This window comes from Exiguobacterium sp. s46 (assembly GCF_018618875.1).
Classification (GTDB): Bacteria; Bacillota; Bacilli; order Exiguobacteriales; family Exiguobacteriaceae; genus Exiguobacterium_A; species Exiguobacterium_A abrahamii.
On record NZ_JACSMY010000001.1, the window covers coordinates 1,600,315 to 2,061,687 of the forward strand.

A 461,373-nucleotide genomic window follows, 5' to 3' on the forward strand; every position below is an offset into this window, starting at 1 on the left:
CTTGACGCATCGCTCCCGTACCCAGACCATGGATGACACGAATGTGGTCGTAGTTCGATAACAAAGCTTGGTCCATGAAGCGTTCGAGCTTCGATAATCCTTCTTCAACACGGACGCCACGTAAATCCAGTTCAGCTGAAGGCGCCGATTGTTTCGTCACACTCGTACCACCAGAACGCCCTTTTGTTTGAGGACGTTTTGGAGTACTGCCGATCTTCGCGAGATCTTCCGGTTTGACGTTCACCTTCATGATGCCGACTTGAACGGTGTACTCGCCGTTCGCCTGTTGGTTGATGATATAGCCTTTTTGATTGAACGTCGTGACTTTGACTTCTTCGCCTTTATCAAAACGTGGCGTTTGATCGTATTTCGCTTTTACTTTAGCAATCCGCTTCTCTTGCAGACTCGGCTTCGCATCTTCAAGTTTTTTACGTGCCTCGATCAGTTCATGCTCTTTGACGGCACCAGCATCACGCAATTCTTTCAAACGTTTAATGACGCCTTCAGCCTCTTTTTGGGCACGTTCGACTGCACGTGCTGCTTTCTCTTCCGCTTTTGCCAGAATCTCATTTTTCTCTTCCTGAATCTCTGCTTGTTCTTGCTCGAATTGCTCACGCTCTGCAACGAGTCGTTTCTTCTCTTCTAGCAACTGAGCCTCTAACGTTTCAGCACGCTGTTTCGCCTCTTCCAGTCGTTCGATCATCGTTTCGACGGACTGTGCGTCGCTACCGATTTGACCACGTGCCGCATCGATGATCCGGTCTTCGAGTCCGAGACGTTTTGAAATCTCGAACGCGTTCGAGCGTCCTGGTACACCGATGAGTAAGCGATACGTCGGACTGAGTGATTCGACATCGAATTCCATCGACGCGTTGACGACTCCTTCTCGGTTATAGCCGTACGCTTTTAATTCCGAATAGTGCGTCGTCGCTGCAACACGTGCTCCGCGGCGTTTCACTTCATCAAGAATTGCAATCGCTAGGGCAGCACCTTCTGTCGGGTCCGTTCCCGCACCCAATTCATCAAACAGCACCAAACTCATGAAATCGATTTTCTCCATCATCGAGACGATGTTCGTCATGTGCGAGCTGAACGTCGACAAGTTTTGTTCAATCGACTGTTCATCCCCGATATCGGCATAAATCGCATCGAAAACACTGAGCTCCGTCTCATCTGCTGCCGGCACGTATAGTCCTGATTGCACCATCAATTGCAGAAGACCAATCGTCTTTAAAGTAACTGTCTTACCACCGGTGTTCGGACCGGTGATGACGAGTGATGTAAAATCGCCACCCAGCGAGACAGTGATCGGTACGACCTCTTCTTTTGGAATGAAGGGATGTCGTGCTTCCTTCAGAATGATATGGCGATTTTCATTCAAGCGTGGTTCGACCGCTCCGATCTGATGACCGTATAATGCTTTTGCCATGATGAAATCAAGTTCTGCTAATACATCGAGGTTGATGCGCAGCGAGTCGCCGACACTCCCAACAAGTGCTGATAATTGTGCAAGGATTCGTTCGATTTCCGCCCGTTCTTTCAAACGTGCTTCTTGAATCTCGTTGTTCGCAGAGACGACGGCTTGTGGTTCGATGAACAACGTCGCACCGGACGCCGACTGATCATGAACGATCCCGCCAAACGCTTGACGATATTCTTGTTTGACCGGGACACAGTAGCGATCATTTCGCATCGTCACGATGGCGTCAGACAGCATCTTCGCTTTACTACGTAAGACACTATCGATTTTTGAACGAACTTGTCCTTCGAGCGAACGCAACTGACTACGTAACGCTCGTAATTTATCACTTGCCGAATCTTGAACAGTTCCTTGGTCGTCAATGGCATGGCGAATCCCCTGTTCGATCTCAACGAGCTTCGTGATCTGTTCGATTCGACTGTCGAGTCGTGGTAATCGTAGATCCGGATGATCTTCATGCAATCGTTCTTGGAACGCCTTCACTTGACGTCCTGAATAGACGACGTCTGCAACGGATAAGAGTTCACTCGTCGAGAGGACCGAACCAATTTCTGCCCGTTTCACTTCACTGCGGACATCTGTCAATCCACCGAACGGGTAACGGTCACGCAATCGGTAAACCGTCGTTGCTTCCGTCGTGACGGCTAACAATTCCTTGACCTGCTCGAACTCTTCCGCTGGATGCATCGCTCGAACGAACTGTGCTCCAAGTGAGCTTGCTGTGAACGATAACATGTTTTCTTTTAACTTCTCATATTCTAAGACGCGTAATGCGTTGGCATTCATTTAATCCACTCCTAAACGTTTTCGACCGAAGAAGGCAAGTGCTGCTTCAGCGCTCCACGTATTGATGACATCAGACGCCTCCAAATAGGCTTTACGTGCATGGAGGACTCCAAGTTTCATATCTTCTAACATTTCTGGTCGGTGTGTATCCGTATTGATCAAAATTTTCACACCAGCAGCCTTCGCTTTTGCTAGGGAACTTGCCGTCAAATCGAATCGTGCAGGGTTTGCATTCATCTCAAGCGCTGTTCCTGTCTCGGCTGCTAGTTCGATCAAGCGATCGACGTTAACGGCATAGCCCTCTCGTCTACCGATGATTCGTCCTGTCGGATGGGCAATCAGAGAAACGTAAGGATTACGACACGCATTCTCAAGCCGTTGCATGATCTCTTCTTCCGTCTGATCGAATTTCGAATGAATCGAGGCAATGACGTAATCCATCTCTTTTAAGAAATCATCTGCATAATCGAGCGATCCATCAGGCAAGATATCCATCTCGACGCCACATAAAATCGTCATCTCGGGATGTTTCTTGCGTGCTGCTTCGATTTCGACCCGTTGCGCACGTAGACGTTCTTCCGTCAATCCATTGACGAACTTCATATACTTACTATGGTCGGTGATCGCCATCCATGTATACCCTCGTGCAGCACACGCATCGACTAGTTCTTCAACAGATAATGTTCCATCTGACCATGTCGTATGCATGTGCACATCTGCTTGAATATCCTGTTCCGTTAAAAGGTGTGACAAATCCTGCTCGAACTCTTGACGCCCTGCTCGTAATTCAGGTGCGATGAACGGTAAGTCGTACCGCGCAAACAATTCTTCTTCCGTCTTCGGCTGTACTAATCCTTGCTCGGTTTCAACGCCATATTCAGAAATGCTCTCTCCCCGTTCTTTGGCGAGCTGACGCATCCGGACATTGTGATCCTTCGAACCCGTGAAGTGATGTAATGTGGATGCGTACGCCGCGTCATCGACGATTCGGAAATCAACCGCGATATAATGGACGTCTCGTTTTAAGACGAGTGATACTTTCGTGCTGCCGGCAGCGATGACTTCATCGATGAGCGACAGTTCCAAGAGTTGCTCCTTGATCCGTTCCGGTTCGTTCGTCGAGAGGATGAAATCAAGATCCTTGCACGTCTCTTCTGCTCGGCGGAAGCTTCCACCAACTTCGAAGCGAATGATTTCATCGAACGACGCAAGGGTCTGATTTAATTCCGCAACGACCTTCCGCATGACACCATACGGTAATCGTTCTGGTCGTGTTTCAAACGTTTCGAGCGCTTTGACGTACTTTTCGACCGTCTTCTTACCGAATCCAGGCATCGCTTCGACTGTACCATCCGCTAATTTCTCTGCAAAGGAATCCGCATCAATGACGCCGACTTCATGCAATTTAGCAAGTTTCTTCCCACCAAGACCTGGGATCTTCAGTAAAGCAATCAGTCCTTCCGGTACTTCTTGTTCGAGTTCCGTCAGTGCCGTACTCGTTCCCGTTTCCCGGTACTCCTCAAGAACAGCAGCCGTTCCTTTACCAATCCCCTTCATCGCCGTGAAATCGTCGATTGCCATGAAGTCAGCATCCGATGCCTCGAGGATACTTGCTGCTTTTCGGAAAGCATTGATCTTAAACGGATTTTCCCCTTTAACCTCTAGATAGACTGAGATTCGTTCTAAGTGACGCATTGCATCTTGAATCGTACGCATGTGCAATTCTCCCCTCAAAAAAAGCTCCCATTTAACGGGAGCATGTTTATTTTATCAATCCAACTTGATCCATCAGCCAATTCGCAAGGAGCGGTGTATGTTGGATGATGAAACTTGCCAAACTCGAGTCTGCAATGGCATCCTGTATCGACTGAATCGGAACGAATGCAGCGAGGAACAAGAGTAAGAAAATGAAGATGTACATCTCGATAAAGCCGAAGACGCCACCTAATAATCCTTTGACTTGTTTTAAAATCGGAATGTTCGTCAACGAATCAAACATCGATAACAAAATCGCTAAGATGATTTTTGTACCGAAGAACAGGACGACGAACCAAAAGGCTTTGTAGAACACCTCATCGAGTCGTGCTGAACTTGGAATTGCGAACATCGTCAAGTCGATTCCCGCATCATCCAGTGTCGACGGATATGGAACCCACAAACGGAATTTCGTCGCCAGTTCCTCATAAAACGACAAGGCAACGATGAAGGAAATAATCAGGCTGAGCAAATGCCCGGCCTGCAATACGACTCCCCGTCGGACACCCGTCATGACGCCTAAGGCGAGAAGTAATAAGATAACGAAAGAAATCATAGTTTATAGTTCACCCAAATTCTTTTTTATTTTTACGTAATCACTACCAATATTAAGCGCCGCTAGGACGGCGATTTGACGAACGTCGAGTTGTGGTGCTTGTTCTCGGATTTCTCGAATTTTCGTATCGACGAGGAGACCCACTTCGCGTACGTGTTCTGGCGACTCCGTTCCGACAATCGTATAATCATTGCCTGCGATATGAATCGTCGTCCGGTTCAACCCTTCTGAATCAGCCATTTTTCTGTCCTCCTCATACTTTGCTTCTTTCATATAGTACCATCATTTTCGTTTTAGGAAAAGAAGTCCCCCATCGGTCTTAAGGATGGTATGCTTAATCCCGGAAAGGGAGGTTATCTCGTGGGAACTACCGTTTTACGCTTATCTAAAGAAAAGCAAGACCTCGTCATACAAGAGTTTAAACAAGGACAGACGAAGAGTCCACCGTATGCCCGCTTCGCCGCTAAAGTACCCGGATGTGTCATCACGATTTACAATTCTGGAAAAGTGATGTTTCAAGGAACCGAAGCCGAAACCATCGCTTCACGCTTCGGTACGGCTACACCGACTAAATCGAAGGAACCACTTGTTTCAACGTTACCGAATGGTTTTGCAGAATGGTCCGTCGCTGGCAGTGACGAGGTCGGAAAAGGCGATTTCTTTGGTCCACTCGTCGTCGTCGCCTCCTTCGTTGATCGAAAGCAGATTGCACTTCTTCACGAACTCGGTGTTCGGGACTCCAAACATCTGAACGATACCGAGATTCGTCGGATTGCTCGCGATCTCCATGCTGTCATTCCGTACACATATCGTATCCTACACAATCCAGAATACAATCAGATGCAACGAACGATGACACAAGGAAAGATGACTGCCCTGATGCATAATGATGTACTCGAGCGACTTCTTGACCAACTGGAGACGAAACCAGAAGCGATTTTGATTGATCAGTTCGCTGAAAAGACTGTTTACTACAAACACTTGTCTGGTGTCGTCAATCCCGTTCGAGAAAATGTCTACTTCTCGACCAAGGCGGAACAACTCCATGTCGCCGTCGCTGCCTCATCCATCATCGCTCGCGCCATCTTTTTGAAGGAGATGGACAAGTTGAGCGAGACAACAGGTGTCGTCATTCCGAAAGGTGCTGGTGCTAAAGTGGATCAAGTCGCCGCTTCACTGATCTTACGTTATGGAGCTGACAAACTTCGTGACTGGACGAAAGCCCATTTTGCGAATACGAAAAAGGCACAACAACTAGCCACGAAACGAAACCGACCATGACCTTAACGGAATGGTCGGTTTTTTTAAATGACGGACTCCCCTTCAGACAGTCGTTCTAATTCCGCAAGAAGTATATGTTTTTCATTAAAAGGAATCGTTTTTGTACCGATTCGTTCTACCTCATCATGACCTTTCCCGACAATGACGATTCGTTTCCCTTCGTGCGCCAGATGCGCTGCTTGTACGAGCGCTTCATGACGGGACGTATGACAACCTACTAAATGTTCACGTGGAATATCAACGATTAGCTCTTCGATGATTCGATCCGGATTCTCTGTCCTCGCATCATGGACCGTTGCGATGATGTGTTCACAATATTTGCTTGCGATCCGCCCCATCTCCGCTCGTTTCGTTCGATCACGCTCTCCAGCTGCACTTAAAACGACCGATAGCGACTCTCCGGAAGAAGTGAGTGCCTGTAAACATTTTTCTAGACCATCCGGTGTATGGGCATAATCGATATAAATCTCACAAGGTGCCCAGTCCAGTCGTTCGAGTCGTCCTTTCGGCAATTCCAGTTCTGGAATATGACGAATCAAGGTATAGAGATTGGCATCGCCTGCCCGCAACAATCCCATCGCCGCCGCTAAATTCGCTGCATTGAATTCACCTAGTAAAGCTGTCGGCACACGCGTCGTCGTCTCGTCGATCCGCACATTGACGGTGTCCGTCAACCACTCGACCGCGATCTGTGACGTCCGGTGTGGTTGCGTCGTATACCAGATGACGGGTTGTAAAGGCGCAGCTTCTCGCATGACGCGACTCCAACCATCTTCTCGATTCAAGACGATGGTCCGACCATTTGACGCAGCAACTTGTTGAAACAACAAAGCTTTCGTCTTGGCGTAATCCTCCATTGAATGATGGTAATCCAGATGATCATGCGTCAGGTTCGTAAATGCTGCCGAGTGGAAAGACACTCCCTCGACTCGACCTTCGGCTAATGCGTGAGAAGACACTTCAATGATGCAATCAGTCACGCCTTTTTCAACCATTTCATACAACAGTCGATGTAAGATGATGGCTTCAGGCGTCGTATTCGGCGTCTCAATGAGTTCCTCATCAATTCGTGCACCGACCGTGCTGATCATGCCGGCTTTTATACCTGTTGCTCGAAAGAGATCATACGCCAATTTCGTCGTCGTCGTTTTTCCATTCGTTCCGGTTACACCGTATACACGCATCTTTTGACTCGGTTGATTGTAAAAGCGATTCGCGACTTGACCTGCAAGTCGTTTCGTATCCGGCACAGTAATGACGGGAACCGGGCAATCCGGAAACGATCGTTCAGCTAAAATCGCCACAGCACCGTTTTGGATTGCCTGATTGATATAATCGTGACCATCAACCGTGTAGCCGTTGATACAGATGAATAATCCGCCAGGTCTGATTTGTCGCGAATCGGTTGCGATATTCGTGATGAGTGGATTGATTGCTTCCTTTATAGTGAATGGTAATAGTTCAGTCAGGAGCTTCGCTAGTCGATTCATGATGTACTCTTCCCTTCTTTGTCTCTTCTCTATGTCAAGATGAATTAGTCAACCGATCACATAAATAGTCGTATCCATTGTTTCAAGTAAATCAAATACTCTTTTACGGAACATACCCGCTTTAAGACTTGCTTAATCTTTTATCATGCTAGAAAATTATTCTCTTCAATGCATGAAATGAGCGTTTCTTCCCTTGCACCTCTTAATCAGCTTTGATACACTCTTAAAGTTAACTAGTTAACTAAAAGGAGAAATAGGATGCTCTATACACAAGAACATGTACTCGGACAACTATCAAAAGTCTCACGTCTCGTAAAACGAGAGATTGATGCTACCTTGCTTCCCTACTCGTTACATACGGGTCAATGGGCACTAATAAAAGCAGTTGCATTACTACAACCTGTTTCACAAGTCCAACTGGCCGATTATCTAATCATTGAAAAACCAGCTGTGACGAAAACCGTCTCACGTCTTGAGACGCTTGGTTTCATCACTCGGATAAAAGAAGGACGAACACACTTTGTCTCATTGACACCTCTAGCCATTGAACGGTTCGACCAAATCGATGCTGCGGTCCAAGAGACCCACCAACGCTTACTCGCCTCCTTCTCCCTTACCGATCAGCAACAGCTCGGTGAGTGGATGACGCACCTACTTACTCTACATCGACAGGAGGAATCTTCATGATCGCTCGGTTATTCTCGCGTCATTACGTCATGACGCTGATCATTAACCTATTGCTCTTCATCACGTTTTATCTACTCAATGCCTCACTTCCACTACTCGCTGCTAAGCAGTTTCCGGTCTCCGCTTCAGCCCTCGGATGGATTGTGACGAGCTTCATCCTGGCAACCGTCTGTTCTCGTCCACTGATTGGTCACTGGTTAGATCGTTATGATTTAAAGCGTGTCTTAATGGTCTCTGCAAGTCTCTTTACATTAATGAGCCTCTGCTACTTGCTTGTCTTACCACTGGAATCATTCTTCTATTTAATCGTCATCCGTGTCATCCATGGCTTTAGTTTCGGGATGCTATCTTCTTCAATTAGTCTCGCCGTTACGACATTGATTCCAAAGACACGTCAAGGAGAAGGGATGGGCTATTTCGTCCTATCGATGAACTTGGCATCCGTCCTTGGTCCCGTCATCGGTCTAACCTTCATCCAGGAAAAAGCCTTCATTCTTTACTTCGTGACGGTTGCCGCCCTAGCGATCATCTCCTTCTTGTTAATGACGCGTCTGCCACTGACGAGTCAACATATCCCAAGCACGTCCGCGTTTCGTTTAAGTCAGTCTCTCTTCTTATCGCGTCCGCTTTTGTTGGTGGCGACTCTGTTGGCAGGCGTTGCGATCTCTAGTACATCTGCGTTCATTTCACTGTACACGGACTCGATCGGTCATATCGCATATGCTTCTTATTTTTATGCGCTAGTGGCTCTCGGGATGGTCGCGATTCGACCGATTGCTGGAAAACTGTTCGACCAGCGAGGAGCTGCATTCGTGTTGTTGCCATCGTATGTTCTTTATATGATGGGCTTTGTCATTCTCGGCATGTATCCTTCATTGGCTGGTTTATTGCTTGCAGCCGTCATTATTGGAGTCGGTTCTGCTTCTATCTTCCCTGGTCTTCAAACCGTTCTCTTGAACTTCGCACCTCCCGCACAGAAAGGAAAAGCCATCTCGACCTTTTTCCTTGCTTATGACACAGGTTTTGGAATCGGTGCCTTGATTCTTGCTACGGTCGCAAGCGGTATCGGCTATTCCAATATGTTCTTGTCCTGTAGTCTGATTGTTCTCGTAAGTGGTCTACTGTATTTCACCTTTACGAAACGACAAGTTGCTTCATCTGAAACAGAAGAACTTGCTTCTTGAATCTGTCGTCAAACGAAAAACAGCCGCCTTCCTCTGAAAGGAAAGCGGCTGTTTGTTTATCCTGATTATGCGCGAAGTTCCGCATTGAACGTTTCTTTCACTGCATCTACGACTCGCTGTTGCGCTGTCGTGATTTCTTCATCGACTAACGTCCGTTCTTTGTTTTGATAACGGAGGGAGAAAGCAAATGATTTTTCATTCTCTCCGACGTTCTCACCCGTGTAGACATCGAACAATTCGATCGTCTTAAGAAGTGGACCGGCTGCTTCCGTCATGACATCGATGATGGATTGCGCCGTCACTGATCGCTCGACGACGATTGCTAAGTCGCGTGTCATTGATGGGAAACGTGAGATTTCCGAGTAGACCTGCTCTTCTTTCGAACGTAGTGCCATCGCCTCTAATTCAAAGACGTACACTTCTTTTAGACCATACTGTTCTTTTGACAGACCAGGATGCACTTGACCGACGAATCCGATCGCTTCTCCGTCAAGCAAAATGCGCGCCGTCCGTCCTGGGTGCATCGATGGAATGCTCGCTGCCTCGAACGTCAACGTGATACCGACTGTAGAAGCGAGTGTCTCGACGATTCCTTTCATGACGAAGAAATCTGTTTTGACGAGCGTTCCGTGCGCACGGTGTTGTTCTGACACACCGACTGCGACGCCACCGATCATTTCTTGTTCAATCGGGAGTGTCTCAAGTGACGCATCCCGTTGCAGATAAACACTGCCGAGTTCATAAAACGCGACATCGGCATGCTGTCGTGCGACATTATGCTGCGCGACTTCAAGGAGTCCCGGAATGAGTGACGTCCGCAGTGTCGAACGTGCTTCACTGATTGGCATCGCCAGTTTGACCGGATGCAAATCTTCTCGTTCATTGAATTGCATCGCGCGTTGTTCGCTCGTCAATGAATACGTGATGGCTTGCGAAAGACCTGCTCCCTGCAATGTCCGGCGTAAATGACGACGGTGAATGTTCCGTTTTGGTAAGAAGCCACGGCTCGCTTCAGACGGTAAGCTTGAAGTCAGTGCATCATATCCGTAGAGACGAGCGACTTCTTCCGCTAAATCAGCTGGAATTTTCAAGTCTTGGCGGCGAGTCGGTACGCTGACTGTCAAGGCATCACCTGATAATTCAACACCGAGACCAAGACGTTCGAGTAGCGTTTGCATGACTGTTCCTTCGATTTCCATACCAAGACGGTGATTGATGTACGAGACACTCGCTTCAATCAAGTGATCGTCAAGCTCGAGCGTTCCAGCTTGAGCGACACCAGCCTGAACCGTTCCACCCGAGAGTTCAGCAATCAAAGTTGCAGCCCGATCGAGTGCTAACAAGACACGACGTGGATCAACGCCCTTTTCGAAACGGGCACTCGAGTCCGAGCGAAGTCCAAGAACACGGCTCGTCTTCCGGACGGAAATCGGTGCGAAGTAAGCTGATTCTAAAATGATCGATGTCGTGTTTTCATCGACTTCGGTATTCGCTCCACCCATGACACCAGCAAGCGCGACCGGGTGTTCACCGTCAGTGATGACCAGCATCGAAGAATCGAGCGTCCGCTCTACTTCGTCGAGCGTCGTGAACGACTCTCCTGCGTGCGCTTGACGCACGACGATCCGTTTTCCGAGTTTTTCAGCATCAAATGAATGAAGCGGTTGACCTGTCTCGAGTAAGACGAAGTTCGTAACGTCGACGACGTTGTTGATCGGACGAATGCCGTTCGCAATCAAGCGGTTTTTTAACCAAGTCGGTGACTCTTGAATCGTCACGCCTTGAATTTCTCGTGCCGCGTAGAACGGGCAGTCCTCTGAATCAAGCGTCACGTCGACTGCCGTCGCAGTTTCTGCTTCGTTGACTTCAACGACCGGGAAAGTCGGTGTCGTATCGTAAAGCGCCGCCACTTCGTGTGCGACACCATACATGCTGAGGCAGTCCGAACGGTTCGGCGTTAATCCAAGCTCGAGGATTTCATCACGTAGACCGAGTAACTCCAAAACGTCTTGTCCTGGTGTGACTGGTTCACGGAACGTATGGATCCCGTCCTGCTCATCTTCTCGGATATATTTCTTTTCGAATCCGAGTTCTTCGAGTGAACAGATCATCCCTTCTGAGACGACACCTCGCAATTTGGCACGTTTGATTTTAATACCTGGCAGGCGAGCTCCGACGCGTGCGACGATGACATCTTGTCCGGCTTCGACGTTCGGTGCACCACACACGATTTGGACCGGTTCGTCTTGCCCGATGTCGACCGTCGTGACATTCAATTTATCTGCTTCTGGATGTTTTTCTTTCGTTAATACACGTCCGACGACGATGTTGTTCAACGCTTCATCCCGGACATCTACGCCTTCGACTTCGATTCCGCTCTTTGTAATCAAATCAGCCAAATCTTGTCCTGATGTGTGACTGACATCCACATATTCGTTCAACCATTGTTTTGAGACTAACATCTGCGTTCCCCCTTAAAACTGTTCGCTGAAGCGAACGTCATTCGTATAGAAGTGGCGAATATCATCGACACCGTATTTCAACATGGCAATCCGTTCGATACCCATTCCGAATGCGAAACCTGACATTTTCGTGCTATCATATTCGGCCATTTCGAGAACGTGAGGGTGAACCATTCCAGCGCCCAGAATTTCAATCCATCCCGTCTGTTTACAGATGTTACATCCTTTACCGCCACATTTGAAGCACGAGACGTCGACTTCGACGGACGGCTCCGTGAACGGGAAGAAACTTGGGCGTAAGCGGACTTCACGTGCTTCACCGAACATCTGCTTCGCGAAGGCTTCAAGCGTTCCTTTTAAGTCTGCCATCGAAATCGATTCTCCGACGACGAGTCCTTCGACTTGCATGAATTGGTGCGAATGTGTCGCATCATCTTCGTCTCGACGATAGACTTTACCTGGGCAGAGAATGCGGATCGGTTCTCCTTTCGAAGCGAGCATCGTCCGTGCTTGGACCGGTGACGTATGCGTTCGCATCAAAATTTCTTCCGTGATATAGAACGAGTCTTGCATGTCACGTGCCGGGTGATCCTTCGGTAAATTCAACATCTCGAAGTTGAACAGATCTTGCTCGACTTCTGGACCTTCGGCAATCGTATAACCGAGTCCGACGAAGATGTCTTCGATCTCATCCGTCACCTGTTGCAAGAGGTGCGCATGACCGACCTTTTTCGGACGTCCTGGTAACGTGACGTCAATTGCTTCCGCTGCCAGTTTCGCATCCATTTCTTGTTGTTTGACAGCTGTCAGACGTTGTTCCAATTGCTCCTGGATCGCTTGACGGACCGTATTAGCGATCTCACCGACGACTGGTCGTTCTTCCGCTGATAACTTTCCCATTCCTCGTAATACTTCTGTGATTGGTCCCTTTTTCCCGAGATACTTGACTCGGACGTCATTGAGATCTTTTTGTGTTGTTGCCTGATCGACTAATGTCAACGCTTCATCGCGTAATGCTTCTAATTGCTCGCGCATCTTTCCCACTCCTTTAGTTGAAGATATAAAAAAACGTCCCTCCGGCAAATGCCGAAGGGACGATGTAAACACCGTGGTACCACCCTTGTTTGACTTTTCAATCGAAAAGTCCTCCAATTGCGCGATAACGGGCGCATCCCGTCACGATCTCTCGTGCGACTCCGGAGTGAATTCGGTTAGCAGATTCACGAAGCAGTTTTCAGTCTACGACCGCTTCTCCCTGATTGAATCGTTCCCTAACGTACTCTGTTCCATCAACGTCCATGATGTATTCCTGATGTTCACTTTAGCATGAACGCTTGTCGGTTTCAATCCACGCTTGCAAAATGATAGAGCAAAATGCCAGCCGCTACTGCCGCATTCAATGACTCCGCTTTACCGCGGATCGGGATGTAGGCACGCTCATCACAATAAGAGAGCAATTCTGGCGCAACGCCTTGTGCTTCGTTCCCGATGATCAAACCGAGTGCATCCATCGGTGCGATCGTTTGATAAGACGTCGCTCCTTCTAACGCCGTGCCGATTACCGCAATTCCTTGCTCGTGCAGTGCATTGACTGCCTCTTCGAGAGGCATGGAGATGACAGGTAGGTGGAACAGCGATCCTTGCGTCGCACGGATGACTTTTCCGTTATAGACGTCAACTGTTCCCGGTCCGACGACGACACCATCGAATCCAGCTGCGTCAGCTGTCCGAATCATCGTCCCGACGTTCCCTGGATCTTGTAGACGATCGAGCAACAAATAGCGTCCTCGTTCTAATTGTGCCGAAGCTTGTTTCATCTCACAGACAGCGAAGATGCCTTGCGACGTTTCCGTCTCAGCCAGTACTTTGATGACGGCTTCATCGATCGTAAAGACATCGGCATTTCTTTTCCAAGAACCTGGTACTTGGTACGATTCACGCACGATCAATTCCTTGACGATTCCAGCGCGAACAGCTTCTTCAATCAGATGTTCTCCTTCGATCAAGAAACGGTTCGTCTGCAGACGTCCTTTTTTCGTTAAGAGTTTTTTCCATTGTTTAACGATTTCGTTCTTTGCTGATGCGATGTGCTTCATTATTTTATTACCCCTCGTAGATCGCTTGGACGGTCTCCGCATCAAGACGTTTTGTGACAGCAACGACTAAATCGACGGCTGCCTCGAAATCGGCTTTATGCATGATTGAGACGTTCGTGTGCAAGTAACGGATCGGTACAGTCAATGCAAGTGATGGAACACCTGTATTAGACAAATGGAATTTTGCTGCATCCGTTCCGCCACCTGGTGTTAAGTCCAGTTGATACTTGATATTTTCTTCTGTTGCGACTTTCGTCACGAAATCGATCAATCCACGATGTGCGATCATCGACGCATCGAACATGATGACTTGAACGCCTTCACCTAATTTAGACAATGCTTCACGATCGGTCATTCCTGGCGTATCACCTGGGATACCTGTATCGACTGCAAAGGCGATTGATGGTTTGAGTAGGTGTGCGACGGTTTGAGCCCCACGTAACCCGACTTCTTCCTGAACAGTCGCTCCTGCGAAAATCGTGTTCGGATGTCCGTCTGCTTTTAAGCGTTTGATTGCTTCGATTGCGATGGCACAACCAATCCGGTTGTCCCACGCTTTTGCCATCAAGAAGTTCTCATTTTTCATCACAGTAAATTCGCAATGTGGAACGACCGTATCACCCGGACGAATTCCCCAACCGTCGACTTCTTCTTTTGATGAAGCACCGATATCGATGAACATATCTTTAATGTCGACCGGCTTATTGCGCGCTTCCGGTGGTAAAACATGAGGTGGTTTTGCACCGATTACACCTGGAATGACTTCACCAGATGACGTTACAATGTTCATACGCTGTGCCAAGAGGACTTGACCCCACCAACCGCCGAGTGGTTGGAAACGAAGGAATCCTTTTTCATCGATCTTCGTGACCATGAATCCGACTTCATCCATGTGACCAGCAATCAATACACGTGGTGCATCTTCGCCTGCGCCTTTATGTTCAGCAAACAGACTACCGAGACCATCCTGGTGGAATGCTTCTGCATGAGGTTCTAAATATTCACGCATGAGGCTCCGGACTTCTTTTTCGTTTCCCGGTACACCTGTTGCGTCCGTGAGACGTTTTAGCATATGTAATTGTTCGTTCATCTGATTTCCTCCTTAGTAACCGTTGTCTTGTCGCACATGGTTTGCTTCATTTTTAGAAATGTAAGCCTTGAAAATCATATCCTGTGTAAAGCCTAGTGTAGCACCTAATGCAAGGTATGCACCAATCAGAACATCATAACTTTGTTCCGTCCGCGAAATCGCAAAGACGTTCGTTTTGTTATAGACGTCTAAAAAAGCATCTGTTGCTGTCAAATAGAAGTCACCTTCTGTAAAATGACTTTTCTTGTAATCAAGCGCTAGACCTAGTGAGAGTAGAAAATGGACGCCATCGACATATTCCTCAAGAATTGTGACTTGAGCGGATGGTCCCTTCTTCGACCAGAACTTAAAGCAACGTGTCTCGTTCGCAAGTTCACCGAGTTCGACCAGTAAGGCGAGCAGACGCTCGTCGAATTGATTGCCTGTCAATTGATGTTCTGACTGAATCCGTTTATCCAACTGTTCTTGCATCTCAAAAAGTGTCAACCAATCCATCTTTAATTCTCCTTCTATCTAAAAAAATCATATGACCGTCTCATCGACGTGCCTTCTTATTTTATCATTAAATCGAAAAAAACGTCGGAGAATTAAATTCCCCGACGAATTGTAGAACTTAAGCGTTCAATTTTGCTTTTGCTGTGTCAGCAAGTGAAGCAAATGCAGTTGCATCTGTAACTGCGAGGTCAGCGAGCATCTTACGGTTAACGTCGATACCAGCTAATTTAAGACCATGCATCATGCGGCTGTAAGAAAGACCGTTGATACGTGCTGCCGCATTGATCCGAGTGATCCAGAGGCGACGGAAGTCACGTTTCTTTTGACGACGGTCACGGTAAGCGTACATGAGAGATTTCATGACTTGCTGTTTCGCAACCTTGAAGAGTGTATGTTTCGAGCCGTAGTAGCCCTTAGCTAATTTGAGTTGTTTTTTACGACGTTGACGAGTCGTATATCCGCCTTTTACGCGTGGCATATAAATTCCCTCCTAAATCTGTATACGATTGGATAAATTACTTCGCGATCATGTGACGGATGCGTTTGAAGTCACCCGTAGATACCATGCTAGCTTTACGTAATTTACGTTTCGCTTTTGTTGATTTGTTACCGAACAAGTGGCTTGTGTAAGCACGACCACGTTTCAATTTGCCAGAAGCAGTACGTTTGAAACGTTTAGAAGCACCGCGGTGCGATTTCATTTTAGGCATGAGAGATTCCCTCCTACTTCGATTCGATTAGTCTTCTTTCTTAGGAGCAAGCACGAGGAACATGCTGCGTCCTTCCATCTTCGGTCTCTGTTCCACAACACCGAACTCACTTAAATCCGTTGCGAGGCGTTCGAGAACGCGTCTACCGATTTCCGAGTGAGTAATGGCACGACCGCGGAAACGAATACTCGCTTTCACTTTGTTACCATTCTCCAAGAATTTCTTCGCATTACGGAATTTCGTTTGGAAGTCGTTCTCCTCGATCGTCGGGCTAAGACGAACTTCTTTCATCTGAATCACTTTCTGATTCTTCCGAGTTTCTTTGTCCTTCTTTTGCATCTCGAAACGGTATTTACCGTAGTCCATGATCTTACAAACTGGCGGCGTCGCTTGTGGAGCGACCATGACGAGGTCAAGTTCCGCTTCCTCAGCGAGACGTAACGCTTCGTTGCGTGATTGGACACCTAGTTGAGCACCATCCGCTCCGATAAGACGAACTTCGCGGGCGCGGATGCTTTCATTGATTAACAGATCTTTGCTAATGGTTAGCACCTCCATCGTGCATTGCACGAAAAATGAATGATAGAAAACGCTATAAAAAAAGCGTCGGCAGTTTTTCCCGCCCACACTCATAAGGAACGCCAAGGCACAGCATTCGCTATACATTGCGTATCTTCATGATGAACCAGTACGAGTCGTCATACATGGTGAGAAGCGGGATGCTTCTGCTTTGTTGTCATTTCACTTTGCTATCATAGCACTTGTTTTCCCGTGATGTCAAGCCGCTTTCTATGTTCTTACAGAACGTTGCTCACATACTTGATTATAATAGCAATCCTTTGACGGATAAGCAAGAAGTTTCTAACCTGTTTTTCATGGGTACATTCTTAACATACCAAAAAGATTCAGAACATTCGCAAGCAAAATTGTTTATTTAGAATGATTATTGTTTTATAATCAATGTAATCTTACATAAGGGGGAGAATAACAGATGACTGAAAAACGATTAACGACCAATCAAGGTGTACCAATTGGAGACAACCAGAATTCACGCACGGCTGGACGTCGTGGACCTACATTATTAGAAGACTATCAATTAATTGAAAAGATGGCCCATTTCGACCGGGAACGTGTACCTGAGCGCGTTGTACACGCTCGTGGATTCGGTGCTCACGGTGTCTTCACTGTCAAAAACTCAATGAAAAAGTACACGAAAGCCGCGTTTTTACAAGAAGAAGGGACAGAAGTTCCTGTCTTCGCCCGTTTCTCGACTGTTATTCACGGCACGCATTCTCCAGAGACGCTCCGCGATCCACGTGGATTCTCTGTCAAGTTCTATACAGAAGAAGGAAACTGGGATTTCGTCGGGAACAACCTTCCTGTCTTCTTCATTCGTGACGCTATGAAGTTCCCGGATATGGTCCATTCACTTAAACCAGATCCACGCACGAATATTCAAGATCCTGACCGTTACTGGGACTTCATGACACTTCGTCCGGAATCGACGAACATGCTCATGCATCTCTTTACGGATGAAGGCATTCCTGCAAGCTACCGTAAAATGCGTGGTTCTTCCGTCCATTCATTCAAATGGGTGAACGCTCATGGCAATACGGTTTATGTCAAACTACGCTGGGTACCGAAAGCTGGTATTCATAATCTCTCAGCAGAAGAAGCAACAGAGATTCAAGGAAAAGACTTTAACCACGCTTCAAACGATACGTTCCAAGCGATTGAAGATGGAGATTATCCGGAATGGGATCTGTTCGTACAGGTGCTCGATCCGGCTGACGTCGATCAGTTCGATTTCGATCCGCTCGATGCAACAAAAGATTGGTTTGAAGATGTCATCCCGTTCCAACACGTCGGTACGATGACTTTGAATAAGAACGTCGACAACTATTTCGCTGAAACGGAATCTGTCGGATTCAACCCAGGTGTCTTGATTCCAGGAATGTTGCCATCTGAAGATAAGTTATTACAGGGTCGCTTGTTCTCCTATTCCGATACACAACGTTACCGTATCGGAACGAACTACCAACAACTTCCGATCAACTGTCCGTTCGCACAAGTGAACAACTATCAACGTGATGGTGCAATGCCAGTCGGTCAACAAACGAGTCCGGTGAACTACGAACCGAACCGCTATCAAGAAGAACCAAAAGAAACACCAGAGTATACGGAAGAAAACCAGCCGTTACTTGATGATAAACACGGTCGTCTCGAAATCGAGAAGACGAACAACTTCGGTCAAGCCGGCGAAGTATACCGTCGTTTGACAGAAGACGAGCAAGCAGCTCTCCTGAAGAACCTCGTCAACGACCTCGAGCAGGTTCGCCACGAGAATACGGTCTTGCTCGCAATCTGCAACTTCTACCGCGCTGATGCTTCACTCGGTCAGAAACTATCAGAAGCGCTTCAAGTCGATATTGAACCATTCTTACAACAAATGCGGTCATAACGCAAAACAAGCACCCTCGACGCTAGTCTTGGGTGCTTTCTTGTGTCTTAGTATGGAATGAAATCATATCGTTCTGCTGTTTTATAGGTGAACTCATTGAGTTTCTTGAATAAGACGATTTGATCGAGTCCAACTTGCTTGACTGTATTTTGTTGCATGTAACGTTTTTGCTCTGCCGTAAACGTATTATAGATGGGAGCATAGCCATTGCTTTGGAACGGCTGCATTTGAATCGCCCGATCCGCGTCTTCAAATCGATTGTAGCGAATCGTCCCTCCGACAACTCCTCTACCGAGAATCGTCATCGCTTTTCCATCCGCCCGGTGCACGTTTCGAATCGTATTGTAACGGACCGTTGGATTTTTCCAGTTCATCATCGAAATGGCATAATCCTTTGTTCCGTCAATCGTATTTTTTTCGATCCGCACATTCGTGTGTAATCGATTTTCTGTATATTGATGTGTGCCAATTGCCACGTTGATGTTACGGAACAGGTTATTGCGAATCGTGATATCTGCATTCGGAGTTCCGTCTTGTTTCGACCACTTCCAGTTGAACCCCTTTGTGATCGGGTCTGGTGTATCGAGATTAATCGATTCATTCGGACCAGTATTCGGTATCATGACGGCGTCGACGAATTTCATGTTTTCGATGACTGCCTTTTTCGTTGCATCAAGTTCCATCGCATGTGAACCTTTTTGATTCCGTACTGTGATGCCGCCGATATACAAGTTTTGATTATGGGCAATGGCGAATGCCGAACCACGCGTATATCGATTCAAGTCGATTTGCGCATTGCCTTTCCCGATGATTTTAACGTTCTGTGAACCATCATACTTTCCGACCTTTTTGTTCAAACGCAACACGGATGGAGCAACAAGATCAAATACACTGGTCGTCGAACTAATCTTCGTCGTTCCTGTCTCCGTCGTCTTCTTGATGATGACGCCATCTTCCAAAATCACCGTCGTGTTGGACGGAATACCAACACGTAGTGGAGACAGATATGTTCCTTTCGTCAAGACGAGTGTCCCGCCCCCCTCTTTTTCAAGACGTTCCAAATAAGAGCGCATCGTATAATGGTTGCGCGTCTTTGCGTTATAGGTCGTATATTTACGAATCGTCGGGTCAATCGCTTCTGTTTTTGGTGTGATCCGGTATGTCTTTTTAGTCGTCGCCGCATCCGCTTTTCCCGGATGAATACCGATTAAAAGTGAAGAGGCGATGAGAACAGCAAGAGTCGTCTGTTTCATTTTTTGTAACTTCCTTTCCATCCTTCAAAACATTCCATCCAATGAAGGTTTATTATAGCATTTATCCAATTAAAGGAAAAATGATTTTCGGTTATGTTGGATAGATTTAGCTGGATGATCTATCTTTGTCATCGGCTTGTTGCTTCCTTCTTTTAAGTATCACATCACAAAAAAAGTCCGTCCTACATTAGCAGGACGAACTCTTTCATGCGACTATAATTATTTTGAACGGTTCGCGATTTCTTGCTCTAAGTCGGCAACGAATTGTTCAAGTGATGCATTGCTTGAGTCTTTTGAACCGTAGCGACGAATGTTGACTTCGCGCGATTCGACTTCTTTGTCACCTAAAACGAGCATGACTGGTACTTTGTTGACTTGCGCTTCACGAATCCGGTATCCGAGTTTTTCGTCACGGAAATCTGTTTCAACACGAATTCCCTTTTTCAGTAGGATCGCTTTGATTTCACGGGCATAGTCTTCATGAACTTTAGAAACCGGAATCAACTTCACCTGAACAGGTGCGAGCCATGTTGGGAACGCGCCTTTGTATTCTTCAATCAAGTATGCGACGAATCGTTCCATCGTCGAAACGACACCTCGGTGTAAGACGACCGGACGGTGATCTTGTCCGTCATTTCCTTTATAAGTCAATTCGAATCGCTCTGGTAAGAGGAAGTCGAGTTGGACTGTCGAAAGCGTCTCATCTTTACCAAGTGCTGTCCGAACTTGAACGTCAAGCTTCGGTCCGTAGAATGCAGCTTCGCCTTCTGCTTCGAAGTATTCGAGTTCGAGCTCATCCATCGTTTCTTTCAACTCACGTTGCGCCATTTCCCAAATCGCATCGTTATCGAAGTACTTCTCTTTATCCGCTGGGTCACGGTACGAAAGACGGAATTTGTAATCCGTGATTCCGAAGTCAGCATAGACTTCTTGAATGAGGTGAACGATGGCTTTGAACTCATCTTTCATTTGGTCAGGACGGACGAACGTATGTCCATCGTTAAGGACCATATAACGAACACGCTGAAGACCAGTCAAGGCACCAGACATCTCATAACGGTGCATACCACCAAGCTCCGCGACACGAAGCGGTAAATCACGGTACGAACGCGGTTCGTTCTTGTAGACCATCATGTGGTGTGGACAGTTCATCGGACGAAGAACGAGTTCTTCATTGTCCATCTCCATTTTCGGGAACATGTCATCTTGATAGTGATCCCAGTGACCCGATGTCTTGTATAGATCGACTGAACCGAGAACCGGTGTATAGACGTGCTCATATCCAAGTTCGAGTTCTTTATCGACGATATAACGTTCGACCGTCCGACGGATCGCTGCTCCTTTTGGTAGCCACATCGGGAGTCCTTGACCGACTTCTTGAGAAGTGAAGAACAAGCCAAGTTCCTTCCCGAGTTTACGGTGATCCCGCTCTTTCGCTTCAGCAAGGAAGTGGAGATGTTGTTTCAACTGATCTTTTGTCGCCCATGCTGTACCGTAAATCCGTTGTAACATCTTGTTTTTTGAATCCCCACGCCAGTAAGCACCAGCAATGCTCATCAATTTGAAGACTTGTAGCTTCGCTGTTGCTGGAACGTGTGGTCCACGGCAGAGATCGAAGAATTCGCCTTGACGGTAAATCGTCAAATCCTGATCAGCAGGAATCGATTCGATCAATTCGACTTTCAACGGATCATTGAGTTCTTTATAGATTGCAAGTGCTTCGTCACGCGAAACGACTTCGCGTTCGATCGGCAAGTTCTCACCCGCGATTTTATTCATCATTTTCTCGATTTCTGGTAAGTCTTCTTCTGTCAGACGACGTTCCATATCGATGTCATAGTAGAAACCATTCTCGATTGTCGGTCCGATCCCAAGATGAATCGTTTCATCTGGATACAGACGTTTGATGGCTTGTGCCATCAAGTGAGCTGAAGAGTGACGAATCAAGTCGAGCCCTTCTTCTGAATCCGGCATGATCAATTCGATTGTGCCGTCCTCTTCGATTGGACGACGGTAATCGATTGCGTGCCCGTTTAGTTTGGCAGCAAATGCTTTTTTACGAAGTCCTGGGCTGATTGAAGCAGCAACTTCTTCTGCTGTCGTACCGACTGCGAATTCCTTTACGGCGCCATCTGGAAATGTAAGTGCGATGTTTGACATGACTGTTTCCCCCTTTAACAAAATAAAAAAGACTCATCCCTAAAAAGGGACGAGTCTTAATCTCGTGGTACCACCCTCGTTCCCGGACCAATGTTGGTTCGGCTCGAACACGCGTTAACGGGCGTGAAGCGCAAACGGATTAGCCCCGTTCGTGCTATGAGGGAGTAAAGACATGAATGATGCCATGAGAAGCTTCCACCATTCTTCTCTCGCTAGTTTGGTTCATTTCATACTTCATATCCTCAATCGTTGCATCGTCTATTGACGTGTCATTAGTATAACGAATCGGTCGCTTCCTTGACAAGGAAAATTAGTAGCGACGTCGATTTTCACCGAGGAACTCGATCGGTTGCGTCGTCGTCCGGATCCGCTCCATCAGTCGTGCGGCCTTTAATTTATCACCTTGATCGTTCGTAATCCCGAAATGGAGCTCAAGTTCATCATAAGATAAGTTTGAGCTGAACAATGTCGGCAGACGATGCATCATGCGGTATTGCAAAATGATTCCGAACAATTCATCCCTTACCCACGGACTGATCGATTCTGCACCGATATCGTCAATTAATAAGACTGGAATCGTTTGGAATCCTTCAAGGAACGTATCGAACGAGTCCGACCGGATCCGCCGTTTTGCTTCAGCGACGAACCCCGGTGCATGGACGAGAATCGTTGCAATCCGTTCTTTCTTCAGTGCATTCCCGATCGCAGCCAAGAGATACGTTTTCCCGACACCAAAGCTACCGTGCAGGTACAGTCCCTTTACATGCTCTTTTGAGCGCAAGTGATTGAGGAACTGCGAAGCCGCGCGCAAGGCGAGCTTCCGGTCCGTCGTCGACAAGTCGAAATCGCTGAAGTTCGCATCGCGCACTTCATCCGGCAGGAACAGACTCTTGAACTTTTTCTCAAGTGCACGTTCATCTTCTCGGTCTTTGAGCGCTTGTGACTTCTCATACGAAACGACGATCTGTCCTTTTTCGACGTGCAGGATCGGCTGATAGCCTTCGATGACGGCTTTGCTTTCGATCAGTCGATTCCCATCCATCTGTTCCGCGTATTCGTTCAGTTTGAGCATTCCCCGCTCGATCATCCGTTGATCGATCTCCGGATGGGTCCGTAAGAACATGACGACCCCCGGATGAGACAACACCCGTTGTTGAATCGCTCGAACCGATTCTGCGACGTCCGGTCGACTTAATATTTTTTCGATAGATGATTGGATATGTTCCATGTCTCGACTCCTTTAGTTCCCCTTCAGTTCTCGTAAGATTCGTTCCATCTCTTCATCGTCTGGAACATCCGCTTCGAAACTCGCTTTTTTAGAGGCTTCATACTGTTGCTGTTTTGCCTTCTCTTCTTGCAACCACTTCGGATTCGGACCGCCGTTCGTATTGCTGGTCCGTCCCCGACGTCCACCAACGGTCTGACGCGCGCGTTCTTGTTTTTGCTCCTGCTTTTTCGCGATCAAGTCATCCTGCTCCTGCGTCTTCGCCAGCGCCTCGGATGCTGTCACGTACCCCTTCTGTTTCCAATCATCGACGATTGATAAGAGGAAGTTCTTACTGAAGCGATTGTCTTTTTTGACGACGAGCGCATAGTAGTAGGCGGCATTGACGATCCCGGATGACATTTCATAATCGATGATCAATTGCTGGATCAACTCTTCATCTCGTTCAGACAACGCTTTGACTTTTCGTAACTTCGCGACATAATGCTTCGGATGGGTACTTTCCATCGTTTCTGTCGCTTCGACGTCTCCGACCTCGATCGTGTCGAGTGAGGCGACCTTCGCTTTTTTCTCTCGGCTGAGCTTTTGTTTCGCTGACAACATCATCTGTTTGCAACGTTCTTGTTTCTCAGCATCGGTCATCGGCAAATATGCTTCGTGACGGAAACGGGCATTCAACAGTTCCGCCATCAATGCTTCATTCGACTGCGTGACGTACGCAAGCTTTACGAGCAGATGATCGATTGCCTTTGAATAAAACGAGCGTGGCAAAAAGCGATCGGTTTGACGTTTCATCTCTTCTAAATCAAACGAATAATCGAATTCATATACTGCTCGTTCCTGTTTCGCATAGGCCTTCGGTTGATGCGCAGAAGCAAGACCAGCTTTCACATCGAACACTTGATCAAATCGGACCGTCCGATCAACGATATTCTTCGGAAGCGGCTCCGTCCGGAAACGATGCTGTAACGACCGGAACCGGATTTCACCGACGCGGTAGAATAGCAGACTCGATAACACCCCGTCATTCAAGAAAGTGTTTGGCGCAAGCGGCACTCGGATTTGATAGATGTAGCGATACGCGGCTTGGCGCGCTTCGAACGTCCGGATCAAACCGATCCCTTCTAGCTTGAATAGCTCTTCCTTGAACTCATCGACGGAAAAACCGAGTAGCGTTCCGAGTTCTGCATGGGAGATGTATTGGGATTTTGTCTTTCCCGGAATCATCTCGCTCCAAAACGTTTGATAGAGTCCAAGTGCTTTGACACCAATGATCGGCTGGTACAAATAATATAAAGATTGATAGGCTTCACGGTCGACGACACCATTGCTCATCACTAAGCAAAGATCGGTACCGGAAAGTTCACGTTCTACCATCTGACTCGTCCTTTCCTTAGGGAGAAAAAGAGAGGTGCGCTGACCGGACAGACGACCTCTCTTATATCACGTTCAATTTTCACGGTCATTTTCTTGATGTCGCTCCATCAGCTCAGAGAGCTCTTGGAAGAAGACATTGATGTCCTTGAATTGTTTATAGACACTCGCAAAGCGGACGTATGCTACTTCATCGACGGAAGCTAATTCATTTAACACGAGACGTCCGACCTGCTCACTTGGAATCTCATGCTGAGCCGTCGCCCGCAATGCCTTTTCGACCCGACTGACGACTGTTTCTAGCTGTTCAATCGAAATCGGTCGTTTTTCACAGGCACGCACTAGTCCCCGCAAAATTTTATCACGATTGAACTCGTCGCGTGTTCCGTCTTTCTTTACGATGATTAAAGGGGTCTGTTCGACCATTTCGAAAGTCGTAAAGCGATAGCCGCAAGACTCACATTCACGTCTCCTCCGAATCGAACCGAAATCCTGGACCGGTCTTGAGTCCAGTACTTTTGTTCCGTTAAAATTACAGGCTGGACAGCGCATGCCGTACCTCCGTTCACGTGATTTCTTTTGTTCCAATCATTTTTAATCGATATCCCGCATCAAGTGATGCATAGATTCGCTCGATGTGTTTTTCGAGATCAGGTCCGAGAAGACTTTCACGATGTAAGAATAGATCGACGGCCGTACGTCCGCCCGCCACCATAATGACGGTCGCGAGTCCGTCGACTTCTTTTAATGTAAAAGCGAGTTCTCCACGTTCCGCGTCAACACGACGAACTGTCCCGCCCTCTTGCTTTAAGATATTTTCTAAACCAGCAAACAACATCTCGACTGTTGCCGCATAGTAGTGTGTGCGTAAATTTTCGTTTTTATGTGTATCGGATGTCTCTAGCTGTTTTTGCAAGCGTTCCTTCAGTCCCATGGTCATCCTCTTTTCTTTGTTTCTTCTACTATTAAGAATAACAGACGTCAGACATATTAAAAAGCCCTCGTCTGAACGACGAGGGCTTGACGAATTCGTGTGTGTTGTCAGTTGACGTGCTGGACAGTAGCCGCTGGAACTTGAACTGGTCCCATACCACGTGGAATTTCGACATTTTCACGGATTTTCGCATCGAGCTTTTCAGCAATGTAGTTCGCTGCGATGGCTGGATCGATCCGATCCCCACAAGTAAAGACATCAACCGATGCATACCCGTGCTCTGGGAAACTGTGAATCGTCAAGTGCGATTCAGAGATAATGACGACGCCACTGACGCCGTGTGGTGCAAACTTGTGGAATGCTACTTCTCGTACTTCTGCACCTGCTTGAAGTGCTGCGTCAACGAAAAGTCGTTCAACGAATTCCATGTCGTTCAATTTTTCAGGATTACAATCCCAAAGTTCTGCAATAATGTGTCTTCCCATAGTATCCATTTGTGGATCCCCCCTACATTCAATGGTCTTCAAAGTAGTTGATCACTTACTTTGCGCCTGAGTCGTTCGCACCCACGGGGGAAAGTTAGTCCAGAGAGGTCCTAACCCTTTAAGCTGCGATTGCCAGACCGATTGAAGTTCACGATTTGAATTATAGCGAGTATCAAAAAGATACACAAGGATAAATTTCAAAAATTAATACATTTCTAGAAAAAAAACGGGACAGGTCCCGTCGTTACTGGGATCTGCCCGTTGTCATTAATTCAATTCAAGTTCTTTTTCAACCGTTCCCATCGCCTCTAAGTGCGCCGAAACAAGGTGTACGAGGTCGACGACGCGGCAGGAGTAACCCCATTCATTATCGTACCAAGCGAGGACCTTCACTTGACGACCACCCATGACCATCGTCGAGAGTCCATCGACGACCGTCGAACGCTCTTCTCCGTTGAAGTCGATCGAAACGAGCGGTTCCATCGTCATTCCGAGAATGCCTTCAAGCGCACCGTCCGCTGCTTTCGTGAACGCTTCGTTCACTTCAGCAACTGTCGTATCGCGACTGACTTCGACGACGAGATCGACGAGTGAGACGTTTGGTGTCGGAACACGAAGCGCGAGTCCATTCAATTTTCCTTCCAAGTGTGGCAAGACGAGAGAAATCGCCTTTGCCGCACCTGTCGATGTTGGAATGATGGATGAGCCACATGCACGTGCGCGTCGTAAATCTTTATGTGGATTATCAATATTATTTTGATCGTTCGTAAACGCGTGAACCGTCGTCACGAGACCCGATTCGATTCCGAATGCCCGGTCGATGACTTGCACGACAGGTGCGAGACAGTTCGTCGTACACGATGCGTTCGAGACGATAGCATCTGTTTCATGATCATACATGTCGTCATTGACACCCATGACGATCGTCCGGACATCCCCTTTAGCAGGTGCCGTGATGACGACCTTTTTTGCGCCTGCCACTAAATGCTTCGCAGCACCCGTATCTGAGTTGAACTTTCCTGTCGCTTCGACGACGATATCGATGCCGAGTTCCCCCCACGGCAATAGTTCAGGATTGCGTTCACTGACGATTTGAATTTGTCTTCCGTCAACCATCAACGCCCCATCGATGATGTCGACCGGATAATTGAATTTCCCATGTACCGTGTCGTACTTGATTAAATGTGCAAGTGTTTCGACTGGATAGCTTGCATTGATTGCTACGACTTCGCTTTTCCCCTCAGCGATCAGACGTCGAAAGACCATTCGACCAATTCGACCAAAACCATTGACTGCCACCTTGACTCCCATGTGCGGATCCCCCTTCAATGTGACGGATGTAGCTCCGTTTACAGATAGAACTATATCATGAAATGTAAGCGATTTCATTATGTTCTCTAAAAAAAGTGAGAGAAGATGGAAACTTCTCTCACTTCGCACTTTTCATGTACCACTCTCATGCTTATCGGTGTCATATAATACTAACCATTTATCGATTTGTTGATATAACGAATCAAGACTCCCATCATTGAAGAACACATCATCCGCAAGCTCTTTTTTCTGTTCAATGCTAAGTTGCGAATGAATACGTGCATATGCTTCTTCTTCCGATAGGTCATTACGTTGCATCAATCGTCTTAACTGCATGTTTTCCGGACAATACACGACTACGACACGGTCGAACAGCGTCCGCCAATCGCCTTCAAGTAACAACGGAATATCAAATACGACGAGCGAATGTCCTGAACGTTCATAGGCATCTGCTTCATCAAGCATCTGTCGTCGAATACTTGGGTGCATCAACTGATTCAGCTGTTGTCGTTTTTCGCTATCCTGAAAAATGATTTGTCCGAGTTTTGGACGAACGAGACGTCCTTCTTCGAATGCTTCCGGGAAGGCCATCTTGACCGCCTCATAGGCTCGCCCGCCTGGTTCAATGACTTCTCGTGCAACGAGATCCGCATCGATGACCGCTATTCCTTTTTGCTTCAGATAGCTAGAAACCGTACTTTTACCGGTGGCGATACTGCCCGTCAGACCAACCCTCATAAGGCGACCTGTTGGCACGTCGGACAGAAGTGTGTTCCCCGTCCGCCGACTTTAATTTTTTCAATGACAGTGCCACAACGGGGACACGGTTCGCCCTTTTGACCGTATACCGCGAGTTGAAGCTGGAACTCACCTTTTCCAGAAGGTGAGACATAACTTCGGATCGTACTTCCTCCCGCTTCCACTGCTTGTCGTAAGACGTCGACACCGGCTTGATGGATGCGTGAGATATCATCAAGCGTCAAGGCACCAGCCTTCGTCAACGGATGAACGCGTGCCGCATGAAGGGTCTCATCGACATAGATGTTACCGAGACCAAGGAAAATCGATTGGTCGAGCAGTGCCGTTTTGATTGGACTTCTTTTTTTACGAATTAAATTCTCCGCTAACACTTCTGCTGTGAACTCCGGATCAAACGGTTCACGCTCCAGCTGTGCCAGTGGAGCAGTCTGCATCGCTGTTTCCTTATCACGCAATTCCATCGTTCCGAACTTCCGGACGTCATTGTAATGCAGCTCCGAACCATCCGTGAATCGGAAGACGACATGGGTATGTTTATCCCGCTCGACCGGTTGTGGATACGGGAAGTACTTCCCTTCCATCCGCAAATGGCTGACGAGATAAAAACGATCAAAATCAAAGAGTAGGAACTTACCGCGACGTTCGACGCGTTCGATCCGTTCTTGATGTAAGGCATCTGCAAATGGTGCCACTTCCATCCCCCGAATCATTTTCGGGTGGTAGACTTTGACGGAAGAGACTGTTTTTCCAGAGACCGAACGTTCTAAACTGCGGCGAACGGTCTCGACTTCAGGTAATTCAGGCACGTCTATTCCTCCTTGCTTACTTCGTTTCGTACCACGTATGTCCTGCGCCCCCATCGACGCGTAGCGGTACGGATAGTTCGACGGTCTGCTCCATCGCTTGTTTGACAAGCGCTTGTAAAGCGTCGAGTTCCTCGTCTGGTGCTTCAAAAATCAATTCATCGTGTACTTGTAATAACAAACGCGCTTTCAGATCAGATGCCTGTAAGGCAGCATGAACATCAAGCATCGCTTTTTTAATGATATCCGCAGCCGAACCTTGAATCGGCGTATTGATCGCCGTACGTTCCGCAAAACCGCGTAAGTTGAAGTTTTTCGAATTGATATCCGGAATGTTACGGCGACGGTTCATCAACGTTTCGACGAATCCATTCGCTCGTGCCGTTTCAATCGCCGTATCCATGAACTGTTTGATTTGCGGGAACAGCTCGAAATAACGATCGATGAACGATTGTGCTTCCTTCCGCGTGATGTTCAAGTTTTGTGACAGTCCATAATCGCTGATTCCATAAATAATGCCGAAGTTGACGGCTTTCGCCTGACGCCGCATATTTCCTGTGACATCCTCCGGTTCAACACCAAAGACACTACTTGCCGTTTGAGTATGGATATCCTCATCATGTAAGAATGCATCGACAAGCGTCTGATCCTGCGACATATCGGCCATGACACGTAATTCGATTTGTGAATAGTCGGCAGCGTACAGTGACCAGCCTGCCTCACTCGGAACGAAGGCTTTTCGAATCTTCCGTCCTTCTTCGATCCGAATCGGGATATTCTGAAGGTTCGGATTGACCGAACTTAAACGACCTGTCTGGGCAATCGTCTGAGCAAAACGGGTGTGAATCTTTCCGTCTTCCTTGATGACTTTTTGTAAGCCTTCGACATACGTCGACTGTAATTTTTGGAGCTCCCGGTATAACATGATGTGATCGATGACCGGATGCAGCGGACGCAGTTTTTCAAGGACGTCTGCGGCAGTCGAGTAGCCGGTCTTTGTTTTCTTGAAGGCGGGCAGTTCGAGTTTTTCAAACAGAATCACACCAAGTTGTTTCGGTGAATTGATATTGAACGACTCACCTGCCGCTTCAAAGACCAACGTCTCAAGTTCTGTAAGACGCCCGGCAAGATCTGCTTGCATCGATTGGAGCGTCGCGACGTCGACACGAATCCCGGTCCACTCCATCTCAGCGAGGACACCTGACAATGGACGCTCTAGTGTTTCATACAGCTCATATTGCTGATTCGCCTTCAACTCTTCCCGGACTTTCGGGAACAATAACTCGATCATCCGTGCCTTTTCTGCAAGATAAGGATGTAATACGTCATCCGCTGGGGCTAGACGTTTGGCTCCCTTACCGAGGACTGCTTCTTCGTTCGGTGCCATCAATGCATAATGACCAGCAATTGAAGCGAGCGTCGTGCCGCCACTTAAGTTCAATAAGTAACCCGCTAATAACAGATCCTCATAACCGTTTAAGGTTAAGCCGTGCTTACGCAACGCGAATGCGACTTGTTTGGCATCAAGACAAACCTTCCGATGTTCCGACTCGATCCATTGGCGGAATGCCGGATCCTCGACCAGCGTTGGGGCAGCAACATAGATCGTGTCAGGCGTTGCGATCGCAAACCCGATGATGTCCTCTTCCATGTAATCCTCTCGCAACTGTTCAGCAAGCAACACCGCATCGGTGACGTCTTCAGGAAGTGAAGTGATCGTCACGACGTTCAACTGCTCTTTATCCTCTTCTTTGACGACAGGGGCGAATCGATTCGTCAACGACTTGAAGCCAAGCGACTGGAACAACGAATACGGCACTTGGGTATCAACGTCGCGAATTTGCAAATCATCTAGCGTCGTCTCGAGCGGGACATCGACTTTAATTGTCGCAAGTTCTTTCGATAGTCGTGCTAACTCTTCGTTCGCGATGACTTTTTCCTTCTGCTTACCTTTTAAGTCTTCAACATGTTCATACAGTCCTTCGACAGAACCATATGCCGAAATCAATTTAACTGCCGTCTTTTCACCAATCCCAGGAATCCCTGGAATATTATCCGACTTATCCCCCATTAACCCTTTCAGGTCAATCATTTGAATCGGTTTGAGACCACCATATGTCTCAGCGAACAGTTCCTCCGTCATGCACTGGACGTCCGTGATCCCACGCTTCGTGATCAAGACTTCGACCTTATCCGTGACAAGTTGAAGTAAATCTTTATCACCTGTGACGATCCGCGTCCGATCCGTCGGCATCGTTCGTGCGAGCGTACCAATCAAATCATCTGCCTCATAGCGATGGAGTTCCATCATTTGAATACCGAGCGCTTCACAGATATCCCGGACGATCGGGAATTGCTCACGTAGTTCGGACGGTGTCTTTTCCCGACTCCCTTTATACTCCTGATAGACATCATGACGGAACGTTTCACTCGAAGCATCGAAGGCAACGAGCATATGTGTAGGTTGTTCTTCCTCGAGCAACTTCAATAACATCATCGTAAAGCCATAAGCTGCGTTCGTATTTCGTCCTTGCGCATCCGTCATTGGTGGTAAGGCGAAAAACGCCCGATAGGTCAACGAGTTCCCATCAATCAATAGCAATTTATTTTCCATCATCTACGCCCCTTTAATCGATTTTCTGTTCCTATTGTATCACTCTACACACATTTGTTCGCTAAAAATGACCAAAAAAAGACGATTGACTCACGGGGAGTCAATCGCCAAGGGCATGACGACATGGGAGCTGATCCAGTCGCCATACAGATGATGAAGAAGGTACTTTCATCATAAGATGTGTCTATTAAGGAAATGTGAATCCACTGTGAAATTCAGCCATGTTTTGGTAAACGAATCGTAAATGTCGTCCCTTTCTGCTCTTCTGAAGCGACTTCGATTTCACCATGATGAAGGTCGACGATGTGTTTGACGATGGCTAGTCCGAGACCCGTTCCCCCAGAATTGCGGCTTCTTGCCTTATCGACGCGATAGAAACGTTCGAAAATCCGTTGGGTTTCTTTCGGATGAATGCCAATTCCATCATCTTTGATGATGAGCTGGACAGACTCTTCCCCATCCTCGAGCTGAATCCAGACGTTGCCACCATTTGGCGTATAATTCAACGCATTCGCGACCAAGTTGACGACGACCTGTTTCAATCGATTCAAATCTGCCCGAATGAAGACTTCCTCTTCCGTTTCGATATGAATCGTCATCTCTTTTTCTGTTGCTCGTCGGTCCAGGAGTGCTGCCGTTTCCCGAACGAGACTTGTCACATCAACGATTGCTGTCTCGAGTTGATAATTATCCTGTTCTAGACGAGAGAGTTCAAGCAAGTCTTCCACCAATGTCTGCATCCGTTCCGATTCGTCATGAATGATCCGTAAAAATTGTTCTCGGATTTCCGGAACCTCTTGCGCACCATCGAGTAACGTTTCCGCAAACCCTTTGATGGACGTCAACGGTGTCTTTAATTCATGGCTGACATTCGCGACGAAGTCTTTGCGCATTTGTTCCAGTTTTTTGATTTCCGTGATGTCGTTAAAGACGACGGTCGTTCCCTGCACGCGACCGTTCTTATCGAAAATCGGAGCGGCACTGACCATGAACGTCCGACTATTGATGCCGAATCGCACACTCGACTGCTTTCGATTTGGTTTTTCCGTCAGATAGACATCTTCAATCACCTGGCTCATCTTTTCGTTTGGAAGTACACGATAGTACAACTTCCCGCTAGACGGTTCATGAATGTTGAACATTTCCCGATACGTCCGGTTGACGAGCAGGACATAGCCTTTTTCATCAATCAACATGAGACCGGCTCCCATGTACTCGATCAAGGATTCAAGACGCGCCCGTTGCATCGCTTCACCAGAAGATGCGTTCTCGAGATTGCGCGCTAGTAGATTGATGGAGCGCCCTAAATCGCGTGATTCGTCGGGTGCCGACAACTCATAGACGCGTGACTTGTAATTTCCATGCGACAGTTCGTGCAGGACATCGGTTGCCTCCGCGATCGGTCGAAGGAATCGTTTCGTCGATCGATAAATCGTCAAGAATATAACCAATAACGACGCAACTAGAGAAAGGATGATGACCGTCCAAATCCGTGAATAAATGACGTTTAAGTCTTTTGCGTAACGAATGAAACTGACGTACACCTCGCCACCGTCCGCTGTCGGAACAGGCTTCGTGAATTGGACGACACTGTCATCTGTTTTCGATTCAAACGTCCCCTCATCAGGAATCGCTGAAAAATTAAGAGTCGCGACTTTTAGTTTCGTCACATCAACCGGTGTACCAGCAATGATCTCACCCCGACCATTGAATAAAATCATGTCGAAGTTCGATTCAGCGTACAATTGATTTACGTACTGGGCCATCTCCGAAACATCGCGTCCTTGTAAGATTGTCTCGACAAGAGAAGTCTCATCCATCAATTTTTCTTTTTCATTTTGGACATAGAACTCTTTAAAGGATTGCCCAAGTAAGAAACCGAGTGCAATTAGCACGAGACTGATGAACGAAAACATTTTGAAGATGAACCGCTTGCGATACTTACTCATTCCGGTTTCGGCTCCTCCATCTTATACCCGAGACCACGAATCGTTTTGATATAAATCGGTTTTTTCGTATTCGGCTCGATTTTTTCACGAACATGACTAATGTGCACATCCACGATTCGTGTATCGCCGACGAAATCATAGTTCCAGATTGCGGATAACAGTTGATCTCGTGTCAGGACACGTCCCTTATTTTTAGCAAGATATACGAGCAATTCGAATTCTTTAGGTGTCAGTTCAAGACGCTCTTCTGCTTTGAAAGCTTCGTAGTTATCTGGAACGATCTTGACATCACCAATCATAATCGTCCCATCCGTCACTTCTTCCGAAGGTGTTGTCTGATGACTCATTCGTCGTAAAATTGCTTTCACACGGGCGACGACTTCACGTGGGCTAAATGGTTTTGTCAGATAATCGTCCGCACCGAGTTCAAGACCAAGGACTTTATCGAACTCATCATCCTTTGCCGTCAGCATCAAGATCGGCGTATTGATTTTCTGTTGGCGTAGCCGTTTACATACTTCAAGACCGTCGAGTTCCGGCAACATGAGATCCAGTACGATCAGTGCGGCATCTTGTTTTTCCGCTAATTTTAAACCTGACATCCCATCATGTGCCGTTTCGACGATGAAACCAGCCTGTTCTAGATTAAACTTCAATAGTGTTGCAATCGACAATTCATCATCTACCACGATAATTTTATCTTTCAAACCTTGCATCCCCCTCAAGTTTCGTTCTTTCGAATGAGGAATTCCGTGGAATCCGCTTCGTCTGTCTTCATCTTACCGACTTTCACAGGAAAATCACAAATCTTTCTGCTGTTTCTTTACACAATCTTTAAAGGAGATGCCGAATCCAACTAGATCGTTCGTGTAAAAGCTAATAAAATGGGGAAACAATACATATCGTTAATTGTAGGAGGTAGAATGTATGGAATGGAACCATCCCCTTTTTGCAGCCATCACGGCGTGGTTCATCGCTCAAGCAGCGAAGCTTGTCACGAGTTTGGTTCGGACACGAAAGTTCGACCTGGAAATCATGTTTGCTTCCGGTGGTATGCCTAGTTCACATAGTTCGACTGTCGTCGCCTTAGCCGTTGTCATCGGTTTTCAGGAGGGCTTCTCGTCTTCGATTTTCGCACTGGCTGTCATCTTTGCGACAATCATCATGTATGATGCGACCGGTGTCAGACAAGCAGTCGGTGTTCAGGCAAAACTACTCAATGATTATTTCAAAGGAATTCGCCATGAGACTCCTCTCCTGAATGAGCTCGTCGGTCATACCGAATTTCAGGTGTTCGTCGGTCTGTTACTCGGACTAGCCGTCGGTATTCTGTGGCCCGTCTTCTTCTTTTAATCCTATGATGTACAACAGCCCATCCAAAAATCGGATGGGCTGTTTGAGTATGATAAAGCTTATGGTTTCAAGACGACCTTGATACATCCATCTGTCCGATCATTAAATGTCTGATAGGCAGAAGCAGCATCATCAAGTGCCACTCGGTGTGTCACGATATCCGTCGGATCAAATTCTTGATTGATGATTTTCTGGAACAGTTCCGGCATCAAATGAACGACTGGTGCTTGTCCCATTTTCAGCGTAATATTTCGGGTAAAGAAATCGCCAAGCGGAAACTGATTATATTTTTTAGCGTAGACGCCTGTCAACTGCACAGTACCAAATTTCCGGACAGCGTCCTTTGCAATGTCAATGGCACTCAACGTTCCACCTTGCAGACCAATCTTTTGTTCAATTTTTTCTACAGGGGACATCTTCCCATCAAAACCGACGCAATCAATGACGACGTCTGCTCCACCTTGTGTTAGCTCTTTAATATACGCACCACTTTCTGCGTGATCCGAGAAATTTACTGTCTCGACTTTATTCGTGACTTTAGCATGATTTAATCGATACACTTGATCATCCACCGCAATGACTCGCTTTGCTCCTTGCATCCATGCAAATTTTTGTGTCATTAGTCCAACTGGTCCTGATCCGAGTACGACGACCGTATCTCCTTTTTTCACACCCGCATGCAGGACACTCCAATACGCCGTAGGTAAAACGTCAGATAAGAACAATAATGCCTCATCTTCTAATTCGCATGATTCAGGAATCACGAGTGGCATGAAATTCCCGAACGGAACTTTTAAATATTCCGCCTGACCACCGGGATGTCCACCAAACTCTTCTGTAAAACCGAAGTACCCACCTGTATCGACATGGGGATTTCCGTTCGAGTTATCACATTGACTCTCCATATCATGTTCACAAAAGAAACAGTGACCACAAGCAACATTAAACGGTAACACGACGCGGTCGCCACGCTTGACCTTCGTCACACCTGGTCCAACCTCTTCAACGATGCCCATCGGTTCATGACCAATGACATAATCTTTGTGAGCCGGCATATTTCCTTGATAGATGTGTAAATCTGATCCACAAATTGCAGTCGATGTGATTTTGACGATGATATCATCGTTTTTATCAATCGATGGATCCTGGACTTGTTTGACTTGAACATCTTTTGCTCCTTGGTACGTTACGGCGCGCATGTGGCATCCCCCTTAGTGGAATAAAATGACGTACCTTTGTCCTTACCCTAATACAATCATCTTTTCTACATGTTTATTAAAATTGGAACTTTTCGCCTATGTGTATCGTATGTTGTGAAAAACACACTTTACACAATAAACCTATGAATGAAAGGAGGCACTCACGTGGCACGATGCACCGTTTGTCGTCAATCCTGGTCTGCTCGAACAATCTATCGTTTAATCTGGTCTGCTCACGGACTGCCCTGTCCACATTGTCAAAACTCACAACACCTACATATGGAACACCAAGGTTACTTCCTTCGAATCGGATACTTGATTCCTTGGCTGACATTTCTTCTTATACTGGTCTGCCCTTGGTATGCCAAGTTATCGCACTATGCTTCTCCCCATCGATTATGACGAGATGAAAAAAGACGAGCTTGTCGAAAGTGACAAGTTCGTCTTTTTTTAGAATCAAGATTTTAATAAGTCGAGTACAGAGCGGACTGTAGAGGCAGAGCGATTCAAAGCCTCTTGCTCCTCAGTCGTCAGTTCGAGTTCATAGACATGCTCGACGCCGTTTCCGCCAAGAATGACCGGTACACCGAAATACATATCGTCATATCCATATTCGCCTTCGAGATAAGCAATGGCAGGTAGAATACGTCGCTGGTCCTTCAAGATCGCCTCGACCATCTCAGCAATTGCTGCTGCCGGTGCGTAGTAAGCGGAACCGTTTCCGAGTAACTGAACGATTTCACCGCCGCCTTTACGTGTTCGGTCAACGATCGCATCTAACCGCTCCTTGGATATCAGTTTCTCGATTGGAATGCCTCCCGCCTGAGAATAGCGCAGTAGTGGCACCATGTCATCCCCGTGTCCGCCGAGTACGAATCCCGATACATCCTTTACAGAAACGTTCAGTTCCTCTGCTAAGAATGTCCGGAAGCGTGCTGTGTCGAGGACACCGGATTGACCGATGACACGCTCTTTCGGAAAACCAGATGCTTGATAGACCGTATACGTCATCGCATCGACAGGATTCGTCAAAACGATGATGATCGATTCCGGTGCATGCGCAACAATTTCCTTCGTCACAGCTGTCATGACGGCAGCATTCGTACTCACGAGGTCCTCGCGGCTCATACCCGGCTTCCGAGCGATACCGGCAGTGATGACGACGATATCCGCACCGTTGATGTCGGCATAGTTCGATGTCCCTTTTACTGAAGTATCAAACCCGAGGATCGGCGCTGCCTCTTGCATATCGAGCGCCTTTCCTTTCGTCGGATTCTCTTGCTCGGGTCGGTCGACGAGGACGACATCTCCTAGCTCTCGCTGAGCAAGATAGAGTGCTGTCGTTGCGCCCGTAAAGCCACTTCCTATGACTGCGATCTTCTTCCGTCTGTTCATCGACTCATTCCTCCTGATCGGATTACATGTTTTTGATGAGTTCGTCCGCGAATTCAGAACACTTCACTTCAGTCGCACCATCCATGAGACGTGCGAAGTCGTATGTGACGACTTTCGATTCAATCGATGTTTCCATCGATTTGATGATGAGATCTGCCGCTTCGTTCCAGCCGAGGTGACGGAACATCATTTCGCCTGACAAGATGACAGACGATGGGTTGACTTTATCAAGTCCAGCGTATTTCGGTGCTGTACCGTGAGTGGCTTCAAAGATCGCATGACCTGTCATGTAGTTGATGTTTGCTCCAGGTGCGATTCCGATACCACCGACTTGTGCAGCAAGTGCATCCGAGATGTAGTCACCGTTCAAGTTCATTGTCGCAACGACATCGAACTCTTTTGGACGAGTCAAGATTTGTTGTAAGAAGATATCAGCGATTGAGTCTTTCACGATCAACTTACCAGCAGCTTCTGCGTCTGCTTGTGCTTTATTCGCAGCATCTGTTCCTTCTTCTTCCTTGATGCGATCATACTGGTTCCAAGTGAAGACGTGCTCTGCGTATTCACGCTCAGCAAGCTCATAACCCCAGTTTTTGAAAGCACCCTCAGTGAACTTCATGATGTTTCCTTTATGAACGAGCGTCAACGAAGCGCGTTTGTTCTCGAGTGCATATTCGATTGCTGCACGAACGAGGCGTTCTGTTCCCTCTTTTGAAATCGGTTTGATTCCAAGACCAGATGTCTCAGGGAAGCGGATTTTATTGACACCCATTTCGTTTTGAAGGAACTGAAGCAGTTTTGCAGCGCCTTCGCTGCCTTCTGCGTATTCGATTCCTGCGTAGATGTCTTCAGTATTTTCACGGAAGATGACCATGTCTGTATCTTCTGGGCGTTTAACCGGTGAAGGAACACCTGTGAAGTAACGAACTGGACGAAGACATGTGTACAAATCAAGCTCTTGACGTAGAGCAACGTTCAACGAACGGATTCCGCCGCCGACTGGTGTCGTAAGTGGTCCCTTGATTGCGATGATGTGCTCACGAATGAGATCGAGTGTCTCTTCTGGTAACCAGTTGCCTGTTTTGTTGAATGCTTTTTCACCAGCGTAGACTTCTTTCCATTCGATTTTCTTCTCACCGTTGTATGCTTTTTCAACTGCCGCATCAAACACACGTACAGCTGCGTTCCAGATGTCAGGTCCTGTTCCGTCACCAATGATGAACGGAATGATTGGAGCGTTTGGAACTTGAAGTGTACCGTTAGTTACTGTGATGTTTTCGCCTTGAAGTGTAGCCATGTCTAAAAATCCCCCTTAAGTAATTGTAATCTACATCAAAAATCAGGAGAGGATTGCTCCTCCCCGTCCTTTTAACGTTCTTCGATGGACACGTATGTCCGGTGCGTTTCACCCGTGTAGTCTGCACGCGGGCGAATCAGACGGTTATCGCTATACTGCTCTAAAATGTGCGCCAACCAACCTGACATCCGACTTACTGCAAAGATTGGAGTGAATAGTTCTGTATCAAGTCCAAGTGCATGGTACGTAGAAGCAGAATAGAAATCAACATTTGGTTTCAATCCTTTTTCCGATTGGACGATTTCGTCGATCTTAACTGACATCTCATACCATTTCGGCTCCCCGATTTGAGCAGTCAGCTGACGACTCATTTCTTGAAGGTGCTTCGCACGTGGGTCGCCGTCCTTGTAGACACGGTGACCGAAGCCCATGATTTTTTGCTTGTTCTCAAGTTTATTATGAACATACTCGTCAACCTTTTCAACCGAATCAATTTCTAACAACATCTTCATGACGGCTTCGTTCGCGCCACCGTGAAGTGGTCCTTTTAATGCGCCCATCGCTGCCGTCACACCTGAGTAGACGTCAGAGAGTGTCGCGACACACACGCGTGCTGTGAACGTCGAAGCGTTCAACTCGTGGTCAGCGTGAAGAACGAGCGCTTGGTTAAAGGCTTTTTCTGCAACTTCCGTTGGCTCTTCACCAGTCAACATGAACAAGAAATTTCCTGCGTATGAAAGACCTGTTTTAGGTGCGATCGGCTCTTGTCCTTTTTTGATACGAGCGTAAGCTGTGACGAGTGTTGCGATTTGTGCCTGTAATTTGATGGCTTTAGCGTAATTCGCCTCAGTCGACATATCTTCCGATGTCTCATCGTAAAGCGCGAGTTGAGAGAGCGCTGTTCGAATCGTCGCCATCGCATTCGCGGACTTCGGTGCTGCCTTCATCGTTTCAAGAACGGCAGTCGCAACCGTTGCTTCGGAAATAAGTGCTTCCGATAGTTGCTTCAATTCCTCTTCTTTTGGTAGACGGTCGTTCCACAACAAGAAGACGACTTCCTCAAATGAGGCGTGCTCCGCCAAATCATCAATCGTATAACCGCCATACGTCAATTGACCATCGATGATCGAACTGATTTTCGATGAAGTCGCGACGATTCCTTCTAAACCTTTAGTTTGCGTCATGACAATAATCCCCCTTTTTTTCCCCAGAAATTTAAAACGCTTTCATTTCCGTATTGAAAAAAAGACGTCCACTCAAGAGTCGTTCCCCATGCTTGTAGCGCTGTACTCTTGAATAGACCATCTTGTTTCTGTTCTTAGTATAAACAAAAATACCCAAAAAGTGAATGAACTTGCATACTATTATCAAAAAATTAATTCAGTTACTTTGCTGATTCGGCTCATCCTGTGAACGCTTTTGCGATGACATCCCACATTCCAATGACGAGCGCCGCGATTCCAGCACCAATCAATGGTCCGACCGGTACCCCACGGAAAAGTCCTACTGCAAGAATCGTTCCAGCTAGCAAGGCTGTCGTCACGAGTGGATCTTCTTTCATCAGTCCAACACCGTGTGCCGCGACGATTGCAACAAAAATTCCTGATAAAAATGAGATGATGCCGATATGTCCCCGAATACTTTGGAGCAACTCCTTAAATCCGATATCCCCTGCTGCAATCGGTACGAGGATCGCTGCCGTGATCAATGTGACGCCCCACGTGATTCCTTTTGCCTGCAAGGACGGAAACAGTCTACCATCCAGCCCGATTGCCTTGATGATCAGCAGGAAGGCTGCAGCAATGATTAATGATTTATTTTGTGCGATGACCCCGATGAAGACGAGGGCAATCAAAAAAAGATAAGCTTCCATACGTCCTCCTCATACAAAAAAAGACGGACATGACCTAAGTCACGTCCGTCATGAATGGATTATGCGTTATATAGTTTACCTGTCAATGGATCGATTGAGATCATTTGACCGTCTTTGAAGACTGTCAATGCATCTTCGACACCAACGATGACTGGTTTACCGAGTGATGGTCCAACGATTCCAGCATGGCTTGTCAATCCGCCATCAACTGTGATCATCGCTGCAGCCATCTCGATTGCAGGCATCATGTCACGATCAGTTGAGTTCGTAACGAGGATCATGCCTGGCTTCGCTTTAGAGTTTGCTTCTTCAGCATTGTTTGCGATGACGACTTCGCCAACGACTCCACGCTCACCGATCCCACGACCGTTTGCGATCTCTTTACCGACGATGTGGATTTTCAACATGTTCGTTGTACCAGCAGTCAAAGCAGGGATACCAGCTGAGATGACGACGAGATCACCGTCTGTGACGAAACCAGCGTCTTTTGCTGTGTCCGCAGCAAGTGTCAACATGTCATCCGTGTTGTCTGAAAGATGATCAACGACGATTGGGTACACGCCCCATACGATGTTCAACTGACGTGCGACACGTGCGCTTGGTGTAACAGCGACGATGTTTGGCTCTGGACGGTATTTCGAGATACGTGCAGCCGTGTAACCCGATTGTGTCGGTGTCAAGATTGCTTTTGCGTCCAAGTTGATCGCAGTGTGCGTAACCGCTTGAGCGATTGCATCCGTCACTGTGTGCTCACTACGTGTCTGACGATCTTTCAACAAGAGCTTGTAGTCGAGCATTTTTTCTGTACGTTTTGCGATCGAATGCATCATTTGGACAGATTCGATTGGGTAGTCCCCTGCTGCTGTCTCACCTGAAAGCATGATTGCATCCGTACCATCAAGAATCGCGTTCGCGACGTCTGATGCTTCAGCACGTGTTGGACGTGGGAAACGTTGCATCGAGTCAAGCATTTGTGTTGCTGTAATGACTGGTTTACCGAAGTCGTTACAAAGCTTGATCAAGTCTTTTTGAGTTGGCGTGACTTCTTCCGTTGGAATCTCGATACCGAGGTCACCACGCGCTACCATCAAACCGTCCGAAATCGCAAGGATTTCTTCGATGTTATCGACACCTTCTTGGTTCTCGATTTTCGGGAAGATTTTGATGTGGCTCGCGTTGTTTTTCTCAAGCAATTGACGAATCGCAACGACGTCTGACGCACGGCGCACGAAAGATGCCGCGATCAAATCGATATCGCTCTTGATACCGAACTCGATATCCGCAATATCTTTTTCTGTCAAAGCAGGAAGGTTAACCTTCACGTTTGGCAAGTTAACGCCTTTTTTCGTCTTGATGACGCCTTCGTTTTCGATTGAACAACGAAGCTCACGGTTCGGAAGTTTTTCAGTGACACGAAGACCGATGAGACCGTCATCAAGCATGATCATCGAACCAACTTCGACGTCATCATAGAGTCCTTCATACGTGACAGAGAATTTATCTTTCGTTCCGACGATTTCGTTTGCGTCTCCGCTAACGATGATGACTTCTTGACCACGTTCGAGAAGCGCTTTTCCTTCTTCAAACGAATGTGTACGGATTTCTGGTCCTTTCGTATCAAGAAGAATCGTAACGATTTTGTTTGCTTCTTTCGCTGCACGACGGATATCCGTGATACGTGCACCGTGTTCTTCATAATCGCCGTGTGAGAAGTTCAAACGAGCGACGTTCATACCTGCTTCAATCATTTCTGGAAGACGTTTTTCTGACGCCGGTCCAATCGTACATACAATTTTAGTTCTACGCATATTCCATAAACCTCCTACGGTGTTTGGCCAAGTTCTCTTGTCCATTCCAATCCTATCGACGTTCGTTAAATCGAAAGCTGTTTTGAAAGCTCGAGAATATCAAGATCCAGCTCATGTTTATTTTCGTCGAGTGCCTCATCGATATCGAGATCGATCATCTTACCACCACGTACACCTACGACACGTCCTTGTTTTCCTTGAAGTAGGATTTCGATGGCATGCGCCCCCATCCGACTTGCAAGTACACGGTCCGCTGCCGTTGGTGCTCCACCACGTTGAACGTGACCAAGAACCGTGACGCGTGTATCGAGACCTGTTTCTTTTGCGATAGCGTCTCCAACGTCCTGAGCACGACCTGCACCTTCAGCGACGATGACGATTGAGTGTTTCTTACCGCGATTGACACCACTTTGAATGCGATCGAGGACTTCTTTTAAATCTTCAGGACGCTCAGGAACAAGAATCGATTCTGCTCCACCAGCAAGTCCTGCATATAATGCGATATCACCCGCATCGCGTCCCATGACTTCAATGACATACGTCCGCTCATGCGACGATGCCGTATCACGGATTTTATCGATCGCTTCAAGCGCCGTGTTGAGCGCTGTATCAAAACCGATCGTATAGTCCGTTCCAGGAATATCGTTATCGATCGTACCTGGAAGTCCAATTGTCGGGAAGCCAAGTCCCGTCAATTTTTGGGCACCACGATACGACCCGTCTCCGCCTACGACGACGAGTGCATCAATTTCAAATTTCTTAAGATTGACGACCGCTTTTGCTCGTCCTTCTTCTGTACGGAACTCAGGGCAACGTGCTGAACGTAGGAACGTTCCGCCTCGTTGAATGATGTCACCGACTGACCCAAGGTTCAACTGGACGATGTCCCCGTTGATTAATCCTTGATAGCCGTTATAAACACCAAATACTTCTAAGCCATGAAAAATCGCTTTACGCGTGACAGCACGCACCGCGGCATTCATACCTGGTGCATCGCCGCCACTCGTTAAGACAGCAATCCGTTTTAAACTCACGTTAATCACCTCTCCATTAATCTGAATCTAAAATAGCACGTTGTTTTCTTGTTTTACAACAGGGCAGATTGCATAAACTTTCACTTGTTTTTTCATTACCGATTCCGGAAATGAGGAATATCAATCATGATAGCGATTACATGGTGCTTATGTGCCAATTTGGTGATATTTTTCGGTCCGCTGATCAATGAGCTCTTCCTTGGTCAGGTGAACCAATGATTCGAGCTTCTGTACCAATACAGTTTTTAATTTATCCGCCTGTAATGACACATCGAGATGTGCGCCTCCGACGACTTCTGGAATGATGGCATCAGCGATCCCGAGTCGTAATAAATCAGGTGCTGTGATCTTCATCGATTCTGCCGCTTTCTCCGCAAGACTTGCATCTTTCCACAACAATGCTGCAGCACCTTCAGGAGAGATGACCGAATACGTTGAATTCTCGAGCATCAAGAGTTGGTCACACACTCCGATTCCTAAAGCACCACCTGATCCACCTTCACCGATGACGATTGAGATGATTGGAACCGTCATACCAGCCATCTCAAACAGGTTTTTCGCGATGGCCTCACTCTGACCACGTTCTTCTGCTGCACGTCCTGGGTAAGCCCCTTTCGTGTCGATGAACGTAATGATCGGTCGATTGAATTTCTCCGCTTGTTGCATGAGACGTAGTGCTTTTCGATACCCTTCCGGATGTGGCATCCCGAAATTACGACGAATGTTTTCTTTTGTATCTTTTCCGCGTTGATGACCGATGATCGTCACCGGACGACCATTCAGTATTCCGATTCCACCGACGATTGCCGCATCATCATATCCATGACGATCGCCGTGCAGTTCGATGAAATCTTCACAAATGGATTCAATGTAATCGAGTGTCGTTGGACGTTCTGGATGACGTGCCAATTGAACGCGATTCCACGCTTTCATATTCCCGTAAATATCGAGTTCTAACCGATGAAGGCGTTCTTCAAGAAGTTGAAGTTCTTCCTTGAAGTCTAGTCCTTGTGTTTCCGCCATATCATGGAGCTCAAGAATTTTTTCGCGTAACGCGATGACTGGTTGGTCAAATGGTTGCATGGTTCGTTCCCTCCGCATGTAGCTTTAAGATTCGCGTATAGTACGTTTTCAGATCATGTCGTGATACGACATCGTCCAGTTGACCTGCTTGTAATAAGAATTCTGCTGTTTGGAAATCTTCCGGTAGTTTTTCACGTATCGTCTGTTCGATGATCCGTCGACCTGCAAATCCGATCAACGCCCCCGGTTCAGCGATGTTAAAGTCACCGAGCATCGCAAAACTTGCTGATACCCCGCCGGTCGTCGGATGAGTCATACAAGAAATATAAAGTAGTCCAGCATCTGAATGCTGTTTTAAGAAGAGACTCGATTTCGCCATCTGCATGAGACTAACCATTCCCTCTTGCATCCGTGCTCCACCTGAAGCGGAGAAAATCGTGACAGGTAGACGATGTTTCGTTGCGTAACGAACCGCTTCAGAAATCGCAGCACCAACCGCTGCACCCATCGAACCCATCCGGAATCGTGCATCCATGACACAAGCGACGAGTGGGTGACCATTCACATTCCCGACGCCACAGACGATCGCTTCCTCAAGACCCGTTCTGACTTGGTCGCCCTTTAATTTTTCCGGGTAATCCTGGAATCCAAGCGGATCCGCTTGAACTGCCGGTAAGTCGAAATACGTCACCGAACCTTCATCGAATAATTGCGTAAAACGTTCTTGCGCGGTCAACGGGTGATGATACCCACATGAACAGACACGTAAGTTCGCCTCCAGTTGTTTCGTATATTGGATTAATTTACATTTCGGACACTTCGTCATTAGGCCAACTGGCACATCGACACGCTGCTCCTTCGAAGTCAGCGTGACGAACTTTTTAGGTTTTCGAAAAAATGCTTGCACGTTCAGTTCCCCCTTGTCATCCTATGGGCGGTTCAAGAGTTGTTCCCGTTCCGCCTGCGTATAGAGTTCCCCTTGACCGAAGCTTTTATGGAAGGCATTGACTTGTCGCCAGATTCGTTCAAACAAATCGTTATCGACCGTCTGAATCAACGTCTCACGAAACGCTGCATCGGATGATACGACTGGTGCAAGCACCGAAAGGTCATCCAGCTGCGCGAGCGCTGCTTGCTCAAGCAAGCGGAGCGTTCCTGCCAAGTCTTCGAACTTCGAATCGCCAGTCACTAAGAATTGAGCGATGATTTGAATATAGGTATGATCGTCACGGTTCAATAGAAAGCTTCCGCCTCCATGTCGTGTCTCGACGATCCCTAAATAAGCGAGCGTCCGTAATGCTTCTCGTACGGACGGTCGACTGATGGATAGTCGTTCTGCCAGTTCCCGTTCCGATGGAATACGGTCTCCTGGAACTAATCCATCTTGTTCGATCATCAATTTAATCGCCGCGATATTGGCTTCAAACGCATTTCGTTTCTTCTCCATATCGATACGGCACCACCTTTCTGACCCTTCAGTCGGTTGCTTCAATCGGTGGCATTGGTCAGACCAATTACCCCTTATTATAACAAATCTTATTACCTAGTACTAGTTTGAGCGGGGGACATTTTTCAGGACGACATGATCCTCGCCAAACCGAATACGTAGCCGAGCTAGTAATTCCTCATCATGCTGAACTGCATAAAGCGGCGGTAATGATTTCGTCTCACGTGAATCCGCGTAGCGGACGACGACTGGAATATCGCCTGGTGCCGCTTCAAGCAACTGTTCAAGTGCGGCCAGCTCATTTTTCGATGTTAACTTGACGAATAGCACATCTTGTCCAAGCGGCCGAAGACGTTCCAAAATGAACTGACGCTCCCCTTCGCGATCCTGCACCTTTAATTCAATCAATAAGACGTTCCCTAAATAAAGTGATCGACGGAATCGTTCATATTGATTCGGGAAGACGACGACCTCTTCATTCGAATACCCATCGACTGCCTGAATGACCGCCATCGTTTGACCGCGTTTCGTCTTGAACTCTCGGATCTGATCAATATAACAGACTAAATAGTGTGTTTCCGAACCGACGCCAAGGTCATGGAAATAAGCAGATTCAACCGGAGCTTTCATTGCTGTCGTCAACGGAGAATACGTCAACCAGAATCCAAGCGCTTCCCGTTCTAATCGTGCCCAGTCGGAATCACTTCGTTTCGATGACTTCTGTGTCCGGCGTTTCCCGAGGGTTGCCAGTTCGTCCGGAAGTAATGTATTCGATGACTCGGTGAAATACTCGAGTACCTCTTGTTCGGCGAGTCCGCGATCGCCGTGCGTCGCTCGGTCTAGCGCACCACTGTAGAGTAACAATTCAATTTTCGCGCGCTCCTTCTTGCCCCATCCGATGTGGGTTAACAGATCAGCAATCGTCGCCGTGTGCTTCGATGCTTCCTTTACACGCTCGAACTCTCGCTCGGAAATACCTTTAATCACATGGATACCGAGTCGAATCCCTTTGCCTTCTAGTGAAGAACGGTAATCGGAAATCCAGACATCCGGCGAGTGGACAGGGAGACGTCGTTCGCGCATCAATCGGACGAGACGCTCCGGCTGTTCGACCGAGACGAGCAAGAAAATGTGCGGGAAATGCGCTTTGATGTACCCGAGGGCATAACTAATCTTTGAATAGGCGACCGCATGGCTTCGGTTGAATCCATACCCAGCGAATCGCTCAATTTGTTCATAGAGTGATTGTGCGATCGCATCATCGAATCCATTCGACTTTGCTCCTTTAAGAAAACGAACCCGTTCCTGTTCGAGCGAATCCGTACTTTTTTTAGAAATCGCACGTCGTAATAAATCTGCTTGTGCGAGTGTAAATCCAGCTACTCGACGGGTGATTTCCATGACTTGTTCCTGATAGACGATGATGCCATACGTTGGTGCAAGTACGTCTTCTAATACGGGATGCAACATCTGATAAGGTTGACCAGCTTTTCGTTTCGCGTACAGATCAATGAATTTCATTGGTCCCGGACGATAGAGTGACATCGTTGCCACCAAATCTTCGAACCGATTCGGTTTGACTTCGCGCAACGTCTGTTTCATACCTGTCGACTCGAATTGGAAAATATCATCCGTCTCGGCGCGGGCAAAGACTTGGAATGTCGCGCGGTCTTCTTCTGGAATTTGCGTGAGCGTAAAGGATGGCTGTTCTCGTCGAATCAATTCTTCCATCCGACGCAAACGACTGAGATTTCGTAATCCTAACAAGTCAATTTTCAACAATCCTTGACGTTCCAATGCCTGCATCAAAAACTGCGTCACATAGCGTTCATTTGGTCCCGTTTCAACGGGTGTCGTCTCGACGAGCTGTTCAGATCCAATGACGACACCGGCCGCGTGAACCGAACGTTGTCGCGGGAGACCCTCGACCGCTTGCGCTAGTTGCAACAGTTGCCGGCGCTTTTCGCTTCCAGAGAACCAGCGATATGTCTGTTTGTTTTGTTCAATCCCTTGTAACATCGTTGATTTTCCAAGCTGTTTGACCGCAGCATCTAACTCATCCTTCGAAAACTCTAGCGTCCGTCCGACGTCTCGCAAAGCGGCTTTGGCACCGAGCGTCGACAATGTACCGATTTGAGCAACGTGATCTTTTCCGTAACGCATCACGAGATCCTCTAATACTTCTTCGCGTCGTTCATCTTCGATATCGATATCGATATCCGGCATGGAAATCCGCTCAGGGTTCAAGAATCGTTCGAATAGTAATCCATATTTCAATGGATCCACCGTCGTGATCCCAAGCGCATAGCTGACAAGTGATCCAGCTGCTGAGCCTCGACCAGGTCCAACGAAAATGCCTTTCGCTTTTGCACTACGTACGAGTTCTTCAACGATTAAGAAGTAATCAGCAAATCCCGTCTTATCGATGACTGATAGTTCATAAGCGAGACGTTCCCGCGCTTCGTTACTTTCATGACCATGTGCCAGTAACCCTTCCTCAGCACGTTTTCGTAATAACGCATTCGAGTCTTCCGTGATACGTGGCAGTGGACGTTGTTGAAACGGTAATTCCAAGCGTTCAGATGTCGTAGCAAACTGCTCCGCCATCGTAATTTCTCGCTCGGTAAAGTCTTCGAGTAACTCTTCCCGGGTCTTTAAATGCATCAGACGATCTGTCTTTTGGTCTTGGAACGTCGTCGCCTCACCAATCGCACGTATTGCTTGATACGCTGACGCTTCATCTCGACGAATGTAACGAACAGGATCGACTGGGATGGTCTCAACACCAAGCGCTGCTGCTACTTCGCGGTAACGCGCACGACTCTCTCGTTCGACCGTTGAGCGACTAGAGGTCACGCCCATATATGTACGCGCTCCTTGAACGTGTCCCATCCATTGAACGAAGGAACGACGTAGACGCGTCGCATCTTCAGAGGCTTGACGCAGTGGCACGAGCACCGCGATCAGTGATGAAACTTCAGTCTCCTCTTGTTGACTGGCTAGTCGATACAGTTGACGCAGTCCATCAGAAGAAAAAGCAAACCATAAGATACAAAATTCTTCTTCTTCGATTCGCTGCTCCCATCCGACGATCGGTTGCATATTTCGACGCTGACATGCATCGATGAATGCGGGAACTCCTGTCAATGTCGTTTCACAGATGACCGCTCGTCCGATGTGTCGACGGACTAGTTCATCGAGATAGGGCTCGATTCGAACTAAACTCTGCAATGGACTAAACTGCGTTCGAACATTTATATGCATCTTCCATTCTCCTTTCTCTTCTGATGGATGTTTTTAAAAGTTTTCAGAACATTCATATCTAACTGACTCAAGTACTCGCCATCTGATTTATTATTCGATACAATAAGTATAGAAATATCATGACGGGTACGGAAGGAGCGTTTCTCATGATTTTGAATCGCAGTCAAATCGCACGTGAAAAAGTCGAACAATTAAAGCTCGGTGTTACCGCTTTTACTGAAACGGAAGAAATCGCTGAGAAGATTCGCAAATCTGTCGCTGAACTTCAACTGAATGTCATTGAAGATCACACAGATCGTGGCGTTTGGTTCATTCCGCAAGACGAAACAAAAACGCAATAAGCGTAAAAAGGCTGTTCGCTTCGCTTCCTCAATGAGAGGAGTGAGACCGAGCAGCCTTTTTCCATTTAAAACTGGAAGTTAGCAGCGACCTCGTCCAGACGACGGATGACACGTTCGACCTCACTCAACTGTCCAATCGTTGCACCAGACGCCATCGGATGTCCACCACCATTGAATTCTTTTGCTACTTCATTGATGACGGGACCCTTCGAACGAATCCGGACGCGAACCTCCGTGTCCGTTTCAAGGAACAATGCCCAACACTTCATGCCTTTTAAACCGGCAAAACTATTGACGAGCAACGATGCTTGCTCAACCGTCGCCCCGAACTGCTTCAACGTATCTTGTGTCAATACGACATAACCGACACCTTGATCCGTCAATTGAATATGTTGAAGGACATATCCTTGTAAATGAAGCGCTGCAAGTTCTGTTTCGTACATATTGCGATACAACCAGTCCGTATCGATTCCTGCATCAATCAATTGCGCAGCGACTTCAAATGTTCGTTTCGTCGTACCACGGAATTGGAAACGTCCTGTGTCACCGACGATCCCAGCGTAGAATTGAATGGCAGCTGATGTTGGAATCTCGTATCCCCATTCGTTCAATAAATGAACGAGCAATTCCGATGTCGAACTCATCGTCGTATCGACGAGTTGCACTGGTGCGTATGGATCTTCATCCGGATGATGGTCGATTTTAATGACGTCTTTTCCTGTCATCGCAACCTTCCCGTCAATCCGCGCTTGATTCGCTGTATCCAGAATCACGACTAACGCCTCTTTGTATAATTCATCGTCTACTTGATCGAGCTCTCCCATGAATGACAATGATGTCGCCATCTCTCCGGCCGTTAATACCGTTTTGCTAGGGAATTGATATTGTAACGTCAATTGCAAACCGAATTGACTACCGAGTGCATCGGGATCTGGACGTTCATGACGATGAATGATGATCGTATCTGCCGCTTCAATCATTTGTTTGATTTGCTCTTTCACTGTGCACAGCTCCTCTAATCTTGATATGATATGAGATGAAGACAAAAAGGAGGTCCTTTTAACATGCAATTCATCCTCATCGCCCTCATCGTTTTCTCGCTTGGTGGGTATTTGTTAGCAAAACGCCGCGCGTTCCATACGAAAAGCACGAACCGAAAATACTTGTTCAATACGCAAGCGAGCATTTGGTTGAGCTTGTTCGTCATCCTATTCGCCGTCAACCAGTTCGTTTCCGGAAACGGATTAACGACACTCGTTGGGAAAATCGTTTGTTCCATTTTAATCATCGTCGGTGTTGCTTCATTCATCGCCGGATTCATCCGTTACAAAAAGATTTATCCGTATGTCGTCCGCGAGATGGAGCAATCCTGAGCTAGATTCAGAGGAACCGAAGTCCATTGACTTCGGTTCTTTTTGATTCATTTAACGATCGATGAGTTGGGATGTCACGAGTGCCTTCGCAACGATTTGTGTGCCTTGATACATCTCGACATCGACTTTCCCGAATTTTCGACCGACGTCAAAGACATTCGCCCGGATCGTTACCGTGCTCTCGATTTGAACAGGTTTAATGAAATAGATGCTGACGTTCTCGATGACAAGGTCACCTTTTTTCATATGGCGCAACATTCGCGTCGCTCCTTCGACTAGAAGCGTCGTCAACACCCCACTCGAAGCAGTCCCCATGAAGTTCGTCATTTGCGGCGAGACCTCAAGCGATAAGTACGGTCCCCGTTCGTCCTCTGCCGCCTTGATCTGTCCTGTAATTAGATCGTCGAACGTCTCTCCGACTTGTGGCTGACGATTCGCGAGTTGCAGTGCCTTGAGGACGTCTTGACGGCTAATGATCCCGAGCAATCGACCGTACTGGTCGATGACCGGTAACATCTCGATTCCTTCCCAGACCATCTGATGCGCAGAATTCGTGACACTCGTTCGAATACCCACCGTGATCGGATGACGGGTCATGACTTTTTCAACAGCCCAATCATGCGGACGGTCAATGATGTCCTTCGCTGTCACGACACCGACGACCTTCATTTGTTCATCGATGACGGGATAACGGTTGTGTTTCGTCTGCTCATTCAACTCGTGCCAGCGTGAAATCGGATCCGTCGTCTGTAAATAGAACGTATCATGCAACGGAATTAAAATATCCGAAACGAGTAAAATCTCCTTTTTGATCAATCGATCATAAATCGCACGGTTGATCATCGTCGCAACCGTGAACGTATCGTAGGACGTCGAAATGATCGGCAACTCCATCTCATCCGCTAATCGTTTTGCATCCTCCGTCGTATCAAAGCCACCGGTAATCAATACAGCAGCTCCTGCTTCAAGCACGAGTTCATGTGCTTTTTCGCGGTTTCCGATGATGACGAGACTATCGACATCGATATAGCGCATCATGGCTTCGAGCTTCATTGCGCCAATGACGAATTTCGTCAGCGTCTTGTGTAATCCATTTCGACCACCGAGCACCTGACCGTCAACGATGTTCACGACTTCCGCGAATGTCAGCTTCTCGATATTTTCTTTTTGTTTCTTTTTAATCCGTATCGTTCCGACTCGCTCAATCGTCGAGACGAACCCTAAATTTTCTGCTTCCTTGATGGCGCGATAAGCCGTCCCCTCGGATACGGTCAAATCCTTCGCGATTTGTCGGACGGAAATCTTTGTTCCGACATCAAGATCTTCGATATGTCGAATGATCTGTTCGTGTTTCGTAGGCATACTGTATCCCTTCTTTTCCTTTTTTCTACTCTCCTGTCATTATACTGTACTACTCTAAAGATGAAAACGTGTACTAGTCTGATTTACGATAAATGTTTTTCGAACCGGACGATGATATACTTATGTAGAAAATGAGTAGAGAGGTGGAATCATATATGAGCGAACGTACGAACCAAATCAGTGAATTCCTGAAAGAACAAGGAATTGACTTAGCCGTCGTCACTTCGAAGGCAAATGTCTTTTATTTCTCAGGAGTCTACGCTGAACCCCACGAACGTGTCATGGCGGTCCTCGTCGATGTAACCGGCAAACATGTATTATTCTGTCCGGCACTCGAAGCAAGTATCGTTGCAGCGAGTCCTTGGGAAGGAGACGTCGTGACGTATGAGGATCACGAAAACCCGTTTGATCGATTAGCAGAATTATTCGCGACATTCGAGCACTCGAATAACCGAATCGGTATCGAAGGGGAACACATGACGTTCAGTCGCTATCAGGAACTAAGCTCACGTCTCGAGAACGCAGCCATTCTTGATATCGGTGAGTCTTTACAAGCGCTTCGTCTGAAGAAAACACCGGAAGAAATCGCTATTCTTCAAGAAGCAGCCGCACTTGCGGACGAAGCAATCGAAATCGGTAAACAAGCGATCCGCCCAGGGATCACGGAAATCGAAGTCATTGCAGAAATCGAATATGAAATGAAGAAAAAAGGTGTCCGCGAGATGTCATTTGATACGCTTGTTTTATTTGGTGCAAACAGTGCTGATCCGCACGGTGTACCCGGCGACCGTGTCATCCAAGAAGGCGACTTCGTCTTATTCGACCTCGGCGTCGTTTGGAAAGGCTACTGTTCCGATATTACACGGACCTTCATTTATGGCGAAGCGAACGAAGAACAGAAAAAGATCTATGAAACGGTTCGCCAAGCACTTGAAGCCGCGACAGAAGCGAGTCAGATCGGCACGACACTCGGTTCATTAGATAAGGCAGCCCGTGACGTTATTACAAACGCTGGCTACGGACAGTACTTCACGCACCGTGTCGGGCACGGACTCGGAATCGAGGTTCATGAATTCCCGTCTCTCGCGTCAAACAATCTACTGACGGCTGAAGCTGGTATCGTCTACACACTCGAACCAGGCATTTATGTTCCAGGTGTCGGTGGCGTCCGTATCGAGGATGATATTCATCTCACTGCGGAAGGTCCAGTTGCGTTAACTCGCACACCAAAACATCTTCAATCCATTCCGTCATCTTAACTCAAGACAAACACCTAATCCATCTCTTGGATTAGGTGTTTCTGATTATAGACAAAATGGCTGACTAAAAAAATGTCTCGTCTTTTCACGCCCTTTCCTCAAGCGAGACACAAGCCAGTTTTCCCGCTTCATTCAAGCAGGAAAACGGGTCTTGTTTGTCTCTGACAGCGCAAAATTGCGCTTTTTCCTGTAGGAGTGGCGTGTGACGCGTCATTCTTTTTATACCGAAGGATTTGAGGAGCGTTTTGTTCACTCGACATCGCTTCCTAGGGAAAAACAAGCAAGAGCGACCCTGCAGCGGAGCGATGCTTGTCCCAGGAAAACGATTCGAGACGAACAAAAAAAGCGCAATCCTTCTCGTTAGAGAAAAATTGCACCTTATCTTCAGTCTCAAACATCTAATCCATTGCTTGGATTAGATGTTTTTGCTTATTTACGGGATTGATGGACGACATTGACGCCACCTGTCACATCGAGGATTGCTCCCGTAATCATACTTGATTCTTCTGCCAACAAGAAGGAGATCGCGCGAGCGATATCTTCTCCGACACCCGTTCTTCCGACCGGCGTCGCCTCATCTTGCTCCGCTTCAGAAATTTGCTTCGTCTTATTGTCACCGACGATGTTTCCCGGGTTGACCATGTTGACCGTGATGCCGTGTTCCGCTTCTTCAAGCGCTACACTCTTCGTCAAACTCACCATCCCGCTTTTAGCAGCAGCGAACGCCGCCCGGCATACCCATCCCGGCGCTGTTGCACTCTCCGGGAAACCGTACGTAATGATTCGACCATAGGCTTGCTTACGCATGACGGGTAATACTTGACGTAACAGCCAAAAACTAGCTGTCAGATTTCCGGTGATCACTTCATTCCATTCCTGATCGGTGTACTCCACTAACGCTTTTCGTTCGAATATATAAGGTCCTGCATTAAGTATCAACGCATCAATCCGACCATGATCGTTGATTGCTTGTTGGGTTGCGCGTTCCAATTCTTCTTGATTCGTCACATCCGCTTGAATCGTCATGAGATTCGGATGTGTAAATTCGGGTTCGGAACGATGAAACGCCGTCACTTTCCAACCTTCTTCCAGTAACTGGCGCGTCACTCGTTCTCCCAGTCCTTTTGTACCTGCTGTAATTAACGCGTGCCTCATCTTGGCATCGCCCCCTTTCACTGACTCCATCTTACGACGGAACGGAAAGGAAGGACAATTTTTAGAACTCACTGAATGTTTCATCCGCTCCTAGTAAGAGAATGGTATAATTAGGGTGTACTCATCATATCGATTACGAAGGGATGGATTCATCATGGCAATCGTCTATCATAATGTACTCGTAGCAGTAGATGGCTCAAAAGAGGCAGAACGTGCCTTCGAGACGGCAATCGATGTTTCATTGCGAAATGATGCAAAATTGATCATCGCACACGTCATTGATACACGGACATTCGCAACAGTAGAAGCCTATGACCGCACCATCACGGAACGTGCCGAATCTTACGCGAAGGAATTGCTAGACGAATACGTCAAGACCGCTCAAGATCGCGGTGTACAGGAAGTCGAAGTAGCGATTGAATACGGCTCACCGAAAGTAACGATCGCTAAAAAGCTTGCCCCTAATCACGATGCCGATTTAATCATCTGTGGCGCAACTGGTTTAAACGCTGTCGAGCGTTTCTTCATCGGTAGTGTCTCTGAAAGCATTACGCGTTACGCAAAATGCGACGTCTTGATCGTCCGTTTATGAATCACTCTTCTACAAAAAGCCTTTCTTCCTTCATTTCAAAGGAAGAAAGGCTTTTTGACGACCTATTTAAATAAAAAAACCATCGAACCAATGTCCGATGGTTTAAAATCATTTGTATTTTACTGTAACCGTACGACGACCCCAGTTGAATGCTTCTGAACGAGAGTAGTAAAGGATATCCATCTTCTTCCCTTTGATGGCACCGCCAGTATCAGCAGCTGTATACGTCCCTTTTAATTTCCCCTTGTAATACACTTTCACTGTCGAACGAAGTGGAATGACACGTGGATCAACCGCTACGACTTTCTTTTTCGAGCTTTTAATGTTCCAACCGATTGCTGTCAGATTACCACTACCTGGATCATACGGTGTGTAAGCTGTTGCGCTTACGTTCGTGATTGTTTTCCAACCACCTGTCGATTGTTTTTTCGAGCTGCTTGACGTCACGACTTTCGAGTAGCTTGCGCTAAGGTAAGCTGTTTTGCCTTTGTAACTTACTTTATACCAGTTACCTGTTTTTGCTTTGTACGATAACGTTTGGTTCTTATATAGAAGACCGAGCTTTTTCGAAGAAGTAGTAGCTTTCTGACGAATGACTAGGCTATCGACTGTTGACTTGACGCTTTTCTTAGTTGCAGCCTCTGCTTGAAGACCTGCGAACGAACTGAGTGCTAACACGACCGTTAAAACACTTGCGAGCATCCGTTTCATCATGTATTTTCTCCTCCATCATTGTTTCGTGTTTGTTAACTGAGATTAATATACATGACAAAACGAAGGAGTGCCGTTACATATAGACCACAAAAATATGTCTGTACTATTACTTTTATGTTACAAACGAATCATTTTTTTAAGAAATCGACCTTTTTCGGGTTTATTTTTACAAAGATGACGATTCATTTTTCGTTATATGACAAACAACGTAACAATAGATCGTACGTTCGTATATTTTCTTTCGTAGATTTCATCAAAAAAAGGACTGAATCGTTGGAATAACGACTCAGTCCTTTTGAAATGATTATGCGTTTTGAGCAACTAATCCACCAACACGAACCGTGTCGCGTGCAATCATCAATTCCTCATTCGTTGGAATGATGATGACTTTAACTGGTGAGTGTGGGTAGTTAATAAAGAGTTCTTCTCCACGAGCTCCGTTGTTGAGTGATGGATCCCAGTAAACGCCCATGAATTCAAGACCACGTAAAACACGCTCACGGATTGAATCTGAGTTTTCTCCGACGCCGGCTGTGAAGATGATCGCATCGACACCATTCATCTCAGCAGCGTATTGCCCGATGTAACCGTGGATACGGTTCGCAAAGATACGGAGTGCCATCTCTGAACGATGGTTCCCTTCTTTAGCAGCTGTCTGGACATCACGCAAGTCACTTGAAAGACCTGAAAGACCGTAGATTCCAGACTCTTTGTTCATGACGTTCAAGACGTCTTCTGCTGTTTTCCCTGTTTTCTCCATCAAGAATGGAATCAACGCTGGGTCAAGTGAACCAGAACGTGTTCCCATCGTGATCCCTTCAAGCGGTGTGAAGCCCATCGTCGTATCGATTGATTCGCCACCCGAAACTGCTGCGATCGATGCTCCGCTACCTAAGTGACACGAGATCAAACGGAGGTCTTTTAACGGACGACCGAGTAATTCAGATGCACGTTCCGTAACGTATTTGTGGCTCGTACCGTGGAAACCATATTTACGGATACCGTATTCTGTATAGTAATCATACGGCAAGCTGTAAAGGAAGTTTTCTTCTGGCATAGTTTGGTGGAACGCCGTATCGAAGACTGCCACTTGTGGTACTTCCGGAAGCAATGCTTGGAATGCCCGGATTCCGATCAAGTTTGGTGGAATGTGAAGTGGTCCGAGCTCTGTGTAAGACTCGATATCGTGCATAACTTCATCTGTAATCAATACAGAGTCTGCATATTTTTCTTTACCATGAAGCACACGGTGTCCAACACCTTTAATCTCATCGTAAGACGAGATGATTCCGAACTCCATTAATTTTTCGAGTGACAACTCGACTGCTTCTTTATGTGTTGCAAGTGGGAGGACATCTGTATACTTTTGTCCTTCACCATATTTAATCGTAAAGATTGCATCGTCTTTACCGACGCGTTCAACGAGTCCGACTGCGATCATCGTTTCGTTCGGCATTTCGAGCAATTGGAACTTCAAAGACGAACTACCTGCGTTTACCGCCATAATTTTTGCCATGATTTTTCCCCTTTTCCATTTGAATCCAATGAACATTCACATCTGTTTAGGTTTTCTTCTATTTCTGTTCTACAACTAGAATAGTCAAATTAACGACAGATTTCAATCACTTTGCGTAATTCATTTTAATTCTGTGTTAATCCATTCATCAATCTGTTTCACCATACCACCAAACGCGCGGGCATCTGTGAACGATGGCAACTCAGCAAGCAATGCTTGTTTCGGCATCTTCATACCGGCTAAATGATTACGGACGATCAAATAACTTTTTGCTGCCTGTTCTTGTTTGAACATCGTGAGCGGCAACTGCAAAATACCGATGACATGCGCTTTGGATTCGAAGTACTGTTTCAACTTCCCTTCCGTATCATGCTGGAAAAGACCGTTCGGGATGACGAAGACACCGAATCCACCTGGTTTGACATATTGCATCGCTTGTTCAATCAACAAGAAATGACTGTAGCTCATGCCTTCGTCTCGTTTCAAGATGTAAGAAGCGGCAGCCTCTTCATCCGGATAATAACCGACAGGAAGATCAGCCATCGCAAGATCAACTGGATCCAACAATAATGGTCGTAACGCATCTTGATGGGTATACGTGACTGGATAGTCGAGTAATTCCGTTACCGCTGCCGATAAACGAATCAATGTCTCATCCACCTCGACCGCCTCAGCAGATGTACCTGTAGAAAGTTGGCTTAAGACAGCATGTAACATGCCACCTGTCCCACTCCCCAACTCAAGTAGTCGGATGTCCTCCTTACCTACCAATTTCCCGATTAGATAACCAGCAAACAAAGCGACGCTATCTGGCGTCGGCAAATGGTTCGGTTGCGCTTGTTTCATCCCTTCTAGAATAGCAAGCGATACTGCCTTACGAATGACTTCTTTGTCTACATTTTCAGTATGTCGATCGTTCAATCGATCAATCACCGTCGTCAATGCTTCTAAATAGGGCATATCAAGATCACGTTCGATTTGTTTTGTTTGACGTGTTAATTCCTTATATAACTTTTCTAACGGCTCCATGTACGTCATCCTCTCCAAAACGAAACGGCCCCCCGTAGAGCGGGAGCCGTTTCTATCATTAGTTCCATTGTAACGCTTCAGCGGCGTTTGTAAACCATTCTTACTTCGCTTCACGTGCTGCAGCGAGTGCTGCTTCGAAATTGACTTCGTCTGTTGATTCTTCAAGATATTCAACGTACGTAATCTCGTTGTTTGAATCAAGAACGAAAACAGAACGGGCAAGTAGGCGTAATTCTTCGATGGCTACGCCATACTGTGTACCGAATGAAAGATCACGGTGATCAGACAACGTCACGACTTGATCGAGACCGCTTGATGCGCACCAGCGACGTTGTGCGAATGGAAGGTCGTTTGAGACCGTCATGACCGTCACACCTTCAATTGTTGCTGCTTCTTCATTGAATTTACGTGTTTGCGCATCACAAACGCCTGTATCGATCGATGGGACGACGCTGATGATCCGGACACCTTGATATGTATCACGTGTTACCGGTGATAAGTCGTTAGCTAACACTTGAAAGTCAGGTGCTGTTTGTCCGACTTGAACCGCTGTACCTTGAAGTGTGATTGGATTTCCTTTAAACGTTGCCATTATGAATTCCCCTTTTCCCCTGATTGGATATACTGTATTTTCTATTTAACTATAGGAATGATCCGCGAAGATGGCAAGCATTCTGCCATAATTGATGGACTTCAGTACCCGTCTTTCTAAAAAACAGGTATAATGAAAGAGTTCATGAAACGCTTTCAAGGGGGAATTGACCATGGCTCGAAATAATGTCTACCTGTACTATCGAAATACACAAAGACACGAGACGCAGGTGCGAAAGTTGATTGATGTCGGTACACGATACGGACTGAACGTCGTCCAAGATCACCGACAAGCAAACATCATCGTCTCGATTGGTGGAGATGGGGCTTTCTTGCAAGCGGCACGCTTCACAGGTTTCCGTGATGATGCGATCTATGTTGGATTCGCTGAAGGACCCAACTCGTTCTACTGTGATTTTGATATCAATGATCTTTCGGCGGTCGAAGCGATTTTTAAAGAGACAGGCAACCGTGTCTCCGATGGTGAAATCGAAGTACGTCGTTATCCACTGCTCGAAGCATCCATCAACGGTGGACCACCGATGCTCTGTCTGAACGAATGTTCCGTGAAGTCGAGCATCATCAAATCACTCGCAATCGAAGTCTATATCGACGACTTCCTGTTTGAGACATTCCGCGGGGATGGAATGGTCATCTCAACACCGACGGGTTCTACGGCTTATAATAAGTCACTCTCTGGTGCGATCGTCGATCCATTGATCCATTGTCTTCAAGTCAGCGAAATTGCTTCCGTCAACAACAACCGGTACCGGACACTCGGTTCTGCTTTCCTACTGAACCGTGGACGGAAACTTTCGTTACGCATCATCGAGGACGGAAACGACTATCCGATCATCGGGATGGATAACGAAGCACTCAGTCTGACACGAACGGATTCAGTCGATATCCAGCTTTCTGAAAAAGAACTGAAAACCGTCAAATTGACGAATAATACATTTTGGCATAAGATTCAACGCTCGTTCTTATGACAATAAAAAAATCTGCCTCCTCAGGGCAGATTTTTTTATTGCGTCTTCCGTTACGTCACCCTTTATACTCCAATCAAAGGAGGTACACAAATGATGTATTCCACTCAGGAAATCGCCAAACTGACCGGCGTCACCAAACGAACACTCTATCATTATGAGACGATCGGTCTCCTCGTGCCAAAGCGTACCAATGCTGGTCACCGAAGTTACAGCAGGGAGGATCTTTTACGTTTGCAACAAATCCTGCTCTACCGCTCTCTTGATTTCCCACTGTCAGAAATCCAAAGATTACTCACGCAATCTGATTCCAATCATCATACGACACTGAAAAAGCAGATTGCACTCCTTCAAGAAAAAGCTTTGCATTATCAAATGCTTGCTCGACTCGCTGAACAGACATTACTCACCTTAAAAGGAGGAATTCCGATGAAAGACGAACAATTATTCCGCGGTTTGCGTCACGAAGAGATCGTTACGCATGAAAAGCAACATGCAGATGAAGTCCAGCAACACTACGGTGACACTGACGCCTATCGAATCAGTGCAAAAAGACAACAACAACGAACACCGAAAGAGAAAGAACAACTGAGCAGCATGCATAAGCAACTCGATCAGCGCTTGACGACCCTTTACCGCGACGGGCACGCGACGACGGATCCGGACGTTCAACAAGTCGTCAAAGAACAACATGATTTCATCGATACGTACTATTACCCGTGCGCATTATCTCTCTTTGCCTCACTCGGTCAGATGTATGTGTCTGACGAACGATTTCGTGCCTATTACGATGCGTATGCACCCGGACTTTCGACGTTCTATTCGGAAGCTATTTCACACTATGCGCAAACATCACACTAACGCGGCTTCCGCCTGATAAACGGTTTTTCCAGCTTGGACCGTCTCGACCAAACGGTTATTCAAGATGGCTTCCCCACGCAAGCGATAGAAGTCTTCTTCAAAGATGACGAAGTCGGCATCATAGCCTGGTAAGAGCAATCCTTTTCGACCGTGTGTTTCTGTCGCGAGATGTGGATTTTTCGTAAAGAGCAACAAGGCTTCAAACATCGATAACGTCTCGTTCGTCTTATTGACACGCCCTGCCGTTCCTTCCGTCGCTGCATAAAGCGACCGTCGGACATCGGGGTCAGAGATCGGCGCATCTGCTCCGCCGCACAACAGTGCGCCGGTCTCAGCTAACGAACGTAAACGATAACTCCAGTCTAAGCGGTTCAAGCCGAGTCGATCGACGATGAAGTCGGCGTCATCTAGTAAAAAGACTGGTTGAACGTCAATCAAGACCGGTAACTTCCGAATTCGCGCAAGCGTTTCTGGTCGGACGACCGTCGCATGAATGATGCGATCTCGTTTCCCTTTTGGTGCCGGATACTTCTCGAGCACCTGTACGAACCGCTCGATCGCTAAATCACCGATGACATGTGCCGCGACTGTGAACCCGTAACTACGTGCGCGTTTGACGAGTTGTTCGAGTTGTTCTGGCGTATGCACTTCGATACCACGTGTCGTCGGATCATCGGAATAACCACGACCGAGAAGAGCTGTTCGTCCTCCGAGCGCGCCGTCGACGAACAGTTTCATCGCACCGATTGACATCGTTGACGGTAAAGTAGGTTGTTGTTGCACGAACTCATCGATGACAAGATGATGCACGAGCAGATGCGTATGGAAGCCTGTCTCTTGCGTCACTTCCTTATAAGCTTGCAAGATGTCCGCGACATCCCCGTGATACGACAAGTCTTCTGTGTGTGCCGCAATGATGCCATATTGGTATAAGTTCTTAATCGCTGATCGAAGGGACGCTTTATTCCGCTCCAAGTTTCCAGCTTGTAACGCATATAAAGGTTCAAGCGCCGCATCGTACAAGAATCCGTCAGCTTCTCCATTATCCGATAAACCGACCTTTCCACCTTCGATGACAGTCGACGCTTTATATCCGAGCTGTTGGAATAAGACATCGTTGACAAGTGCTGTATGCCGGTCTGTTCGTTTCAACAAGGCAGGTGCGTCAGGGAACAACTGATTGAGCCACGCCTTCGTCGGTGCACGATCAAGCTTCGTTTCGTCATAGCCTTCTGCCACATGGATTCCATTGACTGGTTCCGCCTTGAGAAAAGCTTGTCCTAACGCTTCAAGCGTCGTATAACGCGAGGCATCGACACGATTGATCGCTTCCCCGTAACCGATCAGATGAATATGCGCATCTGTAAAGGCTGGATATACAGCTTTTCCGTTCAAATCGTAAATCTGATCAATACGTCTACCGAAACGGCGGCGTAGCTTTCCTTCCTCCCCCATCGCGATGATCCGCGTTTTCTCGACGAACATCGCTGAATGGACATCCTCTTCGTGTGCCATCGTTCGAATCAATCCGTTTACGTATAGTGTTCCCATTCCACTCACTCCTCTTTTTACAAAAATAGGGTGACCATGACGGTCACCCTGAATTGTCGATCCTGATTTAAACGTGCAATGTTTCTTCTGGTGCACACGACCGTTTAATACGTTCGATCGCGGCCGGATCGTATTCATTTAGGACACGTTCCGCTAAGACAATCGTTCGTTCATAGTCTCCCGCTAAGAACTTCGTTTCCGCGATCGTCAGCGACATATGTATCTCGTTGTCGTGGCGACGGTACCGGTTCGCATACTGGACGAGCCGTTCGGCATACGTGACTTCGAACACTAATGTATCTAACCGTTCTTGCACATGTTTAAACGTTTCTTGGACGTCTTGACTTTGTGCGACGATTGATCGAACGTTAAACGGTAACTCTTCGAGCCGTGTTTCAAGTGTCTGCAGTGAACGATTCGCATTTCGAAGCGCTTCTTCCACCTCAGCCGGTAAGTTCGGTAATCCGAGTCGTTTCAGACGGAGGCGTGTCTGCGACAGCTGATGACGCCATTCGACGATTCGTTCGCGAACTTCCGTCTCTTCTTTTCGAAGTGCCTGGAGTTCGACCGTAAAGCGTTCGTACTGAATCATCAACTGTTCTTCGAGGCGAATCGCATCGCGCATCTGATCTTCGAGCATACTGAACGGGATGATTTTTCCGGCAATCGACTCATCAAGATCTTTTGCTGCTTCAAAGAGCAGCTCTTCGTCACGCTGAATCGTTTCATAGTGAATCCCTAAATCTGCTGAGATTTCATATTTTTCACGTAAGATACTGAACTCTTGTGCCAATTGATGAATCCGTTCACGCATCCGTAGCGCTTTTTGTTTCAAGAATTGGTTTTCTTTTTTCACTTGATGACGCGCATCGACCTCACGACGGAACGTATCATACATTTGATCCACATCGGCTGATAACTGTTGAATCGCCTCTTCCAAACCATCGACTTCTAGCATTTCGATTTTTTCAGAAAGGCTTAGACGTTGTTCCTCGAACCGTTTGATCTCGGATTGGAGACCGAGTGGTTCAAGTGGATACCCATCTAACGACATTTCCTTATAGCCTGCTCCGAGCTGATCAATCCGTTGACGTAATTCATGAGCAAGAATCTTCCATTGTTTCGGTACAAGTTCGACGAGTTGACGCGTCGTTGCTACTTCTTGCTCGAGTAGCAAGCTTGTTTCATACGCCTTCGTCACTTCACCTGAAGCTTCGTACTGACACATCTCATTCCAGTGCGCATCGATTTGTTCACTCCGTTCTTCGAGACGCGCAAGCGCCGGACCGAATGAGTTCGCTTGAATCAATAATGATTTCCGAACTTGCCCTGAATCGGCTTCCCCTTGCGCTTTCAGTTCGGCTAGAACTGATTGATTCGTTTTGAACGTCGACATCTCGACGAGCATCTCATCGATCAACCCTTCGAGTTCCGCAATCAATTGTTCCGTTACTTCGAGGTCATTCTTGACGGCGATGAAACGATATTTATCGAGCGCTTCCTCCGCCCGGTAAAGGGTCTCATCGATTTGGGCGACGTGGACCGTTAATAACTCTTCCCACGCTTGATGCCAGGAGCTGAACTTCGTCTCCGTCTCACCCGCCATCGGTAGTTGCTTTAAGTCCTGCAACTCCTTTGGAATCGATGCACTGACGATGCCTTGTTTGCGCATATCAAGTTCATCGATTTTCGTGTAGTATTTTTTTCGACTGATCATGCTAAATAGCATGACGAGTAATACGATGACGATGACTCCGATCACCCATGCCCACATTTGTCACGACCTCCACTCTGTCCTACGACTTTAGATTTTCTCTAAATCGCAATAATCTTATCCTTATAATAGTATAGCGCAACCGTTTTGCATAGATTTACAAGGGCTTTTCCTGATTTCTTCCGCTGTTTTGAATCCTTTTTCCAAAAATCAATTGTTTGTCAGCCACGCGAAAACTCGTTAAACTAAAAAAAATACGCTTTTTACGGGAGGAATTTTTATTATGTTCGAAACAAAGACATATGAAGGTGACCGGACGAAACAATACGACATGCTCTCAAAACAACTGGATGCGCTATTAATGGGAGAAGACAATCAAGTTGCAAACTTATCGAATGCGAGCGCGTTGCTCAACCAGTTCCTCGACCGTATCAACTGGGTCGGCTTCTATTTGACGGATACGGAGCAAAACCAACTCGTCCTCGGACCATTCCAAGGACTTCCAGCATGCGTCCGTATTCCATTTGGTCGTGGTGTCTGCGGAACGTCCGCAGCAGAACAGACGACACAACGAATCGAAGATGTGCATCAGTTCCCAGGTCACATCGCATGTGACGCGGCTTCGAATTCAGAAATCGTCATTCCACTCGTCAAAGACGGACAAACGATCGGTGTCCTCGATATCGACAGCCCAGAATTCAACCGTTTCGACGAAGTCGATCAAGCTGGTCTAGAAGCATTCTGTACGACACTGCTTCGCCATCTGTAATTCTGATTGACAGTCGATTGTCCACACCGTATACTTGTAAAAGTGCAGAAATGATAACGATAGCGGTCAAATCGCTTACGTATCACATTTCATGACTCGGTGAATAACCGGAGGGGCATCGTGTAACTTTGCTATCAAGCGAGGGTGCCACATCATGAAATGGGCGTAATGTGGGTTTGATGGCGTTATTATTTTTATGCAAATAATAACGAACAATAAGGAGGAGTCTTATTATGGCTCGCTATACAGGTCCAGCTTGGAAACTCTCACGTCGTCTCGGTATCTCACTTACTGAAACAGGAAAAGAAATCGCAAAACGCCCTTACGCACCAGGTCAACACGGTAACAGCCGTCGTAAAGTATCTGAGTACGGTCTTCAACTTCAAGCGAAGCAAACACTTCGTCACATGTACGGAGTAAACGAACGCCAATTCAACCGTATCTTCAACGATGCTGGCAAAATGCCTGGTATCCACGGTGAGAACTTCATGTTCTTACTCGAAGCACGTCTTGATAACGTCGTTTACCGTATGGGTATGGCTCGTACACGTCGTGCTGCTCGTCAGCTCGTCAACCACGGTCACATCCAAGTTGATGGACAACGCGTTGATATCCCATCATTCCGCGTGAAACCAGGTCAAACGATCTCAGTTCGCGAAAAATCGAAGAACTTTGTCGTTATCAAAGAAGCACTCGAAGTTGCTCCAGCAACTAAAGACTTCGTTACTTTCGATGCTGAGAAGCTCGAAGGAACGTTCGTCCGTCTTCCTGAGCGTTCTGAATTGAACGATCAAATCCAAGAACAACTCGTCGTCGAGTACTACTCACGTTAATCGATTGTTCCAGCACTCACTTCGGTGGGTGCTTTTTTTATGCCTATGACTAAAATGTATACCTGGTCTTAAAAAAAGAGTGACGTCATTCATTCGTTTGTGTTAACCTTTAAATATACATAGTTAACACAAACAGAAAAGAGGACTTCATTCATGAAAACAAGAGATTTAACATTCATCGCCCTTGGTGCTACCATCATCGCAGCCGTCAGTTCTTTGCCACAAATTCAACTTGTCGGCGCTGTTCCGATCACGCTCCAGATGCTCGCGATCATGACGGTCAGCGCGATTCTCGGCGGAAAACGTGGTGGACTCGCTGTCTTAATCTTCTTATTACTCGCAGCAGCTGGTCTACCGGTGCTTGGCGGAAAAGGCGGACTAGCCCCATTCGTCGGACCAACCGTTGGTTATTTGATTGCCTTTCCGATTGCTGGATTCTTCATCGGTCTTGTTGCTGAAAAAACGCGTCGCTTTGTACCCCTCTTCATCGGGATGATCGTCTTTGGTCTTGGTTTAGTCTACTTGCTTGGAACATTTGGTCTAATGGCTGTACTCGATCTATCGTTCAAAGATGCTTTTGCGATTAACTATCCTTTCGTCTTATGGGATACGATCAAAGCTGTCATTGCCACGACGATTGCCGTTCGCTTGTTGCCACTCCGTTTATTCCGAACAGCTTAAAAAAACGCTCTCTGCATCTAAGTGCAGGGAGCGTTTCGTATATCATCAAGCATGCTCGACGACGAAGTATTTTTTCTTTCCGCGACGTACGATCGTAAAGCGACCGATTGCATCAGCTTCCGTAATTTCTTTCGTTAAATCTTGCTCGCGTTCTCCGTTTAGGTAGATTGCACCGTTCGTGACGTCTTCACGTGCTTGACGTTTTGACGGACTAATCTTCGCCTCAACGAGAACGTCGACAAGGTTTGTCGCTTCGCCGAGTGTAAAGCGTGGCATTCCTTTGAACGCATCTTCGATATCTTCGACTTGCAACGATTTAATATCTCCACTAAAGAGTGCTGTCGTAATACGTTGTGCTTGTGTCAGACCTTCTTCACCATGGACGAGAACGGTCATCTCTTCTGCAAGACGACGTTGCGCGACACGCTTCTCTGGTGCTACCTTGACTTCTTCTGCGAGCGCGTCGAGTTCTTCGTGCGTTAAGAACGTGAAGTATTTCAAGAACTTGATGACGTCAAGATCGTCAACGTTGAACCAGAATTGGTAGAACTCGTACGGTGACGTTTTGTCAGCGTCTAACCAAACCGCACCACCTGCTGTCTTACCGAATTTTTGACCGTCTGCTTTTGTAACAAGCGGTACCGTCAAACCGAATGCTTTTTCTTCATGACCCGCACGACGAATCAATTCCATCCCTGCTGTGATGTTCCCCCATTGGTCACTTCCTCCGACTTGAAGGCGGCATCCTTTGTCTTCGTAGAGTTTCAAGAAGTCAAACGATTGAAGTAACATGTATGAGAACTCTGTGAACGAGATTCCGTTTTGAAGTCGTGAGTCAACAGAGTCTTTCGCCAGCATGTAACTGACCGGGAAGTGTTTTCCGATATCGCGTAAGAAATCGATGATCGTCAAATCTTTCGTCCAGTCCAAGTTATTGGCGATCGTGACCGGGTTTTCTCCTTCAAGTGGTAAGAAACGTGACAACTGGTCCTTAATCCGATTCGCGAACTCTTCGACGATATCCGATGTATTCAACGAACGTTCTGTTGCGCGACCACTCGGGTCTCCGATCATTCCCGTTGCTCCACCAACGAGACCTACGACATGGTGACCTGCTTGTTGGAATCGTTTTAAGACTAAGATCGGCAACAAGTGTCCGATATGCAATGAATCAGCTGTTGGATCAAAGCCTGTGTAAAGCGTCGTTGGTGTCTCGAGTAATGTCTTCAATCCTTCTTCATCCGTCATTTGGTTAATTAAACCGCGAAATTCTAAATCCTCTAATAACGTCATTGTGTCTCCTCCTAAAGTTCACTTTTAACAATAAAAAACCGCCCCTTCGTCTAAGACGAAGGGACGGAAGATTCCGTGGTACCACCCTGATTGCCCTTTACATAAAAGGACCACTTGGTTCGTCGATAACGGGACGGACCGCTTGATTTCTCAAGAAACTCCTGGAAGCGTAATTCGTAAGTTCACTGTGTCCTAGTTCGCAGCACCACTAGGTCTCTGTCACAGGGAGTGACTTACTACTGTATTCCGATCACTGTTTAACGTAATATATGAAAATAAGATGGTTTCATGATACGTCGAAGACGAATCCGCTGTCAAGTCCGATTTCACTGGTGGATTTATGGTATAATACGTCTATCTGTGATTTAATATTAATTTACACCTAAGTTTAAGATGCAAAGGAGATCATTTATGCGCGAGAACTGGTTCAAGTTTTGGAATCACCCCCGGACGAAAGCCGTTCGGCACTGGTCGAATATCACATACGATGTTTCGTGGAACATCATTTTATTCCTCATCATAGCAGTCCTTCTCATCGGCAGCTTCTCTGTCGGAGCGGCTGGAGGATATTTCGCTTCCCTCGTCAAAGATACGAAAGCCCCACCTTTGACTGAGATGAAACAAGAAGTGAACAGTTATGCGGTGACAAGTCAAATTTATTGGGGAAGTGGCGAAAAGCTGACGAACATCTCAACGGATGAAGAACGTCAGCCGGTCGATATCAAGAACATCTCCCCTTATTTAATTGATGCGCTTCTATCAACGGAAGACGTAGATTTTTATCAACATGATGGAGTCGTTCCAAAAGCGACTTTACGAGCAGTCTTACAAGAATTGACGAATTCAGCGTCACGCACCGGCGGAAGTACGCTGACACAACAATTAATTAAAAACCAAATCCTGACGAACGAAGTTTCATTCGAACGGAAAGCAAAAGAGATCATCTTAGCGCTCCGCCTTGAAAATGCGATGTCAAAAGATGAAATTTTACAGGCATACTTGAATGTCGTCTCATTCGGACGAAATTCACTCGGGCGTAACATCGCTGGTATCGAAGCTGCTTCCCAAGGGGTCTTCAACAAATCAGCGAAAAAACTGACGTTACCACAAGCAGCTTTCCTCGCTGGTATTCCGAAAAACCCTTACTACTACACACCTTATCTACAAGGCGGTGTCGTCAAAAAAGACTTGACGCCAAGTGTCAATCGGATGAAGACCGTGTTGAAGCGGATGTATGTCGCAAAAAACATTTCGAAAGAACAATATGAAAAAGCAATCAAACACGACATCACGAAAGACTTCGCGAAACAGTCGAAACGTTCGCGTGACACGTATCCGTATGTCTATGATTTAGCAGAACGTGAAGCGACGAAGATCATGACGAAGTACTTGATGAAACAAGATGGTGTGAAAGAAGACGAAGTCAAACCGTCTGAACTGGCAGAAGTCCGGGCAAACTATCAAGATCAAGCACTGGTTGCACTCCGTCAAGGTGGATACAAAGTTCACATGACGCTAGATAAAAAAATTCATGAATCGATGCAACAACCTGCGAAGAACAACGGGAACTTCCCTGGTGGCATGCAGTACAAACAAGTCGTCGATCCAAAAACGAAAAAAACCGTTTCGAAACAAGATCCAGAAGAAACAGCAGCAGTCATGGTTCAGAATGAGACGGGGCGTATCCTCGGATTCGTTGGTGGACGTTACCTTGATGGAAAAGCCGATGATTTTAACCGAGCATTCCAAGCGAAACGTCAAATCGGGTCAACGGCAAAACCAATTCTCGTCTACTCGAACGGGATTGAAAATCGTTTGATCACTCCGGCATCTACTGTCAATGATGAAGAGTACTACTACCAGACCGTACCACGTCAACCAGGTGATCGTCCGATCAAGAACGAAGGTGGACGTTATCGTGGAAACGTGACGGTTCGTACAGCACTTGAACTCTCATTAAACGTACCTGCCGTTAAGATTTACGAGAAGATGAACATGTCGAACTCGATTCAAAAACTCGTCGATATGGGTGTTGAAGTACCGGATGCGATTCGTTATGCTCCTTCGGCGGCACTCGGAACGATGGAGATTACACCGGTCGAACTTGCTGGTGCTTACGCGACACTCGCCAACTATGGTGAATTCGTGCAACCATACGTCATTTCGAAAATTACGAAAGACGGAAAAGATATCTATAAAGCAAAACCGAAGAAAAAACGAATTTATGAACCACGAACAGCTTACCTGACACTTGATATGATGCGTGGCGTCTTCTCAAAAGGTACAGCAACGTTTGCAAAAGATCGATTGAACGTTCCTGGAGATTGGGCTGGTAAGACAGGTACGACGAACGATGTCAAAGACTCTTACCTTGTCGGTTCCACTCCTGGTGTGACGCTTGCCGTTTGGACAGGACACGATCAGAACAACTCGCTCATCGGTCCAACGACGTATTACCAACGAACACAAACGCTGTGGTCACAAATGGCGAATGCGACGTATGCCGCGAACAGTAGTTACTTCAAATCCGGTGCCCGCTTCACACAACCATCTTCTGTAACAGCAAACGACTTTAAGAACAGTGGTCGCTTCAAAGAAGAAGATAAGAAGAAAAAAGCGGAAGAGGCAAAGAAAAAAGCCGAAGCGAAGAAAAAGAAAGAAGCAGAAGAAAAGAAAAAAGAAGCAGACGCACAGAAAAAAGAAGAGCAACAGAAAGAACAAGATCAGGCGAAAGAAAAAGCGGAAGCTGATGCTAAGAAAAAAGCAGCCGACGACGCCAAGCGTGCTGCCGATGCAAAAGCAAAAGCCGAAGCAGAGGCAAAAAAGAAAGCGGAAGAGGACGCTAAGAAAAAAGAAGCTGATGCTAAGAAAAAAGAAGCGGACGCTAAGAAACAGCAAGAACAACAGAAGAAACAAGATGAAAAGAAAAACGATGCTGCTTCTGAAAACTAACAAAAAGGATGAATCACCTGTTGCGGTGATTCATCCTTTTTTACGTTCAATCTTCCATCGTCGACAGATCACCTGTTTCAAGATTCAACTCCCATGCTTTTAGAACACGGCGCATAATTTTACCACTTCGTGTCTTCGGCAATTTATCCCGGAAATCGATTTCTCTCGGTGCCGCGTGAGCAGCAAGCCCCTCTTTGACGAATGCTTGGATTTCTTGTTTTAGCTCATCCGTTGGCTCGTAACCATCACGCAAGGCAATGAATGCCTTGATGATTTCACCGCGGACTGGATCTGGCTTCCCGATGACTCCAGCTTCTGCGACAGCTGGGTGCTCGACGAGACGACTTTCGACCTCGAACGGACCAACCCGTTCTCCAGCCGTCATGATGACGTCATCGACACGTCCTTGGAACCAGAAGTAACCTTCGTCATCCATATAGGCAGAATCCCCTGAGACATACCATCCTTTAAAGAAATACGATTCATATTTCTGCGGATTGTTCCAAATTTGACGCATCATCGATGGCCATGGTGTTTTTAAGGCAAGGTTCCCCATCCGAAATGGCGGTAACTCATTTCCTTGATCATCAATGATCGCAGCCTGAGTTCCTGGAATCGGTTTCCCCATCGATCCCGGTTTGATGTCCATCGACTTGTAGTTACAAATCATCATCGCGCCTGTCTCCGTCATCCACCATGTATCATGAATCCGTTGATCAAAGGCTTCTTTCCCCCAACGAATGACTTCCGGGTTCAACGGTTCGCCGACAGACAATACATGACGGAGACTTGAGAGATCATGATGATTTGCAACATCCGCTCCTGCTCCCATCAACATCCGGAAAGCCGTTGGTGCGCTATACCAGACCGTTACCTTGTACTTCTCGATGACACTGTACCAGAAATCCGGATTGAAGCGTCCACCGACGACGATGTTCGTCGCGCCATTCAAGAATGGTGCGAAGATACCGTAACTTGTTCCTGTGACCCACCCCGGGTCAGCCGTACACCAGTAGACATCATCTTCTTGGAGATCAAGTACCCAGCGACCTGTCATTAAGTGCTGAATCATCGCATTTTGAACGTGGAGCACACCTTTCGGCTTCCCTGTCGATCCTGAAGTGTAGTGCAGGATCAATCCGTCTTCACGATCTAACCAGACCGGTTCGAATACATCGGATGCTTGCTCGAACGCTTTGCGGAAATCGAGTAATGTGTCCGATTCTTCGACATCTTCGTCGACAAGTACTACCTTTTCAAGTGATTCCAGTTCCCCAACTGGAACACGTGGGAGCAATGCCTTCGTCGTCACGAGTAACTTCGCTTCAGAATCAAGCAAGCGATCACGGACCGCTTGTTCCATGAATGCTTCAAATAACGGACCGACGATTGCGCCTACCTTCAGTGCGCCAAGCAAGGCAAAATACAATTCCGGTGAACGTGGCATGAAGATGAAAATACGGTCACCCGTTTTGACCCCTGCATCGACTAATACGTTTGCCGCTTTATTCGTCAATCGTTTCATATCTGCATATGTGAATCGTTGTTCCGTCGTTCCATCGAAATAGATCAGCGCATCCTTATTCGCCCGCTCGCCTTCTGCGTGGCGGTCGATTGCTTCATGAGCCATGTTGACTTTCCCCGTTGTCGCCCATGAAAAGTACTGCTCAGCATCTTTCCAGTCGTACGTGTTCGTTTCATCATACTCTGCTAACCAATGCTTCCCCGGAAGCGCTTTCAAAACTTTCATGTCTCGTTCCTCCCCTTCTATGTTTTCCTCTTTATTATAAGCTAGTTATCCGTCAGTTCAATCCATTTGCCGTCAATTTGTTAAAAAATCCCTCTCTTTGCTCAAGCGCTTTCGTCTATAATGAATAGGAAGGTGGTGACGCTTACATGTTTGAAAAACAATTCAATCATCGGACGCATGAAACATCACTCGGTCCTGTTGACATCGAAGGTCCCGTACCGAGTCAAACACTAGCAATGTATACACTCGATTCAGGGTTGACGGCTTTTCGTCCACCCGCTGAACAACATCAAGCGCTCGTTGAGATTGCAGACCTTGAGGAAGGACGGATCATCGTCGCCCGTCAAGGAACGGAAATCATCGGTTATGTGACTTACTTATACCCTGATCCATACGAAACGTGGAGCGAAGGAAACAATCCGTACATCTTGGAACTCGGAGCGATCGAAGTCTCCTCTCGGTTTCGCGGACAACAGATCGGTAAAAAATTGCTTGAAATCTCTATGCTCGATCCAGCTATGGAACACTATTTGATTTTAACGACTGAATATTATTGGCATTGGGACTTAAAAGGGAGCGGACTATCGGTCTGGGATTACCGAAAAATCATGGAGAAGATGATGAACCATGGTGGTCTTGTCTTCTTCCCGACCGACGATCCGGAAATCGCCTCCCATCCTGCCAACTGCCTGATGGCGCGTATCGGAAAACACGTCTCACCTGAAGTCGTCGCTCATTTTGATGCGCTACGCTTGAGAAGACGTTTCATGTATGACTGAGCTCGAGGAGGAATCGTCATGTTAATCGAACAAATCATGAATACGACGTGCATCACGATGCAACCGACGAATTCCATCGCGCATGCGGTCGAACTCATGCAACGTCATCAGATTCGTCATGTTCTTGTCGTCAATGCCCGCCATGAACTCGTCGGTCTTGTCGGACTAAAGGAAATTCAAAGCGCAAGTAGTATCTTTCATCCGGATACGGCAAAACAAGACCTACAGTATCCGGTCTCAAGCATCATGATTGAAAGTCCTGTCACGGCTCACCCGCTCGATTTTCTCGAAGATGCGGCTGTGCTGTTTTATGAATATCGATTGACGTGTCTGCCAATCGTCCGCGGTCGACGCCTTGTCGGTGTCGTCACGGAAACGGATTTGTTGCGGACATTCGTTCAATTGACGGGTGCACTCGAACCAAGTTCTCAAATCGAAATCCGTGTTGAGAACACTGCTGGAACATTAGCAAAGATTGCCGCACTGCTTGCCAAAACGAATATCAATATCTTAAATGTACTCGTATATCCAACAGACGATCCGTATGTCCGGATCGTTGCGTTTCGCGTCCAGACGATGAATCCGATTCGGATCATCGAAAAGTTGCGCAAAGAAGGATTCGATGTACTTGGACCGGATGTGAGCAGATGAAGGATTTTGCCTATCTGTACAGTCCTGAAGAGGCGACTTATCGGTTTTCGGAGACACATCCATTCAATCCGATTCGCCTCGAATTAACGGTTTCTTTGCTTGAAGCGATGCATCAATTAGATGACATTCCTTGTATCGCGCCACGTCATGCGACTGATGAAGAATTGTCACTCGTTCATGATCAGGATTATATTGCTGCCGTCAAAGCCGCCGGGACCGGAGCATTAACGCCTCTGAAGGCACAGATGTATGGTCTTGGGACAGAAGACACCCCTTTGTTCCAGGGGATGCATTCGGGCGCTTCTCTCCTTGTCGGCGGCACGATCGAAGCATGTGACCTCGTCTTATCTGGTCAATATAAACGGACCTTTCATATCGGTGGCGGATTGCATCACGGATTCCGTGGGCGTGCCTCTGGTTTTTGTGTCTATAACGATACCGCTGTCGCCATGGCAGCCATGATTGAAAAATATCACTGTAAAATTCTTTATGTCGATACGGACGCTCATCATGGCGATGGAGTACAATGGGCCTTTTATAATCGAAAGGACGTCATGACATTGTCTCTCCATGAGACGGGTCGCTACTTGTTTCCAGGAACGGGAATGGTGACGGAACGAGGGTCTGAAGAAGGATATGGATTTAGCTGGAACGTGCCACTGGACGCCTTTACGGAAGATGATTCGTTTTTACTCGCTTATGAGACGGCACTCTTTGAAGCCTGTGAATTGTTCCAACCGGATCTCATCATTACGCAAAATGGTGCCGATGCACACGCGCTTGATCCATTGACTCATTTATCCTTAACGATGAAAAGTTATGAGCAGATCCCTCAAATCGCCCTCGCTGCAGCAAATAAATATACGAATGGAAAAATCGTTGCTTTAGGAGGCGGTGGCTATGACTGGTATCGTGTCGTCCCCCGCGCGTGGAGTCAAGTTTTTGCTGCCATGACCGGACAAGCTCCGTTTCGTGGAGAGATTCCTACTTCATGGCAAGAACGTTGGAGTGGACAAGAAACACCCCCACCAACACACTGGCATGATCCATCCCCACTCTATCCCGCCATTCCGCGACGACCTGAAATCGAAGAAAAAAATTGGGAAACCGTCAAACGACTGATTTGGCCGTTTGTGAGCGATGAGCGTAAGAAGCAATTGACTGCGACTTCCCCCTACTCCGTTGATTAATCGACTTTATATCTTCACATTTATTTCGTTCGGAGTTCACAACTTGTTGCTATACTAAATATGGAATTTTTACTTAGTAAATGAATAATAGTTGGGGGAATCATCATGAAAAAGGCATGGCTTTATTCCGGTCTTATTCTGTCGACGGGGATCGTACTCGCAGGGTGTGGCAATGAAAAACAGGCAATGGATCACGATAACATGCAAGGGTCAGGAAAACCGACGGTCGAGGTCAACGTCAATGTTCCGGCCAAGACAATGGAAGAAGATAAAGTTGTTTTTAAAGCGTCAGCTGTCGAACAAAAGAAACCAGTCAATCTTGAGGACGTGACATTTGAAGTTTGGGAAGCCGGAAAACAAGACGGTGCCCATCAAAAGTTCAAGGCAACCTTGAAAAAGACGGGTTCTTATCAAGCAGAAGCTAAGCTTGCTGAAGGTGAGTATGAAGGACTGTATCATATCAATGATAAAAAAGGACTCCATCATATGGATAAGATCTCATTCGTCGTCATGGATCATTCACATGAAAAAGAGGAAGCATCGCACGAGCATGGACATGATCACGAAGCCGTCGACGGTCTGTCTGTCCATTACATGGGCGCAACAAAAGCGAAAGCTGGTGCTGAACTTCCCGTCTCCTTTCATGTTTTCCTCGATGGGAAACCGCTAAAAGCGAACGTACAAGTGGAAGTCATTGAAACGGGCATTGAAAAGCATAACTACGTTCCTCTAGAAAAAAAGGGCGATGCCTACAGCGGGAAAGTGACATTGACTGCACCTGGTCAGACGACGGTTCGACTCCATGTCGAAAATGACCAACTCCACCATCACCAAGATGAACTTATTACCGTCGCGAAATAAAAAACGTCTCTTTTTTCAAGCAGCTTGCTTGAGAGAAGAGACGTTTTTTCGATTAAGGACGTGTCGAATCCCGTTGTTCGATCCGGTGTGGTAACGTGACATCGTTCGTTTCAATTTCTTCTTTGTTCAAGATTTTCGTCAATAGACGCATCGAGACTGCTCCGATATCATACATCGGTTGAACGACAGTCGTCAGTTTCGGACGAATCATCGTCGCAAGACGTGTGTTATCGTGTCCGATGACTTCGAAGTCTTCCGGTACACGGTGTCCAGCATCCTGTAAGGCATGGATGACACCAAGAGCCATCTCATCCGTTCCAGCAAAAATCGCGCGTGGGCAATCTTCTCCAAGTTCAAGCAATTGATTCATCGCCTTCATTCCTGAATCATACGTATAGTTTCCAAGGACGACATTTTGCTCGTTAAACGGAAGATTTGCTTCTTCGAGTGCTCGGCGATAACCCGCAAATTTCTTTTCACCATTGATTTGCTGTTCGAGTGGTCCAGTGATGAATCCAATCCGTTCATGTCCACGGTCGATCAAAGACTTAACAGCATCGTGCGCAGCACTCTCATAATCGATGTTGACGGCAGGAAGATCATAATCTTGATTCAACGTCGCAGCAAGAACGATCGGAACTGGTGATGTTTTGAACTCACGAACGAGATCCTCATGCAAACGTCCGCCCATGAAGATGATTCCATCCACCTGTTTTCCGAGTAATGTATTGAGCAAATGAATCTCTTTTTCCCGATTTTGGTCGGAGTTACATAAAATGATGTTATATTTATACATTGTCGCGACGTCCTCAATCCCGCGTGCTAAATCCGCAAAGAAGATGTTCGAGATATCGGGCACGATGACACCGACCGTCGTTGTTTTTTTACTTGCCAGTCCACGGGCAACAGCGTTCGGACGATAACCAAGCTGTTCGATTGCGTCTTGGACCTTCTTTCGTGTAGATGGTTTGACATTCGGGTTTCCGTTGACGACACGCGATACAGTCGCCATCGAAACAGCAGCCTCTCGCGCGACATCGTAAATCGTAATATTACTATTCAAAACAAATTCCTCCTTTAGTATGATCCATCTCAAGTGTTTTCATTTCGTTTTCATTTTTAGGCAACACGAAAGGAAGACAGGAAAAGATAGTTTTCTTTTCCCATTCTTCCTTCATTGTAAAACGTTTTCATTCGCTTTAGGTTACCCTTTTTCGGAAATCATTGAACGTTTAGTGCCGGAAAGGTAGTCGTCAAGTTTTCGATGAACGTATCGAATTCTTGGAAATCGAGTTGTTGGTTCGCATCAGACAACGCAAGTGCTGGGAACGGATGGACTTCGACCATGACAGCGTCTGCTCCAATCGCGTATGCCGCTTTTGCTGTTGGCAAGAGTAAATCCTTACGTCCTGTCGAGTGCGTGACATCGACCATGACAGGGAGATGCGTCTCTTGCTTCAGAATCGGAACTGCTGAGATATCAAGCGTGTTCCGTGTTGCACGTTCATACGTCCGAATACCACGCTCACATAAGATGACTTGATCGTTACCACTCGCCATGATGTACTCAGCCGCGTACATGAATTCCTCGAGTGTTGCAGAAAGACCTCGTTTTAAAAGAACCGGTTTATTCGTACGACCGACTTCCTTGAGTAAATCGAAGTTTTGCATATTGCGTGCGCCGACCTGGATGATGTCGACATATGGTAAAGCAGATTCAACGGCGCTCGGTGTCATGATTTCAGTGATGACATGCAAACCGTGCGCGTCCGCTGCTTTTTTCAACATCTTTAGACCTTCGAGTCCTAGACCTTGGAAGTCGTAAGGCGATGTACGTGGTTTGTACGCTCCGCCTCGCATGAACTTCACGCCATGTTTCGCGAGCTGTTCCGCGACCTCAAATACTTGTTCTTCGCTCTCGACCGCACACGGTCCAGCGATCAATTGTTGTGAACCGTCTCCGATGACGGCATCTCCGATCCGGATGATCGTATTCGTCGGTTTTTGTTTCCTTGATACGAGTAATTTCCGAGTCCGATCTTCTCCTTGTAATTCGAGAGAAGCTTTGAAAATTTCTTTAAATACATGCTGAAGGCGTCCTGTTTCAAAAGGTCCATGGTTATTAGCGGCAATTGATTCGAGCATTTGACGTTCTCGAACAGGGTCGTATCGATCAAGCCCTTGTGCTCGTTTGACTTTTCCGATTTCAACGGCAATTTGACCTCGTCTGTTCATCAATTCCAATAATTCTGCATTCACTAAATCGAGTTCATCACGTAATCTTTTTAATTCTGCATGTTGATCCATGTCCTACCACTCCCTAATCAGCATATAGCTCGTAATAGCAACTAATTATAGCGAACTCTTTCCCTGTTGTACATAAAGAAGCTGCATGATTTCTTAAAATATGAAAATAAATTACGTTTTTTCATATAATTTTTTTGTGTTTTCTCTATAAGGAAACACAGAAAAAGAGCCCTCGTGATGAGAGCTCCTCATGTATTGATTATTTCTTATGGTTCACATCAGACTGCGGATCATTGTCTTCCTCTTGTTCGTCCGCTAACTGTTCACGTAACTCCGAAAGTTCAACGACCGTCTCCGTGTCGATCTCTTCTGCAACAGACGCCCCATCCACTTCGTCGCCGATTTCACGTTCGATGTCACGTACGAGTTGCTCCGCTTCTGCGAGAGCAGCATCAATGCTTGCTTGATCCTTCTCAAAGCCCGCATATTGTGCCGCTTCTTGAACCGTTGAATTATTCTTCGCTTTTTCAATGACAGGTGCTGCCTTATCTTTCGCTAGTTGAATCCACTCACCTACGAGTGGCTCCGCTTTTTCACGGACAACTTGTGTCTGTTCCGTCAAACGTTGACGTGCAGGCGCCGTACGCTCGTCAATCAGATTGCGTACTTCACGACCTGATTTTGGGCTAGAAAGGAGAGCTGCCGCAGCACCAATCAATCCACCAACGATGACTCCGGCAAGGAAGCCTCCTCCTTTAGAAGAATCTTGTGCTTGATATGGGTGTTGTTTCGTCATGATTTACGATCTCCCTTCAACTCATCTGGAATGCTTTCAACGTCCGGTACTGACACGACTTCCGGTGTGACCGGCGCCTCTGCCTTTTTCCGGAATCGACGACGTGGCTTTTTCTCAACCGTCGTCGTTGCCGTCGAATGATTTTGAACCGTAGTCTCTGCCGGTTTATTTTTCTTAAATAACTCTACAGCGACTGAGCCCCAACGGACTGCTTGCGCAATCTGTTCTTTATTCGTATCCGCTGCACCAGCAACCGTATCGGATACTGTCCGGACAGAATCTGTCACTTTGTTTAAAGACGTACCGAGTTCTTCGATCGAGTTTGCGACAGGTGCAAGCAATTCTGTTTTTTCTTCAATCGTATCGACCAGACGATTCGTCTTATGTAACAACGCTGTCGTCTCCATCATGATACCGTCTAATTGACGTTCAAGTCCTGCTGTCGTGTTGGCTACATTGTTGAGCGTCTTACTCGCAGCACCTAATACACGGGCAAGGAAAATGACGAGCACTACGAATGCGATCGCAGCGACTAATCCGGCGATTCCGCCTAATGTGATTTCCATGGTTCTTGCCTCCAATTTTTTTGCATAGTCTTTTGTTGTTAGTTCGACATGTAGCAAGTCGTTCCTGCTACTCCAAATGGTTTATTTCCGTTACAATGATAAATGAAACCTACATAATCCATTTCGAGGGGGAAATTTCATGCGTGACCCACGTCTTACTCAACTGGCAACGAATCTCATTAACTATTCGGTTGCCCTTGAACCTGGTGAAAAAGTATTGATTGAAAACTTCGGCATCGAACGCGAACTGGTCGAGGCACTCGTTGAAGCTGCCTACGCGGCTGGCGGACATCCGTTCGTTTTACTTAAGGATAATCGTATCCTACGAAAATTATACCGAAATGCTTCAGAAGAGCAACTCCAATTGATGGCAGACATCGAACGCAAGCAAATGCAAGCGATGGACGCATACATCGGACTACGTGCTGGTGATAACATCAATGAATTGTCAGATGTGCCGGCTGAACAGATGAAACTTTACGGTCAAACGATCGGTAAGATGCACACACAAGATCGTGTCAAAGGAACGAAATGGGTCGTACTTCGTTTCCCAACTGCATCGATGGCGCAACTTGCGAATCAATCGACAGAAGCATTCGAAGACTTCTACTTCGATGTCTGCACGCTTGATTATGAAAAAATGGGACAAGCGATGGAACCACTCGTCGACTTGATGAACCGGACGGATCGTGTTCGTCTCGTCGGACCAGGAACGGATCTAACGTTTTCAATCAAAGACATCCCAGCCATCAAATGCGCCGGAAATGCTAACATTCCAGACGGTGAAGTTTTTACGGCACCCGTCAAGGATTCGGTCAACGGTGTCATCTCATATAACACACCATCTCCGTATCAAGGGTTCACGTTTGAAAACGTCAAACTGACGTTCAAAGATGGTAAAATCGTCGAAGCGACGGCGAACGATACGGATCGGATCAACCAAGTCTTCGATACAGATGCTGGTTCTCGTTTTGTCGGCGAATTCGCGATCGGCGTCAATCCCTTCATCCAGCATCCAATGAAGGATATTCTATTCGATGAAAAAATCGATGGCAGCTTCCACTTCACACCAGGTCAAGCTTACGAAGAAGCCTACAACGGTAATGACTCATCCGTTCACTGGGATCTCGTCAACATCCAACGTCCTGATTACGGTGGTGGAGAAATCTGGTTCGACGACGTATTGATCCGTAAAGACGGTCGTTTCGTTCTTCCAGAACTTGAAGTCCTCAATCCTGAAAACCTGAAATAAGAAAAAGCGGATGGCTCGTCCTTCATTAGGACGGGGTCATCCGTTTCTTTATCTTATTTTTTCAATGTCGCACGAAGCATCCAAATTTGTTTTTCGATTTCCTTCGCTTGACCAAGTAGATCATCTTCAACCGTCACGTCTTGTGCCTCAAGATGTTCAATCGCATCGAGCATCTCTTTTCGGACTTGTTGGAAGTCTTTGATGACAGAATCAATCATCTCATCTGCCGATAATCCCGATTTCGCTTCTTCAAGCGTTGTTTGCTCTAAATACTCTTTTAGTGTCGCAGAAGGTGTTCCGTTATTCATCAGGAGACGTTCTGCAACGACATCATATTGTTCAGACACCCATGTATAAAGTTCTTCAAGCTTCTCGTGAAGCGTTAAGAAGTCTGGTCCTTTAATGTACCAATGATAATTGTGGAGTTTGACGAACAGTACCCCATAGTTTGCTACCTGTTGATTCAAAGCTGATTTTGCATGATTACTAATCATCTGATATTCCCCTTTCCTGATTTCAAATGACGTTCTATTTCATCTTTATCCTTAAATAACAAAGAATAAACATCATTCTCAGGAAAAGTGCTCTATCGAGGACGCTTTAATCCTTTCAACATATATCCACCTTTGAAGTCGACGGAATCAAATGCGACGAGGAATGCTTTCGGTTCGTATTCTTCAACGAGATTACGAAGCACTTTCATACGTGTTCGAGCCGCGAGCACATCTAACCGGTAACGGACACCGTCTCGTCCTTGACCTTGATAATGTGTTACGCCAAAACCATTATCGCGAATGACTTGAATCAGTTCCGCTGGAAATTCTTGCGTATGCACTTGAATCATATTGTAACCGATGGCGAGTTTTCGCTCGACATATCCACCGACGAGTATTCCTAGACCAAATCCAAGCGCATAAACGACCATACCGAGTGTCGTTAAGTCTTGGAACACGATTCCTAATGCAAAAATGTAAATCAATGTTTCAACCGTTCCAAATAATCCGGCAATGACGGTCCGCCCTTTGACGAGCATAATCGTCCGTAATGTCAAAACAGGAACGTAAATCAACTGGAGCAATAAGATGAGTAAAATCTGTCCCATGGTGTCTTTCCTTTCTGTTAATAACTTCAACACATACACACTATTTCAAACTTTTTTTCAAGATGCAATCCTATTTTAGATTTTCCTCATCGGTTTTTTGAAATTACTATCATAATTCAAAAATACGACAAAAAAACGCCACTCCGGTCGAGTGACGCTTTTTGATCTGTTGCTTATTTTACGCTTTGATACTGATGCTGATACGTCTGGATATCGCCTGCTCCCATGAACAGAAGCACAGCATTTTCATGCTGACGTAGAACAGACACGTTATCGCGCGTCAGAATAGAAGCTTGCGGGATTTTCTCCTGCAGATCTTCGACGCGAACTTGCCCTTCCTGCTCACGTGCCGATCCAAAGATTTCGCATAGATATGTCGCATCTGCTTCACGTAAAGAAGTCGCGAAATCATCCATGAATGATTTCAAGCGTGTGTACGTATGCGGTTGGAAAATCGCAATGACTTCGCGGTCCGGATATTTCTTCCGTGCCGACTCAATCGTCGCGCTGATTTCCTTCGGATGGTGCGCGTAGTCATCTACTAGGATTTGTGTGCCGAATTCCGACTCACTGAAGCGACGTTTTACACCACCAAATGTGGCTAAACGTTCAGCAACGTCGTCTTTGCTCAATCCTTCGTACTGACAGATCGCAATGACAGAGAGTGCATTCAAGACATGATGACGACCGAATCCTGGAATGAGGAACGTGCCGTAGAAATCATCACGTAAATAAACATCAAATGATGTACCATCTGGCGTTGACGTCGCGTTTTCCGCGCGGAAATCATTGTTTTCTCCAAATCCATAATAGAGAACAGGTACATTCGCTTGAATGTTTTGAAGATGCTCATCATCTCCACAAGCAACGATCGCTTGCTTAACCTGCATCGCCATTTCTTGGAATGCCGAAACGACGTCATCGATTCCTGTGAAATAATCCGAATGATCGAAGTCGATATTCGTCATGATAGCGTAGTCCGGCTTGTAATATAAGAAGTGACGTTTGTATTCACATGCCTCGAAGACGAATGCTTTCGCATCCTCTACTCCTGCCCCTGTCCCGTCTCCGATCAAGAAAGCTGTCGGCGTGATACCGCTCAAGACGTGTGAAAGCAAACCTGTCGTCGACGTTTTTCCGTGTGAGCCTGTAATGGCGACCGAACGATATTCATTTGCTAGGTGTCCTAAGAAATCGTAATAATGATGGATGGTTAAACCAAGTTCATTTGCCCGTGCGATTTCTGGATGATCATCTCCAAAAGCATTCCCTTGGATGATGACATAATCTTCTTTGATGTTATCCGCATTGAACGGGAAAAATGGAATTCCCTTAGCCCGTAACGCGTCTTCAGTAAAAATGTGCTTTTCGATGTCTGAACCTTGCACCTCATGATTCATCTCATGTAGTACTTGGGCGAGCGCACTCATCCCTGTTCCTTTGATTCCAACAAAATGATACTTTGTCATATAAAAGCCCTCCAATTCACGTTCCGGTCCGTACCATCGGGCTCGGGTACAAAACCTGTACCATTATAGCAAACCGATTTATTTTTTACCATGTAAATTATTTTGTTCTCGACGTGCGCGATACATCGCCATCAAGTCTTTCGTCGTCATGACGACGTTAACAGGCGGTCCGACCGGTTTTTTCACTTCCGACTGAACAGGCTTATCCACCTCAGTAACAGATGGATCTTGATCTACTTCAATAGCAGATGGATCAAAAGTCGGTGCGAAGCTCTCCGCTTGTTGCTCAGCTTCTTTTTCATCAGCAGACTCTTCACTTGATGTCTCTGTCGGAACAACTAATTGTTCCGCCGTCTCACTGTTGGAAGATGTTTCAGTTCCGTCCGTTTCTTCTACTTCGGTTACGGTCGGCACTTCTTCTCTTACGAGCTCTTCACTTGTGTGAGGTTCCGGTACAAGTAATTCGACGTCCGTCACCGGTACAAGACCAGCATTCGCTTCGTCTGATACGACTTCTGTCGGATCAGCTGATTGTTCCATCGTCTCACTGTTGGAAGATGTTTCAGTTACGTCCGTTTCTTCTACTTCGGTTACAGTCGGTACTTCTTCTCTCACGAGTTCTTCACTTGTGTGAGGTTCCGGTACGAGTAATTCGACGTCCGTCACCGGTACAAGACCAGCATCTGCTTCCGCTTCTTCTAATACGACTTCTGGCGCGATCAGTTCTTGATCCGTCAAAGCAACCTCATCAGTATTTCCCTCTTCGACTGTTTCCGAAACCTGCTCACTCATTTCCGTTTCTTCCGCAGCTTTTACGGTTTCCGATGCAGATTGCTTCGGACGTTGGAATCCATAAATCGGTGAAGGCACATCCGTTAAAACGAAGCGATCTTCACGCTCCTCTTTTTTCGGACGTTCTACCGGCTTTGTCTCACGTTCCCCTGCAAGCTCTCGACGAATCCGGGCAGCCTGCTCTTTTAGTGACTGTTCATAACGATTACTCATACGTTCACCCCTCCATCTTGTTAAAAAATCGGTCGAATCATCGACCGATTGAGAATGCTTCCCCTACTGCTTTTGTATCATCGAGTACAAGAATCCCTTTTTCTTGTGGTGCATCGACAAGTCCGAGCTCACGCGCTGAACAGAGCATACCGCTTGATGGTACGCCGCGTAACGCTGAAGGACGGATGATTAACCCAGACGGCATGACCGCTCCCGGTTTAGCAACGACTACTTTTTGACCCGCCGCTACATTCGGTGCTCCACAAACGATTTGTAAAGTTCCGTTATCTACTTCTACCTGACAGACCGATAATTTATCAGCATCCGGATGCTTCTCGCAAGAAGCAACGAACCCAACAACGAATTTCGGAGAATAATCCACTTGTTCGAGTGACAATTCGATATCTCGACTCGCCAGTTCCTTTTGGATGCGTGTTGCCAATTCTTCCGTCAATTCAACCGGTCCTTGTGTCTCGATCGTAAACGTAGTCGAAGCATCAAACAGGTTGTAACCGACGACACGATCACCATGCTTGATAGTTGCTACATCTCCTTCACGAGTCGCTGTCACTTCCGCACGTGGTGCGTCTTCCAAAATGATCATTAAGACGTCGCCGACGCCCTCTTTATTATAAAACACATTCATTCAATCCATGACTCCCTTCCGTCTTTCTCACAATGCCTATTGTATCAGATTCTTCACTCTTTCGGCTGCTTGTTTTTCGCAAGGACGAAGACCGGCTCCAGATTGCCATTTTCATATAAGAATGGCAGTGCCGTGACCGGTACACGACCGTTCGAGAAGAAGTCAAACATCAATTGCTGTAAGACATCATATCCGGCGTCATTCCGAATATCAGCGAAAATCAGGACATCCTGATGCGGAATTCCGACTGCGAATTCTCCTTCGATTTGCGCCGCATAATCGGCTAATAAAGTCTTGTTCAAAACACGACTCGCCTCATATCCGTCGCCGAGACTCAAGAAATAAAAGATATTCCCTGCGACTTCGTCTTGTTTAAATGGCGCTTCAAGCGATTTCACATTAAAACGCGCTGCTTCTGATAACTGTTCAGCTGTCCATTCAGCAGACGCCAGTAACTCCTCATCAATCAAACGATACGTCGCCCCTAAATCAAGTGCGTACATGATTTTCGTCTCACCCGTATGTGGTGTACTGACGAGCGTCTTCCCTTCTTTTGTCGTATCGGCAAACGATTTAGCGCGAATGACAGGAAAGATTTTTTGTTCTTGTCCAACGAGTGAGATTTGATCCGTTTGTCCGAGTACAGCACGGATATATTCGATCGTCTCTTCGACTGCGATGACACCTCTTCGTTTTGCTTTTGCGACAAGCGGATTCAATCCGACATCAACGCCTGATTTATCGTGCTTTCGCTCAATTCGTAATACAGACTTTTCACGATCGAAATATGTCGTGTACCCTTCTTCTTCAAATGTTTGTGTCATCATTCTTCGGATTTGTTGTAGTTCCATTCGAATTCATCCTTTCTATCATGAAAAAAAGCGAGTCAGCGCTCGCTTTTTTCTTAAACCGTCTCTAAAAATGCTGTCACCTGTTCTGGTGTCTTCCGCTCTTTCCCGACATAACGCCCTGTCTCTTCACCATCGCGGAATGCAACAAAACTCGGAATTCCGAAGATGTCCATTTCCTGGGCAATTTCAATATGATCGTCGCGATCGACGTAGTAAAACTCGAAGCCGTTAAATGTTTGCTCGATTTCCGGCATGAACGGATCTAAGAAGCGGCAATCCGGGCACCAGTTTGCTGAGAATAAAAAGACGGCATTTCCTTGTTTTGCTGTATCGAATTCTTGTTTGGATTGTAATGTTTTCATGATGATTTCCTCCTTTGATTTCCATAGAAGTCATTGCCCTCATCATAGCATATTCAATTGTGGCTGTGCGTTTTCGTGCTTGGTTTGCTATACTGCAACTAGAAAACACCTGGAAAGGACTTCACTATGGCAGATCAACCAATCAAACATCCGTTCGAACGCTTCGTCGGCTTCGTTGGCATGACGAGTTGTTTACGTTACGGCTATTCCTTCATTGATTCCGAACGAAGCTTACCCGAAATCTTTTTGTATTTGGTCGTCGGTTTTGCGATCATCATTTTACTCGAAGCACTCGGAAAACGACTCGCTCGAAAATTGCCTGTCGTACGCATGCGGTATTTGACTCCACTTTACCTCATTTACCTCTACGTTTTCTTTACGAGTTTTTATTCAAGTTCATTCGGATTCTCTTTATGAAAAAAGCTGATTCAAAAAGTCATATGCTTGTTCGTCCACCATCCGGTCAAACAGGCGTATCCTTTAGAATCAGCTTTTTGTATTTAATATTCGATTTTTAAATCGCCATCTTGAATCCGACCGAGACGTCGTAATATGCGATAAATGAAATAACTGATGATGCCGGGCGCAAGGAAACAGAGGACAGCGACTGCTAGGTAATACTCCATTTCGAACCCCATCGTTTTTAATAACATCAATGGACCAACGAATCCGCTCGTACCCATACCAGAACCTTCCGGATTGCTCTCAAGCATTAATAGAACAGTCGCAAATGGCGCTAGGATTGCACCGGCTACAGTTGGTGGTAGAAGAATCCAAGGATTTCGAATGATATTCCCTACTTGTAACATCGATGTTCCAATCCCTTGAGCAACCACACCACCGATTCCGTTATCACGGTAACTGATGACGCCAAACCCAATCATCTGTGCCGCACAACCGATCGTCGCTGCCCCTGCAGCAAGTCCATCCAAACCAAGCATGATTCCAAGCGCAGCACTCGAAATCGGCGCTGTCAATGCAAGACCCATGACGGTAGCAACGAAAATTCCCATGAATAATGGTTCGCGTTCCGTTCCCCAACGAATCAACTCACCAAGATCCGTCATCCCTTTTCCAATCCACTTTCCTGCGTAACGTCCGGCAACGAATCCGGCTAGTAACGTAACGAACGGCGTCAATAAAATATCGAGTCGCGTCGTCTTTGAAACGAGTTTTCCAACCTCTGTCGCAAGAAGTGTTGCAATGTAGCTACCTGCTGGTCCTCCTGCTTCATATCCGAACGCACCAACGGCAACTGCTGCGAACAAGATCAGCGGTGGTGCCTCAAGTGCAAACGCTACAGCCACACCGATTGCTGGCCCAGTCAGTGCGATCGCCTGCTCTCCTAACTGAATGAGGAACTTCGCCTCTACACCACGATCGACCAGTCCCTCACCAATCGTTCGGATGACGAGACCCATGATCAACGAACTAAACAAACCAAGTGCCATATAACTTAATACGGTGATGAAATATACTTTAGGGCTAAGTGAGATCCCTTTTTGTTTGAACATCTTGTCACGTCCTTTTCTTAACATCGCGTATCATTATATCAAATCTCCTTTCTATCCGACTACATTGTTTTTCCAACTGACAAGACAGTTCATGCTTACGTCGTTCTTATTAAACAAAAACAGACAGCGGATTCACATCCACTGTCTGTCATGTCATTCACTTGACTTGTAGCGTCGCGAGTGTCGTCGTATCGAGGTTCGTGACGAGTTTCCGAAGCAATTCCTTCGCCGCATCATAATCATCTGTATGCATGATCGATGCATGCGTATGGATGTAGCGTGCTGGTAAACCAACGACTGTCGTTGGAATCCCATTATTCGAACGATGGATGACACCACCATCGGTTCCACCTGCACCGACATAATATTGGTACGGAATCTTGTTCGATTCTGCCGTATCGAGGACGTAATCCGTCATCTCTTTTGAGAGGATCATGACACTGTCTTTAATTCGAAGCAATGGTCCTTGTCCGAGTTGACCAAATTCCGTTTTGTCTCCTGATGCATCATTGGCAGGAGAAGCGTCGACGACGAACGCGACGTCGGGATCGATGAGTGCCGTCGCTGTTTGCGCACCGCGCAATCCAACTTCTTCTTGAACCGTTGCACCCGAGAACAAAATGTTCGGATGATCCGCCGCTGTCGTCTCTTCCAACAATTCAATCGCCATTCCGACACCATAGCGGTTATCCCATGCTTTCGCCATGATCTTCTTCGGATTCGCCATCGGTGTGAACGGGAAGAATGGTACGGCAGGAATACCTGGACGTACTCCAAACGATTCTGCCTCTTCTTTTGAGTCTGCACCGATATCGATGAACATGTCTTTGATCGCCATTGGCTTATTGCGCACTTCTTCTGTCAATAAGTGTGGTGGAATCGATGCGATGACACCAGGGATGACACCGTTGTCCGTACAGATCGAGAAGCGTTGCGCAAGCAACACTTGGCTCCACCAGCCACCGAGCGGTTGAATCCGCAACATTCCGTTCTTCGTGATTTGCGTCACCATGAATGCCACTTCGTCCATGTGCCCGGCAACCATGACTTTCGGCCCTGTCGCATCGCCTGTTCGTTTTCCAAAAATCGAACCAAGCCCATCCGTAACGATCTCATCCGTGACAGGTGTGATGCGCTCGCGAACGAACTGACGAACGTCGTGCTCAAACCCCGGTGCCCCGTTCAATTCCGTCAGTGTTCGAAATAACTCTCTCGTTTTTTCATTCATATGTATCGCCTCCTGCTTCTCATTATACAAAAAATTGCTTCTATCACTTAACCTTTTGTTTCTCTCTGAACGAATTATTTGGTACAGTAGGAATAGAACCTGTAAGGAGGGGAATTTTAATGAAAAAACGCTATTGGATTATCGGATTGGCAGCAGCTGTCGTCGCCGCTTTCACAGTGAAGAAAGCCGTTGATAACAAACAACTTTCTGCCGAGGAAGCGCTCGAAATCACGAAACGCACATTTTCAGCAAAAGGACGTGTCCAAGGTGCATGGATCTCTGCAACACCAGAGGCTTACGCATATGAGTCACGTGACTACCAAAGCTACAAAGGTGGCATCTCGGTCCTTGAAGGTGATGACGAAAAAACGTATCAATTCACAGTTGATGCCGAAACTGGCGCTTTACTCGAATACGCTTAATCAAAAGACCGTGCTTCGATCGACGAAGTACGGTCTTTTTTCCACGTTCATCTGAAGGAGGTATGATTCATGTCGATTCTTGCTACGCTGTTCGTTATCCTCGTTGCTTTGGAACACTTTTATATTTTAGCACTTGAAATGTTCTTTCTTTCTTCCAAAGCGGCTCGTCGAACGTTCGGTTTAACGGACGAAGCTGTTGCATCACAACAAATTCGGACACTTTTTGCGAATCAAGGCTTATATAATGGATTTTTAGCAGCCGGACTAGTATTTGGTCTGATTCGTCAGGATGTGGCTGTTCAATTGTTCTTTTTAGCATGTGTCATTATCGCTGCGCTTTATGGCGCCGTGACTGCCAATCGCTCCATTTTACTCAAACAAGGCTTGCCTGCCATACTTGCTTTCATCTTCGTGTTGCTTGCATGAGAAAAGCCTCTATCCGATCGGATAGAGGCTTTTTTTCTTAATTAACGCGGGTTGTCGTTGCGTTCGTAGATCGGGTTCATGTATTCCGTCGTCGAGTATAGACGTGGAACAACGATGTATAAGATGACCGCTGGTACAGCGATGATCAACAACATCAAGAGCATCGGTAACCAGTAGACGACTTTTTGTTGAAGATTATCCGAGTTACCGTCGATGTATTCTTTTACGCCATCAACTTTTGCAGCATCGGCACTCGTCAACAATTTACCGCTATCGGCATTGAAGAAGTGGATTTCACGTTTGATCGTGATGAAGATGCCGTCACGGACTGTCTCGATGACAGCGATTCCGCCAATGACTTCTTCTCCTTTTTCATTCGTGAACGTCTTCGGATCCTCGATTTCGACCGAACCTTTTTTATAATCGTAATGCGTCGTTGGTAATTCCTCATTTAATGCTTTCGTCATTTCTGAGGTATCAACCGCAGCAAGTACCGATTGACCGATACTTAATGCGAGAAAGAGCGCCGTTACGAAGGCTAAGCTTTTCTGCCACATCCCCAAATTCCCCCTTTACCTATAAGTACAAGTTCTTCAGTCAACAACATTGTACCAATTAATAAGAAAAAAGTGTGAAAGAAATACCAGGAAAATAAGAAAACTTTTTGTCTAAATTAATTTTGGTACGTTGCTTCCATCCGGTAAATCGGTTGACCCATTGATGAAAAACGCTCTTCGTACTCTGTTCGGACGTTATCTTCCGGTTCATTCGCATGTAAATCAAGTGACATCCAGTCGAAGCGCATGCCGTATGCTGACATCGTCATCAAACTCGATTCGAACAACTTCCGATTATCTGTCTTGAAGTGGATTTGACCTTTCGCCGGTAAAATATCTTCATATGTCGAGAGGAATGTTTTATACGTCAAGCGGCGTTTCGCATGACGTGTCTTTGGCCATGGATCAGAGAAGTTCAAGTACACGCGGGATACTTCACCTTTTTCAAAGTAATCACGTAGGTCTTTTGCATCGACCGTCAAGACGCGAACGTTCGATTGTGGTGTTTCGACCAATTTTTGAACGATCGTCACGGCAACGCTTTCGAATAGTTCGATCGCGATGAAGTTGATATCCGGGTGTTGGTGCGCCATTCCGGTAATGAAAGCTCCTTTCCCTGATCCCACTTCGATGTAGATCGGGTTATCATTCTTGAACTCGCTAGCCCATGCTCCTTTAAGAGATGCTGGTTCTGCTATATAGATCGAGGATTGTTCCTTCATATAATCCTGCGCCCATGGTTTATGTCGTAAACGCACTATCGTTCATCCTTTCCAAACTTAAATTATCCGCAGATAAGTTTATCATGATTCGGGTAATTATATAAGAACTTCTTCGTTTCCTATCGAAGAATGTTCAGCAGTTCGTCACTTGAGAAATAGTGAGCATTCTAATACACTTAAGGTACGTAAGAACCGAAAAGGAGGGCTATACTGTGGATGATTTCTTGATTAGTTGGGCATCTCCCATCGTTCTCGTCTTGGGAATCACTGCTTTGTTCGTCTGGGCGACTTTCGGAAAAGTCGACGTCGAATAAGGGCAATCTCTGTACCTTGTGTAATCATACACAAGGTACTTTTTTTTATTTTCTAAATGATTTTAGGTTGGTTTTACCATGAAACAGATGTATACTTTTTTTGAAACAGATACTTTATTACAGCTATCGAACACCAAAAACGTTGGTAAAAAGGAGAATTGTAATGAACGAAAATAAAAACAGTGATTCAAAAGAACTAGTACAGAAGAAAACAGGTGCGGATCTCGTCGTCGATTCACTCATCGAGCAGGGTGTCGATTACATCTTCGGTATTCCCGGCGCCAAAATCGATTCCGTCTTCAATGTGTTACAGGACCGGGGACCTGAACTGATTGTTGCACGGCACGAACAAAATGCTGCATTCATGGCTCAAGCCATCGGACGCTTAACGGACAAACCGGGTGTCGTCCTTGTGACATCTGGTCCTGGGGCATCAAATTTAGCGACTGGTCTTGTGACAGCGAACTCTGAAGGTGACCCTGTTGTCGCAATTGCCGGAGCTGTCACGCGAGCCGATCGTTTAAAACGAACACATCAGTCGATGGACAATCAGGCACTCTTTACACCGATTACGAATTTTAGTGCTGAAGTGCAAGATGCCGACAACATTCCAGAAGTATTATCGAATGCTTTCCGAACAGCTGAAACGACAGCTGGAGCTGCTTTCGTCAGTATCCCACAAGACGTCGGGCTAAGCGAAGCGAACGTCACGGCGTTCCGTGCAGTTGAAGCACCAAAGCTTGGTGTTGCACCAGAAGCATGGGTCGATGAAACAGCCCGTCTGATTCAAGAGGCAAAACTCCCTGTCTTGTTACTCGGTATGCGTGCGAGTCAACCAGACGTCGTACACGCGATTCGTTCGTTACTCAAAAACGTCTCGATTCCTGTCGTTCAGACATTCCAAGCAGCCGGCACGTTATCACGTGAGCTTGAATCGAATTTCTACGGACGTGTTGGATTGTTCCGCAATCAGCCGGGAGATGCGTTACTTGCAGAAGCGGATCTTGTCCTCTCGATCGGATATGACCCAATCGGTTATGACCCGAAATTCTGGAACCAACCAACGCACGACCGGACGCTTGTGCACATCGATCAAATGCGTGCCGAAATCGATCATTTCTATCGTCCAGATCATGAGCTTGTCGGTGATATGGCGAAAACCGTCGACGCGATCGCTGAACGCCTGCAACCACTCACATTACCTGAAAGCTCTGTTCAGTTCCTTGAAGGATTACATCAACGTCTTGTCGATCGTGATGTTCCTCCTGTCGCGGATTCTCCGTTGACGCATCCACTTTATTTCATGAAGACGTTGCGTGAAAAAATTGCGGACGATGTCACCGTCACGGTCGATGTCGGCTCACATTATATTTGGATGGCACGTCACTTCCGTTCGTACGAACCGCGCCATCTCCTCTTTAGTAACGGAATGCAAACGCTCGGCGTCGCACTTCCGTGGGCAATCGCAGCTACACTCGTTCGTCCCGGAAAGAAAGCTGTCTCGATTTCAGGTGACGGCGGATTCCTCTTCTCTGCAATGGAACTTGAGACAGCTGTCCGTTTGAACTCACCACTTGTCCACTTCGTCTGGCGCGACAGCGGATTCGATATGGTCGCGTTCCAACAAGAGATGAAATACAAACGGAAATCCGGTACGTCATTTGGTGACGTCGATCTCGTCAAATATGCGGAAAGCTTTGGAGCAAAAGGACTCCGCGTCAATCATCCTTCGGAACTCGCAGCAATCATGGATGAAGCACTCGCGACAGACGGTCCCGTCATCGTCGATGTACCGATCGATTACCGTGACAACATCGCGCTCGGAGAACAAGTTCATCTCGATCAATTGAACTAAGGAGGATTCACATGGCACACGATAAAACACTCGTCCAGATTTCAACGATGATGGCACTACTTGACGGCGTATTTGAGAGTGAAGTCACGTACGCTTCCGTCCTTGATCAACGTGATTTCGGTATCGGAACGTTTGACCACTTAGACGGTGAGATGATTGGATTCGATGGTCAATTCTATCAACTCCGCTCAGATGGTAGTGCTCGACCGCTCCAACCTGAGACGACGACACCTTTCGCGACATTAACCCGTTTCGAGCCGGAACAAACCCTGACCGTGACGGAAGAGATGTCAAAAGCGACGTTTGAGCACTGGCTGAACGAACAACTCCCAACGATCAATAGCTTTTATGCTATCCGGATTGACGGAACATTCACGGAGGTTCAGACACGCACCGTCGCACGCCAGGAAAAACCGTTCGTTCCAATCACGGAAGCTGTCGCTTCTCAAAGCGCTCGTACGTTCAAGCACACGGAAGGAACGCTTGCCGGATACTATACACCACGATTTGGTCACGGTATCGCCGTCGCCGGATATCACCTTCATTTCATCGATGCTGCTCGCGCAGGTGGTGGTCACGTCTTTGACTACACAGTTAAGAACGTCACCGTCACATTCGAAGAAAAGCCGCAACTTGATTTACGTCTACCGACGACAGCGGCTTATCGATCGGCAGATCTCGAAAGTCACGATATTGAAAAAGAGATTAAAATCGCAGAAGGTTAAGCAAAAAAGCGTGTCGTTCCCTTTCGGAATGACACGCTTTTTAGTCGTTTGAGTATTCAAGTAGCTGTTCAAGAAAATGATAACTGTCGTCGACATCCGGATGACGCGTATCTTCATACCAGTAGAGTGACAATACTGCTTGCGCTACGACATACCAGTGCATGCGTCGCTTCAAATCACTCGTCAAAGGATGTCCATAATGTTCGAACCATTCTGGCCAAGCCGCTTCGTCGACATAACTATATAACATCATTCCAAGATCGTACGCACGGTCAGCAATGATCGCATCATCCCAATCGTTCAGATAGAGTTGACCGTCTGCTCCCGTCAACCAGTTATTATGGTTCAAATCTGAATGACAAACGACCTGCTCATCCGTTCTGACCTGCTCCAGATTTTGTTCGAGGTAAACCATCGCATGTTCCACGAGCTCCGGATCCTCTAAATCATCCGGTTGAAAGTACAAACGACATTGTCGCAATAACTCATCAGGTTCGATCGGGCGCTGGTCAAGCTGTTGTAGCATGAACAGTAATTCCTTCGAATCATGGATTTTCCCAAGCAAACGTGCTACTTCAGGACGTTCCATCATTTCAGGCTCCAACTCGTCGCCTTCAATGAACTGTTGGGCGCTGATGACGTCCCCACTATAAATCCGTTTCGTCCATAATAACTTCGGAACGATTCCGTCTGCGGATAAAATCGCCAAAAACGGCGATGAATTTCGTTTTAAGAACAACTTCGATTGTCCGGTTGAAGCGATGTACGCTTCTCCTGTGATTCCACCTGCTGGCGTAAGGGTCCAGCCTTCGCCAAGCGCATCTAAAATATCTAATTCCATTATAATCCGCTCAACTTTTTTAGTAGATTTGCCTAAGGCACAATGCTTATCTTAACACGTTGCGATCGTCGTTGACAACGGAAGGACCTGAATCCTGTCGACACCTTTTAGAAGCGGGTCGACCGAGGCCTCATCCCCTTGTACATGCACATTCCAGCGCGAATGATCAAGTGAGACTTCAACGATTTCGCGCGTCGTATTGTAAACGATGAGCGTGCGTTGCCATGCGTCATACGAGTGGACCGCTCCAAGTTCATAAGCAATGACACCCGGACGTAAGTCGATGAAATGAAGCAACTCGCGAATCTGATTCGCTCGGTGCAACCGGAATCCGCCATGCATTCTACGAATCTGCAAAATCGTCCTGATGTATGTGACAAGGGACAGATGATCATCCCGCCGTTCCCAGTCCATTCGATTGATCTCGTCTGGTGCGTTATAGCTGTTTTCAACACCTTGTTTCGTGCGCAAGAACTCTTGACCTGCGTGAAGAAACGGAATCCCTTGCGCAAACAAGGCAATCGTCTGAGCTAGGCGACTCATCCGCAATAATTGCTGTTCATCTGCCTCTGGACAAGATAACTTTAATTTATCGTATAACGTATGATTGTCATGCGCCTCGACGTAATTGATGGAATAGGTAGGTTCCGGAAAACGTCCGTACGTTTGATTGTCGATATGGACACTTCCGGCAATCCCGTTTCGGACCTCCCCTTCCTTCCAGCCATCTCCCGCAACGAATCCTCGGTCGAATTCACTGAACGTCGATCCTTTTAACGCGTCACGGAACACATCATTAAAATGGGCGATCCGCGGCATTTGCGCAGCGGAGGCACTCATCGCCTTTAATCGTTCCGGCAACGCTGTCGCAAGATCCCACCCTTCTCCATACACCAGAATCGTTGGATCAATCGCATCGAGCGCCGCACGAACATCGTTCATCGTCTCAATGTCATGAATCCCCATCAAATCAAATCGAAAGGCATCAATCTGGTAGACTCGAGCAAAGTACGTCAAACAGTCAACGATCAGGCGGCGCATCATGAATCGCTCGGATGCGGTATCATTTCCGACACCTGTTCCGTTCGATAGTGTCCCGTCTACTTCGTAGCGGAAATAATAACCAGGGACAAGTTGTTCGAGAGAAGAGCGTTCTCGAATGAAGACGTGATTCATGACGACATCGAATGTGACACGAATGCCTGCTTCATGGAGTCGCTCTACCATTTCCGCGTATTCTCTGACGCGAACGAGTGGTTCAACCGAACTCGCATAACTCCCAGCTAGCCCGAACCAAAGCATTGGGTCGTATCCCCAGTTATATGGAGACCGCGTTCGTTCATCGGTCGTCTCAAAAAAGTGGACTGGTAGCAATTGCAGATGGGTGATCCCGAGATCTAGGAGATAATCAAGTCCCGTCGCATGACCTCGAGGAGAGCGCGTTCCTCGTTCCGTCATCCCTGCGTATTGACCCGGATGACTTGAACCAGCTGAGTGATCGATCGTGAAATCACGGATATTCGCTTCGTAGATGACAGCGTCTGACGGTTTGACGAACAGAGGACGCGCGACGCGCTTCGGGAACCACTTGGTCATCGTCCGTTCGACGTCAACAATGACGCCGTATCGACCATTCTCCGATATCGCACTAGCGTACGGATCAACGACCTCTTGTGTGCCAAGGTATGTCGTCACTTCATACCGATACCAGCACTCTGCGATATCTTGTTCCAGTTGAAGATGATAGGCACCTTGCTCTTGTCGCTCCATCTCATGCTTTCCGAGCAACCGTTCATCTTGATCGTACACGACACACATGATCCGTTCTGCGACCGGTGACCAAACAGCAAAGTGAAATGCACCCTCTTCTTCCCAGACACCGAGCTTCCCTTCGTAACGGTACTTGCGCTCAAATGCTTCCGTCCGGACTAACCGGTCGGGAACGACGCGGATCGACCTCCCTGCTCCGAATACCTCATATCGGCATTCTAGCTCGACCGATTCCAGAACCGTCAATTCATAAACCACCAGTTGTTCCTCACGGTGTGTCTCGACTTGCTGGATCGCAAGTGATTGTCCATCACATTCAAGCGACCAGTGGATTGACGGATTGCCTTCGACCTCGACCCGGATGCTCTGGAACGATAAGAACTCCGCCCGGATCACTGGTATCGCTACTTCTTGATTCGTCATCTCTTTCGCAACGACAATGCCGTCGCTCCCTCCCTTACTCTTGAATTCGAGACTGTCCCTCACTTTGAATCGCCATGTGAAACGGAATCGATACCGTCTCTTTTAGAATTTTTTCACACACCCGCATCTGAAATGCCTTTGTATGTGTCGCATTCGCATTCATCCGTTGCACCCAGTTCGGAAAATCGACTTTATTGACATACGTCGTCGTCGTTTCTTTTGGAATTTGATCAAAATAACCTGAAGGGGCGAGGATGACTCGTTCGATCGGCAAGACGTAATCTCGTCCGAGTACGACCCGTAAAATATCTTCTGTCCGCTTTAAACCGATGTTCGGATTCAAGATTTGTTTCGCAGAAGCCTTAAACGGCTGCTCCCGCCATAACTTATCTCGTCGGATATGATAGATACTTTCGTCGCCATCAAGCCATTCCATGATATAGATTGCGGACGGACCGACGACGAACGGACTCAACTCGACTTCTCCGACCTGATATTGGATGACCGCTCGATAAAACATCGCATACTGTTCATTTAGTAGATGCAGCATCTGGTAGAAGTCTAAATGACGTTTCAATGGAATCCGCCAAATGTCCTCCTCTCCTGCTCCGCCAGTGACGTTCAAGAGTTTTTGTAACTCGAGACGTTTTTTGTACCATTTATCAAACGCTCTTCGAGATAATTGTTTACCCGGAAGTTGAATGACTTCACTTTTTTTCATCACTTGCCACCACTTCTTCGGACGGATGAGCGTCTCCCCTGGAAACAACTCTCCTGCCTCCCATCTGCGGTAGACATGGGCATAATCAAGTGCCTGGTGTTCACCGAATCGTTTCGTCATCTCTAGCGGATTTTTTTCAAATCGACTATCTAAATCATATAGTTTCATCAAAATTGCGATGGGGATCACCTCACTCCTCTTCACCTAGATGAATCCGGTAAACCGGCTCATACCGCGGTGAAACCTCTGGTCGTACTTCAAATAGAACGAGCTCACGAACAGTCCACTCTACCGATTGCATCGGACTCGTCTCCCATTCAGCTGCCTCAGTACGCCATTTTTTCGCGATCGTGACATGCGGTACGAATGGTCTGGTCGAATTCGGATCAATCTGTTTCACTAATTGAAACAATTCCTCCGATTCCGTTCCGAACCCTACGACGCGTGGTCGTTCATCCCGACCAAACGTGATCAAACGATCGAATCGTAGCACGAAGGGTTCCATCGTACGCGCGATCTGCTGTAACTGCTGTTTCCACGACTGCTGTTCTTTTTCCTCCAATGGACCGAAAAAACGAAGTGTTAGATGATACTCTTCTAATGTATAAACGTTACGAAAGTGCTCAGGTAGCGATAACCGTTCAGCAAGATTCGCTAAATCTTTAGAAGGGATCGGTAAGGCAATGAAAAAGTGTCGTTCTTGTCTCATCGTCGCGTTCACTCCTTCATACGACCACTGATACCATACAGAATCGCGCCTAGGATACTACTACTTGTATATACCCAAAAGACGATATAGATTGTACTCTTCTCGAGTACAAAACCACTCATCAGATTAAACAACGCGGTCGCGAGTCCCGTCGTCGTTGCCATATATGTACTGACGGCTGTTGCGACCATCGTCTCTGGAACGAGCGATCGGACATAATCTAAGGCGACAGGGATCAATAGACCAACGATCATACCTTGCATCGCAGATAATACCCACAGCATGACGATTGGAAGTTCTAAAGCAATCATCGCTGTCCGCGCAGCCGACAACAAGGAGACGAATACAAGAACCGGAATCGCTCCGAATCGTAATAACAGACGCGTGGCGATGCGCATGAACGGAATTTCGCACAGAACGGCGACAAAGAATAATGTTCCGACGAGTGCCGTCGTCTCGCCACGAATCGTGACGTAGCTGCCAAAGTAATAATTGTTGGCGAAGATGGGTCCGAAGATCAAACTCCCCCCTGCTAGGAACAACAGGAAGCGTCGATTCGAAAAGAGCTGTTTTAACGGTACGGGTTGCTGATGTGAAACATGGACGCTGCCCGTCTCTTCAATACCGATCAGCACAAGGAAACCGAGAACCCATGCTGCACCGGTTGCATAAAAAATCAGATTTAGTCCGCCACCCTCAGTGATTTGCCCAAGAATGAAAACAGCTAAAGCGAACCCTGCTGAGCCGAAAAGACGTAAAGCGCCGTAATCCACTTTACGCTTTCGCGTGTACTCAATCGCTAATGTATCGACGAGCGGAATATGCGCACACTGGAACAACGCCCAGACACAAGAAATCAACAATAAAAGCAGATAAGCAGACGTCAGTAAGTAACTGAGTGTAAAAATACCGGCAGCAAGCATCGCGACGAGTAAGAGTCGTTTCGGTTTCCCGAGTCGATCCGCCGCGATTCCCCAGACAGGTTGTAGGAAAATGGAGAGAATCGGTCCAATCGCAACGATTGTTCCAATCTCTGAAGCCGACAGTCCGAACGCGTCGTTTGAGAAATAAAGTGCGAGATACGGAATGAGTGCTCCTTGCCCAAAGAAAATAAAGAAATATAAGGCTTGGAAATGATAGGTTTGACGATTTTTCACACGGAACTTCCTTTCAAGAAGCAATCCCCCATCTTTACGATGCGGGGATCATCAATCATTATTTTGCGAGTTCATAAATCGCTTCTGCATAGATTGCGACAGCAAGCAATAGTTCATCAAAATCAACATATTCATCGACTTGGTGGGCAACTTCAGGACCACCAGGGAAGACTGGACCAAAAGCAACTCCCGCCGTCAATGAACGCGCATATGTGCCGCCACCAATTGCTATCAAATCAGCTGATTGGTTCGTGTGGCGCTCATAGACGGCACTTAGCGTCTTGATCAATTCATGGTTTGGATCAACATGGTGCGGTGTCATATGCGTCCGCGTCTGCAATTCAAAACCATATCCTGCCGCGGCTTCCTTGATGATTTGCAGACGTTCCGTGAAGTCTGCTGTATACGGGTAACGGATATTGATCGATGCCGTTCCTTGCTCTTCGGCGTAACGGAATACACCGCCATTGATCGTTAAGTCACCTGTCTCGTCTGAAGCAGCGACACCGATCGCTACACCGCGAGAATCCCGGAACATATGCGTCACGAGTTGAATGTAACGACGACCGTTATAATCCAAGTGAAGCGTATTGAGGAAACGCGACAAATGTAAAGCGGCATTTTTACCATTGTCCGGCTCCATCGCATGGGCTGCGACACCATTGACATCAAGTACGAGACCTTCCGTTTCTTGCTTGACTGTCCCCGTCAAACCTTGTTCTTCAAGATAAGCATGGAAATCCGTCTCAAGCGTTCCTACTTCGACGACACGAAGAAGCGCTTGGGCATGACCTGGAACCATGTTCGGACGTTCGCCGCCTTCAAAACGAACGAGATGGTAGCCTGTATCAGATGCTTGCGCTGGTTTTCCTTGAATCAATAACCCGTCATAGAGTCCTTTTTCCGCATTGATGATCGGGAAGTCGGCATCTGGTGCAAAACCGAGTGTTGGCATCTCTTCATGTTTGAAGTAATGATTGACACAACGCCATTCACTCTCCTCATCCCCTCCTGCAATCAGACGGATGCGCTTCGAGAGTGGTAAGCCAAGTTCTTTGACGATTTTCAGAGCGTAATAAGCTGCCATCGTCGGTCCTTTATCATCAATTGCTCCACGTGCATACAGTTTTCCATCTACAAGCGTCGGGTTGAATGGACCGTATGTCCAGTGATCGCCACCAGCTGGTACGACGTCTAAGTGACAAAGAATACCGAGTAACTCTTCCCCTTGACCATACTCCAAATGTCCTGCATACCCATCGACATTTTTTGACGTGAACCCATCGCGTTCCCCTGTCGCGAGCATCCAATCGAGGGCACGTTTGACTTCATGACCAAACGGCGCGCCCTCTTCGATCGTGGATTCGTCGAGTACACTCGGAATCCGTAATAGTTCTTTTAAATCTTCTAATAAGTCCTCGCGACGTGCGAGTACTTCCTCTTTCCAATTCACCATCTGATTTCGCTCCTTCATTACGGGTTTTGGATTCGTTTCCTATACACCTTCCTAGTATAGCGAATATTCGTTCAGATACGAACATCCAAATTCTGTTTTCTTTTTTATTTATTGAAATGACGAACATTCAAACGAAATAAAACCCTAATCATCGACTTTACAAACCATTTGAATATATTTTTTATGCTAACGTTCGGTTAAATTACTTGCATTTTAATATCAAAACGTTATACTAAAGGCGAAACAACTGGATATTGCATTGTCTTTTGTCACCCGAAGCTTTAGAACACTATTCTATCCATTGGGGGAGTGGTTATACCAATGAAAGATTCTACAGACCGTATGTTGACCCGGATTAAATCGATTTATCTCTACATCCAAGAGAACGGAGCTACTACGACAGCAGAGTTGGTTGAAGAGTTTGGCATCACTTCAAGGACCGTCCAGCGGGATTTGAACGTGCTCGAATACAACAATCTCATTGTGAGCCCTCGACGCGGTACATGGACGTCGAGTAAGAAACAAAAGCAAGCGGGTTGATCCACTGTTTCACTATGTATATCTTTCGATGACGCGATTCTTCGCGTCTTTTTTTGTTATCTTTTTTAAAACGTGGGGTATAGCTATTGGGAGAAGGAGATGATAAGCATGAATATTTTAATCATTGGAGCAAACGGAACAACGGGACGCAAAATGGTCGAATTGATCGCTAAACAAGGAGATCACCAAGCGATCGCTGTCGTACGGGAAGAAAATCAAATCAACGATTTGATCGCACTCGGTGCATCTGAAGTCAGACTTGGGGATTTGACGAAGGATGTCAGTGGCGTCGTCAGTAACGCGGACGTCGTCATCTTTGCAGCGGGTGCTGGTGGCGCATCGGACGAATTGACACGCGCCGTCGATCAGGAAGGTGCAATCAAAGTCATCGATGCAGCAAAAGCGAACGGGATCGATCGTTTTCTGATGCTCAGTTCAGTCGGTACGGAAGAACCGAAAGGCGAACTAAAAGTATATCTCGAATCGAAAGCAGCAGCAGACGCTCACCTAAAAGAAAGCGGACTCGACTATACGATCGTCCGTCCCGGTCCACTCAGCTACGATGACCCAGCAGGTACTGTTGAAACGAAAGAGCATTTTGATTCATACGAAGATCGTAAGGTGTCTCGTGACGATGTGGCTGCGCTGTTCGTTCACTTGATTGATCATCCGACACAATCTCGTGTATTCGAAGTACTCAGCGGTCCTTATCCGATCGCAGAAGCACTACGTAATCAATAATTGAATCCCACAATAAAAGGCGATGGAATGCACATTCATTCCATCGCCTTTTCGTTTTGCTTATTCAGGTTGCCAATCAAATAACGACAATTCCTCTTGTGTCAGTTCACGGTAGTCCCCGAGTTCAAGTGCCGGATCAAGCTCCAAGCGACCAATCGAGCGTCGTTTCAAGAACGTGACCTCTTTACCGAGGGCAAGCATCATCCGTTTGACTTGATGGAATTTCCCTTCCGTGATCGTCAATTCAAGCGTTGAATCTGTTTCTGTCGTCGATAAGATGACGAGTTTTCCTGGCTTTGCTTGATAACCGTCTTCTAAGGTGACGCCTGCCGCAATTGCCTCGACGTCTTCTTGCGTCAATACACCTGTCACTTCCGCGTAATACGTTTTTTCGACGTGTTTCTTCGGAGACATCAAGGCATGATTGAACGCTCCATCGTTTGTCAGCAACAATAAGCCTTCTGTATCCTTATCAAGTCGTCCGACCGGAAACGGTTTGAAATACGTCACGTCTTCAAACAACAGATCGATGACGGTCTCATCTCGTTTATCCTCCGTCGCACTAATGACTCCCGGTGGTTTATTCATCATCAAGTAGATGTATTTTTGATACGTGACCGGTTCGCCATACATCAGAACCTGTTGCGTCTCGACATCGACATGTTGTTTCGGATCACGAATGATCTCACCATCGACTTGAATTGCCCCTGCTTTGAGCAAAAGTTTTACTTCTTTTCGGGAGCCTGCCCCCATGTTGGATAATAATTTATCTAGACGCATGACCTCGTCCTCGTTTCAATGAAATTTTACGTCCTAATACGACTTCTGCTAAACCACTCCAAATCGAGAGTCCAGCGAAAATCACGATTCCAACTGCCGCACCAATGATCAGGATCAACAGAGATGCCCATGTCGTCTCTGGTAAGAAGGACACCATTCCCCATTTCACGAGTGCAACACCCGCCCCCATCAAAGCACTGATGATTAGAATCAATGATGTCCGGCGCAAGACCGTACTAAATGGGAATTTCACTGTTTGTGTGATCCGGAAGAACATCAATCCCGTCGCAACGAGATAACCGATGATCGTCGCATAACCAGCACCCGTTCCATCACCCGTCAAATGAATCAACGGCGCATTCAAGAGATACTTCGCAAGTAGTCCAGCAAGTGTTGCGATGATCGTGAAGTACTGACGGTTAATCCCTTGAAGGACTGCTGCCGTAACAGAATACAAGGCAAGGAACAATGCACTCGGCGCATAACTTAATAAATAGACCCAGGCCGCTTGATCTTTCGGGAACAGCACATGGAACGTTTCTTCACTGAGGAGAATCATCCCGACGACTGCCGGAATCGTCACGAAGAAAACGAGTTGATAAATCTGTGAGATTTGAGCCCGTACTTTCCGCATATCTCCTTGCGTGAAGGAAGCTGTCAACAGTGGAGTCGCAGATAACGACAATCCTGTTGCGACCGACACCGGAATCAAGACGATCTTATGACTATCCGCAATCAGATAGGCAGTCGCGTTTCCGGCCGCTTCGAGCGTGTAACCGATACTTTGTAATGCGGCATTCATCGTATTTTGGTCGATGACTTGGTAAAGGGGTGTCGAAAGACCGACCATGACGATTGGAATCGCATACGTCAATAATTCCTTATACAAATCCGTTAACGGGCGATCCGGCGAACGGACGGTTTGAGTAGCACGTAGTTCCTGCAAGCCGCTGGCACGTTTGCGGAAATAATAGATCAGAACCGCAACACTACCGATTGCACCAATGAAAGCGCTGAACGTTGCAATCGTTGCGGCAAATGCTGCACCTGAATCAAATAAATAAATCGCGATGCTGACTCCTGCAAGCAAAAAGATGATCCGGACGATTTGTTCCAAGATTTGCGAAATCGCTGTTGGTCCCATCGATTGATACCCTTGGAAGTAACCTCGGGTCATACTCATCGGGGGAATCAAGAGTAAAGCGAAACTCACGCCACGAATCGTCATCGTGACGGCATCAACGTAGGCTGCTGAATCAACGTCACCACCTGGAATCGCCCGATGTGCTAAATACGGTGCGAGAAAGAATAAAGCGAGGAAGGAAACAATCCCGGTCAAGGACATGATTTTCAGACCAGACCGATACAACCGTTCACTCGTATCATATTCTCCTAATGCATTGTATTTGGCGACGAATTTCGAGACGGCGACAGGAATCCCCGCTGTCGCGAGTCCGATCATGATCGCATAATAGTTATAGGCATAGGTATAGAACATGATGCCTGTCGCGCCGACCATGAACTGAAACGGAAAGAGATAAATCAAACCCAGTGCGCGGGAAATCAGTGACGCACCGGACAGGAGCATCGTTCCACGAACGAATCCTGAATTGCCGGAAGAAGTAGACTGCTTATTACTGACTGTGGACATGGTAACATCCCTCACGCTTTCTAATTTTTAAACTCGACACTCTGATCGTGACTGTCTCATTATACAAGTTCTCTCGTACACAATTGCAAATCATTATACCGCTGTCTATCTTGAATTGAAAGAGACGGTTTGTTTACAGTCGCAACTTCTGCTAAAGTGAAACAAGCAGAATTCTATGAATGAGGTGACCTTATGTACGATGTAATCGTAATCGGAGGCGGACCGAGCGGCTTGATGGCGACGCTCGCCTCTTTACAGGCTGGAGCCCGAACACTCCTGCTTGATAAAGGAAATAAATTAGGTCGGAAGCTTGCGATCTCCGGCGGCGGACGTTGCAACGTCACGAACCGAAAACCACTCGACGAACTCGTCCAGTCGATTCCAGGAAACGGACGTTTCCTTTATAGTGCCTTTTCTCAATTCAATAATGAATCGATCATCGAACTCTTCGAAGGGTTTGGTGTCGCCCTCAAAGAAGAGGACAATGGACGGATGTTTCCTGTCTCGGATAAAGCAGCAGATGTCGTCCGTGTATTGATCGATCAAATCCGCGCGCATGGTGCCGAGATTCAAACAGACGCGCAGGTCGCTACGCTCGACTTCCATCCAGACGGTTCTTTTGCAGCTGTCATCTTAGAGAACGGCATGCGTCTTGAAGCAAAAAGTTGCATCGTTGCAGTCGGCGGACAATCCGTTCCACATACCGGTTCGACAGGTGACGGCTACCCGTGGGCTGAAAAAGCGGGTCATACGATCACGGAACTCTTCCCAACTGAAGTTCCAATTTTGTTAGGTGATACGTTCATTCATGAAAAAACATTACAAGGGCTGTCGCTACGTGACGTCGCCTTAACGGTCCACGGCAAAAAAGATAAAGCAATCAAAACACACACGGGGGACTTACTCTTTACCCACTTCGGTTTAAGCGGTCCGATTGCTTTACGCTGTAGCCAGTACACGATCAAGGAACGCAAACGTTCGAAGGAGACGATCGTCCATTTATCAATCGATCTCTTCCCGGACGAATCACTCGGTGCGTTAACCGAACGCTTCCAAGCCGCGCTTGCAGCAAATCCCAAGAAAACGGTACGCAACGCCCTCCGCGGCTTCGTGCCGGAACGTCTGCTTGAACTTCTCTTTGCTCAAATCGGCTTTGGCGATGAAGTCTGCACACAAGTCAAGAAACAGGACTGGACGGACTTCTTGCAAAAATTAAAGCGATTCCCACTTAAAGCAACGGGAACGCTCGACTTTGATAAAGCTTTCGTCACGGGTGGTGGCGTCTCGATCAAAGAGATTGATCCAAAGACGATGATGTCGAAAAAAGCCGAGCGATTATTCTTTGCCGGGGAGATTCTTGATATCCATGGATATACAGGTGGTTACAACATCACAGCTGCATTCGTGACGGGTCATTGCGCCGGTAGTCACGCCGCAGAGATGGCACGTGATACTGTCTTTTAATATGAACAAGACCCGATTCTTCTGCTTAACAGAGGAATCGGGTCTTGTTGTGTCAGGATTTAATCAATCGGTGTAAACGATCGGCTTGAGAATTTATCCGTGACGACTAACGCGAACAACTCGTTATCCTGCACGAAAATCCCCTTCGAACCATATACTTTCGGACTGGCTGTCTCACCCGTGATCGTTTTGTCCTTTCGATCGATCGAATAGAGATAGAGCGCTTCTGAATCGAGTGTGTAGATCCGACCTTGCCGTTCAGCAAGACCAATCGGACGGAACTCGGACTCGAACGATTTCTTCGCATCACTTCGCATCCCACTCGCCGCTTCAATCTTCTCACGTTTGATGACTGACAGATAAGGCGGTTTCTGTTTTTTCTTCAATGCACGTTTTTTCTTTTCCGAGGCGTCAGGATCAATCTTGATCTTATCCTCTTTCATCGCGAAATAAGTCACCTCGACTCGTCCCAGTGCTCGAATATGATTAATCGTATAGAATTCTTTTTTCTTCGCATCATATCCAAGACCATGGAAACTATCCCGTATCGTCGTTCCTTGTACTTTTTCACGTTTTTCTTCGCTCCAGACACCGTCTTTTCGCGTAATCGTGACTAGAATCTGATTCGACGTCAATAGCGCGACGGTCTCCCCGTCAACGAGCGTCATACCGTCTAAACCAGCGAGCAACAACTTTCCTTCTTCTAACTGGAAAGATGCGTTGATGCGTTCTCCGGTTCCACTGATTTCAAAGAAACGATAATCGTCTGTGACGACGAGGTACGAACCAATGGAATCATCATATAACATGTGTTGGACATTTTTGATTAATGGCTCTTCCGGGTTCGGAATAGCTGAAGGCGTTTTCGGTGGCACCTGTTTAACGGCTGCCTGATGCTTTGATTGCGTCTCGATTTTCGCGAACGTTTCTTGAATACGTGACAACGTCTCTGGCTTCGAGAAGACGAGCAGTACGCAAAGGATCAACCCCGAAACGACAGCAAAAATCGTTGTATAGACTATATAAGATCGTTTCATTGATGGTACTCGCCTTTCTTTCTCGGTTTCTGATTCAGTGTAGCAGAAGGTCGTTGAAAAAAAAAGCGGACTTGCGACGGAAATGAAGAAACCCCCTCCATTCGCATCAAACGAATGAAAGGGGCTATGGCTTAGTTTGCCACGATATTGATTAATTTTTTCGGTACGACGATGACTTTACGAACTGTTTTGTCGCCGATCCATTCTTGTGTCTTTTCATCAGCAAAGGCAAGTGCTTCGATTTCTTCTTTTGTCGCATCGATGTTGATTTCGATTTTCGAGCGAACCTTTCCGTTCACTTGAATGACGAATTCCATCGTATCGCTGACGAGTTTCGATTCATCGAATGTTGGCCATGCTGCATACGTCAATGTCTCTTCAAATCCAAGTTGTTCCCAGAGTTCTTCACCAAGGTGTGGTGCGACTGGCGTTAACAATTGGATGAATCCACGAAGGAAGTGACGCGGAAGAACCGGCTGTTTGTTTGCTTCGTTGACGAAGACCATGAGTTGCGAAATTCCGGTGTTGAACTGGATGTTCGCGAAGTCTTCCGTGACCTTCTTGACCGTCTGGTGGTACGTCCGCTCGAAGTCAGCATCGACTTCTGTAACGTCCTGAATGTCTGCTGTCCGTTCGAACAAGCGCCAGACACGATCGAGGAAACGACGCGCCCCGTCAAGACCGTTCTCCGACCAGGCAACTGATGCATCGAGTGGTCCCATGAACATTTCGTACAAGCGTAATGTATCCGCACCATGCGATTTGACGATTTCATCCGGATTGATGACGTTACCGCGTGATTTCGACATCTTCTCATTGTTCTCTCCAAGAATCATCCCTTGGTTGTACAACTTCTGGAATGGTTCTTTTGTTGGTACGACGCCTGCATCATACAAGACTTTATGCCAGAAGCGCGCATACAACAAGTGGAGAACGGCGTGTTCCGCACCACCGATGTAAATATCGACTGGAAGCCAGTATTTTAATTTTTCTGGATCCGCGATCGCCTCTTCATTGTGCGGATCGATGAAACGGAGATAATACCAGCAGCTTCCGCCCCATTGTGGCATCGTATTCGTCTCGCGACGCCCTTTCATTCCTGTTTCAGGATCCGTATAATCCAACCAGTCTTCCGCAAGCGCAAGTGGTGATTCGCCTGTACCAGACGGTTTGATTTCCGGAATGATTGGAAGTTCAAGCGGTAATTCCTCTTGACTGAGCGTCTTCATCGAACCATCTTCCATATGAACGACTGGAATCGGCTCGCCCCAATACCGTTGACGACTGAACAACCAGTCGCGGAGACGATACGTGATTTTCTTACGTCCGACTTGATTCGTTTCGAGTTCAGCAATCATCGTCTCGATTGCTTCTTGTTTTCCAAGACCATCAAGCATATGCGAGTTGACGTGTTCGCCCTCTCCTGTATAGGCTGCTTCATCGACGTTTCCACCCGCGACGACTTCAACGATTGGCAAGTCGAATTGTTTCGCGAATTCATGATCGCGCTCATCGTGTCCTGGGACCGCCATGATTGCACCCGTTCCGTACGAAGCAAGGACATAATCAGCGATCCAGATTGGAAGACGATCACCTGAGATTGGATTGACGGCGAAAGCACCCGTGAAGACGCCTGTTTTTTCCTTCGCTAAATCCGTCCGCTCGAGGTCCGACTTCGTTTGGACTTGCGAAATGTACGTATCGACGGCTTCCTTGTGATCCGCTGTCGTGATGTCAGCTACGAATGGATGCTCCGGCGCAAGCACGAGGTACGTCGCACCGAAGATTGTGTCCGGGCGTGTCGTAAAGACCGTGACTTGTTTTTTGTGTCCATCAATCGTGAAATCGATCTCAGCACCTTCTGATTTCCCGATCCAGTTCCGTTGCATCTCTTTGACAGAATCCGGCCAATCGAGGTCATCGAGATCTTCAAGAAGACGATCCGCATATTCCGTGATTTTCAAGACCCATTGACGCATCGGGACACGCACGACCGGATGATTTCCGCGTTCAGATAATCCGTCGATGACTTCTTCATTCGCAAGAACGGTTCCGAGTGCTGGGCACCAGTTGACCGCGACTTCGTCCACGAACGCAAGTCCTTTTTCATACAACTTCGTAAAGATCCACTGTGTCCATTTGTAGTACTTCGGATCTGTCGTGTTGATTTCACGATCCCAGTCATAGGAGAATCCAAGTTCTTTCAACTGACGCTTGAACGTCTCGATGTTTTTCGCTGTGAATTCACGTGGGTCATTCCCTGTATCGAGGGCGTATTGTTCTGCTGGTAATCCGAACGCATCCCATCCCATCGGGTGCAAGACGTTGTATCCTTGCATCCGTTTCATCCGTGCGAGGATATCCGTTGCTGTGTAGCCTTCCGGGTGACCGACGTGGAGACCGGCACCTGACGGATACGGGAACATATCAAGGGCATAAAACCCTTCTTTTTCTGGATCTTCTGTCGTGACGAAGGCGTTGTCTTGATCCCAACGCGCCTGCCATTTTGGTTCGATTTCGCGATGATTGTACGGCATGTCTTTTCCTCCTCTAATCTAAAAAAACCGGTCCTCCGCCCCTAGGAATAGGGACGAAAGACCGGTTTGGCTTCCGCGGTACCACCCACGTTGTCTGTCTATGACAGACCGCTTGATTCACGGATAACGGTGTGAAAGACCGGATTCGCTACTACGACTTCACGAATCGTGCTCCCTGACGAGTTCACGGTTGTTACCGACTGGTTCGCACCTTCCACCAGCTCTCTTGACGGCACCTTTCCCCTACTACTTCAGTTCCATGCAATTGACTATCTTTTCCTAGTGTAATCTGTTTCTTCCTCAAGCGTCAACGCTTCCGTAAAATTTCCTCGATTTCTGCATGCGATCGTGCTACATGATCCGCTTGTTCTAGACGTTGCATCGGCATCCGATCATCGAGAAGCGCAATCACTTCCATGCCTGCTGCTTTTGCGCCGATCATCCCGTTTGCAGCGTCTTCAATGACGAGACAATCTTCAGGCGCGTGCCCGATTCGTGATGCTGCAAGATGAAAAATCGCAGGATCAGGCTTTGAACGCACGACTTCTTCTCCACTGACGTAATGCGTGATTGGAAGCTCATAATGACGGATGACGCGTTCGATTTTTTGAAGCGAACTCGAGGAGGCAATCCCGATATCGTAACCAAGAGACGCCGCTTGCTCGATGACTTGTTTGACTCCCTCTTTTAAACCACATTCCTCCGGTTTTGCATGAATTTGAAACAACCGATGTTCTTCTTCTAGTAACGCACTAGCTGTTTCTTTTAGCTGATGCTGGGCGACAAGCTCTTCCCACATCTCATCACCTGTTTTTCCCATGAACGTCGCATACTGAACCGGGTCGAGCGGAATCGATAACGTTTTGAACATCTGCTGATGGACCTCAAAGTAGCGAATTTCACTATCTAAAATGACCCCATCCATATCAAAAATAAGACCTCGTTTTTTCAAGACACATCCCCCTCAATTGATCTATCATGATTTCAGCATATCAAAAAAACGACTACACAATGTAGTCGTTTATCCTTCTTCATTTAGTTACTGTTTAACTTGTCGCCATTTGGACACTGGTTTGTCGGTAAGCCGGAAAATAATCCGAATCAGCATCTGACCCGTATCGTACACATAACTGATCGTATATGGCTGGTTGAAGAATGGATTTTCCTTGATGATACTCAAATAAACGATACCCGGTGTAACGGCATTTACTCTCAAAGAGACTATCCCGTTCTTGATATCCACCCCCGAGATGTTGTTCGACGAGACCGCGTGCTTTCGCCTGAAGAATCGCTTCGTACTCGAGTCGCTGATTCGGGAACATCTTCGCTTCGTCCCGCTTACAACCAATCAAATGACCGTGGGCATATTCTTTTCCGAGCAATACGAAGTATCCACCAACAGGTTCTCCGTCGATTTCCGCAATCAGTAACAATGGCTCACAGAGTGGATTTGCTTCAAATAATTGTTCAAAATAACTGTCCGTAAAATAGTAATGAGCCGAAGCATTCTTTCGGTCCATTGTTTCATGATACAACGCTACAAAAACAGGTAGGTCGTCTCGTGTTCCTGTTCTAACGGTTAAAGGAGAGGCAAGCGATTTGCGAATCATACTTCTCGTCTTCTTATGAAATGTCTGCATGATGTCCTCTAGTGAAGGGCGTAAATCGATACTCGTCGTATGACGGATGAAGGAGACTTTCGTCCAATCCCGCATGAAGCGTTCATTTCCCGTCAATGGATTAAAGCGAATCATTTCCGAGACAATCGCTTCTCGCTTTGCCCACCTTTCAAACAATAGACGTGCATGCTGCATTTCAGTCGCAGTCAGTTGACCGATGATTTCCGGTCCACCATAGCCATACGGCGTGATGAGATCTGAATAAGGCGTATCAAAAATTCGGCGCTTCAAAAAGGGATAGAACAGTGTTCCTGCATCACCTTCATAACGGAATAGCACCGCTTGCTCAGACGGTCTAGCGTTGAGCGTGACATATTGGTGACTGTAGAAGATATCAAGAGGCTGTTGCTGTACGTGTGTCGTCCAAGTTGCGGCATCTGTGATGAATTGACACCTTTCCATTCGTGCACCTCCAGTCAAAAAGAAGCAACGTTCATATGACCTTTCTTTTTCAAGTTCTTGATTAGAAAGTACCCGTTTCTTTGCCGAAATATTCCATATTATTAAATGTTTATTTTATGATTTTGGAACGAATGACGTAACAAAAGACAGCGGTCATAATGTCCGCTGTCTTACAGATGATGCTCATGATGTGATTTTTGGAATAGCACGAAGGAAGACGACGCCCGCTAACAGAATCAATCCAATTAATGTCAAGAAGACCGCTGACATACCTGATACATCGTAAATCAACCCTCCAACGGTCGGACTGATCATCCGCCCCGCTGAAGCAGCAATATTGACGTACCCTTGGAATTCTCCTTCTTTTCCGATCGGCGCGAGTCTCGCTGCCATAGCAGGAACTGCTGGCCAGATGAACATCTCACCAATCGTCAGGATGATCATCGCGACGAGGAACATCTTGAAGCCGCCTGCGAACGGAACGATCAGATAAGACAAGAGGAAGATTCCTGTACCGGTCATCAATTGTCGCTTTAAGTCATCTCCAAACCAACGAAGAATTGGTGTTAGTAAAGGTTGTGCGAACACGATGAGTGCTCCGTTGATCGTCCAAAGAATCGAGTACTCGGAAATCGTGACACCGAGCGATTTCGTGTGTACGGCAAAGGTTCCTTGCCATTGCACATAAACGAACCAAAGTAAGGCATAACCAATCGAGACGAGCAACATCGTCCGTGCCGCACCGCGTGCAAGGGGTGTGCGTGTCGTTTCGATCTCGTCATGCGCCGCATGCATCCGCGTCGGTGCCTGAATCCAGGACAAACCAACGAACAAAATGATGGCAAAGGCGATGTAGAGGACAAGATTGGCGATGAAGATGTACTGAATCGAAAAGGCAGCGATTTGACCACTGACTGCTGTCCCGAGCGCTACACCGACGTTTTGTGCGACATAGATCGCATTAAAGGCACGGCGCCCGCCTTCCGGCCAGATGACACCCGTCATCGCGTAGATCGTCGGAAAAACCATCCCACCGACGAATCCAATCAATCCAAGCATCGCGACGTATCCGAGGTACGTCTGATGAAACAGCAACAAGCCGACGGAAGACAGGACAAGTCCGATGACACTAATGACAAGCGTCTTCTTGCCACCGAGACGGTCAAACGCTTTTCCACCTAAGTAGTTTCCGACGATTGCTAAGGCCGAGTTGACGAACAATGCCATCCCTGCTTTTGTCATCGACTCTCCTAAATATTCATGAATATATAATGTATTAAACGGCCATAAAAAAGAGGATCCCGTCGTATTGATGGCCATCGCAAGGACGAGGATCCAGACCGCTTTTGGTAATTTTGGCATACCTGTGGTCCTCCTATTTCATTCTCAACCTTGCCACTTTACGCAATCCGTCCCCTAACTGTCAAGCCACTTCGCTTTTCGTCAACGAATCAAAAAATGATATAATGCAGAAAGAATCTTGCACATACTGAACCATTACTAGAAAAACAGACCATAGGAACAGGAGTCTATGCCATGTCACTTGCCCGTGTACTACCTTATACGAAACAATTACTCGAGTCCGTTATCGAACCCGGAGACTGCGTCGTCGATATGACTGCCGGAAATGGACATGATACACAGTTTTTAGCAGAACGCGTCGGTCCAGAAGGAAGGGTTCTTGCGTTCGACGTCCAGGCACAAGCCATCGAGGAATCGACGCGACGTCTCGACGAAGCCGGAATGTTAGCACGCGTCGACCTTTATCATGAAAGCCACATCCATGTCGGTGCCCGTCTTTCGGACGAACAACGTCCTGTCCGCGCCGGTGTCTTCAATCTCGGATACCTGCCTGGAAGCGACAAATCAATCACGACGACAGGAGAAGAGACGCTCGAAGCACTCGATGCCCTCCTCCCAGTCCTCGCTCCCGGCGGTCTTGTCGTCCTCGTCGTCTATCACGGTCACCTGGAAGGAAAACGTGAACGCGACGCTGTCCTCGATTACGTCACAGCCCTTGATCAGCAAAATTATGCCGTTCTCCAGTACCGTTTCTTGAATCAACAAAATCATCCCCCGTTCATCATCGCGATCGAGAAAAAAGTACGCGGATGATGGGACACAAAAAAGTGATGCCCTTTTTTAGAGGCATCACTTTTATTATTTCATTCTTCAACAAGCTTAAAGAACAACATTAATTTTTCTGCAAACCGAGTGTTCAACCGTTCGAAACTAAAATGCGGAAAACCGTGTAGACGTTGTAAGTAAATCTGATCGCCACCCATTTTCCGGCATACTTCAAGCGTCAACTTGACGTCTGCGAACTGATCGTCTGGTGCATAAAAACAAGCCAAGTTCACACGCGGCAGTTTTTTTCGTTCCTCGTCATGTACGACGATCTCTTCTTCGATTTCCCGGTACTGCGCATAGGTCAACTCACCGATGCGAACGGTATCTTCCGTACTTTGACCAAACGGCAACGTACCGAGTGGCGCATCGGGCCGGAAACGATCAAATGCACTCGCGAAGACTTGTTTGACGCCTCCGAGTTGTTTCGAAGGATGCCAATCAAATAACGGTGAAATGAACGCAAGGCTTGCGACCGGTAATTCATATTCTTGCAACAGACGATTGACGACGAGTGCGCCCATGCTACAGGCGACGATATGAATCGGTAGCTTGCGTTTCCCGGCTTCACGTAATGCTTCTTTTAACAGTTGACCATGTTCTTCAAACGAGATGCGACGTGGTGCGTCGACAAGTAATACTTCATACTCTCGTTCGAGTACCCGAATCAAAGCTTCACTCGGACGGGCACGCAGTTGTAACGGATAGACTAATACGATGATTCCTGTTGGTTGTTCAACCACAAACTCACCTCTTCACTTCATACTTCCTTTTTACGATACCTTATTTCAAACGCACACGAAACCGTCCCAAGACGGATTTCATGAGGCGACATGGCGAAGACGAATGACAGATTCTACTTGCCCAAAGACTTCTTCCGTCATCTCACTGAGTTCTTCAAAACCGAATGAGGTCAAGAACTGACGTGCTTTATAGTTACGTGCCTCCACGTATACTTCGAGTGGGACGGCTCCTTGTCGTTCGAGTTCACGGATCAGCCGTCGCCCGATTCCGTTTTGCTGATATTTCGGCAAGACGTACAGACGAATGATTTCCCACGTTCCCTCAACATCAACAGCATGAATGAAACCGACGATTTCCTCATCGATGATTCCGACATAAAAATACTCTCCCCGTGCTTCTTCCGCCGTCCGGATCGCACGAACGACTTCTTCTTGCGGATACGCCTCCTGCACGAAATGCGCTTTCGAACGTTCGGAATAGATTTCTGCATACGTATCCAACCAAGATGTGACGGCAATGTCATGAATACGTCCTGCATCAGCTGGAATAGCTTCGCGTATTTCCATAATCGGAACCCCCCTTTGTATTCATACGAATCGACTCATGTACTTTTACCCTCTTCTAGAAAAAACATTCGTTTCCTGCAAAGTTCCACGGAAACAAAAAAGTCCGAAAACCTGCGTAGGGTTTTCGGACTTTTTGATTATGCGAAACGTTTTGCTTGTTCTTCAAGAACTGCTGCTTTATCTGTTTGCTCCCATGGAAGCTCAACATCTGTACGACCGAAGTGACCGTATGCAGCTGTTTGACGATAGATCGGACGACGGAGATCAAGCATGTTGATGATTCCAGCCGGACGAAGATCGAAGTTTTCAGCAACCAATTCGACGAGTTGCGCTTCAGGAAGTTTTCCTGTACCGAATGTGTCAACCGCGATTGATACTGGGTGCGCGACACCGATTGCGTACGCGAGTTGAACTTCTGCTTTGTCTGCAAGACCTGCAGCAACGAGGTTCTTCGCGACGTAACGTGCTGCGTATGCAGCTGAACGGTCGACTTTTGTTGGATCTTTACCTGAGAATGCTCCACCGCCGTGGCGTGCGTATCCACCATACGTATCAACGATGATCTTACGACCAGTTAATCCAGCATCTCCTTGTGGTCCGCCGATGACGAAACGACCAGTTGGGTTGATGAAGAATTTCGTTGCTGCGTCGATGTATTCAGCCGGGATAACCGGTGTGATGACGTGTTCTTTCAAGTCAGCTTGGATTTGCTCAAGCGTGACTTCTTCTGCATGTTGTGTCGAGATGACGATCGTATCGACACGAACCGGCTCGTTGTTCTCGTTGTATTCGACCGTGACTTGTGTTTTTCCGTCTGGACGAAGGTAGTCGAGTTGACCGTTTTTACGCACTTCTGCCAAACGGCGTGCGAGACGGTGTGAGAGCGAGATTGGAAGTGGCATGAGTTCTGGTGTTTCTTTCGTTGCGTAACCGAACATGAGACCTTGGTCTCCTGCACCGATTGCATCGATTTCTGCATCAGACATGCTACCTTCACGTGCTTCAAGCGCTTGGTCGACACCAAGAGCGATGTCTGCTGATTGCTCATCGATTGATGTCAATACAGCACACGTGTCAGCGTCGAAACCGTATTTCGCGCGTGTATAACCGATTTCACGAATCGTTTCACGGACGACTTTTGGAATGTCGACGTAAGTCGATGTCGTGATCTCACCTGCAACGAGAACGAGACCTGTTGTAACAGAAGTTTCTGCCGCAACACGCGCGTTTGGATCCGCTGCGAGGATTGCATCAAGAATTGAATCCGAAATTTGGTCACAGATTTTATCTGGATGACCTTCAGTGACTGACTCCGACGTGAATAGTCGGCGATTAAGGTTTGTCATGTATGACCCTCCCAAAAAAGAATTTGACGGTGTACTCATTTCCCCTAGTTGAGTGGGACGGTAAAATGAAAAAAACCTTTCCAAGTCCAAAAAATGGTCAGGGAAAGGTTGTGCGTTCTTCCTTTACCCTCTTATCGTTCGAAGTGTTTACTTCGCTTCAGGAGAGCACCTTTTCCCTCATTAATATGTGAATTAATGTAGGACGGTTGCCGGGTTTCTTCGGGCCTTGTTCCCTCCACCTGCTCAGAATAAGAGTATCCGTTACGAATTACATGATATAAAGTTGTACCTACTCTGTCAAGCAAGGTTTCAAATTCTAGTCGAAACTTTTTGAAAGAGATGTTAAACTGTTAATGCTGAAAGCGTTTCCAGATAAATAGAAATCAGCATCAGAAAATGATTGCTCTCTCTTTAGTATGTCATATATAATAAATGTGTCATACTAAATACAGTGAGCCAAAACCAACGTAGGGGAAAGGTGGGGTCAGGATGCCGATGACGGTCCTGAATATCGAAGAACTACTCAAGAAAGAGCATGTGTTCAAACAACTATCTGTTGCTGAACTTGTCGAACATGCGATTCGAAACGAAGAAGGTGTCCTTGCTGAGAACGGCGCATTATCTGTAGAAACGGGGAAATTTACAGGTCGTTCACCAAAAGATAAGTTCATCGTCCGTGATTCTTCCTGCGAGTCTCACATTGATTGGGGGCATGTCAACCAACCAATGGATGGAGACAAATTTGAACAATTGTTGCAAAAGGTTCTTCGTTACATGAACGAAGCCGACCAGCTCTACTACACAGAAGCTGCTGCTGGAGCAGATACGCACTTCACCCTTCCGGTCCGTGTGCTCACACAATACGCTTGGCATAACCTGTTTGCCAAACAACTCTTTTTACGCGAGTATCCTGAAGTGGCTGCCTTCGAACCGTTCACGGTCGTCTATGCGCCACATTTCAAAGCAGATCCTGCCGTTGACGGAACGAACTCCGAAACGTTCATCGCGATGTCGTTCGAACATCGGATCGTCCTGATCGGTGGAACGGAATACGCGGGAGAAATCAAAAAATCGATCTTCTCCGTCATGAACTATCTCTTGCCACAAGAAAATGTTCTTTCGATGCACTGCTCGGCAAACGTCGGACACGAAGGCGACGTCGCTTTGTTCTTCGGTCTATCCGGTACTGGTAAGACCACCCTCTCAGCAGACGACAGCCGTCAATTGATCGGCGACGATGAGCATGGTTGGTCGCACGACGGTGTCTTCAACATCGAAGGCGGATGTTATGCAAAGACCGTTAACTTATCACGCGAAAAAGAACCGCAAATCTTTGACGCGATCCGTTTCGGAACCGTCCTTGAAAACGTCGTGCTCGACGAAGCCCGTCACCCTGATTACGATGACACATCGTTGACGGAAAATACGCGTGCTGCTTATCCGATCACTGCAATCGATAATATCGCTGTTCCGTCACGTGCTGGTCACCCGAAGACGATCGTCTTCTTGACGGCTGATGCGTACGGTGTCTTGCCTCCGATCAGTAAATTGACGAAAGAACAAGCGATGTATCACTTCCTATCAGGATATACATCAAAACTCGCTGGAACAGAACGTGGGGTCACGGAACCGGAAGCAACGTTCTCAACATGCTTCGGTTCACCATTCCTTCCACTGATGCCTGAAAAATATGCGACGATGCTGGGCGAATTGATTGATCGTCATGGTGTCACTGTTTATCTCGTCAACACAGGCTGGACAGGTGGTGCTTACGGAACAGGTAGCCGCATGAAGCTATCCTATACACGGACGATGGTCAACGCTGCCGTCAACGGTACACTCGCAACGATTCCAACAGAAGAGCACCCGATTTTCGGACTTCATATGCCACTGGAAGTTCCAGGTGTTCCAAGCGAGTTACTCAATCCAGTACGCGTCTGGTCGAATCCGGACGAATACGACACACAAGCGCGGTCGCTTGCTGAGAAATTCCAACATAATTTCCTTCGCTTCGAAAGTGCGACGGATGCGATCAAGTCAGCTGGTCCACGCCTATAAAAAAAGAGCCTTCGGGCTCTTTTTTTATAGGATAGAATCCGTTCTTTCTTGAAGATGTGTTTCTTTTTGTTTAAGCCATTCCTGACTTTCTGCTAGTAGCGCATAGGCTCGTGGAAGTGAGACACCTAAACGTTGACTGAGTAGTTCGAACTGATCAAAATCACCGCGATCTGCACTGATCACAAGCACTAAACAATCCCGGAATGGATGATCTTTTCCTTGTAGGACAACCTTCAAGGAATCTTCGATTGGTAATTGACCAATGATGTCGTCGATATCCACAGACAATAACGCATCAATATGTGACAGCAATCCGATCATGTAGGCACTCTCTGACTTCAACGTGCGTGTTTCTTTTGCAAATAGCTCGCAAAGCTTAGCACAATGTAAAGAAGACCGGAGTAACTCATTTGACCATTCGTAAGGACTAGCAAGCTTCATCTCACGCAAGACGATTAACGAAATCCAGCTTTTGAGTTGCGAGAAGCCAAGTAGTGAAATGGCTTGACGAACAGAGCTGACTGTATTTCGTAATCCCATTCCTGGAGAATTGATCAGTTGCAGTACTTGAATGCTGATATACGGATTTGCTTCAATCTCATCAATGACTTCATCGTATTTTTCATCCGTATCGAGCCATTTTAGCATCTTCAGCAATACCGGCAATTGAGGAGGGACAGCTTTTCCCTTCATCAACATAGGCTTAGCATAAAAATAGCCTTGGAACCAGTCATATCCCATTTCAAGACAACGTGTGTGATCTTCATGTGTCTCGACTCGTTCGGCAAGCATCTTGATATGGGGATAATTACGCCGGACGATATGCAGGATCGCACTTTGCTCGCGAGGAGAAATCGCCTCGATGTCGATTTTAATTAAATCAATTAGCGCGAATAATTCTGTTCCATGTTGACGAAGTAAATCGGTCACAAAATCATCGAGTGCTAGTGTAAAACCTGCTTCTTTCCAACTGTGCAACACAGATAACATCTCTGTATCGATATCAACAGTTTCTAAAATTTCGATAACGAACCGTTTTGGATCTAAATAGTGAATCAGATCACTTTTCAAGAGATCCGCTGTAAAGTTGACGAAAAGTTTTTTACCTTCAGCGACATGCTCTACACCCATATGAACGAGTGTATTCGTTAAAACATCCATTGTCGCTAGATCACCGTCGAATACATTCATTTGTTTGACGGAACGATACAGCAACTCGAATGCATCAACTGCTCCGATTCGGTCAACGATGGGTTGACGTGCTAGTAAGATATCCATCGTCCTCCATCCCCCTCTACATTACTCATATGGTTCTAATTATATCAAAATTTATTTTTCAGGAAGTTTATTGTTTTTTACAACGAATCAATATTCTTTTTTTCCCATTATGTATGTAAGTTCAATTCTTCAGATGACAAAAAAACCGATACGACATTCATCGTACCGGCTAAATCATCGATTATAGATACCAGTCTCAAACCAATTCAACACATTCCGCGTCACACGCAACTTGTCATGAATCGGAAATTGATGGGCATAGGCATAAGTCTGAAGCGTCGTATGCTCAGGATGACGTGCAGCATAAGCGGTTGCGTGTCGTAAACGAACGTTCTCATCGTATGCACCGTGAATCAATAATACTTCACCTTGAGGTTCGACATGGAGCGGCGAGCGAACCGCGTATTCATCAGGAACCGTGTCTGGTGTACCTCCCGTGTATCGCCGCAGCATCTTTTGCATCGTCTTCTGCTCTTCATACGTCCACGTCAACTCCGTCACCCCTGCCCAGGACACCGTTCGGGCGACTGGACGGTGATGCGCAAGGAGCAACGCCATCTGTCCACCACGTGAAAATCCAAATGCGTGAACATGTGAGACACGTTGCTGCAACCAGTCAAAGGCACTGCAGGCGTCTTCGATATCGTGATGTCCAAAGTCTTCTTTTCCCGTACCGCCTAGATTCCCTCGATAGAAAGGTGCCATGACAAAAAAGCCTGCCTGTGCGAACGCGAGCAGTCGAGTCGGTCGGACCATTCCGATCGAACGCGTTCCACCACGCAAGTAGAGAATCCCCTGACCGTTCGCAACTTGCGGGAGTACGATATAGGCACCGACCCGTTCTCCGTCCGCTGTGGTATAAAACATCCGAAACGTCCGAAACGGACCTTGGCGCGGAAGTTCAAACCAATCGGCGTTCGCTAAGTACACGGAGTGTCTCCGGAAGGACACGGTCCTTCATCATAAAGCTGTATTGTCGATTCGTATCGAGACGATCAGGGAGTTCCTCGAATAGAAAAGCACCATCTGTTTCATCCACGGCAAGATGAGACGACAATGATCCGATTTGCGCGAAATAGATGTTTTTGATGATCGTATCACCTTTTCCAGCAACACGATACTGTCCGACATATGAGAGAGAATCGATTTCCCCACCCGTCTCTTCCATCACTTCGCGACGTGCGGCTTCTTCTGCTGTTTCACCCGGTTCAACCTTTCCACCAGGAAATTCATACCCCCGCTGCTTATGATGGGTCAGCAACCATTTTCCTTCGTACACGGCAATGACCCACACGTGCAAGGGACGATCCGAGAACGGATGGTCATCAAAACTTAACTCCACTTGATTTTGATAATAATCCAAGAATGTAATCACGTACGTGCACCTCATTTCTTCTTCTAACTTCACTTTACCTGTTTCACGGGTATTCTAAAAGTGAAAACGCTAGGATTACCTGTAAATCTGGAAAATGATAGCCTACTATCATCCGGTAAAAGCAAAAAAACAGCCGATGTTCCACTAGGGAACGATCGACTGTCATTTTACATTACTTCAAACGTGCTTCGAGTTCTGCTTTTTCTGCTTCGAATCCTGGTTTACCAAGAAGAGCGAACATGTTTTTCTTGTACGCTTCAACGCCTGGCTGATCAAATGGATTCACTCCGAGGAGGTAACCACTCATCGCACAAGCTTTTTCGAAGAAGTAGAACAGGAATCCGAGGTGATACGGTGTCATCTCTGGAAGTTCGACTGTCAAGTTCGGTACTTGTCCGTCCGTGTGCGCAAGCAACGTACCTTCTGCTGCTTTATCGTTGACGAATTGAATCGACTTCCCTGCAAGGAAGTTCAATCCATCGAGATCCTGAGCGTCTTCTTCAACAGTCAACGCATGACGCGCTTGACCGACTTTGATGACTGTCTCGAACAGGTCACGACGACCTTCTTGGACGTATTGTCCCATCGAGTGGAGATCCGTCGAGAAGTCGACTGCTGCTGGGAAGATTCCTTTGAAGTCTTTTCCTTCTGACTCGCCGTATAATTGTTTCCACCACTCCGATACATAATGAAGTGCTGGTTCGTAGTTGACGAGAAGCTCGATCGTCTTCCCTTTCGCATAGAGCGCATTTCGTACGACCGCGTATTGATACGCTTCGTTGTCAGCTAGGTTTTCGCTCGCATAGCGCTCTTGCGCGTCACGGGCACCTTGCATCAACTCTTCAATTGAAATACCAGCTGCTGCGATTGGTAATAGACCAACCGGTGTCAAAACAGAGAAACGACCGCCGACATCGTCCGGAATGACGAATGTTTCATATCCTTCAGAGTCTGCGAGTGTTTTTAATGCACCACGCGCTTTATCCGTCGTTGCATAAATCCGGTGTTTTGCTTCTGCTTTACCGTATTTCTCTTCCATGAACGATTTCAAGAGACGGAACGAAATTGCTGGTTCTGTCGTCGTACCCGATTTCGAGATGATGTTGACCGATACATCTTTTCCTTCGAGGACTTCGAATAAATCGTGCAGATACGTCGATGAGATATTATGTCCTGCATAGATGATTTGTGGTGCTTTGCGATCTTCTTTTGATAACAAGTTATGGAATGAGTGTCCGAGCATCTCGATCGCAGCACGCGCTCCGAGATATGAACCGCCGATTCCGACGACTAACAACACATCAGAATCCGACTTGATTTTTTCTGCAGACGCTTGAATGCGTGCAAATTCCGCTTGATCGTAATTCGTCGGAAGATCCACCCATCCTAAGAAATCACTTCCTGCGCCTGTTCCTGCATGAATCGCATGGTGAAGCGTCTTTACCGTTTCCGCCATATGATCTACTTCATGTTGACCTACGAATTGTAGGGCTTTCGAATAATCAAAACGTACTGTTGACATGCCATCGTCCTCCTTATTCATTCGCAACGAAATGCGACCTTCCTTTTCATTAAAACGCAAGAAGGAAGGTCGTTCAAGTCTTTTGTGAAATGAGTAGCAAATGTTACAGATTGTTATAGGGCAGCTGTCACGATTTGACGAACGTCTTCGTTTCCAAGTGATTTGAAGTTTCCGAAGTCGCCGCGTGTCATTGCTGACTTGACGATTGCGTCAACTGTATCTTCTTTGATGTCGTAATCAGCGAGACGATTCGGTGCACCGAGTGATGTCCAGAAAGCACTGATTGCGTCGATTGTCGCGTGTGCTGCTTCCATCTCTGATTTACCTTCCGTATCAACGTTAAAGACGTTCTCACCGAGTGTGACGAAACGATGTGCGTTTGATTCGTCGAGTACGTGGCGCATCCAGTTCGGGAAGAGGATTGCGAGTCCACCTGCGTGCGGGATATCATGAACAGCTGAGACGGCGTGTTCGATGTTGTGTGATGCCCAGTCGCCGCGTGCGCCCATTTGAAGGACACCGTTGAGCGCCATCGTACCAGCGAAGAGAATCGTGCCACGAAGTTCAACGTTCTCGAGATCGTTGACGAGTTTTGGTGCTGCTTCGACGACTGCTTTCATGACACCTTCTGTCATCCGTTCTTGGACCGGTGCATGCGCAGGGTGGAAGTATTGCTCGAGGCAGTGGCTCATCATATCGACGATACCGTAGATTGTTTGATCTTTTGGCACACTGACTGTGTACTTCGGATCAAGGATTGAGAATGTTGGGAACGTAAGCGGGCTACCCCAACCGTACTTCTCTTGTGTCTTCCAGTTCGTGATGACGGATCCTGAGTTCATCTCAGAACCTGTTGCTGCAAGCGTCAAGACTGTTCCGAATGGGATGACTGTTTCTGGTGTTGCTTTGCCGATGACGAGATCCCATGCTTCGCCTTCATAAGGAATACCAGCAGCAATCAATTTCGTGCAGTCGATGACAGAACCGCCACCGAGTGCAAGCAATGCGTCAACGCCTGCTTCACGTGCGATTTTGATACCGCGCTCTGCTGTCTCGATACGCGGGTTCGGTTCGACACCGTCGCATTCGACGTACTCGATTCCTGCCGCGTTGAGTTCACGTGTGACATCATCATAGACGCCATTACGTTTAATACTGCCGCCACCGAAGACGAGCATGACTTTCTTTGCACCGAGTGCTTCGAGTTGTGGTTTCAGTTGGCTGACTTGACCGTCACCAAAAATAAGTCTTGTTGGATTGCGATATTCAAAGTTTTCCATCTGTGTTGCCTCCTCAATAAGTAATGAACACCTTACATTATCCACACATTCCCCTTTCGCATCTAATTTAATGCTTATTCTGTGTAAAAATCGCATAAAAAAAAGAGAACCGACCGATGTCGATTCTCTCATGTGGCTTATTTTTGGAAGTTTGATTTTTCAATCCATTCTTCCAATTTACCTTTAAGAACGTTGAATCCAGGTGCTTCTTCTTGTTTGAAAGCAGGACCTGCATCGCGACGTCCAGCGTTTTTGCGTGGACCTTTCGCGCGTGCTTCACGTTTTGGAGCTTCCTGAGTTGCTTTGATCGAAAGCTTCATTTTTTTGTTAGCTTCGTCGATGTCGAGAACTTTAACAGTTACTTCATCGCCAACTTTTACGTAATCGTTGATGTCTTTTACGTAATCGTGTGAGATTTCTGAGATGTGGACGAGACCTTGTGTTTGCTCGTCAAGTGCTACGAAAGCACCGAAGTTTTGAATACCAGTTACTTTACCAGTAACGACTTGGTCTTTTTCAAAGTTTGCCATAATGTATACACTCCCTAACTAAATTCATCAACTTATAATAACACACTTTTCTTGTATCGTAAAAAATATTTTTGGAATTTGTTTATTTTTTATTTCACAAGGGAACATTTTAATAGCAAGACTTCAAGTATTCCCCCTGATTCTGCCGAACTTTCCGAGTTCGGCCCTTTTTTTGTTCTTTTGCTCAATTGACCTAAGTGACAAAGAAAAGTATTGCTTGAAACGAGAAAGACGAAAGACAGATAAGACTATCAAAAAAACGGACAGTCTCGGTCTGCTCACTTTCCGCGGACAAGCCCTCATGCCGCTTCAGATGCGTCGCATCTTCCAGGGTCATGATGACTTGTTTTTCCGCAGGAGTCGAGCAGAACCTCACCTGTCCTAGCGTAAAGGAAATATAGAGTAGAAGCAATCATCAATTGATTTATTTATTACTTACAGATCGTCAAATCCATTTGCATCGGTTACTTTCGCATACGAACGTGATTTTTGTTCGAAGAAGTCCGATTTCGTCGCGTTCATCGAATCATCTGAATACGCACGAATCCATGGCATGACGTCTTCGTCGTGCCCTTCATAGAGATCCGACAAACCGATGACGCGAAGGCGTTTGTTCGCGAGATATTTAACATAGTCACGCATCTCACTGACGTCAAGTCCGTCTAGATCACGTAAGACGTATTCGCTCCACTCGATTTCAAGATCAACGGCACGCTTGAACGTGTCATAGACGAATTGTGTGAATGAGCCATCGGCATCAATTTCCGGATGCTCCGACAAGACAGCACGTAACAATTGGCTGATGAAGTACGAATGTTGCAGTTCATCACGTTGAATATAACTGATCATCGTCGATGTTCCGACCATCTTTTGGTGACGCGCTAAGTTATAGAAGAAGGCAAAGCCTGAATAGAAGTTGATTCCTTCAAGAACGATCGAAGCAACGAGCGATTTCGCGAAGTTCTCTGGAGTCCGGTCATTTTGGAAATCTTCGTATAAATCAAGAATGAATGCATTACGCTTCATGACCATGTCATCGTCTTTCGCGATATCAAAAATCCGGTTTTGTTCAGCCAATGGAACTAAGCTGGATAAGACGTAGCTGTACGATTGATTATGCACGACTTCCTGTTGCGCGATGATTGCGAGAATCGCATGAACGGACGAATCCGACGTGAACATTGCCGATTCCAAGATATAACGTGTCTGAACCGAGTCAAGGATCGAGAGTAGCCCGATGATTCGTTTGAATGCATCCTGTTCCCGTTCACTTAATTGATTCCACTGTTGCATGTCCTTCGACATCGAGATCTCATCTGGGATCCAGAAGTTCGATAACAGTTGTTTGTAAATCGAATAAAACTGTGGATACGCAATGTCGTTCCAGTTGACGATGGCACTCGTTTCGCCACCGATGATCGCTGTCGCGCGATTTGGATGACGTGCATCAAGCAGTTTGATTTTTTGTAGCTGTTCCATGTGCTTCGACTCCTTCTTGCTGTAATTGAAGAATGGTCCGTTTCGTCCATTCCTTGACGAGATGTGGGCGATTGCGTGGTGACTGTTCGATTTTCAACAGTTCTCCAGCAAGCGGTACACCGAATTTCGAGAGATGATAGGCCATCTCATCAACGGCGCGACAATATTTGACGAACATCTTGTCCCCTGTTCCAAAAACAGCTGCCTGCGGAATCGCATGCGAACTCTCCTTTAGAACGGTTCTGAGACAATCGCGCATATCGTCGGGTAGTTGTCCATCTCCCCACGTATACGAACCAAAATAGACGATATCATAAGGCATTAACTGATACGTCGTCACTTCATCCGCAAACAACATCGTCGGCTCGATTCCCATCTCAGAACACGTCTTCGCGACGAGTTCTGCCACCTCCTCCGTGTTTCCACTCAATGACGCATATACGATTGCTGCCTTCATGATATCGTCCTCCTTATCTTATGATGAACACGATTCACATTCGTCGATTTCAACCGTCGTCGAACGCGTGTAGTAGATCGTCTTCATCCCGAGTTGCCACGCTTCCATGTGCATCTCGAGTAATTCTTTCGCCTTGACGTTATTTTTCACGTACAGATTGAAACTGATCGCTTGGTCGATGTGACGCTGACGCGAAGCATTTTGACGGATGCTCCATAACTGGTCGATTTCAAACGCTGATTTATAGAACCAGTTCGTTTCCGGCGTTAAATCTGGAACGGTGACTGGAATCTTATAGTTCTTCTTCTCTTCCGAGTAGACTTTTTTGTAGATTGGATCAATCGATGCCGTACTACCCGCAATGATTGCCGTCGATGAGTTCGGTGCGACTGCCATCAAGTATGCGTTACGCATTCCGTACGCCGTGATGTCGGCTTGGAGACGATCCCAATCGAGTTCATCCGTCGTTTTGTAGTGGCGACGTTTGATGTACTCTCCTGTTTGCCATTCTGAACCTTCGAAGAGACGGTACGCGCCTTTCTCTTTCGCAAGTTGCATCGACGCATCGATCGTCAAGTAAGCAATCTTCTCGTAGAGACGGTCTGCGTATTGTACCGCTTCGACCGATTCCCAACGGATGCCTTCGAGCGCGAGCAGATGGTGCCAACCGAACGTCCCAAGACCAACGGCACGGTATTTTTGATTCGTCAATTGTGCTTGCGGGACATCGATCGTATTCAAGTCGATGACGTTATCAAGCATCCGCATTTGAATCGGAATCAATCGCTCTAGGACGTCAGAACGAACTGCACGTGCAAGTGCGATCGATGACAAGTTACAGACGACGAAATCCCCTGGTGTCTTCGTGACGATGATCTTACCGTCTTCCGTGTATTCTTCCGTCACGGTCGTCGGGCTCATGTTCTGCATGATTTCTGAGCACAGGTTTGACGAGTAGATCATGCCTGCATGTTTATTCGGGTTCGCACGGTTAACCGCGTCACGGAAGAACATGTATGGCGTCCCTGTCTCAAGTTGCGAACGCATGTAGCGTTTGACGAGATCGATTGCTGGAACTGTTTTTTTGCTGAGGCGTGGCTCGTTGACACATGCTTCGTATCGTTCCGTGAAGCTGCCACCTTGTTCCGTCTCATCGAAGTAATCCTCGAGGCTAAAGCCCATGACTGTCCGAATTTCGTGTGGGTCAAATAAATGCCAGTCTTCTCGTGCTTCGACGGCACGCATGAAACGGTCCGGTAAGTTGACGCCTGTGAACAAGTCGTGTGTCCGAAGTCGCTCATCCCCGTTGTTGAGCTTCGCGTCCAGGAATTCGAGGATATCTTTATGCCAGATGTCGAGATACACCGCGATCGATCCTTGGCGCATACCGAGCTGGTCGACGCTGACTGCCGTGTTGTTCAATTGTTTCATCCACGGGATGACACCACTTGAGACGCCTTTGAAGCCTTTGATGTCTGATCCGCGTGAGCGAATTTTACCCATGTAGACGCCGATTCCGCCGCCACCTTTAGAGAGTGTCGCCACGTCCGTGTTCGAGTCGTAGATGCCACGTAGCGAATCATCGACTGTATCGATGAAACATGAAGAAAGTTGACCGTAAGACTTACCAGCGTTCGAAAGCGTCGGAGTCGCAACTGTCATGTAGAGATTCGACAATGCCCAGTAAGACTCTTTGACGAGTTCTAAACGACGTTCTTTCGGTTCGTTCTGCATCAGTGTCATCGCGATGACCATGAATCGTTCTTGTGGTAGCTCGTACAAGTTTTTGACGTGATCACGTGCGAGGTACCGGTCTGCCAGTGTTCGAAGACCAATGTATGTGAACAAGTGGTCGCGGGATGGATCGATCGTTGCCGACAGTTCGTTGATGTCTTCCTTCGAATACGCATCTAGTAAATGTTTCGTGAAGATGCCGATTTCTGTCAGTTTTTCAATCAGCGTATACAGCGAACCATACCGTTCTTCTGCTGCATATCCGCGATTTTCACCTGCTTCAAGGTATAACCGATTTAAGTAAGTCGCTGTCGCTACGAATGTCCAGTTCGGCTCTTCTGCCTTCAACATATCGAGTGCGTGCATCGTTAACAGTTCATAGACTTGATCGGCTTGTAGGGATTTTCCCTCAAGCGCTCGGATGGCACGTTCAGTATAGCGGTCGATATCAAGTTCCGGATACGTTTCCGTCGCCTGTCGAATCACGACATATACGTCTTCTATTGTCATTGCACCCTTAAAGATGCGTGCTGTATTCAGTGGAGATGCCACTATGAACCACTCCCATTCTCTATCGTTAAACAGGTTCGCATTACACAATGAAATACGCTAAACTAAAAAAAGACGTCCTACATATAGAAAGGACTCTACAAGTATCACTCTATATATAGACGTTTTAGCCGTTTTTAAACCTGTTAATGTACAAGATATAGGTTATCACTGAAATTCAAAAAAATAACCCCTTGCTTTGAAATTCAGGTCAAACAATTTGAAAAAGGCATCATGACGCCTTTTGAGATATATTGAGATAGCGAGTAAAATGTATTATAAGGTCAAGTGAACCGTTAAAATAAAGATGGTCCATTTCTCCTACTAGAAGAAAAATATTCTCTTCGAATTTTCTGATATACTGAACGTATCGATCTTCCGTCTATCAGGAAGAAGGATTCAATCCATCTATCACGAAAAGACGGCATATACGTATGTACGTTGAAAGGAGCTTACCTCATGCAAGTCGATTACACACCAAATCCGAATTCCGTCAAAATCACGCTCGAAGAACAGCGCTTCGGTGCTAAAAGTACGAGTGTCAAAAAAGAAGATACACCTGAAGATGCGTTGCTCGCATCATTGATCGCCCTCGATGGCATCGACAATCTGTTCGCTTACGGCGACTTCGTGACGGTTACGAAAGAACCAGAAGCAGAATGGAACGAACTGCTACCACGCATTGAAGCAAACATGTAAAAAACAAGAAGACACCTGTTCCTGGACAGGTGTCTTTGTTCAAGGAGCGATCACTGATGCCAACCGTATCCATCATCATTCCGACGTACAATCGTCCTCGTGAATTAGCAGAAGCGCTAGAAGCGTTGACGCGTCAACACTATCAAGACTTCGAAGTCATCGTCTTAAACAATAATGGAGACGATGTCTCAGCAGTGACGACTGCGTATCAGGACCGTCTTCAACTGACCTATGTCGAGTTACCTGAAAACCACCATGTTCGTGCTCGAAATCATGGTGTCACGCTCGCTTCCGGTCGGTATATCTTACTTCATGACGATGACGACCTCTTATTACCGAGTCACCTCGAAGAAGCGGTCGGCGATCTCGAAGCTGGTGCCGACCTCACCTATACGGACGCGGAACTCTTTACGTACCGCTGGGAAGAGGATCACCGGATTGCAATCGATTCTGAGCCATTCGCGTATCCGTACGATCCGGAGACGATTCGAGAAGACTCGACGTACATTCCGTCCGGGTCACTCTATCGTAAATCGCTCCACGATCAACTCGGTCCATTTGATGAGGACGTCTTCAACTACTGGGACTGGGATTGGATCTTACGCGTCGGCAAGGATCATTTAATACTGCATCCGGCGCGCGCGACCGTCTTATATGCTTTCAATCCGTCGGGTAATCATGAATCCGCGCGTCAGGATGCAGCGCGACGCGTCTTTTTTGAACGCCTCGTTGAAAAACACCAACTTCCGACAAATGAAATGAAGAACTTCCATATCGTCCAGGCTGAGCGACGCGCACGATTGCGCCAGACCCGCCGTACCTTCAATGGTCAATTGACAGAAAGTGAGTGATCCCATGTACACCGAAAAACAACTCGAATTATTAGCATTATTAACACAAAATGGTCCGATGGACGTGGACTTGCTTGCGCAAATGCTCGACTGGGAAGCGTCAGAAGTAGCAGCTTCCATCGAGACATTCAAACGCGACGGTGTCCTACTCGGTTACACCGCTGTCATCGACTGGCAAAAGATTCATGCCCATCATGGCGTGACAGCTTTCATCGATGTCAAAGTCACACCGAAACGCGGACGCGGGTTTGACGAGGTAGCGGAGCGCATCCATCGTTTCCCGGAAGTGACGTCCCTTTATCTGATGTCGGGCGCATACGACTTACAAGTCGTACTTGATGGCAAATCGCTACAAGAAGTCTCTCAATTCGTCTCGGAAAAATTATCGACGCTCGACTCCGTCATCTCGACGACGACCCATTTCCGCTTGAAGACCTACAAGCACGATGGTGTTCTCTTCAGTCAGGATGATGATGACAAACGATTGAAGGTGTCTCCATGAAGTCTCTATCTGAACGTGTCGAACAGTTAGCCCCATCCGGCATCCGTCGTTTCTTTGATTTAGCAGGATCGATGGAAGACGTCATCTCCCTTGGTGTCGGCGAACCTGATTTCGTCACGCCATGGAATGTTCGCGAAGCGAGCTTCGCAGCACTCGAGCAAGGTTATACAGCGTATAGTGCCAACGCCGGTTTACTCGAGTTACGTCAGGAAATCGCGCTCTACATGCAAGAAAAATTCACCATCTCCTATTCGACGACGGAAGAAATCATCGTCACGACTGGAGCATCAGAGGGACTCGACCTTGCCTTTCGTAGTTTGATCAATCCAGGAGATGAAGTCATCGTCGTCGAACCGGCATTCGTTTCGTATGCTCCCTTGATCGAACTCGCTGGAGGCATTCCTGTCGCCGCTGCGTGTCATGCAGAAGACGGTTTTGCGATTCAACCGGAAACGATCGAACAATTGCTGACAGATAAGACGAAAGCGATCATTTTCTGTTTCCCATCGAATCCGACAGGCTCGACGATGTCGCGCGATCAATTAGCGGACCTAGCCTTACTCGTCCAAAAGCATGATCTATATGTCATCAGTGACGAAATCTATGCGGAACTGTCCTACGAAACGGAAGCGATCTGCTTTGCGACCCTTCCCGGTATGCGAGAGCGGACGATCATCATCAACGGTTTCTCGAAAGCCTTCGCGATGACAGGATGGCGGCTCGGTTTCACTTGTGCGCCACCTGCAATCACACAATCGATGCTGAAGGTCCATCAATACGGGATGATGTGTGCCCCGACACTCGTTCAATTCGCGGGCATTGAAGCACTGCGTTCTCGTCATAAAACGGTCCCTGACATGGTGACGAGTTATCGTCAACGCCGGAACTACTTCGTTAAGGCATTAAACGATGCGGGTCTCCCGACACACTTACCGGGTGGCGCCTTCTATGCCTTTCCGTACATCGGTCATACCGGACTAACGAGCGAGCAGTTCGCTGAGCAATTGTTACTCGCTGAGCGCGTCGCCGTCGTTCCAGGATCCGTCTTCGGAGCAAGCGGTGAAGGTTATGTCCGGGCGAGTTATGCGAGTTCGATTGAACAACTGCAAGAAGCGATCGCTCGGATTCATCGCTTCATGAAAAAATGGCAGGCTCAAGATGAGGCAGCATCGTCTCATTCACATTAAAAATAAATGGTTGACTTAAAAGTCAATCTCCACAAGATAAGGGTGGCAGAATGATAATCTGCCACCCTTATCTCGTAACAAAAAGAATAACCCGTCACACGCCACTCCTACAGGAAAAAGCGCATTTGCGCTGTCAGAGACAAACAAGACCCGCTTTCCTGCTCGAATGGAGCGGAAAACTGGCTTGTGTCTCGCCTGAGGAAAGGGCGTGAAAAGACGTGTCATTCTTTTTTGAGTCAGTCCCTTATTTATTTAATCGATATAGAGAACGAGAAACATCCGATGGTCGTCTTCCGCATGATACGGCGAGATCGGACCGAGTTGTGGCGCAAAGACTTCTAAGCGATACGGTGAATTCTTGAAGTCAAGCGGTGTTCGCTCTTTGATCAAGCGTCCCATTTCGTCCGCTAGTTCTTTCACTTCAACCAAACTACGCGAGCGTTCCATCGGTGCTTCGAAGACGAATGCCTCGATCCCCTCAATCGTCGCACATCGGAGAAAACGCCGGAGTGACGGTAATGCTGCTTCCATGTTATCCTCTATCGTTTGGTTCTCCTCGTACACAGGAGCTCCCCAGAGGCGTGCCTCGCTTCCTGTCGCACTTCGGAAATGATCAATCGTCTCTTCCGTGATGGGATCACGCGTCAACGCGAAGCGTGTTTTATCCCGCTTCAGATTCTTTTCATTCGTCCGGTCGATTTCTGTCAGTAAATCAAGTTGAAGTGGTCGTGCTAACCGAAACAGTTCGCGTTGCAGACGTGCTAAGGAATGACCAATCGGAACAATTGTGTCTTTCGCTTTCGGAGGTTTATCCCCTTCATAACCGTTCATGACACGTGCGATTTGTCCGGCCTCATGCACGAGTCGATAAAACGAACCGTCCTGATCATCATTTACTGTACCGAGCGTCTCATGCTGTGCTGCAAGATCCGTCACGTATTGGTTCGCAAGACAGGTCGAGATCATCAAGACGTCGACAAGTTCAAAGCGAAGGGCTTCTAAATCATTTTGTTCTAGTGCTTCTCCGACTTCACCGACTTCTTCCGTCAGGCGCGCGAGACCAGATAGCGGTCGAAAATAACCACCGAGTGAGCGAATCGTCGCATCAACCTTTTGTTGCAGTGTCTTCATCTGTTCCATCGGTCTGACCCTCCACGATTGCCTGGCGTACGTGCATTTCTGTCTCCTGTTTAACGTGTTGCGCAAACGCCTGATTTTTCTTCCATTCTCGGATTCCGACAGATGTCGCAGCAATCAACGCAGCAATTAGTCCGATTTCTCTTTTACGCATCGAGATCTCCTCCTTTTGAATGACTCGTAATCTACCTAAACATGATATGATGATATCAATAAATTCTACATACTCCAGTAAGAGGTGTTGCTTGTGTCGACTGAACGTCTTTGGCAAATGGCCCGGTTCCTGACGGTGATCTTCGCCTTCTTAGTTGGTGGATGGTTACTCATCCGCCTCTCGTCCATCTTATATCCATTCGTCTTTGCGTTTCTGCTTGCCCTTTTCAGCCGACCGCTCGTCGATTTCTTCCAAAAGCGGTTACGGATCAATCGTGGATGGGGTGCGTTGTTATCGATCATTTTGATCAGTGGCCTATTAGTTGGTTCGCTCGCCTTGATCATCATGCAGTTGATTCGCGGTCTTGTATTTGTCGCCAACCAATTACCGGCGCAAATCCAAGAGTTGAGCCTGTATTTTCAAAAGCTGTACAATGAAAAACTGGCACCCATCTGGAACGATGCTTCCGAAGCCTTACGCTCACTGGAGCCATCGCAACAAAATACGGTTCAAAACAGTATCCAATCTCTCGGTAGTTCACTTGCGAGTGCGATTGGCGAAGGCTCAAAAAGTATCGCCATGATGCTACAGACGGTCCTTGCGACATTGCCATCGATTGCATTGATTTTCGTCATCGTCTTACTTGCTTGGTTTTTCATCGCAAAAGATTGGCACCAGTACGAGATGCGATTGAAGCGCTATGAGATGCTTCCTTGGTTCGCTCGTTTCGAGTCGGTCTTCCTGAGCTTACGATCTGCCTTATTCGGCTATCTCAAAGCGCAGCTCACGTTGATCACGATCACGTTCTTCATCGTCTTGATTGGTTTGTTCATCATTGGTGTCGAGCATCCGTTCGCAGTTGCTTTTATCGCTGCCTTTTTTGATATCTTGCCGTATCTTGGCACCGGTTCCGTCTTCCTGCCTTGGATTGCCTATTCGATCATCACGGGTAATACAACACTTGCGATTGGACTCGGGATTCTATACGCTCTCGTCATTCTGCAGCGTAACATCATGGAACCGAAAATCGTCGGCGATAATATCGGGATTCAACCAATCACGGCGTTGATTGCGCTGTTCGTCGGGATCAAATTCTTTGGTGTCTTCGGACTGATTCTCGGACCATTGATCGCTGTCATCTTAAAAGCACTCTACAACGCCCAGATTTTTCATTATATCTGGGACTTCGTCAAAGGATCACCCACACTATTTCGGTGAGGGTGATTTTTTTGGTACAGCTGCATATAACGGATATCCTTCCGGATCCACCGGTCGACTCGCCGGCAAATAATCACACGGAAAACGGGCGCCCGTCGCAAGCAGACAAGCGTCGAGCCAATCATCGACCGCAACATGCGACTGACGCTGTTCCCATAACGGCGGACAATCAAAACGCTCGAGCAATTCAATCCGTTCCGCAATGCCTTCGGTCGTTTTCTTTGAAAAGCGTGCCGGATGACCGGCGAGTCGCGCGAAACAGACTTCCGGATGGGCTTCAATCATCTCCGTTCGATATACGCTGCGAACTTCTCTGATTTTCGGTAATAGATACCACGCTTGTTTTGAAAGCCCGATCCCCGCATGTTGTTTGGCTAAATCATTTGCTTCCATATAGCTAGAAGCTGTCAGTGCACTGAGGAACGGGGCATTGAAGACACTGCTCGTTCGCCCAGGGCGTAATTCCTGTCGCAACAGTTGATCTGTTTCGCGTCGTCCTTCCATTAAACCAATCGGCATATCGATCCAAATCCGGTCAGCTCTAGGAATATTTGCAAGCGTCGGTTCGACGAATCCCGTATAACAACCGTTTTCGCACATAACGACGACCCAGCCCGCCTTTGCCGCATCAATTCCGATGACGTGCATTCGTCTTCTCCCGGAAAGAACGCAGTAGTGATAAGACGGTGAAGATACCGATGAACGTCGCGAGACCGAGCGATAGACGGTCGCGCGCATCCATATACCAGACGACGGCAAGAATCGTCAACAAGACGCCGAGTAGATTCCAACGTCTCATTTTTCTTGCTCGACGAACCGGTACAGACTACGGACCATGACGCCCGTTGCTCCTTTTGGACCAATCTCAGACGCTTGATTCTGTTCCGATGTTCCCGCGATATCGAGGTGTAGCCAAGGTGTGTCACCAACGAATTCGCCGACGAACGCACCACCGAAGATCATGTGTCCCATGCGTCCCGGTGAGTTGTTCAAGTCTGCGACTTCCGAACGGCGGACTTGTTTGATGAAGGCATCAACATACGGCATCTGCCAAACCATCTCATTCGTCTCTTTCGTCACCTGTTCAAAGCGTTCGTAAAGTGACGTATCGTTCGTCAACGCACCTGTGATTTCTGTTCCAAGCGCGACAAGGACACCACCTGTCAACGTTGCGAGATCGATGATCGCTTTAGGTTGATACTCTTTCACGTACGTGACTGCGTCAGCAAGAACAAGTCGTCCTTCCGCATCCGTGTTCAAGACTTCAATCGTTTTTCCCGCCATCGATGTGATGACGTCGTCTGGCTTGAAGGCATCCCCGGAAATCATGTTGTCGGTTGCTGGAATGACACCGATGACGTGAACATCTGGCTTCAGTTGACCGAGTGCTTCGAATAGCCCGAGAACCGCTGCTGCTCCACCCATGTCGCCTTTCATTCCGACGATACCGTCTTTTGGTTTGATGGAATAACCACCTGTATCGAATGTGACGCCCTTCCCGACGACCGCGATTGGTGCTTCTGCTGAACCTTTATATTCAAGGACAATCAATTTCGGTGGAATGACGGATCCTTGGTTGACGGCAAGCAAGGCGCCCATCCCGAGTGCTTCCATCTCTTCCTTATCGATGATCCGGAGATCATGCCCATGACGCTCCGCGATGAAGCGTGCTTCATCCGCAAGCGCTGGCGCCGTCAAAAGATTCCCAGGCATCGTTACGAGACGACGCGCTAAGTTCGTCGCTTCAGCCAAGACCGTTCCGCGGCGTACGGCTTCTTCCTCTACAGGTAAGACCGTCAGTTGTAACGTATATGCTTTCGAAGGCGACGTCTTATAATGTTTGACCTCATATGTAGCGAGGGTGAATGTCTCGGCAATCAGTTCGACCGGTTGCCCTGGGAATGTTGTTGCATCAACTGTGACATGTTCTAAGCGACGTGCTTTGACATGCTGTGCCGCTTTTCCGAGCAAGCGACGTAAATCGTCTTGCGAGAGCTGATCAACTTTCCCGAGTCCAACGAACAGTACACGTGCGACGTCGCCCGCTAACGTTGGCAATAGACGCAGTTCTCCGCGTTTCGTTGAGATATCGCCTTGACGAACCCACTCTTCTAGTTTGTCACCATACAGTGCTTGTAACCGTTCATCGAGCGGTTGATTTCCAGAAATCCCGACAACGAGTACATCTACGGATTGATTCGTTTGCATATAAAACTCCCCCTTTGACTAGTATCTATTAGTATGAAGTGTTTTCAGTCATTTTCCAACTGATAGCCTCTCGACTGACCGCAAACGCTTTCATTACTTCTGTTCGACAATTTGTCGAAATGCTTGGTTTCAAACAATTGTTGCCCGTTTCACAATATGATAGGATTAAACGGGTGAAATGTTGAGACACTTCAAGAAACGATGCGTTTGCTGTTCCGGGAAATGTCTACGTTTTCATTCAAGGGAGAGTGCGCAGAAGGCTCGTTAAGAGAGAGGCGTTTATGGGTATCTATAGATAGCTAAGAAACGAAGTCGTCGCGTTAAAAAAACTTACTGAAAAGAGGGTAATGCACATGGCACAACATATCAAGGGAATTGGCGCTTCTGCAGGGATCGCGATTGCAAAAGCATTCGTGATGGAAACACCGGTCTTTGAGATTCCATCGCACAAAATCGAGGATGCAGCTGCGGAAAAAGAACGTTTCCAAGCAGCGATCGCAAAATCGAAGACGGAACTCGAAGTCATTCGTGAAAATACCTTACAAGAATTAGGTCCAGATAAAGCGGAGATCTTCTCGGCTCACCTTCTCATCTTAGAAGATCCGGAAATCGTCAGTCAGGTGAACGCAAAAATCGAGGACGAGCAAGCAAATGCTGCAAAAGCACTCGATGAAGTCGCAAACATGATGGTCATGATTTTCGAATCAATGGATAACGAATACATGCGCGAACGTGCAGCAGACGTTCGTGACGTCACGAAACGGACGATGGCTCACCTTCTCGGTATCACGTTCGTCACTCCAGCTCAAATCAATGAAGAAGTCATCATCATCGCGGAAGACTTGACTCCTTCAGATACAGCTCAATTGAACCGTAAATATGCTAAAGGTTTCGCAACGAACATTGGTGGCCGGACATCGCACTCTGCCATCATGTCACGTTCACTCGAAATCCCAGCAGTCGTCGGAACAAAAGTCGTCTTGACGGACGTGAAACATGGCGATCTTCTCATCCTTGATGGTGCTGAAGGTGACGTCATCGTCAACCCAAGCGAAGAGCAAGTGGCTGAGTATGAAGCAAAACGTGCAGCATACATCGCACAAAAAGAAGAGTGGAAAAAACTCAAGAACGAAAAAACAATGACGGCTGACGGTCATCACGTCGAGCTCGCTGCAAACATCGGTACACCAAACGATGTCAAAGGCGTTTTGGATAACGGTGCAGAAGCAGTTGGTCTCTACCGTACGGAATTCCTCTACATGGATGCAGAGACATTCCCAACGGAAGACGAGCAGTTCACAGCTTACAAAACGGTTCTCGAGTCAATGGGCGATAAAAAAGTCGTCATCCGGACTCTTGATATCGGTGGCGATAAAGAATTGTCGTACCTTGATCTCCCACACGAGATGAACCCGTTCCTCGGTTACCGTGCGATTCGTCTCTGCCTTGACCAAACAGACTTGTTCCGTACACAATTGCGCGCACTTCTTCGTGCAAGTGCATACGGTAAACTCGCTGTCATGTTCCCGATGATCGCAACGATCGAAGAGTTCCGTGCTGCAAAAGCACTTCTCCTTGAAGAGAAAGCAAACCTTCAAGCTGAAGGCGTCACGGTATCAGAAGACATCGAAGTCGGTATGATGGTCGAGATTCCAGCAACAGCGGTCATGGCTCGTCAGTTTGCAAAAGAAGTCGACTTCTTCTCTGTCGGAACGAACGATTTGATTCAATACACGATGGCAGCAGACCGGATGAACGAAAAAGTATCATACCTGTACCAACCGTTCAACCCAGCAATCTTGAACCTCTTGAACAACGTCATCACAGAAGCACACAAAGCAGGCAAATGGGTCGGCATGTGTGGTGAGATGGCAGGAGAAGAATTGGCACTTCCGATCCTTCTTGGTCTTGGTCTTGATGAGTTCTCGATGTCAGCATCATCTGTCCTTCGCGCACGTAGCTTGATGACACGCCTCAACAAATCAGAGTGTGAAGCAATCGTTGAGCAAGTACTCGATATGGATACGGCAGAAGAAGTCGTCGACTTCCTCAGCACGACTTTCGACATCAAAAAATAAATTCTGTCAGACGAACCTGGAGCAATCCAGGTTCGTCTTTTTTTGTCTTGTTAAACAAAAAAAAACAACGCCTCTTTCTTATAAGAAAGAAGACGTTGTTGAAACGATGATTATTGCGCTTGTTTCTTCTTCGCTGGAGTAGCTTGTTCCGATAAAATCGGACGCTCGTTTCCCATCAAGAAGATAAAGATGACACCGAGTACTGCTGGAATCAACGCCCAGAAATAGACGGTTGAGATCGATTCTGCAAGCGACGTCTTGATTGCTGTCGCAACTTCTGGTGGCATCTTCGCAAACGCATCAGCCGTTGGGAACTGTCCACCGGACGGCGCTCCACCTTGCGGCAACCGATCCGTTACAGCTGACGCGAATGTCCGTGATTGAATGATTCCGAGGACTGTGACACCAAGCGTCATCCCGATTGTCCGGAATGTTGAGCCCATCGAGGTCGCTGCGCCCCGACGTTGCATCTCGATGCCGTTGATACTCGCTAGATTCAATAGAGAGAAACTGAAGCCAACACCAAATCCGAGAATGATCATATAAATCGTTACCGCTGTCCGCGATGTCTCAAGCGTCATCGTACTAAGGAGATAGACACCGAGCAGGAAGAAGACCGCTGAGACGATCATGACGTTCCGGAATCCAAACTTGTTCGGCAACTGTCCACCAAGTTGCGCCGAGATGACCGAGGCAATCAACATCGGCATCAGGATCAGACCGGAGTTCGTCGCACTGCCACCAAAGACACCTTGCACGAAGATTGGAATGAATACACTCGCCGAGATGAAGACGAATCCATAAAAGAACGCCACGCCCTGTGTTGCCGCAAATAAGCGACGGCGGAACAGACTGAACGTAATGACGGGATCCGCGGCACGTCGTTCAGCAAATGCAAAGGCAACGAACGCGACGAACGCTGCTCCGAACAGACCAAGAATTTGTGGCGAAGACCATGCATACTCTTTCCCACCCATTTCAAGTGCGAGTAGGAATAACACCAATCCGGCAACAAGCGTAAAGGCACCGACGTAGTCGATTTTCTGTGTCCGGTGCACCGGTGATTCCTGATAGAAGACCGTCACGAGACCAAGGGCAATCAAACCAAGCGGAATATTGATATAGAACACCCAGCGCCAGTCGAGGGAATCCGTCAATACGGCACCAAGCAACGGTCCGAAGATACTCGAGATACCGAAGACTGCTCCGAACAGACCACTGACTTTCCCCCGTTTTTCCGGTGGGAAGATATCAAAGATGATTGTAAAGGCGATCGGCATCAACGCCCCACCACCAAGCCCTTGCAACGCACGATAGGCAGACAATTCAATGATCGAGTCTGCCATTCCACACAAGATACTCCCTACCATGAAGAGGAGCACCCCAAAGAGGAAGAAGCGTTTTCTTCCATACATGTCACTCAGTTTACCGAAGATCGGCATTCCAGCAACGGTTGCAATCATGTAAGCCGACGTGACCCATGCATACTGATCAAACCCATTCAGTTCACTGACGATCGTCGGCATCGCTGTCGCAACGATCGTGTTATCCATTGCTGCGACTAAAATTCCAATCAATAATCCGATGACGACAGGTGTCGTATTCGTTTTTGTTGTAGTCGAAGACATCGACGCACCTCATTTCTCAAAAAATTAGCTAACTCTTATAATAGCTAACTTATTGTATCATCATATGTGCAAAATCTCATTATAAAATGTGCTCTACGATCATTTCACACAAAAAAGACGGATCGCTCAGGACGATCCGTCGCTTTTCTTCTTTACTCTACACGATACGAAATCGCTTCTCCGGCTTCGACCGTCCGTCCGACATCAACGTCGACTTTTCGATCGCCGCTGTTCGTGACGATGATTGGTGTCAGTAATGATGGTACGAGCGGTCGTACTTGTTCAAGATCGACATTGAGGAGTGGTGTCCCCGGTTCAACACGATCGCCGGCTTTCGCCAACGCCTCGAATCCTTTTCCTTCGAGTGATACCGTATCAATACCGATGTGAATCAAGATTTCATCTCCATTATCCGCAAGAATACCGATCGCGTGTTTCGTCGGGAAGAACGTCGTAATCTCACCAGAGACTGGAGAGACGACATATCCTTCCGTTGGTTCGATTGCATATCCGTCACCCATCATGCGACCGGAGAACACTTGGTCCGGCACATCATCGAGAGAACGAATGATACCGCTCAGCGGTGCGACATATCCATCTTGCGGCACGTAAGCCCCACCACGATCCCCAGCGAGTGGACCGGCATCTGCTGTACCAGTTCCAGAAGTCCGTGCTTCGTCTCCCGTTGGTACTTGTGGAATTGGATCTGCTTCTGGTGTTTCTTTCGGTTTATAATTTGGATCTTTCATGATATCTGCCATTTCTGTCTTGATTCCATCGGATTTCGGTCCAAAGATGGCCTGGACGTTATCTCCGACTTCAAGAACACCAGCAGCACCAAGTTCTTTCAAGCGATCCTTGTTGACGCCTGATTTATCATTGACCGTAATCCGAAGTCGTGTGATACAAGCATCTAAATGTTTAATGTTTGATGGACCACCGAATGCTTGTAGAATTTCATACGGTAGATCGCCTGCTTGTGCCGTTGAGGTAGCGGCACCTTCTTTAATCGCTTCGCGTCCCGGAATCTTCAGATCAAACTTCGTGATGACGAAACGGAATCCGAAGTAGTAGATGACGGCGAAGACAAGACCGACTGGAATGACGAGCCACCACGAGGTTCGGTTCGGTAGAATCCCGAATAACGTGTAGTCAATCAATCCACCGGAGAACGTCATCCCGATCTTGACGTTCAGTAAATCCATGATCATGAATGAAAGACCTGCAAAGACAGCGTGAACGGCAAACAAGAGTGGTGCAACGAATACGAAGGAGAACTCGACTGGCTCCGTGATACCAGTCAGGAAAGAAGTCAACGCAGCTGAGAAATAAAGACCTTCGACGGCTTTACGACGATCTTTTGCGACCGTATGGTACATCGCAAGACAGGCTGCTGGCAGACCGAACATCATGAATGGATATTTTCCGGTCATATACGTCCCTGCTGTAAATGGTACACCGTCCTTCAACTGTGCGAAGAAGATCCGCTGATCCCCGTTGATGATCGTTCCGGCTTTATCCGTATATTCTCCGAACTGGAACCAGAAGCTTGAGTACCAGATATGGTGAAGACCAAACGGAATCAACGAACGTTCGACGAGTCCAAAGATAAAGGCAGACAACGGTTCGTTCGCTTCGATGATTGTTTTTGAGAATGTGTTGATTCCACTACCGATCGGTGGCCAAATATACGACAAGGCAAACCCTGCGACAAGACTGAATAAGGCGGTTGCGATCGGAACAAAACGCTTCCCTGCGAAGAATCCGAGGAAATCAGGCAGTTTGATTTTAAAGAATTTATTATAACTGTACGCTGCTATCAAACCGGCAATGATCCCTCCGAATACCCCCATTTGCAAGGTCGGTATCCCGAGGACCGTCGCATACGACAAGTCACTTGCTTTCTGTGCTTCCGTGATTTTTTCTGGTGTGATCTGTAAAAACGAACTGATGACCTTGTTCATGATCAAGAAACCGACGATCGCTGCTAGACCGGCAACCCCTTCCCCATTCGCAAGACCAATCGCGACCCCGACGGCAAACAGTAACCCGAGATTCGCAAAGATGATATCACCCGCATCCTGCATGACTCGCCAAATGACGACTAGCGAATCGTTCTCGAGGAACGGTAAATATTGCGTCAAGTTCGGGTTTTGAAACGCTGTCCCGAACGCGAGCAATAGCCCCGCTGCCGGTAAAATCGCTACCGGTAACATCAGGGCCTTACCGATCCGCTGTAAGACACCAAACACGTTTTTCCACATGCGTATATTCCCTCCTTTTTTAAACAAACTACTTAATTCATACCCTAAAATATTCTAGTGCAAAACGATTCCAAAAGATTTTTCCAAAAAAAAATGAGCCCTTCCGCAGAAGGACTCATTTCTTAAAACATTAGACTGTTTTTTCTTGTTTACGTGATGCGATGACGGCTTGAATTTCAGACTTGATGTTGTCTGATTTCGGTCCATAGATCGCTTGAACGTTGTTACCAACTTCAAGGACACCAGCAGCACCTAATTTTTTCAACTCATCTTTGTTGACTTTTGATTTGTCGAGAACTTCGACACGAAGGCGTGTGATACATGCATCCAAGTGTTTGATGTTCGACTCTGAACCGAGTGCATCAAGGATACCTTCAGCGAGTTCAGAACCTTGAGCAGATGAAGTCTCTTGCGCTGCATCTTCACGACCTGGAGTTTTCAGGTTGAACTTGCGGATTGCGAAACGGAATCCAACATAGTAGATGACAGAGAGTGCAAGACCGACGACGATGACGAGCCACCACTGCGTGCGTCCTGGAAGAACACCGAAGAGAAGGAAGTCAATCAAACCACCAGAGAATGTCATACCGATCTTAACGTTCAACAATTGCATCGTCATGAACGAGAGACCTGCGAAGACTGCGTGAACTGCGAACAAGATTGGAGCAACGAACAAGAATGCGAATTCGATTGGCTCTGTGATACCTGTCAAGAATGCTGTAAGTGCTGCTGATCCAAGAAGACCACCAACGACTGCACGGCGCTCAGGACGAGCTTCGTGGTACATAGCAAGAGCTGCTGCTGGAAGACCGAACATCATGAACGGGAATTTACCAGTCATGAACGTACCAGCAGTCAATTCAACATTATCTTTCAATTGAGCGAAGAAGATCGCTTGGTCACCACGAACGACATCACCTGCTGCATTCGTGTACGAACCGAATTCGAACCAGAATGGTGCATAGAAGATGTGGTGAAGACCGAATGGAATCAACGAGCGTTCGATGAGACCGAAGACGAATGCTGCAAGTGTTGGGTTCTTCTCCATCATGAAGTGGGAGAATGTGTTTAATCCGTCCTGAGCGAACGGCCAAACGAATACAAGTACAAGACCTGCGAACAATGAAACGACAGCAGTAACGATTGGAACGAAACGTTTACCAGCAAAGAATCCGAGGAACTGCGGCAATTCGAGATTATGGTACTTCCCGTACGCCCAAGCTGCAATCAGACCGATGATGATACCACCGAATACCCCAGTTTGAAGTGTTGGGATACCGAGTACGTTTGCATACCCTTGACCGTTAGCAACCATTTCTGGTGTAACGCCGAGCCAAACGCTCATTGTTTTGTTCATGATCAAGAATCCGACGATTGCCGCAAGTCCGGCTGCGCCGTCCCCTGCAAGACCAATCGCAACACCGACCGCGAATAAGAGTGCTAAGTTACCGAAGATGATATCCCCAGCTGCTTCCATCAATTTTGCAACCTTGATGATTGCATCATTTTTCAAGAACTCGAGTTTTGACGTCAAGTTCGGATTTTGCATCGCGTTACCGAATCCGAGTAGGATACCGGCAGCTGGCAAAATCGCTACAGGAAGCATCAACGCTTTACCGACACGTTGAAGAACAGCAAAAATCTGTTTGAACATGTGTGTTTCCTCCTTTTCCTGTTAAGAGCGAAGTATGATGAATAATGCCAATGATTGAGACGAAAAAAGTCAGACATCTGACCGATTTTTTACAGAAAAAAATCAGGCACGAGCGGATTGTAGACAATAGACTTATCCCGTTGAATAACGGAAATAAAGCTTCTTGCCCGACATCCCACTCATGCCTGATCGTATCAGTAACACGTAGTCCGTGCGGTCATTTACCTGAATCGTACTGCACTAAGCGTTGCAGATGCATCGTAAGATACGTCGCCTCACCGCGCGGTACCGCTTTCTTCAACTGACGTTCCATGATGGACATCAGCTCCCAAGCAGTATCATAGCATAGCGGATATTCTTCACGCAATAGCTTTTCTACTTTTTCTGGAGCCTCTAGATACTCCCCATTGGAAACCCTTTCAATCGCTGAACGAAGATGCCGAATCAGACGCTTGTAATCAAGCGATTTTCGATCGATTTTAATCTCCAGTCGCTGTTCGATATGACTAGCAATTAAACCGACGAGTTGATGATGGCGGTTGACTTCGAGTACGTCTTTGAAGTTCGTCGCTGAATGAATATGAAGTGCGATGAATCCTGTCTCAGCTGGAGGCAGGTAAAAATTCATCTCGGCACTGATGAACTCGACGATTTCTTCTGCAAGAGCGTACTCTTCCGGATACAAGGCTTCCGTTTCAGCAAGAAACGGATTCGTGACTTCCATTCCTTGTTCCAGTCGCTTGAACGTAAACGTCAAATGATCCGTCAATCCGATATGGATATGTTCGTCGACCTTTTTTCCGAAGCGTGTCTCGATCATCGAGACGATTTCGTTCATCAACGCGATGAAATTCTCATCAAGATGACCGACGAGCGCCTTATATTGATCCTGTTCTTCTTTATCCTTCAACGTGTAGACTTTTTCCAACTTGTCGAGATCTGTCAGTTGATCGCCTGGCTTCCGACCGAAGCCAATCCCTTTCGCGAGGATAATGACTTCCTGATTCGCACCAGTCGAACAAATGACGACATTATTATTCAATACCTTGATAACGTGGTACATTTGTTTATCCATTCGCTCTCAACCCAATCTGCTCTTACACATTTATTTAAAGACATTGTTTTTATTATAACGGTTTTTCAGACACGAAAAAAGCCTACTTACTCAAGTAGACTTTAAAACATTTGGTAACCGCTCTTACGCAAGAAGCGAATCGATAGACCGGCGATGATGATTCCGGCAAGACCAGCCGCGAACATCGTGATATCCGCTGTCTGTAGACCAGCAATCCGGTCCCCAAGATTCGGAATCGCTTCACGAGCATTCGTGAAGTATTCGAGCGTCGATTGGTTGTCGATCATCATGATGATAATGACCGGATAGAGTACGAGCATCACCCATGTACTCCGCAACAACATGTTTAAGATGAATCCGATACTAAAGAACATGACGAGATAAAGCACACTCCCGATCACGGCTTGAATGATATGCATACTGTTCCCCCTTTGAATCTCTTCTAGTATAACCGACAAAAAAGGCAAATGCACGAGTGTACATTTGCCTAAAACGTGAACTTAGAACTTCCCTTTTTTGATCGCAAGACCAAGCTTTTTCAGTTCGAAGAAGTGTTTGTTGTCGATGACTTTTTTCATGAACGATGCATTACGACCGTAAATCTTCTTACCAAAGACCATGCCGATGCCGTCTTTGTGACCAAGCGAAGCGACCGTTCCTTTGTTCTCGTACGTGAACGTCGATGTTTGACGGCCCGCGATGAGTGCTGCGATGTTCTCAGCGACTTTGTGTGCTTGTTGTGTCGCGATTTGTGCAGTCGGTGGGTACGGACGGTTCGAACTTGGGTCCATGACTGCTGAACAGTCACCGATCATGAAGACATTGTCGTGTCCTGGAACACGGAGATCTTCTTCAACGACGACACGGTTACGCATCGCTTCGAAACCAGATGCTGCAACGACAGGGTTACCGCTGACGCCACCAGTCCAGATGATCGTGTTCGCTTCGATCGTCTCAGTCGTGTCGCCTTGAAGCGGACCGAATGTGACGCTTCCTGGTCCACATTCCTTGATGCCGTTACCGAGTTTGAACTCGATGCCTTGGCGCTCAAGCCATTTGTGTGCATAGTTGACGAGATCTGCATCGAATCCTGGAAGGACTGTCGGTGCTGCCTCGATGTTGACGACACGAACGAGTTCGCGTGGAATGTCATATTGTTTGCACAGTTCTGGAATACGGTTGACGAGCTCACCCATGAACTCGATTCCTGTGAATCCAGCACCACCAACAACGATCGTCAAGAGTGAACGATCTTGTGATCCTGTTGTTTTGTACTGTGCGAATGAGTAATCGATATGTTCCTTGATTTTACGGACGCTGTTCAACGAGCTGATCGTCAGCGCGTGTTCCTTCAATCCTTTGATACCGAATGTTTCAGGAACACCACCGAGAGCAACGACGACGTAATCGTAAGGAACTGTTCCGCCATCTTGTAAGAGAACCGTTTTAGCAGCCGTGTCGACTTTCTCAACGATACCTTTGACAAGTTTGACGCGTGACGGGTTGATGACATCATTGATGTAGATGCGCGCTTGCTCCGCAGACATCGTACCTGCAGCTGGTTCATGCAACCAAGTTGTTTGGTAATGATAGTCGTGTTTGTTAATCAACGTGATGTTCGCTTGATCGACGCCGAGTTTCTTTTGAAGGTTGACTGCTGTGATCAATCCACCGTAGCCCGCTCCAAGAATAACAATGTTAGGTGTGTTCATGTTCTGATACTCCTTACGAATCGTAGTTTTGTTGTGATTTTCTTCACATTCAATTACAGACGAATGCTCAAAAATTTTGTTCAAATAATGTTCACATGTCTATAAGCCTATTGAAACACTTTTCAGGAATGATTGCAAAAGAAAAATGTAATTTCCCTTAAAAAAAAATGTGAGATGTTCCGTACTTGCACCTTCACCCCCTACTTCCTATATAATGGACCTATCCAACGCTAGGAGGGAATCAGATGCACCAACCATATGATGTCACGATCATCGGCGGCGGTCCAGTCGGACTGTTCACCGCGTTTTATTCAGGAATGCGCCAGATGAAGACGAAGGTCATCGAGAGTCTACCTCAATTAGGTGGTCAACTCGCTACGCTTTATCCTGAAAAATATATATACGATATTGCCGGTTTTCCGAAAGTAAAAGCACAGGAACTGGTCGATCGGTTGCTTGAACAAGCAAATGAATTCGATCCGACATACGTGCTCGGTGAGACCGTCATCGCTTACGAACGGATGGATGATGGAATCATCCGCCTCGTCACGAATAAAGGCGAGCATTATACGAAGACCGTCATCTTGACGGCAGGAAACGGCTCGTTCGCCGCGCGTCCACTCGGAGTGGCAGATGCAGAACGCTTCGAAGAAACAAACTTACACTATTTCGTCAACGACATGGAACGCTTCAAGGATCGCCAAGTCGTCTTACTTGGTGGCGGTGACTCTGCAGTTGACTGGTCATTGATGCTTGAGCCGATTGCAAAATCCGTCACGCTCGTCCACCGTCGTGATAAGTTCCGTGCCCATGAACATTCGGTCGAACTGTTACACGATTCGTCCGTCAACGTCATGACGCCGTATACACTTGAATCGGTCACAGGTGAGACGCACATCGAGACGCTGACGTTCAAACATGCTGAAAGTGGTGAAGTCGTCGTCGTCGCTGCGGACGATGTCGTCTGTAACTTCGGCTTCGTCTCGTCACTCGGACCGCTCAAAGAATGGGAAGTCGAATTCGAACGCAATTCGATTCGTGTCAATTCGAAGATGGAGACTGCGATTCCAGGCGTCTTCGCTTGTGGTGATATCGCGACTTACGAAGGACGCGTCAAACTGATCGCAACGGGCTTCGGTGAAGCACCGATCGCCGTTAACCAAGCGAAGCTTCTCGTTGATCCATCTGCTCGTCACCCGCAACACTCGACGAGTCTGTTCGAAAAAGTAACGAATCATTCTTGAGATAACTGAATGGCTGAAAACAAATAAGAGGTCGAATTCCGGATGACATATCGGAGTCCGACCTCTTATTTTGATGGAATCACATATAGGACGTGAACAAACATCTTCGACTCCTACAGGAAAAGGAAGCACGATGTGTGCTTCCGTCAGGGATAGGTAAGACCCGACAGATCACATGGAATGGGAACTGGCGCGGCTTACCTCCCGCCTGAGGAAAGCAAAGATGTTGAAAACGTCCGATTTCATACGGATGATCTTTTAACAGGTATCCGGTAAACCCGTTGCACGAGTTCCACCCCACCTCGCTCAATCATCGATTCTTCGAAGACCTGACCACCGAATCGCTCGTAAAACTGGCACGCTGGATTATCCCGCAAGACAGAAACCTGCATCATCTCATATTCCGCTAAGTCCTCAGCGATGCGTTGAAACAAAGCTTTTCCGAGTCCTTGTCCTTGCGACGCTTGCAAGACATAAATCGCATACAACTCACCTTCACGCGCATCACTTCGATTCGCTCCACCTTGCGCAAAACCAACGACTTCTTCTCCTGACACGGCAACATACACGCGCTGATTGACTAATGTCTGTTCCCATTGTTTCGTCCGTTTTTCGTGCGATAACTGCACTAAATAAGTGTCCGGAATAATACCTTGATACGTCTCCCGCCAGGCATCAATATGAACGCGGGCGATAGCTGACGCATCTTCAAGACGTGCTTCACGAATCCTCATAACGGGATGATGAAGCGACGTGTCTCGCGTCCATTACGAACAGTCGGCTCGATTTCTTGTCCACCGTTCGCCAAGATGACACGGCGAGATGCTAGATTATCAACGCCACACGTCAACAGCACTTGATCGAGTCCACGTTGCCGTGCTTCTTCTAGCGCTAAACGGAGTCCGGTCGTCGCATATCCTTTCTGACGCTCGGATGGTCGGATGCCGTATCCGATGTGTCCGCCGTACAACTTCAAGTTCTCCGTCAAGTCATGCCGGAAGTTCAGCGCACCGACGATTCGTTGCCCGTCGACCATCCAGTACGTCGAATGGGTGACAAGACCCGGTCTGACTGTTGTCTCCATTTCCTTCAGTTCCGCAAAATAAGCGCCCAGTGGTTCATATGTGTCTCCGACTGCTTCCGGCACGATCGTTTCGCCCGACTCTCGCCAGTCTTCTAAAAAGGCACGATACTCTGTCTCCCACGCAAGAGCTGGTTTCATCAACTGCATCATTGGTGATTGCGCACCTCCTCTTCAATCAAACGATCGAGCCAGTCATCGACATGTTGGAACAGATAGCCCGCTTGTTTCGCAGCTTTCGTATCCATATAGAAATCGCGTTCTGGCGCAAGCGGCGATTCATCCTCTCCTTTTGCAACGAGTTGACTCGTCGTTCCCGCAACGCGGTCGATCTTATCCACTAGGTCTTGAATTGATAAGACACCGTCACTTGCAGCGTTGATTGGTCCGGTCAGTTCCGAACGACCACACCACTCAAGAAAGGCAGCAGCTTCGTAACTTGAGATATACCCCATCTTCGCGTATGTGTTTTCGGCAACGATCGGACGACCGTCTAGCGCCCGCTTGATATGAAAAACGAGTCGCTCCGTATAGTCATCTGGTCCGAGGACGACCGGAAAACGGACCGCAACGACTGGGAACGTCGCCCGTTGGAAGAAATAACTCTCCGCTTGGCGTTTCCCTTCGCCATATCCATGTTCCTTCTCAAGCTCATATTTCCCGGGAAACGGATTGTAGGCACGCTCCGTGATATTCGCACCACCGTCTTCATAGACAGACATCGTCGACGTCAACACGTAGCGTCCGACTTTTCCTTCAAACGCGTCGACCGCGAGCTTCGCTTGATACGGTGTGAAACAGATATTGTCATAGATGACATCCCAGTGCTGTTGGCTCAAGTCCTTCATCGTACTGCTTGATGTCCGATCCCCTTTAAAGAATGTCAAGCCCTTCGCGACCGGTGGAGTATGCTCGCCGCGTGTGACGATCGTCACATCATCCCCTGAATCGGCTAACCGAATCGCTAAGCGTCGTCCGAAATAGCGTGTTCCCCCGAAGATCAATACTTTTCTCATCTTGAAGCCCTCCCTGTTCGTAGTAGCATTCACTCTCTTAATATTTCGAGTCAACGGAACAGGTCTCCTGTAGAAGGCAATAAAAAAAATCGTGGACGATGTCCACGATTGGATTCATTAACAGCCACCCGGTGTCCCGGCATTTGTTGCTGTTCGGAACGATGTCCCGCAACCGCATGTTGCGATAGCATTCGGATTCGTAATCGTAAATCCGCCGCCGAGCATCGACTGCTTATAATCGATTTCCAGTCCTTTGACGACCGGATAATCTTTTTCGTCCACGATGACGGTCACGCCGTGCTGTTCAAAAACGAGATCCGTTTCTTTTTGTTGATCGAATCCCATTCCGTACGACAGACCACTACATCCACCACCTTGGACGAGCATCCGAAGATTTCGTTCATCTGCTGGTGCCTGCGCCATCATGTCCTGGACTTGTAGCGCTGCTGCCTCCGTTAAATGGATCATGTCATCACCTTCCTTTTCTTTAGTATACGCAACTTCTGAGCGAATCGAAACCTAGTTGCTTGAAACTATCTTGAATTCGTTGTATAAATGGTATGTACAATAAAATAATCGTTCCATCTTCAGGGCAGGGTGAAATTCCCGACCGGCGGTAAACAACTCTTTTTAAGTTGAAGCCCGCGAGCGAATAGGGCGCTATTTGCTGATTCTGTGTAATTCAGGAGCCGACAGTACAGTCTGGATGGGAGAAGATGGCGGCATGAGTTTGAATTTGATCGATTTTGCAATAATCGATTAGGTTTATTTAATGCGGACTTCTCCCCTGTTGATCTGATCAATAGGGGTTTCTTTATGGTCGCAGTCATGCCAATACTTCATCGAGAGGAACGAGCAAAAGGAGACAATACTCGTATGAAACGCACACAAAAAATGGTCACTCTGTCAATGTTAGGTTCAATCTCATTTGTTCTTATGCTTATCAATTTTCCACTACCGTTCTTACCAAACTATCTGAAGATCGACTTCAGTGATGTTCCTGCTCTTGTCGCAGCGATCATGTTCTCACCGGTCGCAGGTGTCATCGTCGAAGCATTGAAGAACGTGTTATACTACATCTTCCGCGGAAGTGGTGTTCCGGTCGGAGAATTCGCGAACTTCGCTGCAGGCGTCGCATTCGTACTACCTGTCAGCTGGTTCTACCACAAAAAGAAATCAACACAAGGTCTCGCAACTGGTCTCGTCGCTGGTACGATCACGATGGCACTCGGTCTTGCGATCCTCAACTATATCTTGATCCTTCCAGCGTATGCATGGTTCCTCGGTATGGATTACATGGCGGATCCAGCTGTCAAATGGACAGCGATCACTGCCGGTATCTTACCGTTTAACGTCATCAAGGCTTTGTTCATCTCGGCACTCTTCATTCCATTGTTCTTGAAACTACGCCCATGGATGATGCGCCGCCAACAATCTGCCTGATCCGAAAAGCTGCGCCCGCTGACGGACACGAATCCCCTCGTTCAGACGAACGAGGGGATTTTTTGGCCGTCCATGCTCACAGCTCATTCTCTTCGATTTTCAGATAAATCTTTTCAAGCAACTCTTCCGGCGTTTCACCTACGACGGTCTCACCATCTACGAGACAAAAATGGTCAAGCGAACAAATCCCGCAATAACCGAGGCAACCGTATTCGACGACGTCAACATTCGGGTCACGTTCAAGTTGCTCCATGACGACCTGTGTACCAGCCGCTAAGTTACTAATACAAAATTCAATAATCGGATTCACTTTTTTTCCTCCTTCAAGCAGGAAACGACCTGCCTCATGTCGTATTATACAAGGTCAGACTGATTTAGGGGAACTAAGGGGGATTTTACGTTATGAAGCAATTGGTCGTACTCGGCGGAGGTTATGGTGGAATGCGGATTTGTGAGCGATTCAAGGACGAGGAAGTTGCCGTCACGCTCGTCGACCGTCTACCGTACCACGCACTCAAAACGGAATACTACGCACTCGCAGCAGGTACATTATCAGATCGGGATGTCCGGATTGAATTTCCGGAGGGGAAACATCTTACTTATAAATATGGACATGTCATTAAAATCTCACCAGAGACGAATACGGTCCACCTGCAAGACGGATCAGAATTATTCTATGATGACTTGATCATCGCCCTCGGTTGCGAGGATAAATACCACAACATTCCGGGTGCTCAAGAGTTTACATACAGCATCCAGACACTTGAAGAATCGCGCAAGACACAGCAAGCGATCTGTGGTCTGTCACCGGGGTCCGTCGTCTCGATCGTCGGTGCTGGTCTATCTGGTGTCGAACTTGCCAGTGAACTGCATGAGAGCCGGAAGGATTTAACGATTCGTCTGTTCGACCGCGGTCCATCCGTCTTGTCATTCTTATCCGATAAAGTCTCGTCTTACGTCCAGGAATGGTTCGAGGAGCATGACGTGGAAGTCATCAACAATTCGAACGTCACGCTCGTCACGGCGGACGACGTGCGAAACGGCGACGATACGTACCCGTCGGACTTGACGATTTGGACGGCAGGTACGCAGCCGGTCAAGGTCGTTCGCGATCTCGGCTTTGCTGCAGACAGTGGCGGTCGGATCAAATTGACGGCACATCATCACGTGCCGGAATACGATAACGTCTTCGTCATCGGCGATTGTGCCAGCTTGCCGTATGCGCCAAGCGGTCAACTCGCAGAACATCAGGCAGAACAAGTCGTCGACGTCTTGCAAGCGAAGTGGCAAGGGAAGAAATTGCCTAAACTGCCAGAAATCAAACTGCGCGGGATGCTCGGATCGCTCGGGAAATCAGACGGTTTTGGGATCGTCATGGGCAAGCAAGCGCTGACGGGGAAAGTCCCACGTCTCTTGAAGTCCGGCGTCTTATGGAAACACAAAAAGATTAAATGAACAAAAGAGGTGTCCCAAGCTTTGGGATACCTCTTCTTCATTACCCCGTCTGACTTAACTTCGCATCGATCGCTGCCGTGATCGTCTTCAGCTTGACGTACCCCTCGTCAATCATCTCATCATCAAGCACGATCAGTGGATAAAAATAGACTTCCTCTTTCAAGGCTTCCGTCCATTGATCCGATGTTGCTGTCTCGAAATCGACATAGCGTAGCGTCATTTCTTGCTCATATTTCCGTCCGAGGACAGCTTTTAGCCAACTGAACGTCTCTTCCGAGCTGGGTGCCCCGACACAACTCGGACAAGTGACCGCTGTCCCGTAAACCGTGATTTCCATCTTGAAGTCCCCCTTTTCAATTCTCTCCTCTTTAGTATACAAGTTTTCCAGATTGAGAACATTTTTCAACCCTGTTACAATGAAACTATACGAAAGGATGTGTTTACGCATGGAAATGTTTGATCAAGTGAATGAAGTTCTTGAAAAATTGCGTCCGTTCCTTCTTCGTGATGGAGGAGACGTTGAACTCGTAGATGTAGAAGACGGAATCGTAAAACTCCGTTTGATGGGAGCTTGTGGTAGCTGCCCAAGTTCAACGATCACATTGAAGGCCGGTATCGAACGTGCCCTTCTTGAAGAAGTCGCTGGCGTCGTTGAAGTCGAACAAGTCTTCTAATACATGAAATCCCGAACGAATTCTCGTTCGGGATTTTTTGATTCATAGAATCCATTCGGCTAACGTATCGACCATGTATGTCGGTTGACGATCCTGACCTTGAATGAAGACGGGTGTGTGGACGCCAGAATTGACGTGCATCGTCCGGATGCCTCCATTGATTCCGAATAGGATATCCGTATGGTAGTTATCCCCGACCATGATGACGTCTTCTTTTGACAGACCAATCATCTCCGTCGCGATATCGACCATGACCGGTTCCGGTTTGCCGATGAAGAACGGTTCCTTCTCCGTCGTCACGCGCAGTACGGACGTCAAGGCACCGTTTCCTGGTAAGAATCCACGTTCTGTCGGAATGGCGATGTCTCCGTTCGTTGAGATGAAACGAGCACCGGCACGAATCGCGAGGGCCCCGACAGCGAGTTTTTCATATGTGATCTGACGGTCGAGACCGATGACGACGTAATCTGCCGCTTCGGTTGCGACGACGTCTAACCCTTCCCGTTCAAGCGCATCAATCAGTCCTGTCTCACCGATGGCATAGACGCGCGCTTTCGGTGATAGATCAGCGATATAACGACCAGTCGCCATCGCACTCGTCAAGACGTGTTTCGCATCGGAATGAACACCCATCCCGCGTAATTTCTCCGCCACGGCTTCTGCCGTCATCGACGCATTATTCGTCACGAACAAATACGGAACCCCTTCTGCTTGCAGACGATTGACGAAATCGACCGCTTCTTTTACCGGTTCCGTTCCGTTATACATCGTTCCATCTAAATCAAATAAATAGCCTTTTGCCTTCATCCTGACTCACTCCTCGTTTGGTAAAAATGCAGACACCGGTCCGAGTTCTGTCTCGATATACCGGCGAATCGCTTCCGGGAAACGACGTAGTTCTGCTTCCTCTGTCTCAAGTACCGCCCGAATCTCCGCCATACTCGACTGTGTGAATGACCGGACGATCAACGTACGTAACGCAACGAGCTTCTTCAGACTCGTCGCGAGCGGTCCATCGATGACCTTCTCATCTTCTAAAATGAGAATGATATCTTCATAACTTCCCGGATCCCGCATGATGAATCCATCAATCATACTGTTTCCGATGTCGATGACACTTTCAATGACTAAAAAACCGATCCGTTCCATAGCCAGTGCCGTCGTCACCGGATCCCCCGTAACTTCCTTACTTTGTCGAAGTGCCGTCTCATAACAGACGACCGTCTCTTCGATTTTTTGACGATTGACGAAATACATCTTCATTCCCCCTCACATCCTCCATTTTATCGTTATCCGGCAATCCTGAAAAGCAGAAAGGTCATTTGCATCACATTCCCCAATGTGTTATCCTCAATTTAGATTTTTGCTGAAAATAGTATGTCACATTGGTGACGTGGAGGTTATATACATGGAACGGGAACTCGCACTGGAAATCGTACGCGCTACGGAAGCAGCAGCATTAGCTTCTGCTCAATGGATTGGTCGCGGTAAGAAAAATGAAGCGGATGATGCAGCAACGACTGCGATGCGCGAAGTCTTGAACACGGTCAACATGAACGGAACGGTCGTCATCGGTGAAGGAGAACTCGACGAAGCACCGATGCTCTTCATCGGCGAACGTGTCGGAACAGCAAACGGTCCAATCGTTGACATCGCCGTCGACCCGCTCGAAGGTACGAATATCGTCGCCAAAGGTCTCGGTAATGCGATGGTCGTCATCGCCGTCGCCGATCAAGGTGCCCTGCTCCACGCACCGGATATGTATATGGATAAATTAACAGTTGGACCGAACTTGAAGGGGCACGTCTCGCTCGACGATCCACTTGAAGTCATCATTGAAAAAGCAGCTCAATACAACAATAAACGGATTGAGGATGTCACGGTCATCATGCAAGACCGCCCACGTCACGATCACTTCCGCGAAGCCGCGATGCGGATGGGCGCACGGGTTCGTCTGTTTGAAGACGGCGACGTCTCGGCTGGAATCGCACCACTCTCTCCTGCGACAGGAATCGATATCTTCATCGGTACAGGCGGTGCTCCTGAAGGTGTCATCACGGCTGCTGCGGTCAAAGCAATGGGCGGCGACATGCAGGCACGCTTACATCCGATGAACGAGGAAGAAACCGCTCGTGTCATCCGGATGGGGCTTGAAGATCCGCTTCAACTCTTGACGCTTGATGATCTCATCAAAAGCGACGACTGTATCTTTGCCGCGACCGGCGTCACGACAGGCGAAATGCTCGATGGCGTCAAGTTCTTGACGGATGATATCGTTGAGACGACATCCCTCGTCATGCGTTCAAAGACACGGACGATTCGAAAAGTCATCGCCGAGCATAGCTTATCGCGTAAACCATACTTGCAAAAAGTCCCCCAAACCCTTTAATCTGAAACAGATGTTAGGGAAATGAGGGAAGCTGAATGATGGAAGAACGTGATTTTTTATATGATGATGTCGAACAAACGAAGACACGCTTCGTCAGTTGGATTGGAGAAGCCAGTCGGTTTGATCTCGCCATCACTCACTCGGAGCATTTTTACGGTAAGATTCTCGTCTTGAATCTCTTATCGAATCGCTATGCGATCATCGGTGCGGACGATTTTGATGAACCTGGCTACATCGCGACGGCGTTTGACGTCGAAGACGATGCGGCAACGGAACTTGAGATGTACCTGCGTGCTTATATCGGTCTATGAAAAAAGCCTTCGTCCGTGGACGAAGGCTTTTTCTTATAAGAGACGATCGTTTCGTTCATTTAGTGTGTTCGGTCCGCTGAAGACGTTCGTATTGTCTGACTCGTCATGGGCACGACGCTCTGAATGCTGGTCTGCTTCATCACCGACGAGTAATACGAATTGACCGCTTTCGACCGCATGATTTGCACGATCGACGTCTTCCTTCGTCAAGCCACTTCCATGAATCGCGTCGCCATGAGAAGCCGTATCATCCTTTTTGAAGATACTCTTGATTTCCTGCCAGAGATTACGATGATCTTCCTGTGACAGACGCGTAGATGTCTGTTGGTTGTTCAAATCCGCCAATTCCTCGATTTGTTCGAGATCGTATTTGTCGTGCGCTAAAACTTTTAAATCAGTCGAGACGACACCGGCAACACGGAGATCGTGCACGGCACTGACGACTTCTGGTACGGATGAGTAAATTCCAACGATTCGCATGGATAGTTCCCCCTATAGGTACATGATACTTATAGTAATAGCCGAATTCCGTCCACTAGAAACGCTTTTCTGTATGACAGTTTGATTACTCGCTTTCCGTCTTCTCTGGTGCAGGTGCGAACTTCCGTTTCAACTTCAACGTATTGGATGAAGAACCGTCGAAGCGAGGTGGTGCTTCTTCTCCTTCTACCAATCCGATCTTCTTGACGATGAAGTAGGCACATCCGAAGTTACAGTATTCGTAGAGATAATCCGCCACATGCGAAATCTTCGTATCGAATGTCGCTTTCTCGTGTTGATCCTCATAGAAGCCACGTAGCCGTAATTGACCGTGCCCCCAGTCCCCCACGATATAATCATATTTCTCAAGGACGTCGCTAAAACGACCGATGAAGGCTTCCTCATTAAAACCTTCGCGCTTCTCTTCGACGACCTCATAACGTTCCCGATTGACTTGTATCATTATTCCCACCTCCTGCTGTTCTTATCATAGCATATTCCATTTCGCCTGGCAGACAAAAAACCGTCCGAGCAACTGCTCGAACGGTTTTTGATCATTAGTCGATCGGAAGTGCTGTTTTATTCTTTTTCGCTGCGTTGACTTGCTCATCCGCGTGATACGACGAACGAACGAGTGGACCTGCCTCACAGTGCGAGAACCCTTTGCTGAGGGCGATCTGCTTCAGTTCAGCGAACTCTTGTGGTGTATAGTATTTGATGACGTCGAGGTGTTTTTTCGTCGGTTGGAGATACTGACCGATCGTCATGATGTCGACGTTATTTGCGCGAAGATCATCCATCGTTTCAAGAATCTCTTCCCATGTCTCACCAAGACCAAGCATCAAGCTCGACTTCGTTGGAATTTCAGGTGCGAGTTCCTTCGAACGACGAAGGAATTCAAGCGTCCGATCGTAAGTTGCTTTCGCACGAACGGTCGGTGTCAGACGGCGGACCGTCTCGATATTGTGGTTCATGATGTCTGGCTGTGCATCAATCAGCGTTTTCAACGCTTCAAAGTTCCCACCCATATCTGAAGGCAGGACTTCGATTGATGTCTCTGGGTTCATCCGACGCACTTCACGGACAGTTTCAGCGTAAACGCCTGCTCCGAAATCATTCAGATCGTCACGAGCAACCGCTGTGATGACCGCGTGCTTCAGGTTCATCAAACGAACGGATTCCGCGACACGTTTTGGTTCTTCGAGATCGAGTTCGTTTGGACGTCCTGTCGTCACGGCGCAAAAACGGCACGCACGTGTACAGATACTTCCGAGAATCATGAACGTCGCCGTCCGGCGTACCGCCCAACACTCGTGGATATTCGGACACTTTGCTTCCTCACAGACAGTATGTAGCTTTTTCTCGCGCATCATACTTTTTAATTCTGTGTAGATTTCATTCGTATTCAGCTTGATTTTCAACCATTCCGGTTTACGTTGGATTTCTCCGCGTCCCATGGTTTCGCTTCCCCCTTCATCCCCAAAAAGTCAATTAATGTCTGCTTTAGTATAACAAACAATCAGGGTTTGCGAACAGGCAATTCATTATATTCCGACTTCTCCGATAAGCGTTTGAACAACAAATCCCGTAACAATTCCGGCATGAAATATTCTTTTGGCATTTCTTTGATCGCTGGGAAGAGTGGACCGAATGTGAACATATCCGGCAAGACGACCGTATAGTTTCGCGTTGGCTCAAGCGGTTGATGTTCCGCCAAACCAGCATAATGCATCCGCCCCATCAACTTACCACGGAAACCGAGACCACGAACCTTTAGTTGTTCGAACTGATCTGTTTTGACTTCGTCGAGGAAAGTTTGGACTTCCACTCCGGTCATCGTCACTTTACAGGGATTGATCGGGTGCGGGCAGAGTCGATGTAAATCAAAGGCAGAGACAGGACCTGGTGGAAGTGACCCAAGCAGAATGCCTGCCGGGACACAAGCGATATCCGCATCACACCAGTCGCGCATCGTCTCGACAAGCAATTGTGAGAATGGCGACTCGCTGAACCAGTCATTGGCTAGACCCGATGTCTCGCCAATCGGCTCCTTCATCTGTTGTTCCGCCAGATATTGTTCCCGGTCGAGTAAATTCGCCGTCGCTTCGTCCTCGGCGTAATCGTGCAAGGAGTGAAGGACCGCTTCCTTCTCACCCGTATCCGTATTCATGTAGATCTCACCTGCATATTGTCCATGTTTTCCCGCTTGCGTGATCAAGACACCATTCTTGACGACACCGTCATCAAGGACATGATGTGTATGCGCACCGATGATCAAATCAAGTTCCGGAAAACGCATCGCCAGTTCTTCGTCTTGATAGAAACCGAGATGACTTAAACAAATCAAGACGTCGACTTCTTGCCGCAAACGCTCGATTTCACGCGCTGCGACGTCAAACGGTTCTTCGATCGTCCAACCAAGTAAACCGTATAGTTCAATATACGGTGCCGTCAGACCAAAGACGCCGACTTTGCCGGTCGGTAATTCGTGAATGACACCTTGCTTCGCAAACGGTGCTTCTAAATTCGAGACGAGGACCGGAAAATCCGCTTCCGTGTAGAGATTCGCTAACCAGTCATGTGGAAACGTGATGCCTTCATTGTTCCCGATCGTCACTGCGGTCGGCATCAACGCATTCAGTAGATGCGTATTGATCTTTCCTTTTGTTGCTTCCGTCGCTGGATCCACACGGTCAGCATGATCGCCGAGATCAAAAACGAGCGAATCGTACGTCCGGTGTTCCTTGACGAAGGACATGTAGCGAGGCCACATATCGAAGTGTGAGTGCAAATCATTATAGTGAATGATGTGTAACTTCATGCAGAAGCCCCCCTTGATGATTTAGAACAAAGAGATTTGTCGCGGCGCGAGTTCATAGTCGAGATCGAGAATCTCGATTAATCGTTTCGCATTCGGGGCAGCATCTCCTGCTGAGTTGTTATTAAAAAAGACATAGACATCCTTTGCTTCCGCTGAAACGTCGCGGACGTGACTTGCGAGTTCTTGTAGCTCGTCTTCCGAATATCGATAGAGACAGCGGACTTTTCGCCAATCTTCGCTGCTTTGACCGGGTTTCTTTAACCAACCGGCTTTATTTCGTCCGTGGAGGCGGATGAATGCCGTCTCCTGCGTCACGACCGGTACGAATGGTACGGAACCATCTTCCGTCTGCGGTTCGTCACAAATCGTATGAATGAACTGATGTTCCTTCAGAAAACGGAGCGTTCGCTCACGATAAGCTTCCGAATACCACGATGGATTTCGGAACTCGATCGCGACCGGCAGTCCGGCAAGTGATTTTCGAATCGTTTGCAAATATTCCAAGTGCATTTTGCTGACATCGAACCAGGGCGGCAACTGCACGAGGATCGCCGCAATCTTTCCACTCTTTCGCATCGGTTCGATCGACGCGATATATTGTTCAAAAATTGGTCCGAGCGGATCTTTATTATCCCGGTCGTGCCCACTCATCGCCCGGTGAACCTTGACGATGAAGCGAAACCCATCCGGCGTCTCGGATACCCATTTCTCATAGTTTCGTTCCGGTTGAATCGCATAGAATGTCGAGTCGACCTCGACCGCTGGAAAATGACCGGCATAGGCAGCCAGTTTCTCTTTACGATCTTGCGGGGTCAAGTAGAGACTATCATGATCTCCCCAGCCCGTGACACCGATATATATCATGCTCTCTTCCCCCTCGTATGTTCTATTCTACCTATTCATCATAGCATAGCAGAATCCGGGATTTCTTCTTCGATGCTTCCTAAGCAAACACTCTTTTTTCAGAAAAAAGACATCCCTCTCCTCCCTACTCATGCAGGAAGGAAAAGGATGCCTAGTCAACTGTTTTCATCATGAAGCAGTAGACTGTGCCTCAACGATTTTTGGAGCAGGAGCTCTTCGTTTTGGAACCGGAACGATATAGTTCCCGTACGGCAATAGACTAATGACATACGACACAGAAATCGAAGCCGCAAGCGTGACGATCATCGCAAAAATGAACATACTCGCAGAATCGAAGTAAGCGAAGAGATCCGTTCGACCGATTCCGCGGATGACGAGCGGATGAATCAGGTAAATCCCCATCGAGTGCGTTCCGATCGTCTGGAAGATGCGCATCGCTGTCGCATCCGTCTGGACACGGCGGAAGACGTAGTTCAAGACGACGAGGACGAACGGGATGTACACAAGGTTCGAAATGTTCGTCGACGTGTACGTCCGCTCTAGGTCGATACTGACCCAAATATCAAGGATGATCAATCCACTGATCAGCAATAAGATTGTCCGATGACGCTTTAGAATCTGTTGAATCTCTTCATAATAGACGGCATATGTAATCCCCATCATAAAATAGGCAATCCAATTGAGTAAGAAAGAACGGCTATTGACGAGTCGATCCAGAAACTCGATGTCTGTCGTTAAACTTCCTGAAGTCAGCCAGAAGTAGTTGACACCCATCGACACCACTGTCGCGACAAGTAGCAATGTTCCTTTCTTAAGTCGTGCAAGTACCGGAAATACGACATAAAACTGAAGCACCGTCAAAATGAAGTACAGATGGAAGTTTGCCGTTCCATAAAGGAAGTAATCCGATAGTGGCATACCCGGCTTTAGACTATCTTCTACATGATAACGATACACGAGGTAAATCGTGCTCCAAATCAAATAAGGAATGAAAATTTTAGAGAAACGGGACTTGACGAATGTTCCAAAATCAAATCCTTTGCGCTGGACCATCGACATCAACAGAAACGCACTGATGATGGCAAAGATCGGCGTACCAATCCGGGAAAATTGATCGATGTAACCAATCGCTTCATTTTCGAATTCCCCTTTCGAATGGTAAAGACCGGCGATGACATGGACAGCGACGACCATGATTGCCGCAATTGATCGAATGACAGGAATTTCTTGATAAAATTTCATTTTTTCACACCTTAATCATGTTTATAGATTTTTTCACAAAAGTTATTATAATCTATTTTCGTCCAAATTAAATGATAATATCCAAATTTTATCGGATGTAACGAAAAAGAATCTATTTTGAAATGAGGATTCGTCTTATACACATCTGCTAAAATGTCATACTGCTTTTTCTGTTCTTAATAGCTTGAAGAAAAAAGAGAGAAGTGTTTTTGTTCGCTCGAAATCGCTTCTTAGGGAAAAAACAAGCAAGAGCGACCCTGCAGCGAAGCGAAGCGACGTGATGCTTTGTCCCAGGAAAACGATTCGAGATGAACAAAAAAAGCGCGATCCTTCTCTTTAGAGAAAAATTGCACTTTGTCTTTAATCTGAAAGAATCCCTTTTGAAATAAGAGACTCTTTTTTGTGAAGACTAGATTTTTTCGTAAGATAACGCGATACATCCGGAAGCAAAGACGCGTGTTTCGACTAACCGTAGCGTCTGTGGTTGATCAAATACCGGAAACATCCGTTTTCCACTACCGAGCAGAACGGGGTAGATCACGACATGATAACGATCGACGAGTCCAAGCTCAATTGCTTCAGAAGCAAGCGTCGCCCCACCGATCGCAATCTGTTTTCCAGGCAATGCTTTTAGTGCTTGAAGTTCCTCGGCAAGCGACTGATTCGCTAGACGTGCCTTTCCTTCGACAGCGTCGAGCGTCCGCGAGAAGACGACCTTCTCAAGCGATTGCCAGGTTTTCGCATACTCGACGACAATCGGCTCGTCTTCCTGATCCGCTGTCTCCCAGTACTGCATCATCTCGTACAAACGACGTCCATAGACATGGGTATCGAACGCTTTCTCGTAGTCATTGAAATACTGATGTAATTCTGCGTCTGGTGAAGCGAAATCGATCCTACCTGACGCATCTTCGATATAACCGTCGAGCGAGACTTGAAAGGAATAGACGATGTCACGTATAGTAATCCCTCCTTTTTCACTCTTTACCCGAATAACCATTTCATGAAAAAAACTCCCTCATCCGTAGATGAGAGAGTAAGACGAATTATCCGATTGAACCTTCCATCTCGAACTTGATGAGACGGTTCATTTCGACCGCATATTCCATTGGAAGTTCTTTCGTGAACGGCTCGATGAAGCCCATGACGATCATTTCCGTTGCTTCCTCTTGTGAAATCCCGCGGCTCATGAGGTAGAACAATTGCTCTTCCGAGACCTTCGAGACTTTCGCTTCGTGCTCGAGCGAAATGTTATCGTTGAGGATTTCGTTGTACGGAATCGTATCCGACGTCGATTGGTTATCCATGATGAGCGTATCACATTCGATGTTCGAACGTGCACCTGTCGCTTTACGTCCAAAGTGAACGATACCGCGGTACGTGACTTTACCACCGTGTTTTGAGATCGACTTCGAGACGATCGTCGACGATGTGTTCGGTGCTAAGTGAATCATCTTCGCACCCGCATCTTGGTGTTGACCTTTACCAGCGATTGCGATTGACAATGTCATACCACGTGAACCTTCACCTTTGAGGATGACGGCTGGGTATTTCATCGTCAGTTTCGAACCGATGTTACCATCGACCCATTCCATCGTTGCGCCAGCTTCACAGATCGCACGCTTCGTAACGAGGTTGTAGACGTTGTTCGCCCAGTTTTGGATCGTCGTGTAACGGCAGTAAGCGTTTTTGTTGATGAAGATCTCAACGACCGCTGAGTGAAGCGAGTTCGTTGTGTAGACCGGTGCTGTACATCCTTCGACGTAGTGAACCGATGCTTCGTCATCAACGATGATCAACGTCCGCTCGAATTGACCCATGTTTTCCGAGTTGATGCGGAAGTAGGCTTGAAGCGGCGTGTCGACTTTAACCCCTTTTGGTACGTAGATGAACGATCCACCTGACCAGACAGCTGTGTTCAATGCTGCGAACTTGTTGTCTGTTGGCGGGATCAATTTTCCGAAGTACTCACGGAAGATATCTTCGTTCTCTTTTAAGGCTGTATCTGTATCTTTGAAGACGACACCGATTTCTTCGAGGTCTTCTTTCATGTTGTGGTAGACGACCTCTGACTCGTACTGAGCCGAGACACCTGCCAAGTATTTTTGCTCTGCTTCTGGGATACCGAGCTTGTCAAACGTACGTTTGATTTCTTCTGGTACTTCATCCCACGATTTCTCTGCCCGTTCAGACGGCTTGACGTAATACGTGATGTCGTCGAAGTTCAATTCTGAGAGATCGCCACCCCACGCTGGCATCGCTTGTTCGTTGAAGATCTTGAGTGATTTCAAACGGAAATCAAGCATCCATTGTGGTTCTTCCTTCATTTTCGAGATCGTTTCGACGACTTCAGTCGTCAAGCCGCGTCCAGAACGGAAGATCGAGATATCGCGATCGTGGAAACCATATTTATAATCGCCAATTTCCGGCATGTTCTTTGCCATGTTCATTTCCTCCTCTTACTTGCTTGTGACCGAAGTTTACTTCCCTTCTTCTACGCCGCGCTCGAGCGCCTTCCAGGCAAGTGTCGCACATTTGATCCGTGCCGGGAATTTCGTGACACCCGAGAGTGCCTCGACGTCCCCGAGGTCGAACGATTCGTCGTCATAGTCTTTTCCTTGGACCATGTCCGAAAAGATATCCGCGAGTCGTAAGGCTTCTTCGATAGTCTTACCTTTGACGAGTTGCGTCATCATTGAAGCAGACGCCATGCTGATCGAACAGCCCTCCCCGTCAAATTTCGCATCACGGACGACATCGTCTTCAATCGCGAGCTGGAGACGAATCGTATCGCCGCACGTCGGATTGTTCATGTCGATCGTGACGCCCCCCTCGATCGCACCGCGATTTCGGGGAGTTTTATAGTGATCCATGATCACTTGACGATACAAGTGATCGAGATTGTTAAAATCCATGACTGAAATACTCCTTCGTTTGGCGAAGTCCTGTCACGAGTGCGTCAACCTCTTCTTTCGTGTTGTAGAGATAGAAGCTAGCGCGAGCCGTCGAGCTCGCTCCGAGCCAACGCATCAGGGGCTGTGCACAGTGATGACCGGCGCGAACCGCGATTCCCTGCATATCCAGGACGGTTGCGACGTCATGTGCATGGACATCACCGAGATTGAACGTGACGAGCCCAACGCGTTCTTCCGGACCGTAAATCGTTAGTCCGTCGATGTCACGCATTTGTGCCATCGCGTACTGCGCGAGTTCACGTTCGTGTGCTTCGACGTTCTCTAAACCAATCTCTTCTAAGAAATCAATCGCTGCTGATAAACCAACGGCACCAGCGATGATTGGTGTACCCGCTTCGAAACGGTATGGCGATGGTTTGAACGTCGACTCTTCAAGACCAACGTAATCAATCATCTCGCCACCGAACTCGACCGGTTCCATCGCATTGAGTAATGCCTTTTTCCCGTAGAGGACACCAACGCCTGTTGGACCACACATCTTATGTGCAGAGAAGGCGAGGAAGTCACAGTCGAGATCCGTGACATTAATCCGTTGGTGCGGTGCACTTTGCGCAGCATCGACGACCATGACGGCACCACGAGCGTGCGCAAGACGAGCGACTTCTTTGATCGGATTGATTGTACCGAGAACGTTCGAGACGTGTGCCATCGCGACGATCTTCGTCCGGTCAGACAGTTGTGCTTCGACCGCTTCGACCGTCACGCGACCATCCGCTGTCAAATCAACGTATTTTAACTTCGCTTTTTTGCGTTTAGCGACTTGTTGCCACGGAATGAGATTCGCATGGTGTTCGAGGTACGTGACGACGATCTCGTCGCCTTCTTCGACATGCTCCATGCCGTAGCTAGACGCGACGATGTTGATCGCCGTCGTCGTGCCGCGGGTAAAGATAATTTCTTCATGGTGTTGCGCCTGGATGAAACGACGAACGTTCTCACGCGCACCTTCGTACGCATCCGTCGCTCGTGTTCCGAGCGTATGGACGCCACGGTGCACATTCGAATGAATCGTCTTATAGTAGTCGTCAATCGCATTGATGACGACGAGCGGCTTCTGCGAAGAGGCCGCACTATCGAGATAGACGAGTTTCCGGTCGTTGACCTGTTGGTCGAGGATCGGAAACTGATTGCGGATGGATGCATCGATTCCCATATTAGTTTACTTTCCCTTCGATGACTTGAACGAGACGTTCTTTCACCGAGTCAATCGCAAGTTCCGAGACGACTGGCTGGAGGAATCCGTGAACGACGAGGCGTTCTGCTTCCTTCCGTGAAAGGCCACGGCTCATCAAGTAGTAGAGTTGTAGTTCATCGACACGACCGACAGATGCCGCGTGTCCTGCCATGACGTCATCCTCATCGATCAAGAGGATTGGGTTCGCATCACCACGTGCCTTTTCAGACAACATGAGGACACGTTCCGTTTGAACGCCGTTTGATTTTGAAGCGCCGTGATGGATCATCGACGTTCCGTTGAAGATTGATGTTGCTGAATCTTTTTGGACACCGTGGATCAAGATGAAACCTTCTGATCCTTTACCGAAGTGGTCCGTCCGGACGTTGAAGTTTTGTTTTTGCTCCCCACGACCGACCGTAACGGCTTTCGTATCTGAGAACGAATCGTTTCCGACGAGGTGTGTTTTTGTTTCTGTAACCGTGTGACCGTCATTCATGTGACCGAGTGCCCATTCGAGCTTCGCGCCTTGTTTAACGACACCACGACGGTTCATATACGTGATGGCACCTTTCGATAACGTATCGACACCACCGAAGAGGACTTTTGCGTTGTCTTCAACGAAGACTTCTGTGACGACGTTGACGTTATGCGCTTCGTCACCGTAAGAGACGAAGTTTTCGATATACGTTAATTCGCTGTCGGCGTCTGCGACGATGATTGCGTGATGGTAAAGCGCTGCGCCTGATTGCTCAAGCGTGTAGATCGCTTGCATCGGTACAGAAAGCTTAACGCCTTTTGGTACATAAAGGAACGTACCGCCGTTACGAAGTGCTGCGTTTAATGCCGCAAGACGATCTTCGTTAACTTGAACACCTTCCGTCATGAAGTACTTCTCGACGAGTTCTGGGTGTTGTTTTAATGCGTCTTCGAGCGTCGTGAAGATGACGCCGTTCGCCGCTTCACTGTTTTGCGCGTGGACGAGTTGTCCGTTACGCGTGACGAGCATGTGATCACGGTTTTCGCCGATCAATGCTTCGATATCTGAAGAAAGACCAGTGACGGTTTCGAGTTCCGTCGTACCTTCTGTGAAGTTCCAGCCTTCGATCTTGATTTTTTCTACTTTTGGCAATGCGAGCGTTGGGGCAAGATCAAGCGCGTCTTGACGCTTTGCGACCATCCAAGATGGTTCCCCTAAGCGAGTCGCACGTTCTGCCACTGCCTCGCGATTTACTGCAAGATTCAGTTCTACAGTCATCATGCTTCCTCCCTCGTCTTACGCTTTTGTTTCGATTTCGACGTCTTCGATGCCGAGTTCTTTTTTAACCCAGTCATAACCTTCTGCTTCGAGACGGTGTGCGAGTTCTTTGCCACCAGACATGACGATTTTTCCGCCCATCATGATGTGGATGAAGTCTGGCTCGATATAGTTCAAGAGACGTTGGTAGTGCGTGATGATCAAGCAGCCGAATTCAGGTGAACGCATTTCGTTGACACCTTTTGCGACGACTTTCAATGCATCGATATCAAGACCTGAATCGATTTCATCAAGAATCGCGATCGCTGGTTTAAGCATCATCATCTGAAGAATTTCGTTACGTTTCTTTTCTCCACCTGAGAAACCTTCGTTGAGGTAACGGTGTGCCATTTCTGAAGGCATCTCGAGAAGACCCATTTGTGAATCAAGCTCACGGATGAACTTCATGAGTGAGATTTCATCGCCTTCTTCACGACGCGAGTTGATCGCTGAACGAAGGAAGTCTGAGTTCGTGACACCACTGATTTCGCTTGGGTACTGCATTGCGAGGAACATACCCGCTTGTGCGCGCTCATCGACTTCCATGTCGAGGACGTCTTCGCCGTCGAGTGTGACTGAACCAGATGTCACTTCGTACGATGGGTGACCCATCAATGCTGATGCGAGTGTTGATTTACCTGTCCCGTTTGGTCCCATGACCGCGTGGATTTCCCCGCCTTTGATTTCCAAGTTGACGCCTTTCAAGATTTCCTTGCCGTCGATCGCGACGTGTAGATCTTCAATCTTCAAGTGTGAAGCCTTCATGTTAGAATCCCTCCATCTATTCATTTCGTGACTGACGATTCAGAACACGAGCGTTACTAATTTAGTATCATTCTAATCTTAAAGAAACATCGCGTATTATTCAAGCGTCATCGCTCGTTGATTTTTCTCAAAATCATGCGTTTTGTTGAGAATCATTCGAAAGTTTCACCGGTTCCTCGAGTTCCTCGATCGTCGAAGCCCGATGAATCCGTTGTGACAGTAAGAGCAGTGGTATTCCGAATAATGTCAAGCCCGCTAATATCCCGAAAATCGGTAACGGACGGTCCGCTCCATATAAACTTAACAAATGCCCTCCGGCGATCGGACCGATTGATTGTCCGATCGACGTCAAGCCCATCGCCCCGAAATAACTGCCCCGTAATTCTGGTTTGGCAAACCGATCGGTCAAGATGTCGGTCATCGTGAACATCATGACTTCCCCGCACGTGAAGATGAACATCGCGACGATCATCAACCAGATCGCGTTCGCATTTCCCATGACGAACAATCCGATCGCAACAGTCGCAATCCCGGTCGTGATCGAGACGAGTGGTGACGTCTTGACACCAAACTTCATGATCGGATATTGAACGATCAAGACGGTGATCGCATTGATCGTGATTAAGATCGCATAGAGTGTCTTCCCGCCTTCAAGGAGTGACGTCTCCGTCAAGAACTGTGGCAAGGTCGAGTTGAACTGGCTGTAGCCGAAGACCCCGAAGATGATACCGGCGAGTGCCAGCGTAAAGGCGATATCCGTCCGCAACAGACGAACCGTTGCTCCGAACGAGACCTTTTTCCCACCATGCGTCTCGGTGATCGGATGGCGTTTGAATAAGATACCGATCATCACCCCGTACACGATATAGACGAACGCCGTGATGTAAAACGTCGCGGACGTGTTCCCCGCACTCAGCAGTAAAGCGATTCCCGGTCCGATCGCTGCTGCGATGTTGATCATCGCGTAACGGATATTGAAGACGAACAATCGGTTCGCTTCGTCCGTCGTATCACTGATCAAGGCACGGGCGGATGGTTCAAAAATCGAGCGACAGACACCGTTCAAGGCACTAAGCGTAAAGAACGCCCAGAACGTCTCGACTTGTGCTAGCGCGATGAAGACGATCGCGAATCCGATCGTTCCGGCAAGCATCATCGCCCGGCGACCATACCGATCCGACAAGGTACCACCGATGAAGCTCATGACGAGACTGGCGATCGCTGAGATACTGAGGACCCAGCCGACATCGACCGGATCAAACTTCAGGACGGTCGTCATGTAGATGGCGAAGAACGGCATCGTGATGAACGTTCCGAGACGCGAGAAAAACGTCCCGAACAAGACCCCGAGTGTCAACGGATGCAGTTGACGAATGCGTTGCATATGATTCCCCCTAACCCCTGTTTCAGACATATGAAAAGCATCCTTCCATTATATAGGAAGGATGCCGGCTTCGGTGAACTTATTTGCTGACTGGAACGACAGCACCTTTGTACTTGTCGAGGATCCAATCTTGATTTTTCTTTTCGTGCAGAACGTCAAGAAGTGCTGTAACACGCTTGTCTTTTTCATCGCCATCACGTGTAACGATGATGTTGACGTATGGTGAAGACTCATCTTCTGAAGCGATCGCGTCTTTCAATGGGTTCAGACCGTTATCGATCGCATAGTTCGTGTTGATGAGGACGGCGTCGCCTTCATTGTTTTTGTAAGCTTGCGGAAGAAGTGATGCTTCGATGTTCGTTTTGAACTTGAGTTTCTTCGGGTTCTCCGCGATATCACCGAGTTGTGCATCTGTCGTTTTACCGTCTTTGAGTTTGATCAATCCTTCGTTTTGAAGGAACGTCAAGACACGACCGCGTTCCGCGACGTTTGAGCTCGTCAGGATCGTTGCACCGTTTGGTAACTTATCGAGTGACTTGTATTTCTTCGAGTAGATACCGAGTGGTTCAACGTGAACGCCACCTGCGTTCGCGAACTTATATGATTTGTTTTCTTTCTCTTGTTGCTCAAGATACGGTACGTGCTGGAAGTAGTTCGCATCGATTTCTTTCGCTGCGAGTGCTTTATTCGGAAGTACGTAATCTTGGAACTTCTGGATTTCAAGCTTGTAACCTTTTGCTTCGTATTCTTTTTTAACGTGCTCAAGAATCTCAGCGTGCGGTACGTTTGATGCACCAACGACGAGTGTTTTGTCGTCGCTACCTGATCCTGATGATTTTTCGCCACATGCAGCAAGGCTGATTGCTAAAACGGATACAGCGGCAGTACCTACGAATTTTTTCCAAACTTTCATGAATGATTCCTCCAATATGATTAAGTTTTGAATTAACGTTTATCGATTGCTCGGATCAGCAAGTCACCAATGATTTGGATGACGAAGACGATCGCTAAGATTAAGAGTGTCGCAATGACGATGACATCGTTTTGAGAACGCTGGAATCCTTCGATGAAGGCCATGTCCCCAAGTCCACCTCCGCCGACTACTCCGGCCATTGCCGTATAACCGACAAGTGAGACGAGTGTGACCGTGATACCAGAAACGATGGCAGGCAACGCTTCCGGGATTAAGACTTTATAGATGATTTGAAACTTCGTCGCCCCCATCGATTCAGCTGCCTCGATGACACCTTTATCGACTTCGCGTAACGCGAGTTCAACCATCCGACCGTAAAATGGTGCAGCACCGAAAATCAGTGCCGGTAATGCTGCCGTTGGTCCGAGGAACGAACCGACGATCGCTGTCGTAAATGGAATCAATAAGATCAGTAAGATGATGAACGGAATCGAACGGAAGACGTTGACGATCAAGCTCAACACTGAATAGAACGCCCGATTCTTGAACAATAACTCTTCGTTTGTCGCATACAATAGTAAACCAATGATCAAACCGAGAACGAATGTCGAAACCCCAGCGATTGCCGTCATATAGACGGTACTGCCTGTCGCTTCCCACACCATGTCCCAATCTAGGTTGTCAAAGAATGAAATCATCGGTGATCCACCTCCACTTCAACATCACTGGCTTGAAGCTTCGTGATGACCGCTTGTGTTGCTTCTGTTTCCCCGATCAACTGAATGAACAGTGTACCGAGTGCCCATTCCTGTGATTGACCGACGTTTCCGCCGATGATGTTGAACAGGACCGGTGAATCCTTCATGACTTCCGCGAGGATCGGGCTTTCCGCTGTCGATCCGACGAACGTCAACTGAACGATTTTTCCGGTTGGGTACCGTTCGCGTAGTTTCGCGAACGTCAACTCGTTTTCCGAAGGCGACGTCAATTGTTTGACGAACTCCTTCGTCATCGCTTGCTTCGGATGACGGAAGACTTCTGCGACCGGTCCTTGCTCGACGATTTTACCGGCTTCCATGACGGCGACCCGGTGACAGATTTTTTGAATGACGTGCATCTCGTGTGTGATCAAGACGATCGTCAGTTTCAGTTTTTCATTGATGTCGACGAGTAACTCAAGGATTGAATCCGTCGTCTTCGGATCGAGTGCACTTGTTGCCTCGTCACATAAGAGAACGTCCGGGTTCGATGCCAGTGCCCGAGCGATACCGACACGTTGTTTTTGACCACCCGATAATTGTGACGGATAGGCTTTTTCGCGTCCGTCCAAACCAACGAGTTGGATCAGTTCCGCGACCCGTTCCTTGCGGTGTGCTTTCGGGAAGCCACCGAGCTCGAGTGGGAACATGATGTTCTCTTCAACCGTCCGTGACCATAGTAAGTTGAAGTGCTGAAAGACCATCGAGACATTCTTACGGACGCCTCGTAATTCTTTTGGTTTCAGTGATGTCATCTCAACACCATCGATTTGGATCGAACCACTCGTTGGTGCTTCGAGCATATTCAGTAATCGGATCAGGGTCGATTTCCCTGCTCCGGAATAACCGATTATTCCAAAAATTTCACCGCGCTCGATTGTCAGATCGACATTCGCGACGGCTTCGACCGCTCCGCGCTTTGAGCGATAAATCTTTCCTACGTCTTGTAAACGAATCACAACTGTCCCTCCTAAAATAAAAAAAGTGCGCGCGTTTTAGAGCAAACGCGCGCACTTTTCAGTACACAAAACCATTTGCTCTCATCTCCCAGACTTTTGTCTGCTGGAATTAGCACCACTTCGGATTAGATCCGCGGTTGCCGGGTTTCATCGGGCCAGTCCCTCCACCACTCTCGATAAGAGTTTCGGTATTAAGTTTGTAGAATATATTCTGAATATTAGCAGGGGTTATTTTTGTTGTCAAACAGTTTTTTCAGAAACTTTTTCGAGGAACGTGAAAGCACGTGTTAAGTCTTCTTTCAAATCTTCTGCGTCTTCAAGTCCAACTGAAATCCGAACGAGACCGTCCGTGATGCCGAGTTCTGCCCGACGTTCTGCTGGGATCGACGCGTGCGTCATCCGTGCCGGAACGGAAATCAGACTCTCGACGGCACCAAGACTTTCAGCAAGTGTGAAGAAGTGTGTCGCCTCGACGAGTTTTTCTGCGTTCGCTGCTGAACCGACATCAAAGCTGATCATCCCACCAAATCCAGTCGCTTGTTTCGCTTGGATGTCGTGACCAGGATGCGATGCAAGTCCCGGGTAGAAGATGTTTGAGACGATGTCTTGCGCTTGTAGGAACGCAACGAGATCATGTGCTGTCTCTTCGATCGCATCCATCCGGATACCGAGTGTACGAAGACCACGGACGAGCAAGAAGCTGTCTTGCGGTCCAAGTACGCCGCCTGTCGAGTTTTGGATGAAGTGCAGCTCTTCGCCGAGCGCATCATCTTTGACGACGACAAGTCCAGCGACGACGTCCGAGTGTCCGCCGATGTATTTTGTTGCACTGTGCAAGACGATGTCTGCACCGAGTGCGAGTGGTTGTTGATGATACGGTGTCGCGAACGTGTTGTCGACGACGAGTTTAAGATCGTGACGCTTGGCGATCGTTGCGATTGCTGCGATGTCCGTAACTTTCAACAAAGGGTTCGTCGGTGTTTCGACGTAGACGATCTTCGTGTTGTCTTGGATCGCTGCTTCCGTCGCCGCAAGGTCCGTCGTATCGACGAATGTCACTTCGATGTTGAACTTCGGTAAGACGCGTTGCATCAAGCGGAACGTACCACCGTAGACGTCATCCGTCATGACGATGTGGTCGCCAGACTCAAGCAAGTGGAAGACGGCATGGATCGCTGCCATCCCAGAACCGAACGCAAAACCACGTGCGCCACCTTCGAGATCCGCAATCAATCGTTCGATGCTCGTCCGTGTTGGGTTCGCTGTCCGTGAATATTCATATCCGTCCTTGAGTTGACCGATTTTATCCTGCTTGTATGTGCTTGTTTGATAGATCGGAGGTGTGACGGCTCCTGTTGCCCGGTCGACACCTGTTCCTCCATGAATCAATGCTGTCTTCTTACGCATGAGTTTCGTCCACCTTTTCAAAGATTTGTTGGCTCAAGTAGCGTTCGGCACTGTCTGCGAAGACGGTGACGATCGTACTGCCGGGGTGACGCTTTGCGATATCAAGCGCAGCAACGAGCGCTGCACCTGCTGAACTACCAACGAGTAATCCTTCGCGAGCAGCGAGTGTATGAACCGCGTCAAATGCATCGCGGTCAGAAATCGTATGAATCTCGTCGACGAGTTCACGCGGAACGAGACTTGGCCATTTTGCTGTTCCAATGCCTTCTGTCTTATGCGGACCGGCTGGACCACCATTTAAGACGGAGCCTTCCGGTTCGACGATTGCTGCTTTTGTACCGAGACGTTGTTTTAAGAAGTCCGCTGTTCCGGCGAACGTACCACCTGAACCACAACCGGCAACGAACCAGTCGATGTGCGGCAAGTCCGCAATCAGCTCAGGACCGAGTGTCCGCTGATACGTGACTGGGTTCTCTTCGTTTTCAAATTGTAACGGAACGTAACTGTTCGGAATTTCCTGACCGAGTTCTTTTGCCCGGTCGATAGCCCCTTGCATATCGAGTTCAGTCGGCGTGTTGACGACGGTTGCGCCGAGTGCCCGCATCAACGTCTGCTTTTCCTGACTGAATTTTTCCGGAACGACACAGATGACTTTGAGATCGTATTTTTTAGCGGCGAGCGCCAAGCCGATGCCGGTATTCCCGGCTGTCGGCTCGATGATCGTACCGCCTGGTGTCACATGTCCGTTTTCGATTGCTGCATCAACGAGTTGAATGCCAAGGCGGTCTTTGACGCTGCCCCCAGGGTTCATCCATTCGAGCTTCGCCAAAATGCGCGTACCAGCAGGCAAATCGAATGAAGTGATCTCGTAGAGTGGTGTGTTTCCGACGAGGTCGCGGACGTTGTTCGCGATCATCCGAAGACGATGTCCCATTCATCACGACCGGCAAGCATTTTCTCGGCATAGTGCTTCGCTCCTTTGAGGTCATGTGCGCTCGCAAATCCACATTGGACTTCGTTTTGCGCTGGAATCTCTTCTGCTGCGAGGACGTCTTTCAACGTCTTCTCAACGAGTTCGCTCATTTTTTCGACCGAGTCGAAGTTCATCATCGCCATGTAAAAACCTGTTTGGCATCCCATCGGCGAGACATCGATGACATCATCCGAGTAGTTGCGGATGTTTTCAGCAAGTAAGTGCTCGAGTGTATGCATCGCACGCATCGGCATTTGCTCAACGTTTGGTTGCGTGAAACGGATATCGTATTTGACGACTTGGTCGACTTTACCTTCTTTATAACCTGCGACGCGGATATAAGGTGCTTTGACTTTCGTATGATCCAGGTTAAAGCTTTCGACGTTCATTTTTTGAAGTGCCATGATTTATTCCCCCATTTTCTCGGCTTCTACGAGCCAGACGAAGTGATTGTATTGTATAAATTTAACAGTGAATCCCCGTGATGTAAACAATTCTTCCATGACTGGAATCAACGGGTAAAACTCGCGTTCGAGATCTTCCGCTAACGCATCAAACCCTTGAGCACGTGCTTCACGAATCGTTTGCAGGCGTGCCTCTTCTGAAACGAACATCGTATCCGCGTAGACGATTTTTCCGTCTGCCGGTAAATGTGATGCCATCAGTTCGATTGCTTCTCCCTTTTCCTCATCTGTTAAATGATGAAACGCATACGTCGAAACAAAACTGCTTACTTCCTTCGCTTCGAACGAGAGGAAGTGACCGTCCTGTACAGCAAGCGACGGAATCTTTTCCGTCAGGATTGCCCGCATCTCCGGACTTGGTTCGACGGCGAGTACGGCGTCGTGACGTGCCAGAAGACGTTGTGTCAGGTTCCCTGTGCCTGCTCCGAATTCAATGACCGGCGACTGCGCTTTATCCGCTACTGTATCCAAAATCTCATCGTATCGACGAAAAACCTCTTTATACTCCGGATCATGTCCGGTTACTGTCTCGTCATACGTTGATGCCCATTCTGTGAAAACATCCATAAAACGTACTGTCATGCCTTGTCGTCCTCCATCTCACCAGTTAATTCCGAGTAATCGGATATGAATTAAAGTAATTTTCCTTATTCGCATTGTAGCAAGGAGATTCTATCCTGGCAAGCGACCGGCTCGAAAAACTTCCAGAAAACAAAAAAAAGGCGTTGCCGGCGAACCGACAACACGAATAATGTGGTTAGAAATGCTACGAAGGAAAACCCAGCTCCATTCGGAATTGTTCGCTCTTCCGCGTGGAGGACGGCGCCTGTTCGACATGATCGCCAGCTTACGTTCACTTCCTGATCGGTCCTTTCGATCCACCACCCGTTCATTGCACCGCTTCGTCTTTGGGGGACGACTTAAGGGGAAACAATACACCGGCTTAGGATGGGAGAAAGGGTTCAGGACTTGAATCGTATTGAACGATCATCTCTGCTAGACTTCCTATAATGCATTTCTAGAAGTTGTTATGAATATACCATTCATATTTCTGCGTTGTCAACGGATTATTGTAAATATTCCGACAATTTAACAAAAAGAAAAATCCAGTCGGACTTTTCTTACCGTTCTTGACAGAAAGCAAAGACGTTTTGAACGGACTGGAAAGCATAAAGTCGCTCTACGACTTGATTTTCTTCAATTCGCAACAACGCAGGAACACTCATGACACGGGCTTCTTCTAAGAAATCTGGAATGAAATTCCCGTTCGCCTTCTGAATCGATTGACCTGATTCCGTCGCTTCAACGATATCGAGCATACGTTCCGCAATGGCGCATGTCCCGCACATCGGTGCATAGACATACAATAGCCCGTTTTCTGGGACGGTCGTGACCTCTTGCATGACGGTCGCTCCTTTCTTCGTGGTATCTGTCGTCAGTATACAAAAAAAAGTGAGCGGACGAAACGCAAGCGCCTCGTTCACTCTCTTTTCGTTAAGTATTACTCGTTGATCATCGATTTGTACGCCGCAGCGTCCATCAATGCCTCGACTTGTGAAGCATCTTCGATTTCGATGTCAACCATCCAAGCGCCTTCGAATGGTGACTCGTTGACGAGTTCTGGGGAATCCGAAAGGTTTTCGTTGATGGCAACGACTTTACCAGAGATCGGTGCGTATAACTCCGAGACTGTCTTGACCGACTCGACTGAACCGAATGGCTCGTTTGCTGAGATCGTATCTCCGACTTCAGGCAATTCGACGAAGACGATATCCCCGAGTTCGTGTTGCGCGAAATCCGTGATTCCGATGCGCGCCTTGTTTCCTGATACTTCGACCCATTCATGTTCTTCCGAATAGCGTAAGTTGTCTTTTACTTGACTCATTTCCGATTCCCCCTGTGGACTAATTTGGACTAACGTGTTCAGTATACCAAAATCGACTCTGAACTTAATACCATTTTCCTTGATACATTTCTTCCTTGAAGCCGATCGTGACGTCTTTCCCGTCTGTGACGATCGGACGCTTCAACAACATGCCGTCACTTGCGAGCAACTTGTATTGCTCGTCTTCCGATAGCTCTGGAAGTTTGTCCTTGATCCCTTGCGAACGGTATGATTGACCGCTCGTGTTGAAGAATTTCTTCAACGGCTCTCCACTCTTTTGATGAAGTTCCTGGATCGTCGTTGCAGATGGTGTCTCCTCGACGATGTGTTTGTAATCCACTTCGACACCGTGCTGTTCGAGTGCTTTTTTTGCTTTGACGCACGTACTACATTTCGGATAGCCGTACATCGTGACTGTTTTTGTCATGTTCCTCACCTCACCTTCAAGAGTAGCAGATGGATCACTTCTGCTTCAAGCGTGCGAGCGCCCCGTCGATCTGATCTTGATGATGGGCGTCATGGGCAACGAACGACTCGACGAATGTAAGTGGTCGGAAATCCTCATAGGTTGCTTCAAACTGCTCGTCAGACAAACGATCGAGGTGATTGACGATGTCACGCCGGACGCTGATCGCTTTTTTCAACAAAGCAAGCGGATCGATATGATGCGCATATTCGACCGCCAGTCGATTGAACTGATCAAAATCCGTCTCGACGAGCGTCAACGGTTCATCCGGTAACTTCGAGATGGCATGATCGTAATAAAACCGGTCCCATAAATACAGATGACTGACGCACTCAAGGACGGTCCACTTATTAAGTGCAAGCGGCAGATCCCATTCTTCCGGCGACAAACGTTCAAGGGATTGATAGTAGGCAATCGCAAATTGCAGTTCAACCAATTCTTGGCGCATCTCGTTTTCCTCCTCCAACCAAAAACTTCGCCTTTACAGAGATTTTCCCTGCAAAGGCGAAGCGGTAAACCTGACTTAGACCGTATATTTGTTTGACTCGATGAGACGTTTTGCGATGTCGCGTTTCGTACCGATGACGTTGATTGGCTGGTAACGGCTGAATTTTTTCAGCGCTGAGAGCAACATCCGGAGTTCGTCGCCGCTTGCTGCCGCGTAGAGTGTCTCTTTCGCGTCACGCTCGACAGCTTCGAACGCTTGTTGTGCGAAGACTTCCGTGTAACGGACTTTCAGTTCGCTCTTCTCGATGCCTTTGTCGGCAATCGCTTTGTCCGTCCGGACGATCGCTGACTCCAGCGCATAGATCGCACTCATGATGTCGGCTGTATTCGCTAAAATCTCTTGCTCGCCTTGGAGTTTGTCCTGGTATTTCTGGACCGCTGTTCCGGCAGTCAACAAGAAGATCTTCTTCATCATCGCGAGTAAGTGGCGTTCGCGATCAAGTGGTGCTGTTCCGATTTCTGTCGGCATGAAGCTCATCACTTCTTGTTGCAGACGCTGTGCTTCCGCAAGCAACGGCAACTCGCCTTTCATCGCTTTCTTCAGCAACGTTCCTGGAACGAGAAGACGGTTGATCTCGTTCGTTCCTTCGAAGATCCGGTTGATCCGTGAATCACGGTACATGTTCTCGACTTCATATTCTGCCATGAAGCCGTAACCACCGTGAATTTGAACCGCTTCATCGATGACGTAATCAAATGTTTCCGAAGCGAAGACTTTGTTCATCGAGCACTCGATCGCGTACTCCGCGATTGCATCGGCGATTTTCTTACCGTCCTTGCTTTCTTCTTCTGACAACTGATCGAGGCTGTCTTGGAACAGACCACCCGTCCGGTAGACCGAACTTTCCATCGCATACGTCTGTGCTGCCATCGTCGCGAGTTTTTCTTGAATCAATGGGAACGAGCTGATCGGTGTCTTGAACTGCTTACGTTCATTCGAGTACTGGACTGCGAGATCAATCGCCCGTTTCGATGAACCGACAGCACCAACAGCTAATTTATAACGACCGACGTTCAAGATATTGAAGGCGATGACGTGACCGCGTCCGATCTCACCAAGGACGTTATCGACTGGTACTTCTGCATCTTGTAAGATCAACGTCCGTGTCGATGATCCTTTGATTCCCATCTTCTGTTCTTCGACGCCTGTCGAGACGCCTGGATACGATCCTTCGACGAGGAAGGCTGTGAACTTGTCACCGTCGATTTTTGCGTAGACGACGAACAAGCTTGCAAAACCAGCGTTCGTGATCCATTGCTTTTCACCGTTCAAGATGTAGTGCGTACCAGCTTCGTTCAAGACAGCCGTCGTTTTGGCACCAAGAGCATCCGAACCAGAGCCTGGTTCCGTCAACGCGTACGAAGCGATCCACTCCCCTGAAGCGAGTTTCGGCAAGTATTTCTGCTTTTGCTCTTCGTTACCGAAGAAGACGATCGGCAACGAACCGATTCCGACGTGTGCACCGTAGCTGAGGGCGAATGAACGGCCACGTGCGAATTTTTCCGTAATGATTGAAGACGAAATCTTATCCATCTGATACCCGCCGTATGCTTCCGGAACGTCTGCGCCGAGTAGACCAAGCTCGCCTGCTTCGCGGAGTAGACCGACTGATAATTCGAACTCGTGTTTTTCGATCCGGTCAAGGACAGGAACGACACGATCTTCGACGAACTTCGCTGTCATGTCACCGACCATTTTGTGTTCTTCCGAGAAATCCTCTGGTGTGAAGAGACGTTCTGGTGCTAACTCATCTAATACGAAACTGCCACCTTTGATTAATTCGTTTGTCGTTTGGCTCATTGTCCTGTTCCTCCTTCAACTAGTTCGAATACGCCTGCTGCGCCCATTCCGCCACCGATACACATCGAGACGACACCATACTGGACATTCCGGCGTTTCATTTCATGCAAGAGCGTCAATGTGAGTTTCGTTCCTGTACAACCGAGTGGATGACCGAGGGCAATCGCTCCACCGTTGACGTTAACGATGTCTTCGTTTAATCCAAGTTCGCGGATGACACCGAGCGACTGCGAAGCGAACGCTTCGTTCAACTCGATCAATCCAACGTCCTCAAGCGTGATGCCTGCGAGTTCAAGTGCTTTCGGAATCGCGACGACCGGTCCGATGCCCATGACTTCCGGACGGACACCACCGACAGCAAACGACTTGAACTTGCCGAGAATCGGTAAGCCTTGGCGTTCTGCTTCTTCCCGTTCCATGACGAGGACAGCAGCGGCACCGTCTGACGTCTGCGAAGAGTTCCCTGCTGTGACGCTACCGCCGAGGCGGAACGCTGGGCGAAGTTTCGCAAGACCTTCAGGTGACGAATCCGGACGAACGCCTTCATCGTGCTCGACGACGAATGTCTTCTCTTCGATTTTCAGTTCATCATTGACGAATTGTTCCGTCACCGTTACCGGGACGATTTCGTCAGCAAACTTACCAGCTGCGATGGCTGCCGCTGCTTTTTGGTGACTCTTCAACGCAAACGCATCTTGATCTTCCCGTGAGACATTGTAGGTCGCAGCGACTTGCTCCGCTGTATGCCCCATGCTCATGTAGTATTCCGGTGCCGTGTCGACGATCGACGGATTAGGTCGGACGACGTGACCCGGCATCGGGACTTGGCTCATCGATTCAAGTCCACCAGCGACGACCGCAGTTGCTTGCCCCGTCATGATCTTCATTGCCGCGTCAGCGATCGATTGTAATCCACTTGAGCAATACCGGTTGATCGTGATCGCCGGTACTTCATGGGATAATCCACCGAGGACTGAAGCATAGCGAGCGATGTTCATCCCCTGCTCTGCTTCCGGTAAGGCACATCCGAGAATGACGTCATCGACCGCTCCCGTGTAGCCGGACCGTTTCAACGTTTCCTGGATGGCGATGCCTGCTAATTCATCCGAGCGCATCGATTTGAATGCGCCCTTTTTTGCTTTTCCGACCGGTGTCCGTGCACCGGCGACGATTACTGCTTCCTTCATCCGAATCCCCCCAGTCCTCAGTTACGAAGCGGCTTGCCTTTGACGAGCATGTGCTGCATCCGTTGTTGTGTCTTCATCTCACCGATCAGGCTCAAGAATGCTTCCCGTTCGATGTCGAGCATATATTGTTCATCGACGTGGCTACCGAAGGCGACGTTTCCACCGGCGATGACGTGTGCGAGTTTACTAGCGATTTTCAAATCGTGTTCCGAGATATAGCCGCCGTAGAACATTTCGCGTGTCGCGAGTTCAAGCGTCGCTTTCCCAGCACGACCGACGACTGGAATCTTCGCTTTTGCTGGTGCCGTGTAGCCGGTCCGGTCCAGTTCAAGGACGAGTTGTTTCGCATCATACGTCAAGTGATCCCGGTTCATCGAGACCTGATCAACGGAGCGGACATATCCGAGTTCGCGTGCTTCAAAGGCTGATTTTGAGACTTTAGCCATCGCTACGTTCTCGAACGTTTTTTGTGCTGCTTTCTCGATATTAACGAGTCCGTCTAGTGTGTTTTCTAACAGTCGACGGTACGTATTGACGTTTCCGCCGCCTCCTGGAATCAGACCGACACCGACTTCGACGAGACCCATGTACGTTTCAAGACCAACTTGCAGGCGAGCTGCCGGAAGCGAGATCTCTGTACCGCCACCAAGCGTCATCCCTTGTGGAGCAGCGACGATCGGACGTGATGCGTAACGAATCTTTTGAATCGATTGTTGGAACTTGTTGATGATCCAGTCGAGTTCGAACCAGTTCTCATCTTCCGCTTCCATCAGCATCATCGCTAGGTTTGCACCGACACAGAAGTTCTTGCCATCGTTCGCGATGACGAGACCACGGTGGTTTTTCTCAACTAAATCGACCGACTGTTCGATCATCTGCATGATGTCGACACCAATCGCATTGCTCTTCGAAGTGAACTCGAGGACTGCGACATCGTCGCCGATATCAAGCAAGCGTGCCCCGTTGTTCTCAAGGAGAACACCGTTTGACTTCCGGACGTCGCGGAGGCGGATTTCCTTCGGATTGACCGTTGCTCCGACGTAGTCTTGTGTCGTTGCGTCATAATGACGACCGGACGCATCATAGAAACTCGTCTTCCCTGCCGCGAGCATCTCATCGACCCATGCCGGTACTGCGTAACCGTCTTGTTTCATCTTCGCGACCGTTTTCTCGACGCCAAGTGCGTCCCATGTCTCGAACGGTCCCATCTTCCAGCCGAAGCCCCATTTCATTGCTTCGTCGATTGCTTTGATGTCGTCTGCGATCTCACCAGTCAGCTGAGCCGAGTAGAGCAATGTTTTCGCGTGGATTGGCCAGAGTAGCGCGCCGACACGATCTTGTGCGAAGACGACGGCTTTCAGTTTGTTTTTTGCGCCCGGAAGTGCTTTAGCTTGTCCAATCGACGGTTCAGTAAGCGCTTTCTTTTCAACGTACTCGAATGTTTCGAGATCGAGTTCAAGGATCTGTTTTCCGACTTTCTTGTAGAACCCTTGACCCGTCTTCGCACCAAGCGCTCCTTGTTCGACAAGGCGACGCATCTCAGCCGGAACCGCAAACGTCTCTTTCTCTTCGCCTTCTGGCAACAAGTCATAGACGTTGTTTGCGACATGGACGAACGTGTCGATGCCGACGACGTCGAGTGTCCGGAACGTCGCTGACCCTGGGCGACCAAGCAGTGGACCTGTGACGGAATCGACCTCCCCGATCGAATAGCCACCTTTTTTCATCTCATCCATCGTCACGAGGAGACCGTATGTCCCGATCCGGTTGCCGATGAAGTTCGGTGTGTCCTTCGCAATGACGACACCTTTCCCGAGTCGCTCTTCTGCGAATTGTTTCATGAAGTCGACGACACGTGGATCCGTGTCTGACGTCGGAATCAACTCGAGTAACTTCAGATAACGTGGTGGGTTAAAGAAGTGTGTCCCGAGGAAACGACGATTGAACGATTCCGAGCGTCCCTCGCGCATCGCTTCGATCGAGATGCCTGATGTGTTTGAGCTGACGATCGCGTCTTCCCGAATGAACGGTTCGATTGTTTTAAACAATTGCTGTTTGACGTCGAGTCGTTCGACGACGACTTCAACGATCCAGTCTGCTTCTTTCAGACGCTCTAAGTCGTCTTCTAAGTTTCCGACCTCGATGAAGTCGATCAATTTCTTAGACGCGAGTGGTGCTGGGTTTTGTTTCAAGAGCTTTTCGCGGTTATCGCGCGCGATGCGGGAGCGGACGCGCGGATCACTCAGCGTCAAACCCTGCTTCTCTTCTTGTGCCGTAAGTTCTTTTGGTACGATATCAAGCATCAATGTCCGTATGCCAGCATTCGCAAGATGTGCCGCGATGCCTGCACCCATCACCCCTGAACCGATGATGACGGCGAATTGGATGTGTTTCGTCAACTGGATTGTGGTCGGCTGACCGATTTGACTCGCCATGATATACCCCCTGAGTTTAAATTGAATGAACAACCATTCATTATACTGACAAAAAAAGAAGCCAATCGGTTTTCGTTTGCTTCTTCTACATCTTCATCATAAATGAATAATGATTCAGTAGCAATAAAAAATCAGTCAATGGACAAATTTTCCTGTTAGACTGATAAAAAGGAGTGGTTGAAAATGAGTCAAACCGAGCATGTATGGAATCAAAAAGCCGCTGACTGGGCGGATCGTGCTGACGATATGTGGACGAACGGCAGCCGAAAAACGATTTTACCCTTCTTACGAAAAACGATCACCGGTGGTCGTTTGCTTGATCTCGGTTGCGGTGACGGGGCAGCCTGTCGCTTACTGACACCGGACTTTCAGACAGTCGGACTTGATGTCTCAGACGAGATGATCCGAATCGCCCGTGAGAAGTCACCCGAGCAGACGTTCATCGTCGGTACGGGGGAAGCATTGCCGTTCGCTGATCATGCGTTTGATGTCGTCCTCGCTGTCAACTCACTCGAATGGTCGACACGTCCCGTTCAAGTGCTGCAAGAAATCGAACGCGTCGCCCCGCTTGTCGTCATCAGTCTACTCGGTCCGACAGCCGCACCACGGCAACTTGCTTACCGTCGTCTCTACGGTGAGGAAGTTGCGATGGGGAATACGATGATGCCGTGGGAACTGCTGCAACTAGCGAAAGAACGGGGCTGGACGTTACTCGATGAAGCGGTCATCCAAAAAGAAGGAGCCGTCATGACGGGGCACCGGTTACTTGATCAAGCCCATGCTTTCTCGTGTTTGTTTGCTTTTCAGACGACGACTGTGAGGGAAAGATAAATATGTCACACAGTACCTTTTATACGTCTATATTAATAGCTTTATGTATTGTTTTATTATTTTACATTGATGCTCTCGATGTTCTAGAAAGATGGCAATTCTTCCTACTCTTTATTGGTCTCTTATTCTGTATACAGGCATTGGGGGACCGTTTATTTCGACGTTATCGGGAGAAACGTTTCCAACCACAAACTACTGTCTTCTTAATGATTGGTTTATTTGCTGGGATGGTGTTTCTAGGTAATATCATTTGGCCATGATGCGAAATGATCGATGTAACGCACTATTCACCTCACTGTCTTCTCACCCGCTTTCCCCAGGCGAGACACAAGCCAGTCTTCCTCATCCCTCGGATGACTAATCCGGGTCTTGTTTGTCTCTGACAGCGCGATAAAACGTCGCGCTTTTTCCTGTAGGAGTCGGGTGAAGACATGTGAGGTAGCTTAGATATAGTAAACGGTCTCTCACTAGAAGTTAAGAGACCGTTTTTAGTTGATTTCATTCAATTTGAGACTGCAAATCACATTGTCTTCATCACACCGGTAACGGTAATGATAAGTGTGAATCAAGATCGTCTACTTACTAAAATTCGTTTAGTATTTTAAGAAGTACTTTTTACAGATTCAATCTTCTAAATCATATTTCAAACTAGAAAATGAACGACTTACCTCAAAATTGAAATCAATAAGAGTATTTAAATCGTATTTCTTTTGCTGATACATCTCTTTCATGAATTGCAAGAAAATGTAGCGACACGTATATAAATCGTCTCCAGTGTCTTCTCTCATCGAAGCATAATCAATTTCTTCACCTAGCGAATCATACACAATCGTTTCAAACTCTAAATTCGTATGCCACATAAAATCTAAAAATCCTTGTAGGACTGCCTTTTTATAAATATCTAGTGGAAAAGTAGCCAAGATTTGATTTTTATAATAAAACTCTACTACTTTTTTTTGATAGAAAAATCGAATGATAAAGTTAGAAGAAATTTCCTCGCTCTCATATTGTAAAGACCAGTTTGATTTTTCAATGTCATATAGTTCACTTGTCGATACACTTTTTATTAAAGAGTGCCAAAACATGTATAGCTCACTTACATGTGCATTAAAAGGGAGCTGTTCATCATTTATATAAAAAACAACTTTTCCAGAAGGATACCCGTCAGCTCGACCAAATGCATAATTAAATACATCGTTATCTTTTAAATCGGTCATCTTTATGAACCCTGGGTATTCTTGATTAATATCTAGTTCTTTTTTTTCAGGAGGAATTTTAATGAAACTCTTAACTTCCAAATGCATAATAAAATCGTCCTTTCATTTATGAGCATACTTCCTACCTGAGGACAGCGAAGAATTCGAAGACGTCCAATATACTCTATGTCTTTATCATCCATGCGTTCGCTGATGTATCTGTCGCAAACACTCTTCAATCAAGACAAGACTCGATTGTCCTTCCCATTTCAATCGGAAATAGAGTGTCTGCAACATCTGTTTGACGTTACGATACGTCGTCCACTCCGCATCCCCCCATGTCACGTCACTCTCAAGCCACTCCTTAATATTACGTTCGATTCGTTGCAATAGGAGGCCTTCCGACAGTCCATGGTGACAAGCTTGCAACCATGCCGTCACCATCCGGTCCGCTTCTTCATCGATATAGAGATAATCGGACCGTGTCAACTGACGAATCATCGCATCAATCGCTCCGAGTTCCTCCTGCGGACGACTCGCTGTATGCGTAAACCAAACCGCATAGACATCGGCGATATGTGCCATGCTGTGTGCCCACCCCAATCCGTCAATGAATCCACGGACATCCTTTTCTTGCTCCAAATAGGTTTGTAAGTAAGTGGACAGCCGATCCAACTGACTTTGCGTCAATAAGTGTCGGGTTTTGTCCATCACTAACAATTCAGCGAGTACTAATGCTGAAAATGATCGCGTCAGGACAGCTGTTGTGTCCGCTGTTCCCATTCTATACATCAATCCATGCCCGCTTAAAATAAAATCGAAAATTCGATTGGTGTCTTCTATCGTAAATGACTCTGATGCGATGTAGGTCGCTAACTGCGGATAGATCAATCCATCTCGTAACTCAGAATCTGTCGAACCGATATGTAGAAGTAACTCATCGAGTAATGCAGGCATTACACGCGCGTCTTGTTGTAGCAGTTCCTTTAACTCTTGTTCTGTTCGCACTATTCTGTCCTCTCCTCTCTGAATCAAAAAAAGACGATGCAACGTTGCATCGCCTTCTCTTCTTATCCTTTGACCATTCCTTTGAGAACGAAGGCAACGTTTGCCGGTCGTTCTGCTAAGCGGCGCATGAAGTAACCGTACCAGTCACGGCCATAAGGAACGTAGACACGGACTTTATAGCCTTGTTTGACGAGTTCGAGTTGACGCTCGACCCGGATGCCGAATAACATCTGGAATTCGAACTGGTCTTTTTCGATTCCGTTTTCTTTAGCGTGACGGATGACTTGCTCGATCATCGCATCGTCATGCGTTGCGACGGCAGCATAGTTTCCGAGTGATAATTGTAACTTCACGAGCTTGATGTAGTTATGATCAACGTCTTCTTTCTCTGGGAACGCCACCGTTGCCGGCTCTTTGTAAGCCCCTTTGACAATCCGGAGATTCGTCTCGAAGCGTCCGACACGTTTGATGTCATCTTCCGACCGGTAGAGGTATGACTGGATGACTGTTCCGATGTTATCGAAAGATTGGCGCAATTCTTCAAACAATTGAATCGTCTTTTCACAACGTGGCTCATCTTCCATGTCGATCGTGACGAAGACACCGAGTTCTTTCGCCCGTGTTAAGATCCGTTCCATGTTCGAGCGAATCAAGTCGTCCGAGATATCGAGTCCGAGTGATGTCAGTTTCAACGAGAGTTGCGAGTCTAATTTTTCTTCCGCAATCATCTCAACCGCACGAATACATTCTTGTGTCATCATCTCTGCTTCCGCTACCGTCGAGATGAACTCCCCTAAATGGTCCATCGTGACGCATAATCCTTTTGCGTTCAATTCCTGGATCGCCCGTTTTGATGCTTCCAATGAATCCCCTGCCACGAAGCGACTTGCTCCGAATTTAAGCCCGTATCGCTTGGCGAGACCGTTCAATGTCTTGTTTTGCGATAAGAAGATAAAACCATCCCGTAGTACTTTTTCCATCACTCATGATTCCCCCTAAATAAATGCTAGGCTGTTTTACCGTATCGGTTCACATCTCTGCCTTTATATTATGACATAAAGCGCTTACATACGCTCTTTCTTTTGTTTATTTTTGAGAATCTGTTGTGCGACAAGTCCCACGGCAAAGAATAAGACATACAGACCGATCGCGAGGAAGAACTGCCACGAGAACGGATCACGAAGGCTTGAGCCGATATTGTTGTAAACGAACGCACCGGGAATGATCCCGATATAGTTCGCGATGGCGAACTGTTTAAAGCGGATTTTTGATAATCCGGACGCGTAGCTGATCGCGTCAAACGGAAATAGCGGAATCAACCGGACGATCAAGACGACGAGAAAGCCGTTCGTTGCAATCCGTTCGTCGAGTACGTTCAGCTTCCCTTTCCCGATCAACTTCTCAACTCCACGGCGACCGAGCAACCGGGCGATCCAAAAGCTGAGTAATCCACCCGTACCGGCACCAATAACATCAAGTAATGTCCCGAGCCACGGACCGTACGTATAGCCGCCAAAGACGGTCAAAAGACTCGCCGGAAAAAAGACGAGTGGTCGAATCGTGTAAGCGAGTACGTAAAGCAACATCCCGGTGAGACCTTGATCCCGTACCCAATCCGATAATGCTTGAATGTCGAATTGCTCCAACATTCCCGACATCCGGAAATACAGGAGCAATCCAAGTCCAAACATAAAATACAGCGTGATCGGGAGCCAGTCCCGGAGCCGTAGTTTCTTCATGACATCGTCGCTGGAGCAACGTAATAGAAAATCGACAGGAAGATCAACACACTACCAGCAAGGACGAACAGATGCCAAATCGCGTGGTTATACGGCAAGCGTGCCCAGACGTAAAAGATGACGCCGAGGGAGTACGCAAGTCCACCACCGAGGAGCAGTAAGAATCCTTGTAATCCAAGTGCTTCATAGATCGGCTTGATCGCAAACAGACAACACCAGCCGAGAATCAGATAAGATGCATTTGAAATCCAAACATACTTACCTGTCGAATAGAGCTTCCAGATGATGCCGAGCGTTCCGACACCCCAGACGATTCCAAGCAACGTCCAGCCGAGCGGACCACGGAGCGTGATCAAGGCGAACGGTGTATAACTACCAGCAATCAAGAGATAGATGCCAGCATGATCTAAAATTTGTAGAACCTTGTTTGCTTTCGTATGCATCAGCGAATGCATCAAGGTCGAGAACAGATAAAGGAGAATCATCGTTGCCCCGAAGATACTGACAGCAGTGACGTTCCAAGCGCTACCGGACTTCGTCGCCTGCAGGATCAACATCACGAGCGCGACGATACTGAAAATGACACCCAATCCGTGTGTAATGGCACTGGCGATCTCCTCTTTTAAGGAGTCACCTTTTGCGAGTAGCTCTTCGATCGTTTCTTTCGATTGTTGCTTGATCGTTTGCTTAAGTTCTTTTTTGGTAACCAACCGAACACCTACTTTCTAATGACACAAGACTAACACTTTGATTATACGCTCTGAAGCGACAGCGTGCCTATCGAAAGATTCTGTCGATTTGATGACAACCGTCATCTGTTTGTCTTTTCCCGCTTATACAAAAATCCACACCGCCTTTGCGATGTGGATGTCGTTTACCATTGTTCAATATCCGGGCGATCCTTGAACGTCGATTTTGTACCGTGACGTTCGTTAAGGACGGCTTCGACTTCTTTGAATGAGACACCGCGCTCAGCGAGCAAGACCGTTAAGTGATACAACAAGTCTGCTGTCTCTTCAGCTAACGTATCGTTACCGGCGAGGACGACTTCAAATGCCTCTTCGCCGAACTTCTTCGCGATCTTCTCATATCCAGAAGCAATCAAATAGTTCGTATAGGATTCTGCTTCTTTCGCGTCAATCTTCGCTTTGACCGTCTGTTCCAGTTCGTATAACATCGGGCACCTCCACTTCCGTATAGAAACAACTACGATTTCCTGTATGGCATGTCGGACCATTCGCTTTGACCGTGATCAAGAGACTATCTTGATCACAGTCAATCCACATCCGTTTGAGTTCAAGCGTGTTCCCGCTCGTCTCCCCTTTCGTCCAGAGACGATTCTTCGTCCGCGAGAAGAAGGTGACAAGACCGGTCGCAAGCGTCTTATCATAAGCGGCTTGGTCCATGAAGCCGACCATCAAGACATCGTTCGTCTGCTCGTCGACGACGACGGCAGCGACGAGTCCTTTTGAAAAATTCAATGTCGTCATCGGACTTCGACTCCCCGTTCTTTGAGGTAGGCTTTCGTTTCCGGCATCGTGTATGTCGCTTCATGGAAGATTGAAGCAGCAAGGGCTGCGTCAGCGCCCGCTTCCAAACCTTCCGCCAAGTGATCGAGTGTTCCGACCCCACCAGAAGCGATGATCGGCACGTTGACGACTTCACGCAGACGACGAATCAAGGCGAGATCATAGCCGTCTTTTGTTCCGTCAGCGTCCATTGAAGTGACGAGTAATTCACCGGCACCCAGGGCAACGGCTTCCTGCGCCCACTCGATCGCGTCACGTCCGACGGGTTGTGTTCCCCCGTGTGAGAAGACACCCCATGAGTCGCCGGTCTGTTTCGCATCGATTGCGACGACTGTCGCTTGGACACCGAACAGGCGGCTGACTTCTTGAATCAGTTGTGGATTTTGAAGCGCCGACGAGTTGAGTGAGACTTTGTCAGCACCGGCACGAATCAAGCGTTTCGCGTCTTCAATCGTCTTGATTCCGCCACCGACCGTAAACGGCATGTAGATGACTTCTGCGACGCGTTCGACGATATCAAGCATCGTCTCGCGCCCTTCTTGCGTTGCTGAGATATCGAGCAGGACGAGTTCGTCCGCCCCTTGCTCGTAATAGTATTTCGCGACGGCGACCGGGTCACCAAGATCACGTAAGTTTTGGAATTTGACCCCTTTGACGACACGTCCTTCCTTGACGTCAAGACAGGGAATGATTCGTTTCATCAACATACGCGTAACACCTCTTTTAAGGCGAGTGATCCGTCGAGCAATGCCCGACCGACGACCGCTCCGTCCATCCCGATCTCTTTGAGGCGCGCGACGTCATCAACGGTCGTCACACCACCAGAAGCGATCAATTCGACCCCTTCCCGCTTCAAACGATCGAGTCCATCAACGTCCGGTCCCATCATCATTCCGTCACGCGAAATGTCTGTATAAAGGAACGTCTTGATGCCTTTACCGATCAAGTGTGTCATTGCCTCTTCAAGCGTCCAACCGCTCGCTTCGAGCCAGCCGCGTGTCTGGACGATGCCTTCTTTTGCATCTAACGCAACAGCCAGTTTATCACCAGCGAGGGCAATCATCTGCTCGAGTAACGCTTCATCCTCGAGAGCGACCGTGCCGACCAGAATCCGATCGATTCCGGCACCGACGTATGCTTCGACGGTTTCGATGTTACGGACACCACCACCCGCTTCGACGAACAAACCGGTCTCCTTTTTGATGTCGGCAATCAAGCTCAAGTGCAACGGTTCGCCGGCTTTCGCGCCATCAAGATCGATCAAGTGGATCGCTGTCGCCCCATCTTCCTTGAAGCGCTTCGCAATCGTCAACGCATCACCGAAAAATGTCTGTTGGTCAAAATCTCCTTGCTTCAGGCGTACGGCCTGTCCGCTCATTAAATCGATTGCTGGGTAGAGTTGCATGTCGTCTCTCTCCATTCCTTCAGTAGTTTCAGTCCGACTTCGCCACTCTTCTCTGGGTGGAACTGCATCCCGGTGACTTGTCCTTTTTGAACGATCGCTGGAATAAGACGTCCGTATTCAACCGCGTCGACGATCCATTCTGGGTCACAAACAGCGCCGTACGAGTGGACGAAATAGACCGCTTCGCCGTGGTTCGTCAGCTGGTGCCAACCCATGTGCGGCAAGCGGACGTCACTCGGTAGTTTTTCAATCGTTCCCGGTAAAATTCCGAGTCCTTCTGTCAGTCCATCTTCGTCACTCGATTCAAAGAGCAGTTGCATCCCGAGGCAAATCCCGAGGAACGGTTTCTTTTTCGCTTGTTCTTTTAAGAAGTCGACGAGTCCCGTTTCCTTCAGGCGCTCCATTGCCGGTGCATAGGCACCGACACCCGGTAAGACGAGTGCTTCTGCTTGGTCAAGCAACTCCGTGTCACTCGTGACGATGACTGCTTCTCCGAGCTCCTTTAACGCCCGCTCGACGTTCGCGATATTCCCGACGCCATAATCGACGATTGCTATCATTGATCAATCAACCCTTTCGTAGACGGTACGCCTTCGCTCGTCACGGCGACTGCCTGACGGACGGCCCGACCGAGTGCTTTGAACAACCCTTCGATCATGTGATGCGTGTTCGAGCCATATAAGACTTCAGCATGAATCGTCATCCGAGCACTCCGTGATAAGCCTTGGAAGAACTCTTCTGCGAGTTCCGTGTCAAAGTCACCGAGCTTCGGATTTTTGAAACTAGCACGGAAGACCGTGAACGGACGACCGCTGAAATCAAGGACGACCGACGCGAGTGTCTCGTCCATCGGCACACGCGATTCGCCGTAGCGTTCAATCCCGGCTTTATCGCCGAGCGCTTCCGTCAACGCTGCCCCGAGGACGATCGCGGTATCTTCGACCGTGTGGTGCGCATCGATCCACGTATCACCTTTTGCTGTTACCTTCAGACCGATCCGGGCCTGGAAGGCAAACAACGTCAACATATGATCAAAGAACCCGACACCGGTCTTGATTTCAACCGGACCTCCTGCGAGATCGACTTCAACCTTGATATCTGATTCTGCACTTACTCGTTCGCTTGCGCCACGCCGCATCGTAATTCCTCCTCTACACACGTTTCTAATACTTGCATCGCTTCTGGTGATCCACAACTGACACGGAAAGCTTGGTTAAACAAACGAATCCGTAATCCGGCGTCAGCACAACGTTGCGTAAAGCGTTCGGCTTCCGGATACTCGACGTAGACGAAGTTCGCTGCACTCGGATATGTCTTGCCGATTGGGTCGAGAATCCGTTCGATCGCCTCGCGGCTCGCATAGGTCTCGTCTAAGACCCGATCGAGTTCCGGTTCTGCCATGATGGCGATGCCAACAGCTGCTGATAGACCAGAGACATTATATGGTGATTTAATCTGTTCGATTTCTTCGATGATTTGTTCGCTCGCGATGACAAAACCAAGTCGGAGCGATGCGAGTCCGAACGCTTTTGAGAGCGTCCGTAAGATGATTGCTTTCGGATATTCTTCGAGTAAGTGAAGCATCGATTGTTCGAGCGCGAAGTCGATGTACGCCTCATCGATGACGACGTATTTGCCACTGTCGAGCAAGCGACGGACATCCGCTTCCTTGCGGAGGACACCGGACGGATTGTGCGGGTGACTCAAGAAGATGATCTCACCAGGAGCTGCGATCAATCCCTCAACGTCAAGCGCCATCTCGTCCAGTAACGGCACGCGTTCAAACGGTGCCCGTGCCCGGTCAGCGTAGAACTGATACATGACAAAGTCCGGTTCCGAGGCGATGACCGGCACCCCGGGTCCACCGTAGCGGGCACATAAGTAGCCGATCAACTCATCCGAGCCGTTTCCGGCGACGAGTTGCGTCGGACGGACACCGGCGTACGTCGCGTACGATGCCTTGACTTGATCGATGATCTCGACTGGATATTCGTTTAATGGGAACGTTGCGATCAATTCCTGGATCGCTTCGATCCCGACTGGACTGTGGGTCGTGAATCGTTCGTTTTGGTGTAATCGCATTAGTCTTCCCTCACTTCGATGGCTTGTGCGTGTGCTTCGAGTCCTTCGACCCGGGCAACGGTCTTCGCTGCGTTCGCGAGACGTTGTACGCCTGCGCGTGTGGCTTCGAGCATCGTCTGGTGACGCAGGAACGTCCGCGCTGATAATCCAGACGCAAAACGAGCTGTCCCGGATGTTGGTAAGACGTGGTTCGTTCCGGCGACGTAATCACCGAGTGTTTCCGGTGTCTCGTGACCGAGGAAGATCATCCCGGCGTGACGGATCGATTTGACGACCTCTTGCGGATTGGCAACGGCAAGTTCCAAGTGTTCCGCTGCCAGACGGTTCGCTTCTTCGATCGCTGTCTCGAGTGGAGCAACGAAGACGCCACCGTTTTCCATTGCACGGCGGGCAATCTCTTGACGCGGCAATTGTTGTAAGCGTCGTTCGATTTCCGTATCTACCGCTTGTTTCATCTCTTCCGTTGGCACGAAGGCGATTGCGACAGCATCACGGTCGTGTTCAGCTTGGGCAAGAAGATCAGCTGCGATCCGGTCCGGATGCGCTGTTTCGTCAGCGATGACGACGACTTCCGATGGACCGGCGACCGAGTCGATGCCAACGATGCCGTAGACTTGGCGTTTGGCTTCAGCGACGAAGCGGTTCCCAGGTCCGACGATCAAGTCAACAGCTTGGATGCTTTCTGTTCCGAATGTCAGCGCGGCGACCGCTTGTGCTCCACCAATCGTATAGATTTCTGTCACACCAGCGATTCGTGCCGCAACGAGGACCTCGTCACTTAAGTTCGTCATCGGCGTCACCATGACGACCCGTTCGACGCCAGCAACTTTGGCTGGAATCGCGTTCATCAAGACGGTCGACGGATAACTTGCCGCACCACCCGGTACATAAATCCCGACCGAATCAACGGGAACGAACCGTTGACGTCGTGTCACGTCTGCTTCGACGAGTTCGATGTCGGACGGCAGTTCTTGTTCGTGCCATTCGACGAGTCGTGTCGCCATCAACTTCAACGAGTCGATCAAGTTGGCATCTGCCTGTTCGAAGGCTTGTGTGATTCGTATTTCACTGAGACGGAAATCTTCAAGGTCGACCTGATCGAACTGGTTCGTATAATCGCGGACAGCAGCGTCACCGTCTGTTGCGACGCGTTCGAGAATCGCGCGGACCGCGAGCTCCGTGTCTCGATCGATGCTGAAAGGTTTTGTCGGTGTCATGATCGTGTCACTCCTTCTGTCAATTGCTCGAGCAAGCGGATGACTTCAACCCGCTTCCGTTTTAACGTCCATTCGCTCGTAAAGAACCGAGCGCTAATATCGATGATTTTTTCGTATTCGTTTAGTCCGTTCGCCCGTAACGTCTCACCCGTCTCGACGATATCGACGATTGCGTCAGCAAGTCCGAGTAACGGTGCCAACTCGACCGAACCGTTCAACGGTACGATGTCGACGTCGACACCGAGTTCGCTGAAGTAGCGTTTTGCGATGACCGGATACTTCGTCGCAATCCGGACGCGGCGTCCGCCTTCGAATTGCAAAGGCTCCTTCGCACAGACGGACATCCGGCAGACACCGAACGGTAATTCCGCCAGTTCCGATAGTTCTTGATCTGATTCCAGTAGGATATCACTGCCGGTGATCGCGACATCGAGAACGCCTTGGGCAACATACGGGATCAAATCCGATCCTTTCATGAAGACGAATTCGTGCTCGCCCCGTTTGACGATTAGTTCGCGTTCAATGGCTCCCCATGTCTCGACGCCAGCTTCTTTCAGATAACGTTCTGTCGCTTTCGACAGCCGTCCTTTCGTAATTCCGATTCGCATTTAGAGCACCTCCGCCAACCGTTCGACCGAGAATCCGATGCCGAACGCCTGTTGTTCTTGTCCGAATTGTTCATAGAGCCGGTCGTAGCGTCCACCGACGAGGACGGGTTCCGTCACGCCTTCGATGAAACCGTGGACCGTGATCCCGTCGTAGTACGTCTGTAAGCCCATTTGACCGAAGTCGAGATCGGCATTGACGGCTTCCGCGAGATCAAGCACGGCATTGAGTCGTGTTTCGTCAACGTACGGTAAGATCGTCTCTGCTCCTTCGCGTCCGAATAATAAAGGAAGTTTCGCGAGTAAAGCATCATCCAGTTGACCCGCGATCCGCTTCAGTTCGATGACGTTACGTAAACGGAGCATCTGCGTCACTTGGTCGCGTAAGTGGTGATCACCGACACGTGTCTCGATCAAATGCTCGATTAGACCAGCATCACCAATTGAGAGGGTGACTTCTTTTCCTGTCAGTTCCTCGACGAGTCGGACCGCGAGTTGGATTGCTTCGACTTCTGCGATTTGTCCCCGTTCCTCGAATCCGACCTGGAACTTCTCTTCCGGTTGAAAGACGGAGCCACTGTAGAAGACACGTTTATATTGTTCGCGACCGCGTTCGCTGAGTGCACGTGCGACACTAGTCGTAAAATCCATCCGAATCTGTTCCCGTCCACCGATTTCCTCAATTAAGGGGGTGATTAATCGGGTATAGTTAGATTGTTCGAGTCCATCTTCGAGCTGACGGATGACCTGCTGGAGCCGCGTTGCCGAGGCACCGACATAGTCCGTCGCTCCATCCTTGAGTCGAATCGTAGAAAATGATTGCATACTCCCACTCCTTTATCTTATTATCACTGTACCACGCTAAATTATTTAACGATAAGATACCGCGTTTGGGGCACATTGTCAATCGCTTTGCTTGCCAATTCTAAAAAATCGGAGGGTTACTCATGCAATTATTGAAATGGGACGGTCACGTCCACAGTCCATATTGTCCACACGGTACGAAGGATCCACTTGAAGCCTACATCGAGCGTGCCTTAGAGCAAGGCTTAGAACGGATCAGCTTCACGGAACATGCCCCTTTACCTGAAGGTGTGACGGATCCTGCGCCAGATAACGATTCCGGAATGTCGTTCGCGACAGCCGATGCCTACCTGAAGGAATTGACGCAACTCCGCGAGACATACAAGAATCAGATTGATATCCGGATCGGGATGGAGTTCGACTACTGGGAAGGGCATGTCGACGGTACGCGTGACATCATTGCCCGCTACGCTGACGTCTTAACCGACGGCATTCTCTCACTGCATTACTTATACATCGATGAGCAATATTACGGCGTCGACTTCAGCAAGGAAAGCTTCGGTGAGATCGTCACGAAACTCGGAAGCGTCACGGCGGTACACGAACGCTATTATGAAGGCATCCAAGCCCTCGTCATGACGGACCTCGGTGCACACCAGCCGAAGCGCCTCGGTCACTTAACGTTACCGACGAAATTCATCCAAGCCTATCCGCTTGAGTCGAACCCAACGAACCTCGACGACACGTTACGGAAGATCCGTCAGGCGAACTTCACACTCGACGTCAACACAGCAGGACTCCGGAAACCATTATGTGGTCTTTCCTATCCTTACCCGGAACTCCTGCAAGTCACGCAGTCGTTATCGATTCCGCTCGTCTATGGATCAGATGCCCATCTCGCAAAAGATGTCGGTGCTGATTTCGATTTCAAATGGTAAAACAAAAATCCGGATGCCGCAGCGTCCGGATTTTTTTGTTTAGGAATATGGAAAATCAGCAGCTTCGACAGGAGCAATCGATCGTGCTAATTTTTTTAATTGTGCTAGCGACACGTTACCAGACAGGAGGACGATTTGGTTGTCCTCGACGTAATAGAGGTTCGCTCTCCCTTGTTTCTGCTCGAAATAAGCCGTCTGTCCGTTTACAAGCATCGTTTCCTTCCAGTCCTCGCCTTGAACGTCTTGCTTCGGAACGACGGTTAGCAGAATCGTTTGTGACTTCGTGTGGAAGAACCAGACGCTATCGTCCCCATTAAGAGTTGAACTACTCATAATCGCTTGAAATGGTAAATTCAAACCGCGAGTTGAACCATCATCTTTTTTAATATTTTGAACGTCGTCATGTAAACCGCCTTTTAAAATCCAGTTCTTCTCTTGCTTGGTATACTCTAATACAGCAAGACGATCTGCTCCTTTTGGGTAATGCAGCGTCACGTAAGCATGATTCCCGAGGGCGACACTACTCCAGATATCGCCTTCAGTCGGATGCGCTTTTGTTCCATCTTTAAAGTAAAACGTCACGTGACGACGGAAATCCGCTTCAAACGAATCCTTTTCTGAAAAGTCTTCTGCTTTAATACGTTGTACGATGGCATCCGGCTCAGCACCATCCTCAGCAGTGTTATCATCAATCCATCGCGTGTGAAGCTGATTCAAAGGCGGAACTTGGTCTGGTTCTGCACAACCGGTCAAAATACTTGCAGCGAATAATGCACTGATTACACCAATCCGTTGAAATCGCATGACAATCTCCTTTTCCTCTTTTTTCCTTTCTTTGAGTATCTCATGTTGCGGGACTACGTCTTTAAGAAAATTACGAAAAGAAGGAAAGGAGAATTTCTGATTAATACACATTCATACATGAAAAGATCTACAGACAAAAACAGACTAGCCCTCTTCGATTGAAGAGAACTAATCTGTTTCGTATGTTTCATTCTAAGTTGGCATGTTTCCCGTACATCGTTTGTGAATCAAGCCGCTTATCTTCCATGATCTGCAGAATCAAAGCATCATAGAACAATAACATCGTCTGTTCGAACAACGAGCCCATTGGTTGAACCGTCTCGTCCGCTGATGCCGTTTGTTCTTTTGGAACTCCAGGCAATTGGACGACCAAGTCGGCTAATCGCGCTAACGTCGATGTCGGATTGATCGTGACGACGGCAACCGTCCCACCAAGTTGCTGTGCTTTCTCGACGATTGGAATCAATGTTTTCGTCTCACCCGATCCGGAACCGACGATTAACAAGTCACCCTCACGTAAATTCGCCGTGACTGTCTCGCCAACGACATAAGCATCGAGTCCCATGTGCATCAACCGCATGACGAACGCTTTCCCCATCAAGCCGGAGCGACCGGCTCCTGCGAGAAAGATCCGGTTCGCTTGCAGCACAGCGTCTGCCAGTTCTTTCGTCTCGGTCGCATCGATTGCTTCAACCGTCGAAGTCAGTTCTTCGATAATCGTTTGAATGTGTGTCATTTACGCCTCTTGTAGCATCCGGTGCATCGTTGACGCTGTCTCTTGTTTATCATCTTGTCCTGTGATCCCGCCACCGACGATGATCAGATCAGGACGTGCAGCGATGACTTCCGGTAACGTCTCCATCTTGATGCCACCCGCAACAGCTGTTTTTGCATTTGTCACAACTGACTTGATTGTCGCAAGATCCTCAAATGAGTTTTGACCGACTGCTTGGAGATCGTAACCTGTGTGGACACAGATGTAGTCGACGCCTAACGCATCGAGTTCTTTCGCACGTGTCGCAATATCTTTCACGGCAATCATGTCGACGAGAATCTGTTTGCCTGATTTTTTCGCTTCTTCGACTGCCCCTTTGATTGACATGTCTTCCGCTGCCCCAAGGATCGTCACGATGTCGGCACCGTGTGCGACAGCTTGGCTGACTTCGTAACCGGCAGCGTCCATGATTTTTAAATCAGCGAGGACCGTTAAGTTCGGGAACGCGGCTTTCATTTCTTTGACGGCGCGGAGCCCTTCGTTGATGACGACCGGTGTCCCGATCTCGACGATATCTAAATTGTTTTCCCCGATTTCTTTGACTAAAGCAATCGCACCTGCTGTATCGACTAAATCAATCGCGAGTTGTAATTTCATTTTGTATCTCTCCCATTCTTCTCTGTATTGTCGTACCTGACACTTCCTTCAAACGTTCACGAAAGAACAGGACTAAATATAATCCGCAGGAGCATTCTTGAGAAGTACGCACTTTTAATTTACATAGTGCGGTTTTTCATACATAGTGCAGAAAAGTATACTGTCGTTCGGAAGAAAGACTATACTGGAGCAGGAGGTGGAACGATGCCACATTTTGAAGACCGTCAGTTTAACTGTGAGAAGGAATTGACACTCTCGATCATCGGGGGAAAATGGAAGATGCTCATTCTTTGGCACTTAGGTAAGGAAGGAACAAAACGCTTCGGGGAACTAAAAAGTCTGATGCCCGGGATCACGCAACGGATGCTCGTCAATCAACTTCGAGAACTTGAAGACCACCACATCATTCACCGGGAAGTCTACCCGGTCGTACCACCGAAGGTCGAATACTCGTTGACGCCGCATGGACATAGCTTAATGCCGATTTTAGATGCGATGTATGACTGGGGTAAGGATTATGCGAAAAATGTTCTGGAGATCGACTTCGAACAACAAAAGATATCACCATAAAAAAGATGCTCACGGTCTCGTCTCTTTTCAGAGATAAGTCCACGGAGCATCTTTTTTTAGGATTCTTCTGTCGTATAGATTTTCGACATCGCCAGTTCATCAACGTATTCCCCATCGATGAAGAGTGATGCGATGCGTGTTCCTTCGATGTTAAAGCCAAACTTATGATAGAGCTCGATTGCCCGCAAGTTATCCTTGCGAACCGTCAACTCGAGTCGGATGAGCCCTGCTTCAATGGCAAACGCATCGACTGCCTCAAGTAGACCCGCACCAAGACCACGACCCGTGTAGGCATCGAGCAAACCGATGACAAGATTCGCCCGGTGACGGATCCGACTTGGCTCACCACCGACAACGAGCACGTATCCGACGAGTTGTTCATCGACGTCCACGACAAAGATATCCGAGTTAGCAGCCTGACCGAACTTCTCGATAAACGCCTCGGCCTGTTCCGTCGACAGGACGCGTTCCTCCGGCTCATACAACATGTATTTCGTTTCCCGATCAATGCGTCGCATTAAGTCCGATAAGGCTTTTCCGTCCATCAACGTGGCACGTCGTATCATAGGTTTCAGCTCCGTTCAAAGGAATCACATAAAAAAATATTCTGTAATTCCCCCAAAAAATTAGTAGTTAAGATTAGGTACTTGATTGAGCTTTTACGTTTGAAAGAACTAAATCATAAATTAACTTCCCTAAAATTTCATTTTTTTGATTTTCTTCATCAATTAGTATTAAACTTGATAAATTATCTATAGAGTACTCATCAAATAGATTAGGAAATTGTTTTTTTAATTGACTCTTATATAATGCATTCAAAACATAGCTTTGTTCTATTTTTTTATTTACATAGCCTCTATATTCATTATAAACACTCTCTAATTGAAAAAGTGCAACGTTGTTGTAAATCATATACTTTTCAGTATCGGATTCGCAATTCGCATGAATTCCAATTTTATAATCCTCACTTTTCCCTAAGGCGATATCCACAAAATTAACTTTTTTAATCGTTTTAATTTCATCCAAAATGAATATTTTATTAAAATTATAGGTTTTTTGTACCTTATTAAAATTTTTCTCAATGGTATTTTTTACAGCAGTAATACATTTTCTTTGAATTGAGTTCTTTTTCTTTTGTAATTCGTATTTTTTTCTTTCAGTAAGAATTTTTCCATATTCTATACTTAATTCAGAAATTAATTTTTCATTTAATTCTATGGCTTCCAGTTTACCTAAACTCATTAATTGTCGTAATTTCATAATATATATATGGAGACTTTGGGAAATTTTCAAGATGCATTTGTACATAGCTTCGTTTTCACTATTAAACTCTTTTATCTCTAAAAGCAATTCATATATTTTATTTAAATCTTCTTCATCTTTGTTGAACTTCTCAATTTTTTCGAAATCGAATAAATCATTTTTGGAAGCTAATTCTAAATAATATCTTTCCTCTTTGGAAAAACCTGCACCTTCGACTTCCCCTAATTTCTCAAAAGCACTTTTAAAGTCGTCTTTAGAGTAAATAAATTTAAACTTAAATTTATTTATTAAGTTTTTATCATAAGGAGAGAAATTCCTTGTAAAACTTGTATAATAAGTACTCTTGAAACGCTGATTACAATATATACAACTCGGAACTAAATTAGATAATGTAATCGCAAAAATCGGAAAAATACTTTTTGGTAAAAAGTGATCTAAATCGGCCATTCCTCTTGATGAGGCTCCTGATAGAAATTGATTAGATTGAACCGTATGAATAAAGTTCGCATTGCAATATGGACAAACAACTTGATTTAATTTTTTTAAAAAAATATAGCTATTCCACGAAACATTACTTCTTTTAGTAAAATTATCATAAGCTTTAAGAAAAGCGTTTGAAATATTGGAAAGTAAAATTAAAAAATCATTTTTGAGTTTTTTATTTATTAATAATAAATCTTTTAAATCATAAACTAATGTTAGATATTCCATTTGAATCTTTTTTAAATCTTCAAAGCTGCAACTTACAATTTTTTCTAAATTAGAAATCAAATAATTAATAATCCCTAGAAAAGGTTTATTATTTTGTCGTTCGCTTAATGAAGAGAGATCTTTTTTTAACTTACTACTATCATTAGCTAAGATTTTATGCTGCATAAGTAAAGAATTAGGAATCTGAATGTGAATCATAATTTACTCATTTCTTTCCTCTAGCTTCTTTAATTGTATTTTTAAACTCTCAATATCTTGAATTATACCATCCATTTCTTTTGGTTTATTTAAGATACTTCTTTGATTGTATAGTTCAATTAGTTTCGCTTTAATTATAGGTTCTCCTATCTGATTGATAAATTTTTCAATATAATCTTGATCTAAAGACGCATTCACATTATTTTTTAATAAATTATTGGCTACTTCATTAATCTTCTCTTTTGCGTATTCACCGATAAGACCATCAGATAGGAAAAATGAATGCGAAAATAAGTCATGAATATTAGCACCTAAAGTTGCTGGTATATTTTCAAGTTCATTTTGTACAACTACGTTTCCTAAATCATCTTTTTTTAATAAAATCAAACAGTTAAAAGGAAGCTCAGACAAAATAAATGGAGAGTGTGTACTTAAAACGACTTGAATATTTTTTTCTTGTAATTCTAAACTATCTAACATGCCTGAAAGTACACTTATTATTTTTTTTTGAAGCATAGGGTGTAATGATATTTCAGCTTCGTCTAACAAAATAAGCACATCTCTATGTTTTGAATCTTTAATTGCTAAATATAAACTTGTACATAGATTAAGTAATTGAATTTCACCTGAGCTTAAATTTCTCCATGAAAAATGAAGTGATTTATTTTTTCCAGATAAATCATTGTACTTGTTTACAAAATTATAAATGCTTTTATTATTAGATTTGGTTATCTTAATACGAGGAATTTTAATATTAATTATTTTATCAATACCGACACTATTTTTATCTACTTCGAACATCTTAATTCTATGAGTATCCAAAATCATATGTTCTCGATTGACTAAAAAATCTGTTAAAAGATATCGAATGAAGTTTGTGTAATCACTAAACAATTTCTCAACACGTTGCTTTAATTTTTTTCTTCTTTCAATTTTAAGTTTTTCAGTATAATTTAAATTAGCGATTTCTTCTAAAACTACCGCAGAAAATGATTCTATTAAGGGTATGATATCTTCTATTCTCGTTAGATTATATTCTTTTCTTTTTTCTTTTTCTTTGATAATTTCCTTTATTTTTTCAAACAATATATAATCTAAATTTGAAAATAAATTTTCTACTATTATTAATAACATCATTTCTTTTGATCCGATATCTTTTTTTGAATTCAAAATATAGTTATAAAAAACTTGTTCTCCGAAAAAGTTATTTACTTTTTTCTCAAAACGTAAATATATATTTAGTTCATCATTTAGTAATAATAAATCATTTCTTTCTCTTAAACTCATAAAATCATATTTAATGACTATTTCTTCTGGAATTATTAAATGATCATTTATTTTATTATTTAAAGAACTTTCGTTCAAATATCTTAGTGCGTTTTTAATTTCTTCTGATTTTAATTCATACAAATAATCTGTATTAAATCGATTCTCGCTAGATACTCCATTAATGATTCTCATGTCTTCCGAAAAAAGCTCTTCGTAATCTCCAACTTTATTAATTAATGAATCTATTTTATTACCAATAGATAAATCTGTATAATCGAATTCTCTGTTTTTATTACTTTTATAGCTTCTATTGTAGGTTTCATAGTTCCACTGATTTGTATAAAATACTAAGCTTCTTTCGTTACCTATTCTAGTTTGATTTTGTACTTCTGTGGAATTTCTTTCGATGTCTTCAATAGTTACTTTTTTAAATTGAAATTCTATATTTTCATTTCCTATATTAATATCAAGTATTATTGATTTTATTTTTGGATTTACTTGAAAATCAGATAGTACGTATTTATTATCATTAATAACAATAGCTGAGTTCTCTTCCAATAGTTTTTCACTGTAATATATACAATAGCATTTGTCTTTTTTTTCAACTAAAACTGTTTCGAGTGGTAAAAAATTAAATCCATAAAAAAAACGACCTTTTATAGAATCTAATATTGTAGATTTTCCAACCCCATTATTTCCGGCAATTGTTGTAATACTATTTATATTTCTCCCCCAGTAGTTATCTAAAAAATTTTTATTTTGCATAAAACTCAATGACTTATTCTTTTTATTATAATTTACAATTAATTCATTACTGAAATTTAAATCACAATTTTTAAAATTTCTAAATCCATCAAAATAGTAGTAGACCAACAAAAAAATTCACACCCTTAATTAAAGTAATTGTTAGTATAAACAAAGAAAGTGCTTAATTCTTAAGTTGAACTGAACCCCGAATGATAGACACTTGAAAAAAAAAGTTATCATTCGGGGTTCAGTTCACAGTATGCCAGATACAATTATTTATACTATATTTTTAATCAAATCCTATATATTTTTCGTCTACTACACCGGATTCTTTTAACATCTGATATAGGATTGAAATTTTAGAATTAGTACGGTTAATTCCGAATCGATTTTCAGAAAACGTAAAAAATAGGTATCTTTTCGATCGAGAAAGCCCTACAAAAAACGTACATGTATCCTCATCTTTTTGACTAGAAAAACTCCAAAAAGAATTATCATCAAATCCCACAAAAAATACCACCTCAAATTCCAACCCCTTACTTTTATGAATTGTCATTATAGGAATTGAATCGTGACCTTCAAATGAATTAATTGCCTCTAGCCAATTATTTGTTGATAAATAATACTGATATAAATAATTTGATAAATCCTCTTGTAATTTATTAATGTATTGACCTTGTGAATACTGTACATAGTGTTTTTTAATTTTATTTAGATCATAAAAATTTATTATTTCGCTTAATAGTTTTGTTAGTTCCTGATGATCATTTAAGTCATTTAATCTTATTTTTATATCTTTCAACATTAATTTAAGTTGTTTTCTCAATTTATCAATAATAATAGGATTGAATGTGCTTGATTTACCTTCAAAGAAAATTTTTGCGTCCCATATAAATATCCATGCATCACTATCTTTAACATTGAGAGCAGCCTTTAGTGTATTAATAATCAATAAAACTATATCTTCTTTTAACAATTCTTGGAAATTAACTTCATTTCGAGCTTGAATATTTACATTATCTAATACCCTAACTATATCATCACAAAATTGTTGAACATTTTGTTTAACTATAATACAAATATCTCTATATTCAATTTTCATCTCATCTACTACTTGCCTTATTTTTTCAGCAATATGTTCTGCTTCAGTAATAGAATCTTTGAAGTACCACGTTTCAGCAACTCCTTCATTTTCAGACCATTTAGAATTTGAAATAGGAGCAAATGGTTCATCTTGAAGATAATTATTAACTATTTTCTGTATCTCTAATAACCTTGGAGCTGATCTATGATTCATTAACAGCGTATATTCTCGTGAATTAAAGTCTCTCTTATACGCATCGAATACATCTACTTTAGCCCCAGCCCACATCATTATTCGTTGTCTGTTATCACCAACAGCAGTAATTGAAGTTAATGAATTATGAAAACAAACTTTAATTAAGGCATACTGCACCTTCGTTGTATCTTGAAACTCATCTAAAAACACGTGAGAATAGGTCTTCCTTAATGATTTAAGAATCAACGGATTAGTTTCTAAAATACGAATTGCTAAAATAGATATCATCTGAAAACTTAAAGTTGGTTTTATATCTTCATCACCTTTAAGTAATTTACTCCAAACGTCTTTATAAACCCCTGACATGTTCTCTACTCTTGTGCTAGTTAAATTATCAATATACTGTTTCTTTATTTTATTGTTAAATAAATTTACTTTACACTTTGAAAAGGCTTGAATAATTTCATTCTGATTTGTAGCTATCTGATAATTTGGATCTGGTCTGAATTCATCAGATAATGCATATAGAAATCTATCTAATATGCTTTTAGCAAAAGAATCAAAAGTTTGTGATATAAATCTCGATTCAAATTTTTTAGATAATCTAAGTTTTATTCTTTCCTTTAAATTTACTGCTGCATCCTTTTTAAAGCTTATCGCTAAAATTTTATGTGGATTTACACAGCTTTTCGTTTCTAATAAAAAACAAGCTTTTTGAGCTAATAGTTCTGTTTTACCTGCTCCTGGTCCTGCAACAACTAAAGAGTTATTTAACTCCTTCAAGGCATCCAAAGCTGCTGGTTCTAGTACTAATCCACCACTTGGTTTCCATTCACTAGTTAGTTCCACTATGTTACTCATTCCTTAATATTTAGGAGTAATTTTACTTTTCCAGCTAGATTTTTAAAAACATAAGGAGTATTCGCTTTTAATATATCTTCGGTTATATTATTTAATGCTTGTAAATGTGTTACTGGTTTTCCTCTAGTTAAAAAGAAATAACTATACCAGATCATCAGTTCTTTCTGTTCTTGAGTATAAGAATATCCATCACTACCATTTTTCTTTAAAGTTCTTTTTACATCACTATCAATACGATCTTGATATTCTGTAGATTTCTTTTCTTGTTCACTTAATTCATAAATTCTTTTTTGTTTCTTTTCTCCATCTAACTTAATTAAAGGACCTTCATTTTTATCTAGAATTTCTAAATATGCATCCTTATATTTTTCAAGCATTAAAAAATCAATATCTATCGGATTAGAAAAGTATACATTATACTCTTCTAAAAATTGTATCCATTCATCGATATGTTCATACTCAGTCAACAAATGCATATCATCTAATTCTTCTTCTGTTAGTATTCTATCGTCCGAAGTATTAAGTAATTTATCTCTGTCCGCTCCATTTTCCAATAGTTGTTTTATTACATACTTTATTCTTCCCCAACCGCCGCCTTCTCTTTCTCTATCTAAATCTAATAATGTAATATGAGGGATACTCAATTGATTCAATAACTTCCAAAAATGATTAACATGTCGTCCACCTAAAGGAACTACTGATGTAGCAACTGTATCAAGGTGATCCATATATAATTCTAGAAATTTTGGTATTAATATTTCCTCACTATCGCCTTCTCCTAATATAACTAATGATGAAAAATACAATTCTGGGTAAGCTTTAATTGCTTCTTTTACATATTTATATGATTCATCTTGCTTTTCAGGCAGTACAATCTCTTTAGCAATAGTTTTTCCATTCTCAATTCTTAAATAGCGTATTTCTGTAGGATCTATACGTTTAATAATTGATGGACTGTGAGAAGTTAACATTACTTGAGAATTACTTCTACTGCGTATATTATTTAAATTCTTTATAACCTTACCTAATAAATGGGGACTAACATGATTTTCTGGCTCCTCAACTAAAATAAGTGTCAACGCTGGCGGATCAATATTTAATATTCGTTCTTCTTCAGAAATTTTGTTTTTAATTTCTCTTATTGCTGCATTTTCTATTTCTAATAGTGAATCTATTAATGTTAAGTAAAATAAAGACTTTAAACCATCTCCTAATTCATCCACTCTAAATGCTTTTTCGGTATGTGCAGGTGTAAACTCCACTTCTAGCTTTTTTAATATATTTTCTAAATCGCTACTGCCAAACTTTATATTAGCTTCATTGTATCTAGAATCATTATGGTAGTTTTTCCATTGTTTAGAAATCACATCTTTTACTTTCGATATTCCAGATTGCTTAGCTACCTCATTATCTAATTCATCGATTTTATTATTTATCTTTACTTTGTCAGACTCTTTCCAATTTATTTGATTTAGAATTCTCCATAATATAGTTCCATTAGCATTTTTCAATTGTTCCGAGGGGTTTCTAACTGCTGGAATATAAATAACTTGTATCTTATCTCTATCATGGGCTGAAATCGGTTTAAGTCCATTTTCCCCTCTATTAACAACATAATGGTACTTATAATCTATTATTCCTTCAGGAGAGCTCCCTTTCTCATAACTCGCATCTAAGCGTATAACAATATATGGATCACCGTTAGGTTGTTCTACTCTAAAGCTTTCAAAATACTGCGCTATTCCGTAATCATCTTCATCTAATCCTTCATTATCCTCATCAAAAAATTCAAAATAAGCTTCTATATAAAATTCACTTCTTGTTATTTCGTCTGCAGTTTTTTCTAAAGGAATATGAAAATCTGATTTAGTTACTTTAGAGTTTCCAAACATTTTTTGAAGTGAACTCAATACAGTAGTTTTACCTGAACTATTATGACCTATAAAGGCCGTTAAATCTGAAATATGAATTACTGTATCAGTTGGTCCAAAACTGCGGTAATTGTTAAAAATTATTTTAGTTAATTTCATATAAATCCCTTTCTATTTATAAATATTTAGATTTAAAAGATGGTACTCAGAAATGATTTTTTATAAACTCAATGAAATTAATTTCTTTGATTATTTTTTGGATAGTTTTTTTGTATTCTATTACTATAAATTGATAATCAAATTTTAATAAATTTTATAAAAACTATTTTGAAATTTTCAGGTATCTCTTCTTTTGAATTTCTATATAAATTTATTTTAGTCTTTTTTATCTAACACTAAAATTATCATATTAAACAAAGCAAATGTAAATAAACATACAGAAATCCTAAATATGTATATATTCAAATTATGAAAGTTGAAAAATATTACTAGAAATTAAAATAAAAAAGTGCCATAAATGTTGATATGTCAACATTTATAGCACTTTTTGAAATCCTAAGATTTCAGGGTATGGAGACGGTGGGAGTCGAACCCACGTCCGAAGGCATCGTATACTTAAGCTTCTACGTGTGTAGTCAATTTATTGGGATCTCGTCGTCAGGCTGCCAATTGACAGGCGTCCGTCCGACCAGTCTGATTCCATCTCTTCTCTTTCCCTCCAGACGGAAGGGTCCAAGCGTAGCCTGTTTAAAGTGAGACCCTAGAAATCAGCCGACCAGGCGACAGCTGCTAGGATCCGCAGTTGCTATTACGCTGCTGCGAGTTGTGTGTTAGTTTTGCCAGTTATGGCTGGTGCGTTTTAACGAGGCCGACCCCTCGACACGCCACAGAAGACCGAACTACCCCCGTCGAATCCGTAACGTCCCCAAGATATAAAATTGGGGCTTTCCGAATACTAATATTCTAGCAGAAAAGTGTTACGGGTTCAATACTTTTGCTTATCGCGCAGTGCTCGTTCGATATCACGCTTCGCATCCTTCTTCTTCAGGTCGTCGCGTTTATCGAATTTCTTCTTCCCGCGTCCGAGTCCAATTAAGCATTTCGCATATCCGTTCTTGATGTAGACCTTCAGCGGCACGATCGTATAGCCGTCCCGTGAGACCGCACCGATCAAGTTTGCGATCTGTTTCTTGTGCAATAACAGCTTCCGCGGGCGGAGCTGCTCATGGTTGTACCGGTTTCCTTGTTCGAAGTGGGCGATGTTCGAGTTCCAGAGAATCGCTTCTCCCCCGTCAAACCGGACGAACGCGTCTCCAATACTGATCTTTCCTTTACGGACCGATTTGATTTCCGTTCCCGTCAAGACGAGACCGGCTTCAATCGTATCCTCGATCGCATAATCGAACGAGGCCCGTTTGTTGTTCGCTAAGACTTTCGAATCTGTTCCCTTTGGCATGTTCGTTCACCACATTTCCGATGCGGAAGCGCTTATTTGCGCTTCCGTTTCTTATTCGAGACCGCCTTATGGAACGGCGGTTTATCTTTCTTATTCTTTAACGAGAATCCTTTTCCTTTACCTTGTTCGCTCTTACCCGACCGTTTCTTGCCACGACGATCGTCTTTCTTCTTATCGTCGCGTTTTTGTCCCGGACGTCCACCGCTTGAGCGGATCGTCTTCGACTCGAACCGTTTCTTCGGTTGCCGCTCTGGCATCCCGACGACGCTGAAGTCGATCGTCCGTTCATCGATGTTGACGTTCGTGACTTTAATCTCGACGACATCGCCGATCCGGAACTGTTGCTTCGTCCGCTCGCCGATCAGCTGATAGTTCGCTTCATCGTAGCGGTAGAAGTCATCCGTCATCGCTTGGATGTGGACGAGTCCTTCGATCGTGTTCGGCAATTCGACGAACATCCCGAAGTTCGTCACACCACTGACGACACCTTCAAACGTCTCACCGATGTGTTGCTCCATATACTCGGCTTTCTTCAAGGCGTTCGTTTCCCGCTCTGCATCAACAGCGCGACGCTCGCGCTTTGACGAATGATCGGCGATTTCCGGTAAAATCTCCGAATAACGGTCTTGCGTCTTTTGTGATTTGTCGTTATATATGACATATTCACGCAACAGACGGTGAACCATTAAGTCCGGATACCGGCGGATTGGTGACGTGAAGTGCGTATAGTAGTCCGTCGACAGACCGAAGTGACCGATCGGTTCGATGTCGTATTTCGCTTGTTGGAGCGAACGAAGCATGACCGTACTGACGACGGCTTCTTCCGGCTCACCTTCAACAGCGTTGAGGATCGATTGCAACGTTTTCGGTGCGACTGACTCACCTTTGCGTTCGACGTTGATGCCGAAGTTACCGATGAACTTGAAGAACGTATCGAGACGTTCTGCTTTTGGCTCATCGTGGATCCGGTACATGAACGGCAGTTTTTGACGCTGGATGTGCTCCGCGACCGTTTCGTTTGCTGCGAGCATGAACTCTTCGATCAGCTTCTCGGCGACCGACCGTTCCCGGAGGATGATCTCACTCGTCTTGCCTTCTTCGTTGACGAGGACCTTCGCTTCTGGGAAGTCAAAGTTGATCGCCCCACGACGGGAGCGGCGTTCACGGAGGATTGCTGCGAGTTCCGCCATCTTGTCGAAGTACTCGACGAGATCTTGGTACTTCGCGATCACTTCCTCGTCTTCGCGTTCGATGATTTTCCGGACGTCCGTGTACGTCATCCGTTCCGTCGTCTTGATGACACTCTGGAAGATCTCGTGGTTGACGACAGCACCGTTCGCATCGATTTCCATGATACAGCTGAGCGTCAGGCGATCAACGTGCGGATTGAGCGAACAGATCCCGTTCGATAGACGGTGCGGAATCATCGGAATGACGCGGTCAACGAGATAAACACTCGTTCCGCGCTCACGCGCTTCTTCGTCGAGTGCTGAATCTTCTTTGACGTAATGCGAGACGTCGGCGATGTGGACACCAAGCTCGAAGTTGCCGTTCGCTAATTTCTTAACGTGAACCGCATCATCTAAGTCTTTTGCGTCAGCGCCGTCAATCGTCACCGTCAATTCGTTTCGTAGATCGACGCGTCCGACTAAGTCTTTCTCATCGATCTGATCCGGAACGGCATTCGCCTCAGCGATCGCTTCCGGTGAGAAATCGACATTGATGCCGTGCTTATGGACGATCGACAAGATGTCGACGCCTGGATCATTTTTGTGACCGATGATTTTTAAGACTTTCGCTGTTCCGGCGTAGCGACCGTCTGGATACTTCGTGATCCGAGCGAGGACTTTATGACCATCGACGGCACCGAGTGTATCGTCGTTCGCGACGACCGGTAAGAACGTCAGCTTCGTATCATCCGGTTCAATGTAAGCAATCGATTCAATTCGCCCTTTTGGACTGACGAACGTTCCGACGAAATCGGCTGGTCCGCGTGAGAGAATCTTGAGCAGTTTCCCTTCGCGACGATCGCCGCCGTTTGACTCGGCAAACACTTTGACCAGGACACGGTCGCCGTTATAGACGTTCTTCAGTTCCGGTGCCGGCAAGAAGATGTCGCCTTCTGAACCGTCTTCCGGTGAGACGAAACCGAATCCGCGTTGGTGGACGGAAATCTTCCCTGCGACTTGACCGATCTGCGCAAGCGTTCCGTACTTGTTCGAGCGTGTCCGGGCAATCAACGCTTCGTCTTCCATCGCGTTTAGCGTCCGAATCAATTCCTTGAATGCTTCCGTATCCGCTAGTTCTAGTTTTTTCGTTAATTGATCAATCGACAACGGACGTTCTTCCGTCGTGATGACCGTTAGTATTCGTTCACGTAATTCCAACGTGACACCTCCAGTTACTTGCTCCAGTTCAATGACTCCAGGAAGTCCAAGATGTCAGAGTGGAGCTGGTCTTTTTCTTTGTCGAGCGTAATGACGTGACCTGAGTTCTCATACCAGATCAGCTCTTTTTGGAAGGCACTGACTCCATCATGGATGATGTTCGCGGAGTCGGTGTTGATCATGTGATCATTGCGCGCTTGGACGACGAGCGTCGGTGCGTAGACGTCCTCGAGCGAATCGCGTGTCTCGCGCAGCAGTTCCTGTAAGTCCTTCAAGGTCGGCATCGGTTCGAAGGACGCCATCTCGTGGTCGATCTCTTCTTGTGATTTGCCTTCTCGCTTCTTGAATTCTCGTGCGTACTCGGTGACTCCTGCATACATGACTTCTTCACTTTTGATGTAGGCGGGTGCACACATCGGGATGACCGCTTTGACCGGACGGTTCATCGATAACTTCAGCGACATGACGCCACCGAGCGACAGTCCGCAAACAGCGATTTCGTCATAGCCTTTATCGACGAGTTCCTGATATCCGGCAAGGACATCCTGCCACCAGTCGGCTGGCCCGGTCTTCGTCAGCTCTTCGGGTGGGGCAGCGTGCCCTTTATATTGTGGTGCGAGGGACGTATAGCCCTGCTTCTGTAAATAGCGACCGAGGATGCGGACATCCGCGCTCGATCCCGTGAATCCGTGTAATAGTAAAACGGCACGTGGGCCGGCTTCGAAAAAGAATGGTTTTGGTAAAGTGATTTTCATAAAATGATTCCCCCTCTAACTCTATACCCCATATCCGGAAAAAATGAATATCGAGAAATACAAAAAACGACAGCGCGATCATACGGCTGTCGTTTCAATGCTCACTTATAAAAAGCGACGAGTAACGCCAAAATGAAGAGTAATGCTCCTAAGATAGACGCCACACGATTTAGGACCGCATCCAAGCCACGAGCTTTTTGGCGACCAAATAATTGTTCTGCTCCACCCGTCAATGCTCCGAGTCCGGTCGTACGACCCGACATCAATAGAACGACGATGATGAGAAGAACGGAAACGACGATGAGGCCGACAAGAGCCACGTTATGAATGATCATCGATGATCCTCCTTCAGTAATATACGCTTCTTTCATTATAGAGAAAAACAAGTACGGGAACAAGGAATAGATTTAGGAACTTTTTCCTGCCTGACGAAAAGAGACACCTGAATCGTCGACTCAGGTGTCTCATCTCCTTATTGTTTGATCAATTCGAGATCGACTGGGATGTTCTTCTCGACTTTGTCGCCTTTTAAGTGCTTAATGGCTGTCTCGACACCCATCTTTCCGATCTCAGTCGGTTTTTGAGCGATCGTTCCTGCCATTTTTCCATCTTTGACGGCTTTGACGGCATCATCCGTCGCATCGAAGCCGATGACTTTGACATCATTGAGACCAGCTGCTTTTAATGCTTCGACCGCACCAAGTGCCATCTCATCATTGTGCGCGAAGACGGCTTTGATGTCTTTGTTGTTTTGGAGGATGTTCTCCATGACCGACAATCCTTTTGCCCGGTCGAAGTTTGCTGCTTGTTTTGCGACGACGTCGAGTTTACCGTCGACTGCTTCATGGAACCCTTTACCACGGTCGCGAGTTGCGGATGCTCCTGGAATCCCTTCGAGCTCCACGACTTTTGCTTTGTCGCCGACGAGTTCGATCATGAACTCACCTGCTTGTTTCCCACCCGCGACGTTATCCGACGCGATGTGTGCGACGACGTCGCCTGCTTCTGCGTTCCGGTCAACTGTGATGACAGGGATGTTCGCATCGTTTGCTGTTTGGACGGCTGCACCAACTGCTGCTGAATCCGTTGGGTTGATCAAAATGAGATCGACTTTCTTTTGAACCATGTCTTCGATGTCGCTTGCCTGTTTTGCCGCATCATCTTGTGCATCGGCGACTTGAAGTGTTGCGCCTTGTGCTTTTGCTTCTTGTTCTGCCCCTTCTTTTAACGAGACGAAGAATGGGTTATTGAGGGTTGAAATCGAAAGACCAATCTTAAAGTCCTTCGTCTTTTTCTTCGTATCACCGTTGCTGCTGCCCGGTTGTTCCGTCGAACAGGCGGCTGCGAAGACCATTAATGCCATCATGACGACTGCAAGTAGTTTTTTCATCTGTAAATCCTCCTTTTTGAGTGTGGGTTACGCTGCTTGTTTCCGGTCCGCGAGTACCGCGAACAAAATGACTAAACCTTTGACGACGAGTTGGAAGAACGAGGAGACACCAAGCAAGTTAAGTCCGTTGTTCAGTGTTCCGATGATCAAGGCACCGATCAAGGTACCGACAATCCAGCCACGACCACCTGAGAGGCTCGTCCCACCAAGGACGACCGCTGCGATGGCGTCGAGTTCGTACGATGTCCCCGCCGTCGGCTGTGCCGAGTTCAGACGAGACGTCAGGATGATGCCGGCAAGTGCCGCCATCAACCCAGAGAGTGAGTAAATCATGATTTTGACTTTATTGACTTGAATCCCCATCAACTTTGCTGCTTCTTCGTTACCACCAATCGCATACGTATAGCGACCGAACGTCGTCTTCTTCAAGATGAAGTAGAGGACCGCGAAGGCAAGCAACATTGTTAAAACCGGTACTGGGAAGATCCAGAAGTAGCCGCGTCCGAACAGTTCGAACCAGCCACCTTGGCTAAGTCCAGTGATTGGTTTCCCATCCGTATAGACGAGCGTCAAACCTCGGAAGATTGTCATCGTCGCAAGTGTTGCGATGAATGGTGCGACTTTCCCGAGCGAGATGACCATCCCGTTTAACGCACCCATGACAGCTCCGACGATTAGACCAGCCAGAACAGCGATCAACGCTGACGTTCCGTCCGTCATCAGACCCGCGACGAAGGCGGACGAGAGGGCGAGAATCGAGCCGACCGATAAATCAATCCCACCTGTCAGAATGACGAACGTCATCCCGAAGGCAATCAAGGCATTGATCGAGACTTGCCGTAAGATGTTAAATAGATTATTCAGTGTTAAAAAGTCCGGTTCCATGATCGAGACGACGAGGACGATCGCGAACAATCCTGCGAGTGGTCCAAGCTTTTGTCCGATCCCAAGACGTCTCGGTTTTGCTTCCGTTACCTTGCCTTGCATCAATTCCATATCATTGTCCTCCTGTCGCAAGTGTCATGATGCTTTCTTGCGTCGCTTCCTGTCGTGTCAACATGCCGCTCATCTTGCCTTCGCGCATGACGTAGACCCGGTCGCTCATCCCGAGAATCTCCGGGAGGTCCGAGCTGACCATGATGATCGCGACACCCGCCGCAGCGAGTTCGTTCATGATGAGGTAAATCTCTTTCTTTGCCCCGACGTCGACACCACGTGTCGGTTCGTCGAGGATCAAGACTTTTGGTTGTGTCCCGAGCCACTTCGCGAGGACGACCTTCTGTTGGTTCCCACCAGACAGTGATTTCGCCGGCTGGTCCATCGAGCTGTGCCGGACCGAGAGCGACTTCAAATATCCTTCTGCGAAATCGCGTTCTGCCTGATCCTTGATGACACCGGATCTTGATAACGAACGAATCGTCGGCAGCGAGATGTTCTCACGCAGTGAAAAGTCGAGGAACAATCCTTCACCTTTGCGGTCCTCGGTCAAAAAGCCGATGCCCTGGCGGATCGCATCATACGGTGTCTTAATCTTCAGCGACTGTCCGTTCAGTTCGATTGTTCCCTCTTTCAGGCGATCGACCCCGAACAGCCCGCGCATGACTTCCGTCCGCCCGGCCCCCATCAAACCTGAAAAGCCGATGATTTCACCAGCCTTGACGGAGAACGAGACATCGTCGAACCGTTTCCCGCTCGCCTGTTTGACTTCGAGAACAGTCGCACCGATCGACACGTCACGGTCCGGATACCGTTCACCCATCTCACGACCGACCATCTCCCGGACGATCTGTTCGAACGATGTCTCGGGAATCGCGTGTGTCGAGACGGAGATCCCGTCCCGTAAGACCGTGATCCGGTCGCAGAGCTCGAAGATTTCCTCCATCCGGTGTGAGATATAGACGATCGAGACACCTTGGTTGCGCAGTGCCGTTGCGACGCTGAATAAGGCGCGAATTTCCCGCTCCGTCAGTGCGGCTGTCGGTTCATCCATGATGATGACCTTCGCGTCCGTCATCAAAGCTTTTGCGATCTCGATCATCTGTTGTTGACCGACCGATAACGTCCGGGCAAGTTGATCGACATCCATGAAGACGTTCAATTCGGCGAGTTCACGTTCTGCCTGCCGCTTCATCTCCCCTTGCTTGAGAATCCCGAAGCGTGACTTCAACTCTCGTCCGAGGAACAGGTTCTCCGTCACCGTTAAATCCGGGAGGATGTTCAGCTCCTGGTGGATGAAGGCAATCCCCGCCTCTTCGGCAAGTTTCGGATTCTTATATTCGACGTCCTGTCCATCGACGCGGATCGTGCCTGCATCCGCTTTATGGACACCGGTCAAAATCTTCATCAGCGTCGATTTCCCGGCACCGTTCTCTCCCATCAAGGCGTGGATCTCACCCGCAGCGAGTTCGAAGTCGACACCTTTCAGGACGGGAACAGGACCGAATGCTTTTTTGATACCTGTCATCTCGATACGCATTACTCGACCCCCTTAAAAGATTACGCCGGAATGGAAGATGACATTTGCGTACGGTGTCGCTTCCCCGGTCCGGATGATGACCTTCGCCTGCTGCGTCAATTTCTTGAACTCTTCATGCGAGACGAACGCCGTCTCGATCTGCATGGCTTCGAGTTGCTCGAGGACATCCGGATTCGCTTCTTTGATTTCTGTCGCCAGTGTCAGTTGTTCGATCGCCATGTCACCGGCGACGACACGGACGACGTCGAGGAATGACGGTGTGCCGAGTTCCAGTGCTAAATCGATTCGGGCGACCCCGTCTGGAATCGGTAAGCCGCAATCGGCGATAACGATCGTATCGGTATGACCGAGATCGGTCAGGACCTTGCTGATATGACTGTTTAAGATACCGTGTTTCTTCATGCGTCTCCCTCCATCTGTTCCCGTGTTGGCATGCCGCCTTGAGCGCCAAGAGCGCGAATCGATAAGCCGGCTGCCCGGTTCGCGAAACGAATCGCTTCGACGAGCGATTGTCCTTCCGTTAAGGCAACGGCTAAGGCGCCGTTGAACGTATCCCCTGCTCCTGTCGTATCAACGACGGTCGTCTCGATCGCTGGAATCGTCACGATCGACTCACCGTCGTAGAAGCGTGCCCCGCGACTGCCTTCGGTCACGATCAATTTATTCGGATATTCCATCAACCAATGTTCGATTGGCTGGTCTTGTCCGAAGATCAAGCCACATTCATGTTCGTTTGGCGTTAAGTATGTGACGTGTTCAATCAATTCCGGACTGAGTGACATCGCCGGTGCTGGATTCAAGACGACTGGAATGCCGGCTGCATGTGCTTCGCGAGCAACGGTCTCGACCGTTTCGATTGGAATCTCGAGCTGTAGTAAGATGATTTCACTGTCTGCGAGAATCGGCGCGAGTGTATCATCCGCAAATTTCACATGTTGATTAGCAGACTGAACGACGACGATCGAGTTATCGCCTTCAGCGAGCGTGATATGTGCCGTTCCCGTCCGTTCGCCTTCAATCGTTTGCAAGTGTGTCGTCTGTACTCCTTGCGTTTTGAAGTTTTCGCGAATCGCTTCACCGTTTGCGTCACTGCCGACGCAACCGATCATTTCGACGGTACTGCCGAGACGCGCGACCGCCACTGCTTGGTTCGCCCCTTTTCCGCCCGGTACGGTATGAAAGGCATCCCCGATGACCGTTTCGCCTGCGCCTGGGCGGCGTTTACTTTCGACGACGAGATCCATCGAGATACTGCCGATGACACTGATTTGTTTCATGCTTCCTCATCCTTCCGTTTCGTCGTTTCCCGTTCGATGATCTCAACTGTCAACTCATGATGAACGGCGGCAATCGGTGTGCCTTCAATCCGCTGAATCAAAAGTTTCGCCGCCAGTTCTCCCATTTGATAGATCGGCTGCGCAATCGTCGTCAACGGTGGTGAAATCATTTGTCCGAGTTCGATGCCGTCATAGCCGATCACTTGTAGCTCGTCCGGAATCGTGATCCCGCGTTCCGCAGCGACTTGCACCGTTGCTGCAGCGATGACATCGCTCGCGGCAAAAATGCCGTTGCAGTGATAGTGATCAAAGAGATAGTTCGCGGCATCGAGCGCTCCTTGAAAGTGGAACGGTGACTCGATGCTTGCGACGAGATGGGTTCCGGCGACTTCCTCAAAGCCGTCCCGGCGTTTCTTGATCGTCGGGAGTTTCGAGGGACCGCTGATAACTGCTAGCTCCGTCGCACCAGAAGCAAGTAAGAATGATGCTGCCTTCTTCCCGCCTTCGTATCCGTTTGAGGTCACCGTCGGAATCGCTCCTTGTAACACACGGTCTAACGCTACGACCGGCACTTCGAGTTCTTCATAGTTCGGATTATTCGAGTAGTTCGTCGTGATGATCAATCCGTCGACATGCATCGCCTCGAGTGACTTGATATATTCGCGTTCTTTCTGAAACTGTTCGTCTGTGTTACACAAAATGACCTGAAAACCATGTTGATGTGCCATATCTTCCACAGCCCGTGCGAGTTGTGGGAAGAACGGATTCGTGATGTCGGGAACGATCAAACCGATCAGTCCGGACCGCTTTTGGAACAACGATCTCGCGACCCGGTTTGGTCGATAATCCAATTGTTTGATTGCCTGAAGCACCGCCTTACGCGATTTCTCACTGACATAACCCTTTTCGTTCATGACGCGTGAGACCGTCGCGACGGAGACATGTGCCGCTTTCGCTACTTCCCGGATGGTCGACATGTTTCGCCACCTCTTTCTTTTGATAACGCTTACAAGAATCATCATATTGTGTAACCGGTTACACATCAATCTTTTTTCTTTAAAATATATTTTATTTTTTTCGAGTCCTTGGATTGGACCATAAAAAAAGAAGCCTGACACCGCATCAGACTTACGATCATTCCATATGATCATGCACGAATCATATCTTAAATAAAGACGATCAATGAGAGACCAATCAAAATATTAATGAATCCTAATCCGTCGGTCGCTTTCGTGTACAGTGACGGTTTATCTTTTTTGACGCTGTCATTCAGGAACATCAATGTCACGGCAATGACGGTCGTGATGCCGAGTGGCGCATTTAAAAAACTATCGGAATACGTAAATAAGTTATTCGTAATATAGAGACTATTTAAGACAGATAAACCAAACAACACTTTATGCACGAAACTCACTCCTATAATCATCAGGATCTTACGAAACCAACTAAGATCTGATTTCGCTCTCCCTCTATTATAGAATATTCTTCCAGTTACTCTCCCTTACACTATTGAAAGAAAGTATTTGGATGCATACGCAAATACACCGCAAGACAGCGTCACGCCATCTTACGGTGTATTTCTTGTCCTCTCAGTAGCACGTTAGGTTAGATTGTTGATTTCCGAAAAAGACGGAAACTCCTGCGGGAAGAGCGGAATAGGTAAGACCCCGCAGGAGCACACGCGACAAGGAGACTTGCCTTCCGTCCGCGGAAAGCGACGTCTTGGACGGAAATTCATGAACAATCGGAGTCTAACTGACAAGACTTTCATCTCTTTGCTTTCCCGGCTCTTTTTCGCTCCACGAACAAACGTCGAATCAAAGCAACAATGAACGCAACAATTGCTAGCGGCTCAAATAAATAAATCAATAGGAACGTGACATCGATGACGGCATCCTCCGGATTATAACGGATGATATAGAGCGCACCGGGTAAGATGGCAATCAGTCCGCCAATTCCGAGTGCCGTTCCCAAAATCAGACTCTGACGTGAAAATCGGCTCGTGATTTGATACAAACCGATGAATAGTATGAGTTCCGTAAAATAGATGAGGCGCAACGGGATGTCACCAATCGACGTATCAAGCCCTAAAAACAAAAACCGAAATAGCATGTCGATTCCCCCTTCCCTCTAGTTCTACCCCGAACAGCGTCCTCGTAATGCTTCATTTCCAGTTTCCCTGCATATCCTCGCTTCAATTAGGGAATAGCTAGAGAGTTACAGTCACATACAGAGAGTTGGGATCGGATGAAAGAAGAACACTCGATGAGGGTCGTCAGTTGTCTGAATGATTATTTCGAACGTCATCAGCAGCCTCTTCAAGTCGACCTATTGCGGGGGCTACCGCCGATCGTATTATTATTACGCGACGATGCGAAGCGCGCCTTTCCAAAGGAAGCGAACCTGCATGATGAATTATTACAGGATATTAAGCGTCTCGTTCAAGAATGTCTGGAGCCGGATACACTACGTGAACTTGGAATCGATGTAGATCTCCCAGATTTTTTCGTGACCCGTGCACCCCTTCATTCCCCTCATCATTATCTCGTTACGTTTATTGAAGATTGATTTCATATTAAAAAGTAGCTATTTCTTCCATCACGTGCACGTGTTTGCGTGAAAGAAGAAATAGCTGCTTTTTTATAGACGTAAAAAACCGGTAGAGCCGAAGCACTACCGGTTATACTTCTATGAAGAAGATTCCTTAATTCTCGACCTCAAGAATCGCTTCGATTTCGGCTTCTACTTCTTTGTTGACCATTTGTGAACGTTTTTTTCGTAACTCCAGATCCATTTCCTGATCGATGAAATGGTTCGTATGTTTATCAAAACAATCAAAACAAATCGGATAAAAGTCTTTTGCTTCTTTGTTCAATGAGTTGAATTCCCACGTATCGAGTTCCAAGTAACTGACTTGGTTGTTCGTTTCAGTTCCACAGATTTCACACTTCATGTTCATTGCCTCCTTAGACGTCGAGATTCGCTTTTTCGAGTTGGCGTTCCTGACGTTCCTTGATGCGCTTCAAACGTCCGTGATACTTCATGATGTTCGCTTGAGATTGTTTCGCTTCGTCAGTTGTCGGTTCTAAATCAGCGATGCCCCAGAATTTGACGACGACGTCTAATACTTGGTCGAAGTATTGGAGTGGTCCATAGTTCGTATCAACAGCAATCGTCTTCATGCGTTCCGTAAAATCAGGCATGACAGCACCTGGCATCGAGAAGTTGATGATGACGTCTTCGAAGAAGACGATGAAGTTCGGGTCAAGCTCTAGGTGTGCTTTGACCGTGTCACGATAGAACGCATAATGCAGTGCTTCGTCCTTCGCTAGACGACGGAGTAGCGTTGCCAAATCCTTGTCATGCGCCCCTGCGATTTTCGCCACGTTGTTATAAAAGACAAGTGTCGCTAACTCTTGCAGTGACGTATATGCCATCGTCGCTAGCGGGTTCGTGAAGTCCGGGAACCAGCCGTTCTCAACGACGCGTCTTCTTAACTGATGGAGTCGCGTTGGATTGACGTTTCGCGTGACGAGTAAATACGTCTCGAGTAAGTTCGAGTGCTGGTCTTCTTCTGCTGTCCATGTCCGGACGAAGTCATTGATGACTTCCATCGAGTTCTTGAATGTATAGTCTAAGTGTGACGTATACCATGGTAAGTTGACTTCTGTCAGTAATGCCGTCTCAATTGCTACGATAACACCTTCTGGAAGCGTGACTTGGCTCTCATCCCAAGGAACGCGTTTAAACGACATCGCCTTATCCCATGGAATGAACTCGTGGTAGCTCCAGTCAATATTAGCTGAACGTTCCTTATGCAGTCGATATAACTCTTGAATACGTGGTTCTAAACGGATATCTAAATCTGAATTTAACATGATCGTATCTCCTTTAAACGTATTTTTCACCTTCATTGATTAAGGTGTAATTAATCGCTATAACTATTTAATTTGCACTTATTTATGAGTATAACATTTTAGCCGTCTAATGAGATAAATCAATTTTTTGACAGTTCATTTTAGTTTTGATGACAAAAGGGATTTTCGCGTTTGACATCGCTTGATATGTAAAAAAAACCTCCTATCCGTGTGTACGTATCACACGAATAGGAGGTTTTCCTTATAGCTTGTTCAAACAATCAACCTGAAATTACTTCTTGAGGTTGTAGAATGATTTGATTCCGTCGTAGACAGCAACGTCTGAAAGCATGTCTTCGATGCGGAGAAGTTGGTTGTATTTCGCGATACGGTCTGTACGTGAAAGTGAACCCGTTTTGATTTGACCAGCGTTTGTCGCAACAGCGATGTCAGCGATCGTTGAATCTTCAGTTTCACCAGAACGGTGAGAAACGACAGCTGTGTAACCAGCTTTTTTAGCCATTTCGATTGCGTCGAATGTTTCAGTCAACGTACCGATTTGGTTAACTTTGATGAGGATCGAGTTCGCGATGCCTTTTTCGATACCTTCAGCAAGTTTCTCAGTGTTCGTTACGAACAAGTCATCCCCAACGAGTTGGACTTTGTGTCCGATACGATCTGTAAGAAGTTTGTGACCATCCCAGTCGTTTTCGTCACAGCCATCTTCGATTGAGATGATTGGGTATTTGTCAACGAGTTGTGCGTAGAATTCAACAAGCTCTTCTGTTGAGAGGACTTTGCCTTCGCCAGCGAGGTTGTATGTTCCAGCTGCTTTATCGTAGAACTCAGAAGAAGCGACGTCCATTGCCAGGTAAACATCTTCGCCTGCTTTGTAGCCAGCTTTTTCGATTGCTTCAAGGATAACTGTGATTGCTTCTTCGTTTGATTTCAAGTTTGGAGCGAATCCACCCTCGTCACCAACTGCTGTGTTAAGACCCATTCCGCTAAGAACTGATTTCAACGCGTGGAAGATTTCAGCACCCATACGAAGTGCTTCTTTGAATGTTGGAGCACCGACAGGCATGATCATGAACTCTTGGAAGTCCACGTTGTTGTCTGCGTGTGATCCACCGTTGATGATGTTCATCATTGGAGTTGGTAATGTTTTCGCGTTAAATCCACCGAGGTATGTGTAGAGTGGAAGACCAAGCTCATCTGCAGCAGCACGTGCAGCAGCCATAGAAACACCAAGGATTGCGTTAGCACCGAAGTTACCTTTGTTTTTCGTACCGTCGAGATCGATCATCTTTTTGTCGATTCCAGCTTGGTCGAAGACATCGTAACCGATGATTTCTGGTGCGATTTTTTCGTTGACGTTGTCAACAGCTTTCAAAACACCTTTTCCGAGGTAACGTGCTTTGTCGCCATCACGGAGTTCGACTGCTTCGTGCTCACCAGTTGATGCACCTGATGGTACGAGTGCGCGACCGAAACCGCCATCTTCTGTATAAACTTCTACTTCTACTGTTGGGTTACCGCGTGAATCAAGAATCTCGCGTGCGTAAATCTCTGTAATCATTGACATTTAAATTCGCTCCTTTTGTGTGTAAGAAATATGTGGTGTAGCTACTTCGATCGACGGGATTATTTCTTCAAAACGATCGATTTACCAGTCATCTCTGCTGGTTGGTCTGCTCCGAGGAGATCAAGGACCGTTGGTGCGAGATCAGCGAGTGCACCTGTGAGTGGTTCAAGGAGTTCAACGTCCTCGACCGTCACGATACATGGAACGGGTTCTGTCGTATGCGCCGTCATCTTACTGCCGTCCGCATTGAGGACTTTATCCGCGTTCCCGTGGTCAGCCGTGATGACTGCCGCGCCGCCTTTGCTGAGAATCAAGTCAACGACTTTCCCAAGACACTCATCGACAGCTTCGATCGCCTTTTTCGTCGGCTCGAGCATACCCGAGTGACCGACCATATCCGGGTTAGCGAAGTTGAGGATGATCGCGTCGTGTTTGTCCGAGTTGATTGCGTCGACGAGGGCATCTGTGACTTCATAGACGCTCATCTCCGGTTTCAAGTCGTATGTCGCGACTTTTGGTGAAGGGATCAAGATCCGATCTTCCCCTTCGTATGGTTCTTCACGTTGTCCGTTGAAGAAGAACGTGACGTGCGGATACTTTTCCGTTTCCGCGATGCGTAGCTGTTTGAGACCTTGTTTTGACAATGTCTCACCAAGCGTGTTCTTGATGTCTTCAGGCGGGAAGACGATGTCCGTATCAATCGCATCCGAGTACTTCGTCATTGAGACGAGTAGCAGGTTCTTCGGTGCGTTGTCTGGAATTTCGAAGCCGTTGAAGCCACCTTTTTCTTTGTAGACTTTCGAAAGCTGAATCGCACGGTCAGGACGATAGTTGAAGAACACGATCGCATCGTTATCGTGGATCGGTGCGACTGGCGTACCGTCTTCCTGCACGACAACAGTTGGTTCGATGAACTCATCCGTTACGTCTTGTTTGTACGAAGCTTCAACCATGCCGATTGGATCCTTCGTCGTCGGACCTTCACCGAACGTGATGGCGTCATAGACTTTCTTGACGCGTTCCCAACGGTTATCGCGATCCATCGCATAGTAGCGACCAGAGATACTCGCGAATTGTCCAACATTCAATTCATCCATCTTCGCTTGCGCGTCACGGAGGAAACCAGCGCCCGATTGTGGGTCGCAGTCACGACCGTCCGTGAAAGCATGGAGGTAGACTTTTTCGATTTCGTGAAGTTTCGCGAATTCGAGCACCGCATATAAGTGGTTGATGTGACTGTGGATTCCACCGTCAGAGACCAAACCGAAGATATGAAGCGCTGAACCATATTTCTTCACGTGACCTGCCGCATCGTTCATCGCTTGACGCGAGAAGAACGAGCGATCCTTGACCGCGTTGTTGATTCGGGATAGCGATTGATAGACGACGCGACCTGCACCGATGTTCAGGTGACCCACTTCTGAGTTCCCCATTTGACCTTCAGGCAAACCGACGTATTCGCCTTTCGCATTCAACAACGTATGCGGGTATTGACCCCAGTAACGGTCGAAGTTCGGTTTGTTTGCCGCCGTAACGGCATTTCCGAACTCCTCGTCACGCATACCAAAACCATCAAGGATGATCAGTGCGACTGGACGTTTTTTCATTTAAATCGCCTCCAACAGTTTGAGGAACGATCCTGTCTCAAGACTTGCACCGCCGACGAGCGCGCCGTCGATGTCTGGTTGAGCCATATATTCTTTGATGTTTTCCGGTTTGACGCTACCACCGTATTGGATGCGGACAGCTTCTGCTGCTTCAGCACCGAATTCAGCTGCAACGACGTCACGGACGAATTTACAAGAATCTTGTGCATCTTGTTCTGTCGCTGATTTACCTGTTCCGATTGCCCAGACAGGCTCGTAAGCGACGACGAGATTTTTCACTTGGTCGACAGTAAGACCTTTAAGGCTGTTTGCTGTCTGTTCGCGGATGACGTCTTCGAACTTGCCGCCTTCACGCTCTTCCAGTGTTTCACCTACACAAACGATTGGAACGAGGCCGTGCTCGAACGCTTTTTTCGCTTTGCTGTTGATGAACGCATCTGTTTCGCCGAAGTACTCACGACGCTCAGAGTGACCGAGGATGACGTATGTCACGTCGAGTTCTTTGAGCATGAGCGGGCTGATTTCACCAGTGAACGCACCGCTCTCTTTGTCGTACATGTTTTGAGCACCGATCTTAAGATCCGTACCAGCTGCTGCTTCTGTCAAGTGTGCCAAGAATACTGCTGGCGCACAGACGGCTGCGTCGACTGTCGTCGAAGCAGGTACAGCTCCTTTGACTTCCTCAACGAATGCGACTGCATCCTTGAGCGTCAGATTCATCTTCCAGTTACCTGCGATAATTGGTTTACGCATTGAGAAACACTCCCTTGTGAACTTAGATTACTTGTCGTTTAGCGCTTCGACACCAGGAAGAGCTTTCCCTTCCATGAATTCGAGACTTGCTCCACCACCTGTAGAGATGTGGCTCATTTTGTCAGCAAGACCGAATTTCTCTGCCGCAGCAGCTGAGTCGCCACCGCCGATGATTGAGTACGCATCGCTGTCCGCAAGAGCTTGCGCGACACCTTTTGTACCGTTTGCGTATTTATCGAGTTCGAATACGCCCATCGGTCCGTTCCAGACGACGAGTTTCGAGTTCTTGATTGCCTCTGCATAGAGTTCAACCGTTTTTGGACCGATATCAAGTGACATGTGATCTGCTGGGATCTCTGTGATGTCACGTGGTCCGACATATGTTTCTTCTCCGAATTCCTTCGTGATGACGCAGTCGATTGGCATAAGGAACTTAACGCCTTTTTCTTCTGCCTTCTTCATGAATTCCTTCGCTTGGTCGATTTTGTCGACCTCAAGAAGTGAAGTACCGACTTCGATACCACGAGCTGTGAGGAACGTGTACGATAAGCCGCCACCGATGATCAACGTATCGACGATGTCGAGTAAGTGATCGATGACACCGATTTTGTCCGCTACTTTCGAACCACCGATGATTGCCGTGAACGGGCGATCTGGGTTAGAAAGAGCTTTACCGAGAACTTGAAGTTCTTTTTCGATGAGAAGACCGGCAACTGCTGTGTCGACATGGTGTGCGATACCTTCTGTCGATGCGTGTGCACGGTGTGCTGCACCGAACGCGTCGTTGACGAAGACGTCAGCGAGTTTCGCGAATCCTTTAGCGAGCTCTTCGTCATTTTTCGTTTCACCAGGGTAGAAGCGAACATTCTCTAAGACGACGACATCGCCGTTTTCGAGTTTGCTGACTGCTTCTTCTGCAACTGGACCGTATGCTTCTTCAACGAGCTTGATGTCTTTACCAAGCAATTCGCTGAGGCGTGCTACGACTGGTGCAAGTGAGAACTCAGGGTTCTTTTCGCCTTTTGGACGACCCATGTGGCTAGCGAGAATGACTTTTGCTCCGCCGTCGATCAAGTGTTTGATCGTTGGGAGTGCAGCACGGATCCGTGTGTCATCCGTGATTTTACCGTCTTCCAACGGTACGTTGAAATCCACGCGTGTAAATACGCGTTTTCCTTGTACATCGATGTCGCGAATCGATTTCTTATTCATACATTCGTCCTCCGTCTCTTACGTATAGTGAGGGGCGAATGCCCCTCCCGCTTTTTTCCGCAATAAGAGCGGAGACTGATATCGTTTCCGCTCTTATTCAATTGCTATTTAATTGCTCGAATTACTTAGCGATTTCTGCGAAGTGTTTGAGTGTACGAACGAGTTGGCTAGTGTAAGACATTTCGTTGTCATACCAAGCAACTGTTTTAACGAGTTGTTTGTCGCCGACTGTCATGACTTTCGTTTGTGTTGCATCGAAGAGTGATCCGTAAGAGATACCAACAATGTCAGAAGAAACGATTTCGTCTTCAGTGTAACCGTAAGACTCGTTAGCAGCTGCTTTCATTGCTGCGTTGACTTCTTCTACAGAAACTTTTTTGTCGAGTACAGTTACGAGCTCAGTGAGTGAACCTGTAGCAACTGGTACACGTTGTGCAGATCCATCAAGTTTACCTTGAAGTTCTGGAAGAACGAGACCGATTGCTTTTGCAGCACCAGTTGAGTTTGGAACGATGTTTGCTGCTGCCGCACGTGCACGACGGAAGTCACCTTTAGGGTGTGGAGCGTCGAGTGTGTTTTGGTCACCAGTGTAAGCGTGGATCGTAGTCATGAGACCTTCAACGATTCCGAACTGATCTTGGAGAACTTTAGCCATTGGCGCGAGACAGTTTGTAGTACAAGAAGCACCAGAGATAACTGTTTCAGTTCCGTCAAGGATTTCGTGGTTCGTGTTGAAGACGACTGTTTTCATGTCGCCAGTTGCAGGTGCAGAGATAACGACTTTTTTAGCGCCAGCTTTTAAGTGAAGCTCAGCTTTTTCTTTGTCTGTGAAGAAACCAGTACATTCGAGAACGATGTCAACACCGAGCTCGCCCCATGGGAGTTCTTCTGGGTTGCGGTTAGCAAGTGTTTTGATTTCTTTACCGTTGACGAGGAAGTAACCGTCGTGTACTTCAACTTCGCCGTCGAAACGACCTTGAGTCGTATCATATTTGAGAAGGTGTGCAAGCATTTTAGTGTCTGTAAGGTCGTTGATCGCGACTACTTCGATTCCATCGAATTGAAGAATTTGACGAAGTGCCAAACGTCCGATACGTCCAAATCCGTTAATACCAACTTTTACTGCCATGATAATTTTCCTCCTTTTAATGTAAAGCGAGTTATCTATTATTCAAAAGGGGGTTACCCTTTCAAAATCGAAGCTGCTGCGCCTTCATCCGTGATCAGGATGATGTCTGGCGACTGTTTGACATAGGCGTTGATCGCTTCTGCCTTCGAATGACCACCTGCGACGACGATGACGTGTTCGACTTGCTTCAAGTCATCCAGTTGGAGACCAACCGTCTTGACCCGGTGCACGATGTTCCCGTCTCGGTCGAAGTAATATCCGAATGCTTCTGCTACTGCCTGTTCATGTTCCAGTCGGGTCAGGAGATCCTCAGACGCGCGACGACGTTTTGCCATCGTTTTCGCCTCACCAATTCCATGTACCACGATTGAAGCACCTTTAATCATTTGAAGCACATTTTTTATGCTCGGCTCTTCGATCATCTTGACGAACGTCTCTGTACTGACCATGTCCGGGATGTGAAGCAGATGATAATCACTTTGAGCGCGTGACGCCATCCGTGAGCATACTGTGTTCGCTTGTAGCTCGAGCGTTTCTCCCAGTCCTCCGCGTGCCGGAACGAACGTCATCGGACGGTGTTCCTTGTCTGGCGACATCATCGCCGCGACCGAAGCCATCGTCGTACCGCCTGTGACAGCGATCGTATTGTGATGGTTTGAAGAAAGCTCTCGCTTGAGTCGTGCGACGGTCGCCCGTCCCATGTCTCGTTGTACCCAGAAGGTCTCATCGGAATCACCCGGTACGATGACGACGTCCCGTACCCCGAGTCTCTCTTTCAAGGCTTTCGCCATGTCTGAGATCCCTGCGAGTTCTCCCATGATGCTGTGCATGCTGCGAAGAACGTTTCGTCCTTCATCCGTTAAGGACATCCCTTGCGTTGCGACCTCTAGGAGGTCTTGCTGCTTCAAGAAGTCGACTTCCCGCCGTAAGACGCGTTCCGTCAAGCCAAGGCTTGTCGCAAGCGTACGTCGTCCGATCGGTTGCATTAGTCGCACATAATGAAGGATGTCGTAGCGTGTCTGCATTTCTTCGATCAGATCAGGCACGATTCGTTTTTGGATCTGGACTAACTGCCGAATCATGTATTTCCCTCTCCTCTCAAGTAGCTGGACGCTTTCTGTCCCGCATGTCATAACGTGTCCCACTTGGTACACCGTTATCATAACAGTCCGTTTCTCGCCTTGCAAGTCTCGTTTCTCAAGTTTTTTGAAGTAAGCGTTTTCTTACTGTTTCTGTCTCGATTTTGCCATAACTCCAGATTTCGCCGTCATGCATGACAACGGGAATCTCGTATAAGAACCGTAGACTGAGCGCTTCATCCTGATCAATGTTGACTTCCTCGAACGTCCATTCCGGAAACTCATCGAGTACGAAGTCGAGTAAGATGGCGGCCTCTTCACATAGCGTACATCCCGGACGTGAATAGAGTGTTAAGTGTCTGTGTCGTTTTAATCCCATTCTGATTGCGCCTTCCTTTGCTGCATCGTTTTTTTTGTTAAACCAAGCGCTGCCCGATATTTCGCAACCGTCCGTCGCGCGACTGTCAGACCGTCTGCTTGCAGGCGATCCGTTAATTGCTGATCACTTAACGGACAATCACTGTGCTGAATGTATTCGGCGATCCGCCGTTTAATCAAAAAACTCGAATCTCCGCTTGTCGTTCGTGAGACGAACAAGTCTTCTAAAGCAACGAGACCATGGACCGTCTCGACATACTTCGCAGCAATCGCTCGACCAATCGTTGACGGATGATGTCCCGTTGCTTCTGCGACTTGTTTTTTCGTCAATGGCTCAAGATGCAGTTCTCCCTTGAACCAGCGTTCTTGTCGCTCAAGCAAGACCGAGAGGATGGCATGCATCGTAACGCGACGTCGTTCGTACGCGCGCAAAAAAGGCGTTGCCTCTTTTAATTCGAGCCACGTCTGATCCGTGTCGAGTGTCATCCAGTCGATCTGAAGTTTTCCAACTAACAGGTGAATCCGCGCTTCTGCCATGACCGATCGTTCCTCTTTAGGAAGATCCGGTGTCCGGCTCAGCCGCGTCAATCGTTTTCGCAATCGTGTCCGGTCCTGTTCACTGTACTGAGCGAATACCTGACTCGCCGGAGCATGCCGCAACCGATCCGTCAGTTCGATCAATTCCGTGTCGTCTAGCTCGATCGCCTGTAACCATTGGCACTCGCGTTCCGAGCGGGCAGCGATGCCGACTGGTTCACATTGTTGTAAGAGTGTCCGTGCTTCTTTAATCGTTGCGACATTGGTCGAGAAGGATGCAGCGAGTTGCTCGTCCGATGTCCGCAATAAACCGTCCGCTTCTAAATACACGATGAGTTGTTCCGCCATATATCCTATTTCCTGTCTGACTGATTCTAAACGTATTTGTGCAAGAAGCTCGTCTTCATAGGACGCCAAATGTCCTGCCATCTGCTCGACCTCTAACGAAACCTGATTCGGGTAATGGCGGTGCAACCGTCGTTTCAACCGTCGCCATTCCTCCTCGAGCTCTGCCGCTGGTTGTTCAAGCACATGTAACTGATACTGTTGTGACGCCGATAACGTCATCTGTTGCGTCTGTTCCTGGCGTTGATCCATCGATTCCCCTCCCCCACTTCTTATTATAGAAGAAACGTTTTAAAAAACGTGCTCTGAACCCCTTTTGAGTCGCTAGAGAAAAGAAAAGTCATGCTTCCCTATTGCTTTTCTGAAAAAATGTCGCTATACTATTAATTGTTCAGTACATCAGATGCACCCGTAGCTCAGGGGATAGAGCACTGGTTTCCGGTACCAGGTGTCGGGAGTTCGAATCTCTCCGGGTGTACCATTTATTCAACCACAAGGCAATGCCAGCAATGGCGTTGCCTTTTTTCTATATTGATATGTTTCATTTGCCCTTGTAATGGAAAAATACCTAAAAGTCGCATCGTATCTTTTGACCAATATTGACCAAAGGATTATGATAAGGATAAGTCGAATAGGAAGCTACATACCAACTATAAGGAGGCAAAGACTATGTTAATTCCAACAGTCATCGAACAAACAAACCGCGGGGAACGTGCTTACGATATCTACTCACGTTTGCTAAAAGACCGCATCATTCTTCTCGGGAGCGCGATTGACGACAACGTCGCCAACTCAGTCGTTGCCCAACTTCTGTTCTTAGCAGCAGAAGATCCAGATAAAGAAATCTCGCTTTACATCAACAGCCCAGGTGGTTCGATCACTGCCGGTATGGCGATTTACGATACAATGAACTTCATCAAGCCACAAGTCTCAACGATTTGTATCGGTATGGCTGCATCGATGGGTGCGTTCTTGCTCCAAGCAGGCGCAAAAGGAAAACGTTTCGCGTTACCAAACGCTGAAATCATGATCCACCAACCACTCGGTGGTACACAAGGTCAAGCATCGGATATCAAAATCCATGCGGAGCGTATCATCAAAATGCGTGAGCACCTCAACAAAATCATGGCTGAAAACACAGGACAACCACTTGAAGTCATCGAACGCGATACAGAGCGTGACAACTTCATGTCAGCACAAGCTGCTGCTGATTACGGTCTCATCGACCGCGTCATGGAACGTGCATAAGTCATCCAGAGTGTCTCCTTCGGGAGACACTTTTTTTGTATCCATAAAGTCTTGTCGTTTATCGTTGCATACAAAAAAACCTCCCGTTCCTTATAGAACGAGAGGTCGATGATCAGTCGATCAAGTCTGTGATGTCTGAAACGATATCGTGGTTTTCACGAATCAGCGAGTAGATCGCGTTCGCATGTGGCGAAAGCTCTTCTTCTGCTTGTAATTGTTTCAGGAATAAAGATGTTGCGAACGCAACGAGTGTGCTTTTCGGTACACCGATTGATTTCGCTTTTTTTGTTAACACTTCATCAAACTTCGCATCGACTGTCAGCGAAATACGTTTCTTTTCGTTAGCCATTTCAAAAACTCCTTAATTCGAACATTTAGTTGCATCGACTATATATTATAGTAGACTATGGTTCATCCCGCAAGCGACCCTCTTATAAGGCCCCTGTCATCGACTCTCCATTCCGTACTTTTTCAGCGATTTGATCAATCTTCCGCAACCGGTGATTGATCCCTGATTTTGAGATGGAGCCGCTTTCGACCATCTCCCCGAGCTCTTGTAACGTGACGTCTTGATGTGTCACGCGCAAGATCGCGATCTCCTTCAACTTATCCGGTAAGACATCGAGCCCGACCGTCCGCTCAAGGAACTTGATGTTCTCGACTTGGCGTAATGCCGCACCGACCGTTTTGTTGAGGTTTGCCGTCTCACAGTTGACGAGACGATTGACCGAGTTACGCATGTCTTTTAAGATCCGCACATCCTCGAACCGTAGCATCGATTGTGTCGCATCAACGAGCTTGAGGAAATCGGAAATCTTCTCGCTCTCCTTGATGTAGAGGATGTGTCCCTTTTTCCGTTCGATTGCCTTCGCGTTCAAATCAAAGACGTTCGATAGACCACGGAGCGCTGCATTATGTTCTTCATATAAGCTGAAGATCTCCAAGTGATACGACGACGTCGCCGGATTGTTGAGCGAACCTCCGGCGAGGAACGCCCCTCGTAAATAAGCGCGTGCTTTTCGTTCATCGTTGAGAATCGTGTCACTGATCGAACGAATCATCGTGAATCCTTCTCCGAGGATTCCGAGGTCTTGCAAAATCTTATCCGCCTGTTGTTTGACGCGGACGATGTAGACGTTATTCTTTTTCAGACGCATTTTCTTCCGCACGAGCAGATCGAGATGGACTCCGTATGCTTTTTTCAAAAGCGAGTAGATCCGACGAGCAATCGACGCATTCTCGGTCGAGATATCGAGTGTCAGACCACGTCCGAGACCGAACGAGATCGCACCGTTCATCCGCGCGAGCGCTGCAAGTTCCGCCTTCATCTCGTGATCGGTGATCGGAATCTGCGTTAATTCTTTTTTGACTTCTGAGGCAAAGCTCATGTCAGCTCCTCCTTCCCTTCGAGTTGACGCATCCGTCGAATCGACAACACTTTTCGCATGACGAGGCTTGCGACGGCATCTGAGTCATGACGGATGAAGTGATGATTGTAATCGACGATATCGTCTGCCAGCACTTCAACGCCAGCGAGCTCGAATTGTTTTTCATTATAGGTGACGATGTCAGCGTGATCCTTTTGATATTTCTTCAGGTAACTCGCATCGATCGATTCATTATTGACGATGATCGTATCAACGACGCCTTGTCCGAGGAAGCGTTCGAGTGCCGCTAAATGTTCATTGGCAGTGAACGCCGTCGTCTCACCGGGTTGCGTCATGACGTTACAAATATAGACGACCGGAGCCAGTGATTGTTGGATCGCTTCCCGGATCTCATCGATCAGGACGTTCGGGATGATACTCGTATAGAGACTACCTGGACCAAGGACGATGACGTCGGCGTCAAGAATCGCCTGAATCGCTTCCGGTACCGGACGGACGTCTTGTTCCTCAAGGAAGATCCGTTCAATCTTCTTACCGACCTTCGGGATCAACGACTCGCCTTTGACGATCGTCCCGTCCTCGAACTCAGCACATAACGTGATCGTTCGTTCCGTCGCCGGATAGACCTTTCCTTCTGCGTTCAACAATTGTCCCATGACGCCGATTGCTTCGACGAACGAACCGTTACAGAGCTGGGTTGCTGCCGTCAACATCAAGTTTCCGAGCGAATGCCCGTGTAGTCCTTCCCCGGTCTCGAACCGGTACTGCATGATTCGGTCCATCAACGTCTCCGACTTCGATAAGGAAACGATGACGTTTCGGATATCGCCCGGCGGCAACATGTTGAATTCCGTCCGCAGACGACCAGAACTGCCGCCGTCATCAGCGACCGTGACGATGGCTGTGATGTCGAGCGGATAATGCTTGAGTCCACGAAGAAGCGTCGAGAGTCCTGTCCCGCCACCGACAGCGACGACTTTACGTTCCCATTTCATCACTTCTCCTCCTTCGCATGCACATAATCCCGGTGATTCGTCTCGATGTGATACTGCGTCGCAAATTCTTTACTGATCGCTTCGGCGAACGTAATCGAGCGGTGTTTCCCGCCTGTACAACCGAGGGCGATGACGAGTTGCGACTTCCCTTCCCGCTCGTATTGTGGAATCAGGAACTCGAGCAAATCGACAAGTTTTTTATAGAACAGCTTCGCTTCCGGCCACTGCATGACGTATGACGCGACTTCCTCGTCGAGTCCCGTTTTTGGACGCAGCTCTGGAATGTAGAAAGGATTCGGTAAGAAGCGCAGGTCAAAGACGAGATCGGCATCAAGCGGTAAGCCATGTTTAAAGCCGAACGACATGACGTTGACCGTGAACGGAATCCGCGTGCCTTCCGTGAATTCCTTCAAGAGACGTTCTTTCAGTGCAAGCGGCTTGATGTCACTCGTATCAATCAGCATCTGTGCCTTATCACGGAATCCTTCGAGCAACGTCCGCTCGCGTTCGATTCCGATCAACGGTGAATCCGTCGGTGCGAGCGGATGCGAACGACGCGATTCCTTGTAGCGGCGTACGAGGACATCGTTTCGTGCATCGAGGTACAACATCCGGATTTGTAAGTCGGTTTTCTTTAAATCCTCATAGACGACAAAAAAGCTGTCGATGAAATCACGCGCGCGGGTATCGATGGCAACGGCGATTTTAGGACGCACTTGTCCAATGACTTCGATGAGATGCGGCAGTAACGTCGGGGGTAAATTGTCGACACAAAAATAGCCTAAGTCCTCAAAGCTGTTCATTGCGACAGTCTTCCCAGCCCCACTCATACCCGTGATGATGACAAGTTGCGGTTGATTCTGTTCCATCTTTTCGCCCTCCAGACAACAGTTCCGTGTGTATTTTTCACTTCTTTCTCAGTATATCATAAAAAAAGAGCCAGCTTCACTGAAGTCTCCTTCAATGAAACTGGTTCGATATTATGCGTGTGAGGATTCTTGTAATTCTTCAAGCAACGCTTCGATGAAATGCTGTGCATTTTGCGCTGCAATCGAACCATCATTTGTTGCTGTAACAACTTGACGAAGTGTTTTCTCACGAACATCACCGGCAGCAAAGATGCCTTTGATGTTCGTTTCCATCGCTTCGTTCGTTACGACGTAGCCTTGGTCGTTTAAGATGCCGAGATCTTGGACGTAACCAGTGATTGGGTTCATCCCAATGTAGATGAAGACACCATCGATCGGATGCGTCGTCACGTCAGCTGTTTTTGTGTTGATTAACTCGATGCCGCCGACTTTCCCGTCTTGTTCGTTGATCTGTTTGACCGTATGGTTCCAGATGAAGTCAATTTTCGGGTTGTCGAACGCGCGTTTTTGAAGAATCTTTTGAGCGCGGAGCTCATCACGACGGTGAACGATCGTGACTTTTTTCGCGAAGCGTGTCAAGTAGACGCCTTCTTCAACGGCTGAGTCGCCTCCACCGATGACGAAGAGTTCTTTTTCTTTAAAGAACGCACCATCACAAACGGCACAGTATGAGACACCGCGACCGCCGAGCTCTTCTTCACCCGGTACGCCAATCTTTTTATATTGTGCACCAGACGCGATGATGATCGCCCGCGCGTAGTAATCTTTGTTGTGTGCATGAATCGTTTTATACGCTTTACCGTCTTCGATGCTTCGAACGTCTCCGTACGCATATTCTGCGCCGAATGCTTTCGAGTGGTCGAACATTTTTTGCGAGAGATCAGGTCCGAGGATGCTATCGTATCCTGGATAGTTCTCGATATCTTCAGTGTTCGCCATCTGACCGCCCGGAATCCCGCGTTCGATCATCAATGTCGAAAGATTCGCACGTGATGCATAAAGTGCGGCTGTCATCCCAGCAGGTCCTGCCCCGATGATGATGACGTCATAAATTTTTTGTTCTGTTTCCGCCATGATTCCACCCCATTTATCGTAATCGTTGTAATTTGAGTATAGGTGAGAATCCCCTAAACGTCTAACACTTTGCTTGTAGCGGTGCCAGCATCCGTTCATGTGTCCGGATCATCGATGCGACGTGATCGAACGAACAATCGACGAGCGATGCACATTCCTCGATCAACATCCCGTCCCGTAAATCATGGAACAGATAAAGCAGTGATGCCGCAGATGCTTCGATCGAATCGAACGACTCACCGCTTAAGACGAGCTGTGCGAAGCGTTCATAAAAATCACCTTCGAGACTCATCCGTTCTTCGTCTGAAACGAACCGTTCCGCAAGACGGATCGTCTGCAATGCCCGGTGAATGCGTTCATCCACGACATCAGTCCGTCCTTCCATCTCGATGACAATCTGTTCCGTCAATAACAGGACGTCTTCTTGGTCTGTCACTTCTGGCATCATCGACAATGCAAGCCGTGCTTCAGCATCGTTCAGTTTACCAAGGAGAAGTGCCGTAAAGATCCGCGAGACATCATCTTCCGTCTTCAGCGCTTGGATGAGTGCCGAGCGAAACTGCAGGTTGTGGCGAATGTCATACGTATCCGTCTCTTCCTTTAACGCTTGTGCTTCGTCCGACTTCAAGAAAGCGGCTGCTTCTTCGACGTGTCCCGTCTTATAGGCAGAGATTGATAACCAGTGCCCAAAGAGTGGGTCTCCCCGGTAACCGCGACGCTCGAGCAACTTCAACTCTTCATAGGCGATATCATAACGTCCGATGATCGCTAAAGTTGACGCGACCTTATAACGTGTCTCAAGGTGCACGGAACGGACGTGTTCGAGCTGACGAGAGAGACGATGTGCCTCTTCGTCCTGTCCCATCTCGTGTAACAAGACGAGCGTGTTACAGAGGGCATGCAAATTCCCCGGATTCCCTTCAAGGACCCGTTCGAGGGAAGCGAATGCCTGGTCGTTCTCTCCTAAATAGAACTCGACGATCGCGAGGTTGTTGTAGGCAGGCCAGAACGTCGGGTACTGAGCAATCAGTCCCGTCAACGTCTCCTGTGCCGCGAACAGCATCCCTTTATCGATCTGGCGTTGTGCCTGACCGTGCAGACGAATCAATTCGTCCTCTTCGTCGTCTTCCATCTCTTGTTCGAGATCAATCAGTTCCACGAGTGCGGCCGATGCCTCCGCGTGTTTGCCGTTTGGTGCTTGCTCTAAATATTCCATCGCATGTTGTCGCGCTTCTTCATAAAGTGAGACGTGTGCGTAGTTATTCGCTAAATAAAAGAGTGCTTCCGTATTTGATGCGTCGAGTGCGCGTACTTGTTTCAAGACATCATTCGCATGATTGATTTCTCCTGTCTCGAATAAGACACGGGCATAACGGAGCAAATAACGGATGTCCGCTGGCTGAAGTGTCGTCGCCTCATCTAAGTGGTAGACGGCTTCGTCCAGTCGCCCTTCCCGGTGCGCCTTCCGTCCGCGGAAATAAAAAAGTTCCGCTTGGCGCGCTGTTATCGCAAAGGGGTCTGCTTTGTATTTGGTTAATTCCATCATGATTCAAGCCCCCATAAATAGTAAACTGGTTTCGTAGTTGCAGACACAAGAATACCCTATCTCTAGGAGGCATGCAACAGAAAAAAACGCCGGAGTTCATCCCCAGCGTTTCGCATAAATCGATTCCAGTTCTTTGTAATTCTCTAAGCATTTTCGTACAAAAGCATCCGTCTCCGGATTCAGTCCTTCAAGACGTGCCACGTCCTTGTCATATGCCTGCCGTAAGCTCGTCGCATAATCCGGAATCTCTCCGTCATACGCATAAACGACTGCGGGCGAAACCGTGATCTTTTCGTGCTTATGCAAGGCAGTCCGGATATGAAAGAGTGGAACATCGACTTGGTTCGGTTGGTGAAGATCTCCTTGAACGGGATGCTTCTCAACAGCCAACACCTCAACGACGAGACCTTGTGGACGTTCGGCGAATAATCTTCCGAAATACTTTCCTGTCTTATACGTAAAGCGGATGTGCGTCATCTTTTTTCCTTCTTCCTTCTCACAGTTTTGTCACATTTCGTGCCGGCGAAGCGGCTGACTCGAGACCCGTTCGTTCGGAGCAATGTCCCGGTGAACGACTGATCCGGCACCGACGACGGCACCATCTCCAATCGTCACGCCCGGTAGAATCGTCACGTTCGCCCCAATCAAGACGTTGCTTCCAATGACGACGTCACCTAAACGGTACTCCGTCGTCAAATATTCATGACAGAGGATCGTCGTATTGAAACCGATGATCGTATTGTCACCAATCGTAATCCGCTCCGGGAACATCGTGTCTGGCATCACCATCAAGGCAAGCGCCGTCTTCTCCCCGATCTTCATCCGAAGACATGTCCGGTAGAGCGCGTTCTTGAAACGTAGCGACGGAGCAAACCGACCGATCGTGATGATCGTAAAGCACCACATCACTTTAAAAAACGACACCGTCCGGTACATGTGCCAGAGTGGATTCGTCGTTCCGACCTGAAACCGATCAGTTCGCCGTGCCATTTTGTTCCTCCAGCCAAGTAGCGAGATGATCCATTGAATCAATGATGACGTCCGGCTCGAGGGCTTCTAAGTACGCGCGTCCTTTGATCGCCCAACCGACCGCGACTGTCTTCAGTCCCGCGTTCTTACCACCGAGAATGTCCGTATCGTTGTCACCGACCATGATCGTTTCGTCTGCTGTTGATCCAAGCAACTGCATCGCTTTTTCGAACGGCTCGACGGCTGGTTTTTCTTCCGTTACGTCGTCGGCTGCGATGACCGCGTCAAAGAGTGACGTCAATCCGAACAACTCGATACCGCGAAGAGCGACACGACGACTTTTCGACGTCACGACCGCCATCTTGTATCCTGCTTCATGCAGACGACGTAATCCGTCAAGCACACCTGGATACTCGAGCACGAGCGCGTCATGCATCGCGATGTTGTAGCTACGGTAAAAAGCGACCATCTCTTTCCACTGTTCTGCATTCATCGCCGAGAACGATTTTTCTAGCGTCGGACCGATGAACGGAAGCAGTTCCGCTTCCGTGAACGTCCGGTCCGGATAATAGTAACTGAGCGTATGCTCGAAGCTTTTTAAGATCAATGGATTCGTATCGATCAACGTTCCATCTAAATCAAACAGTAGCGTGCGAATCATCGATTACTTCGCCTCCTTTTTCGAACCATCCAAGTAACGAACGGCGTTGCGGCGAACGACCATCATGATCACACCGAAGATGATCAAACAGATTGAGACGATTTGCGCCGTCCGGAGTCCATCTCCCATCAACAGACTGTCCGTCCGGAGTCCTTCGATATAGTAGCGTCCGATTGAATACCACACGAGATAACCGAGGAAGATATACCCACGACGTGGATTGAACTTCATCCGCCAGACGATTAACAGAATGACACCGATGATGTTCCAGATGCTTTCATAGAGGAACGTCGGTAAGTAGTATGTTCCGTCAATGTACATCTGATTGACGATCCAGTTCGGTAAGTGGAGCGTATCTTGTAAGTACGACCATGTCGTCTCACCACCGTGTGCTTCTTGGTTGAAGAAGTTACCCCAGCGTCCGACAGCTTGTCCGAACAAGAGCGATGGTGCCAAGATATCAGCGATTTGCCAGAACGAGATTTTTTTCTTACGCGTATAGATGATGACCGTCAAAATCGCCCCGATGATTGCACCGTGGATCGCGATCCCACCTTGGCGGATGTTGATGATTTGGTCAAGATGTTGACTATAGTAGTTCCACTCGAACGCGACGTAGTAAATCCGGGCACAGATGATACTGATCGGAATCGACCAGATGACGACATCGACCGCGTACTCTTCGTTGAAGCCGATCCGCTTCGACTCGAAGATCGCAATCAGGAGACCGACGACCGCACCGAGTGCGATGACGATGCCGTACCAGTAAATCGGTACAGGACCGAGTTCAATCGCCACGCGGTCAAACGTTGGTTGTACAGAGGCTAAAGTTCCCATCAAAGACCACCATTCCCATCTTCAATTGCTTGCGCGAGACGTCCCGCGAATTCTTCTGCTGTGTTGATGCCCATGTTCTTCAGACGATAGTTCATCGCAGCGACTTCGATGATGACAGCAAGGTTTCGTCCGGGACGAACCGGAATCGTCAGGAACGGAATTTCCGTATCGATGATTTGGAGTGTCTCTTGGTCCAGACCGACGCGGTCATAGACTTTCGATTGATCCCAAATCTCGAGGTTACAGACGAGGCTGATCTTCTTATGCGAGCGAACCGCACCTGCACCGAACAACGTCATCACATCGATGATCCCGATTCCACGAATCTCAAGCAGATGTTGAATCAACTTCGGTGCTGTCCCAACGAGAATCCCGTCACCCGTTTGACGAATCTCAACTGAGTCATCTGCCACTAGGCGGTGACCTCGCTTAACGAGTTCGAGTGCCGTTTCCGATTTACCGACACCACTTGCCCCTTTGATGAAGACACCGACACCATAGATATCGACGAGGACACCATGCATCGCTGTCGTTGGCGCAAGTTCCGCTTCGAGGAAGTTCGTGATCTGTGACTCGACCGATGTCGTATGCCCTTTTGTCGTCAACAGTGGCACGTTCGTCTCGTCCGCGGCTTGGATGATCGCTTCCGGTACTTCGAATCCACGTGTGATCAAGATACCAGGTGTTTCATCCGTACAGAGGACATTCGCTCGTTCGCGTTGTTCCTCGTACGTTAAATTATTGAAGAACGTCAATTCTGTTTTTCCGAGAATCTGGAGACGTTCTGCCGGGTAATAGGCATAATAACCGGCAAGCACAAGGCCAGGTCGGCACAAATCAGCCGTCAGAATCGGACGATGTAAGCCCTCTTCTCCCGTGACGATGTGGAGATTGAATTGTTTTACGATTTCAGCTGTTCGCACTTTTGGTTGCACGCTTCGTCAGCCCCTTTCACTTGAAGTATTGTACCATATTTTTATTCGATTCATGGAATTGGATTAGAAGCATGATTTCTTGGGAATGGAATAAAGAGTTAATATTTTGAAGGAGGTTTTGCCGTGATGTCAGGCGGTGGTATCGGATTGATTTTAGTCATTATCTTATTTGCGGTTCTAGCGATTGCTGGTTTCGTCTATCTCATCATCTCACTGATTGATATGTGGAAAGCGTATTCGCGTAATCAAGATCAAACTGCCCTCTTATTCTTCATCATCTCGATCATCGGAATCTTCATCAGTGGTTCATTCATTTCCTACGTTCTCGCGATCATCTTCTATTGGAATCGTGCACGCGGAAAGAGTTGGCTCGGAATCGGTCTGATTCTCGTTTCGATCGTTCTTGCAATCATCGGTGTCATTGCCTTACTCTCGTTTGGTTACGATATGAATAATATCGAGAACATGAACTTCGACGAGCCGATGATGGATCAGGATTACGATTATTGATGTAGGCTACACCCATCCTTTTCAGTGAGGATGGGTGGTTTTTTTTATGTAGCTGACGAAGCCCCGCTCGCGTGACTCCTACAGGAAAAAGCGCGGACATCCGCGCTGTCAGAGACAAACGAGACCCGGCTACTCGTTCCTAGAACGACGTAGCCGCGGCTTGTGTCTCGCCTGAGGAAAGCATGCAAAGCGGATGCGACGTCATAAGAAAAGCGCAACCTCTTTTTCAAGAAGTTGCGCTCGTATGCTTATAACGCTTGTGGGCTGAGGTGAACACCATGCGTGACCGAAATCGTACCTGTCTTCGTATCCGCTTCAACCTCGATTTTTGGTGAGCGACCGCGACCTGATACGAAATGGAGCTTCCGGTTGACGATCTCTTTTTGATCTCGGATTAATTCCATGTCATCGAGGTTGCAGTTGAGACCACCGAAGTTTGTCTCAAGCTCCCCATACACTTCAGCGCCGTGCGGCAACATCAGGGCGATGCTTCCGGCAAGCGATGACGCTTTGACCTTCGCGTTTTGTACGGTCTTCAGCTCGCAACGGACGTTTCCGTTCGCCGTTTTCAGTTCTGAACGTTCGAAGACACCTGTCGTGATGATTTGTCCGTTGGCTGTCTTCGCTTTCAAGACTTTCAACTCCGACTCTTCGATTTCAATCGAACCGTTCGCTGTCGATACTTTGACATCCTCACTGAACAGATCACGGACGTTGACTCGACCGTTTGCTGTCATCAGTTGAGCGGATGTCGTATCGAGTGACGTCAACGAAATTTCCCCGTTCAGCGTCTGTAAGACAAATGATTCGTAATGACGGCGTGGTACTTTCAGATGGACTGTCGCACGGACACTCTTATCCTTCAAGCGGATTGAGAGTGTGTTCGCTGAGACCGCATGTTGGACGGCAGCTTGAAGTTGCTCAAGCGCCTGTTCTTCCGTCACCTGTTGGCGGCGGAGTGGACGTCCTGTCACCGTCAATTCGCATTCTTCAAGATCACTCGGTTCAACGACCAAGTTCGCATTGAACAGATCGACGTGAACCGTCTCACCGCTGAACGGGAATTGTTTGACGTAGGTGACGTTCGGACCGGACGCCTGATTAAGCGAAAGATCACTGTCCTTGATCCGGCTGACGAGATTATCGAACGCTGACATGACTTTCGTTGTCAGTGAATCGACGGAATACTGGTCGACCCGATCATATTGTTCTGGTTCATCGACGTACTTATGTTCACTTGCAGAAGTAGCACGTTCGTCGATTGATTCGAGTCGCTCGAGTTTATCGAGTGCCTCATCAATCGTTAACTTTCCTTCTTTGACTTGCTCCAATATCAATTGACGCATATCTTGCTTCATGAACCGTTCCCTCCTATTCTTGAACCTCAAACGTGTGTTACATGATACTTTCGTTTAAGTTCCCTTAGTTCCTTCCTACGAATCCTCATCCACAAAAGTTTCACGATTCAATTCGTGCCGCATCACGTTCAAGGACAGGTGCGAGGTATCGTCCTGTGTAGGATGCTTCAACTTCAGCGATCTGTTCCGGTGTCCCGGCAGCAACGATCGTTCCGCCACCGTCGCCCCCTTCAGGTCCAAGATCAATCAAGTAGTCTGCCGTCTTGATGACATCTAAGTTGTGTTCGATGACGAGCACCGTATCACCATTGTCGACAAGACGTTGCAAGACTTTCAGGAGACGCGCGATATCATGGACGTGGAGTCCTGTCGTCGGCTCATCGAGAATGTAGATCGTCTTCCCAGTCGAGCGCTTATGCAACTCGGACGCCAATTTAACACGTTGCGCTTCCCCGCCGGACAGTTCCGTCGCGGGTTGACCGAGACGCATGTACGTCAGACCGACGTCAGCAATCGTCTGTAATTTCCGCGTGATTTTCGGAATGTTCTCGAAGAAGGCGAGGGCATCTTCAACCGTCATCTCAAGCACGTCGGCAATCGTTTTGCCTTTATATTTCACTTCGAGTGTTTCGCGGTTGTAGCGTTTCCCGTGACAGACTTCACATGGAACATAGACGTCCGGTAAGAAGTGCATCTCGATTTTGATGATCCCGTCACCGCGACACGCTTCACAACGTCCACCCTTGATGTTGAAACTGAAACGTCCTTTTTTGTAACCACGGAGTTTCGCTTCGTTCGTCGAAGCAAAGACGTCCCGAATGTCATCGAAGACACCGGTATACGTTGCTGGGTTCGAGCGTGGTGTCCGACCGATTGGTGACTGGTCGATGTCGATGACCTTATCGATTTGATCCAGACCGGTAATTCCTTTATGAGCACCCGGTTTTTCTTTCGCCCGGTTCATCTCGTGCGCGATCGTCTTATAAAGAATTTCATTGATCAACGTCGATTTCCCGGATCCCGAGACACCAGTGACGGCGACAAACAGACCCAGCGGAATGTCGACATCGACGTTCTTCAGGTTGTTTTCCGATGCTTTGTGGATATGAAGCATCCGACCATCTGGCTCTTTGCGTGTCGACGGAACAGGAATGAACTTCTTCCCGGACAAGTATTGACCAGTCAACGAGTTCGCATCCTGCATCAACTCTTCCGGTTTCCCGGCTGCCGTGACGAATCCACCGTGATCGCCGGCACCAGGTCCGATATCGATCAAGTAGTCAGCTGCCATCATCGTGTCTTCATCGTGCTCGACGACGATCAATGTATTCCCGAGATCACGCATCGCCTTCAGCGTATTGATCAGACGATCATTATCGCGTTGGTGTAACCCGATTGATGGTTCATCGAGAACGTAGAGGACGCCCGTTAGACGCGAACCGATTTGTGTCGCAAGACGAATCCGTTGCGCTTCCCCACCGGACAACGTACCCGCTGCGCGTGAGATCGTCAGGTAATCGAGACCGACGTTCTCAAGGAACGACGCCCGTTCGTGAATCTCACGAACAATCATCCGCGAAATCGTCTGATCCTTCTCACTTAATTTCTCCGGTAGTTCGTCGAAGAACATGACCGCTTGTTTGACCGACATCTTCGTCACTTCACCGATATGGTGATCGGATACTTTGACGGCGAGCGATTCCCGTTTCAAGCGGTGTCCTTTACACGTCGGACATGCCTTCTTCGCCATATAGCCTTCCATCTGTTCCCGAATATAATCAGACGACGTCTCCTTGAAGCGACGCTGTAAGTTGTTGAGGACCCCTTCGAAGTAGAGATTCGTATTTCGGACCATCCCGAAGTCATTCTCATAACGGAAGTGAATCTCTTCCTTCGTGTTTCCGTTCAAGATCGTTTCGCGATGTTCTTCTGACAACTGTTCGAACGGTGTATCCATATCGATCTTGAAGTGATCACAGACCGCTTTGAGTAATTGTGGATAATACTGCGAACTTGTCGGTTCCCACGCCACGATTGCCCCTTCGTTCAATGACTTATCAGGATGCGGCACGACGAGATCAACATCGACCTCAAGCTTCGTTCCGAGACCATCACATGACGTACAAGCACCAAACGGTGAGTTGAACGAGAACATCCGTGGTTCGAGTTCGCCGATTGAGAAGCCACAGATCGGACAAGCATGATGTTCACTGAACAACAATTCGTTGCCGTCCATCGTATCGACGATGACCCGACCGTCCGCGAGGCGAAGTGCAGTCTCCAGTGAATCCGCAAGACGGGCTTCGACATCTGGCCGCACGACGACACGGTCGACGACGACTTCGATCGAGTGCTTCTTGTTTTTCTCAAGCGTGATCTCTTCGGCGAGATCCATCGTCTCTCCGTTGACACGGACGCGGACGAAACCTTCCTTCTTCAAATCGTCGAGCACCTTGACGTGCGTTCCTTTTCGTCCGGAAACGATTGGCGCGAGAATTTGCAGACGCGTCCGCTCCGGTAACTCCATCACTTGGTCGACCATCTGACTGATCGTCTGGCTCGAAATCTCGATTCCGTGATTTGGACAAATCGGTTTACCAATTCGTGCGTACAATAGACGCAAATAATCATAAATTTCTGTGACCGTTCCGACCGTCGAACGTGGATTTTTACTCGTCGTCTTCTGGTCGATTGAAATTGCTGGACTCAGTCCTTCGATCGTGTCGACATCCGGTTTATCCATCTGTCCGAGGAACTGACGGGCATAGGCAGATAAACTTTCGACATAACGCCGTTGTCCTTCCGCGTAAATCGTATCGAAGGCAAGCGACGATTTTCCTGACCCGGACAAGCCCGTCAAGACGACGAGCTGATCGCGGGGGATTTCGACATCGATGTTTTGTAGATTATTGACGCGAGCGCCTTTGATGATAATCTGATTCTTCTTTTCTCCCAACTTAGGCACCTGCTTTCAATTCTAATATGAGGTCGCGGAGCTCAGCAGCTCTTTCGAACTGCATGTCTTTCGCCGCTTGACGCATCTCTTGGTCGAGCTGCTCAAGCAACGTTTCGCGCTCCGGTTTTTTGAGTTTGTTGAACTTCTCGAGTTTTTCGACGGTGTCGTCGCTCTCGATCGTCGTACTGATGACACCACGTACATCCTTTTTGATTGTCTGCGGCGTGATGCCATGTTCTTCGTTGAACGCCATCTGGATCGCGCGACGGCGTTCCGTCTCATCGATCGCGCGTTGCATCGAATCAGTGACTTTATCAGCAAACAAGATGACGTGTCCTTCCGAGTTCCGCGCCGCCCGACCAATTGTTTGAATCAGCGAACGATCCGACCGGAGGAACCCTTCCTTATCGGCATCGAGAATCGTCACGAGTGAGACTTCTGGAATATCGAGTCCTTCTCGTAACAAGTTGATCCCGACAAGGACATCGTATTTCCCGAGTCGTAAGTCACGGATGATTTCAATCCGTTCCAGCGTCTTGATCTCCGAGTGCATATAGTTGACCTTGACACCATTCTCTTTCAAGTAGTCGGTCAAGTCTTCTGCCATCTTCTTCGTCAGTGTCGTCACGAGAACACGTTCGTTCTTCGCGACCCGGTCACGGATGTTATCCATCAAGTAATCGATTTGTCCCGTGATCGGATGAATCTCGATCGTTGGATCAACGAGACCGGTCGGACGGATGATTTGCTCGACCATCTCTTTCGAATGTTCGAGTTCATACGGTCCTGGTGTCGCTGAGATATAGATCGCCTGACTGACTTTCTCCTCGAATTCCTCGAACCGTAACGGACGGTTGTCTTTTGCCGACGGAAGACGGAAACCGTGATCGACGAGGACTTGTTTCCGTGCCTGGTCCCCGTTATACATCCCGCGAATTTGCGGCAGCGTGACGTGCGACTCATCGGCAACGAGTAAGAAGTCTTTCGGGAAGTAGTCGAGCAACGTATACGGTGTTGCCCCTTCCGGCATCAAGTTCAAGTGACGCGAGTAATTCTCGATTCCGGAGCAATAGCCCATCTCACGCATCATCTCAAGATCATAGTTCGTCCGTTGTTCGAGCCGTTGCGCTTCAAGCAACTGATTGTCTTCACGTAACTTCGCAAGTTGGACTTCAAGTTCCTTCTCGATGTTCGCGATCGCCTTCTGCAGACGAGTATCCCCCGTCACGAAGTGGGACGCCGGGAAGATCGAGATGTGCTCGCGATCCGCGACGATCTCACCTGTCAGCGGATCCATGTCACGAATCCGTTCGATCTCGTCACCGAAGAACTCGACCCGGACACACTGTTCGTCGCGGGACGCCGGGAAGATTTCGACGACGTCTCCGCGGACGCGGAACCGTCCGCGCTGGAAGTCGATGTCGTTACGCTCATACTGGATGTCGATTAGACGACGGAGCATCTCGTTTCGCCCCATCTCATTGCCGACACGCAGTGACAAGACGTGGTTGTTGTACTCTTCCGGGTTACCGAGACCATAGATACACGAGACAGAAGCAACGATCAAGACGTCCTCCCGTTCGAACAGGGCGGACGTCGCCGAGTGACGTAGTTTATCAATCTCATCGTTGATCGAAGAGTCCTTCTCAATGAACGTATCCGTCGATGGAACATACGCTTCCGGTTGATAATAATCATAAAAACTAACGAAGTACTCGACCGCATTGTTCGGGAAGAATTCCTTGAACTCCGAGTAAAGTTGTCCCGCTAGTGTTTTGTTGTGGGCAAGGACGAGCGTCGGTTTCTTGATTTCCTTGATGACGTTCGAGACCGTAAACGTCTTCCCGGTACCGGTCGCCCCAAGCAACGTCTGATGTCGTTCGCCTTGTTTTAGCCCAGTCACCAATTTTTCGATTGCCGTCGGCTGATCACCGCCTGGCTCAAATGGTGAAACGAGTTCAAAATCCATCGTTTGCTTCCCCCTCATCACGTAAAAAATCTATTTTTATTGTACCACTTTACGAACAAACATTCGATTATGAAGTGCTCCTTTTAGGAAGTTACCCTTTTTTTCGAAAATGCAAAAGTTTCTTTTTGCTTCGAGTGTTGATCCTCGATATTTCTGCCGACAAAAAAATCCCCGTCACGGCTGTTCCGTGACAGGGATGTACTAATTTAATGCAAAGACCGCACTTTAGTGCGACCATGGACCGGCTCGTTGACGAACAGAATACCAAGTTCATGATGATCTTGTTCGTAGAAGGCACGTTGCGCAAACCGGATGTCGCCGTTATGGTTCATGACTTCAAGACGTAGATACGGTTTGTGTTTTTGGATGGCTTCGTAGAACGATGTTTCCGAATCGACCTTCTCACCATTGACTTTATAAATCGCTTCGCCCGGAATCAAGCCCATCTCGGCAGCTGGTTTATCAGGTAGCGTTCCGAGAATGACGGCACCACGCGTTCCATTGAGGAACAATGGGGTCTGTGCCCGGTTCAAGCGTTTGACCCGCTGATGCAATAGGATATGCAGAACGAGCAACAAAACGATCCCGTACAGCCATTCAGCTTGTCCGGTGACGTATGCAAGAACCGTCAATAGAATCGCAACGAGACTCGTAATTAAACGTCCTTGAACGAGCGGACGCATCAATTCTTTCGGCAACTTACCCGTAAAGAGGAAGCTGAAGCCGATCGGTAACCAGAGCACGATCGGAACGAGCTCTGGGAAGCTGTAACGTGGCCACCAGGCTTCAAGCACGTCGCCCGGAACAAAGACGAGCAAAGGCAATAGCCAAAGTTTATTCGCTGACAGTCCACCGATGAAGCGACCACGCTTCGAAACGACGAGTGACGGTGACAGGCGTCGCTGCCCGCGCCACCAGACGAGGAGACATTCCGCGACGAGTGTTAACGTCGCAAGCAATAAAATCATTTTCGGCTCAACCGCTCGAACCGGATCAAGACGTGAATCCATTAGGAACCAGCCGGCAAGTCCAAGCAAGACAATCGGCCAAAGCGGTACGTTCAAGCGAACGATCCCGACCAACAGCAAGACGCTCGAGAGTCCAAGTAACAACAGAGCGTATTGCGGCGTCAGCGTCAATCCGAGCCAGCCACTGGCGACGGATAAGACGAGACCAATTAGTAACCCGGGTAAAAGTGTTTCGAGGACATCGCTTCGTTTACCGTGTGTCCGGGAGCGGAACAATCCGCGTTCCCGTTTGACACGCCGGATGCCGATGACCCAACTGACAAGGAGTGCTAACCACAAGGTCGGACTGGCGATGAGACTAATCGCGGTCCAACCAATTTCATCGAGTAATTCCACGCGCATTCAGACCTCTTTCCATTCCTTATTATTGAGCAGCGACCTCGAGTGCTTTTTTCCGCTGGACGTCATTCTTGTCGTCCTCGAGTTTCTTCAGGAGACGCGTCTCCATCTCACCCGCTGTCTGCTGATCGATTTTTCCAGTGACGTCGAGTTTCGCATCCTTTTGTAAGGCTTCGACAGCTTGCTTCATCGTGTCACCGAAATACCCATCCTGTCCTTTTGGCTCGTAACCGATCGCTTCGAGGACTAAGTGAGCGTTTTCGACCGATTTACCGTAGTCACCAACTGCAAGTGACTTCTGATCAGTCAGGATCTTCGTGACGTTGAAGTATGCTGGTTGCTTGACTTCGATTGTCGGTTCGACCCCTTTTTTGTGAATCCAGTTGCCGTCCGGCGTCAGCCATTTGTTCGTCGTCAACTTCAAATCACTACCGTCCTTTAAATCGTACGCACTTTGGACGATGCCTTTACCGAACGATTTCGTACCAACGACCTCAGCCCCGGCACCTTCCTTCAGACCGGCTGCCAGAATCTCAGATGCTGACGCTGATCCGCCGTCTTCGAGCACGACGATGTTATAAGGTTTCTTCTCGTCTGCCTTCCCGAATTCCTGCTGCCGCTCCCCTTTATTGTTCTCGACTTGATAAATCGGAACGTCTTTCGGAATGAACGGTGCAATCATGCTTGAGACAGCCGTCAAAAGACCACCCGGATTCCCACGGACGTCGATGACGAGTCCATCGATGTTCTGACTCTCGAGTTTCGCAAGCCCCTTCTCGAACTCTTTAGCCGTCGGTTCTGAGAACTGTGTCACTTGCAAGATACCAATTTTCTTCCCGTTGACGTCTTCGGTCGACGTATAGACCGTCTCGATCGGAATCGTATCCCGTTTGATCGTGATGTCCATCGCGTCTTGTCCACTGCGCTGAATCGTCAGGACGACGTTCGTTCCTTTTTCACCACGGATTTTCTTGACCGCTTGATCCGTCTTTTGCCCTTTCGTCGACTTGCCGTCGATTTCTAAGATGACGTCACCCGGTTTGATCCCGGCTTTTTCAGCGGGTGATCCCTTAATCGGTGAGACGATGACGATCGACTCGCCCTTTTGTTCAAGCGTCGCACCGATCCCTTCAAACGAAGACGATAGATTCGTATTGAACGATGCTGTCTCCGACTCATCCATATAGACGGAATACGGATCGTCAAGCACTTCCGCCATACCGGACAACGCACCGTCCAGCAGTTCTTTATCCGTTACGTCCTCTAGATAGTTCTGTTCGATCATTTGACGGACCTGATCAACTTTTTTCCAATCACCCGTCGCATTCGCCGACGACGATGACGTCGAGACAGAATCCGTTCCGCCAGCCGCTAGCATCCCGACGGCGCCTGCCCCTAAACCAAGCCCGAAGGTACTGACCGCGATGACTGCTGTTGTAGATTTTTTCACGCTTGATTCCCCACTTCCGTTAAAAAACGCAGTATTTTTTTCAGTATAGCAAAAAAAGATAGGTTACCCTATCTTTTCGGTATTCTATGGGATGTCAAAAGATGTACGGTGCCGGGTCGACTGCATTCGGTTGTCCGACCGCCCACTCTCCCTTATGCAATTCGAAATGCAGATGCGGTCCTGTCGACCAGCCGGTTGAGCCAAGCGTCCCGACCGTTTGACCAGGCATGACCGTTTGTCCCGCCGACACACTGATTGAGTCAAGATGCGCATAGACGGTCGTATAGACCTGTCTGTCAATCAAATGCGTCACCATGACGACATTCCCGTAACCGGTCGCACTACCAGCACGAAGGACGATCCCACCAGCTGCCGCATGAATCGGCGTCCCTTTCGCGTTGACGAGATCGATGCCCGTATGCAACTCCGGTTTCCCTGTCAATGGATTATTCCGCGGACCAAATGGTGACGACACATAACCTTTGACTGGTAAGTGGAATGGTCGACTGACGTCGACATCTACACTAGTATCCGGTGTTGCACTTGGCGTCTCGGTCTCAGGAACCGACGTCTCTGTTTTTGGTGTCTCTGCTTTCGGTGCTTCTCCTTGTTTCTGTTCCTGCGCCGCTGCCTCTCGTGCAGCTTCAGCAGCTTCTGCGGCTTCCGCTTGACGCTTGGCTTCTGCTGCCCGTGCGGCTTCTTCGGCTTTACGTTTCGCTTCTTCTTTTGCTTTCCGTTCGGCTTCTTGCAGAGCGATCAATTCGTTTTGAATCAGACGACGCTGATCCGCGAGGATTTCCGCCTCTTCGGCTTTCGAGAACTGCTCTTGTTGCAGTTCCTTGACCTTCGTGTTCAACTGGACGACGAGCTTTCGTTTCAAATCAGACTCCGCGATGATCCGTGTCTGAAGCACGAGCAACTTCCGTTGTTCCTGTTTCATGCTCTCCAGTAATAACGCTTGTTCCGAGCGCTGTTCGTTCAGCTGCTTGACGTTCGCCTTATAGGCTTGCAAGACATTATCATCTTGCTTGATGATCTCGCTGACCGTACTGAAACGCGAAATCAAATCACCAAAATCCTTTGCGTCGAGCAGGACTTCGATGTATTTGACGTCTCCTTTTTGCTGGACGGCACGCAATCGGCTTCCGAGCAAATCTTCTTGCTGATGCAGTTCCTTCAACGTCTCGGAAATCGCTTCTTCCGTCAGACGCAATTGTTCCTTAGATGCAGCAACAGCCGCTTGTTGATCGGCTATTTTAAGCGCTAAATCATCCAAACGGCTGTTGACTTCATTCAGTTGCGCACGGGCTTCCTTGCGCTCCTGTTTCGTCAAGATTAACTTCTCTGATGTCTGATTCTGTGATCGTTCCGTCTCTTTCAGACGACTTTCGACCTCCTGTTGTTCCTTCAGCAAATCTTCTTTCGACGTGGCATCAACGGACACACTAGTTCCAATCAAAGCTAAGCTCAGGACGGCAGAATAGAATCGGACTTTCATGAGAAGCATCTCTCCTCTATTTTATTTTTGAGTGAATCACTTAAATCTTCAAGAAACGACCGAGTGATGTCGTTGATCCCCATACACCAATAAATGCACCGAGTCCGAGTAGAATCAAGACGACTTGTGCCGACAGTTCACCTGGCGGAATCAGCGAGAAGATTCCCGCATTCACGGTAGCAAGTTGCGGTTGGATCGCGTTGTATGAGACTTCGTAACCGAAGTAGACGACAACGATCGGGATGATGGCACCTAATATGCCCATCAATAATCCTTCGACGAAGAACGGTGCACGGATGAATCCGTTTTTCGCTCCGACGAGGCGCATGATCTCGATTTCCCGGCGACGGGAGAAGATCGTGACTTTGATCGTGTTCGAAATGAGGAACATTGCCATGAATGTCAAGCCGACGATCAGGATGATTCCACCGATCCGAACTCCTTCAAGGAAGTTAAACATCTTTTTAACATAGTCCTTACCATATTCGACACTATCTACATTTTCCATTTTTTTGATGGAATTTGCAAGTGTTTCTGTCTCTTTTGGTGAGGTAGCTTTGACGATATATCGGTCGTGAAGTGGATTATCCTTTTCAACCGACTGATAAGCTTGTGAGCCTTCGCCAAGTTGCTCCTTGAAGCGGTCCAGTTCTTCTTCTTTCGAACTATAACGAACAGAGTTGACACCCGGCATCTGCTTGAGGGAGTCACCCACTGCATCAATCTTCGACTGGTCTGCTTCTCGTTCGACGAACACTTGGATTTCAACGTCTTTTTCAACGTTATCGGAAATCTTGTTGACGTTGAACATGAGCATTGCGAATATTCCTACGAGAAGTAAAGTAACGGTAACAGCACTGACAGAAGCGAATGTCATCCAGCCGTTCCGGACGAGACCTTTTGCCCCTTCCCGTAAATGACGGAATCCATTAAACTTCATAGCCGTACATTCCTTTCTCTTCGTCTCGGACGATTTTTCCTCCGTCGATCGCTAAGACACGATGACGCATCTTGTTAACGATGTCTCGGTTGTGTGTCGCCATTACGACCGTTGTCCCACGGCGATAAATTTCTTCGAATACTTCCATGATCTCCCATGCTGTATCCGGGTCCAGGTTCCCAGTCGGCTCATCGGCGATGACGAGTGACGGACGATTGACGATGGCTCTCGCGATCGAGATCCGTTGTTGTTCGCCCCCAGATAATTCGTCCGGATAGTTGCGCTCTTTATGCTTGAGCTTCACGAGATCGAGGACCTCGAGAACTTTCTTCCGGATTTGCGATTTGTCTTCTCCTACGACTTCTAGCGCGAAGGCGACATTTTCATAAACCGTCAATGACGGGAGTAGTTTAAAATCTTGGAAGATGACGCCGATTTGGCGACGAAGTTCGGGGATTTGACGGTTCTTCAGCTTACCGACTTCGATTCCTTTAAATAAAAATGAACCGCTCGTTGGTTTCTCTTCGCGGTACATCATTTTCATGAATGTTGATTTACCCGCACCCGACGGACCGACGATATAGACGAATTCGCCTTGATTGATCGTCAAATCGACCTCACGGAGTGCCGTGACGCCGTTCGGATAAATCTTACTGATTCGTTGCATCTTGATCACGTACTTCACATCCTTACTTATTTACTGATGCTGAATGGATAGGTCCAAAAACCTACCGACCACCATTATAACAGGGACAAAATTGAACGCACATTACAATCAAATGTCATTTCAGGCGATTATACCACAAAAAAGAGGCACGAATGACGAACACATGTCGTGTGTGTCATCTCGTACCCCATCATATCCCATAATTACTTTTTCTCAGCGAGCCAGTCAGCAACGGCAACGATTTCTTCATCCTCTTTGAGGATTCCAGCAGGCATTTGCCCTTTCCCGTTTTTGATGATCTCTTGAATCTCTTCTGAAGAGTACTTCGAGCCGACCTTCGTCAGGTTCGGTCCGACATTTCCTTCAAGGTTGTTCCCGTGACACGATGCACAGTTGTTCGCGAAGATTTTTTCCGCATCGACGGCTGTTTCCGTCTTTGACGAATCATCGTTCATCGTCGACTCTTCCTTCGTGCTTGACGAATCGCTAGAGCTTGAGTCGTCACTACCACCACATGCTGCGAGCGCAAGTGTCGTCCCTAATCCTAACGCGAGTAACAAGTTTTTCAGCTTCATCCGGATATCCCCCTCTATAAGTATCTAAGTAAACGCTTCTGACCTAGTTAGAGTATAACCGTTATCCGGAAGAGTTAAGCGTGATTTCACAAAAACTTCACGAGTTCGGAACAATTACGGCACATTCCGGTAGCGTTTGTCGTCCGTAAAACCAAGTCCCAGTACTTCATGGGCTTCACTGACGACGAGGAATGCCGATGGATCAATGTGTTTGACGATCTCTTTAAGCGTCGTGATCTCCCCTTGACGGACTACGACCATCAACATCGGTTTCCGTGTCCGTGTGAACGCACCTGCCGCCTCGATCTCCGTCGCCCCACGATCGAGCGTCTCGAAGATTTCCTTCACTAACGCTTCCCGTTGATCGGAGATGATATAAGCGAGCTTGTCGTTCGTGATCCCAAGCTGAACGACGTCGATCATCTTGATCGTGATGAATAATGCAACGAGCGCATACAATCCAATCTCGAGCGAAAAGATCGTCGCCGCACTGATGACGATCGTTCCGTCGAGCAAGGCGATACAGAGATGAAGCGGCAATTTCGTGAAGCGATGCAAAATTTGCGCGATCAAATCCATTCCCCCAGTCGACGCTCGTCCCCGGAAAATCAGACCGAGTCCGATCCCGACACCGGCGCCGCCGAAGATCGCGGCAAGCATCGGATTCATCGTCGCAGCCGGAACATCGAACCGTTCGTAGACGAGGATGACGACCGGTAAAAAGATTGAACCGACGAGTGATTTGACACCAAAGCCCATCCCGAGGATCATCCACCCGATCGCCAGCAAGACGACGTTCGCGACGAGCTGGAACAAGCCTGGTGAGATACCGAACAAATCGTTCAAGACGATTGATAAGCCACTGACGCCTCCTGAGGCGAGTTGATTTGGTGCTAAAAATAAACTAAAGGCACTTGCGACGAACAAGGACCCGATTAACAAATACGCATAATCGCGCACGACTTCCTGACGCGTCGATGTCATGACATTCCATTTCCCCTTATCGATTGATTCTCGTGTTTCATTTTAGCGGAAAAGTCAGACAACGACTAGATAGGCGGAACAACTCACAGTGTTCCCTTTATACCGCACTAAAGGGCGGACTGTAGCGGACGATGCCGCTAACACCACGCAACCCATTTCGTTCAAGCGCAAGAACGAGAAAGACCTCTGGCGGAACGGGGAACGGCGGCTGAATATCATAGTCGATCGCCCGTTCGAAACCGAACTGTGGATAATAGCTGTCGTGACCAAGCACGACAATGTGTGATTCGCCAGCATCCCGCGCATCCTCAATCACTTGACGGATCAATTCAGAGCCGATGCCCTTTCGTTGCCACGCAGGAAATACGCCGACCGGTGCCAAGGCAAGCGACGGGATGTCATCGATATGGATCCGGCTCAAGAGAACATGACCGACGATTTCCCCTTTGTCGGTCACGGCGACGCGACCGAAGACCGGTTGCGCCGCTTCGTCCTCGCGTAACGCATCAACGAGGTTCGCTTCGTTTGGTTGCTCGAACGCTGCTTCATGGACAAGCCGGATTCCCGCTGCATCCTTAAAGCCTTCTTTACGAATAATCATCAGCTATTGCTCCCTTCGAGTGGTTTCGTTGCGAAAAGCGTGAACTCGGACGGGATATTCTCACCGTTCCAGCCACGATGCTCGTCGAACCGTTCTAATGTGAAACGTGTCGCGATGACGCCGTTTAAGATCTCGCTCAGCGTAAAATAACGGACGGAGACGTCCGGAAAATCGGTTTGTTCCGCGTCCGTAAAGTGCGTCTTGTACGCCAAGTCACCCGCTTGTACCGCTTGATCAAAATAACGCGGTGTATATGTTAAGTCCGCATCAATCCAGCGTCCGACCGGATGGAAGTCACTAAGGATCAACTGTCCACCGGGCTTCAACATTGTAAACAGAATCTGCAGAAAACGCTCGAGATCCGCAAAATAATGCAAAATGCCACCTTCTAAGTAGAGGAGATCAAACGTATCGCGATATCGTTCAAGATCGATCGCATAGAGATCGCCGACGACATAGTGGATTGATGTCTCAGCATGGTGCGCCAGTTCAAGCGCATACTTGGCATTCTCCTCCGAGATATCAAACACCGTGACGTCCGCCCCGAGTAACGCTAACGGCACCGCCTTGCGTCCGTTCGAACCACAGATGTTCGCGATCGTCTTCCCGGCGACGTCTTCGAAATGACGACGATGTTTCTTCAAACATGCGGCGGGATCTTGTTTGATGATTGCAGCATATTCCGCCGGTGTTCCGTCGCGTTTCTCCCAAAAATCATACGCCCGGTACTCCCACGCTTGTTTGTTGATCCGACTTTGCTCCTGCATCACTGTTCCCCCTTTGACGGTCAAAAAACCAGTCGAACATCGTCCGACTGGTTGATTGTCTTACATATTCATCAGACGGAGGTACGCATCGATGAAGCCCATGATGTCACCATCCATTGCTCCTTGCGTGTTCCCGACTTCATAGTTCGTCCGGTGATCCTTGACCATGCTGTATGGGTGGAAGACGTACGAACGGATTTGGCTACCCCATGCGATATCCGATTTTTCACCGCGGATCTCGTCGAGTTTCTTTTGTTGCTCTTCGATTTCGCGTTGGTAGAGTTTCGCTTTCAACATTTTCATTGCTGCTTCACGGTTTTTGATCTGCGACCGTTCTTGTTGACAGGAGACGACGACGCCTGTCGGAACGTGTGTGATCCGGACAGCCGAGTCCGTCGTATTGATGTGCTGACCACCGGCACCAGAGGCACGGTACGTATCGATCCGCAAATCTTCCGTACGGACTTCGATGTCGATGTCATCGTTGAATTCCGGCATGACGTCACACGAAACGAACGATGTATGACGGCGACCTGACGAGTCAAACGGTGAGATCCGGACTAAACGATGGATCCCTTTTTCGGCTTTTAAGTATCCATAGGCATTGTGCCCTTGAATACGGAGCGTGACTGATTTGACACCCGCTTCATCACCTGGTTGGTAGTCCATCGTTTCGACTTTCCAGCCTTGCTTGTCGCAGAAACGTTGGTACATCCGAAGTAGCATCGATGCCCAGTCTTGCGACTCGGTCCCACCCGCACCTGGGTGTAACTCGAGGATCGCGTTGTTTGCGTCATACTCGCCGTTCAAGAGAATTTGAAGTTCGAAGTCTTCGAACTTCTTCTTGAGATCGCCAAGTTCTGACTCGAGCTCTTCTTGAAGATCCGCATCCGGCTCTTCCTTGATCAATTCGTACGTCAAAGCAACGTTTTCGTGACCTGCTTCGAGTTCTTTGTATTTGTCGACCATCGCTTTTAAACCGTTCGACTCATCGATGACTTTTTGTGCCGATTCCTGGTTGTTCCAGAAGTCTGGGTACGTCATCTCGTTTTCAAGTTCTTCGATCCGGGCGATCTTCGACTCGAGGTCGAGTGATGCCTTATATTCGTCGAGTTTCTTTTCCATCCACTCGGCGGTGTTGCGAATTTCTGCTAATTCCATGTGTTCCACCTTCTCTTTCCGTGAAAAGAGGCAGGAATCTCCTGCCTCTCTTTCAGTCGATTCATCACTTATGCCTGACGGCCGTGACAGTTCTTATATTTCTTACCGGATCCACACCAGCACGGATCGTTGCGTCCGATTTGGTCGTTTGGATTTTTCCGGACCGGCTTTTTCTTGACCGCTTTGTCTTCCTTACCCGAAACGGCGACTTCGTCTTGGACGACTTTTTCGCGTTTGAGGTTTGGATCGAGATCTGCACGAAGGACGAATTGTGTCACTTCTTCAGCAATCGCAGCGTTCATCGCATCAAACATCATCGAACCTTCCGATTGGTATTCACGGAGCGGGTCGTTTTGACCGTATGCCCGGAGGTGAATCCCTTCACGGAGTTGATCCATTTGATCGATATGGTTCATCCAGTGTTGGTCAACGGCACGAAGAACGATGACTTTTTCGAACTCATCGAATGCTTCGGCTGGTACTTCTGACCGTTTGTGCTCGTAGTGTGCGAATGTCCGCTCTTTGAGCAACTCGATGATTTCTTCGCGTTCTTTTCCGAAGAGGTCGCTTTCCGTGACCTTCTCTTCGATCGCGAGCGTCTGGTTTGCCCACTCCGCAAGCGCACCGATGCTCCACTCTTCCGGAACGAACTCGACCGGCGTGTACTGATGGACGCCTGCTTCGATCGTCTGCTCGATCATCGGACGGACGATATCTGACACGGAGCCCGCATCAAGGATCGCTGCCCGGTCCGCGTACATGACTTTCCGTTGGTCCGCCATGACGTTATCGTAGCCGAGGACTTGTTTCCGCGCATCAAAGTTGTTGCCTTCGACGCGTTTTTGAGCCGATTCAACGGCACGAGACACCATCCGGCTCTCGATTGGTTGTGAATCATCCATTCCGAGACGATCCATCATCGATTGCAACGAATCAGAACCGAAACGGCGCATCAATTCATCTTCAAGTGACAGATAGAATTGTGATGCCCCTGGATCTCCTTGACGACCAGCACGACCACGAAGCTGGTTATCAATACGGCGTGATTCGTGACGTTCTGTTCCGAGGATGAAGAGACCGCCTTTATCTAAGACACCTTCACCAAGCTTGATGTCGGTACCACGACCGGCCATGTTCGTTGCGATCGTGACTGAGTTCGCTTGACCCGCGTTCTCGATGATTTCTGCTTCACGCGCGTGGTTCTTCGCGTTCAAGACTTCGTGACGGATGCCACGTTTCTTGAGGATATTGCTGAGTAACTCCGACGTCTCAACGGCAACCGTACCGACGAGGACAGGCTGCCCTTCGCGGTGGGCACGTTCGATTTCGTCTGCGACGGCAGCGAACTTCCCGTTCATCGTCTTGAAGATTAAGTCCGGCATATCGTTTCGGACGACTGGTTTGTTCGTCGGAACCGGTACGACGTGCATGTTGTAGATGTTACGGAACTCTTCTTCCTCCGTCTTCGCTGTACCCGTCATCCCGGCAAGCTTCGTATACATCCGGAAGAAGTTTTGGTACGTGATCGTCGCAAGCGTCATCGATTCGCGTTGAATCTCGACGCCTTCCTTCGCTTCGATTGCTTGGTGCAGACCTTCCGAGTAACGACGCCCTTCCATGACACGACCTGTGAACTGGTCGATGATCATGACTTCGTCTTCACGAACCATATAGTCGACGTCACGATGCATGACGGCATTTGCTCGCAGCGCGAGGCTCAAATGATGGTTGAGTGAGACGTGCTCAAGACCGAACAGGTTATCGATGCCGAAGTATTTCTCGGCCCGGTCGATCCCTTGCTCCGTCAACAGAACACTCTTTGTTTTGATGTCGACTGTGTAGTCTTCATCTGCTTTCATGATTTTCGCGAATGCATCCGCTTGCGAATAGAGCGCTGTCGATTTCTCGGCAGACCCTGAGATGATGAGTGGTGTCCGTGCTTCATCGACGAGAATTGAGTCGACTTCATCGACGACAGCGTAATGGAGCGGTCGTTGAACACGGTCTTCTTTATAAAGGACCATGTTGTCACGCAAGTAGTCGAAACCGAACTCGTTGTTCGTTCCGTACGTGATGTCACAGCTGTAGGCTGCTTGTTTTTCCTGACGTGACATGCTTGAGAGATTCAAGCCGACCGATAGACCAAGTGCCGCATAAAGAGGCTCCATGATGTCACGGTCACGTTTTGCGAGATATTCGTTGACGGTAACGACGTGAACGCCGTTGCCAGCGAGGGCATTCAAATACACAGGGAGTGTTGCAACGAGCGTTTTACCTTCCCCGGTCTTCATTTCAGCGATGTCCCCGTTGTGCAGGACATATCCACCGATCAACTGAACGCGGTAGTGGCGCATGCCGAGAACGCGTGTCGAAACTTCGCGACAGACGGCGAAAGCTTCCGGTAAAATATCATCTAAGTCTTCTCCGTCAGCGAGACGCTCACGGAATTCAACGACTTTTCCTTCGAGTTCTTGATCCGATAACGCACCGATTTGTGCCTCGAATGCTTCCACAGCGTCTGCTGCTTTTTCGGCTTTCTTCAGGACACGTTTTGTTGGTGCAAATAATTCTTTTAGAAAATTAGCCATGCCTTACAGTCCCCTTACTTCGAACGATTCTTTGAACGAACAGAATTCCGAGATTTTTCCTTTATTCAGTGTACCGAATACGACGTCAAATTTCAACAAGCGGACCGAGTAGCGGTCTCGGTCTTTCGTCATAGAGCAAACGTACCTTGTTTAAAAATAGTTTTCCATCATATCAAAAAGGGACTCGCCCGTAAGAGCGAGTCCCTGTTGCATTCATTATTCTGGTTCAATCAAACCGTAACGACCATCCTTACGACGGTAGACGACGTTCGTGTTGCCCGTTTCTGCGTCTGAGAAGACGAAGAATGCGTGTCCGAGCATGTCCATCTGAAGAATCGCTTCTTCCGTGTCCATTGGTTTGAGTGTGAAACGCTTCGTCCGAACGAGTTCGAGTTCTGCCTCGTCCTCTTCATAGACTGGCGCTTCCGCTTCCGGTCCTTCGAGCGTTTTGAAGTACTCTCCGATGCCGCCTTCTTTAGCGCGTCCTCTCCGGTTCAACTTCGTTTTGTGTTTCCGGATTTGACGTTCGAGCTTATCGACGACGAGGTCGATTGCTGCATACATATCGCCATTGATATCCTCTGCACGGAGCAAGAGGTTTGGCATTGGAATCGTCACTTCGACTTTTTGCTTCTCATTGTTGACTTTGAGATTGACATAAGCCGTTTGCGCTTCCGTAGGAGTTGTAAAATAACGAGTTAACTTTTCAAGCTTTTTCTCGACGTAATCCTTGAGAGCATCTGTGACGTCCAAGTTTTCACCGCGAATGTTGTAGATCATGTAAACTCCTCCTTAAGTAACCGGTTGAACCTATGAATTCGAGATGCTTCAGTCGTTTCCTTCTGAATATTCGAAATTCTTTGGTTCGTTTTTATTATAGCACGATAAGTGAAGGAAGACCATGAAAACGATGACATTGTCATGAACGTTCACTTCGGTTCTTAGCGTACGATAATATTGAAGCATGTTGATGTTAACGTATATACCCGTTTTATTCGAACTCAAAACAAAAACCGCTTTTAGGCGAATAGCCTAAAAACGGTGGCGGCTGCTATTGGATTAGATCTTTGAAACGTTCGCAGCTTGTGGACCACGATCGCCTTCAACGATTTCAAATTCCACTTCTTCGCCTTCTTCAAGCGATTTGTAACCATCGACTTGAATCGCTGAGAAGTGTACGAATACGTCTTTCGCGTCAGACGTCTCGATGAAACCATAACCCTTTTCAGCATTAAACCATTTTACTTTACCTTGTTCCATTCGAATTCACGTTCCCTTCGCAAACCAGAGTTCGAGAGCAAGCTCTCTACGGCTTAGTCTATCAAAAGAAGGAATTATTGACAATTAAAAATTCTGATTAATTTGAATTCAATCTTAAAAATGAATAATATTCCCTACATATTGGTCTATATTTTAAAAAATTACGTTGTCATTACAGTTGTATTATTGTATTATATCGTTAGTAATTACCTATTTTATCCATTGTCCTATCTTAAGGAGGATGTAGTCGAATGCGACCATTCCATAATGACGAAAAGTATCGAATCACGAAACGGACGGTGGCGATTCTCCCGTGCTACGACATGATGAAGCAATCCATCATCGTACTCGAGGATGGCTCGACCATCATGACACCGCTTCGACCGTATCAACTACTGCAGCTTTCCTGCAGGCAATACAACAGTTCTATCGAAGAACGCATCGTGACAGCAAAACGTGTCGCATCTGTAAAAGGAAAAGTACCAGTCGTCATTGAACCGACACTTGGCCTCGTGTTTTTCCCAACGAAATCACCGAAACGTGATGATTGCGAGTGGTACGCTTGGAGCCACATGTCCGAAGTCATCGAGGAAGACGGACAGACGAAGCTCAAGACTCGTAATGGCATGATCCTTCCCGTAAACGCCTCTCCTTACATCGTCCGCAACCAAATGAAAGCAACTGGCGAGCTGATGGCTCGTTATCAACAATTGAACGCGATGACATTAGAGGAACGCTTTAATGCAATCAAATCTTAAGCAGTGACCGTAAAAAAATCAGGGTTGGGCGATGAATTCGCTCAATCCTTTTTGGTTTCTGCCGATATATAATGAGATGACAGTTTTAAAAAACAAGGAGGCTTCTCGATGAACATCCAATTGAACCCGGCACGTCCGGCGCAATCCCCTGGTCAGACGCCGCTTTCGGAGACGAAGACCTATAAAGGTACGGTCCTTGAGCAGACCGGTCCACATACGGCTCTCGTCCAGGTCGGTCGGGATAAGATCGAGATGACCTTCACGGGCGACGTCCCGACAGGTGATTTCCAGTTCAAGGTCAAAGGACAGACCGCAGAAGGTTACTTGATCGAACAGCTGACACCCGCGACACCGGATGCGGAAACCCCACCTGTCCTGTCCGTTCCGTCAAATGTTGATCCTGCTTTGCTAGAAGGCGTGCCGGCTGAACTAAAGCAAGCCGTTGCGAAGTTACTCGCAAGCGGTCAACTGCCGCAGACACCGGAAATCGTCGCTCAGCTCGTGACGGCATTGCAAGGCACGTACAAGAACTTAGCACTCGAACTCGTGTCGCGACCGGACACGACACTGCCCGTTGACGCCGACGTCTTGATCGCGAGTCTCCTCGCGACGACGGAAGATTATCCGGACGTCCTGCCGGAACGAGACGCCTTAAAGGAGCAGCCGACGTTCGAAAAAGCCGTCGCGCTTGACGTCGCTCGCGTCACACTACCGACGCAACACGAGATCGAGACAGCGTCGCCCTTGCATATCCGGCAATACATCGAACACCTACCAGCGGAAAAACGCCCGGCACTCGTCGCTACGCTCGAACGAGGCGATGTCGAAACAGTCCGCAAACAGCTGACGCCTTATTTTCCGCAAGCGCCGCTTGAGCCGAAGACGAGCGTCCGCGAGCAATTAATTGGTCTGACAGCACGTGCGGGGCAAACGACACCGGTCCGTTCCGCCTTGACGCTTGTCCGCGAAGTGACGCCACGGCTCGCTGAGATCACGAACGATTTCAAGAGCCAACAGCGAACAATCGTCTCGCAACTCCGGCAAATCGAACCGCTCGTCGAGACACGTCCGGTCCAGATGGTCGCCGTCATCGAGAGCACGGCGCAACGCTTAAAACAAGTCTTCCAGCAAACAGATGCCTTACTGCATACCTCGATGAAGGATGAAAAACAGTTGATTCATTTCTTATCGAAACTTGAACGGGGCGCGGAACTGGCGCTACTCGGACGTGGAACAGAGGCAAAAGCCGTCTTACAGGAAGTCCGGGTCGCTTTTGAAGCCTTCCGCTATGCGCCAGCGAACGTCCGTCCGACTTACTTACCGGAGATGCAAGGACTGCCGCCACAAGCACCGTCTTTACAAGCGCAGACTGCAACAAAAGCTGTTCCATATGAGCCGCAACAGAACAGTCCCCGCCTCTTGCAAGAGACCGTCCAAAAGACGCTCCAGCTCCAGACGGCGGAACTGAAACTGAGTACACCGGCAGCGAATCCGGAAGCCGCCAAATTGCAGACATTCCTTGCAGCGCAACAGCAAGTCAATAAACCGGACAGCCAGCAACAGTTGAACCAGATTCTGCTCGCCTTACCGGTCCAACTCGTCGAAGCGACGGCGGGACTCCACGTTCACTTGCAAAATAAACGCCCGGACGAAGTGATCGACTGGGAAAACAATACGTTATATGTCCAGCTTAATACGCCGCGCCTCGGTGAGATTGGTGTCCGCGTTGAGACCGTCAACCGAAAGATGCAGATCACGATTGAAAATGATTTCCCGGTTCTTGAACAACTGGCGACCCCGTTCCTCGAGCGGACGACGGATGCCTTGCAAGCAACTGGTTACCAGGACGTCCGGATCCAGTTCCGTCCATTCACGCGTGAGCAAGTGACGGAGACCGTCAAGCAAGACGAGACGCCACGTGGCTACGACTACCGTATCTAAAAAGGAGAGACCGTTATGTATCAGAAAATCGATTTAACCGGACGTAAGACGGCTGCCGTCCTCCGCTACGATGAAGCATCCGGTCAAGCACCGGTCGTCGTCGCTCGGGCAAGCGGTCAAGCTGCCGATCGCATCCTCCAAGAAGCACGGGCAAACGGCGTCGTGATTGAACACGATACGTCTCTGCTTGGTCACTTACTTGATCTCGACCTCGGGACGGCGATTCCGCCGCAATTATACGACGTGATGGCAGAACTGCTCTTATTAATCGAAGAACTCGACAACGCGAAAGGACGGCAAACATGACAGAACAAGAACTCTACGCGATGACCCCGCAACAGCTGACGGAAGTCATGCTGACGGGGCTCGTCCTCCAATATGATCGCGCCACGATTGCGCGTGACGCGAACCGCTTTGACGAAGTCAACGAACGTTTACAAAAAGCCTATCAGTTACTCGACAAACTGCAGGCGGGACTGCATGACGACGGTGGCATCATCACCGCACAACTCGACGCGCTCTATCACTATCTTGCCGAGCAGACGTTACAGGTCTATAAGACACCAAGTATCTTAGACGAATTGCTCGAACTGGCAGAAGACTTACGCGTCACATGGCAAGCGGCGCAGACCGTCGATCGACCGCTCGTGCGCGCCGCACATCATCAACGATATGAAGGGATGGAATACGAATGAGAATCACGAATAACGTCCAAGCCTTGAAGGCTTATCGCAACCTCAGCATCAACCAGACGAACGTCAAGACGACGATGGATAAACTATCGAGCGGTCAGAAGATCAACCGAGGTGCGGATGATGCAGCTGGTCTCGCGATCTCAGAGAAGATGCGTAATCGCTTGAAGGCACTTGATAAAGCGGAACAGAATGTCCTCGATGGTGTCTCGATGATTCAGACGGCTGAAGGCGGCTTGAGTGAAACGCATAATCTGTTGCAACGGATGCGGGAACTGTCCGTCCAAGCTGGTAACAGCACGTTAGCAACCGAAGACCGGACAGCAATTCAAGAAGAGCTCAACCAGCTGACGAATGAAGTCTCGCGGATCGCGAAGACGACGCAGTTCAACGGCAAAGAACTGTTGAGTGGTAAGTTCAACGATGCCGACAGTGCCCTGTTCATCCAAACGAATGCGGGAGCCAACGAAGGCATCTCGATCACGATTGACGACATGCAAGCCCTCGCGATCGGCGTCAGTTCAACGACACAAGCTGATCCGTCAATCCGTCCGCTTGATTTCCCTAGCGGTAGTGCACCTGAGTATGCCCTTAGCGTCATGACGGCAACGGACGCGAATGACGCGATCAGCCGGTATACGAAAGCAATCGATACAATCTCCCAGCAACGGGCACAACTCGGAGCGATCCAGAACCGCTTCGAAGCGACGTCATCCGTCCTCAGTGTCAGCGTCGAGAACTTGACGGCGTCGGAATCACGGATTCGCGACACCGATATGGCACGTGAAATGATGGAATATGCGAAGTACAACATCCTCAATCAATCGGGGATGGCAATGATCGCTCAAGCGAACGCCCTACCGCAAGGCGTCTTACAATTACTCAACTAAGGAGGCAGACCCGATGGATATCCGCCGCATCCAAGAAACGCAACGACTCCAGTCCTTAAAAGGTGGTCCGCGTGAAGTCGAGGCGTCGACGACCTTCTCTGCCTTGATGCAGGAGAAGCGCGACCACAGAGGTTACGAGCGCTTGCAACAAAAGCTCGCCCTCGTCGAAGAACACGGACAACTGCTCGCTGAGAGCCAGACGATTGAGCACCTTGAAAGCTATAAAGAAAAAATCAAGGACTTCTTAAAAGATGCCCTCGACCAATCGCAACAACTCGAAGAGAAGCGCGGCTTTAATCGCCGTGGTCGGACGAAGATCTATAAAGTCGTCGAACAAGTCGATGCGAAGCTCCTGCAGTTGACGGATACGGTCATCTCTGGTGAGTCACGTCGTCTCGATATCCTCGACCAAGTCGGCGAGATCAAAGGCATGCTCGTCAACGTCTTCGTGTAATCTAGAATTAGAGGAGTTCCCCTACATGCCAGACTTATATCTTAAAAAGTGCACCTGCCCATACTGCTTGAAAACGACGGAGACGAAACGTGTCCTGTCGCGACATATCCGTGTCGCTTCGACCGACTTTGATGGTTTCATCCGTCATCAAGGCGTCAATGTCTATCTCTATGAACCGGTCCAGTGTAGCCATTGTCGGTTTTTCTTCCACGAGTCGTTCGGAAAGTTATCGCCGGACGTTCGAGCGACCTTACAAGATCATATCCTGCCGACGCTTCCTGTCTTACCGTTTGCTGGTACGGAGCGGACGATCGAGCAGGCGATCCAGCTCTATAAGCTTTGTCTCTACACGGCTCAAGTGACGGAGCAAAAGCCAGCGATCCAAGCAATGCTCGGCGTTCGTCTGTCCTGGTTGCATCGCTTAACCTGTCAACAGAACGAAGAACAACTTTGGGCGAGTCGAGCGATTGAGAAATATGTCTCTCTTTACGATAACTACACGTCCGTCAAGGAGAGCGGGATTCCAGAAGACGTCCTCCTGCTTCGGATCGCGGACCTATATGCTGTGACGAAAGACAAAGACACGGCCCGTCTTTGGTACAGTCGGTTGTTCCAAAGTAAGACAGCGACCGACAAAATCAAAAAAGACACACGCATCCACTGGGAATGGGTGCAAGAGCAGGACTGATCCTTGTTCGTCATCAGACGGGACAAGGATTTTTTTCACCGCTCGTCGAAAAGAGCCAACACACTGTTTCAGGAAAGGAGGTCCGCGATGCGAACAACGTTACCGATTCTTTATTTACTGATCACCTACGGGCTGATGCTACTTGTCAGCGGAACACCGTTCGTTCCGCTGGTCGCTGTTCTTGCGACGCTACTTGCTGTGACGTTCGTCGCGATTCAAGCCAGGCGTTGGTTCTTCCCGAAGCACTCAGAACGCTCGGTCGGCATCGCGATTCTCTTATTCGCAAGTGGTCTCTGGATCAACTTTATCCTGACCTTCTTCCCGCATCCGCCGGAAGTCGACTCTGTTGCCAACTTGACGTTGACTGCCTTTTTGATATTGACCGCTATCGCCTTTGCCCGATTGATCGACTGGTCTTCGATTCGTCAGGCACGGTTACTCTATATTGACGGTGTGCTCTTATTCGGGATGGTCTTTGTCTTTGGTTATACGGTCATCTTGCGTCACTTACCAACGTTCGCCCGCTCCGATATCGAATTCGTCGCCATGCTCGGCTACGCGATCAGTTTCATTGCGCAGTTGTTCTTCTTTTTGATTTTGTATGCGACAGGACTCCGTGGACCGATCCACAGACGACTGATTCAGGCGATGATGGTATTCATCTTGGCGAACTTAGGTTATTACACATTCTTCATTCGTGATGAGTTGACGTTCGCTGCTTGCTTCTTCCCGCTCTATGCGGTCAGTTTGTTTGAGCTAGCTGTCTACTTTAAGGACGTGCCACCGAAGCAACCGGCACGCGACCGACTCGGACGACCGTATTTGCCGTATATCAGTCTGCTCGTTCTGTTGACGGGCATCACGTTCCTTCCGATGGCGCAGGATGTCTACTTCCCGACGCTAATCATCTTGTTCTCATTGTTTATGTTCCGGCAATTTTTCTCCGAACGTCTCAATCGTCAGTTACTAACGGAACTCGAGACGTTCGAAGTCGATTTGACACACCGAATTGACCGCCATACAACGCAACTCGAACTCCGGAAGGAAGAGTATCGCCGCCTGTTCCTAGCCCACCCACAACCGATCATTCGTTTCGACGGCAATGGGCATGAGAAAGCGATGAACCCAGCAGCAGAACGTTACTTCCCGCACGGTTACGTTCCTGATGCCTTGGTCGATCAATTGATTGCGGCATTTCTGAAACTCGAGACCGGTGAAAAACAATTGCTAATGCGCCCCGTCGACGGACGGACGTTCGAAGTGACGTTGATTCCAATTCCCGGTGAGCCTGATTTGTACGTCATTCTGTCCGACCTAACAGAAGCCTTATCGCAAGAAAAATGGCTGCAGGAACTCGGCTATCACGATGCCTTGACAGCACTTCCGAATCGCCGTTACTTCGAGGATCACCTTGGAGCGCAGCTCGCAACCTTAACCGAAGGATCGCTTCTATTCATTGATCTCGACGGCTTTAAGCAAATTAATGACCGTTACGGTCACGACGCCGGTGACTACGTCTTGCAGGAGACAGCACGGCGCTTACAGCTCGATTTAACGCAGGATGATGTAGCAGCTCGACTCGGTGGAGATGAATTCATCGTTTTCCTCGCCCGCAGTCGTGCGGAGACGATCACCTACGCTGAGAACGTCCTCCTTCGCTTGAATGATCCCTTCTTCTTTGACGCGACCGCGATGCAGGTCACGCCGTCAATTGGTATCGCTCGTTATCCCGAGGATGGGCGGACGACGAGTCTCTTATTGATTCGCGCCGACGAAGCGATGTACACCGTCAAACAGGAAGAGAAGAACGCCTACCGCTTTAAATGAACGGCAAAATGCCCTGTCCAAGTAAATGGACAGGGCATTTTTTGTCATGAGCTTACGACTCACGACGATATTTTTCTTCTTCATAGGCATCCGGTGCATCGGAGACAGGGCGTTCGAACTCTTCCCATGATTCCGATTCGACGTCCGGTTCAATGAACTGATCGTACGAGCCGTCCGATTGGAAATACGGCTGCGGTACGGGGCGTTTCTTGTCTTCCCGCTTGGTCACGAAAGATCCCTCCCTCACACAAGAAAGTTACTGACGAGAATCAAAATACGGTGAAAAACTATGATCGACTTCTTCGTACGGATCAACGTACGATTTACGACTCGTTTGCGTCTGACGCAACTGACTGATTTGTACCCCTAATTTAGCCGTTTCTGCTGATAATTTCAAGTCGATTTTCCGACTATCAGTGACGAGTTCCTGAATGACGGCTTGATTGGCACCGGCTAGTAGATTCGAGTGTGCCGCAATGAAGGCTTCTCGTTCGTTCAGCAAACCCTGAATCTTCTCGATCCATTCGTCATATGTCTCTTCACTCGGGGTTTGATCAAGCAGTTCAATCAATCGTTTCGTCTTTAGGCGAAGCGGATCGAGCGGACTCATCGTTGCCGCGCGAGTTTCATCGCTTCTTTCCACGTCTCGCGGAATTCTTCCGCAAAGCCAATCACTTCGTCGATTGCCACCAAATCGTTTTTGACGTTGGCATCGATTAAGCGTGTTTGCATATAGTCATACAAACTGTTCAAGTCTTTTGATAAGGCAATTGATTGATTGAGCGTCAATTGCAACTCGCTGATGATGGCTTGTGCCTTTTGGATATTCGTATTTTTTTGTTCGATCATCTTCTGTTCGATGGCACGTTTTGCAAGCATCGAGAATTTGATCAGTCCTTCATATAACATCAATGTTAAGTCTTGAGGTAACGCTGTCGTTACCGAGTTCGTCTGATACGTAGCATAAGGGTTCATTCGCGTTTCCTCCTTTTTATTGTCCTTGTCCGAGATAACCAGCAAGCGTCGCCGACTGACTATTCGCCTGGTTCATTGCTTGTTCCATTGCCGCAAATCGGCGATAGTAACTATCTTCTTTTCGTTTTAGCTTGTCTTCCCACGACAGCATGCTTTTATCGAGATCAGCGAGAGACTTGCCAAGTCGATAAGTTGTCGCAACCGCTCCGTCACGCCCAGCGACTCCAGAAATCTTATCGCGGAGTGTTGTTGCGAATCCTTGAATCTGACGAACGAATCCATCGAGTCCATTCGGATTCGGAATCGTATTCCCTTGCGCGTCCTTCGTGGGCTCCGGCGCATCAGCGGTGAATAGCTTATAGACACCTTCTGGCTGTTCTTCGAGCATCTTTTTCAATTTCGTTTCGTCGATTTTTAGTTTCCCACCATCTCGGAAATCACTCGTTGAAGTGATTCCGATTTGCGACATATACTGAAGCTGAATTGTATCCGTTCCTGACGTATATGAATAACCGGTATCAATTTTTGATGAGATCGCACTGCGGAACTGATTCATGCCGTCTTGTAAGTAGCTATCGTTTTTGAGGACACCACTCATTGCCTTTTCTTCCCACTTCTTGACTTCGTCCTCGCTGAGTTCCTTGCGCTGAGCATCCGTCAATGGTTGATAATCACGATACTTTTCTTCACGAACTTTCTTGTTCATCTTATCAATGACGTCGTTATACTTATCAACGAAGTTCTTAATCGAATCAAAGTTTTTCTGTGTGTCGAGTGTCGTATTGATCGTCGTTGCCGTCGTCGCGACGTTGTTTAACGTGATCGTCAGACCGTTCTGCGTGAACGTATTCGTTGTCTGCTCAAGTTGTTGTCCACCTATCGTATATTTGGCATTCTGTCCTTCACGACCGAATGTACCGTCTTGTGAATTCACCTTCGCAGTATTATCTGATGCATCGACGATCGAAATGTCGGCACCGTTTGGATTCAAGTTACCGGTACTTGTTTTCGTTAAAACGAGTTTCCCTGTTAAATCATTGAAAACAGCGTTCATCCCGAGACTTGTTTTACCGTTGATTGCCGCTGTTAAGTCAGAGATTTTTTGTGTTGCGTCAAGCTGCAATGTCTCAGTTACCGCTTTACCTGTCGCATCGAAGGTATTGATTTGGACGTTGATTTTGCCATTCGCATCTTTCGTGAATAATCCACTCTCTTCAAGTGTTGCATCACTTTTCTTTCCGCTTGCTGCGACCATAGTTACCGAAGCCGCACTAGCCAGTTGATCAATACTGTCAATTGTCACACTACCAGATGATGCTGCTGGACTTGCTGTTACCGTCAATGCCGTCGGATTTGAACTCGTAACCGTCTTCGATTGATAGTTCTTCGACAACAGCATATCGCTTGCAGCTGTTCGGAAATCAAGTAATGCCCGGTTCATCTCTCGGTACGCATCGCGTTGCCATGTCAATGTCTGTTTCTTTTGCGATAATCGATCGACCGGTGCTCGCTCCGCCTGCATTAATTGTTTAATCATCGTTTCGGTATCAATTCCACTCGCAAGACCACTCAGTCGAATGCCTGCCATCCAATCAGCCCTTTCCGTTAAATCCGTTTATCGATCAATTGATTAAATTCCATGAAGGCCGCGAAAAAATCAAGTTCCTTTTTACTCGGAATCTCTTGCACGACGTTATTATTCGTATCGACAACTTGAATATAAAATTCGTTTAGTTTTTCATGTTTGACAAACTTCAAACCCGTTCGTTGAAGCTCAAGTTTGATGTTTGCTTGTTCCATTGCTGTTTCAAGTTTTGTAATATGCTGTGGTGTCGGTAGGACAACGACTCCTTCTTCTGCTAGCGCTTCCTGATTCGCTTCCACAAACACATTCCGTGTCGCTTCGTACGGTAGGACGTTCGAAGGTAGATGAAGGCGAATTTCCGTATTAATGGAATTCATAGTCGGTCACTCCTTTTTCTTCTCTATGTAGTATATCGGCTAAATCGGATATTTTATAAGTATTAATTTAAGGAACTTGATTTCCGGGTAAAAGGAACATATGTTTCTATAAAAAGGAGGGACATTAATGCTATTGCTAAACAAGCTATCAGCTTCACAACAAGCTATTTTATTAGCTAGTATTCTCGGAGATGGAGAAATCACAAAGTGTTATCCCGGTTCTAGACGAAAGAACAATAGTTATCGTGAACACTTCGGAGAGTCACAGCGATTTTATCGAGAATGGAAGCAACAGCAACTTCCTGATTTGCTTTATATCCGCCAAAACAACTTAGTTTCGCGCTCACTTCCTTTACTTACGGAACTTTATCCTTACTTTTATCCTTCTGATCAAAAAGATATTCCCTTCGACTTACTTCCTTTATGTAACCATCCACTTTTCTTATTGACCCTTTATCTTGACGACGGTTCATTGATTGTCTCAAAGCGCCTTACATCTAAACAACAACTGATTGTTTCTCCTACAATCGCGCTTTATCTTCAGTCTTTCCCCAAACACTCATTAACACTCTTTTGTGAATGGTTAAATCATAATTTTCGACTTCATTTTAGAGTAGCCAAAACGTCAAATGGTTCCGGATATTTCCTGCGAACAACTCGTTTTGAAGATACGATGCAATTTCTTGATTATTTGACACCTTATGTAAATGAGTTACCTGATTTTTCGTATAAACTCGATTGGCAAATTCGAATGAAGCAAATACAACAGGATTATCCCCATGTAAAAATCGTAAGTACAAAACCCAATCAGTACTTTAGTGCATCAGAAATCGAACAACTAATGACTGACACGGCAAATCAAGTTCCTGTATCAGAAATCGCTCAACGCTTAAATCGGTCAACATGGTCAGTCTACGCTAAACTCAATGCCATAAAAAAAGGTCACGGAACGAGTCCGTGACCTGAACAATCGATATGTGCCAATTACGATTAACGGAGTAATTGGAGAACGCCTTGCGGCTGTTGGTTCGCTTGCTACGCGCATTAGCTTTCGCTAATGATAAGACTATATCTTCATCCTAGATTTACTAGGAGCTGGGCACTTCCCCCGCCGTTTACGGAGTACGGATTTCATAACCATCGGATAAATCCATTAGGTCGTCTATCCTAGTCGTTGAACCTTCACCAAGGTTTCCCTACAGGTGCTTGGCTGCTGATTGTCCAATCCTTAATGTTTTTCAAAACGGTCACGCTCGCCGTTTCCAGCCACGTTGTCGTACATCAAGGCTCTCAGGAGTTCCAGCAATTCACCCAGTCATGATCTAATCCGTTACCAGATTAGACGCCCGGTAGAATCAATCATCGAAGGAGTTGAAGAACACCCTGCGGAGTTTGATTCGATTGAGCCAACATTGCTTGTGCAGCTTGTGCAAGAATCGAGTTCTTTGTTTGGTTCATCATTTCTTTTGCCATGTCAACGTCACGAACGCGTGATTCAGCCGCTGTTAGGTTTTCAGAAGATGTTTTGAGGTTGTTGATTGTATGCTCGAGACGGTTTTGGTTTGCACCGAGTTTCGAACGTTCAGCAGAAACACTGTCAATCGCAGTCTGAATTTTAGTAACAGCTGCTCCCGCATTAACTGCACTTGATACATCAAGTGCATTTTCTGCTGGAGTGTTATTTGTACCGTCCGTAACAGTATTAGCAGTAGTGTAACCAGTACCTGATCCAGTGATACCTAAAGCAGCAGCACGCATATCAGTGAACTCAAGTGTCATTGTTTGATTTTCGTTTGCACCAACCTGAGTAGAGAACGTTGATTTAGCTCCACTTGCTGGAGTTGTTGTTGCCGTATTCAATGCTTGTGTCCATGAATCTCCAGTTGCTACACCAGTTGCTGTTGAAGTTTCGATTTGCATTCCTTTATAAGTGAATGTAGTACCAGTAAGCGTTACATCACTTGCTCCACCATCCACAGACCAACCAGTTGCTGTTTTTTCGATAGTAAGAGTTTCGTTGGCAGTTCCTGTAAACGTTCCTGAAATTTGAGCTTCAGCTGTAGCTGTATTTCCTGCTGTTGCAGTCATGTTAGCTGCTGTAGCAATTGTTGTTGCAGGTGTTGTTGTAGCAGCCGAACCAGCAACAACATTACCAGAAGTAGCATTTAGTAATTTTTGACCGTTGAATTCAGTAGTATTACCAATCCGGTTAATTTCACTAGTCAATTGGTTAACTTCTTTTTGAATTTCACCACGATCTGAAGTTGTGTTTGTATCGTTACCAGCTTGAACAGCAAGTTCACGCATCCGCTGAAGGATATCGTGCGTTTCGTTCAATGCACCCTCAGCTGTCTGAATCATTGAGATTGAGTCCTGTGCGTTACGTCCAGCTTGATCAAGTCCACGAACCTGAGCACGCATTTTTTCAGAGATTGCAAGACCAGCTGCATCGTCTCCTGCTTTGTTGATACGAAGACCTGAAGCCAATTTCTCCATTGATTTGCTTTGTGCTGCAGTAGCTGCAGACAATTTGTTGTGCGTGTTAAGCGCAGTTACGTTGTGATTGATAATCATTGTAATTTCCCTCCATAGGATTAATTTTTCGTCTCTTTGAAGATCCGTCTTCTCCGAGATGTGCCCCCTGGCCGGCCCAAGGGTGACACGATGGATTGAGTCGATGACTGCTTCCACCTTATATATCGTCGTACGCTCGAAATGTTTAACAACTTTCTTCAAAATAAATATAAAAAAATTGTACATCCAATTTGGACGTACAATTTTTTTGTTTAAAGACGCGTCGCACCCGTCTCTTCTTGTAATTGTTCCGCTACTGCAACAAGCTCTTCCATCGCCCCGTTGACTTCCCCGAGCGATGCCGCTTGATGACTTGACGCTTGCAAGACTTGTTCTGCGTGTTTCGATGCTTCCTCGACCATTGCAAGGATATTCGCTGTCGTTAAGCCGACTTGGTCAATCTCTTGATCCGATTTGACGACAAGCTGGTCAACCGATTTCACACGTGAGTAGACATTTTCTGTCGAATGATGAATCTCTTCAAATGACGCTCCCGCTTGTTCAACAAGTCCGACACCTGTTGCGACTTCACTTTGAACATCGGTCATTGCGTTCGCTGTATCATTAACAAGACGCTTGACGCCAGAAATTAAATCGGTGATTTCTTTTGCGGATGTCGCTGTCTGTTCCGCCAGTTTTTTGACTTCTGCTGCGACGACGGCAAACCCACGTCCTGCTTCGCCCGCTCGTGCCGCTTCAATCGATGCATTCAAGCTGAGTAAATTCGTCTGTGCCGAGATGTCACTAATGACATCCGTGATCCGTGAGATCTCACCTGTCATATCCGTCAAACGACCATTGAGTGTCGCTGACTGTTCCATCTTTTTCGAAATCATGTGCATTGCTTCAACGGAATCGGTCGCGAGTGTCTTCCCGTTCTGCGCTTCCGTCTGCATGACCGTCGCCGATTTCAACGCTTCATTCATTTCTTTCGCGACTTCATCCATCGTCCGTTTGACGGCACCGAGGGCATCCATCGATAGGTACGCTTGATCAACGTTCTCGTTCATCTTCGCTGACAACTCTGCCATTGCTGAACGAATGCTTTCACCCGATGCATTGCCTTCCTGGACTGCTGCTGCAATCTCTTGAGCGGATGCTGTCAGCTTATCGCTTGAGCTTCCCATCTGTGTCGCCTGTTTGCGGATATGTAAGACCATCACTTCGAGTTCGTGCATCAGTTGGTCAACTTCATCCCCACGCTTCGCTTCTTCGAAATCGACGTTGAAGTTACCATTTGCGACTTCGCGTGCCGTTTCTGTTGCCTTTTCGATTGCTTTGATCGGTTGGCGCAAGATCAACTGAATCAATGACGTCCCAATCAACGATAACAATAAGCCAATCCCTGCTCCGAACCAAATCGCGTTCGTATCCGCGACGTCAAGTCCACGGTGGAGATAGAGCACGAGCTGGGCTGAGATGCCGCTCGTGATGACTGAGATGGCCAAGACCCAAAAGAATAACCGTACCTTCAAGTTGCTTCGTAATTTACGCATAACCGAAACTCCCTTTCCTGTATCTTCTTTCACCGTCCTCTCTATCGGTTTCTTTTGTAACCGTTTTAAGTCAGTTGACCCGATTTTCAAAAACGATTCCCGGTGAGATGACAAAAGCACACCAAAAAGAGTGATGGATCAAATCATCCATCACCCTCTCTTTCTTATTTCCGATCAATCTCAACATATTTATATGAGATATCCGTTCCGACATTGTGTCGGGCAAGATTTTTGACTTCCGTGTTTTGCAAGAAGGCATTCTTCCGTTGGTAGACAGGCGAGATTGCTTGATCGTCGAGCAACAAGCTTTCCGCTTTACTGAGTAAGGCGAGACGTTTGTCTTGATCGAGCTCACTTTCAGCCTGTTTCAAGAGACGGTCATACTGTTTGTTCGAGTAGTCCATCATGTTGAACGGGTTACCGGTCGTGAACAAGTTCAAGTATGTCGTTGCATCCTGATAGTCTGGTGCCCAGCTCGCGAGTGACAGATCGTAATCCCCTCGTCCTTCACGGGCGAGACGCTCTTTCTTCGGTAGTGATAACAATTTAACGTCGACATTCTGCTTCTTCAACGCGCCTTGGATGTACTCACCGATTTTTTTCGAGACGTCATCGTCTTCGATCAACATCGTCAATTCAAGATTTTGCTTTGCCAGCACTTTGTTTGCCGCTGTTACATCATATGACGATTCGATTTGACGCGCACCATCGTATTTCGGATCAAGTTCTTTCGGCACGATGTAGTCAGCAGGAAGTGATCCGTTCCCGAGCAACGTTTCCGTCATCGCTTTTTTATCATATGCCGCGTCGATTGCTTGACGTGTTTTCTTATCCTTTAAAGCATCCGTCTTTTCATTCATCCGAATGAAGAACATCCGCGAATCGCTGAACGTGTTGTACTCTTTTTGATCCTTGTACGTCACGACGTTCTCCGAGTTAAGTGGCGCGACATCGAGTTCACCGGACTCAAACAAGTTGATCGCAAGCATCGGATCTTTGATGATTTTAACGTCGACTTCGTCGATCTTGACGTTCTTCCGGTCTGCGTACTCAGCGTTTTTCGCGAGCGTATAGCCTTGTTCGGCTTGATATTTCTTGAACGTGAACGGTCCGTTGTAGACGTTCGTTTTTGGATCCGTTCCGAACTGGTCGCCTTCAGTTTTGACGATGTCTTCCCGGACTGGCATATATGTGCCGAACGTCGTCATGCTGAGGAAGTACGGTGTCGGGCGTTTCAGTTCGATCCGGAGTGTCTCGTCGTCGACCGCTGTCGTTTTTTCGACTGGCTCGAGCAAGTAAGCGAACGGTGAGTTCGTTTTGATGACACGCTCGAACGCATAACGGAAGTTCTCTGCTGTGACGGGCTTTCCGTCCGACCATTTGGCATTCGGGTCGAGCTTGAACGTATAGACTTTTCCGTCTTCAGAGACGCTATGTGATTTTGCTGCTGCCGGAACAAGTTCGTTGTTCGCGTCGAAGCGATAGAGTCCTTCGTAGATTTGGTTGAAGATGTTTGATGTGATGGCGTCTGCCGGGTCAACCGACAGGAGATCGTAACTTTCCATCGTATGCAGGACCTTTTTGTCCGCTTGTTTGTCTTCTGCTGGTTCTGTCGTTGCACATCCTGCTAATAGGACTGCCGTGCTCGCCGCTGCGATCAATGTCTTTTTCATGTGTAGTGCCTCCTGAGAAATATGATGAGCGTTGGATGATTCGGCATACCTTGACGTACAACAAAAGGCGCCCTCTACGCATAGCTAACAGCTAATGCATAGAGGACGCCTGTATCCGCGCGGTGCCACCTCTGATTGAGACGAAGAATCGTCTCCACTTGTCGCTGGTCCAACAACCAGCTAGCCCGGTAACGGGGGCAACCGTCCTGTCTACTCGAAGGTTCAACAGGCTCTCAGCGGTCCATTCTCGTTCAGCTTACCGTGTCAGGCTCTCACCATTCCTGACTCGCTTGGTCGGCAGTGTTGACGATACTTACTCCGCGTCGTCGATGTAATTGATATGGCTTAACTTGTTGTTTACTTTACACGGCTTGTTTTTCACTGTCAACGAAAAAAACTCAGAACGGATGATCTTCTTGTTTTTCTTGCTCCCGACGGACCGGACGTGGTCGAATCGGTTCGACGTGTTTGACATGTGTTCGTGTAACGATTCGGTTACTGAGTGCTGCATCGACGAGAATCGTGATTGCTGCTGCCATGTGTAAGAACATCCCAACGACCGGAATGACACCAACCGTTGATGCGACGATCCCGACGATGTTCCCTTTTGAGACGTTCCCGGCACGTGCCGTCAATACGACGACGACGATGTGAAACGCGAGCATCAACCACAGGGCATTGTAACCTGAGAAAATGACGATTGAACCACCTAAGAGCGGAATCCCGAGCACCGCTTCCATTCCACCTGATACCCACTTCAACGTCCGCAATGAATCCTGTCGACTCTCCATGACGTCGCCTCCTCTTTTTTTCCATATGTCTAGTATACGACGGATTACAGAAAAGGTTCCAACGTTTTTGTTTAGTTTCTGTATTAATCATTATAAAAAAGAACGATCCGCAGACCGTTCTTCGATGATGCATCACACGTCCACTCGACTCCTACAGGAAAAAGCGCGTTCGCGCTGTCAGAGACGAACAAGACCCGGCTCTGCGTCGAAGACGACAGAGTCGCGGCTTGTGTCTCGCCTGAGGAAAGCGAGTGGAAAAGTCGTGATGTTTGCTTCAGTTAGACCGCCAACACGTGGAACTGATAGCCACGATGGACAACGAATCCTGCCTCTTTGTAGAGATCGAGTGCCCGGTCATTGTCCGTCTCGACGTCGAGTTCGAGCTGCGTCCGACCTGTCCGGAACAATGCTTGAACCATCAGTTTCAGCATCTTTTTGCCGTAACCATTGCCTTGTGCTTCTGGACGAACCGCAAACGCATGAATGCTCGCTTGTGTATCGGAGGCAAGATAGGCACGGATGACGCCGACCGGTTTGCCGCTTGCGACACCAATAAACGTAATCCGGTCGTCGGATTCAATCGCTTGATAGATCGATTCTGCTTCCTCGTCCGTGTTCCCGAACGATTTACCGAGCGTCTCGACGATGAACGGACGGTCGTCTGCTGTCGCTTCCCGTAATTCGAAATCCGGATCGGCTTTTAAGAACAACTGCGCCTTTTTCAAAATCATGTTGTACTCGGTCATCCGGTACTCAGCACCTAACCCTTCGAGGACAGCCTGACCTGACTCACTTGCGTCGTCAATAACGAACGTGAATGCTTCGACGCCTGCTTCTGTTGCGCGCGCTCGTGCTGCTTCAACAAGTGCCGTGAAGACACCTTGTTTCCGGTAATCCGGATCAACGAAGACATTCAATTCCCACTCCGTCGGTAAGTACGCGAATGCTTGTAAATATCCAATCAATTGCTCGCCATCATAGATTGCGAAATCGTTCTCGCCGACCCAATCGGCTGCGACCTTTAATTCAATGCCATCGTGATCGTTGACACATTTTTCGAGTTGTAATACATCTGTTGTTTGTTTGACGTCTGTGACGTTCCATTCCATATTCATTCACCTCATTTTCAACTATACCGAACGAACAAAAGAAGCACTAGCAAAAGCTAGTGCTCATTGCAGTTTAAATGTCTTCATCATCTGCGGGACGTCCTTGACGATCAAGTTCTCGATCGCTTTTTTACCGACAGCACCTTTGACGGCTTCCGTCGGTAAGACGTAGTAGTACGTTTTGCTACCTTTCGTCCCGAGATATGTACCATATCCGATTTCACGGTCGAACTGTTTTTTCGAGAGCTTCTTCGGCTCGTAGTTCAAATTGACGAGCAACTGATCCGCGCCTTTGACTTTATAATAAAAGGCGAACGTACCACTTCGCGTGACAACACCGTATTTCGATTTGACCGTCTTGTTTTTGACAAGTTCGACTTTATCTTGTTGGATCGCCTTTTTTAACGCGTCCGTCGTCTTGACTGTATAGCCGAACGATTCGTTCGCGACGACCCCTTTACTATATGTCACGTTGCTTGCAGCAAAACCCGTCACCGGAGTCAGACATGCTCCGAGTAAGACTCCTGTCATTGCGATTCGTTTCATGCTGACTCCCCCTTAAAATGATCGATAGTAATGGATTCCCTTTTGTGAAATAGGTAAACTCTATTCTCGAAAAAGATTTGACGGAATTGTCTAAATTTCTTACGATAGGGATAACGAAACGAAATGGGGTTAAAGCGATGACTGAACAAGAACAATTAACGCAAGAACAGCTCGATAACTTGCTCAAGAATGCGTTTGCAATGCAGGTTCCGATCCTCGAGAAGTTCATGAAGGATACACACGATCGTTATGCACTCGCAACGACGTCGTTCAAGCGTGACATGGAAGCGATGAAAGAGACGGAATGGCATCAGTTCTTCGCTAGTAAACTGTTACCGCACTTCTTCCTCGAGCACCTCGGATTCGGTGCATCGTTCCGCTTCAACGGACACGACAAGGAAGTCGATCTTCCGGAAAACGTCGTGCCGGTCCGCAATGATGCCGATGAGCAAATCGATAAAGTCGTCCTTGGGGTCAAAAAGGCGATGCAAGACGAGCACATCAAGAACCACGATCTCGTCGCGAACTTCTATAAAGAAACACTCGAACTCGCTTGCCAGATGGGCAGCCGTGTCGGGATGAGCGATGAGTTCTATACACTCGTCAAACCAAGTCTCGTTCATGCGAACGATGGTCAATAATCGTTGAAATTCAAGAGAGGTCAGTTCCGGAAAGCTTTCCGAGAACTGACCTCTCTTTTTGTGTACCTGATAGAATCCGCTTAAAACCGAACGTAGAAGACTGCTCCTCCACCACTTCGGTCACGGACACCATACGCGAACTGATGACTATCAAGAATCATCCGACTGATCGCAAGACCGAGTCCATGCCCGGCACTGCCTTCTTGTTTGACGTAGACGTTCCAGATCGTTGCCCGATCTTCTGCCTGAACTCCCGCTCCTTCATCCTCGACCGTCAACTCGTCATGCGTTAAGCGAACGGTGACCGTTCCGCCGACGGGTGAAGCAAAACGAGCGTTCATCAAGAAGTTGATCAAGACACGTTCGAACATGCGTGGATCAAGTGACTGCCTAACCGGTTGTAGCTCCGTCGCCAGTGTCAGTCCTGCCTGCGTGAACGTTCCGCGCAGGCGTTCGACTGTCGCAAGCACGAGTTCATCGAGTGCCACATCCGTTCTTTCAAGCGGCATTCGTCCACCGGCAAGCTTCGAATAAAGCAACGTCTCATCAATCAGATGACCGAGTCGATCCGTCTCCTCGATAATGCTCGTCGTCACGTCGGGCAGTTCAGCAACGGGAATGACACCTGCCGCGAGTGCCTCGGTCTCGTTTCGAATGATCGCGAGCGGCGTCCGCAAGTCATGGGTGATGCCGGCGATGAACGTTTTCTGTAGATGATCCTTCTGTTTGAGTTGCGTCTGCATCTCATCGACCGCGTCAATCAACTCCCCGACTTCATCCTTCGGTCGCGCCGGCAAGACGACGTCCGTCTCACCAGCACCAATCTTTTGGGCAACGGAACGGAGCGTGACGATCGGTCGTGTCAGATGCCGTCCCATATAGTAAGCGAGCAATGATGCGAGCAACAGTGTCACGAGTAACGCGAGTCCAATCGCGAGATAAACACCACTCAGTGCACTACTCGCAAGTGGTGCTTGTCGAACCGTCGTGATGCGTGTTCCGTCAACGGTCAACTGATACGTCAGCAACCGTTCATCTTGCACTTCGATGACGTCTTCTTTCTTAAGATTATCAAGAAGTGGTAATCTCCCCGCTGGTCCGCGCGCGCCAATCCGTTGCGTCAACCCGTCGGTCGTCAAAAATCCTTGGATATCACGCGGAATTGGCGTGTCAGCTTCAATCGCTTGTTTGATGATGTTCGCTTCCCGAGCGAGTTGATCGTACCGTTCGCCTTCTGCGAATCGATTGACGAGGAACGCCGTCAAGACGAAACTGAGGATCCCCATTACGAGCAAGGGACCGACGACAGCGTATAAGAACTTACGCATCAAAGGACGTCGTTTCATTCAATCGCCTCCAATCGATAGCCGACCCGGTGGACCGTCTTCAATTGTTGTTTAATGACGGGCAACTTATCCCGCAATTGTTTAACGTGCGTGTCGACGGTCCGGGTATCGCCTCCGAATGCGTACCCCCAGACGTCATCAAGAATCTGATCCCGGCTCAGTGCCTCACCAAGATGTTCGATGAAATAAAGCAACAGTTCGAACTCCATCTTTGCGAGACTGATCGCCCGTTCCCCCGCTTTGACTTGGCGTCCCTTCTCATCAATCGTCAAGTCACCAAACGCATGGCGAGCAACCGGACGGACTTTTAATGCCCGTTCAAGCCGGATCGTCAACTCCTTCAGGACGACTGGTTTGACGAGATAGTCATCGGCACCGAGTTCGAGTCCGAAGACACGGTCATCGGCTTCCCCACGCGACGTCATCATGAAGACGACCGGCGGCTGGACTTGTGATTTGATGCTTGGCACGAGCGACCAACCGTCACCGTCCGGTAAGCGGACGTCGATCAAAACGACATCAAACGCCCTCGTCAGGCACTGCTTCGCCTCTGCTAACGAACCGGCAATCGTCACCTCATACGCATGGTGCCGAAGGAAACGTGCCGTCACCTGCGCTAATTTTTGTTCATCTTCAATCAATAGTACGTTCATGGTCATCCCTCCACTCTTAGTGTAGCGCCTTTTTGCCTTCATTTGCCTTTCTTCGCAGTTTCTTTGCAACTTCCTCACAACTTCTCTTTCGTGACCCTCTACCATAAAAGGTGAAAGGAGTGATCATCCCATGACATTCAAAAAACAATGGATCACTGCATTGACAATTAGCGCATTAACAGTCGGAGGCGCATCAGCATACGCTGCGACGAACGACGACTCGAACACGACAAAACAAGCGAAACACGGGCACCACTTCGAAGGTATGAAAAAGCACGACATGACGCTACTCTTGAAAAAATTGAACCTGACACAAGCCGAGGCAGATGCTGCCCGGGAGAAAGGGCAATCAATCGCCGATCTCGCAAAAGCAAAAGGGATCTCGTTCGCTGATTACAAAAAAGCGGAACTCGCAGCAGCGAAGGAACAACTGGCAAGTCTCGTCAAATCAGGCGACTTAACACAATCACAAGCAGACGACATGTTGAAGCGTCAAACGGAACGATTCAGTGGCGTCAAGAGCTATGATGAACTCAAAGACAAGATGCCGATGGGTCGCCACGGTGGACCAGGTTTCTTCAATGAATCATTGATTGCTGACGTCCTGAAGGCACTCGGACTGAGCCAGTCGAAGTTCGACGCAGCGAATCAATCGCTCGCTGCTTATGCGAAGGCACAGTCGATCAAGTTCGCCGACTATAAAAAAGCATTGCTTGCGGCGCAAACGAGCGAACTCAATCAACTCGTCAAAGACGGGAAGATGACGAAAAAACAAGCAACGGAAATCAAGTCTCGTCTGACAGAGGAATATAAGGACGCGAAGAGCTACGACGATCTTCCGGATCGCGGCGAACACGGTAAGCGTGGTGACCATGGACCGGGTAGTGTCTTCGGTGACTCAACATCCGCAATTTTAAAAGCACTTGGACTCGATGAAGCGAAATTCGAAGCTGCTGAGCAATCCTTGCCTGAGTTTGCGGAAGCGAACAAGATCGCTTATGCCGATTTTGAGAAAGCCGTCCTGACAGCACAAACTGCTGCGATTGATCAACAAGTCAAAGATGGCAAGCTGACAGACAAACAAGCGAAACAGATCAAGGAACACATCGAGTCCCGCGCGGATGAAGCTTCAAGCTACGCTGATCTCAAGAAAGGTCCAGCACGCGATGGTGGTCATGGTCGCGGACACGGACCTGGACCGGACGGTGACATGCCGGGAGCACCCGATCAAGGCACGGATGCCGATCCAAATGCCAGTGATACATCCGTCGATTTAGCGATTTAAGGATAAGACCGAAGCTCTTTCATGAGAGTTTCGGTCTTTTTGTGTTCGATTTAGGACAGATGTCTTTTAATCATGATTTTCATATACTGGTTCACTTTTTTGAAAAATAAGTCTATTCCTTGAACGAAGGTTGCAATTTCCATTTCCTACACCCGATACTAGTAAAGAAAACGCTAGTATTGTAAGGAGGTGACGTAGATGGCTTTTCATGAAGCGATGAATCGGATTCGTCAATCCGACACAGCCCCACTCTATATCGGTGGACTTGAAGTGTCCCGTCCGGAAACGGCGGAAGCCTTCTTTCAGCAACAGACAGATGCAATCTTTTTATTCGATGCTTCTGGAACGATCATCTATTTCAATGAACAATTACCAGACATGCTCGGTTATTCCGCTGAGACGCTCTATGAGCATTTCGCCGTGTTCAATCCGCCAGATCAGATTGAAGCGGTGACTGCCTTTTTCACGCGTGCCTTAAGCGGTGAGACCGTTCATTATACGGCGCAAGGACTTCATGCTGACCAACACCGGGTCACATTGAAGATCACGAACATGCCAGTCGAACAAGACGGACAAGTCATCGGTGTCTACGGAGTCGCACGCGATATCACACGTGAGAAACAACTCGAAGAAGATGTCTCGTCGATTCGTTCTCAACTCGAACTGACGGAACAGATTCCGGAACTCGTCGTCTTTCACTTCGACGTCAACACACAAACAATCGAGTTTTCTCCCGCTTTATTGCATTTTTTAGGTCTTTCAGAAGTCGACGCGACGACGCTTGACCAAGAACAGTTATTTAGTCGGATTCATCCACGTGACTTCGATCCGCTCCGGTTCGAGATGGAACGTTTGATTGCGGGTGAAAAGGAACGTTTTGAAATGGAAGTCTCCCTGTTGACCGCTGACGATACCTATCAGCTGTTGCGCTTGAAAGCCTTCCATCGTCCACATCATCCAAATCATCTATCGGTCGTCCTCTATGATTTATCGGAAGTCGACGAAGCACGACGTCAACTCATCACCGAACGGGCACAGGCACGTGAAATCTATGAAGCCGTTAATGCCGCAATCTCACAAATCGACTTGTTCTCGGGACGAATCCTGTTTCACTCACAAGGGTTCCTGCACATCTTTGAAGAATTACCGCAGGATTTAATTCTCAGTCGTGAGTGGTTGTTCGAGCGGTTAGACGTCCGCGATCACGCGGCGATGAAACAGTTTATTAGACGGTTGGTCGACGGTCAGGCTGGCACAATCCAGTACCGCCTTCACTTCCCGGATGGTCGCGTCAAATGGATCGAGGACCAACAGATCCCGGTCTTCCAACTAGACGGCACGATTGCTTACACGAATAGCATCATGCATGACATCACGCTTCAAAAAGCGTACGAGGAACAACTGCGACAACTTGCTTTGCGCGACGCCGTGACACATCTGCCGAACCGGCAAGCGCTCATCGAGACGATCGACGCGTGGCAAGAAAAGAATCAATCGTTCTTCGTCCTCACTGTCTCCTTCAACCGGATCGCTGAGATCAACAACGCCTTCGGACACGGTTCCGGTGATCAGTGGCTACAAGGAACGGCAGCTTTATTACAACAAACAAAACCGGACGAGACGTTTCTCGGGCACCTTGGTGGGGATGAGTACGCCTTGCTCGTACCGACGAGCTATAAACAAGACGTGACGACATGTGCTGAGGCGTTGCTCGACTTATCGGAAACACCGATCTCGATCGAACCATATGCCTTGTTCGCGCGAATCTCGGTCGGGGTCAGCCGGTATCCGGAAGACAGTACGGACGCTGTCGAATTATTGAAGCATTCCTACACCGCCTTACGTCGCTCACGTCGTGAAAACCACAGCACGATGCACCACTACGCATCGAATCTTGATATCGATTACTACCGACGCTATCGTCTTGAGCAGGACTTGCATTATGCAATCGAGCGCGATCAACTGTTCCTCGAATATCAGCCGAAAGTCGATAGCTGGACCGGAAAAATCGTCGGTCTCGAGGCATTGATTCGCTGGCAACACCCGGAATGGGGACGCATTCCACCGAACGATTTCATTCCGCTTGCTGAAGAAAGTGCCTTACATGTCGCAATCGGGGACTGGGTCGTCGAGACGGCGTGTCGTTCGATGCAACACTGGAAAGCGACAGGCGCAGAGCTCGTTCCGATTTCCGTCAACGTCTCACCAAAACGATTCTTGATTCCTGGTTTTGAACATCATATCGAGCGGATGCTATCGACTTATCAGCTCGCACCTGAATTACTCGAACTCGAAATCACGGAAGCGGCCTTGATCATGGATGACCCGATGACGAGTCGGACGCTTGAATACGTCAGTCGGATCGGTGTTCGAATCGCACTTGACGACTTCGGGAAAGGCTATTCCTCGATGGTCTATCTGCAACGGTATCCGATCAACGTCATCAAGATTGATCGACAGTTCGCGACCCACATCACCGATGACGCCAAAGCCCAAGCGATCGTCAAAAGTATTCTCTACATGGCAGGTGAGTTCAATCTAACGGTCGTCGCAGAAGGCATCGAGACACTTCGTCAGCTCGATACGTTCCGGACGCTCAATTGTCCGAGTATCCAAGGCTACCTGTTTAGTCGCCCGGTGCCAGCGGACGTCATGGAATCGTTCCTCTTGCGCGAGATCTTGTATCCGATCGAAGCCTGTTCCTTGTCGAGCGATACGGTTCCTCGCTTCTCTGTCTCAGGAAAGGTTCGCATGTTAACGCATCATGAACGACCATTCGAACTGCCTTTTTCGGACATCGAAGCCCATCAGACGAGCACACGTGCACTCTATTTTTCGACGAAGACACCGTTACCGTTGTCAGATGCGACGTTTGAGATTCGCTTAAGTGAAGGATTACAACTCGTCACGTGTACGGTGACAATCACCGGACAGGAAGATGAACAATATATCGGCGAATACACGAATCCGACAGAAGCGGAACAGATCATGCGCTTCTTCCAGTCGTTACGTTATCGCCCTTGACCTCTCCACGAAGACGTTCACACACGTCTTCGTGCTTTTTTGTTATAGTAATCGTAAAGCGTTTTACTTCAGAAGGGAGGAATGGCATGCAGTCACCACTACCTACGAAACATCATCGCCGTTCTACGAAAGGTCAGCTTTTTCGAAGATTCCTGATGCTGACGATCGGTGCCATCATCTTCGCGCTTGGACTGAAAGGATTCCTTGTTCCAAATAACATCATTGATGGCGGCATCGTCGGAATCTCGATCATCGGTTCAAAAGTGACCGATACGACGCTCGCCTTATGGTTGTTCTTCTTGAACATTCCATTCATCTTTTTTGGCTACAAACAAATCGGAAAGACGTTCGCCCTGTCGACGTTATACGCCATCTTCGTCATGGCGATCGCAACGAAACTCCTCGAACACATCGGTCCGCTGACGAGCGTGGATTTGCTCGCGACCGTCTTCGGTGGCTTGATTCTTGGAATCGGCGTTGGCATCGTCATTCGCTCGAGTGGATCCCTCGACGGAACCGAGATTCTTGCTGTCTCCTTCAGCCGCTCGACGCCGTTTTCAGTCGGTGAGATCGTCATGTTCTTCAACGTCTTCATCCTCGGCGCCGCTGGCTTCGTCTTCGGTTGGGACCGGGCGATGTACTCGTTGATCACCTATTTCGTTGCCTTCAAGACGATTGACGTCGTCATCGATGGACTCGATCAGTCGAAGAGTGTCTGGATCATTTCGGAGAATTACGAAGAGATCGGTCTTGCAATCATGGATCGACTCGGTCGAAGCATGACGTACTTAAACGGAGAAGGTGCCTTCACCGGCGACGGTAAAAAAGTCATCTTTTGCGTCATCAGTCGCCTTGAGGAATCAAAACTCAAAGACATCGTCCGTGACTTCGATGAGCAAGCCTTCATTGCGATCGGCAACATCCATGATGTCCATGGTGGTCGCTTCAAGAAAAAAGATATCCATTAACCGAACGAAAGGAAGGAACACGGGTGTGGAAAAAACATCGTAAGAAAATCATCGGTGGCGTGATCGTCATCGTGACGCTTGCTGTCATCGTCGTCATCGGAATTTCCGGTTATGTCGGCTTCTCGTTGACGCAACCGGAACGTGAAGCCTTGACGACGACACCAAAGAAAGCGGAAGGACTCGACTATGAAGACGTCACCTTCCGCTCCTATAAAGACCGGACACGTTTGTCCGGCTGGTGGATGCCAAGTGAGGATGCAAAACTGACGGTCGTCTTCGCCCACGGTTACGGCAAGAACCGGGAGCAAGAAGATGTTCCGGTCTTCCCGTTATTCAAGAAGTTCCACGACGCGGGCTATAACGTCCTGACGTTTGATTTCCGCGGGTCCGGTGAATCGGACGGAAAACGTGTCACAGTCGGTGCAAAGGAACAAGATGATTTGCTGACGGCCGTTCGCTACGCGAAGTCACGGTCTTCAAAACCAGTCGTCCTCTACGGTATCTCGATGGGCGCTGCAACGTCACTTGTAACCGCTCCAAAGGCGGACGTCGTCGGTGTCATCGCCGACAGCCCGTTTAGCGATCTCGAGAACTATCTCGCAACGAACCTGCCCGTCTGGAGCGGGTTACCGAACTTCCCGTTCACCCCGATCATTCTGGAGATCACGCCACCTCTGACGGGTCTCAATCCAGAACGGGTGAAACCGATTGAAGCGGTTCGACGGATTGAGTATCCAATCCTGTTGATCCACGGGAAGGACGACGATGCGATTCCAGTCACGGAAAGCATGAAGATTCAAAAGGCGGCGCCGCGCTCCGAGCTCTACGTGACGGAAAACGGTGGACACGTCCAGTCGTATGCGCACGACCGAAAAGCGTATGAAGAGAAAGTCATGACGTACTTGTCAGATCTGCATTGATGAAAGGAGATTGACATGCAACAGTTATCGTTGTTCCTGACCTTTTTCGTCGCACTGACAGTCATGACGATCGGACTGCTCGTCTCCCGCCGTGCCGGCTATCGTTTACCGTACGGACGAACGATCGCCTTGATTTGGACGGGTTCCGCCCTGATCGGACTGGCCCTTTACTTATTACGTTAAACGAACAGCCGCCCGCTTCCTTGACGGAAACGAGCGGCTGTTGTTTGTGCTTATCGTTTTAGTACGGCAGCGCCGACGATCTTCAAGACTTCCGGACGACTAAGTTTCTCTTTCCCTTTTGCAAGGGCATCCAGCGTCCCATGTGCGAGTGCAAGTGGAATGTGACAGAATTCATAAATCGTCGTCTCCTTCGGAATGGACGCAAGGTAGGCATCGGCTTCTGCGAGATTCTCACGCGCATAAGCAAACATCGTATCCGTCGTCCAACCAGGTGGGAAGTAACCGACACCACGCTCCGCATCCTCCTGTTGGTTACGCAGGATGTTGACGGCTTGTAAACCACGACCAAATCCGATCGCTTGCTGTTTATCAGTGACGATACCAGCCTTCCAGTACCAAATGTCGGATAACATGACACCGACGAGTCCGGCGACATAATACGTATACTCGTCAAGATCCGCTTCCGTCTCGACCGTCCAGTCACGCTCTGCCCAGACCGCCATCCCTTCTGCCATCTCCGCCGTCGAATCGAGGACCTTCGGACGAATCGCGGCCGGACAATAGGCGATCCACTCCGGTAGACGGAGTGTTACTTCCGGTAGATGCGCTGTGTAGGGCGCAATCAACTCGAGATAGGTCGTAGCGGAGAACGTGCCCCGCATCAATAACGCCGTCTCGCGAAGTAACATCGTCTTGACGTCCGTCGCCAAGTCCTCATGGTCTTCAATCTCATCGATGGCACGCATGCATAGATAAGCAGCACCGACCGCTTCCTGTAAGTCTTGCGATAGTCGACTAATCGGGATATAGAAGGTGCGACTCGTCGCTTTTAATACACGGTTCGCGTCTTTTTTCAGCTGCTTCGTCTCATTCATTCCTGACAACTCCCTCTTTGGCTCAAAAGGTTTCTTTTCTCTTCATTACTATACACGATTCAACGCGTTTCAGCATTTGTTTCATGATAAGAAAGACTCCCTTTGCAGCACATTCGGGCAAAGGGAGTCTTTTCGTCCTCGTTTGAAGTGCCTCGTTCGTTAAAAAGATACGTTCCGATGACATTCAAATGGAATCATTTTTCCTGTTGTTTCAAGAGTTGTCCAATCAATCCAGTACTACGGGACGCTTCCGTGTTCTCTTCTTGGATCGACAAGTAGACTTCCTTCCGGTGGATATCGACTTGCCGTGGCGCCTTGATACCAATCTTGATTTGATCGCCTTCGATTGCAAGAATCGTCAGTTCGATGTCGTCACCGATTTGAATCGCTTCTCCCGTCTTTCGTTTCAGTACGAGCATCAGCGACCACCTACTTCCGTCAGACTACCGATCAGATGACGATTCGCGTATGTATCGTCTAGGATGATTTGTTTCGCGAGCCGTTGTTTCGTCTCCATGACGAAAGGTGCTCGTAAGTTCGTCGTCGACGTCGTGAACGGATCCCGTAATGTGACCGTCGTATAGACAGCGACTTGCGCCGTATCCTCGATTCCGAGTTGCTCTTTTGCTGCCTCTGGTAATTCGAAGACATATTCCGGATCAATCCAGAACGGGTTTGTCACGACGAAGGCACACTCCGGCTGATCAATCGATTGAAACGACCAGAACGGGACGCCTTCTCCGAACGGGAGCAAGATGAAGCGTTTTGCTTCCGGAAAACCTGGTAATTCAGACGCGAAGGTGATGATTTCCGTCTCGTCAATCGTGATGGTTCCAAAAAAATCCGTTTCGATCTGCATGTCGTTATCCTTCCCCATCGAATATGCCGCCAACCGGCCACATATTCAGTTGATTTTGTTCTTGTAGATAAATCTCGACCTGACCTTCTTTTACGGTCAGTTCCGGTCGATGCGTTTCGACATCGATCTTCGGACGATTCGCGGTATAACTTAATCGTACCTCAGCCGGTGTATAGGTCGTCTTGACTCGATCGAGGCTCCGCGGAATGAATCCGAGAGTCGTTACTTCAGCAGGCGGTGTATCATTGGATTTCGCAATTCGCGCGACAGTTCCCCCGCCCTGCTCGATCCGCATCAGTTGATCGCCTTCGGAAGCTCCCTTTGCGACAGCTTCCTGTCCTTTTTGTCGTCCATAAGTAGCATACTGTCGAACAGACTCAAGCGCAGGAACGCGCCCCATCTCGATCCAAGCTTGTGTCGAATCGATCTCAAGACGCGCTGCGACCGTTTCAATCGATAGTTCCCCACGTGGTTGTTCGATCGACAGGGAGGCAGGTGTCTGCTTCTGCTCGATTTGCGGACGCGTGATGTTCATTCCGATTCGTGCCGCCGTCTGACGCATTTCAAGATGCGGAAGATTCATCTGCCTTCACCCCTTATCGTAGGAAATCGAGTAATGTTGGCTGAATGATTCGTGCCCCGGCGCTGAGCGCTGCGCGGTGTAACGTCTCGTATGACTTCAGCTCCATGATGACTTTTTCTGCCTCGATGTCTTCGTTATCCGACATGACCGTCTTCGCGATGATTTCTTGGTCCTCGAGCCGTGATGTGTTCAAATCCATCCGGTTGACGCGTGCCCCGAGATCAGCACGTGTCTCGACCGTTCCATTGACCATCTCATCGATATCTTTCAACATACCAGATAAGGTAGCCCCGTTGTTATCAGCGTTCGTACCGAGTGCATCGTAGACTTTTTTCAACGTTTGGAACGTTTCCGGTCCGAAGACGTTGAGTGGTGAAATGTTAACTTGGACTTCGATGCCGGAAGAGACTTCATACTGAATCGCTTCCGTATCTTTGCCTGTCGGATCGCCATCCGTGAAGACGCCTTCGATCGGTCCCGCTGTACTTGCTAAATAATCACGCAATCCGTCCATCGAGACGAATGGCGTATCCGTCTTCGTTCCGTTGAAAATCCCTTTTTCATTGTATTTCGTGTTCGCAAGCGTTCCAATGTGTTCGATCAATTGACCGACCTCACTCTGGATCGCTTTACGTTGTGTCGCATCATACGTATCCGTCGCCGCTTGTGTCGTCAACTCACGAATCCGACTCATCGCTGACGTGACTTCGTTAAGGGCCGAATCCGTCAAGTCCATCCAGCCTGTTGCTTCACTGGCATTTTTCTTGAACTGTTCGACTTCTCGTACTTCCGTCCGGTAACGCACGCCTTGCATCGCAACGACTGGGTCTTCGGACGGACGTTGAATTTTCTTGCCGCTGATCAATTGTTCCTGAAGCGTGCTCAAGCGCTGATAGCTTGAGGATAAGTGCCCGATATTCGTTTTCGTCAACATCGTTTGTGTTACTCTCATCTATTCATCACCGTCCTACGAGTCCCATACCGTTGATGATTTTATCAAGCATCTCATCAACGGTCGTAATATTTCGTGCTGCTGCATTATAAGCGTGTTGATACTGAATCATCATCGTCATCTCTTCATCGATTGAAACGGCAGACATCGACATCCGGCGCTGATCTGCACTTTCCATCAAGACAGCAGCACTCTTACCCAGGCGTCCGACCTGATCGGTCGAGACTGCCATGTCGCCGATGACGTTTTGATAAAACGAACCGATTGTCGTCGTCGTGTTCGACTTCACGAACGTGATGCTCGCTGTCTTCATCTTCGCTAGATTCAACGCCCCTTGGCTATCTCCGATGTTGCCGTCCGTTGACGTCGCGATGTTATCAAGACTCGCCTTGATCTCCGAACCGACGGAAATCGTCGCTGCCGTGATCTCTACACTTGTTGACGTAAAGAAAGCATTCGTACCAAGCGTACCGTCTTTTTTCGAGTTCTTTGCGTGGGCAGCATTAAACGCATCAGCGAATGTCTTTGCCATCTCATTGAGTTGGCTTTCCATCTTGACGTATTCCCCGACGGCTTTTCCGTCTCGCTCTTGTCCGTACATCTCAATTAGTCCTGATAAACGTCCTGTCGAGAAGCCACCGAGCTGATCAAACGTATAGGTTTGTGTCTCAGACTTAAAGCCGGTGTACAGTCCTTGGTCGTTCGTCGTGAACGTCAGCGTGCCCGCTTTCGGTAAATCGGAGTCGACAGCAAGCAGCTTATCCCCGTTCGGAAACTTGATGTTGACGTCGATGCGCCCTTCCGCATTGCGCAACGCATTCCCCATCTGTCCTATTTCGATCGCCTGAGCATCTACTGTCACTTTTTCGAAATCGACATATTGAGCAAGCTCATCGAAGTAACGATCTCGTTCATCGTAAAGCGCGTTTGGTAAAGCACCAAGTGGTTCGACAATGTGGATTTCCGTATTGATGTTATGGATTTTTTGTAACAGGTCGTTGACTTTTTTCGTCGAGACCTCGACTTCACTCTTTAAGTCCGCTTTGACTTGATTGATTGCTTTCGCCATGTAATTGAAGGTCTGCGTGAGAGTCTCCGCTTTTTGACGAACGACACTGCGTGCACCTGAATCTTGCGGATTCGTCGATAAAGTCTGCAAGGATTCCCAGAACCCGTCGAACGCTTTCGAAAGACCCGTTTCCGACGGTTCGTTGATGATATCTTCCATCCGTCCGAATGCCGCTTGTTTCGTACCGTAGTAGGACACCTTCGTCACTTCATCCCGGTACTGCTTATCGAGCATAACGTCCCGAATTCGCTCGAGCATTTCTCCGCGCACTCCGGTTCCGACTTGTCCATTTCGTCCAGATCCAAGTGAAATCGAAAGTTGTTCCGTTGTTCCCATGACGAGACGCTGACGAGAGAATCCTTCCGTGCCGGCGTTCGCAATGTTATTTCCAGTCGATTGCAGAGCCCACTGGTTCGTCGTTAATGCCCGACGTCCTGTCTCAAGCCCCATGAAAGTCGATCCCATCCGTATTCCTCCTTACGCGTTTCGATTGAAGTGTGTCTGGTTCAGTGCGGACTGTCCATATGTGAAGTCGTCCGCTTCTGGAATTAAGAGTTGGAGATGCCAATCCAAATAATGCAGGGATTGCTCTAGCAACTCCGCGTTTAGTGTGTTGAGCTGTCGCAATTGACCGATCGTCTGCAACAACGTTCGGAGTGAGTCGACATCTTCCGGATGCGTCGCGATCCATTCCGTCATCGTCACGCTCCCCATCAGTGCGAGCCGCTCTTGTTCTAGTCCTTCGATTCGTTTGATATGTACGGGTTCTTCTTTGACGATTTCAGACAAACGACGCATGTCATTTGCAATCAAGACTTGCTTCTTTTCTTCTGCGAGCGCAAGTAAATGAGCATGCGCCTCGTTGAGTTGCTTGATGAGTTGCATTCGGTTTCTCCTTCCGAATTGAAAAGGTTCCATTCATATAAAAAACGACCCGCGCATCCGTGCCCCGAGTCGCCTCCATTGTCTACGATGTCCAACTTACAGGTTCAAGAAACGTTCCGCGATTTTTTTCGCATCCGGTTTATAGGTTCCATCCTGGATCGCCTGTTTGAGGGATTCAATCTTTTCAGTCCGTGACGACTGTGTCTCGTTGAAACGCGCACGCGCTTCTGTAGAGATACTGACTTCGTCCGGACGATTCGTACGTTGGTTTTTTGTTCCTTCTACTGATTGAGTTCTTTCGTACGTTTTGGGCATGTTCACCCATTTCGTAGAATCAATTCGCATGTGAACACCTGCTTTCTAGACTACAAGATTCTTAGTTCAAGTCCGATACGTCCTTGGTTTCAAAGAGTCAGAAGAGTCAAGCATCGCCTGGGCGAGGTCACGTCGTAAACGATCACGACATGCGGCACAAATCGTGCCTTCACGGGAGGGCTTCCCGCAACTCTCACACATGATTTCCATTTGGGAAATCTCGGAGATCAATAAGCGCCCTTCCTTGATGTAACGGAAGACGGTATCTCGACTAACACCCGTTCCGATCTCGACATCTTTAGGTGAAGTCCGGATTTTTCGTCGTTCTCGCAGAAATTCGCGTACCTTCTCAAAATCCGTATGATCCTTTCGTATGCAATCAATACACAGTTCTGAAGATTGACGCACGACTAACTTCCCGCAAGATTTACAATTGATGACATCCATTTCCTTCACCTCACATAGAGTATCGGCAGGAATGTTGCTTTCTTAAACACTTCGAAATAAAGTTACAGCAGAAATTTCTTTCGCTCCCGCTTCCTTGAGTCGAAACATCGCTTGGCGAAGCGTCGCACCTGTCGTATAGACATCATCGACAAGTACGATGTTCTTTCCTTTGACGTCACTCGTTACGCAAAAAGGATTACTACGCGCAAGTCGCGCTTGTCGTCCTGCTTTACTTTGTTCTGGACCATCGAAACGACTTAAACACGGAGCGATCTTTCCACGCATCCGACGTGCGATCAGCTCCGCTTGATTGAAACGGCGATCTGAGAGACGTTCCGCGCTTAACGGAATCGGCACAAGAACTGCTTGCTTGATTTTTACCTTCTTCAAGTCATCGGTAAACATCTCAAGCAACGCAGTATCACCGAGAAACTTGAAGCGATGCATGAACTCCTTCGCTGCATCATTGTATAGATAAAGAGGTACTGTTTGGAGCGTCAGCCCTTGCCTTCGCCATTCTGTGCAGTCTGAACAGCACACTGGACCCGGCTTTCCACAATCGACGCATTCCCCTCTTTTTACAAACTTTATTTTACAGGTCGGACAGGTCGCTTGCCTAGTCCAGAGATTTCCGAGTTCCCAACTAGGTAAATAGACCTCTTGACAGAATAGACATCGATTCATGGTCGTACAGCGTTCGCTTTCTTGATGTGATGGATCGCTTCGTACATCGCATCACTCCGGTCATTGGCGCAAAATAAAATGTCACCATCCGGGTATGCCGCCGATCGTCCGACTCGTCCGCTGATTTGAATCAGGGCTGCCGTGCTGAAACCTTGATCAGCATCCAGAATCGCGACTTGAACGTTTTCGATCGTCACACCCCGCTCAAGAATCGTTGTCGTCAGTAAGATTCCTGTCGACTGTCGAAAACGCTGGACCTTCTCGACTCGTTCCGAGTCTGCAGCATGGACGGTCTCGACGTCATAGCCCGCTGTCGCGAATCGGTTTTGCCATCGCTCGAGCTCCGCGATCCGTGAGACGAAGACGAGCCGGGGTACAGTGCTATGACGCGCCAACCAATCGAACACGATCTGTTCGCTATACGGTACGACGAGCTTTGGGACCGGTAACGGATAGCCATGATAGCGTCGCATCAGCCGAACCGTGGGAAACCGTCGATGCCAAAACGAAGGCGTGGCACTCAATAAAATCAGCGCAGCATCTTTCGTCATCGCGCGCTTGACGTATCGATGTAACGTCCGATCGAGTCGATACGGAAACGCATCGACCTCATCCAAAATGACGACGTCGAAACAATTCCGGTAATGAATCAATTGATGTGTCGTACTGACCGTGATGTCCCCCAGCTCAAGACGGTCCGATGAACCACCGTACAAGGAGACGACGGAAGCGTTGGCGAATGCCCGCTTCAAATGTCCCGTCAATTCCCGGACGACGTCTGCCCGTGGTGCTGCGACAAGCACACGGCGTCCGCTAGCGAGAGCGTCTGCGATTCCCGGGAAAAGCATCGGTGTCTTCCCGGCACCACACACGGCATGAACGAGAAGCCGTTTGTTAGTTAGAACCGTTCGTTGGATCGCTTGAGCAACATGTAGTTGTGCCGGCGTCAACGTCAATGGTCCATGTTGTGCCGGTGTCACCGGATCAAGTGCCCGCTGATCCGTCACGAGTCGTCCACAGCTTCGTAGTTTGCCGTAAGCGAGACATTTCCGACAATAATAACAGGCTTTACCACATGTACAGTCTCCTCGCACTGGAAGCGCGCCACATCGTTGGCAACGCCATGTCACGGCTGGTCTGAATCGGTATGTCACTTGTGGTGTGTCAATCCATTCAACAGGTACGAGTCGTCCTCGAAGATCCATCGTCATCTCTCCTTTTCTGTTTCGTCTCTTTCTCGCGGACATACGCTACCTCCTTGTGAGCGTTCCACTACTCAACTCGAGCTTTTGACTCGCAGAATTCGAGATAACGTCATACGTTACGGCTTCAACAGGCGTTTCCATATAGTCATCCATGATTTTTGAGGATTTTGACAAAACAAAAGCAGCAGGTATCCTCATGAAGAGAATCCCTACTGCTTCCGCTCTTATCTTATTCTGCTGCGTGATACCATGTGACACCGATTGCCCCTGGTCCGAGGTGTGTACCGATGACGGGTCCAAAAACACTCATCTCGATGCGTGCCTGCGGGAAAAGTGCCTTCAGTTCAGCAATCTCTGCCTCTGCTTTCGCAGAATCCTCGGCATGGATGACACCGATGACATAACCGGTACCGTCACCGCGAATATCTTCCTTCATCATTTCCTCAATCCGATTGACTGCCCGCTTAAACGTTCGAATCTTTTCAAACGGAACGATTTTTCCATCAACGAAATGAAGGACCGGCTTGATTTTCAGGAACGAGCCGACGAATGCTTGCGCGACACTTAAACGTCCTCCACGCTGGAGGTGTTCGAGATCGTCGACGACGAAATAAGCACGAATCTTTTCCTTTAACGTCTCAAGACGCTGGACGATCGTCTCTGCCGTCGCTCCTGCATCTCGCAAACGAACGGCTTCTTGGACGAGAAACGCTTGCGGCATACAGGAAATACGTGAATCGACTGGATGGACGTTGACATGATCCACCATCATGTTGATCGTATGTAACGCTTGGTACGTTCCGCTGATCCCACTTGATAGTGTAATACCAATGATATCCGTTCCTTCTGGCAACTGCTCGAACGACGACACGAGATCACCGATGTTCGGTTGTGAGGTCGTTGGGAGACTACCCGTCTGGATGCGTTCATAAAATTCCGCTACCGAGATATCGAACCCTTCCCGGTAGGCGTCACCGTCGAAGATGACACTAAGTGGTGCGACGTGCACTTGATGTTCTTCACAATAGGTAGTTGGCAGATAGGCTGTGCTATCCGTTAAGATCACAATCTGGCTCATCCGTGAATTTCCTCGCTTTTATAGTTCCGTCGTGACGCTGCCAAATGTGACACGCCACAATCGCTTTTAAGTGTAGCATTTTTTACTGGATAAAAAAAGAAAGACGGAAGCGGGAGCTCCTGTCTTTCGAGATATTAAACGACGACCCATCCACGACGGATGGATTCGACGACAGCACCGGTCCGGTCCGGCACATTCATCTTCCGGAGGATCGATGAAACGTGGTTCTTGACCGTCTTTTCACTGATGTATAACGTATCACTAATCGCACGGTTCGAGAAACCGTCCGCTAACAATTGCAAGACTTCACATTCGCGACGCGTCAAGACGTGGAGTGGTGCTTCCGCGACTCGTTTTTCAACAGGTTGTGACGCCATCGTTTGTTTCATCTTCATCAAACGACGGTATTCCTGCAATAAGTTCGGTGTGACTTTCGGGTGGACATATCCACCTTCGCGGTACACGGAACGAATCGCATTGACGAGTTCGTCCGTTGCCATTTCCTTTAAGAGGTAACCGACTGCACCGGCACCTAGGGCGTGCATGACATACGTCTCATCATCATGAATCGATAAGATAATGACACGTACGTCCGGATAGACTTCCATCAGACGTTTTGTTGCTTCAACACCGTTGACTTGCGGCATGTTGATATCCATTAAGACGATATCCGGTTGATGGGTTTCGACGAGCGAGATGACTTCTGCTCCGCTTTCCCCTTCCGCTACGACGACGAATTCTTCTTCGAAATCAAGAATTCGTTTAACGCCTTCGCGGAATAACTGATGATCGTCGACGATGACTACTTTCACTTGCTCGTTGTTCACAGTGTTTCCCCTCTCGCTTCGGATTCCTCGATTGGAATCTTGACCTTGATGACCGTACCTTTTCCGGGCTGCGTCTCGATATCGAATTCACCATCGATCAATTCGATCCGTTCACGCATACCAACGAGTCCGAATGACTCGTCGCATGATGCGACGATGGAATCGAAATCAAATCCAACGCCATTATCCTTCACGTGGATTCGTACGGAATGTTGATATTGTTCTATGATAATACGAATGTCACTCGCTTTGGAATGCTTAACTGCATTTTGGACGGCTTCTTGGACGATTCGGAAGACAGCAACTTCATACGTCGAATCGATCCGTTCACCGCCTCCTAGATAATTGAAGTGAACCGGAATATTCGAAATTTCTTGAATATGGCGAAGATAGCGTTCGAGCGTCGGAACGAATCCGAGATCGTCAAGCGTCATCGGACGTAAATCGTATATGATACGGCGGATATCGGCAAGTCCATCCCGAATCAACGTCCGTAAACGGTGAATCTCTTCAAAAGCTGCCTCTGCCCCATTATGCTGGTGAATCTTTTCAATCAAATCAGCCCGGATCAAAACGTGGGCAAGCGTCTGCGCCGGACCATCGTGCATGTCGCGCGACAAGCGGCGGCGTTCATTTTCGGCGGACTGGAAGACTTTTAGACCCATCTCCTGTTTTTGCATCGCCTTTTCATATTTTTCATTCATCATCTGCATATCGTCCGTCAAGAAGTTGAGGACGACCGAGACACGTCCAATCAATTGATCTGCCCGTTCAATCGTCTCATCGAGCTGAATCAGTCGGCGTTCGAGCTCATCGCGGCGCTTTCGGCAATTCATCTCATCTCGTTGATTGATGAACGATTCGAGTTGTAACGCGTTCGCTGTCTCGTAGGCCGACCGGACATCCTGTTCCGAGTAGCTGTCGAAGTTCTTACTGACGACGACGAGTCGCGCCTTTGCATCCTTGATATGGCGTTCGAGTCGTTCTGCTTCTTTTATATAGTCGTGCACCCGAATTTTCAGGTCGCGCAGTTCTTGCTGGATTTCGGCATATTGTTCGCGAGAACTTTCCGTGATCCGGACGATTTCTTCCCGACTCTCTTCTACGACGCCGATGATGTTCTGTACGATATCATTCAAGGATAGCCGCTCCCTCATCTCATTCGTCATGGTATTCCCTCCATTCCTTGCCAGTCGTCTACGGTTGTCTCTCTCTTGGAACGTCGTTATGCTAGAAAGAACTAGTTAACGAGGAGGACATTTTTGATTATGACATTATCTAATTATTATACAGTAAAAGAAAACGGTTTCCACGAAATCATTATCCAAAAGTCTCGATTCATCACTTATTTAGCTCGCGCAACGACGGAAGAACAAGCCCAGGCGTTCATTTCCGAGCTGAAAAAAAAACATCACGATGCGAACCATAACTGCTCCGCCTACGTCATCGGTGAGCGTAATGAGATTCAAAAAGCGAATGATGACGGTGAACCAAGCGGAACAGCTGGTGTTCCGATGCTCGAAGTCTTGAAGAAGCGTGACTTACGCGATACGGTCGTCGTCGTGACACGGTATTTCGGCGGCATCAAGCTCGGTGGTGGTGGATTGATTCGCGCATATGGTTCGAGTGTCTCTGAAGCATTGAACGCAGTCGGTGTCGTCGAACGAATCGAGCATACCGTCGTTTCCGTCAATGTCGACTACACATGGCTCGGAAAGCTTGAGAACGAATTACGAGCGAGTGTTCATCCGATTGATCAGATCCATTACCTCGATCAAGTCCAGATCGACGTCCTCGTCAAGACAGCCGATGTCCCCGATTTTCTCGACTGGATGACGAACATGACGAACGGTCAAGCCAATTTGTCAAGCGGCTCTACTCGTTACCTCGAACGTGACATTATTTCCTGACCTGCTATACTGATTGTAAAGAATTTTAAAGTTTTTTAAAAATTCAGTTAAAGTTAGGAGTTAATAAAGGTGGAAGAGCGAACCCGCAGTAATAAAAAAAAGATAAAGAAAAAACGTTCGTGGTTCAAGGTGTTCGTGATCAGTTTTCTGGTCGTGCTCGTCGGTGGAGGTGCGACCTTCGCTTACGTCGCGTATAAGACGTTCCAGACTGCAAACGATGCGAATGTCGATTTAGCACGCGGTGACAAGTCCGAGAAACGAGAAGCAGCCATTGATTTGACGAAAGATCACTTTTCCGTTCTGCTCGTCGGGACGGATGAACGACCTGGCGACACCTCATCCCGTGCTGATACAATGATTGTCGCGACATTCAACAAGGACGATCAAACCGTTGATATGGTCAGCATTCCCCGTGATTCACTCGTCGAGATCCCTTCTGTCGGTTACGAGGATAAAATCAATCACTCTTATGCCTTTGGTGGCATCGATTCAACGATTGAAACGGTCGAGACGTTGCTCGATATCCCAATCGATTATTATGCATCGATCAACTTCAATGGTGTCGTCGCGATCGTTGACGCATTAGGCGGCATCGATGTCGATGTCAAGTTACCAATCGATACACTCGACTCATCCGATAAGCGCAACGGCGTTAAATTGGAACCGGGTCAACAGACGTTGAACGGAGAGGAAGCGCTCGCCTATGCCCGAATGCGTTATCAAGATCCTGAAGGAGATATTGGTCGGACAAAACGGCAACAACAGATCGTCGAAGCCATTATCGATCAGTCGACATCGTTCGGTTCAATCACCAAACTAAACACACTGATGGATGCGACGGGAGACAACTTCAAAACGAATATGTCGTTGACGGAAGCGTTCCAACTGCAACCGTTCATCAAAAAAATCGGTTCCATCAACCGGATTGATCTTAAGGGAACGGACACGAAAATTAACGGTGTCTATTACTACCAGATTGATCAAACTTCATTGGCTGACGCGAAGACGACATTGAAGGAACAACTCAATTTGCCAATCGATGAGACGACAGACAGCATCACGTCGGAGGCTGCAGATGATTCGTTCACTCCAAGCAACTGATCATGCGTCACTACTGGAAGTACAACGTCGCGCTTATCAGATAGAAGCCGCATTACTCAATGCGACTGATTTCCCGCCCTTACACGAAACGATTGATGAGATCGACGTTGAAGCGCCAATTGGTTTCGTTTACGTCATTGATGACGACATTGTTGGTGCTGTCACGATTAATGACGGGACGATCACCCGACTCGTCGTGGATCCGTCATACTTCCGTCAAGGAATTGCACAGTCCTTGCTGCATCACGTGATGGAGCGATATCAGACAAGACACGTCATGACCGGTGCACGTAATCTGCCAGCGCTTTCGCTCTACACTCGTTTCGGCTTCACGGAAGTCCGGCGCGAGTGGCGTAGTGGGATCGAACTTGTCTTTTTGATGCGCACCTGACTTTTAAGAACAACAAATAAGCAGTAGACACTGGGTCTACTGCTTCTTTGTCGTTTAGAAGAGAAGGAATCCGAGAGCGGCCCCGATTAACACGATTCGTAACGGCGACTGTTTATAAAAACGAAGTAAACAGAACAAACCGAAGGCAATCAAGAAATCAAGACCACTCTTGATGCTTGACGTAAAGATTGGATCATACAGAGCGGCAAGTAGGATACCAACGACGGCAGCATTGACGCCGATCAGCATGCGTCCGACTGCTCGATTCTTTCGAATACGATCCCAGTACGGTAAAACACCGATGACGAGTAGGAATCCTGGTAGGAAGATCGCAAGCGTCGCGAGGATTCCTCCAGAAATACCAGAGACGATCGTACCGAGATACGTCGCGAACGTAAAGAGTGGACCCGGTACCGCCTGTGCAGCAGCGTAACCAGCAAGGAACGTATCCGTGTTCATCAGCCCAGGTACGAGTGTCTGCTCAAGGAATGGCAAGACGACATGTCCGCCACCAAAGACAAGGGCACCAGCACTGTACATGATACTCGTCAGTTGGACGGTTCCCGTCGCAGATTGCGCGAGAAACGGTGTGACGGCAAGTAAGACGAAGAATAAGACGAGTGCCGTGATGCTAAGTAGGCGTGGTACGCGAATCGACAAGGATCCACCCGTCTCCGTCTCTTCTTTGAACCAGAAGAACGCAAGAAGACCTGCGAGCAACAAGACACCGACTTGCGCCAATGGATGTGCGATCAAGAGTACGCCTGCTAGCGCTAGGAGCATCAACGTCATCCGTTTGACGCCTGTCGCAAGTTTCATTCCCATGCCAAGGACGGCGTCAGCAACGATTGCGACAGCGACGAGTTTCAAGCCATGAATGAATCCGGCTTCCGCGACATCGAATTGTGCCGCAAGAATCGCGAATAGAATCAAAGCGATACTCGATGGCAACGTAAAGCCGACGAAGGAAATGATCGCCCCTGCTACACCTCCACGGATCAGACCGATTCCCATTCCGACCTGACTCGAAGCGGGACCCGGTAGGAATTGACAGAGTGCAACTAAGTCAGCATAGGCTTTCTCATCAATCCATTTTTTCCGTTTGACATATTCCTCATAAAAATATCCGAGATGGGCGACCGGACCACCGAATGATGTCAATCCGAGCTTAAATGATACAAGAAAGATTTCAATTAAACGATGCATGTTTCACCTCCATCCTTCATTCTACACAAAATATGTTAAGTTCCTGTGAACTTCAACGGTTTTTCTTTCCATAAGTCCCTTTTCGCCACAATTTCTCCATGGGACCTTGTGGATGAGACTGGAGATATCTGTTTGAAGCAACACCTTGTGCGATCAAAATTAGGAAAACGAGTAACAGTCCTTGCCATAACGGTGTCGTTCCATGTTGTCCACTGAAGAAAACGAACACGGTAAAGACGACTGTATGCATCAAATAATTCGTCAATGCCATCCGTCCCAGTCCAGCAAACCATTGCATGCGCCCAGCACGAACGAGTAGCGCGACGGCACAAGCATACGTGATCGCAAGCGTGCGTCCTGAGAGCCAGACATAAAATAGATTGATGGATCCGTCTGGTACGACAGCATGCGCCTGTATGATTCCAGCAAATGATGGAAGTGTCAGGAGTAAACTAATTCCAATCGTCCACCACAGGAAACGATTCGTCGGGGGCGCTGCGCTGAAGCGTTCCATCAAATAGGCTCCAATCAAGAACAGGGATAAAATTTCTGGCCAAATGACACCAGAATTCATGAGGGCTTCCGGTAATTGAACTGTCGCGTGATGTGATAAAAATCCGAGGAGATCGCGCGATGCGACGAACGACTGAAGTGTCTTATCCAGCTCGACGACGGGAGCGTCGCCAAATTGACGAGCCCCAAAGAAAATAAGTAGATAGAGCAGAATGGCATAGATTTGAAATGCTATCGCAAACAAGAGTTTCGTGACAGGCTTTGTTTTGGCGAACAATAACAAAATGAAGCCCGTCAACGCATACGTATGTAAAATATCTCCCTGCCAGACGAGCAGATGCAAAAGACCAATGATGAGCAGAATTCCGAGACGCCTTGCGAAGATCGTCATCGGTAGACCACGTTGTCGCAACCGATTGATGAACAGATAAAAACCGGCTCCAAAAAGAACACTAAACAGGGTATAGAATTTCGTCTGGATGAAGAGATCGAAAATGAGACGAATCGATTGATCCATCTCCCCCATCATCGCATTCGGTCGATCACCGAGAAAACTCGGCATGTTGACGAATAAAATCCCGCATAATGCAAAACCACGCAACACATCCAAATAGACGATGCGTTGATTCAATGATTGATTCATTCCAACACTCCCTTTCTGAAAAAAGACCGCTCACACGGATGAGCGGTCTTTTTTGATATACGTTATTTCGATGTAAAACGTTCCAACAAATTCAACAATGGTCGATAACGTTCGCCAAGCAAACCGAGCGACTCGACGAGAATGTCAAGAACGAGCAATAACATGACGAGTGAGACGAGGGCACCGATCGAATTCGTCTGCGAGAATAAAATCGCCGTCATCCCGAAGATGGCGCAGAGTCCATAGATGACGAGCACGGCTTGGCGCATCGTAAAGCCGAGATCAAGCAATCGGTGATGCAGATGGGCCTTATCCGGCGCAAATGGTGGTTTTCCTTGCAATACCCGTCGAACGATCGCAAACAACGTGTCGGAAATCGGGATCCCAAGCAAAATAACTGGAACGGCAAGCGAGAACAACGTCACGTTCTTGAATCCAAGGAGTGATAACACACCAAGCATATAGCCGAGGAACAAGGCACCAGTATCACCCATGAAAATCTTCGCTGGGTAGAAGTTATGAAACAGAAAACCGAACGTACTCATCAATAAGAGAATCGCGACGATCGTCACGTAGACGTTTCCTTGAATGACGGCAAGACTGATCAATGTCAACAAGACGATACTCGAGACACCCGCTGCTAATCCGTCTAATCCATCAATCAAGTTGACGGCATTTGTGATCCCGATGACCCAAAGGAACGTCAGCGGAACACTCCACCATCCGAGATATAACTGCTGGTCGAACGGTAGATTGATGAACTCGATCCGGATCCCACCGTTTAGGACGATGACGGCAGCAACGATTTGCCCCATCAACTTCAAACGGGCATTGAGTTGGAATCGATCATCCAGTGCACCGGTCAAAATAATAACGAATCCACCGACTAAAATGTGCGTCGCATACGGACTCGAAGGTTGTAAGATGAAATAACCGATCATGAAGGCGATATAGATCGCTAATCCGCCAAGTCGCGGCATGATTCGGACGTGTACTTTTCGCGCGTCCGGACTGTCAACGGCACCGACTGCAATCGCAAAGCGTTTCACGACGGGTGTGATCAGTAAGGCGGCGATAAAACAGACGATGGACGCAGTCCATAACATAGTAACATCACGCTCCTGCGCGAATTATATCATAAAAAAAAAGAGCCGACGAGCGGCTCTTACATGAAGATTGGTACTTCAGCAGCTGGATCATATGTATAGATACCGCGCCCGACTTTTTTGATGGCAGGGTTTGCCTGTTCGACTTTCGCCATCAATTGGTAGATGTTACTAATTTGGTGACGGTAACGCAATTCAAGCTCCATTTGGATGTCACGTGCTGTCATCGATTCACGCTCGCGCATCAAATCGCTGATTTGGTGCACGTAGACTTCTAGCGGGTACCGTTGGTTGACACGACGTTGTTTTAACGGACGCTCATGCGTGACGGCGACTTCTTGCGAATGTTCTCCCGTTCCACGGCTTAATTCCGAGATCAGATACTCGGCACGCCGCTGTAAGCGACGGTATTCCTCTTCGATTTCCATTAGTTCGCGGTAGATATGTTCACTGTTACCCATTCCTTGCCCCTCTTTCCTTTTTTATACATTAATGTTTCAATCATGTTTCAATTGTATGTATTTTGAAATATTTTAAACTATAATTTGTCTTGATAATATATAATTTCTTTAATTATTTAATTATCCTGTAATATTTTCATATCCTTACCGATAAATTGGCTACACCTCATATTAACAGAAAGGAGTGAAAACGGAACATATAATTTCGATATTTAACTATTTTAATAATACTTAAGTTCTACTAATTCAATATATATCTTTCTTATTTTACCGAAAAGGAGACTGGAAATTTAATGGGCAAATTACCTAAAACACTTCGGACCGCGCTAGTACTTTCGTTGGTATCCGGTTGCTTCGCCTCTGCTTCTACTGTATCGGCTGCTTCTGGTATAACCTTTACGAAAACTTCGTATCAGACGACGGATGCCTTGAATCTACGCAGTTCGAACTCGACGTCTTCTAAAAAGTTACTGACGATCCCGAAGACGACGAAAGTCACGTCGAGCTATCGAAAAGGCTCTTGGTATAAGTTGTCATATAAAGGAAAGACGGGATATGTGACCGGATCTTATCTGAAAAAAATCGAGAGTGGCACTTCTTTTTCGAAGACGTCTTATAAGACGACGGATGCGCTATCCTTACGTAGTGCCGCAACGACATCTTCTACTCGATTACTGACGATTCCTAAGGGAGCCGGTGTACAATCAAGTTTCAAAAGCGGGAATTGGTACAAAGTGACCTATGCAAATAAGACCGGTTATGTTTCTGGTTCATATTTAAAGAAAGTGACTACACCAGCCAAAACGACGGTCTATACGACGACGGATCGCTTGAATTTCCGTTCGTCTCCTTCGACATCCGGAAAAGTCCTGACGACGATTCCAAGTGGAACTGCCGTCAATTCCCTCGCCGTTAAATCGAATTGGCACACGGTCCAGTACCAAGGGAAAACGGGGTATGTCATGGGAACGTACCTGAAAAAAGGGACTTCCGTTCCTGCCTCGACGACTGGAAACGTCGATTATAGTGGTTCAAAGATGTATGTGTTGATCCCGTCAGGCAATAGTGTCGCGCTTCGTGCGAGTGCGTCGACGCTCAGTGGTCAAATCGCTCGTCTTGGACGTGGTACTCCTGTCGTCGTCACGAATGCGCGTCATCAAACGAAAGGGTTCGTTGCTGTCCGGACGGCAAGTGGTCAAAGCGGTTATGTCGATGCGACGTATCTGACGTTGTTCCAACCAGCACCATCGAATCGTCCACTTCTCGTCCTTGATCCGGGTCACGGCGGACACGACGCAGGTGCAGTTCGTTACGGCGTTGCTGAACGCGACATCGTCCTTGCTGTCACGAAACAAGTCGCCGAGCGTCTTGCCGGAAAAGTCGATGTAACGATGTCACGCTATACGAACGACTACTACCCGTCACTTGGAGAGCGGAGTGCCCTTGCGAACAGTCATGCGACGACTGCTTTCGTCAGTGTCCATATCAATGCTTCAACGAGTACGCAAGCATACGGAGCAGAGACCTTCTACTATAAAGGCGCCTCTTCGATCAACCTCGCTCGTAACGTCCAACAACGCCTCGTCTCATACGCTGGCATGCGCGATCGAAGCGTTCACTATGCGAACTATGCCGTCATTCGTGGTACGAAAGCACCGTCGATTCTAGCGGAACTCGGTTTCCTCTCGAACAGTGCGGATCGGGCGAAACTGACGAACGCGACGTATCAGTCACGTTACGCGCAAGCGATCGCGGACGGTATTCTCGCTTCACTTTAAGTCAACGCCATATCAAAAAGGATCGCTCAGGGAAGCGATCCTTTTTGCATACACATAACTTTCAAGGAATGTCCTTCACCATCAGGGAATGGTTCAGACAAGGGAGCGACTAGCGAGGATTTGCTCAAGGGATAGCAAATCTGTCGAATCGACACGATAGTCTGCCTCATGGAGTGCCGACTCCGGTCCAACTCCGACGGCATACATGCCGGCAGCGTGGATGGCAGTGATGCCAGCTGTCGCATCTTCTACACCGATGCAACGGCTCGGTTCGACGTCGAGTGCTTCTGCAGCACGGAGAAACACTTCAGGGTGTGGTTTCGATTGTGCAACGGTCGCAGCGTCTACGATGTCATCGAAATAGTGTCGGACTTTTAGTGCCTCGACGACCATCAGCGCATTTTTAGAGGCGGACGCCATTCCGATCTTCAGCCCAGCGTTTCGGATTTCATCAAGGAATGCAGTGATTCCAGGAAGAAGATCCTGTTCAGAAATATGTTGGATCAATGTGACGTAGTGTTCGTTTTTCTTCGCAGCAAGTGCTAGCTTCTCTTCCTCCGAAAAAGCGTTCTGTTTCCCACCAAGCGCAAGGATACGCTCGAGTGAATCCATCCGGCTGACACCTTTTAATGTCTCATTGAATTCCCGGTCGAACGGGATATCCAAATCCTCTCCAAGTTGTTTCCACGCTAAGTAATGATGCTCTGCTGTATCGGTAATTACGCCGTCTAAATCAAAAATGACCGCTTCGATCGTTGGTGCCATCCGACATCCATCCTTTCTTCCATCGTCCATGAAAGGCAAGAAATCGAATGACTTTGCGCAAACGATTGCACTTGCCTTATGAATAATTTTACTGGTTCTTCCGAATCTTTGCAAGCGTTATCAAATATTTCTGATTTTCTATTTTTAAGCGCGAAACACGTTAATTTTGATAACGCTTTCAATTTTAAGGGAATGTTTTACTTATTTCGTTCTTTACTATTCGTTTTACATTTTTTAACTGCTATAATGAATCTCATAGCATATGAGGGAGTGACGAAGATGTTTCAACGTGTTAAACAGTTGTTGAATGATCAAAGTCGAAGAATTCATCGTTATGAAAAAATCGTAACGACGATCAATAGCCTAGAACGAGAAATGGAACAAACATCCGATCAAGCGTTACGTGAATTGACCGCCTCATTACGTGAGCGGCTACAAGCCGGGGAACGAATCGATGCAATCACACCAATGGCATTCGCCCTTGTCCGAGAAGCGAGTAAACGAACGCTCGGCTTACGGCATTACGATGTGCAGCTCATGGGCGGTCTGGCGTTACTTGAAGGACAAATCGCCCAGATGGCGACCGGTGAAGGAAAGACGCTCGTTGCTTCACTCGCGAGCTTCACTCAGGCGCTTCACGGAAAAGGTGTCCACGTCATTACCGTCAATGAGTATCTGGCACAACGCGATGCGGAGCAAATCGGTCAGATTCACCGATTTTTAGGGTTGCAGGTCGGAATCAATTCCGCTGAAGCTACGTTTGAGGAAAAACGGATCGCCTACGCAGCAGACATTACATACGGTGTCGGAACTGAATTCGGGTTCGATTACCTGCGCGATCATCTGATCATGGAGCCGACGGAACGTCTGCAACGTCCGCTTCATTTCGCCTTGATCGACGAAGTCGATAGCATTTTAATCGATGAAGCGAAAACGCCACTCATCATGGCGGAACGAGACAGTGTCCACGAAGGGTTACAGCAACTCGTCCGTCATGTCGTCCAAACATTCGAAGACGAGCGGGATTATACGTTCGACGAAGAGATTAAAGCAGTCGCCTTGACTGACCATGGGATCGAGACGATCGAGGAGGCGTTTGCGATTGATCATCTGTTCGCTGCTGAGCACTCCGTCCTTTTCCATTACGTCATTCAAGCCTTACGTGCCCATGTCGTCCTCAAGCGAGATGTCGACTATATCGTCAAAGATCAAAAAATCGCGCTCGTCGACCTCTTCACGGGTCGTCTGATGGAAGGGCGCAGTCTATCTGACGGGTTACATCAGGCACTTGAAGCAAAAGAAGGTGTTCCCGTCACGGAAGAGAACCGGACGACGGCACAAATCACGATTCAGCATTATTTCCGTCTTTATCATCAGGTGGCAGGAATGACGGGTACAGCGGCGACGTCACGGGAGGAGTTTCAAAAGACGTACGGCATGGATGTCGTGACGATTCCATCGAACCGTCCGAAAATCCGGATCGATGCGGAGGACGTCATCTTTGCGACGCGTGACAAAAAATTAGAAGCGATCGCGCTGGCGACGAAATCGGCACACGTCACGGGACGACCAGTTCTGATCGGTACTTCATCGATTGAACAATCCTTACGCGTCGCGAAGACACTTGATACACATGAACTCACCTACGAGATCCTGAACGCAAAAACCGTCGATCAGGAAGTCCGGATCATCGCTTCAGCCGGACAAGCCGGTCGAATCACGATCGCCACGAACATGGCAGGTCGCGGAACGGATATCTTACTTGATGAAACGGCACAACAACAAGGCGGTTTGTTCGTCATCGGAACCGAACGCCATGAATCGATCCGGATCGATAACCAACTCCGTGGTCGGGCAGGTCGCCAAGGCGATCCCGGATTGACGCAATTTTATCTCTCGCTCGAAGATGAACTGCCTCGTCGTTTCGCGCGCGACCGTCTCGCACGCGTGCAACAAAAAGTACGGGATGCTTCCGGTCCACTGGCTTCACGTGACGTTCGGGATTTATTGCAGTTCGCTCAGTCGACGTGTGAATCCGTCAATCGGAGTGTTCGGGATGAACTCGTCCAGCTCGAAGAAGTCATCAGCGAACAACGGCAAGCAATCTATCATCTCCGCAACAGAATCGTTGATGCAACGTCACTCGAAGACATCGTCCAACCGTTTGCCGGACGTGTCTTGCCGTCGATCATCGACCAAACGCTTTCTGACGATCTCGTCCCGGAAGAATGGCCGCTGGCTCTCGTCACGACGGAACTCGAGCAACTGTTGCATCAACCGGTCACGTTAGAACGATTGGAAACGATCGACGAGATGAAACGCCAACTTGAACCGCTGATTGCTGACACTGAAGCCTTGCTCGTTGCCCATGTTGCGGCTGAAAAAGAGACCGTCAAACGCTTCATCCTCCTTGCACTCGATGAGCAATGGACGCGCCACTTAACAGCCATGAACAGCTTAAAAGAAGGAATCCACCTCCGGAGTTACGGACAAGAGCAACCAGTCCGCATCTTTGAGCGGGAAGGCATGGATTACTTCGAATATGCCATTGCGAGTTTCGAAAAGCAGGTCCTTTCTGGCATCTGCCGCGCCGAACAGACATACGATAGCGAAGGAGAACTGCATCATGCACACGTCGAATGAAGTGTTCCGTCCCCCGCTCTATTTCACGGAGGACATGCCGATCGTCAAGGAAGATGAATACGTCTTTCGTCACGTCGCGAAACAACTACCTGAGTTACAGATCAATCAGATGGCGATCCATCTGTTTCAAGTCTTATCGCGTCGTCCGCTTCATGTCATCGCCTTGTTCCAAAATACGTTGTCTCGGTCGTTCCATCTGAATGATCTCGTCGTCCTTGCGCTCTCCGGTGACGAACTCGTCGCTCGGAAAGTCCTCAGTATCGAAGAAGTTCCTGTCATACTTCCGATGGCGACGTTGCCGCTCTGGTTGACGTTTGAAGAAGACGAATGTTTCGTCGACCTCGAGCAGTTGACGGAGCCATTGCAGCTCGTCTTCTCAAATGAGACGCTGACCGAGCTGTTCATCGACGATGACTTCACGGAATCGGAACGACGCATCATCCGTCAAGTCGCTTATTCGCACCCGGCACCCCCAGCAGATGGCTGGTCTCTCTTACCGGTCTCGATCATGCGCGAGCCGGATACTGTGACCGCGACCGTCCTCGTCCGTAATGCCAGCGATCAGACACTGATGCTCGAGGCGCTGGCGTTCGAATTGATGAATGACGAGACGCCACTCGCAGACGTCATCCATCCTGGATTGTCTTTACCCGCTCATAGCCAACATGCGATTCGTCTCCGTTTCGCCTGCACCACAACAGATGTTCCTGCATTCGGTCTCCGTTATCTTCCTCCCTCTTCCTAAAAAAACGTCTCGGCACAAGATGCCGAGACGTTTTACTTATCCTTTTAAGAGTCCGATGACGCGGACGTTGATCGCTTTTGGTTGGAACGCGAGCATGTTTTCCATGTCTTGCGCAATCCGTTCTTGGACTTTTCCAGCTGTCTTGATGATCGACATGCCGTATTTGATATGCACGGACAGACTGACCGTGATGTCGCCACCGACATCTTCGACTTTTACGAGTTTGACCATCTGTTTTTCCTGCAGTTTCGAATCATCTGCTGTAAAGGCGATGCCTTCCGTTTCTTGAACAGCTACCCCTGCGATGACCTCGATGACTTGTTGCGAGACGTTCACGACACCGTCCGCATTATTTAAATTATATGACATACCTTCCACGCCCTTCGTCTAGTAATCCATCTATCTTAAAGTGTAATGCATTCCGCCTTATTTTGAAAGGTCTTCCCGTTTCTCGACGATCGGGCGAATGTCAATCTCAATCAAAGGACGGAGGACACGGACGACGAGTGGGTGTATGATGATACCAACGATCAACAAGGCGACGCCAATCATGATCAGTAAAGCGAGCCACGGTTGCGGTACGAATGCATCCGTCACATATTGACGCCACGCCATGACGAAGAAGACATGGAGTAGATAGACGTAGAGGCTGAGTTCCCCAGCTCGTGTGATGAGCGGAAGACGACGCATCGGGATCAACATCATGAAACCGAGCGAGGCCGCGATCGACAAGACATAGATGACGCTATGCTTGAGTACACCAATCCACGTGTCACTGTCATACTGTTCAGCGTACGGGAAACGATGCTTGAAGGCATTCGCAAAATCGACGATCTCTTGCGGTGTGTCACGCCACGCCTCGAACAATAAGAAGCCCATGACGGCTGCGAACGTCACACCACCAATCAAGCGGACGTTCATCCGTCGCTTGAAGTTCTTCGGCATCTCGAAGATGCGGATGAATTCGTGTTCCGATAGATAGTTCCCGAGCAAGAAATACGGATAGAACATGATCAGCTTCCGAAGTGCCAAGAATCCCGTGTTCTCGAGTTCGAATCCATACAGCAAGGCGAAGGCAAGACCGAACCAGACATATCCACGCAAGTGAACGACATACGGCGTCACGATATACCAGACGACCATGACGAACAGATACCAAAGTGCCCAGTAGGGACGTAGGAGATGCGTACCGATGTTTTCACCAGAAAAGAGCGGCAATCCTTCTCCAAGCGTCGCCCAAGATCCAATTAAGATTTGCCAGACACAGTAGACGGCAAATAGTTGGATGACACGTAAATACTTGTTTTCGCGGAAGAAATAACCGCTTAAAATAATGAATAATGGCATATGAAACGAGTAAATCAACAGATAAACCGTCTCAAGCAACTTTCCGTCATAATCAAACCGTAAATCCGTCAGCATGTGACCAATGACGACGAAAATGACAAGAAAACCTTTGATATTATCAAACCACGGATTCCGATTCATGTTACACTACCCCTTATACTCCCTCGAAAGGAACGAATGTTTATGAAAAAGACACTCCTGATTCTATCTGTCGTCTTGAACGTCGTTCTCCTTGCATTGTTACTGGGACGTAAACCGCTCGAACTATTCGAAAGCGTCTTACCTGCAACGAGTACGACTCCAGTCACGACCTTCCAATACGATAAGAACCCGAACTATGTCCGTCTGAATAGTCTATTCCATACTTATCAATACCCAAAATCAGCGAACGCTGTCATGTTGGGCGACTCGATGACGAATTTTGCCGATTGGCGTATCTTGATGAAGGACCCGACGATCGTGAATTTCGGGATTCCTGGTGATACGACAGAAGGCTTTTTGACCCGACTCGACTTAATCATCGAGATGAAACCAAAACGCGTCTTCCTTATGGGTGGTATCAATGATATTCGTCACTATACACCGATTCCGCAAATCACTGAGAACATGACGACGATTGTGACGACACTTCGAAAAAATAACATCGACGTCGTCATTCAGTCAACCGTTCCTGTCGCACCGAAATATTCGGATTCCGTCCGAATCAATCGGGACGTCGAAGCGTTGAACCGGAATTTACAAAACCTTGCTCAATCGGTGGATGTTCCATTCGTTGATCTACGACCCGTCTTGACGAATAAACAGGGATACCTGCAAAATCGGATGACGTACGATGGACTCCATCTCGTCGGTGGCGGTTACCTGCGCTGGAGTGATGCGCTGAAACCCTATGCGCTCAAAACCGATTTGACAGCAAATAACTAAACGAAAAAGCGGCTCATCCCGATTTCCGGGATGAGCCGCTTTCGATTATTAGTCTTCTTGGTTTTTGACACCCATGTACGCTGCGACGCTCGATGCTGAGAAAACTGCAACGGCAACGATACCGACAGCAATCCAAATCACTTGATCCATCATTTCTTTATATCCCCCTTTATGTAACCGCTCACTTCTACATTTAGCGTACACGAATTTCGTCAAGAAAGAAACACATTTTCCATGTCTAATGACTAGACGATTCGGGAAAAAGTAACTATAGTAGAAGGACAACTACAAATTGTCAGAAAATTCGATTATTTAACAAGGAGGTGTTTCTGATGGCCACTTCATTGCTTACGCCGAAAGTGACGTTACGACATCGAAGTACTCTCAACTTTGGATATTGGCTTGTCATCGGATGCATAGGATGGGTGATGCTTGCCCTCGTCACGAATGTTGGTACCGTTCTTGGTCGTCTTCCTTTATATGAAAGCATTCCCCTCGCCATCCTTGTACTTGGCCTCACAGGTGTCGTACTAAAAATGGCGCGTGACGAGTGGTGGATTCGTTATCTCGAACGTCAGACCCAGTATTACATTGGACACGAGACCGTTACCGGTTGGTGTACGACGATTGATAGCATGTGGCTAATCCGTAAGACGATGCGCCGTGAACTTCGCCTGCTCTACCGGCAACTTGCCAAGACGAAAGCATCGGAAGAAGTGAAACAGACGCTCGCCCTCCAGCTCGTCGAGCGTGGTGTGCTCATCGTCTATTCTCGACCAAAAAGTGATCATCCTGCTTGAAACGAAAAGAGGACTGCCCCATCATCTTCTATGAAAGAAGTAGATGGGACAGCCCTTTTTTTACTGTTTCAGCCAATCCGTTGCTGCTTCAATCGTTGGCATGACAAGTTGGTGACCATAATTCGACCACGTGACGTCGACTGATGCACCAGCTTGTTTCAAGAGTGCTGATAACTCTTCCGTTTCCTGAGCCGGACAAATCGGATCATTGCTTCCGGCACCGATGAAGACGCGCACGTCCGATAAATCAGGTAACGTCACACCACGACGCGGTACCATCGGGTGCAACAGAATCGCTTGTTTGAACAAAGCTTCTTCGAACAACATATTCGCCGCGATGTTCGCCCCGTTCGAGTATCCGACTGGAATCAGACGATCGAGCGCGAAGTCACGCTCCGCTGCCTGATCACGTAAAAACTGAATTAAACGTGCGGTCCGTAAAGCGAGGTCTTCTTCATCGAAGACGCCTTCCGCGAGTCGTTTGAAGAAGCGTGGCATCCCGTTTTCCGAGACTTCCCCGCGGACGGACAAGTAGCCTGCTTCCGAATCGAGCAACGAGACGAGTCCGACGAGGTCTTGTTCCGTTCCGCCTGTGCCATGTAAGAATAAAAAGATCGGTGCGTCTGCTGTTTTTGGTGCTTGGTATAAATGAATCATACGAGTCTCCCCTTCGGTACAGTAATAGGTGTTACATGATTTGTGATCGCCGTACGATGTGCTTCGAATTGTTCCGGTAACTTCAAGTCTTCTCCGAGCATCTCGAACGCTTCATCGATCGCGAATCCTGGATTGTCGGTCGCAATTTCATGGAGGATCCGACCGCGATCATGGAAGTAGATCGATGTAAAGTAATTGCGGTCCTTCACTTCAGTCGTAAGCAAACCGAACGCGTTGATGGCGTTCATCCAGTCGAGTTGTTCCTTTTGATCCGTCGCCCGCCACGCGATATGGTGAACCGTTCCCGTTCCCGGACGACCAACTGGCATTTGACCATGAACGACATCAACGACATTCCCGAACTCGCCTTCTGCGATGTACCGGTCAACGGTTTCCGTCCGTTTGCTGAGTGTCAGGCCGAATGTGTCTGTCAGTAATTTTGCTGTGTCTGATGGATCCCTTGATAGTAACGTCGCTCCCGCGAATCCTTTGATCGCGACCTCACGTGTGATGCCGTCGATTTCATAGCGACTGTTCGGTCCCTTGCGTTCGACGAGTTCAATCTGGAGACCATGTGGATCTTCGAAGGCGATCTGTTGCTCTCCGAACCGAACCGTCTCTTCAAACGAGACGTTTTTTTCTGTCAGCCGCGCTTTCCAAAAATCTGCTGCCCCGACCGGAATCGCGTAAGCTGTTGTTCCGACTTGTCCGGCACCGACTTGTCCTTTTGCCATGCCTTTAAACGGAAAGAACGTGATGATCGTTCCCGGTGCTCCGGATTCATTTCCAAAATAGAAGTGGTATGTTCCTGGATCATCGAAATTGACCGTTTTTTTGACGAATCGTAGTCCGAGAATGGTTCCGTAAAAATCGAGATTTTCTTGTGGATCGCCGACCATTGCTGAGATATGATGAATGCCTTGCGTTTTCATATGATGCGTTCCTCCTTCAGTCGTATCTATTAACACAATAATAGTAACTAAAGAACAAAAAGTAAACTAATAAGCCTTTTCTCGTTTTTTCTGGAACCTTTATCCAATTTAGACCGTAGGACACTAGGTAACAATGGTACACTTGTCGTGCAACAGACGTCTTTAAAGGAGGTTCATATGTTAGAAATCAAACACATCACGAAGCGTTTCGGCGATTTTACGGCCGTAGATGCTCTGACGATTGAGGTGCCGCGCGGGCAAATCTTTGGTTTGCTTGGTGCGAACGGTGCCGGGAAGACGACGACGTTCCGAATGCTGCTCGGTCTACTGCAACCGACTGAAGGATCGATCACTTGGAACGGAGAGCGCATCCCGACTTCAAAAATCGGATACCTTCCGGAAGAACGGGGGCTGTATCCAAAAGTCCGCGTCGATGAACAACTTTTGTTCCTCGCAGAACTCCGCGATATGAAACGGAAGGATGCGAAACGAGCGTTGACGGAATGGCTCGAATATTTCCAAATTCCACAGTATGAAAAAATGCGCGTCGAACAACTCTCAAAAGGAAATCAACAAAAGATTCAGTTGATCTCTGCCGTCCTACATAAACCTGAACTGCTGATTTTAGATGAACCATTCAGCGGACTCGATCCAGTCAACGCTGAACAATTAAAACGTGCCGTCAAAAAGTTAACCGTCGACGGAACGACGATTGTCTTCTCAAGTCACCGGATGGATCACGTCGAAGAACTCTGCGAACACGTCGCGATCCTCGATCACGGAAAACCCGTCGTTGCTGGCTATCTCCCTGACATCAAGGCGGGATACGGAAAAACACGTGTCCTCTTGACGACAGATGCCCCGCCACTCCTGTGGGATAGCTTGCCAGGTGTTCTACAAGTCGAGTCAGACAATAATGGGCATATCGTCCAAGTCTCTTCAAAAGAAACGGCTGATCAACTTCTCCAACATATCGTCAGCCATGGACACCATGTCGATCGTTTCGTCTGGGATCAGTTATCCCTGCAGGATATCTTCATCGAGGAGGTCGGCAAACGTTATGAACCGTAAATTCCTGACTTTATATCGCTTCAATCTACTACAAAAATTACGTGCTAAAAGCTTTTTGATTTCGACGGTCCTGATGGTCCTGTTCCTTGTTGGCTTTGGCAATATCGAACGGATTCTCGACTGGTTTTCTGGTGACGATCCAAAAGTTGCTCTCGTCAGTGAATTGTCGACAGATCTTCGTCCGGCCTTGAAGAAGGCTGGTGTCACTTCAGACATCACGACGAAGGAATATACAGTCGCACAAGCACGAAAGGCAGTCGACCGCGGTACATTCGATGCCGTGGCAATCGTTCAGGATTCGTATGACGTGACACTCGTCAGTGCTAGTCCTGAGTCTGAATTACAGACACAGGTCGCAACGGTCGTCAAACAAGTCCGTGACCAGGCCGTCATCACGGATGCTGAAATCGATCCGAACGTCCTTGCCTCGCTCGCTGAACCTGTTCCTGTCAAACAGGAGTTGACATCGACGGGTGGGAAAAGTGAGGATGAACTCTTTGCTGCCTCGGCGCTCGTCTATGTCTTGTTGTTCTTGATGTACTTCACGATTGCAATTTACGGTGGGATGATCGTCACGGAAATCGCGAACGAAAAGTCATCACGCGTCATGGAGTTGCTGATTTCAGCAGCGAGTCCGATTCAACATATGCTGGCGAAGATCCTCTCGATCGCGACGGTCAGTCTCGTACAATTATCGATCCTCGTTGGTGTCGGCTACTACAGTGCTCAAAACAGCAGTTTATTCGATCAGTTATCACTTGATTCCTTGAGTGCCCGGACGATCATTTATCTGTTCGTCTTCTTCCTGCTCGGATACTTCCTGTACGCAACGTTACTCGCGGCACTCGGTTCACTCGTCAGCCGGGTCGAGGATGCGCAGCAAGTGACGTTACCGGTCATCTTGTTGATCGTCGCTGCTTTCATGATTTCGATGTTTAGTCTGAATGCACCGACGAACCAAGCCGTCGTCGTCCTGTCATTTGTTCCGTTCTTTACACCGATGGTCATGTTCCTGCGCGTCATGTTGACCGATGTACCGCTATGGCAAGTGTCGATTTCGCTCATCTTAATGCTGATCAGTATCTCGCTTGCCTTATTCGTCGGAACCAAATTCTACCGGGGTGGTGTTCTGTTCTATGGATCGAATCCACTCAAACAGTTGCGCCGGATCTTAAGTGGTCGCCGGTAACAGTTTACAAGACGAATCGTTTCCGCTATCGTTAGGTGAGAAAAAGCCTTTAGGAGGAACTACGTTATGCGGTCTCGTTTTTGGGCAGCGATCCTTTTCACAGCTGCTGCCATGGTCTCGTCACTTGTCATGTTCACGAAATTCCCGCAAGCGAGTGCGACATGGGAACTCGTCCTTGCCTATGGAGGCATGGCGTTCATCTCTAGCCTCTTTTGCTGGTCCTTCGTTGCGGTGCGCCGCCACTCTTCTCGTTTATACGGAAGCTGGGTCGGTGTCTTCATCGCCGGACTGACTGTCTTACTCGTCTGTATCGCGCGATTCGTCTTGCGTGGTGATGTGATGATGATTTTCAAATGGCAAGCGATGCTCGGTAGCTTAACTCTCAATTTCGGCTATGTCGGTTGGGTACTCGTCATTGCAAATGCGATCATTGGTTTCATCATCGGTCGAATCCGTCAAAAGACGCGTCGTCCACGCCCGATGCCACAACGTTAATAAAAAGTCGCTGTCTTCTGAACGTCAATCAGAAGACAGCGACTTTTTTTATTTGCGATGGTAGCGAGAACGACTTTTCCGGTCGCTGTAATCCGCATAATAGGTCGAACTGGATAAAGAAATACCGTCCGTCATGCGGTCGAGGTATTCATCGAGTTGCATCATCGATGGAAGTTTATCCTCGAACAACTCATACGTCTCTTCCGCTTGATCGCGTTGCAATTCCCCTGCTTCCATCACGGCTTCGACGAGCTCATGGAAGATCCGTTGCTCGGTCGCACTCATCGTCTGCTCAATCCGTTTGACGTCCTCGTCATACATTAAATCAAACAGACGCATCCGTTCTTCGAGCTGTTCTTCGACCCACGTCCCGTCTTGTCCGAGTGTCTGTTCATAAGCAAGCTTCATCTCTTCGAGCGGTGTGTTTTGCTGCATGATGAACTTCAATGACTCCCCCGTCCAGATATGCCGTGCCAAATAACTAGCGTCGATGTTCAAGACGTCCGCCAATGCTTCGATGTAGGGTTTGGTTGGATAGACTTCGCTGAGCTCCGTCCGGCGGATGAAGTATGGTGCGACGCCGAGTCGTTCAGCCAACTGTTCGATCGTAATCCCTGCACGCTCCCGTAAAATACGAATCCGGTCACCGTAACCCCGATATGGTGAATGGTCTAGCATACGATTCCCTCCCTTATTCCTATGGTATCATCATACCCTTGAATCCGGTGTCGGATACATCGAACTTTCGGATGAATTCCGGAACAGATGCCGTGGGTAACGCAACCAAATCGGTAGGACACTCAAGAAGTACCCGACCGTGACGATACTGATCCAAAAGACAGCTAAGTTAAGAAAAGATCCCGGCTGTAGTCCGGCTTGTGTGACGACGACTTGGAACAATAAAAAGGCATGAAAGACAGAAATCAGGTACGGAATGAGCAGAACAGCGCCATACTTCATTAATAAGTAGCAGCGGATGTTTCCGGAACCGAACCCTAGCGCAAACAACGTCTTCATCCGCTTTTGTTCCTGTTCCGCCGTCATCTGCATCCACACATGCAAAAAACTGGCATTGATGACGAATAACCAGATCGTCAGGAGAACGACGACGAACGTGACGAGTCGCACGATTCGGATCCCGTCAATCTCATCTTCCGTCTCATTGATCAGTTGATAGGGCACCGGTTGCTTCTCATCTAGCTTTGCTGCCGACTGGATGTTGCGGACGATTTTCATCCACTGTTTCCAGTCCTTCGTTCCGTAATCATGGTAGGCTGGCGTATCGAAGACGACGATTTGCCGGACGGGTTGCTTGAGTGTCTGAAAGACGGCATCACTGACGACGAAGATCGTCTCGATTTGATAATTGTAACCAAATATTAAATCGTGAGAAGCAGCGGGAAGTAATTCAAAGTCTTCTTTCTCCATCGCCTGTTTCTCTTTTTTCATCGTCGGTGTATTCTCTTCGAGTTGTACCGGACGTGCTGGTACAAAGAAACTTTGACGTCCCGTCGCTGTCCGCTCCTTAAGATCCAGTTGCCGCATCATCTTGTTGTACGACGAGATCGGTAGGAGGATGCGTGTTCCTTCTGCCTTCACTTGGATATCCTGCTGGTAGCGATCCGGGAATGCCTCGGTCATCGTCTGCTTGATATCCTTCAATCGTTTCGTCGGTTGAGCGGATTCTTCGTAATAGACGAGCCCGAATTGGTTCTGTGATGATAAGTCGAGTCCAATCAATTGAAACAAGAAGACGAGTCCGACTGCTGTTAGCGCACACGATGTTAGAATCGTTCCGAGGGCAATGAGCGTACTATTCGTTCGCAATTGATTGGCTATTTCCGAGACAATCAGTTTCCGCAGCGACAAACGACGTGGTCGATATAACTTGGTCAACCACGGTAAGACATATCGACAAATAAAGAAGGACCCGATGAAGATGACAAGTGGGAAAAATATATAAAATCCTTCCGTCCGAACAAAGGCTAAGGCATAACCATAGATCAACAGGAGTAACGCTCCGATTTGCGTCAGAATCCAGGCTCGTTTTCGAAATAGCGAACGGGAACGTGTCGGTCGATCGGGACGAAAGCGGTAGATCGCAAGGACCGTTGCCGTCAGCAACACAAGGAAGGCACCACCAATCAAAGCAAGAATCGCATAAAAGGATAATTCGAATTCGATTGCTGGTAAGAACATGACTTTGACAACGGACAGCAACAGCATCTTCGTCAAGACATTACCTAGAATCATTCCTGCAGTGATCGCTAGACCACCAACAATCAAGACTTCAATTAAAAAATACTTTAAGAAGTGTGACAGTCCACTGCCAAGCGTCCGCATCGTCCGTAAATCGTTCTTACGGTGCTCAAGCATCGTATAGGTCGTCGAATAAATGAACAAGACACTAAAGAAAAGGATGATCAGCTCCGCGATGAAGACGAAGAAGATCGTCATCTCGATGACTTGGTTCAATTGACTGAGGATTTTAGCGACGTTTTGGAATGATCCATTCGTCAACAAGTTCCAATAACTCGTCACGATCGTCATTGCGATGATGATCGTCAAGGCATAGCCGTAATACAAGCGCTGATAGCGCCGAATGTTACGTAGGGCGTATTGCAGATAATTGATGCTCATCCCCTCCTAACAACGATAGCGATTCGATGACCCGTTGGAAAAAGACACGGCGTGGTTCATCGCGGAACAACTCCGTTTGAATACTACCGTCTTTTAGGAATAAGACATGATTACAATACGACGCGACTTGCGGATCGTGTGTCACGATGACCATCGTCATGCCCGTCGCATTCAACTCGGCTAGGACATCCATGACGTGTTTCGTCGCTTGGAAGTCGAGTGCCCCCGTCGGTTCGTCCGCAAGCATCAGACGTGGTGTATGGATCAGGGCGCGACCGATCGCTGTTCGTTGTCGTTGTCCACCACTGACCTCATCGACCTGTTTGTCGAGCAGATCATCAATCTGTAGACGGCGTGCCAACTCCTCCATCTCTTCCCGCGCGAGCTTTGCTTTTTTCCCTGACAGCATCAACGGCACGAGCATGTTCTCACCGAGTGTCAACGAATCGAGTAAATTGAATTCCTGAAAGATGATACCGAGCGTCTCTCGCCGGAAACGTGTCATCTCTTTTCGTTTGAACGTCGCTGTGTCGACGCCGTCAATCAGAATCGATCCCCAACTTGGTTCGTCGAGTGTCGCAAGCAAGTTGATCAGTGTCGATTTCCCACTACCGGATGGTCCCATGACCGCGACCATCTCACCTTCTTCGACTCGGAAATTCACATCCGTCAGCGGTTGCTCCGTCACCTTTCCAGGATAGACTTTCCCTAATTGTTTGACCTCAATCATGTGCGCGACCTCCTACTAATCGAATCCGGCATGTCGTGCCGACCCCTTCCTCACTCTCGAGTTCAATCTCATGCCCGAGCTTCAAGCAGACCTGCTGGACGAAATACAATCCCATTCCGGTCGATTCCCCGTAACGTCGTCCGTTTTCACCAGTGAAGAACGCATTAAAGACACGTGGGACGTCTCGTCTTGGGATTCCGACACCGTCGTCTTGAACCGAAAGGACGACTTGCCCCTTTGTCACTTCTGCCGTCAGAACGACTTCACGACCATGTCCCGTCGTGTACTTGATGGCGTTCGTCACGAGCTGTAAGACGAGGAAACGAAACCACTTCGCATCCGTGTAGACATACACGTCTTCAGCGATATCGAGTTTCGGAAAAACCTGATTTTTGACGAATAATCGTTTTTCTTGATTGATGATGCTCGTGACGAGCGGCTTCAGTGCCAATCGTTCTGCCTTCAAATCTGTCTCGATTGCTTCTAAACGTGACGAATAGAGCATCTGGTCGAGTCCACTACGCAATCGATCGACCTCTTGCCGTAAATCAGCCTGATACTGTTCTCCTGGATGTTCGAGGATCAACTCGATGACGGACAACGGTGTCTTCATCTGATGAATCCATTGGTCGACATACCGATGGCGTTCCTTTTCCTTTCGTCGCTCAGCAAACAGACTGTTTCGAAATAAGGTCTGTTGTCGTTCTAAAAATTGTTCGACGGCAACGGAAATCGGTTCTTCACTATCACTGCGAATCGGTTCTGCGACCGACTGGACCGGCTGTTGCATCCGTCGTAGCAACGGAAGCATGCTGAAGAAACGATAACTGAGATAAATCAAGAGACCGATACTGTTCAAGAGCACGATATAAAAGAAGGCTGCTGGGCGATAAAGATCATAGAGCCATAAGACGGCATATAAAATGAGCATTTGTCCGGTAAAGAAGATGATGCCTGGTATCGCGTGCCGTAAAAAGAGCTTCATGGTTCAAGGACCAGTTTATAACCGACGCCTCGCACCGTCTCAAGTCCAGCGACACCGATCTCGGCAAGCCGTTTGCGGACACGCGTGATATTGACGTTCAATGTATTCTCATCGACGAATGCTTCGTCATCCCAAATCCGTTCGAGTAAATCGCCCCGACTGACGATTCGTGGACTTGCCGTCAGCAACATCTCAAGGATCAGTCCCTCTTTTTTTGACAGCTCGATCGACTGTTCCCCGTACTCGACGATATAACGGTCCAAGTACAGCGTGACACCTTCTTTCGTCACTGTCCGCTCATCCGTCTCGTTCGAGAGCGTGCCATAGGCCCGGCGAATCTGACTTTTAATCTTCGCGATGACGACCGCTCCTTGGAACGGCTTGACGATGTAATCATCCGCTCCGTATTCAAGCGCCATGACTTGATCCATCTCCCCGACCCGTGCTGAGATGAACAGGATCGGTGCCCGTGTCTTCATCCGCAATTGTCGACACCAATAGAAACCGTCAAACTTCGGTAAATTGACATCTAATAGAATGACGTCCGGATTCGTCTCTTCATAGACCGCGACGACATCCCCTCGCCCATCTTCAACGACGACTCTAAAATCATAGCGTTCAAGTAGTTCTTTCAATAATGTAGCAATCTTCATGTCATCTTCGACTAATAAAATCGTATGCATCGTTCCTATCAACTCCTTCTCCCTTTATCATAACGAACTCAAAAAGGACTGGAAACGATTATTCCGTTTCCAGTTCTGTGTACCCCTATTTAGTTCATCACGTGACGATGCGGCGGTAAGCACGGACCGTGACGATATAGTAGATCAAATAGACGATCGTATAACAAACAATCGCAAGTAATGTCGGACGAACGATGTTGTAGTTCAACAGTTTCTGCAAGACTTGCATCGCAACTAAACTATGAACGAGTCCGAGCACGTACGGTAAGGAGAAGACGAATCCGACAAGGCGCCGAATGATGCCTGTCTGTTCCTTCTCATCCACACCGATCTTCTGGATGATGGCAAACCGTTGTTTCGATTCTTCTGCTTCCGCGAGCATCTTGAAGTAGATGATCGAACCCGTCGCAAGCAAGAAGACGAGACCGAGGAAGCCGGCAGCAAACGCGAGTAAGCCGGTCGTTGCCGTCGTCATCGCGTAGACAGGATAGTACGCCGCCATCTCCGTATCCGCTTGTTTTCCATATAGTTGCGTCAACTGTTTCATCAATCCATCATCATGACGTTCATCCGAGAACTGATAATTCGTCAGCGTGAAACCTTTTTCCGGCATCTTCGCGAACGCATCATCGTTTACGACGAAGGCGAGCCGCTGTTTCTCATAAAGTTGAGCGATTGGTAGATTCGTCGCAGCGGTGATGCGAAAGGACTCATGAACATCCTTGATTTCAACACCGACCGGCGATTTGACTTTCATCTTCAACAAATCGTTTCCTTTGAATGTCTCAAGGACGATCGCTTCACCTTGTTTCGGTTCTTTGATGACCGTTTTCCCGTTCGCTTTCGCGAGCTTGACGTAGTCCGAATAGTTGACGTAACTGAATTGTCCCGGCTGGTCTTCATACGCATACGTCGCGTAGTAACGTGTAAACGTCAGAGGGTTCGGCAGATCGGTCATCTTATGGTCAACGTTCTTGACGTTGACCATCGTCCGGCTGTCGATTTTCTGGTCGGACTTGGCAATTAGCTGTTCCGCTTCTGCTTGTTTACTCGCAATCGATAGACTGTACGGAACTTGCTCCTCGACGGTCTGATCGATGAAATAATAGATCGATGTCGCTGTACCGACCGTCGTCAATGTCACGGCAGTGATGACCGTAATCGTCGACAGCATGACGGCATTCGATTTGATTCGTGACAACAATTGTCCGTGCAGAATTAAATTCGTTCCTTTGAAATGCCGCGCTTGATTACTTAAGACGCGCAATAGGAAGATCGTGAAGTAACTCATCGTTCCGAACGTCCCGAGAATGACGCAGAGCATCAAGAGCGGGGCGACGATCGTAAAGTGATCCATCAACGGTTGTCCTGTCAAATAATAACCGACACCGATCAAGACGACGGAAAGGACGGCTAAGATCGGATGGACTTTCGGAAGGGATTCCGCTTGTTGTTCTGCCTTGAACAATTCGATCAATGTAAAACGATAAATCGTCCGAGCAGAGCGTAAGGCGATGATCAGGAAAATCAGCAGGAAGACACCGATCGTCTGCATGACGGAAGCTCCGCTGATCGTAAAGGTCGCATCGACTTGCATCGCCATGACAGAAGCCAGCAACTGCACGAAGTACTTCGAAGCGACGGTACCGATCGCAATTCCGAGGATCAGGCCAATCACTCCGTACCCCATCGTCTCAAGGAAGATCAGTCGGGCGATTTGCCCACGCTCTAGACCAAGCAATGCATAAAGTCCGATTTCCTTCTTACGGCGGCGTAAGAAGAAGTCACTTGAATACCAGATGAAGATGGCAGAGAAAAGCGCTAGAATGACACTTGCTCCCGTAAAGACCGTTCCCAGTTTCCCGTACAATTCGTTCGCCTGAAGCATCGCTTCATTCGATCGAATCGCGAGGAACGTGTAGTAAATAAGAATCGCAAACGTGACGGCACCGAGGTACATCACGTTTTGACGGATGTTCTTCAAATTTTGAAACGCCAGTTTAGACAAGCTCACGGACGGCACCTCCGAGTTCGCGTTGGACTTCCATGATCTGCTCGAAGAATTCCTTCTGCGAACCGAAGCGATGGACTTCCTTGAACAGCTCTCCATCCTTGACGAACAGAATCCGTTCCGCATAAGACGCTGTCATCGGGTCATGCGTTACCATTAAAATCGTCGCGCCTTCGTCGTTGAGCGCTTGCATCGCTTCGAGCAATCCTGTTGCCGACTTCGAGTCAAGCGCACCGGTCGGCTCGTCGGCTAAAATGAGCGACGGATCATGAATGATGGCGCGAGCGGCAGCCGTCCGTTGTTTTTGTCCGCCCGATAGTTCAACGGGACGTTTATCGAGTAAGTCGTGGATACCAAGTTGATGCGCCACACGATCAACACGTTCTAAAATCATCTTTTTATCGACATTCGCGAGTGATAGCGGTAAGGCGATATTTTCGCGAACCGTCATCGTATCGAGGAGATTGAAATCCTGGAAGATGAAGCCGAGTTGTTCCCGGCGGAAACGTGCTAATTGTTTTTCCTTCATCGCTGTCACGTCTGATCCGTTGATTAAAATCGAGCCGTCCGTAGGCTGATCGATCGTCGATAATAAATTGAGTAACGTCGATTTCCCGGCACCGGATGGACCCATGATACTGACAAATTCTCCTTCGTGAACACGGAGCGTCGTCGGACGCAGTGCTTCGTGGCGCGCTGTTTTCGTTTGATACGTTTTTGAAATCTGTTCTGCTTGTAAGATTGCTTTCATCTGTAATGCCTCCTGTGTTTGATTCGTTACACTCAGTCTAGTCCTTCCATACTTTTCTCAAAATGGACTTTGCTTTCACTTCTCTTACAAAACGGTAAGACACGGGATGAGACGACAAAAAAGCCCCCATCCGCAAGGAATGGAGGCATATCGTATCTTATTTGTGTGTTGCTTTGAAGAGCTCTGTGTCGCCTGCGACAACAGAAGTTCCTTCAGCTGGTACAGCTGAAAGCGTGAATTGATCGTGGTTCGTCACGATGATCGGTGTGATCGTCGATGGTGCGTTCGCACGGATGTAGTCAAGGTCGAACTCGACGAGGACGTCTCCTGCTTTGACTTTGTCACCTGACTGGACGTGAGCCGTGAAGCCTTCACCTTTAAGGTTAACTGTATCAAGACCAACGTGGATCAACAGTTCAAGACCATCTTCACCTTTTAGACCGATTGCGTGTTTTGTTGGGAAGATCGTTTCAACCGTTGCGTTGATCGGCGAGACGACTTTACCTTCAGTTGGTTCGATCGCGACACCGTCGCCCATCATTTTTTGAGAGAAAACTTGATCGGGTACGTTCTCGATGTTGACGATTTTACCTGTAAGTGCAGAAGCGATTTTTGCGTTTCCTGCGTCGTTACCACCAAACAATTTTTTTAAGAATCCCATGATACTATCCCTCTACTTTCTCGATCGTTTTTCTTCCGAATGGAAGTTTCGATTTTTTATAGGAGTAAGCTGTCAGACAGCTCGCTCACGTTCTCACAAAAAGCATACGTTTGTCCCTCTGGTTTTGCAAGTATTTTTGTGTGATAATAGTTAGAAATCATAAGGAGGCGCTTACATGTTACCATTTTCAGAAATTACATATGTCCGTCCTGACCTTGCCTTGCTTGAAACATCCATGAATCAAGCGATTGCTCGACTGACTGAAGCCACACAGGTAGATGAAGCAAACGCAGCCATCACTGAGATTAATACCCTCAGAAATCAATTTGAAACGGCAAGCCAGCTCGTCGAGATCCGTCACACGATCGATACACGCGATACGTTCTATGAGACGGAACAAGGATTCTTTGATGAAGCGAGTGCGATCTATCAAGGATATGTCTCAAGCTATTATCAAGCGTTGACGACGCATCCACTCCGCAGTGAACTCGAACAGACGCACGGCAAACAGTTATTCCTGATTGCGGAAGCGAGCCTGAAGACGTTCTCGGAAGAGATCATTCCGAAACTCCAAGAAGAGAATCGTCTCTCGAGTGAATATACGAAACTGATGTCTTCTGCTCAAATCGAGTTCGATGGCAAGACGCTTAACTTATCGCAGTTCGGTCCATATCTTCAATCACCTGATCGTGATGTCCGTAAAGCAGCTTCTGAAGCACGCTATGGCTACTTAAACGAGCATGGTGAAGCAATCGATACGATCTACGACAAACTCGTTCGCATCCGGACAGACATCGCGAAGACACTTGGTTTCCCATCGTTCGTCGAGCTCGGATACGCACGTATGCTCCGCGTCGATTATAACCAATCGATGGTCGAACAGTACCGCGAACAAATCCGTGAGACGATCGTTCCGCTCGCGACACAACTTAAAGAACGCCAGCAACGACGCATCGGTGTCGATCACTTGTACTACTACGATGAAGGATTTGCCTTCAAGTCTGGTAACGCGACACCTAAAGGCGAAGAGTCGTTCATCATTGAAGGTGGCAAAAAGATGTACGCAGAGATGTCACCGGAGACGAACGAGTTCTTCAACTACATGCTCGACCGGGAAGCACTCGATTTAACAGCGAAGCCTGGGAAAGCCGGCGGTGGGTATTGTACCTACATCGCAGACGAAAAACTCCCGTTCATCTTCTCGAACTTCAATGGAACGGCAGGCGACATCGATGTCCTGACTCACGAAGTCGGTCATGCATTCCAAGTCTATGAGAGCCGTCACCTGACAGCTCCAGAGAGTGCTTTCCCGACGTATGAAGCGTGTGAGATTCACTCGATGTCGATGGAATTCTTCGCTTATCCGTGGATGGAAGAGTTCTTCGGTGAAGAGACAGCGAAATACAAGTTCAATCACCTCGCAGGAAGCGTTACATTCCTTCCGTACGGCGTTGCGATTGACGAGTTCCAACACGTCATCTACAACCAACCGGAATTGACACCAGCAGAACGTCGTGAAGCATGGCGGACGATCGAGAAGAAATACCTGCCGCATCGTGATTACGAAGCGAACGATTATCTCGATTCAGGTGCATGGTGGCATCAACAAGGACACGTCTTCGGTAGTCCGTTCTACTATATCGATTACACGCTCGCTCAAGTCTGTGCCTTCCAGTTCTATGCTTGGATGGAACAAGACCGGGAAGCGGCTTGGAAGTCGTATCTCGATCTCTGTCGTGCCGGCGGATCGGAAAGCTTCCTCACGCTCGTCGAACGTGCTGGATTGAAGTCTCCGTTCGCACCAGGTACGGTCGAGGCAGCGGTCGCACCGGTCAAAGCCTATCTTGAACAAGCAGACGACCTCGTGCTCGATCGCGTTTAATTCTTTGCGTGCAAGGTCGTACTGACTAAAAGTCAGAACATCTCGAGCAACATCAATAAAAGAAGAGGCGTTTTCCAGAATATCATCTGGAAAACGCCTCTTCTTTTTTGCTACATGATTATAGAACGTATATGTTCATCCTTGACTCCTACAGGAAAAGAAAGCATGACTTCCGCTTTCGTCAGGGTTAGGTAAGACCTGGCACACCGCATGGAGTGCGTGGTGCCGCGGCTTACCCCCGCCTGTGGAAAGCAAGGATGACAAAAACGTTTGTAAAACGACCACAGGGCTCATTTCATTCAGATAGAAGCTTTTCATGGTACCTCCCGTACCAGACCCGAAACTCGTCAGCTGGAATCGGTCTTGAATAATAGAATCCTTGCGCATACTCACAGTCAAGCACTCGTAAATGATCCGCTTGTTCAAGTTCCTCGATTCCTTCAGCGACGACGTCATACTTCAACGTATGAGCAAGCTTGATGATCGTCTCGATGAGCGGTGCGTTCGAACACGCATCCGGACCGCTGATGAACGAACGATCAATTTTCAGTCGCTGGATCGGTAATCGACTTAAGTACGACAAAGAAGAATACCCCGTACCAAAGTCATCGATCGCAAGACGATATCCCATCTGGTGCAACGTCTGTAAGGCGTCAAATACGCGTGTGTCTGAAAAGACACCAAACGATTCCGTAATTTCAAGTTCCATCCGTTGTTCAATCCCTGGATGAATTTCTCGAACATCGGTCAGGTAATCGACGATCCGACCGGAGACGAGCTCTTTGACGGATAAGTTCGCCGAGACACGCAGTACCCCAAGTTCCGTGTCCTTCCACTCCTCGACTTGCCGAACCGTCTCGGCAACGACCCACATCCCGATCTCTTCAATCAACATCGATCGTTCGGCAATCGGAATGAAAATTGCTGGACTGATCATCCCACGTTCAGGATGGAACCAGCGCAGGAGAGCTTCACAGCCATCGACTTGACCTGTCGCAAGATTGATTTGTGGTTGATAGAACAGTTGTAACTCGTTCTTTTCAATCGCTTCTCGTAATTCACCTTCGAGGACGACCGATTCAAGATACTCGGCACTCATCCAGGACTCGAACCAGACTGGTCCACCCTCTGTCTGTTGTTTCGCATGCTGCATCGCGATATCGACCGAGGACAACAAGGAAGTAACGGCTACTGCATCATCGGGATAACGGACCATACTCATACTTATGCTGACATTGACGTATTCTCCGTTGATCTCATAGACATGTTCGATGACTTGCTTTAATTTTTGGTAATCGACGATATCCTGTTGTGCGACTAATACGGCGAATTCGTCTCCACCGATTCGCGCCGCTTGTCCTGTTCCGATGAAATGATGCTTGAGGCGATTCGCGAGATCTTTTAGAATCTGATCCCCTGCACCATGTCCATAGATGTCATTGATACGCCGGAATTGCCGGACGCTGATGGTGACGAGCTCTCCCGGTTGAGGTGCTTTTAATGCGTCTGCCATCTTTTGCTCGAAACCATTCCGGTTCAGCAAACCCGTCAACATATCGAAGAGTGCGAGTTGTGTAATCCGTTCTTCCCGCCGGAACTGATCCGTTTCATCATGACAAGATAAGTAGAGCGCAACACCTGTATCGTCCTCTTTATTAGTAACGTGGATGATGTTGACGAACATATTCAAAATTTCTTCATTGAAGAGCATCTTACAGCGAATCGTTTGACTATGTCCTTCAAGCGATCGTCTCAATGCTCGCCGCATCCGATTCAAATCAGCCGGATGGATCAATTCTTCAATCGTCCATCCTGCCGTTGCCTCCGTCAATTGTCGAAAGCGTTCGTTTCCGTTTAATATCGTATAGTCGGATGATAAGGCAAGAATCGGGTCGGTATTCTGCGAAAAGAGTGACTCGATTTCTGCTTTCTTTTGTTTGATTTCTTTTGTCTTCGCATCGCTATGGTCTAATAAACCAGCAATGATAGCTGTCATCGTTCGAAACGCTTGAACGACGGGTTGAAAATCATTTCGCTCCGGTACGTCATAACCAGATTGCCGACGGTCTTCAGCAAAGGTATTCGCTTCTCCCTTCAATAAAGAAAGATCTTGGCGGAACGCACGTAATAACGATAAGGTCAACATCAGTAATCCAAGAATCAAGATGCTGGTTGCGCCAAAGAGGAGCCAGGCATTACGAATGATTTGATTTCCCCGATCCTGCATTTCTTGTGCGACTTGGTTGAGTTCTTGATCATACAGACGATACATGCTGGATTCATACTGTTCAGCTTGGTTTGCTAACGCAGCATACGTCAAGCTTTCTGGAGCGCGCAATAGGTCATCGAGCGTTTGTGTATAAGCATCCATCTGTTCCCGCATGATTGCGATATCCTGACGTCCTGAATCGTTGTGAAGCGGAATCACATCATACAGGGATTTAATGAGCGATTCCTGTCGCAGTGGCAAATCAATCCGCATCTGTTGGATGCGTAACCGATCAATTGAGCTAGGTTCTTCTTTTTGTCGAGCATCCTTCAAGATTTCAGCGGACTTTCCAAGCTGTTCTTCCATCAGAATCAGATTGGAGAACACATTATAATAAGACCCTGTCTCTTTACTCAATACGAGCTGATTAAAGATGATTTCACTTTTGAAGTTCATCATCGTCGTGAAAAAGCGATGATTCGATTCGTATCCTTGTCGTTGTAGTTTCTTAATCTCTGTTAGGACTTCTTCGCGTGTCGACTCGGTCGCTTTCATATTCGGAAGTCGATCCGTTAGTTGTTCTAGTGCTTGGTCGGCCCGCTTTGAAGCTTGCGTCAAATCGGCGTCGTCATTCAAAGATGAAAAATAATAGCGCGTCACTTCTTGTTCGGCATGATTAAAAGGTGTCACTTCAGCAATTGTTTTGCCCGATGCCTTGAAGCGATACCCTTCATCCAATGTTTTCGTCAAATGCTGACACGCGACGATCAATGCTAACAGACCGATGATCGCAATCATCCATGAGAACGTTTTATAGTAGGAGCGTCTTCGAAAAGCTTCTACGATGAAGACTGGTGATAAACGTCGCAACACATCGTCCTCCCTAAATTGTCATTATGCTTCTATATCGTCGCCTCCTCCCATTTCCTGAAGTCGTTTTGGGTCAATAAAAAGCACTTCTTTCCACATTTCTGTGAAAATCAGTGCTTTTTTTACTAGTTTTATTTTTTTTTAATAACTGACGTTCTCACGCGCTACTTTTTTAGCAAAATAATCGATAATATCACGTCGACGGATGATCCCGATAAAATGTCTACCATCATCAATGACGGGCACGAAATTTTGATCCGTGATGACTTCAATCATCTCTTCCATTTGTGCTGTAATCGAAACTGGTTTATAACGGACACGTTGTTTAATATCAGTTAATCGTGTCTGCAAGACGTGGTCGTAATCGGCATGCTCGAGATTTGCTTCGAGCGCCCACAAGATATCACCTTCTGTCAGCGTTCCTGCGTATTTCCCTTTATTGTCAACGAGTGGGACCGACGTAAAACGATGATGTTTCATCTTTTCTAGTGCTTGTCTGACCGTTGACTCAGGATCTAAATATTTCACCTCATCTTTAGGTAATAAGAAAAAAGCAATATTCATTTCTGTTCCTCCCTAGCCACTCTGTGACACCCTTTTCATTTTATCATGAACCTTGCGTTGATTCATTTCTCAAATGATGAAAATCTCCACATAATTCTTTCATATTTAGTTATACTATATCCCAATATTCCAAGTAGACAGGAAAAACTGACCAGTGACGTTTAGGCACTGATCCAACGCATGAAAGAAACCTCTGACACCGTAAACACGATTTTCGCTTTGACGAATGAACTCATTGCAGAAATCATCTGTCCAAAACAATCATTTTTGCCTAAAGAAGCAACTAACACGTTACTGGATGTTGAACGACACGATTCAGATTCAAAAGACTCCTTAGTTCCATCTGGTTGATTTGTAGCGAAGCCTTTTTCCGGAAGACTTCGGTTTTTCTTGGTTCGTTCTCGACTATCCGCGAAAGAGGACATACACTAGAAGCAATCCACTTTATTTCGAAAGGAGTCGTGTCATGAATCGCTTGTCGACATCCGACTTGACGCAAGTCGCAGAGCACCTTTACGGGATGACCGGTTTTTTTGTCACGTATCGAGATCGTCATGGTACTCCGCTTGCTCTACGTCCAGAAGCTCCACCTCATCCGGGAACCCTGCCGATTGAGAATGAATGGCCCGTTCTTAAAAAGACTCCTTTACTCTATACCCTGAAAGATGGTACAGCCTACCTCTTTTTGGACGTTCCGGAACAAGGTATGTATCGAATTGGTCCTGTTTTATTACAATCCGCTCTCTTTAGGGCGCATATCCAAGATGAAGCCTATCACCAGTTTTATAAGGTCTTGCCGCGTACGACGGAGAACCGATTGATTGACTGTGCTCACCTGATGTATCGCTTGTTGCACGGGGAACCATTGCCGAAGCGCGAAATCGAACAACTGTCTGATATTCAGGAAGCTGAAATCCCACTCGTTGCGGATGCACCGTCCCATACAGGGGTGACCGCGTACCGAAAAGCATGGCAACGGGAGCAACAAATCATCGACTGGATCGCGACGGGTCAAAGCGAGCGACTCGCAACGACTTATTCGTTACCTGCTTATGGTGAATTCGGCACACTCGCACGGCATCAACCGTTACGCGCAGAAAAGAACCTGTTGCTCGGAACCGTCCTATTGAGCGCACGCGCTGCGATTCGCGGTGGACTAGAACCGGACGAAGCGTTCTCCCTAAGCGACCGGATGATTGAGACAATCGAAGCCGCGACGAGCATTGCCGAACTCCGGAATCGTCATGTCCGGATTACAGTTTCGTTCGCAGAAGCCGTCAAGGAACTCCAAGCGCTGCGGCACTCGCCTCATGTACTCGCTGCGATTCGCTATATTCAGCAACACCTGTATGAACCGTTGTCCGTCTCATCAATCAGCCAAGCCATTCATGTCTCGTCCAATTACTTGTCCGTTCTGTTTAAGGATGAGACCGGTCTGCCACTCGCCCGGTATGTCATCCGGGAACGCATTCGGGAAGCGAAGCGTCTCCTGCGCTCGTCCGACGACTCGTTGCTGACGATCTCAAATAAGTTGCACTTCTCAAGCCAAAGTCATTTCAGTCAAGCCTTCAAACAGACGACTGGCGAGACACCGACACATTACCGGCAACGAAGTGAATTTTAAGAGAGTCGTGCCTTTTTTTCGTTTTGTGATATCCTATTCAACAGGAACTATTTTCGTGAATCCGTTTTTGACGGATTCTTTCATCAAAAAGGAGAATCAACATGAACTCAATTAGTGTCATCATTCCTGTCTATCAAACTGAATCACAAACGAAGGCAGCCATTCAATCCGTTCTCGACCAGAAGGTGTCGATCCCGGTGGAAATCGTCGTCGTCTTTGACGGACCAAGCACATACATCGATGAGCTCCGTTCTCTCTATCCGACATGTACGATCGTGGAACAGGCGCATCAAGGAACTTACGCAGCACGTCGACGTGGTCTTGAAGTCGCAACAGGTGACTACGTTACCTTCCTCGATAGTGATGATATCCTCGCACCACGTGCACTCTATACGTATATCAAAGCCTATGAAAAATCACGCGGTGAAGTCATCATCGGTAAGGTCTCACCCGTCTACAACAAGAAAAAATGGCTCATGCCAATCGATGATGATCGTTATTTCTTTTATACCCGTACGAAGTTCAATTCGCGTCATTTGACGACGATTCACGGCTGGATGATTAAAAAGGAATTGCTCAATGATCTACCTGTTCTTGAGACACGATGGTTCGCCGATACGATCATCGCCCATACAATCATTTCGAAATTGACGAACCTGACATCGGTCAGTTATGTCGTTTATGGTCGAAACTCACGTAGTACGCCACTTGAAGGACAATCGCTCTACCAAGCGCGTGATATCACGACATTGTCCGATATCTCACGGATTTACGGTATGTTATCCGCCCATACGAAGGATAACGACGTTCAAAAGTTCTTAAATACATGGTACAAACGTTTCATCTCAAAACGTGGTCGAGCATTGCTTGAGCGCAGCACGTCAAAAAGTCAGCAGACCGACGTCTTCCGTCATGTCGCTTACGACTTGAGACGGGCGAAGACACAAAGCAAGTATCTGCAGGCATGGTCGACGGGTTCGTATATCATGTTCCGTTCATATATCACTGCTGTTAAGACAAAGCAGACGTTACGGACGGCACGACGTAAAAAAATCAAGAACGGTCTCATGCTCTATCGTTTGTTCCAAAAGATGCCGGTCAAAGAGAACCTCGTCTTATTCGAGAGTTTCCTCGGACGAAGCTATTCCGATAATCCGAAGGCCCTTTATCTGAAATTAAAAGAACAACGCCCGGAACTTGAGCTCGTCTGGATTTTCGCGAATGAGCCTTCAGATGACGTCAAGGAAGCTTGCCCAAACTGGGTGCTCAAAAACAGCTTCGCGTATTACCAAGCGATGGCACGTGCGAAGTACTGGATTTTCAATACACGTCAACCGCTCAGCTTAACGAAACGCGAAGAAACGATCTACCTTCAAACATGGCACGGCACACCATTAAAACGACTAGGTCTCGATATGGAAGAAGTCCACATGGCAGGAACGAACGCGACGCGCTACAAACGGAACTTCTACAATCAAGCGCAGGAATGGAATTACTTGATTTCTCCGAATGCCTATTCGAGCGAAATCTTCAAGAGTGCGTTCGGGTTCCAAAACACGATGCTTGAGACGGGTTATCCGCGAAACGATCTCTTGTATGCGGACGATCAAGCTGGTCTCATCAGCGAAATCAAAGCACGTCTTGATATCCCAGCTGACAAGAAAGTCGTCTTGTACGCACCGACATGGCGAGATGATGAGTTCATCGCGCGCGGAAAATACCGCTTCGATCTCCAACTCGACTTGAACGAGATGCAGGCCCGACTCGGTGACGATTATGTCGTCTTGCTCCGGATGCATTACTTGATTGCGCAAAACATGGATATCAGTGGACACGAAGGCTTCGCCTACGACGTCTCTTCGTACGGCGATATCGCAGAGTTGTATTTGATCAGTGATGTCTTGATCACTGACTACTCGTCTGTCTTCTTCGATTACGCCCACTTACAACGCCCGATGATCTTCTTTACGTACGACTTGGAGAAATATGCGTCGACGTTACGTGGATTCTATTTCGATTTCGAAGAAGTCGTTCCAGGACCACTCTTGAAGGAAACGGATCAAGTCATCGATTATATCGAACAAATCGATACGAAATCCGTTGCTTACCAAGAAAAGTATGATCGCTTCCTCGAGCGGTTCTGCAGTCTTGACGATGGTACGGCAAGTGAACGTGTTCTTGCTGAGTTGTTCCCGAACGCAAGCTCAGCAGATGCTGAAGATGCTGAATAAGGAGACACAATGAAAAGGAGAAAGATGCGCTTTTGCGCTCTTTCTCCTTTTTCGTATCATCGTCTACGATACGGTGCAATCCGCTCTTCAAATTCAGGGTGAACGAAACTAGGACGTAACGATAAGACGACCTCACCGAGGAGATGTTCTACCACGTCGTCCCATCGTTCGACGATCTCAGAAGAAGTCTTCGCAGATACATCCCCCTCTTCGAGCAATGCTGTCTCATCCGTCGTTCTCATGAAGACCCACGTATCATCAGATCGTTTGCGCCCCATCAAGGTGATACGTCCACCTTCCATCCGGTATAGAAGGATTCGCTCCCATTGACGCTTCCGACTCGGTATCATGACTTCACGATGTCGCGCGATGATTTGCTCTTTGATCATTTTCTGACTAGCATCGAGATTTGGACACAGATGATAGAAATCATCTGTTCGTGGATGCTTGATACCAAAGTGCGGAATACCTGATGCTTCAAGACGCTTCATCCATTCATCTTTTGCTTGTCGCAAATGTTCCCAGCGCACAAGATGCCTCCGAACGCCCCACCCTGTAATCACGAATGGGTGCCGTCGTAGTTCTTCGACTGACGCAAACAACGTCTGCTTTTCAAAAGAGGTTTCCTGACAGAGTTCTTCAAAACGATTGATCGATGTGACATCATTGCCATGTTGCATCGGGAATAAATTGTATAGATGAAAGCGTCCCGATAAGGCTTGTCCTTCGTAGATGCCTTCTACGATCCGGATAATTTGTCTCATCGTCTTATCCAATCGACCAATTTGACCCGTCGCTTGCCCTGCCGTATCAAGTTGCTGACGTAATGTAGGATCCACCGTCGCAGAACCTGGATTCAACATCAGGCACGCACCGAGAGACGTCTCACTCTCACCCCACTGGATATATGTATGATAGCGATACAATACGTCTTGCTCTAGCCGGAATGTCGCATACACTTGAACATCGTTAGTCGTCATCATGAACCCTCCTATACTTTTATATACAACTTGATTATTTTACCATATGGAGGTTCTTATTTACTTTCATTTATACATCAGGTCAATCAGAAAATGGATCTGACTCAAAAGTCAATCTCTACAAAGGTAAGGGTGGCAGAATGATGATCTGCCACCCTTATCTCATAACAAAAAGAATGACGCGTCACACGCCACTCCTACAGGAGAAGCGCATTTATGCGCTGTCAGAGACGAACAAGACCCGCTTTCCTGCTCAAATGAAGCAGGAAAACTGGCTTGTGTCTCGCCTGAGGAAAGGGCGTGAAAAGACGCGTCATTCTTTTTTAAGTCAGTCATATGAACGTTTTAGTTACGGACGAACAAGGCAACGCTCTCGACGTGTGTCGTATGTGGGAACATATCGACCGGCGTCACTTCGACGAGTGTATAACCGAGCTCTGTCAACAACTTCGCGTCACGCGCTTGAGTCGACGCGTTACATGAGACGTAGACGATCCGCTTCGGTGCAACATCCGTAGCAGCACGCAAGAATTCTTCGTCACAGCCTTTACGTGGTGGGTCGACGACGATGACGTCCGGTTGAATACCGGCTTTAACGAGATCCGGCATGACCTTCTCAGCTGCACCGTACTCGAATGTCACGTTCTCGATCCCGTTCGCTTGTGCGTTCCGGCGTGCATCATCGATTGCTTGCGGTACGATTTCGATACCGTAGACGTGCTTCGCTTGTTTAGCGAGTGACAAGGAAATCGAACCGATACCACAGTAAGCATCGACGACTGTCTCATCGCCTGTCAACTGAGCGTACTCGAGCGCTTTCGCGTAGAGTTTCTCTGTTTGCAACGGGTTGACTTGGAAGAACGAATGCGGTGAGATCTCATACGTCAATCCAGCGATTTGATCGCGGATGACGGACGGTCCGTACAAGACGACGTTCTTTTTCCCGAGAATGACGTTCGTATCATCCGGGTTGATGTTGTGCTGGATCGATGTAACGTTTGGTAACGCCTTTAAGATTCCTTCAACGATTTTATCGATGCCGCGTAATTGTTTGACCTTCGTGACGAGCACGACCATCAACTCGTTCGTGTGATACCCATGACGTGCCATGATATGACGGATGACACCTGCTTTTTTCTTCTCGTCGTACGCTGGTACTTTTAAGTCAGCGAGGACTTTACGAACCGCTTGGACGGCTTCGTCGTTTTCTTTGTTTTGAATTAAGCAGTAGTCCATATCGATGATCCGGTGACTCCGTTTTTGGTAGAAGCCAGCCATCAATTTGTTTGATTGGAATGCGACCGGAACTTGTGCTTTGTTACGGTAACCCCATGGATCTTCCATCCCGATCGTCTCGTGGACCGGAATTTCAAGACCTGCTAGGCGCGCGAAAGCGTCACGGACACGGTTGTGCTTGAACTTGAGTTCTGCATCGTATGACAAGTGTTGCAATTGGCAACCGCCACACTGGTTGTAAACCGGACAAGGCGGCTCGACACGATCGACACTCTTCGTCTTTTGACGGATGATACGACCGAATCCGTAAGACTTCGTCGTTTTCGTGATTTTGATCTTGACCTGCTCCGTCGGCAATGCGCCCGGGATGAAGACCGTATATCCATCGATGCGCGCGACCCCTGATCCTTCATGCGTCAGGTCGACGATCTCGACGACGTGTTCATCGTTCTTTTGTACTGGAATCATGAATATCCTCCTTAAAAACCTCGCTTCACGCGAGGTTCGTTTCTGCTTCTTGTAGTTGTGTATTGATTTGTTCCATCTCTTCGATCCGGAACTTTGGTGTCATGACTTCGAAATGAGAGCGAAGATTCGTCATCTCGCCTTCGCAAATGCCGCCAAACTCACCATCGATGTTCAAGCTCATCTCTGATGTATTCTTCATGCGGACGAATGAGGTCGTGACATGCTCGATGCAAGGGTCCGAGAAATGATCCCCTTTTAAGGCAAGACGCATGACACGAATCAGTTCGACGAGGTTACATTTCTTGAGAATGAAGAGATCGAACCGACCGTCATTGAGTGACGCGTTCGGTGACAATTTCTCGAATCCGCCGACAGAGTTCGTATTGGATGTCAAGAACAGCATGACTTCTCCTTTGAATATACCCTTTTCATGCTCCAGTTCGACATATGTCGGTCGGATTTGCGGAAGTTTCTCCATCCCTTTGACGTAGTACGCGAGCTGTCCGAGTGCCGTCTTCAGCTTCGAAGGCACTTCGTACGACAGTTCTGTCATGATGCCACCACCAGCGATATTGATGAAGTAATGGACGCCTGCCGATCCTTCGATCTTACCGATATCGACCGGCATCGTATGTCCTGTGCAAATGACATCCATCGCTCCTTCGATCGTCAATGGAATACGCATCGCCCGACCAAAGTCATTCGTCGTTCCAACAGGTAGTACACCAAGCTTCGGACGTTTGTTGTAGGCAGCCATTCCGCTGATCACTTCGTTCAACGTACCATCGCCGCCTGCTGCGACGACGAGATCAAAGTCTGCTTCGCATGCTCGTGCTGCTTCATACGTCGCATCGCCGACCGCTTTCGTCGAGTAGACAGATGTCTCATAACCCGCTGCTTCGAGTCGGTCGAGGATATACGGTAAATTTCGTTTAACCATCTCTTTCCCGGAAGTCGGGTTATAAATCACGCGCGCTCTAGGTCTCATAAGATTTTCTCCTTTTTGACTCAACCGTTCATTTGATACATAACTGTTTTATTTTACATGAACTCTCGAGACATTACAAAGCCAAAAAAGACAGCGTCCGTTTCCTCGCAGAAGTAAAGGAGGAACGAACGCTGTTTGATCAGGTACTTATTTTAATTTTTCAAGCTCTTCATAGAAGAGTTGATCAAGGAGGGCAGGGTTCGCCATTCCTTTTGTTTTCTTCATGATTTGACCGATGACGAAGCCTTTCTTCCGGTCACGTCCACCGAGTAATTCCTCGACGACGGCTGGATTCGCTTCGAACATCTCGACGATGAGACCACGTAGCAATCCTTCGTCTGAAATTTGTGCAAGACCGTTTGCTTCGACGTATGCACGTGGCTCGACACCTTCTTCGATGACGGCTGTGAAGACTTGTTTGGCGATTTTCGAAGAAATCGTACCGCTTGCGATCAAATCGATCATCTCTGCCAGACGAGCTGGTGTCATCTTGACTGTTTCGAACGTTTCCGTCGATTTATTCAAGTGACCTTGGATCTCACCGATCGTCCAGTTGGCTGCTGCTTTTGGCTCTGCGCCTGCTGCCAGTGTCGCTTCGAAGTACTCTGCCATCTCACGTGTAACCGTCAATTGCTTCGCATCATACGCCGAAAGACCGAGTTCTTCTTGGTAACGAACGCGACGTGCATCTGGAAGTTCCGGGATACCGGCACGAATCGCTTCTTTCCAATCGTGATCAAGTACGAGCTTGACGAGGTCAGGCTCTGGGAAGTAACGGTAATCCGACGCCCCTTCTTTGACACGCATGAGGACGGTTTGTTTTTTCGTCTCATCGAAGCGAAGTGTTTCTTGACGCATCACACCACCTGCAAGCAACAACTTACGGTGACGATCTTCTTCGAACTCAAGACCTTTTAAGACGTTTCCGAATGAGTTCAAGTTTTTAAGTTCTGTTTTTGTACCGAACTTCTCTTGTCCGTATGGGCGAACGGAGATGTTACAGTCACAACGAAGTGATCCTTCTTCCATCTTGACGTCCGAGACGCCTGCATATTGCAAGACTTCCTTGAGACGTTCGAGGTAGGCGACTGCATCTTTCGGTGAACGCATGTCCGCTTCACTGACAATCTCGATGAGCGGCGCACCTGTCCGGTTGAAGTCGACGACTGAGTGATTAGCACCCGTGTGGTTCATCTTACCAGCATCTTCTTCCAGATGGACACGTTCGATTCGGAAGCGTTTCGTTTCGCCATCGACTTCCGCATCAATGTAGCCATCGAAGCCAATCGGTTGATCGAACTGTGAAATTTGATACGCTTTTGGCGTATCTGGGTAGAAATAGTTCTTCCGGTCGAATTTCGTTTGATCGGCAACTTGGCAGTTAAGTGCCATTGCTGCACGAACAGCGAGTTCAACGGCTTTTTCGTTGATTTTCGGCAAGACGCCCGGATGTCCAAGACAAATCGGACACGTTTTCGTGTTCGTCTCCGCGCCGTATTCCCGAGCACAACCACAGAACATCTTCGTGTTCGTGCTCAGTTCGGCGTGGACCTCGATCCCGATGATTGTTTCAAAGTTCATGATACATTCGCTCCTTATAACTTCGGAAGCGCGAATCCACCTGTCGCAAGCTCAAACGCATGCGCAGCGCGATAGATCGTCGCCTCATCGAAATGTTTTCCAATGATTTGTAAGCCGACCGGAAGACCGTCGACGAATCCAGCTGGAACCGAAATTGCTGGGACACCCGCTAAGTTGATTGGAATCGTCAAGATGTCATTCGCATACATCGTGACGGGATCATCCAGTTGTGCACCGAGCTCGAATGCTGGTGTCGGTGCTGTTGGTCCGATGATGACGTCATAATTCGCAAGGACATCGTCGAAGTCTTTTTTGATCAACGTCCGAGCTTGTTGTGCTTTTTTATAGTAGGCATCGTAGTAACCTGAGCTGAGCGCGTACGTTCCGAGCATGATCCGGCGCTTGACTTCGTCTCCGAATCCTTGTGAACGGGAATACTTGAAGACATCTTCAAGTGCATCCGCTTCCGCACGGACTCCGTAACGAATGCCGTCAAAGCGCGCGAGGTTCGATGATGCTTCCGATGAAGCGAGTAAGTAGTACGTCGCAAGCGCATATTTCGAGTTCGGAAGTGACACCTCATCGACCGTCGCACCGAGTGCTTCTAGTTTTTGGATCGCTTCACGGATGTTGGCTTTGACGCCTTCACTGACACCCTCACCGAAATATTCTTTCGGAACAGCGATCTTCAACCCTTTGATATCACCTGTCAACGCTTGTGTGTAATCCGTTGTTGCGACGTTCGCAGACGTCGAATCCATCTCACAGTGTCCTGCGATCGCGCTCAAGAGATACGCATTGTCTTCGACTGTTCGTGTCAACGGACCGATTTGGTCAAGAGACGACGCGAACGCAACGAGACCGAAGCGTGAGACGAGACCGTATGTCGGTTTCAACCCGACGACACCACAATAGGCAGCCGGTTGACGAATCGAACCACCTGTATCCGAACCAAGGCTGAACAAGACTTCGCCTGCTGCGACAGCTGCTGCTGAACCACCCGAAGAACCACCTGGAACGTGTTTCGTATTCCATGGGTTGCGGACCGGTTTGTAGGCTGAGTTCTCGTTTGAAGAACCCATCGCGAACTCATCCATGTTCAATTTCCCGATCGTGATCGCTCCTGCTTCATGCAGACGCTCGACGACCGTCGCATCATGAGCCGGTACGAAGTTCTCGAGGAATTTCGAACCACATGTCGTCGTCATCCCTTTCGTGACGATGTTATCCTTGACGCCGATTGGAAGACCAAACAATGGATTCGCTTCGTGTTTCGCGACATCATCCATTCGTTTTGCTTGCTCGAATGCTTCTTCGTTCAATGAAAGAAACGCACCGATTTTTCCATCGACGCGGTCGATTTGATCAAAGGATTCTTGGACGAGTTCAGAAACTTTGACTTCGCCATCCTGAATGAGTGTGTGTAGTGTTTTGACACCATGTTCAAAAAGTGACATCGGGTCATTTCCTCCTTATTCGAACACCGCTGGGACGCGGACTTGTCCGTCTTCCCAATCGGGTGCGAGTCGTTCTACTTCCGTACGAGGAAGTGATGGACGTACTTCGTCCTTACGTAGGACGTTCTTTAAGTCGAGGACATGAGTCGTCGGTTCGACGCCTGTCGTATCGAGTTCATTTAATTGTTCAGCGAACCCAAGAATCTTCTCGAGTTGTCCTGTGAATTGTGCTACTTCTTCATCTGTCACGGCAAGGCGTGCCAAATGCGCCACGTGGCGGACTTGCTCCTCATTAATCTTTGCCATGTCATTCCACCTCCGGAACTTTTGCGATATATTTTACACTATTTCTAATCATAGCACTTTTCGTCCAGACAAAAAAGACGATGGTGCATCGGGGGGAGGTCCGCACCATCGTCCTATAGGGGTAGCAAAGCTTCCGGGCGGAAAGCTTCTAGTTATGAAATACCCGCTTTAAATCAGACGAAACAAAAATACTGAATATTCATACTAAGACATCGATGAGCAGATAGACATTGAAGACGATGACGATCGAGACGATCACCCATGCCAACGCGTTCATGAACCGACTGTTCCGATGTTCTCCCATGTACCGCTCACTCGCAGTCGCCCGAATCAAGGGAATCAAGGCGAACGGAATCCCGAACGATAAGGCGACCTGACTAAGGACAAGTGCCCGTGTCGGATCAAAACCGGAGAACAGCAACACAATCGCCGGCAACATCGTCACGGTCCGTCGAACGAACAATGGCAGTTGAAGATGAAGAAAGCCGCGCATGATCGCGTCACCTGACATCGTCCCGACGCTTGAAGAAGCGAGACCCGAGACGAGTAAAGCAATCGCAAACAGATACGGTGCGCTACCACCGAGCGTGACATGAAGCCCCTCGTAAATTGCTTCAAGCGAACCCGCTTGGTATGACGTGCCATAAAAAACACTTGCTGCGATGACGAGCATCGCTCCATTGACCGCTCCGGCAATCAACATCGCTCCCCAAATATCGAAACGCTGAATCCGTAACATCGACAATTTATTTGCAACGTGCCCCATCCGTCGTTTCGTTAAATCGGAATGGAGATAGATCGCATGCGGCATGACGGTCGCTCCGAGCATCCCGGCAGCAAGGACGATGCTCGACGTACCTTCAAATCCCGGTAACAATCCTGCCGATAGATCACGAAAGACCGGATGAACTTCAAATACTTCAATCGCAAAAGCAGCGGCGATGATTAAAACAAGAACGGCGATGACAGCTTCAAAATGCCGGAGTCCTTTTTGCTCAAAGCCAAGGATGACGAACGACAAGACCGCCGTCAATAATGCCGCCATCCGTAAATCGATTGCAAACAATAAATGAAATCCGAGTGCGGCTCCGACGAACTCTGCGAGATCGGTCGCCATCGCGACAAGTTCCGCTTGTATCCAGTAGAAGAAGCGCGTGACCGGCGATAACTCTTCCCGGATCACTTCCGCTAAACTGAGATTGCTGACGATTCCGAGCTTAGCTGATAGGAACTGAATGACGACGGCCATCAAGTTCGAGGCGACGATGACCCAGAGCAGTAAGTAGCCATACTGGGCACCTGCCGTCATGTTCGTCGCGAAGTTTCCCGGATCGAGATACGCGACGGCAGCGACGAACGCTGGTCCAAGATATGTCCGTTTTCTTGGTAAATCTTGTGTAAGTGGCTGTGTCGCCATCTCGTTCACCTCACTTTTGGTTTTTATTATACGCTTATATTGCCCAAGTGCAACAAATATGTTTATGGTAAATAACAACGTATGAAGTGAATTAAAAAGGGATGTTTCCTGTAATCAGGAAACATCCCTTTTGTTAGTTAGACGATCTTCCGCTCTGGTTCTGCACCTTTTAGCTGTGCTTGCACTTGATCGAATTCATCATAGATCGCTTGACTCGGTTCCTTCGTCACGAGACTACCGACGACGAGCGCAACAGTCGAAGCGAAGAAGGCTGGAATCATCTCGTACATCTCAGAAATGTAGAATGGCAACCCTTCGACATTTTGTTTGATGAGAATCCAGGCGATGACGACGACAGATCCCGTAATCATCGAAGCAAGTGCTCCTGTCTTGTTCATCCGGCGCCAAAGCAAGCTGAACAGAACGACTGGTCCGAACGCGGCACCGAAACCAGCCCACGCATAACCAACGAGAGTCAAGATCGACTTCTGTGCACCGAACGATAAGAGAATCGCTAGAGCAGCGACGACAAGGACCATCACGCGCCCCATGACCATCAATTCACGATCCGAAGCATTACGCTTGAAGAAACGTTGATAGAAATCATTCGTTGCCGCACTCGAAGAGACGAGTAGCTGTGTCGAGATCGTCGACATGATGGCAGCAAGTAAGGCTGCAAGCAACAGTCCCGTAATGAAACCAGGGAAGAGATCGCGTGATAATTGAATGAAGACATTCTCTGGTTCTCCTAAAGGACTATTTTGTTGCGTGAAGTAGGCATATCCGATCAAACCTGTCACCATCGCTCCAACGATTGAGAACGTCATCCAGATCATCCCAACGCGACGTGCTGACTTCATCTCGTGTAAGTTCCGAATCGCCATGAAACGAACGATGATATGCGGCTGACCAAAGTAGCCGAGTCCCCATGCGAGTAGCGAGACGATCCCAATGACCGTCGTACCTTTGAATAACTCGAGCTTTGAACCGTCCGTCGACCGGATCGTTTCGAGCGTCTCGTTGATCCCACCGCTTAAAGCGAGGGCAACGCCTGGTACGATCAGCAACGCGATGACCATGATCATCCCTTGGACGACGTCCGTCCAACTGACAGCAAGGAAACCACCGAGGAAGACGTATGCGATGACGACGCCCGCTAAAATCCAAAGACCTGTCGTATAATCCAGTCCGAAAACCGCTTCGAACAAACGACCACCAGCAACAAAACCACTTGATGCGTACATTATAAAGAATATTAAGATAACTCCAGCTGAAACGGTACGCAAGACACCACTTTTATCGTGGAATCGTTTTTCAAAGTAATCGGGAATCGTGATCGCATCCCCTGCATGTGCCGTATAAGCACGCAGACGCGGCGCGACGAGTAACCAGTTGGCGTAAGCACCAAGCAATAAACCAACGACGATCCATCCACTGGACAGACCAGTTGCATACATCGCACCCGGTAATCCCATCAACAACCAGCCACTCATGTCACTTGCTCCAGCAGAGAGCGCCGTGACGACGGGACCAATCGTACGTCCCCCAAGCATGTAGTCATTCATGTTCTTCGTCCGATAATACGCAATGACGCCTAGTGCGACCATCAGTCCGAGATACAGCAAAATCGCAAACCACATTCCGTTCATCCTTGCTCCCCCTTTTTTTCGTGATATAAGAAAAACGGGCATGCAGGTCGCACACCCGTTTCATCTATTAAACACCATTTCAGAACATTTCTGAAGTTGTTTTTGCTTGAAGATGTAAAGTCAAGTAATCCGGTCCGCCTGCTTTCGAATCCGTTCCAGACATGTTGAATCCACCGAATGGTTGGTAGCCAACGATTGCGCCTGTGCACCCACGGTTGAAGTAGAGGTTACCGACGTGGAAGTTCGCACGCGCGTACTCTTGGTTCGTCCGGTCTTGCGTGATGACAGCACCTGTCAATCCGTATTCCGTGTTGTTCGCGATGTCGATTGCTTCTTTGAAATCTTTCGCTTTCGTGAACGCGACGACTGGTCCGAAGATCTCTTCTTGCATCAAACGATCCGTTGGTTGAACGTCCGCGACGACTGTCGGTGAGACGAAGAATCCTGTTGAATCATCTGCCGTACCACCTGCGACGATACGTCCTTCTTCTTTTGCGACGTCGAAGTACGACGTGATTTTCTTGAATGCTGCTGCGTCGATGACTGGTCCGACGTTGTTTGAGACATCCGTCGGGTTACCGATGCTGAGTTTGTTCGTGTTCGCGACGACTTTTTCGAGCAACTCGTCATAGACAGAGTCGAGTGCGACGACACGTGAACAAGCTGAACATTTTTGACCCGAGAATCCGAATGCCGCTTTCGTGATCATGTCCGCTGCGTAATCGAGGTCGGCCGACTCATCGATGACCATCGTATCTTTTCCGCCCATTTCCGCGATGACGCGTTTGAGCCAGATTTGACCTTCGTTTAGTTTCGATGCCCGCTCGTTGATGCGAAGACCGACATCACGTGATCCCGTGAAGCTGATGAAACGTGTTTTCGGGTGATCGACGAGGTAGTCACCGACTTCTGCCCCTGAACCTGGTACGAAGTTCAAGACGCCTGCCGGAAGACCAGCCTGCTCCATCACTTCGACGAATTTCGCTGCGACGACCGGTGTCGTTGATGCGGGTTTCAAGAGGATCGGGTTCCCTGCCACGATTGCTGCAACAGCTGTTCCAGCCATGATCGCGAGTGGGAAGTTCCATGGTGAGATGATGACACCAACACCGAGTGGAATGTAATCGTAACGGTTGTATTCGCCTGGACGACTCTCGACTTTTTTGCCGTCTTTTAAGACGAGCATCTGACGTGCGTAGTACTCGAGGAAGTCGATCGCTTCTGCTGTATCGGCATCTGCTTCGTTCCAAGGCTTCCCTGCTTCTTTGACGAGGTAGGCAGAGAACTCATGCTTCCGCTTACGGATGATGTTCGCTGCTTTGAATAGGACGTCCGCACGTACAGACGGATTGACGAATTTCCATGTTTCGAAGGCTGTGACCGCTGCTTGCATCGCTTCTTCTGCATGTTCCTGTGTCGCTTTCGAGACACGTCCGACGATCTCTTCTTTGTTAGCCGGATTGACGGAGACGATTTTATCTTCCGTCGTCACATGTTTTCCACCGATGACGAGCGGATAATCTTTGCCGAGTTCTTGCGTGACGAGTGCAAGTGCCTCTTCGAACGCTTTCTTGTTTGCTTCTTGTGAGAAGTCCGTGAATGGTTCGTGTTTGTACGGAATCATCTCTATTCCCCCTTTAATCTCTACTTTAAATCGCTTACATTCTCCATTGTACAGAAGCATGAGTCCGCTTACAATTATTCTAGTCAAAAAAATAGAGGAGCGACCGATTTGGTCGCTCCTCCGTTCTCAATTATTCCTTCGCTTGTGAAAAGACGATCTCTTCGTGTTCAATTGAAACTTTGACGTCTTGCCCTTGGAATAACCAATCATCTTGATCCGAGACGACGAAGTGAATGCCATCGACGACTTCTTCGACTGCTGCCCGTTCGACTTCTTCCATATGAACACCAACCGAGAAACCTTGTGTTAAATCCGTTGAGCCACCATATTTTGCGAAGAAGCGAATCGTATCGCCTGATTTTGCTTCCATCTCATCTTTAAAGTATTGCAATGCCTCATCTGTAATATGAATTTTCATATCTATCACTCCCCTTTCGTTTAGTGTACCGATATCCTACTCAAAAAAGCGAATTTCCTGTATGGTAGAGACAAGATTAGCTATGGAAGCACCATGAAACATTCATCTTAGGAGGAATTCGAATGAAACGATCGCTCGTAGTGCTGCTTGCGACCAGTCTCGTACTCGTCGGTTGCGGAAACGATTCCCCGTCTTCTACAGATACCAAATCCCCGAAGACGACGGAAACGAAACAACAGAAGGCTGAACAAGCCGTTCTTGACGTCTATCAAACATACGAAAAAACACTCGGTCAATCCGGACGAGCAGATGCAAAAGACCTTGCATCGATTGAATATACGGGTGACGAAAAACAACTTGAACCGCTTGCCGTTGGTGCGAAAAACTTGAATGTCGTTCCCGGTAAGGTCGTCAAGTCGTTCCAAAAGGGCGACGTCGCCTATATCATCCACGAATTCAAGGATGCGAAAGGATCGATTCTCCCGAACCGAGGATCGAAGCTGTTATTGAAGAAAGACGACGAGTGGAAAATCGTCCTGACGCCTACGACATTCGATCCGTCCGTCTTCTCGACACTTGGTGACATGTTCACTGGATTTAACGCTGATGAGTATGGTGTCAATGCGAAGGCGGCTGATGAGATCGGAAAAACCGATGAAAAAGAGCAAGATGCCGTCTTTTCTCGCGTCAATGCGCAAACCGATTATATGGCGCTCGAGATGAACAGTAACATTCTGATGATTTATGGTGAGGCGCTCAAGAACGAAGGAAACCCTGAGACGCTCGTTGATTACTATCAAGACTACGCAGACTGGTATGAAGAAGAACAGCCACTCCTCATGAAGACGGCGAAAGCCGGAACGGATTATGAGAAGTACTTGATCGCACTCGATCCATTAAAAGAGAGTCTTCAAAAGAAGCTTGAGAAATATGCGGATCAATTAAACATGGAATTAGGATAAGGAGGAATTTTTCATGCAAGCACCTACATTCACCCTTCCGAATGCACAAGGAGAACCGATTTCCCTCGAGGATTATCGTGGAAAAAAAGTCGTACTCTATTTCTATCCGAAGGATTCAACGCCTGGCTGTACGACCGAGGCATGTGATTTCCGCGATGCGACGCAAGCGTTCGAAGAGAACAACACCGTCATTCTCGGTGTTTCTGCCGATAGTCAGAAACGGCATCAAAACTTTATCGCAAAATATGAATTACCGTTCCAATTGTTATCAGATGTCGATCACGAAGTGTGTGAGCAATATGGTGTCTGGCAACTGAAAAAGAACTACGGAAAGGAATATTTTGGAATTGTTCGTTCAACGTTTTTAATTGATGAATCTGGTGAAATCGTCAAAGAATGGCGCAGTGTGAAAGTAAAAGATCACGTCGCAGAAGCACTTCAGCACGTCCAAAAGCAGAAATGAGATTATGAACCAGTTGTTTCATACAACTGGTTCTTTTTGTATTCAATAATTTTAAAAACTCCTAATTTTATCCTTACATAAAAATAATTTTTCGTAAAAAAACGTTGGTATTACACATAAATTTAATAATTTTGAAATAATCTGAAAATATTCTATTGATTTTTCTGAATATTGTATTTATTATTGATAACAAGTTGATCCGGTGCTTTCCACAGCTTAAGAATAAAAGGCGATGACCCCTCTTATTTTTAGTCGGACACCGGATCGCTATCTTATCGGTTCTTATCGTTTCACCAGATATATCTATTTCTTTTGGGAGGGATTTACTTTATGGAAAAGAAAAAGGCACTTGCACTCGTTGGAGCACTGACAATCGCTGGCTCAAGTCTTGCAGCATGCTCGACGACAGATGAAGGTTCAAAAGAAGGCGGTTCGACATCTGGAGAAAAATCTTCAGACAAACAAGTCTTGAATATCATCAGCGGTTCGGATATTCCAGCACTTAGCCCAACCGTCGCAACAGACTCTGTATCCTTCACAGTCTTGAACAACGTTCAAGAAGGTCTGTTCCGTCTAGACGAGAATCAAGAAGCAACACCGGGTGTCGCAGAAAGTGTTGATGTTTCTGAAGATGGACTTACATACACGTTCAAACTTCGTGATTCGAAATGGTCGGATGGCAGCGATGTCACAGCAAAAGACTTCGAATACGCATGGAAACGCGTCCTTGATCCGAAGAGCGGTTCACAGTATGCGTATATCATGTATATCATTGATGGCGCTGAAGCATACAACACAAGTAAAGGAAAAGCAGACGATGTCGCAGTCAAAGCGGTCGATGACAAAACGCTTGAAGTCAAGTTGACTCAACCGGCTGAATACTTCAAATCGTTGACTGGTTTCGGTTCATTCATGCCACTGAAACAAGAATTCGTTGAGAAACAAGGTAAAAACTTTGCTTCGAAGCCGGACACATTCCTTTACAACGGACCATTCGTCCTCTCGGATTGGAAGACGGATGTTGGCTGGAGCTATAAGAAAAACGATCAGTACTGGGATAAAGATAATGTCAAACTTGAAGAAATCAACACGAAAATCGTTAAGGAAGTCTCGACAGGCGTCAACTTGTACGAAAAAGGTGACATCGATCTAGCTGGTTTAACAAGTGAGTTTGTTGATCAATACAAAGACAAAGAAGACTTTGATACACGTCTTGATGCAGCAATGTACTATATCCAAATGAACTTCAAGAATGACCTCTTGAAGAACAAGGATATCCGTAAAGCGATCGATTCAGGATACGACAAGAAGCAGATGGCTGATGTTCTCTTGAACAACGGTTCAATCCCTGCTTACTACTACGTACCAAAAGACTTCGCGAAAGGTCCAGACGGTAAAGATTTCCGTGATGGCAACGAAGGTTTCGGTTCATACGACGCATCATCTGCAAAAGCATCATTCGAAAAAGGACTGAAAGCCGTCGGCAAGAAGTCTCTCAAACTCGAACTTCTTTCATACGATGATGACAACTCGAAAAAAATCTCGGAGTACCTCAAAGGCGAGTGGGAGAAAAACCTTCCAGGTCTTGAAGTTACAATCAAACAACAACCATTCAAGAACAAGTTGGATCTCGAGTCTAAAGGTGAGTTCGAGCTATCGTTCGCAGGATGGGGACCTGACTACCAGGATCCGATGACATTCCTCGATATGTGGGTAACTGGTGGACCATACAACCGTGGTAAGTACACGAGCGATAAGTATGATTCACTCATCAAGTCAGCTCAAAAAGAAGTAGATGCTGAGAAACGTTGGCAGGCCCTCAAAGATGCTGAGAAAACACTCCTTGAAGAGGATCAAGCGATCTCAGTTATGTACCAAAAAGGTGTTTCGCTTCTTCGTAAACCGTACGTCAAAGGAATCGTCAACCACAAAGTCGGTGCCGATACTTCGTACAAATGGGCTTACATCGAAGGAAAATAAGTCATACCCCAAGACCAGATTCGCTGACGAGCGTGTCTGGTCTTTTTTTCCATATGAGCCGTTTGTCCTATTTTTCTGAATAGAATTAAAATTTCGTGTCATTCTGTTTTCATTTCCATGACTTCCATTTATACTAAGCAAAGAATCCGATTCACTTTATTTACAATATTTTGCGGGAATTATTCATAATTAATGGAAATGTACCGATATATCTAATACAGAGGACTTTTGCCTCAATACTACATCGAACTAGGAAGGAGGACTCACTCATGAAGCAACGTGTACTTACGAGTCAACAGAGTTATACAGAAGAGCAGCTTGAGATGATTGAAGCCATCCGTGCGGTCGGTGAACTCATCCAGGACCGTCCACGCCGTACTGTCTATCGCCGTTATGCTTTAGTTAATGACTGGCCTCAGCCAGAAAACATCATCCGTCAATTTGGTTCGTGGCCAGAAGCCTTGTCTGCTGCTGGATACGAGTGGAATGTCGATCAACAGCCGGAGGAGCTTGAGCGGGCACCGAAATACACGAAAGACGAAATCTTAAAGTCGTTCGAACGGTACGCACAAGACGTCGGCTCTACGATCACACTCAAGAAGTACCAGATGTGGCGTAAATCCGTCCATCATGCACCGAGTCACTATCACATCGTTAAGATGTTCGGTTCGTGGCACGATGCTTGTACCGCTGCAGGACTCGAAGCGAGCGTCACCTATTCAAAAGCTGAACTTGCTGCTTCTCTGCGTCAAGCAATCGAGGAAGTCGGCTTTGCCCTCTCTTTTGAAGCATACCGGGAATGGGCAAAACGAAACAACAAACCATCGACGAAAGCCTTACTTCATCGTTACGGCTCTTGGTCAGCCGCGATTCATGCGATTGAAAACGAGATTCGCCTCAGCAAACAACAAGCTCAATGAACTTATTCTTTTTTGATCCTTCTCGTTCATCCGAACTGGGAGGATTTTTTACATCAAAAAAGAAGATAGCGTCTCTGCTACCTTCTTCTACTTGATTTAAATGACCTTCTCTTTCCACTCTTGATACGATGCGACACGGTCGCGTCCTTGGAACTTCGCTCCGACGTACATCGCACGGTCGGCATTTCGAATCAAACTCGCGAGATCACCAAGTTCTTTTAATGTATCGATGCCGATACTGGCCGTGATTCGGAGCGTATGCCCTTCGACTAAGATTGGATTTGCATGCAACGTCTCGCGGATTCGCTCTGCGACGATTTGGGCAGAATCAAGATCCGTATTCGGTAGTAAGATGACAAACTCCTCTCCCCCGTAACGCGCGACAAGATCTGTGATACGTGTTGCCTGCATCAATAACTTCGCAACTTCAAATAGGACGACGTCTCCGACTTCATGACCATACGTATCATTGATTTGTTTGAAGTGATCTAAATCGATCATTAAGGCCGAGAACGGATAAAGGTCGCGTTGTTTAATACGACGATCGCCCCACTCTTGCAAGGCACGATAGTTCGGTAATTTCGTCATCGCATCTGTCCGGCTGTCAGTCAACAAGCGTTCTCGCTCGTGTGCCCGTTCCACTGCCCATGACAGGACACGTAGGGCACGATATAGCTCATATCCAAAATCCTGCGTGAATTCACCACTTGCGTTCGAGGCAAGGAGCAACGAGCAGTTGATCGTCTCCGTCGCTTCCGGTTGAATGAAGAGGACCGACTGTGTCTCTTCCGGCAAGCTATCGTAAAGGCGAATATCCCACTCCTGTTGCATCCCGTAAAGAAGGACTTCTTCTTTTTCGATGATATCTTCAATGATTCGCCCTTCGACGTGATCAGCCTTCAACTTTCGGCCGTCCTTCAACGAATAGTACACGCTTTGCTTTCCTTCTTTGAAATCAAACTTAATCCAAGCGATATCCGGTTTGACGAATTGATTAAGCTGTCGTAAATACCGCTCGATGATGAACTGGGCATCACCGTCTTTCCAAGCCGCCTCTTTCAATCGCTCGATCTGCTCCCAATGTTCGATCCGGTCTGTCGCTTCAACCGAACTTCCCAGTGCGCGCTTGATGATGAATAAGGCAAACGCCGCCATGACGAGTCCGCTATTTCCGTTCCCTTGAACGACAAGTGTACTGAAGATTCCGTATAACAATTCTGCTGTGATGACGACCGCTTCGAAACGTAGCAGCTGGAACATGACATCATTTGGAATGTTTTCTCCAAGAAGAAATCGGGATAACTGATATTGCAATAAGAGGACAATCCAGAGGATCGCGACCATCGCCAGTAACGGTACGATGTTTTCTGTCAGCACGAATGCTTCGCCATGTGTCCCGCCGAGTGCATTATAGGCAAGACCTGCTGGAACGATTAAAAACAATTCGAGTGCGACGTTGAAGGGATAGTTATGTAACATCCGCCGACGTCCGATTGGTGTATGAATCGTTCGCAACTGATAGATGAGCATCGTCAATTGCCCAACACAAATCGCTGATAATAATCCATACGTCAAGAATGTAAAGAGGACGAATCCAAAATGGAAAGTAAAACTCATATGACGACGACGGACAGGATCGACGACGAAAATCGTCGATAAGGCGGCAATCAATAAGAACGTAAACAAATCGACGCTGAGACTATAATCTCTCGACTTCGCAAAAAGATCGATGCCTATGACGATTACGAAAAAAACGACCCAGCTTCGAAGGAGATATTGTTGAAAACGACGCACAAAACATTCCCCTTCCTTTAAGTTATGTAGTTGTATATTACTGGAAATCGATATGTCCATTATTCTACTTTTCGAGCAAAAAGTCGAACTTCGATGGTCTCCTTTGATACAATTGACGCGAGGTGATTTTTTTATGACAAATACATTCACGCAACACGCATTTGATACATTTCAGATCGATGGACTAGAACCACGGATGGAAGCGATTCGCGAACGCATCCAGCCGGTCTTTCGAGACATCGGTCAGGAAGTCGCACCTGACTTAACGGTCGCAACAGCAGAAGATGTCCATGTTCACATCGCGCAACATGCACGTCGGAAGGTCAACCCTCCGAAGGATACATGGATGGCATTCTCACCCGATAAACGTGGATACAAAAAACATCCGCATTTCCAAGTCGGTCTGTTTGATGATCATCTGTTCATTTGGCTTGCCTATATCTACGAGTTACCGAATAAACAACAATACGCATCGAAACTGTTACAGCATACAGAACTGCTGACATCCCTTCCGGATGATTTCGTCGTCTCATACGATCATATGAAAAAAGACGCCGTCTCCGTTCATGAGACGGATATCGAAAAAGGATTACAACGTTTCCACGACGTCAAAAAGGCAGAATTCCTTGTTGGTCGTCATATTCCGGCAGAACAAGTGCATCACCTGTCACGCGAAGAATTACTCGATATGATTCGAAATACCTATTCGCATCTCGTACCACTCTATAAAACGATTAAATAAAAAGGATGGCCGAATCGGTCATCCTTTTTCATTAGTTATATTTTACTAGAATTGACATGACTTGTGTACGGTCGGAATTCAAATTTAGATAAATGTTGACCTGTTTTGAGGAAACGGTCATGACGTTGAATGTTTTATCGAGTTTCGCTGTCGGATACGCTTTTTTGACTTCCTTGACCGTCACAGTTCGCTTGACCTGCTTCGGATCATAGACGATTGCACTAACTTTTGCTTTTGTGTCCTTCACCCCATACGTGGAGCAGTAATGAAGAGCGCGATCCGCTGAGGCAAGACCATTTCCGCTTTGACACCAATTCGAGTTCTTTTCCCCCTTATAGGATTTATGTACTTGGGCGAGTGTTGTTTTTTCAAGAACGACTTTTCCATCGAGTGAACGTGCTTGTTTCGCTTGTGTTTGAATTTCTTGCAGCCATTTGACGTCTGTCTGTTTTGTTGCTTCGACCGGTTGGTTATATGAAGTGCCTGACACGATGCTGACAGTGAGTGCGGCAGTTAAGATGATTCCTAAGACTTGTTTCATGATGATGTCCTCCTCTGCGCCTATGAAAGGCGTTGATAATAAACTGATTCCCCTATTTCAAAAAATTATTCAGTTTTTATAGTTTTTTTCTGGGAACTTATATTTATTTTTTTGATGAGAAATAAAAAAAGAACCTAGTGTCGCATGACACTAGGTTCTACCTCATTTCTTATGCATCTTAAACTCTAGGAACAACTCATTGTAATGCGCGAGCATTTTCTTTCCGAGGTTCTCATAGACTTCAAGCGTATCGGTAACTTGTTTATCAGGATAGAATCGCTCATCGGTCCGAACCGACTCGTCGAGCAGTTTCAAACCTTCTTTGTTTGGTGTCGAATAGCCGACGTAGTCCGCATTTTTCGCTGAAATATCAGGACGCAACATGAAGTTGATGAACTCGTGTGCCCCCTCGACGTTTTTAGCCGTCTTTGGAATGACGATATTATCGAACCAGACGTTTGATCCTTCTTTTGGAATGACGTAGTCGAGATTTTCGTTTTCACTCATGATCTCGTTTGCATCACCCGACCAGACGACACCGAGCCCTGCTTCTTCGTTCGCGAGCAATAACTTGATCTCGTCCCCGACGATTGCCTTGACGTTTGGTGTCAGGCGCATCAAGTTCGCTTTTGCTTCCTGTAGTTTCGACTCATCCGTTTCGTTCAGCGAATAACCGAGACTATTCAAGCTCATCCCCATGACTTCACGGGCACCGTCAGCGAGTAGAATCTGATTCTTTAGCTTCGGATCCCAAAGATCCTTCCAGCTCGTCGGTTTCTTCCCATCAATCAAGTCTTTATTGTAGACGATACCGACCGTTCCCCAGAAATATGGAATCGAGTACTTGTTGTTCGGATCGAATGATAAATCTAAAAAGCGTGAATCGATGTTTTTGAGATTCGGAATTTTTTGATGATCAATCGGAACGACGAGCTTCTCATCGATCATCTTCGCAATCGCATAGTCGGACGGAACAGCGATATCGTATGTCGTTCCTCCCTGTTCGATTTTCGTCAGCATCGCTTCGTTTGAATCGAACGTTTGATAGACGACCTTGATGCCGCTCTCTTTTTCAAACTGTTTGATCAGTGCTGGGTCGATGTAATCGCCCCAGTTGTAGATGTTCAGGACATTTTTCCCTGAATACCCTTGTGTCTCATTCAACTGATTCAAGGTGAATAGGATGACACCTGAAATCAAGAAAATCGCGGCGAACAATTGAATCAATTTTTTCAACGGTCATTTCACCTCCGGTCGCGAAAGCTTCGTAGCAGCTCGTTGGTTCAAGAAGTAGTAGCCGATGACGAGCAGGAACGTAAACAAGAAGATGACAGTCGACAGGGCGTTGATCTTCATCGAAATCCCTTGACGGGCGAGTGAGTAGATCTCAACGGACAACGTTGTGAAGCCATTTCCTGTCACGAAGAACGTCACCGCAAAATCATCCAATGAGTACGTCAATGCCGTGAAGAATCCAGCAAAGATACCTGGTGTAATGTACGGTAAGATGACTTTCGTCAAAACATCCCAACGGCTTGCGCCTAAGTCACGCGCTGCATCAACGAGCGTCGGACTCATCTCCTGCAACTTCGGTAAGACGAGAATGACGACGATCGGTACCGAAAATGCGATGTGGGACAGTAAGACCGACGTAAAGCCGAGCTGGATGCCGAGTAGCGTAAAGAAGATCAAGAACGATGCCCCGATGATGACATCCGGACTGACGATCAAGATGCTATTTAGCGTCAACAACGACGTCTCGACCCGTTTCTTGCGGACGGCTTGAATCCCGATCGCTCCGAATACGCCAAGGATCGTCGAGATCGCAGCTGACAACAATGCGATGACGAGTGTGTTTAAGACGATGATCAACAAGCGTGAATCTTGGAAGACTTCCTTGTACCAATCCCACGTGAACGAATCGAAGTTCGTCATATTGTCAGCGCTGTTAAACGAATAGAATGCCAAGTAGAATATCGGAGCATACAAAATGATGAAGACTCCGATCAGATAAAGATTTGCTAGTTTCAGACGTTTCATCAAGTCGTCGCTCCTTTCTTCCGTTTCGTACTCGTCAAGGCAAGGATGATCGCCATCGCGATGATGAGGAAGACGGCAATCGTCGCTCCCATGCCCCAGTTTTGTGTCACGAGGAACTGCTGTTCAATCGCTGTACCGAGCGTGATGACGCGGTTTCCGGCAATCAGACGCGTAATCATGAACAGCGATAATGCCGGAATGAAGACGAGCTGACAGCCTGACTTCACACCATCGAGCGTCAACGGGAAGACGACACGCCGGAACGTCGTGAAGTTCGACGCCCCAAGATCACGTGCAGCGAAGACGAGTGACGGGCTCAGTTTTTCAATCGCGTTGAAGATCGGCAGGATCATGAACGGAATGAAGATGTACACCGAGACGAAGACAAAACTGAAATCGGTAAAGAGAATCTGTTGTCGTCCAATCCCAATCGCTTCAAGCGTTTGGTTCGCAAGACCATACGTACTGAACAACCCGATGAAGGCATAAGCTTTCAACAATAAGTTGATCCATGTCGGTAAGATGATCAAAAGTAGCCACAGCTGTTTATGCTTCGTTTTCGTCAACAAATAAGCGGTCGGATAACCGATCAAGAGCGAAAACACCGTAATCAAAAACGCATACCAGAACGAGCTGAGTGTCATCGTCAAATACGTCGACGTAAAGAAGTTCTGGTAGTTCTCAAATGAGAAGTTACCGTCCAAATCAAGGAATGAATAGTAGACGACGAGTACGATCGGTGCGATGACGAACAAGGCAATCCAGAATAGATACGGGATGAGATACCAGTTACGTGATTTTTGCATCATAACACCCCGTCGTAGGATTCCAGACGCTTATCGAATTCTTCTTCCGTCTCGTTCAGTCGCATGACGTGAATCGCTTCCGGATCAAATGTCAGTCCGATCTGCTCACCAACCGTCGCCTTTTTCGTACTGTGGACGAGCCATTCGTTACCGACTTCATCCATACAAGCGATCTCGTAGTGCACGCCACGGAAGAGTTGCGAATCGACGGTGACTTGTAGTTTCCCCTGTGTCACGTTCGTGATTTCAAGATCCTCCGGACGGATGACGATCTCGACCGGTTCGTTCAATTCAAGACCACGGTCGACACATTCGAATTCCTTTTCTGCGAACCAGACCCGGTAGTCTTCCACCATGCGCCCTGGAATGATGTTCGACTCACCGATGAAGTCAGCGACGAAGCGGTTGATCGGTTCATCATAGATATCCGTCGGTGTGCCCGATTGTTGAATGACACCGTGATTGAGGACGAAGATTTCATCTGACATCGCCAGTGCTTCTTCTTGGTCGTGCGTGACGAAGATGAACGTGATGCCAAGACGACGTTGCAAGTCGCGGAGCTCATACTGCATCTCTGTCCGTAATTTCAAGTCGAGCGCTGATAATGGCTCATCGAGCAAGATGACTTCCGGCTCATTGACGATTGCCCGGGCAATCGCGACACGTTGCCGTTGTCCACCTGACATCTCGGTGATTTCTCGTTTCTCATAACCGGACAAGTTGACGAACTTCAATGCGTCCGTTACACGTTTTGCGATTTCTGCTTCTTTCACCTTCTTGATGCGAAGACCGAAGGCGATGTTTTCGAAAACGTTCAAGTGCGGGAAGAGTGCATAGTCTTGGAAAACAGTATTGACTTGACGTTTGTTCGCCGGTACATCGTTGATTCGTTTTCCGTTGAAGATGATGTCTCCTTCTGTTGCTTCCGAAAAGCCAGCAATCAGTCGTAAGATCGTCGTTTTCCCACAACCCGATGGTCCGAGTAACGTATAGAACTTCCCGCGTTCGATTTCAAAGCTGACTTGGTCGAGGACGGTCTGATCGTCGTATCGTTTCGTAACGTCCTTGAATTGAATGATCGTAGTATCTGCCAATCTAGTTCCTCCTTTATAAGTATGAGTCGGTCGCGGTCACGAGGACCTTCGTCTCTTGTGTTGACTCATTGCGTAGTTGATGGATTTCTGAAGCCTTATAGTAAAGTGTCTCTCCTTGTTTCGCTACAAAAGACTGACGTCCGAGCGTCAGTGTGACGTTTCCTGTGAGCACATAGACGAACGTCTCGGCACCTGATGGCTCATACGTCTTGAATGCTCCCCCTGGCGCGAGTGTCAATAGGACCGGCTCCATCTCTTTCTCGTTCGATTCCGGAATGAGCCACGTGACATGATATCCTTGTTCCTCATCGGCATACGTCGTGACATCCTCTTCCCCGTAGATGACTTTTTGATTGAGTGTATCCTCATCAAAGAAATCCTTCGGTGAGATGCCAAGAACTTCGAGGAGATGAAACAGCGTCTCGATCGACGGTGAACTGAGTTCCCGTTCGAGTTGCGAGATGTACCCTTTACTCAGGTCTGTTCTTTCCCCTAGTTCCTCTTGCGTCAATCCCTTTTGAAGACGGAGGTTCTTGATTTTTTGTCCGATTGAGTACAATCGACGTCCTCCTCTCAGCGGCTTAGTTTAGTATAAGATGACTAAAAGTTTACTAATCACGTACCGATTATAGCGTATTTCATTATTTAATCAACTAAAACGTTCAATATTTTTTAATGTTCATTTGACAGCGAGAACGCTTACACCTACAATTAATATCAGGTACTAATTTAAGGAGGAACTTGTTATGCGGATCGCTTGGATCACTGATAGTACAACGATTTTACCGGATACGATCGCTCAGCGCGATGATCTTTCGGTCGTCCCTTTACTTGTCATGAAGGATGGCGAAAGTTTCGTCGATGGTGTCGACGTTGATGCGGAGACCGTTTATAGCTGGATTGACTCAAAACACAAGGTAACGACGAGCCAACCTTCGATCGGGAGCTTCACCGAGCATTATGAACGGTTGAAAGAGGATTACGACGTCGGCTTCGCTGTTCACTTATCGAGTGAACTGAGCGGAACGTACAACGCTTCCGTTCAAGGGGCAGAGATTGCTGGCTTTCGTCTGATTGCGATTGATTCCCGTTGTGGGATTTATCCGGCTGGTCAACTTCTAGCAGAAGCGATTGAACTCGTCGAAGCCGGGCACTCGATCGAATCCGTCGAACAGATCATTCTCGAGCGTCGTTTCTACCATCACATTGAATTCACGGTCGCGAACCTCGATCAATTACAAGCAGGTGGACGGATTTCTTCGACAAAGGCATTCGTCGGTAACTTGTTGCAACTTCGCCCGTTGTTCCACTTCGAAGAAGGAAAAATCGTGCCTTACCAAACCGTCCGGACGTTTAAAAAAGCGCATTCAAAGATTTTTGATCATCTTGTCGCAATCATTGAACGGGGGCAGGTCACGGATATTTCACTATTCCACGCGACAGCGTATGACCTTGCACTCGAGTGGAAACAACGACTGGAATCGCAATACGATGTGCGTGTCCGCATCGATGACTTAACACCGGTTCTCGGTTCGCATACAGGGAATCCAGCAATCGGTATGTCCTTTTTGAACCCGACGCGCCGACCGTGATGACTAATGAAAATGATTTTTGGGTAAACCTTCTTTAGAGAATAAAGGAGGTTTTTTGTTTGAAAACTAATAAATGGATTTGGCTCAACTGGGTCGGCTTCATCTTCACGATTGCCGTGAACGCTCTCGATGGTGGAAAGACAGGACGAATTTCCGATTCGATCATCACATTGTTCAAACCGGCTGGGTATGCGTTTTCGATTTGGGGATTGATTTATACAATTTTACTCATCTGGTTGATTTTGCAATCGATTCCGAAATTCAAGGAACACGAACTGGCGAAGAAAATCGGACCGTGGTTCTTGATCAGCTGTCTGTTCAACGCTGGCTGGATCGTCTCCTTCACGTTTGAACTGTTCGTTGTCTCGGTCGTCGTCATCGTCGGTCTTTTGCTGTCATTGATCGTCATCTACTCAAAAATTGATCGTGAGACGAAAGGATTACGCTTCAAGCTACCGTTCTCGCTTTATCTCGGCTGGGTATCGGTCGCGACGATCGCTGACATCTTCCTGACGATCAACGCAGAAGGTGTGACATCTTGGCTTGGAATTGGAGATGCAGGCTGGACGATGATCATGCTCGTCGTCGGAGTCGTCGTCGCTCTTCTCTTCATGTTTGCGAACCGTGATCCGATTTATCCGCTCGTCTTCGTCTGGGCGTATATCGCGATCAATTTCGAGTCCGATAACGGTCTCGTCGATACGACGGTTCTTGGTAGCGTCGTCTTATTGTTAGCCGGTTATATCTTCCTTCTCGTCCGGATGCGCCGCCAAGTCAGCGTGAGCAAGTGACGTTCCTTTCTTGTTCAAACGGCGTATACTAAAGGAAAGGAGTGAATGACCATGAATATCACATTTACACCGTCTGCTCAGGAGCGGATCCGCCAATTACGCGGTGAAGTATCCGGTCAACTGCACCTCTATTACGATACAGAGGGTTGTGGTTGCGGAAACTCTGGTATTTTCAGTATTCGTATCGTCGATGAAGCGACACCGGAAGACATGACGATTGATTCAAACGTCGGTCCCGTTCTCGTCAAGCGGTGGTCGAGTCATTTCCTCGATCAAGAAATGACACTCGATTACAACGCGGAGAAAAAAGCGCTCATCCTAAAAAGTGATGGACAATACTTTAATACGAATGTGCTCGTGACGGATCAAACAGGCTGCGTCCTAACGGTTCGTTCATAAGCGAAAATGAAAAAGGCAACTTCCACCGTGGAAGTTGCCTTTGTTTGTGTTCGAACAGACAGGTGCTGCGTCGAAAGCTGAGTTGATCGAGTATAGTCGAATGTACTGGATGTCTGTCTGCATCGTGCACGAGCTGGTGAAAACCTCCAGCGCTTTGCGTCCCCCCAGACGTCGCATGCACAATCCTCGCATGCTTATCTAGTATACGAACGGAAGTCACGTTTGGATTGCCTTATCCGACATTTAGAACCGTTTCTTCGATCGTCCGCTGGTTTAGATCCTTTACGTGCATCGGCTTACTGTAATAGTAACCTTGACCATAATCGCAACCGAGACGCTTTAAGAAAAGATGCTGTTCGAGTGTCTCGACACCTTCCGCGACGACTTCGATTCCAAGACTCTTCGCAAGCTGAATGATCATTTCTGTGATCGCTGTTCCCCGTTCGTCATGTGGGACTTCATCGATGAACGACTTGTCGATCTTCAGGATATCAATCGGAAGATGCTTTAAGTGTGTCAGTGAAGATAGACCCGTTCCGAAGTCATCGAGTGCAATCGTCAGACTGAGTTGCTTCAGTTCACCGAGCATCATCATCGCTCGGTCGAGATTCTCCATGACGGATGTTTCTGTGATTTCGAGCTGTAGTTGTAACTCGCTTCCACTCTTTAAGGAATGGTGAACGATCTCTTTAATCATCACGTTATGTGACTCGGATCGGAAGTGCATCGCGGATAAATTGACAGAGACTTGGCGAATGAAATAATCTTCCTTCTTCCAAATCTCCATCTGTGCGACGGTCTCCTTCAACACCCACTCGGTTAAACGATGAATCAGACTGTATTTTTCAGCAAGCGGGATGAACTCCGCCGGTGAGATGAAACCGAACTTCGGATGATTCCAGCGAATCAGAACTTCCGCCTGATCCACCTTTCCTGTCGCGAGTGCGATCTTCGGTTGATAGACGAGAGCGAACTCCTTGAAATCCGTCATCGCCCGGCGTAAGGAGCCGACGATCAATTGCTCTCTGCGATCAGAGTGTAGCGCATCATCATATACGATGAAACGATCGCGTCCCTCGTTCTTACCAGCACGCAGCGCACTCTCCATCTGACCGATTCGCATTTCAAGCGATTCCTTCGTATCCGGTAAGATGACGCCCATCGTCGCTGTCAGATGGACTGCCTGATCTTCGAGGTCGATCGGTTGACGCACGTCCTCTAAAATCTGTTCGAAGACCTCCGTCATATCTTCCTGCGAGACACGTTTGATCAGGAAGAACTGCGTACCATTGTAACGGATACATGCTTCATCTTCCTTTAGCGTCCGTAGCATCCGTTCTGCGAACTGCCGAATGACCGCATCGCCCTTATCAAAACCGAATGTGTCATTGACCCACTTGTATCCATCCAGATCAAGCAAGGCCATCGCCATCTCCTGTTTCGCTCGACCGTAATGGGCATCGACCTTCGTCATATGATGGTCAAGCCATCTCCGATTATGCAGTCCGGTCAAATGATCCGTATACGCCATCATTTGTAGAGCACGTCGCTCCAAATGAATATAGAGTCCAGCAATCAAGATGACAATCAAGAAGACGGGAATTGCGACTTCGTTTAAGATGTTCGACGTGATGGGAGCGTCACCGATGATTCCGGCATTGGAAGCTGGGATACAAAACGATGTACCGAGCATTCCGACATAATGCATCGACGAGATGGCAAACCCCATCACGACCGCGATGGGAATCAAGATCCGTTTCTGATTGACATGTCTTAAGCGATGGAGCAGTAGCAAAGCGATATACGCGACGGTAACGGCAATCAGAACCGATAAGAGGAATAATCCTGTCTCATACCGGACGGTTCCACCGAACTGCATCGCCATCATCCCGAGATAGTGCATCGTGGCGATTCCGCCTCCCATCAGTGCCCCCGCTAAAATCACCTTATTTCTCGTAATCGTCGACGAGTATAAGAGATGAAAGGCAATGAAGGCAGCCAAAATGGCAGGAATGACGGATAAGAACATTAAAAACCAATCATAGCGAACCGTAACCGACAGGGCGAATGCCCCCATCCCGACGAAATGCATTCCCCAGATTGATAATCCCATCGTCAATGATGAGAGGAACAAGGCACGCTTCTTCAAGGAAGTCGCCTTCGCGAGACGCCGATTTAACTCTAATGAACCATATGATCCGATGATGGCAACGAGCACTGACACTACGACGAGTGTCACTTCATAATGTTTCGTTAATATAATCCATTCATTCATTGTATGAGGCCTCTCCTTAATAGACTGTCATTCTCCTAACTATCGTCTGCTCGGTCTCATTTCTTCAGTAAAAATTAGAAATTCATTCGATTTCTTATCATTTCAACGCGCATTTACTTATTCCATTGAGCACCTTGCACAAAAAAAGCGAATCCGTACGAGACGGATCCGCTAAACTTCGTTCTTATAATGCGACCGATGCGACGATTTCGCCCGTCGGTTTTTCTAAATCTGGTTCTGGTTCGACCGTGATGGCGACCGCGTCCACCTTGCCGTCTCCTTTAAGTGGGAAGACAGCTGCTGCCTCTCCATCTTTTTCGATGACACCGTTCGCAGTAGGTGTTTCGCCTTCGATCGTCCATAATTGATAAAGCTGCCCTTCTTGAAGCGGCGGTAAATCTTTCAACTGGACAAGCATGTACGATTTATCGTTTTGCGTGAAAATCATGCTTGATCCTTTAATGGACTCGGTGCTTTCGAAGTTCCCCATCCCTTTGATCTCATCCATCGCTAACGTCTCTGGTGTATCCGTATTTTCTTCCTGCGAGAGGAAGTAGGCATTCGCACCAAGTGAGAGAATCAAGGCGGCGGCGATACTCATCAACCAGCCGAGTGGGACACTCTTTTTCTTCGTTTGTTGCTGACGTGCTTGTTTGATGTCTACCGGAGTAGTCATCGGTGCTTCCTTCGGAGACGCCGTCTCTGCTGAACCAAGGACTTCTCCAAGAATTCGTGCTTTCATACCTGCAGGAACGGGTCGCTCCGGAAGCGATTCAGCGATGGGAAGCATGAGTTCTTCCATTTCTAAAAGCGCTTCGCGACATTCTTCACACGTCGCAAGATGCGCTTCGAACGCGTCGCGATCTGCTGCGGATAATGTTCCATTGAAATAATCGATTAAGTCATGACAACGTTCTTCCATCTCGTTCCCTCCCATCCATTCGTTTTCGTAATGCTTGAATCGCGCTCCTGATTCGCGTCTTGACCGTTCCAAGAGGTAAATCGAGTCGCTCTGAAATCTGTTGCTGCGTCATACCCTGGAAGTAAACGAGTTCAATCAGCTCTTGCTGTTCGGGTTTCAATTCACTAACCGCCCCGCGCACTTCAGCAGCTGTTTCCCGCTGCATGACCGTCCGCTCGACCGGCTCGTCGTATCCACCATCTCGTTCTTCGACCTCGATTGTCGGCTGTCGTTTTTCACGACGGAGACAATCAAGTGCCGCGTTACGTGTAATCGTTAAAATCCACGATGAAAACTTTCCTTTTTGTGTATCAAAATCAACACGACCATTCCAAATCTTCATCCACACTTCTTGTATGACTTCTTCGGACAACCGGTCATTATTCGTAAAGCGATGGGCGAATGAGAACAACAGCCGCTCGTACTTATCGTACAACGTCTCGAGGGCTTGCTCATCACCGCTACGCATCAGGTGATAAAGCGATTCATCGGATTGAGTGTGCATCCTTCTCCTCCTTCTGATGTCAGCCTTATCATATAGTATACGCAAGCTGACACCAAATCGTTTTCTATTTTATTCATTTTCTAAGTAAAAACTTCACCACATCCATATTCCCTAATTCTAATAAAAGTATAGCTTAAAATTCTGTTGAATTGACAGTTATACCGTAATGGGCATAGCATAAAGATACTACATGACGTCAGGTCAACGGGAATCGGAGGAATACAAATGGATTATGATCGGAAGATGAAGAACCGTGTTAGTCGGATCGAAGGACAGCTACGAGGCATTTTACGGATGATGGAAGAAGGGCAAGATTGCCGCGATGTCATCACCCAGCTCTCCGCTGCCCGTTCTGCGATTGACCGGACGATCGGCGTCGTCGTCAGTTCGAATCTAATTGAGTGCGTCAAGGACGCAGAACAAAACGGCGACGGACAAACTGAAGAACTCGTCAAGGAAGCGGTCAACTTGCTCGTTAAGAGCCGCTGATATAACGCTCGTACGGATAGCCTGCTTGGATAGCAGGCTATTTTTTTAGACGTTTATTTAGTATACCAGCCGTTTGATCCAGGTTTGAGTGCACGTCAAAACAGGTATACTAAATTGTTATTATCTGGACTGCTCGTAAAAGGTGTCCACTTAGGAGGAAGAGTACTTATGACCGTTTCCCTATTCATTGATGTCGCATGTAAGACAGGCGAATCTCCTGTTTACGACGCAAAAACAAAGCGCTTTTATTTCGTTGATATTCCGAATCAACTTCTCTTTTCATATGACCTCGTCACAGAAGCACTTAAACCGTACACGTTACCAAGCGCCATCACATCGATTGCCTTGACCGATGCACCGGATTTATTACGTGTCACGGCTGAACACGGATTCGGGACGTTTGATCTCAAAGAAGGACACCTGTCTCTTGAGCATCAACTGTCGCTACCCGATTCCGACCGAATGAATGACGGAAAGCTTGATCCAACCGGTCAATATGTCGCCGGTAGCATTAATGAAGAAGACGGTAAGACCGCTGGATTGTTCCGTCTGCGTCACGATGGCTCCATTGATGTCTTACATGAAGACTTGACGAACTCCAATGGACTCGTCTGGTCAGAAGATGGCAAGACGCTTTATCACATCGATACACCGACGAAAAAAGTCTATGCCTTTGACTACGCTTCGGACGCACCACTTTCGAATAAGCGTGTCGCCGTTGATCTCGAAGAAGAAGAAGGGTTCCCGGATGGTATGACGAAGGACGCGGAAGGTCACGCTTGGATCGCGCATTATGCTGGATCATGCATCACCCGTTGGAATCTTACGACTGGTGAAAAACTCGCTCATGTCGACTTCCCGGTCGCAAATCCGACGTGCCCGATTTTCTACGAAGATCGATTGCTCGTCACGACGGCTGCAAACGGAGATGATGCGCCACACGCCGGTGCCGTCTTCGCTGTAACATTTGAATGATTCGTAGAGGAGGGATCATCTTTTTAGAGGTGATGCCTCTTTTTCCACACAATTCGTCTAGACGCCTATTCAAAAACAGACGATACTAAAGAAGAAGACTATTCATTTTTTGAAGGAGTGAAGCCGATGCGTGTCACGACAATCGAACGTTTACACCAATTGCAGACGACCCCATCCTTTTTCCCGGTCAACTGCTACCTGTTTGAAGAAGCAGACAGTTTAACATTGATTGATGCTGGACTCGGAATCAACGCAAAGGCGCTCTATCACTATATTCGAAAGCAAGAGAAACCACTCGGTGCGATCATTCTGACTCATGCGCACGCCGATCATGTCGGCTCACTGGACTTCCTTGCGAACGCCTTCCCTCTCGCTCAAGTCTGTATCAGTTACCGAGATGCTGCATTGCTCAGCGGGGATGAGACGCTACGAGAAGGCGAAACGACACCCTTAAAAGGGGGTATTCCGAAAAACATCAAAACACGACCAGATCGATTGCTCGAGAGTGGTCAACAAGTCGGAAGTCTCAGTGTCATCGCCTCACCCGGTCATACACCTGGTTCGATCTCGCTTTGGCATGAAGGAAGCCGGACGTTGATCGCCGGGGATGCTTTTCAGACACAAGGGGGACTTGCCGTCTCCGGTGATGTCCGTTGGCAATTCCCGTTCCCCGCACTCGCAACATGGGATCCGGACGTCGCCCTTCGTTCGGCTGATCAACTGACGGAACTATCTCCAGATATTCTTGCCGTCGGACACGGTCCCCTCATTCTCGGACCGAGTTACGAAATGCGCCAAGCTGTCGATCGATTCTCTCAGGTCTTACAGACGAAAAAATCATCTCCATTCAAATCACACACTTAAAATGGGACTGTATCATAAGTCAGTCTTTCCAAAGATAAGGGTGGCAGATTTTCATTCTGCCACCCTTATCTCATAACAAAAAGAATGACGCGTCGCACGCCATTCCTACAGGAATAAGCGCATTTATGCGCTTCAGAGACAAACAAGCCCCGTTTTCCTGCTTGAATGAAGCAGGAAAACGGGGCTTGTGTCTCGCCTGAGGAAAGGGCGTGAAAAGACGCGTCATTCTTTTTTTGAGTTAACCCCATTTTTTCGTCCAGTGGTTCAATTCTGTTCTGCAACAGAATAACGATAGACGCGTGCTTCGTAGGGACGCAAGATATCCGGGCTATCCGGATAGTTTGATACGAACAATTTTTCATGCGGTAAAATGAGGGCGGTCTGCATCGGTTCATCATGTACGTTGAGGACGATCCGCCAGACCTCTCCCTCTAGTTCCCGTTCATAAATATAGAGATACGGATCATGGAGTGCCAAGTCTCGGTACGTGCCGTAAACCATGATCGGATGTTGCTTTCGCATCTGAATCAGCGACTTGTAAAAAGCAAGCACGGACGATGGATCGGCTTCTGCCTGCGCGACATTGATGTCCGTATAATTCGGGTTGACGGCTAACCATGGTTTCCCACTCGTAAAGCCAGCTGCATGTGTACCGTCCCACTGCATCGGTGTGCGGGAGTTATCACGGGCAAGTAACTGCATCGACGAGAGTACGACCTCTGGATCCTCTCCACCAGCGACGCGCTCCGCGTATCGATTTCGAAAGGCGACGTCTTGATAGAGCGACGGATCCGAGAAGCGAATCCCCGTCATCCCGATCTCTTCTCCTTGATACACGTATGGAATGCCCGGTAACGTATGCAACATCAAACCGAGTAGTTTCGCGCTCTCGACGCGGTACCGTTCACTGCCGAAGCGGGTCACTTGTCGTGTGTGATCATGATTGTTCAAGAACTGTGAATTGACGCCTAGTGGGTATAAGACATCGTACCAGCGTTTCTGAATTTCCTTGAACCGTAAAAGATCCATCGCCTCCATGTCGTCCGCGATCTCGAAGTGAAACAGCGTCCGGAGTTCTTCTCGGTCTTCACTGACATATAACAGCCCGTCTTCTGGACCGACGAACGGAATCTCACCGACTGTAAACAAGTCTTTACCAGCAAGAACATTCGCATGCATCTCCTGCAAAAAGTCATGCACGCCGGGCTGATTTCCAAGGTACGAGAGATCAAACGGATTGGCGACATCTTCAAACGACCGTTTTTTGATCAAGTTGATGACATCCATCCGGAAGCCGTCGATCCCTTGAGCGATCCACCAGTTCATCATATCGTAGATCGCTTGCCTCACAGCTGGGTGCTCCCAGTTTAAGTCGGGCTGTTCTTTGGCGAAGGAATGAAAATAATACTGCCCGCGTTCTTCACTCCACGTCCACGGGCTTGGCGCAAAGTACGAGCGCCAGTTGTTCGGAGGCGTCTCTTTCGTACCATCCTGCCAGATGTACCAGTCATCCTTATCGTTAATCCGCTCTCGCGACTGACGGAACCAGTCATGCTGGTCACTCGTATGGTTCACAACTAAATCGAGAATGACCTTTAATCCTCGGGCATGAGCGGCCGTGATCAACTCCTGGAGATCTCCCATCGTTCCCGCTTTTTCCATGATCTCGTAATAATCGGCAATATCATAGCCGTTATCGACGTCCGGGGAACGATAACACGGATTCAACCACACGACATCGACACCCAGTGAAGCGATGTAATCAAGCTTATCGATGACACCTCGCAAATCACCGATCCCATCCCCGTTCGAATCTTTAAAGCTACGCCAGTAGACTTGATAGACGACTGCCTCTTTCCAGTTAGCTCGCTTCATCTTCCCACTCCTCTCCCTACTCTTTATTCCCGCTCCACTTATCTGTACCTGTTTATCCGACAATTTTTTTGAATTTCGAAAAAGTTCTTTTCTTTTGACTGAATATTCGTTATCCTTGACGACAATACCACGAAGGAGGCATTCATCCATGAAACATTTCGCTCCATCCATCGCCATTGATCGGCTTCCTGCTCCTGTCTTCGCTGAACTCGCGAACCGAATCGGTGCTGTGAAAGCTGCCGGACACGATGTCATCACACTTGGTCAAGGAACACCCGACCAGACGACGCCTGTACATATTCTCGATGCCTTAAAACAAGCCATCGACGAGCCAACGAACCTTCAATATCCACCGTTTCGTGGACATGATTTTCTAAAGCAAGCCGTCGCGCGCTTTTATGCGACTGAATTCGGTGTCACAATCGATCCGGCAACGGAAGTCGCAATTCTCCTCGGCAGTAAAGCCGGCATCGTCGCCTTACCGCAGACGATCGTCAACCCTGGAGAAGGTGTCATCGTTCCGGATCCAGGATACCCGGATTACCTGTCTGGCGCAGCACTTGCTGGCGCATTCCCGATCACGCTTCCGTTACTTGAGAAAAATAACTTCTTACCGGATTACGACTTACTTGATACGACGGACGTCGAGCGTGCCCGGATGTTGTTCCTCAACTACCCGAGTAATCCGACGGGTGCGACCGCGACGGCAGAAGCCTTCGAACAGACAGTCGCTTTCGCCGATGCCCATGATATCTGTGTCGTCCATGACTTAGCATACGGCGGCATCAGTTTCGATGGTCCGACGCGAAGCTTCCTGCAGACGGAAGGGGCAAAAGACGTCGGGATCGAGCTATTCTCACTCTCAAAACGCTTCAACATGTCCGGCTTCCGGATTGCCTTCGCGATCGGAAATCCGTCCGTCATCTCAAGCATCGAAACATACCAAGAACATCTCTACGTCAGTGCCTTCACACCGATTCAGCATGCGGCGACCGTTGCCCTCACGAGTGACCAAACGTGCGTCCGTGAGTTAAGTAGCTTGTATGAAACACGACGCGATGCGTTGTTCGCAAAACTCGATGCGATTGGTTGGAGTGGTCCACGCCCAGGCGGTTCCTTCTTCGTCTGGCTTCCTGTTCCAGAAGGTTACACGTCCCAAAGCTTCACCGATCATCTACTTGACGAAGCACACGTCGCCGTGACCCCGGGATCATTCTTCGGCGAATACGGTGAAGGCTACGTCCGGATTAGCTTGATTGCTGACGTCGAACGTCTAGAAGAAGCCGTCGATCGAATCGGAACGCTCAACCTGTTCCGGACACCTGTTGCGGAATAATTCTGAAAAAACATTTGACAGATGGGAATCATTTCCGTTAAAGTAAATCCCAACAGCATAACTACTTATCGAGAGCGACCGAGGGATTAGGCCCAACGACGTCCGGCAACCACCTGTAAGGAACGGTGCCACATCCTACAGAATGATTTTCATTCTGAGAGATAAGTTACGAAATCTTACACTTTCGTCGCTTTTTTCTGGTTGCTCTGCTACTAGGAAAAAGCGACTTTTTTTGTATGAGGAGATGAGCGGATGATTGAATTCAAACACATTACAAAACGGTTCGTTCGAGACCGGACCCCGATTTTTGCATTACGGGATGTCGATTTGACGATCCAAAAAGGAGAAATCTTCGGAATCATCGGTGAGTCTGGTGCCGGTAAAAGTACGTTGCTTCGCCTGATCAACGGGCTCGAGCATCCAACACAAGGAACCGTCAAGGTCGACGGTGTCTCGCTCGGCGGGATGTCAAAAGCAGATTTACGTCAACTTCGCTTGCGGACAGGAATGATCTTTCAGCATTTCCAATTGATCCAGTCACGCAACGTCGCGGATAACATCGCTTTTGCACTCAAGGCCGCTGGCGTCAAACGTGCAGATTTCCCGGAGCGAATTCGCGAACTCGTCTCGCTCGTCGGACTTGAAGGATTTGAGACGAACTTCCCGAGTCAATTAAGCGGTGGGCAGAAACAGCGCGTCGGGATTGCCCGGGCACTCGCAAACAATCCGACCGTCTTGTTATGTGATGAAGCGACATCCGCTCTTGATCCCGTTACGACACTACAGATTCTTGAACTGCTGAAGGATTTGAATGAACGACTCGGATTGACGATCGTCCTCATCACGCATGAGATTGATGTCGTCAAACAGATTTGCCATCGCGTCGCGGTCATGTCGCAAGGTGAAGTCGTCGAAGTCGCCTCAACCTATGACTTGTTCAGTCAAGCTAAGCATCCGGTGACGCAACATTATGTCGATACGGCATTACAAATCGAATTGCCGGAACGCATCTTACAGGCAACCCCAGGTAAGATCATCCGCTTGCAGTTCACAGGCGAGAAGACCGGTGAAAGTACGTTATCAGAAGCGATCCGCCGTTACGATATCTCAGTCAGCATCTTGCACGGCAAGGTCGACTACATTCAAGACGTCGCCTTCGGTGTCCTGATTGTCAGCTTGACGGGATCATCCGATCAAATCGCTCCTGCCCTTGACTGGCTCGCGACGGAACTTCACGCACTCGAGGTGATTCAGGATGTGGCTTGATCGTATTCAAACGATGTTACCGGAGCTCTTGAAGGCACTCGGCGAGACAGCATGGATGGTTGGTATTTCACTTGCTTTCGCATTGGTCGTCGGGATTCCGCTCGGAATTCTCTTGTTCGTCACCGACCGGGGATTATTTTTTCAAAACCTTGCCGTCCGCCGTGTTCTTGACTTCGTCGTCAACATCGTCCGGTCGCTACCGTTCATCATCTTGCTGGTTGCCCTCATTCCATTAACGAAGTTCTTACTCGACAATACGATCGGTCCGACGGCAGCGTCCGTCAGCCTTAGTGTCGCAGCGATTCCGTTTCTCGCGCGCCTTGTCGAAACATCACTCCGCGAGATTCCGCCTGGTTTGATTGAAGCAGCAGAAGCATGTGGGGCGAAACCCTTGCGGATCATCGTCAGTGTCCTCTTACCGGAAGCACTCCCTGGCATCATTCAGGGCATCACATTAACGACGATCAGCTTAATCGGCTTCTCAGCGATGGCTGGTATCGTCGGCGGCGGTGGTGTCGGTGACCTCGCGATCCGTTTCGGTTACTATCGCTACGATAATCTCATCATGATCGTGACGATCGTCGTGCTCATCGTCATCGTTCAAAGTATTCAAGCACTTGGCAATCAACTGGCGCGAAAAACAGATAAACGCTAATCATACATACAAAGGGAGAGTGGAATCATGAAAAAACGATATGCCTTTTTAGCAACAGCCTTACTTGGTGCAGGAGTCCTCGCGGGATGTGGAGACAGCAGTGCTGATGAAAAAGACAAGACGATCAAGATTGGTGCGACGAGTGGTCCGTATAGCGACATGGTCAAACAAGCGATCCAGCCACAACTCGAAAAGAAAGGCTATAAAGTCGAAATCGTCGAGTTCAGCGATTACATCCAACCGAATATCGCCCTCGGTAGCGGGAACATCGACGCCAACTTGTTCCAACACTCGATCTATCTCAAGACGTTTTCTAAAGAAAAGAACCTCGATTTAAAAGGACTCATCACGGTTCCAACAGCACCGATGGGACTATACAGCAAGACAGCGAAGACACTTGACGACGTCAAGACAGGTGCTGAAGTCGCGACGCCGAATGATCCGACGAACCAAGCACGAGCACTGAACTTACTTGCGGAACAAGGCTGGATTGAACTGAAGCCGGATGTCGATCCACTAACCGTTTCAGAGAAAGATATCGTCAAGAATCCGAAGAAACTCGTCATTAAACCACTCGAGGCGGCTCAATTGCCACGCGCCGTCGAAAGTGTCGACATTTCAGCCGTTCCAGGGAACTTCGCACTTGCTGCGAAATTCGACTTACTTGATGCGTTAGCGCTTGAGACGATGGACGAACAATACCGTAACCTCGTCGCTGTCCAAACGAAAGATGCGGACAAACAAGTCGCAAAAGACTTAAAAGCAGCCGTCGAATCGGACGCTTTCAATACAGTCATCGAAAAATCATTCAAGGGCTTCAGTAAACCTGAATGGGCAAACTGATGTAAAAAACGACCGGAATTCAACGAGATCACCTCTCTTTGAATTCCGGTCGTTTTGTGTTAGAACCGATACCACATCAGTTCTTCATCATGATAGGTATCATCGATTTTCAGCGCCCGCGGTTCAATCGCGTATGATTCAAAACCAAGTGATCGATACAACGCTTTAGCAGCTTCATTCGTCCGGACGACCGAGAGATGGACTTGCTCAATCACAGGATGCTGCTTTAATGTACGTAATGCCTCTTGTACGAGTTGTCGTCCGACCTGTTGCTTTCGGGCGCTTGGCGCGACGTACATCGCAAATAGATTCGCTCGATGTCGCATCTTGAACGGCTCTAAGTTGACGATCGTGACGACACCGACGAGTTCATTTTCATGAAACGCACCGAACGTCATCGACTGTTCGCTTTCAAGACGAGTTGCGTACCGTTCGATGGGTCGATCTTTTTCTGCTTCGTAATCAGAACCGAATGCTTCCGGATGGTTTCGTAAGGCTTCTAACCGCAGTGCTTTGTAAAGAGTTGCATCTTCAACCGTCAATCGACGTATTTTCAACTGCTCCACCTCCTACCTGTAGTATAGAACGAACTAACTCGTAAAAAAGAGGACGACATCGAGCGATATCGTCCTCCATTCTTCTATTTAAGGTGTTCGGAAATTAATCGTGAAGTACGGTGAATTATCTCGGAATGCTACACCGACATCCGCCTGCTTGAAGCTCTTTTGAAGGATGTTATCGCGGTGTCCTTTTGAGTTCATCAAACCCCAATGCGCCGCAAAGACGTTCGGATAGCCCATTGAGAGATTCTCACCGGCTCCCATGAACTTGATACCACCTTGTTCCATTCGATCGAACGGGTCACGCCCTTGTGGATCCGTATGCGAGAAGAAATTATTCTTCGCCATGTTTTCGCTGTGACCACGTGTAACCGGCTTCAGTGCCGTGTACGGTGCTAATGGATTTAATTTATAGTCGGCTCGTTCCCAGTTCATCAACCGAAGCATCAGTTTCTCATCTGTCGTTCGTAACGCATTCGACGCCGTACCGTAGAAGCCTTTTTTCTTCGCTTCGACGTCTTTTGGAATCGCAAGCGTCGCTTTGACTTTATTGCCGTCATGTTGATCGAAGAAATATGTCACGTAATTGCCTTTCTTCTCATAGACGGCGGCATGATCCAGATTCAACATGTAGTTCGTGTTGCCTTTACGGTAGGACTTCACTGCGGTCCACCCTTTTTTCTTCAAGGAAGATTCCGTATCCTTATTCAAGACCGCGCCTTGCGTCGTCACCCCGTTCTTGAAACGATACTTCCCGTAGTCCTTACCATCCTTCGTCAAGGCGACGAATTCCTCCGTTGATGTCCGTCTGACTTCCCAGTCGTATCCCGGATACTCACTGCTATATCGATCAATCAGCTTGCCGCCGCTTTTCGGGTAATCGGCTTCTGCTTGTTCCATTGGAATGTTTTCGTAGCCGAAAAAGGCTACTGCTGCTACTCCGATGATTAGCCATTTTTTCATGCCCTCGTTTCGCCTCCTTCTATTTCATTACCTTTATTTTAAAAGAAAATCATTCCTTCGAACAGTCATCGGCTCTCATTTGTCTAAATCACATCTTTCGTCCACAAATCCGACATATTTCATGAGAGCGCTCCCATTTCAAAAAAGCTTTTGTTTAAACGATTCTTGAAAGTATTTAATACACATACTAAATGATTTTCCCCTTTTATTAAAATGTGTGAACATTCTTTTATTTCATTCTAAACGATTTTTGATTGCTCTCCGATTCTCGACTCGGTATCATTAGAATTCGTAAGCCAAACTTTCAATGCTTTTCCAAATAACATAATGATATGAAGGAGTTGACCTATGGTTTTACTGTATTTCATTTATGAATCCATTGCTTTTTTGCCGATTCAACAATACTTATTTTCCGGCTGGATGATTCTTGTCGCGTTGACCGTATCGTTTAGCTTGGCTAATGCACATGAAGATGTCCGACTCAATCAACGGCTCGGTTTCGAGTTACTTGTTCCTGGATCGGGTATGCTGCTCTCTAAGAAATTCATTCCTGGTCTTGCTATCATCCTTTTTTTAATCTTGATCCACTTCACGTATATGTTCCGCGCCATCCCTCTATCTATCGCTTTAATTTCGACACTCTCGATCAGTACACTCTCACTTCTTTCGCTTTTTATTCCAGCACGCAAAAAAGCGGACCGCTAAGTCCGCTTTTTGATTTATTGATATTTTGTTGTTTCTTTCAACTTATACGTGTTCGATAATTCAAGCCAGATTGTTTTGCCTTTTTTGACTTTCACTTGAATGTACGGACGTCCTTGCGAAACACGAAGTGCGAGCAATTCGCCTTGTTGATCACCATGCGTTTCACTTGCTTTTAACCAATGACGACCTAATTTACGCTCAATGAAGATATGCTTCCCTTTTTGGACAGCACGCCAGATGCCGATTTCTGCTTTTCCTTTGACCGGTACGGCCGTCTCTGCACCTTGAATCGAGATGATCGCTGGATCGTGGTCACTCGCGCTACCGTCTGCTTCCATATACTCTGAGTTGATGTTGACGATATCTGAAGACGTATAACGTTTTAAGTTGTTCGAGATTAAGATATGGTCGAGCACTTGAGCGTTTCCGTTGTAGACGTACGAGTACCGCTCTGATTCCGGCAGATCGTCAACTGTGTTCCACAAGTTATCACCTTTTAAGATATCAAGCGTCTTCGAGAATTGGAAGTCGTTTAAGTCACCGAGAACGACAACGTTTGAGCCTTTGACTTCCGTTTTCAATTCAGAGACGAAATCTTGGACGATGTTCGCAATCGCATGACGCTGGACTTCACTCTTACGTACGACCGGTTGGTTCTTACCGAAGTCAGCTCCGTCGCCACCTTTTGAGTTGAAGTGGTTGACGATAACATGGTACGAATCACCATTGAAGAGGAATTCAGCGACGAGCGGTTTCCGTGAACTCGCGAAGTTCGGATCCGTCGGTTGGATACGACCCGGGTTTTTCGTTAACTTACCATTTTCCACCGTAACGGCTTCCGTCGCGCCACCTTTTTCACCTGGTGCGAGCGATACACGTGCTGGATTGTAGAGGAATCCGACACGGATGTTTCCGCCTGGCTGTCCACCATCCTTCTTGTCTTCTGGTGCGATGTCCGTATAGGCATAGCGGACACCCGTTTTCGCTTCGATCGCCGCGATCAATGTCTCGAATGATTTCGAAGCATCGACTGTGCCGCTATCTGTTGCGCCATCGTTATCCTGCATCTCTGTCAAACCAACGATGTCCGGTGTCTTCAAGAACGTTGCAATTCCTTCTGAGACGCGATCGACTTTTCCTTCGTCTGCTGTTGAAGCAAAGTTCTCGACGTTGTACGAAGCAACAGTCAAACGTGATTTACCCGTTTCGATGTTCGTCGGTTGACGATCTGCTTCGCGCGTGACGAGTGGCGGAAGATCAGCTGCTTTTGAAAGGACTTTATACGCCGAATAGTTATAGCTCATGACACCTTCAATCGTTCCGTTGAACGTATCACCAGCTTTTGCACGGTACGACGAGCTTCCCATCTCGACGAAGAGACGCTCCGGGTTGACGTTGTCTTTCGTCAGGATCGGCGTTCCACGTTTCGTATAGACCTTATCCGCTGTCTGCGTCCGAACTGGAATCGTCCGGTTCGCTTGTGGTCCTGTGACGATCGCGTTTGGTAAAGCGACACGCATACCTTCTAAGCTTTCGTATAAGTCGATTGCATCTTCTTCTGGATCAAACTGAGCGAACGAATCGTTGTCGACGACTTGCGTTGGAATCAAGACCCCTTCATCGCCAAGAACGATGCTTGCTGGTAATCCTTCGTTGAGCGCACCCTTTACGAGATTGACCGTACTGATTTCCGTGACCGCTAAGTCTGTATCGAACTTATCACTGTAGCCGCCAAGTAACCATTCTTTGACATATCCTGTCGTCGCGACTTTTTGTCCAACGGCAGCACCATGGTTTTTCGCATAGACGAGAATCCCTTCCGATGTCCGGCTGTCGTTATCCGGATTCGGATCCTGCATATAGAAGTTGTTCGCATCGACGACGTACGTGACGACACCTGTCGTCCGGACGAGTTGATCTGCGTAAGGCGACGTATGCGCAACGCCTTGGATGTTGCTGATTTTCGTGATCGGTGGTGCGATGTAATACTTGAATGTCGAAACAGCTGACGTTTTACCGTCCTTGACGGCAACTGCTTGAATCGTCACTTCATCGTTGATCGTGATCGGTGACGTATACACCGGACTGTCGACAGTTGGTGTCGTGCCATCAACCGTGTAATGAATCGTTCCTTCACCTGACAATGTCACTTGATCTCCACGTTCAACTTCACCGACTGGAGAAGCTGTAGGTGCTGCAAGAACGTCGCCCGCTTCTGTCTGATGACTACCGAGATTCGTCAGTGTATCGACCGGGAAGCTCGTCCACTGTGATGGTTCGTATGTTTTAGCACCAGACGTGACGCCCGCATTCCGCACGAGTGTCGTATCTTTTGCGAAATCCGTTGATGAACCGAGTGGTCCGATGATATCAAGAACGACGTCGCCTTTTTTAAGTGCAATTGGATCATTCCCGTTGAAGTTTAATGATCCCGTCGTCAATTGTGCTTTTGCTTTGATGTCCGCATTCGCACTCGAGTTCGCGATGACGAACGTCTTTCCTGGATCCACTTTCCCCGATAATGTGATTTTCGCTTCTGATGGTCCACCGTTCGTATATTGAACGAGGGTATAGTCCGCTAAATCAATGATTTGCCCCGACCCATTGTATAGCTCGATTGCCTTGTTGTTACTTGTTCCTTCTATGTATTCAGACAAGATGACGCCTTCGCCTTCTGCCCCGACAAGACCCGCTTGTGGAAGGATTCCTGCTGTTAACACTCCGGCCAATGCCCACTTTCCAAACGTACTGCCGTATTTCATGATGAGACCCCCTATTGAATTTTCTGACACTTCTTAATAATATCAGATTATATTCTCAATAGTGTATATTTTTCGTAAAAAAAGATACCATCCTTCGTAAATGAAAGAGATGGTATCGCTTACAACTTTTTATTGTTCGTCTTTGTGACTTTCGTACCATTTTTCAGCTTGCGATGTCGCGATCGGAATGGCGCGTCCCTCTTCATACCCGTCTTTTAATAACGCGTTCGCGATCTCGATTGCTTTCTTTCGAAGTGGCGGATCAAAGTTCTTGAATGACTCCGGATAGTCGTTCTCATTCCATGGCATGTCGTCACCCCCTTCTTTCAGCATTACCCGAAAAAAGGCACAAAAAAAACGCCTCATCAGCGTGTCGTTGTTTTGGTTGTCATGAGAATCGAGGATTACAGGTGATCAAAACACCTGAAACGACGAAAGCCCTACCTCTCTTTCGTTGTTACGGCTCCTTGGCCGCGCCAGCTGAATCAAGCATTTTAGCAAGAATCGTGATGCGTCTGCAACGGACGCATGATACTGGGATTTTTAGAAATAGCTCGGGAATGAGCGGAAAAGTATCGATTGGAAGGTTTATCTTGCTGGGTCAACTTCTCCTCGTAGTATGAAGAAGGACAAAATAAAAGCGATGACTTATGTCTGACTCATTTGTCAGTAGCGGTCTAAAAATCCTGACCTGTCGATTTAATTGTATGATATGGATTGAAGATTCTCACATGAGTGATCATCCCCGATTCATGACTTATATTAATCTATCACACTTTCTTTTGTAAAGTCAATCTTTCTTTTGAAAAATCGTTTTCTCCTGTCTCAGAATTGTAGTTGCACCTGCCGTAAAAGCCGAGTATCGTGAAGAGGACTCATTACTATAGAAGAAACGAGGGAAATCCATCATGTCGAATCGACTTATCCATGAAACGAGTCCCTACCTATTGCAACACGCTCATCAGCCTGTCGATTGGTACCCGTGGGGCAAAGACGCCTTCACTGCCGCTCGGGAAAGCGGCAAGCCGATCTTTTTATCGATTGGTTACTCGACGTGCCATTGGTGCCATGTGCTGTCTCACGAAAGCTTCGAGGATGAAGAAACGGCACGCCTCTTGAACGAACGCTACATCGCAATCAAGGTCGACCGGGAAGAACGTCCTGACATTGACCATGTCTACATGACGGCGGCTCAAGTCATGAACGGACAAGGCGGCTGGCCACTGAGCGTCTTCATGACAGCGGACCAGCAACCGTTTTATATCGGTACGTATTTTCCGAAGACGCCTCAGTTCAACCGCCCGAGTTTTCGTCAGGTGACGCTTCAGCTAAGCGAGCAATTCCGCCGTTCACCAGAAAAAATCGCACAAGTCGGTCAGAACATGTCGCAAACGCTTCGCGACGTATTGCAGCCTACGACGTCTACCCATACTTGGAATGAATCCATCATTCACGAGACGTTTGATCAAGCGATGCGCCAATTTGACCGTCAACACGGTGGATTCGGGGGGGCACCGAAGTTTCCGTCGCCAGCCCTGCTTCGTTTCTTGCTTGATTATTATCAATACGCGGAAGACGAAACAGCGCTCCATATGGTCATGCGTTCATTAATCGCGATGCGTGACGGTGGGATGACCGATCAAGTCGGCTACGGTCTATTCCGCTATACGGTCGATGCCAAGTGGGAAATTCCTCATTTCGAGAAGATGCTGTACGACAATGCTTGGTTTGCGACCTTATGCATCGAGACGTACCAAGTGACCGGACAGATCCGTTTTCGACGTTACGCGGAAGAAGTCCTCTCGTTCACAGAGCATGAGATGACTGCACCGGACGGCACCTTCTACGCCGCACTGGATGCAGATAGTGAAGGCGGCGAAGGACACTATTATACCTTCACGGCAACTGAACTGACGGACTTACTCGGACCAGACGCACTGTTCCCGCGCTTCTATCATGCTTCACCATCAGGAAATTTCGAAGGACGAAACGTCTTTTACCGGACGGGACGATCACTCGAGGCATTCGCACGTTCTGTTCACTTGTCGCCTGCTGAGACAGCGGCGCAACTCGAACGCGAGCGCCAGCTTCTTCTTCGTGCGCGAAATGAACGTCCGCGTCCATTTCGTGACGATAAGCGCTTGACATCGTGGAACGCGATGATGATCTCGACGTTCGCTAAAGCCGGTCGCATCTTTAATAAACCGCATTATACACGTGTCGCAACGCGTGCGGTGACATCACTTGAACGATTCGTTCGTACCGAACAGCAACTTGCCGTTCATTACCGCGAAGGACAAGCGACCGGACACGGATTCCTCGATGACTATGCTTATTTGATTGACGCACATCTTGAACTGTTTCAATCGACACGACGAGCGCTTCATCTAGAGGAAGCTTTAGTACTTGCAGATGTGCTACAAGATCAGTTCCAGACAGTAGATGGCTATTTTTATCTGACATCTTCACGCTCCGACGAGCTACTCGTTCGTCCACTTGATCTGTATGATGGGGTCACACCGGCTGGAAACAGCGTTGCCTTGCATGCCTTCTTCACGCTCAGTCGCCTCACCGGGCGTCTCGTCTATCAGGAAAGTGCCGAACGGGCTCTTACGGCATTAGTAGAAGAAGTCGAGCAACAACCAACGGGCTTCGCCTCACTTGTCAGTACGTTCACCTATCGGCAGATGGAACCGAAGGAATTGATCATCTTGATTCCTGAAGAGTCGGAAATCCCAATCGAAATCAATCAACTGCAACAGATGCGCTTACCGGAAGTCGCCTTATTGATTGGGACGAAGCGTGACCTTCTACCGCTTGTACCATTGATCGCAGATTATCCTGAACCAAACGTACCTACCGCTTATCTCTGTCATGATTTTTCGTGTGAACGACCAACGACGAATCTGACAGAACTCCTCGCTCGTCTCAACATCTGATCATTTCCCCTCTTGTTTAAACAAACAGGAGGGTTTTTCAAAAAACCAGACCCCTTTTTTCAAAATAATTCAATATCTTATTCATAAAAATCCGATATTGTCGATAGTAAGGATAGGCAATAGATTCCACAACTTAGACTTAGACATCCTAGAAGCCGATTCCGTCCATCCGGACGAATATCTACTAGGAGGAAAGATACTTTGAACACGACATCATTCTCGAAGACCTTGAAGGTGTTCGCGAGCTTTCTCATCGTTTTCAGCATCGTTTTAACATCTTTACCCGTAGCTGAAGCAGCGACGACGAAAGCGACGACCTACCGTCTGTCTACCGATAGTTATCTGTACGACAAGACGGCATCTTCTCGGAAACGCTTGTTGACGATCAAGACCGGAACTGTCGTTTCATCCACGTATGCTTCTGGCGCATTCAGAAGAGTGACATACGCTGGAAAAACGGGATATGTCGCGTCGAAATACCTCACGCTGTACGAAAAGAAACAAACCGTTTCTGGACAGCGCTACCTCGTCCTCAAAAAAACACCGATCAAAAAGACGGCAGTGGATACTGCAGTGACGATCGGTACGTTGAACGAAGAGGATGTGTACTACACGTCACAACGTGTGACAAATCCATATGGCGAAACATGGTACCGCGTCAAATATGACGGGAAGACGGGCTATGTCGCTGCTGGTGCAAAAGCAGTTGCCTATAAAAAGGTGACGAACACGACGTCAAGAACGGTCGACGCTTATATCTTGCGCCAATACGCTGGAACCGGTTATCCAAAAGTTCAGACCATTCCATCTGGAAAAGACGTCAAAATCGTCGGTCGGATCGAGGACTGGGTCAGCGTCCAGTACGATGGGAAAAAAGGTTACATGCATCAAGATGCGTTCGCCTCTTCTGAAAAGCAAAGTGTGACCCTGATCCCACAAACACGGTATCAGACGAAAAGTGCGACACCCCTTTACAATCAAGCGGAACCGAAGAACAGCTTAGCCAGTCTTCCGAAGGGCACGATTGTCACATCAAGCGCTAAGACGGCAACGTATCATCAAGTCACATACGCTGGTAAGACGGGTTATGTCTTATCCGCTACATTGGCAGAGTACACAGAAAAGACGAAGCTTCCGTCTTCACGCTTCCTGTTGACAGCATCACTCGCCATCAAGACGACACCTGCAACAAACGGAAAAACACTTGCGACACTAAGTGCCGGAAACGTCTACTACACGAAGACACGTGTGACGAATCCACTCGGTGAAACATGGTATCAAGTATCGAAGGAAGGTAAAACCGGCTTCGTATTAGCGAATCAGGCAACACCTATCGCTTACGAGTCACAATCAAACCTTTCATTGAAAACGACAGCCGCAACAACGATCCGCTCGTATGCAGGTCCATCATATGCAACAGTACAAACGATCCCGAGCAATACGGTCATCAAGATTTCTGGACGGATCGGCAATTGGTACCGGGTCAGTTATAACGGTAAAACGGGATATGCTGCTTCTAGCACCTTTACGACGCTTGCAACGAAGCAGAAAATTGCAGGTGCACGCTTTGAACTTGAAAAAGCGGTTTCGATCAAATCTTCACCAGATGCAAAAGCATCCACGCTTGCAACACTTCAGAGCGGTGACATCTACTACACGACACAACTCGTCACATCAAACGGTCAGCAATGGCATCGTGTGAGCAAGGATGGAAAGACAGGCTACATTCCTGTCGGTCAAGGCAAGAGTGTTCGTTATCAATCGGACCGGATCGTCATGCAGACGACGACTTCGACTCCCCTCCGTTCATATGCTGGAAACACTTACGCGACCGTCAAAACGATTCCTTCTAGTACGAGCATCACGGTCACTGGAATGATCGATGATTGGTACCGTGTGACGTACAACGGGAAAACAGGTTATATCGCTTCACGTTACGCTAAGGAAAAAGTCATGACGCAATCGATTCCATCTTCTTCTTATCGCCTTGGGCGTACCGTCGAAGTAAAAACATCACACCAAGCGACAGCTGACACTCTCGTTCGCCTCTCTTCTGGAGACGTCTACACGACGAATCAAGTCGTCACGACTGGTCGTTCAGAGCAATGGCATCGCCTGACGGTTGACGGAAAAACCGGTTACATTCAAATCAATCAAGGCTCACCTGTCACATATGGAAGCGTCAATAACCACCGCTATCAAGCAACGACGGATACGACACTCCAGTCGGATGCCGGTTCAGCTTATGCGACGGTGACGAAGCTGCCAAAAGCAGCCGTCGTTCAAGTAACAGGTAGTCTCGATCAGTGGTTAAAAATCAGCTACGCTGGTAAAAACGGTTACGTCTTAAAATCAACACTGACACCGTACACGGAAACGAAAAAGATTACGGGTGCACGTTTCTTGGCGAATCAATCACTTGTCGTCAAACAAGCACCGGACGATCAAGCAGCAACTATAACGACACTCTCGTTCGGAAATGTCTATTACACTTCTTCATTGATCACATCGTACACGAACACCTCGTGGCATAAAGTGACGATTGATGGCAAAACGGGTTATATCCGGACTGGTCAAAATACGTCATCGATCAAATACGAAGCAAAACAAAAATTGTACGTACGGGCTACATCAAACGTGGCTTTACGCTCTTACGTCGGTAGCTCATACAATGTCATTAAGACGATTCCTCAAAATCTCGTCGTCACCGTCTCTGGTCAAATCGGTGATTGGTATAAGATTTCCTACGATGGCAAAAGTGGATATGCATATAAGGGGGCGTTCGTGACGACTTCTTCTAAATTAAACGTCTATAACTCCGTCGCGACACCGTATACGTTCGATAGCTTCATCAGCGCACAGATGAAACTAAATCCACCACCGCAAACGGATATCTACAAAAACAAATTGATGTACGTCAGCACGGGTTACGTCCGCCTCGGTGGTGCACTTGATCCCGTCAACGGAACGATTGCGACTGTCACAGCGACGACACCGCTCAACATTCGTTCAGGCGCTTCGACTGCCAGTCACGTCTATGGTCAATTCCAGCCTGGTCGGATGATTCGCGTCTATCAATCCGTCAGTGGCTTCTATACGACGTACCCACGTGTCTATTCGAACGCAACGAATTATTCGACGATCCAATGGTTGAATGCACTCGAAACAGATGTCCGTAACGCTGCTGATCCACTCAAGGTCGACCGAAATTCTTCAGACTTCTATCAGTTCCTTGATCTATCGAAAACAACAGGTGCGACACCTGCGACACTCGATAAGATGTTAGCGAACGTGACGAAAGGCGAAGGAATCTTCAACAAATGTAGCAATGGTAGTTGTGGTCAAGCGTTCATCGATGCTGGTCAAAAATACAGCGTCAACGAAGCTTACTTGATCTCCCACGCTTTGCTTGAGACAGGTAATGGAAAATCGACACTCGCAATGGGTGTGACATGGAATGGACGCAAAGTCTACAACATGTACGGCATTGGTGCGTATGATTACGATGCAATCAACACCGGCGCTGCTTATGCGTACAGCCAAGGTTGGTTCACTCCGGAAGCCGCGATTGTCGGTGGTGCTGAATTCATCAGCACGAAGTACATCCACAATGCCTATGGACAAAATACGCTTTACAAAATGCGTTGGAGTCCGATGCGCCCTGGTAGCCATCAGTACGCAACAGACATGGGATGGGCGGTCAAACAGACGTCACGGATCTATTCACTCTATCAACAGATGGATAGCTATACGGCAACCTTCGATATTCCGGTCTTCGCTCGCTAAGAGATAGTTAAAAGCATACACATAAAGGAGTAGTTCTTCTCTTGATAGAGAAAGACTACTCCTTTTTCGTAATGTTTATTCATTGAAAAGTAAATGACGTCACTCTCGTTTTTATGACAGACGTTCCCGACATCCTCGCTTTCCACAGGCGGGAGGTAAGCCGCGACATCTCGCACTCCATGCGATTTGTCGGGTCTCACCCATCCCTGACGGAAGCGCTAACCGCACTTCCTTTTCCTGTAGGAGTCAAGGATGTACGGTTGCGTCCTACTAAAACATAACGAAATGAAATCGATAAGCGCATCATTTTTACGGCTAAAGTGGTCCTACAAAACAAGGTGTGCTGATGTGATGATGATCTCTCTTATCTATCAAAAGAAGTCCTTCTCCTTCTTCGTTTCTACTTTCTATACCCTGACGCAAATTGTTCACTCGACATCGCTTCCTAGGGAAAAACAAGCAGGAGCGACCCTGCAACGAAGTGAAGCGGCGCGACGCTTGTCCCAGGAAAAAGATGCGAGGTAAACAAAAAAGTGCAATCTTTCTCACTAAGAGAAAAACTGCACTCTGCCTTCATATGAACGGTACTCCATAATACTACGAAGTACTGTTATTCTTGAATGATACGAAGAGAACCCCTGCATTTACGCGGAAGGGCTCCCCTAGCGTTCCATGTCATCGGCAACGATTTGAATATCGATCCCGCGGACATGACGCATGATTTCATTGATGATCGATCCACGCCGGACTTCCTGCCAACGGGTCCGTGCAGATTGACCGAGGACGATTTGGGTGATGCGATGATGCTTGGCAGCTGCCGTGATCGCTTGGGCGATCGAGCGCTCGCCTTGGATTCGGATCAGCACCTCTGCTCCGAACAAGGAACCACTCTCGCGTACCATCGCTAAGACTTCTTTTTGTTTCGCATTCAGCTGATTCTCTGCCGTCGGTAAAATCGTCAGCACATAAAGATCCGCTTTCAGACGACTCGCCATGCGAAAGCCGCGATAGATCAACTTCCGCGCGTTGTCATTGAGCTGGATACAGACGAGAATTCGTTCCTGTAGCGACGCTGGATCCTTTTCAATCAACAAGCGTGATTGATAGACTTGATCGTCGACTTCGTCCGCGACCTGACGTAGCGATAGCTCACGTAAACTCGCAAGATTCTGAAGCGAAAAGAACGAATTCAAGCTCTGTTCAATCTTTTCCTTCTTATAGATCTTTCCTTGCTCGAGTCGTTCCCGTAACGTCTGTGGCGTGACGTCGACGAGTAGAATCTCATCGGCTTCACCGAGAAACGGATCCGGGATGCGTTCCCGAACCTCGACGCCCGTCACTTCTTTGACCTTAAAGAGCAAGCTTTCGAAATGCTGGATGTTGACGGCCGAATAGACATTAATTCCTGCTTCAAGCAGTGCTGCGACATCTTGATAGCGTTTCTTTCGTACCGATCCTGGCGCATTCGTATGCGCCAGTTCATCGATCAGTACGATATCCGGGCGACGGGCAATGATCGCGTCCACGTTCACCTCAGGGAATGTCTTGTCCTTATAGACGACTTCAAGTAGCGGAACTTGTTCGAGTTGCCCGACCATCTCTGCCGTCTCTTTTCGACCATGTGTCTCAATTAGACCGATGACGACATCCTTGCCTTCAAGCGTCAACGTTCGTGCATCGGCAAGCATCTTATACGTCTTTCCGACACCAGGAGCTGAGCCGATATACAGCTTCAGCTTTCCTCGTGTCATGACTTACTCCGATCAAGGGCTAAGTTCAAGCGCAGGACGTTGACGTAATCATGTGTTCCTGCTTCCTTCGTGATCAACTTCCGCACTTCTTCACGCGACAGGTCGCGCGCGGTTGCGATACGCTTCGCCTGAACCAAAGCATAGTCGACTGAGATGTGCGGATCGAAGCCAGAACCGGATGTCACGAGGGCATCGTCCGGAAGCGAAGCGCCGTCCACTTGGTTCTGTTTCTGTAATTCCGCCATCTTCGTGCCAAGCTCCGGGTTCGATGCTGCTAGGTTATCCCCAGCAGACGCTCCCGCTAATTGATCGACCGCTGATGGACGTCCATGAAAATACTGTTTCGACGTGAACGGCTGGGCAATCAATTCCGATCCGATGAATTTTCCGTTTTCTTGTACTAAAGAACCTTCAGCTTTATCCGGTACGAGTAGTTGACCGAACAGGGTCAATAAAGCGGGAAAGACGATCCCGCATAACGCCGTGACGAAGACCGTCACACGAATGGCTTGTTTCATGATTCGTTTTCTCCTTAGAGGATGCTTGCAAGCAAGACATCGATGATTTTAATCCCAATGAATGGAACGACGACACCGCCAAGACCATAGATCAGTAAGTTACGACCGAGTAATTGATCCGCCGTCATCGGTTTATAGGTAACTCCTCGCATCGCAAGCGGAATCAACATCGGAATGATGATCGCATTGAAGATCAAGGCAGACAAGATCGCGCTCGTCGGGGAATCAAGACGCATGATATTGAGTACTTCCATCTGCGGGATTGCGACCATGAACATTGCCGGGATGATCGCAAAATATTTCGCGACATCGTTTGCGATCGAGAACGTCGTCAAGGCACCCCGTGTCATCAAGAGCTGTTTCCCGATTTCGACGACTTCGATGATTTTCGTCGGGTTCGAATCAAGATCGATCATGTTCGCCGCTTCTTTTGCGGCTTGCGTTCCGCTGTTCATCGCGAGTCCGACATCGGCTTGAGCGAGTGCTGGTGCATCATTCGTTCCGTCTCCTGTCATGGCGACGAGGTGACCGGCTGCTTGTTCCTGCTGGATGACACGAATCTTGTCTTCCGGTTTACATTCCGCGACGAAATCATCGACGCCTGCTTCGCGGGCAATCGTTGCTGCCGTCAACGGGTTGTCACCCGTACACATGACCGTCTTGATCCCCATCTCACGCAAACGATCAAATCGTTCGCGCATGCCCGGTTTCACCGTATCTTTCAAATAGATGACGCCAAGGATCGTTGCGTCGATCGCAACGACGAGTGGTGTGCCGCCAAGACGAGAGACCGCATCTACTTTCTCTTGCAAATCATTCGGAATAGCGCCGCCTTGTTCCTTGACCCATTCTTGAATCGCTTGCCCCGCCCCTTTACGTACGCGGCGACCATCTCTTAAGTCGATTCCGGACATCCGTGTCTCTGCGCGGAACGGTACGATCTCTGCGCCATCTAACCAGTGTTGTTCCACCGGCATCGCACGAAGTTCAGCGAGTTCAAGAACAGAACGTCCTTCTGGTGTCTCGTCAGCAAGTGAGGCGAGGATCGCCCCCTCGAACGCCTGCTCAGCAGTACGTCCACCGACTGGCGTGATCTCCGACGCCATCCGGTTACCGAACGTGATCGTTCCTGTTTTGTCCAGGATGATCGTCTGGATATCGCCTGCTGCTTCGACCGCTTTCCCGCTCATCGCGATGACGTTGAAGCGGGTGACTCGGTCCATCCCGGCGATTCCGATTGCTGACAGTAAGCCACCGATCGTCGTCGGGATCAAACAGACGAGTAAGGCGATCAAGATTGGACCTGACAGATCAAATCCAAGGTAGTTCGTAAAGACAGGTAGTGTCATGACGACAAGTAAGAAAATCAATGTCAAGCTCGTCAAGAGCGTTGATAACGCGAGTTCGTTCGGTGTCTTCTGACGACTTGCGCCTTCGACGAGGGCAATCATCTGATCGAGGAATGACTCACCTGGATTGCTCGTGATCCGGACTTCGATCTCGTCACTGACGACGAGTGTTCCACCGATGACCGAGGAGAAATCACCGCCCGCTTCCTTGATGACGGGTGCGGATTCCCCCGTGATCGCTGATTCATCAATCGAAGCAAGTCCTTTGATGATTTCACCGTCACCGGGTACATACTCCCCTGCTCGGACGAAGACGATATCGCCCTTCCGGAGTGTCGCCGACGAGACGCTTTGAATCAGTTGTCCGACACGTTTACGTGCCATGACATCTGCCTTTGAAGCTTTCAGTGAGTCCGCTTGGGCTTTCCCGCGTCCTTCCGCGATCGATTCCGCGAAGTTCGCGAATAAGACCGTCAGGAAGAGGATAATACTGACCGTTAAGTTAAAGCCACGCATCTCGTCAATGAAGATCGTATAGCCGATCGCGAGCAAGCAGCCGATCCAGACGACGAACATGATCGGTTGTTTGACCATGTTGACGGGATTTAATTTTTTAAAGGCATCGATCGTCGCTTGACGCGCGATCGAGCCACTGATTGCTGATTTGGATTGGTGTTCCGGCTCCCCGTTCGGTTGGTGTTCCTCGGGCGTCGGATGCATGATTCGTTCCATCATATGATTTTATCTCCTGTTCACATCGTCAGCCAATCCGCGACTGGTCCAAGTACGAGCACTGGCAAGAATGTCAATGCACCGACGAGTACGACCGTACCGAGGAAGACTGTTCCGAAGAGTGGTGTGTCTGTCTTAAACGAAAATTCATCTTGCGGAACCGATTGCTTCGCTTTAAGCGAACCTACGATCGCAAGCATCAAGATCAATGGGATGTAGCGTCCGAAGAACAACGCGAATGACGTCGAGACGTTCCAGTAGACGTTTGCGTCGCCGAGTCCTTCAAAACCGGATCCGTTGTTCGCCGTCGCGGATGTGAACTCATACAAGACTTGCGACAGTCCGTGATAACCTGGGTTCGAGATGCCGGCGACGCCTGGTGCAGCGTACATCGAGATTGCCGTTCCGACGAGAATCAGGAATGGCGGCACGAGTAGCGCGATCGCGATCATCTTCACTTCGAACGTCTCGATTTTCTTCCCGAGGAACGTCGGTGTCCGACCGATCAAGAGACCTGTCAGGAAGACTGCGACGAAGGCGTAAAGTAAGACGTTCAGGAATCCTGCACCTGCTCCACCGTAAACGACGTTGAGCATCATATTGCCGAGTTGGATCAATCCAGCAAGTGGATGCAGTGAGTCATGCATCGCGTTGACCGCACCGGTTTCAGCTGCCGTCGTAATCGAACTGTAGAGCGCCGTTCCGATTTGACCAAATCGTAATTCCTGACCATGTGCCGTTGGATTCGCAAGTAAGCTCCCTGCCATCCCGACCGTCATCATGATGAAGAGAAGCGTCATGACTCCAAGGAATAGTCGACCTTGTTTCGCGGAACCGATGATTTTGCCGTAAGCGATTGGAAGTGACATCGGAATCAGTAGCATCAAGAACATCTGGATGAAGTTGACGAATTGGTTCGGGTTCTCGAATGGATGAGCACCATTGACACCAAAGAAACCACCACCGTTGTTCCCGAGCTGTTTGATGACTTCAAACGCAGCAACCGGTCCACGGTAAATCAACTGCTTTGCTCCTTCGAGCGTCGTGACGCTGACCGCCCCTCCGAACGTCTGTGGTACACCGAAGACGATCATGACCATCCCGAACACGAGTGAAATCGGAATCAAGATTCGCAAGATGAAGCGAACGAAGTCGGCATAGAAGTTACCGAGTGGTTTGTTCGCAAGACCACGAATGACAGCGATACAGACCGTGAACGCCATCGTTGGAGCGACGAACAACATCGTTCCAAGGACGAACGTTTGCGAGAGATATGAGAGTGCCTCGCCTGAATAGTGTTGTTGATCGGTGTTCGTCATGAAACTGATTGTCGTATGCAACGCTGTCGACCAATCGAGATTCACAGCACCGTTCGGATTCAAGGGTAGACTGCCTTGGAAACGAAGTAGCAAATAACCACCGATGAAGAAGAAAATATTTACAAGCAACAAACTTTTCGAGTAACCGACCCACGATTGATCGTGTTTCTTTTCATCGACGCCGAGTAACAAAAGAAGTCGTCGTTCGACCTTACCGATTTTATCGACCCGACGCTCTGCGACAGGTGCGAAGTATATCCCGATGTAGCGACCAAGCAAGACCGCCGCGCAAAGTGCGATGACGAGTAGGATCCAAAATTGGATCATGAATTGAGTCCACATGTTTTTCTTTTCTCCCTATGCGATTAGAATTTTTCTGGATACATCAGACAATAACCGAGATACAAGAAGACGAGGCAGCCCGTCGCTAGTAAAAACCATGTCATTTACGGTCACCTGCTCTCCACTGGACACGTTCGATCAGATGAATCATCCCGAACGTCGTACCGAAGAAGAAGGCAAGCAATACGATACTCCACAGCTCTCCCATTATGAAATTACCCCCATATTATTCAATATTTTTACAATTAGACACGACAAAAAGACGATGTGAGGCAATAAACGGCCCCAGCATCGCCTTTATACTTTGGCATACTGAAAAAGAGTCGTTCCCTCCTAAAAACGCCTGCGAGGTTAGCTGTCGGATTCGGGCATACCTAGGAATTCGCCCTACCTTTCCCGTTCGGAAAGGATTCACCCCGTGTCACGTGTCGTGACGGTTGGGTCCCCCGCTTCAATCATGAATTCGGCGTACTTTGAGATCGAAGCATTAACATGTTAGTGTTCGTTGATGAGATGGATATTACTCCGATTTTTTCGGGTTGTAAATAGAAAAGTTGAAAAAAAAATAGTCTGATTTTTTAATGACTTACTTTCGAAAAATAGCGTTTTTCACCTCTATGCTATAGAAGAAAAAAAACCGCAGAAATCGATTCCTTCATCTAAAATGGAGGAGCTCCATTTTAGCGAGAATCGTTCCGCGGTTTCATGAACGAACAATGATTATGATTGCTGATTCATTTTGGCATGAACCGTCAAAGGAGCTAGCATCGTCACCCATAGGGCAACCACTCCAGAAACAAGAATCACAATATCGCGTTCGAACCCAAGCGTCAGTAAGGTAATACAACTACTGACCAGGACGAGACAAAGCGTCGCGATCATAACGAACCGCGATTGTTTCAACATTTTTCTCATGTGGCATCTCTCCTTTCCTTCCATATTCCTTTTCATCGTAACAAAGATTCATCGAAAAAGCGTCGCTGACACCCGATTGTGATGTTTCTGTCATCTCGCAAGTAACGATAGAAGACGACGAGAAAACGGATTTGTTACACTGGAGAAGTACTTAAAAAGGGGGAATCGATATGTTACAAGATCATTCATTTCAACGCGTCGACGGAACGTCGGTATCCTTAAGTGACTACCCAGCTCAAGCATGGCTGATCGTCAATACAGCCAGCAAATGTGGCTTGACGCCACAGTTCGAAGGACTCGAGCAATTGCATCAAGACTATCGTTCGCAAGGGTTGACCGTACTTGGTTTCCCATGTAATCAGTTCGCGAATCAAGATCCGGGAACGGACGAGGAGATCCAGTCGTTCTGCCAAGTCAACTACGGCGTGACATTCCCCGTCTTCTCAAAAATTGATGTCAACGGTGAGCAAGCACATCCGTTATTCGAGGAACTGAAAGCACAAGCACCAACGACGGACGGTGCAACAGACGTCGAGTGGAATTTCACAAAATTCCTCGTGACCCGTAATGGAGAAGTGACGCGGTTCTCACCAAAAACGAATCCAACTGATTTGACGGCAGCAATTGAACGATTGCTCGTTCAAGTCTAAAAAAATAAGCTTCCCTCCTTCTCTCTTGAAGGAACGGAAGCTTATTTTCATGTTGTCCCCGGCTCAAGATGACGGCTGATCATCTCTTCCGCCAATCGTTTGACGTCATCGATGTCGCGCATTTCCGTGAACGGATGCCCCCAGACGATCAGCTCTTCGATTTCTTCAATCGGTTGCGTCGTATAGCGTGTACCGTCGGCAACGAACTCTTGCGCAATCGTAGATTCAAAAGCTGCGTATTTCAGGAGCCACGGCTTTTCACTTAAGATTTTTTGCGCATGTTTTGCTTGCTTGAACGCAACATCGCCGACGAGGACGACCGGATCGAATCGTTCATGGAGCGGATGCGTATATTGAACAGAGATCAGCAATCCATGTTGGTTCGTTTTTTCTTGTTGCCGGACATACGTCCGTGTTAAAAAGTGCGGCACGAGTGACTCCGCACTCTCCTTCGTCTGATGGATGCTCAGACCATGTTCCGTTTGGACGACTTCCGGGAGAACCGGTTCGTATCCACGGTTTGCTAATTGTTGATCGAGCTCTTTGAATAATAGCAGGGTATGTTCGACCAGTGCTCGGACTTGGCGAAACGATAATTGAATCGATTGATTGATCATACGATGACCTACCTTCTCTAAAAGTATGGCAATATACAGTTATTTACCCAAACTTTTCCGACTTCATCCCTGTTTCAGTGAAAGTTCCTCGAGCCACTTACGTGCTTGCTCGCTCATACGAGCCATCGTCTGTTCTCGATCGAGCGTGATTGCTTGTCCGGCATGGATCGAGCGACAATCGAGTGCGTGCGGCATGTTTTCTTCGACGATTCCGGCAAGGATCAGACAAGGAACGTCAGCTGCTTTCGCCATCCGCGTGACCTCACCTGGTAACTTACCGATTTGACTTTGACGGTCAACGCGTCCTTCTCCTGTCCAGACATAATCGGCTTGCTCCATCCGCTCTGCTACGCGAAGATGTTGCAGGATCGTCTTGGCTCCCGGAACGATCGTGCCGCCCAGCGCATAGACCGCTCCCCCGAGTCCACCGGCTGCTCCAGCTCCTTTAACATTTTCTAGTCCAAGTAACCGCCCGATCCGTTCAAGTTGCTGATCGAGCTTTACGATGTCTTCTCGAAGCAGTCCTTTTTGTGGACCGAACAGATAAGCTGGACCATCTGGACCATGATAAAGAGCTGTCACATCGACGAGCGCTTCCAGTTGAACAGGATACGCTGGGCATTGAATAGTATGCGTCTCAAGTAACGGATTCGTTTGAAACGAAATTAAATCACCAGACGCATCTTCAAGTCGACAACCGACTTCTGCGAGTAAACCGAGTCCGCCGTCCGTCGTACCAGTCCCGCCTAAGGACAGTCGGATATGCGTGATTCCCTGATCGCGTAACTGAGCAATCAAACGACCGACACCACGCGTATTCATTCGGACGGGATCATCCTCGCTTCGCCGCATCGGCAATCCACAAATACGCGCGACTTCGATGACGGCGTCTGTACCCTTGACAGCGTACTCTACTTCACACGGACGACCTGCCAAATCCATCGTCATCGCCGTCTTCACGTCATATCCGAGTGCGAGATAGACATCGAGCGTTCCCTCCCCGCCGTCCGCAACAGGCGAAAAATCGATGATCGCTGTCGGATCATACGCTCGGATCCCGGAGGCGACCGCTTCTGCCGCCTCTTTCGAAGAAATACTCCCTTTGAATGCATCCATCAAAATCAAGTGACGTCCCATCTGTACATTCCCCCTAAAAAACTCATATCAAGTTTTGATTGCGTTTCCAATTAATGTTACGATGATACTAATTTCAAATTACCATTACCTTATCTGACATTTCATTTTACATACACAGGAGGTCTTATTTCATGGAACGCTGTTCGTTATGTGGTACACCACTTCGTCAACACGATACGACTTGTTCTCATTGCCAACATCCTGTCATCAAGAAAGAACGACCAGCTGAACCACCTGCTCCGTCCTCTTCACGGACTTGGCTCATCAGCACCTGTCTTTTGCTCTTTCTCGTCGGAGGAGCCGGTTTCCTGTGGTATTCGTTACAAGATCCCGTTTCGCCGGAAGCCGGTCAGACGCCTAGCGTCGAAGCACTCGCTCTTTCTGAATGGTCCGATGAACAAACGGCTTACAATCAAACGTATTCGAAAGATCGGCCTCCGACGTCCTATGATGTCCTTCGTTTCGTCCGCCAATACACACGAACGATTCCAGAGCTTGCGACGTATTCAAAGAAATACGATTCCATCGAGACATTTTCCGCCATCCAGTTTACGACCTTGAAGGTGTTCGAATCCGAGTTCGACCATCTCGAGCGATTGACGAATGCCGCTGATGCCCCTGTCGCTCCAAGTGTTCTTGCCGTGACATTCCAAAAATTTACGTCAAAAGGTACCACGTATCACTTGCGTACACAGGAAACGTACCAAATCGCGACAGCAACGGGTTCAAAGCCTGTGACCTACCGCGTTCATTATCGTTTGAAAGTGCATACGGATCATCTACAAATCATTGATGTCAATCGAACGGAGGTGACCTCATGAAACGAGTGCTCCTCTGTCTGCCCCTTTGTCTTTTGATGGCGTGTTCGCCCGAAACATCCAAGATTCAAGAACAGCTCGAACAGCAAACTTATACCCGCGCCGTCGAACAATCAAAACAAGACATCGATGAACCGGCTGCTCGGCTAATGGTTCAGCTTGAGCGACAGCTTGCCGGTTATCAACTGCGTGATGTCTTAAAAACCGCGGAGGCGATCGAACGTCTTCAACTCGCAACGGATCACCCTGTCCGAAAACGAGCAGAAGCCATTGCCCTCAGTGCAAGAGAGACGTTGCAACAAGTCAAACAGTTCGAAGGAACATATGAAGTTGAACGAAGCACGCTCGAAGACGAGCCGTTCGACGGAACCGGGCGCATCCATGTCTCTTTTGATGAGCAAGATACGTTCAGCGCGACGCTTCGCTTTGATCAGTTCGGTCTCCCGGACGCACTCCGAAACGATGAAGAGACCATCCGTTTCGAACCCGATCTCTCCGCTCGTGTCAACTTATCTGGAGGACAAGTCAGCTATCGCTTCGTCCGTTCGACGCTCCGCGTGACGTTTGAAGGTCCGGGCGGCAAACGGATCTATCAACTCAAACAACTGTCAGACAAATAATCAGTAAAACGCCGCTTCACTTGAGACTGTCCTCGAGTGAAGCGGCGTTTTTTACGATTTCTACTCAGCGAGCAGCTTGAACTTGCTCATACACCTGTTGGCATAATTCATGTGTCGCGAGGCTATCAGAAGCTACGACCGATTCGGACGATTCCCCCTTGATCGTCCGAAGGAACGCCTCTAGCATATCGACGAATCCACGCCGCTTTAGCGTCGCTTCCCAGTTATCGAGCGGATACCGAAGCGTGCCTTGTTTCGTCAACTGATCAAGTGTCGTCACGTCCGTTGCGATTCGTTTTTCTTCCGGTCCCATCACTTCGACGCGTTCTTCCGTGATGCCGTTATTGCGGTTCATGACACCAATCGCCGTGATTCCGTTCGAGACGAATTGAATCGTTACGTGATGCAGACCGCTTGCGTCTTGCTTACTCTTGACGTGTAAGTCTTCGATTTCACCGCATCCTGTCAAGAAACGAAGCGTATCCGCGACATGAATGAAGTCGTCGAATAGAAACGGCTTAGCGTCTTCGATGAACGACGTCCGATTCTTTTGCATGAGGACGAGATTCGGATCGTTGACCTCAAGTAAGCGCTGATGCGCTGAAGCGAAGCGTCGATTGAATCCCGTGATGAACGGTAACTGTTTCTCCTCTGACAGACGTGTTAGTTCACGAATCTCTTCGATTTCCATCGAGACCGGCTTATCCACGTAGACGGCGATTCCTGCTTCAAGCGCTTGCCGTGCTTGCTCCGCATGGACGACAGTCGCTGAATGGATCATGACCGCATCGATTCCCTCCTGTACGGCGTCAGCAAATGTCGCGTATGTTCCTGCAAAGCGATACGCCGCTTGCAATCGTTTTGCTTTCTCTTCATCTCGCGAGATCAGATACACCTCGATATCGGATCGTTCGGCATAGACGGGTAAGTAGGCTTTTTGTGCGATGTCCCCTAGACCAATGACTGCTAATTTCATGTGAACTCCTCCTTTTCCTCTGTTGCTTACATTCCCTATGATACGTCAATTGACACGAAAAGATGGAAATCGGCTCGTTACAGGATTCGAATTCCTTTTTTTGAAAAGAAGTGAATTTCCTTTTTTTGTTTTATGATAAAACCATATTTGAACAAGGAGGGAATGAGTTTTTATGAAGCGCTTGCTCCGTACTAGTCTTACGCTCTTATTATTGTTCGCTTTATGTCTTCCTGCCATACCTGCAAAGGCAGCCAGTTACCAAGTCGTCGTCACTTCGACGATTGGGGCGAACATCCGCTCAAAGCCGAGTACAGCCTCGTCTGCGACGATCGTCCGACGTGCCGCGTACAAGGCAAAATTCACAGCCGTCTCGTATACGAATGGCTGGTATAAGATCAAGGACGGAGGTACATATCGTTATCTATCGAACCAAGTCGCTAAAAAAGTGTCGAGTAGTTCCGTGAAGACGTACAAAATCGTCGTCTACTCGAAGGCTGGAGCGAACGTCCGGACATCACCAAGCACAGCATCATCAAAGAATATCAAACGACTCGCACCGTACAACTCGAAGTTCAATGCAGTCTCGTACTCGAACGGTTGGTATAAGGTCAAAGGCACGACCAACTATTACTATGTATCGAGCCAAGTTGCTCGAAAAGTGACGACGAGCAGTCCTAAACCATCGAGTAGCAGTTATCCGGTTGCATCGATGCGGTATTTCAAGCTTGGATCGTCAAGTTATCAATTGACGAAAGAAAGCTTCGTCCGCCGTTATCCAGCGAGTACGACGAAACTGTTGACGGGAATCGTCGCGTACGACGAAGCGGCACGAAAAGGCACGCTCGATCAAACGTTCACCCTGACGTCTTCAATGTTATCCGTTCCTGCAGGTAGCAGTGTCGCTGGTTTCCGTGCTGGCGATAAAGTCACGATGCGTCAACTCTTGAACGGGATGCTGATCCGTTCTGGTAATGATGCAGCAAAAGCGATCGCTGTCCGGACAGCAGGTTCTGAATCGAAGTTCGTCTCGTACATGAACAGTCGCGCCCGTTCGATCGGGATGAGTGCGAGCCATTTCATGAACCCACATGGCTTCTATCATCCAAGTCATTACACGACGGCTGCTGATATGCAAAAACTCGCGAATACATATGCGAAGTACAGCGCGCTCATGACGATCAGTGGACGAAAATCATACCAGACGACCGTCAAAGGACCGTATGCACGGACGTTGACGTGGTATCACACGAACACCTCACTTCCAGGTGATACACGTGTTTATGCGAGCAAGACCGGTTACACTCCGGAATCTGGCTACACACGTGTCTTCTTCATCAAAAAAGGCTCGACGCGATATGGTCTTGTCACACTGAAAGGATCGTTGTCTCAAACCGAGACGACACTCCGTTCTGTCTTGAACCAATGATCTTTTAATCAACAACCTGATTCCCTTTCCGGGAGTCAGGTTGTTTTTCGTTTTGTCTCTAAAATTATGCTTGCGCTGAAAACGAATTCATCTTAGAGTTAAGTTTAGAATCAGACGTCTGACGTCTTAATGAAGGAGAGTTTTACGTGGGAAATGTCAGTTTGTTATTTGGGGGCGTCGCGCTCTTTTTAAATAGTTTGACCTTGTTCGGAAAAGTCGATCTCCGTAGCGCGGGTGTCTTCAGTCTCATCACCGGTTTATTGCAGACGTTCATCGCAACGTATCTCGTCATCGGTGCAGCTGGTGATCCAGCGTTGACGTTCGGATACGCGAGCATCTATCTGTTTGCCTTTACGTACGTTTACGTCGGAATCACGTTCTTGTTCAATCTCGACGGGAGCGGAGTCGGTTGGTTTTCTTTGTTCGTCGCGATTGCCGCATTGTTTTATGCGTTCGTCAGCTTCACGACGAATGACATCATCGGCGGAGTGACCTGGTTGTTCTGGGCATTGCTCTGGAGCCTGTTCTTCCTCGGAATGGGGATGAATCGCCCGATTGATGCGATCACTGCCCGCGTTGCCCTCGTCTTGAGCTGGTTGACGTTGATCGTACCAGCACTGATCGGGCTTCGATTCGGCTACTTTAGTTCGGCATACCAGTGGTTATGGAGCGGCGCTGCTGTTCTGACTGCTGTCTATTTCCTCTATACGATGATGAAATTCTCGATGCTTCGGACGATTCGCTCGTCGTGATAGATACATGACACTAAGCTGCTAATATGAAAAAGAGGTTCGTTTCCCGATCATGTTCTGGGAACGGACCTTTTTTCATTCGATGAATACAGAACGCTAAAATCATCCGCGCCTCCTACAGGAAAAGAAAGTGCATCAGCACTTTCGTCAGGGATGGGTCAGACCCGGCAAATCGCATGTAGTGCGAGCTGCCGCTGCTGATTTCCCGCCTGAGGAAAGCGAGGATGATTTTAGCGTTCGTTTCGTCATCAATCAGAACTGATGTCGTTTTTTCGCGTTATTCTCATCATTTCAATGCTTCCTGCAGTTGAGCTTGAACTTCTTTCAACGACTTGTCGGTCGGATGCCAGTAGTAGATTCCGTCCGATTCGATACCACCTTTCCCGTCGAGTGATAAGGTCTCGACATTTCGTAAAGCATCCCGGTAATCTGTCGCAACGGTCCGGGCAACGGAAAACGGTACGTTCGTCTTGACGTTTTTCCCGAGTGCTTCCAGGACGGCATTGAAGCGACGAATCGAAAAGTCCTCCGTCATCTTATCAGCGACCGCCTGAACGACTTGCCGTTGACGGATCTGTCGTCCGAAATCTCCGCGTGGATCATCATAGCGCATCCGCGCGTAGGCGAGTGCTTCCTTCCCGTTCAACGACAGTTCCCCTTTTGGAAATTGCATCTCATAGTACGAGAAATTGATATCGTTCTCGACGGTGACACCATCGACGGCATTAACGAGATCCGTGAAACCATCTAGATTGATTTCTGCGAAATAGTCGAGTCGGATATCAAGTAGATGACTGACCGTATCGAGTGCCATCTGTGGACCACCGAAGGCATAGGCATGATTGATTTTATCGTTCGAACCATTGCCGATGATTTCTGTCTTTAAATCACGTGGGATACTGATCATCTGGCTCTTATTCGTCTTCGGATCAATCGTCACGACGATGATCGTATCACTGCGTCCCGTCTCGTTTTTTCGTTGATCCACCCCGAGTAAGAGAAACGAGAGTCCTTTTTTCTGTTCGACGGCCTTCTCTGTCTCGACGCTTGCCTTGACGGGCACCTGTACTTGGACTTCTTGCATCGTCCGACTCGCTTTTTGATAAACGTATCCGCCTGAACCGAAGAGAAGGAGCAGGCATATCCCCGTCAGTGTCAACACGATCCATTTCCACTTCTTCATCATCCATTCTCCTTTTCTTCGATCTGAATTCAGGACGGTCTCTGCGCTTCAAGTACGAGCAAAGCATTGCGCCAGCTACCGAACAAGGCGGTGATGACACCGATGCTGGGTGCATCACGACCGATGCTGAACCGTTGGTAACTTGCGATCGTCAGATTTTCCGTTTCTTGCGCGGCTGTAGCAAGTACGTCGAGTACTTCCTCTTCTCGCCAGCGTTTCCGCGGGAATTCGATGCCGATGATTTCAAGGGCGTTTGACCAAGAGCCGTACCGGCGGGCAATCGTTGCGACGGTCGGACGATTTTGACCAGCCGCCCACTTCGTGTAGGTCTGGCTCGTCAAGACCGGCAAGGCACCTTGCGCTTCAAGTAATGACTCGATGATCCGTTGTTCCATTTCCTGGACGCGTTCCTTCAAGATATCTGCTTCTGACAATGCCTGCTGCCACGAGTTGAATTGATGGACGATATCCGTCAGGCTTGGTGCTTGCTTTTGTTGCGCCCATTCGCGGTACGTCGCGCTCGTGAAAGGATCGAGTTCCTCCCGTGCCTGACGCAAGGCGTCAATGATTTCCGACTTCGTGAACGTCAAGCGGGCATGTCCGATGCCAGCTCGTTCCAAGGCGATCTGCCACGACCCAAACAGCATCAGGATTTCCGCGACGCTTGGATGAGTGGTGTTTAGTTGCCAGCGGAAATAGGTATTGGCCGTCAATTCATTTTTCCCGTTCGCAGCGAGACGGAGTGCGTGGATCGCTTCCTCCATATCGCGCATGACGATGTCCCCTTCCCATATATTCATGACTGGACGTTCCGGCGTACGGTCGTCTGCAAGGCGTGACGAACGTTTCGGATGACGACGGCTTGTTCGGTGAACGTCATTTGTGAAGCAGACGGAAGGCAGATTCCGTCTTCAAATAGGCGACGACTGATATCATCTCCTTCTGCTGTGACGAATGGTACGTCGCGATAGACGGGCTGTAAGTGCATCGGCTTCCAGACCGGACGGGATTCGGCATTCGCTTGTTGGAGCGTCCGGATCATTTCGTCGCGTTGCACTTGACCGCCTGGTAAGAGAAAAGCACTGAGCCAACGGTTGGCGAATGTTCCGGTCTGCTCGACTTGCGACGTGACGCCGTCCGGTGCAAAGGCACGATCGTAACGATCAAAGATTTTTCGCCGTGCGTCGACGCGTTGATCGATCACTTCGAGCTGTCCGCGTCCGATCCCAGCAGCGACGTTGCTCATCCGGTAGTTATAGCCGACTTCCGTATGCTCGTAATGGATGACCGGTTGCCGTGCCTGTGTTCCGAGATAGAAGGCACGTTCGATCAAGGCTGGATCATTTGCGACGAGCATCCCGCCGCCTGACGTCGTGATGATCTTGTTGCCATTGAAGGAATAGATCCCGAACGTCCCGAACGTTCCCGTCATCCGTCCGTTGACGCGTGTTCCGAGTGACTCTGCCGCATCTTCGATCAACGGAACATCGTATTCTTCACAGAGCGCAGCGATCTCCTCAATCTGCGCTGCAACGCCGTACAGATGAACGACGATGACGGCTTTCGGAAGTTTTCCTCGTGTTGCCGCCTGGATCAACGCGCGTCGGAGTGCGACGGGTGACATATTCCACGTCTCTTCTTCCGAATCGATCAGGACAGGACGGGCACCAACGTAGCGAATCGGATTCGTCGAAGCGATGAACGTCAAGGACTGACAGAAGACATCATCCCCCGTCGTGACACCAAGCGTCGCGAGTGCCAAGTGAATGGCTGCAGTACCACTGCTCGTCGCAAGCGCTGCGCGAGCTCCCGTGTAGGCGCGCATCTCTCGTTCGAAGGCGTCGACGTTCGGTCCAAGCGGTGCGACCCAGTTCGTCTCGAGTGCTTCCGTGACGTAACGTGCTTCTTGACCACTTAAGTGCGGGATGGAGAGCGGGATGTGTTTCATGATGTTTCCTCCCTTCGAGGTGACAGCTGACGGAGCGGCGTCCGGTAGATCGGGAACCACTGTCCTGTCTCGACTTCCGGATGTTGTCGTTTGATTTGTCGTGCGAGCCGGTCATAAATCGTCGGATCAAGAATCGATGTCCCGAGTCCGAAAAACGTTCGATTCGCTTCACCAAAAGATCGTTTGTAGGCGAGTAAGCTATCCTCATCGGATCGTGTCGTTCCGCCACCGAGATGCAGCGCTTGAAGACCAGCTTGTTTTGCCCAACGAATCATCTCCGCAAATAAGAGGTGATTCGGGCGAAGCGACAAGTAGGCAGGATCTGAAGCACCGAGATGATAATGTGCAAACTGGCGACCCGTCAAGACGATGCATCCAGCGATGATCCGTCCCTCTTGTTCGGCAAGCAACAGGACATTTTTGATCCGTCCTTCGGCGAAGTGATCGAAGTAGGTCTGATTAAAGTAATACCGCGCATCGGCTTGGTGTTTATCCATCGTCATCTGGTAAAGACGGGCGAAGTCCGAGTACTCTTCCGGACGTCCGAGGCGAATCGTGACCCCTTCGCGGCGCGCCTTCCGGATGTTACGGCGTGTCATTTGCGAGAATCCACCTTCGATCGTCTCGAACGGATCCGTCAGCTCAAGGGTCACGGTCGGCTGCAGGATATCCGTTTGATGACACCAGTGTTGACCAAGTTCCTGGTTGTGTAGCAAGGGGTGGAAACGAACCGTCTCGGTGACGATTCCAGTTTCACTACAGTATTGTTCGAATCGCTCACGGGCTTCGCGAATCTGATCGAGTGACCAGATACCCGTGAAATAAGGACCACCGTAGCCGTACGGTGTCGTGATGTCTTCAAAGCGTGTGCCTGGAATCGGTCGCCGCAAGTACGGATAGATCAACGTTCCGAACTCCGTCGGATAATAAAATAATTCAGGAATCTCACCTTGCTCTTTTGCGAGTTCGAAGTAAGCATGTTCGTAGTAACAATCGAGTTGATAGGTTGCGACGAGCGCGTCCCATTCGCGCGGATCCCGAATCAATCGTTCATCGCTTAGCGACATCATGGGGAACACCTCCGTCGAGACCCTTGAACTCACCCATGCCGGTCTGGTGAGCTGTTGAGTTCCCTTCTGACGAGATGACCATCTTAAACGTCTTAAACAGGATGTAGAGATCGAGTCGGAACGTATGATTCGCCGCATACCATTGATCTTGCTCGAGACGTTGTTGCCACGTCGTTGCGTTGCGGCCGTGAATCTGCGCCCAGCCTGTCAGACCAGGCAGGACATCATGCCGTGTCATCTGCTCCTTCGTATAGTGATTAAGATAACTGACGAGCAACGGACGCGGTCCGACGAAACTCATCTGTCCGCGGAGGATATTAACGAACTGCGGAATCTCATCAAGGCTTAAGCGACGGATCCACTCGAGCGATGCTGGAATCCGGTCCGCATCCGGAAGGAGATTCCCCTCGGCATCTGTTTCGTTCGTCATCGTACGGAACTTGTAGATTTTAAATAACTCGCCTTTATAGCCAGGGCGGACTTGATTGAAGAAGATCGGTCGTCCGAGTTTCGTATAGATGACTAAGGCGACGACGGCATACACAGGAAGTAGAATGAGGATGGCGATAAGACTAACCGTGAAGTCGAATAGGCGTTTCATGATGACGTCCTCCTTTTACATAGCTGAAAAGAGATCAAGTTGTCGTTTGATGACGTCGGCTTCGTTGAAATGTTTCATGGCACGGTCAAATCCATTCCGCCCCATCTCATTGGCACGGTCCGGATGTTCGACAAGCGTGTTCATTCGTTTGGCGAGCTTCGCGATGTCGCGGACTTCGACGAGATAACCTGTTTTCCCCTCGACGACCTCTTCGCGGCAGCCACGAATATTTGTCGCAATGACGGGCTTTGCACTCGCCATCGCTTCAATGATCGATCGTGGGACACCTTCGCGATGCGACGGTAAGACGAAGGCATCGACTTGTTGGAACAAGCTCGGTACATCTTCGACGAATCCGAGGTAATCGATATTCGGAATCTCACGGATCCGCCGTAAGAAGAGATGTTTCGTCGTCTGATCGCGCTCGCTTGCCATCATCTCACCGGCAATGACGAGACGGGCTTCCGGATGACGATAGACGACATCCTCGAACGCATCGAGCAGTTCGAGAATCCCCTTCTCTTCGACGATCCGACCGATGAAGAGGAACGTAAACGGTGCGCCTGCTTCACGCGGGCGTGGATAGAAGCGCGTTAAGTCGATGCCATTTCCAAGGTGCATCAGACGCGTATTTGCTTTGAAGCGTTTGCGCTGGGCGAGTTGATAATCTTCCTCGCTTTGAAGGAGCAGATAATCGGTTGCGAAACGCGCCAGCCACTTCTCGACGGAGTATGTCAGCTGATACGTCATCCGCCCCATCTTCTCGTGAAAGTAAAAGCCGTGTGCCGTATAGACGATATGCTTCGTTCCGGCCCGTTTCGCGGCAACGCGTCCGAGGGCGGCTGCGACCGGTGTGTGGACATGGACGGCGTCGTAGCCGTCCTCCTTCAAGATTCGCGTGATTTCACGGATCGTCCGCCAATTACTCGTCCAGTCGATCCGGCGCTCGATCGGAATGTCATGCATCCGGAATCCATTCGCTGCGAGTTTTGCTGAGGCACCGGTGTCGGCACAGGCGATACCGACGTCGTGCCCGGCGTTTTGTAAAGCGAGTAAGAGCGGCTGCAACATCGTCTCTGCCGTCGTATCAAGAGCACAGACTTGAAGGATTTTTAGAGGCGCCATACGTGGACCCCCTCTGGCTGTTCTGACCGTGGCAACATCCCTTTGATGTCGACGACGATGCCGCGTCCGACTTTGAGTAGATGTTGTGCAAGATTCCAACCGCCTTCGACGTATTCTTCGTGTGAGACAGCGAAGATGACGACGTCGGCTGGTTTGAGTTCGCTCATCTCGAGTAGATCAATCCCGTACTCACGTTTCGCTTCACTCTTTTCGACGAGTCGATCCGTCACCTGGACGTCGATGCCGAACTCTTCGATTTCGCGGACGAGGTTCGCGACTTTCGAGTTCCGGATATCGCTGACGTTCTCCTTGAACGATAAGCCGAGGATCGTGACACGGGCGCCGAGGACCGGCATGTTTTGTTTAATCAAGTTCTTGACGAGCGCTGTTGCGATGAAGCGTCCCATCGTATCGTTGATCCGGCGTCCGGCAAGGATGACTTCCGGATGATAGCCGAGTGACTCGGCTTTCATCGTCAGATAGAATGGATCGACGCCGATACAGTGACCACCGACGAGACCTGGACGGAACGGAAGGAAGTTCCATTTCGTTCCGGCTGCTTCGAGAACTTCGAGTGTATCGATGTCCATCCGGTCAAAGATGATTGCTAGTTCGTTCATCAAGGCGATGTTGAGATCGCGTTGTGTGTTTTCGATGATTTTTGCCGCTTCCGCGACCTTGATCGACGACGCACGGTGGACTCCGGCTTCAACGACCGCTTCGTAGACTTCTGCGACGATGTCGAGTGTCTGTTCATCCTGGGCAGATACGATTTTTTTGATCGTCTTGAACGTGTGCTCATGGTCGCCCGGGTTGATCCGTTCCGGTGAGTAGCCGACGAAGAAGTCAACGCCAGCGCGTAAGCCGGATGCTTCTTCAAGAACGGGGATGCAATCTTCTTCCGTCGCTCCCGGGTAGACCGTCGACTCGTAGACGACGATGTCGCCTTTATTGAGCTGGCGACCAACAAGATGTGAGGCCCGCAAGAGTGGCGTTAAGTCCGGCTGGTTCTGCGCATTGATCGGTGTTGGAACGGCGATGATGATGAAGTCGCTTGCTTGAAGAGCAGAAGGATCCGAGACGTAATCGACGGTTGCGTTCTTCAACGTAAACGGACTCAGTTCGAGTGTTGCGTCGATGCCTTCTTGCAGTTCTTGGATTCGTTGTTCCTTGATGTCAAAGCCGACGACGCCTGTTTTTTCACCGAACGCGACGGCGACGGGAAGTCCGACATACCCGAGTCCGACGACGGCAATCGAACGGTTGGCAATGGGAAGTGAACCAGTTTGGGCTGCTGTCGTATCTACGATGTGTTTGACTGCCTTGTTCATGGTGGATTCCTCCTATTTCATCGACTGTTTGACGATCAACGTTTTTCCGTTTGGCTCTTGTTTCACTTGTTCGACCGGCTCAAGGACGATTTTCATCTCGGAGCCGAGTAGCTTGCGCATCTCGTTTAAAAGAATCTGTTCGTGTTTCGGATGGAAACGTTTGGCGTCTGGAATATACCGGAGTGTCACGTGATTCAACGCGTGCTGCTCGACTTGAAGTCGCAAGACCGAGTTCGGTAATTCGCGGGCAATCGTCGTGATGTCCCCTTCGAACACTTTGCCCCGCTTTTCGCTGACGATGTAACTCGTTCCCCGTCCATCGATCGAAGCGATGACCGGTCCGTTTAGTCCACAACTACATGTCTCGTCACTCAGTGTCATCCGGTCACCGATCCGGTAACGAATCAGTGGCGTGCCGCGTGTCGTAAAACACGTGACGACGACTTCGCCGTCCTCTCCATACGGTTCGATGATGCCCGTCTCATGATGCAGATGAAGTTTTCGATGACTGCATTCTGAAATGATCGGTGCGCCTTCCGATGAACCGTATTGATCAAAGACCGGTGCGTTGAAGGCTTCCTCGAGAACCGAGCGCATCTCCTCCGTCACCGTTTCCGAAGTCGGGAAGATGGCAATCAGCGGGCTCTCCAGTCGAATGTGATGCTTTAGCATATAGCGTGCGATTTCGACCATCGCCGTCGGTGTGCCGTCGAGCGCTCGTGGCTGAAAGCGATTCAGCTCCTCGATATAAGCTGGGAAGTTTTCTTCCTTCATGTGAAAGATGGAGACGAGCAACTGATTGAGTGGTCGGTTCATCCGCCAGAAGATTGGTTTCTTTTGATCGACGGCCGTCAGCGTCCGACCGGTGAAGCTCGCTCTGCGCATCCCGGCATGGAAGCCATGACGTTCCTTGAAGTAGTCGAGATGCGCCATCCGTTCCTGGACGTCCTCGCGCATGAACGCGACTTGGAGCGACTTTCCGCTCGTTCCGCCCGTCCGTCCTCGAACTGGTGCATCGACGCGGGACATGAACGCATCGTTGTTTTGGCGAAGCGTCTCTTTTTCAAGGATCGGAATCGTCTTCAGCTGCTCGAGTGACGTCAACGGTAACTGGATGTCATGTTCGTAAAAGAGTTGTGTGTAGTACGGTGTATGCGTCACGACGAAAGCGAGGAAGGCATTCAGGCGATCGAGTTGTTCCGCTTTATAATCCTGCGTCCGATCCTTCATTCGAAGTTCCTTCATCTTCTGTTCATAGAAGGGACCGTATCGTTCTTGCATCAACTTGCGACCGTATAACGATGTCAGCCAATTTTGGATGAAGATCGGAGAGCGGTAGTAGAATTCCTCCTTAAGCGCCATCTTGGATTTCCCCCTTCAGCAAGTAGTGACTCTCGTACCAGTCGATGAATGCGTTGACGCCGGCTTCGACCGTCGTCTGTGGTCGGTACCCAATCGTCTCGAACAGTGAGGAGACGTCAGCGAAACTTTCCGGAACATCACCCGGTTGGAGCGGCATCCCGTTCTTGATCGCGGTCTTACCGAGGCGTCGTTCAATCAAGGCGACGAATTCATTTAAGCGAATCGGGCTATGGCTGCCGATGTTGTAGACGCGATACGGGACGTTGCTGCGATCCGGTAAGGGATTCGAGGCATCGAACGCTTCGTCGACTTCCGGTTCAGTCTGGAACAGGCGATAGATGCTTTCGATGATGTCGTCGACGTAAGTGAAGTCCCGTCCCATCTCACCGTAGTTGTAGAGATCAATCGGTTCGCCCTTCGCAATTGCCTCTGTGAACTTGAACAATGCCATATCCGGGCGTCCCCACGGACCGTAGACGCTGAAGAAGCGAAGTCCTGTCGTCTTGATCCCGTAGAGACTACTGTAGGTGTGAGCCATCAGTTCATTCGCTTTCTTTGAGGCGGCGTAAAGACTTAGCGGATGATCGACGGCATCCGTCGTCGCAAACGGCATCTTCGTATTCGATCCGTAGACGGAACTTGAGGAAGCGTAAATCAGTTGTTCGACTGGGTAATGCCGACACGCTTCTAGAATCGAGAGAAAGCCGACGATGTTTGACGTCATGTAGACGTCCGGTCGATCGATGCTGTACCGTACCCCTGCTTGTGCTGCCAGGTGGAGAACGAGATCGATCGATTCCTGTTCGAAAATCTGCGCGACGGCTGCCGTCTCTTCGAGTGAGACCCGGTAAAACGTGTAGTTCGTTCCGAGTTCAGCGAGCCGTGCTTCTTTTAACGTCGGGTCGTAATAGTCGTTCACTTCATCGAGTCCGATAACCCGGTAACCCTCCCGGATGAAACGACGTGCGGCGTGAAATCCAATGAAGCCTGCGATACCTGTAATTAAGATCGTTTTATTCGGCACGGTGTTCGACCTCCTCGAAGTAGTGGCGCGCTTGCCAGCGCATGTAGTGAACGGATGTGTAGACGATGAGTAACATCGGGAACAACTTATACCGGTGTCGGATGGCCGTTCCGACATTGCCGGTTCCAAGACCGAAGATGACGGCGTTAAGGGCGAAGAGAAGGAAAAAGAAGAAGAGGACGCTGCCGAACGGATGCTGACGGATCAGTTTAAAGGACCGGACGATCGCAAAACAGGCGATGAAGTAGAAGATGGCGTCAAGGAAGAAAATCAGAATGTTCATGACGCTCGACCATTGCCACGGGAACGGTGAGAACAAGAAGTAAATCGTCCGAATCGGCGAGTAGAGAATCATGTCAGCTGGACCTGTCACCATCAATCCGTTCAGATAAGCGGAGCCGCCACGGTCGTAACTCATCCCGCTGAATAACTGTCCGTTTTCTGAGACGTGAGTGAACTTCGCGAACAAGACGTCCTGGAAGCTGTAGACGATGAAGCCGACGATCAGTACTTGAAAGATCAGTCGCTGTACCTTAGTCGGTTCAAAGTCCATTCGTCGTGTCTCATGGCTATAAAATGAGAAATAGACGAGTAAGACGATAATCCCGACAGCAAGACCGGAGTGGAACATCGTACTGACGAAGTAGCCGAGATACGCGAGCGCCATATACCATCCGGACTTCTCTTCCGTCCAGCGCACCATGTAGTAAAGTGTGTAGACGATACCAAGGGCGACGATCTGGTCACGCAAGAGAATCGGTGAGAGCAACAATCCTTGTGGGAAGAACGCGAAGATCAGTGTTGCTGCAAACACGTAGCGTTCCGGTAAGCGTAACCGTTGCAGCGTCTTCGCTAGGATGACGACAGCGACGACACCGAGGATGACGTTCAAGAACTGAGCGAGAATCCGTTCCGGACCGAACATCAAGTAGAAGATTCCGAGAAACTTGGAATAGGTGCCGCGAACGACATCATTGAAGGTCGACGGATCGGTGAAGATTTGGACACCTTCGAGATGAAAGGCTTCCGTGTCGTCACCACTGTGTGGCGGTAAGCGGAACAGCTCGAGATCGATGAACATCAGGACCAATCGGACGAAGAAAGCTGTGATGAAAACGAGAAAGAGTGGCGTCGTCTCTGCCTGACGGAGCAGATAATACAGAAACAACACCGCGTTGATGAGCAGCAAGGCGGTCACGTAGGTGTCCGGGAAGAGCGACCGGGCAAATTGGCAAGCAAGCGCTTCGAGAACGATGAGTAGTAGGATTGGTCGCATCTTCTTCCCTCCTTAACTGCTTTGTTCGACGACGAGCGTAACGTCCCGTGGATATAAAGACCGATACAGTGCTGGTAATAGCAGGACGATCTGAGTGACGGCGCAGAGGGTGTAAGCGATCGTCGCACCGTATAGACCATACAGCGGAATCAACAGGCTACAGGCGATGAGATTGACGACGACACTGCCGAAGATCGAGATCGTCTGGATCCGGAACTGCTGGAAGCCGGTCAAGAGTGCCTGAATGACGGTCGAGTTGTAGAAAAAGAGTGAGGCGACCATCATCAAGACGAAAATCAGATGATATTGAACGAACGACGCGTTATAGAAAATCGTCAAGCCCCACTTACCAAAGAAGATTGCTCCGATGATCAACAGGATCCCGACGACGTTCGTCATCAGTAACATCGAACGAGTCAGCTTGCGCAGTTCCGGTAAACTTTGGCGTTCACCCGTCTCAGACGAGAAGTTCGGTAGCAAGACGGCAATCAAGGAGTGGATGAACAGACTACCAAGTACGAGTAGATAGGCGATGCTGGCGTAATAACCGAGCTCTTCCGTTCCGATTGCGTGACCGACGAACAATCGTGGGATGTTTGCGTTCAAGGCGATCAGGAGAGCGACGAATCCGAGTGGCATCGCCTTAAGGAACAGCTCCTTACCTGATCGGTACCGTAAGTCGAGTGCTTGATTGTCAAAGCCGCGACCGACGCGGCGAATCGTCGGTAAGTCGTATGCGAGTAGCATGATCAAGTTTCCGGCGATCAAGGCGAGTACGAATCCATGAATCGAATGGGTCGTAAAGAGGACGAGTGCTGCGCCCGAGACGTTCAAGAGACTCCGGAAGATTTTCGAGACGGCGACTTCCTTGAAGGCAGTGTGTCCTTGCAGGAAACCATAAGCGAGATCAGCGAATGACTCCATGTATTTATTGAGGTAGACGAGCAGTGTCAGGAGTAAGATGTCCGCTTCACCGAAGAAATAATAGACACCAAGGAGGACGAACACACCTGCCGAGAGGAGTGAAAAACGAGTCTTGATGAAGAGCCAGAAGTTCGTCAGACCAGCCCGTTCTGCCGTCAGGATCGTACTGGCGTTCAGCCAACAGAACATGACGATCGGTGCGGTGATGGCAAGGGCGTAGTTGAAATAACCGATGTTGAGCGGTGTACTCCATTTGATCAGGAGCGTCAAAATCATCCATTGATGAAGCGAATACGCCGTATCGGCAATGAAGATGAGATTGAAGCGGGACAGCCGGGCCGTTTTCATCGTTCTCCCTCCTCTCTATTTGCGAGCGATCCGCATCGTCGGTGCGACCGGGTCGGCATCGGTTTCGTTCGTGACGTCTAACAAATACTGGCGAAGTACCTCGTCCTGTCCGAGCGCTTGGGCGATCTCACGCAAGTACGGGTCGACGGATCCGAAGGGACGTGTCTTACCGACAAGAATCTTGTCGAAGACGAGTTCGTCATGCACTTCATCGCGAGCGAGCAGTTCCTCGTATAGTTTCTCGCCTTTTCGAATGCCGCTGTAGACGATTGGGATCTGCTCTTCCGTGAATCCACTCAAGTGAATCAAGTTCTTCGCTAGTGTCGTGATGTGGACCGGTTCACCCATATCGAGGACGAACACTTCGCCACCTTTCGCGAGGACACTCGCTTGAATGACGAGACGACTCGCTTCCGGGATCGTCATGAAGTAACGTGTCATCCGGGGATCGGTGATCGTAATCGGTCCGCCTTTCGCGATTTGTTCTTTGAAGAGTGGAATAACGGAACCGCGGCTCCCGAGGACGTTGCCGAATCGGACGACAGCGAACGTCGTCTCGCTGTTACGCGCCATCTGCTGGATGACCATCTCGGCGATTCGTTTCGTCGCCCCCATCACACTCGTCGGATTGACGGCCTTATCGGTCGAAATCATGACGAAGCGTTTGACACCGGCTACTTCCGCCGCTCGAGCGACGTTGCGTGTTCCATAGATGTTGTTCTTGACGGCTTCGCTTGGGTTATCCTCCATCAGCGGTACGTGCTTGTGGGCTGCCGCGTGATAGACGAGATCTGGTTCGAACCGTCGCATGACTTCAAGCATCCGGTCACTGTCCTGAACATCGGCGATGACGGATTCGAACTGGATGTCTCGACTGAGACACTCGAGCTCCCGGCGGATCAGGTAGATGCTGTTTTCGCCGTGTCCGAGAAGGATGAGCCGTTCAGGACGGAAGCGAATCAGTTGCCTGCAAATCTCGGAACCAATCGAACCACCAGCACCGGTGACGAGGACGGTCGCGCTATGAACGCTTCGTTCGATTTCCGTAATATCGAGTTCGACCGGTTCTCGACCGAGTAAATCGGCGATTGAGACTTCACGGATTTGTTTGATCGAGACCTTTCCGGACGCCAGTTCGACGAGCATCGGTAACGTATGCGCTTCGACTTGGGTTTGTTTGATCCGGTTCAGCAATTCAACCCGCTGCGGATAAGGTAACGATGGGATTGCCAGGACGACCGCTTCAATTTTTTGTTCCTCGATGATGCATTCGAGTTGGTCGATTGCTCCGATGACGGGAACACCGTGAATCCGCATCCCGCGTAGTTCAAGCGAATCATCAAGTAAGCCGACGACGTTTAAGATGTGCGACTTCTTTTGCTTCAGTTCTTTTGTGATCATCTGACCGGAAGCACCGGCACCGATAATGAGTGTTCGTTTGCCGAGCGTCTTATTGTCAGGAACGAGCCTTAAGCTACGTCCACGAATCAACAGACGGACGAATAAGATACCGTTCAAGACGAGTCCGGTCTGCAAGAAGATCGCTCGTTCGACCGCGAAGTCGAACAACGCGTATTCAAGACCAAGTAAGACGAAACTGCTGGCGAGAACGACGACGAGGAGAACGGCGAGATCACGAAGACTCGCGTAACGCCAGATGATTTGATAGAAGCGCATCCAGTGTGCAACGAACGTAAGGGCGACCCACTGGATGAGAGCGATTTCGAGTGCGTCCTGCAACTCGAAGTTGACGGTGAGATGGAGCGGATTAAAGAAGTAGAACGTAACGACAGTCGCGAGTGCGATGATTCCGGCGTCGATCAGGCGAAGGAGTCCGATCTTCAACTGCCGACGGTACGGGGTGAGCGGGGAATGCTGCATGACGGTGTCTCCTCTCCTCTCTCATGAATGACTGCGGGGAATCGCTTTCGGATAACTATCAGTGGATTCGCGTGTCGCTTCCTTTTTGCTTAACGAGCGAGAATAAACGATCAAGAGTCCGAGCATCAGACCAAGGACGCCACCGATGCCTGTATTCATCAGAATGTTCGGTGACACGGGTTTCGTTGGAATCCGTGCGCTCGAGAACACTTCCGTCTTACTCGTGTTGATCAGTTGCGGGAGGTAATCCTGGAAGACTTCCGTCATCGTATTCGCCTGGATAGCTGCCTGCTCCGCTGAACGATCCTTGACGGATAAGGCGATGACTTGCGAATCGAGATTGCTCGAGACCGTCAGACGATCCGTCAAATCGAATAACCGCTTGTCGGTGACGTTCATCTTTTGGGCGACCTGATCGACGACCTCTGGGCTTCGTAGGATATCTTGATAGGTACTGACGAGTGTCGGCGTCGATGTCGCCTCTGCGTTCGCTTGAGGAACGACGAGGATATAGGCTGTCGCCTCGTATGTCTTCGGGATGACATACGTGCTAAGCGCATATCCGGCTCCCGCAAAGAGAATCATGAAGAGTGCGAGTAACCACCAGCCGCGTCGGAGCGTCGTCAAATGATCTCCGAAGGTTTTTCTTTGATGCATCGAGCTCACTGTTGTTCACCTCTTTCTGACTTGACCGAATGGATGGACATTGGTTATGTCTACACCTTATTTCCAATCGGTTCCTAAAACAATTAGAGCTTGGTGGAAATGATTATATTTTTTTCGGTAGCTATCTCGCTTGCGTGACACTAGTTCACAGCATGAATTCATATCACGAAAAAAACGCGATTCACGAAAAAATGATCACGGTTTCCTTAATATTTTTTTATTTATCTGCATGATGTTTTGAAAGATAAGGGTAAATACCAATTTGATGATTAAAAAGTGCTTAAATCGGTAATAAGTCCTATATGAAGGGTGGATAGTCTTTAGAAATCATGTTAAAATCAGCCAATATACCCACATCGTTTGCCTTATCCATCCTAGTCGTTTGGATCATGCTCGATGCTTGGATTCGTCCCTTATCGTTTACGGACGAAGTGTTGCCGAAACAGTGGTCTCTTTGGTTGCTTCCCATCTATATCGTTCTGTTCAGCGTCTGTTGGTTCATCTTACGACCGTTCTATCGTGCCAATCGAGCGACTGGGCATCAAATTGTAATCATTTTTCTGATTTATCTGACATTTCATATCATTTTTTTCTTTTTTAACGCGAATACGGATCGTGTTCTCGCTTCGCTTTACCTCATCTCGACTTGGCTATTCGTTGGCATCGTCTCTTCGCTCTCGCGTACATCGATTGAACAATGGCAACGGCTTTTGTGTCACTTTCTTTATGGACAGGCCGTCTTTCTCGCTTCCTATGCCCTCATCGTCTCATTTGGTTCAGAGTATATCCCGGTCGAAAACCTGCAATGGCTTCGGATCGGTCCCTTATCGTTTCCACAATTGTACGTCGGGGAACAAGGCTCATTCCTTCGCCTCGCTGGTCTGATGAACAATCCGAATACGTTTGCAGCGTGGCTTGTTCCAGGCGGACTGTTTGCTTGGTTCTATCTACTCAAACAGTTCCCACGTCGGCAAAGCTTTCTACATGCTGTTCTCCTCCTTCTCATCACCATCGCCCTACTTCGAAGTGGTTCGCAGACAGGAATCTATTCTTTTCTCCTCCTTGCTCTCTTGACGAGTATTCGAATGGTTGAAGGAACGAGACGCAGGATGCAGGTGACAGCATGTTACGTAACGGGAAGCTTGATTCTCCTAGCTGTCTTTGCGTTTCAAGGACTGCTTCCCCGTTTGCTCAGTCTCAACGGACGATTTACGCTTTGGCAAGCAGGATGGCGCGCTTCCACTGATTCGCTTTGGTTCGGACACGGGATTGGAAGTGCCCCACGCGGTCTGCAGGAACAACTGAACGAACAAGTTCTCTATACGTTCCACAGCACACCGATCACCCATCTTTATGAATTCGGACTCATCGGTTGTTTGCTGTACGGTGCAGTCTTTCTGTATCTGTTCTATCGACTGTTTCGGATTCAGACGACGGATCTCACTTTTCTCGCCCTGTTGCTTACTGGCTGGCTCGGACTACTTCAATTCACGGAAAGCATTCTCGTAAGACCGAGTGGATTTTATTTCATTTGGCTCAGTCTTCTCGCTTATACGTCGCTTCGTCGACTTCCACCTCACGACAGTACCCACACCTAGAGCACCTACACGAAAGGGGTATGACATCATGAAGAAATGGACAGAACAACAAGTCATCGATAGCCTAATCGAAGCTAGTATCGAATATCCCGCTCTCGACGCAAAGACGTATGCACGTTGGTCGATTGGAAAAGATATTCCGTCGATCACGACGATCATCAATGTATTCGGCTCTTGGCGTGAAGCACTCCAAGCGGCCGGTCTCTCATCGATTCGTCCGTACTTTTCAGATGAAGAGATCCTTGCTTTCATCAAGGAAGCATCGACACGCTTACACCCTTTCCATAGCAACAGCTACCGGGAATGGGCAAAGGCGAAACATGGACCATCCTTGACATTGATCAACTTACGTTTCGGTTCTTGGTCACGTGCGCTCGAAGAAGCACAGATCGAGATGACACGTTCCATCTCGATGACGGAAGAACGCATCATCACAGCCTTACTCGAAGCTTCCGATGTCCTCCCCCGTCTGACGACACAGACGTATGCAATTTGGGCACAGGAAAATGGACATCCGACAGTCGCGACGATTGCCCGTAAATACGGTTCATGGGCAGATGCCCTCGCTTGCCTCGACATCGCACCGCCTCGCCGGAAATGGGTCGAAGAAGATGTCCTTGAAGCACTGCGGCAGGCGCAAGAAGAATTACCTTCCCTCAGTATCATTCATTACCGGAAATGGGCAGAAGGTCGCTCGGTTCCGAGTACCTCGACGATCAACGCCCTCTTCGGTAGCTGGACCTCCGCCGTGCAATGCCTCAAGCGTGCACGCGTCTCTCTTTCTTGATTCTGCTCTTCTACCTAAAAGGAGTGACCCGGTATCACTACCGGGTCACTCCTTTTTCGCGCGCTTATGGTTTTTTAATTTGCTCAAGCAGAGACGCAGGCAACAGCGTCACCGTGTCGTGTTTCAATAAATAGATGTCTTCCGCATAAGCTCCGATGCGTCGGGAATTACGTTGTCCCTGCAGATTGTTTCGGATCGCTTTCGGAAAATTGACGCCGCATTCATAAGCATGTGGATATCCCCCACCGAATCGCGGATTGATCTCTGATAAGTAGAGCGTTCCGTCAACATCAAACAGGTCGAAATCAAGCGGACCGACAAGACCGGTTCCATGTAAAACGTGTTCGACCAGTTCAAAGACATCGTCGCGTTTGATGGAGCGACTCTTATCCGTTTCCCCTGCACGCATGACGAGTTTCTCCTTAATGAAGATATCCGTCACTTCATGCGTCAACCAGTCGACATAGACGTCAACACCGAGCTCCTGTCCTCTTAAGTATTCTTGAATCAATAAATCCGGATGAACAGCAAACAGTCCTTCAACGACTTCAAGGGAGGAGACCGCCTGGACATGGAGACTGGCACTCCCATTGCGTGGTTTGACGAAGACCGGGAACTGGACCTCCCCTTGCGCAAGCGCGCTCCGGAATGCTTCGAGCGTCACATATGTCCGCGCATGCGCAATCCCTTCCGCGACACAATACGTATACATCGCGTACTTGTCGAAACAGAGACGACAGGCATCCATCGGTGAGACGAGGACCGTGACACCGATGGCTTCAAACCGTTCCGTCGCCGCTGCGAGCAATTCCAGTTCAGGATCAATCAATGACAATAGCGCCGTCACCTGTTCGCGCTGACACAACTCTAGCAAATGATCGATATAATCCGGTGCATCAATGCAGGGAACGAGATGATGGCGTTCTGTCATATAGAGACCCGGTGCGAGTGAACTACAATCCGCAGTACTGACGTGACCGTCCGGCATCTCACGGACGAAATACTCGACTAGCTTCGTCCGGCGACCGACGCTCGTCATCAACAAATGGGAAGTCTTCATAGGGCAGTCTCCTTCGTTAAAAGTGATGCCTGTTCTTTTCGTGCTGGAAGGAAACACTTCCTGCTTAGCGTCGTACTTTTTTCCTATAGATGAGTAAATAACATCCGATTCCAATCAAGGCGCCAGTTCCATCGAGTAAGACGTCTTGGATGAGTCCCGTCCGGTCCCCTGTCAAGATTTGATGAAATTCATCAAAGACAGCGACCATGATCGCTAACGAATAGGCGAACAAGACGGCAAGTCCTGGTGTCAGACGACGACGTGTCAAATCAATCAATCCGATCCCTAATACGAGAAATGTCGAGAAATGGGCAGCTTTTCGGATGAAAAACTCAATGAAGCCACTTCGTCCAAGGGCAGCGACACTAACTTCTCCATGATAGGAAAAGGAGATGAAACGCAGATGATCGACGAATCCTAACGGAATGAATCGCGATAACCCTGGTTTGATAGATTGCGCTTGATACGGCATCGAACTTGAGATGAAGAGGATCAATAGAACGGCAAGGACGACGTAGCCGGACCACGTGATTTTTTTCATGAAGACACTCCTTTTTTAATATCATTTTACAATAGCATAGACCCCAGAAAATTGGCGGATTCTTTCTAAAATTCAATTTCTAGTTTAACCCATTTCATTTTTTTAGTTTCCTTGAAAAACGATATTTTACATTTCACAGGTTTCTTTTATAATGAAAGTGGTTAATTAGTACTATACACGATGACCTGAAGAATAGGAGTGGAGTGCCATGAATCGTGCACTAGGTAAAAAAATCATGCAATTGCGCAAAAAACACAAGTATACTCAAAAGTTTTTAGCTGAACGGTGTGGGGAAACAGCAACGGACATCTCCGCTTACGAACGTGGTCAGCGCATGCCCTCTCCTCAAGTCCTAGAACGATTAGCTCTTGCTTTAGACACGACGGTCATTGATCTCATCGATCCGAAGTATGTACAGCATCCTTCGTTGAATGAATTCATGCAACAAGCGCTTGAACCCTCGCAACCGCTTGATCTGAAGCTCATTCTCGAGGACTTACTCGTTCACCTGAGTTTATCGAAGGAAATCTATTTTGATGGTCGCCTCGTCTCAGCGGACGTCCGAGTTGAGATGGCGACGTCCATTGATCAGGCATTAAAACGAGGGCTTTCCTCCATCGAGGCGTAAAAAAGGAATCAAAATCAGCAGATTTTGATTCCTTTTTCTTATTCCGTTTGAACGATATGGTCAATGTACAATTGTCCGTCTTCATATGTCGCTTCTAGTAATTGACGAAAAAACGTATTCTCACTTGTTTTCTCGGATACGAATACGCGTGCGTAGCGCTGATGCGCCTGCGCGAGTACGCTGAATTTTAGGGTACGGACCGGTGAAGAGAAGAACAATTGTCGACCGGGATGCCCAAAGGCGTCCGTTGCTTTCGATTCTTCTAAGAAGTAAAAAGATTCGTCTGGAAACAAGGTCTCAATGAACGATAAACAGCTTTGCTGAAAGGTACTTCCGCTCTGATTTTCCATGATGTGTCCGGCTCCTCTTTCTCATGATGTACTTCGAATCGTGAAAAGGAAACTACTCTATCACATTACCCAGTCTTTAGACCTATCCAAACCAATATATTACATATGTTTTTAATTATATCGTTACATTATATTATTCGACTACTGTTTTTCGAATTCCAGTACTAGCATCGTTTTTCCTTCATAAAGAAATTGTCCTTGATAGCGTGATAACGTCGCAAATTCAAACAGTGTGTTCGGCTCATACAAGTACTCGACCGCATAACTGACCTTTTCCTCTTTCCCCGATTTGAGGTAAGCGTTGAACAATAAACGTTCGCCGTCGACTTGATAGCCATAAAACAGCAACGTCTTTTGAAAACGTCGCGTCGCAATCGGATGCGCCATCGATTTTAGATGATCGACATGATACAGGGACACAAGCAGTCGTCCACTTGGTCGTAGCAATTGACGGATGTTCCGGAAGAACAACAGCAGCTCCCCACGCGTATAACGTAAAATCGTCGTTCCCGGTAAGATGATCCGGTCAAAGTACTCAGGACCGACGACGTCCGTCACATCATGACTCCAGCCGTAAATCTTATGTTGATACTTCTCCGCAATCTGTTTCGTCCGTGCAGCTTCCGGTTCAATCAGATAAAGATCATACCCTTCATCCGACAAGAGATTAAAGAGCGCCGGATCAAACGTTCCATGAAACAGGATCCGCTCCCCTTTTTGTAAATAACGCCGATACAGCATCAGCTCATCGACCTCAGTTAACTGTTGCGCTTCCTGATACAGTTGACCGAATCGTTCATCCGCCTGAACATGATTCAGCACCTCGACGCGCGAGTAGCTCCCTTTACGCAAGAATGGACCAAATAAGACATCACCCATGATACATCAACTCCTTGTAGTGCTGAATCGCTTCTGCATAATCTGCGCCGAGTCGTTCCGGTAATACGTCGAACTGCTCCTTTTGATCCGCTTCGAGAATCCAAAGGAACGCTTCGTTCGTCTCAAATAAGCGTAACGTCGTCCGGTCGAACGCAAAACAGCCTTCCTCGTTTTGAATGCCGATTAACGTCAACGGTCCGATTCGCCCGGACGTCCGAGGCAATTCGAGATCAGAGTACGGTGTGATGAAACGGCTCGTTCCCTGAAACGTTCCTGCTAGTTGATACAGTAGAGGAAACAGCTCCAGTTCAGTTTGTGATGCAAGCGCGTCAGGTTGAGGTTGCTGTTCTCGGAATGACTCGATATTAACGGAGATATCTGCACTCAACTGAATCGTCTTCTGTCGATCGGCGTAAATTCCGTCCGCAAAGAAGAACAGTCGATGCGAGACACGTAATCCACTTAACGTCGCATAATCGAGGATCCCCATCGATTGATCGTTTTGAATCCGTCCCGTTTGTTGCCAGTCCACTAATCGCTCTGCTAGCGCGTCACGCGATAAGACTGTTAGTTGCGAATCAAGCGCGGGAGAAAGACGATCGGAAAACGTCAACAGAATCGGTGTCCGGCTCATCAGTTCGATGATTGGTAGATCGTGACGCATCGGATGATCAAAATAGATGACACTATTGATCGTCATCGCCTGGAAATTGCTTGCCGGAATCTTCTCCAGTAATGAGCTGTCCTCGATGTAGACATGACGTAACGGTTGCGGATGATGTGGTACCGACGCTGGGTACACACCCGTCATCAACGAGAGGAGCGCATGATGGACAGCTGGAACGGATGCAGAAGCCGGCATGTCTTCCTGCGGTAAGAAGAGACCATTCAGGAAATCCGGTTGTCCGAACAGGACTTCTCCATTTGGACGAATCAAGTGGAACTGGACATGCAACATTTCGTGTTGCAAATACGCGACGAGTCGTAACGTCCGTTCGCCGTCCCCTTGGAGGACGAAGACGTAATGCTCATACTCCTGAAAATCCATATAATCGAGTAAATCATGGAACGTATGTGTGTCGTAATCAAACGCGTCGAGCGAAATACGGTGCGTCTCACAAAACGTTTGCAGATCAAGCGATGGTAGAGAACGTTGCAGCCAGCCGTCTTGTTCCGATAAAAGCGATAATCCGATCATGTCCTCTCTCCTTTCTCATCAAATGATTGAAAAAAGGGCTTCATTCTAATAGCCGAATGAAGTCCTTTTGTGTGGATTAAGCCGATTTAACGTTTGCCTTAGGTTTCGTAGCAGTCCGGTCCATTTCCCGATGAGCGAGGGGGGCGACGGAGACGGTAGCAGGATTGAGACACCAAGCGCATGAAGTCATGTTACGTCGCGTTTCTTTTAAGATGAGTGTCATGGGTGTACCCCTTTCTGAATCAAGTGAGATGGTCGTTGAAACATTGATACGAAATCAAGTAAATCAGTAGTATCTAGTTTGGTTCGCTTCTATAATAGAAGTTGGTACCCTATACCAGTTCAATCTCCACGAAAGGACGAGGAGCCGATGGATCAATTCATGTCACCGCAAATCGGCTTAGCATTACGCCGCTTGCGGAAGAAACACAATCTGACCCAAAAAGATTTAGCAAACGGAATTTGCAGTCAGGCAGAGATCAGTAAGATCGAGAGTGGTACGCATTCACCGACAGTCGAATTGCTGTATGCGTTATCGCGTCGATTACAGGTGCCAATGACGATTTTTCTAAGTGAACCAAGTTCTCTAGAATCTCTACGTATCATTGATGATGAACTCCTGACAAAGTTTCAAAATAATGAATACGAAGAAATTTACACATTGTCTAAAAAGCAAACGGAACTAATCGACTCTAATAGTGAACTAGCCTCTCTTTATTCCTACTACATGCACTTAAGTGCTTACAGAGTAGGAAGAATAGATTTTAGAACATGTATTGTTGAACTTCAGCGACTATCTGAAAAATGTATTAAGTTTTTTTATTCACCAAAGATGATTTTCCGTATCAAATCAGCGGTTGCTACTATTTATTATGAAAAAAATCATTTTAAATACGGATTAAAAACTTACGAAGAGTTGCTTGAATTTAGTTATGACAATGATGAATTATTGGTTGAAAAAATCCGTCTTTTATACAACTTGTCAAAAGTATTAGTTGCTCTTGATCAAAATGAAAAAGCTTTGAAGTATATTGAAGATGGCATCTACCTAAGCATAAGATTTAAAGATATGTCTTTACTTGGTCAACTCTACTATCAAAAAGCATGTGCTCTTGAAAAAATTTCACCAGTATCAAAAGATGTTACTGTTGCGTTCTCTAAAGCGTATACATTATTCGATATTTTAGGGATGACAGAGTACAAAAATTTACTAATTAAATTCCATAAAAAACATGTTATTGAATCTAAATTGATTCAATAATTTATTAATAGACTTAAGCTTTGTTTTTCACTGAAAACTCACCTGGAAGATGGTCAGCCGCTACGTTCTTCACTGAAAATTCACCCGGAAGATGGTCAGCCGCTACGTTCTTCACTGAAAATTCACCCGGGAGATGGTCAGCCGCTACGTTCTTCACTGAAAACTCACCCGGGAGATGGTCAGCCGCTACGTTCTTCACTGAAAACTCACCCGGGAGATGGTCTTTTGCTACGTTCTTCACTGAGAACTCACCCGGTAAGTGGTCTTTTGCTACGTTCTTCACTGAGAACTCACCCGGTAAGTGGTCTTTTGCTACGTTCTTCATTGAGAACTCACCCGGTAAGTGGTCTTTTGCAATTTGTACAGTACTATTTGACACTGACACACCAAGTCCTAGTACTAATAAAGCACTTGTGCTAGCTACGACTAATTTATTTTTCAAGTTCATTTAAATTACCTCCTATTATTTTTCGTATGGCTTCGTAACAACATCATATAACCTTAGACCCCCTCTGAATATTCGAATACGAATAATTATGGTATTTTACACATTATTTTCACTTTATATGACTTTCGACTCGAGTCATATGTCCTGATTACTGTGTGTTTTTTACAAATCATCCATCAATGTGTCGAACTTGTGTATGAAAATAGATTTTTTTGAATATTCCATCATGATGAAATTCCATAACAGATAAAAAGAGAGCTCATCCAACTCCTACGAGTCGAACGAGCTCTCTTTATTTTGAGGATTGTCGTAACGCAATGACGTAAAAGATACCGAGGATGACAATCACACCTAGTAGTATTGAACTAATCGTCGTTCGTGTCGACGTATCCGGCATCCATATCCCAAGTCCTAAATTGATTGCTGCGATAATTAGGACGAGCCAAACAATCGTACGTGGTCGCATATCGATCTCCTTTCTGGTCTACTCTGCCGTCCGATCACCGAATATGCTATGGTGAAGATAACGAAGGAGGTTCTGTTTCATGAATAGACTTGCTGTATTTTGTGGTTCCAAAGATGGTGCTCACCCAGTCTTTCGCGAGGAAGCGGGTACGCTTGGTCAAGCGCTCGCCGCGCGCGGCATCGGACTCGTATACGGCGGTTCCCGCGTTGGGACGATGGGCGCTGTTGCGGACGCTACGCTCGCTGCTCAAGGTCAGGCCATCGGTGTCTTACCTCATTTTCTACAAGAAAAGGAACTTGCCCACCCTGGACTGACTGAACTGCATCTCGTTCACTCGATGCACGAGCGAAAAGCGAAGATGTCAGAACTCGCTGACGGCTTCATCATTCTTCCGGGTGGTCCCGGTACGATGGAGGAATTTTTTGAAGTCTTTACGTGGGCGCAACTCGGTCTACACGAAAAGCCGTGTGGTGTACTCAACATCGAAGGATACTATGATCCCTTAATCACCCTATTTGACACGATGGAACGTCAAGGATTCCTGATTCCGGAACACCGTGCGATGCTGATCGTCGAGTCAGATCCTGATTGTCTCCTTGAACGCTTCGCGACGTATGAAGCTCCCCATGTCAAAACCTATATGGATCGCTCACAAACCTGATGCAAACGGAGTCTTTGACTCCGTTTTTTGTATGGATGCTTAGCTCTTCCGATTCTACTTCTCTCTCGTTACTCATTTTCTCTACACTGACGTAAGAATCCTACTTTACCGCACAAAAAAACCAGATGCGCATGCACCTGGCTTAACATTAAAAGAACTTCAAGATTGCATCACTGAGATTCGTCAAAGACGGTGTCTCATCAATGACCATCAAACTCCCGGCTGCAAGGACGAGTAACCCAAGACCTGATAAAATCCACCCTGGATGTTTGACTGTATCCTCTGAGTCCGTGTTTTCTTTACCCGATCGCGCATTCGCTGCTTGTTCTTTCAAGCGATCGCGACGGTATTGATGTTGTTCCTCTTTCGACCACTTCTTATATTCAGCGAGGAACTTCTTATACTCCGGCAAGACATCCTTCGTCGTTCCGTCGAGGCGGACTTGACCGTATTCGAGCCAGACGACCCTCTCACAGAAGCTCTTGATTTGCGAGAGCGAGTGACTGACGAAGATGATTGTCTTCCCTTCCTCCTTGAATTCATTCATCTTATCGATACAACGGTTGTAGAAAGTTTGGTCCCCGACTGATAACGCTTCATCGACGATCAGGATGTCGGCGTCGACATTAACCGCGATCGCGAAGCCGAGGCGCGACTTCATCCCACTCGAGTACTTCTTGATCGGCTGATCGATGAAGTCACCAATATCCGCGAAATCGATGATGCCGGGCATCCGACGCTCGATTTCTGCGTCGTCCATCCCAAGCATGAGACACTTCAAGCGAATGTTCTCCCGCCCCGTCAGGACGTTCTTCAACCCTTGTGAGACGGCGATGATCGCAACTTCACCATTGATCGCGACGTCTCCTTCGTTTGCATAGATGATACCTGAAATCAAGTTCGATAACGTCGATTTACCGGATCCATTGATACCAACGAGTCCGACGACTTCTCCCGATCCAATCTCGAGCGAGACATCGCGTAGTGCAGTGAATGTTTTAACGCTCTTGCTTTGATTCTTGAACAAGAGCTTGAATTTTTCTTTCGTAGTCGTGACCATGTCGAAGCGTTTCGTGACATGGTCGAGTTTAATCATAGACATGGCGATTTCCTTCCCTTAGACGAGCTCAGTGAATGATTTACGGAACTTGATGTGCAAGAATGTTCCCGCTGTGAACAACAGGAGTGTCACACTCCAGAAATACAGACCGGTCGGCCACTCCTGCCAGACCCAATGCCCTCCGAGCAAGCTTGCGCGGTATCCCTCAACGAGATAAAAGACCGGGTTCAAACGAAGGACGCCGTGTAAGAAGTCCGGGAACCGTTCAATGTTCCAGAGGATCGGTGTCATATAAAAGAGCATCCGCATCATCGATTGCAAGAAGAGCTGGATGTCCTTGACGAGTGTGATGAGTGTTGAAAAACAAAGTGAGAACGCATAGACGAAAATGTACGTCGCGATCATATAATACGGCAACTGGAGTAACTTCCACGTGATCGGGATACCGTTTGCGATAATGACGATGAAGACGATCAAGAGCATCGCAAAATGTTGATACATCCGCGATAAGATGACATACGATGGAATCGCACTCATTGGGAAACGCATCTTCGTCACCATTGCGAGACGACTGTTGATCGAGTTCGATCCACGAAGTAACGCGTCATTGATGAAGAACCAGACGACGATCCCGCAAAGGAGCCAAACGATGAATGGAATATCGCCATCTACGTTCTTATTTCCTTTAAGACCGACCCCGAAGACGAACCAATAGATGAAGATTTGGAGACCCGGATTGAGGAGCTCCCATAAAAGGCCAAGGCGTTGCTCTGCATGCGCTGATTTGATTTCATATCGCGCCAACCGGCGAATCAAGGGGAAATTCTCCACCTGTTCCCGGATGATACTTCTCATTTCTTTCAGCATAAGTGTAAGTTCCTTCCGATTCATGATACATGTATTTTATTTTCATATTCGTTGATTCCACTCAAAAAAGACAGATGCCGTCCGCGATTGCTCAAACGAACGCTCTCTCCGCATGAACGGGTCCTTGCCCGGTCGATTCCGACTCGCCTCCTTTGTCCACTCATTCGTGCATGGCAGAAGCAATACTTCCTATATACACTTAATCAATTCTAGCTATCGTGAAAAAGCGTGTCAATGTATTGGACGAACCGACACCAAACTGTAGTTTTTCAGGCACGACAAAAACCGGTGGGTACACCACCGGTCATCTCCTAGTTTGTTTCCTTACGCATGATTAAAATGTGGAAACTCAATCGTCGTCGGTGGTGATGCGAGCCCCCATACGAGGAGGAGCGTGATCACACAAATAATGCCGACGAGGACACCGCCTCGAATCGTATCATTCATCTATCGTTGCCTCTTTTCATCCGAACTGTCTATATACTGATATCATACAATATTTAGCAATTCAGAACCACTAAAAAATCGACATTTAATGGTAATGTTTAACGATTGGTAATATTCTTTCGTTTCATTTTTATTTAAGACAAGATATAATGAAAGCGTTATCATTTATCTATGAAGACGAACGTTCGGATTCTAAAGCTTACGAGCAAACGACTTCCGTGGGTTGTCTTGTCGTCGGACCTAAGAATTTACGTTATTTACAAAAGGTTCATCCCACGAAGCTTTCCGAACCCTTTATAGTAGAAGAAGAGGTCAACGATCGCATCGCGACCTTGCATTCATACCCCACTCTTGAAGGAGGATTTTTACGTATGTACAAATCAAAACCGCTTTACGCGGCAGCTGTTGCTGTCGCCCTGACGACATCGGCAATCGTGCCCGTTGCTCAAACGACAGTTTCGGCTGCAACACATGTCAAAGTCAAAACGGTCAAACTCAAGTCACTCGTCTTCACGAAAGGTGCTCCGGTCAAACTCCCTGCTACATATAAAGGTGAGAAGATCACGTGGAAATCTTACGATCGCCATGCGTTCAACCGTTATCAAACGGTCAAAGGCACATACGGCAAGAAAAAGAATCCAATCGAAATCAAAATCTACATTCAGAACTACGCAGTGAAGTTCGTCGAGAAGGTCGCAGATCAGACAATCTATGTCGATCAAAAACCAGAATTGCCGAAAACACTAGCTGTTCTTTATGCAACAGGTCGCATCTATGATAAGCCAGTCCGCTGGTCGAAAGTTGATACGAGCGAAGCGGGTGTGAAATATGCGGTCGCAAGTTATACGCGTCTTGGCAAGACGATTACATTAAAAGCAAAAATCACGGTGCTCGACGTCAACACGGATGACTTCTCGATCGGTTTAATGCATACGAACGATACGCATGCAAACCTCGATAAAGCACCAAAACGGGCCACTGTCATTAAAGAACTTCGCTCTGCTTACCGCGCAGAAGGTAAACCATCACTTCTCTTAGATGCTGGTGACGTCTTCTCTGGATCACTCTACTTCAACAAGTTCCTTGGCCAAGCGGATCTTGAACTGATGAACTACATGAAGTACGACATGATGACATTCGGTAACCACGAGTTCGATCTCGGCGATACAGACAACAACATCGCTTTGAAAAACTTCGTCACGAAAGCGAAATTCCCATTCATCACGGCGAACGTCGATTTCAGTAAAAACGAACTCTTCAACGGTCTACAAAAGAAAACGATCACAGCCGGACCAGAGCGTGGCAAAATCTATCAAGGGATCATCAAGGAATACAAAGGACAAAAAATCGGCTTCTTCGGTTTGACGACTGAAGAAACTGCTGATATCGCAAGCCCAGGTACGGTGGCGTTCGCGAACTACATCACGAGTGCGAAAGCGGCCGTGAAGAAACTCGAAGATCGTGGCGTCAATAAAATCGTCGCCTTGACACATATCGGATTCGATGACAACGAAGCAATCGATAACGATCAACTGCTCGCACGTAACGTCGACGGGATCGATGTCATCGTCGGTGGTCACTCGCATACGAAACTTGAAAAACCAGTCGTCGTCGACGAAACGGTCGTACCAGGCAAAACAGAACCAACGATCATCGCTCAAGCATACCAATACGGTGATTTCCTCGGAAATCTTGATTTGACGTTCGACTACAAAGGGAAGTTGACGGAGTACAACGGATCACTGATCGACGTTTCAAAAGCAGTTGAAGACGTTCGTGCAGCTGAAATCCTCAAACCATATGCAGATCAAATCGCTGAATTGAAAAACGAAGAAGTCGGTGCGAATATCGTTAATGCTCTTCCAAACCCACGTGGTGAAGTCAGTGTCCGTAACAGCGAAACAGCTCTCGGAAACTTGATCACGGACGGCATGCTCAAAAAAGCAAAAGAATACAATACAGATACAGTCATCGCGATGCAAAACGGTGGTGGTATCCGTGCTGCTATCGATGCCGGACCACTCACAGTCGGTGAAGTCTTAACGACGCTTCCATTCGGTAACACGCTTGCGACAGCTAAAATGACAGGAGAAGAAATCAAAAACCTTCTTGAAATCAGTGTCGGGATTGCACCAAAAGAAAATGGTGGTTTCCTCCATGTCTCTGGTATGAAATTCGAATACGATAGCACAAAAGCGGCCGGTGCACGCGTCACGAAGATGGAAGTGAACAATAACGGCACATTCGAAGTCATCGATCCAGCGAAGACATATGTCATCGCAACGAATGCCTTCACAGCTAAAGGTGGCGATGGTCTCACACCATTCGAGACGGCTTACAAAGCTGGTCGCGTCACGGACCTCGGTCTCTCTGACTGGGAAAACCTACGTGATTTCACGAAATCACTCGGTCAAGTCGACTACAAGATTGAAGGTCGCATCGTCGATACATCAAAACTTCCAAACTAATTAGACACAACAAACAACCGCAGGTCTTCTCGATTCGTTCGAGAACGCCTGCGGTTGTTATGTTATAGTGTCTGCGCTGAGTTTTGCTTCAACAGCTCAATGATTTCATCGAGTTCATACTCTTGTGCCAACATAAGTGGCGTGAAGCCATCTGCGTTTTTAATCGTCGGATCAGCGCCATGCTCGAGTAAGAGCTTGACGGTTTCTTTCCCTTCCCCTTCAACAGCATGATGAAGAGGCGTGAACTTGTCGGCATCTTGTTGATTGACCTTTTCGCCTCGCTTCAAGTACAGGTCGACGAGTTCATCGTTGTTACTGAAGACTGCCGTAATGAACGGTCGCTCGCCGAACTCATTGACAGCATCGACATCACTGCCTGCTGCAAGCAATTCCTTAAAGACCGATTCGAGTCCCGTGCTGGATTTACGATATCCGAGGTAATGCAACGCCGTATCGCCATCGGCATCGACTGCCTTCATATCACTTTCCGGAATCAGTCGATGTATGTCTTCGAGCTTCCCTTTTTGAATCGCTGCCATCAACTCTGTCTCGTTGAGATCCTGACCATTCGTCTTCGTCGTGACGTTCTCGTCACTCGTTTCTTTTTTTGCCTCAATCGCCCCTTCGTCTAACAGCATACCTGCAGTCGTGCTGACAAGGAATATTGCCATTAGAATGCTACCTGCGACGACGAAGCCTTGACCATATCGAAAGAGTGGGCGCGGACGTTCGATTGGCTCACCCGTTAAGTGCAACCGTTCGAGTAAAGAAAGTTCGGTTCGTAACGCTTCATACAATAAGATGGAAAACGTCCGTCGCTGCCGTTTCTCCTCAATATAGACCTCTGTATCTGTCGTTGCTAGAAGTGTTGGTCCGAGCACATCCTCAAACATGGCTTGTCGCGCGTATATAGGCGAAATAAGTGGTAGGACCATCTGATGACGGGTTCGAGCACATGCCCGCATGTAAACCGGACGTAAAAACGGAATCCAGCTGCCAATCCATAGTAAGATTTGCTTTTCCTGATGGTTCCGTTTGATCCGTGCCAGTTCAAGCAGTAACCGAAAACGACGTGTTTCTGTCAACTCCAGATACGACGTCGGTAGGACGATCAAATACTTTTGGAATAGTCCAATGACGTGCGGTCGTTTCACGTCATCTTGGAAATAGATTTCTGGCATCCGCCATAGTTGCAACTGTTCTGTATGTATACGGACTTGCTCGAACAACTCTGGGAACTGCTCGGCACTCAAGCGAACCCCTTCACTTCGAATCCGTGACACCCGTTGCCACTGGCGTAACCAAAGTAGTAACAATAGGATCACTAGCGCAAACATGGCATAAATACCGCTCTCGCCGGTTTCAAACACTAACCCAATGATGCCACCCACTGTCAAAATGGCGATGCCTAACAACAAACTAAAGTAGACGGTTTCTTTGCGGGTAACCGCTTGCCTGATCCGGTGCGCGGGATCGATTCGTTCATGCATCTCCTGCTCCATGTGTCATCTCCCTCATCTGTCACGTAATTCATCGTTTTCTCTTCCTTCTTATCTTAACGGTTATTCCATTGAAGTTCCAAGGGAATCCTTTCCTGACATACCAAAAGACTATTCAGATAACTTATATTTTCGTCAATCTGTTGATAACGCAATATTTTTTCCTGAATATTCATTATATATGTAATAAAATTTCATATATTCTATTTTAGAGCGGTTTTTATTGATTTTTCAGCATTTATACGCAATTCACACAATAAAGCAACCTGTCATTCGAACCACTAACATTTTATTGATGGGTAGGACAATAGTCACTTTTTTAGATTGCAGAAAAATTTGGAATACCATATAATAACTAACAGGAAGAAGAATATGGGAGTGAATTTCTTGGGTTTATTTAATTTAATGAAAAAGGACTATACCGTCCAGTATCAAGTATTACGCGGAGATGAGATCGTTGATACGGATCGACTCAACATCCGGGCAGGCGATCACACGACAGCACGAAAGAAAGCCGACAACATGTTAAGAAAAGAATTCGGACGTACTCAGTATAAGATTGAATGGGTACAACGGTTCTAATCGCTAAAATAACCCATCGCCTCAGTCATGATGATTGAGACGATGGGTTATTTTCATGCACGCTGTTGTTCTTGCTCTCGCACAATCTGGTCAGCTTTCAAATAAAGACGAATCGCTGTATACAATACGATACCAATCAATGCACCACTGCCATCGATCAACACATCGCCGACGAGTGGGGTTCGTCCACCCGTCAATTGCTGATGGAACTCATCCATGACACCAATCGTCATTGCCGTCGTAAAGGCAAAGAAGGCAGCTGATAATGCCGCATAGCCTCGTCCACGCAAAAAATGAACGATACTAATACCAAGAATGAGGAACAAACCAGCGTGCATTCCCTTTCGAATGAAAAACTCAAGGAACGCCGCAGGTCCAAGCGATGCAACGCTAATCGGAACTTCATAATGAAACGACACGAAGGAAAATGCATACACCCAGTCGAGTGGGATACGCTGTGTCAAAAACGAAATCAAGGATTGTTGCTGGTACGTCATCGAACTGAAGACGAATAAGGAAAGTAAGATGGCTACTCCTACATAAGCAGCAATGGGTATCCGGCGCATCAGGCACTCTCCTTTCTATTGTACATCCTACCATGGATGCTCATCGTGAACATACGCCAAAAGACGGACTTACCTTACTCTCATTACCTGTTGATTCCCTCTTTTGCTTCCAACACAACAAAAAACACCCCGTCCAAGTGGACGAGGTGCAGTTCCTCACAACGATGACGTCTTTGGTTCGCGTAAGAGGTGTTTGATGTCATGGAACGTTACGAACGTTTTGTTTTTCGCATCGTATAGTTTATAGCGAAGCGACTTCAGACTTGAGAATAAACCAATCGTCGTCGCCTTCTGTAGCGGTGGCGTCGAGATATGGGCTTTTTCGAGATGATAGTTCGGAACACGTGGGCTGAGATGGTGGACATGGTGGAAACCGATGTTTCCTGTCACCCATTGTAAGACCTTCGGTAATTCGTAATACGAACTCCCTTCGATCGCCGCCTTGACGTAATCCCATTCGCTCTCATCCTCAAAGTACGAGTCTTCGAACGTATGCTGGACGTAGAATAACCAGATCCCAAGTACGCCTGCTGTGAACATCGTTGTTCCTTGGATGATCAAGAAAGCTTGCCAGCCGATGAAGTAAATCAGGACACCGTACAGGACGATAAGCGACGCATTGATGACATGCGTATTGATGCGTTCTTTTTTGCGAGCATCCTTCCGGTTGAAGCGGCTCGAGACGAGAATCAACAAGAGCGGTCCAAGACCGAACATGACGAGTGGGTTCCGGTACAGACGATACTTGAGACGTGTGAAGCGTGACGCTTCAATGTATTCCTCGATCGTCATGACCCAAATGTCACCGACACCGCGCTTATCAAGATTTCCACTTGATGCGTGATGGATCGAGTGCTCTCGCTTCCATTTCTCATACGGGAATAACGTTAAAATCCCGGTAATCGTTCCGACGATGGCATTCGCTTTCTTATTCTTGAAGAATGAACCGTGCGTACAATCATGGAAGATGATGAACATCCGGACGACGAATCCAGCGGCGAGGATCGCCAAAGGAATCGCGAGAAACACAGATAGCTTCAGGGCCTGATATGCCAGAAACCATAGGACGAGAAACGGCAGGATCGTGTTGATCATCTGCCGGACGCTGGCTTTGATGTCTGCCTTTTCAAACGGCGACACATGTTTGCGCAGCTGGGCAATCTTTTCTTTACTCATAGCGGTGCTTCCTCCTCGGGTTGTTTCAGCGTTCACGACGCTAAGTAAAATGGTGAAACTAAAATATGAAACCAGTGAGCGATGGTCGTGACGGTGCCTCTACAACACGATTCAAAAGCGGCACTCTAATTGTTTAGCGCTAAAATATTTTTAATACCAGGTAATTATATCACATATCATAAATTATCTACGGGATATTTTTTTAAATTTAAAAAGCAGAGACAAGTGCCTCTGCTTAATCGATTGATTTGAGTGGATTGACGGCTGGTCCTTCCAGCACCTCTCCTGTCGGACCAAATCGTGAACCATGACACGGACAATCCCATGACCGTTCCGCCTCATTCCATTTCGTATCACATCCCATATGGGTACAAGTCGTCGAGACGAGATGAAGGTTCCCTTCCGGATCCCGGTATCCACCGACCGTCTTCCCGTGATGGGTGACAAGTCCCCCTTCGTCCGGCTGTAACTCGTCAGCACGACGACGTGCTTTCGTCAGCTTCCCTTTAACGAGCTCGATGGCGACGTCTGCGTTGTTCTTGACGAACTGCGTCGCATCCTTCGTTTTTAGCTTCGAACGGTTCGGATCAAACAGATGACGAAAACGATTTGGGGTTCCCGTCAATAAATCGCTCAACAATAGCCCGGCTGCGATACCGTTCGTCATCCCCCACTTCGCAAAGCCGGTCGCGACGAATACGTTCGGATCACCCGCTGTCATCTGTCCGATATAGGGAATCTTATCGAGCGTGATCAAGTCTTGCGCTGACCAAAACTGCTCGAACGACTCGACATGAAACTCACTTCTCGCAAAGTCAGCAAGATGCTCATACCGTTGCATCGTTTCTGTCTCGTGACCGGATAAATGATTCTCACCACCGAACAGACCAAGCAGACGACCATCGTCTGTTCGCGTGTGACGTAAAGAACGACTCGGTTGATCGGCACTCATGAACATCCCGTCCGGAAACGCCTCGTCGACCTGACCCGACACGATATACGAGCGATGGACTTCGAGTTTTGAAAAGTATAAGCCCTTGAAGTCATGAAACGGAAAATGGGTCGCGATGACGACCTTCTTCGCCTCGATCCGGTGACCGTTTTCCAGGATGACAGTTGGGGTGCGATTCGACTCGAGTGATATAGCACGTGTCTGTTCATACAATTTTCCACCTTGATGGACGATTTGTTGCGCAAGTCCTTGAAGATATTTGACGGGATGGAACTGCGCTTGATCGCGAAGGACGACAGCTCGTTTGACATCGTATGGCAACTTACTTCGGACTTCTTCCGTTGCTTCGCCACCGTTTAATCTCAACCGTTCATAGGCACGGACTTCCCGTTCCATCGCTTGCTCTTTTGATGTTGCCGCGTAGAGATAAGCGTCTTGCGTTTCAAGTTCGCAGGCAATGTCGAGTCGTTCCACCTGATGACGTAAAAACGAGATCGCTTCCTCGTTCGCTTCATAATATAGTCGCGCTGACTCCTCGCCGACGGTGCGTATCAGCGTGTCATAGATCAAACCGTGCTGTGAGGAAACTTTAGCCGTCGTATAACCCGTCGTACCGGCAGCCACGTCACCTGCTTCGATCACCGCGACGTCATATCCTCGTTCCGTCAATTGCATGGCCGTGACGAGTCCAGCAATCCCAGCCCCAATGACGACAACATCATGCTTAGCATCTTGATTGAGAGCGGGATATGAAGTAGCAGGTGCGCTTTGTTTCCAATAAGACGACGGAAATCCGGATAAGTAAGGCATCAAAAAACTCCCTTCAAAAAAAAACAACAGATCGACATGGTTAATCGTTCCCTGAACGACACAAAAACATGCAGAAATCGTATTGTTTTTAAACAATAACTCTAATAAAGAGGAATTAATTTACTTTAATAAAATATAACATGGGATAATTAGGTTAATTTTTAGTTATACTAATGTTAAGAATCACAAGAAAGGAGTTTACTTCATGAAACTGGGGCGCCATATAATTGAGACCTTTCGTCGTTTTACGCTTGCAACAAGTATTGACGAATACGATCTTGCAAGTGTGCTGACAAAAGAAATTCCAGAACTGACAGATATCTGCGTCACGATTCGACCGACGAATCTTCACCTTCAAGCCGCTGTACCGTTGACACGTTATGGTCTAGAGCGTGACTTACCGGTCGAATTGACGCTCCAATTGCGGACAGTCGATAAGCGTACCGTCACATTCGAAGTCTTTAATGTATGTCCTCATGATACCGAATTCTTTAATGAAACCTATCTTATTCGTCCACCCTATCTGCGTTATGCAAATCGACTTCTGACCGTCGATCTTTCCTTCTATTTTCCTTTCCGTCATGCCCGTTACCGTTCGATTCGTCACGTTAAACTTGAAGAAGGTTTTCTGCTTGCCTATTTGTCTCATTAAAAGAGCACCCTCTCCTACATTAGGTGAAGGGTGCTCGTGTCTGTTACGAACTCAACTTATCCGCTTGACGCTCCAGCAATCCGAGGCGACGAATCTTTTTCTCTTCGACGACGGCGACGATCGCGAGGGCGATCAAACCAAATAGTAACGCCGCATTGAAGATGACAAACGTGTCGCTCCAGCCGTGTAACGTAACCGAACCAATCGTTAGACCGTTCGTTTCCGGATCAGCGATTTTCGCTAGACCGACTTTTGCGATTGAATCACCGAACAAGTAACCGAACGTACCGACCATCCCGTTCGTGACCGTCGTCGCTTGTTTTGGTGCGAAGCTGATGACCGAGACACCGATCAAGAGCTGTGGTCCGTAGATAAGCGCACCGAGTGCAAATAGTGACGCGTAAATCATAAGTTCACTCGTACCGTAACGATAACCGAGGACCGCGACAGCCGTCAGTAAGAGACAAATCGCTGCGACGAGCGCCCGGCGTCCCTTGAGTAAATCGGACACGTAACCCCAAATCATACTGCCGCATAATGCGCCGATCTCAAAGAAGAAGATCGTATTGACGGCACTCTCCGTGCTGAAGTGCAAGTGTTCCGTGACATAGAGTGGTGCCCAGTTATCAATCCCGATCCGGACGATGTAGACGAAGACGTTCGCGATACAGAGCGTCCAAATCCATGGGTTCGAGATGACGTACGTTTTGAAGATTTGCCATTTCGTCATACTTTCAGCAGCGATGTTTTCCGGTTCAATCGGTTCCTCGAAGATTTCTTCACTCCGATTCCACCCGAGTTCCTCCGGATCATCCTTCCCGATGAACAGACCGACGATTCCGATGACGAGCGCGATCGCAGCTGGAAAGATGAACATCCCGACGACACTTCCGTTGAAGAAGACGTTCGCTCCCCACAGTGCGAGACCACCGGCAATCGCTCCACCGATGTTGTGCGAGACATTCCAGAAGCCGAGGTAGCGCCCACGTTTTTCAAACGGTGTCCAGCGAGCGATCGTCGAATACGACGATGGTCCCCCGACCGATTGGAAGAACCCACTGAGTCCCCATAAAACCATCAATAAACCGACCGGACTTCCGCCGGCACTCATCAAGAGTCCCATCGCGGTGACAATTAGAGAAGATAAGATCAATAAGAACGAGATGACACGTTTCGTGTTTTTCCCGTCAACGAAGTAGCCGAGCAATGTTTTCCCGATTCCGTATGTAATCGAGAAGGCGAAGCCGATATAACCGAGTTCCGTCGTCGTAAAACCTAGTTCTTCCTTCAAGAGCGGTTGCGCTGCCTTGAAGTTGTTTCGGATGAGATACATCGCCATATATGAGAAGAAGACGACTAAGAACGCCTTTAAGAATTGTTGTAACCATTGTTTCCGTTGTACTTCGATTGGTATGCCGGCATTCGGCAATTTTTTGATGCTGAAGAAGCCCATCTTCCATTTCCCCTATCTGAATCAGAGTCTTCGCATCATTTGTCCTGGAGCTGATTGAATCGACGGAAATAGTCCCGGTAATCGGCGACGATGTCCTGCCCGACGTTCTGCTGAATCGGTTGTGTCTTCGCGATCGCATAGGTCGGCGTACCGAATGAGACCTTCCTCAGAATCGCCTGACCGTCCGCCGAGAGTACGAAACGCATGAAGGCATTCGCCTGCTTTTGTTGCGTCCGTCCTTTCAGCTTTGAGATCGCGTTGATCGAGTACGTATCGAGTGGGATGCTTTTGACCGGATAATACTTTTCGCGTAGCGATTGTTGATCCCCGATGAAATTGACCCCAAGCATCGCTTCCCCACTGGCGACGTACGACGTCGGTGCAAAGCCGTTCGCCGTGAAGAGTCGCGTTCGCTCGATGAGCTCGCGTAAGACATCTTCCGCCTTCGTTCCGTATCCGTCAAAGACCGCTTGCAGGATCGTCGCACCGGTACCGGAATGGTTCGGATCCGGCAAAATTAACTCGTCCTGATACCGTTTCGCTGTCAAGTCAGCGAGCGTCTTCGGATACGGTGCCGCCCCGAATCGGTTGTTCCAGACGTCCGTATTGATGACGATTGCGAGGCGTTCGACTTCGTAGCCGATCCAGTAGCGATCCGGATCCTGTAGTTCCGCTTGATCCATGTCGCTCGGGAACGGTGTCGACAACCCGCGTTGCTTGAGCGTCTGGTGGGCATCCCACGTTCCACCGATGATGACGTCGGCGCGCGGATGATCCGCTTCCTTCGTCACACGCCGGACGAGTTCTTCCGTCGACAGGCGCACGAACTCATACGTACAACCCGCCTGCTCACAATATGACGACAGCAAGGCGCGACCGATATCCTCTTTCGCAGAGACATACGCCGTCAAATGCGGAACGGTTTCCCGCGCAGCTGTTCCCTGCTTCGTCTGTTCATTGTTGCGGACGATCCAAATGCTCATGAGACAAATGATACTCAGCAAGAAGAGCATTCCTTTTCTCATCGATCTGCCTCCTTCCCGGTCGGCAGGAGTTGTCCTTTTAAATAGAAGGTGTTTCCATTGTCATCATCCATGTACTGGACGCTGAACAATGTCTCATATACAGTAATATTCATTAAGTTGGCACGCGTATTCTGCTCATTCTTGAACCGCTGAAGCTTGAGAATGCGCGGCTGTCCCTGACTCGCATCAAGTGCCTGACCGACTTCTTCATAGTCCGTCATAGGCTCCGCTTGCGTCAGGCGACGCTTAACGTCTTCTCGCTCACGTGCAGTCAAAGAACGAGATCGTCCTGCTGCATACACGGTTACGACTTCCCCCTCAGCGAACTGACGCGCGAGCTGTTCTGGTTCGTGATAGGCGTTTAAGAAGCGTGCTTTTAATGTCGTCGTCTGGGTGCTAGGACGTTGCGCGACACATTTTCCATTCAGCGTCATACTTTCCCCAAGCGAGAACGTCCATGTCGTTCCGTTCAAGAAACGGAGCGTTCCGGTAAACGTCGCCGTACCCGCCGGACAAGTCTCGTTTGTCACCGTCTTCATTTGCTTCAATAGCGTCGTGATGCGCTGGACTTCCGTTCCGTCTTCTACCGTCTGCTCCCCCCATGCCCGGTGACGTAACGTCAACTCGGTCGGGAGCGAGTCATCGAAAGCATTCAGTCGTTTCGGTCCATCGAGGACGTGTAAGCGTCCGAAGACCGTCTGCTGAAGCAAAAGAAGACCGAGGGCAAACAAGATGCCCATTAGGAAGAGATAAGCGATGGTCGATGCTTTCATGATTCCTCTCCTTGCTTGATTCTTAGATTACGGGGCAATTGTTTCGTAAATCCGGTCGAATTGTTTCGTAAATGTATCATTTGTAAGCGATTACATTAAGTCTGATTCGCTAATCGAAAAGTTAATGTGATACGTGTGCCACTTGCATCACTTTCCAGTACAAAATCGCCACCTTGTTCCTGCATCAGACGTCGGCAGAGCGGTAGACCGAGCCCATTCCCACTCGCCGTCGTCAGACTATGTTGCTCCTTCTCCCATTCGGCAAGCACTGCTGGATCAACACCAATTCCGTCATCTGTCATGAGGAGTTGTAGGGTCGTATCTGTACTGACGGTCGAAAACGTCACCTTCATCGCGTCACTATATTTGACGGCATTCTCGAAAAGATTCAATAAGACTTGTTTCGTCTGATCCGGTTGCCCGAGCACGTAGATTGACGGAACATCCTGTTCAACTTCAATTCCTTGTCCATCAAGACGCAATTGCATGATGAATAAGGCGTCGGCAAGCAAGGCGTCGAGCGCGAACATCGTCGACGTCACGTGACGTTCGTTACGCTGTTGTTTCGCCTGTTCGAGATTATGCGAGACGAGTCGTAACAAGCGCTGGCTCTCGACCTCGATGTAGTGATAACAATGTGCCGCTTCGTCCGGCGGCAGCTTGGGGATCAACTCGACATAGCCCATGATCGCCGTCATCGGCGTCCGGAGTTCATGGGTGATGTGATCGATGAACGTCTGCTGGTCGCTTCGTTGTTGTTCGAGCTGTCCGATGTTGTGCTGGATCGCGTCTGCAAGCGTCGAAAAGTCCGCTGCCAGTCGGTTCAATTCCTCATATGGATACGCCGGTAGCGCATGCGCATAGTGTCCTTTCGTCAAGGCGTGCGAAACGCTTCGTAAATCGTCGATCGGTCCGATCAACGTCTTTGCCATCCGCCGTGCTGTCCAAACGGCAATTACGATCAAGATCAGAAAGACGCCCGTGAAAACATAGGTGAATTGCCGTAGCAGTTCGGCTTCCGTCCGCAGATCAACAAGAAAACGGACCGAGCCGATGACGTCCGTCTTACCGTACAGTGGGCTTGAGAAGAACAGTACGGGAACATCGGTTTCTTTCAGAAAGAGATAACTCGAATTTCCTTTTAACGCTTGATCGATGTCTCCTGCGAGAAGCGGCAATTGATCGCGTTCCGAATCAGCAAGTAGTTCTGCGTTTGGTCCAAACAGCTGGACGCGCGCGTCGAAGCGGTCTGCAAGATAGGAAGCGATCGGAACTGCCGTATCGGCGAGCGAGTCCGTCTCTTCACTTGCGAGGTAGTTCATCGTGTAGAGCTCCGCTTCCCGACTCAGTTTTTGGACGGACTCGACGGCGTTCTCATATAGATTCGATTGGATGAAGGCATAGAGAATCAAGAAGAGTACTAGCAGTGCCGGAACGAGGAGCAAGACGAAGTTTTCCGTGATGACCTGGCGTAACTTCATGCGTCGACCCACTTGTAGCCGACACCGTAAATCGTCTTGATCCGTTCGCCTTGCACTCCGAGTTTCTTCCGCAAGCGCTGGACCATGATATCGACGGCACGGGTCTGACCGGAGAAGTCAAAACCCCAGACTTGTTCGAGCAGTTCATCTCGCTCGAAGACCCGTTTCGGATGCGCTAAGAAGAGCGCAAGTAAGGCGTACTCCCGGTACGTCAGTGGTAACGGTTGTCCATCGAGTCGAATGACGCGTTCTTCGGGATCAACCGATAAGAAGGGATCAGTCACGACAGGCACGGGTGGTACGACCGCCTTCGTGCGTTTCAACAGATTTTTGACACGCAAGACGAGTTCCGTTCCGTTGAACGGTTTGGTCATATAGTCATCCGCTCCGAGCTGCAGCCCGATGATTTTATCGTTCATCTGATCACGCGCCGTCAGCATCAAGATCGGTAAGTCAGGTGTCGTCTGTCGAAGCTTAGGAATCAAGTCGAAACCGGTCGTATCCGGTAGCATCAAATCGAGGACGATCAAATCAAAGGGTTGTGTTGCCTGCAAGGCGAGTGCTGCTGCTCCGTCGGCTGCCGTCTCGACCGTCTGACCATCGAGCTCGAGTTGCAGTTTGACGAGATGCCGGATGCTCGCCTCATCATCGATGACAAGAATATGCATAGGAATTCCTTCTTTCTGGACAGGTTTTTCTGTCCCCTAGCGTATCATGAAATCGTTTGCAATCACACCAGCAGGACAAATGAAAAAACCAGATCCCGAAGTAATCAGGAACTGGCTTTTACTTATTTCACCGTAAATTTCACTGTGACAGAATTACCGTATGCTTCTGGTTCGAAATGCCATTTCTCGACACCCGTCTTGATTGCTTTGAAGCCATAGCCATCAAGTTTCAGTTTACTTTCTCCTGATGAGAGTGCCCGGTAGACATATGGATTCGTATCCTTCGTCGACTTACGGACGATTCCGAAACGTTGTCCTTTTTTGAGCGTCATCGACTTACTACTCGTAAGATGTGTAGTTCCGCCATATTCATCGAGCGTCATGTATTTCGAGACTTTTCCAACAGCATCTCGATCATCCGCCCCCGTACCGATGCGATGTTTTAATGTCTTTCCTTTATAGGAATAGACATCATGAACGATCGTCATCGAACCAAGATAGAGTTTTTTATCTTTAATCAACGCGCGACCGAATGGGTACGCTTCTTTTGCTTCAAACACCTTCTTGATTGCCTTACCATCCGTTGATCCAATTAAAATTGGTGTTAGAAAGCTACCACTTCCCTCGACTGGTCCGATGACGAGTTGTTCTTTTTTCGCATCGACCAATTTTCCTTTAGCCCACACATCATAATAAGCTGTATCTCGATCCGTATACGTATAGATCGTCGTCCATTTTTTCTTCTTCGCATCATACTTCTGCGCTTTACCGATGACATCATTCATATACGTCTTCGTATTGAATCGTTCATACAGCGTAAACGTTTCAGGATACTTGCCACCAAGTAGATAGACGGACCGGACATCGATTGGTTTATAACCACCAGATAGTTTACTTTTCTTTAACGCAGCAATTTGACGATCAACGATTGATTTCTCTGTTTTACTGAGTGCTGCCGCCGAATCATTCACTACTGGTAATGTGCTGATGATGAGACCAAGTGCTGTTGCTGCCACTATTTTTTTCATTGGAATTCCTCCTTATGATTAGTACGTCGTCGTATCGTTATGACTAAAGGTTTTTAGTGCTTGTGAGTCAGTGATGTACCAGCGTTCGTCATCTAAGTTGTACTTCAGGTAATATTTGAAAGGTACGTCTTTTCCAGGATTGCGTTCATCGAGTGAATCATCATCCTCTTTATAATAGCTACCTTCGTAATAGCAAATCGCTTCGACGGTCGCAGTCAAATCAGTCGCGACTTCGCTGACGGTGATGGATGCTGGGGAATATTCGATTTCATTCAAATATCCATCCCAGTAAACGCCATTCTTGTCCATGCTTGCATAATAACTTTGTTGTTTATTCAAATACGCAGACGACGTGAACAATGTGAAGGCTGACGTGTCTTTATCCATGTACGCCTGTTCCCACTCCTTCGCATGCTGGTGCACGGTATCGATGATGTCGCCTTTGACCGATTCTCGAACCTCCATGCCTCTACCTGTCGCTGAATCCGAGAGCGACTTTCGTTGATCAACGAGCCAGTCTTGTCCCGATTTCACAAGATTTAGTTCCCAGACGATCGTGCTGCCATCCGGACGTTCGTGTAGATACGGCTGATAAGACCGTGAGGAATAGTCGACCTTTACTTCGACCGTCGCCTTATCTCCTTTAATCGTAATATCGTTTTGAGGAATATCGTTGACCGTCAGCTCACCATCAAAGATGTAACCTCCTGTAACGAGATCATTCAAACTACTTTGGAAGTTCTGATTGTAAGTGTTCGTACTGACAGACAATCCTTTGACGCTCCGCTCTGTAAGAGCGTCTTCGAGTTCTCGGAAAAAGAGCGTTGAAATATCTTGGATATTCTTATAATCCTGATCGGACACTTCCTTCGAATCTGACTTTTTCGCCGCTTCCGTCGGTTTCGATTCCGATTTGTCCTGACTCGTCTTCTCTTCTTCACCAATGACGAATGAAGCATCCTGCTTCTTTTGTTCGACTGCTTGAGGCGTCTCTTCCTGGTTCAAAAAGAAATACGTCCCACCGCCCGCGGCGAGTAAGAGGAGCAGTGCGCTAATCCCGATCGTTCGCTTATTGCGTTTGTTCTTTTGTTTCTTTTCGTACTTGATGACGACGTATGCTCGTTCGATTTCTGTCCGTTCCTCGGATTCCTCCGGATGTGCTTCAAGCTTCTCAGCATACGCTCGCTCGAGCTCTTTCATCGATGAAGTACGCGATATCCCCAATCGTTCATATGGATCCATGATTCCCTCTCCTTTTGTTCAAAAATTTGTTATTTTTATCTTTATTTTACATTATAATGACGAAGTTAAGAAAGGAGTGCTTTTTAATGTCACATTGTTCGAATTGTCGAACCCCGATGAATGATCAGATGATCTATTGTCCGGTCTGTGGTCAAAAAAATCGTCCATCGCGATCCCGTTCCGCCAAAACATCATGGCTCATCGGATTGGTGATCGTAGTGCTTTGCATCGGTGGAGGTACGTTCGGTTATCTCAAATATCAAGCGGCACAACCGTTATTCAAGACGAGTCAACTGACACATGCAGCGGCTGATATCGATCAAGTTTTGCCGGAAGGTGCCTCAGCGATACAACGTAATCAACTGGCTGATGAAGACCTTAAGGATTACCTCATTTTTGATGCTGCCTCACCCGATTCCTTGTACGAGTTCCTCAATAGTTATGCCCAGCGCCTCCCCTTGCTCAACAACGGAGAAGATGGTGGTTGGGATTATTACGATCCTACCATCGAGGACTACAGCTCTTATGCTGATCTATTCTACGGTGAAGACGATTTATCTGAAGATGAGCGAGACCGTTTCGGTGATCGACTGAAGGTGTCTGAAGAAGACCCCTATAGTTACCTCACATTAAAGGACATGACCTTTGATCAGATAGAAGCCATCAGCAAAAATGAATTCAGAGTCGAAACGACCGAGACATACGCTCGTGTTCATTTCAGTAATGATGAAGACGAGAAACGATTCCATCGCGCCATCGTCGAATATGAGGTGACGTTCGATGACGACCGATACAGCATCACCTCTGTGAAACGAACCTTCAAGAAGGAGACGACATCATGATGCCACGCATACTTCCTTTTCTTTTAACAGCTAGCATACTAGGTGGTTGTAGTAACGACTCAGCGGATCTCTACTTGAAGCAAAGTGCTCAAAGCACGCTTGCTGGAGACCTTTTCGAAGAACAACAATGGCGCGAAAAAGCTCGGACGGAAGGTGCGACAGATAAGCGTCTGATCGCGCTGTCACAGCAGCAAGAGGCGTTTCACGATTTGAAAGCCGCCTTGTTCATGAATCAGACGACGGACGCCCTTCGTTACGCGGAACGAGTCATGAATCAGACGTTCGGTGACAAAGCACTCGCGGATGAAGCAGCTAGTTATCACCGCACTCTTGGTAAGGTCGAAAAAGCATTTCGTGACGTGGCAGGTACCTACACGTACTCGACGAGTGATCAGGGCGAAAACGAACAAGATTATAGCGATGCGACGATTGATGTCGTGACGCATCCGAATCGTGAGGCGACACTGACAATCCATGATGCTCGAGATTATGAAGGACAACCACTTGATGACTTTACGTATAGCGGACGTTTTAATTCCGATAATAGTCTGATGCTATATTTCTATGAGTCTTCTTTAGAAATCGAGTTTGATGACGACGGCGGTCTGACCTTCCGCGATTCCGGGATTGAAAAAGACTCGACGATTGATTTTGAACAGACGACCAAACAATCCTTATGATAAAACGCTTGTCTTCGAAAACGGAGACAAGCGTTTTTGTTTGGAATCATCCTTTTGTATCTTTAAAGCGATTCAATCCATATCCCACTAATCCACCGAGGAATGGGAAAAAGAAAAGCATGAACGCATTCCACCATGTCAAAGTGGAAACAACGACACCGGCTAGGATATCGTTATCCCATTGCAGTTCAAACCGCGTTTGTGTGAAGTACGCTAAAATGAGTCCACCGACCATAAAGACCCCGGCATAAATCGCAACATTCGGTAACGTCCGAATCCAGCGGAATCCGATTCCGATATGGATGACGAACATCAGAACAAGCACAATCAAGCCATACGGAGCAACACTTGAATTGAGCAGTTGTTCTTCTTCAAACGGAGTGGACGCATTCGCGATTTGTGCGAAGCGTGTCAGAAGTCCCACATCCACCGTCTCATCAAAGCGTGTCACTTTCGGATCAAGCGTTGGATCTTCTCCATTTTGAATCTGATTCCCGATGATTCCTTGGATTCGATCCAGATTTGAAGCATCATCCGCTTCATCGATTCCTTGCTTTAAGTCATTCAAACGATCTTCACCATATAAGGCCGCACCTAGATGGAAGTCTTCTGTTAAAACCGTCATCTTGAAATCGACTTGCCCAGCTTGAGACATTGCGTAAAGCGGAGATGCACCGCTCAAGAGAACGAGACTGGCCGATTCACCAAATTCGACTTCGTCCAGTTCATCGAGCTCGTTTAGGTAATATAGTTGTCCGAATGATGTCAGCAGGACACCGAACAAGTAGACACTCATCAATGTCGTCGCGGCGATCCGTCCGACCTGCCAAGAACCGCGCAGATCCGTTTGACCGATGAATTGGAACAAAAGAACACCAGCGAGCGCCAAAAGGAAAATCCGAATCATTCCTGTGATCAGATGTAGATCGAAAACGCCGAAATCCGTCGCAAACAATCCGACGACCAATGTGATCACCGATAATGTCAGGGCAAAGACGACCGCACGTTCAATCCGTTCATTCCACGATGTCGCCTTGATTCCGATGACACCACCTCGTTCGAGCAACCATGCGCTCCCGATTAATAGGATCAATCCCGGCAAGGATAGTAAGAAATGCCCTGAAAAAATATGAAAATCAAGTTGATTGATTGCTTTTTGAATATCAGAGAACTGATCCGCATCGTTACCTATCACTTCGGTCAGGAAGCGTGATTTCAAGTCTTCACTTGATGTGAGATTTAGACCAGCAAGGGCGACGAAAGCAAGGAAGAAGAACATTCCGAACGTACTAAAGTCATTCCCTACGTTTTGTTGAACAGTCTTGATTCCATCTAATGCCGGGTTATCGCTGAGCAGACCGAGCATGATGAACAAGATGACGACGATCGCAGCAAAACAGATGACGGCGGCGATACTACCGATCGCAAGACTCGGATTCCCAAGCGAGAAATCGAATCGCGAGAAGAATGCGCGTCCGCGCTCTTTCCATGGAAGGTTCACTTTCCAATCCTGCGATTTCCACTTCTTACGAATGTCGTCCATACCCGGAAGACGGTCCACAAGTGAGCCTTCCGACGTCGCAGCGACGAGGCGCGAATGTCCACAATTCGGACAGTACGACGCACGACCATCCATCTGTGTACCACACCCGACACAAAAATGCGCAGCTTGTTCGAAGCGGATCGGACGGGCTTGCTTATCGAGTGACGTCCCGTCTACTTCGCAATACTGGGCGTGCGGAGCATGTGCTTGACCACAGGTCGAACAATACTTCATACGCGTTGCCCCATTTCTGATCCACAGCATGTACAAAAATGCTGATCATTACGTTGTGGCGTATGGCATGTCGTACAGGCGACTTTTGCTTGTTCGTTCTCGCGTGGAACGGACGTGCCACATTTCCCACAGAACTTCGCGCCTGGCTCAAGTGGCGTCCGGCATGACTTACATTGCTTTTGCGCAGCTTCGACTTCCATCTCATCAATCCGTAACAAGGCACCGAATACGAGTACTTCTTGTGCAAGAATGTCCTCGATTTCTTGACGACGCCCTTCGCTCCGCAGCTTCATGTAATGACGCTCTCCGATTTCGTACAGCAAGCGTCCTTTTTCACGTCGCGCTTGCTCCGCCTGCTCCTGTAATTCTTTTGCTGTCATCCCTTGAAAACGTGATTTGACTGATTGCCAATCCATCATCCGTGTAGCCTCCCTTATTCTTATTTAATATTCGTCGCCTGTTGAATCCGGAACCCTTCCTCATAGCTATCTTCTGAACTGCCATATGTGAAGAGGTAGCGGAAGAGTGATTTCGATGTAGACTTTCCTGGTGATTCACTCGCATACGTGTACAGCTCGCCTCGGATATATGTCGTCGCCATGACTTCAATACCGACCGTATCCCCGTACTCGACGAACTTCGCTGACGAACGATCAATCGAGGCATTCATGAACTCTCCGTCCCACTCCAAGTCCTTTCGACTCCAATCGTCATAGTTCTTTTGTTGTTTCGCAAGATAGGACGCATCATCAACGAGCGAGAAATAACTCGTATCCTGATAGGTTGCCGCATCGACCCAGTCAGACGCATGGTCCTCGACGACTCCTTGAAGTTGGTTCAAAACGGCTTCTGACGGTGCGAACGTGAACGTCGCTTTTTTCGTATCCGGTTTGACGAGAATCTCATCCGAAGTTTCCTCTCCCCATGGGAACGAATTCTCGATTGAGAGTTTGATCCCGTTCTTCGGGATTGGTCCATAGTTCTTCAAATCTGATACTTGTTTCGATGTCGATTTTCCGTCAACGATCAAAAAGGCATCGGGGTACGTCTGATCGATCTCGATCGCATTTCCTTTTAACGTGATTTCGAATTTTCGATCCGCGGCGTCAAGCGTCAATGGATTGATTGTGACGTCGCTTGATTCTTTACCGTATTCGCCATCATATGCGATTTTGGCATCCGTTAATCCCGGATAGACACCATCCATCATGATCCCTTCCGCTGACGCTTTACTACTTTCCGTTCCGACAGGATTCACGAGTGTGACTTTCGTTCCTTTAAAGTTACTGATGACTTCCGTTTTGACACTATCGAGGCGCAAACGATAATCCTTGAAGATTCCGAGTTGACGACCACTGGCGACGATTTGACCCGGAACATTACTATCGTTTTCTGCTTGAATCGACGCACCCGCCATCAATAAATAATCCATGAATGATTTCTTTTGCTCCGGCGTCTCTTTCAAAGCATCTAAAAAACGTTGTGCCATTTTTCGGTCAATCGGCTTTCCATTGAACTCTGTATGCTCAGCGAGTAATGTAGCGTCACCGGAGCGAATCGCATCGCGGACTTCATTCGTCGTCGCTTCGACCGTGAACCATTGTGTGGCGAGGCCATAGTAGGCACCACCAGCTACGACCAATAATCCGACGGTCAACAGAATCGCTTTTGCAGACTTACTCGTTTTTTTAGAGTGCACGGGTCTACTATTGTGTTCTTTTTCTACAGGTTCCCGGTGTTCAATATCCTGCTTTAAAGCATCACCGCAACTCGGACAAAATTTTAATCCACGCTTCGCAGCATCCGAACAATTCACACATGCCATATATCCTAATCCCCTTCTGTTTTTTAATTTCATTTGAGGTAAAAATAGCCATAAGAAATAATAACACAATAACCTATTATTTACTTTTTTTGTAAAAATAATTATGTTTTCTGAATGTTTATTGACCAAAAATTATTCTATGAAATTTATTTTATCTATAAAGATGGTGATTCATGCTGTCACATTGGCTCTTTTACGTCTGAATCAAAAAGAAATCAGATGTGATTAATATCTTATGATAATAATTAATTACCTATTTTATAAAATCAAAATTCCATTTTATAGTTATATATGATATTTTTTATCTATAAGAAAGTGTAAGGGGATAAAAGAATGCACGTATCTACTAAACCAAAACGTAAATTCTACAAGAAGTGGTGGTTTTGGGTAATCATACTTCTTATTTTTGCAGTAGCAGGAAATAATTCAGAAGATCAGGCGACTCCAACTAAAAAGGCAGAATCAACAAAATCAACTACAATAAAAGAGGACACGGAAATGACTGAGTCATCGGATGCAGAAGAGACAGAAGTTGCCCTAAAAGAAGATGATGCTGTAGAAGAAGACGCTATAGAAGAAGACACCGCAGAAGAAGATACAGTTGCGGTAGAAGATACTTCTACAGAAGAGACTGGAGCGGAAGAACCATCGACACCTGATGTTCCGACAGAATATCTGTCAGCACTCGACAAGGCAGAATCATACGCGGAAACGATGAACATGTCGAAAGCAGCTGTTTCAAATCAGTTGACGTCTGATTATGGAGAGCAGTTTTCGAACGAAGCAGCAGCGTATGCGATGGAAAACATGAGTTTTGATAATTGGAAATCAAACGCACTCAAATCAGCTGAATCGTATTCTGAGACGATGAGCATGTCGAAAAAAGGCATTTATGATCAACTGACATCAGACAGCGGTGAAAAATTCACAAGTGAAGAAGCCCAGTATGCAATCGATACACTTGATGTCGATTACAACCAAAACGCTCTTCAAAAAGCGAAGGAATACCAAGAAACGATGAGCATGTCACCTGAAGCGATTCGAGATCAACTCTCATCGGATTATGGAGAAAAATTCACACCAGAAGAAGCAAATTTTGCAGTTAGTCAACTAAAATAAGAGTTATCACCCTATTTGAATTTTGAATAGGGTGTTTTGTATTTTCGAAGTTTAGAATCTTAGATGTCTCCTCTCCTGCTAATTCTCTATATCAGAATCTATCCCGAACACCCCAGCGGATAAGTAGAGTTATCCGCCGGGCGCAACGTTTCATTTCTTCAATCATGCCAACGGTTTCTTTAACTTTTAAGTAGCGTAAGTGATGCGATTCCTCGTCAATCTACCAGTTCTCTTCAGTTAACCCCGCATTCTAAAGCGACTGTCTTCAGGATAACTCTACTTATACTAAAATTACCGCGGAATACATACCAGCTATGCATATCTGAAGAAACGGATACCCATGAACGACTTACTACGCAACTGGATTCCCCTCGTCAATTCCCTCCTGTCCCGCCTCTCGATCCATCCGAACGAACATGATGAATGCCGACAAGCTGCTCTACTCCGACTTTGGAAATCAATTGAAGAAGGAAAGGTCATGACCGTCACCTTCGCCCGGATTCGAGCAAAAGGGGCGATGCTCGACTACTTAGCGACCCGTAACCGGACGCTTGCGACTGAAGTCGCAGTCGAGACGATGCCGGAGCTTCCTCGGACACCGAACGTCTCCTTTCATTATCTCCTCAGCGAACTTAAACGGGATCTGTCGAATAAAGAGTACACGTTTCTCGAAGCCTTGATGCACGGTACGGAAGAGACACTCGGTTACTCCCCGGCGCGACTCCGTTCATTGAAGTCGGAACTCCGGCAGAAAGTCCAGTTCCTCCTCGGATGATGACTTACTATCAAGAACGCCTACTTGCGATCATCGAACAGGCGGACTATCGCCCCTTGACGAAAAAAGCCTATCGCTCCGACGTTCGGCATCTCTGTCACCACGTCGAACGAATCGATTTTCCGTCTCTGCAACGCTACGGTAAGTTCCTACGCGATACTTACGCCCCAGCAACTGCGGCTCGGCGACTACATGCTCTCTCCATTTTATTCGATCAACTCGTCGCCGAGCGTTCGCTCCAGACGAATCCGTTGGCACGCGTCAAAAAACCGGTTCCCGCACCCTACCGACGACTTGCCTTCACGTACGACGACGTCCATCGTGTCCTTGAGACGATTTGCGACGAGACTGTCTATGCCTTTAGCTTCCTTCTCTTGCACACGGGACTGCGGTTTTCAGAAGCCCGTGACTTACGGCTCGTAGACGTCGACTTTACGCGCGATCAAGTGCTCGTCCGAAGCGGTAAAGGTGATCAATCACGTCAGGTTCCACTGCATCATGCGTTGCGCGATGTCCTGACGCGCTATATCGAGACGATTCGTCCTAATGCACTTCCATTATTTTGCGAAGACAGCGGACGTCCGGTCAATCCAGCAAAGTTTCGCCGTGTCCTAAAAGAAGCAAGTCAAGTATGTCTCGGACGGATCCTGCGTCCGCACGATATCCGGGTGACGTTCGCAACGACGCTCTATCACGTCCATCAGACGGACATTCTGACGATTATGCGCTTGCTTGGTCACAGCGATGTCCGGACGACCCAACACTACGTCCTACCATCGCACGACATTGCCCATACGTCAGTCAATCGACTCAAGCGGACAGACGATTGAGGACGTCCCGGACGTGATTCGTCTGGCTGCGGATGTATCCTTCCGTCGTCGAGATGCTGGCGTGACCAAGCAGACGCTTTATATCGAGCAACTTCAATCCTGCCTGCTGATAAAGATAGGTCGCATAGGCGATCCGGAGCATATGCGGACGGACGTGACGCTTCAAGGACGTAAATCCAACCTCGCGAAGTGCCTTCCTTGCCGCATGTTCATTGATCATCCGTCCCGTGACGGACTGAAACAAGTAACCGGTCGTGCGACCTGTAAGAAATAGACTAATCTTATCGCAGAGGGTCTCTCCGATCGGAATTGTCCGTGTTCGACCGCCTTTCCCGTGACGAACGTACAGTTCCTTCTTCGCTAGATCAAAATCCTGCACCGTCAACAAACGGGCCTCCATGAAGCGGAGGCCTGTTTGGCTAATCACCTCAAAAAAGAGGCGATAGGTTGGATCTTGAATCTGTCGAATCACGGGGATCAGCTCTTCACTATCATGATACGTCTCATCTTGGAGACGTTGATGAACGATTGGACGGATCTCGACCATCGGATTCTTTTTGATCCGCCGTCGCTCGACGAGGACATTTCCGAGCCGGTGTAAGACATGATAGCGTCGCAAGATCGTCGACGGCTTATAATGTGCCTTCATCAAGTGAAAATAACGCTGTAAGGACGCAACTGACCAATCGACGTGATGACTTCTCATTTGTCGAAGGTCGCTCCGATACGCCTTAATCGTGTGCGTTGCATATTTCGAATGCGTCAATAGATACTGATCGAGATAGTCATAGTGTGTCATGAATGGCTCCTCCTTTAGATGGCGACTGACGCGATGAACAATAAAACCGTACGACCAATTTCCAATGGATTATCAAGAATCGCTTTCCCTAAACACTTAATAAGCGAACAAAAAAATAAGGAAAAAAGTTACAATCTTATTGAATCTCTTTCCATTTCGGATAGGAGAAACCATGTATATGTACTTACCCCGATTCATCCATCATTGATTCCACCCAAAGGAGCCTACTTATGAATACGGATAACGATTATCTCGGTAACCCATCGGATATTCTTGTCACCACTCATGTCTTGGAAGAAGACTTACGTGACGTCATTGCGATTGAATTTAAAGACTTTTGGCATCCGAAATTACGGATTACCCCTAACGAGCTCGTCATCACCGGTTCGACTGTTTCAACGGAACATCGATTCGCCCATCATAAGCCGTTCACCCTCACGATCGCCCCGTTTCGTATCTGTCATAACATCATCTCTTTCCATATCTACGACATCAGCCCGGCATCGCAAGAGCAGACAATCCTGAACATAATAAAAGCACACCCGAATGTATCTTACAGCTACCACATGATCCATATTCAACTCTTACCATGTGACTTCGGCAATGAATTCTTCCATACGCTCCAGTATACGAAACTACTCGATCATAAAATTCTCGTCGGTCTCCATCTGTAACTCACTCCCAACACATTTTTATTTGAAATAAAAGTACGATTAGGTGTTTGCCCCCTCAAAAAAATCAACTTAAAATAAAGGCGACACACCGATTACTCGCTAGTGTGTCGCCTTTCAAGCATTATTCTTCTTTTTCATCTAAAACTGATTTACTTGACTAACACATGTATCGTTTCCGTATAGGCTGGACCTTGGATGTCATCATGGAAAACCGATTCCGAGCGAACATGATAAAAATAAGTCCCAGGAGAGCTGGTCTTCGTTCTGATGAGGAATGCTTCTGGTTTATCACCGTCCACTCGGAATAGGTACTTGCGAACTTGCTTTTGAACTCCTTTTGAATCAATTTTGAACATGAGAACACTCGTAAATTGACGTTGATCATCCTGATAAGGAGATTTAAAAAATATAGTATGATAAGTTGTCTTTCCTACACGTTCTTGACTCCACGTATAGCTATGTCTTCTCATTCCTTCATTCCCTTCTAACCCTGGAAAAGTAAGCTGTGTGTATCCCATCGCAACGATTTTTGCATCTGCTTTAGGGGCATGGAAGAATACACTTGTGACACATACACTGATCAGCAGGATTACTTGAATAATTTTTTTCATGATTCATCCTCGATTCTATTCATTAGCAATATGTTTACATTTTAATTTTACAATAATTAGTAATTTAAAAATAATTCTTTCGTGATAATAGGTCAATTTTTAATCATTACATAACTTCAGTCTTTACGTTGGATACAGTTAAAAATCAGTATGCGTTATTTTCCAAGTTCAATTTCCATGATACTTACGGAGACTCACATTCATCGACACAACAAAATAGCGGAACTCCTGTTGGGGAGAACCGCTATTTGCGTTTAATACTATGCATCGAACAATTAGAGAGTAACTACTATTCGTCATCGTACGTTTAATATCCGCAATTTCATTTGATTTCATCAATCACATTCGTGTAAACATCGCTCTCGTTACCATGTGACATCTACTTTATTTCAAAACGAAAAATGAATCTCTTTTAGTTGACGAATCCGTTCTGTATCTTCAGCATACTCGCCAGCCTCATGCCAAGATCCTGACTCTCCAAACTTTCCTTGATTCGACAAGAAATTATAGCTACCGATGACTAAATAAGTCTCATCACACATCAAGAGTTTGAAATGGGTATTCGAAACATGTAACTTTACTTTCCCTGGGTAGCCTTTTTTCAGCCACCTATTCTTCAAGTCTTTCGCGACCTTTTCAGACGTGACTGCTCGATCGTCCCGCATTCCTTTATCCATTCCGATACCATAGACGATTTTGATATCCACGCCACGTTTGAGTGCCGCCTCTATTTTATTCTTCAGGTTTTTGTCTCTCAGTAGCCAATTCCCTAACCACGGACTGACAATACAGATGTCAGAGTGTGCTTCATCAAAAGCGCGATAGAATAAATCCTTCATCTGTTGGTTTTCAACGTAGTGCCGATTCATGGGTTTCACATCTTTCAGTTGTAAATCCTGAATGATTTGCCGCATCGTCTCGACGTCTAATCCGTCAGAAGACTTTTCTTTCAACAGTTCCATGACTTCTTGTAACGTCTCATCTTTGCTTTCATGAAGACGAAGAGCCATCTGTAAATCAGCCATCATGGCTTCCGACTGTTCAGCTGTCACGTCTGCAGTTCGATCAATCTTCCCATGCAATCCTTCAAGATCTTTCCTCATGTGCAGCGAATGATTTTCCATCATGGCGTGCAGTTCAGCCATTTTTTGATTGGATGACGATTCCGTTCTTTGCATGACGTTCTCCATCGTTCGCAACACCTGCTCCATGTAATGATCCATCTGCATCATCAGTGCTCGTGTCAATTCGTGTTCTTGACGTGCCACGTCCATGGTAGGTGTTGATTTATAAGCAACTATTTCTGTAGCCTCAGGAGCAACCTGTATTTGCTTTGACAAAAGATTGATTACGATAAAGCTCATACATAAAAGGACGACATAGAGTGCCGACATCAATTGATCAAATAAAAAGAAATGGAACGTAGTCAAGAGTGTCATCCCGACAAGTGTCATATAGGCGGTTCGTTGATCATAGTCGCGCTGTATGTACCAGGCGTAGACACTGATTAGACCGAGGATCAGTAACATCACTAAACTGATTCCCGCGGGAAATACCCATGGTAAAAAAGATACCAATACATTGACGATGAGTAATTGTCGTTGTGTCATGAGCGTCTCCTTCAATCCACTAAAACTTTATCAATGATGAGTTCGAGTTCATCTTGATAGACATCGACGGTCGCTACGACACGAATCGGAAAACGAGAAGTCATCGCATTTTCAATGCGCTCTTTTCTTCCCTTGATCTCATCATTGTCGGCTTTGAATAAGACCGCTTTAATCTGTGAATCGTCTTGCGTCAACTGCAAGAAGAGATGTCCTTTCTTCTCTGTTACTTGCTCGACCATTCCTTCGACGACGACTTGTGATCCACGGTCTGACGATTTAATGGATGAAATCTGACGTGTTTGCACCGTCTCTGCTTTTTTATTTGTGACCTCCACATCACCTAACGTCTCCGGTACGAGCTCTAACTCACCTTTGTATTCGGTTACTTTTCCTGTGATTATAGCTGTAGCATGAACGGGGTACGACGTAGCATCTGGTTGTAATGTCGAAAATAACGGAACTTTCAGTGACTGTCCATTTTCACTCTCGACCGTCAAGAAAATATGCCCCTTCGGATGAACATATTTCGAAACAATTTCGGCAGAGATCGTCTTCGTTTGTCCGATGTCGTCATTTGTGAGACGCTCGCTTTCTTTTGTCTCCATCACGACGAGATCCTTTGGGGCTTGAGGAATGATTTCAATCTTTCCTTGGTATTCATTCACTTCCCCTGTAACAGCAATCTTCTGACCGACACTCATTTCTGTCGCATCAATCGCTTTGTCTTTAAAAATGGGCACACTGATCGTTCCAGTCGTATCTTTGACTTTTAGAAAGACATGCCCTTTACTCATGGACCGATCTAGAATCGTTCCCGTAATGGTTTGTTGTTGCCCTTTCATCGAGGAATCAATCGTCGCAATCGTCGTCGTTTGATTCTCTTCCTTCGTTTCATCCGCTTTTACAGACGGGACGGGCTTTGTTGCGTTGTTTGAACTCGAATCAAACAGATTTAACTTATAGATCGCTCCCCCGACGAGTAATATCAGTATGCATGCAGTCACTACGATGAACGTTCCTTTTGATTGTTTCACCTAAATTCACTCCTTAAGAAATCTCTAGCTAATATTTATTTTTGTATTATATTTCTAATTTTACACAACCATCCAAATCCTCATATTTATTTTCTGTACAAGTGGTCAATGTCTATTTTTTCAATACAGTAACTTTCAAAAGTTCATTCTGCAGATGTTTTTTAGTCTAATACCTGTCCACATCTTTTATTATTAAGTAAGTCTATCTAGCGGAAGGTATCTTCGGTATCACTAGTATTATTTCCTTGGCAATGATTTCAGTAAAAGAAGACGAGTGATCGCTGCATACGAATGAACCTTACTCGACACACAGCACTTCACTTTTGGATGAACAATAAAAAGACATCAAAACAAGCCTGAAGCGGCTCGTTTTGATGTCTACAGCATCCGTGGGTATGCTTCTTATCTTTTCTTTAATGAAATCATTACTGGAATGGTTAGAAAAAGAGCGCCTAACGCTACGTATATAATAGTCAAAGCTTGCATCGCCTCAACGACAATACTTCCTGAAATACCATAAGCTAGCTGCAATTGATCTAATTCTCGATACATATTGAAAAAGACGAGTGCAGATAGCAATGTAATACTACACGGGATGATCCATACTTTTTTCTGATTCGTTTTAATCGATGTCGAGAGGAAAACAAACTGTATCACCACAATAAGAAGAATCGGCACGAATACCGACATCACGTTCTCTTCACTTTGGAAGAAAAATCCTCGATTGTGTTGCTCTTTAAAGTATGCAGAATAGATCCACAAGCTGATCAAGTAAACAATCAGACTTCCCCACATCATAAGTCTAATCAACGGACCATCTGATGTTCTGGTCACGATGTTTTGCTGCTCATAAAAATTAACCGGCTTTTCTTCGTTCAATTTTTTGAGTTCTTCATATTGAACCTTGTTTCCGCACTTCGGACAATACTCATACTGTTTTTGAATACTCGTTTGGCAACTCGAACATGTCGTCATCTTCCTGTCCTCCTCATCCTTATTAAAGATACGATTCATTATTCAGGAGTTGACTCAAACAGATGCAAATATCGGACATATCCTTTTTCATCGTAGACTACTTCTAAAGCATTCTTCTTTTTGACAGTATAGAGACTTATTTTTTTGATTTGATGTTGATCAAGCGCGCTGTTCCCTCGCATCAATTTCGAAGACAACGCCGGGTCGAATCGGTAAGACTTCTTCGGTTTTCCGAAAACATCCATTATTTGTTTTTCACTAATATCGTTCCGTTTTTCCGTACTCATCGGTAAAAGTATTTCGTCCACAGTTTTCTTATTGCGATATGTTCCGTACAACGCATTCCCTTTAAAAATACCACTCGTATAGACTTTTCCTTGGTAATAGAACTTTCCATTCGTTCCTTTTACTTTAGAGTAAGAATCATACAACTTATGCGAAGCCTTCACGAACGTTCCGGTTTGATTCAACATATTCTTCTGAGACGTTAACCATTTCACGTTCGTTATGTTTGATGCTTTTTTGACGGTTAATGAAAGTGTGGCCGTGTACCCTTCATATGTCCCTTTGATTGTTACTTTACCAGGCGATTTTCCGATTAACTTCCCATTTGAGAAGTAAGCGATTTGTGAATTATCCGAGCGCCACGCGACTTGATTCGTCAATTTCGTTTTCGTACCGTCTTTCGCTATTGCGACAAACGTCGGCGTCATATCATTTCGAACAATCAATGAATTAAAGTCTGTACTAATCTGTGCGTTCACAGTTCGCTTTTTTAAGTTTTTCGTATCGTAGACACGAACCGGGTCACCTGTCGTAATGATTCTAGACGAGTTTTCGTTAAAGGCAATCCGTGACTCGTCTAGATTTGTATAAATTCGCTTCGCTGTTTGCATATCATATAAGATTCCTTTAGAAGTACCAAGGAACATGCCACTCTCGTCTAAATCAATATCATCGTAGGTTTTCAGTGTCGAGAGGACCGACTTATTGTATGGACTCTTAGACTGATAGATACGGGAGCTATACGTATTAAAAACAAGCGTATTCGATCGTGTCAGATCGTATGAGATGATATTTTCTGATGGTAACACTTCCGTTATCAAATCTAAGTTATGGTTCATGACACGAATCGAGGTGTTATCACCAATCATGATGTAATCATTCGATACTTTTAGCGCACCATATGTGTCAATCCCGCGAGCAGCTAATACCTTTTCACTATTCAGGTCATATAAGAAAATATGGTCGTCTGATGCGATGACGAGTTTCGAGGAGTTCGGCAAAAAGTTCACTTTGATCCCGCTATTGAATCGATACGTCTCTCCATTGTATTCAAGACTGTCAATCGTACGAATTTCGTCTCCGAACGCATCATAAATCGTAAAGTACGTGTGCCAAAATTCTTTGGCGATGAATTTCGACTCGTCCTTACTAACATCTAGCAATGTATCCCCCGTAGGATTTTTCCGTAACAATATACCTGTTTTTAAATCAAAGAGCTTCGTTCCTTCGTAATCGGAGTGATACATCGTATTGCCTCGAATGATCATGTTATTTCCAGTCACATCGTTTTCTTTAATTTGAGCGACAGTTGGCAGACTGACACTTGCTGATGCTGGTATTCCAGGGTACAACAGCGAAATCACTACAGCTCCTGCTATCATTTTTTTCATTTTTTCATCTCCTTATTCTTCAACGGCTATCCTACATATTATAGAAAAGCTAATAAAAATGAAGGACTAATTTGAAATATAAGGAAATATCATTTTAAATACAATCGTTACCTATATCAGTGAATTCTAAGCAAGACTAATTTGATTTTATTATTCATCTTAATGGAATCCTAAAAATCACTCTTTTAAACAATTAGTAAAAATACATCTTTAATAAAAGTTATTTTTTAGGTATATACATAAATTAACATGTTATTATCTGTATATTAAACATTTATTTCAGAGGTGATCATGTGATCGACATTAATACTTACGGACTTATTCCTGACTTGAAGGCTAATCACCTTGAAAATCCTGAATCCAGTTCTCATATTAAAGATCTTTTAAAACAATATGAAGGAGTACTGATAAAAAGTTTAATTACTTCATTTGGCTTAGATCTATTGTTTATACAAGATCGTCACGGCGGTGATGTAGACACCATTCACAATGTACGCGCTGCCTACAACGGTGATACACGATTCGATGGATATGCAAATCAACAAAATCAAATTAACTATGATTTAAACGGAAACTACGATAAAAAGAAGTCTTCTAAATATCACAGCGATCCGAACTATATCTCTCAAAACCGCACAGGATCCATTCAAAAAAAACAAGGAACTTTAGTTGATGCGTATACTGGAAAAACCGTCGCTAGAAATGCCGATATCGATCTAGATCATGTAATATCAGCAAAAGAAATTCAAAATGATCCAGGTCGAGTTTTGGCTGGTTTAGATGGTGTCACTTTAGCTAATCAATCAACGAACTTAAAACACACTAACCGTTCCATCAATCGTTCAAAGGGAGCTAAAACGACTCAAGAATTTACTTCATTGTTAAATGAGAAAAGAGCAGAACGCCAAGGTCGAATTATTGAACTCAAAAGTCAGTCTCAACTTAATGATCGAGATAGAAAAGAATTAAATAAACTGACACAGCTCGAATCGGTCGATGCGAAGAAAATGGAGAATGCAGAGAAAATAGCTCGAGAACATTATGATCAACAAATTTCTAAAGAGTATTATTCAAGCTCTAAATTCTTAAATGACACAATCCAAGCAAGCTACAAGTTAGGATTTAATATGGGTCTAAAGCAAGCATTAGGAATCATCTTAGCTGAAGTAATTATCTTAATAAAAAAAGAAATTCCACAACTAGTAAAAACGATGAAAAATGAATTCAAGTTAGGTCTATTTTTCCAAAAAATTTCAGAAATCATAAAACAAGCTTTTATTAATGTACAAGCAAAATATAAAGAAATCATTCAAGGATTCGCAAATGGCGTATTATCAGGAATTCTTGCTTCATTGGTAACGACTCTAATTAATATATTTGTTACTTCTGCAAAACATGTAGTAAAAATTATCCGAGAGAGCCTTTCAACAATTGTAGAAGCATTGAATATCCTCATTATCAACCCTGATAATCTTCCTTATGGAGAAGTTTTAAAGGCCGTTGCCATTCTACTCTCTACTGGTATGTCAGTCATATTAGGAACAATCGTCACGGAAGCCATGAGTAAAATTCCTGCTTTGAACATTCCGATTATTGGTGAAGTATTAACGACCTTTATCGGGGCCAGTGTGACAGGATTAATGAGCGTAAGTCTGCTTTACTACATTGAGAACTCAAAACAAATAAAGAAAATTGTCGACTGGTTGAATCAGTTTAAATCATCGTTCGATCACAAACTCGATTATTTTAAAAAGGTTCATGCGTCACTAATTGCTTATGTGGCTGAACTTGAAAATATCGATTTAGATTATTTTAAATT

General features: G+C 47.7%; 444 protein-coding genes, 1 tRNA gene, 1 other RNA gene, 2 pseudogenes, 5 riboswitches and 3 other annotated features (2 of these 456 cut by a window edge). Of the genes and pseudogenes, 118 read left to right on the forward strand and 330 right to left on the reverse strand.

Translation table 11 applies throughout. The features are described 5' to 3' along the window. The 4 genes in view from KNQ08_RS08435 to zapA are tightly spaced (at most 46 nt apart) and all read right to left on the reverse strand, a layout consistent with a single transcriptional unit that may run on beyond the window. A protein-coding gene (locus KNQ08_RS08435) for an endonuclease MutS2 (protein ID WP_214771082.1) crosses the window boundary here: on the reverse strand, window positions 1-2,266 show its 5' portion. Its footprint begins 101 nt before the window's first position; 2,266 of the gene's 2,367 nt are visible here — the first part of the coding sequence; its start codon is at window positions 2,264-2,266; the stop codon falls past the left edge of the window. Beyond that, window positions 2,267-3,982 carry a DNA polymerase/3'-5' exonuclease PolX gene (gene polX, locus KNQ08_RS08440; RefSeq protein ID WP_149427698.1) on the reverse strand — a complete coding sequence of 572 codons (1,716 nt, stop codon included), beginning with the start codon at window positions 3,980-3,982 and terminating at the stop codon, window positions 2,267-2,269. Window positions 3,983-4,028: 46 nt separating this feature from the next. After that, on the reverse strand, window positions 4,029-4,577 hold the full coding sequence (locus tag KNQ08_RS08445; RefSeq protein WP_214805256.1) for a CvpA family protein: 549 nt from the start codon (window positions 4,575-4,577) through the stop codon (window positions 4,029-4,031). 3 nt (window positions 4,578-4,580) lie between these two features. Next, window positions 4,581-4,817 carry a cell division protein ZapA gene (zapA, locus tag KNQ08_RS08450; protein WP_029342308.1) on the reverse strand — a complete coding sequence of 79 codons (237 nt, stop codon included), beginning with the start codon at window positions 4,815-4,817 and terminating at the stop codon, window positions 4,581-4,583. Between the two features lie 120 nt (window positions 4,818-4,937). Here zapA and rnhC point away from each other — a divergent pair, with 120 nt between their 5' ends. Next, window positions 4,938-5,858 carry a ribonuclease HIII gene (gene rnhC, locus KNQ08_RS08455; RefSeq protein WP_214805257.1) on the forward strand — a complete coding sequence of 307 codons (921 nt, stop codon included), beginning with the start codon at window positions 4,938-4,940 and terminating at the stop codon, window positions 5,856-5,858. Between the two features lie 23 nt (window positions 5,859-5,881). Here rnhC and KNQ08_RS08460 read toward each other — a convergent pair whose 3' ends face one another. Continuing rightward, the gene (locus KNQ08_RS08460; protein WP_214723778.1) at window positions 5,882-7,348 is read right to left on the reverse strand and encodes a UDP-N-acetylmuramoyl-L-alanyl-D-glutamate--2,6-diaminopimelate ligase; all 1,467 of its coding nucleotides are present in this window, start codon (window positions 7,346-7,348) and stop codon (window positions 5,882-5,884) included. A 258-nt stretch (window positions 7,349-7,606) separates the two neighbouring features. On the opposite strand from KNQ08_RS08460, the gene KNQ08_RS08465 reads away from it, so the two are divergent. After that, the gene (locus KNQ08_RS08465; RefSeq protein ID WP_214805259.1) at window positions 7,607-8,035 is read left to right on the forward strand and encodes a MarR family winged helix-turn-helix transcriptional regulator; all 429 of its coding nucleotides are present in this window, start codon (window positions 7,607-7,609) and stop codon (window positions 8,033-8,035) included. Continuing rightward, complete coding sequence (locus KNQ08_RS08470) at window positions 8,032-9,219, forward strand: MFS transporter (protein WP_214805261.1); 1,188 nt, start codon at window positions 8,032-8,034, stop codon at window positions 9,217-9,219. Before KNQ08_RS08465 ends, KNQ08_RS08470 begins: the two co-directional genes overlap by 4 nt. 65 nt (window positions 9,220-9,284) lie before the next feature. Here KNQ08_RS08470 and pheT read toward each other — a convergent pair whose 3' ends face one another. From pheT to infC, 8 genes are all read right to left on the reverse strand, one after another. Next, window positions 9,285-11,681 (reverse strand): phenylalanine--tRNA ligase subunit beta, encoded by a 2,397-nt coding sequence (gene pheT / locus KNQ08_RS08475; RefSeq protein ID WP_214805263.1) that lies wholly within the window; start codon window positions 11,679-11,681, stop codon window positions 9,285-9,287. A 12-nt stretch (window positions 11,682-11,693) separates the two neighbouring features. Then, window positions 11,694-12,716 carry a phenylalanine--tRNA ligase subunit alpha gene (gene pheS, locus KNQ08_RS08480; RefSeq protein ID WP_035396564.1) on the reverse strand — a complete coding sequence of 341 codons (1,023 nt, stop codon included), beginning with the start codon at window positions 12,714-12,716 and terminating at the stop codon, window positions 11,694-11,696. A 308-nt stretch (window positions 12,717-13,024) separates the two neighbouring features. Then, on the reverse strand, window positions 13,025-13,777 hold the full coding sequence (locus KNQ08_RS08485) for a TrmH family RNA methyltransferase (RefSeq protein ID WP_050677644.1): 753 nt from the start codon (window positions 13,775-13,777) through the stop codon (window positions 13,025-13,027). 7 nt (window positions 13,778-13,784) lie between these two features. After that, window positions 13,785-14,867, reverse strand: coding sequence for a M42 family metallopeptidase (locus KNQ08_RS08490; RefSeq protein ID WP_064299521.1), 1,083 nt, complete (start codon window positions 14,865-14,867; stop codon window positions 13,785-13,787). Window positions 14,868-14,879: 12 nt separating this feature from the next. Further along, window positions 14,880-15,362, reverse strand: coding sequence for a dUTP diphosphatase (locus tag KNQ08_RS08495; protein ID WP_023469014.1), 483 nt, complete (start codon window positions 15,360-15,362; stop codon window positions 14,880-14,882). A 118-nt stretch (window positions 15,363-15,480) separates the two neighbouring features. Next, window positions 15,481-15,840, reverse strand: a complete 360-nt coding sequence (gene rplT, locus KNQ08_RS08500) for a 50S ribosomal protein L20 (protein WP_012371057.1) — start codon at window positions 15,838-15,840, stop codon at window positions 15,481-15,483. 37 nt (window positions 15,841-15,877) lie between these two features. After that, on the reverse strand, window positions 15,878-16,072 hold the full coding sequence (rpmI, locus tag KNQ08_RS08505; RefSeq protein ID WP_023469015.1) for a 50S ribosomal protein L35: 195 nt from the start codon (window positions 16,070-16,072) through the stop codon (window positions 15,878-15,880). 27 nt (window positions 16,073-16,099) lie between these two features. Beyond that, on the reverse strand, window positions 16,100-16,630 hold the full coding sequence (gene infC, locus KNQ08_RS08510) for a translation initiation factor IF-3 (protein WP_035406328.1): 531 nt from the start codon (window positions 16,628-16,630) through the stop codon (window positions 16,100-16,102). Window positions 16,631-17,063: 433 nt separating this feature from the next. Here infC and KNQ08_RS08515 point away from each other — a divergent pair, with 433 nt between their 5' ends. Beyond that, window positions 17,064-18,533, forward strand: a complete 1,470-nt coding sequence (locus KNQ08_RS08515; protein WP_023469017.1) for a catalase — start codon at window positions 17,064-17,066, stop codon at window positions 18,531-18,533. A 47-nt stretch (window positions 18,534-18,580) separates the two neighbouring features. Here KNQ08_RS08515 and KNQ08_RS08520 read toward each other — a convergent pair whose 3' ends face one another. The 13 genes from KNQ08_RS08520 to KNQ08_RS08580 form a co-directional block, all read right to left on the reverse strand. Beyond that, entirely contained in the window at window positions 18,581-19,786 is a 1,206-nt protein-coding gene (locus KNQ08_RS08520) for a glycoside hydrolase family protein (RefSeq protein WP_214805265.1), read from the reverse strand. 219 nt (window positions 19,787-20,005) lie between these two features. After that, window positions 20,006-21,946: a threonine--tRNA ligase gene (thrS, locus tag KNQ08_RS08525; protein WP_029342321.1), complete on the reverse strand. Its 1,941-nt coding sequence runs from the start codon at window positions 21,944-21,946 to the stop codon at window positions 20,006-20,008. A 310-nt stretch (window positions 21,947-22,256) separates the two neighbouring features. Next, window positions 22,257-23,174 (reverse strand): primosomal protein DnaI, encoded by a 918-nt coding sequence (dnaI, locus tag KNQ08_RS08530; protein WP_023469020.1) that lies wholly within the window; start codon window positions 23,172-23,174, stop codon window positions 22,257-22,259. A gap of 12 nt (window positions 23,175-23,186) precedes the next feature. Then, a complete protein-coding gene (locus KNQ08_RS08535; protein WP_064299518.1) occupies window positions 23,187-24,548 on the reverse strand; it encodes a replication initiation and membrane attachment family protein in 1,362 nt (453 codons plus the stop codon). Window positions 24,549-24,620: 72 nt separating this feature from the next. After that, entirely contained in the window at window positions 24,621-25,097 is a 477-nt protein-coding gene (gene nrdR / locus KNQ08_RS08540) for a transcriptional regulator NrdR (RefSeq protein WP_023469022.1), read from the reverse strand. A 13-nt stretch (window positions 25,098-25,110) separates the two neighbouring features. After that, window positions 25,111-25,479, reverse strand: coding sequence for a hypothetical protein (locus KNQ08_RS08545; protein ID WP_023469023.1), 369 nt, complete (start codon window positions 25,477-25,479; stop codon window positions 25,111-25,113). A gap of 107 nt (window positions 25,480-25,586) precedes the next feature. After that, window positions 25,587-25,973: an adenosylmethionine decarboxylase gene (gene speD, locus KNQ08_RS08550; RefSeq protein WP_023469024.1), complete on the reverse strand. Its 387-nt coding sequence runs from the start codon at window positions 25,971-25,973 to the stop codon at window positions 25,587-25,589. Between the two features lie 258 nt (window positions 25,974-26,231). After that, on the reverse strand, window positions 26,232-27,275 hold the full coding sequence (locus KNQ08_RS08555) for a glyceraldehyde-3-phosphate dehydrogenase (protein WP_023469025.1): 1,044 nt from the start codon (window positions 27,273-27,275) through the stop codon (window positions 26,232-26,234). Window positions 27,276-27,407: 132 nt separating this feature from the next. Next, entirely contained in the window at window positions 27,408-28,031 is a 624-nt protein-coding gene (coaE, locus tag KNQ08_RS08560) for a dephospho-CoA kinase (protein WP_353049222.1), read from the reverse strand. Continuing rightward, on the reverse strand, window positions 28,010-28,840 hold the full coding sequence (gene mutM, locus KNQ08_RS08565) for a DNA-formamidopyrimidine glycosylase (RefSeq protein ID WP_149427709.1): 831 nt from the start codon (window positions 28,838-28,840) through the stop codon (window positions 28,010-28,012). The genes coaE and mutM overlap by 22 nt, the downstream gene beginning before the upstream one ends. A 16-nt stretch (window positions 28,841-28,856) precedes the next feature. After that, entirely contained in the window at window positions 28,857-31,454 is a 2,598-nt protein-coding gene (gene polA, locus KNQ08_RS08570) for a DNA polymerase I (protein ID WP_214723786.1), read from the reverse strand. 212 nt (window positions 31,455-31,666) lie between these two features. Then, on the reverse strand, window positions 31,667-33,400 hold the full coding sequence (gene pnpS / locus KNQ08_RS08575) for a two-component system histidine kinase PnpS (RefSeq protein ID WP_050677648.1): 1,734 nt from the start codon (window positions 33,398-33,400) through the stop codon (window positions 31,667-31,669). Further along, window positions 33,397-34,116, reverse strand: a complete 720-nt coding sequence (locus KNQ08_RS08580) for a response regulator (RefSeq protein ID WP_371743236.1) — start codon at window positions 34,114-34,116, stop codon at window positions 33,397-33,399. Before KNQ08_RS08580 ends, pnpS begins: the two co-directional genes overlap by 4 nt. A gap of 211 nt (window positions 34,117-34,327) precedes the next feature. Here KNQ08_RS08580 and KNQ08_RS08585 point away from each other — a divergent pair, with 211 nt between their 5' ends. Continuing rightward, window positions 34,328-34,753 (forward strand): divergent PAP2 family protein, encoded by a 426-nt coding sequence (locus tag KNQ08_RS08585; protein WP_133207611.1) that lies wholly within the window; start codon window positions 34,328-34,330, stop codon window positions 34,751-34,753. A gap of 59 nt (window positions 34,754-34,812) precedes the next feature. Here the strand turns inward: KNQ08_RS08585 and KNQ08_RS08590 are convergent, their stop codons facing one another. The 11 genes from KNQ08_RS08590 to dnaE form a co-directional block, all read right to left on the reverse strand. Beyond that, entirely contained in the window at window positions 34,813-35,952 is a 1,140-nt protein-coding gene (locus tag KNQ08_RS08590; protein ID WP_035396552.1) for a zinc-dependent alcohol dehydrogenase, read from the reverse strand. Window positions 35,953-36,408: 456 nt separating this feature from the next. Then, the gene (mdh, locus tag KNQ08_RS08595) at window positions 36,409-37,347 is read right to left on the reverse strand and encodes a malate dehydrogenase (protein WP_214805267.1); all 939 of its coding nucleotides are present in this window, start codon (window positions 37,345-37,347) and stop codon (window positions 36,409-36,411) included. Window positions 37,348-37,369: 22 nt separating this feature from the next. After that, on the reverse strand, window positions 37,370-38,644 hold the full coding sequence (gene icd / locus KNQ08_RS08600) for an NADP-dependent isocitrate dehydrogenase (RefSeq protein ID WP_149427711.1): 1,275 nt from the start codon (window positions 38,642-38,644) through the stop codon (window positions 37,370-37,372). A 71-nt stretch (window positions 38,645-38,715) separates the two neighbouring features. Further along, the gene (gene citZ / locus KNQ08_RS08605; RefSeq protein ID WP_053454034.1) at window positions 38,716-39,828 is read right to left on the reverse strand and encodes a citrate synthase; all 1,113 of its coding nucleotides are present in this window, start codon (window positions 39,826-39,828) and stop codon (window positions 38,716-38,718) included. A gap of 218 nt (window positions 39,829-40,046) precedes the next feature. After that, window positions 40,047-40,517 carry a DUF441 domain-containing protein gene (locus KNQ08_RS08610; RefSeq protein WP_023469036.1) on the reverse strand — a complete coding sequence of 157 codons (471 nt, stop codon included), beginning with the start codon at window positions 40,515-40,517 and terminating at the stop codon, window positions 40,047-40,049. A gap of 59 nt (window positions 40,518-40,576) precedes the next feature. After that, window positions 40,577-42,325: a pyruvate kinase gene (gene pyk / locus KNQ08_RS08615; RefSeq protein WP_050677653.1), complete on the reverse strand. Its 1,749-nt coding sequence runs from the start codon at window positions 42,323-42,325 to the stop codon at window positions 40,577-40,579. Window positions 42,326-42,390: 65 nt separating this feature from the next. Then, window positions 42,391-43,359 (reverse strand): 6-phosphofructokinase, encoded by a 969-nt coding sequence (gene pfkA / locus KNQ08_RS08620; RefSeq protein WP_029342336.1) that lies wholly within the window; start codon window positions 43,357-43,359, stop codon window positions 42,391-42,393. Between the two features lie 147 nt (window positions 43,360-43,506). After that, window positions 43,507-44,442 (reverse strand): acetyl-CoA carboxylase carboxyl transferase subunit alpha, encoded by a 936-nt coding sequence (accA, locus tag KNQ08_RS08625; RefSeq protein ID WP_214805269.1) that lies wholly within the window; start codon window positions 44,440-44,442, stop codon window positions 43,507-43,509. Continuing rightward, a complete protein-coding gene (accD, locus tag KNQ08_RS08630) occupies window positions 44,429-45,289 on the reverse strand; it encodes an acetyl-CoA carboxylase, carboxyltransferase subunit beta (RefSeq protein WP_023469040.1) in 861 nt (286 codons plus the stop codon). Before accD ends, accA begins: the two co-directional genes overlap by 14 nt. A 21-nt stretch (window positions 45,290-45,310) precedes the next feature. Continuing rightward, window positions 45,311-45,829: a FadR/GntR family transcriptional regulator gene (locus tag KNQ08_RS08635; RefSeq protein WP_050677654.1), complete on the reverse strand. Its 519-nt coding sequence runs from the start codon at window positions 45,827-45,829 to the stop codon at window positions 45,311-45,313. A 102-nt stretch (window positions 45,830-45,931) separates the two neighbouring features. Further along, window positions 45,932-49,093: a DNA polymerase III subunit alpha gene (dnaE, locus tag KNQ08_RS08640; protein ID WP_214805271.1), complete on the reverse strand. Its 3,162-nt coding sequence runs from the start codon at window positions 49,091-49,093 to the stop codon at window positions 45,932-45,934. A gap of 146 nt (window positions 49,094-49,239) precedes the next feature. Between dnaE and KNQ08_RS08645 the strand changes: the two genes are divergently transcribed. Next, entirely contained in the window at window positions 49,240-49,434 is a 195-nt protein-coding gene (locus KNQ08_RS08645; protein WP_023469043.1) for a YtzJ family protein, read from the forward strand. A 65-nt stretch (window positions 49,435-49,499) separates the two neighbouring features. Here the strand turns inward: KNQ08_RS08645 and KNQ08_RS08650 are convergent, their stop codons facing one another. Then, window positions 49,500-50,435 carry a DHH family phosphoesterase gene (locus KNQ08_RS08650; RefSeq protein ID WP_214723794.1) on the reverse strand — a complete coding sequence of 312 codons (936 nt, stop codon included), beginning with the start codon at window positions 50,433-50,435 and terminating at the stop codon, window positions 49,500-49,502. Between the two features lie 63 nt (window positions 50,436-50,498). Between KNQ08_RS08650 and KNQ08_RS08655 the strand changes: the two genes are divergently transcribed. Beyond that, window positions 50,499-50,807 (forward strand): YtpI family protein, encoded by a 309-nt coding sequence (locus KNQ08_RS08655; RefSeq protein WP_023469045.1) that lies wholly within the window; start codon window positions 50,499-50,501, stop codon window positions 50,805-50,807. 51 nt (window positions 50,808-50,858) lie between these two features. Here KNQ08_RS08655 and KNQ08_RS08660 read toward each other — a convergent pair whose 3' ends face one another. After that, the gene (locus KNQ08_RS08660) at window positions 50,859-52,169 is read right to left on the reverse strand and encodes a DRTGG domain-containing protein (protein ID WP_023469046.1); all 1,311 of its coding nucleotides are present in this window, start codon (window positions 52,167-52,169) and stop codon (window positions 50,859-50,861) included. Window positions 52,170-52,324: 155 nt separating this feature from the next. Between KNQ08_RS08660 and KNQ08_RS08665 the strand changes: the two genes are divergently transcribed. Beyond that, window positions 52,325-53,428 carry a M24 family metallopeptidase gene (locus tag KNQ08_RS08665; RefSeq protein WP_149427715.1) on the forward strand — a complete coding sequence of 368 codons (1,104 nt, stop codon included), beginning with the start codon at window positions 52,325-52,327 and terminating at the stop codon, window positions 53,426-53,428. Between the two features lie 429 nt (window positions 53,429-53,857). Here the strand turns inward: KNQ08_RS08665 and KNQ08_RS08670 are convergent, their stop codons facing one another. Then, window positions 53,858-54,583 (reverse strand): SDR family oxidoreductase, encoded by a 726-nt coding sequence (locus tag KNQ08_RS08670; RefSeq protein WP_214805272.1) that lies wholly within the window; start codon window positions 54,581-54,583, stop codon window positions 53,858-53,860. A gap of 154 nt (window positions 54,584-54,737) precedes the next feature. Here KNQ08_RS08670 and KNQ08_RS08675 point away from each other — a divergent pair, with 154 nt between their 5' ends. Next, the gene (locus KNQ08_RS08675) at window positions 54,738-55,175 is read left to right on the forward strand and encodes a universal stress protein (RefSeq protein WP_029342342.1); all 438 of its coding nucleotides are present in this window, start codon (window positions 54,738-54,740) and stop codon (window positions 55,173-55,175) included. A 108-nt stretch (window positions 55,176-55,283) separates the two neighbouring features. Here the strand turns inward: KNQ08_RS08675 and KNQ08_RS08680 are convergent, their stop codons facing one another. From KNQ08_RS08680 to tpx, 4 genes are all read right to left on the reverse strand, one after another. Further along, on the reverse strand, window positions 55,284-55,889 hold the full coding sequence (locus tag KNQ08_RS08680) for a 3D domain-containing protein (RefSeq protein WP_050678579.1): 606 nt from the start codon (window positions 55,887-55,889) through the stop codon (window positions 55,284-55,286). 304 nt (window positions 55,890-56,193) lie between these two features. Further along, a complete protein-coding gene (locus KNQ08_RS08685; RefSeq protein ID WP_023469051.1) occupies window positions 56,194-57,405 on the reverse strand; it encodes an acetate kinase in 1,212 nt (403 codons plus the stop codon). 120 nt (window positions 57,406-57,525) lie between these two features. Then, window positions 57,526-58,434, reverse strand: a complete 909-nt coding sequence (locus tag KNQ08_RS08690) for a class I SAM-dependent methyltransferase (protein ID WP_023469052.1) — start codon at window positions 58,432-58,434, stop codon at window positions 57,526-57,528. Between the two features lie 100 nt (window positions 58,435-58,534). Then, complete coding sequence (gene tpx, locus KNQ08_RS08695; RefSeq protein WP_035396538.1) at window positions 58,535-59,026, reverse strand: thiol peroxidase; 492 nt, start codon at window positions 59,024-59,026, stop codon at window positions 58,535-58,537. Between the two features lie 172 nt (window positions 59,027-59,198). Here tpx and KNQ08_RS08700 point away from each other — a divergent pair, with 172 nt between their 5' ends. Beyond that, window positions 59,199-60,014: an NAD kinase gene (locus tag KNQ08_RS08700; RefSeq protein ID WP_023469054.1), complete on the forward strand. Its 816-nt coding sequence runs from the start codon at window positions 59,199-59,201 to the stop codon at window positions 60,012-60,014. 90 nt (window positions 60,015-60,104) lie between these two features. Beyond that, window positions 60,105-60,872, forward strand: coding sequence for a MerR family transcriptional regulator (locus tag KNQ08_RS08705; RefSeq protein ID WP_214805274.1), 768 nt, complete (start codon window positions 60,105-60,107; stop codon window positions 60,870-60,872). Here the strand turns inward: KNQ08_RS08705 and KNQ08_RS08710 are convergent. Further along, the gene (locus tag KNQ08_RS08710; RefSeq protein ID WP_149427720.1) at window positions 60,864-62,423 is read right to left on the reverse strand and encodes an amidohydrolase; all 1,560 of its coding nucleotides are present in this window, start codon (window positions 62,421-62,423) and stop codon (window positions 60,864-60,866) included. The genes KNQ08_RS08705 and KNQ08_RS08710 overlap by 9 nt on opposite strands. Before the next feature lie 67 nt (window positions 62,424-62,490). Further along, window positions 62,491-64,197 carry a septation ring formation regulator EzrA gene (ezrA, locus tag KNQ08_RS08715; protein WP_064299501.1) on the reverse strand — a complete coding sequence of 569 codons (1,707 nt, stop codon included), beginning with the start codon at window positions 64,195-64,197 and terminating at the stop codon, window positions 62,491-62,493. Between the two features lie 223 nt (window positions 64,198-64,420). On the opposite strand from ezrA, the gene KNQ08_RS08720 reads away from it, so the two are divergent. The 3 genes from KNQ08_RS08720 (at window position 64,421) to KNQ08_RS08730 (ending at window position 66,420) form a co-directional block, all read left to right on the forward strand. Beyond that, on the forward strand, window positions 64,421-64,906 hold the full coding sequence (locus tag KNQ08_RS08720) for a GAF domain-containing protein (RefSeq protein ID WP_023469058.1): 486 nt from the start codon (window positions 64,421-64,423) through the stop codon (window positions 64,904-64,906). A gap of 233 nt (window positions 64,907-65,139) precedes the next feature. Beyond that, complete coding sequence (gene rpsD / locus KNQ08_RS08725; protein WP_023469059.1) at window positions 65,140-65,739, forward strand: 30S ribosomal protein S4; 600 nt, start codon at window positions 65,140-65,142, stop codon at window positions 65,737-65,739. A gap of 153 nt (window positions 65,740-65,892) precedes the next feature. Then, window positions 65,893-66,420 carry a biotin transporter BioY gene (locus KNQ08_RS08730; RefSeq protein ID WP_214805276.1) on the forward strand — a complete coding sequence of 176 codons (528 nt, stop codon included), beginning with the start codon at window positions 65,893-65,895 and terminating at the stop codon, window positions 66,418-66,420. Window positions 66,421-66,465: 45 nt separating this feature from the next. On the opposite strand, the gene tyrS is transcribed toward KNQ08_RS08730, so the two are convergent. Then, the gene (gene tyrS / locus KNQ08_RS08735) at window positions 66,466-67,713 is read right to left on the reverse strand and encodes a tyrosine--tRNA ligase (RefSeq protein ID WP_214805278.1); all 1,248 of its coding nucleotides are present in this window, start codon (window positions 67,711-67,713) and stop codon (window positions 66,466-66,468) included. A 56-nt stretch (window positions 67,714-67,769) separates the two neighbouring features. Next, window positions 67,770-67,976 (reverse strand) — a binding site (T-box leader). A gap of 148 nt (window positions 67,977-68,124) precedes the next feature. On the opposite strand from tyrS, the gene KNQ08_RS08740 reads away from it, so the two are divergent. After that, window positions 68,125-70,665 carry a transglycosylase domain-containing protein gene (locus KNQ08_RS08740; RefSeq protein WP_214805280.1) on the forward strand — a complete coding sequence of 847 codons (2,541 nt, stop codon included), beginning with the start codon at window positions 68,125-68,127 and terminating at the stop codon, window positions 70,663-70,665. Window positions 70,666-70,711: 46 nt separating this feature from the next. Here the strand turns inward: KNQ08_RS08740 and acsA are convergent, their stop codons facing one another. Continuing rightward, entirely contained in the window at window positions 70,712-72,415 is a 1,704-nt protein-coding gene (gene acsA, locus KNQ08_RS08745; protein WP_035396511.1) for an acetate--CoA ligase, read from the reverse strand. A gap of 146 nt (window positions 72,416-72,561) precedes the next feature. Between acsA and KNQ08_RS08750 the strand changes: the two genes are divergently transcribed. The 4 genes from KNQ08_RS08750 (at window position 72,562) to KNQ08_RS08765 (ending at window position 75,896) form a co-directional block, all read left to right on the forward strand. Continuing rightward, window positions 72,562-73,194 carry a GNAT family N-acetyltransferase gene (locus tag KNQ08_RS08750; protein WP_149427723.1) on the forward strand — a complete coding sequence of 211 codons (633 nt, stop codon included), beginning with the start codon at window positions 72,562-72,564 and terminating at the stop codon, window positions 73,192-73,194. Between the two features lie 18 nt (window positions 73,195-73,212). Continuing rightward, window positions 73,213-73,845 carry an acetoin utilization AcuB family protein gene (locus KNQ08_RS08755; RefSeq protein ID WP_023469065.1) on the forward strand — a complete coding sequence of 211 codons (633 nt, stop codon included), beginning with the start codon at window positions 73,213-73,215 and terminating at the stop codon, window positions 73,843-73,845. After that, complete coding sequence (locus KNQ08_RS08760) at window positions 73,842-75,035, forward strand: acetoin utilization protein AcuC (RefSeq protein WP_214805282.1); 1,194 nt, start codon at window positions 73,842-73,844, stop codon at window positions 75,033-75,035. The genes KNQ08_RS08755 and KNQ08_RS08760 overlap by 4 nt, the downstream gene beginning before the upstream one ends. Before the next feature lie 105 nt (window positions 75,036-75,140). Beyond that, the gene (locus tag KNQ08_RS08765; RefSeq protein WP_149427725.1) at window positions 75,141-75,896 is read left to right on the forward strand and encodes a maltotransferase domain-containing protein; all 756 of its coding nucleotides are present in this window, start codon (window positions 75,141-75,143) and stop codon (window positions 75,894-75,896) included. 52 nt (window positions 75,897-75,948) lie between these two features. Here KNQ08_RS08765 and ccpA read toward each other — a convergent pair whose 3' ends face one another. From ccpA to KNQ08_RS08785, 4 genes are all read right to left on the reverse strand, one after another. Then, a complete protein-coding gene (ccpA, locus tag KNQ08_RS08770) occupies window positions 75,949-76,959 on the reverse strand; it encodes a catabolite control protein A (protein ID WP_023469068.1) in 1,011 nt (336 codons plus the stop codon). Between the two features lie 158 nt (window positions 76,960-77,117). Further along, a complete protein-coding gene (locus KNQ08_RS08775; protein WP_023469069.1) occupies window positions 77,118-78,203 on the reverse strand; it encodes a bifunctional 3-deoxy-7-phosphoheptulonate synthase/chorismate mutase in 1,086 nt (361 codons plus the stop codon). A gap of 199 nt (window positions 78,204-78,402) precedes the next feature. Continuing rightward, window positions 78,403-78,939 carry a YtxH domain-containing protein gene (locus KNQ08_RS08780; protein ID WP_064299494.1) on the reverse strand — a complete coding sequence of 179 codons (537 nt, stop codon included), beginning with the start codon at window positions 78,937-78,939 and terminating at the stop codon, window positions 78,403-78,405. Continuing rightward, window positions 78,936-79,505: a DUF948 domain-containing protein gene (locus KNQ08_RS08785; RefSeq protein WP_029342359.1), complete on the reverse strand. Its 570-nt coding sequence runs from the start codon at window positions 79,503-79,505 to the stop codon at window positions 78,936-78,938. Before KNQ08_RS08785 ends, KNQ08_RS08780 begins: the two co-directional genes overlap by 4 nt. Before the next feature lie 139 nt (window positions 79,506-79,644). Between KNQ08_RS08785 and KNQ08_RS08790 the strand changes: the two genes are divergently transcribed. Then, window positions 79,645-80,757 (forward strand): aminopeptidase, encoded by a 1,113-nt coding sequence (locus tag KNQ08_RS08790; protein ID WP_029342360.1) that lies wholly within the window; start codon window positions 79,645-79,647, stop codon window positions 80,755-80,757. 53 nt (window positions 80,758-80,810) lie between these two features. Here the strand turns inward: KNQ08_RS08790 and KNQ08_RS08795 are convergent, their stop codons facing one another. The 7 genes from KNQ08_RS08795 to KNQ08_RS08825 all read right to left on the reverse strand — a co-directional run bounded on the left by KNQ08_RS08795 (window position 80,811) and on the right by KNQ08_RS08825 (window position 86,192). Next, a complete protein-coding gene (locus KNQ08_RS08795) occupies window positions 80,811-81,251 on the reverse strand; it encodes a Dps family protein (RefSeq protein ID WP_023469073.1) in 441 nt (146 codons plus the stop codon). A 92-nt stretch (window positions 81,252-81,343) separates the two neighbouring features. After that, on the reverse strand, window positions 81,344-81,859 hold the full coding sequence (locus tag KNQ08_RS08800; RefSeq protein ID WP_023469074.1) for a DUF2179 domain-containing protein: 516 nt from the start codon (window positions 81,857-81,859) through the stop codon (window positions 81,344-81,346). A 173-nt stretch (window positions 81,860-82,032) separates the two neighbouring features. Next, window positions 82,033-83,328: a UDP-N-acetylmuramate--L-alanine ligase gene (gene murC / locus KNQ08_RS08805; protein ID WP_023469075.1), complete on the reverse strand. Its 1,296-nt coding sequence runs from the start codon at window positions 83,326-83,328 to the stop codon at window positions 82,033-82,035. A 78-nt stretch (window positions 83,329-83,406) separates the two neighbouring features. After that, entirely contained in the window at window positions 83,407-84,333 is a 927-nt protein-coding gene (locus KNQ08_RS08810; protein ID WP_214771131.1) for a hypothetical protein, read from the reverse strand. A gap of 37 nt (window positions 84,334-84,370) precedes the next feature. Continuing rightward, the gene (ytpR, locus tag KNQ08_RS08815) at window positions 84,371-84,979 is read right to left on the reverse strand and encodes a YtpR family tRNA-binding protein (RefSeq protein ID WP_058264712.1); all 609 of its coding nucleotides are present in this window, start codon (window positions 84,977-84,979) and stop codon (window positions 84,371-84,373) included. 53 nt (window positions 84,980-85,032) lie between these two features. After that, window positions 85,033-85,830 carry a DUF1444 domain-containing protein gene (locus KNQ08_RS08820; RefSeq protein ID WP_214771134.1) on the reverse strand — a complete coding sequence of 266 codons (798 nt, stop codon included), beginning with the start codon at window positions 85,828-85,830 and terminating at the stop codon, window positions 85,033-85,035. Window positions 85,831-85,883: 53 nt separating this feature from the next. Next, complete coding sequence (locus KNQ08_RS08825) at window positions 85,884-86,192, reverse strand: thioredoxin family protein (RefSeq protein ID WP_023469079.1); 309 nt, start codon at window positions 86,190-86,192, stop codon at window positions 85,884-85,886. A 126-nt stretch (window positions 86,193-86,318) separates the two neighbouring features. On the opposite strand from KNQ08_RS08825, the gene KNQ08_RS08830 reads away from it, so the two are divergent. Next, window positions 86,319-86,609 carry a hypothetical protein gene (locus tag KNQ08_RS08830; protein WP_023469080.1) on the forward strand — a complete coding sequence of 97 codons (291 nt, stop codon included), beginning with the start codon at window positions 86,319-86,321 and terminating at the stop codon, window positions 86,607-86,609. A gap of 83 nt (window positions 86,610-86,692) precedes the next feature. Here KNQ08_RS08830 and KNQ08_RS08835 read toward each other — a convergent pair whose 3' ends face one another. Together KNQ08_RS08835 and KNQ08_RS08840 are read right to left on the reverse strand one after the other, a co-directional pair. Continuing rightward, window positions 86,693-87,706: a PTS sugar transporter subunit IIC gene (locus KNQ08_RS08835; protein ID WP_214805284.1), complete on the reverse strand. Its 1,014-nt coding sequence runs from the start codon at window positions 87,704-87,706 to the stop codon at window positions 86,693-86,695. Between the two features lie 157 nt (window positions 87,707-87,863). Then, complete coding sequence (locus tag KNQ08_RS08840) at window positions 87,864-88,934, reverse strand: M42 family metallopeptidase (RefSeq protein WP_035396484.1); 1,071 nt, start codon at window positions 88,932-88,934, stop codon at window positions 87,864-87,866. 119 nt (window positions 88,935-89,053) lie between these two features. Between KNQ08_RS08840 and KNQ08_RS08845 the strand changes: the two genes are divergently transcribed. Continuing rightward, window positions 89,054-89,356 (forward strand): PepSY domain-containing protein, encoded by a 303-nt coding sequence (locus KNQ08_RS08845; RefSeq protein WP_214805286.1) that lies wholly within the window; start codon window positions 89,054-89,056, stop codon window positions 89,354-89,356. A gap of 69 nt (window positions 89,357-89,425) precedes the next feature. Next, complete coding sequence (locus KNQ08_RS08850) at window positions 89,426-89,782, forward strand: DUF1304 domain-containing protein (RefSeq protein WP_058264707.1); 357 nt, start codon at window positions 89,426-89,428, stop codon at window positions 89,780-89,782. Between the two features lie 41 nt (window positions 89,783-89,823). Here KNQ08_RS08850 and KNQ08_RS08855 read toward each other — a convergent pair whose 3' ends face one another. Together KNQ08_RS08855 and trmB are read right to left on the reverse strand one after the other, a co-directional pair. Continuing rightward, window positions 89,824-90,339 (reverse strand): hypothetical protein, encoded by a 516-nt coding sequence (locus KNQ08_RS08855; protein ID WP_058703918.1) that lies wholly within the window; start codon window positions 90,337-90,339, stop codon window positions 89,824-89,826. 116 nt (window positions 90,340-90,455) lie between these two features. Then, the gene (gene trmB, locus KNQ08_RS08860) at window positions 90,456-91,097 is read right to left on the reverse strand and encodes a tRNA (guanosine(46)-N7)-methyltransferase TrmB (RefSeq protein WP_023469086.1); all 642 of its coding nucleotides are present in this window, start codon (window positions 91,095-91,097) and stop codon (window positions 90,456-90,458) included. A gap of 176 nt (window positions 91,098-91,273) precedes the next feature. On the opposite strand from trmB, the gene cydS reads away from it, so the two are divergent. From cydS to budA, 3 genes are all read left to right on the forward strand, one after another. Further along, window positions 91,274-91,375 carry a cytochrome bd oxidase small subunit CydS family protein gene (gene cydS / locus KNQ08_RS17065; RefSeq protein WP_023469087.1) on the forward strand — a complete coding sequence of 34 codons (102 nt, stop codon included), beginning with the start codon at window positions 91,274-91,276 and terminating at the stop codon, window positions 91,373-91,375. Window positions 91,376-91,538: 163 nt separating this feature from the next. Further along, window positions 91,539-93,230 (forward strand): acetolactate synthase AlsS, encoded by a 1,692-nt coding sequence (alsS, locus tag KNQ08_RS08865; RefSeq protein ID WP_050678597.1) that lies wholly within the window; start codon window positions 91,539-91,541, stop codon window positions 93,228-93,230. Window positions 93,231-93,241: 11 nt separating this feature from the next. Beyond that, a complete protein-coding gene (gene budA / locus KNQ08_RS08870) occupies window positions 93,242-93,955 on the forward strand; it encodes an acetolactate decarboxylase (RefSeq protein WP_214805288.1) in 714 nt (237 codons plus the stop codon). Between the two features lie 40 nt (window positions 93,956-93,995). Here the strand turns inward: budA and KNQ08_RS08875 are convergent, their stop codons facing one another. From KNQ08_RS08875 to pepV, 6 genes are read right to left on the reverse strand one after another with little or no spacing between them, the layout of a single operon-like run. Further along, the gene (locus tag KNQ08_RS08875; RefSeq protein WP_087681261.1) at window positions 93,996-94,796 is read right to left on the reverse strand and encodes a phosphotransferase family protein; all 801 of its coding nucleotides are present in this window, start codon (window positions 94,794-94,796) and stop codon (window positions 93,996-93,998) included. A 51-nt stretch (window positions 94,797-94,847) separates the two neighbouring features. Further along, entirely contained in the window at window positions 94,848-96,989 is a 2,142-nt protein-coding gene (gene pulA / locus KNQ08_RS08880; protein ID WP_214805290.1) for a type I pullulanase, read from the reverse strand. Window positions 96,990-97,023: 34 nt separating this feature from the next. Continuing rightward, window positions 97,024-97,878: a hypothetical protein gene (locus KNQ08_RS08885; RefSeq protein WP_241492644.1), complete on the reverse strand. Its 855-nt coding sequence runs from the start codon at window positions 97,876-97,878 to the stop codon at window positions 97,024-97,026. A 22-nt stretch (window positions 97,879-97,900) separates the two neighbouring features. Then, window positions 97,901-98,419 carry an RNA 2',3'-cyclic phosphodiesterase gene (gene thpR / locus KNQ08_RS08890; protein ID WP_214805292.1) on the reverse strand — a complete coding sequence of 173 codons (519 nt, stop codon included), beginning with the start codon at window positions 98,417-98,419 and terminating at the stop codon, window positions 97,901-97,903. Between the two features lie 8 nt (window positions 98,420-98,427). Further along, window positions 98,428-99,576, reverse strand: a complete 1,149-nt coding sequence (locus KNQ08_RS08895; protein WP_064299485.1) for an MFS transporter — start codon at window positions 99,574-99,576, stop codon at window positions 98,428-98,430. A 58-nt stretch (window positions 99,577-99,634) separates the two neighbouring features. After that, a complete protein-coding gene (gene pepV / locus KNQ08_RS08900; protein WP_214805294.1) occupies window positions 99,635-101,032 on the reverse strand; it encodes a dipeptidase PepV in 1,398 nt (465 codons plus the stop codon). Window positions 101,033-101,353: 321 nt separating this feature from the next. Here pepV and KNQ08_RS08905 point away from each other — a divergent pair, with 321 nt between their 5' ends. Beyond that, window positions 101,354-101,572, forward strand: coding sequence for a DeoR family transcriptional regulator (locus tag KNQ08_RS08905; RefSeq protein WP_023469095.1), 219 nt, complete (start codon window positions 101,354-101,356; stop codon window positions 101,570-101,572). A gap of 108 nt (window positions 101,573-101,680) precedes the next feature. After that, the gene (locus KNQ08_RS08910; RefSeq protein WP_214805296.1) at window positions 101,681-102,313 is read left to right on the forward strand and encodes an SDR family oxidoreductase; all 633 of its coding nucleotides are present in this window, start codon (window positions 101,681-101,683) and stop codon (window positions 102,311-102,313) included. A 60-nt stretch (window positions 102,314-102,373) separates the two neighbouring features. On the opposite strand, the gene KNQ08_RS08915 is transcribed toward KNQ08_RS08910, so the two are convergent. Together KNQ08_RS08915 and KNQ08_RS08920 are read right to left on the reverse strand one after the other, a co-directional pair. Beyond that, a complete protein-coding gene (locus KNQ08_RS08915) occupies window positions 102,374-103,093 on the reverse strand; it encodes a pseudouridine synthase (protein ID WP_214805298.1) in 720 nt (239 codons plus the stop codon). Then, a complete protein-coding gene (locus KNQ08_RS08920) occupies window positions 103,080-104,744 on the reverse strand; it encodes a putative polysaccharide biosynthesis protein (protein ID WP_149427736.1) in 1,665 nt (554 codons plus the stop codon). The genes KNQ08_RS08915 and KNQ08_RS08920 overlap by 14 nt, the downstream gene beginning before the upstream one ends. 192 nt (window positions 104,745-104,936) lie before the next feature. Between KNQ08_RS08920 and KNQ08_RS08925 the strand changes: the two genes are divergently transcribed. Further along, a complete protein-coding gene (locus tag KNQ08_RS08925) occupies window positions 104,937-106,208 on the forward strand; it encodes a BaiN/RdsA family NAD(P)/FAD-dependent oxidoreductase (RefSeq protein WP_050678607.1) in 1,272 nt (423 codons plus the stop codon). Between the two features lie 59 nt (window positions 106,209-106,267). Here the strand turns inward: KNQ08_RS08925 and KNQ08_RS08930 are convergent, their stop codons facing one another. From KNQ08_RS08930 to KNQ08_RS08950, 5 genes are all read right to left on the reverse strand, one after another. After that, window positions 106,268-107,245, reverse strand: coding sequence for a hypothetical protein (locus KNQ08_RS08930; RefSeq protein WP_149427738.1), 978 nt, complete (start codon window positions 107,243-107,245; stop codon window positions 106,268-106,270). Window positions 107,246-107,376: 131 nt separating this feature from the next. Then, window positions 107,377-109,782 carry a leucine--tRNA ligase gene (leuS, locus tag KNQ08_RS08935; RefSeq protein ID WP_029342384.1) on the reverse strand — a complete coding sequence of 802 codons (2,406 nt, stop codon included), beginning with the start codon at window positions 109,780-109,782 and terminating at the stop codon, window positions 107,377-107,379. A 46-nt stretch (window positions 109,783-109,828) separates the two neighbouring features. Then, window positions 109,829-110,051, reverse strand: a binding site (T-box leader). Window positions 110,052-110,089: 38 nt separating this feature from the next. Beyond that, window positions 110,090-110,734: an HAD family hydrolase gene (locus tag KNQ08_RS08940; protein ID WP_214805300.1), complete on the reverse strand. Its 645-nt coding sequence runs from the start codon at window positions 110,732-110,734 to the stop codon at window positions 110,090-110,092. Window positions 110,735-110,828: 94 nt separating this feature from the next. Beyond that, the gene (locus KNQ08_RS08945; RefSeq protein ID WP_214805302.1) at window positions 110,829-111,863 is read right to left on the reverse strand and encodes a peptidoglycan bridge formation glycyltransferase FemA/FemB family protein; all 1,035 of its coding nucleotides are present in this window, start codon (window positions 111,861-111,863) and stop codon (window positions 110,829-110,831) included. A 183-nt stretch (window positions 111,864-112,046) separates the two neighbouring features. Beyond that, entirely contained in the window at window positions 112,047-113,225 is a 1,179-nt protein-coding gene (locus KNQ08_RS08950) for an MDR family MFS transporter (protein WP_214771174.1), read from the reverse strand. A 153-nt stretch (window positions 113,226-113,378) separates the two neighbouring features. On the opposite strand from KNQ08_RS08950, the gene mnmM reads away from it, so the two are divergent. Further along, window positions 113,379-113,978, forward strand: a complete 600-nt coding sequence (mnmM, locus tag KNQ08_RS08955) for a tRNA 5-(aminomethyl)-2-thiouridylate-methyltransferase MnmM (RefSeq protein ID WP_353049227.1) — start codon at window positions 113,379-113,381, stop codon at window positions 113,976-113,978. A 50-nt stretch (window positions 113,979-114,028) separates the two neighbouring features. Here mnmM and KNQ08_RS08960 read toward each other — a convergent pair whose 3' ends face one another. The 3 genes from KNQ08_RS08960 to metK form a co-directional block, all read right to left on the reverse strand. Beyond that, complete coding sequence (locus KNQ08_RS08960; RefSeq protein ID WP_035396459.1) at window positions 114,029-114,733, reverse strand: serine aminopeptidase domain-containing protein; 705 nt, start codon at window positions 114,731-114,733, stop codon at window positions 114,029-114,031. A 78-nt stretch (window positions 114,734-114,811) separates the two neighbouring features. Next, entirely contained in the window at window positions 114,812-115,300 is a 489-nt protein-coding gene (locus KNQ08_RS08965) for a GNAT family N-acetyltransferase (protein ID WP_023469107.1), read from the reverse strand. Between the two features lie 137 nt (window positions 115,301-115,437). Further along, window positions 115,438-116,646, reverse strand: coding sequence for a methionine adenosyltransferase (metK, locus tag KNQ08_RS08970; RefSeq protein WP_023469108.1), 1,209 nt, complete (start codon window positions 116,644-116,646; stop codon window positions 115,438-115,440). Window positions 116,647-116,774: 128 nt separating this feature from the next. Continuing rightward, window positions 116,775-116,901: riboswitch (SAM riboswitch) on the reverse strand. A gap of 234 nt (window positions 116,902-117,135) precedes the next feature. Between metK and pckA the strand changes: the two genes are divergently transcribed. Next, a complete protein-coding gene (gene pckA, locus KNQ08_RS08975; RefSeq protein WP_195864591.1) occupies window positions 117,136-118,704 on the forward strand; it encodes a phosphoenolpyruvate carboxykinase (ATP) in 1,569 nt (522 codons plus the stop codon). 24 nt (window positions 118,705-118,728) lie between these two features. Here the strand turns inward: pckA and KNQ08_RS08980 are convergent, their stop codons facing one another. From KNQ08_RS08980 to KNQ08_RS09020, 9 genes are all read right to left on the reverse strand, one after another. Next, entirely contained in the window at window positions 118,729-119,982 is a 1,254-nt protein-coding gene (locus tag KNQ08_RS08980; protein WP_149427742.1) for an EAL and HDOD domain-containing protein, read from the reverse strand. Between the two features lie 174 nt (window positions 119,983-120,156). After that, window positions 120,157-120,912, reverse strand: a complete 756-nt coding sequence (locus tag KNQ08_RS08985) for an alpha/beta hydrolase family protein (protein ID WP_149427743.1) — start codon at window positions 120,910-120,912, stop codon at window positions 120,157-120,159. Continuing rightward, window positions 120,884-121,357, reverse strand: a complete 474-nt coding sequence (gene ytkD, locus KNQ08_RS08990; RefSeq protein ID WP_149427744.1) for an RNA deprotection pyrophosphohydrolase — start codon at window positions 121,355-121,357, stop codon at window positions 120,884-120,886. The genes KNQ08_RS08985 and ytkD overlap by 29 nt, the downstream gene beginning before the upstream one ends. A 172-nt stretch (window positions 121,358-121,529) precedes the next feature. After that, window positions 121,530-122,879 (reverse strand): glucose-6-phosphate isomerase, encoded by a 1,350-nt coding sequence (locus KNQ08_RS08995; protein WP_050678632.1) that lies wholly within the window; start codon window positions 122,877-122,879, stop codon window positions 121,530-121,532. 113 nt (window positions 122,880-122,992) lie between these two features. After that, on the reverse strand, window positions 122,993-124,159 hold the full coding sequence (locus tag KNQ08_RS09000) for an iron-containing alcohol dehydrogenase (protein WP_023469114.1): 1,167 nt from the start codon (window positions 124,157-124,159) through the stop codon (window positions 122,993-122,995). A gap of 137 nt (window positions 124,160-124,296) precedes the next feature. After that, window positions 124,297-124,689 (reverse strand): S1 domain-containing post-transcriptional regulator GSP13, encoded by a 393-nt coding sequence (gene yugI, locus KNQ08_RS09005; protein ID WP_012371159.1) that lies wholly within the window; start codon window positions 124,687-124,689, stop codon window positions 124,297-124,299. A gap of 435 nt (window positions 124,690-125,124) precedes the next feature. Then, window positions 125,125-126,168, reverse strand: coding sequence for a ribonucleotide-diphosphate reductase subunit beta (locus KNQ08_RS09010; protein ID WP_035406099.1), 1,044 nt, complete (start codon window positions 126,166-126,168; stop codon window positions 125,125-125,127). Next, window positions 126,137-126,625, reverse strand: a complete 489-nt coding sequence (locus KNQ08_RS09015) for a flavodoxin domain-containing protein (RefSeq protein WP_023469116.1) — start codon at window positions 126,623-126,625, stop codon at window positions 126,137-126,139. The genes KNQ08_RS09010 and KNQ08_RS09015 overlap by 32 nt, the downstream gene beginning before the upstream one ends. A gap of 18 nt (window positions 126,626-126,643) precedes the next feature. Then, window positions 126,644-128,911: a ribonucleoside-diphosphate reductase subunit alpha gene (locus KNQ08_RS09020; protein WP_023469117.1), complete on the reverse strand. Its 2,268-nt coding sequence runs from the start codon at window positions 128,909-128,911 to the stop codon at window positions 126,644-126,646. 456 nt (window positions 128,912-129,367) lie between these two features. Between KNQ08_RS09020 and KNQ08_RS09025 the strand changes: the two genes are divergently transcribed. The 4 genes from KNQ08_RS09025 to KNQ08_RS09040 are packed head-to-tail and all read left to right on the forward strand — an operon-like array spanning window position 129,368 to window position 132,147. After that, window positions 129,368-129,607 (forward strand): NifU N-terminal domain-containing protein, encoded by a 240-nt coding sequence (locus KNQ08_RS09025; protein WP_023469118.1) that lies wholly within the window; start codon window positions 129,368-129,370, stop codon window positions 129,605-129,607. Between the two features lie 56 nt (window positions 129,608-129,663). Next, the gene (locus KNQ08_RS09030; RefSeq protein WP_133207639.1) at window positions 129,664-130,458 is read left to right on the forward strand and encodes a glycosyltransferase family 2 protein; all 795 of its coding nucleotides are present in this window, start codon (window positions 129,664-129,666) and stop codon (window positions 130,456-130,458) included. A gap of 4 nt (window positions 130,459-130,462) precedes the next feature. Then, window positions 130,463-130,960 carry an Lrp/AsnC family transcriptional regulator gene (locus tag KNQ08_RS09035; protein ID WP_050678638.1) on the forward strand — a complete coding sequence of 166 codons (498 nt, stop codon included), beginning with the start codon at window positions 130,463-130,465 and terminating at the stop codon, window positions 130,958-130,960. Further along, window positions 130,957-132,147: an aminotransferase gene (locus tag KNQ08_RS09040; protein WP_149427745.1), complete on the forward strand. Its 1,191-nt coding sequence runs from the start codon at window positions 130,957-130,959 to the stop codon at window positions 132,145-132,147. Before KNQ08_RS09035 ends, KNQ08_RS09040 begins: the two co-directional genes overlap by 4 nt. A 252-nt stretch (window positions 132,148-132,399) precedes the next feature. Here KNQ08_RS09040 and KNQ08_RS09045 read toward each other — a convergent pair whose 3' ends face one another. Further along, window positions 132,400-133,287 carry a MazG nucleotide pyrophosphohydrolase domain-containing protein gene (locus KNQ08_RS09045; RefSeq protein WP_251133641.1) on the reverse strand — a complete coding sequence of 296 codons (888 nt, stop codon included), beginning with the start codon at window positions 133,285-133,287 and terminating at the stop codon, window positions 132,400-132,402. Then, window positions 133,253-133,438 carry a hypothetical protein gene (locus KNQ08_RS09050; RefSeq protein ID WP_050678640.1) on the reverse strand — a complete coding sequence of 62 codons (186 nt, stop codon included), beginning with the start codon at window positions 133,436-133,438 and terminating at the stop codon, window positions 133,253-133,255. The genes KNQ08_RS09045 and KNQ08_RS09050 overlap by 35 nt, the downstream gene beginning before the upstream one ends. Before the next feature lie 93 nt (window positions 133,439-133,531). On the opposite strand from KNQ08_RS09050, the gene ytvI reads away from it, so the two are divergent. Further along, window positions 133,532-134,656: a sporulation integral membrane protein YtvI gene (ytvI, locus tag KNQ08_RS09055; RefSeq protein WP_214805306.1), complete on the forward strand. Its 1,125-nt coding sequence runs from the start codon at window positions 133,532-133,534 to the stop codon at window positions 134,654-134,656. Here ytvI and KNQ08_RS09060 read toward each other — a convergent pair. From KNQ08_RS09060 to KNQ08_RS09070, 3 genes are read right to left on the reverse strand one after another with little or no spacing between them, the layout of a single operon-like run. Then, complete coding sequence (locus tag KNQ08_RS09060; RefSeq protein WP_214805307.1) at window positions 134,645-135,304, reverse strand: DUF429 domain-containing protein; 660 nt, start codon at window positions 135,302-135,304, stop codon at window positions 134,645-134,647. The genes ytvI and KNQ08_RS09060 overlap by 12 nt on opposite strands. Next, window positions 135,285-135,455 (reverse strand): hypothetical protein, encoded by a 171-nt coding sequence (locus KNQ08_RS09065; RefSeq protein WP_214805309.1) that lies wholly within the window; start codon window positions 135,453-135,455, stop codon window positions 135,285-135,287. The genes KNQ08_RS09060 and KNQ08_RS09065 overlap by 20 nt, the downstream gene beginning before the upstream one ends. Next, window positions 135,452-136,864, reverse strand: coding sequence for a leucyl aminopeptidase (locus KNQ08_RS09070; protein WP_149427747.1), 1,413 nt, complete (start codon window positions 136,862-136,864; stop codon window positions 135,452-135,454). Before KNQ08_RS09070 ends, KNQ08_RS09065 begins: the two co-directional genes overlap by 4 nt. A gap of 353 nt (window positions 136,865-137,217) precedes the next feature. Here KNQ08_RS09070 and ptsP point away from each other — a divergent pair, with 353 nt between their 5' ends. After that, window positions 137,218-138,942: a phosphoenolpyruvate--protein phosphotransferase gene (gene ptsP, locus KNQ08_RS09075; protein WP_023469128.1), complete on the forward strand. Its 1,725-nt coding sequence runs from the start codon at window positions 137,218-137,220 to the stop codon at window positions 138,940-138,942. Window positions 138,943-139,052: 110 nt separating this feature from the next. Here the strand turns inward: ptsP and KNQ08_RS09080 are convergent, their stop codons facing one another. From KNQ08_RS09080 to KNQ08_RS09105, 6 genes are all read right to left on the reverse strand, one after another. Continuing rightward, a complete protein-coding gene (locus KNQ08_RS09080) occupies window positions 139,053-140,570 on the reverse strand; it encodes an MDR family MFS transporter (RefSeq protein ID WP_214805311.1) in 1,518 nt (505 codons plus the stop codon). Between the two features lie 152 nt (window positions 140,571-140,722). Continuing rightward, entirely contained in the window at window positions 140,723-142,834 is a 2,112-nt protein-coding gene (ptsG, locus tag KNQ08_RS09085; RefSeq protein WP_214805313.1) for a glucose-specific PTS transporter subunit IIBC, read from the reverse strand. Between the two features lie 130 nt (window positions 142,835-142,964). Further along, a complete protein-coding gene (ptsG, locus tag KNQ08_RS09090) occupies window positions 142,965-144,488 on the reverse strand; it encodes a glucose-specific PTS transporter subunit IIBC (RefSeq protein ID WP_029342409.1) in 1,524 nt (507 codons plus the stop codon). 217 nt (window positions 144,489-144,705) lie between these two features. Continuing rightward, window positions 144,706-145,563: a glucose PTS transporter transcription antiterminator GlcT gene (glcT, locus tag KNQ08_RS09095; RefSeq protein ID WP_023469132.1), complete on the reverse strand. Its 858-nt coding sequence runs from the start codon at window positions 145,561-145,563 to the stop codon at window positions 144,706-144,708. A 101-nt stretch (window positions 145,564-145,664) separates the two neighbouring features. Beyond that, entirely contained in the window at window positions 145,665-145,982 is a 318-nt protein-coding gene (locus KNQ08_RS09100; protein WP_023469133.1) for a YuiB family protein, read from the reverse strand. 81 nt (window positions 145,983-146,063) lie between these two features. Continuing rightward, entirely contained in the window at window positions 146,064-147,275 is a 1,212-nt protein-coding gene (locus KNQ08_RS09105) for an NAD(P)/FAD-dependent oxidoreductase (protein ID WP_029342410.1), read from the reverse strand. A gap of 245 nt (window positions 147,276-147,520) precedes the next feature. Here KNQ08_RS09105 and KNQ08_RS09110 point away from each other — a divergent pair, with 245 nt between their 5' ends. Beyond that, window positions 147,521-148,519 carry an NAD(P)/FAD-dependent oxidoreductase gene (locus tag KNQ08_RS09110; protein ID WP_023469135.1) on the forward strand — a complete coding sequence of 333 codons (999 nt, stop codon included), beginning with the start codon at window positions 147,521-147,523 and terminating at the stop codon, window positions 148,517-148,519. Window positions 148,520-148,761: 242 nt separating this feature from the next. On the opposite strand, the gene KNQ08_RS09115 is transcribed toward KNQ08_RS09110, so the two are convergent. From KNQ08_RS09115 to KNQ08_RS09130, 4 genes are all read right to left on the reverse strand, one after another. Continuing rightward, window positions 148,762-149,253 carry a GNAT family N-acetyltransferase gene (locus tag KNQ08_RS09115; protein ID WP_214723847.1) on the reverse strand — a complete coding sequence of 164 codons (492 nt, stop codon included), beginning with the start codon at window positions 149,251-149,253 and terminating at the stop codon, window positions 148,762-148,764. Beyond that, window positions 149,250-149,753, reverse strand: coding sequence for a GNAT family N-acetyltransferase (locus tag KNQ08_RS09120; RefSeq protein WP_214723849.1), 504 nt, complete (start codon window positions 149,751-149,753; stop codon window positions 149,250-149,252). Before KNQ08_RS09120 ends, KNQ08_RS09115 begins: the two co-directional genes overlap by 4 nt. Continuing rightward, on the reverse strand, window positions 149,750-150,616 hold the full coding sequence (locus KNQ08_RS09125; protein WP_214805315.1) for an NAD-dependent epimerase/dehydratase family protein: 867 nt from the start codon (window positions 150,614-150,616) through the stop codon (window positions 149,750-149,752). Before KNQ08_RS09125 ends, KNQ08_RS09120 begins: the two co-directional genes overlap by 4 nt. 117 nt (window positions 150,617-150,733) lie before the next feature. Next, the gene (locus tag KNQ08_RS09130; RefSeq protein WP_029342414.1) at window positions 150,734-151,084 is read right to left on the reverse strand and encodes a HesB/IscA family protein; all 351 of its coding nucleotides are present in this window, start codon (window positions 151,082-151,084) and stop codon (window positions 150,734-150,736) included. 111 nt (window positions 151,085-151,195) lie between these two features. After that, window positions 151,196-151,338: riboswitch (FMN riboswitch) on the forward strand. A gap of 154 nt (window positions 151,339-151,492) precedes the next feature. Between KNQ08_RS09130 and KNQ08_RS09135 the strand changes: the two genes are divergently transcribed. Beyond that, window positions 151,493-152,059, forward strand: coding sequence for an ECF transporter S component (locus KNQ08_RS09135; RefSeq protein WP_029342415.1), 567 nt, complete (start codon window positions 151,493-151,495; stop codon window positions 152,057-152,059). A 76-nt stretch (window positions 152,060-152,135) separates the two neighbouring features. On the opposite strand, the gene KNQ08_RS09140 is transcribed toward KNQ08_RS09135, so the two are convergent. Beyond that, window positions 152,136-152,369 (reverse strand): YuzB family protein, encoded by a 234-nt coding sequence (locus KNQ08_RS09140; RefSeq protein WP_023469141.1) that lies wholly within the window; start codon window positions 152,367-152,369, stop codon window positions 152,136-152,138. A gap of 92 nt (window positions 152,370-152,461) precedes the next feature. Here KNQ08_RS09140 and KNQ08_RS09145 point away from each other — a divergent pair, with 92 nt between their 5' ends. Further along, window positions 152,462-153,514, forward strand: a complete 1,053-nt coding sequence (locus tag KNQ08_RS09145) for an NAD(P)/FAD-dependent oxidoreductase (protein ID WP_023469142.1) — start codon at window positions 152,462-152,464, stop codon at window positions 153,512-153,514. A 40-nt stretch (window positions 153,515-153,554) separates the two neighbouring features. On the opposite strand, the gene KNQ08_RS09150 is transcribed toward KNQ08_RS09145, so the two are convergent. Continuing rightward, window positions 153,555-153,851: a DUF1462 family protein gene (locus KNQ08_RS09150; RefSeq protein WP_214805317.1), complete on the reverse strand. Its 297-nt coding sequence runs from the start codon at window positions 153,849-153,851 to the stop codon at window positions 153,555-153,557. A gap of 109 nt (window positions 153,852-153,960) precedes the next feature. On the opposite strand from KNQ08_RS09150, the gene KNQ08_RS09155 reads away from it, so the two are divergent. Then, the gene (locus KNQ08_RS09155) at window positions 153,961-154,188 is read left to right on the forward strand and encodes a NifU family protein (protein ID WP_012371190.1); all 228 of its coding nucleotides are present in this window, start codon (window positions 153,961-153,963) and stop codon (window positions 154,186-154,188) included. A gap of 42 nt (window positions 154,189-154,230) precedes the next feature. On the opposite strand, the gene KNQ08_RS09160 is transcribed toward KNQ08_RS09155, so the two are convergent. Both KNQ08_RS09160 and KNQ08_RS09165 read right to left on the reverse strand, forming a co-directional pair. Further along, window positions 154,231-154,995 carry a TIGR01457 family HAD-type hydrolase gene (locus KNQ08_RS09160; protein ID WP_214805318.1) on the reverse strand — a complete coding sequence of 255 codons (765 nt, stop codon included), beginning with the start codon at window positions 154,993-154,995 and terminating at the stop codon, window positions 154,231-154,233. A gap of 6 nt (window positions 154,996-155,001) precedes the next feature. Then, window positions 155,002-155,445, reverse strand: a complete 444-nt coding sequence (locus tag KNQ08_RS09165) for a DUF86 domain-containing protein (RefSeq protein ID WP_023469145.1) — start codon at window positions 155,443-155,445, stop codon at window positions 155,002-155,004. 151 nt (window positions 155,446-155,596) lie between these two features. Between KNQ08_RS09165 and glpX the strand changes: the two genes are divergently transcribed. After that, window positions 155,597-156,577, forward strand: coding sequence for a class II fructose-bisphosphatase (gene glpX, locus KNQ08_RS09170; RefSeq protein WP_029342420.1), 981 nt, complete (start codon window positions 155,597-155,599; stop codon window positions 156,575-156,577). 35 nt (window positions 156,578-156,612) lie between these two features. Then, complete coding sequence (locus KNQ08_RS09175) at window positions 156,613-156,888, forward strand: DUF3055 domain-containing protein (RefSeq protein WP_023469147.1); 276 nt, start codon at window positions 156,613-156,615, stop codon at window positions 156,886-156,888. Between the two features lie 33 nt (window positions 156,889-156,921). On the opposite strand, the gene KNQ08_RS09180 is transcribed toward KNQ08_RS09175, so the two are convergent. The 27 genes from KNQ08_RS09180 to KNQ08_RS09310 form a co-directional block, all read right to left on the reverse strand. Beyond that, window positions 156,922-157,368 carry a general stress protein gene (locus KNQ08_RS09180; RefSeq protein WP_029342422.1) on the reverse strand — a complete coding sequence of 149 codons (447 nt, stop codon included), beginning with the start codon at window positions 157,366-157,368 and terminating at the stop codon, window positions 156,922-156,924. Between the two features lie 85 nt (window positions 157,369-157,453). Further along, on the reverse strand, window positions 157,454-157,831 hold the full coding sequence (locus KNQ08_RS09185; protein WP_023469149.1) for a YutD family protein: 378 nt from the start codon (window positions 157,829-157,831) through the stop codon (window positions 157,454-157,456). Window positions 157,832-157,925: 94 nt separating this feature from the next. After that, a complete protein-coding gene (lipA, locus tag KNQ08_RS09190; RefSeq protein ID WP_214805320.1) occupies window positions 157,926-158,825 on the reverse strand; it encodes a lipoyl synthase in 900 nt (299 codons plus the stop codon). A gap of 62 nt (window positions 158,826-158,887) precedes the next feature. Next, window positions 158,888-160,189: a bifunctional metallophosphatase/5'-nucleotidase gene (locus KNQ08_RS09195; RefSeq protein ID WP_214805322.1), complete on the reverse strand. Its 1,302-nt coding sequence runs from the start codon at window positions 160,187-160,189 to the stop codon at window positions 158,888-158,890. Window positions 160,190-160,210: 21 nt separating this feature from the next. Then, window positions 160,211-161,053 carry a DUF72 domain-containing protein gene (locus tag KNQ08_RS09200; RefSeq protein WP_214805324.1) on the reverse strand — a complete coding sequence of 281 codons (843 nt, stop codon included), beginning with the start codon at window positions 161,051-161,053 and terminating at the stop codon, window positions 160,211-160,213. 168 nt (window positions 161,054-161,221) lie between these two features. Further along, window positions 161,222-162,295 carry an acyltransferase gene (locus tag KNQ08_RS09205; protein ID WP_214805326.1) on the reverse strand — a complete coding sequence of 358 codons (1,074 nt, stop codon included), beginning with the start codon at window positions 162,293-162,295 and terminating at the stop codon, window positions 161,222-161,224. 409 nt (window positions 162,296-162,704) lie between these two features. Further along, window positions 162,705-163,295, reverse strand: coding sequence for a dihydrofolate reductase family protein (locus KNQ08_RS09210; RefSeq protein ID WP_214805328.1), 591 nt, complete (start codon window positions 163,293-163,295; stop codon window positions 162,705-162,707). Window positions 163,296-163,341: 46 nt separating this feature from the next. Continuing rightward, window positions 163,342-164,739 (reverse strand): Fe-S cluster assembly protein SufB, encoded by a 1,398-nt coding sequence (gene sufB, locus KNQ08_RS09215; RefSeq protein ID WP_023469154.1) that lies wholly within the window; start codon window positions 164,737-164,739, stop codon window positions 163,342-163,344. 36 nt (window positions 164,740-164,775) lie between these two features. Beyond that, the gene (gene sufU, locus KNQ08_RS09220) at window positions 164,776-165,210 is read right to left on the reverse strand and encodes a Fe-S cluster assembly sulfur transfer protein SufU (protein ID WP_023469155.1); all 435 of its coding nucleotides are present in this window, start codon (window positions 165,208-165,210) and stop codon (window positions 164,776-164,778) included. Next, complete coding sequence (locus KNQ08_RS09225; protein WP_035396382.1) at window positions 165,200-166,423, reverse strand: cysteine desulfurase; 1,224 nt, start codon at window positions 166,421-166,423, stop codon at window positions 165,200-165,202. Before KNQ08_RS09225 ends, sufU begins: the two co-directional genes overlap by 11 nt. A 1-nt stretch (window position 166,424) precedes the next feature. After that, on the reverse strand, window positions 166,425-167,702 hold the full coding sequence (gene sufD, locus KNQ08_RS09230; protein WP_047393415.1) for a Fe-S cluster assembly protein SufD: 1,278 nt from the start codon (window positions 167,700-167,702) through the stop codon (window positions 166,425-166,427). Window positions 167,703-167,720: 18 nt separating this feature from the next. Next, window positions 167,721-168,506, reverse strand: a complete 786-nt coding sequence (sufC, locus tag KNQ08_RS09235) for a Fe-S cluster assembly ATPase SufC (RefSeq protein WP_023469158.1) — start codon at window positions 168,504-168,506, stop codon at window positions 167,721-167,723. 133 nt (window positions 168,507-168,639) lie between these two features. Further along, window positions 168,640-169,890, reverse strand: coding sequence for an MDR family MFS transporter (locus tag KNQ08_RS09240; protein ID WP_214805330.1), 1,251 nt, complete (start codon window positions 169,888-169,890; stop codon window positions 168,640-168,642). A 79-nt stretch (window positions 169,891-169,969) separates the two neighbouring features. Further along, window positions 169,970-170,803 carry a MetQ/NlpA family ABC transporter substrate-binding protein gene (locus KNQ08_RS09245; RefSeq protein WP_149427755.1) on the reverse strand — a complete coding sequence of 278 codons (834 nt, stop codon included), beginning with the start codon at window positions 170,801-170,803 and terminating at the stop codon, window positions 169,970-169,972. 32 nt (window positions 170,804-170,835) lie between these two features. Continuing rightward, window positions 170,836-171,501 carry a methionine ABC transporter permease gene (locus tag KNQ08_RS09250; protein WP_064299452.1) on the reverse strand — a complete coding sequence of 222 codons (666 nt, stop codon included), beginning with the start codon at window positions 171,499-171,501 and terminating at the stop codon, window positions 170,836-170,838. Further along, complete coding sequence (locus tag KNQ08_RS09255) at window positions 171,498-172,520, reverse strand: methionine ABC transporter ATP-binding protein (protein ID WP_214805332.1); 1,023 nt, start codon at window positions 172,518-172,520, stop codon at window positions 171,498-171,500. The genes KNQ08_RS09250 and KNQ08_RS09255 overlap by 4 nt, the downstream gene beginning before the upstream one ends. 78 nt (window positions 172,521-172,598) lie before the next feature. After that, window positions 172,599-172,703: riboswitch (SAM riboswitch) on the reverse strand. A gap of 57 nt (window positions 172,704-172,760) precedes the next feature. Next, window positions 172,761-173,927: a bifunctional cystathionine gamma-lyase/homocysteine desulfhydrase gene (locus KNQ08_RS09260; protein ID WP_149427756.1), complete on the reverse strand. Its 1,167-nt coding sequence runs from the start codon at window positions 173,925-173,927 to the stop codon at window positions 172,761-172,763. Continuing rightward, a complete protein-coding gene (locus KNQ08_RS09265; RefSeq protein ID WP_149428156.1) occupies window positions 173,920-174,843 on the reverse strand; it encodes a PLP-dependent cysteine synthase family protein in 924 nt (307 codons plus the stop codon). The genes KNQ08_RS09260 and KNQ08_RS09265 overlap by 8 nt, the downstream gene beginning before the upstream one ends. After that, window positions 174,840-175,304, reverse strand: a complete 465-nt coding sequence (locus KNQ08_RS09270) for an S-ribosylhomocysteine lyase (protein ID WP_023469165.1) — start codon at window positions 175,302-175,304, stop codon at window positions 174,840-174,842. Before KNQ08_RS09270 ends, KNQ08_RS09265 begins: the two co-directional genes overlap by 4 nt. A 3-nt stretch (window positions 175,305-175,307) precedes the next feature. Beyond that, window positions 175,308-175,946, reverse strand: coding sequence for a class I SAM-dependent methyltransferase (locus KNQ08_RS09275; protein WP_214805334.1), 639 nt, complete (start codon window positions 175,944-175,946; stop codon window positions 175,308-175,310). A gap of 539 nt (window positions 175,947-176,485) precedes the next feature. Then, window positions 176,486-176,767, reverse strand: a complete 282-nt coding sequence (locus KNQ08_RS09280) for a thioredoxin family protein (RefSeq protein WP_023469167.1) — start codon at window positions 176,765-176,767, stop codon at window positions 176,486-176,488. A gap of 98 nt (window positions 176,768-176,865) precedes the next feature. Further along, window positions 176,866-177,249 carry a glycine cleavage system protein GcvH gene (gene gcvH / locus KNQ08_RS09285; RefSeq protein ID WP_029342437.1) on the reverse strand — a complete coding sequence of 128 codons (384 nt, stop codon included), beginning with the start codon at window positions 177,247-177,249 and terminating at the stop codon, window positions 176,866-176,868. Between the two features lie 64 nt (window positions 177,250-177,313). Then, on the reverse strand, window positions 177,314-177,676 hold the full coding sequence (locus KNQ08_RS09290) for an arsenate reductase family protein (RefSeq protein ID WP_023469169.1): 363 nt from the start codon (window positions 177,674-177,676) through the stop codon (window positions 177,314-177,316). A gap of 34 nt (window positions 177,677-177,710) precedes the next feature. Then, a complete protein-coding gene (locus KNQ08_RS09295) occupies window positions 177,711-178,163 on the reverse strand; it encodes a DinB family protein (RefSeq protein ID WP_149427758.1) in 453 nt (150 codons plus the stop codon). 75 nt (window positions 178,164-178,238) lie between these two features. Next, the gene (locus KNQ08_RS09300; protein WP_035396370.1) at window positions 178,239-180,023 is read right to left on the reverse strand and encodes an acyl-CoA dehydrogenase family protein; all 1,785 of its coding nucleotides are present in this window, start codon (window positions 180,021-180,023) and stop codon (window positions 178,239-178,241) included. Continuing rightward, window positions 180,020-181,210 carry an acetyl-CoA C-acetyltransferase gene (locus KNQ08_RS09305; RefSeq protein ID WP_047393392.1) on the reverse strand — a complete coding sequence of 397 codons (1,191 nt, stop codon included), beginning with the start codon at window positions 181,208-181,210 and terminating at the stop codon, window positions 180,020-180,022. The genes KNQ08_RS09300 and KNQ08_RS09305 overlap by 4 nt, the downstream gene beginning before the upstream one ends. A gap of 17 nt (window positions 181,211-181,227) precedes the next feature. Further along, window positions 181,228-183,645, reverse strand: a complete 2,418-nt coding sequence (locus KNQ08_RS09310) for a 3-hydroxyacyl-CoA dehydrogenase/enoyl-CoA hydratase family protein (RefSeq protein ID WP_214805336.1) — start codon at window positions 183,643-183,645, stop codon at window positions 181,228-181,230. Window positions 183,646-183,828: 183 nt separating this feature from the next. On the opposite strand from KNQ08_RS09310, the gene KNQ08_RS09315 reads away from it, so the two are divergent. Further along, window positions 183,829-184,476, forward strand: coding sequence for a class I SAM-dependent methyltransferase (locus KNQ08_RS09315; RefSeq protein WP_214805338.1), 648 nt, complete (start codon window positions 183,829-183,831; stop codon window positions 184,474-184,476). A 623-nt stretch (window positions 184,477-185,099) separates the two neighbouring features. On the opposite strand, the gene KNQ08_RS09320 is transcribed toward KNQ08_RS09315, so the two are convergent. The 14 genes and pseudogenes from KNQ08_RS09320 to KNQ08_RS09390 form a co-directional block, all read right to left on the reverse strand. Next, window positions 185,100-185,780, reverse strand: coding sequence for a hypothetical protein (locus KNQ08_RS09320; RefSeq protein WP_214805340.1), 681 nt, complete (start codon window positions 185,778-185,780; stop codon window positions 185,100-185,102). Between the two features lie 87 nt (window positions 185,781-185,867). Next, a complete protein-coding gene (locus KNQ08_RS09325) occupies window positions 185,868-186,680 on the reverse strand; it encodes a DUF2785 domain-containing protein (RefSeq protein ID WP_214805342.1) in 813 nt (270 codons plus the stop codon). A gap of 62 nt (window positions 186,681-186,742) precedes the next feature. Next, window positions 186,743-187,660 (reverse strand): proline dehydrogenase family protein, encoded by a 918-nt coding sequence (locus KNQ08_RS09330; RefSeq protein WP_023469178.1) that lies wholly within the window; start codon window positions 187,658-187,660, stop codon window positions 186,743-186,745. Between the two features lie 84 nt (window positions 187,661-187,744). Then, window positions 187,745-188,419 (reverse strand): TVP38/TMEM64 family protein, encoded by a 675-nt coding sequence (locus KNQ08_RS09335; protein WP_214805344.1) that lies wholly within the window; start codon window positions 188,417-188,419, stop codon window positions 187,745-187,747. Continuing rightward, on the reverse strand, window positions 188,416-189,075 hold the full coding sequence (gene trhA, locus KNQ08_RS09340) for a PAQR family membrane homeostasis protein TrhA (RefSeq protein ID WP_035396436.1): 660 nt from the start codon (window positions 189,073-189,075) through the stop codon (window positions 188,416-188,418). The genes KNQ08_RS09335 and trhA overlap by 4 nt, the downstream gene beginning before the upstream one ends. A gap of 218 nt (window positions 189,076-189,293) precedes the next feature. Next, window positions 189,294-189,909 (reverse strand): annotated as a pseudogene (gene hisIE, locus KNQ08_RS16880) (bifunctional phosphoribosyl-AMP cyclohydrolase/phosphoribosyl-ATP diphosphatase HisIE). Further along, entirely contained in the window at window positions 189,906-190,655 is a 750-nt protein-coding gene (hisF, locus tag KNQ08_RS09355) for an imidazole glycerol phosphate synthase subunit HisF (protein WP_023469183.1), read from the reverse strand. Before hisF ends, hisIE begins: the two are co-directional and overlap by 4 nt. Beyond that, window positions 190,649-191,353, reverse strand: a complete 705-nt coding sequence (hisA, locus tag KNQ08_RS09360) for a 1-(5-phosphoribosyl)-5-[(5-phosphoribosylamino)methylideneamino]imidazole-4-carboxamide isomerase (RefSeq protein WP_035396350.1) — start codon at window positions 191,351-191,353, stop codon at window positions 190,649-190,651. Before hisA ends, hisF begins: the two co-directional genes overlap by 7 nt. Then, on the reverse strand, window positions 191,326-191,913 hold the full coding sequence (gene hisH / locus KNQ08_RS09365) for an imidazole glycerol phosphate synthase subunit HisH (protein ID WP_214805346.1): 588 nt from the start codon (window positions 191,911-191,913) through the stop codon (window positions 191,326-191,328). The genes hisA and hisH overlap by 28 nt, the downstream gene beginning before the upstream one ends. Next, entirely contained in the window at window positions 191,910-192,491 is a 582-nt protein-coding gene (gene hisB, locus KNQ08_RS09370; protein WP_035396348.1) for an imidazoleglycerol-phosphate dehydratase HisB, read from the reverse strand. Before hisB ends, hisH begins: the two co-directional genes overlap by 4 nt. Continuing rightward, on the reverse strand, window positions 192,464-193,435 hold the full coding sequence (locus KNQ08_RS09375) for a pyridoxal phosphate-dependent aminotransferase (protein WP_214805349.1): 972 nt from the start codon (window positions 193,433-193,435) through the stop codon (window positions 192,464-192,466). The genes hisB and KNQ08_RS09375 overlap by 28 nt, the downstream gene beginning before the upstream one ends. Continuing rightward, complete coding sequence (gene hisD, locus KNQ08_RS09380) at window positions 193,435-194,652, reverse strand: histidinol dehydrogenase (protein ID WP_214805350.1); 1,218 nt, start codon at window positions 194,650-194,652, stop codon at window positions 193,435-193,437. Before hisD ends, KNQ08_RS09375 begins: the two co-directional genes overlap by 1 nt. Beyond that, window positions 194,649-195,260 (reverse strand): ATP phosphoribosyltransferase, encoded by a 612-nt coding sequence (hisG, locus tag KNQ08_RS09385; RefSeq protein WP_023469189.1) that lies wholly within the window; start codon window positions 195,258-195,260, stop codon window positions 194,649-194,651. The genes hisD and hisG overlap by 4 nt, the downstream gene beginning before the upstream one ends. Further along, on the reverse strand, window positions 195,261-196,082 hold the full coding sequence (locus tag KNQ08_RS09390) for an ATP phosphoribosyltransferase regulatory subunit (RefSeq protein WP_214805352.1): 822 nt from the start codon (window positions 196,080-196,082) through the stop codon (window positions 195,261-195,263). It lies immediately after the preceding gene. A 122-nt stretch (window positions 196,083-196,204) separates the two neighbouring features. Here KNQ08_RS09390 and hisJ point away from each other — a divergent pair, with 122 nt between their 5' ends. Continuing rightward, window positions 196,205-196,999 carry a histidinol-phosphatase HisJ gene (hisJ, locus tag KNQ08_RS09395; RefSeq protein ID WP_055968870.1) on the forward strand — a complete coding sequence of 265 codons (795 nt, stop codon included), beginning with the start codon at window positions 196,205-196,207 and terminating at the stop codon, window positions 196,997-196,999. A 39-nt stretch (window positions 197,000-197,038) separates the two neighbouring features. Here the strand turns inward: hisJ and KNQ08_RS09400 are convergent, their stop codons facing one another. From KNQ08_RS09400 to hxlA, 3 genes are all read right to left on the reverse strand, one after another. Further along, the gene (locus tag KNQ08_RS09400; protein ID WP_214805354.1) at window positions 197,039-197,803 is read right to left on the reverse strand and encodes a DUF4367 domain-containing protein; all 765 of its coding nucleotides are present in this window, start codon (window positions 197,801-197,803) and stop codon (window positions 197,039-197,041) included. Between the two features lie 187 nt (window positions 197,804-197,990). Then, complete coding sequence (gene hxlB / locus KNQ08_RS09405; protein WP_149427764.1) at window positions 197,991-198,539, reverse strand: 6-phospho-3-hexuloisomerase; 549 nt, start codon at window positions 198,537-198,539, stop codon at window positions 197,991-197,993. Then, window positions 198,540-199,175 carry a 3-hexulose-6-phosphate synthase gene (gene hxlA / locus KNQ08_RS09410; protein ID WP_214805356.1) on the reverse strand — a complete coding sequence of 212 codons (636 nt, stop codon included), beginning with the start codon at window positions 199,173-199,175 and terminating at the stop codon, window positions 198,540-198,542. It lies immediately after the preceding gene. 204 nt (window positions 199,176-199,379) lie between these two features. On the opposite strand from hxlA, the gene hxlR reads away from it, so the two are divergent. After that, window positions 199,380-199,745 (forward strand): transcriptional activator HxlR, encoded by a 366-nt coding sequence (gene hxlR / locus KNQ08_RS09415; protein ID WP_029342458.1) that lies wholly within the window; start codon window positions 199,380-199,382, stop codon window positions 199,743-199,745. A 56-nt stretch (window positions 199,746-199,801) separates the two neighbouring features. Here hxlR and KNQ08_RS09420 read toward each other — a convergent pair whose 3' ends face one another. From KNQ08_RS09420 to KNQ08_RS09505, 18 genes are all read right to left on the reverse strand, one after another. Then, the gene (locus tag KNQ08_RS09420) at window positions 199,802-200,311 is read right to left on the reverse strand and encodes a GNAT family N-acetyltransferase (protein WP_023469196.1); all 510 of its coding nucleotides are present in this window, start codon (window positions 200,309-200,311) and stop codon (window positions 199,802-199,804) included. Window positions 200,312-200,384: 73 nt separating this feature from the next. After that, window positions 200,385-201,917, reverse strand: a complete 1,533-nt coding sequence (locus KNQ08_RS09425) for a hypothetical protein (protein ID WP_214805358.1) — start codon at window positions 201,915-201,917, stop codon at window positions 200,385-200,387. Window positions 201,918-201,920: 3 nt separating this feature from the next. After that, a complete protein-coding gene (locus KNQ08_RS09430; RefSeq protein ID WP_214805360.1) occupies window positions 201,921-204,062 on the reverse strand; it encodes an AAA family ATPase in 2,142 nt (713 codons plus the stop codon). 160 nt (window positions 204,063-204,222) lie between these two features. Continuing rightward, complete coding sequence (locus KNQ08_RS09435) at window positions 204,223-206,061, reverse strand: UvrD-helicase domain-containing protein (protein ID WP_290785515.1); 1,839 nt, start codon at window positions 206,059-206,061, stop codon at window positions 204,223-204,225. A gap of 8 nt (window positions 206,062-206,069) precedes the next feature. After that, on the reverse strand, window positions 206,070-208,103 hold the full coding sequence (locus tag KNQ08_RS09440) for an ATP-dependent nuclease (protein WP_214805364.1): 2,034 nt from the start codon (window positions 208,101-208,103) through the stop codon (window positions 206,070-206,072). A 409-nt stretch (window positions 208,104-208,512) separates the two neighbouring features. Continuing rightward, window positions 208,513-208,871: a transfer-messenger RNA gene (ssrA, locus tag KNQ08_RS09445) on the reverse strand. Window positions 208,872-208,929: 58 nt separating this feature from the next. Continuing rightward, window positions 208,930-209,400, reverse strand: a complete 471-nt coding sequence (smpB, locus tag KNQ08_RS09450) for an SsrA-binding protein SmpB (RefSeq protein WP_023469198.1) — start codon at window positions 209,398-209,400, stop codon at window positions 208,930-208,932. A gap of 32 nt (window positions 209,401-209,432) precedes the next feature. Then, window positions 209,433-211,787, reverse strand: a complete 2,355-nt coding sequence (rnr, locus tag KNQ08_RS09455; RefSeq protein WP_214805366.1) for a ribonuclease R — start codon at window positions 211,785-211,787, stop codon at window positions 209,433-209,435. Between the two features lie 14 nt (window positions 211,788-211,801). Beyond that, complete coding sequence (locus tag KNQ08_RS09460) at window positions 211,802-212,542, reverse strand: alpha/beta hydrolase (RefSeq protein ID WP_023469200.1); 741 nt, start codon at window positions 212,540-212,542, stop codon at window positions 211,802-211,804. A gap of 101 nt (window positions 212,543-212,643) precedes the next feature. After that, entirely contained in the window at window positions 212,644-212,877 is a 234-nt protein-coding gene (secG, locus tag KNQ08_RS09465; protein ID WP_023469201.1) for a preprotein translocase subunit SecG, read from the reverse strand. Window positions 212,878-213,014: 137 nt separating this feature from the next. Beyond that, window positions 213,015-213,932, reverse strand: coding sequence for a ribose ABC transporter substrate-binding protein RbsB (gene rbsB, locus KNQ08_RS09470; RefSeq protein ID WP_133207679.1), 918 nt, complete (start codon window positions 213,930-213,932; stop codon window positions 213,015-213,017). A 27-nt stretch (window positions 213,933-213,959) separates the two neighbouring features. After that, window positions 213,960-214,928: a ribose ABC transporter permease gene (gene rbsC, locus KNQ08_RS09475; RefSeq protein ID WP_052019102.1), complete on the reverse strand. Its 969-nt coding sequence runs from the start codon at window positions 214,926-214,928 to the stop codon at window positions 213,960-213,962. Window position 214,929: 1 nt separating this feature from the next. Then, entirely contained in the window at window positions 214,930-216,408 is a 1,479-nt protein-coding gene (locus tag KNQ08_RS09480) for a sugar ABC transporter ATP-binding protein (RefSeq protein WP_195864541.1), read from the reverse strand. Between the two features lie 12 nt (window positions 216,409-216,420). After that, window positions 216,421-216,810, reverse strand: a complete 390-nt coding sequence (rbsD, locus tag KNQ08_RS09485; protein ID WP_214805368.1) for a D-ribose pyranase — start codon at window positions 216,808-216,810, stop codon at window positions 216,421-216,423. After that, the gene (rbsK, locus tag KNQ08_RS09490; protein ID WP_214805370.1) at window positions 216,807-217,685 is read right to left on the reverse strand and encodes a ribokinase; all 879 of its coding nucleotides are present in this window, start codon (window positions 217,683-217,685) and stop codon (window positions 216,807-216,809) included. The genes rbsD and rbsK overlap by 4 nt, the downstream gene beginning before the upstream one ends. Further along, window positions 217,682-218,662, reverse strand: a complete 981-nt coding sequence (locus tag KNQ08_RS09495) for a LacI family DNA-binding transcriptional regulator (RefSeq protein ID WP_050678689.1) — start codon at window positions 218,660-218,662, stop codon at window positions 217,682-217,684. Before KNQ08_RS09495 ends, rbsK begins: the two co-directional genes overlap by 4 nt. Before the next feature lie 188 nt (window positions 218,663-218,850). Continuing rightward, entirely contained in the window at window positions 218,851-219,090 is a 240-nt protein-coding gene (locus KNQ08_RS09500; RefSeq protein WP_029342472.1) for a hypothetical protein, read from the reverse strand. A 362-nt stretch (window positions 219,091-219,452) separates the two neighbouring features. Beyond that, window positions 219,453-219,797 (reverse strand): hypothetical protein, encoded by a 345-nt coding sequence (locus KNQ08_RS09505; protein ID WP_058704563.1) that lies wholly within the window; start codon window positions 219,795-219,797, stop codon window positions 219,453-219,455. 153 nt (window positions 219,798-219,950) lie between these two features. Here KNQ08_RS09505 and KNQ08_RS09510 point away from each other — a divergent pair, with 153 nt between their 5' ends. After that, a complete protein-coding gene (locus tag KNQ08_RS09510) occupies window positions 219,951-220,253 on the forward strand; it encodes a hypothetical protein (protein ID WP_235609834.1) in 303 nt (100 codons plus the stop codon). Between the two features lie 136 nt (window positions 220,254-220,389). On the opposite strand, the gene KNQ08_RS09515 is transcribed toward KNQ08_RS09510, so the two are convergent. The 10 genes from KNQ08_RS09515 to KNQ08_RS09560 all read right to left on the reverse strand — a co-directional run bounded on the left by KNQ08_RS09515 (window position 220,390) and on the right by KNQ08_RS09560 (window position 230,419). Further along, on the reverse strand, window positions 220,390-220,638 hold the full coding sequence (locus KNQ08_RS09515; protein WP_231925650.1) for a hypothetical protein: 249 nt from the start codon (window positions 220,636-220,638) through the stop codon (window positions 220,390-220,392). A 13-nt stretch (window positions 220,639-220,651) separates the two neighbouring features. Then, window positions 220,652-221,563, reverse strand: a complete 912-nt coding sequence (locus KNQ08_RS09520; protein ID WP_149427767.1) for an acyl-ACP desaturase — start codon at window positions 221,561-221,563, stop codon at window positions 220,652-220,654. Between the two features lie 271 nt (window positions 221,564-221,834). Further along, window positions 221,835-223,127: a phosphopyruvate hydratase gene (eno, locus tag KNQ08_RS09525; protein WP_023469213.1), complete on the reverse strand. Its 1,293-nt coding sequence runs from the start codon at window positions 223,125-223,127 to the stop codon at window positions 221,835-221,837. A 59-nt stretch (window positions 223,128-223,186) separates the two neighbouring features. Continuing rightward, window positions 223,187-224,734 (reverse strand): 2,3-bisphosphoglycerate-independent phosphoglycerate mutase, encoded by a 1,548-nt coding sequence (gene gpmI, locus KNQ08_RS09530; RefSeq protein ID WP_214723889.1) that lies wholly within the window; start codon window positions 224,732-224,734, stop codon window positions 223,187-223,189. Next, the gene (gene tpiA / locus KNQ08_RS09535) at window positions 224,735-225,487 is read right to left on the reverse strand and encodes a triose-phosphate isomerase (RefSeq protein ID WP_023469215.1); all 753 of its coding nucleotides are present in this window, start codon (window positions 225,485-225,487) and stop codon (window positions 224,735-224,737) included. Between the two features lie 27 nt (window positions 225,488-225,514). After that, window positions 225,515-226,699, reverse strand: a complete 1,185-nt coding sequence (locus tag KNQ08_RS09540; protein ID WP_035396304.1) for a phosphoglycerate kinase — start codon at window positions 226,697-226,699, stop codon at window positions 225,515-225,517. Window positions 226,700-226,820: 121 nt separating this feature from the next. After that, a complete protein-coding gene (gap, locus tag KNQ08_RS09545; RefSeq protein ID WP_023469217.1) occupies window positions 226,821-227,828 on the reverse strand; it encodes a type I glyceraldehyde-3-phosphate dehydrogenase in 1,008 nt (335 codons plus the stop codon). Between the two features lie 53 nt (window positions 227,829-227,881). Next, on the reverse strand, window positions 227,882-228,907 hold the full coding sequence (locus KNQ08_RS09550; protein WP_214805754.1) for a sugar-binding transcriptional regulator: 1,026 nt from the start codon (window positions 228,905-228,907) through the stop codon (window positions 227,882-227,884). 118 nt (window positions 228,908-229,025) lie between these two features. After that, complete coding sequence (locus KNQ08_RS09555) at window positions 229,026-229,286, reverse strand: glutaredoxin family protein (protein ID WP_214805372.1); 261 nt, start codon at window positions 229,284-229,286, stop codon at window positions 229,026-229,028. Then, a complete protein-coding gene (locus KNQ08_RS09560) occupies window positions 229,277-230,419 on the reverse strand; it encodes an RNA polymerase factor sigma-54 (protein ID WP_214805374.1) in 1,143 nt (380 codons plus the stop codon). Before KNQ08_RS09560 ends, KNQ08_RS09555 begins: the two co-directional genes overlap by 10 nt. Before the next feature lie 153 nt (window positions 230,420-230,572). On the opposite strand from KNQ08_RS09560, the gene KNQ08_RS09565 reads away from it, so the two are divergent. Beyond that, a tRNA-Arg gene (locus tag KNQ08_RS09565) sits at window positions 230,573-230,648 on the forward strand. Between the two features lie 182 nt (window positions 230,649-230,830). Continuing rightward, window positions 230,831-231,415: pseudogene (gene clpP, locus KNQ08_RS09570) on the forward strand (ATP-dependent Clp endopeptidase proteolytic subunit ClpP); the annotation flags it as partial. Between the two features lie 112 nt (window positions 231,416-231,527). Here clpP and KNQ08_RS09575 read toward each other — a convergent pair. From KNQ08_RS09575 to hprK, 11 genes are all read right to left on the reverse strand, one after another. Then, window positions 231,528-231,764: a hypothetical protein gene (locus KNQ08_RS09575; protein WP_023469221.1), complete on the reverse strand. Its 237-nt coding sequence runs from the start codon at window positions 231,762-231,764 to the stop codon at window positions 231,528-231,530. Between the two features lie 82 nt (window positions 231,765-231,846). Beyond that, complete coding sequence (whiA, locus tag KNQ08_RS09580; protein ID WP_023469222.1) at window positions 231,847-232,803, reverse strand: DNA-binding protein WhiA; 957 nt, start codon at window positions 232,801-232,803, stop codon at window positions 231,847-231,849. Next, window positions 232,800-233,798, reverse strand: coding sequence for a gluconeogenesis factor YvcK family protein (locus tag KNQ08_RS09585; RefSeq protein WP_035409984.1), 999 nt, complete (start codon window positions 233,796-233,798; stop codon window positions 232,800-232,802). The genes whiA and KNQ08_RS09585 overlap by 4 nt, the downstream gene beginning before the upstream one ends. Further along, window positions 233,798-234,667 (reverse strand): RNase adapter RapZ, encoded by an 870-nt coding sequence (rapZ, locus tag KNQ08_RS09590; protein ID WP_050678698.1) that lies wholly within the window; start codon window positions 234,665-234,667, stop codon window positions 233,798-233,800. The genes KNQ08_RS09585 and rapZ overlap by 1 nt, the downstream gene beginning before the upstream one ends. A 111-nt stretch (window positions 234,668-234,778) precedes the next feature. Then, on the reverse strand, window positions 234,779-235,741 hold the full coding sequence (trxB, locus tag KNQ08_RS09595; protein ID WP_023469225.1) for a thioredoxin-disulfide reductase: 963 nt from the start codon (window positions 235,739-235,741) through the stop codon (window positions 234,779-234,781). A gap of 61 nt (window positions 235,742-235,802) precedes the next feature. Then, window positions 235,803-237,287, reverse strand: a complete 1,485-nt coding sequence (locus tag KNQ08_RS09600) for a tetratricopeptide repeat protein (RefSeq protein WP_035396300.1) — start codon at window positions 237,285-237,287, stop codon at window positions 235,803-235,805. A gap of 96 nt (window positions 237,288-237,383) precedes the next feature. Beyond that, the gene (gene kapB, locus KNQ08_RS09605; protein ID WP_023469227.1) at window positions 237,384-237,764 is read right to left on the reverse strand and encodes a sporulation phosphorelay system protein KapB; all 381 of its coding nucleotides are present in this window, start codon (window positions 237,762-237,764) and stop codon (window positions 237,384-237,386) included. Window positions 237,765-237,794: 30 nt separating this feature from the next. Further along, window positions 237,795-238,277 carry an acyltransferase gene (locus KNQ08_RS09610; RefSeq protein ID WP_035396297.1) on the reverse strand — a complete coding sequence of 161 codons (483 nt, stop codon included), beginning with the start codon at window positions 238,275-238,277 and terminating at the stop codon, window positions 237,795-237,797. Further along, on the reverse strand, window positions 238,261-238,917 hold the full coding sequence (gene ppaX / locus KNQ08_RS09615; protein ID WP_214805376.1) for a pyrophosphatase PpaX: 657 nt from the start codon (window positions 238,915-238,917) through the stop codon (window positions 238,261-238,263). Before ppaX ends, KNQ08_RS09610 begins: the two co-directional genes overlap by 17 nt. Window positions 238,918-238,920: 3 nt before the next feature. Then, on the reverse strand, window positions 238,921-239,754 hold the full coding sequence (lgt, locus tag KNQ08_RS09620; RefSeq protein ID WP_029342487.1) for a prolipoprotein diacylglyceryl transferase: 834 nt from the start codon (window positions 239,752-239,754) through the stop codon (window positions 238,921-238,923). Beyond that, the gene (gene hprK / locus KNQ08_RS09625) at window positions 239,754-240,689 is read right to left on the reverse strand and encodes an HPr(Ser) kinase/phosphatase (RefSeq protein WP_035396292.1); all 936 of its coding nucleotides are present in this window, start codon (window positions 240,687-240,689) and stop codon (window positions 239,754-239,756) included. The genes lgt and hprK overlap by 1 nt, the downstream gene beginning before the upstream one ends. A 126-nt stretch (window positions 240,690-240,815) precedes the next feature. Between hprK and KNQ08_RS09630 the strand changes: the two genes are divergently transcribed. Beyond that, the gene (locus KNQ08_RS09630) at window positions 240,816-241,199 is read left to right on the forward strand and encodes a hypothetical protein (RefSeq protein ID WP_023469232.1); all 384 of its coding nucleotides are present in this window, start codon (window positions 240,816-240,818) and stop codon (window positions 241,197-241,199) included. A 248-nt stretch (window positions 241,200-241,447) separates the two neighbouring features. Here the strand turns inward: KNQ08_RS09630 and KNQ08_RS09635 are convergent, their stop codons facing one another. The 17 genes from KNQ08_RS09635 to KNQ08_RS09710 form a co-directional block, all read right to left on the reverse strand. Further along, window positions 241,448-242,557 (reverse strand): DUF4097 family beta strand repeat-containing protein, encoded by a 1,110-nt coding sequence (locus tag KNQ08_RS09635; protein ID WP_064299417.1) that lies wholly within the window; start codon window positions 242,555-242,557, stop codon window positions 241,448-241,450. Window positions 242,558-242,657: 100 nt separating this feature from the next. Continuing rightward, complete coding sequence (uvrA, locus tag KNQ08_RS09640) at window positions 242,658-245,513, reverse strand: excinuclease ABC subunit UvrA (protein ID WP_133207887.1); 2,856 nt, start codon at window positions 245,511-245,513, stop codon at window positions 242,658-242,660. A gap of 1 nt (window position 245,514) precedes the next feature. Next, entirely contained in the window at window positions 245,515-247,482 is a 1,968-nt protein-coding gene (gene uvrB, locus KNQ08_RS09645; RefSeq protein WP_023469235.1) for an excinuclease ABC subunit UvrB, read from the reverse strand. A 206-nt stretch (window positions 247,483-247,688) separates the two neighbouring features. Next, entirely contained in the window at window positions 247,689-248,852 is a 1,164-nt protein-coding gene (locus tag KNQ08_RS09650; protein WP_064299415.1) for a PDZ domain-containing protein, read from the reverse strand. Between the two features lie 22 nt (window positions 248,853-248,874). Then, window positions 248,875-250,299, reverse strand: coding sequence for a S41 family peptidase (locus KNQ08_RS09655; protein WP_214805377.1), 1,425 nt, complete (start codon window positions 250,297-250,299; stop codon window positions 248,875-248,877). Between the two features lie 94 nt (window positions 250,300-250,393). Further along, window positions 250,394-251,797: a M23 family metallopeptidase gene (locus tag KNQ08_RS09660; protein ID WP_214805378.1), complete on the reverse strand. Its 1,404-nt coding sequence runs from the start codon at window positions 251,795-251,797 to the stop codon at window positions 250,394-250,396. Window positions 251,798-251,837: 40 nt separating this feature from the next. After that, window positions 251,838-252,737 carry a permease-like cell division protein FtsX gene (ftsX, locus tag KNQ08_RS09665; protein ID WP_058704575.1) on the reverse strand — a complete coding sequence of 300 codons (900 nt, stop codon included), beginning with the start codon at window positions 252,735-252,737 and terminating at the stop codon, window positions 251,838-251,840. Then, window positions 252,727-253,413, reverse strand: coding sequence for a cell division ATP-binding protein FtsE (gene ftsE, locus KNQ08_RS09670; protein WP_029342495.1), 687 nt, complete (start codon window positions 253,411-253,413; stop codon window positions 252,727-252,729). The genes ftsX and ftsE overlap by 11 nt, the downstream gene beginning before the upstream one ends. Window positions 253,414-253,607: 194 nt before the next feature. Continuing rightward, a complete protein-coding gene (gene cccB, locus KNQ08_RS09675; protein ID WP_208796364.1) occupies window positions 253,608-253,979 on the reverse strand; it encodes a cytochrome c551 in 372 nt (123 codons plus the stop codon). A 114-nt stretch (window positions 253,980-254,093) separates the two neighbouring features. Continuing rightward, a complete protein-coding gene (locus KNQ08_RS09680; RefSeq protein WP_023469242.1) occupies window positions 254,094-254,963 on the reverse strand; it encodes a YitT family protein in 870 nt (289 codons plus the stop codon). Window positions 254,964-255,060: 97 nt separating this feature from the next. Then, window positions 255,061-255,564: a GNAT family N-acetyltransferase gene (locus tag KNQ08_RS09685; protein WP_214805379.1), complete on the reverse strand. Its 504-nt coding sequence runs from the start codon at window positions 255,562-255,564 to the stop codon at window positions 255,061-255,063. Then, window positions 255,564-256,331: a class I SAM-dependent methyltransferase gene (locus tag KNQ08_RS09690; RefSeq protein WP_214805380.1), complete on the reverse strand. Its 768-nt coding sequence runs from the start codon at window positions 256,329-256,331 to the stop codon at window positions 255,564-255,566. The genes KNQ08_RS09685 and KNQ08_RS09690 overlap by 1 nt, the downstream gene beginning before the upstream one ends. A gap of 60 nt (window positions 256,332-256,391) precedes the next feature. Next, window positions 256,392-257,492, reverse strand: a complete 1,101-nt coding sequence (gene prfB / locus KNQ08_RS09695) for a peptide chain release factor 2 (RefSeq protein ID WP_023469245.1) — start codon at window positions 257,490-257,492, stop codon at window positions 256,392-256,394. A gap of 68 nt (window positions 257,493-257,560) precedes the next feature. Next, complete coding sequence (gene secA / locus KNQ08_RS09700; RefSeq protein WP_214805381.1) at window positions 257,561-260,080, reverse strand: preprotein translocase subunit SecA; 2,520 nt, start codon at window positions 260,078-260,080, stop codon at window positions 257,561-257,563. Window positions 260,081-260,083: 3 nt separating this feature from the next. Further along, window positions 260,084-260,212 (reverse strand): hypothetical protein, encoded by a 129-nt coding sequence (locus KNQ08_RS16975; protein ID WP_255343755.1) that lies wholly within the window; start codon window positions 260,210-260,212, stop codon window positions 260,084-260,086. 84 nt (window positions 260,213-260,296) lie between these two features. After that, window positions 260,297-260,860 carry a ribosome hibernation-promoting factor, HPF/YfiA family gene (gene hpf, locus KNQ08_RS09705; protein ID WP_023469247.1) on the reverse strand — a complete coding sequence of 188 codons (564 nt, stop codon included), beginning with the start codon at window positions 260,858-260,860 and terminating at the stop codon, window positions 260,297-260,299. Between the two features lie 279 nt (window positions 260,861-261,139). Continuing rightward, a complete protein-coding gene (locus KNQ08_RS09710; protein WP_023469248.1) occupies window positions 261,140-261,340 on the reverse strand; it encodes a cold shock domain-containing protein in 201 nt (66 codons plus the stop codon). Between the two features lie 251 nt (window positions 261,341-261,591). Between KNQ08_RS09710 and KNQ08_RS09715 the strand changes: the two genes are divergently transcribed. From KNQ08_RS09715 to KNQ08_RS09750, 8 genes are all read left to right on the forward strand, one after another. Further along, window positions 261,592-262,098: a competence protein ComK gene (locus KNQ08_RS09715; protein ID WP_029342501.1), complete on the forward strand. Its 507-nt coding sequence runs from the start codon at window positions 261,592-261,594 to the stop codon at window positions 262,096-262,098. Window positions 262,099-262,206: 108 nt separating this feature from the next. Next, a complete protein-coding gene (locus KNQ08_RS09720) occupies window positions 262,207-264,039 on the forward strand; it encodes a hypothetical protein (protein ID WP_214805382.1) in 1,833 nt (610 codons plus the stop codon). Window positions 264,040-264,054: 15 nt separating this feature from the next. Further along, on the forward strand, window positions 264,055-264,345 hold the full coding sequence (locus KNQ08_RS09725; RefSeq protein ID WP_214805383.1) for an EscU/YscU/HrcU family type III secretion system export apparatus switch protein: 291 nt from the start codon (window positions 264,055-264,057) through the stop codon (window positions 264,343-264,345). Then, complete coding sequence (locus KNQ08_RS09730) at window positions 264,342-264,734, forward strand: flagellar export chaperone FliS (RefSeq protein WP_214805384.1); 393 nt, start codon at window positions 264,342-264,344, stop codon at window positions 264,732-264,734. The genes KNQ08_RS09725 and KNQ08_RS09730 overlap by 4 nt, the downstream gene beginning before the upstream one ends. After that, window positions 264,731-265,621 carry a flagellin N-terminal helical domain-containing protein gene (locus KNQ08_RS09735; RefSeq protein WP_214805385.1) on the forward strand — a complete coding sequence of 297 codons (891 nt, stop codon included), beginning with the start codon at window positions 264,731-264,733 and terminating at the stop codon, window positions 265,619-265,621. Before KNQ08_RS09730 ends, KNQ08_RS09735 begins: the two co-directional genes overlap by 4 nt. Window positions 265,622-265,634: 13 nt before the next feature. Next, entirely contained in the window at window positions 265,635-266,075 is a 441-nt protein-coding gene (locus KNQ08_RS09740) for a YaaR family protein (protein WP_214805387.1), read from the forward strand. Between the two features lie 25 nt (window positions 266,076-266,100). After that, window positions 266,101-266,763: a DUF2225 domain-containing protein gene (locus tag KNQ08_RS09745; RefSeq protein WP_214805389.1), complete on the forward strand. Its 663-nt coding sequence runs from the start codon at window positions 266,101-266,103 to the stop codon at window positions 266,761-266,763. 87 nt (window positions 266,764-266,850) lie between these two features. Continuing rightward, entirely contained in the window at window positions 266,851-268,590 is a 1,740-nt protein-coding gene (locus KNQ08_RS09750) for a sensor domain-containing diguanylate cyclase (protein ID WP_214805390.1), read from the forward strand. Between the two features lie 52 nt (window positions 268,591-268,642). On the opposite strand, the gene KNQ08_RS09755 is transcribed toward KNQ08_RS09750, so the two are convergent. Genes KNQ08_RS09755 through KNQ08_RS09775 form a run of 5 tightly spaced genes read right to left on the reverse strand, consistent with a single transcriptional unit; the run spans window position 268,643 to window position 271,527 of the window. After that, a complete protein-coding gene (locus tag KNQ08_RS09755; RefSeq protein ID WP_169738097.1) occupies window positions 268,643-268,819 on the reverse strand; it encodes a hypothetical protein in 177 nt (58 codons plus the stop codon). 27 nt (window positions 268,820-268,846) lie between these two features. Continuing rightward, window positions 268,847-269,200 (reverse strand): hypothetical protein, encoded by a 354-nt coding sequence (locus tag KNQ08_RS09760; RefSeq protein WP_214805392.1) that lies wholly within the window; start codon window positions 269,198-269,200, stop codon window positions 268,847-268,849. Further along, window positions 269,197-269,565: a flagellar export chaperone FliS gene (fliS, locus tag KNQ08_RS09765; protein ID WP_035410054.1), complete on the reverse strand. Its 369-nt coding sequence runs from the start codon at window positions 269,563-269,565 to the stop codon at window positions 269,197-269,199. The genes KNQ08_RS09760 and fliS overlap by 4 nt, the downstream gene beginning before the upstream one ends. Window positions 269,566-269,581: 16 nt before the next feature. Continuing rightward, window positions 269,582-271,153 (reverse strand): flagellar filament capping protein FliD, encoded by a 1,572-nt coding sequence (fliD, locus tag KNQ08_RS09770; protein ID WP_214805394.1) that lies wholly within the window; start codon window positions 271,151-271,153, stop codon window positions 269,582-269,584. Between the two features lie 17 nt (window positions 271,154-271,170). Then, complete coding sequence (locus KNQ08_RS09775) at window positions 271,171-271,527, reverse strand: flagellar protein FlaG (RefSeq protein WP_214727750.1); 357 nt, start codon at window positions 271,525-271,527, stop codon at window positions 271,171-271,173. 127 nt (window positions 271,528-271,654) lie between these two features. Between KNQ08_RS09775 and KNQ08_RS09780 the strand changes: the two genes are divergently transcribed. Then, window positions 271,655-272,488 carry an endonuclease gene (locus tag KNQ08_RS09780; protein ID WP_214805396.1) on the forward strand — a complete coding sequence of 278 codons (834 nt, stop codon included), beginning with the start codon at window positions 271,655-271,657 and terminating at the stop codon, window positions 272,486-272,488. 398 nt (window positions 272,489-272,886) lie between these two features. Here KNQ08_RS09780 and KNQ08_RS09785 read toward each other — a convergent pair whose 3' ends face one another. From KNQ08_RS09785 to KNQ08_RS09810, 6 genes are all read right to left on the reverse strand, one after another. Further along, window positions 272,887-274,101, reverse strand: a complete 1,215-nt coding sequence (locus KNQ08_RS09785; RefSeq protein WP_214805398.1) for a flagellin N-terminal helical domain-containing protein — start codon at window positions 274,099-274,101, stop codon at window positions 272,887-272,889. Window positions 274,102-274,313: 212 nt separating this feature from the next. Continuing rightward, window positions 274,314-275,597: a methyl-accepting chemotaxis protein gene (locus KNQ08_RS09790; protein WP_214805400.1), complete on the reverse strand. Its 1,284-nt coding sequence runs from the start codon at window positions 275,595-275,597 to the stop codon at window positions 274,314-274,316. Between the two features lie 164 nt (window positions 275,598-275,761). Beyond that, window positions 275,762-277,270, reverse strand: a complete 1,509-nt coding sequence (locus KNQ08_RS09795) for a peptide ABC transporter substrate-binding protein (protein WP_214805402.1) — start codon at window positions 277,268-277,270, stop codon at window positions 275,762-275,764. 98 nt (window positions 277,271-277,368) lie between these two features. Continuing rightward, window positions 277,369-277,606 (reverse strand) — a binding site (T-box leader). 62 nt (window positions 277,607-277,668) lie between these two features. Beyond that, a complete protein-coding gene (locus KNQ08_RS09800) occupies window positions 277,669-278,061 on the reverse strand; it encodes a hypothetical protein (RefSeq protein WP_064299399.1) in 393 nt (130 codons plus the stop codon). A 278-nt stretch (window positions 278,062-278,339) separates the two neighbouring features. Further along, the gene (locus KNQ08_RS09805; protein WP_050678726.1) at window positions 278,340-279,170 is read right to left on the reverse strand and encodes a GNAT family N-acetyltransferase; all 831 of its coding nucleotides are present in this window, start codon (window positions 279,168-279,170) and stop codon (window positions 278,340-278,342) included. Between the two features lie 63 nt (window positions 279,171-279,233). Next, complete coding sequence (locus KNQ08_RS09810; protein WP_064299397.1) at window positions 279,234-279,716, reverse strand: hypothetical protein; 483 nt, start codon at window positions 279,714-279,716, stop codon at window positions 279,234-279,236. A 137-nt stretch (window positions 279,717-279,853) separates the two neighbouring features. Between KNQ08_RS09810 and KNQ08_RS09815 the strand changes: the two genes are divergently transcribed. Then, window positions 279,854-280,357, forward strand: a complete 504-nt coding sequence (locus KNQ08_RS09815; RefSeq protein ID WP_050678728.1) for a hypothetical protein — start codon at window positions 279,854-279,856, stop codon at window positions 280,355-280,357. 80 nt (window positions 280,358-280,437) lie between these two features. Here KNQ08_RS09815 and KNQ08_RS09820 read toward each other — a convergent pair whose 3' ends face one another. Further along, complete coding sequence (locus KNQ08_RS09820) at window positions 280,438-281,703, reverse strand: HAMP domain-containing sensor histidine kinase (protein WP_214805404.1); 1,266 nt, start codon at window positions 281,701-281,703, stop codon at window positions 280,438-280,440. After that, window positions 281,700-282,356 (reverse strand): response regulator transcription factor, encoded by a 657-nt coding sequence (locus KNQ08_RS09825; protein WP_214805406.1) that lies wholly within the window; start codon window positions 282,354-282,356, stop codon window positions 281,700-281,702. Before KNQ08_RS09825 ends, KNQ08_RS09820 begins: the two co-directional genes overlap by 4 nt. A gap of 130 nt (window positions 282,357-282,486) precedes the next feature. Here KNQ08_RS09825 and KNQ08_RS09830 point away from each other — a divergent pair, with 130 nt between their 5' ends. The 5 genes from KNQ08_RS09830 (at window position 282,487) to KNQ08_RS09850 (ending at window position 288,736) form a co-directional block, all read left to right on the forward strand. Further along, the gene (locus tag KNQ08_RS09830; protein ID WP_214805408.1) at window positions 282,487-283,641 is read left to right on the forward strand and encodes a hypothetical protein; all 1,155 of its coding nucleotides are present in this window, start codon (window positions 282,487-282,489) and stop codon (window positions 283,639-283,641) included. 198 nt (window positions 283,642-283,839) lie between these two features. Beyond that, a complete protein-coding gene (locus tag KNQ08_RS09835; RefSeq protein WP_214805410.1) occupies window positions 283,840-286,665 on the forward strand; it encodes a sensor domain-containing protein in 2,826 nt (941 codons plus the stop codon). Window positions 286,666-286,751: 86 nt separating this feature from the next. After that, on the forward strand, window positions 286,752-287,633 hold the full coding sequence (locus KNQ08_RS09840) for a YitT family protein (RefSeq protein WP_029342524.1): 882 nt from the start codon (window positions 286,752-286,754) through the stop codon (window positions 287,631-287,633). Between the two features lie 23 nt (window positions 287,634-287,656). Continuing rightward, window positions 287,657-288,553 (forward strand): alpha/beta hydrolase, encoded by an 897-nt coding sequence (locus KNQ08_RS09845; RefSeq protein ID WP_214805412.1) that lies wholly within the window; start codon window positions 287,657-287,659, stop codon window positions 288,551-288,553. Window positions 288,554-288,568: 15 nt separating this feature from the next. Further along, on the forward strand, window positions 288,569-288,736 hold the full coding sequence (locus KNQ08_RS09850) for a hypothetical protein (RefSeq protein ID WP_156501817.1): 168 nt from the start codon (window positions 288,569-288,571) through the stop codon (window positions 288,734-288,736). A gap of 50 nt (window positions 288,737-288,786) precedes the next feature. Here the strand turns inward: KNQ08_RS09850 and KNQ08_RS09855 are convergent, their stop codons facing one another. From KNQ08_RS09855 to KNQ08_RS09915, 13 genes are all read right to left on the reverse strand, one after another. Beyond that, on the reverse strand, window positions 288,787-289,611 hold the full coding sequence (locus KNQ08_RS09855) for a squalene/phytoene synthase family protein (RefSeq protein WP_029342526.1): 825 nt from the start codon (window positions 289,609-289,611) through the stop codon (window positions 288,787-288,789). A 194-nt stretch (window positions 289,612-289,805) separates the two neighbouring features. Beyond that, window positions 289,806-290,030, reverse strand: coding sequence for a carbon storage regulator CsrA (gene csrA, locus KNQ08_RS09860; protein WP_029342527.1), 225 nt, complete (start codon window positions 290,028-290,030; stop codon window positions 289,806-289,808). Next, a complete protein-coding gene (fliW, locus tag KNQ08_RS09865; protein ID WP_058705009.1) occupies window positions 290,030-290,470 on the reverse strand; it encodes a flagellar assembly protein FliW in 441 nt (146 codons plus the stop codon). Before fliW ends, csrA begins: the two co-directional genes overlap by 1 nt. Before the next feature lie 4 nt (window positions 290,471-290,474). After that, window positions 290,475-291,053 carry a DUF6470 family protein gene (locus KNQ08_RS09870; protein ID WP_214805414.1) on the reverse strand — a complete coding sequence of 193 codons (579 nt, stop codon included), beginning with the start codon at window positions 291,051-291,053 and terminating at the stop codon, window positions 290,475-290,477. Between the two features lie 13 nt (window positions 291,054-291,066). Continuing rightward, window positions 291,067-292,005: a flagellar hook-associated protein FlgL gene (flgL, locus tag KNQ08_RS09875; RefSeq protein WP_214805416.1), complete on the reverse strand. Its 939-nt coding sequence runs from the start codon at window positions 292,003-292,005 to the stop codon at window positions 291,067-291,069. Window positions 292,006-292,012: 7 nt separating this feature from the next. After that, entirely contained in the window at window positions 292,013-293,539 is a 1,527-nt protein-coding gene (gene flgK, locus KNQ08_RS09880; RefSeq protein ID WP_214805418.1) for a flagellar hook-associated protein FlgK, read from the reverse strand. Between the two features lie 12 nt (window positions 293,540-293,551). Next, window positions 293,552-293,959: a flagellar protein FlgN gene (locus KNQ08_RS09885; RefSeq protein WP_214805420.1), complete on the reverse strand. Its 408-nt coding sequence runs from the start codon at window positions 293,957-293,959 to the stop codon at window positions 293,552-293,554. Between the two features lie 96 nt (window positions 293,960-294,055). Further along, window positions 294,056-294,304: a flagellar biosynthesis anti-sigma factor FlgM gene (gene flgM, locus KNQ08_RS09890; protein WP_047393186.1), complete on the reverse strand. Its 249-nt coding sequence runs from the start codon at window positions 294,302-294,304 to the stop codon at window positions 294,056-294,058. Between the two features lie 459 nt (window positions 294,305-294,763). Next, window positions 294,764-295,168 carry a ComF family protein gene (locus KNQ08_RS16885; RefSeq protein WP_251133643.1) on the reverse strand — a complete coding sequence of 135 codons (405 nt, stop codon included), beginning with the start codon at window positions 295,166-295,168 and terminating at the stop codon, window positions 294,764-294,766. Between the two features lie 233 nt (window positions 295,169-295,401). Further along, window positions 295,402-296,610 carry a helicase-related protein gene (locus KNQ08_RS09900; RefSeq protein ID WP_214805424.1) on the reverse strand — a complete coding sequence of 403 codons (1,209 nt, stop codon included), beginning with the start codon at window positions 296,608-296,610 and terminating at the stop codon, window positions 295,402-295,404. Window positions 296,611-296,839: 229 nt separating this feature from the next. Continuing rightward, window positions 296,840-297,688 (reverse strand): DegV family protein, encoded by an 849-nt coding sequence (locus KNQ08_RS09905; RefSeq protein ID WP_214805426.1) that lies wholly within the window; start codon window positions 297,686-297,688, stop codon window positions 296,840-296,842. 134 nt (window positions 297,689-297,822) lie between these two features. Then, window positions 297,823-298,515: a response regulator gene (locus tag KNQ08_RS09910; protein WP_029342537.1), complete on the reverse strand. Its 693-nt coding sequence runs from the start codon at window positions 298,513-298,515 to the stop codon at window positions 297,823-297,825. Then, on the reverse strand, window positions 298,512-299,672 hold the full coding sequence (locus KNQ08_RS09915; RefSeq protein WP_230088503.1) for a sensor histidine kinase: 1,161 nt from the start codon (window positions 299,670-299,672) through the stop codon (window positions 298,512-298,514). Before KNQ08_RS09915 ends, KNQ08_RS09910 begins: the two co-directional genes overlap by 4 nt. A 111-nt stretch (window positions 299,673-299,783) precedes the next feature. On the opposite strand from KNQ08_RS09915, the gene KNQ08_RS09920 reads away from it, so the two are divergent. From KNQ08_RS09920 to KNQ08_RS09930, 3 genes are all read left to right on the forward strand, one after another. Continuing rightward, window positions 299,784-300,425, forward strand: coding sequence for a YigZ family protein (locus tag KNQ08_RS09920; RefSeq protein ID WP_050678738.1), 642 nt, complete (start codon window positions 299,784-299,786; stop codon window positions 300,423-300,425). 135 nt (window positions 300,426-300,560) lie between these two features. Beyond that, window positions 300,561-301,526, forward strand: coding sequence for an LCP family protein (locus KNQ08_RS09925; protein ID WP_353049223.1), 966 nt, complete (start codon window positions 300,561-300,563; stop codon window positions 301,524-301,526). Then, window positions 301,501-301,917, forward strand: coding sequence for a GNAT family N-acetyltransferase (locus tag KNQ08_RS09930; RefSeq protein ID WP_167507591.1), 417 nt, complete (start codon window positions 301,501-301,503; stop codon window positions 301,915-301,917). The genes KNQ08_RS09925 and KNQ08_RS09930 overlap by 26 nt, the downstream gene beginning before the upstream one ends. A 54-nt stretch (window positions 301,918-301,971) precedes the next feature. Here KNQ08_RS09930 and chrA read toward each other — a convergent pair whose 3' ends face one another. From chrA to KNQ08_RS09950, 4 genes are all read right to left on the reverse strand, one after another. Continuing rightward, a complete protein-coding gene (gene chrA, locus KNQ08_RS09935; RefSeq protein WP_214805430.1) occupies window positions 301,972-303,123 on the reverse strand; it encodes a chromate efflux transporter in 1,152 nt (383 codons plus the stop codon). 52 nt (window positions 303,124-303,175) lie between these two features. Then, window positions 303,176-304,279: a DUF418 domain-containing protein gene (locus KNQ08_RS09940; RefSeq protein WP_214805432.1), complete on the reverse strand. Its 1,104-nt coding sequence runs from the start codon at window positions 304,277-304,279 to the stop codon at window positions 303,176-303,178. A 62-nt stretch (window positions 304,280-304,341) separates the two neighbouring features. Further along, on the reverse strand, window positions 304,342-305,385 hold the full coding sequence (locus KNQ08_RS09945; RefSeq protein WP_029342543.1) for a glycosyltransferase family 4 protein: 1,044 nt from the start codon (window positions 305,383-305,385) through the stop codon (window positions 304,342-304,344). A gap of 59 nt (window positions 305,386-305,444) precedes the next feature. After that, a complete protein-coding gene (locus KNQ08_RS09950; RefSeq protein ID WP_029342544.1) occupies window positions 305,445-305,846 on the reverse strand; it encodes a Rok-like winged helix domain-containing protein in 402 nt (133 codons plus the stop codon). 293 nt (window positions 305,847-306,139) lie between these two features. Here KNQ08_RS09950 and KNQ08_RS09955 point away from each other — a divergent pair, with 293 nt between their 5' ends. Further along, entirely contained in the window at window positions 306,140-307,624 is a 1,485-nt protein-coding gene (locus KNQ08_RS09955; RefSeq protein WP_214805434.1) for an N-acetylmuramoyl-L-alanine amidase family protein, read from the forward strand. Between the two features lie 93 nt (window positions 307,625-307,717). On the opposite strand, the gene pgmB is transcribed toward KNQ08_RS09955, so the two are convergent. Further along, on the reverse strand, window positions 307,718-308,389 hold the full coding sequence (pgmB, locus tag KNQ08_RS09960; protein WP_214805436.1) for a beta-phosphoglucomutase: 672 nt from the start codon (window positions 308,387-308,389) through the stop codon (window positions 307,718-307,720). A 279-nt stretch (window positions 308,390-308,668) separates the two neighbouring features. Between pgmB and secA2 the strand changes: the two genes are divergently transcribed. Together secA2 and KNQ08_RS09970 are read left to right on the forward strand one after the other, a co-directional pair. Further along, window positions 308,669-311,032 carry an accessory Sec system translocase SecA2 gene (gene secA2, locus KNQ08_RS09965; protein WP_214805438.1) on the forward strand — a complete coding sequence of 788 codons (2,364 nt, stop codon included), beginning with the start codon at window positions 308,669-308,671 and terminating at the stop codon, window positions 311,030-311,032. Next, a complete protein-coding gene (locus KNQ08_RS09970; protein WP_214805440.1) occupies window positions 311,016-311,777 on the forward strand; it encodes an SLAP domain-containing protein in 762 nt (253 codons plus the stop codon). Before secA2 ends, KNQ08_RS09970 begins: the two co-directional genes overlap by 17 nt. Before the next feature lie 36 nt (window positions 311,778-311,813). Here KNQ08_RS09970 and KNQ08_RS09975 read toward each other — a convergent pair whose 3' ends face one another. Both KNQ08_RS09975 and KNQ08_RS09980 read right to left on the reverse strand, forming a co-directional pair. Then, complete coding sequence (locus KNQ08_RS09975; protein ID WP_029342549.1) at window positions 311,814-312,146, reverse strand: Asp23/Gls24 family envelope stress response protein; 333 nt, start codon at window positions 312,144-312,146, stop codon at window positions 311,814-311,816. A gap of 57 nt (window positions 312,147-312,203) precedes the next feature. Further along, window positions 312,204-313,265 carry an acyltransferase family protein gene (locus tag KNQ08_RS09980; protein WP_064299377.1) on the reverse strand — a complete coding sequence of 354 codons (1,062 nt, stop codon included), beginning with the start codon at window positions 313,263-313,265 and terminating at the stop codon, window positions 312,204-312,206. Between the two features lie 42 nt (window positions 313,266-313,307). On the opposite strand from KNQ08_RS09980, the gene KNQ08_RS09985 reads away from it, so the two are divergent. After that, on the forward strand, window positions 313,308-314,048 hold the full coding sequence (locus KNQ08_RS09985) for an SGNH/GDSL hydrolase family protein (RefSeq protein WP_214805442.1): 741 nt from the start codon (window positions 313,308-313,310) through the stop codon (window positions 314,046-314,048). Between the two features lie 332 nt (window positions 314,049-314,380). Then, on the forward strand, window positions 314,381-314,848 hold the full coding sequence (locus KNQ08_RS09990) for a hypothetical protein (RefSeq protein WP_133207725.1): 468 nt from the start codon (window positions 314,381-314,383) through the stop codon (window positions 314,846-314,848). Window positions 314,849-314,908: 60 nt separating this feature from the next. Here the strand turns inward: KNQ08_RS09990 and KNQ08_RS09995 are convergent, their stop codons facing one another. Both KNQ08_RS09995 and KNQ08_RS10000 read right to left on the reverse strand, forming a co-directional pair. Beyond that, window positions 314,909-315,505: an alpha/beta hydrolase gene (locus KNQ08_RS09995; protein WP_214805444.1), complete on the reverse strand. Its 597-nt coding sequence runs from the start codon at window positions 315,503-315,505 to the stop codon at window positions 314,909-314,911. Continuing rightward, window positions 315,502-316,437, reverse strand: a complete 936-nt coding sequence (locus tag KNQ08_RS10000; protein WP_214805446.1) for a VOC family protein — start codon at window positions 316,435-316,437, stop codon at window positions 315,502-315,504. Before KNQ08_RS10000 ends, KNQ08_RS09995 begins: the two co-directional genes overlap by 4 nt. Before the next feature lie 177 nt (window positions 316,438-316,614). On the opposite strand from KNQ08_RS10000, the gene KNQ08_RS10005 reads away from it, so the two are divergent. The 3 genes from KNQ08_RS10005 to KNQ08_RS10015 all read left to right on the forward strand — a co-directional run bounded on the left by KNQ08_RS10005 (window position 316,615) and on the right by KNQ08_RS10015 (window position 319,192). Continuing rightward, a complete protein-coding gene (locus KNQ08_RS10005) occupies window positions 316,615-317,508 on the forward strand; it encodes an ABC transporter ATP-binding protein (RefSeq protein WP_149427805.1) in 894 nt (297 codons plus the stop codon). Then, on the forward strand, window positions 317,498-318,697 hold the full coding sequence (locus KNQ08_RS10010; RefSeq protein WP_023469317.1) for an ABC transporter permease: 1,200 nt from the start codon (window positions 317,498-317,500) through the stop codon (window positions 318,695-318,697). The genes KNQ08_RS10005 and KNQ08_RS10010 overlap by 11 nt, the downstream gene beginning before the upstream one ends. A 66-nt stretch (window positions 318,698-318,763) precedes the next feature. Further along, entirely contained in the window at window positions 318,764-319,192 is a 429-nt protein-coding gene (locus tag KNQ08_RS10015; protein ID WP_149427807.1) for a hypothetical protein, read from the forward strand. Window positions 319,193-319,240: 48 nt separating this feature from the next. On the opposite strand, the gene KNQ08_RS10020 is transcribed toward KNQ08_RS10015, so the two are convergent. The 8 genes from KNQ08_RS10020 to KNQ08_RS10055 all read right to left on the reverse strand — a co-directional run bounded on the left by KNQ08_RS10020 (window position 319,241) and on the right by KNQ08_RS10055 (window position 327,653). Next, window positions 319,241-319,870 (reverse strand): helix-turn-helix domain-containing protein, encoded by a 630-nt coding sequence (locus tag KNQ08_RS10020; protein WP_035410187.1) that lies wholly within the window; start codon window positions 319,868-319,870, stop codon window positions 319,241-319,243. A 30-nt stretch (window positions 319,871-319,900) separates the two neighbouring features. Next, window positions 319,901-321,832, reverse strand: coding sequence for an ABC transporter permease (locus KNQ08_RS10025; protein ID WP_214805448.1), 1,932 nt, complete (start codon window positions 321,830-321,832; stop codon window positions 319,901-319,903). After that, a complete protein-coding gene (locus tag KNQ08_RS10030) occupies window positions 321,798-322,562 on the reverse strand; it encodes an ABC transporter ATP-binding protein (RefSeq protein WP_064299373.1) in 765 nt (254 codons plus the stop codon). Before KNQ08_RS10030 ends, KNQ08_RS10025 begins: the two co-directional genes overlap by 35 nt. Beyond that, window positions 322,555-323,547, reverse strand: a complete 993-nt coding sequence (locus KNQ08_RS10035) for a sensor histidine kinase (RefSeq protein ID WP_214805450.1) — start codon at window positions 323,545-323,547, stop codon at window positions 322,555-322,557. Before KNQ08_RS10035 ends, KNQ08_RS10030 begins: the two co-directional genes overlap by 8 nt. Then, window positions 323,544-324,230, reverse strand: coding sequence for a response regulator transcription factor (locus KNQ08_RS10040; protein WP_047393119.1), 687 nt, complete (start codon window positions 324,228-324,230; stop codon window positions 323,544-323,546). Before KNQ08_RS10040 ends, KNQ08_RS10035 begins: the two co-directional genes overlap by 4 nt. A gap of 97 nt (window positions 324,231-324,327) precedes the next feature. After that, on the reverse strand, window positions 324,328-326,244 hold the full coding sequence (locus KNQ08_RS10045) for an ABC transporter permease (RefSeq protein ID WP_214805452.1): 1,917 nt from the start codon (window positions 326,242-326,244) through the stop codon (window positions 324,328-324,330). Next, the gene (locus tag KNQ08_RS10050; RefSeq protein ID WP_214805455.1) at window positions 326,231-326,992 is read right to left on the reverse strand and encodes an ABC transporter ATP-binding protein; all 762 of its coding nucleotides are present in this window, start codon (window positions 326,990-326,992) and stop codon (window positions 326,231-326,233) included. The genes KNQ08_RS10045 and KNQ08_RS10050 overlap by 14 nt, the downstream gene beginning before the upstream one ends. Before the next feature lie 157 nt (window positions 326,993-327,149). Then, window positions 327,150-327,653, reverse strand: coding sequence for a PTS sugar transporter subunit IIA (locus tag KNQ08_RS10055; protein WP_035396161.1), 504 nt, complete (start codon window positions 327,651-327,653; stop codon window positions 327,150-327,152). Window positions 327,654-327,828: 175 nt separating this feature from the next. Between KNQ08_RS10055 and KNQ08_RS10060 the strand changes: the two genes are divergently transcribed. Next, complete coding sequence (locus KNQ08_RS10060; protein ID WP_214746842.1) at window positions 327,829-329,535, forward strand: M3 family oligoendopeptidase; 1,707 nt, start codon at window positions 327,829-327,831, stop codon at window positions 329,533-329,535. Window positions 329,536-329,830: 295 nt separating this feature from the next. On the opposite strand, the gene KNQ08_RS10065 is transcribed toward KNQ08_RS10060, so the two are convergent. Next, window positions 329,831-332,617: a putative bifunctional diguanylate cyclase/phosphodiesterase gene (locus KNQ08_RS10065; RefSeq protein WP_214805457.1), complete on the reverse strand. Its 2,787-nt coding sequence runs from the start codon at window positions 332,615-332,617 to the stop codon at window positions 329,831-329,833. A 138-nt stretch (window positions 332,618-332,755) separates the two neighbouring features. Then, on the reverse strand, window positions 332,756-333,178 hold the full coding sequence (locus KNQ08_RS10070) for a CBS domain-containing protein (protein ID WP_029342568.1): 423 nt from the start codon (window positions 333,176-333,178) through the stop codon (window positions 332,756-332,758). A 219-nt stretch (window positions 333,179-333,397) separates the two neighbouring features. Between KNQ08_RS10070 and KNQ08_RS16980 the strand changes: the two genes are divergently transcribed. From KNQ08_RS16980 to KNQ08_RS10080, 3 genes are all read left to right on the forward strand, one after another. Beyond that, window positions 333,398-333,529: a hypothetical protein gene (locus KNQ08_RS16980; RefSeq protein ID WP_285800980.1), complete on the forward strand. Its 132-nt coding sequence runs from the start codon at window positions 333,398-333,400 to the stop codon at window positions 333,527-333,529. Between the two features lie 115 nt (window positions 333,530-333,644). After that, entirely contained in the window at window positions 333,645-334,802 is a 1,158-nt protein-coding gene (locus tag KNQ08_RS10075) for a helix-turn-helix domain-containing protein (RefSeq protein ID WP_214805459.1), read from the forward strand. Window positions 334,803-334,903: 101 nt separating this feature from the next. Beyond that, window positions 334,904-337,033 (forward strand): bifunctional glycosyltransferase/CDP-glycerol:glycerophosphate glycerophosphotransferase, encoded by a 2,130-nt coding sequence (locus KNQ08_RS10080; RefSeq protein ID WP_214805461.1) that lies wholly within the window; start codon window positions 334,904-334,906, stop codon window positions 337,031-337,033. 56 nt (window positions 337,034-337,089) lie between these two features. On the opposite strand, the gene KNQ08_RS10085 is transcribed toward KNQ08_RS10080, so the two are convergent. The 10 genes from KNQ08_RS10085 to KNQ08_RS10130 form a co-directional block, all read right to left on the reverse strand. After that, the gene (locus KNQ08_RS10085; protein ID WP_214805463.1) at window positions 337,090-338,016 is read right to left on the reverse strand and encodes a hypothetical protein; all 927 of its coding nucleotides are present in this window, start codon (window positions 338,014-338,016) and stop codon (window positions 337,090-337,092) included. 342 nt (window positions 338,017-338,358) lie between these two features. After that, window positions 338,359-339,717, reverse strand: a complete 1,359-nt coding sequence (rlmD, locus tag KNQ08_RS10090) for a 23S rRNA (uracil(1939)-C(5))-methyltransferase RlmD (RefSeq protein ID WP_214805465.1) — start codon at window positions 339,715-339,717, stop codon at window positions 338,359-338,361. A gap of 25 nt (window positions 339,718-339,742) precedes the next feature. Next, the gene (locus KNQ08_RS10095) at window positions 339,743-340,705 is read right to left on the reverse strand and encodes a diacylglycerol kinase (RefSeq protein WP_023469333.1); all 963 of its coding nucleotides are present in this window, start codon (window positions 340,703-340,705) and stop codon (window positions 339,743-339,745) included. 147 nt (window positions 340,706-340,852) lie between these two features. After that, window positions 340,853-342,286 (reverse strand): Asp-tRNA(Asn)/Glu-tRNA(Gln) amidotransferase subunit GatB, encoded by a 1,434-nt coding sequence (gatB, locus tag KNQ08_RS10100; RefSeq protein ID WP_035396151.1) that lies wholly within the window; start codon window positions 342,284-342,286, stop codon window positions 340,853-340,855. Between the two features lie 14 nt (window positions 342,287-342,300). Beyond that, window positions 342,301-343,743 (reverse strand): Asp-tRNA(Asn)/Glu-tRNA(Gln) amidotransferase subunit GatA, encoded by a 1,443-nt coding sequence (gene gatA / locus KNQ08_RS10105; protein ID WP_149427816.1) that lies wholly within the window; start codon window positions 343,741-343,743, stop codon window positions 342,301-342,303. A 15-nt stretch (window positions 343,744-343,758) separates the two neighbouring features. Continuing rightward, entirely contained in the window at window positions 343,759-344,049 is a 291-nt protein-coding gene (gene gatC, locus KNQ08_RS10110; RefSeq protein ID WP_023469336.1) for an Asp-tRNA(Asn)/Glu-tRNA(Gln) amidotransferase subunit GatC, read from the reverse strand. Between the two features lie 199 nt (window positions 344,050-344,248). Continuing rightward, the gene (locus KNQ08_RS10115; protein WP_214805467.1) at window positions 344,249-345,466 is read right to left on the reverse strand and encodes an Nramp family divalent metal transporter; all 1,218 of its coding nucleotides are present in this window, start codon (window positions 345,464-345,466) and stop codon (window positions 344,249-344,251) included. 137 nt (window positions 345,467-345,603) lie between these two features. Then, window positions 345,604-347,115 (reverse strand): sodium/proline symporter PutP, encoded by a 1,512-nt coding sequence (gene putP, locus KNQ08_RS10120; protein WP_149427818.1) that lies wholly within the window; start codon window positions 347,113-347,115, stop codon window positions 345,604-345,606. A 79-nt stretch (window positions 347,116-347,194) separates the two neighbouring features. Further along, on the reverse strand, window positions 347,195-348,739 hold the full coding sequence (gene pruA, locus KNQ08_RS10125; RefSeq protein WP_029342578.1) for an L-glutamate gamma-semialdehyde dehydrogenase: 1,545 nt from the start codon (window positions 348,737-348,739) through the stop codon (window positions 347,195-347,197). Between the two features lie 130 nt (window positions 348,740-348,869). Beyond that, entirely contained in the window at window positions 348,870-349,157 is a 288-nt protein-coding gene (locus tag KNQ08_RS10130; protein WP_023469340.1) for a HesB/YadR/YfhF family protein, read from the reverse strand. A 122-nt stretch (window positions 349,158-349,279) separates the two neighbouring features. Here KNQ08_RS10130 and KNQ08_RS10135 point away from each other — a divergent pair, with 122 nt between their 5' ends. The 4 genes from KNQ08_RS10135 (at window position 349,280) to KNQ08_RS10150 (ending at window position 353,482) form a co-directional block, all read left to right on the forward strand. Beyond that, a complete protein-coding gene (locus tag KNQ08_RS10135; RefSeq protein ID WP_087681395.1) occupies window positions 349,280-350,119 on the forward strand; it encodes a hypothetical protein in 840 nt (279 codons plus the stop codon). Between the two features lie 13 nt (window positions 350,120-350,132). Next, window positions 350,133-350,582, forward strand: a complete 450-nt coding sequence (gene bcp / locus KNQ08_RS10140) for a thioredoxin-dependent thiol peroxidase (protein ID WP_214805469.1) — start codon at window positions 350,133-350,135, stop codon at window positions 350,580-350,582. 330 nt (window positions 350,583-350,912) lie between these two features. Further along, complete coding sequence (locus tag KNQ08_RS10145; RefSeq protein ID WP_149427821.1) at window positions 350,913-352,562, forward strand: peptide ABC transporter substrate-binding protein; 1,650 nt, start codon at window positions 350,913-350,915, stop codon at window positions 352,560-352,562. A 269-nt stretch (window positions 352,563-352,831) separates the two neighbouring features. Further along, complete coding sequence (locus tag KNQ08_RS10150) at window positions 352,832-353,482, forward strand: homing endonuclease associated repeat-containing protein (protein WP_047393045.1); 651 nt, start codon at window positions 352,832-352,834, stop codon at window positions 353,480-353,482. A 96-nt stretch (window positions 353,483-353,578) separates the two neighbouring features. On the opposite strand, the gene KNQ08_RS17030 is transcribed toward KNQ08_RS10150, so the two are convergent. Next, a complete protein-coding gene (locus KNQ08_RS17030; protein WP_058703796.1) occupies window positions 353,579-355,276 on the reverse strand; it encodes a GGDEF domain-containing protein in 1,698 nt (565 codons plus the stop codon). Window positions 355,277-355,409: 133 nt separating this feature from the next. On the opposite strand from KNQ08_RS17030, the gene KNQ08_RS10160 reads away from it, so the two are divergent. Next, complete coding sequence (locus KNQ08_RS10160) at window positions 355,410-356,018, forward strand: YktB family protein (protein WP_064299359.1); 609 nt, start codon at window positions 355,410-355,412, stop codon at window positions 356,016-356,018. Window positions 356,019-356,049: 31 nt separating this feature from the next. Here KNQ08_RS10160 and KNQ08_RS10165 read toward each other — a convergent pair whose 3' ends face one another. From KNQ08_RS10165 to KNQ08_RS10190, 6 genes are all read right to left on the reverse strand, one after another. Further along, window positions 356,050-356,559, reverse strand: a complete 510-nt coding sequence (locus tag KNQ08_RS10165; protein ID WP_058703798.1) for a hypothetical protein — start codon at window positions 356,557-356,559, stop codon at window positions 356,050-356,052. Window positions 356,560-356,721: 162 nt separating this feature from the next. Continuing rightward, window positions 356,722-357,795, reverse strand: coding sequence for an ABC transporter substrate-binding protein (locus KNQ08_RS10170; RefSeq protein ID WP_214805471.1), 1,074 nt, complete (start codon window positions 357,793-357,795; stop codon window positions 356,722-356,724). Between the two features lie 3 nt (window positions 357,796-357,798). Then, on the reverse strand, window positions 357,799-358,599 hold the full coding sequence (locus KNQ08_RS10175) for an ABC transporter permease (protein WP_029342587.1): 801 nt from the start codon (window positions 358,597-358,599) through the stop codon (window positions 357,799-357,801). Continuing rightward, on the reverse strand, window positions 358,599-359,408 hold the full coding sequence (locus KNQ08_RS10180) for an ABC transporter permease (protein WP_029342588.1): 810 nt from the start codon (window positions 359,406-359,408) through the stop codon (window positions 358,599-358,601). Before KNQ08_RS10180 ends, KNQ08_RS10175 begins: the two co-directional genes overlap by 1 nt. Beyond that, window positions 359,405-360,499 carry an ABC transporter ATP-binding protein gene (locus KNQ08_RS10185; RefSeq protein ID WP_023469351.1) on the reverse strand — a complete coding sequence of 365 codons (1,095 nt, stop codon included), beginning with the start codon at window positions 360,497-360,499 and terminating at the stop codon, window positions 359,405-359,407. The genes KNQ08_RS10180 and KNQ08_RS10185 overlap by 4 nt, the downstream gene beginning before the upstream one ends. A 13-nt stretch (window positions 360,500-360,512) precedes the next feature. Then, window positions 360,513-361,058, reverse strand: coding sequence for a helix-turn-helix domain-containing protein (locus KNQ08_RS10190; RefSeq protein ID WP_214805473.1), 546 nt, complete (start codon window positions 361,056-361,058; stop codon window positions 360,513-360,515). Window positions 361,059-361,245: 187 nt separating this feature from the next. Here KNQ08_RS10190 and KNQ08_RS10195 point away from each other — a divergent pair, with 187 nt between their 5' ends. From KNQ08_RS10195 to KNQ08_RS10205, 3 genes are read left to right on the forward strand one after another with little or no spacing between them, the layout of a single operon-like run. After that, window positions 361,246-362,091: a DegV family protein gene (locus KNQ08_RS10195; RefSeq protein WP_214805475.1), complete on the forward strand. Its 846-nt coding sequence runs from the start codon at window positions 361,246-361,248 to the stop codon at window positions 362,089-362,091. A 59-nt stretch (window positions 362,092-362,150) separates the two neighbouring features. Then, entirely contained in the window at window positions 362,151-362,882 is a 732-nt protein-coding gene (locus KNQ08_RS10200) for a hypothetical protein (protein ID WP_050678116.1), read from the forward strand. A 51-nt stretch (window positions 362,883-362,933) separates the two neighbouring features. Beyond that, window positions 362,934-363,281 carry an iron-sulfur cluster biosynthesis family protein gene (locus KNQ08_RS10205; RefSeq protein WP_050678117.1) on the forward strand — a complete coding sequence of 116 codons (348 nt, stop codon included), beginning with the start codon at window positions 362,934-362,936 and terminating at the stop codon, window positions 363,279-363,281. 232 nt (window positions 363,282-363,513) lie between these two features. Here the strand turns inward: KNQ08_RS10205 and KNQ08_RS10210 are convergent, their stop codons facing one another. The 3 genes from KNQ08_RS10210 to KNQ08_RS10220 all read right to left on the reverse strand — a co-directional run bounded on the left by KNQ08_RS10210 (window position 363,514) and on the right by KNQ08_RS10220 (window position 367,022). Then, window positions 363,514-365,556: a bifunctional diguanylate cyclase/phosphodiesterase gene (locus KNQ08_RS10210; protein WP_149427823.1), complete on the reverse strand. Its 2,043-nt coding sequence runs from the start codon at window positions 365,554-365,556 to the stop codon at window positions 363,514-363,516. Between the two features lie 184 nt (window positions 365,557-365,740). Then, a complete protein-coding gene (locus tag KNQ08_RS10215) occupies window positions 365,741-366,478 on the reverse strand; it encodes an anti-sigma factor (RefSeq protein ID WP_149427824.1) in 738 nt (245 codons plus the stop codon). Then, window positions 366,459-367,022, reverse strand: a complete 564-nt coding sequence (locus tag KNQ08_RS10220; RefSeq protein WP_058703803.1) for an RNA polymerase sigma factor — start codon at window positions 367,020-367,022, stop codon at window positions 366,459-366,461. The genes KNQ08_RS10215 and KNQ08_RS10220 overlap by 20 nt, the downstream gene beginning before the upstream one ends. Before the next feature lie 225 nt (window positions 367,023-367,247). Here KNQ08_RS10220 and KNQ08_RS10225 point away from each other — a divergent pair, with 225 nt between their 5' ends. From KNQ08_RS10225 to KNQ08_RS10235, 3 genes are all read left to right on the forward strand, one after another. After that, entirely contained in the window at window positions 367,248-367,511 is a 264-nt protein-coding gene (locus KNQ08_RS10225; RefSeq protein ID WP_023469359.1) for a metal-sensitive transcriptional regulator, read from the forward strand. A 168-nt stretch (window positions 367,512-367,679) separates the two neighbouring features. Next, window positions 367,680-368,486 carry an SMP-30/gluconolactonase/LRE family protein gene (locus KNQ08_RS10230; protein WP_214805477.1) on the forward strand — a complete coding sequence of 269 codons (807 nt, stop codon included), beginning with the start codon at window positions 367,680-367,682 and terminating at the stop codon, window positions 368,484-368,486. Window positions 368,487-368,612: 126 nt separating this feature from the next. Further along, a complete protein-coding gene (locus KNQ08_RS10235; protein ID WP_149427826.1) occupies window positions 368,613-369,350 on the forward strand; it encodes an MBL fold metallo-hydrolase in 738 nt (245 codons plus the stop codon). A gap of 264 nt (window positions 369,351-369,614) precedes the next feature. On the opposite strand, the gene KNQ08_RS10240 is transcribed toward KNQ08_RS10235, so the two are convergent. Beyond that, on the reverse strand, window positions 369,615-371,225 hold the full coding sequence (locus KNQ08_RS10240; RefSeq protein ID WP_214805478.1) for an alpha-glucosidase: 1,611 nt from the start codon (window positions 371,223-371,225) through the stop codon (window positions 369,615-369,617). A 148-nt stretch (window positions 371,226-371,373) separates the two neighbouring features. Between KNQ08_RS10240 and KNQ08_RS10245 the strand changes: the two genes are divergently transcribed. The 4 genes from KNQ08_RS10245 to KNQ08_RS10260 all read left to right on the forward strand — a co-directional run bounded on the left by KNQ08_RS10245 (window position 371,374) and on the right by KNQ08_RS10260 (window position 375,325). Then, window positions 371,374-372,561 carry an aminotransferase class I/II-fold pyridoxal phosphate-dependent enzyme gene (locus KNQ08_RS10245; protein WP_149427828.1) on the forward strand — a complete coding sequence of 396 codons (1,188 nt, stop codon included), beginning with the start codon at window positions 371,374-371,376 and terminating at the stop codon, window positions 372,559-372,561. 62 nt (window positions 372,562-372,623) lie between these two features. Continuing rightward, window positions 372,624-372,729, forward strand: a riboswitch (SAM riboswitch). An 84-nt stretch (window positions 372,730-372,813) separates the two neighbouring features. Then, window positions 372,814-373,827 carry a methionine ABC transporter ATP-binding protein gene (locus KNQ08_RS10250; RefSeq protein ID WP_058712982.1) on the forward strand — a complete coding sequence of 338 codons (1,014 nt, stop codon included), beginning with the start codon at window positions 372,814-372,816 and terminating at the stop codon, window positions 373,825-373,827. After that, the gene (locus KNQ08_RS10255; protein WP_023469366.1) at window positions 373,817-374,482 is read left to right on the forward strand and encodes a methionine ABC transporter permease; all 666 of its coding nucleotides are present in this window, start codon (window positions 373,817-373,819) and stop codon (window positions 374,480-374,482) included. The genes KNQ08_RS10250 and KNQ08_RS10255 overlap by 11 nt, the downstream gene beginning before the upstream one ends. A 27-nt stretch (window positions 374,483-374,509) precedes the next feature. Then, a complete protein-coding gene (locus KNQ08_RS10260; RefSeq protein ID WP_029342601.1) occupies window positions 374,510-375,325 on the forward strand; it encodes a MetQ/NlpA family ABC transporter substrate-binding protein in 816 nt (271 codons plus the stop codon). A gap of 59 nt (window positions 375,326-375,384) precedes the next feature. Here KNQ08_RS10260 and KNQ08_RS10265 read toward each other — a convergent pair whose 3' ends face one another. Both KNQ08_RS10265 and KNQ08_RS10270 read right to left on the reverse strand, forming a co-directional pair. Further along, the gene (locus KNQ08_RS10265) at window positions 375,385-375,882 is read right to left on the reverse strand and encodes a GNAT family N-acetyltransferase (RefSeq protein WP_149427829.1); all 498 of its coding nucleotides are present in this window, start codon (window positions 375,880-375,882) and stop codon (window positions 375,385-375,387) included. Between the two features lie 87 nt (window positions 375,883-375,969). After that, window positions 375,970-376,848 carry a CAP domain-containing protein gene (locus tag KNQ08_RS10270; RefSeq protein WP_149427830.1) on the reverse strand — a complete coding sequence of 293 codons (879 nt, stop codon included), beginning with the start codon at window positions 376,846-376,848 and terminating at the stop codon, window positions 375,970-375,972. 348 nt (window positions 376,849-377,196) lie between these two features. Here KNQ08_RS10270 and KNQ08_RS10275 point away from each other — a divergent pair, with 348 nt between their 5' ends. Next, window positions 377,197-377,553: a hypothetical protein gene (locus KNQ08_RS10275; protein ID WP_214805479.1), complete on the forward strand. Its 357-nt coding sequence runs from the start codon at window positions 377,197-377,199 to the stop codon at window positions 377,551-377,553. Window positions 377,554-377,567: 14 nt separating this feature from the next. On the opposite strand, the gene KNQ08_RS10280 is transcribed toward KNQ08_RS10275, so the two are convergent. Both KNQ08_RS10280 and KNQ08_RS10285 read right to left on the reverse strand, forming a co-directional pair. Then, window positions 377,568-380,315 carry a chitobiase/beta-hexosaminidase C-terminal domain-containing protein gene (locus KNQ08_RS10280; protein WP_214805481.1) on the reverse strand — a complete coding sequence of 916 codons (2,748 nt, stop codon included), beginning with the start codon at window positions 380,313-380,315 and terminating at the stop codon, window positions 377,568-377,570. A 129-nt stretch (window positions 380,316-380,444) separates the two neighbouring features. Next, a complete protein-coding gene (locus KNQ08_RS10285; protein WP_035396111.1) occupies window positions 380,445-380,624 on the reverse strand; it encodes a DUF2188 domain-containing protein in 180 nt (59 codons plus the stop codon). A 599-nt stretch (window positions 380,625-381,223) separates the two neighbouring features. On the opposite strand from KNQ08_RS10285, the gene KNQ08_RS10290 reads away from it, so the two are divergent. Both KNQ08_RS10290 and KNQ08_RS10295 read left to right on the forward strand, forming a co-directional pair. Continuing rightward, the gene (locus KNQ08_RS10290; RefSeq protein ID WP_251133644.1) at window positions 381,224-383,254 is read left to right on the forward strand and encodes a thioredoxin domain-containing protein; all 2,031 of its coding nucleotides are present in this window, start codon (window positions 381,224-381,226) and stop codon (window positions 383,252-383,254) included. 201 nt (window positions 383,255-383,455) lie between these two features. After that, window positions 383,456-387,040, forward strand: coding sequence for an SH3 domain-containing protein (locus KNQ08_RS10295; protein ID WP_214805483.1), 3,585 nt, complete (start codon window positions 383,456-383,458; stop codon window positions 387,038-387,040). Window positions 387,041-387,702: 662 nt separating this feature from the next. Here the strand turns inward: KNQ08_RS10295 and KNQ08_RS10300 are convergent. The 6 genes from KNQ08_RS10300 to KNQ08_RS10325 form a co-directional block, all read right to left on the reverse strand. After that, window positions 387,703-388,791, reverse strand: coding sequence for a universal stress protein (locus tag KNQ08_RS10300; RefSeq protein WP_050678132.1), 1,089 nt, complete (start codon window positions 388,789-388,791; stop codon window positions 387,703-387,705). After that, the gene (gene kdpC / locus KNQ08_RS10305) at window positions 388,788-389,309 is read right to left on the reverse strand and encodes a K(+)-transporting ATPase subunit C (protein WP_023469375.1); all 522 of its coding nucleotides are present in this window, start codon (window positions 389,307-389,309) and stop codon (window positions 388,788-388,790) included. Before kdpC ends, KNQ08_RS10300 begins: the two co-directional genes overlap by 4 nt. Before the next feature lie 14 nt (window positions 389,310-389,323). Next, window positions 389,324-391,393: a potassium-transporting ATPase subunit KdpB gene (gene kdpB / locus KNQ08_RS10310; protein ID WP_149427836.1), complete on the reverse strand. Its 2,070-nt coding sequence runs from the start codon at window positions 391,391-391,393 to the stop codon at window positions 389,324-389,326. Between the two features lie 17 nt (window positions 391,394-391,410). After that, window positions 391,411-393,051: a potassium-transporting ATPase subunit KdpA gene (gene kdpA / locus KNQ08_RS10315; RefSeq protein WP_064299336.1), complete on the reverse strand. Its 1,641-nt coding sequence runs from the start codon at window positions 393,049-393,051 to the stop codon at window positions 391,411-391,413. A gap of 23 nt (window positions 393,052-393,074) precedes the next feature. Beyond that, the gene (locus tag KNQ08_RS17035) at window positions 393,075-393,155 is read right to left on the reverse strand and encodes a potassium-transporting ATPase subunit F (protein ID WP_071908832.1); all 81 of its coding nucleotides are present in this window, start codon (window positions 393,153-393,155) and stop codon (window positions 393,075-393,077) included. Window positions 393,156-393,376: 221 nt separating this feature from the next. Beyond that, window positions 393,377-393,530: riboswitch (cyclic di-AMP (ydaO/yuaA leader) on the reverse strand. A 241-nt stretch (window positions 393,531-393,771) separates the two neighbouring features. Continuing rightward, complete coding sequence (locus KNQ08_RS10325) at window positions 393,772-393,966, reverse strand: hypothetical protein (RefSeq protein WP_029342614.1); 195 nt, start codon at window positions 393,964-393,966, stop codon at window positions 393,772-393,774. 170 nt (window positions 393,967-394,136) lie between these two features. Between KNQ08_RS10325 and KNQ08_RS10330 the strand changes: the two genes are divergently transcribed. Next, complete coding sequence (locus KNQ08_RS10330) at window positions 394,137-394,616, forward strand: glutathione peroxidase (protein ID WP_214805485.1); 480 nt, start codon at window positions 394,137-394,139, stop codon at window positions 394,614-394,616. Between the two features lie 47 nt (window positions 394,617-394,663). Here the strand turns inward: KNQ08_RS10330 and KNQ08_RS10335 are convergent, their stop codons facing one another. Both KNQ08_RS10335 and KNQ08_RS10340 read right to left on the reverse strand, forming a co-directional pair. Further along, window positions 394,664-395,233, reverse strand: a complete 570-nt coding sequence (locus KNQ08_RS10335; protein ID WP_047392959.1) for a hypothetical protein — start codon at window positions 395,231-395,233, stop codon at window positions 394,664-394,666. A 63-nt stretch (window positions 395,234-395,296) separates the two neighbouring features. Then, window positions 395,297-396,370, reverse strand: coding sequence for a glycerate kinase (locus KNQ08_RS10340; RefSeq protein ID WP_214805487.1), 1,074 nt, complete (start codon window positions 396,368-396,370; stop codon window positions 395,297-395,299). A 131-nt stretch (window positions 396,371-396,501) separates the two neighbouring features. On the opposite strand from KNQ08_RS10340, the gene KNQ08_RS10345 reads away from it, so the two are divergent. Further along, a complete protein-coding gene (locus KNQ08_RS10345; RefSeq protein ID WP_214805489.1) occupies window positions 396,502-397,191 on the forward strand; it encodes a hypothetical protein in 690 nt (229 codons plus the stop codon). Next, window positions 397,188-397,808, forward strand: coding sequence for a hypothetical protein (locus KNQ08_RS10350; protein WP_214805491.1), 621 nt, complete (start codon window positions 397,188-397,190; stop codon window positions 397,806-397,808). The genes KNQ08_RS10345 and KNQ08_RS10350 overlap by 4 nt, the downstream gene beginning before the upstream one ends. Before the next feature lie 64 nt (window positions 397,809-397,872). Here KNQ08_RS10350 and KNQ08_RS10355 read toward each other — a convergent pair whose 3' ends face one another. Then, entirely contained in the window at window positions 397,873-398,784 is a 912-nt protein-coding gene (locus tag KNQ08_RS10355) for a Gfo/Idh/MocA family protein (RefSeq protein WP_214805493.1), read from the reverse strand. Between the two features lie 172 nt (window positions 398,785-398,956). Here KNQ08_RS10355 and KNQ08_RS10360 point away from each other — a divergent pair, with 172 nt between their 5' ends. Both KNQ08_RS10360 and KNQ08_RS10365 read left to right on the forward strand, forming a co-directional pair. Next, a complete protein-coding gene (locus tag KNQ08_RS10360) occupies window positions 398,957-400,210 on the forward strand; it encodes an SH3 domain-containing protein (RefSeq protein ID WP_214805495.1) in 1,254 nt (417 codons plus the stop codon). Between the two features lie 146 nt (window positions 400,211-400,356). Continuing rightward, window positions 400,357-400,962, forward strand: a complete 606-nt coding sequence (locus tag KNQ08_RS10365) for an AmiS/UreI family transporter (protein ID WP_050678141.1) — start codon at window positions 400,357-400,359, stop codon at window positions 400,960-400,962. A gap of 286 nt (window positions 400,963-401,248) precedes the next feature. Here the strand turns inward: KNQ08_RS10365 and KNQ08_RS10370 are convergent, their stop codons facing one another. From KNQ08_RS10370 to KNQ08_RS10430, 13 genes are read right to left on the reverse strand one after another with little or no spacing between them, the layout of a single operon-like run. Then, window positions 401,249-402,145 (reverse strand): LCP family glycopolymer transferase, encoded by an 897-nt coding sequence (locus KNQ08_RS10370; RefSeq protein WP_149427843.1) that lies wholly within the window; start codon window positions 402,143-402,145, stop codon window positions 401,249-401,251. A 29-nt stretch (window positions 402,146-402,174) separates the two neighbouring features. Next, window positions 402,175-402,918 carry a hypothetical protein gene (locus KNQ08_RS10375; protein ID WP_050678143.1) on the reverse strand — a complete coding sequence of 248 codons (744 nt, stop codon included), beginning with the start codon at window positions 402,916-402,918 and terminating at the stop codon, window positions 402,175-402,177. A 23-nt stretch (window positions 402,919-402,941) separates the two neighbouring features. Next, entirely contained in the window at window positions 402,942-404,093 is a 1,152-nt protein-coding gene (locus KNQ08_RS10380; RefSeq protein ID WP_251133645.1) for an aminotransferase class I/II-fold pyridoxal phosphate-dependent enzyme, read from the reverse strand. Next, window positions 404,090-405,163 (reverse strand): lipid II:glycine glycyltransferase FemX, encoded by a 1,074-nt coding sequence (locus tag KNQ08_RS10385; protein ID WP_149427844.1) that lies wholly within the window; start codon window positions 405,161-405,163, stop codon window positions 404,090-404,092. The genes KNQ08_RS10380 and KNQ08_RS10385 overlap by 4 nt, the downstream gene beginning before the upstream one ends. Further along, complete coding sequence (locus KNQ08_RS10390) at window positions 405,144-405,764, reverse strand: sugar transferase (protein WP_149427845.1); 621 nt, start codon at window positions 405,762-405,764, stop codon at window positions 405,144-405,146. Before KNQ08_RS10390 ends, KNQ08_RS10385 begins: the two co-directional genes overlap by 20 nt. Before the next feature lie 15 nt (window positions 405,765-405,779). Beyond that, a complete protein-coding gene (locus KNQ08_RS10395; RefSeq protein ID WP_214771510.1) occupies window positions 405,780-406,889 on the reverse strand; it encodes a glycosyltransferase family 4 protein in 1,110 nt (369 codons plus the stop codon). Beyond that, a complete protein-coding gene (locus tag KNQ08_RS10400) occupies window positions 406,877-408,220 on the reverse strand; it encodes a nucleotide sugar dehydrogenase (protein ID WP_251133646.1) in 1,344 nt (447 codons plus the stop codon). The genes KNQ08_RS10395 and KNQ08_RS10400 overlap by 13 nt, the downstream gene beginning before the upstream one ends. A 12-nt stretch (window positions 408,221-408,232) precedes the next feature. Next, the gene (locus KNQ08_RS10405; protein WP_214771512.1) at window positions 408,233-409,582 is read right to left on the reverse strand and encodes a phenylacetate--CoA ligase family protein; all 1,350 of its coding nucleotides are present in this window, start codon (window positions 409,580-409,582) and stop codon (window positions 408,233-408,235) included. Beyond that, the gene (locus tag KNQ08_RS10410; protein WP_064299322.1) at window positions 409,572-410,606 is read right to left on the reverse strand and encodes an NAD-dependent epimerase; all 1,035 of its coding nucleotides are present in this window, start codon (window positions 410,604-410,606) and stop codon (window positions 409,572-409,574) included. Before KNQ08_RS10410 ends, KNQ08_RS10405 begins: the two co-directional genes overlap by 11 nt. Further along, window positions 410,596-411,882, reverse strand: a complete 1,287-nt coding sequence (locus KNQ08_RS10415; protein WP_214805497.1) for a glycosyltransferase family 39 protein — start codon at window positions 411,880-411,882, stop codon at window positions 410,596-410,598. The genes KNQ08_RS10410 and KNQ08_RS10415 overlap by 11 nt, the downstream gene beginning before the upstream one ends. Before the next feature lie 12 nt (window positions 411,883-411,894). Next, entirely contained in the window at window positions 411,895-413,154 is a 1,260-nt protein-coding gene (locus tag KNQ08_RS10420) for an oligosaccharide flippase family protein (RefSeq protein WP_023469399.1), read from the reverse strand. A 15-nt stretch (window positions 413,155-413,169) separates the two neighbouring features. Next, window positions 413,170-415,035: a polysaccharide biosynthesis protein gene (locus tag KNQ08_RS10425; RefSeq protein WP_214771518.1), complete on the reverse strand. Its 1,866-nt coding sequence runs from the start codon at window positions 415,033-415,035 to the stop codon at window positions 413,170-413,172. 21 nt (window positions 415,036-415,056) lie between these two features. Further along, complete coding sequence (locus KNQ08_RS10430) at window positions 415,057-415,692, reverse strand: YveK family protein (protein WP_231884634.1); 636 nt, start codon at window positions 415,690-415,692, stop codon at window positions 415,057-415,059. A gap of 338 nt (window positions 415,693-416,030) precedes the next feature. On the opposite strand from KNQ08_RS10430, the gene KNQ08_RS10435 reads away from it, so the two are divergent. Continuing rightward, window positions 416,031-417,299, forward strand: a complete 1,269-nt coding sequence (locus KNQ08_RS10435; protein ID WP_149427851.1) for an O-antigen ligase family protein — start codon at window positions 416,031-416,033, stop codon at window positions 417,297-417,299. A 28-nt stretch (window positions 417,300-417,327) separates the two neighbouring features. Beyond that, the gene (locus KNQ08_RS10440) at window positions 417,328-418,086 is read left to right on the forward strand and encodes a homing endonuclease associated repeat-containing protein (RefSeq protein WP_029342637.1); all 759 of its coding nucleotides are present in this window, start codon (window positions 417,328-417,330) and stop codon (window positions 418,084-418,086) included. Window positions 418,087-418,150: 64 nt separating this feature from the next. On the opposite strand, the gene KNQ08_RS10445 is transcribed toward KNQ08_RS10440, so the two are convergent. After that, complete coding sequence (locus KNQ08_RS10445; protein WP_064299318.1) at window positions 418,151-419,146, reverse strand: ATP-grasp domain-containing protein; 996 nt, start codon at window positions 419,144-419,146, stop codon at window positions 418,151-418,153. A 64-nt stretch (window positions 419,147-419,210) separates the two neighbouring features. Next, complete coding sequence (locus tag KNQ08_RS10450) at window positions 419,211-419,687, reverse strand: VanZ family protein (RefSeq protein WP_214805499.1); 477 nt, start codon at window positions 419,685-419,687, stop codon at window positions 419,211-419,213. 208 nt (window positions 419,688-419,895) lie between these two features. On the opposite strand from KNQ08_RS10450, the gene KNQ08_RS10455 reads away from it, so the two are divergent. Further along, complete coding sequence (locus tag KNQ08_RS10455) at window positions 419,896-420,315, forward strand: helix-turn-helix domain-containing protein (protein WP_214805501.1); 420 nt, start codon at window positions 419,896-419,898, stop codon at window positions 420,313-420,315. 38 nt (window positions 420,316-420,353) lie between these two features. Here the strand turns inward: KNQ08_RS10455 and KNQ08_RS10460 are convergent, their stop codons facing one another. The 4 genes from KNQ08_RS10460 to KNQ08_RS10475 form a co-directional block, all read right to left on the reverse strand. After that, on the reverse strand, window positions 420,354-420,665 hold the full coding sequence (locus KNQ08_RS10460; protein ID WP_064299316.1) for a hypothetical protein: 312 nt from the start codon (window positions 420,663-420,665) through the stop codon (window positions 420,354-420,356). 141 nt (window positions 420,666-420,806) lie between these two features. Then, window positions 420,807-421,544 carry a class I SAM-dependent methyltransferase gene (locus KNQ08_RS10465; protein ID WP_251133647.1) on the reverse strand — a complete coding sequence of 246 codons (738 nt, stop codon included), beginning with the start codon at window positions 421,542-421,544 and terminating at the stop codon, window positions 420,807-420,809. After that, entirely contained in the window at window positions 421,537-422,742 is a 1,206-nt protein-coding gene (locus KNQ08_RS10470; protein WP_214805503.1) for a hypothetical protein, read from the reverse strand. The genes KNQ08_RS10465 and KNQ08_RS10470 overlap by 8 nt, the downstream gene beginning before the upstream one ends. Before the next feature lie 76 nt (window positions 422,743-422,818). Then, a complete protein-coding gene (locus KNQ08_RS10475) occupies window positions 422,819-422,965 on the reverse strand; it encodes a hypothetical protein (protein WP_156323178.1) in 147 nt (48 codons plus the stop codon). A gap of 147 nt (window positions 422,966-423,112) precedes the next feature. Between KNQ08_RS10475 and KNQ08_RS10480 the strand changes: the two genes are divergently transcribed. Continuing rightward, window positions 423,113-424,003 (forward strand): helix-turn-helix domain-containing protein, encoded by an 891-nt coding sequence (locus KNQ08_RS10480; RefSeq protein WP_214805505.1) that lies wholly within the window; start codon window positions 423,113-423,115, stop codon window positions 424,001-424,003. Between the two features lie 13 nt (window positions 424,004-424,016). Here the strand turns inward: KNQ08_RS10480 and KNQ08_RS10485 are convergent, their stop codons facing one another. Both KNQ08_RS10485 and KNQ08_RS10490 read right to left on the reverse strand, forming a co-directional pair. Further along, window positions 424,017-424,451 carry a hypothetical protein gene (locus KNQ08_RS10485; RefSeq protein WP_214805507.1) on the reverse strand — a complete coding sequence of 145 codons (435 nt, stop codon included), beginning with the start codon at window positions 424,449-424,451 and terminating at the stop codon, window positions 424,017-424,019. Window positions 424,452-424,743: 292 nt separating this feature from the next. Then, entirely contained in the window at window positions 424,744-424,917 is a 174-nt protein-coding gene (locus KNQ08_RS10490) for a hypothetical protein (protein ID WP_214805510.1), read from the reverse strand. Window positions 424,918-424,996: 79 nt separating this feature from the next. Here KNQ08_RS10490 and KNQ08_RS10495 point away from each other — a divergent pair, with 79 nt between their 5' ends. After that, window positions 424,997-425,578, forward strand: coding sequence for an LOG family protein (locus KNQ08_RS10495; RefSeq protein ID WP_214805512.1), 582 nt, complete (start codon window positions 424,997-424,999; stop codon window positions 425,576-425,578). Window positions 425,579-425,726: 148 nt separating this feature from the next. Here KNQ08_RS10495 and KNQ08_RS10500 read toward each other — a convergent pair whose 3' ends face one another. The 3 genes from KNQ08_RS10500 to KNQ08_RS16985 all read right to left on the reverse strand — a co-directional run bounded on the left by KNQ08_RS10500 (window position 425,727) and on the right by KNQ08_RS16985 (window position 427,952). Continuing rightward, entirely contained in the window at window positions 425,727-426,680 is a 954-nt protein-coding gene (locus KNQ08_RS10500) for an ABC transporter ATP-binding protein (protein WP_214805514.1), read from the reverse strand. A gap of 15 nt (window positions 426,681-426,695) precedes the next feature. Beyond that, window positions 426,696-427,493 (reverse strand): ABC transporter permease, encoded by a 798-nt coding sequence (locus tag KNQ08_RS10505; protein ID WP_230088492.1) that lies wholly within the window; start codon window positions 427,491-427,493, stop codon window positions 426,696-426,698. 336 nt (window positions 427,494-427,829) lie between these two features. Beyond that, window positions 427,830-427,952, reverse strand: coding sequence for a hypothetical protein (locus tag KNQ08_RS16985; protein WP_262415762.1), 123 nt, complete (start codon window positions 427,950-427,952; stop codon window positions 427,830-427,832). 371 nt (window positions 427,953-428,323) lie between these two features. On the opposite strand from KNQ08_RS16985, the gene KNQ08_RS10510 reads away from it, so the two are divergent. Beyond that, window positions 428,324-430,420 carry a 5'-nucleotidase C-terminal domain-containing protein gene (locus KNQ08_RS10510; RefSeq protein ID WP_214805516.1) on the forward strand — a complete coding sequence of 699 codons (2,097 nt, stop codon included), beginning with the start codon at window positions 428,324-428,326 and terminating at the stop codon, window positions 430,418-430,420. A gap of 62 nt (window positions 430,421-430,482) precedes the next feature. Here KNQ08_RS10510 and KNQ08_RS10515 read toward each other — a convergent pair whose 3' ends face one another. After that, window positions 430,483-431,922, reverse strand: coding sequence for an ankyrin repeat domain-containing protein (locus KNQ08_RS10515; RefSeq protein WP_214724038.1), 1,440 nt, complete (start codon window positions 431,920-431,922; stop codon window positions 430,483-430,485). A gap of 384 nt (window positions 431,923-432,306) precedes the next feature. Between KNQ08_RS10515 and KNQ08_RS10520 the strand changes: the two genes are divergently transcribed. Further along, window positions 432,307-432,501: a hypothetical protein gene (locus KNQ08_RS10520; protein ID WP_214724040.1), complete on the forward strand. Its 195-nt coding sequence runs from the start codon at window positions 432,307-432,309 to the stop codon at window positions 432,499-432,501. Between the two features lie 53 nt (window positions 432,502-432,554). Here the strand turns inward: KNQ08_RS10520 and KNQ08_RS10525 are convergent, their stop codons facing one another. The 3 genes from KNQ08_RS10525 to KNQ08_RS10535 form a co-directional block, all read right to left on the reverse strand. Beyond that, a complete protein-coding gene (locus tag KNQ08_RS10525) occupies window positions 432,555-433,067 on the reverse strand; it encodes a VanZ family protein (RefSeq protein WP_214724042.1) in 513 nt (170 codons plus the stop codon). A gap of 156 nt (window positions 433,068-433,223) precedes the next feature. Continuing rightward, complete coding sequence (gene desA / locus KNQ08_RS10530) at window positions 433,224-434,243, reverse strand: Delta(5) desaturase DesA (protein WP_214805517.1); 1,020 nt, start codon at window positions 434,241-434,243, stop codon at window positions 433,224-433,226. Between the two features lie 235 nt (window positions 434,244-434,478). After that, window positions 434,479-436,005, reverse strand: a complete 1,527-nt coding sequence (locus KNQ08_RS10535) for an FAD-dependent oxidoreductase (RefSeq protein ID WP_214805518.1) — start codon at window positions 436,003-436,005, stop codon at window positions 434,479-434,481. 205 nt (window positions 436,006-436,210) lie between these two features. Here KNQ08_RS10535 and KNQ08_RS10540 point away from each other — a divergent pair, with 205 nt between their 5' ends. Further along, entirely contained in the window at window positions 436,211-436,657 is a 447-nt protein-coding gene (locus tag KNQ08_RS10540; RefSeq protein WP_214805519.1) for a hypothetical protein, read from the forward strand. A gap of 43 nt (window positions 436,658-436,700) precedes the next feature. On the opposite strand, the gene uhpT is transcribed toward KNQ08_RS10540, so the two are convergent. The 7 genes from uhpT to KNQ08_RS10575 all read right to left on the reverse strand — a co-directional run bounded on the left by uhpT (window position 436,701) and on the right by KNQ08_RS10575 (window position 444,327). Further along, complete coding sequence (uhpT, locus tag KNQ08_RS10545) at window positions 436,701-438,110, reverse strand: hexose-6-phosphate:phosphate antiporter (protein WP_023469436.1); 1,410 nt, start codon at window positions 438,108-438,110, stop codon at window positions 436,701-436,703. Window positions 438,111-438,145: 35 nt separating this feature from the next. Then, window positions 438,146-439,135 carry an ABC transporter substrate-binding protein gene (locus KNQ08_RS10550; protein WP_214805520.1) on the reverse strand — a complete coding sequence of 330 codons (990 nt, stop codon included), beginning with the start codon at window positions 439,133-439,135 and terminating at the stop codon, window positions 438,146-438,148. Then, window positions 439,132-439,908, reverse strand: coding sequence for a DUF3919 family protein (locus tag KNQ08_RS10555; RefSeq protein WP_214805521.1), 777 nt, complete (start codon window positions 439,906-439,908; stop codon window positions 439,132-439,134). The genes KNQ08_RS10550 and KNQ08_RS10555 overlap by 4 nt, the downstream gene beginning before the upstream one ends. Window positions 439,909-440,003: 95 nt before the next feature. Further along, window positions 440,004-441,389 (reverse strand): sensor histidine kinase, encoded by a 1,386-nt coding sequence (locus KNQ08_RS10560; RefSeq protein ID WP_214805522.1) that lies wholly within the window; start codon window positions 441,387-441,389, stop codon window positions 440,004-440,006. After that, the gene (locus KNQ08_RS10565) at window positions 441,386-442,057 is read right to left on the reverse strand and encodes a response regulator transcription factor (protein ID WP_214805523.1); all 672 of its coding nucleotides are present in this window, start codon (window positions 442,055-442,057) and stop codon (window positions 441,386-441,388) included. The genes KNQ08_RS10560 and KNQ08_RS10565 overlap by 4 nt, the downstream gene beginning before the upstream one ends. A 122-nt stretch (window positions 442,058-442,179) precedes the next feature. After that, the gene (locus tag KNQ08_RS10570) at window positions 442,180-443,085 is read right to left on the reverse strand and encodes a hypothetical protein (RefSeq protein WP_214805524.1); all 906 of its coding nucleotides are present in this window, start codon (window positions 443,083-443,085) and stop codon (window positions 442,180-442,182) included. Between the two features lie 18 nt (window positions 443,086-443,103). Continuing rightward, window positions 443,104-444,327 carry a hypothetical protein gene (locus KNQ08_RS10575; protein WP_056063343.1) on the reverse strand — a complete coding sequence of 408 codons (1,224 nt, stop codon included), beginning with the start codon at window positions 444,325-444,327 and terminating at the stop codon, window positions 443,104-443,106. Window positions 444,328-444,413: 86 nt separating this feature from the next. On the opposite strand from KNQ08_RS10575, the gene KNQ08_RS10580 reads away from it, so the two are divergent. Both KNQ08_RS10580 and KNQ08_RS10585 read left to right on the forward strand, forming a co-directional pair. Further along, complete coding sequence (locus tag KNQ08_RS10580; RefSeq protein ID WP_214805526.1) at window positions 444,414-445,169, forward strand: zinc ribbon domain-containing protein; 756 nt, start codon at window positions 444,414-444,416, stop codon at window positions 445,167-445,169. Then, complete coding sequence (locus KNQ08_RS10585; protein WP_214805528.1) at window positions 445,166-445,849, forward strand: hypothetical protein; 684 nt, start codon at window positions 445,166-445,168, stop codon at window positions 445,847-445,849. The genes KNQ08_RS10580 and KNQ08_RS10585 overlap by 4 nt, the downstream gene beginning before the upstream one ends. A 46-nt stretch (window positions 445,850-445,895) precedes the next feature. Here the strand turns inward: KNQ08_RS10585 and KNQ08_RS10590 are convergent, their stop codons facing one another. From KNQ08_RS10590 to KNQ08_RS10600, 3 genes are read right to left on the reverse strand one after another with little or no spacing between them, the layout of a single operon-like run. Beyond that, window positions 445,896-447,626 carry a zinc ribbon domain-containing protein gene (locus KNQ08_RS10590; protein WP_214805530.1) on the reverse strand — a complete coding sequence of 577 codons (1,731 nt, stop codon included), beginning with the start codon at window positions 447,624-447,626 and terminating at the stop codon, window positions 445,896-445,898. Next, complete coding sequence (locus KNQ08_RS10595; RefSeq protein WP_214805532.1) at window positions 447,623-448,045, reverse strand: zinc ribbon domain-containing protein; 423 nt, start codon at window positions 448,043-448,045, stop codon at window positions 447,623-447,625. Before KNQ08_RS10595 ends, KNQ08_RS10590 begins: the two co-directional genes overlap by 4 nt. 20 nt (window positions 448,046-448,065) lie before the next feature. Then, a complete protein-coding gene (locus tag KNQ08_RS10600) occupies window positions 448,066-449,451 on the reverse strand; it encodes a TcaA 3rd/4th domain-containing protein (RefSeq protein WP_214805534.1) in 1,386 nt (461 codons plus the stop codon). A 498-nt stretch (window positions 449,452-449,949) separates the two neighbouring features. Here KNQ08_RS10600 and KNQ08_RS10605 point away from each other — a divergent pair, with 498 nt between their 5' ends. The 3 genes from KNQ08_RS10605 (at window position 449,950) to KNQ08_RS10615 (ending at window position 452,175) form a co-directional block, all read left to right on the forward strand. Then, window positions 449,950-450,570, forward strand: coding sequence for an Ltp family lipoprotein (locus tag KNQ08_RS10605; RefSeq protein WP_251133648.1), 621 nt, complete (start codon window positions 449,950-449,952; stop codon window positions 450,568-450,570). A 340-nt stretch (window positions 450,571-450,910) separates the two neighbouring features. After that, window positions 450,911-451,345: a sigma factor gene (locus KNQ08_RS10610; protein WP_029342674.1), complete on the forward strand. Its 435-nt coding sequence runs from the start codon at window positions 450,911-450,913 to the stop codon at window positions 451,343-451,345. After that, window positions 451,342-452,175: a tyrosine-type recombinase/integrase gene (locus tag KNQ08_RS10615; protein ID WP_214805538.1), complete on the forward strand. Its 834-nt coding sequence runs from the start codon at window positions 451,342-451,344 to the stop codon at window positions 452,173-452,175. The genes KNQ08_RS10610 and KNQ08_RS10615 overlap by 4 nt, the downstream gene beginning before the upstream one ends. On the opposite strand, the gene KNQ08_RS10620 is transcribed toward KNQ08_RS10615, so the two are convergent. After that, the gene (locus tag KNQ08_RS10620) at window positions 452,156-452,974 is read right to left on the reverse strand and encodes a tyrosine-type recombinase/integrase (protein WP_214805540.1); all 819 of its coding nucleotides are present in this window, start codon (window positions 452,972-452,974) and stop codon (window positions 452,156-452,158) included. The genes KNQ08_RS10615 and KNQ08_RS10620 overlap by 20 nt on opposite strands. A gap of 230 nt (window positions 452,975-453,204) precedes the next feature. Between KNQ08_RS10620 and KNQ08_RS10625 the strand changes: the two genes are divergently transcribed. Continuing rightward, window positions 453,205-453,648 carry a hypothetical protein gene (locus KNQ08_RS10625; RefSeq protein WP_214805542.1) on the forward strand — a complete coding sequence of 148 codons (444 nt, stop codon included), beginning with the start codon at window positions 453,205-453,207 and terminating at the stop codon, window positions 453,646-453,648. Between the two features lie 149 nt (window positions 453,649-453,797). On the opposite strand, the gene KNQ08_RS10630 is transcribed toward KNQ08_RS10625, so the two are convergent. The 5 genes from KNQ08_RS10630 to KNQ08_RS10650 form a co-directional block, all read right to left on the reverse strand. Continuing rightward, window positions 453,798-454,259, reverse strand: coding sequence for a hypothetical protein (locus KNQ08_RS10630; protein ID WP_214805544.1), 462 nt, complete (start codon window positions 454,257-454,259; stop codon window positions 453,798-453,800). Between the two features lie 389 nt (window positions 454,260-454,648). Then, a complete protein-coding gene (locus KNQ08_RS10635; protein WP_214805546.1) occupies window positions 454,649-455,869 on the reverse strand; it encodes a phospholipase D-like domain-containing protein in 1,221 nt (406 codons plus the stop codon). 11 nt (window positions 455,870-455,880) lie between these two features. After that, the gene (locus KNQ08_RS10640) at window positions 455,881-456,903 is read right to left on the reverse strand and encodes an exodeoxyribonuclease VII large subunit (protein WP_214805548.1); all 1,023 of its coding nucleotides are present in this window, start codon (window positions 456,901-456,903) and stop codon (window positions 455,881-455,883) included. A 402-nt stretch (window positions 456,904-457,305) separates the two neighbouring features. Then, window positions 457,306-457,878: a zinc ribbon domain-containing protein gene (locus KNQ08_RS10645; protein ID WP_214805550.1), complete on the reverse strand. Its 573-nt coding sequence runs from the start codon at window positions 457,876-457,878 to the stop codon at window positions 457,306-457,308. 38 nt (window positions 457,879-457,916) lie between these two features. Continuing rightward, complete coding sequence (locus tag KNQ08_RS10650) at window positions 457,917-459,554, reverse strand: Ig-like domain-containing protein (protein WP_214805551.1); 1,638 nt, start codon at window positions 459,552-459,554, stop codon at window positions 457,917-457,919. Window positions 459,555-459,847: 293 nt separating this feature from the next. Between KNQ08_RS10650 and KNQ08_RS10655 the strand changes: the two genes are divergently transcribed. After that, window positions 459,848-461,373 carry the 5' portion of a hypothetical protein gene (locus KNQ08_RS10655; RefSeq protein WP_214805552.1) on the forward strand. 184 nt of this gene lie beyond the right edge of the window, so 1,526 of the gene's 1,710 nt are visible here — the first part of the coding sequence; the start codon lies at window positions 459,848-459,850; its stop codon lies off the right edge, out of view.

Excerpts from the sequence above, each read along its gene's own strand:
- polX (WP_149427698.1), bottom strand. The coding sequence starts at position 3,982 with ATGCGTACGATTCAAGATGCAATGCGTCACTTAGAACGAATCTCAGTC.
- KNQ08_RS08445 (WP_214805256.1), bottom strand. The coding sequence starts at position 4,577 with ATGATTTCTTTCGTTATCTTATTACTTCTCGCCTTAGGCGTCATGACG.
- zapA (WP_029342308.1), bottom strand. The coding sequence starts at position 4,817 with ATGGCTGATTCAGAAGGGTTGAACCGGACGACGATTCATATCGCAGGC.
- KNQ08_RS08460 (WP_214723778.1), bottom strand. The coding sequence starts at position 7,348 with ATGAATCGACTAGCGAAGCTCCTGACTGAACTATTACCATTCACTATA.
- KNQ08_RS08465 (WP_214805259.1), top strand. The coding sequence starts at position 7,607 with ATGCTCTATACACAAGAACATGTACTCGGACAACTATCAAAAGTCTCA.
- KNQ08_RS08470 (WP_214805261.1), top strand. The coding sequence starts at position 8,032 with ATGATCGCTCGGTTATTCTCGCGTCATTACGTCATGACGCTGATCATT.
- pheT (WP_214805263.1), bottom strand. The coding sequence starts at position 11,681 with ATGTTAGTCTCAAAACAATGGTTGAACGAATATGTGGATGTCAGTCAC.
- pheS (WP_035396564.1), bottom strand. The coding sequence starts at position 12,716 with ATGCGCGAGCAATTAGAAGCATTACGCGATGAAGCGTTGACATTAGTC.
- KNQ08_RS08485 (WP_050677644.1), bottom strand. The coding sequence starts at position 13,777 with ATGAAGCACATCGCATCAGCAAAGAACGAAATCGTTAAACAATGGAAA.
- KNQ08_RS08490 (WP_064299521.1), bottom strand. The coding sequence starts at position 14,867 with ATGAACGAACAATTACATATGCTAAAACGTCTCACGGACGCAACAGGT.
- KNQ08_RS08495 (WP_023469014.1), bottom strand. The coding sequence starts at position 15,362 with ATGGATTGGTTGACACTTTTTGAGATGCAAGAACAGTTGGATAAACGG.
- rplT (WP_012371057.1), bottom strand. The coding sequence starts at position 15,840 with ATGCCACGCGTAAAAGGCGGATATACGACTCGTCAACGTCGTAAAAAA.
- rpmI (WP_023469015.1), bottom strand. The coding sequence starts at position 16,072 with ATGCCTAAAATGAAATCGCACCGCGGTGCTTCTAAACGTTTCAAACGT.
- infC (WP_035406328.1), bottom strand. The coding sequence starts at position 16,630 with ATGGAGGTGCTAACCATTAGCAAAGATCTGTTAATCAATGAAAGCATC.
- KNQ08_RS08515 (WP_023469017.1), top strand. The coding sequence starts at position 17,064 with ATGACTGAAAAACGATTAACGACCAATCAAGGTGTACCAATTGGAGAC.
- KNQ08_RS08520 (WP_214805265.1), bottom strand. The coding sequence starts at position 19,786 with ATGAAACAGACGACTCTTGCTGTTCTCATCGCCTCTTCACTTTTAATC.
- thrS (WP_029342321.1), bottom strand. The coding sequence starts at position 21,946 with ATGTCAAACATCGCACTTACATTTCCAGATGGCGCCGTAAAGGAATTC.
- dnaI (WP_023469020.1), bottom strand. The coding sequence starts at position 23,174 with ATGGAACATATCCAATCATCTATCGAAAAAATATTAAGTCGACCGGAC.
- KNQ08_RS08535 (WP_064299518.1), bottom strand. The coding sequence starts at position 24,548 with ATGGTAGAACGTGAACTTTCCGGTACCGATCTTTGCTTAGTGATGAGC.
- nrdR (WP_023469022.1), bottom strand. The coding sequence starts at position 25,097 with ATGCGCTGTCCAGCCTGTAATTTTAACGGAACAAAAGTACTGGACTCA.
- KNQ08_RS08545 (WP_023469023.1), bottom strand. The coding sequence starts at position 25,479 with ATGGGACTGAAGGAACGCTTGCAAAAACAGCTAGAGACATCCGATACA.
- speD (WP_023469024.1), bottom strand. The coding sequence starts at position 25,973 with ATGGATACTATGGGAAGACACATTATTGCAGAACTTTGGGATTGTAAT.
- KNQ08_RS08555 (WP_023469025.1), bottom strand. The coding sequence starts at position 27,275 with ATGGGAGTCAAGGTGGCAGTCAATGGTTTTGGTCGAATTGGTCGAATG.
- polA (WP_214723786.1), bottom strand. The coding sequence starts at position 31,454 with ATGATGGAAAATAAATTGCTATTGATTGATGGGAACTCGTTGACCTAT.
- pnpS (WP_050677648.1), bottom strand. The coding sequence starts at position 33,400 with ATGAGTAAGTATCGCAAGCGGTTCATCTTCAAAATGTTTTCGTTCATC.
- KNQ08_RS08580 (WP_371743236.1), bottom strand. The coding sequence starts at position 34,116 with ATGCAAGGTTTGAAAGATAAAATTATCGTGGTAGATGATGAATTGTCG.
- KNQ08_RS08585 (WP_133207611.1), top strand. The coding sequence starts at position 34,328 with ATGGAATGGAACCATCCCCTTTTTGCAGCCATCACGGCGTGGTTCATC.
- KNQ08_RS08590 (WP_035396552.1), bottom strand. The coding sequence starts at position 35,952 with ATGCGCGCCGTAACGTACCAAGGAGCAAAAGATGTTCAAGTCAAACAA.
- mdh (WP_214805267.1), bottom strand. The coding sequence starts at position 37,347 with ATGAACAGACGGAAGAAGATCGCAGTCATAGGAAGTGGCTTTACGGGC.
- icd (WP_149427711.1), bottom strand. The coding sequence starts at position 38,644 with ATGGCTACACTTCAAGGCGAAAACATCACAGTAACTAACGGTACACTT.
- citZ (WP_053454034.1), bottom strand. The coding sequence starts at position 39,828 with ATGACGCAAACTAAAGGTTTAGAAGGAATCGTCGCGACTTCATCGAAA.
- KNQ08_RS08610 (WP_023469036.1), bottom strand. The coding sequence starts at position 40,517 with ATGGAAGCTTATCTTTTTTTGATTGCCCTCGTCTTCATCGGGGTCATC.
- pyk (WP_050677653.1), bottom strand. The coding sequence starts at position 42,325 with ATGCGTAGAACTAAAATTGTATGTACGATTGGACCGGCGTCAGAAAAA.
- accA (WP_214805269.1), bottom strand. The coding sequence starts at position 44,442 with ATGCAACCATTTGACCAACCAGTCATCGCGTTACGCGAAAAAATTCTT.
- KNQ08_RS08635 (WP_050677654.1), bottom strand. The coding sequence starts at position 45,829 with ATGGAGAAGAAACGAAATGCGTTTGAAGCCAATATCGCGGCGATTAAA.
- dnaE (WP_214805271.1), bottom strand. The coding sequence starts at position 49,093 with ATGCATATAAATGTTCGAACGCAGTTTAGTCCATTGCAGAGTTTAGTT.
- KNQ08_RS08645 (WP_023469043.1), top strand. The coding sequence starts at position 49,240 with ATGATTTTGAATCGCAGTCAAATCGCACGTGAAAAAGTCGAACAATTA.
- KNQ08_RS08655 (WP_023469045.1), top strand. The coding sequence starts at position 50,499 with ATGCAATTCATCCTCATCGCCCTCATCGTTTTCTCGCTTGGTGGGTAT.
- KNQ08_RS08660 (WP_023469046.1), bottom strand. The coding sequence starts at position 52,169 with ATGCCTACGAAACACGAACAGATCATTCGACATATCGAAGATCTTGAT.
- KNQ08_RS08665 (WP_149427715.1), top strand. The coding sequence starts at position 52,325 with ATGAGCGAACGTACGAACCAAATCAGTGAATTCCTGAAAGAACAAGGA.
- KNQ08_RS08670 (WP_214805272.1), bottom strand. The coding sequence starts at position 54,583 with ATGAGGCACGCGTTAATTACAGCAGGTACAAAAGGACTGGGAGAACGA.
- KNQ08_RS08675 (WP_029342342.1), top strand. The coding sequence starts at position 54,738 with ATGGCAATCGTCTATCATAATGTACTCGTAGCAGTAGATGGCTCAAAA.
- KNQ08_RS08680 (WP_050678579.1), bottom strand. The coding sequence starts at position 55,889 with ATGATGAAACGGATGCTCGCAAGTGTTTTAACGGTCGTGTTAGCACTC.
- KNQ08_RS08685 (WP_023469051.1), bottom strand. The coding sequence starts at position 57,405 with ATGGCAAAAATTATGGCGGTAAACGCAGGTAGTTCGTCTTTGAAGTTC.
- KNQ08_RS08690 (WP_023469052.1), bottom strand. The coding sequence starts at position 58,434 with ATGGAGCCGTTAGAAAAGTTATATAAGGAATTAACACGTCAAACAAAA.
- tpx (WP_035396538.1), bottom strand. The coding sequence starts at position 59,026 with ATGGCAACGTTTAAAGGAAATCCAATCACACTTCAAGGTACAGCGGTT.
- KNQ08_RS08700 (WP_023469054.1), top strand. The coding sequence starts at position 59,199 with ATGGCTCGAAATAATGTCTACCTGTACTATCGAAATACACAAAGACAC.
- KNQ08_RS08705 (WP_214805274.1), top strand. The coding sequence starts at position 60,105 with ATGATGTATTCCACTCAGGAAATCGCCAAACTGACCGGCGTCACCAAA.
- KNQ08_RS08710 (WP_149427720.1), bottom strand. The coding sequence starts at position 62,423 with ATGGGAACACTATACGTAAACGGATTGATTCGAACGATGGCACACGAA.
- ezrA (WP_064299501.1), bottom strand. The coding sequence starts at position 64,197 with ATGTGGGCATGGGTGATCGGAGTCATCGTCATCGTATTACTCGTCATG.
- KNQ08_RS08720 (WP_023469058.1), top strand. The coding sequence starts at position 64,421 with ATGTTCGAAACAAAGACATATGAAGGTGACCGGACGAAACAATACGAC.
- rpsD (WP_023469059.1), top strand. The coding sequence starts at position 65,140 with ATGGCTCGCTATACAGGTCCAGCTTGGAAACTCTCACGTCGTCTCGGT.
- KNQ08_RS08730 (WP_214805276.1), top strand. The coding sequence starts at position 65,893 with ATGAAAACAAGAGATTTAACATTCATCGCCCTTGGTGCTACCATCATC.
- tyrS (WP_214805278.1), bottom strand. The coding sequence starts at position 67,713 with ATGACGTTATTAGAGGATTTAGAATTTCGCGGTTTAATTAACCAAATG.
- KNQ08_RS08740 (WP_214805280.1), top strand. The coding sequence starts at position 68,125 with ATGCGCGAGAACTGGTTCAAGTTTTGGAATCACCCCCGGACGAAAGCC.
- acsA (WP_035396511.1), bottom strand. The coding sequence starts at position 72,415 with ATGAAAGTTTTGAAAGCGCTTCCGGGGAAGCATTGGTTAGCAGAGTAT.
- KNQ08_RS08750 (WP_149427723.1), top strand. The coding sequence starts at position 72,562 with ATGTTTGAAAAACAATTCAATCATCGGACGCATGAAACATCACTCGGT.
- KNQ08_RS08755 (WP_023469065.1), top strand. The coding sequence starts at position 73,213 with ATGTTAATCGAACAAATCATGAATACGACGTGCATCACGATGCAACCG.
- KNQ08_RS08760 (WP_214805282.1), top strand. The coding sequence starts at position 73,842 with ATGAAGGATTTTGCCTATCTGTACAGTCCTGAAGAGGCGACTTATCGG.
- KNQ08_RS08765 (WP_149427725.1), top strand. The coding sequence starts at position 75,141 with ATGAAAAAGGCATGGCTTTATTCCGGTCTTATTCTGTCGACGGGGATC.
- KNQ08_RS08775 (WP_023469069.1), bottom strand. The coding sequence starts at position 78,203 with ATGGATCAACATGCAGAATTAAAAAGATTACGTGATGAACTCGATTTA.
- KNQ08_RS08780 (WP_064299494.1), bottom strand. The coding sequence starts at position 78,939 with ATGACGAAACAACACCCATATCAAGCACAAGATTCTTCTAAAGGAGGA.
- KNQ08_RS08785 (WP_029342359.1), bottom strand. The coding sequence starts at position 79,505 with ATGGAAATCACATTAGGCGGAATCGCCGGATTAGTCGCTGCGATCGCA.
- KNQ08_RS08790 (WP_029342360.1), top strand. The coding sequence starts at position 79,645 with ATGCGTGACCCACGTCTTACTCAACTGGCAACGAATCTCATTAACTAT.
- KNQ08_RS08795 (WP_023469073.1), bottom strand. The coding sequence starts at position 81,251 with ATGATTAGTAATCATGCAAAATCAGCTTTGAATCAACAGGTAGCAAAC.
- KNQ08_RS08800 (WP_023469074.1), bottom strand. The coding sequence starts at position 81,859 with ATGGGACAGATTTTACTCATCTTATTGCTCCAGTTGATTTACGTTCCT.
- murC (WP_023469075.1), bottom strand. The coding sequence starts at position 83,328 with ATGACAAAGTATCATTTTGTTGGAATCAAAGGAACAGGGATGAGTGCG.
- KNQ08_RS08810 (WP_214771131.1), bottom strand. The coding sequence starts at position 84,333 with ATGAGTAATCGTTATGAACAGTCACTAAAAGAGCAGGCTGCCCGGATT.
- ytpR (WP_058264712.1), bottom strand. The coding sequence starts at position 84,979 with ATGAATGTGTTTTATAATAAAGAGGGCGTCGGCGACGTCTTAATGATC.
- KNQ08_RS08820 (WP_214771134.1), bottom strand. The coding sequence starts at position 85,830 with ATGGAACTACAACAAATCCGAAGAATGATGACACAAACATTTGAAGAA.
- KNQ08_RS08825 (WP_023469079.1), bottom strand. The coding sequence starts at position 86,192 with ATGAAAACATTACAATCCAAACAAGAATTCGATACAGCAAAACAAGGA.
- KNQ08_RS08830 (WP_023469080.1), top strand. The coding sequence starts at position 86,319 with ATGGCAGATCAACCAATCAAACATCCGTTCGAACGCTTCGTCGGCTTC.
- KNQ08_RS08835 (WP_214805284.1), bottom strand. The coding sequence starts at position 87,706 with ATGTTCAAACAAAAAGGGATCTCACTTAGCCCTAAAGTATATTTCATC.
- KNQ08_RS08840 (WP_035396484.1), bottom strand. The coding sequence starts at position 88,934 with ATGAATGAAAAAACGAGAGAGTTATTTCGAACACTGACGGAATTGAAC.
- KNQ08_RS08845 (WP_214805286.1), top strand. The coding sequence starts at position 89,054 with ATGAAAAAACGCTATTGGATTATCGGATTGGCAGCAGCTGTCGTCGCC.
- KNQ08_RS08850 (WP_058264707.1), top strand. The coding sequence starts at position 89,426 with ATGTCGATTCTTGCTACGCTGTTCGTTATCCTCGTTGCTTTGGAACAC.
- KNQ08_RS08855 (WP_058703918.1), bottom strand. The coding sequence starts at position 90,339 with ATGTGGCAGAAAAGCTTAGCCTTCGTAACGGCGCTCTTTCTCGCATTA.
- alsS (WP_050678597.1), top strand. The coding sequence starts at position 91,539 with ATGAACGAAAATAAAAACAGTGATTCAAAAGAACTAGTACAGAAGAAA.
- budA (WP_214805288.1), top strand. The coding sequence starts at position 93,242 with ATGGCACACGATAAAACACTCGTCCAGATTTCAACGATGATGGCACTA.
- KNQ08_RS08875 (WP_087681261.1), bottom strand. The coding sequence starts at position 94,796 with ATGGAATTAGATATTTTAGATGCGCTTGGCGAAGGCTGGACCCTTACG.
- pulA (WP_214805290.1), bottom strand. The coding sequence starts at position 96,989 with ATGACGAATCAAGAAGTAGCGATACCAGTGATCCGGGCGGAGTTCTTA.
- KNQ08_RS08885 (WP_241492644.1), bottom strand. The coding sequence starts at position 97,878 with ATGAAACTATATGATTTAGATAGTCGATTTGAAAAAAATCCGCTAGAG.
- thpR (WP_214805292.1), bottom strand. The coding sequence starts at position 98,419 with ATGAGACAAGAACGACACTTTTTCATTGCCTTACCGATCCCTTCTAAA.
- pepV (WP_214805294.1), bottom strand. The coding sequence starts at position 101,032 with ATGGTGAATTGGAAAGAGGAAGTACTCGCACGTCGCGAGGACTTATTA.
- KNQ08_RS08905 (WP_023469095.1), top strand. The coding sequence starts at position 101,354 with ATGAAAGATTCTACAGACCGTATGTTGACCCGGATTAAATCGATTTAT.
- KNQ08_RS08910 (WP_214805296.1), top strand. The coding sequence starts at position 101,681 with ATGAATATTTTAATCATTGGAGCAAACGGAACAACGGGACGCAAAATG.
- KNQ08_RS08915 (WP_214805298.1), bottom strand. The coding sequence starts at position 103,093 with ATGCGTCTAGATAAATTATTATCCAACATGGGGGCAGGCTCCCGAAAA.
- KNQ08_RS08920 (WP_149427736.1), bottom strand. The coding sequence starts at position 104,744 with ATGTCCACAGTCAGTAATAAGCAGTCTACTTCTTCCGGCAATTCAGGA.
- KNQ08_RS08925 (WP_050678607.1), top strand. The coding sequence starts at position 104,937 with ATGTACGATGTAATCGTAATCGGAGGCGGACCGAGCGGCTTGATGGCG.
- KNQ08_RS08930 (WP_149427738.1), bottom strand. The coding sequence starts at position 107,245 with ATGAAACGATCTTATATAGTCTATACAACGATTTTTGCTGTCGTTTCG.
- leuS (WP_029342384.1), bottom strand. The coding sequence starts at position 109,782 with ATGCCGTACAATCATCGCGAAATCGAACCAAAATGGCAGGCGCGTTGG.
- KNQ08_RS08945 (WP_214805302.1), bottom strand. The coding sequence starts at position 111,863 with ATGGAAAGGTGTCAATTCATCACAGATGCCGCAACTTGGACGACACAC.
- KNQ08_RS08950 (WP_214771174.1), bottom strand. The coding sequence starts at position 113,225 with ATGCCAAAATTACCAAAAGCGGTCTGGATCCTCGTCCTTGCGATGGCC.
- KNQ08_RS08965 (WP_023469107.1), bottom strand. The coding sequence starts at position 115,300 with ATGGAAATACGCGAAGCTATTCCAGCTGATGCAGGACGTATTCATGAC.
- metK (WP_023469108.1), bottom strand. The coding sequence starts at position 116,646 with ATGACAAACCTTAATCGCCGACTATTCACGTCGGAGTCAGTCACTGAA.
- pckA (WP_195864591.1), top strand. The coding sequence starts at position 117,136 with ATGCCGATGACGGTCCTGAATATCGAAGAACTACTCAAGAAAGAGCAT.
- KNQ08_RS08980 (WP_149427742.1), bottom strand. The coding sequence starts at position 119,982 with ATGGATATCTTACTAGCACGTCAACCCATCGTTGACCGAATCGGAGCA.
- KNQ08_RS08995 (WP_050678632.1), bottom strand. The coding sequence starts at position 122,879 with ATGTCAACAGTACGTTTTGATTATTCGAAAGCCCTACAATTCGTAGGT.
- KNQ08_RS09000 (WP_023469114.1), bottom strand. The coding sequence starts at position 124,159 with ATGGAAAACTTTGAATATCGCAATCCAACAAGACTTATTTTTGGTGAC.
- yugI (WP_012371159.1), bottom strand. The coding sequence starts at position 124,689 with ATGGCAAACTTTGAAAAAGACCAAGTCGTTACTGGTAAAGTAACTGGT.
- KNQ08_RS09010 (WP_035406099.1), bottom strand. The coding sequence starts at position 126,168 with ATGGAACAGCTACAAAAAATCAAACTGCTTGATGCACGTCATCCAAAT.
- KNQ08_RS09015 (WP_023469116.1), bottom strand. The coding sequence starts at position 126,625 with ATGAAGGCAGCAATCGTATATGCGTCATTGAGTGGAAACACGGAGGAG.
- KNQ08_RS09025 (WP_023469118.1), top strand. The coding sequence starts at position 129,368 with ATGCAAGTCGATTACACACCAAATCCGAATTCCGTCAAAATCACGCTC.
- KNQ08_RS09030 (WP_133207639.1), top strand. The coding sequence starts at position 129,664 with ATGCCAACCGTATCCATCATCATTCCGACGTACAATCGTCCTCGTGAA.
- KNQ08_RS09035 (WP_050678638.1), top strand. The coding sequence starts at position 130,463 with ATGTACACCGAAAAACAACTCGAATTATTAGCATTATTAACACAAAAT.
- KNQ08_RS09040 (WP_149427745.1), top strand. The coding sequence starts at position 130,957 with ATGAAGTCTCTATCTGAACGTGTCGAACAGTTAGCCCCATCCGGCATC.
- KNQ08_RS09045 (WP_251133641.1), bottom strand. The coding sequence starts at position 133,287 with ATGGAACAGATGAAGACACTGCAACAAAAGGTTGATGCGACGATTCGC.
- KNQ08_RS09050 (WP_050678640.1), bottom strand. The coding sequence starts at position 133,438 with ATGCGTAAAAGAGAAATCGGACTAATTGCTGCGTTGATTGCTGCGACA.
- KNQ08_RS09060 (WP_214805307.1), bottom strand. The coding sequence starts at position 135,304 with ATGCACGTCATCGGAATTGATGCGGCAAAGGCGGGCTGGGTCGTCGTT.
- KNQ08_RS09065 (WP_214805309.1), bottom strand. The coding sequence starts at position 135,455 with ATGAGACGTTGGAATCTACTCGGCGTCTTGTTGACGATTCTTGCCGTC.
- KNQ08_RS09070 (WP_149427747.1), bottom strand. The coding sequence starts at position 136,864 with ATGCAAACGAATCAATCCGTAGATGTACTCGTTGTCGGGATTTCTGGA.
- ptsP (WP_023469128.1), top strand. The coding sequence starts at position 137,218 with ATGGCACAACATATCAAGGGAATTGGCGCTTCTGCAGGGATCGCGATT.
- KNQ08_RS09080 (WP_214805311.1), bottom strand. The coding sequence starts at position 140,570 with ATGTCTTCGACTACAACAAAAACGAATACGACACCTGTCGTCATCGGA.
- ptsG (WP_214805313.1), bottom strand. The coding sequence starts at position 142,834 with ATGTGGAAAAACGTGTTTGGTGTCTTACAGCGGATCGGTAAGGCCCTG.
- ptsG (WP_029342409.1), bottom strand. The coding sequence starts at position 144,488 with ATGTTCAAACAGATTTTTGCTGTTCTTCAACGTGTCGGTAAAGCGTTG.
- glcT (WP_023469132.1), bottom strand. The coding sequence starts at position 145,563 with ATGGATAAACAAATGTACCACGTTATCAAGGTATTGAATAATAATGTC.
- KNQ08_RS09100 (WP_023469133.1), bottom strand. The coding sequence starts at position 145,982 with ATGCATATCATTCAAGCCGTGATCGGGAGTGTGCTTTATCTCGTCATG.
- KNQ08_RS09105 (WP_029342410.1), bottom strand. The coding sequence starts at position 147,275 with ATGAACACACCTAACATTGTTATTCTTGGAGCGGGCTACGGTGGATTG.
- KNQ08_RS09110 (WP_023469135.1), top strand. The coding sequence starts at position 147,521 with ATGCACCAACCATATGATGTCACGATCATCGGCGGCGGTCCAGTCGGA.
- KNQ08_RS09115 (WP_214723847.1), bottom strand. The coding sequence starts at position 149,253 with ATGAGGATTCGTGAAGCACGTCTTGAAGATGCGTCAGCTATCGCCCGC.
- KNQ08_RS09120 (WP_214723849.1), bottom strand. The coding sequence starts at position 149,753 with ATGATGCAGTTGATGAAACCAGCTCTTGCGTGGGAGACAGAGTATCGT.
- KNQ08_RS09125 (WP_214805315.1), bottom strand. The coding sequence starts at position 150,616 with ATGAGAAAAGTATTGATCTTCGGGGGAACACGCTATTTCGGACGACGC.
- KNQ08_RS09130 (WP_029342414.1), bottom strand. The coding sequence starts at position 151,084 with ATGATCCATTTAACGGAGGCAGCAGCGCTACAAGTCCAGGACATGATG.
- KNQ08_RS09135 (WP_029342415.1), top strand. The coding sequence starts at position 151,493 with ATGAAACGCACACAAAAAATGGTCACTCTGTCAATGTTAGGTTCAATC.
- KNQ08_RS09145 (WP_023469142.1), top strand. The coding sequence starts at position 152,462 with ATGAAGCAATTGGTCGTACTCGGCGGAGGTTATGGTGGAATGCGGATT.
- KNQ08_RS09150 (WP_214805317.1), bottom strand. The coding sequence starts at position 153,851 with ATGGAAATCACGGTTTACGGGACAGCGGTCACTTGTCCGAGTTGTGTC.
- KNQ08_RS09155 (WP_012371190.1), top strand. The coding sequence starts at position 153,961 with ATGGAAATGTTTGATCAAGTGAATGAAGTTCTTGAAAAATTGCGTCCG.
- KNQ08_RS09160 (WP_214805318.1), bottom strand. The coding sequence starts at position 154,995 with ATGAAGGCAAAAGGCTATTTATTTGATTTAGATGGAACGATGTATAAC.
- KNQ08_RS09165 (WP_023469145.1), bottom strand. The coding sequence starts at position 155,445 with ATGTATTTCGTCAATCGTCAAAAAATCGAAGAGACGGTCGTCTGTTAT.
- glpX (WP_029342420.1), top strand. The coding sequence starts at position 155,597 with ATGGAACGGGAACTCGCACTGGAAATCGTACGCGCTACGGAAGCAGCA.
- KNQ08_RS09175 (WP_023469147.1), top strand. The coding sequence starts at position 156,613 with ATGATGGAAGAACGTGATTTTTTATATGATGATGTCGAACAAACGAAG.
- KNQ08_RS09180 (WP_029342422.1), bottom strand. The coding sequence starts at position 157,368 with ATGCGAATCGTTGGAATTTACTCATCCGTACCAGAAGTCGTCAGTGCC.
- KNQ08_RS09185 (WP_023469149.1), bottom strand. The coding sequence starts at position 157,831 with ATGATACAAGTCAATCGGGAACGTTATGAGGTCGTCGAAGAGAAGCGC.
- lipA (WP_214805320.1), bottom strand. The coding sequence starts at position 158,825 with ATGGGACGCGGAGAAATCCAACGTAAACCGGAATGGTTGAAAATCAAG.
- KNQ08_RS09195 (WP_214805322.1), bottom strand. The coding sequence starts at position 160,189 with ATGAAGTTACACATCATTCACTATAATGATTTGCACTCACACTTCGAT.
- KNQ08_RS09200 (WP_214805324.1), bottom strand. The coding sequence starts at position 161,053 with ATGATATATATCGGTGTCACGGGCTGGGGAGATCATGATAGTCTCTAC.
- KNQ08_RS09205 (WP_214805326.1), bottom strand. The coding sequence starts at position 162,295 with ATGAAATTTTATCAAGAAATTCCTGTCATTCGATCAATTGCGGCAATC.
- KNQ08_RS09210 (WP_214805328.1), bottom strand. The coding sequence starts at position 163,295 with ATGGTTATTCGGGTAAAGAGTGAAAAAGGAGGGATTACTATACGTGAC.
- sufB (WP_023469154.1), bottom strand. The coding sequence starts at position 164,739 with ATGGCAAAGAACATGCCGGAAATTGGCGATTATAAATATGGTTTCCAC.
- sufU (WP_023469155.1), bottom strand. The coding sequence starts at position 165,210 with ATGGATTTTAACAATCTCGATCACTTGTATCGTCAAGTGATCATGGAT.
- KNQ08_RS09225 (WP_035396382.1), bottom strand. The coding sequence starts at position 166,423 with ATGGGAATCGATGCATCCATCCGCAATCAGTTTCCGATCCTCGACCAA.
- sufD (WP_047393415.1), bottom strand. The coding sequence starts at position 167,702 with ATGACTGTAGAACTGAATCTTGCAGTAAATCGCGAGGCAGTGGCAGAA.
- sufC (WP_023469158.1), bottom strand. The coding sequence starts at position 168,506 with ATGAAGGCTTCACACTTGAAGATTGAAGATCTACACGTCGCGATCGAC.
- KNQ08_RS09240 (WP_214805330.1), bottom strand. The coding sequence starts at position 169,890 with ATGCAACGCATTCGTCAACTGCATCCGTTGACACTCGGGGTCTTGTTC.
- KNQ08_RS09245 (WP_149427755.1), bottom strand. The coding sequence starts at position 170,803 with ATGAAAGTTTGGAAAAAATTCGTAGGTACTGCCGCTGTATCCGTTTTA.
- KNQ08_RS09250 (WP_064299452.1), bottom strand. The coding sequence starts at position 171,501 with ATGATTTCATTCTTTGACAACCTAGATTGGGACATGGTGTGGGAAGCG.
- KNQ08_RS09260 (WP_149427756.1), bottom strand. The coding sequence starts at position 173,927 with ATGCGTAAGAAGACAGCATTGATTCATGGAGGAACAGGTGTCGACCGG.
- KNQ08_RS09265 (WP_149428156.1), bottom strand. The coding sequence starts at position 174,843 with ATGATCGCGAACAACGTCCGCGACCTCGTCGGAAACACACCACTCTAC.
- KNQ08_RS09270 (WP_023469165.1), bottom strand. The coding sequence starts at position 175,304 with ATGGCACTTCAAAAAATGAACGTCGAAAGCTTTAACCTGGATCATACG.
- KNQ08_RS09275 (WP_214805334.1), bottom strand. The coding sequence starts at position 175,946 with ATGACAGTACGTTTTATGGATGTTTTCACAGAATGGGCATCAACGTAT.
- KNQ08_RS09280 (WP_023469167.1), bottom strand. The coding sequence starts at position 176,767 with ATGCAAGAGGTCACGACCGTCCCAGAAAACGGGCTATTGTATGTCTAT.
- gcvH (WP_029342437.1), bottom strand. The coding sequence starts at position 177,249 with ATGAGTCAAGTAAAAGACAACTTACGCTATTCGGAAGAACATGAATGG.
- KNQ08_RS09290 (WP_023469169.1), bottom strand. The coding sequence starts at position 177,676 with ATGACAAAAACAGTCACGATGTACGGCTATCCGAAATGTAGTACGTGC.
- KNQ08_RS09295 (WP_149427758.1), bottom strand. The coding sequence starts at position 178,163 with ATGCGCCAAGAATTGGTTGAACTGCAATTTGCGATTGCCTACTATCAA.
- KNQ08_RS09300 (WP_035396370.1), bottom strand. The coding sequence starts at position 180,023 with ATGAGCCAAACGACAAACGAATTAATCAAAGGTGGCAGTTTCGTATTA.
- KNQ08_RS09305 (WP_047393392.1), bottom strand. The coding sequence starts at position 181,210 with ATGAAGGAAGCAGTAATCGTCGCCGGTGCACGGACACCGGTCGGAAAA.
- KNQ08_RS09310 (WP_214805336.1), bottom strand. The coding sequence starts at position 183,645 with ATGGCGAGTCAAATCGGTCAGCCGACCACAATCCAGTTGACGAAACAC.
- KNQ08_RS09315 (WP_214805338.1), top strand. The coding sequence starts at position 183,829 with ATGAGTCAAACCGAGCATGTATGGAATCAAAAAGCCGCTGACTGGGCG.
- KNQ08_RS09320 (WP_214805340.1), bottom strand. The coding sequence starts at position 185,780 with ATGCATTTGGAAGTTAAGAGTTTCATTAAAATTCCTCCTGAAAAAAAA.
- KNQ08_RS09330 (WP_023469178.1), bottom strand. The coding sequence starts at position 187,660 with ATGGAAAAAGTACTACGGGATGGTTTTATCTTCTTATCGCAAAACAAG.
- KNQ08_RS09335 (WP_214805344.1), bottom strand. The coding sequence starts at position 188,419 with ATGAAGAAACTACGGCTCCGGGACTGGCTCCCGATCACGCTGTATTTT.
- hisF (WP_023469183.1), bottom strand. The coding sequence starts at position 190,655 with ATGTTGATGAAACGAATCATTCCCTGTCTTGACGTCAAGGAAGGACGT.
- hisA (WP_035396350.1), bottom strand. The coding sequence starts at position 191,353 with ATGCAACTCTACCCAGCAATCGATTTAATGAGCGGACAGGCCGTACGC.
- hisH (WP_214805346.1), bottom strand. The coding sequence starts at position 191,913 with ATGATAGCAATCGTCGATTATGGCGTCGGGAATATCGCGAACGTCGAG.
- hisB (WP_035396348.1), bottom strand. The coding sequence starts at position 192,491 with ATGCGGCGTGGCGCAAGCGAACGAGTAAGTGCAGAATCAGATATCAAG.
- KNQ08_RS09375 (WP_214805349.1), bottom strand. The coding sequence starts at position 193,435 with ATGCGATTACACCAAAACGAACGATTCACGACCCACAGTCCAGTCGGG.
- hisD (WP_214805350.1), bottom strand. The coding sequence starts at position 194,652 with ATGACACCGACAAAACCTTTCAGCATCGATCGAGACACGGAGCTCGCG.
- hisG (WP_023469189.1), bottom strand. The coding sequence starts at position 195,260 with ATGCGAATCGGAATTACGAAAGGACGGCTGTCGAAAGCGACAGAACGT.
- KNQ08_RS09390 (WP_214805352.1), bottom strand. The coding sequence starts at position 196,082 with ATGCAATCATTTTCTACGATTCGACTCAAGGATGGAGCGACGGACTAT.
- hisJ (WP_055968870.1), top strand. The coding sequence starts at position 196,205 with ATGCAATTATTGAAATGGGACGGTCACGTCCACAGTCCATATTGTCCA.
- KNQ08_RS09400 (WP_214805354.1), bottom strand. The coding sequence starts at position 197,803 with ATGCGATTTCAACGGATTGGTGTAATCAGTGCATTATTCGCTGCAAGT.
- hxlB (WP_149427764.1), bottom strand. The coding sequence starts at position 198,539 with ATGACACACATTCAAACGATTATCGAAGAACTGACTTCGACGGTTGAA.
- hxlA (WP_214805356.1), bottom strand. The coding sequence starts at position 199,175 with ATGAAATTACAACTCGCGATTGATTTAGTCGATACAGCAGGTGCGATT.
- hxlR (WP_029342458.1), top strand. The coding sequence starts at position 199,380 with ATGCCACATTTTGAAGACCGTCAGTTTAACTGTGAGAAGGAATTGACA.
- KNQ08_RS09420 (WP_023469196.1), bottom strand. The coding sequence starts at position 200,311 with ATGATACGACGTGCCACGTTGATGGACGGAAAAGCCTTATCGGACTTA.
- KNQ08_RS09425 (WP_214805358.1), bottom strand. The coding sequence starts at position 201,917 with ATGATTCACATTCAGATTCCTAATTCTTTACTTATGCAGCATAAAATC.
- KNQ08_RS09440 (WP_214805364.1), bottom strand. The coding sequence starts at position 208,103 with ATGAAATTAACTAAAATAATTTTTAACAATTACCGCAGTTTTGGACCA.
- smpB (WP_023469198.1), bottom strand. The coding sequence starts at position 209,400 with ATGCCAAAGGGAACAGATTCGAAAGTCTTAGCGAACAACAAACGGGCC.
- KNQ08_RS09460 (WP_023469200.1), bottom strand. The coding sequence starts at position 212,542 with ATGAAAATCACTTTACCAAAACCATTCTTTTTCGAAGCCGGCCCACGT.
- secG (WP_023469201.1), bottom strand. The coding sequence starts at position 212,877 with ATGATCATTCATAACGTGGCTCTTGTCGGCCTCATCGTCGTTTCCGTT.
- rbsB (WP_133207679.1), bottom strand. The coding sequence starts at position 213,932 with ATGAAAAAACTACTTGCAGTCGTCATGATGGCATTAATGGTCTTCGCA.
- rbsC (WP_052019102.1), bottom strand. The coding sequence starts at position 214,928 with ATGGAATTGATGCAAGGCAAGGTAACGGAAGCAAAACCGAGACGTCTT.
- KNQ08_RS09480 (WP_195864541.1), bottom strand. The coding sequence starts at position 216,408 with ATGCGTATCGAGATGACAGGTATCAAAAAAGCATTCGGTCCTGTTCCC.
- rbsD (WP_214805368.1), bottom strand. The coding sequence starts at position 216,810 with ATGAAGAAACACGGTATCTTAAACAGTCATATCAGCAAGGTCCTGACC.
- rbsK (WP_214805370.1), bottom strand. The coding sequence starts at position 217,685 with ATGAAACAAATCAGTGTCATCGGCAGTATCTCGATGGATCTCGTCGTC.
- KNQ08_RS09495 (WP_050678689.1), bottom strand. The coding sequence starts at position 218,662 with ATGTCGACCATCCGGGAAGTAGCGAAAGCGGCACATGTCTCCGTCGCG.
- KNQ08_RS09505 (WP_058704563.1), bottom strand. The coding sequence starts at position 219,797 with ATGCTATTTCGGTTTTTGTTTTTAGGGCTTGATACGTCGATTGGTGAC.
- KNQ08_RS09510 (WP_235609834.1), top strand. The coding sequence starts at position 219,951 with ATGAGGGTCGTCAGTTGTCTGAATGATTATTTCGAACGTCATCAGCAG.
- KNQ08_RS09515 (WP_231925650.1), bottom strand. The coding sequence starts at position 220,638 with ATGAAGTGTGAAATCTGTGGAACTGAAACGAACAACCAAGTCAGTTAC.
- KNQ08_RS09520 (WP_149427767.1), bottom strand. The coding sequence starts at position 221,563 with ATGTTAAATTCAGATTTAGATATCCGTTTAGAACCACGTATTCAAGAG.
- eno (WP_023469213.1), bottom strand. The coding sequence starts at position 223,127 with ATGTCAATGATTACAGAGATTTACGCACGCGAGATTCTTGATTCACGC.
- gpmI (WP_214723889.1), bottom strand. The coding sequence starts at position 224,734 with ATGAAAAAACGTCCAGTCGCACTGATCATCCTTGATGGTTTTGGTATG.
- tpiA (WP_023469215.1), bottom strand. The coding sequence starts at position 225,487 with ATGCGTAAACCAATTATCGCAGGTAACTGGAAGATGAATCTGACGCTC.
- KNQ08_RS09540 (WP_035396304.1), bottom strand. The coding sequence starts at position 226,699 with ATGAATAAGAAATCGATTCGCGACATCGATGTACAAGGAAAACGCGTA.
- gap (WP_023469217.1), bottom strand. The coding sequence starts at position 227,828 with ATGGCAGTAAAAGTTGGTATTAACGGATTTGGACGTATCGGACGTTTG.
- KNQ08_RS09555 (WP_214805372.1), bottom strand. The coding sequence starts at position 229,286 with ATGGGATTAAAACGACACAGACACTTAACACTCTATTCACGTCCGGGA.
- KNQ08_RS09560 (WP_214805374.1), bottom strand. The coding sequence starts at position 230,419 with ATGGATCAACGCCAGGAACAGACGCAACAGATGACGTTATCGGCGTCA.
- KNQ08_RS09575 (WP_023469221.1), bottom strand. The coding sequence starts at position 231,764 with ATGGCTAACGAAAAGAAACGTATTTCGCTGACAGTCGATGCGAAGTTT.
- whiA (WP_023469222.1), bottom strand. The coding sequence starts at position 232,803 with ATGAGCTTTGCCTCAGAAGTCAAAAAAGAATTAACGCAGATTCCGATC.
- KNQ08_RS09585 (WP_035409984.1), bottom strand. The coding sequence starts at position 233,798 with ATGAAATGGGAACGTAAAGTCGTCGCTGTCGGTGGCGGGACAGGACTC.
- rapZ (WP_050678698.1), bottom strand. The coding sequence starts at position 234,667 with ATGGAACAGAATCAACCGCAACTTGTCATCATCACGGGTATGAGTGGG.
- trxB (WP_023469225.1), bottom strand. The coding sequence starts at position 235,741 with ATGGCGGAAACAGAACAAAAAATTTATGACGTCATCATCATCGGGGCA.
- KNQ08_RS09600 (WP_035396300.1), bottom strand. The coding sequence starts at position 237,287 with ATGATGGAATTAACCAAATACAAAGCAGACCCCTTTGCGATAACAGCG.
- kapB (WP_023469227.1), bottom strand. The coding sequence starts at position 237,764 with ATGACGCACATCCGCTTTACGTATAAGACAGGAAAGTATTTCGGAAGA.
- KNQ08_RS09610 (WP_035396297.1), bottom strand. The coding sequence starts at position 238,277 with ATGGCACGGCGAACTGATCGGTTTCAGGTCGGAACGACGAATCCACTC.
- ppaX (WP_214805376.1), bottom strand. The coding sequence starts at position 238,917 with ATGATTCGCACGCTACTGTTTGATTTAGATGGAACGTTGATCGATACG.
- lgt (WP_029342487.1), bottom strand. The coding sequence starts at position 239,754 with ATGGGAACTTTAGCCTCTGTACAACCAACGTTTGACCGCGTGGCGATT.
- KNQ08_RS09630 (WP_023469232.1), top strand. The coding sequence starts at position 240,816 with ATGTCAGGCGGTGGTATCGGATTGATTTTAGTCATTATCTTATTTGCG.
- KNQ08_RS09635 (WP_064299417.1), bottom strand. The coding sequence starts at position 242,557 with ATGAAGCAAGATATGCGTCAATTGATATTGGAGCAAGTCAAAGAAGGA.
- uvrB (WP_023469235.1), bottom strand. The coding sequence starts at position 247,482 with ATGGATTTTGAACTCGTTTCACCATTTGAGCCAGGCGGTGATCAGCCG.
- KNQ08_RS09650 (WP_064299415.1), bottom strand. The coding sequence starts at position 248,852 with ATGCGCGTGGAATTACTCGATGAAATTGGTTGGACCGCGATTAGTCTC.
- KNQ08_RS09660 (WP_214805378.1), bottom strand. The coding sequence starts at position 251,797 with ATGAAAGTCCGATTCTATTCTGCCGTCCTGAGCTTAGCTTTGATTGGA.
- ftsX (WP_058704575.1), bottom strand. The coding sequence starts at position 252,737 with ATGAAGTTTAATGGATTCCGTCATTTACGGGAAGGGGCAAAAGGTCTC.
- cccB (WP_208796364.1), bottom strand. The coding sequence starts at position 253,979 with ATGAAGCTGAAAAACTTGTTACTCGCGTTAGGATTAGGGACGACACTT.
- KNQ08_RS09680 (WP_023469242.1), bottom strand. The coding sequence starts at position 254,963 with ATGACATCGACGCGTCAGGAAGTCGTGCGCGATTATGCGTATTTGTTA.
- KNQ08_RS09685 (WP_214805379.1), bottom strand. The coding sequence starts at position 255,564 with ATGATTATTCGTAAAGAAGGCTTTAAGGATGCAGCGGGAATCCGGCTT.
- KNQ08_RS09690 (WP_214805380.1), bottom strand. The coding sequence starts at position 256,331 with ATGCAGGAGCAAAGTCGGATCAACAAACAAGCGTGGGAGTACCGGGCG.
- prfB (WP_023469245.1), bottom strand. The coding sequence starts at position 257,492 with ATGGAATTAGCAGAAATTCGCAACACCGCCGAGTGGATGGAAAAGAAA.
- secA (WP_214805381.1), bottom strand. The coding sequence starts at position 260,080 with ATGGCTAATTTTCTAAAAGAATTATTTGCACCAACAAAACGTGTCCTG.
- KNQ08_RS16975 (WP_255343755.1), bottom strand. The coding sequence starts at position 260,212 with ATGACGAAAGACCGAGACCGCTACTCGGTCCGCTTGTTGAAATTTGAC.
- hpf (WP_023469247.1), bottom strand. The coding sequence starts at position 260,860 with ATGATCTACAACATTCGCGGTGAAAACTTGGACGTCACAGATGCTCTC.
- KNQ08_RS09710 (WP_023469248.1), bottom strand. The coding sequence starts at position 261,340 with ATGGAACAAGGTAAAGTAAAATGGTTTAATGCTGAAAAGGGTTATGGT.
- KNQ08_RS09715 (WP_029342501.1), top strand. The coding sequence starts at position 261,592 with ATGCGACCATTCCATAATGACGAAAAGTATCGAATCACGAAACGGACG.
- KNQ08_RS09720 (WP_214805382.1), top strand. The coding sequence starts at position 262,207 with ATGAACATCCAATTGAACCCGGCACGTCCGGCGCAATCCCCTGGTCAG.
- KNQ08_RS09725 (WP_214805383.1), top strand. The coding sequence starts at position 264,055 with ATGTATCAGAAAATCGATTTAACCGGACGTAAGACGGCTGCCGTCCTC.
- KNQ08_RS09730 (WP_214805384.1), top strand. The coding sequence starts at position 264,342 with ATGACAGAACAAGAACTCTACGCGATGACCCCGCAACAGCTGACGGAA.
- KNQ08_RS09735 (WP_214805385.1), top strand. The coding sequence starts at position 264,731 with ATGAGAATCACGAATAACGTCCAAGCCTTGAAGGCTTATCGCAACCTC.
- KNQ08_RS09740 (WP_214805387.1), top strand. The coding sequence starts at position 265,635 with ATGGATATCCGCCGCATCCAAGAAACGCAACGACTCCAGTCCTTAAAA.
- KNQ08_RS09745 (WP_214805389.1), top strand. The coding sequence starts at position 266,101 with ATGCCAGACTTATATCTTAAAAAGTGCACCTGCCCATACTGCTTGAAA.
- KNQ08_RS09750 (WP_214805390.1), top strand. The coding sequence starts at position 266,851 with ATGCGAACAACGTTACCGATTCTTTATTTACTGATCACCTACGGGCTG.
- KNQ08_RS09760 (WP_214805392.1), bottom strand. The coding sequence starts at position 269,200 with ATGAGTCCGCTCGATCCGCTTCGCCTAAAGACGAAACGATTGATTGAA.
- fliS (WP_035410054.1), bottom strand. The coding sequence starts at position 269,565 with ATGAACCCTTATGCTACGTATCAGACGAACTCGGTAACGACAGCGTTA.
- fliD (WP_214805394.1), bottom strand. The coding sequence starts at position 271,153 with ATGGCAGGCATTCGACTGAGTGGTCTTGCGAGTGGAATTGATACCGAA.
- KNQ08_RS09775 (WP_214727750.1), bottom strand. The coding sequence starts at position 271,527 with ATGAATTCCATTAATACGGAAATTCGCCTTCATCTACCTTCGAACGTC.
- KNQ08_RS09780 (WP_214805396.1), top strand. The coding sequence starts at position 271,655 with ATGCTATTGCTAAACAAGCTATCAGCTTCACAACAAGCTATTTTATTA.
- KNQ08_RS09785 (WP_214805398.1), bottom strand. The coding sequence starts at position 274,101 with ATGATTATCAATCACAACGTAACTGCGCTTAACACGCACAACAAATTG.
- KNQ08_RS09790 (WP_214805400.1), bottom strand. The coding sequence starts at position 275,597 with ATGCGTAAATTACGAAGCAACTTGAAGGTACGGTTATTCTTTTGGGTC.
- KNQ08_RS09795 (WP_214805402.1), bottom strand. The coding sequence starts at position 277,270 with ATGAAAAAGACATTGATCGCAGCGGCGAGCACGGCAGTCCTATTAGCA.
- KNQ08_RS09800 (WP_064299399.1), bottom strand. The coding sequence starts at position 278,061 with ATGGAGAGTCGACAGGATTCATTGCGGACGTTGAAGTGGGTATCAGGT.
- KNQ08_RS09805 (WP_050678726.1), bottom strand. The coding sequence starts at position 279,170 with ATGGAATGGAACGTCACAGACGTCAAACAAACAACAGATGTATTACAA.
- KNQ08_RS09810 (WP_064299397.1), bottom strand. The coding sequence starts at position 279,716 with ATGAAACGAATCGCAATGACAGGAGTCTTACTCGGAGCATGTCTGACT.
- KNQ08_RS09815 (WP_050678728.1), top strand. The coding sequence starts at position 279,854 with ATGACTGAACAAGAACAATTAACGCAAGAACAGCTCGATAACTTGCTC.
- KNQ08_RS09820 (WP_214805404.1), bottom strand. The coding sequence starts at position 281,703 with ATGAAACGACGTCCTTTGATGCGTAAGTTCTTATACGCTGTCGTCGGT.
- KNQ08_RS09825 (WP_214805406.1), bottom strand. The coding sequence starts at position 282,356 with ATGAACGTACTATTGATTGAAGATGAACAAAAATTAGCGCAGGTGACG.
- KNQ08_RS09830 (WP_214805408.1), top strand. The coding sequence starts at position 282,487 with ATGACATTCAAAAAACAATGGATCACTGCATTGACAATTAGCGCATTA.
- KNQ08_RS09835 (WP_214805410.1), top strand. The coding sequence starts at position 283,840 with ATGGCTTTTCATGAAGCGATGAATCGGATTCGTCAATCCGACACAGCC.
- KNQ08_RS09840 (WP_029342524.1), top strand. The coding sequence starts at position 286,752 with ATGCAGTCACCACTACCTACGAAACATCATCGCCGTTCTACGAAAGGT.
- KNQ08_RS09850 (WP_156501817.1), top strand. The coding sequence starts at position 288,569 with ATGCAACAGTTATCGTTGTTCCTGACCTTTTTCGTCGCACTGACAGTC.
- KNQ08_RS09855 (WP_029342526.1), bottom strand. The coding sequence starts at position 289,611 with ATGAATGAGACGAAGCAGCTGAAAAAAGACGCGAACCGTGTATTAAAA.
- csrA (WP_029342527.1), bottom strand. The coding sequence starts at position 290,030 with ATGCTCGTACTGAAACGAAAGACGGGAGAAGCGATTCAAATCGGTGAC.
- fliW (WP_058705009.1), bottom strand. The coding sequence starts at position 290,470 with ATGCAGATCGAAACGGATTTTTTTGGAACCATCACGATTGACGAGACG.
- KNQ08_RS09870 (WP_214805414.1), bottom strand. The coding sequence starts at position 291,053 with ATGAATCTTCCGCATCTTGAAATGCGTCAGACGGCGGCACGAATCGGA.
- flgL (WP_214805416.1), bottom strand. The coding sequence starts at position 292,005 with ATGAGAGTAACACAAACGATGTTGACGAAAACGAATATCGGGCACTTA.
- flgK (WP_214805418.1), bottom strand. The coding sequence starts at position 293,539 with ATGGGATCGACTTTCATGGGGCTTGAGACAGGACGTCGGGCATTAACG.
- KNQ08_RS09885 (WP_214805420.1), bottom strand. The coding sequence starts at position 293,959 with ATGCAACTCATCAAGCAACTCAACGAGGCGCATGCTCATTTACTTGCG.
- flgM (WP_047393186.1), bottom strand. The coding sequence starts at position 294,304 with ATGCGAATTGATTCTACGAAATGGGTGAACATGCCCAAAACGTACGAA.
- KNQ08_RS16885 (WP_251133643.1), bottom strand. The coding sequence starts at position 295,168 with ATGCATCGCTTCAAGTTTCTCGGTGATACTGCGTTGCTTGAGATGTTT.
- KNQ08_RS09900 (WP_214805424.1), bottom strand. The coding sequence starts at position 296,610 with ATGGATCTTCGAGGACGACTCGTACCTGTTGAATGGATTGACACACCA.
- KNQ08_RS09905 (WP_214805426.1), bottom strand. The coding sequence starts at position 297,688 with ATGAGCCAGATTGTGATCTTAACGGATAGCACAGCCTATCTGCCAACT.
- KNQ08_RS09915 (WP_230088503.1), bottom strand. The coding sequence starts at position 299,672 with ATGAGGGAGCGGCTATCCTTGAATGATATCGTACAGAACATCATCGGC.
- KNQ08_RS09920 (WP_050678738.1), top strand. The coding sequence starts at position 299,784 with ATGACATTATCTAATTATTATACAGTAAAAGAAAACGGTTTCCACGAA.
- KNQ08_RS09930 (WP_167507591.1), top strand. The coding sequence starts at position 301,501 with ATGATTCGTTCACTCCAAGCAACTGATCATGCGTCACTACTGGAAGTA.
- chrA (WP_214805430.1), bottom strand. The coding sequence starts at position 303,123 with ATGCATCGTTTAATTGAAATCTTTCTTGTATCATTTAAGCTCGGATTG.
- KNQ08_RS09940 (WP_214805432.1), bottom strand. The coding sequence starts at position 304,279 with ATGAATCAATCATTGAATCAACGCATCGTCTATTTGGATGTGTTGCGT.
- KNQ08_RS09945 (WP_029342543.1), bottom strand. The coding sequence starts at position 305,385 with ATGTTATGGACTGCGTCCATCGTCTGTTTTATCGCCGCCTTACTGATC.
- KNQ08_RS09950 (WP_029342544.1), bottom strand. The coding sequence starts at position 305,846 with ATGGGTAACAGTGAACATATCTACCGCGAACTAATGGAAATCGAAGAG.
- KNQ08_RS09955 (WP_214805434.1), top strand. The coding sequence starts at position 306,140 with ATGGGCAAATTACCTAAAACACTTCGGACCGCGCTAGTACTTTCGTTG.
- pgmB (WP_214805436.1), bottom strand. The coding sequence starts at position 308,389 with ATGGCACCAACGATCGAAGCGGTCATTTTTGATTTAGACGGCGTAATT.
- secA2 (WP_214805438.1), top strand. The coding sequence starts at position 308,669 with ATGTTTCAACGTGTTAAACAGTTGTTGAATGATCAAAGTCGAAGAATT.
- KNQ08_RS09970 (WP_214805440.1), top strand. The coding sequence starts at position 311,016 with ATGCACACGTCGAATGAAGTGTTCCGTCCCCCGCTCTATTTCACGGAG.
- KNQ08_RS09975 (WP_029342549.1), bottom strand. The coding sequence starts at position 312,146 with ATGTCATATAATTTAAATAATGCGGACGGTGTCGTGAACGTCTCGCAA.
- KNQ08_RS09980 (WP_064299377.1), bottom strand. The coding sequence starts at position 313,265 with ATGAATCGGAATCCGTGGTTTGATAATATCAAAGGTTTTCTTGTCATT.
- KNQ08_RS09985 (WP_214805442.1), top strand. The coding sequence starts at position 313,308 with ATGAAAAAGACACTCCTGATTCTATCTGTCGTCTTGAACGTCGTTCTC.
- KNQ08_RS09990 (WP_133207725.1), top strand. The coding sequence starts at position 314,381 with ATGGCCACTTCATTGCTTACGCCGAAAGTGACGTTACGACATCGAAGT.
- KNQ08_RS09995 (WP_214805444.1), bottom strand. The coding sequence starts at position 315,505 with ATGATTCATTTATACCAAGCACCAAAAACAGCAGACGCACCGATCTTT.
- KNQ08_RS10000 (WP_214805446.1), bottom strand. The coding sequence starts at position 316,437 with ATGAAAACGCAAGGCATTCATCATATCTCAGCAATGGTCGGCGATCCA.
- KNQ08_RS10005 (WP_149427805.1), top strand. The coding sequence starts at position 316,615 with ATGTTAGAAATCAAACACATCACGAAGCGTTTCGGCGATTTTACGGCC.
- KNQ08_RS10010 (WP_023469317.1), top strand. The coding sequence starts at position 317,498 with ATGAACCGTAAATTCCTGACTTTATATCGCTTCAATCTACTACAAAAA.
- KNQ08_RS10015 (WP_149427807.1), top strand. The coding sequence starts at position 318,764 with ATGCGGTCTCGTTTTTGGGCAGCGATCCTTTTCACAGCTGCTGCCATG.
- KNQ08_RS10020 (WP_035410187.1), bottom strand. The coding sequence starts at position 319,870 with ATGCTAGACCATTCACCATATCGGGGTTACGGTGACCGGATTCGTATT.
- KNQ08_RS10025 (WP_214805448.1), bottom strand. The coding sequence starts at position 321,832 with ATGAGCATCAATTATCTGCAATACGCCCTACGTAACATTCGGCGCTAT.
- KNQ08_RS10030 (WP_064299373.1), bottom strand. The coding sequence starts at position 322,562 with ATGATTGAGGTCAAACAATTAGGGAAAGTCTATCCTGGAAAGGTGACG.
- KNQ08_RS10035 (WP_214805450.1), bottom strand. The coding sequence starts at position 323,547 with ATGAAGCTCTTTTTACGGCACGCGATACCAGGCATCATCTTCTTTACC.
- KNQ08_RS10040 (WP_047393119.1), bottom strand. The coding sequence starts at position 324,230 with ATGCATACGATTTTATTAGTCGAAGATGACATGAAGATTGCTACATTA.
- KNQ08_RS10050 (WP_214805455.1), bottom strand. The coding sequence starts at position 326,992 with ATGAAAGCAATCTTACAAGCAGAACAGATTTCAAAAACGTATCAAACG.
- KNQ08_RS10055 (WP_035396161.1), bottom strand. The coding sequence starts at position 327,653 with ATGGGATTCTTAAAAAAATTGTTTGGTGGTAACGACGCAGGAAACGCA.
- KNQ08_RS10060 (WP_214746842.1), top strand. The coding sequence starts at position 327,829 with ATGTTACCATTTTCAGAAATTACATATGTCCGTCCTGACCTTGCCTTG.
- KNQ08_RS10070 (WP_029342568.1), bottom strand. The coding sequence starts at position 333,178 with ATGAATATTGCTTTTTTCTTATTACCTAAAGATGAGGTGAAATATTTA.
- KNQ08_RS10075 (WP_214805459.1), top strand. The coding sequence starts at position 333,645 with ATGAATCGCTTGTCGACATCCGACTTGACGCAAGTCGCAGAGCACCTT.
- KNQ08_RS10080 (WP_214805461.1), top strand. The coding sequence starts at position 334,904 with ATGAACTCAATTAGTGTCATCATTCCTGTCTATCAAACTGAATCACAA.
- KNQ08_RS10085 (WP_214805463.1), bottom strand. The coding sequence starts at position 338,016 with ATGATGACGACTAACGATGTTCAAGTGTATGCGACATTCCGGCTAGAG.
- rlmD (WP_214805465.1), bottom strand. The coding sequence starts at position 339,717 with ATGATTCCAGTACAAAAGAACGATGAACACGTCGTCGAGATCGTCGAC.
- KNQ08_RS10095 (WP_023469333.1), bottom strand. The coding sequence starts at position 340,705 with ATGAGACCTAGAGCGCGCGTGATTTATAACCCGACTTCCGGGAAAGAG.
- gatB (WP_035396151.1), bottom strand. The coding sequence starts at position 342,286 with ATGAACTTTGAAACAATCATCGGGATCGAGGTCCACGCCGAACTGAGC.
- gatA (WP_149427816.1), bottom strand. The coding sequence starts at position 343,743 with ATGTCACTTTTTGAACATGGTGTCAAAACACTACACACACTCATTCAG.
- gatC (WP_023469336.1), bottom strand. The coding sequence starts at position 344,049 with ATGGCAAAGATTAATGAGGAGCAAGTCCGCCACGTGGCGCATTTGGCA.
- KNQ08_RS10115 (WP_214805467.1), bottom strand. The coding sequence starts at position 345,466 with ATGGCGACACAGCCACTTACACAAGATTTACCAAGAAAACGGACATAT.
- putP (WP_149427818.1), bottom strand. The coding sequence starts at position 347,115 with ATGAACGGAATGTGGTTTGCGATTTTGCTGTATCTCGGACTGATGGTC.
- pruA (WP_029342578.1), bottom strand. The coding sequence starts at position 348,739 with ATGATTCCGTACAAACACGAACCATTCACGGACTTCTCACAAGAAGCA.
- KNQ08_RS10130 (WP_023469340.1), bottom strand. The coding sequence starts at position 349,157 with ATGAAAATTCATATTACAGATGAGGCATTGCAATACTTTAAAGATGAG.
- KNQ08_RS10135 (WP_087681395.1), top strand. The coding sequence starts at position 349,280 with ATGAAACGATCGCTCGTAGTGCTGCTTGCGACCAGTCTCGTACTCGTC.
- bcp (WP_214805469.1), top strand. The coding sequence starts at position 350,133 with ATGCAAGCACCTACATTCACCCTTCCGAATGCACAAGGAGAACCGATT.
- KNQ08_RS10145 (WP_149427821.1), top strand. The coding sequence starts at position 350,913 with ATGGAAAAGAAAAAGGCACTTGCACTCGTTGGAGCACTGACAATCGCT.
- KNQ08_RS10150 (WP_047393045.1), top strand. The coding sequence starts at position 352,832 with ATGAAGCAACGTGTACTTACGAGTCAACAGAGTTATACAGAAGAGCAG.
- KNQ08_RS10160 (WP_064299359.1), top strand. The coding sequence starts at position 355,410 with ATGACAAATACATTCACGCAACACGCATTTGATACATTTCAGATCGAT.
- KNQ08_RS10165 (WP_058703798.1), bottom strand. The coding sequence starts at position 356,559 with ATGAAACAAGTCTTAGGAATCATCTTAACTGCCGCACTCACTGTCAGC.
- KNQ08_RS10175 (WP_029342587.1), bottom strand. The coding sequence starts at position 358,599 with ATGAAACGTCTGAAACTAGCAAATCTTTATCTGATCGGAGTCTTCATC.
- KNQ08_RS10180 (WP_029342588.1), bottom strand. The coding sequence starts at position 359,408 with ATGATGCAAAAATCACGTAACTGGTATCTCATCCCGTATCTATTCTGG.
- KNQ08_RS10195 (WP_214805475.1), top strand. The coding sequence starts at position 361,246 with ATGCGGATCGCTTGGATCACTGATAGTACAACGATTTTACCGGATACG.
- KNQ08_RS10205 (WP_050678117.1), top strand. The coding sequence starts at position 362,934 with ATGAATATCACATTTACACCGTCTGCTCAGGAGCGGATCCGCCAATTA.
- KNQ08_RS10210 (WP_149427823.1), bottom strand. The coding sequence starts at position 365,556 with ATGAATGAATGGATTATATTAACGAAACATTATGAAGTGACACTCGTC.
- KNQ08_RS10215 (WP_149427824.1), bottom strand. The coding sequence starts at position 366,478 with ATGGAAGAACGTTGTCATGACTTAATCGATTATTTCAATGGAACATTA.
- KNQ08_RS10220 (WP_058703803.1), bottom strand. The coding sequence starts at position 367,022 with ATGCACACTCAATCCGATGAATCGCTTTATCACCTGATGCGTAGCGGT.
- KNQ08_RS10225 (WP_023469359.1), top strand. The coding sequence starts at position 367,248 with ATGGATTATGATCGGAAGATGAAGAACCGTGTTAGTCGGATCGAAGGA.
- KNQ08_RS10230 (WP_214805477.1), top strand. The coding sequence starts at position 367,680 with ATGACCGTTTCCCTATTCATTGATGTCGCATGTAAGACAGGCGAATCT.
- KNQ08_RS10235 (WP_149427826.1), top strand. The coding sequence starts at position 368,613 with ATGCGTGTCACGACAATCGAACGTTTACACCAATTGCAGACGACCCCA.
- KNQ08_RS10240 (WP_214805478.1), bottom strand. The coding sequence starts at position 371,225 with ATGAAGCGAGCTAACTGGAAAGAGGCAGTCGTCTATCAAGTCTACTGG.
- KNQ08_RS10245 (WP_149427828.1), top strand. The coding sequence starts at position 371,374 with ATGAAACATTTCGCTCCATCCATCGCCATTGATCGGCTTCCTGCTCCT.
- KNQ08_RS10250 (WP_058712982.1), top strand. The coding sequence starts at position 372,814 with ATGATTGAATTCAAACACATTACAAAACGGTTCGTTCGAGACCGGACC.
- KNQ08_RS10255 (WP_023469366.1), top strand. The coding sequence starts at position 373,817 with ATGTGGCTTGATCGTATTCAAACGATGTTACCGGAGCTCTTGAAGGCA.
- KNQ08_RS10260 (WP_029342601.1), top strand. The coding sequence starts at position 374,510 with ATGAAAAAACGATATGCCTTTTTAGCAACAGCCTTACTTGGTGCAGGA.
- KNQ08_RS10270 (WP_149427830.1), bottom strand. The coding sequence starts at position 376,848 with ATGAAAAAATGGCTAATCATCGGAGTAGCAGCAGTAGCCTTTTTCGGC.
- KNQ08_RS10275 (WP_214805479.1), top strand. The coding sequence starts at position 377,197 with ATGGTTTTACTGTATTTCATTTATGAATCCATTGCTTTTTTGCCGATT.
- KNQ08_RS10280 (WP_214805481.1), bottom strand. The coding sequence starts at position 380,315 with ATGAAATACGGCAGTACGTTTGGAAAGTGGGCATTGGCCGGAGTGTTA.
- KNQ08_RS10285 (WP_035396111.1), bottom strand. The coding sequence starts at position 380,624 with ATGCCATGGAATGAGAACGACTATCCGGAGTCATTCAAGAACTTTGAT.
- KNQ08_RS10290 (WP_251133644.1), top strand. The coding sequence starts at position 381,224 with ATGTCGAATCGACTTATCCATGAAACGAGTCCCTACCTATTGCAACAC.
- KNQ08_RS10300 (WP_050678132.1), bottom strand. The coding sequence starts at position 388,791 with ATGACACGAGGAAAGCTGAAGCTGTATATCGGCTCAGCTCCTGGTGTC.
- kdpC (WP_023469375.1), bottom strand. The coding sequence starts at position 389,309 with ATGAAACAAGCCATTCGTGTGACGGTCTTCGTCACGGCGTTATGCGGG.
- kdpB (WP_149427836.1), bottom strand. The coding sequence starts at position 391,393 with ATGATGGAACGAATCATGCATCCGACGCCCGAGGAACACCAACCGAAC.
- kdpA (WP_064299336.1), bottom strand. The coding sequence starts at position 393,051 with ATGTGGACTCAATTCATGATCCAATTTTGGATCCTACTCGTCATCGCA.
- KNQ08_RS17035 (WP_071908832.1), bottom strand. The coding sequence starts at position 393,155 with ATGACATGGTTTTTACTAGCGACGGGCTGCCTCGTCTTCTTGTATCTC.
- KNQ08_RS10325 (WP_029342614.1), bottom strand. The coding sequence starts at position 393,966 with ATGAGAAAAATGTTGAAACAATCGCGGTTCGTTATGATCGCGACGCTT.
- KNQ08_RS10330 (WP_214805485.1), top strand. The coding sequence starts at position 394,137 with ATGTTACAAGATCATTCATTTCAACGCGTCGACGGAACGTCGGTATCC.
- KNQ08_RS10335 (WP_047392959.1), bottom strand. The coding sequence starts at position 395,233 with ATGATCAATCAATCGATTCAATTATCGTTTCGCCAAGTCCGAGCACTG.
- KNQ08_RS10340 (WP_214805487.1), bottom strand. The coding sequence starts at position 396,370 with ATGGGACGTCACTTGATTTTGATGGATGCATTCAAAGGGAGTATTTCT.
- KNQ08_RS10345 (WP_214805489.1), top strand. The coding sequence starts at position 396,502 with ATGGAACGCTGTTCGTTATGTGGTACACCACTTCGTCAACACGATACG.
- KNQ08_RS10350 (WP_214805491.1), top strand. The coding sequence starts at position 397,188 with ATGAAACGAGTGCTCCTCTGTCTGCCCCTTTGTCTTTTGATGGCGTGT.
- KNQ08_RS10355 (WP_214805493.1), bottom strand. The coding sequence starts at position 398,784 with ATGAAATTAGCAGTCATTGGTCTAGGGGACATCGCACAAAAAGCCTAC.
- KNQ08_RS10360 (WP_214805495.1), top strand. The coding sequence starts at position 398,957 with ATGAAGCGCTTGCTCCGTACTAGTCTTACGCTCTTATTATTGTTCGCT.
- KNQ08_RS10370 (WP_149427843.1), bottom strand. The coding sequence starts at position 402,145 with ATGAAGAAGTGGAAATGGATCGTGTTGACACTGACGGGGATATGCCTG.
- KNQ08_RS10375 (WP_050678143.1), bottom strand. The coding sequence starts at position 402,918 with ATGCGCGATATGGAGGAAGCGATCCACGCACTCCGTCTCGCTGCGAAC.
- KNQ08_RS10380 (WP_251133645.1), bottom strand. The coding sequence starts at position 404,093 with ATGAAACACATCCCGCTCTCCATCCCGCACTTAAGTGGTCAAGAAGCA.
- KNQ08_RS10385 (WP_149427844.1), bottom strand. The coding sequence starts at position 405,163 with ATGATGTCGCTAAGCGATGAACGATTGATTCGGGATCCGCGCGAATGG.
- KNQ08_RS10390 (WP_149427845.1), bottom strand. The coding sequence starts at position 405,764 with ATGAAACGCCTATTCGACTTCACGGTTAGTCTTATCGCCATCCTCATT.
- KNQ08_RS10395 (WP_214771510.1), bottom strand. The coding sequence starts at position 406,889 with ATGGCGCCTCTAAAAATCCTTCAAGTCTGTGCTCTTGATACGACGGCA.
- KNQ08_RS10400 (WP_251133646.1), bottom strand. The coding sequence starts at position 408,220 with ATGAACAAGGCAGTCAAACACATCGTAGATACGACAGCAGCCCAAACT.
- KNQ08_RS10405 (WP_214771512.1), bottom strand. The coding sequence starts at position 409,582 with ATGGCGCTTAAGGAGGAATTCTACTACCGCTCTCCGATCTTCATCCAA.
- KNQ08_RS10415 (WP_214805497.1), bottom strand. The coding sequence starts at position 411,882 with ATGCGACCAATCCTACTACTCATCGTTCTCGAAGCGCTTGCTTGCCAA.
- KNQ08_RS10420 (WP_023469399.1), bottom strand. The coding sequence starts at position 413,154 with ATGAAAACGGCCCGGCTGTCCCGCTTCAATCTCATCTTCATTGCCGAT.
- KNQ08_RS10425 (WP_214771518.1), bottom strand. The coding sequence starts at position 415,035 with ATGCAGCATTCCCCGCTCACCCCGTACCGTCGGCAGTTGAAGATCGGA.
- KNQ08_RS10430 (WP_231884634.1), bottom strand. The coding sequence starts at position 415,692 with ATGCATCAAAGAAAAACCTTCGGAGATCATTTGACGACGCTCCGACGC.
- KNQ08_RS10435 (WP_149427851.1), top strand. The coding sequence starts at position 416,031 with ATGTTAAAATCAGCCAATATACCCACATCGTTTGCCTTATCCATCCTA.
- KNQ08_RS10440 (WP_029342637.1), top strand. The coding sequence starts at position 417,328 with ATGAAGAAATGGACAGAACAACAAGTCATCGATAGCCTAATCGAAGCT.
- KNQ08_RS10445 (WP_064299318.1), bottom strand. The coding sequence starts at position 419,146 with ATGAAGACTTCCCATTTGTTGATGACGAGCGTCGGTCGCCGGACGAAG.
- KNQ08_RS10450 (WP_214805499.1), bottom strand. The coding sequence starts at position 419,687 with ATGAAAAAAATCACGTGGTCCGGCTACGTCGTCCTTGCCGTTCTATTG.
- KNQ08_RS10455 (WP_214805501.1), top strand. The coding sequence starts at position 419,896 with ATGAATCGTGCACTAGGTAAAAAAATCATGCAATTGCGCAAAAAACAC.
- KNQ08_RS10460 (WP_064299316.1), bottom strand. The coding sequence starts at position 420,665 with ATGGAAAATCAGAGCGGAAGTACCTTTCAGCAAAGCTGTTTATCGTTC.
- KNQ08_RS10465 (WP_251133647.1), bottom strand. The coding sequence starts at position 421,544 with ATGGGTGATGTCTTATTTGGTCCATTCTTGCGTAAAGGGAGCTACTCG.
- KNQ08_RS10470 (WP_214805503.1), bottom strand. The coding sequence starts at position 422,742 with ATGATCGGATTATCGCTTTTATCGGAACAAGACGGCTGGCTGCAACGT.
- KNQ08_RS10475 (WP_156323178.1), bottom strand. The coding sequence starts at position 422,965 with ATGACACTCATCTTAAAAGAAACGCGACGTAACATGACTTCATGCGCT.
- KNQ08_RS10480 (WP_214805505.1), top strand. The coding sequence starts at position 423,113 with ATGGATCAATTCATGTCACCGCAAATCGGCTTAGCATTACGCCGCTTG.
- KNQ08_RS10485 (WP_214805507.1), bottom strand. The coding sequence starts at position 424,451 with ATGAACTTGAAAAATAAATTAGTCGTAGCTAGCACAAGTGCTTTATTA.
- KNQ08_RS10490 (WP_214805510.1), bottom strand. The coding sequence starts at position 424,917 with ATGCGACCACGTACGATTGTTTGGCTCGTCCTAATTATCGCAGCAATC.
- KNQ08_RS10495 (WP_214805512.1), top strand. The coding sequence starts at position 424,997 with ATGAATAGACTTGCTGTATTTTGTGGTTCCAAAGATGGTGCTCACCCA.
- KNQ08_RS10500 (WP_214805514.1), bottom strand. The coding sequence starts at position 426,680 with ATGTCTATGATTAAACTCGACCATGTCACGAAACGCTTCGACATGGTC.
- KNQ08_RS10505 (WP_230088492.1), bottom strand. The coding sequence starts at position 427,493 with ATGAGAAGTATCATCCGGGAACAGGTGGAGAATTTCCCCTTGATTCGC.
- KNQ08_RS16985 (WP_262415762.1), bottom strand. The coding sequence starts at position 427,952 with ATGAATGATACGATTCGAGGCGGTGTCCTCGTCGGCATTATTTGTGTG.
- KNQ08_RS10510 (WP_214805516.1), top strand. The coding sequence starts at position 428,324 with ATGTACAAATCAAAACCGCTTTACGCGGCAGCTGTTGCTGTCGCCCTG.
- KNQ08_RS10515 (WP_214724038.1), bottom strand. The coding sequence starts at position 431,922 with ATGGAGCAGGAGATGCATGAACGAATCGATCCCGCGCACCGGATCAGG.
- KNQ08_RS10525 (WP_214724042.1), bottom strand. The coding sequence starts at position 433,067 with ATGCGCCGGATACCCATTGCTGCTTATGTAGGAGTAGCCATCTTACTT.
- desA (WP_214805517.1), bottom strand. The coding sequence starts at position 434,243 with ATGAGTAAAGAAAAGATTGCCCAGCTGCGCAAACATGTGTCGCCGTTT.
- KNQ08_RS10535 (WP_214805518.1), bottom strand. The coding sequence starts at position 436,005 with ATGCCTTACTTATCCGGATTTCCGTCGTCTTATTGGAAACAAAGCGCA.
- KNQ08_RS10540 (WP_214805519.1), top strand. The coding sequence starts at position 436,211 with ATGAAACTGGGGCGCCATATAATTGAGACCTTTCGTCGTTTTACGCTT.
- uhpT (WP_023469436.1), bottom strand. The coding sequence starts at position 438,110 with ATGGGCTTCTTCAGCATCAAAAAATTGCCGAATGCCGGCATACCAATC.
- KNQ08_RS10550 (WP_214805520.1), bottom strand. The coding sequence starts at position 439,135 with ATGAGAAAAGGAATGCTCTTCTTGCTGAGTATCATTTGTCTCATGAGC.
- KNQ08_RS10555 (WP_214805521.1), bottom strand. The coding sequence starts at position 439,908 with ATGAAAGCATCGACCATCGCTTATCTCTTCCTAATGGGCATCTTGTTT.
- KNQ08_RS10560 (WP_214805522.1), bottom strand. The coding sequence starts at position 441,389 with ATGAAGTTACGCCAGGTCATCACGGAAAACTTCGTCTTGCTCCTCGTT.
- KNQ08_RS10565 (WP_214805523.1), bottom strand. The coding sequence starts at position 442,057 with ATGCATATTCTTGTCATCGATGATGAGGCGAGCATCCGGCATCTCGTC.
- KNQ08_RS10570 (WP_214805524.1), bottom strand. The coding sequence starts at position 443,085 with ATGAAAAAAATAGTGGCAGCAACAGCACTTGGTCTCATCATCAGCACA.
- KNQ08_RS10575 (WP_056063343.1), bottom strand. The coding sequence starts at position 444,327 with ATGGATCCATATGAACGATTGGGGATATCGCGTACTTCATCGATGAAA.
- KNQ08_RS10580 (WP_214805526.1), top strand. The coding sequence starts at position 444,414 with ATGTCACATTGTTCGAATTGTCGAACCCCGATGAATGATCAGATGATC.
- KNQ08_RS10585 (WP_214805528.1), top strand. The coding sequence starts at position 445,166 with ATGATGCCACGCATACTTCCTTTTCTTTTAACAGCTAGCATACTAGGT.
- KNQ08_RS10590 (WP_214805530.1), bottom strand. The coding sequence starts at position 447,626 with ATGAAGTATTGTTCGACCTGTGGTCAAGCACATGCTCCGCACGCCCAG.
- KNQ08_RS10595 (WP_214805532.1), bottom strand. The coding sequence starts at position 448,045 with ATGATGGATTGGCAATCAGTCAAATCACGTTTTCAAGGGATGACAGCA.
- KNQ08_RS10600 (WP_214805534.1), bottom strand. The coding sequence starts at position 449,451 with ATGGCATGTGTGAATTGTTCGGATGCTGCGAAGCGTGGATTAAAATTT.
- KNQ08_RS10605 (WP_251133648.1), top strand. The coding sequence starts at position 449,950 with ATGACTGAGTCATCGGATGCAGAAGAGACAGAAGTTGCCCTAAAAGAA.
- KNQ08_RS10610 (WP_029342674.1), top strand. The coding sequence starts at position 450,911 with ATGAACGACTTACTACGCAACTGGATTCCCCTCGTCAATTCCCTCCTG.
- KNQ08_RS10615 (WP_214805538.1), top strand. The coding sequence starts at position 451,342 with ATGATGACTTACTATCAAGAACGCCTACTTGCGATCATCGAACAGGCG.
- KNQ08_RS10620 (WP_214805540.1), bottom strand. The coding sequence starts at position 452,974 with ATGACACACTATGACTATCTCGATCAGTATCTATTGACGCATTCGAAA.
- KNQ08_RS10625 (WP_214805542.1), top strand. The coding sequence starts at position 453,205 with ATGAATACGGATAACGATTATCTCGGTAACCCATCGGATATTCTTGTC.
- KNQ08_RS10630 (WP_214805544.1), bottom strand. The coding sequence starts at position 454,259 with ATGAAAAAAATTATTCAAGTAATCCTGCTGATCAGTGTATGTGTCACA.
- KNQ08_RS10635 (WP_214805546.1), bottom strand. The coding sequence starts at position 455,869 with ATGACACAACGACAATTACTCATCGTCAATGTATTGGTATCTTTTTTA.
- KNQ08_RS10645 (WP_214805550.1), bottom strand. The coding sequence starts at position 457,878 with ATGACGACATGTTCGAGTTGCCAAACGAGTATTCAAAAACAGTATGAG.
- KNQ08_RS10650 (WP_214805551.1), bottom strand. The coding sequence starts at position 459,554 with ATGAAAAAAATGATAGCAGGAGCTGTAGTGATTTCGCTGTTGTACCCT.